The organism is Betaproteobacteria bacterium (assembly GCA_016720925.1).
GTDB lineage: Bacteria > Pseudomonadota > Gammaproteobacteria > Burkholderiales > Usitatibacteraceae > UKL13-2.
On sequence record JADKJR010000001.1, the window covers coordinates 115,344 to 576,716 of the forward strand.

417 protein-coding genes, 4 tRNA genes, 1 other RNA gene, 25 pseudogenes and 1 riboswitch (1 of these 448 cut by a window edge) are annotated in these 461,373 nt (G+C 57.8%); of the genes and pseudogenes, 279 read left to right on the forward strand and 168 right to left on the reverse strand.

The window, feature by feature from the left end:
- The 15 genes and pseudogenes from IPP88_00600 to IPP88_00670 form a co-directional block, all read left to right on the forward strand.
- A pseudogene (locus IPP88_00600) lies at window positions 1–1,001 on the forward strand (acyl-CoA dehydrogenase); it begins 1,458 nt to the left of the window's first position.
- Window positions 998–2,290 carry an acetyl-CoA C-acetyltransferase gene (locus IPP88_00605; protein MBL0121274.1) on the forward strand — a complete coding sequence of 431 codons (1,293 nt, stop codon included), beginning with the start codon at window positions 998–1,000 and terminating at the stop codon, window positions 2,288–2,290. The pseudogene IPP88_00600 and the gene IPP88_00605 overlap by 4 nt, the downstream one beginning before the upstream one ends.
- Before the next feature lie 36 nt (window positions 2,291–2,326).
- Window positions 2,327–3,142: an HAD family hydrolase gene (locus IPP88_00610; GenBank protein MBL0121275.1), complete on the forward strand. Its 816-nt coding sequence runs from the start codon at window positions 2,327–2,329 to the stop codon at window positions 3,140–3,142.
- Window positions 3,114–5,129, forward strand: a complete 2,016-nt coding sequence (locus IPP88_00615; protein ID MBL0121276.1) for an enoyl-CoA hydratase/isomerase family protein — start codon at window positions 3,114–3,116, stop codon at window positions 5,127–5,129. The genes IPP88_00610 and IPP88_00615 overlap by 29 nt, the downstream gene beginning before the upstream one ends.
- Before the next feature lie 15 nt (window positions 5,130–5,144).
- Complete coding sequence (locus IPP88_00620; GenBank protein ID MBL0121277.1) at window positions 5,145–5,612, forward strand: DUF4442 domain-containing protein; 468 nt, start codon at window positions 5,145–5,147, stop codon at window positions 5,610–5,612.
- A gap of 226 nt (window positions 5,613–5,838) precedes the next feature.
- Complete coding sequence (locus tag IPP88_00625; protein MBL0121278.1) at window positions 5,839–7,341, forward strand: AMP-binding protein; 1,503 nt, start codon at window positions 5,839–5,841, stop codon at window positions 7,339–7,341.
- The gene (locus tag IPP88_00630; protein MBL0121279.1) at window positions 7,269–7,637 is read left to right on the forward strand and encodes a hypothetical protein; all 369 of its coding nucleotides are present in this window, start codon (window positions 7,269–7,271) and stop codon (window positions 7,635–7,637) included. Before IPP88_00625 ends, IPP88_00630 begins: the two co-directional genes overlap by 73 nt.
- Entirely contained in the window at window positions 7,526–8,053 is a 528-nt protein-coding gene (locus tag IPP88_00635) for an acyl-CoA thioesterase (protein ID MBL0121280.1), read from the forward strand. The genes IPP88_00630 and IPP88_00635 overlap by 112 nt, the downstream gene beginning before the upstream one ends.
- A 174-nt stretch (window positions 8,054–8,227) precedes the next feature.
- Window positions 8,228–10,552: a 3-hydroxyacyl-CoA dehydrogenase/enoyl-CoA hydratase family protein gene (locus tag IPP88_00640; GenBank protein ID MBL0121281.1), complete on the forward strand. Its 2,325-nt coding sequence runs from the start codon at window positions 8,228–8,230 to the stop codon at window positions 10,550–10,552.
- 23 nt (window positions 10,553–10,575) lie between these two features.
- A complete protein-coding gene (locus tag IPP88_00645; GenBank protein ID MBL0121282.1) occupies window positions 10,576–11,775 on the forward strand; it encodes an acetyl-CoA C-acyltransferase in 1,200 nt (399 codons plus the stop codon).
- A 189-nt stretch (window positions 11,776–11,964) separates the two neighbouring features.
- A complete protein-coding gene (locus IPP88_00650; protein MBL0121283.1) occupies window positions 11,965–13,893 on the forward strand; it encodes a DUF1302 domain-containing protein in 1,929 nt (642 codons plus the stop codon).
- A gap of 141 nt (window positions 13,894–14,034) precedes the next feature.
- Entirely contained in the window at window positions 14,035–15,408 is a 1,374-nt protein-coding gene (locus IPP88_00655; GenBank protein ID MBL0121284.1) for a DUF1329 domain-containing protein, read from the forward strand.
- A 175-nt stretch (window positions 15,409–15,583) separates the two neighbouring features.
- A complete protein-coding gene (locus tag IPP88_00660) occupies window positions 15,584–16,681 on the forward strand; it encodes a hypothetical protein (protein MBL0121285.1) in 1,098 nt (365 codons plus the stop codon).
- A gap of 84 nt (window positions 16,682–16,765) precedes the next feature.
- Complete coding sequence (locus tag IPP88_00665) at window positions 16,766–19,102, forward strand: MMPL family transporter (protein ID MBL0121286.1); 2,337 nt, start codon at window positions 16,766–16,768, stop codon at window positions 19,100–19,102.
- A 58-nt stretch (window positions 19,103–19,160) separates the two neighbouring features.
- Complete coding sequence (locus tag IPP88_00670) at window positions 19,161–19,553, forward strand: DUF423 domain-containing protein (GenBank protein MBL0121287.1); 393 nt, start codon at window positions 19,161–19,163, stop codon at window positions 19,551–19,553.
- 83 nt (window positions 19,554–19,636) lie between these two features.
- On the opposite strand, the gene IPP88_00675 is transcribed toward IPP88_00670, so the two are convergent.
- Window positions 19,637–20,449 carry an MOSC domain-containing protein gene (locus IPP88_00675; protein MBL0121288.1) on the reverse strand — a complete coding sequence of 271 codons (813 nt, stop codon included), beginning with the start codon at window positions 20,447–20,449 and terminating at the stop codon, window positions 19,637–19,639.
- Window positions 20,450–20,572: 123 nt separating this feature from the next.
- Between IPP88_00675 and IPP88_00680 the strand changes: the two genes are divergently transcribed.
- From IPP88_00680 to IPP88_00690, 3 genes are all read left to right on the forward strand, one after another.
- A complete protein-coding gene (locus tag IPP88_00680) occupies window positions 20,573–21,715 on the forward strand; it encodes an SPFH domain-containing protein (protein MBL0121289.1) in 1,143 nt (380 codons plus the stop codon).
- A 114-nt stretch (window positions 21,716–21,829) separates the two neighbouring features.
- The gene (locus IPP88_00685; GenBank protein MBL0121290.1) at window positions 21,830–22,324 is read left to right on the forward strand and encodes a GNAT family N-acetyltransferase; all 495 of its coding nucleotides are present in this window, start codon (window positions 21,830–21,832) and stop codon (window positions 22,322–22,324) included.
- A 20-nt stretch (window positions 22,325–22,344) separates the two neighbouring features.
- On the forward strand, window positions 22,345–23,550 hold the full coding sequence (locus IPP88_00690; GenBank protein ID MBL0121291.1) for a hypothetical protein: 1,206 nt from the start codon (window positions 22,345–22,347) through the stop codon (window positions 23,548–23,550).
- Window positions 23,551–23,706: 156 nt separating this feature from the next.
- Here the strand turns inward: IPP88_00690 and IPP88_00695 are convergent, their stop codons facing one another.
- The 7 genes from IPP88_00695 to IPP88_00725 all read right to left on the reverse strand — a co-directional run bounded on the left by IPP88_00695 (window position 23,707) and on the right by IPP88_00725 (window position 29,565).
- The gene (locus tag IPP88_00695) at window positions 23,707–24,339 is read right to left on the reverse strand and encodes a LysE family transporter (protein ID MBL0121292.1); all 633 of its coding nucleotides are present in this window, start codon (window positions 24,337–24,339) and stop codon (window positions 23,707–23,709) included.
- A gap of 118 nt (window positions 24,340–24,457) precedes the next feature.
- Window positions 24,458–25,456, reverse strand: a complete 999-nt coding sequence (locus IPP88_00700; GenBank protein MBL0121293.1) for an NADP-dependent oxidoreductase — start codon at window positions 25,454–25,456, stop codon at window positions 24,458–24,460.
- Between the two features lie 26 nt (window positions 25,457–25,482).
- Window positions 25,483–25,911, reverse strand: coding sequence for a DUF3052 family protein (locus IPP88_00705; GenBank protein MBL0121294.1), 429 nt, complete (start codon window positions 25,909–25,911; stop codon window positions 25,483–25,485).
- Between the two features lie 11 nt (window positions 25,912–25,922).
- A complete protein-coding gene (locus IPP88_00710; GenBank protein MBL0121295.1) occupies window positions 25,923–27,152 on the reverse strand; it encodes a DNA polymerase in 1,230 nt (409 codons plus the stop codon).
- A 5-nt stretch (window positions 27,153–27,157) separates the two neighbouring features.
- Window positions 27,158–28,549, reverse strand: a complete 1,392-nt coding sequence (locus IPP88_00715; protein ID MBL0121296.1) for an alkaline phosphatase family protein — start codon at window positions 28,547–28,549, stop codon at window positions 27,158–27,160.
- 10 nt (window positions 28,550–28,559) lie between these two features.
- Entirely contained in the window at window positions 28,560–29,078 is a 519-nt protein-coding gene (locus IPP88_00720) for a GAF domain-containing protein (GenBank protein MBL0121297.1), read from the reverse strand.
- A gap of 157 nt (window positions 29,079–29,235) precedes the next feature.
- Window positions 29,236–29,565 (reverse strand): hypothetical protein, encoded by a 330-nt coding sequence (locus tag IPP88_00725; protein MBL0121298.1) that lies wholly within the window; start codon window positions 29,563–29,565, stop codon window positions 29,236–29,238.
- Between the two features lie 269 nt (window positions 29,566–29,834).
- Between IPP88_00725 and IPP88_00730 the strand changes: the two genes are divergently transcribed.
- Both IPP88_00730 and IPP88_00735 read left to right on the forward strand, forming a co-directional pair.
- A complete protein-coding gene (locus IPP88_00730) occupies window positions 29,835–31,868 on the forward strand; it encodes a S9 family peptidase (protein MBL0121299.1) in 2,034 nt (677 codons plus the stop codon).
- A 126-nt stretch (window positions 31,869–31,994) separates the two neighbouring features.
- Window positions 31,995–32,888: an EamA family transporter gene (locus tag IPP88_00735; GenBank protein ID MBL0121300.1), complete on the forward strand. Its 894-nt coding sequence runs from the start codon at window positions 31,995–31,997 to the stop codon at window positions 32,886–32,888.
- Window positions 32,889–32,900: 12 nt separating this feature from the next.
- Here IPP88_00735 and IPP88_00740 read toward each other — a convergent pair whose 3' ends face one another.
- On the reverse strand, window positions 32,901–33,389 hold the full coding sequence (locus IPP88_00740; GenBank protein MBL0121301.1) for a nuclear transport factor 2 family protein: 489 nt from the start codon (window positions 33,387–33,389) through the stop codon (window positions 32,901–32,903).
- Complete coding sequence (locus tag IPP88_00745; GenBank protein ID MBL0121302.1) at window positions 33,386–33,895, reverse strand: YbaK/EbsC family protein; 510 nt, start codon at window positions 33,893–33,895, stop codon at window positions 33,386–33,388. The genes IPP88_00740 and IPP88_00745 overlap by 4 nt, the downstream gene beginning before the upstream one ends.
- 112 nt (window positions 33,896–34,007) lie before the next feature.
- Here IPP88_00745 and IPP88_00750 point away from each other — a divergent pair, with 112 nt between their 5' ends.
- The 3 genes from IPP88_00750 to IPP88_00760 all read left to right on the forward strand — a co-directional run bounded on the left by IPP88_00750 (window position 34,008) and on the right by IPP88_00760 (window position 37,899).
- Entirely contained in the window at window positions 34,008–35,678 is a 1,671-nt protein-coding gene (locus IPP88_00750) for a formate--tetrahydrofolate ligase (GenBank protein ID MBL0121303.1), read from the forward strand.
- Window positions 35,679–36,226: 548 nt separating this feature from the next.
- Window positions 36,227–37,504 (forward strand): protein kinase, encoded by a 1,278-nt coding sequence (locus IPP88_00755; GenBank protein MBL0121304.1) that lies wholly within the window; start codon window positions 36,227–36,229, stop codon window positions 37,502–37,504.
- Window positions 37,501–37,899: an MAPEG family protein gene (locus IPP88_00760; GenBank protein ID MBL0121305.1), complete on the forward strand. Its 399-nt coding sequence runs from the start codon at window positions 37,501–37,503 to the stop codon at window positions 37,897–37,899. Before IPP88_00755 ends, IPP88_00760 begins: the two co-directional genes overlap by 4 nt.
- A 161-nt stretch (window positions 37,900–38,060) precedes the next feature.
- On the opposite strand, the gene IPP88_00765 is transcribed toward IPP88_00760, so the two are convergent.
- The 4 genes from IPP88_00765 to IPP88_00780 all read right to left on the reverse strand — a co-directional run bounded on the left by IPP88_00765 (window position 38,061) and on the right by IPP88_00780 (window position 40,653).
- Window positions 38,061–38,429: a GNAT family N-acetyltransferase gene (locus IPP88_00765; GenBank protein MBL0121306.1), complete on the reverse strand. Its 369-nt coding sequence runs from the start codon at window positions 38,427–38,429 to the stop codon at window positions 38,061–38,063.
- Window positions 38,399–38,908: a DinB family protein gene (locus IPP88_00770; protein ID MBL0121307.1), complete on the reverse strand. Its 510-nt coding sequence runs from the start codon at window positions 38,906–38,908 to the stop codon at window positions 38,399–38,401. Before IPP88_00770 ends, IPP88_00765 begins: the two co-directional genes overlap by 31 nt.
- A gap of 106 nt (window positions 38,909–39,014) precedes the next feature.
- The gene (locus IPP88_00775) at window positions 39,015–39,443 is read right to left on the reverse strand and encodes a VOC family protein (protein ID MBL0121308.1); all 429 of its coding nucleotides are present in this window, start codon (window positions 39,441–39,443) and stop codon (window positions 39,015–39,017) included.
- A 718-nt stretch (window positions 39,444–40,161) separates the two neighbouring features.
- Window positions 40,162–40,653, reverse strand: a complete 492-nt coding sequence (locus IPP88_00780; GenBank protein MBL0121309.1) for a DUF456 family protein — start codon at window positions 40,651–40,653, stop codon at window positions 40,162–40,164.
- 130 nt (window positions 40,654–40,783) lie between these two features.
- Between IPP88_00780 and IPP88_00785 the strand changes: the two genes are divergently transcribed.
- From IPP88_00785 to IPP88_00800, 4 genes are all read left to right on the forward strand, one after another.
- Entirely contained in the window at window positions 40,784–42,277 is a 1,494-nt protein-coding gene (locus IPP88_00785) for an FAD-binding protein (GenBank protein ID MBL0121310.1), read from the forward strand.
- Window positions 42,278–42,371: 94 nt separating this feature from the next.
- A complete protein-coding gene (gene glcE, locus IPP88_00790; protein ID MBL0121311.1) occupies window positions 42,372–43,433 on the forward strand; it encodes a glycolate oxidase subunit GlcE in 1,062 nt (353 codons plus the stop codon).
- A complete protein-coding gene (gene glcF / locus IPP88_00795) occupies window positions 43,433–44,680 on the forward strand; it encodes a glycolate oxidase subunit GlcF (GenBank protein MBL0121312.1) in 1,248 nt (415 codons plus the stop codon). Before glcE ends, glcF begins: the two co-directional genes overlap by 1 nt.
- 79 nt (window positions 44,681–44,759) lie before the next feature.
- Window positions 44,760–45,647, forward strand: coding sequence for a formamidopyrimidine-DNA glycosylase (locus IPP88_00800; protein ID MBL0121313.1), 888 nt, complete (start codon window positions 44,760–44,762; stop codon window positions 45,645–45,647).
- Between the two features lie 10 nt (window positions 45,648–45,657).
- On the opposite strand, the gene IPP88_00805 is transcribed toward IPP88_00800, so the two are convergent.
- Entirely contained in the window at window positions 45,658–47,307 is a 1,650-nt protein-coding gene (locus IPP88_00805) for a glycosyltransferase family 39 protein (protein MBL0121314.1), read from the reverse strand.
- Window positions 47,308–47,438: 131 nt separating this feature from the next.
- A complete protein-coding gene (locus IPP88_00810; GenBank protein MBL0121315.1) occupies window positions 47,439–47,750 on the reverse strand; it encodes a type B 50S ribosomal protein L31 in 312 nt (103 codons plus the stop codon).
- A 244-nt stretch (window positions 47,751–47,994) separates the two neighbouring features.
- Here IPP88_00810 and IPP88_00815 point away from each other — a divergent pair, with 244 nt between their 5' ends.
- Window positions 47,995–48,807: a helix-turn-helix transcriptional regulator gene (locus IPP88_00815; protein ID MBL0121316.1), complete on the forward strand. Its 813-nt coding sequence runs from the start codon at window positions 47,995–47,997 to the stop codon at window positions 48,805–48,807.
- Between the two features lie 62 nt (window positions 48,808–48,869).
- Here IPP88_00815 and rho read toward each other — a convergent pair whose 3' ends face one another.
- Both rho and trxA read right to left on the reverse strand, forming a co-directional pair.
- Window positions 48,870–50,129, reverse strand: a complete 1,260-nt coding sequence (gene rho, locus IPP88_00820; protein ID MBL0121317.1) for a transcription termination factor Rho — start codon at window positions 50,127–50,129, stop codon at window positions 48,870–48,872.
- 274 nt (window positions 50,130–50,403) lie between these two features.
- Window positions 50,404–50,731 (reverse strand): annotated as a pseudogene (gene trxA, locus IPP88_00825) (thioredoxin TrxA).
- 194 nt (window positions 50,732–50,925) lie between these two features.
- On the opposite strand from trxA, the gene IPP88_00830 reads away from it, so the two are divergent.
- From IPP88_00830 to IPP88_00845, 4 genes are all read left to right on the forward strand, one after another.
- Entirely contained in the window at window positions 50,926–51,249 is a 324-nt protein-coding gene (locus tag IPP88_00830; protein MBL0121318.1) for a ferredoxin family protein, read from the forward strand.
- A gap of 90 nt (window positions 51,250–51,339) precedes the next feature.
- Entirely contained in the window at window positions 51,340–54,258 is a 2,919-nt protein-coding gene (locus IPP88_00835; protein MBL0121319.1) for a PD-(D/E)XK nuclease family protein, read from the forward strand.
- Window positions 54,251–57,877 carry a UvrD-helicase domain-containing protein gene (locus IPP88_00840; protein ID MBL0121320.1) on the forward strand — a complete coding sequence of 1,209 codons (3,627 nt, stop codon included), beginning with the start codon at window positions 54,251–54,253 and terminating at the stop codon, window positions 57,875–57,877. Before IPP88_00835 ends, IPP88_00840 begins: the two co-directional genes overlap by 8 nt.
- A 223-nt stretch (window positions 57,878–58,100) precedes the next feature.
- Complete coding sequence (locus IPP88_00845) at window positions 58,101–59,207, forward strand: hypothetical protein (GenBank protein MBL0121321.1); 1,107 nt, start codon at window positions 58,101–58,103, stop codon at window positions 59,205–59,207.
- Here IPP88_00845 and IPP88_00850 read toward each other — a convergent pair.
- The 3 genes from IPP88_00850 to coaBC all read right to left on the reverse strand — a co-directional run bounded on the left by IPP88_00850 (window position 59,150) and on the right by coaBC (window position 61,367).
- Window positions 59,150–59,575, reverse strand: coding sequence for a DUF192 domain-containing protein (locus tag IPP88_00850; protein MBL0121322.1), 426 nt, complete (start codon window positions 59,573–59,575; stop codon window positions 59,150–59,152). The genes IPP88_00845 and IPP88_00850 overlap by 58 nt on opposite strands.
- A gap of 117 nt (window positions 59,576–59,692) precedes the next feature.
- Complete coding sequence (gene dut, locus IPP88_00855; protein ID MBL0121323.1) at window positions 59,693–60,142, reverse strand: dUTP diphosphatase; 450 nt, start codon at window positions 60,140–60,142, stop codon at window positions 59,693–59,695.
- A complete protein-coding gene (gene coaBC / locus IPP88_00860; GenBank protein MBL0121324.1) occupies window positions 60,135–61,367 on the reverse strand; it encodes a bifunctional phosphopantothenoylcysteine decarboxylase/phosphopantothenate--cysteine ligase CoaBC in 1,233 nt (410 codons plus the stop codon). The genes dut and coaBC overlap by 8 nt, the downstream gene beginning before the upstream one ends.
- A gap of 31 nt (window positions 61,368–61,398) precedes the next feature.
- Between coaBC and radC the strand changes: the two genes are divergently transcribed.
- The 3 genes from radC (at window position 61,399) to rpmG (ending at window position 62,640) form a co-directional block, all read left to right on the forward strand.
- Window positions 61,399–62,076 carry a DNA repair protein RadC gene (radC, locus tag IPP88_00865; GenBank protein ID MBL0121325.1) on the forward strand — a complete coding sequence of 226 codons (678 nt, stop codon included), beginning with the start codon at window positions 61,399–61,401 and terminating at the stop codon, window positions 62,074–62,076.
- A 161-nt stretch (window positions 62,077–62,237) separates the two neighbouring features.
- Complete coding sequence (gene rpmB / locus IPP88_00870) at window positions 62,238–62,474, forward strand: 50S ribosomal protein L28 (protein MBL0121326.1); 237 nt, start codon at window positions 62,238–62,240, stop codon at window positions 62,472–62,474.
- A 10-nt stretch (window positions 62,475–62,484) separates the two neighbouring features.
- Window positions 62,485–62,640 carry a 50S ribosomal protein L33 gene (rpmG, locus tag IPP88_00875; protein ID MBL0121327.1) on the forward strand — a complete coding sequence of 52 codons (156 nt, stop codon included), beginning with the start codon at window positions 62,485–62,487 and terminating at the stop codon, window positions 62,638–62,640.
- A 73-nt stretch (window positions 62,641–62,713) separates the two neighbouring features.
- On the opposite strand, the gene IPP88_00880 is transcribed toward rpmG, so the two are convergent.
- The 7 genes from IPP88_00880 to purM form a co-directional block, all read right to left on the reverse strand.
- The gene (locus IPP88_00880; protein MBL0121328.1) at window positions 62,714–63,919 is read right to left on the reverse strand and encodes a fatty acid desaturase; all 1,206 of its coding nucleotides are present in this window, start codon (window positions 63,917–63,919) and stop codon (window positions 62,714–62,716) included.
- Between the two features lie 107 nt (window positions 63,920–64,026).
- Window positions 64,027–65,319: a mechanosensitive ion channel gene (locus IPP88_00885; GenBank protein MBL0121329.1), complete on the reverse strand. Its 1,293-nt coding sequence runs from the start codon at window positions 65,317–65,319 to the stop codon at window positions 64,027–64,029.
- A gap of 3 nt (window positions 65,320–65,322) precedes the next feature.
- Window positions 65,323–66,582, reverse strand: coding sequence for an RsmB/NOP family class I SAM-dependent RNA methyltransferase (locus tag IPP88_00890; GenBank protein ID MBL0121330.1), 1,260 nt, complete (start codon window positions 66,580–66,582; stop codon window positions 65,323–65,325).
- Between the two features lie 65 nt (window positions 66,583–66,647).
- Window positions 66,648–67,811 carry a DUF3108 domain-containing protein gene (locus IPP88_00895; protein ID MBL0121331.1) on the reverse strand — a complete coding sequence of 388 codons (1,164 nt, stop codon included), beginning with the start codon at window positions 67,809–67,811 and terminating at the stop codon, window positions 66,648–66,650.
- Window positions 67,812–67,830: 19 nt separating this feature from the next.
- A complete protein-coding gene (locus IPP88_00900) occupies window positions 67,831–68,559 on the reverse strand; it encodes a DUF3108 domain-containing protein (GenBank protein MBL0121332.1) in 729 nt (242 codons plus the stop codon).
- 5 nt (window positions 68,560–68,564) lie between these two features.
- The gene (locus tag IPP88_00905) at window positions 68,565–69,212 is read right to left on the reverse strand and encodes a phosphoribosylglycinamide formyltransferase (protein ID MBL0121333.1); all 648 of its coding nucleotides are present in this window, start codon (window positions 69,210–69,212) and stop codon (window positions 68,565–68,567) included.
- A gap of 103 nt (window positions 69,213–69,315) precedes the next feature.
- Window positions 69,316–70,371, reverse strand: a complete 1,056-nt coding sequence (purM, locus tag IPP88_00910) for a phosphoribosylformylglycinamidine cyclo-ligase (protein ID MBL0121334.1) — start codon at window positions 70,369–70,371, stop codon at window positions 69,316–69,318.
- Window positions 70,372–70,671: 300 nt separating this feature from the next.
- Between purM and IPP88_00915 the strand changes: the two genes are divergently transcribed.
- On the forward strand, window positions 70,672–71,709 hold the full coding sequence (locus IPP88_00915; protein ID MBL0121335.1) for an AI-2E family transporter: 1,038 nt from the start codon (window positions 70,672–70,674) through the stop codon (window positions 71,707–71,709).
- 28 nt (window positions 71,710–71,737) lie between these two features.
- On the opposite strand, the gene IPP88_00920 is transcribed toward IPP88_00915, so the two are convergent.
- From IPP88_00920 to kynU, 4 genes are all read right to left on the reverse strand, one after another.
- Window positions 71,738–72,430, reverse strand: coding sequence for a HAMP domain-containing protein (locus IPP88_00920; protein ID MBL0121336.1), 693 nt, complete (start codon window positions 72,428–72,430; stop codon window positions 71,738–71,740).
- 64 nt (window positions 72,431–72,494) lie between these two features.
- Window positions 72,495–73,040 carry a hypothetical protein gene (locus IPP88_00925; protein ID MBL0121337.1) on the reverse strand — a complete coding sequence of 182 codons (546 nt, stop codon included), beginning with the start codon at window positions 73,038–73,040 and terminating at the stop codon, window positions 72,495–72,497.
- A gap of 193 nt (window positions 73,041–73,233) precedes the next feature.
- Complete coding sequence (nadA, locus tag IPP88_00930; GenBank protein ID MBL0121338.1) at window positions 73,234–74,370, reverse strand: quinolinate synthase NadA; 1,137 nt, start codon at window positions 74,368–74,370, stop codon at window positions 73,234–73,236.
- Between the two features lie 20 nt (window positions 74,371–74,390).
- Complete coding sequence (kynU, locus tag IPP88_00935) at window positions 74,391–75,650, reverse strand: kynureninase (protein MBL0121339.1); 1,260 nt, start codon at window positions 75,648–75,650, stop codon at window positions 74,391–74,393.
- 250 nt (window positions 75,651–75,900) lie between these two features.
- Here kynU and IPP88_00940 point away from each other — a divergent pair, with 250 nt between their 5' ends.
- From IPP88_00940 to IPP88_00955, 4 genes are all read left to right on the forward strand, one after another.
- Window positions 75,901–76,437: a class I SAM-dependent methyltransferase gene (locus IPP88_00940; GenBank protein ID MBL0121340.1), complete on the forward strand. Its 537-nt coding sequence runs from the start codon at window positions 75,901–75,903 to the stop codon at window positions 76,435–76,437.
- Window positions 76,438–76,513: 76 nt separating this feature from the next.
- Window positions 76,514–77,437, forward strand: a complete 924-nt coding sequence (locus IPP88_00945; GenBank protein MBL0121341.1) for a 4-hydroxy-tetrahydrodipicolinate synthase — start codon at window positions 76,514–76,516, stop codon at window positions 77,435–77,437.
- A gap of 3 nt (window positions 77,438–77,440) precedes the next feature.
- A complete protein-coding gene (bamC, locus tag IPP88_00950; GenBank protein ID MBL0121342.1) occupies window positions 77,441–78,628 on the forward strand; it encodes an outer membrane protein assembly factor BamC in 1,188 nt (395 codons plus the stop codon).
- Between the two features lie 111 nt (window positions 78,629–78,739).
- Complete coding sequence (locus tag IPP88_00955) at window positions 78,740–79,504, forward strand: MBL fold metallo-hydrolase (protein MBL0121343.1); 765 nt, start codon at window positions 78,740–78,742, stop codon at window positions 79,502–79,504.
- Between the two features lie 103 nt (window positions 79,505–79,607).
- Here IPP88_00955 and IPP88_00960 read toward each other — a convergent pair whose 3' ends face one another.
- The 3 genes from IPP88_00960 to IPP88_00970 form a co-directional block, all read right to left on the reverse strand.
- Window positions 79,608–79,991: a hypothetical protein gene (locus tag IPP88_00960; protein ID MBL0121344.1), complete on the reverse strand. Its 384-nt coding sequence runs from the start codon at window positions 79,989–79,991 to the stop codon at window positions 79,608–79,610.
- Window positions 79,992–80,185: 194 nt separating this feature from the next.
- Entirely contained in the window at window positions 80,186–80,710 is a 525-nt protein-coding gene (locus IPP88_00965) for a hypothetical protein (GenBank protein MBL0121345.1), read from the reverse strand.
- Window positions 80,711–80,773: 63 nt separating this feature from the next.
- The gene (locus IPP88_00970) at window positions 80,774–81,946 is read right to left on the reverse strand and encodes a cupin domain-containing protein (GenBank protein MBL0121346.1); all 1,173 of its coding nucleotides are present in this window, start codon (window positions 81,944–81,946) and stop codon (window positions 80,774–80,776) included.
- Window positions 81,947–82,031: 85 nt separating this feature from the next.
- Here IPP88_00970 and IPP88_00975 point away from each other — a divergent pair, with 85 nt between their 5' ends.
- Both IPP88_00975 and IPP88_00980 read left to right on the forward strand, forming a co-directional pair.
- The gene (locus IPP88_00975) at window positions 82,032–82,505 is read left to right on the forward strand and encodes a peroxiredoxin (GenBank protein ID MBL0121347.1); all 474 of its coding nucleotides are present in this window, start codon (window positions 82,032–82,034) and stop codon (window positions 82,503–82,505) included.
- A 125-nt stretch (window positions 82,506–82,630) separates the two neighbouring features.
- Window positions 82,631–83,116 (forward strand): peptidylprolyl isomerase, encoded by a 486-nt coding sequence (locus tag IPP88_00980; GenBank protein MBL0121348.1) that lies wholly within the window; start codon window positions 82,631–82,633, stop codon window positions 83,114–83,116.
- 19 nt (window positions 83,117–83,135) lie between these two features.
- Here the strand turns inward: IPP88_00980 and mutS are convergent, their stop codons facing one another.
- Both mutS and IPP88_00990 read right to left on the reverse strand, forming a co-directional pair.
- Window positions 83,136–85,652, reverse strand: a complete 2,517-nt coding sequence (gene mutS, locus IPP88_00985; protein MBL0121349.1) for a DNA mismatch repair protein MutS — start codon at window positions 85,650–85,652, stop codon at window positions 83,136–83,138.
- A gap of 119 nt (window positions 85,653–85,771) precedes the next feature.
- Complete coding sequence (locus IPP88_00990) at window positions 85,772–86,560, reverse strand: inositol monophosphatase (protein MBL0121350.1); 789 nt, start codon at window positions 86,558–86,560, stop codon at window positions 85,772–85,774.
- Window positions 86,561–86,724: 164 nt separating this feature from the next.
- Here IPP88_00990 and IPP88_00995 point away from each other — a divergent pair, with 164 nt between their 5' ends.
- From IPP88_00995 to IPP88_01005, 3 genes and pseudogenes are all read left to right on the forward strand, one after another.
- Complete coding sequence (locus IPP88_00995; GenBank protein ID MBL0121351.1) at window positions 86,725–87,480, forward strand: RNA methyltransferase; 756 nt, start codon at window positions 86,725–86,727, stop codon at window positions 87,478–87,480.
- 133 nt (window positions 87,481–87,613) lie between these two features.
- A complete protein-coding gene (cysE, locus tag IPP88_01000) occupies window positions 87,614–88,354 on the forward strand; it encodes a serine O-acetyltransferase (protein MBL0121352.1) in 741 nt (246 codons plus the stop codon).
- A gap of 242 nt (window positions 88,355–88,596) precedes the next feature.
- A pseudogene (locus IPP88_01005) lies at window positions 88,597–89,752 on the forward strand (IS4 family transposase).
- 11 nt (window positions 89,753–89,763) lie between these two features.
- Here IPP88_01005 and IPP88_01010 read toward each other — a convergent pair.
- Window positions 89,764–90,844, reverse strand: a pseudogene (locus IPP88_01010) (IS630 family transposase).
- Between the two features lie 168 nt (window positions 90,845–91,012).
- On the opposite strand from IPP88_01010, the pseudogene tnpA reads away from it, so the two are divergent.
- From tnpA to rpsQ, 29 genes and pseudogenes are all read left to right on the forward strand, one after another.
- A pseudogene (gene tnpA / locus IPP88_01015) lies at window positions 91,013–91,422 on the forward strand (IS200/IS605 family transposase).
- 238 nt (window positions 91,423–91,660) lie between these two features.
- A tRNA-Tyr gene (locus IPP88_01020) sits at window positions 91,661–91,746 on the forward strand.
- 33 nt (window positions 91,747–91,779) lie between these two features.
- A tRNA-Gly gene (locus IPP88_01025) sits at window positions 91,780–91,853 on the forward strand.
- A gap of 131 nt (window positions 91,854–91,984) precedes the next feature.
- Window positions 91,985–92,059 (forward strand) — tRNA-Thr (locus tag IPP88_01030).
- A 71-nt stretch (window positions 92,060–92,130) separates the two neighbouring features.
- Complete coding sequence (tuf, locus tag IPP88_01035) at window positions 92,131–93,321, forward strand: elongation factor Tu (GenBank protein ID MBL0121353.1); 1,191 nt, start codon at window positions 92,131–92,133, stop codon at window positions 93,319–93,321.
- 7 nt (window positions 93,322–93,328) lie between these two features.
- A tRNA-Trp gene (locus tag IPP88_01040) sits at window positions 93,329–93,404 on the forward strand.
- A gap of 71 nt (window positions 93,405–93,475) precedes the next feature.
- Complete coding sequence (gene secE / locus IPP88_01045; protein MBL0121354.1) at window positions 93,476–93,823, forward strand: preprotein translocase subunit SecE; 348 nt, start codon at window positions 93,476–93,478, stop codon at window positions 93,821–93,823.
- Window positions 93,824–93,825: 2 nt separating this feature from the next.
- Window positions 93,826–94,353 carry a transcription termination/antitermination protein NusG gene (gene nusG, locus IPP88_01050; GenBank protein MBL0121355.1) on the forward strand — a complete coding sequence of 176 codons (528 nt, stop codon included), beginning with the start codon at window positions 93,826–93,828 and terminating at the stop codon, window positions 94,351–94,353.
- A gap of 125 nt (window positions 94,354–94,478) precedes the next feature.
- On the forward strand, window positions 94,479–94,913 hold the full coding sequence (rplK, locus tag IPP88_01055; GenBank protein MBL0121356.1) for a 50S ribosomal protein L11: 435 nt from the start codon (window positions 94,479–94,481) through the stop codon (window positions 94,911–94,913).
- Complete coding sequence (gene rplA, locus IPP88_01060; protein MBL0121357.1) at window positions 94,913–95,623, forward strand: 50S ribosomal protein L1; 711 nt, start codon at window positions 94,913–94,915, stop codon at window positions 95,621–95,623. Before rplK ends, rplA begins: the two co-directional genes overlap by 1 nt.
- A 303-nt stretch (window positions 95,624–95,926) precedes the next feature.
- On the forward strand, window positions 95,927–96,427 hold the full coding sequence (rplJ, locus tag IPP88_01065) for a 50S ribosomal protein L10 (protein ID MBL0121358.1): 501 nt from the start codon (window positions 95,927–95,929) through the stop codon (window positions 96,425–96,427).
- Between the two features lie 56 nt (window positions 96,428–96,483).
- Window positions 96,484–96,855 carry a 50S ribosomal protein L7/L12 gene (rplL, locus tag IPP88_01070; GenBank protein ID MBL0121359.1) on the forward strand — a complete coding sequence of 124 codons (372 nt, stop codon included), beginning with the start codon at window positions 96,484–96,486 and terminating at the stop codon, window positions 96,853–96,855.
- A 389-nt stretch (window positions 96,856–97,244) separates the two neighbouring features.
- Window positions 97,245–101,372, forward strand: coding sequence for a DNA-directed RNA polymerase subunit beta (rpoB, locus tag IPP88_01075; GenBank protein MBL0121360.1), 4,128 nt, complete (start codon window positions 97,245–97,247; stop codon window positions 101,370–101,372).
- 73 nt (window positions 101,373–101,445) lie between these two features.
- Complete coding sequence (rpoC, locus tag IPP88_01080) at window positions 101,446–105,648, forward strand: DNA-directed RNA polymerase subunit beta' (protein ID MBL0121361.1); 4,203 nt, start codon at window positions 101,446–101,448, stop codon at window positions 105,646–105,648.
- Between the two features lie 226 nt (window positions 105,649–105,874).
- The gene (gene rpsL, locus IPP88_01085) at window positions 105,875–106,261 is read left to right on the forward strand and encodes a 30S ribosomal protein S12 (protein ID MBL0121362.1); all 387 of its coding nucleotides are present in this window, start codon (window positions 105,875–105,877) and stop codon (window positions 106,259–106,261) included.
- 49 nt (window positions 106,262–106,310) lie between these two features.
- Window positions 106,311–106,781, forward strand: a complete 471-nt coding sequence (gene rpsG, locus IPP88_01090) for a 30S ribosomal protein S7 (protein MBL0121363.1) — start codon at window positions 106,311–106,313, stop codon at window positions 106,779–106,781.
- Between the two features lie 61 nt (window positions 106,782–106,842).
- The gene (fusA, locus tag IPP88_01095) at window positions 106,843–108,945 is read left to right on the forward strand and encodes an elongation factor G (GenBank protein ID MBL0121364.1); all 2,103 of its coding nucleotides are present in this window, start codon (window positions 106,843–106,845) and stop codon (window positions 108,943–108,945) included.
- Between the two features lie 43 nt (window positions 108,946–108,988).
- Window positions 108,989–110,179, forward strand: a complete 1,191-nt coding sequence (gene tuf / locus IPP88_01100) for an elongation factor Tu (protein ID MBL0121365.1) — start codon at window positions 108,989–108,991, stop codon at window positions 110,177–110,179.
- An 83-nt stretch (window positions 110,180–110,262) separates the two neighbouring features.
- A complete protein-coding gene (gene rpsJ / locus IPP88_01105; protein ID MBL0121366.1) occupies window positions 110,263–110,586 on the forward strand; it encodes a 30S ribosomal protein S10 in 324 nt (107 codons plus the stop codon).
- A 188-nt stretch (window positions 110,587–110,774) separates the two neighbouring features.
- Window positions 110,775–111,437: a 50S ribosomal protein L3 gene (rplC, locus tag IPP88_01110; GenBank protein ID MBL0121367.1), complete on the forward strand. Its 663-nt coding sequence runs from the start codon at window positions 110,775–110,777 to the stop codon at window positions 111,435–111,437.
- Window positions 111,437–112,057, forward strand: a complete 621-nt coding sequence (gene rplD, locus IPP88_01115) for a 50S ribosomal protein L4 (GenBank protein ID MBL0121368.1) — start codon at window positions 111,437–111,439, stop codon at window positions 112,055–112,057. The genes rplC and rplD overlap by 1 nt, the downstream gene beginning before the upstream one ends.
- Window positions 112,054–112,386, forward strand: a complete 333-nt coding sequence (rplW, locus tag IPP88_01120) for a 50S ribosomal protein L23 (protein MBL0121369.1) — start codon at window positions 112,054–112,056, stop codon at window positions 112,384–112,386. The genes rplD and rplW overlap by 4 nt, the downstream gene beginning before the upstream one ends.
- Window positions 112,386–113,210, forward strand: a complete 825-nt coding sequence (rplB, locus tag IPP88_01125) for a 50S ribosomal protein L2 (GenBank protein ID MBL0121370.1) — start codon at window positions 112,386–112,388, stop codon at window positions 113,208–113,210. Before rplW ends, rplB begins: the two co-directional genes overlap by 1 nt.
- 12 nt (window positions 113,211–113,222) lie before the next feature.
- Window positions 113,223–113,510, forward strand: a complete 288-nt coding sequence (gene rpsS / locus IPP88_01130; protein ID MBL0121371.1) for a 30S ribosomal protein S19 — start codon at window positions 113,223–113,225, stop codon at window positions 113,508–113,510.
- Window positions 113,511–113,521: 11 nt separating this feature from the next.
- Entirely contained in the window at window positions 113,522–113,860 is a 339-nt protein-coding gene (gene rplV / locus IPP88_01135) for a 50S ribosomal protein L22 (GenBank protein MBL0121372.1), read from the forward strand.
- A gap of 9 nt (window positions 113,861–113,869) precedes the next feature.
- Window positions 113,870–114,587: pseudogene (gene rpsC, locus IPP88_01140) on the forward strand (30S ribosomal protein S3).
- Window positions 114,571–114,984, forward strand: a complete 414-nt coding sequence (gene rplP / locus IPP88_01145) for a 50S ribosomal protein L16 (protein ID MBL0121373.1) — start codon at window positions 114,571–114,573, stop codon at window positions 114,982–114,984. The pseudogene rpsC and the gene rplP overlap by 17 nt, the downstream one beginning before the upstream one ends.
- Window positions 114,985–114,998: 14 nt before the next feature.
- Window positions 114,999–115,193, forward strand: a complete 195-nt coding sequence (gene rpmC / locus IPP88_01150; GenBank protein MBL0121374.1) for a 50S ribosomal protein L29 — start codon at window positions 114,999–115,001, stop codon at window positions 115,191–115,193.
- Window positions 115,193–115,483: a 30S ribosomal protein S17 gene (gene rpsQ / locus IPP88_01155; protein MBL0121375.1), complete on the forward strand. Its 291-nt coding sequence runs from the start codon at window positions 115,193–115,195 to the stop codon at window positions 115,481–115,483. The genes rpmC and rpsQ overlap by 1 nt, the downstream gene beginning before the upstream one ends.
- Window positions 115,484–115,637: 154 nt before the next feature.
- Here the strand turns inward: rpsQ and IPP88_01160 are convergent, their stop codons facing one another.
- Both IPP88_01160 and IPP88_01165 read right to left on the reverse strand, forming a co-directional pair.
- Complete coding sequence (locus IPP88_01160) at window positions 115,638–117,311, reverse strand: NAD(P)/FAD-dependent oxidoreductase (GenBank protein MBL0121376.1); 1,674 nt, start codon at window positions 117,309–117,311, stop codon at window positions 115,638–115,640.
- A 138-nt stretch (window positions 117,312–117,449) separates the two neighbouring features.
- Complete coding sequence (locus tag IPP88_01165) at window positions 117,450–118,334, reverse strand: DMT family transporter (GenBank protein ID MBL0121377.1); 885 nt, start codon at window positions 118,332–118,334, stop codon at window positions 117,450–117,452.
- On the opposite strand from IPP88_01165, the gene IPP88_01170 reads away from it, so the two are divergent.
- Complete coding sequence (locus IPP88_01170; GenBank protein ID MBL0121378.1) at window positions 118,333–118,473, forward strand: hypothetical protein; 141 nt, start codon at window positions 118,333–118,335, stop codon at window positions 118,471–118,473. The two genes, IPP88_01165 and IPP88_01170, sit on opposite strands and share 2 nt — an antisense overlap.
- 11 nt (window positions 118,474–118,484) lie before the next feature.
- Here the strand turns inward: IPP88_01170 and IPP88_01175 are convergent, their stop codons facing one another.
- The gene (locus IPP88_01175) at window positions 118,485–119,504 is read right to left on the reverse strand and encodes an inorganic phosphate transporter (GenBank protein ID MBL0121379.1); all 1,020 of its coding nucleotides are present in this window, start codon (window positions 119,502–119,504) and stop codon (window positions 118,485–118,487) included.
- A 53-nt stretch (window positions 119,505–119,557) separates the two neighbouring features.
- A complete protein-coding gene (locus IPP88_01180) occupies window positions 119,558–120,184 on the reverse strand; it encodes a DUF47 domain-containing protein (GenBank protein ID MBL0121380.1) in 627 nt (208 codons plus the stop codon).
- A gap of 77 nt (window positions 120,185–120,261) precedes the next feature.
- On the opposite strand from IPP88_01180, the gene IPP88_01185 reads away from it, so the two are divergent.
- The 6 genes from IPP88_01185 to IPP88_01210 all read left to right on the forward strand — a co-directional run bounded on the left by IPP88_01185 (window position 120,262) and on the right by IPP88_01210 (window position 125,341).
- Window positions 120,262–120,645: a hypothetical protein gene (locus IPP88_01185; protein MBL0121381.1), complete on the forward strand. Its 384-nt coding sequence runs from the start codon at window positions 120,262–120,264 to the stop codon at window positions 120,643–120,645.
- A gap of 228 nt (window positions 120,646–120,873) precedes the next feature.
- Window positions 120,874–121,845, forward strand: a complete 972-nt coding sequence (locus IPP88_01190) for a tripartite tricarboxylate transporter substrate binding protein BugD (GenBank protein MBL0121382.1) — start codon at window positions 120,874–120,876, stop codon at window positions 121,843–121,845.
- 74 nt (window positions 121,846–121,919) lie between these two features.
- Window positions 121,920–122,795, forward strand: coding sequence for a haloacid dehalogenase-like hydrolase (locus IPP88_01195; GenBank protein ID MBL0121383.1), 876 nt, complete (start codon window positions 121,920–121,922; stop codon window positions 122,793–122,795).
- Window positions 122,796–122,843: 48 nt separating this feature from the next.
- Window positions 122,844–123,836, forward strand: coding sequence for a biotin--[acetyl-CoA-carboxylase] ligase (locus IPP88_01200; protein ID MBL0121384.1), 993 nt, complete (start codon window positions 122,844–122,846; stop codon window positions 123,834–123,836).
- A gap of 15 nt (window positions 123,837–123,851) precedes the next feature.
- Window positions 123,852–124,622 carry a type III pantothenate kinase gene (locus IPP88_01205; GenBank protein MBL0121385.1) on the forward strand — a complete coding sequence of 257 codons (771 nt, stop codon included), beginning with the start codon at window positions 123,852–123,854 and terminating at the stop codon, window positions 124,620–124,622.
- A 2-nt stretch (window positions 124,623–124,624) separates the two neighbouring features.
- Window positions 124,625–125,341 carry a hypothetical protein gene (locus IPP88_01210; protein ID MBL0121386.1) on the forward strand — a complete coding sequence of 239 codons (717 nt, stop codon included), beginning with the start codon at window positions 124,625–124,627 and terminating at the stop codon, window positions 125,339–125,341.
- A gap of 69 nt (window positions 125,342–125,410) precedes the next feature.
- Here IPP88_01210 and IPP88_01215 read toward each other — a convergent pair whose 3' ends face one another.
- The 4 genes from IPP88_01215 to IPP88_01230 form a co-directional block, all read right to left on the reverse strand.
- On the reverse strand, window positions 125,411–126,811 hold the full coding sequence (locus IPP88_01215; GenBank protein ID MBL0121387.1) for an FAD-binding oxidoreductase: 1,401 nt from the start codon (window positions 126,809–126,811) through the stop codon (window positions 125,411–125,413).
- A gap of 47 nt (window positions 126,812–126,858) precedes the next feature.
- Window positions 126,859–127,344 carry a D-glycero-beta-D-manno-heptose 1-phosphate adenylyltransferase gene (gene rfaE2, locus IPP88_01220; GenBank protein MBL0121388.1) on the reverse strand — a complete coding sequence of 162 codons (486 nt, stop codon included), beginning with the start codon at window positions 127,342–127,344 and terminating at the stop codon, window positions 126,859–126,861.
- Between the two features lie 38 nt (window positions 127,345–127,382).
- Window positions 127,383–128,240, reverse strand: coding sequence for a ferritin-like domain-containing protein (locus IPP88_01225; protein ID MBL0121389.1), 858 nt, complete (start codon window positions 128,238–128,240; stop codon window positions 127,383–127,385).
- A gap of 184 nt (window positions 128,241–128,424) precedes the next feature.
- The gene (locus IPP88_01230; GenBank protein ID MBL0121390.1) at window positions 128,425–129,039 is read right to left on the reverse strand and encodes a TetR/AcrR family transcriptional regulator; all 615 of its coding nucleotides are present in this window, start codon (window positions 129,037–129,039) and stop codon (window positions 128,425–128,427) included.
- 238 nt (window positions 129,040–129,277) lie between these two features.
- Here IPP88_01230 and IPP88_01235 point away from each other — a divergent pair, with 238 nt between their 5' ends.
- The 9 genes from IPP88_01235 to IPP88_01275 all read left to right on the forward strand — a co-directional run bounded on the left by IPP88_01235 (window position 129,278) and on the right by IPP88_01275 (window position 137,226).
- Complete coding sequence (locus IPP88_01235; protein MBL0121391.1) at window positions 129,278–129,871, forward strand: heme-binding protein; 594 nt, start codon at window positions 129,278–129,280, stop codon at window positions 129,869–129,871.
- A gap of 36 nt (window positions 129,872–129,907) precedes the next feature.
- Window positions 129,908–131,287 carry an FAD-dependent oxidoreductase gene (locus IPP88_01240; GenBank protein MBL0121392.1) on the forward strand — a complete coding sequence of 460 codons (1,380 nt, stop codon included), beginning with the start codon at window positions 129,908–129,910 and terminating at the stop codon, window positions 131,285–131,287.
- A gap of 2 nt (window positions 131,288–131,289) precedes the next feature.
- Window positions 131,290–132,102 (forward strand): DUF1365 domain-containing protein, encoded by an 813-nt coding sequence (locus tag IPP88_01245; protein MBL0121393.1) that lies wholly within the window; start codon window positions 131,290–131,292, stop codon window positions 132,100–132,102.
- Between the two features lie 31 nt (window positions 132,103–132,133).
- Window positions 132,134–133,348 carry a class I SAM-dependent methyltransferase gene (locus tag IPP88_01250; GenBank protein ID MBL0121394.1) on the forward strand — a complete coding sequence of 405 codons (1,215 nt, stop codon included), beginning with the start codon at window positions 132,134–132,136 and terminating at the stop codon, window positions 133,346–133,348.
- A gap of 4 nt (window positions 133,349–133,352) precedes the next feature.
- A complete protein-coding gene (locus IPP88_01255) occupies window positions 133,353–133,901 on the forward strand; it encodes a chalcone isomerase family protein (GenBank protein ID MBL0121395.1) in 549 nt (182 codons plus the stop codon).
- Window positions 133,902–133,909: 8 nt separating this feature from the next.
- The gene (locus IPP88_01260) at window positions 133,910–135,262 is read left to right on the forward strand and encodes an MFS transporter (GenBank protein MBL0121396.1); all 1,353 of its coding nucleotides are present in this window, start codon (window positions 133,910–133,912) and stop codon (window positions 135,260–135,262) included.
- Window positions 135,262–135,780 (forward strand): DUF3833 domain-containing protein, encoded by a 519-nt coding sequence (locus IPP88_01265; protein ID MBL0121397.1) that lies wholly within the window; start codon window positions 135,262–135,264, stop codon window positions 135,778–135,780. The genes IPP88_01260 and IPP88_01265 overlap by 1 nt, the downstream gene beginning before the upstream one ends.
- A gap of 235 nt (window positions 135,781–136,015) precedes the next feature.
- Window positions 136,016–136,795, forward strand: coding sequence for an SDR family NAD(P)-dependent oxidoreductase (locus IPP88_01270; protein ID MBL0121398.1), 780 nt, complete (start codon window positions 136,016–136,018; stop codon window positions 136,793–136,795).
- Window positions 136,792–137,226, forward strand: coding sequence for a nuclear transport factor 2 family protein (locus IPP88_01275; protein MBL0121399.1), 435 nt, complete (start codon window positions 136,792–136,794; stop codon window positions 137,224–137,226). Before IPP88_01270 ends, IPP88_01275 begins: the two co-directional genes overlap by 4 nt.
- 55 nt (window positions 137,227–137,281) lie before the next feature.
- Here the strand turns inward: IPP88_01275 and IPP88_01280 are convergent, their stop codons facing one another.
- From IPP88_01280 to IPP88_01300, 5 genes are read right to left on the reverse strand one after another with little or no spacing between them, the layout of a single operon-like run.
- Window positions 137,282–138,706 (reverse strand): tetratricopeptide repeat protein, encoded by a 1,425-nt coding sequence (locus IPP88_01280; GenBank protein ID MBL0121400.1) that lies wholly within the window; start codon window positions 138,704–138,706, stop codon window positions 137,282–137,284.
- Window positions 138,707–138,716: 10 nt separating this feature from the next.
- A complete protein-coding gene (locus IPP88_01285; GenBank protein MBL0121401.1) occupies window positions 138,717–139,307 on the reverse strand; it encodes a BON domain-containing protein in 591 nt (196 codons plus the stop codon).
- Complete coding sequence (locus IPP88_01290) at window positions 139,307–139,897, reverse strand: phosphoheptose isomerase (GenBank protein MBL0121402.1); 591 nt, start codon at window positions 139,895–139,897, stop codon at window positions 139,307–139,309. The genes IPP88_01285 and IPP88_01290 overlap by 1 nt, the downstream gene beginning before the upstream one ends.
- A gap of 12 nt (window positions 139,898–139,909) precedes the next feature.
- On the reverse strand, window positions 139,910–140,284 hold the full coding sequence (locus IPP88_01295) for a YraN family protein (protein ID MBL0121403.1): 375 nt from the start codon (window positions 140,282–140,284) through the stop codon (window positions 139,910–139,912).
- Between the two features lie 13 nt (window positions 140,285–140,297).
- Window positions 140,298–141,536 carry a penicillin-binding protein activator gene (locus tag IPP88_01300; GenBank protein ID MBL0121404.1) on the reverse strand — a complete coding sequence of 413 codons (1,239 nt, stop codon included), beginning with the start codon at window positions 141,534–141,536 and terminating at the stop codon, window positions 140,298–140,300.
- Between the two features lie 76 nt (window positions 141,537–141,612).
- Between IPP88_01300 and rsmI the strand changes: the two genes are divergently transcribed.
- The 3 genes from rsmI (at window position 141,613) to IPP88_01315 (ending at window position 144,430) form a co-directional block, all read left to right on the forward strand.
- On the forward strand, window positions 141,613–142,494 hold the full coding sequence (rsmI, locus tag IPP88_01305) for a 16S rRNA (cytidine(1402)-2'-O)-methyltransferase (protein MBL0121405.1): 882 nt from the start codon (window positions 141,613–141,615) through the stop codon (window positions 142,492–142,494).
- 87 nt (window positions 142,495–142,581) lie between these two features.
- Window positions 142,582–143,613: a dihydroorotase gene (gene pyrC, locus IPP88_01310; GenBank protein MBL0121406.1), complete on the forward strand. Its 1,032-nt coding sequence runs from the start codon at window positions 142,582–142,584 to the stop codon at window positions 143,611–143,613.
- 4 nt (window positions 143,614–143,617) lie between these two features.
- The gene (locus IPP88_01315; GenBank protein MBL0121407.1) at window positions 143,618–144,430 is read left to right on the forward strand and encodes a DUF3025 domain-containing protein; all 813 of its coding nucleotides are present in this window, start codon (window positions 143,618–143,620) and stop codon (window positions 144,428–144,430) included.
- Here IPP88_01315 and IPP88_01320 read toward each other — a convergent pair.
- A complete protein-coding gene (locus IPP88_01320) occupies window positions 144,427–144,564 on the reverse strand; it encodes a hypothetical protein (GenBank protein MBL0121408.1) in 138 nt (45 codons plus the stop codon). The genes IPP88_01315 and IPP88_01320 overlap by 4 nt on opposite strands.
- Window positions 144,565–144,579: 15 nt before the next feature.
- Between IPP88_01320 and rnpB the strand changes: the two genes are divergently transcribed.
- An RNA gene (rnpB, locus tag IPP88_01325) (RNase P RNA component class A) lies at window positions 144,580–144,934 on the forward strand.
- A gap of 90 nt (window positions 144,935–145,024) precedes the next feature.
- Here the strand turns inward: rnpB and IPP88_01330 are convergent.
- Window positions 145,025–145,531 carry a DUF2383 domain-containing protein gene (locus tag IPP88_01330; protein ID MBL0121409.1) on the reverse strand — a complete coding sequence of 169 codons (507 nt, stop codon included), beginning with the start codon at window positions 145,529–145,531 and terminating at the stop codon, window positions 145,025–145,027.
- A gap of 377 nt (window positions 145,532–145,908) precedes the next feature.
- A complete protein-coding gene (locus IPP88_01335; GenBank protein ID MBL0121410.1) occupies window positions 145,909–147,348 on the reverse strand; it encodes an IS1182 family transposase in 1,440 nt (479 codons plus the stop codon).
- Window positions 147,349–147,924: 576 nt separating this feature from the next.
- Between IPP88_01335 and IPP88_01340 the strand changes: the two are divergent.
- A pseudogene (locus IPP88_01340) lies at window positions 147,925–149,361 on the forward strand (IS1182 family transposase).
- Between the two features lie 445 nt (window positions 149,362–149,806).
- Here the strand turns inward: IPP88_01340 and IPP88_01345 are convergent.
- Complete coding sequence (locus tag IPP88_01345; GenBank protein MBL0121411.1) at window positions 149,807–151,162, reverse strand: M28 family peptidase; 1,356 nt, start codon at window positions 151,160–151,162, stop codon at window positions 149,807–149,809.
- Window positions 151,163–151,591: 429 nt separating this feature from the next.
- On the opposite strand from IPP88_01345, the gene mraZ reads away from it, so the two are divergent.
- The 19 genes from mraZ (at window position 151,592) to IPP88_01440 (ending at window position 171,613) form a co-directional block, all read left to right on the forward strand.
- The gene (gene mraZ / locus IPP88_01350) at window positions 151,592–152,035 is read left to right on the forward strand and encodes a division/cell wall cluster transcriptional repressor MraZ (GenBank protein MBL0121412.1); all 444 of its coding nucleotides are present in this window, start codon (window positions 151,592–151,594) and stop codon (window positions 152,033–152,035) included.
- Between the two features lie 8 nt (window positions 152,036–152,043).
- Entirely contained in the window at window positions 152,044–153,009 is a 966-nt protein-coding gene (gene rsmH, locus IPP88_01355) for a 16S rRNA (cytosine(1402)-N(4))-methyltransferase RsmH (protein ID MBL0121413.1), read from the forward strand.
- Complete coding sequence (gene ftsL / locus IPP88_01360) at window positions 153,006–153,311, forward strand: cell division protein FtsL (GenBank protein MBL0121414.1); 306 nt, start codon at window positions 153,006–153,008, stop codon at window positions 153,309–153,311. Before rsmH ends, ftsL begins: the two co-directional genes overlap by 4 nt.
- Window positions 153,308–155,041 carry a penicillin-binding protein 2 gene (locus tag IPP88_01365; GenBank protein MBL0121415.1) on the forward strand — a complete coding sequence of 578 codons (1,734 nt, stop codon included), beginning with the start codon at window positions 153,308–153,310 and terminating at the stop codon, window positions 155,039–155,041. Before ftsL ends, IPP88_01365 begins: the two co-directional genes overlap by 4 nt.
- Window positions 155,041–156,693 (forward strand): UDP-N-acetylmuramoyl-L-alanyl-D-glutamate--2,6-diaminopimelate ligase, encoded by a 1,653-nt coding sequence (locus tag IPP88_01370; protein ID MBL0121416.1) that lies wholly within the window; start codon window positions 155,041–155,043, stop codon window positions 156,691–156,693. The genes IPP88_01365 and IPP88_01370 overlap by 1 nt, the downstream gene beginning before the upstream one ends.
- On the forward strand, window positions 156,690–158,060 hold the full coding sequence (gene murF / locus IPP88_01375) for a UDP-N-acetylmuramoyl-tripeptide--D-alanyl-D-alanine ligase (GenBank protein ID MBL0121417.1): 1,371 nt from the start codon (window positions 156,690–156,692) through the stop codon (window positions 158,058–158,060). The genes IPP88_01370 and murF overlap by 4 nt, the downstream gene beginning before the upstream one ends.
- Before the next feature lie 107 nt (window positions 158,061–158,167).
- Window positions 158,168–159,253, forward strand: coding sequence for a phospho-N-acetylmuramoyl-pentapeptide-transferase (locus tag IPP88_01380; protein ID MBL0121418.1), 1,086 nt, complete (start codon window positions 158,168–158,170; stop codon window positions 159,251–159,253).
- 237 nt (window positions 159,254–159,490) lie between these two features.
- The gene (gene murD / locus IPP88_01385) at window positions 159,491–160,891 is read left to right on the forward strand and encodes a UDP-N-acetylmuramoyl-L-alanine--D-glutamate ligase (protein ID MBL0121419.1); all 1,401 of its coding nucleotides are present in this window, start codon (window positions 159,491–159,493) and stop codon (window positions 160,889–160,891) included.
- A complete protein-coding gene (ftsW, locus tag IPP88_01390) occupies window positions 160,881–162,044 on the forward strand; it encodes a putative lipid II flippase FtsW (protein ID MBL0121420.1) in 1,164 nt (387 codons plus the stop codon). Before murD ends, ftsW begins: the two co-directional genes overlap by 11 nt.
- A gap of 7 nt (window positions 162,045–162,051) precedes the next feature.
- The gene (gene murG, locus IPP88_01395) at window positions 162,052–163,170 is read left to right on the forward strand and encodes an undecaprenyldiphospho-muramoylpentapeptide beta-N-acetylglucosaminyltransferase (protein MBL0121421.1); all 1,119 of its coding nucleotides are present in this window, start codon (window positions 162,052–162,054) and stop codon (window positions 163,168–163,170) included.
- Window positions 163,167–164,564, forward strand: coding sequence for a UDP-N-acetylmuramate--L-alanine ligase (locus IPP88_01400; protein ID MBL0121422.1), 1,398 nt, complete (start codon window positions 163,167–163,169; stop codon window positions 164,562–164,564). The genes murG and IPP88_01400 overlap by 4 nt, the downstream gene beginning before the upstream one ends.
- Window positions 164,561–165,493: a UDP-N-acetylmuramate dehydrogenase gene (murB, locus tag IPP88_01405; protein ID MBL0121423.1), complete on the forward strand. Its 933-nt coding sequence runs from the start codon at window positions 164,561–164,563 to the stop codon at window positions 165,491–165,493. The genes IPP88_01400 and murB overlap by 4 nt, the downstream gene beginning before the upstream one ends.
- Before the next feature lie 91 nt (window positions 165,494–165,584).
- Entirely contained in the window at window positions 165,585–166,511 is a 927-nt protein-coding gene (locus IPP88_01410) for a D-alanine--D-alanine ligase (protein ID MBL0121424.1), read from the forward strand.
- A 77-nt stretch (window positions 166,512–166,588) separates the two neighbouring features.
- A complete protein-coding gene (locus IPP88_01415; protein MBL0121425.1) occupies window positions 166,589–167,389 on the forward strand; it encodes a cell division protein FtsQ/DivIB in 801 nt (266 codons plus the stop codon).
- 45 nt (window positions 167,390–167,434) lie between these two features.
- A complete protein-coding gene (gene ftsA / locus IPP88_01420) occupies window positions 167,435–168,673 on the forward strand; it encodes a cell division protein FtsA (protein MBL0121426.1) in 1,239 nt (412 codons plus the stop codon).
- Window positions 168,674–168,789: 116 nt separating this feature from the next.
- On the forward strand, window positions 168,790–169,974 hold the full coding sequence (gene ftsZ, locus IPP88_01425) for a cell division protein FtsZ (GenBank protein ID MBL0121427.1): 1,185 nt from the start codon (window positions 168,790–168,792) through the stop codon (window positions 169,972–169,974).
- Window positions 169,975–170,176: 202 nt separating this feature from the next.
- Window positions 170,177–170,359: a hypothetical protein gene (locus IPP88_01430; GenBank protein ID MBL0121428.1), complete on the forward strand. Its 183-nt coding sequence runs from the start codon at window positions 170,177–170,179 to the stop codon at window positions 170,357–170,359.
- Window positions 170,360–170,491: 132 nt separating this feature from the next.
- Window positions 170,492–171,412, forward strand: a complete 921-nt coding sequence (locus tag IPP88_01435) for a UDP-3-O-acyl-N-acetylglucosamine deacetylase (GenBank protein MBL0121429.1) — start codon at window positions 170,492–170,494, stop codon at window positions 171,410–171,412.
- A gap of 15 nt (window positions 171,413–171,427) precedes the next feature.
- Window positions 171,428–171,613 (forward strand): hypothetical protein, encoded by a 186-nt coding sequence (locus IPP88_01440; GenBank protein MBL0121430.1) that lies wholly within the window; start codon window positions 171,428–171,430, stop codon window positions 171,611–171,613.
- Window positions 171,614–171,626: 13 nt separating this feature from the next.
- Here IPP88_01440 and IPP88_01445 read toward each other — a convergent pair whose 3' ends face one another.
- Window positions 171,627–172,121 (reverse strand): DUF721 domain-containing protein, encoded by a 495-nt coding sequence (locus IPP88_01445; GenBank protein MBL0121431.1) that lies wholly within the window; start codon window positions 172,119–172,121, stop codon window positions 171,627–171,629.
- An 11-nt stretch (window positions 172,122–172,132) separates the two neighbouring features.
- On the opposite strand from IPP88_01445, the gene IPP88_01450 reads away from it, so the two are divergent.
- A complete protein-coding gene (locus IPP88_01450; GenBank protein ID MBL0121432.1) occupies window positions 172,133–173,092 on the forward strand; it encodes a M23 family metallopeptidase in 960 nt (319 codons plus the stop codon).
- A 192-nt stretch (window positions 173,093–173,284) separates the two neighbouring features.
- The gene (secA, locus tag IPP88_01455) at window positions 173,285–176,041 is read left to right on the forward strand and encodes a preprotein translocase subunit SecA (protein MBL0121433.1); all 2,757 of its coding nucleotides are present in this window, start codon (window positions 173,285–173,287) and stop codon (window positions 176,039–176,041) included.
- A 60-nt stretch (window positions 176,042–176,101) separates the two neighbouring features.
- Here the strand turns inward: secA and IPP88_01460 are convergent, their stop codons facing one another.
- On the reverse strand, window positions 176,102–176,458 hold the full coding sequence (locus tag IPP88_01460) for a cupin domain-containing protein (protein ID MBL0121434.1): 357 nt from the start codon (window positions 176,456–176,458) through the stop codon (window positions 176,102–176,104).
- A 72-nt stretch (window positions 176,459–176,530) separates the two neighbouring features.
- Between IPP88_01460 and argJ the strand changes: the two genes are divergently transcribed.
- Genes argJ through IPP88_01475 form a run of 3 tightly spaced genes read left to right on the forward strand, consistent with a single transcriptional unit; the run spans window position 176,531 to window position 179,633 of the window.
- Window positions 176,531–177,766 (forward strand): bifunctional glutamate N-acetyltransferase/amino-acid acetyltransferase ArgJ, encoded by a 1,236-nt coding sequence (gene argJ, locus IPP88_01465; GenBank protein MBL0121435.1) that lies wholly within the window; start codon window positions 176,531–176,533, stop codon window positions 177,764–177,766.
- Window positions 177,766–178,692, forward strand: coding sequence for an ATP-binding protein (locus IPP88_01470; protein MBL0121436.1), 927 nt, complete (start codon window positions 177,766–177,768; stop codon window positions 178,690–178,692). Before argJ ends, IPP88_01470 begins: the two co-directional genes overlap by 1 nt.
- Window positions 178,689–179,633, forward strand: a complete 945-nt coding sequence (locus IPP88_01475) for a Nudix family hydrolase (protein MBL0121437.1) — start codon at window positions 178,689–178,691, stop codon at window positions 179,631–179,633. The genes IPP88_01470 and IPP88_01475 overlap by 4 nt, the downstream gene beginning before the upstream one ends.
- A gap of 157 nt (window positions 179,634–179,790) precedes the next feature.
- Here IPP88_01475 and IPP88_01480 read toward each other — a convergent pair whose 3' ends face one another.
- From IPP88_01480 to bioB, 6 genes are all read right to left on the reverse strand, one after another.
- Complete coding sequence (locus tag IPP88_01480) at window positions 179,791–180,486, reverse strand: HAD hydrolase-like protein (GenBank protein MBL0121438.1); 696 nt, start codon at window positions 180,484–180,486, stop codon at window positions 179,791–179,793.
- Complete coding sequence (gene bioD, locus IPP88_01485; GenBank protein MBL0121439.1) at window positions 180,486–181,205, reverse strand: dethiobiotin synthase; 720 nt, start codon at window positions 181,203–181,205, stop codon at window positions 180,486–180,488. Before bioD ends, IPP88_01480 begins: the two co-directional genes overlap by 1 nt.
- Complete coding sequence (gene bioC / locus IPP88_01490; GenBank protein MBL0121440.1) at window positions 181,202–182,107, reverse strand: malonyl-ACP O-methyltransferase BioC; 906 nt, start codon at window positions 182,105–182,107, stop codon at window positions 181,202–181,204. Before bioC ends, bioD begins: the two co-directional genes overlap by 4 nt.
- Before the next feature lie 10 nt (window positions 182,108–182,117).
- Complete coding sequence (bioH, locus tag IPP88_01495) at window positions 182,118–182,885, reverse strand: pimeloyl-ACP methyl ester esterase BioH (protein MBL0121441.1); 768 nt, start codon at window positions 182,883–182,885, stop codon at window positions 182,118–182,120.
- Window positions 182,882–184,072, reverse strand: coding sequence for an 8-amino-7-oxononanoate synthase (bioF, locus tag IPP88_01500; GenBank protein MBL0121442.1), 1,191 nt, complete (start codon window positions 184,070–184,072; stop codon window positions 182,882–182,884). Before bioF ends, bioH begins: the two co-directional genes overlap by 4 nt.
- Before the next feature lie 190 nt (window positions 184,073–184,262).
- Window positions 184,263–185,294 carry a biotin synthase BioB gene (bioB, locus tag IPP88_01505; protein ID MBL0121443.1) on the reverse strand — a complete coding sequence of 344 codons (1,032 nt, stop codon included), beginning with the start codon at window positions 185,292–185,294 and terminating at the stop codon, window positions 184,263–184,265.
- A 107-nt stretch (window positions 185,295–185,401) separates the two neighbouring features.
- Here bioB and IPP88_01510 point away from each other — a divergent pair, with 107 nt between their 5' ends.
- Together IPP88_01510 and IPP88_01515 are read left to right on the forward strand one after the other, a co-directional pair.
- Window positions 185,402–186,157 carry a ComF family protein gene (locus IPP88_01510; protein ID MBL0121444.1) on the forward strand — a complete coding sequence of 252 codons (756 nt, stop codon included), beginning with the start codon at window positions 185,402–185,404 and terminating at the stop codon, window positions 186,155–186,157.
- A 22-nt stretch (window positions 186,158–186,179) separates the two neighbouring features.
- Window positions 186,180–186,641 carry a tRNA (cytidine(34)-2'-O)-methyltransferase gene (locus IPP88_01515; GenBank protein ID MBL0121445.1) on the forward strand — a complete coding sequence of 154 codons (462 nt, stop codon included), beginning with the start codon at window positions 186,180–186,182 and terminating at the stop codon, window positions 186,639–186,641.
- 101 nt (window positions 186,642–186,742) lie between these two features.
- On the opposite strand, the gene IPP88_01520 is transcribed toward IPP88_01515, so the two are convergent.
- Window positions 186,743–187,186 (reverse strand): Hsp20/alpha crystallin family protein, encoded by a 444-nt coding sequence (locus IPP88_01520; GenBank protein ID MBL0121446.1) that lies wholly within the window; start codon window positions 187,184–187,186, stop codon window positions 186,743–186,745.
- A gap of 171 nt (window positions 187,187–187,357) precedes the next feature.
- On the opposite strand from IPP88_01520, the gene IPP88_01525 reads away from it, so the two are divergent.
- The 5 genes from IPP88_01525 to IPP88_01545 all read left to right on the forward strand — a co-directional run bounded on the left by IPP88_01525 (window position 187,358) and on the right by IPP88_01545 (window position 190,366).
- The gene (locus IPP88_01525; protein ID MBL0121447.1) at window positions 187,358–187,930 is read left to right on the forward strand and encodes a sigma-70 family RNA polymerase sigma factor; all 573 of its coding nucleotides are present in this window, start codon (window positions 187,358–187,360) and stop codon (window positions 187,928–187,930) included.
- A gap of 1 nt (window position 187,931) precedes the next feature.
- Complete coding sequence (locus tag IPP88_01530) at window positions 187,932–188,183, forward strand: zf-HC2 domain-containing protein (protein MBL0121448.1); 252 nt, start codon at window positions 187,932–187,934, stop codon at window positions 188,181–188,183.
- Window positions 188,184–188,337: 154 nt separating this feature from the next.
- The gene (locus IPP88_01535) at window positions 188,338–188,628 is read left to right on the forward strand and encodes a DUF2282 domain-containing protein (protein ID MBL0121449.1); all 291 of its coding nucleotides are present in this window, start codon (window positions 188,338–188,340) and stop codon (window positions 188,626–188,628) included.
- An 84-nt stretch (window positions 188,629–188,712) separates the two neighbouring features.
- Window positions 188,713–189,579: a DUF692 domain-containing protein gene (locus tag IPP88_01540; protein MBL0121450.1), complete on the forward strand. Its 867-nt coding sequence runs from the start codon at window positions 188,713–188,715 to the stop codon at window positions 189,577–189,579.
- Window positions 189,569–190,366, forward strand: coding sequence for a putative DNA-binding domain-containing protein (locus IPP88_01545; protein ID MBL0121451.1), 798 nt, complete (start codon window positions 189,569–189,571; stop codon window positions 190,364–190,366). Before IPP88_01540 ends, IPP88_01545 begins: the two co-directional genes overlap by 11 nt.
- Before the next feature lie 1,367 nt (window positions 190,367–191,733).
- Here IPP88_01545 and IPP88_01550 read toward each other — a convergent pair.
- From IPP88_01550 to IPP88_01645, 20 genes are all read right to left on the reverse strand, one after another.
- Complete coding sequence (locus tag IPP88_01550) at window positions 191,734–192,450, reverse strand: hypothetical protein (GenBank protein MBL0121452.1); 717 nt, start codon at window positions 192,448–192,450, stop codon at window positions 191,734–191,736.
- Window positions 192,451–192,511: 61 nt separating this feature from the next.
- Complete coding sequence (locus IPP88_01555) at window positions 192,512–194,815, reverse strand: S8 family serine peptidase (GenBank protein MBL0121453.1); 2,304 nt, start codon at window positions 194,813–194,815, stop codon at window positions 192,512–192,514.
- 313 nt (window positions 194,816–195,128) lie between these two features.
- Window positions 195,129–197,603 carry an EAL domain-containing protein gene (locus IPP88_01560; protein MBL0121454.1) on the reverse strand — a complete coding sequence of 825 codons (2,475 nt, stop codon included), beginning with the start codon at window positions 197,601–197,603 and terminating at the stop codon, window positions 195,129–195,131.
- Between the two features lie 388 nt (window positions 197,604–197,991).
- Window positions 197,992–198,375 (reverse strand): cupin domain-containing protein, encoded by a 384-nt coding sequence (locus IPP88_01565; protein ID MBL0121455.1) that lies wholly within the window; start codon window positions 198,373–198,375, stop codon window positions 197,992–197,994.
- An 888-nt stretch (window positions 198,376–199,263) separates the two neighbouring features.
- A complete protein-coding gene (locus IPP88_01570) occupies window positions 199,264–200,145 on the reverse strand; it encodes a hypothetical protein (protein MBL0121456.1) in 882 nt (293 codons plus the stop codon).
- Window positions 200,146–200,269: 124 nt separating this feature from the next.
- On the reverse strand, window positions 200,270–201,598 hold the full coding sequence (gene hslU / locus IPP88_01575) for an ATP-dependent protease ATPase subunit HslU (GenBank protein ID MBL0121457.1): 1,329 nt from the start codon (window positions 201,596–201,598) through the stop codon (window positions 200,270–200,272).
- Window positions 201,598–202,140 (reverse strand): ATP-dependent protease subunit HslV, encoded by a 543-nt coding sequence (gene hslV, locus IPP88_01580; GenBank protein ID MBL0121458.1) that lies wholly within the window; start codon window positions 202,138–202,140, stop codon window positions 201,598–201,600. Before hslV ends, hslU begins: the two co-directional genes overlap by 1 nt.
- Before the next feature lie 93 nt (window positions 202,141–202,233).
- Window positions 202,234–203,298 carry an anti-sigma factor antagonist gene (locus IPP88_01585; protein MBL0121459.1) on the reverse strand — a complete coding sequence of 355 codons (1,065 nt, stop codon included), beginning with the start codon at window positions 203,296–203,298 and terminating at the stop codon, window positions 202,234–202,236.
- Window positions 203,299–203,383: 85 nt separating this feature from the next.
- Window positions 203,384–203,893: a DUF3299 domain-containing protein gene (locus IPP88_01590; protein MBL0121460.1), complete on the reverse strand. Its 510-nt coding sequence runs from the start codon at window positions 203,891–203,893 to the stop codon at window positions 203,384–203,386.
- Window positions 203,894–204,010: 117 nt separating this feature from the next.
- Complete coding sequence (locus IPP88_01595; protein ID MBL0121461.1) at window positions 204,011–205,216, reverse strand: ABC transporter permease; 1,206 nt, start codon at window positions 205,214–205,216, stop codon at window positions 204,011–204,013.
- A complete protein-coding gene (locus IPP88_01600; GenBank protein MBL0121462.1) occupies window positions 205,213–205,848 on the reverse strand; it encodes an ATP-binding cassette domain-containing protein in 636 nt (211 codons plus the stop codon). The genes IPP88_01595 and IPP88_01600 overlap by 4 nt, the downstream gene beginning before the upstream one ends.
- A gap of 6 nt (window positions 205,849–205,854) precedes the next feature.
- Window positions 205,855–206,877 carry a GTP-binding protein gene (locus IPP88_01605; protein ID MBL0121463.1) on the reverse strand — a complete coding sequence of 341 codons (1,023 nt, stop codon included), beginning with the start codon at window positions 206,875–206,877 and terminating at the stop codon, window positions 205,855–205,857.
- Between the two features lie 55 nt (window positions 206,878–206,932).
- The gene (locus IPP88_01610; protein ID MBL0121464.1) at window positions 206,933–208,012 is read right to left on the reverse strand and encodes a GTP-binding protein; all 1,080 of its coding nucleotides are present in this window, start codon (window positions 208,010–208,012) and stop codon (window positions 206,933–206,935) included.
- A gap of 204 nt (window positions 208,013–208,216) precedes the next feature.
- Window positions 208,217–210,643 carry a penicillin acylase family protein gene (locus IPP88_01615; GenBank protein MBL0121465.1) on the reverse strand — a complete coding sequence of 809 codons (2,427 nt, stop codon included), beginning with the start codon at window positions 210,641–210,643 and terminating at the stop codon, window positions 208,217–208,219.
- On the reverse strand, window positions 210,640–211,563 hold the full coding sequence (gene xerC, locus IPP88_01620) for a tyrosine recombinase XerC (GenBank protein MBL0121466.1): 924 nt from the start codon (window positions 211,561–211,563) through the stop codon (window positions 210,640–210,642). The genes IPP88_01615 and xerC overlap by 4 nt, the downstream gene beginning before the upstream one ends.
- Before the next feature lie 14 nt (window positions 211,564–211,577).
- Window positions 211,578–212,315: a DUF484 family protein gene (locus IPP88_01625; GenBank protein ID MBL0121467.1), complete on the reverse strand. Its 738-nt coding sequence runs from the start codon at window positions 212,313–212,315 to the stop codon at window positions 211,578–211,580.
- A 17-nt stretch (window positions 212,316–212,332) separates the two neighbouring features.
- Window positions 212,333–213,172 (reverse strand): diaminopimelate epimerase, encoded by an 840-nt coding sequence (gene dapF / locus IPP88_01630; GenBank protein ID MBL0121468.1) that lies wholly within the window; start codon window positions 213,170–213,172, stop codon window positions 212,333–212,335.
- Between the two features lie 21 nt (window positions 213,173–213,193).
- Complete coding sequence (locus IPP88_01635; protein ID MBL0121469.1) at window positions 213,194–213,472, reverse strand: hypothetical protein; 279 nt, start codon at window positions 213,470–213,472, stop codon at window positions 213,194–213,196.
- Between the two features lie 35 nt (window positions 213,473–213,507).
- Complete coding sequence (locus IPP88_01640) at window positions 213,508–214,368, reverse strand: lipid A biosynthesis acyltransferase (GenBank protein ID MBL0121470.1); 861 nt, start codon at window positions 214,366–214,368, stop codon at window positions 213,508–213,510.
- 6 nt (window positions 214,369–214,374) lie between these two features.
- Window positions 214,375–215,265, reverse strand: a complete 891-nt coding sequence (locus IPP88_01645) for a lysophospholipid acyltransferase family protein (protein ID MBL0121471.1) — start codon at window positions 215,263–215,265, stop codon at window positions 214,375–214,377.
- A 155-nt stretch (window positions 215,266–215,420) separates the two neighbouring features.
- On the opposite strand from IPP88_01645, the gene IPP88_01650 reads away from it, so the two are divergent.
- From IPP88_01650 to metF, 3 genes are all read left to right on the forward strand, one after another.
- Entirely contained in the window at window positions 215,421–216,632 is a 1,212-nt protein-coding gene (locus IPP88_01650) for a methionine adenosyltransferase (protein MBL0121472.1), read from the forward strand.
- A gap of 16 nt (window positions 216,633–216,648) precedes the next feature.
- Window positions 216,649–216,733, forward strand: a riboswitch (S-adenosyl-L-homocysteine riboswitch).
- 63 nt (window positions 216,734–216,796) lie between these two features.
- Entirely contained in the window at window positions 216,797–218,221 is a 1,425-nt protein-coding gene (locus IPP88_01655; protein MBL0121473.1) for an adenosylhomocysteinase, read from the forward strand.
- 167 nt (window positions 218,222–218,388) lie between these two features.
- On the forward strand, window positions 218,389–219,222 hold the full coding sequence (metF, locus tag IPP88_01660; GenBank protein ID MBL0121474.1) for a methylenetetrahydrofolate reductase [NAD(P)H]: 834 nt from the start codon (window positions 218,389–218,391) through the stop codon (window positions 219,220–219,222).
- 116 nt (window positions 219,223–219,338) lie between these two features.
- On the opposite strand, the gene IPP88_01665 is transcribed toward metF, so the two are convergent.
- Window positions 219,339–220,607 carry an alanine--glyoxylate aminotransferase family protein gene (locus tag IPP88_01665; protein MBL0121475.1) on the reverse strand — a complete coding sequence of 423 codons (1,269 nt, stop codon included), beginning with the start codon at window positions 220,605–220,607 and terminating at the stop codon, window positions 219,339–219,341.
- 407 nt (window positions 220,608–221,014) lie between these two features.
- On the opposite strand from IPP88_01665, the gene IPP88_01670 reads away from it, so the two are divergent.
- Window positions 221,015–221,401 carry a hypothetical protein gene (locus IPP88_01670; GenBank protein MBL0121476.1) on the forward strand — a complete coding sequence of 129 codons (387 nt, stop codon included), beginning with the start codon at window positions 221,015–221,017 and terminating at the stop codon, window positions 221,399–221,401.
- 16 nt (window positions 221,402–221,417) lie between these two features.
- Here the strand turns inward: IPP88_01670 and ttcA are convergent, their stop codons facing one another.
- The gene (gene ttcA, locus IPP88_01675; protein ID MBL0121477.1) at window positions 221,418–222,356 is read right to left on the reverse strand and encodes a tRNA 2-thiocytidine(32) synthetase TtcA; all 939 of its coding nucleotides are present in this window, start codon (window positions 222,354–222,356) and stop codon (window positions 221,418–221,420) included.
- A 157-nt stretch (window positions 222,357–222,513) separates the two neighbouring features.
- Window positions 222,514–223,278 (reverse strand): pteridine reductase, encoded by a 765-nt coding sequence (locus IPP88_01680; GenBank protein MBL0121478.1) that lies wholly within the window; start codon window positions 223,276–223,278, stop codon window positions 222,514–222,516.
- Window positions 223,279–223,312: 34 nt separating this feature from the next.
- Here IPP88_01680 and IPP88_01685 point away from each other — a divergent pair, with 34 nt between their 5' ends.
- The 3 genes from IPP88_01685 (at window position 223,313) to pntB (ending at window position 227,732) form a co-directional block, all read left to right on the forward strand.
- Window positions 223,313–224,503, forward strand: a complete 1,191-nt coding sequence (locus IPP88_01685) for an SAM-dependent methyltransferase (GenBank protein MBL0121479.1) — start codon at window positions 223,313–223,315, stop codon at window positions 224,501–224,503.
- Window positions 224,504–224,698: 195 nt separating this feature from the next.
- Complete coding sequence (locus tag IPP88_01690) at window positions 224,699–226,300, forward strand: Re/Si-specific NAD(P)(+) transhydrogenase subunit alpha (GenBank protein MBL0121480.1); 1,602 nt, start codon at window positions 224,699–224,701, stop codon at window positions 226,298–226,300.
- 13 nt (window positions 226,301–226,313) lie between these two features.
- Entirely contained in the window at window positions 226,314–227,732 is a 1,419-nt protein-coding gene (gene pntB / locus IPP88_01695) for a Re/Si-specific NAD(P)(+) transhydrogenase subunit beta (GenBank protein ID MBL0121481.1), read from the forward strand.
- 285 nt (window positions 227,733–228,017) lie between these two features.
- On the opposite strand, the pseudogene IPP88_01700 reads toward pntB, so the two are convergent.
- The 12 genes and pseudogenes from IPP88_01700 to IPP88_01755 form a co-directional block, all read right to left on the reverse strand.
- Window positions 228,018–229,433, reverse strand: a pseudogene (locus IPP88_01700) (IS1182 family transposase).
- A gap of 178 nt (window positions 229,434–229,611) precedes the next feature.
- Window positions 229,612–230,239, reverse strand: a pseudogene (locus IPP88_01705) (DUF2185 domain-containing protein).
- Between the two features lie 597 nt (window positions 230,240–230,836).
- Window positions 230,837–231,427 (reverse strand): hypothetical protein, encoded by a 591-nt coding sequence (locus tag IPP88_01710; protein MBL0121482.1) that lies wholly within the window; start codon window positions 231,425–231,427, stop codon window positions 230,837–230,839.
- A 617-nt stretch (window positions 231,428–232,044) separates the two neighbouring features.
- Window positions 232,045–232,881, reverse strand: coding sequence for a hypothetical protein (locus IPP88_01715; GenBank protein ID MBL0121483.1), 837 nt, complete (start codon window positions 232,879–232,881; stop codon window positions 232,045–232,047).
- Between the two features lie 144 nt (window positions 232,882–233,025).
- Window positions 233,026–233,226 carry a hypothetical protein gene (locus tag IPP88_01720; protein ID MBL0121484.1) on the reverse strand — a complete coding sequence of 67 codons (201 nt, stop codon included), beginning with the start codon at window positions 233,224–233,226 and terminating at the stop codon, window positions 233,026–233,028.
- Window positions 233,227–233,806: 580 nt separating this feature from the next.
- Window positions 233,807–234,565, reverse strand: coding sequence for a hypothetical protein (locus IPP88_01725; protein MBL0121485.1), 759 nt, complete (start codon window positions 234,563–234,565; stop codon window positions 233,807–233,809).
- Between the two features lie 296 nt (window positions 234,566–234,861).
- The gene (locus IPP88_01730; protein MBL0121486.1) at window positions 234,862–235,251 is read right to left on the reverse strand and encodes a GFA family protein; all 390 of its coding nucleotides are present in this window, start codon (window positions 235,249–235,251) and stop codon (window positions 234,862–234,864) included.
- A gap of 538 nt (window positions 235,252–235,789) precedes the next feature.
- Window positions 235,790–236,098 (reverse strand): hypothetical protein, encoded by a 309-nt coding sequence (locus IPP88_01735; GenBank protein ID MBL0121487.1) that lies wholly within the window; start codon window positions 236,096–236,098, stop codon window positions 235,790–235,792.
- Window positions 236,099–236,246: 148 nt separating this feature from the next.
- Window positions 236,247–237,062: a hypothetical protein gene (locus IPP88_01740; GenBank protein ID MBL0121488.1), complete on the reverse strand. Its 816-nt coding sequence runs from the start codon at window positions 237,060–237,062 to the stop codon at window positions 236,247–236,249.
- Window positions 237,063–237,233: 171 nt separating this feature from the next.
- Window positions 237,234–239,165, reverse strand: a complete 1,932-nt coding sequence (locus IPP88_01745; protein ID MBL0121489.1) for a hypothetical protein — start codon at window positions 239,163–239,165, stop codon at window positions 237,234–237,236.
- Window positions 239,166–239,279: 114 nt separating this feature from the next.
- Window positions 239,280–239,933, reverse strand: a complete 654-nt coding sequence (locus IPP88_01750) for a response regulator transcription factor (protein MBL0121490.1) — start codon at window positions 239,931–239,933, stop codon at window positions 239,280–239,282.
- A 311-nt stretch (window positions 239,934–240,244) separates the two neighbouring features.
- Entirely contained in the window at window positions 240,245–242,275 is a 2,031-nt protein-coding gene (locus IPP88_01755) for a TRAP transporter fused permease subunit (GenBank protein MBL0121491.1), read from the reverse strand.
- Between the two features lie 203 nt (window positions 242,276–242,478).
- Here IPP88_01755 and IPP88_01760 point away from each other — a divergent pair, with 203 nt between their 5' ends.
- Window positions 242,479–243,438 (forward strand): TAXI family TRAP transporter solute-binding subunit, encoded by a 960-nt coding sequence (locus IPP88_01760; GenBank protein MBL0121492.1) that lies wholly within the window; start codon window positions 242,479–242,481, stop codon window positions 243,436–243,438.
- A 48-nt stretch (window positions 243,439–243,486) separates the two neighbouring features.
- Here the strand turns inward: IPP88_01760 and IPP88_01765 are convergent, their stop codons facing one another.
- The 5 genes from IPP88_01765 to IPP88_01785 form a co-directional block, all read right to left on the reverse strand.
- Window positions 243,487–244,461: a quinone oxidoreductase gene (locus IPP88_01765; GenBank protein ID MBL0121493.1), complete on the reverse strand. Its 975-nt coding sequence runs from the start codon at window positions 244,459–244,461 to the stop codon at window positions 243,487–243,489.
- Window positions 244,458–245,681 carry a multifunctional CCA addition/repair protein gene (locus IPP88_01770; GenBank protein MBL0121494.1) on the reverse strand — a complete coding sequence of 408 codons (1,224 nt, stop codon included), beginning with the start codon at window positions 245,679–245,681 and terminating at the stop codon, window positions 244,458–244,460. Before IPP88_01770 ends, IPP88_01765 begins: the two co-directional genes overlap by 4 nt.
- A gap of 109 nt (window positions 245,682–245,790) precedes the next feature.
- A complete protein-coding gene (locus tag IPP88_01775; protein MBL0121495.1) occupies window positions 245,791–246,498 on the reverse strand; it encodes a glutathione S-transferase family protein in 708 nt (235 codons plus the stop codon).
- 18 nt (window positions 246,499–246,516) lie between these two features.
- Window positions 246,517–247,476, reverse strand: a complete 960-nt coding sequence (locus IPP88_01780) for a complex I NDUFA9 subunit family protein (protein ID MBL0121496.1) — start codon at window positions 247,474–247,476, stop codon at window positions 246,517–246,519.
- A gap of 153 nt (window positions 247,477–247,629) precedes the next feature.
- Window positions 247,630–249,711, reverse strand: coding sequence for a lytic transglycosylase domain-containing protein (locus IPP88_01785; protein MBL0121497.1), 2,082 nt, complete (start codon window positions 249,709–249,711; stop codon window positions 247,630–247,632).
- 172 nt (window positions 249,712–249,883) lie between these two features.
- Between IPP88_01785 and IPP88_01790 the strand changes: the two genes are divergently transcribed.
- From IPP88_01790 to IPP88_01810, 5 genes are all read left to right on the forward strand, one after another.
- A complete protein-coding gene (locus IPP88_01790) occupies window positions 249,884–250,579 on the forward strand; it encodes a TerC family protein (GenBank protein MBL0121498.1) in 696 nt (231 codons plus the stop codon).
- A gap of 159 nt (window positions 250,580–250,738) precedes the next feature.
- Window positions 250,739–251,749 carry a tripartite tricarboxylate transporter substrate binding protein gene (locus IPP88_01795; protein ID MBL0121499.1) on the forward strand — a complete coding sequence of 337 codons (1,011 nt, stop codon included), beginning with the start codon at window positions 250,739–250,741 and terminating at the stop codon, window positions 251,747–251,749.
- 147 nt (window positions 251,750–251,896) lie between these two features.
- Entirely contained in the window at window positions 251,897–252,370 is a 474-nt protein-coding gene (locus IPP88_01800) for a tripartite tricarboxylate transporter TctB family protein (GenBank protein ID MBL0121500.1), read from the forward strand.
- 11 nt (window positions 252,371–252,381) lie between these two features.
- Window positions 252,382–253,875 (forward strand): tripartite tricarboxylate transporter permease, encoded by a 1,494-nt coding sequence (locus IPP88_01805; protein MBL0121501.1) that lies wholly within the window; start codon window positions 252,382–252,384, stop codon window positions 253,873–253,875.
- A gap of 24 nt (window positions 253,876–253,899) precedes the next feature.
- On the forward strand, window positions 253,900–254,745 hold the full coding sequence (locus IPP88_01810; protein ID MBL0121502.1) for a cytidylate kinase family protein: 846 nt from the start codon (window positions 253,900–253,902) through the stop codon (window positions 254,743–254,745).
- On the opposite strand, the gene IPP88_01815 is transcribed toward IPP88_01810, so the two are convergent.
- On the reverse strand, window positions 254,746–255,372 hold the full coding sequence (locus IPP88_01815; protein ID MBL0121503.1) for a Crp/Fnr family transcriptional regulator: 627 nt from the start codon (window positions 255,370–255,372) through the stop codon (window positions 254,746–254,748). It abuts the gene before it with no gap.
- A gap of 202 nt (window positions 255,373–255,574) precedes the next feature.
- Between IPP88_01815 and oxc the strand changes: the two are divergent.
- The 7 genes and pseudogenes from oxc to sucD all read left to right on the forward strand — a co-directional run bounded on the left by oxc (window position 255,575) and on the right by sucD (window position 265,657).
- A pseudogene (oxc, locus tag IPP88_01820) lies at window positions 255,575–257,349 on the forward strand (oxalyl-CoA decarboxylase).
- Between the two features lie 119 nt (window positions 257,350–257,468).
- Window positions 257,469–258,734 (forward strand): formyl-CoA transferase, encoded by a 1,266-nt coding sequence (gene frc / locus IPP88_01825; GenBank protein ID MBL0121504.1) that lies wholly within the window; start codon window positions 257,469–257,471, stop codon window positions 258,732–258,734.
- 304 nt (window positions 258,735–259,038) lie between these two features.
- Window positions 259,039–259,971 carry a methionyl-tRNA formyltransferase gene (locus IPP88_01830; GenBank protein MBL0121505.1) on the forward strand — a complete coding sequence of 311 codons (933 nt, stop codon included), beginning with the start codon at window positions 259,039–259,041 and terminating at the stop codon, window positions 259,969–259,971.
- Window positions 259,972–260,128: 157 nt separating this feature from the next.
- The gene (locus IPP88_01835) at window positions 260,129–262,699 is read left to right on the forward strand and encodes a CHASE2 domain-containing protein (GenBank protein MBL0121506.1); all 2,571 of its coding nucleotides are present in this window, start codon (window positions 260,129–260,131) and stop codon (window positions 262,697–262,699) included.
- A gap of 207 nt (window positions 262,700–262,906) precedes the next feature.
- Complete coding sequence (locus IPP88_01840; GenBank protein ID MBL0121507.1) at window positions 262,907–263,482, forward strand: DUF2889 domain-containing protein; 576 nt, start codon at window positions 262,907–262,909, stop codon at window positions 263,480–263,482.
- A 117-nt stretch (window positions 263,483–263,599) separates the two neighbouring features.
- Window positions 263,600–264,775, forward strand: a complete 1,176-nt coding sequence (gene sucC / locus IPP88_01845; GenBank protein ID MBL0121508.1) for an ADP-forming succinate--CoA ligase subunit beta — start codon at window positions 263,600–263,602, stop codon at window positions 264,773–264,775.
- Between the two features lie 6 nt (window positions 264,776–264,781).
- On the forward strand, window positions 264,782–265,657 hold the full coding sequence (sucD, locus tag IPP88_01850; protein ID MBL0121509.1) for a succinate--CoA ligase subunit alpha: 876 nt from the start codon (window positions 264,782–264,784) through the stop codon (window positions 265,655–265,657).
- A 98-nt stretch (window positions 265,658–265,755) separates the two neighbouring features.
- Here sucD and IPP88_01855 read toward each other — a convergent pair.
- A pseudogene (locus IPP88_01855) lies at window positions 265,756–265,948 on the reverse strand (IS110 family transposase).
- Window positions 265,949–266,081: 133 nt separating this feature from the next.
- Between IPP88_01855 and IPP88_01860 the strand changes: the two are divergent.
- Both IPP88_01860 and uraD read left to right on the forward strand, forming a co-directional pair.
- A complete protein-coding gene (locus IPP88_01860; protein ID MBL0121510.1) occupies window positions 266,082–266,897 on the forward strand; it encodes a hypothetical protein in 816 nt (271 codons plus the stop codon).
- Window positions 266,898–267,282: 385 nt separating this feature from the next.
- Window positions 267,283–269,151, forward strand: coding sequence for a 2-oxo-4-hydroxy-4-carboxy-5-ureidoimidazoline decarboxylase (gene uraD / locus IPP88_01865; protein ID MBL0121511.1), 1,869 nt, complete (start codon window positions 267,283–267,285; stop codon window positions 269,149–269,151).
- Between the two features lie 81 nt (window positions 269,152–269,232).
- Here uraD and IPP88_01870 read toward each other — a convergent pair.
- Window positions 269,233–270,463, reverse strand: a pseudogene (locus tag IPP88_01870) (alanine--glyoxylate aminotransferase family protein).
- Window positions 270,464–270,590: 127 nt separating this feature from the next.
- Here IPP88_01870 and IPP88_01875 point away from each other — a divergent pair.
- The 5 genes from IPP88_01875 (at window position 270,591) to fdhF (ending at window position 279,424) form a co-directional block, all read left to right on the forward strand.
- Window positions 270,591–270,773, forward strand: coding sequence for a DUF4089 domain-containing protein (locus tag IPP88_01875; protein MBL0121512.1), 183 nt, complete (start codon window positions 270,591–270,593; stop codon window positions 270,771–270,773).
- Window positions 270,770–272,146 carry an AtzE family amidohydrolase gene (locus IPP88_01880; protein MBL0121513.1) on the forward strand — a complete coding sequence of 459 codons (1,377 nt, stop codon included), beginning with the start codon at window positions 270,770–270,772 and terminating at the stop codon, window positions 272,144–272,146. Before IPP88_01875 ends, IPP88_01880 begins: the two co-directional genes overlap by 4 nt.
- 162 nt (window positions 272,147–272,308) lie before the next feature.
- Complete coding sequence (locus IPP88_01885; protein MBL0121514.1) at window positions 272,309–274,336, forward strand: NADPH-dependent 2,4-dienoyl-CoA reductase; 2,028 nt, start codon at window positions 272,309–272,311, stop codon at window positions 274,334–274,336.
- Window positions 274,337–274,743: 407 nt separating this feature from the next.
- Window positions 274,744–276,465, forward strand: a complete 1,722-nt coding sequence (locus tag IPP88_01890) for an NAD(P)H-dependent oxidoreductase subunit E (protein MBL0121515.1) — start codon at window positions 274,744–274,746, stop codon at window positions 276,463–276,465.
- A gap of 133 nt (window positions 276,466–276,598) precedes the next feature.
- A complete protein-coding gene (gene fdhF, locus IPP88_01895; GenBank protein MBL0121516.1) occupies window positions 276,599–279,424 on the forward strand; it encodes a formate dehydrogenase subunit alpha in 2,826 nt (941 codons plus the stop codon).
- Window positions 279,425–279,512: 88 nt separating this feature from the next.
- Here the strand turns inward: fdhF and IPP88_01900 are convergent, their stop codons facing one another.
- Window positions 279,513–281,234 (reverse strand): peptidase M14, encoded by a 1,722-nt coding sequence (locus IPP88_01900; protein MBL0121517.1) that lies wholly within the window; start codon window positions 281,232–281,234, stop codon window positions 279,513–279,515.
- Window positions 281,235–281,409: 175 nt separating this feature from the next.
- On the opposite strand from IPP88_01900, the gene IPP88_01905 reads away from it, so the two are divergent.
- The 9 genes from IPP88_01905 to IPP88_01945 all read left to right on the forward strand — a co-directional run bounded on the left by IPP88_01905 (window position 281,410) and on the right by IPP88_01945 (window position 289,850).
- Entirely contained in the window at window positions 281,410–281,904 is a 495-nt protein-coding gene (locus IPP88_01905; protein MBL0121518.1) for a GNAT family N-acetyltransferase, read from the forward strand.
- A 126-nt stretch (window positions 281,905–282,030) separates the two neighbouring features.
- Complete coding sequence (gene acpA, locus IPP88_01910) at window positions 282,031–283,548, forward strand: acid phosphatase (protein MBL0121519.1); 1,518 nt, start codon at window positions 282,031–282,033, stop codon at window positions 283,546–283,548.
- A 73-nt stretch (window positions 283,549–283,621) separates the two neighbouring features.
- A complete protein-coding gene (locus tag IPP88_01915) occupies window positions 283,622–284,092 on the forward strand; it encodes a hypothetical protein (protein MBL0121520.1) in 471 nt (156 codons plus the stop codon).
- Between the two features lie 11 nt (window positions 284,093–284,103).
- The gene (locus IPP88_01920) at window positions 284,104–284,562 is read left to right on the forward strand and encodes a TIGR03067 domain-containing protein (protein MBL0121521.1); all 459 of its coding nucleotides are present in this window, start codon (window positions 284,104–284,106) and stop codon (window positions 284,560–284,562) included.
- A 156-nt stretch (window positions 284,563–284,718) separates the two neighbouring features.
- Window positions 284,719–285,066 carry a nucleotide pyrophosphohydrolase gene (locus IPP88_01925; protein ID MBL0121522.1) on the forward strand — a complete coding sequence of 116 codons (348 nt, stop codon included), beginning with the start codon at window positions 284,719–284,721 and terminating at the stop codon, window positions 285,064–285,066.
- A 950-nt stretch (window positions 285,067–286,016) separates the two neighbouring features.
- Window positions 286,017–286,601 carry a DUF1211 domain-containing protein gene (locus tag IPP88_01930; GenBank protein ID MBL0121523.1) on the forward strand — a complete coding sequence of 195 codons (585 nt, stop codon included), beginning with the start codon at window positions 286,017–286,019 and terminating at the stop codon, window positions 286,599–286,601.
- Between the two features lie 66 nt (window positions 286,602–286,667).
- Window positions 286,668–286,940, forward strand: a complete 273-nt coding sequence (locus IPP88_01935; GenBank protein MBL0121524.1) for a hypothetical protein — start codon at window positions 286,668–286,670, stop codon at window positions 286,938–286,940.
- A gap of 388 nt (window positions 286,941–287,328) precedes the next feature.
- Window positions 287,329–288,744 (forward strand): hypothetical protein, encoded by a 1,416-nt coding sequence (locus tag IPP88_01940; GenBank protein MBL0121525.1) that lies wholly within the window; start codon window positions 287,329–287,331, stop codon window positions 288,742–288,744.
- Between the two features lie 248 nt (window positions 288,745–288,992).
- Window positions 288,993–289,850 (forward strand): NYN domain-containing protein, encoded by an 858-nt coding sequence (locus tag IPP88_01945; protein ID MBL0121526.1) that lies wholly within the window; start codon window positions 288,993–288,995, stop codon window positions 289,848–289,850.
- Between the two features lie 107 nt (window positions 289,851–289,957).
- Here IPP88_01945 and IPP88_01950 read toward each other — a convergent pair whose 3' ends face one another.
- The 3 genes from IPP88_01950 to IPP88_01960 form a co-directional block, all read right to left on the reverse strand.
- Window positions 289,958–290,995, reverse strand: coding sequence for a prolyl oligopeptidase family serine peptidase (locus tag IPP88_01950; protein MBL0121527.1), 1,038 nt, complete (start codon window positions 290,993–290,995; stop codon window positions 289,958–289,960).
- Window positions 290,996–292,855 (reverse strand): EAL domain-containing protein, encoded by a 1,860-nt coding sequence (locus tag IPP88_01955; protein ID MBL0121528.1) that lies wholly within the window; start codon window positions 292,853–292,855, stop codon window positions 290,996–290,998.
- A gap of 253 nt (window positions 292,856–293,108) precedes the next feature.
- Window positions 293,109–293,798: a DUF4743 domain-containing protein gene (locus IPP88_01960; GenBank protein MBL0121529.1), complete on the reverse strand. Its 690-nt coding sequence runs from the start codon at window positions 293,796–293,798 to the stop codon at window positions 293,109–293,111.
- 322 nt (window positions 293,799–294,120) lie between these two features.
- On the opposite strand from IPP88_01960, the gene IPP88_01965 reads away from it, so the two are divergent.
- From IPP88_01965 to IPP88_01980, 4 genes are all read left to right on the forward strand, one after another.
- Window positions 294,121–295,374 carry a D-amino acid dehydrogenase gene (locus IPP88_01965; GenBank protein ID MBL0121530.1) on the forward strand — a complete coding sequence of 418 codons (1,254 nt, stop codon included), beginning with the start codon at window positions 294,121–294,123 and terminating at the stop codon, window positions 295,372–295,374.
- Between the two features lie 5 nt (window positions 295,375–295,379).
- Entirely contained in the window at window positions 295,380–296,597 is a 1,218-nt protein-coding gene (locus tag IPP88_01970) for a threonine ammonia-lyase (protein ID MBL0121531.1), read from the forward strand.
- Between the two features lie 111 nt (window positions 296,598–296,708).
- Window positions 296,709–297,146 carry a DUF3617 family protein gene (locus tag IPP88_01975; protein MBL0121532.1) on the forward strand — a complete coding sequence of 146 codons (438 nt, stop codon included), beginning with the start codon at window positions 296,709–296,711 and terminating at the stop codon, window positions 297,144–297,146.
- Window positions 297,147–297,199: 53 nt separating this feature from the next.
- Complete coding sequence (locus IPP88_01980) at window positions 297,200–297,733, forward strand: hypothetical protein (protein ID MBL0121533.1); 534 nt, start codon at window positions 297,200–297,202, stop codon at window positions 297,731–297,733.
- Window positions 297,734–297,846: 113 nt separating this feature from the next.
- On the opposite strand, the gene IPP88_01985 is transcribed toward IPP88_01980, so the two are convergent.
- The 3 genes from IPP88_01985 to mtnA form a co-directional block, all read right to left on the reverse strand.
- Window positions 297,847–299,694 carry a phosphoenolpyruvate carboxykinase (GTP) gene (locus IPP88_01985; GenBank protein MBL0121534.1) on the reverse strand — a complete coding sequence of 616 codons (1,848 nt, stop codon included), beginning with the start codon at window positions 299,692–299,694 and terminating at the stop codon, window positions 297,847–297,849.
- A gap of 455 nt (window positions 299,695–300,149) precedes the next feature.
- Window positions 300,150–300,815: an L-fuculose-phosphate aldolase gene (locus tag IPP88_01990; protein ID MBL0121535.1), complete on the reverse strand. Its 666-nt coding sequence runs from the start codon at window positions 300,813–300,815 to the stop codon at window positions 300,150–300,152.
- Window positions 300,816–300,817: 2 nt separating this feature from the next.
- Window positions 300,818–301,900 (reverse strand): S-methyl-5-thioribose-1-phosphate isomerase, encoded by a 1,083-nt coding sequence (mtnA, locus tag IPP88_01995; protein ID MBL0121536.1) that lies wholly within the window; start codon window positions 301,898–301,900, stop codon window positions 300,818–300,820.
- 124 nt (window positions 301,901–302,024) lie between these two features.
- Between mtnA and IPP88_02000 the strand changes: the two genes are divergently transcribed.
- The 5 genes and pseudogenes from IPP88_02000 to IPP88_02020 all read left to right on the forward strand — a co-directional run bounded on the left by IPP88_02000 (window position 302,025) and on the right by IPP88_02020 (window position 306,519).
- On the forward strand, window positions 302,025–303,731 hold the full coding sequence (locus IPP88_02000) for a CTP synthase (protein ID MBL0121537.1): 1,707 nt from the start codon (window positions 302,025–302,027) through the stop codon (window positions 303,729–303,731).
- Window positions 303,728–304,578, forward strand: a pseudogene (gene kdsA / locus IPP88_02005) (3-deoxy-8-phosphooctulonate synthase). The gene IPP88_02000 and the pseudogene kdsA overlap by 4 nt, the downstream one beginning before the upstream one ends.
- A 2-nt stretch (window positions 304,579–304,580) precedes the next feature.
- Window positions 304,581–305,864 (forward strand): phosphopyruvate hydratase, encoded by a 1,284-nt coding sequence (gene eno / locus IPP88_02010; protein MBL0121538.1) that lies wholly within the window; start codon window positions 304,581–304,583, stop codon window positions 305,862–305,864.
- The gene (gene ftsB / locus IPP88_02015) at window positions 305,861–306,169 is read left to right on the forward strand and encodes a cell division protein FtsB (protein ID MBL0121539.1); all 309 of its coding nucleotides are present in this window, start codon (window positions 305,861–305,863) and stop codon (window positions 306,167–306,169) included. Before eno ends, ftsB begins: the two co-directional genes overlap by 4 nt.
- Window positions 306,166–306,519 (forward strand): MmcQ/YjbR family DNA-binding protein, encoded by a 354-nt coding sequence (locus IPP88_02020; protein MBL0121540.1) that lies wholly within the window; start codon window positions 306,166–306,168, stop codon window positions 306,517–306,519. The genes ftsB and IPP88_02020 overlap by 4 nt, the downstream gene beginning before the upstream one ends.
- A 255-nt stretch (window positions 306,520–306,774) precedes the next feature.
- On the opposite strand, the gene IPP88_02025 is transcribed toward IPP88_02020, so the two are convergent.
- The 12 genes and pseudogenes from IPP88_02025 to hemN all read right to left on the reverse strand — a co-directional run bounded on the left by IPP88_02025 (window position 306,775) and on the right by hemN (window position 318,474).
- The gene (locus IPP88_02025; GenBank protein ID MBL0121541.1) at window positions 306,775–307,005 is read right to left on the reverse strand and encodes a hypothetical protein; all 231 of its coding nucleotides are present in this window, start codon (window positions 307,003–307,005) and stop codon (window positions 306,775–306,777) included.
- Window positions 307,006–307,031: 26 nt separating this feature from the next.
- A complete protein-coding gene (locus tag IPP88_02030; GenBank protein MBL0121542.1) occupies window positions 307,032–307,547 on the reverse strand; it encodes a FixH family protein in 516 nt (171 codons plus the stop codon).
- A 160-nt stretch (window positions 307,548–307,707) separates the two neighbouring features.
- A pseudogene (gene ccoG / locus IPP88_02035) lies at window positions 307,708–309,009 on the reverse strand (cytochrome c oxidase accessory protein CcoG).
- A gap of 13 nt (window positions 309,010–309,022) precedes the next feature.
- On the reverse strand, window positions 309,023–309,994 hold the full coding sequence (ccoP, locus tag IPP88_02040) for a cytochrome-c oxidase, cbb3-type subunit III (GenBank protein MBL0121543.1): 972 nt from the start codon (window positions 309,992–309,994) through the stop codon (window positions 309,023–309,025).
- Window positions 309,991–310,197 (reverse strand): cbb3-type cytochrome c oxidase subunit 3, encoded by a 207-nt coding sequence (locus IPP88_02045; GenBank protein ID MBL0121544.1) that lies wholly within the window; start codon window positions 310,195–310,197, stop codon window positions 309,991–309,993. Before IPP88_02045 ends, ccoP begins: the two co-directional genes overlap by 4 nt.
- Window positions 310,198–310,199: 2 nt before the next feature.
- Complete coding sequence (gene ccoO / locus IPP88_02050) at window positions 310,200–310,814, reverse strand: cytochrome-c oxidase, cbb3-type subunit II (protein ID MBL0121545.1); 615 nt, start codon at window positions 310,812–310,814, stop codon at window positions 310,200–310,202.
- A 3-nt stretch (window positions 310,815–310,817) separates the two neighbouring features.
- Window positions 310,818–312,259: pseudogene (ccoN, locus tag IPP88_02055) on the reverse strand (cytochrome-c oxidase, cbb3-type subunit I).
- A gap of 355 nt (window positions 312,260–312,614) precedes the next feature.
- Window positions 312,615–313,211, reverse strand: coding sequence for an OmpW family protein (locus tag IPP88_02060; protein ID MBL0121546.1), 597 nt, complete (start codon window positions 313,209–313,211; stop codon window positions 312,615–312,617).
- 193 nt (window positions 313,212–313,404) lie between these two features.
- Window positions 313,405–313,593 (reverse strand): cbb3-type cytochrome oxidase assembly protein CcoS, encoded by a 189-nt coding sequence (gene ccoS, locus IPP88_02065; protein MBL0121547.1) that lies wholly within the window; start codon window positions 313,591–313,593, stop codon window positions 313,405–313,407.
- A 16-nt stretch (window positions 313,594–313,609) separates the two neighbouring features.
- Window positions 313,610–316,156 (reverse strand): heavy metal translocating P-type ATPase, encoded by a 2,547-nt coding sequence (locus IPP88_02070; protein ID MBL0121548.1) that lies wholly within the window; start codon window positions 316,154–316,156, stop codon window positions 313,610–313,612.
- An 8-nt stretch (window positions 316,157–316,164) separates the two neighbouring features.
- Entirely contained in the window at window positions 316,165–316,947 is a 783-nt protein-coding gene (locus IPP88_02075) for a sulfite exporter TauE/SafE family protein (GenBank protein MBL0121549.1), read from the reverse strand.
- 105 nt (window positions 316,948–317,052) lie between these two features.
- Complete coding sequence (gene hemN, locus IPP88_02080) at window positions 317,053–318,474, reverse strand: oxygen-independent coproporphyrinogen III oxidase (GenBank protein MBL0121550.1); 1,422 nt, start codon at window positions 318,472–318,474, stop codon at window positions 317,053–317,055.
- Window positions 318,475–318,603: 129 nt separating this feature from the next.
- On the opposite strand from hemN, the gene fnr reads away from it, so the two are divergent.
- From fnr to IPP88_02095, 3 genes are all read left to right on the forward strand, one after another.
- A complete protein-coding gene (gene fnr, locus IPP88_02085; protein MBL0121551.1) occupies window positions 318,604–319,320 on the forward strand; it encodes a fumarate/nitrate reduction transcriptional regulator Fnr in 717 nt (238 codons plus the stop codon).
- An 89-nt stretch (window positions 319,321–319,409) separates the two neighbouring features.
- Window positions 319,410–320,783, forward strand: a complete 1,374-nt coding sequence (locus tag IPP88_02090) for an MBL fold metallo-hydrolase (protein ID MBL0121552.1) — start codon at window positions 319,410–319,412, stop codon at window positions 320,781–320,783.
- A 17-nt stretch (window positions 320,784–320,800) separates the two neighbouring features.
- Window positions 320,801–322,345, forward strand: a complete 1,545-nt coding sequence (locus IPP88_02095) for a thymidine phosphorylase family protein (GenBank protein MBL0121553.1) — start codon at window positions 320,801–320,803, stop codon at window positions 322,343–322,345.
- Between the two features lie 36 nt (window positions 322,346–322,381).
- Here the strand turns inward: IPP88_02095 and IPP88_02100 are convergent, their stop codons facing one another.
- On the reverse strand, window positions 322,382–322,807 hold the full coding sequence (locus tag IPP88_02100) for a universal stress protein (GenBank protein MBL0121554.1): 426 nt from the start codon (window positions 322,805–322,807) through the stop codon (window positions 322,382–322,384).
- Window positions 322,808–323,023: 216 nt separating this feature from the next.
- Between IPP88_02100 and IPP88_02105 the strand changes: the two genes are divergently transcribed.
- Complete coding sequence (locus IPP88_02105) at window positions 323,024–323,623, forward strand: MarC family protein (GenBank protein MBL0121555.1); 600 nt, start codon at window positions 323,024–323,026, stop codon at window positions 323,621–323,623.
- A gap of 2 nt (window positions 323,624–323,625) precedes the next feature.
- Entirely contained in the window at window positions 323,626–324,246 is a 621-nt protein-coding gene (greB, locus tag IPP88_02110; protein MBL0121556.1) for a transcription elongation factor GreB, read from the forward strand.
- Between the two features lie 193 nt (window positions 324,247–324,439).
- On the opposite strand, the gene phnD (IPP88_02115) is transcribed toward greB, so the two are convergent.
- From phnD (IPP88_02115) to phnD (IPP88_02145), 7 genes and pseudogenes are all read right to left on the reverse strand, one after another.
- On the reverse strand, window positions 324,440–325,450 hold the full coding sequence (phnD, locus tag IPP88_02115; GenBank protein MBL0121557.1) for a phosphate/phosphite/phosphonate ABC transporter substrate-binding protein: 1,011 nt from the start codon (window positions 325,448–325,450) through the stop codon (window positions 324,440–324,442).
- Window positions 325,447–326,364 (reverse strand): decarboxylating 6-phosphogluconate dehydrogenase, encoded by a 918-nt coding sequence (gnd, locus tag IPP88_02120; protein MBL0121558.1) that lies wholly within the window; start codon window positions 326,362–326,364, stop codon window positions 325,447–325,449. Before gnd ends, phnD (IPP88_02115) begins: the two co-directional genes overlap by 4 nt.
- A 1-nt stretch (window position 326,365) precedes the next feature.
- Entirely contained in the window at window positions 326,366–327,184 is an 819-nt protein-coding gene (gene phnE, locus IPP88_02125; protein MBL0121559.1) for a phosphonate ABC transporter, permease protein PhnE, read from the reverse strand.
- A gap of 14 nt (window positions 327,185–327,198) precedes the next feature.
- Window positions 327,199–328,071: a phosphonate ABC transporter, permease protein PhnE gene (gene phnE, locus IPP88_02130; protein MBL0121560.1), complete on the reverse strand. Its 873-nt coding sequence runs from the start codon at window positions 328,069–328,071 to the stop codon at window positions 327,199–327,201.
- A 129-nt stretch (window positions 328,072–328,200) separates the two neighbouring features.
- Window positions 328,201–328,960: pseudogene (gene phnC / locus IPP88_02135) on the reverse strand (phosphonate ABC transporter ATP-binding protein).
- Complete coding sequence (gene phnD, locus IPP88_02140; GenBank protein MBL0121561.1) at window positions 328,960–329,964, reverse strand: phosphate/phosphite/phosphonate ABC transporter substrate-binding protein; 1,005 nt, start codon at window positions 329,962–329,964, stop codon at window positions 328,960–328,962. Before phnD (IPP88_02140) ends, phnC begins: the two are co-directional and overlap by 1 nt.
- A gap of 33 nt (window positions 329,965–329,997) precedes the next feature.
- Window positions 329,998–331,043 (reverse strand): annotated as a pseudogene (gene phnD, locus IPP88_02145) (phosphate/phosphite/phosphonate ABC transporter substrate-binding protein).
- 207 nt (window positions 331,044–331,250) lie between these two features.
- On the opposite strand from phnD (IPP88_02145), the gene IPP88_02150 reads away from it, so the two are divergent.
- The 9 genes from IPP88_02150 (at window position 331,251) to pssA (ending at window position 338,256) form a co-directional block, all read left to right on the forward strand.
- Window positions 331,251–332,438, forward strand: a complete 1,188-nt coding sequence (locus IPP88_02150) for a TraB/GumN family protein (protein MBL0121562.1) — start codon at window positions 331,251–331,253, stop codon at window positions 332,436–332,438.
- A complete protein-coding gene (locus tag IPP88_02155; protein ID MBL0121563.1) occupies window positions 332,435–334,165 on the forward strand; it encodes a thiamine pyrophosphate-binding protein in 1,731 nt (576 codons plus the stop codon). The genes IPP88_02150 and IPP88_02155 overlap by 4 nt, the downstream gene beginning before the upstream one ends.
- Window positions 334,166–334,382: 217 nt before the next feature.
- On the forward strand, window positions 334,383–334,772 hold the full coding sequence (locus IPP88_02160; protein MBL0121564.1) for a hypothetical protein: 390 nt from the start codon (window positions 334,383–334,385) through the stop codon (window positions 334,770–334,772).
- Between the two features lie 77 nt (window positions 334,773–334,849).
- A complete protein-coding gene (locus IPP88_02165) occupies window positions 334,850–335,032 on the forward strand; it encodes a hypothetical protein (protein MBL0121565.1) in 183 nt (60 codons plus the stop codon).
- 130 nt (window positions 335,033–335,162) lie between these two features.
- Window positions 335,163–335,573 (forward strand): hypothetical protein, encoded by a 411-nt coding sequence (locus IPP88_02170; protein ID MBL0121566.1) that lies wholly within the window; start codon window positions 335,163–335,165, stop codon window positions 335,571–335,573.
- Between the two features lie 41 nt (window positions 335,574–335,614).
- Complete coding sequence (locus IPP88_02175; protein ID MBL0121567.1) at window positions 335,615–336,046, forward strand: PaaI family thioesterase; 432 nt, start codon at window positions 335,615–335,617, stop codon at window positions 336,044–336,046.
- A 70-nt stretch (window positions 336,047–336,116) separates the two neighbouring features.
- Complete coding sequence (locus IPP88_02180) at window positions 336,117–336,941, forward strand: formate/nitrite transporter family protein (protein ID MBL0121568.1); 825 nt, start codon at window positions 336,117–336,119, stop codon at window positions 336,939–336,941.
- 239 nt (window positions 336,942–337,180) lie between these two features.
- Window positions 337,181–337,465, forward strand: a complete 285-nt coding sequence (locus IPP88_02185) for a hypothetical protein (GenBank protein ID MBL0121569.1) — start codon at window positions 337,181–337,183, stop codon at window positions 337,463–337,465.
- Window positions 337,466–337,662: 197 nt separating this feature from the next.
- A complete protein-coding gene (gene pssA, locus IPP88_02190; protein ID MBL0121570.1) occupies window positions 337,663–338,256 on the forward strand; it encodes a CDP-diacylglycerol--serine O-phosphatidyltransferase in 594 nt (197 codons plus the stop codon).
- A 357-nt stretch (window positions 338,257–338,613) separates the two neighbouring features.
- On the opposite strand, the gene IPP88_02195 is transcribed toward pssA, so the two are convergent.
- Window positions 338,614–339,918, reverse strand: a complete 1,305-nt coding sequence (locus IPP88_02195; GenBank protein MBL0121571.1) for an extracellular solute-binding protein — start codon at window positions 339,916–339,918, stop codon at window positions 338,614–338,616.
- A gap of 115 nt (window positions 339,919–340,033) precedes the next feature.
- On the opposite strand from IPP88_02195, the gene htpG reads away from it, so the two are divergent.
- The 3 genes from htpG to IPP88_02210 all read left to right on the forward strand — a co-directional run bounded on the left by htpG (window position 340,034) and on the right by IPP88_02210 (window position 343,130).
- Window positions 340,034–341,947: a molecular chaperone HtpG gene (gene htpG, locus IPP88_02200; protein ID MBL0121572.1), complete on the forward strand. Its 1,914-nt coding sequence runs from the start codon at window positions 340,034–340,036 to the stop codon at window positions 341,945–341,947.
- Between the two features lie 232 nt (window positions 341,948–342,179).
- Complete coding sequence (locus IPP88_02205) at window positions 342,180–342,398, forward strand: hypothetical protein (GenBank protein MBL0121573.1); 219 nt, start codon at window positions 342,180–342,182, stop codon at window positions 342,396–342,398.
- A gap of 57 nt (window positions 342,399–342,455) precedes the next feature.
- Window positions 342,456–343,130 carry a YkgJ family cysteine cluster protein gene (locus IPP88_02210; protein MBL0121574.1) on the forward strand — a complete coding sequence of 225 codons (675 nt, stop codon included), beginning with the start codon at window positions 342,456–342,458 and terminating at the stop codon, window positions 343,128–343,130.
- A gap of 21 nt (window positions 343,131–343,151) precedes the next feature.
- On the opposite strand, the gene queG is transcribed toward IPP88_02210, so the two are convergent.
- Entirely contained in the window at window positions 343,152–344,261 is a 1,110-nt protein-coding gene (queG, locus tag IPP88_02215) for a tRNA epoxyqueuosine(34) reductase QueG (protein MBL0121575.1), read from the reverse strand.
- A gap of 35 nt (window positions 344,262–344,296) precedes the next feature.
- Between queG and tsaE the strand changes: the two genes are divergently transcribed.
- Window positions 344,297–344,806, forward strand: coding sequence for a tRNA (adenosine(37)-N6)-threonylcarbamoyltransferase complex ATPase subunit type 1 TsaE (tsaE, locus tag IPP88_02220; protein MBL0121576.1), 510 nt, complete (start codon window positions 344,297–344,299; stop codon window positions 344,804–344,806).
- A 71-nt stretch (window positions 344,807–344,877) separates the two neighbouring features.
- The gene (locus IPP88_02225; protein MBL0121577.1) at window positions 344,878–346,260 is read left to right on the forward strand and encodes an N-acetylmuramoyl-L-alanine amidase; all 1,383 of its coding nucleotides are present in this window, start codon (window positions 344,878–344,880) and stop codon (window positions 346,258–346,260) included.
- 67 nt (window positions 346,261–346,327) lie between these two features.
- On the opposite strand, the gene IPP88_02230 is transcribed toward IPP88_02225, so the two are convergent.
- Both IPP88_02230 and IPP88_02235 read right to left on the reverse strand, forming a co-directional pair.
- Window positions 346,328–347,548, reverse strand: coding sequence for a hypothetical protein (locus IPP88_02230; protein ID MBL0121578.1), 1,221 nt, complete (start codon window positions 347,546–347,548; stop codon window positions 346,328–346,330).
- A 2-nt stretch (window positions 347,549–347,550) separates the two neighbouring features.
- On the reverse strand, window positions 347,551–348,369 hold the full coding sequence (locus IPP88_02235; GenBank protein ID MBL0121579.1) for a hypothetical protein: 819 nt from the start codon (window positions 348,367–348,369) through the stop codon (window positions 347,551–347,553).
- A 251-nt stretch (window positions 348,370–348,620) separates the two neighbouring features.
- Here IPP88_02235 and IPP88_02240 point away from each other — a divergent pair, with 251 nt between their 5' ends.
- From IPP88_02240 to IPP88_02310, 15 genes are all read left to right on the forward strand, one after another.
- On the forward strand, window positions 348,621–349,448 hold the full coding sequence (locus IPP88_02240) for a hypothetical protein (protein MBL0121580.1): 828 nt from the start codon (window positions 348,621–348,623) through the stop codon (window positions 349,446–349,448).
- Window positions 349,449–349,450: 2 nt separating this feature from the next.
- Window positions 349,451–350,299 (forward strand): hypothetical protein, encoded by an 849-nt coding sequence (locus tag IPP88_02245; protein ID MBL0121581.1) that lies wholly within the window; start codon window positions 349,451–349,453, stop codon window positions 350,297–350,299.
- Window positions 350,300–350,979: 680 nt separating this feature from the next.
- On the forward strand, window positions 350,980–353,913 hold the full coding sequence (locus tag IPP88_02250) for a ribonucleoside-diphosphate reductase subunit alpha (protein MBL0121582.1): 2,934 nt from the start codon (window positions 350,980–350,982) through the stop codon (window positions 353,911–353,913).
- A 168-nt stretch (window positions 353,914–354,081) separates the two neighbouring features.
- On the forward strand, window positions 354,082–354,309 hold the full coding sequence (locus IPP88_02255) for a DUF1508 domain-containing protein (protein ID MBL0121583.1): 228 nt from the start codon (window positions 354,082–354,084) through the stop codon (window positions 354,307–354,309).
- A gap of 19 nt (window positions 354,310–354,328) precedes the next feature.
- Complete coding sequence (lysM, locus tag IPP88_02260) at window positions 354,329–354,844, forward strand: peptidoglycan-binding protein LysM (GenBank protein ID MBL0121584.1); 516 nt, start codon at window positions 354,329–354,331, stop codon at window positions 354,842–354,844.
- A 54-nt stretch (window positions 354,845–354,898) separates the two neighbouring features.
- Window positions 354,899–355,111: a DUF1508 domain-containing protein gene (locus tag IPP88_02265; protein MBL0121585.1), complete on the forward strand. Its 213-nt coding sequence runs from the start codon at window positions 354,899–354,901 to the stop codon at window positions 355,109–355,111.
- 94 nt (window positions 355,112–355,205) lie between these two features.
- A complete protein-coding gene (locus IPP88_02270) occupies window positions 355,206–355,403 on the forward strand; it encodes a hypothetical protein (protein MBL0121586.1) in 198 nt (65 codons plus the stop codon).
- A 41-nt stretch (window positions 355,404–355,444) separates the two neighbouring features.
- Window positions 355,445–356,638: a ribonucleotide-diphosphate reductase subunit beta gene (locus tag IPP88_02275; GenBank protein MBL0121587.1), complete on the forward strand. Its 1,194-nt coding sequence runs from the start codon at window positions 355,445–355,447 to the stop codon at window positions 356,636–356,638.
- Window positions 356,639–357,608: 970 nt separating this feature from the next.
- Window positions 357,609–357,932, forward strand: coding sequence for a YegP family protein (locus IPP88_02280; protein ID MBL0121588.1), 324 nt, complete (start codon window positions 357,609–357,611; stop codon window positions 357,930–357,932).
- A 368-nt stretch (window positions 357,933–358,300) separates the two neighbouring features.
- A complete protein-coding gene (locus IPP88_02285; GenBank protein ID MBL0121589.1) occupies window positions 358,301–359,575 on the forward strand; it encodes an SAVED domain-containing protein in 1,275 nt (424 codons plus the stop codon).
- Window positions 359,539–359,865: an SAVED domain-containing protein gene (locus IPP88_02290; GenBank protein ID MBL0121590.1), complete on the forward strand. Its 327-nt coding sequence runs from the start codon at window positions 359,539–359,541 to the stop codon at window positions 359,863–359,865. The genes IPP88_02285 and IPP88_02290 overlap by 37 nt, the downstream gene beginning before the upstream one ends.
- A gap of 84 nt (window positions 359,866–359,949) precedes the next feature.
- Window positions 359,950–361,164: a nucleotidyltransferase gene (locus IPP88_02295; protein MBL0121591.1), complete on the forward strand. Its 1,215-nt coding sequence runs from the start codon at window positions 359,950–359,952 to the stop codon at window positions 361,162–361,164.
- Window positions 361,165–361,169: 5 nt separating this feature from the next.
- A complete protein-coding gene (locus IPP88_02300) occupies window positions 361,170–361,925 on the forward strand; it encodes a hypothetical protein (protein MBL0121592.1) in 756 nt (251 codons plus the stop codon).
- Window positions 361,926–362,068: 143 nt separating this feature from the next.
- Window positions 362,069–362,902, forward strand: coding sequence for a ThiF family adenylyltransferase (locus IPP88_02305; protein ID MBL0121593.1), 834 nt, complete (start codon window positions 362,069–362,071; stop codon window positions 362,900–362,902).
- On the forward strand, window positions 362,892–363,380 hold the full coding sequence (locus IPP88_02310; protein MBL0121594.1) for a Mov34/MPN/PAD-1 family protein: 489 nt from the start codon (window positions 362,892–362,894) through the stop codon (window positions 363,378–363,380). The genes IPP88_02305 and IPP88_02310 overlap by 11 nt, the downstream gene beginning before the upstream one ends.
- Window positions 363,381–363,735: 355 nt before the next feature.
- On the opposite strand, the gene IPP88_02315 is transcribed toward IPP88_02310, so the two are convergent.
- The gene (locus IPP88_02315; protein MBL0121595.1) at window positions 363,736–364,866 is read right to left on the reverse strand and encodes a helix-turn-helix domain-containing protein; all 1,131 of its coding nucleotides are present in this window, start codon (window positions 364,864–364,866) and stop codon (window positions 363,736–363,738) included.
- Between the two features lie 181 nt (window positions 364,867–365,047).
- Here IPP88_02315 and IPP88_02320 point away from each other — a divergent pair, with 181 nt between their 5' ends.
- The 11 genes from IPP88_02320 to IPP88_02370 all read left to right on the forward strand — a co-directional run bounded on the left by IPP88_02320 (window position 365,048) and on the right by IPP88_02370 (window position 372,356).
- Window positions 365,048–365,233 (forward strand): helix-turn-helix domain-containing protein, encoded by a 186-nt coding sequence (locus IPP88_02320; GenBank protein ID MBL0121596.1) that lies wholly within the window; start codon window positions 365,048–365,050, stop codon window positions 365,231–365,233.
- A gap of 340 nt (window positions 365,234–365,573) precedes the next feature.
- Window positions 365,574–365,762 carry a hypothetical protein gene (locus tag IPP88_02325; GenBank protein MBL0121597.1) on the forward strand — a complete coding sequence of 63 codons (189 nt, stop codon included), beginning with the start codon at window positions 365,574–365,576 and terminating at the stop codon, window positions 365,760–365,762.
- 499 nt (window positions 365,763–366,261) lie between these two features.
- Window positions 366,262–366,888 carry a TnsA endonuclease C-terminal domain-containing protein gene (locus IPP88_02330; GenBank protein MBL0121598.1) on the forward strand — a complete coding sequence of 209 codons (627 nt, stop codon included), beginning with the start codon at window positions 366,262–366,264 and terminating at the stop codon, window positions 366,886–366,888.
- On the forward strand, window positions 366,888–368,036 hold the full coding sequence (locus IPP88_02335; GenBank protein MBL0121599.1) for a DDE-type integrase/transposase/recombinase: 1,149 nt from the start codon (window positions 366,888–366,890) through the stop codon (window positions 368,034–368,036). The genes IPP88_02330 and IPP88_02335 overlap by 1 nt, the downstream gene beginning before the upstream one ends.
- A 66-nt stretch (window positions 368,037–368,102) precedes the next feature.
- The gene (locus IPP88_02340) at window positions 368,103–368,495 is read left to right on the forward strand and encodes a hypothetical protein (protein MBL0121600.1); all 393 of its coding nucleotides are present in this window, start codon (window positions 368,103–368,105) and stop codon (window positions 368,493–368,495) included.
- The gene (locus IPP88_02345; protein MBL0121601.1) at window positions 368,461–368,925 is read left to right on the forward strand and encodes a hypothetical protein; all 465 of its coding nucleotides are present in this window, start codon (window positions 368,461–368,463) and stop codon (window positions 368,923–368,925) included. Before IPP88_02340 ends, IPP88_02345 begins: the two co-directional genes overlap by 35 nt.
- A 50-nt stretch (window positions 368,926–368,975) precedes the next feature.
- Window positions 368,976–369,656 (forward strand): TniB family NTP-binding protein, encoded by a 681-nt coding sequence (locus IPP88_02350; GenBank protein MBL0121602.1) that lies wholly within the window; start codon window positions 368,976–368,978, stop codon window positions 369,654–369,656.
- A gap of 47 nt (window positions 369,657–369,703) precedes the next feature.
- Window positions 369,704–370,003, forward strand: coding sequence for a hypothetical protein (locus IPP88_02355; protein ID MBL0121603.1), 300 nt, complete (start codon window positions 369,704–369,706; stop codon window positions 370,001–370,003).
- Between the two features lie 25 nt (window positions 370,004–370,028).
- Entirely contained in the window at window positions 370,029–370,721 is a 693-nt protein-coding gene (locus IPP88_02360) for a TniQ family protein (GenBank protein MBL0121604.1), read from the forward strand.
- Between the two features lie 805 nt (window positions 370,722–371,526).
- Window positions 371,527–371,733 carry a hypothetical protein gene (locus tag IPP88_02365; protein ID MBL0121605.1) on the forward strand — a complete coding sequence of 69 codons (207 nt, stop codon included), beginning with the start codon at window positions 371,527–371,529 and terminating at the stop codon, window positions 371,731–371,733.
- 74 nt (window positions 371,734–371,807) lie between these two features.
- Entirely contained in the window at window positions 371,808–372,356 is a 549-nt protein-coding gene (locus IPP88_02370; GenBank protein ID MBL0121606.1) for a helix-turn-helix domain-containing protein, read from the forward strand.
- 246 nt (window positions 372,357–372,602) lie between these two features.
- Here IPP88_02370 and IPP88_02375 read toward each other — a convergent pair.
- Window positions 372,603–373,995: pseudogene (locus IPP88_02375) on the reverse strand (heavy metal sensor histidine kinase).
- On the reverse strand, window positions 373,992–374,672 hold the full coding sequence (locus IPP88_02380) for a heavy metal response regulator transcription factor (protein ID MBL0121607.1): 681 nt from the start codon (window positions 374,670–374,672) through the stop codon (window positions 373,992–373,994). The pseudogene IPP88_02375 and the gene IPP88_02380 overlap by 4 nt, the downstream one beginning before the upstream one ends.
- A gap of 308 nt (window positions 374,673–374,980) precedes the next feature.
- On the opposite strand from IPP88_02380, the gene IPP88_02385 reads away from it, so the two are divergent.
- The 30 genes and pseudogenes from IPP88_02385 to IPP88_02530 all read left to right on the forward strand — a co-directional run bounded on the left by IPP88_02385 (window position 374,981) and on the right by IPP88_02530 (window position 407,650).
- Entirely contained in the window at window positions 374,981–375,568 is a 588-nt protein-coding gene (locus IPP88_02385) for a hypothetical protein (GenBank protein ID MBL0121608.1), read from the forward strand.
- Complete coding sequence (locus IPP88_02390) at window positions 375,481–376,230, forward strand: TolC family protein (protein ID MBL0121609.1); 750 nt, start codon at window positions 375,481–375,483, stop codon at window positions 376,228–376,230. The genes IPP88_02385 and IPP88_02390 overlap by 88 nt, the downstream gene beginning before the upstream one ends.
- Window positions 376,227–376,745 (forward strand): hypothetical protein, encoded by a 519-nt coding sequence (locus tag IPP88_02395; protein ID MBL0121610.1) that lies wholly within the window; start codon window positions 376,227–376,229, stop codon window positions 376,743–376,745. The genes IPP88_02390 and IPP88_02395 overlap by 4 nt, the downstream gene beginning before the upstream one ends.
- 2 nt (window positions 376,746–376,747) lie before the next feature.
- Window positions 376,748–377,898: pseudogene (locus IPP88_02400) on the forward strand (HlyD family efflux transporter periplasmic adaptor subunit).
- A gap of 81 nt (window positions 377,899–377,979) precedes the next feature.
- Window positions 377,980–381,084 (forward strand): annotated as a pseudogene (locus IPP88_02405) (efflux RND transporter permease subunit).
- A 30-nt stretch (window positions 381,085–381,114) separates the two neighbouring features.
- Window positions 381,115–381,567, forward strand: coding sequence for a hypothetical protein (locus IPP88_02410; GenBank protein MBL0121611.1), 453 nt, complete (start codon window positions 381,115–381,117; stop codon window positions 381,565–381,567).
- Window positions 381,568–381,716: 149 nt separating this feature from the next.
- Window positions 381,717–382,385, forward strand: a complete 669-nt coding sequence (locus IPP88_02415) for a class I SAM-dependent methyltransferase (protein ID MBL0121612.1) — start codon at window positions 381,717–381,719, stop codon at window positions 382,383–382,385.
- Between the two features lie 551 nt (window positions 382,386–382,936).
- Window positions 382,937–383,209 carry a hypothetical protein gene (locus IPP88_02420; GenBank protein MBL0121613.1) on the forward strand — a complete coding sequence of 91 codons (273 nt, stop codon included), beginning with the start codon at window positions 382,937–382,939 and terminating at the stop codon, window positions 383,207–383,209.
- A gap of 448 nt (window positions 383,210–383,657) precedes the next feature.
- Window positions 383,658–385,894 (forward strand): annotated as a pseudogene (locus IPP88_02425) (copper-translocating P-type ATPase).
- 1,125 nt (window positions 385,895–387,019) lie between these two features.
- On the forward strand, window positions 387,020–387,601 hold the full coding sequence (locus IPP88_02430; protein ID MBL0121614.1) for a heavy-metal-associated domain-containing protein: 582 nt from the start codon (window positions 387,020–387,022) through the stop codon (window positions 387,599–387,601).
- Between the two features lie 142 nt (window positions 387,602–387,743).
- Window positions 387,744–388,244: a hypothetical protein gene (locus IPP88_02435; protein MBL0121615.1), complete on the forward strand. Its 501-nt coding sequence runs from the start codon at window positions 387,744–387,746 to the stop codon at window positions 388,242–388,244.
- A gap of 64 nt (window positions 388,245–388,308) precedes the next feature.
- Entirely contained in the window at window positions 388,309–388,698 is a 390-nt protein-coding gene (locus tag IPP88_02440) for a DUF302 domain-containing protein (protein ID MBL0121616.1), read from the forward strand.
- Between the two features lie 135 nt (window positions 388,699–388,833).
- On the forward strand, window positions 388,834–389,163 hold the full coding sequence (locus IPP88_02445; GenBank protein ID MBL0121617.1) for a four-helix bundle copper-binding protein: 330 nt from the start codon (window positions 388,834–388,836) through the stop codon (window positions 389,161–389,163).
- Window positions 389,164–389,262: 99 nt separating this feature from the next.
- A complete protein-coding gene (locus IPP88_02450; protein MBL0121618.1) occupies window positions 389,263–389,589 on the forward strand; it encodes a hypothetical protein in 327 nt (108 codons plus the stop codon).
- Between the two features lie 292 nt (window positions 389,590–389,881).
- A pseudogene (locus IPP88_02455) lies at window positions 389,882–390,318 on the forward strand (pyridoxamine 5'-phosphate oxidase family protein).
- Window positions 390,319–390,492: 174 nt separating this feature from the next.
- A complete protein-coding gene (locus IPP88_02460; protein ID MBL0121619.1) occupies window positions 390,493–391,560 on the forward strand; it encodes an AarF/ABC1/UbiB kinase family protein in 1,068 nt (355 codons plus the stop codon).
- Window positions 391,515–392,102, forward strand: coding sequence for a hypothetical protein (locus tag IPP88_02465; protein ID MBL0121620.1), 588 nt, complete (start codon window positions 391,515–391,517; stop codon window positions 392,100–392,102). The genes IPP88_02460 and IPP88_02465 overlap by 46 nt, the downstream gene beginning before the upstream one ends.
- Before the next feature lie 89 nt (window positions 392,103–392,191).
- Complete coding sequence (locus IPP88_02470; protein MBL0121621.1) at window positions 392,192–392,773, forward strand: iron transporter; 582 nt, start codon at window positions 392,192–392,194, stop codon at window positions 392,771–392,773.
- A 298-nt stretch (window positions 392,774–393,071) separates the two neighbouring features.
- Window positions 393,072–393,440, forward strand: a complete 369-nt coding sequence (locus tag IPP88_02475; protein ID MBL0121622.1) for a hypothetical protein — start codon at window positions 393,072–393,074, stop codon at window positions 393,438–393,440.
- A 66-nt stretch (window positions 393,441–393,506) separates the two neighbouring features.
- A complete protein-coding gene (locus tag IPP88_02480) occupies window positions 393,507–394,379 on the forward strand; it encodes a patatin-like phospholipase family protein (GenBank protein ID MBL0121623.1) in 873 nt (290 codons plus the stop codon).
- A 232-nt stretch (window positions 394,380–394,611) separates the two neighbouring features.
- Window positions 394,612–395,895: a TolC family protein gene (locus tag IPP88_02485; GenBank protein ID MBL0121624.1), complete on the forward strand. Its 1,284-nt coding sequence runs from the start codon at window positions 394,612–394,614 to the stop codon at window positions 395,893–395,895.
- Window position 395,896: 1 nt separating this feature from the next.
- The gene (locus tag IPP88_02490) at window positions 395,897–396,391 is read left to right on the forward strand and encodes a hypothetical protein (GenBank protein MBL0121625.1); all 495 of its coding nucleotides are present in this window, start codon (window positions 395,897–395,899) and stop codon (window positions 396,389–396,391) included.
- Between the two features lie 75 nt (window positions 396,392–396,466).
- The gene (locus IPP88_02495; GenBank protein ID MBL0121626.1) at window positions 396,467–396,907 is read left to right on the forward strand and encodes a CopG family transcriptional regulator; all 441 of its coding nucleotides are present in this window, start codon (window positions 396,467–396,469) and stop codon (window positions 396,905–396,907) included.
- A gap of 206 nt (window positions 396,908–397,113) precedes the next feature.
- Entirely contained in the window at window positions 397,114–398,703 is a 1,590-nt protein-coding gene (locus IPP88_02500) for an efflux RND transporter periplasmic adaptor subunit (protein ID MBL0121627.1), read from the forward strand.
- An 11-nt stretch (window positions 398,704–398,714) separates the two neighbouring features.
- Complete coding sequence (locus IPP88_02505; GenBank protein ID MBL0121628.1) at window positions 398,715–401,849, forward strand: efflux RND transporter permease subunit; 3,135 nt, start codon at window positions 398,715–398,717, stop codon at window positions 401,847–401,849.
- Window positions 401,850–401,943: 94 nt separating this feature from the next.
- Window positions 401,944–402,768 (forward strand): hypothetical protein, encoded by an 825-nt coding sequence (locus IPP88_02510; GenBank protein ID MBL0121629.1) that lies wholly within the window; start codon window positions 401,944–401,946, stop codon window positions 402,766–402,768.
- 37 nt (window positions 402,769–402,805) lie between these two features.
- Entirely contained in the window at window positions 402,806–404,524 is a 1,719-nt protein-coding gene (locus tag IPP88_02515; GenBank protein ID MBL0121630.1) for a carboxypeptidase regulatory-like domain-containing protein, read from the forward strand.
- Window positions 404,525–404,565: 41 nt separating this feature from the next.
- Entirely contained in the window at window positions 404,566–405,255 is a 690-nt protein-coding gene (locus IPP88_02520; GenBank protein MBL0121631.1) for a YHS domain-containing protein, read from the forward strand.
- A gap of 76 nt (window positions 405,256–405,331) precedes the next feature.
- A complete protein-coding gene (locus IPP88_02525) occupies window positions 405,332–406,849 on the forward strand; it encodes a multicopper oxidase domain-containing protein (protein ID MBL0121632.1) in 1,518 nt (505 codons plus the stop codon).
- A gap of 333 nt (window positions 406,850–407,182) precedes the next feature.
- Window positions 407,183–407,650, forward strand: coding sequence for a hypothetical protein (locus IPP88_02530; protein MBL0121633.1), 468 nt, complete (start codon window positions 407,183–407,185; stop codon window positions 407,648–407,650).
- A gap of 335 nt (window positions 407,651–407,985) precedes the next feature.
- Here the strand turns inward: IPP88_02530 and IPP88_02535 are convergent, their stop codons facing one another.
- From IPP88_02535 to IPP88_02545, 3 genes are all read right to left on the reverse strand, one after another.
- The gene (locus IPP88_02535; GenBank protein ID MBL0121634.1) at window positions 407,986–408,297 is read right to left on the reverse strand and encodes a hypothetical protein; all 312 of its coding nucleotides are present in this window, start codon (window positions 408,295–408,297) and stop codon (window positions 407,986–407,988) included.
- A gap of 31 nt (window positions 408,298–408,328) precedes the next feature.
- Window positions 408,329–408,610, reverse strand: a complete 282-nt coding sequence (locus tag IPP88_02540; GenBank protein MBL0121635.1) for an AbrB/MazE/SpoVT family DNA-binding domain-containing protein — start codon at window positions 408,608–408,610, stop codon at window positions 408,329–408,331.
- A gap of 133 nt (window positions 408,611–408,743) precedes the next feature.
- Window positions 408,744–409,178 carry a DUF2384 domain-containing protein gene (locus IPP88_02545; protein MBL0121636.1) on the reverse strand — a complete coding sequence of 145 codons (435 nt, stop codon included), beginning with the start codon at window positions 409,176–409,178 and terminating at the stop codon, window positions 408,744–408,746.
- A 284-nt stretch (window positions 409,179–409,462) separates the two neighbouring features.
- Here IPP88_02545 and IPP88_02550 point away from each other — a divergent pair, with 284 nt between their 5' ends.
- From IPP88_02550 to IPP88_02560, 3 genes are read left to right on the forward strand one after another with little or no spacing between them, the layout of a single operon-like run.
- Window positions 409,463–409,618 (forward strand): hypothetical protein, encoded by a 156-nt coding sequence (locus tag IPP88_02550; protein MBL0121637.1) that lies wholly within the window; start codon window positions 409,463–409,465, stop codon window positions 409,616–409,618.
- A 42-nt stretch (window positions 409,619–409,660) separates the two neighbouring features.
- Window positions 409,661–409,867, forward strand: a complete 207-nt coding sequence (locus IPP88_02555) for a type II toxin-antitoxin system MqsA family antitoxin (protein MBL0121638.1) — start codon at window positions 409,661–409,663, stop codon at window positions 409,865–409,867.
- A gap of 41 nt (window positions 409,868–409,908) precedes the next feature.
- A complete protein-coding gene (locus IPP88_02560; protein ID MBL0121639.1) occupies window positions 409,909–410,154 on the forward strand; it encodes a DUF2442 domain-containing protein in 246 nt (81 codons plus the stop codon).
- Between the two features lie 30 nt (window positions 410,155–410,184).
- Here IPP88_02560 and IPP88_02565 read toward each other — a convergent pair whose 3' ends face one another.
- Window positions 410,185–410,484 (reverse strand): hypothetical protein, encoded by a 300-nt coding sequence (locus IPP88_02565; protein MBL0121640.1) that lies wholly within the window; start codon window positions 410,482–410,484, stop codon window positions 410,185–410,187.
- A 119-nt stretch (window positions 410,485–410,603) separates the two neighbouring features.
- Between IPP88_02565 and IPP88_02570 the strand changes: the two genes are divergently transcribed.
- The 3 genes from IPP88_02570 (at window position 410,604) to IPP88_02580 (ending at window position 412,013) form a co-directional block, all read left to right on the forward strand.
- Entirely contained in the window at window positions 410,604–410,810 is a 207-nt protein-coding gene (locus IPP88_02570; protein MBL0121641.1) for a DUF433 domain-containing protein, read from the forward strand.
- 147 nt (window positions 410,811–410,957) lie between these two features.
- Complete coding sequence (locus tag IPP88_02575) at window positions 410,958–411,188, forward strand: ribbon-helix-helix protein, CopG family (GenBank protein MBL0121642.1); 231 nt, start codon at window positions 410,958–410,960, stop codon at window positions 411,186–411,188.
- 177 nt (window positions 411,189–411,365) lie between these two features.
- Complete coding sequence (locus tag IPP88_02580; GenBank protein MBL0121643.1) at window positions 411,366–412,013, forward strand: ribbon-helix-helix protein, CopG family; 648 nt, start codon at window positions 411,366–411,368, stop codon at window positions 412,011–412,013.
- Between the two features lie 225 nt (window positions 412,014–412,238).
- Here IPP88_02580 and IPP88_02585 read toward each other — a convergent pair whose 3' ends face one another.
- From IPP88_02585 to IPP88_02615, 7 genes and pseudogenes are all read right to left on the reverse strand, one after another.
- On the reverse strand, window positions 412,239–412,454 hold the full coding sequence (locus IPP88_02585) for a hypothetical protein (protein MBL0121644.1): 216 nt from the start codon (window positions 412,452–412,454) through the stop codon (window positions 412,239–412,241).
- 238 nt (window positions 412,455–412,692) lie between these two features.
- Window positions 412,693–412,896 carry a DUF5623 domain-containing protein gene (locus IPP88_02590; protein ID MBL0121645.1) on the reverse strand — a complete coding sequence of 68 codons (204 nt, stop codon included), beginning with the start codon at window positions 412,894–412,896 and terminating at the stop codon, window positions 412,693–412,695.
- Window positions 412,897–414,474: 1,578 nt separating this feature from the next.
- Complete coding sequence (locus IPP88_02595; GenBank protein ID MBL0121646.1) at window positions 414,475–414,738, reverse strand: type II toxin-antitoxin system RelB/DinJ family antitoxin; 264 nt, start codon at window positions 414,736–414,738, stop codon at window positions 414,475–414,477.
- A gap of 117 nt (window positions 414,739–414,855) precedes the next feature.
- A pseudogene (locus IPP88_02600) lies at window positions 414,856–417,107 on the reverse strand (DEAD/DEAH box helicase).
- A complete protein-coding gene (locus IPP88_02605; protein MBL0121647.1) occupies window positions 417,107–418,405 on the reverse strand; it encodes an ATP-binding protein in 1,299 nt (432 codons plus the stop codon). Before IPP88_02605 ends, IPP88_02600 begins: the two are co-directional and overlap by 1 nt.
- Window positions 418,402–420,447, reverse strand: a complete 2,046-nt coding sequence (locus IPP88_02610; protein ID MBL0121648.1) for a TerB N-terminal domain-containing protein — start codon at window positions 420,445–420,447, stop codon at window positions 418,402–418,404. The genes IPP88_02605 and IPP88_02610 overlap by 4 nt, the downstream gene beginning before the upstream one ends.
- Window positions 420,426–420,731 (reverse strand): hypothetical protein, encoded by a 306-nt coding sequence (locus IPP88_02615; protein MBL0121649.1) that lies wholly within the window; start codon window positions 420,729–420,731, stop codon window positions 420,426–420,428. Before IPP88_02615 ends, IPP88_02610 begins: the two co-directional genes overlap by 22 nt.
- Window positions 420,732–421,339: 608 nt before the next feature.
- On the opposite strand from IPP88_02615, the gene IPP88_02620 reads away from it, so the two are divergent.
- The 11 genes from IPP88_02620 (at window position 421,340) to IPP88_02670 (ending at window position 430,886) form a co-directional block, all read left to right on the forward strand.
- Window positions 421,340–421,930: a patatin-like phospholipase family protein gene (locus tag IPP88_02620; protein ID MBL0121650.1), complete on the forward strand. Its 591-nt coding sequence runs from the start codon at window positions 421,340–421,342 to the stop codon at window positions 421,928–421,930.
- Window positions 421,912–422,475, forward strand: a complete 564-nt coding sequence (locus IPP88_02625) for a hypothetical protein (GenBank protein MBL0121651.1) — start codon at window positions 421,912–421,914, stop codon at window positions 422,473–422,475. The genes IPP88_02620 and IPP88_02625 overlap by 19 nt, the downstream gene beginning before the upstream one ends.
- A gap of 246 nt (window positions 422,476–422,721) precedes the next feature.
- Window positions 422,722–424,590 carry a hypothetical protein gene (locus IPP88_02630; protein ID MBL0121652.1) on the forward strand — a complete coding sequence of 623 codons (1,869 nt, stop codon included), beginning with the start codon at window positions 422,722–422,724 and terminating at the stop codon, window positions 424,588–424,590.
- A gap of 181 nt (window positions 424,591–424,771) precedes the next feature.
- Complete coding sequence (locus IPP88_02635) at window positions 424,772–426,028, forward strand: hypothetical protein (protein ID MBL0121653.1); 1,257 nt, start codon at window positions 424,772–424,774, stop codon at window positions 426,026–426,028.
- A 170-nt stretch (window positions 426,029–426,198) separates the two neighbouring features.
- Window positions 426,199–426,540, forward strand: coding sequence for a DUF2399 domain-containing protein (locus IPP88_02640; protein ID MBL0121654.1), 342 nt, complete (start codon window positions 426,199–426,201; stop codon window positions 426,538–426,540).
- A gap of 650 nt (window positions 426,541–427,190) precedes the next feature.
- Window positions 427,191–427,904 carry a DUF262 domain-containing protein gene (locus tag IPP88_02645; protein ID MBL0121655.1) on the forward strand — a complete coding sequence of 238 codons (714 nt, stop codon included), beginning with the start codon at window positions 427,191–427,193 and terminating at the stop codon, window positions 427,902–427,904.
- A gap of 351 nt (window positions 427,905–428,255) precedes the next feature.
- Complete coding sequence (locus IPP88_02650; GenBank protein MBL0121656.1) at window positions 428,256–428,942, forward strand: hypothetical protein; 687 nt, start codon at window positions 428,256–428,258, stop codon at window positions 428,940–428,942.
- On the forward strand, window positions 428,942–429,406 hold the full coding sequence (locus IPP88_02655; GenBank protein MBL0121657.1) for a DNA cytosine methyltransferase: 465 nt from the start codon (window positions 428,942–428,944) through the stop codon (window positions 429,404–429,406). Before IPP88_02650 ends, IPP88_02655 begins: the two co-directional genes overlap by 1 nt.
- A 7-nt stretch (window positions 429,407–429,413) precedes the next feature.
- Window positions 429,414–429,779: a DNA cytosine methyltransferase gene (locus IPP88_02660; GenBank protein ID MBL0121658.1), complete on the forward strand. Its 366-nt coding sequence runs from the start codon at window positions 429,414–429,416 to the stop codon at window positions 429,777–429,779.
- On the forward strand, window positions 429,757–430,131 hold the full coding sequence (locus IPP88_02665) for a DNA cytosine methyltransferase (GenBank protein ID MBL0121659.1): 375 nt from the start codon (window positions 429,757–429,759) through the stop codon (window positions 430,129–430,131). The genes IPP88_02660 and IPP88_02665 overlap by 23 nt, the downstream gene beginning before the upstream one ends.
- Window positions 430,132–430,343: 212 nt before the next feature.
- Entirely contained in the window at window positions 430,344–430,886 is a 543-nt protein-coding gene (locus IPP88_02670) for a hypothetical protein (protein MBL0121660.1), read from the forward strand.
- A 232-nt stretch (window positions 430,887–431,118) separates the two neighbouring features.
- Here the strand turns inward: IPP88_02670 and IPP88_02675 are convergent, their stop codons facing one another.
- Entirely contained in the window at window positions 431,119–431,547 is a 429-nt protein-coding gene (locus tag IPP88_02675; protein MBL0121661.1) for a pyrophosphatase, read from the reverse strand.
- Between the two features lie 962 nt (window positions 431,548–432,509).
- On the opposite strand from IPP88_02675, the pseudogene IPP88_02680 reads away from it, so the two are divergent.
- A pseudogene (locus IPP88_02680) lies at window positions 432,510–432,590 on the forward strand (collagen-like protein).
- A gap of 674 nt (window positions 432,591–433,264) precedes the next feature.
- Here IPP88_02680 and IPP88_02685 read toward each other — a convergent pair.
- The 4 genes from IPP88_02685 to IPP88_02700 all read right to left on the reverse strand — a co-directional run bounded on the left by IPP88_02685 (window position 433,265) and on the right by IPP88_02700 (window position 436,291).
- Window positions 433,265–433,957 carry a hypothetical protein gene (locus IPP88_02685; GenBank protein ID MBL0121662.1) on the reverse strand — a complete coding sequence of 231 codons (693 nt, stop codon included), beginning with the start codon at window positions 433,955–433,957 and terminating at the stop codon, window positions 433,265–433,267.
- The gene (locus IPP88_02690) at window positions 433,954–434,559 is read right to left on the reverse strand and encodes an RNA polymerase sigma factor (GenBank protein ID MBL0121663.1); all 606 of its coding nucleotides are present in this window, start codon (window positions 434,557–434,559) and stop codon (window positions 433,954–433,956) included. The genes IPP88_02685 and IPP88_02690 overlap by 4 nt, the downstream gene beginning before the upstream one ends.
- Before the next feature lie 203 nt (window positions 434,560–434,762).
- Entirely contained in the window at window positions 434,763–435,437 is a 675-nt protein-coding gene (locus IPP88_02695; GenBank protein MBL0121664.1) for a hypothetical protein, read from the reverse strand.
- 164 nt (window positions 435,438–435,601) lie between these two features.
- Window positions 435,602–436,291, reverse strand: a complete 690-nt coding sequence (locus tag IPP88_02700) for a DUF2461 domain-containing protein (GenBank protein MBL0121665.1) — start codon at window positions 436,289–436,291, stop codon at window positions 435,602–435,604.
- Window positions 436,292–436,448: 157 nt separating this feature from the next.
- Between IPP88_02700 and IPP88_02705 the strand changes: the two genes are divergently transcribed.
- The gene (locus IPP88_02705) at window positions 436,449–436,985 is read left to right on the forward strand and encodes a hypothetical protein (protein MBL0121666.1); all 537 of its coding nucleotides are present in this window, start codon (window positions 436,449–436,451) and stop codon (window positions 436,983–436,985) included.
- A 94-nt stretch (window positions 436,986–437,079) separates the two neighbouring features.
- Here IPP88_02705 and IPP88_02710 read toward each other — a convergent pair whose 3' ends face one another.
- The 3 genes from IPP88_02710 to IPP88_02720 all read right to left on the reverse strand — a co-directional run bounded on the left by IPP88_02710 (window position 437,080) and on the right by IPP88_02720 (window position 438,842).
- Window positions 437,080–437,334 carry a hypothetical protein gene (locus IPP88_02710; GenBank protein MBL0121667.1) on the reverse strand — a complete coding sequence of 85 codons (255 nt, stop codon included), beginning with the start codon at window positions 437,332–437,334 and terminating at the stop codon, window positions 437,080–437,082.
- A gap of 21 nt (window positions 437,335–437,355) precedes the next feature.
- Entirely contained in the window at window positions 437,356–438,090 is a 735-nt protein-coding gene (locus IPP88_02715) for a hypothetical protein (GenBank protein MBL0121668.1), read from the reverse strand.
- Window positions 438,091–438,383: 293 nt separating this feature from the next.
- Window positions 438,384–438,842: an OsmC family protein gene (locus IPP88_02720; GenBank protein MBL0121669.1), complete on the reverse strand. Its 459-nt coding sequence runs from the start codon at window positions 438,840–438,842 to the stop codon at window positions 438,384–438,386.
- 419 nt (window positions 438,843–439,261) lie between these two features.
- Here IPP88_02720 and IPP88_02725 point away from each other — a divergent pair, with 419 nt between their 5' ends.
- Both IPP88_02725 and IPP88_02730 read left to right on the forward strand, forming a co-directional pair.
- Window positions 439,262–439,858 carry a cold shock domain-containing protein gene (locus tag IPP88_02725; protein ID MBL0121670.1) on the forward strand — a complete coding sequence of 199 codons (597 nt, stop codon included), beginning with the start codon at window positions 439,262–439,264 and terminating at the stop codon, window positions 439,856–439,858.
- Between the two features lie 246 nt (window positions 439,859–440,104).
- Window positions 440,105–440,785 carry a hypothetical protein gene (locus IPP88_02730; GenBank protein ID MBL0121671.1) on the forward strand — a complete coding sequence of 227 codons (681 nt, stop codon included), beginning with the start codon at window positions 440,105–440,107 and terminating at the stop codon, window positions 440,783–440,785.
- Between the two features lie 47 nt (window positions 440,786–440,832).
- Here the strand turns inward: IPP88_02730 and IPP88_02735 are convergent, their stop codons facing one another.
- The 3 genes from IPP88_02735 to IPP88_02745 are packed head-to-tail and all read right to left on the reverse strand — an operon-like array spanning window position 440,833 to window position 442,251.
- Window positions 440,833–441,084 carry a DUF2798 domain-containing protein gene (locus IPP88_02735; protein MBL0121672.1) on the reverse strand — a complete coding sequence of 84 codons (252 nt, stop codon included), beginning with the start codon at window positions 441,082–441,084 and terminating at the stop codon, window positions 440,833–440,835.
- Window positions 441,085–441,098: 14 nt separating this feature from the next.
- Window positions 441,099–441,767, reverse strand: coding sequence for a flavodoxin family protein (locus IPP88_02740; protein MBL0121673.1), 669 nt, complete (start codon window positions 441,765–441,767; stop codon window positions 441,099–441,101).
- A gap of 10 nt (window positions 441,768–441,777) precedes the next feature.
- On the reverse strand, window positions 441,778–442,251 hold the full coding sequence (locus IPP88_02745; GenBank protein MBL0121674.1) for a DUF2938 family protein: 474 nt from the start codon (window positions 442,249–442,251) through the stop codon (window positions 441,778–441,780).
- A 123-nt stretch (window positions 442,252–442,374) separates the two neighbouring features.
- Here IPP88_02745 and IPP88_02750 point away from each other — a divergent pair, with 123 nt between their 5' ends.
- Window positions 442,375–442,836, forward strand: coding sequence for a helix-turn-helix domain-containing protein (locus tag IPP88_02750; GenBank protein ID MBL0121675.1), 462 nt, complete (start codon window positions 442,375–442,377; stop codon window positions 442,834–442,836).
- A 212-nt stretch (window positions 442,837–443,048) separates the two neighbouring features.
- A complete protein-coding gene (locus IPP88_02755; protein ID MBL0121676.1) occupies window positions 443,049–443,894 on the forward strand; it encodes a glycoside hydrolase family 16 protein in 846 nt (281 codons plus the stop codon).
- A 20-nt stretch (window positions 443,895–443,914) separates the two neighbouring features.
- On the opposite strand, the gene IPP88_02760 is transcribed toward IPP88_02755, so the two are convergent.
- Window positions 443,915–444,331 (reverse strand): DUF1801 domain-containing protein, encoded by a 417-nt coding sequence (locus tag IPP88_02760; protein ID MBL0121677.1) that lies wholly within the window; start codon window positions 444,329–444,331, stop codon window positions 443,915–443,917.
- Window positions 444,332–444,674: 343 nt separating this feature from the next.
- On the opposite strand from IPP88_02760, the gene katG reads away from it, so the two are divergent.
- From katG to IPP88_02790, 6 genes and pseudogenes are all read left to right on the forward strand, one after another.
- Window positions 444,675–446,891, forward strand: coding sequence for a catalase/peroxidase HPI (gene katG / locus IPP88_02765; protein ID MBL0121678.1), 2,217 nt, complete (start codon window positions 444,675–444,677; stop codon window positions 446,889–446,891).
- A gap of 79 nt (window positions 446,892–446,970) precedes the next feature.
- On the forward strand, window positions 446,971–447,504 hold the full coding sequence (locus tag IPP88_02770) for a DUF3592 domain-containing protein (protein MBL0121679.1): 534 nt from the start codon (window positions 446,971–446,973) through the stop codon (window positions 447,502–447,504).
- A gap of 384 nt (window positions 447,505–447,888) precedes the next feature.
- Window positions 447,889–448,107, forward strand: coding sequence for a hypothetical protein (locus IPP88_02775; GenBank protein ID MBL0121680.1), 219 nt, complete (start codon window positions 447,889–447,891; stop codon window positions 448,105–448,107).
- A 61-nt stretch (window positions 448,108–448,168) separates the two neighbouring features.
- Entirely contained in the window at window positions 448,169–448,858 is a 690-nt protein-coding gene (locus tag IPP88_02780; protein MBL0121681.1) for a class I SAM-dependent methyltransferase, read from the forward strand.
- A gap of 438 nt (window positions 448,859–449,296) precedes the next feature.
- Window positions 449,297–450,748 carry an anion permease gene (locus IPP88_02785; protein ID MBL0121682.1) on the forward strand — a complete coding sequence of 484 codons (1,452 nt, stop codon included), beginning with the start codon at window positions 449,297–449,299 and terminating at the stop codon, window positions 450,746–450,748.
- A gap of 242 nt (window positions 450,749–450,990) precedes the next feature.
- Window positions 450,991–451,775: pseudogene (locus IPP88_02790) on the forward strand (sulfite exporter TauE/SafE family protein).
- Between the two features lie 96 nt (window positions 451,776–451,871).
- On the opposite strand, the gene IPP88_02795 reads toward IPP88_02790, so the two are convergent.
- From IPP88_02795 to IPP88_02805, 3 genes are all read right to left on the reverse strand, one after another.
- Entirely contained in the window at window positions 451,872–453,179 is a 1,308-nt protein-coding gene (locus tag IPP88_02795) for a TAXI family TRAP transporter solute-binding subunit (GenBank protein MBL0121683.1), read from the reverse strand.
- 96 nt (window positions 453,180–453,275) lie between these two features.
- Complete coding sequence (locus tag IPP88_02800) at window positions 453,276–453,884, reverse strand: glutathione S-transferase family protein (GenBank protein MBL0121684.1); 609 nt, start codon at window positions 453,882–453,884, stop codon at window positions 453,276–453,278.
- Window positions 453,885–454,191: 307 nt separating this feature from the next.
- Window positions 454,192–455,040: a cycloisomerase gene (locus tag IPP88_02805; GenBank protein ID MBL0121685.1), complete on the reverse strand. Its 849-nt coding sequence runs from the start codon at window positions 455,038–455,040 to the stop codon at window positions 454,192–454,194.
- Window positions 455,041–455,298: 258 nt separating this feature from the next.
- On the opposite strand from IPP88_02805, the gene IPP88_02810 reads away from it, so the two are divergent.
- Together IPP88_02810 and IPP88_02815 are read left to right on the forward strand one after the other, a co-directional pair.
- Window positions 455,299–455,547 (forward strand): DUF3297 family protein, encoded by a 249-nt coding sequence (locus IPP88_02810; protein ID MBL0121686.1) that lies wholly within the window; start codon window positions 455,299–455,301, stop codon window positions 455,545–455,547.
- A gap of 156 nt (window positions 455,548–455,703) precedes the next feature.
- On the forward strand, window positions 455,704–456,252 hold the full coding sequence (locus tag IPP88_02815; GenBank protein ID MBL0121687.1) for a hypothetical protein: 549 nt from the start codon (window positions 455,704–455,706) through the stop codon (window positions 456,250–456,252).
- Between the two features lie 377 nt (window positions 456,253–456,629).
- Here IPP88_02815 and IPP88_02820 read toward each other — a convergent pair whose 3' ends face one another.
- The gene (locus IPP88_02820; GenBank protein MBL0121688.1) at window positions 456,630–457,802 is read right to left on the reverse strand and encodes an MBL fold metallo-hydrolase; all 1,173 of its coding nucleotides are present in this window, start codon (window positions 457,800–457,802) and stop codon (window positions 456,630–456,632) included.
- Between the two features lie 332 nt (window positions 457,803–458,134).
- Here IPP88_02820 and IPP88_02825 point away from each other — a divergent pair, with 332 nt between their 5' ends.
- Window positions 458,135–459,181 (forward strand): thioredoxin fold domain-containing protein, encoded by a 1,047-nt coding sequence (locus IPP88_02825; protein MBL0121689.1) that lies wholly within the window; start codon window positions 458,135–458,137, stop codon window positions 459,179–459,181.
- Window positions 459,182–459,442: 261 nt separating this feature from the next.
- Window positions 459,443–461,101, forward strand: coding sequence for a mechanosensitive ion channel (locus IPP88_02830; protein ID MBL0121690.1), 1,659 nt, complete (start codon window positions 459,443–459,445; stop codon window positions 461,099–461,101).
- The last annotated feature ends 272 nt before the right edge of the window (window positions 461,102–461,373 follow it).

The following is a 461,373-nucleotide window of genomic DNA, read 5'->3' on the forward strand; positions in this document are numbered from 1 at the left end:
ACTACCTCGGTCGCGCCTACCAGCAAACGCCAATCGCCATCACGGTTGAAGGCGCCAACATCCTGACGCGTTCACTCATCATTTTCGGACAGGGAGCGATTCGCTGCCATCCGTGGGTGTTGAAGGAGATGAAAGCAGCGGGCGAGGATTCGCTCGACAAATTCGACGAGGCATTCTGGGGACACATCAAGTTCACTGTGTCCAACGCCGCGCGATCGATGTGGACCGGCATTACCGGCGGGCGCGGCCTGCCGTCTCCAGCATGTGAAGACACCAAGCGTTATTACCAGCAGATGACGCGTTTCTCGACCGCATTTGCCCTGCTGGCTGATGTGAGCATGTTTGTGATTGGCGGATCGCTCAAGCGCAAGGAAAAACTTTCGGCACGCCTGGGTGATGTGCTGTCACTGCTCTATTTATCGTCTTGCGCCCTGAAGTTTTACGATCAACGTGGCCGTCAGCAGGACGAATTGCCGCTGCTGCGCTGGGCGCTCTACGATTGCTCATTCAAGATCCAGGTGGCGATGGACGGCATCATTGCCAACTTCCCGAACCGCGCGATTGCCTTTGTGCTGCGCAGGTTAGTGTTTCCGCGCGGCCTCACGCTGATCCAGCCGAGCGACCAGATGGGACACGAGGTTGCCGACATACTGATTCAGCCATCGGCGGTACGCAGCCGCCTAATCGCCGGAATCTATATGCCCAATGACGAGAACGATATCATCGGCAAGCTGGAAGCCGGCATGCTGGCGGCAATCGCGGCCGAGCCAATCGAGGCCAAAGTGAGGGCCGCCAAGAAAGCCGGACGCCTGACGACCCAGGGCGCGCAAGCGCAGTGGGAAGAAGCCATGAGACTGTCAGTGATCACCGAAACCGAATTGGCGCAGTGGAAGCGTGCACGCGCCTTGCAACACGACATCATCATGGTCGATGATTTCGACAAGAATTTCGGCAAGCACGAGAAAGTTCAAAACTGGCAGGAAGCGCAGGCAGCGGAATGACGGACAACAAGACCCGGCGTGTATTTGTCGTAGATGGCGCACGCACGCCGTTTCTGAAAGCGAGGGGTAAACTTGGCCCCTTTTCGGGCGGCGATCTGGCAGTGGGCTGCGGGCGGCCACTGCTCGCGCGGCAGAAATTCGCACCGACGGAGTTCGATGAAGTCATCATTGGCGCCGCCATGCCGTCGGCGGACGAAGCCAACATCGGACGTGTCGTGGCGTTGCGCTTGGGCTGCGGCGACAAGGTGCCGGCGTGGACCGTGATGCGCAATTGCGCCTCGGGCATGCAGGCGCTCGATTCGGCGTGCATGAATATACTCGCCGGCAAATCGAACCTGGTGCTCGCCGGTGGTACCGACTCAATGAGTCACGCGCCAGTGTTGTTTAGCTCTGCGATGGTGAACTGGCTGGTGGACTGGGGCGGGGCGAAAACGATTGGCCAGCGTGCCGGTGTCATTGCAAAACTTCGCCTGTCCTACCTTGCGCCGGTGATTGCTATTTTGAAGGGGCTTACAGATCCCATCGTCAAATTGTCGATGGGCCAGACTGCCGAAATTGTCGCCAGTCGCTTCGGCATCACCCGCCTGATGATGGATGAATTCGCCGGCGAATCGCATTTGCGCGTGCTGGCTGGCCGGGCAGCGGGACACTTCGGCGAGATCGAGCCGCTGATTGATGCCAGGGGGAACGTGTACAAGGAAGACGACGGCGTGCGCACCGACTCCACTCCGGAAAAACTTGGCACGCTCCGTCCATACTTCGACAAGATCTACGGCAGCGTTACCCCGGGCAATTCCTCGCAGGTGACAGACGGTGCCGCGATGCTGATTCTCGCCTCTGAAGCGGCCGTCCAGAAGTACGACTTGAAGCCGCTCGGCGCAATCGTCGATTCACAGTGGGGCGCGCTTGATCCCGCGGAAATGGGTTTGGGTCCGGTACACGCGATCACGCCGATGCTGTTGCGCAATGGTCTGGGATTGAATGACCTTGACACGCTGGAGATCAATGAAGCCTTTGCCGCGCAGGCGCTGGGGTGCCTCGCTGCGTGGGAGTCGGAAGCCTACTGCAAAGAAAAACTTGGATTGGACGCGGCCATCGGCAAGATGGATCGCGCAAAATTCAATGTCGACGGCGGCGCAATCGCCATCGGCCACCCGATCGGCGCTTCCGGCGCGCGCGTCGTCTTGCATGCGCTGAAAGTGCTCGAACGCACCGGCGGTAAACGTGCGGCGGCGTCGTTATGCATCGGCGGCGGGCAGGGTGGCGCGATGCTGGTCGAGCGGGTCTGACGGCACGAACTCAAACAAGGCGCGCTCCGATCTCACATGCTTCCCACGGCGATTCTATTCGACCTCGACGACACCTTGTTCGACCATCGGCGCGCGTCTGCCCTGGCGCTCGGTACGATGCATGCCACCTTTGCACCCGACCTGCCGTTCGACAAGTTCGCCACCATACACGCGGAAGTGCTCGAAGCGTTCCACGCGCGCTTTCTGGCTGGTGAGTTCACGCTCGATGGCGCTCGCCTGGCGCGCATGCAGACGCTGTTCAGCCGGTTCGATCGTGCGCTGGATACCGCCACCGCCGAGCGCGCGGCGTGCCTGTATCGCGAGCAACACCAGGCCAATCGCCGTCTTGTCGCAGGCGCCAGCGAATTGCTGGACGCGCTGCACGGCCACTGCCGCCTCGGCATCGTCACCAACAACAGCACGGCCGAGCAAATCGAAAAACTCAGGGCGCTCGATATCGCGCACTATTTCGACGTGGTGGTCATTTCCGAAGATGTCGGCGTCACCAAACCCGATCCGCGAATATTTTCCATCGCCCTCGAACGCATCGGCGCGCGCGCGCGGGATGCGGTCTTCATTGGCGACAATTGGACTAACGATATCGCCGGTGCACTCGATGCCGGCATGGCGGCCATTTGGCTTGACCGTGACGATGAAACCCCAGCACTGGAGCGCCACACCGGGCATAAATTGCCGGAAAGCCGCGCCAATGCTGGTGTTTGTCATAATCGCCTTGCAACCATTAGGTCATTGGCGCCAGCGGCACAGGTCCTCGCCACGATTAAAACAACATTTACCTATCGCACTCCCGGAGCAAAACAGAATGAGCAACTGGAACCACTGGCGACTTGACGTCGACGCATCGCAACTCGCGTGGCTGACATTCGACCGCGAGAATTCATCAACCAATACTTTTTCCAGCGAAGCATTGCGGGAACTCGGCAGGATTTGCGGGGAACTCAACGCCAAGCCGCCGAAAGGACTGGTCATTCTGTCCGCGAAGGACAATGGCTTTGCCGCCGGCGCCGACATTGATGAATTCACCATGCTGAAAAGTGCGGAGGAAGCTTACGCATTCACCAAGCTCGGCAACGATGTTTTTGATCGGGTTGCAGCATTGCCATTTCCGACGCTCGCGCTGATCCATGGCTTCTGCATGGGTGGCGGCACCGAACTGGCGCTTGCCTGCAATTACCGCGTTGCCGACGATTGCCCGAAAATGAAAATGGCCTTGCCTGAAGTGATGATCGGTATCGTCCCCGGCTGGGGCGGCGCCAGGCGCATGCCGAAGTTGATTGGCGCGGCCCAGGCACTGGACCTGATGCTTACTGGCCGCGTAATCGATGGCCGCCGCGCGAAGGCGATGGGCCTGGTCGATGTATTGACACCCAAGCGGCACTTCATCAACGCGGCGAAGATGTTGCTCGCCAAGCCGCCGGCGCTGCATCAACCCGCGTTCAAGGATGCGATCACCAACTGGCCGATCGTGCGTGGCTTTGTTGCGCGCGCGTCCTTGAAGCAGGTTGCAAAAAAAGCGCGCAAGGACCACTATCCCGCGCCCTATGCGATCGTCGATTTGTGGCTGAACCATGAGGGTGACCCGCGCAGGGTTCCGCAGGATCATCCGTATTCGATCTCGGGTATTTTCAAGCATCCAACGACGGCGAATCTGGTGCGTATCTTCAAATTGCAGGACCGCATGAAGGGTCTCGGCGCGGGAGATGCGGAAATCAGGCATGTGCATGTGGTCGGTGCCGGCGTGATGGGTGGCGACATTGCCGCGTGGTGCGCGCTCAAGGGTTTTAGCGTGACGCTGCAGGATCTCGATCACGCCCGCATTGCGCCCGCGATCAAACGCGCGGCAGAGATGTACAAGAAGCGCCTGAAGCAGCCGCATCTTATTCAGGCTGCAATGGATCGCCTGATCCCCGATGTGACGGGAGACGGCGCCAATCGTTACGATCTCGTCATCGAAGCGATTGTCGAGAATGCGGAGATCAAGAAGAAACTCTATGCGCAGATCGAACCGAAACTGAAGCCAACCGCGATTCTGGCCAGCAACACGTCGTCGATTCCGTTGCAGGAATTGGCAGTCGGTCTGGTCAAGCCGGAACGTCTGGTCGGCATTCATTTCTTCAACCCCGTCGCGCAAATGATGCTGGCGGAAATCGTCCAAGGCCCGCAGACCGCGCCGGAGGTGATGACGCGCGCGCAGGCATTCGTGAAAAAAATCGACAAGCTGCCGCTACCGGTGAAATCGGCGCCCGGATTCCTGGTCAATCGCATTCTCACGCCCTACATGACCGAGGCACAGGTGATGCTGGAAGAGGGGATTCCGGCGGAAACGATCGACGCAGCCGCGCGCGATTTTGGCATGCCGATGGGGCCGATCGAACTGGCCGACACGGTCGGTCTCGATGTGGGCCTCGCCGTGGGCAAGGAACTCGCCAAACCGGGTGGACCGGAGCCTAAAAAAATCCAGGAACTGGTCGCTGCCAAGAAACTCGGCAAGAAAACCGGTGAGGGATTCTACAAATGGATCAATGGCCGTCCGCAGAAGGCGAACGGTTCCGGCGCAGTTGATTTGGCGCCACTGTGGATGCGCATGACGCTGCCGGCGGTGAATGAGGCGGTTGCGTGCGTCCGCGAGGGCATTGTCGCCGACGCAGACTTGTGCGATGCCGGCGTCATTTTTGGCACCGGTTTTGCCCCGCATCGCGGCGGGCCGATCAACTATTTGCGCGCAGCCGGAACAGAAAAGCTGCTGGCAGAAATGAAAACGCTCGAACAAAAGCATGGCGTTCGCTTCGCGGCAGACGCCGGCTGGCATTCGATCTGACTCGGGTAATTACCGATGAGCCAAGCGCTGTCAATGTGGAACAAGCTGCGGGACAAGCCGCTGGGAAAATGGCTGTTCGCCCAAGTGATTTGCTGGAAAGCGCCGTATTTCGCGACGATCGCGCCACGGTTCGAGGAATTGAAACCAGGTTACTCCAGGGTCAGCATGAAAAAACGCAGGGCCGTGCAAAATCATATCGGCACCGTGCACGCAATTGCGGCATGCAATCTCGCCGAGCTCGCGGCAGGAACAATGATGGAAGCAAGCCTTCCTGCTTCGATGCGCTGGCTGCCGAAAGGCATGAATGTACAGTACCTGAAAAAATCCGAAACCGGCCTGACCGCCGAATGCACCGCAAGTGATGTGGGTGAAGGACCTGCCCGCGATGTGATGGTCAGTGTGAATTTGGCGGATGCCGGCGGCAACATTGTTGCGCACGCTGATATCACCATGTACGTCTGCCCACGCAAACAAGCCGCATGAGGGCGGGATTTTCTCGCCTCTACACAATCTGCCCATAAACGTGCTCCTGACTCTGCCGCGTATAATCGTTGAAGATTTACCTGCCGATGGCGCCGGTGTCATCGGAGAATGGCTGCCTGCGCCGGTATCTGATTTCGGCCGCACCAAAAGAGCCCGGATCACCACGAGGAGACATCGTTTGGCGGACTCCACAATCCTGCATAACCGCCGCGGCACTCGCTACCTGATGTTCGATGATGCGGCGACCCTTGCTGACGTGTTTGCGTTGCGCGGGAGGACGTCTCCGAACGCGCCGGCCTATCGCGAATTCGACAGCGCGACCAAGGAATGGAGTGGCATTGACTGGCGCGAGGCCGCTTCACGTGTCGCACGCATGCGCGAAGGCCTTCGCCGCGAGGGACTGCAGCCCGGCGAGCGCATGGCGGTAATGTTGAAGAACAGCATCAACTGGATCGTCGCCGACCAAGGTGCGTTCGCGCAGGGCTTGGTTACGGTGCCGCTGTTTGTTGACGACCGCCCGGACAATATCGCCTTCATTCTCAACGACGCCGGCGTCAAGCTCATTGTGATCGACGGCGAGGAACACTGGAAGCGCTTGAAAACGGTGCGTGATCAATTGGGCTCGCTAAAGCGCATTCTGACGGTGAAGCCCGTTGGAGATCCTGATGAGCCACGAATGAAATTGCTGGCGGACTGGTTGCCCTCCGTGCCGGGCTCGTTTGACCGCCCGCCCGTCAAGGCGACCGATCTGGCGACGATCGTCTATACCAGCGGCACCACCGGCAAGCCCAAAGGCGTGATGCTTTCGCACCGCAACATCCTGTCGAATGTGCAGTCTGGCCTCGCGGTCTATGACGTCTATCCCGAAGATGTTTTTCTTTCATTCCTGCCGCTGTCGCATATGTTCGAGCGCATGGCGGATTGCTACCTGAATGTGGTGTCTGGCGCATCGGTCGTTTTCTCGCGCTCCATCCCGCAGCTTGCCGAGGATTTTCGCATCGTACAGCCGACGATCATCTTTTCGGTGCCGCGTATTTATGAGCGATTTCTCGCGGCCATCACCGCGCAGCTGAAAAAATCTTCGGCGACCAAGCGAAAACTGTTTGAATTCGCAGTGGCCGTGGGTTGGAGCCGCTTTGAATATCAACATGGGCGCGGCCCATGGAAACTGTCGTTTCTGCTCTGGCCGGCCCTGAAAAAACTGGTGGCGGAACAACTTCTGTCACGCCTCGGCGGTAAGCTGCGATTCGCGGTGGCGGGCGGCGCTGCGCTATCGACCGCAGTGTCGAAAGTTTTCGTTGGGCTGGGCCTGCCGATTTGTCAGGGTTACGGGCTTACGGAGGCTTCACCGCTGCTCGCCGTCAACCTGCTCGACAAAAATGAGCCCAGCTCCGTGGGCCCCGCAGTCCCGGGTGTGGAGACGCGCATTGGCGAGAACAGCGTGCTGTTCGCGCGCGGACCCAACATCATGATGGGCTACTGGAACAATCCCGAGGCGACCCGCGCCGTGCTGTCGGAAGACGGCTGGCTTAATACCGGCGATCAAGTGCGCATCGATGAACATGGCTTTATTCATATCACTGGCCGCATCAAGGAAATCATCGTGCTGGGCAACGGCGAAAAGTGCCACCAGTGGATATGGAGCTCGCGATTCAAATGGATCCTCTGTTTGAACAGGTCATGGTGTATGGCGAAGGCAAGCCTTATTTATCCGCGTTTGTGGTGCTGAATGACGAAGAATGGGTGCGTACCGCATCGGAGGCCAAGCTTAATCCGTCTTTCGAAGGCGACGGGAGGGATAAGGAAAAGGAAAGGGAAAGAGCCGAAAAATTCCTGGTTCAGCGCATTGGCAAGCAGGTTAAGGAATTCCCCGGCTACGCGCAGGTCCGCAAGGTGTCGGTGGCGCGCGAGAAATGGACCATCGACAACGGCCTGATCACGCCGACGCTGAAATTGAAACGCCTCGCCATTGTGCAGAAATACGCGGCGGCCATCGAAGAAATGTACAAAGGGCATGTGTTGTGAACGAAGAATCCAACGAACCATTCTGTGAACTGGTCGCGCTGCCAAATGACCGCCAGCCCGTGATCCGCATCATTCCGATGCCGGCCGATACCAATGCGCATGGCACCATTTTTGGCGGATGGGTCATGGCGCAAGTCGACTTGGCCGGCAGCGTCCCGGCGACGGTGCGTGCGCGCGGCAAGGTCGTGACCGTGTCGGTGAATTCGTTTCAGTTCAAGCAGCCCGTGCTGGTCGGCGATCTGGTGAGTTTTTATGCGGACGTGGTCAAGATTGGGCGCACATCGCTGACCGTGGATGTCGAGGTTTACGCGCAGCGCCAGCGGTTTGGTGCCGAGGTTGTGAAGGTCACCGAAGCGCAATTGACGTATGTGGCAATCGATGACGCGCGTAAGCCGCGACCGGTGCCGCTCGATTGAGGTGATATCCAAGCAAAAAACAGGAAAACCCAAGCATTGGCGAGCGTTTCCGGGCAAAAATGCCGAAAATACCGCGCCAAATATAGAGTTTCAGTATTTAGTTCAACGCAAAACCAGGAGCATAAAGTGAGTACTTTCCATATCAGAAAAGTCGCCGTCCTCGGCGCAGGCGTCATGGGCGCGCAGATCGCCGCGCACCTGACCAATGCCAACGTCAAATCAATCCTGTTCGATCTCGCGGCCAAGGAAGGCCCGAAGAACGGCATCGTGCTGAAAGCCATCGACGGCATGATGAAGCTGCAACCGGATCCCTTCGCGGTCAAATCGCGCGCCTCACAGATCACGCCGGCGAACTATGATGAAAACCTCGAATGGCTGCGTGAATGCGACTTGGTGATCGAGGCGATTTCAGAGCGCATGGACTGGAAAAAATCGCTCTACGAAAAAGTCGCGCCATTCATGCGCGCCGATGCGATCTTTGCGTCCAACACATCGGGCCTGTCGATCACGGAGTTGTCAAAAGTATTTCCCGAGGCGCTGCGCCACCGCTTTTGCGGCGTGCACTTTTTCAATCCGCCGCGCTACATGAAACTGGTGGAATTGATCTCGACGCCGGATACCGAACCCGCGATCCTCGATCAGCTCGAAACCTTCTTGACGACCACGGTCGGCAAGGGCGTCATCCGCGCCAACGACACGCCCAACTTTGTTGCCAACCGCATCGGCGTGTTCTCGATTGCGGCGACCATGCATCACACCATGGCGTTCAAGCTGGGCTTTGATGAAGTGGATGCATTGACAGGGCCCGCGATTGGTCGCGCCAAGAGTGCCACCTATCGCACCGGCGACGTAGTCGGTCTCGACACGTTGGCACATACCTTCAAGACCATGGACGACAACCTGCCGAAAGATCCTTGGCACCAGTACTACGCGGTGCCCGGTTTCCTGAAAGCGCTGATCGACAAAGGCGCGCTGGGGCAGAAGACAAAGGCGGGATTTTTCACCAAACGCGGCAAGGACATCCTGGTGATCGATCTTGCCAAACAGGATTACCGGCCATCCGATGCAAAGGTTGCCGACGAAGTTGCCGCAATCCTTAAAATCCGCAATCCGGCCGAGCAGTTCGCCGCGCTACGGGCGAGCGCCCATCCGCAGGCGCAATTCCTGTGGGCGATTTTCCGCGATGTGTTCCACTACATCGCCGTGCATCTTGGTGATGTTGCGAATTCGGCACGCGATATTGATTTTGCGATTCGCTGGGGATTCGGCTGGAAAATGGGGCCGTTCGAAACCTGGCAGGCCGCCGGTTGGGAGCAGGTCGCGAAATGGATTGCTGAAGATATCGCCGCAGGTAAGTCCATGTCGAGCGCGCCGCTGCCCGCGTGGGTCACGGATGGCCGAAAGGGCGTTCATTCGGCCGAAGGCTCGTTCTCCGCCAAGACCGGCAAGATGGTGCCGCGTTCGACCTTGCCGGTATACCGGCGCCAACTGTTCCCGGAATTGTTGCTCGGTGAAAAAGCTGACAAGGGCACGACCATCTTCGAAACGGATGCTGTGCGCATGTGGACCACGAAAGGTCAGGAAGATGTGGCCATCGTTTCCTTCAAAACCAAGATGCATGCCATCGGCAGCGATGTGCTGGAAGGATTGAACAAAGCCATCGACGAGGCTGAAGCCAACTACAAGGCGCTGGTGATCTGGCAGACCGAGCCGCCGTATGCAGCCGGGGCCAATCTGGTGAAGGCGCTGGAAGGATTGAAAGCGGGCAGGTTCGATGAATTCGAAGCGATGGTGGCGCTGTTCCAGGCGACCTCGCAGCGCATCAAGTACAGCATGATCCCGGTGGTCTCGGCCGTGGACGGCATGGCGCTGGGTGGCGGTTGTGAATTCCAGATGCACTCGGATCGCGTGGTGGCCGCACTGGAAAGCTATATCGGTTTGGTGGAAGTCGGCGTGGGCTTGTTGCCGGCCGGTGGCGGCCTGAAAGAGATGGCGCTGCGCGCGGCCCTTTCGGCCAACGGCGGCGACTTGATGCCTTACATCCAGAAATCCTTCAAGCACGCGGCCATGGGTGAAGTTTCCAAGAGCGCGCTGGAAGCCAAGGAGATGGGCCACATGCGCTGGCGCGATACCATCATTTTCAACAAGGACGAACTGCTGTACGTGGCGCTGGAAACGGCGCGCGCCATGGCGAATTCAAGCTATCGGCCGCCGCTGGCCCCGAGCGCTTTTCCGGTCGCCGGCAACACCGGCATCGCCACATTGAAGATGATGCTGATCAATATGAAGGAGGGCGGCTTCATTTCCGAGCACGATTTCGAAATCAGCTCGCGCATCGCGGCATGCTTGTGCGGCGGCGAAGTCGAGCCGGGATCGATGGTCAACGAGGATTGGATGCTGGCGCTCGAACGCAAACATTTCTGCGAACTGGCGAAGATGGAAAAGACGCAGCAACGCATCGAATTCATGCTGAAAAACGGTAAACCCCTGCGCAATTAGGCGCGGAAGATTGGAGAATTGAAATGAGCAAGCAAATTCAGGAAGCCTATATCGTCGCCGCCGTCCGTACGCCTGTTGGCAAAGCGCCGCGCGGCATGTTCAAGAATATCCGTCCCGACGACATGCTCGCGCACGTATTGCGCGGCGCGATCGCGCAGGTGCCGGGGCTCGACCCGCATGACATCGGCGACGTGGTCGTCGGCTGTGCGATGCCGGAAGGCGAGCAGGGCATGAACGTGGCGCGCATCGGCGTGCTGCTGGCCGGGCTGCCGGATTCGGTACCGGCCGTGACCATCAATCGTTTCTGTTCGTCCGGCGTGCAGGCGGTCAGCATGGCCGCCGACCGTATCCGCACCGGTGATGATGATGTCGTCATCGCGGCGGGCACCGAAAGCATGTCGATGGTGCCGATGATGGGCAACAAGATCGCACTCAATCAGGCGGTATTCACCAGCAATGAGCATATTGCGATCGCCTACGGCATGGGTATTACGGCAGAGAAAGTTGCGCAGCAATGGAAAGTGACGCGCGAAGAGCAGGATGCGTTTGCCGTATCTTCGCATCAGAAGGCCAGTGCGGCGATCGCCGCCGGCCATTTTAAAGCCGAGATTCTTCCCTATGAGATCGACGCCGCGCTGCCGGATCTGGCGACGGGCGCGATCAAGCATCGGAAAAAAACGGCGGACACCGACGAGGGACCGCGGACGGATACGACCATGGACACGCTCGCCAAGTTACGCACCGTGTTTGCCGCGCGCGGCAGCGTCACGGCGGGCAATGCCTCGCAGATGTCCGATGGTGCCGGCGCGGTGATCCTCATGAGCGAAAAAGCGTTGAAGAAATACAACATCCAGCCATTGGCGCGCTTCGTGTCGTTCGCCGTTGCCGGTGTGCCACCAGAAATCATGGGCATCGGCCCGATCAAGGCGATTCCAAAGGTGTTAAAGCAGGCTGGTCTGCATCAGGATGATCTCGCCTGGATTGAACTAAACGAGGCGTTCGCCGCGCAGGCGCTGGCGGTTACCAAGGATCTCGGCCTCAATCCCGCAAAGATCAATCCATTGGGCGGTGCGATCGCGCTGGGCCATCCACTGGGCGCGACCGGGGCAATTCGCGCGGCAACGCTCGTTCACGGCCTGCGGCGCACTAAACAAAAGTGGGGCATGGTCACCATGTGCATCGGCACCGGGATGGGGGCGGCCGGACTGTTCGAAGCGATGTGAAACCGGCGCGCCGTGCAACTGACTTGTTGGTCATTATGAGTCTGTTGCAAGCGCGCCACAACTTCCCTTTCCATTCTTATTTTGCTGTAAAGTATCCCGAAATATGTGGAACATGCCGCTAACTTCCATGCGGTCGGACGATTCCGCGACTTATAACGAATTCCGATTCAACCTTGAGGAGAACACCCTATGAGCAGGTCTCATAACAGCGGCTGCGCAAGCGTTCCGGTACTAAAAACAACTGTCCTGGCCGTAGGATTAGCCTTGGCCGGCACTGCGGGTGCGACGCAACTCAATTTTGACAATGGCATTTCTGGCAGCTTTGATACGACCATTTCCGCAGGTGTTTCAGTGCGGGCTGAAAAGCCGGATCCCACTCTGATCGGTATCGCCAATGGCGGGACATCGCGCTCTGTCAATGAAGACGACGGCGATCGCAATTACAAGCGGGGCGATGCGTTTTCTCAATTGCTGAAGGTCACGCACGATCTGGAATTGAAGCAAGATACATGGGGCGTGTTTCTTCGCGGTTTGTATTTTGTGGATTTCAAAAATCGCGGCAACAACAATCTTGGTCCGGTTGGTCGTGATCGCCTCGCCAGCGATGCGCAGATTCTCGATGCCTTTGTTACCAAGAGTTTTGATGTGGGTGGCAAGAGTGTGCGTATTCGCGCTGGCAAGCAGGTGATGTCCTGGGGTGAATCGACGTTTATCGGCAATAGCATCAACGTCATCAATGCAATCGACGTTTCCAAATTGCGCGTACCCGGCGCGGAACTCAAGGAAGGCCTTATCCCTGCGCTCAGCGTGTCGGGAAACTTCGAGCTATCCAAAGCCGCCAGTGTGGAAGCCTTTGCACTGTTTAACCACGACAAGTTCAAGCTGGATCCACGTGGATCGTATTTCAGCAACAACGACTATGCGTTAGACGATGGAAGCCAGGTTTTTCTCACCTTTGGACGGCGTAAGGATTTGACGGGCCGCGTCGCGACGAACCCGATCCCGCCAACTACGGCGGTTGCCGGTCCGATCGCCACAGCTTTGTATGGACCGTTCGATCCTGCTGCCGCCGTCTGGGCGCCACGCGGACCCGATCGCCCCGCGTCAGATCACGGCCAGTATGGACTGGCGTTCCGCTATCTGGCGACCGAACTGAACAACAGCGAATTCGGTTTGTATTTCGTCAACTACCATAGCCGCACTCCGTTCCTGTCCGGCACCAAGCAAGGATCGGCAGGCGTAACCTCGATCCTGACCGGTGGCCCGCTGAACTCTGTGCATAATGGCACTGCAAATTATTTTGCCGAGTTTCCGGAAGATATCCGTTTGTATGGTGTCTCTTTCAACACGCAAGGCCCGATGGGCGTGGCGTTGCAAGGCGAGTTCTCTTACCGCCCCAATCAGCCGTTGGCGTATTCCGGGATTGAATTGATACTGGCCGCGCTGGGCCTGCCGAACTTGATAACCGGCTCGACGCAGATCCCGGGCGCAACGGTTGGTGCGACGGCCGCGGCATTGGTACCCAATGGAACCTACCAGCGCGGCTATGCACGCGTCAAAATGGGCCAGTTCCAGATGACCGGTACAAAGTCATTTCCATCTGTGATTGGTGCCGATCAGGGCGTGTTGTTGGGTGAAATTGGCTACACCCGTTATTCCGGGTTGCCGACCGGCCAGAAATTTAATGCGGCCGGTATCTTCCTTCCGGCAACGGCATTCGGGGCCGCCATAAGCGGTGCGAACGCGGTGCAGACCGATGGTTTCATCACGGAGAATTCCTGGGGGTACCGTTTGGTCGGTCGCCTGGAGTATTCGAATCTTGTTTTCGGTGCAAACGTGGCGCCGCGCGTTGCCTTCAACCACGACGTGAAGGGCGTATCGCAAACCTTTAACGAAGGCACCAAGTCATATTCACTGGGTACCAGTTTCGATTGGCAAAAGAAGCTGACGCTTGACCTCTCATACACCTCGTATTTCGGCGGTCGCATTTATTGCGGCACGGACAGTCCCGCGACGGCGCAGTCATTGTTGGGTGGGCAGGCACAGAACTATTGTTCCAATGCCAACCCTATCCGGGACCGCGATTTCTACTCGGCCGTGGTGTCCTACTCGTTCTAGACAGGAAATCGCCCGTCGGCCACCATGTCGGCGGGTGAACCCATTTCAGCGTTACACCCTCACCGCGACCCTCACTGAGACGAAGGCCGGTTCAGGGAAAGCAAATTGCCGCAGGGATTGACGATAACTTTTGGAGGAAACATGAATGTAAAGCGATTGACGATGATGGCGTCGGCAATGTTGGGCGCAATCACCATATCGACGGGGGCTTTTGCCCAACTTGCGGCAGGTGATCTGGCCAAGCTCGGCACGACGCTCACCCCGATGGGTGCGGAAAAAGCGGCCAACGCGGCGGGTACCATTCCGGCGTGGGATGGTGGCATTACCAAAGTGCCCGCGGGCCTGAATTTCAAGGCGGGTGGCACCTATCCGGACCCGTATGCCAGCGACAAGCCGCTTTTTACCATCACCTCAGCCACGGCTGACAAGTATAAAGACAACCTGTCGCCTGGTCAGTTGGCGATGTTGAAACAGTACCCAACCTACAAGTTGAATGTTTACACGAGCCGCCGTAGCGCCGCCTTCCCCGAGGGGCACTACAAAGAAACGAGAGAGTGTGCCGCCAAGGCCACGCTCGCCGCGGGAGGTAACGGTGTGGTGGGTTGTACCGGCGGTACCCCTTTCCCGATCCCGAAAAATGGCAATGAAGTCATCTGGAATCACGTTCTTCATTACAAGGGCGACACCTTCACGCAGCACTGGGCACAGGCTGCGGTGACGGCATCCGGCGATTTTGCGCTCGTAAAATTCGAATACGAATACGACATGTCCTACGGCAACCTCTCGAAGCCGATTGCGCAACGTGAAAACAACAAAGTCCTGAATTATTTGCAGGTGACCACAGCGCCGGCACGGTTGGCCGGCCAGATATTGCTGGTGCATGAAACCGTCGACCAGGCGAAAGAGCCGCGTTCGGCGTGGACCTATAACCCAGGCCAGCGTCGCGTTCGCCTTGCGCCAAACGTCGCGTACGACAACCCCGGCACTGCCGCCGATGGCCTGCGCACCAATGACGACTTCGGAATGTACAACGGCGCCACCGATCGTTACGAGTGGAAGCTGTTGGGCAAGAAGGACATGTACATTCCGTACAATTCCAACCGCATGTCCGATCCGAAGCTCAAGTATGCCGATCAGCTTCGCCCCGGCCACATGAACCAGGATCTGGCGCGCTATGAATTGCACCGTGTCTGGGTGGTGGATGCCACACTGAAAGCAGGCACCTCGCACATCTATTCCCGCCGCACCTTTTATATCGACGAGGATAGCTGGAACGTGGTGTTGATCGACAAGTACGACGGGCGCGGACAACTGTGGCGCTTCTCCGAGCAGCACAGCGAGAACTGGTACAACGTCCCGATGTTCTTCGGCACGATCGAGGTACACCATGACCTGCAGTCACGCCGCTACATTGCGATGGGTCTCCGCTCGGAAGAGCGGGTGATTTTTGATCCGATCAAACGCAGCCCGGCGGATTACACGCCGCAGAATTTGCGTAATCTTGGAACGCGCTGATCTTCGCGTGAGGTGATGGCCCGGCCAATCATCCGGTAGTTGAATTCGGGGACAATTTTGAATTGTCCCCGAATTGTTTTAGCCGTCCGATTGCGGCTTGTCTGCTGGTCATTTTGCGGCGGCGAAGATCGTGCAACTATCCCCGTCATGTCCACTGATTGAAAGTACCCTACTCATGACAAATCAGTTTGTTCTCGCGGTCATTCTGGCCGTCGGTTCGGTCGCCGGCATGGGCTACCCGTCCGCCGCATCTGCCCAAATCAATCCCGCGGTTATGCCTTCCACCGGACCGCTCACCAAGCAAACCATGTCGCGTTTGCTGTTGACGGATTCGGCGCGCATCGGTAATCGCGTGGTCGCAGTCGGCGATCGCGGCTACATCGTATTTTCCGATAGCAACGGTGAAAAATGGGAACGCGCCGCGACACCGCCCAATGTGCCGCTGCTGAACGCAGTGTATTTTTCGGATGCCAAGACCGGCTGGGCGGTCGGTCATGATGCGGTCATTTTGAAAAGCGCCGACGAGGGCAAGACGTGGACGCAGGCATTTTCGGCGCCGGCGGATCAAAAGCCGCTGATGGATATTCTGTTTATCGATGCCAACGTTGGATTCGTCGTCGGTGCGTACGGCTCGTTCTACGAAACCGGAGACGCCGGCAAAACCTGGACGCCGCGCAAATTACTGGAGCCGCCCAAAGCACCACCGCCTCCACCGCCAACCATGGCCAAGAAGGGTAAGGCTGCCATTGCCGCCGAGCCTGATGATGGCGATAAAGGTGGCGACAAGGGTGGCGAAGAAGACCGCCATTTCAATGCCATCGTCAAACTGGGCGATAACCGTCTGATCATCGCCGGTGAAGCCGGCATGTTGCTCAAATCCGATGACGCCGGCAAGACCTGGACCAAGATTGTCTCGCCATACAAGGGTTCGTTCTTTGGCGCCATCCAGGCGCAAGACGGATCGGTGGTCATTTACGGATTGCGCGGCAAGATATTTCGCAGTGCCGATGCCGCGCTGAAGGACTGGAAGCTCGTTGAGAACAAGTCGGTGGCGTCGATCATGGGGTCAACACGCTTGCCTGACGGGACGGTGGTGTTGTCCGGCCTCGCGGGAATAGTGCTCACCTCGCGTGACAATGGCGCGACATTTACCCCGTTGCCGACGGGATTGACCAAGGGATATGCAGCCCCTTTGCTCGGCGCGCCGAACGCCCTGTTGCTGGTGGGTGAGGCAGGCGTACGCGAGGTCATGCTTTCTCCGGCCGCGAAATAGCCTTGCCATTTTGACGAGCTCCAATTTCCTCACTTTACTATCATCGCGACATTCGCCAAATACCTGAACACTCACGAGCGCACCATGAACCTACAAAACGTCATTGAAAAAGTTTCTGCCCTCGTATTCAACAACCGAAAGGTGTTGTTGATTGTTTTTTCCGTTGCCACGCTGGGCTTCATGCTGTCCGCCAGCCAGTTGCGCGTGGATGCCGGTTTCAACAAGATGGTGCCGCTCACGCACCCCTACATGAAAGTCTACAAAGACTACGAGGGCGTATTTGGCGGCGCCAACCGCATCGCCATCGCGCTGGTGCAAAAAGAAGGCGATATCTACAACAAAGAATTCATGGAAAAGCTGAAGGCGCTCACGAAAGATGTGCAAGGCCTGACGGGAGTCGATCAGCCGTCCGTGAAATCGCTGTTCACCCCGAATACGCGCTTCATCGAAGTGGTGGAGGAAGGGTTTTCCGGCGGGAACGTGGTGCAGGCGACCTTCCAGGGCACCAAGGAGGATCTTGAAATCGTCCGCGGCAACGTGCAGAAATCCAGCGAAGTCGGTCGCACCGTGGCGACGGATTTTTCCGGGGCGTTGGTGGCGGCCGGCCTGCTTGAGTACATTCCGAAAGGCGATGGCAAGCTCGACAAACTAAACTATTTCGAGTTGTCCAAAAAACTTGAGGAGATCCGCGCCAAGTACGAAGGCCCGAAGCACACCATTCACATCATCGGCTTTGCCAAGGCGGTTGGTGATATCGCCGATGGCGCGCGCGGCGTGATCATGTTCTTCGGCGTCGCGTTCCTGATCACCGCGATCCTGATGCTGTGGTTTGTCAAAGACCTGAAGCTGACACTGGTGGCGCTGGTGGTCGCGATGATGCCCGTGCTGTGGTTGCTCGGGACGCTGCCGCTGATCGGCTTCGGCATTGATCCGCTGTCGATTCTGGTGCCGTTCCTGATTTTTTCCATCGGCGTTTCACATGCGGTGCAAATGACCAAGACCTGGGAACGCGAAGTCATCGCCGGGGCCGACAATCTCACGGCGGCGAAGCATGCGTTTGCGGTGATATTTATTCCCGGTACGCTGGCGCTGCTGACCAACGTGCTCGGCTTTGCGGTCATCATGCTGATCCCCATCGATATCGTCCGGGAGCTCGGTATCACCGCCTCGCTTGGCGTGGCGTGGATGATTGTCACCAACAAGATGCTGCTGCCTATCCTGCTCTCCTACCTGAAAATGTCCAAGAAAGCATTGAACCGGGAGGTAAAGCTCGAGAACAGCGGAGACGCAATCTGGAAGGTCGCTTCGCAATGTGTGCAAAGGAAGCGCGCGGTGGTGATCGTCGCCATTTCCGCAGTGGTGCTGGCGGCAGGCTTGTACAAGGCACACGACTTGAAAGTTGGCGATTACGGGCAGGGTGTGCCCGAACTGCGCGATACTTCGCGCTACAACCAGGACAACGCGATGATCGTGAAAAAATTCGCGATCGGTGTAAACACGCTGGGTGTGGTCGCGCAGACCAAAAACGTGCAGGGCGCATGCACCAACTACGACGTCATGACGACGATCGAACGCTTCGACTGGTACATGCAAAATGTGGAAGGTACGCAGTCAGTCATTTCATTGCCCGGTGCCGCGCGCATCATGAATGCCGGTTACAACGAAGGCAATTTGCGCTGGCGCCAGTTGCCGCGCGATCCACAGGTGATGGCGCAAAGTGTCACCCCGATCAATACCGATACCGGTTTGCTGAATCCCGATTGTTCGGCGATGCAGGTGCTGATCAATACCACCGACCAGCAGGGTGAAACCATCAAGCGTCTGGTGGCCGAGGTGAAAAACTTCGCCAAGGAAGGTAACAGCGACAAACTCGAATTCAAGCTCGCCACCGGAAACGTCGGCGTGATGGCGGCGACCAATGAAGCGGTCGACAAAGCCCGCTACGAGATGCACGCGGCGATTTTCGGCGCGCTCTTCCTGATGTGCATGGTGACATTTCGGAGCCTGCGCGCCACATTGTGCATTCTGATTCCGCTGGCAATTGTCTCGGTGCTGTGCGAGGCGCTGATGCCGATGCTGGGCATCGGCCTCAAGGTTTCCACCTTGCCGGTGATCGCGCTGGGCGTTGGCGTTGGCGTCGACTATGGAGTATATCTATACGACCGTCTCGAGATTCATCTTGAGGAGGGCCACGACCTGGCGCACGCATTCTTCGAAGCGTTACATGAGCGTGGTGCCGCGATGATTTTCACGGCTGTGACGATGACGCTGGGTGTCGGCACCTGGGCCATGTCGGCGCTGAAATTCCAGGCCGACATGGGCATTCTGCTGGCGTTCATGTTTTTCCTGAATATGCTGGGCGCGATATTCCTGTTGCCATCGATGGCGGCATTTCTGCTCAAGCCGCACAAAAAGATCTGAACACCGCCGTCAAACAAAAAGCGCCCGGCAACGGGCGCTTTGTCATTGGAGATTTGATATGAACGCGCAATCGCAACCGATCATCATTGCCGGCGCGGTGCTGGCATTTCTCGGCGTGGCGATTGGCGCTTTCGGCGCGCATGCACTCAAGGCGCGGCTGGCTGCGGACATGTTGGCGGTGTATCAAACCGGCGTGCAATATCATCTCGTGCATGCGTTGGGCATCGTCCTTATCGGCATTCTTGTGCAGATGTTGCCCGCTTCAAAATGGCTGCCGATCGCCGGCTGGGTGATGGTGGCCGGCGTCATTATTTTCAGCGGTAGTCTCTACGCGTTGAGCGTGACCGGTGTGCGTATATTGGGCGCGATCACGCCGTTAGGTGGCATTGCGCTCCTCGCGGCATGGGTGCTGGTCGGAATTGGTGTGGCGAAAGCGGGCCAGCTTGCTTGATAAACTCAAGCACTGGCGCGGTGTCCAGGCATAAAACGGCTAAAATGCCGCGCCAATGCTTGAGTTTTGATCGGAATTGCAGGCTACATCGCGAACGAAACCGCATCGCCAACGCGCACGGTTCCCAATGTCACCGGTACCAGGTTCATGCCGAACATCACACCTGCCGGTGACTGGCGATACGTCGCGAGCGTACGCAGCGGTTCTGGCCCACGCAATTCGCCTGTTGCCTGATCGGTGGTCGTCACCTGGCAACGAATACAGGGCTTTACGGCGCGGAACACGGCATCGCCGACACGTATTTCGCCGAGTCGATCCTCTGCGTACGGACCGCCGCCCGTGATGACCAGGTTGGGCCTGAAGCGGCTCATCGGGATTGGCGTGCCGCCAGTTGCAGCGATGCGCGCATTCAAATCCGCCAGCGATTCCTCGGAAGCCATCAACAGCGGAAAGCCGTCGGCGAAGCTGACGATCTCGCCGCCTTTCGCGTATTCCGGATTGGCTTGCCGTTCACTCGAATCAGGCATGTATACCAACCGTGCATCGAAGCCGAGATACTGGGACAGCCACGCATCGGCTTCCGCCGAGACGGAATGTGCGGCCACCTGGCTTGACCAGACTTGTACCGCGCGCGTTGGACGCTTCTGTGGTTCGGCTGCGACAGAAATGCTCTCCATGTCCGGCGCGGAAAAAATCACCTCATCGTTGTCAAGCTCCATCCAAACGGTCGCCATCTTCGGCACATCGCGCTGGGTGATGAACCCGTTGTCGGCATCGACCACCATGAAGCGCCGGTCGTTTTTCAGCCCGCGTGGTGTCACCCCACTCGCTTTCAGCGAAATGCCGCCAAGCGCCTTGACGGGATAGATGTGAATTGCGGTGAGCGTCGTATTCATGATATTGGTCAATATTCGTGATAACGTATTATTGCGCAGCTGGAGTGTGGCTGCGCATTCTCTTGGTGCAAGCCAAGTTCTCTAACGTAGTTAAGCCTCTTCCACACATGGGAGCACTACAGCATGGTTGACCTCTGGAAAAAACTGACTGGCGAACTCATTGACATCATCGAATGGCTCGATGATTCCAACAACACGCTGGTGTACCGCTTTGAGCGGATGAACAACGAAATCAAGTACGGCGCCAAGCTCACCGTACGCGAAGGCCAGATGGCTGTCTTCATCAACGAGGGCCAGCTGGCCGATGTGTACAAGCCCGGCATGTACACGCTCACCACGCAGAATATGCCGATCCTCTCCACGCTGAAAGGCTGGAAGTACGGCTTCGAGTCGCCGTTCAAGGCGGAAGTGTATTTCGTCTCCACGCGGAAATTCACTGACCTGAAATGGGGCACGCCGGGACCAGCGACGATGCGCGACAGCGAGTTCGGCATCGTCCGTGCGACTGCATTCGGTATTTACACCATCCGTGTCAAAGACCCCGGCATCTTCATCAAGGATATATCCGGCACCGAAGGCCGCTTCACCACAGACGCCATTCAGGAAAATCTGCGCGGCAAGATCGGTTTGCGCATCAAGGAAGTGATGCCTGAACTGGGCTTGAGTATCATCGACATGGAGGCAAAAGTCTCGGTGCTCGGCGGAATGTTGCGCGAGCGCATTGGCGGCGACTTTGAGGCGATGGGTCTAGAGCTCTGCGAAGTGCAAGTGCAGGATATCGGCCTGCCGGAAGAAGTCGAGAAGGCCATCGACAAACGCGGCTCCATTGCCGCCGTCGGCAATCTGCAGGCTTACACGCAATACGAAACGGCGAGCGCGATCCGCGATGCCGCCACCACGCCCAACAGCGCGGCCGGTGCCGGCATGGGTCTTGGCGCGGGCTTCGCAATGGGTGGCGCGATGGCCGGGCAAATGGGTGCGGCCATGAGTGCCGGTGCGGCCGGGATGGGCAATGCCGGAGCGGGTGGTGCGAATGCAGCGCCGCCGCCATTGCCGGTCGCCATCGCCTATCACGTCGCGATCAATGGCCAGCAAGCGGGCCCATTCGACCTCAATACCCTGCAAGGCCACGCGACCAGCGGCACGCTGAAGCGCGATTCGCTGGTGTGGAAAGCGGGCATGGCGCAGTGGACGAAGGCGGGTGACGTGTCGGAACTAGCGTCTTTGTTTGCCAGTGTTCCGCCTCCCGTTCCACCGGCAGGTTAGTTCAAAGGAAACTCCCGCTCCCGCCTGCGGGAGAGGGCTGGGGTGAGGTGTTCACGTGTTGACCGCCCCTCATTTCGGCCCTCTTCCCCTGTCCGCGGCGATGGAGAAAAAATTATGACCATCACCATCCGCGCCGCCGAGCCTGACGACTACGACGCCATCCGCGACACCATGTTGCAGCCGCGCGCGCAGTCGGAAACACTGCAAGTGCCGTACACCTCGCGGGAAGTTTTTCGCAAACGTGCCGCCGAATTCCTGCCAACCGATCAAATTCTTGTCGCGGAAGTTGACGGCAAGATTGTCGGTAACGCCGCCCTGTTCGGCAATCCGCGGCATGTACGCCGCCGCCATGCAGCCTCCTTGGGAATTACCGTTCACGACGATTGGCACCGCCAAGGTGTGGGCAGCGCACTCATGCAAGCGGCAATCGATCTGGCTGACCAGTGGCTGCAGGTCACGCGCATTGAGCTGACCGTTTTCACCGACAATGCTGGCGCAATCGCCCTCTACCGGAAATACGGCTTCGAAATTGAAGGCACACACAAGAACTTCGCATTTCGCAACGGCGAGTATGTGGACGTATACGCCATGGCACGATTGAAAAAATGACCGGCCGCACGGAATCTAAAATGGAAAACCCGAACGCGTCGCAAACCACGCTTGACCAAATGACCGCCACCGTGCGGGCATTCCCCTGCAAGTCCTGCGGCGCAAAACTGTCTTTCTCCCCAGGCAGCAAAACGCTGAAGTGCCCTTATTGCGCCGCGGTCAACGATATCCCCGAATCCGACGACAAGATCCTGGAACTCAGTCTTGAAGAGTGGATGACAAAACTCGAAAACGAGAGCGAAACCCACCAGCAGGAACAAATCAAGTGCAACAACTGCGGCGGCGAGCAGACGCTGGCGGCGAACCTCTATGCGAGCGCCTGTACCTTCTGCGGTTCACCGCTCACCTCGAAAAGTTACGCGCAACGCCAGATCAAACCGAAGTCGCTCGTGCCTTTCAAAGTCACCAAGCTGCAGGCGCAGGACAAGTGGCGCGGCTGGATCAAGGGCCTGTGGCTGGCGCCGTCCGCACTGAAAAAATATGCGCAGAGTGACGGCGGCATCAAGGGGATCTATGTACCTTACTGGACCTTTGACGCGCAAACCTACACGCAATATTCCGGCCAGCGCGGCGACGATCATACGGAAAGTTACCAGAGCACCAACTCCAAGGGTGAGCGCGTCACCGAGACGCGCACGCGTACCGACTGGACCAGTGTCTCGGGTAATGTTTCGTTCTTTCACGATGACGTATTGGTCTCAGGCAGCAAGAGCAGCTACGGAGGTGGCGGCAGCAATGCGGGAGCCGCCGAGATGCAACGCGCGTTAGTGCAACAGGCGGGCGTGGTGGGCAGCATGATCGCGGCCAACTTTACGACTACGTTGCGCACCTGGAATACCAAGGAGCTGGTGCCGTATCAGGACGAGTACATCACCGGTTTTCAGGCGGAGGCGTATCAGGTGGGACTAAAGGCGGCATTCGTCATCGGGAAACAGATGATCGACGGCAAGGTCGAGCAACTGGTGCGCGCGGATATTGGCGGTGATCACCAACGCATCTCGTCGCTCAATACGCAGTACAGCCACCTCACGTTCAAACACATACTTTTGCCGATGTGGGTGTCGGCGTATTTGTATGGCGGTAAGACTTACCGGTTTGTGGTCAATGGACAGACGGGGGAAGTGCAGGGGGAATCGCCAAAGTCGGGGTGGAAGATTTTCTTTCTGGTGTGCGCGATATTGGTTGCGTTGTTTATCTTCCTGGCGATATTCGGCGGAAAGCGATAGCGCCGTCATTCCCGTGGCGACGGGAATCCGGGTTTTTTGCAATTGGCTGGGCGCTTCGCTTGTTCAGGTAGATTGCATGGGGTAGACCGGCATCCGCTCGCTTACAAATGTTCCTGTCAGTTTTTTGCGAGAACTCGAAAGAATGACGCCCAGGGTTCACGCCCTCTTAAACACCGCCAACGCCCCGCCCGCCACCACGAACAAACTGCCGATCCCCCGATTCGTCCAGCGAATGTGATTCGGGTCTTTCAGCATCATGAGGACCCTTGCCGCGAGACCGGTGTAGCACATCATCACGAGCACATCGACCACGACCATCGTCGCGCCCATGACGGCGTATTGCATCGCGGTTGGCCGGGTCGCGTCGACAAATTGCGGCAGCACGGCGATGAGGAAGACCAGGCCTTTGGGGTTGGTCAGGTTCACCAGCAGGCCTTGTTTTACCAGGCCCCAACGCGACGTGTCGTCGAACTTTGTTCCGGCGGCGATCTCCTCAAACGAGACGGGACGCTCGCGGAATTTCTGGACGCCCAGGTAAACGAGGTACAGCGCGCCACCGATTTTGATGATTTCAAATGCCGTCGAGGAGGCCATCAACAGCGCACCCAGTCCCAGCCAGATCATGAGTACATTGACAATGATGGCGAGCTGCAACCCGACGAGATTCCACATGCCGACCGCAAATCCGTATCGCATGCCGGCCGACATTGAAGACAGCGCACCGGGACCGGGGGAAATGCACACGATGACGACCGCGACGAGGTAGGCAAGCCAAGTGGTAGAGGTCATGTGTTGGTTATACGCAGAGTGGGCGGGGCGGCTGAAGATGAAAGTCTAGCACTGGTGCGGCTCCCGGGCATAAAATGCCGTAAACACCGCACCAGTGCTTGTGTTTTACCTGATTGCGCTATGGAACAAGGACGACCTTGCCGACCGCATGTCCCGCTTCCGCATAGGCGAAAGCGTCGCGCGCGGCGTCGAGTGGAAACACTTTGTCGACGACGGGGACGATGATCCCGCTCTCCAGTAGTGCCGCGATCGCCGCGAGCTGCATCCCCGACGGCGACATGAAGTGATAGTCAAATCGTACGCCGCGCTTCGCCGCCAGTGCGCGCGGCTTGCGCGTCATGAACGCGGCGAGCCATTGCTTCCATCTCGCCAATTCCCATTCCCGCATCACGCGCGGCGTCGGGATGCCGCCGATGGTGATGACGGCGCCGTGCGGTTTGGTGATGGCGATGGACCGCATCAAGAGTTCACCCCCTTGCGTGTCGAACACAAAGTCAGGTTCCTTTACCACATCCTCGAATCGCTGCGTTTTGTAATCGACAACGATGTCCGCACCGAGGCGCCTGACGAGTTCGGCATTGCGCGCGCTTGCGGTCGTGGCGACGATCGCGCCCAGATACTTTGCCAACTGGATCGCGAACGTGCCCACACCGCCCGACCCCGCATGAATGAGAATGGTCTGTCCGGATTTCAGGCCCATCATGTCCTGCATCACCTGCCATGATGTCAGGCCGACCAGCGGAATCGAGGCGGCCTCAATATGCGTGAGGTTGCCGGGCTTTCGCGCCGCGTCGCTCTCGCGCACCGTTGCCAATTCAGCGAATGCGCCGATGGCCGATTTGTCGAGGCGTGCAAAAATCTCGTCTCCCGGCTTGAAGCGCGAAACCTTTGCGCCCACCTCGGTAACCACGCCGGACAGGTCCTGGCCGAGGATCAGCGGCATGCGGAAGGCCAGCATGATTTTCAGCATGCCCGCGCGAATTTTGTAATCGACTGGATTGATGCTGGCGGCTTTCACTTCCACCAGCAGGTCGTGCGGGCCGATCGACGGTGCCGGGCGCTCACCCACTTCCAGTTTTTCCGGGCCGCCGTAGCCTGTGATGTAGGCGGCCTTCATGACGCGTTGATCTTCATGCTGTTCCGCTATTTCCTGTTCCATTTGGCGCGCAATTCTTTTCGCACCATCAATTTTAGCCCCGACCAGTCTGCATTCACCGCGCAGACCTTTACATCAACGAGTCCGGTCGGCAGCGCAATGGCGCGAATGCCGTCTTCGGTGAGATCAACAAACAGCGGCGAGGATTTTTTTGGCCACGAAATCCACAGGCTGCCATCGGCGTCGAGCTTTTCGGATACTGCGGACAGCGACTTCATCATGGTCGCCGTGTCTTTGCAAAACAGGATGACAAGTCTGTTGCTTGCGGCGAGCTTGCCGGATAGCGTCGCCGTCGCGGGCAGCGGCGCCAGGAATTCCTCAATGCCTTCCGGCGGATTGAGCAACACAAGGGTTTCGCCTTCCTTGAGCCCAAGCTTTTTGGGAAGCGGGGTACCGCTGTATCCTGCCGTCGCCATGTTCTTCCCCTTCACTTTTCGGTCTCGACATCCGGAATATGATTAAACGCAATTGCCAGTTTGCCGTGATCCAGCGCACGATGCGCGCCGCCGTAGTACGCGGCTTTCTTGCCGAAGCGGGTGTTGAGCATATCGATGGCGGCGTTGAGTTTTTTCTTGTCGCCGGTCTGTTCGAGGTCGTCGAACAGTCGCGCCGATTGTGCCGCTTCCGAGGTGAGATCCGTCAACACCACGCCGACCTGCAACAGCATCAATTGTTTCTTCTTTGGAAAGCCGGTCCAGAGCTGGTCCATCGCGTGCAGCAAATCCAGCGTGTCCTGCGTTTCCATGAACCGCGTTTCTTTTTCCCACGAAGGTCCATTGAGGAACTTCACCTTGATGGCAATGCGCCCGGCGTAGTAACCGGTCTTTCGCAATCGCATCGCGGCTTTTTGCGTGAGGCGATTCAGCACCGAGTAGGCATCGTCGCGATTACGCAGGTCGGGCGCCAGCACGTGCGAATGGCCAATCGATCCCATGCCGTGATCGACATCGTGCACTTCCGCGCCGCGCAGCCTCGCATGAAAACGCTCACCGCCGACGCCGCCCCACACGCTGCGAAGCTGTTCGGGCGTCTGCGCATAAAGATCTGCCATCGTGCAAATGCCATGTTTGAGCAGACGCGCCTCCATGTTGCTGCCAATGCCGCTCAAGGCACGCAGTGGCAAATGCAGGATTTTTCCGGGCACGTCTTGTTCATCGAGGAAGACCAGGCCATCCGGCTTTTGCATATCGGAGGCGAGCTTGGCGAGGAAGGTGTTGGGTGCGACACCGATTGAGACTTTGAGAAATTCCCCCACCTTTTCCGCCATGTTGCGTTTGATATGTTGCGCGAGTTCGGTGATGCGCTCGACGCTCCGGAACCCCGCGGGCAGATCGCAAACCATTTCGTCGATGGACAGGACTTCGCGCACCGGCGCAATTTCGTCGACCACCTTCACGGCCTTGTGGTGGAAATCAATGTAGAGCTCGTGACGGGCGACGACCAGCACTATGTCAGGAATACGCTTCTTGGCCTCTCCGACATTGGTCAGCGTTTTCACGCCGAATTTCTTCGCCTCGTAGCTGGCGGCAATAAGGCACGTGGTATCCGCCAGCATGGGCACCACGCCCACCGGCCTGCCGCGCAGCTCAGGGCGAGCCTGCTGCTCGCAGGACGCGAAGTAGGAATTGAAATCGACGAGGAGGGAATGGAGCGCCACGATTGCTAAACCGGTTCTCCGCCGGAATCGATTTTGGCGCTGGCCAGCATGTGCTGCCAGAGTGGCTTGCCGTTCGAATCGAAGCAGGATGCATCGATGCGCCGTGCCGCGCCTTCTCCCGTGAATTCAAGAGTCCCGAAATTACGTTGTTCCACACCCAGTTCCGCGACATAGCGGGGATTGGCCCGATCTTTCTTGCCCAGTTTCGACAGGCGCGAGGTAAGCGGCGAGCTTGAGTACTCATAGACAACCGGTGCGCCCTGCTGCTTAAGGCGGAATACCTGTGTATTGTGCCGGTCACCGGAAATAAACAGCAGGCCGGGAATTTTCTCCTTGGCCAGCCAGGCCAGAAATGCATCACGTTCCGTTCGATAGTTATGCCAGCCCGAGTGATGGCCGTTCTCGTCCTCGCTCAGTAATTGACTGCCGTTGCAAACCAGTTTGAAAGTCGCCCTTGAGGCCGAAAGTGACTTCTTTAGCCACGCGAGCTGCGCGGGTCCGAACATTGCCTTGTCGTCGCTCGGTGCCGCTTTCTCGTCGTCGCGATAGGTGCGGTCATCGAGCAAAAAGAACTCGGCGTCCTGATGGGTGAAGGATGTCCAGGTACCTGGTAATTCCGGCGAGCCCATGTCGGGATTGGGCCAGTACTGCTTGAATAGCCGCAACGCATCGGCCTTGAATGTAAACGTCTTGAATGAGTCGTTCGGGCCGTAATCGTGATCATCCCAGATAGCATAGTGATGCGTGGCCGCGAACAGCTTCTGGAACATGTTCATGGCGCGCACATCGCGATAGCGTGCATCCATGCGCGCCACACTGGCGTAATCCGCCTCGCCCAGGAATTTACCTTTCGGCCGGAGGTAGAGATTGTCGCCCAGCCACAGCATGAAATGCGGCAATGCATCCACCTGCATCTTGCCGGCGATGCTATCGAAGATATGAAACTCGTCGCCGTAGGGATTGCCGTTGGGCGACATGGCTTCGGTGTATGCGCAGGAGCCGAGGTAGACGCGGAAGGGTGCAGCCTTTGCCCCGGGCAATGGCGCGGTACGAAATGTGCGCATCGTTCCCGTCGGCTTGCCATCAAGCTGCACGGTAAATCGGTAGTGTGTGTCATGCGCCAGGCCGCGGATATGGGCAATGGCGGAACATGCATCCCTTTCAGGAAGCGGAATGTCGATCTTGCGGGCGTCGCCTTCTTTTCCCTGCTCAGGCCAGAATGAAATACCGGCGACACTGGCTGTGGACGCTTGCAGCCAGAGGCGCACACTGTCATGGGTAAAGTGCCCCGCCACTGGCACGGCTGCCAGCACCGTGCCTTGCGCGGCAAATCCGGTCAATTGTTTGGCGATCGGCAGGGTGGCAACAGCTTGAAGTATTCGGCGGCGTGTCACCATCGCTAGCTCCTCACATTGTCGGCAGGTCGGTCATCTCGAGAAAAGTCCGCACCATTTGCTCGATACCAGCCTTGTCGCCGGCATCGAAACGGTTCAGCAGCGGGCTATCAATATCGAGCACACCGAAGACTTTTTCTTTCGCAGCAGCGGGCGCGATAAGCGGAACGACGACTTCCGAGTTCGACGCCGAATCGCATGCAATGTGCCCGGGAAACTCGTGGACGTTTCCGACCAATTGTGTTTGGCGATGGAAGGCGGCGGCGCCGCATACGCCGCGCGGCACCGGCAGCACAGGAATACGCACGCACGCGGGCTTGCCCTGGAACGGTCCGAGTAGCAAGTCGTTTCCGCGCATCAGGTAAAACCCGGCCCAGTTGAGGTCCGGCAACATCAGGAAAAGCAGCGCTGAAAAATTGGCGGCGTTCGCGATGAAATCACGCTCCCCCGCAAGCAGGCCCGCAAGCTGTTTGTCGAGGCCTGCGTAAAAACTGTGTTTGTCGTTGCCGGTGACGGAGGATGGCTGGAGCATGTTGAGATTTTGCTTGCTGTAAATATGAACAGTATAGCAACGCCCTCAATGGTTCACTGGCGAATATTTCCCATCAAGGCGCCAACGAAAATGACCAGAAAAAAGCCCGGCCACCATTCGGTGGGCCGGGCTGTCGAACGAAGGTACGAAATTGTGATCAGTTGGCCGGCTTGGTTTGGGCGTCGTGCTTTTGACGCTTGATCTTGCGGCTTTGCTTGTTCTCGGCGTGCTGCAGTTTCGCGCGCTCTTTCTTGGTGACAACGCCATCCGACTTTGCTTTTTCTTCCTTGGCCGCAACCTTTGCCTGACCGACTTCGAGCCTGGCCGCTTCTTTGTCAGTCAATTGGCCGGATGCCTTGCCTTGTTCAATGCGCGCGGCTTGATTGGCCTGGCGTTGATCGACTTTTGGCGTGGCAGGCGTCTGTGCAAATGCCGGGGTGAGAAACAGGGCGGCGACAGCAGTTGCAAGCATATGACGAGCATTCATGGCAAATCCTTTCAGCATTGTTGGGGGAATGAGTTCTTTGCACTCAGCGCGAATAACGGCACGATAAACCAATCGTTTACCGGGAGGACGCGCGAGTTGTATCTAGTCGTTACAGACTGCTACATGGGCACGGCTGAACGCGATGGTGCAACCGCTATAATTTGCCTCTTTCCCGCGATCGCATCCGGATGTTGACCATGCATCGCCGAGTCCTGCAGTTCGCATCTATCTTCCTGTTTTCTTTCACCGTATTCGCCCAGGCCCCCAATATGCAGAACCCACCCGTCGCCGCCAAAAAACCGATCACCGTCCTGAAATTCGGCGATATGCGCGTCGACAACTATTTCTGGCTGCGCGAAAAGACGAACCCGGAGGTGATCGCCTACCTGAAAGCCGAGAACGATTACACACAGTCGGTCCTGGACTCGATGAAAGGATTTCAGGAAACGCTCTACAAGGACATGCTTTCGCGCATCAAGGAGACGGACGAAAACGTGCCCTATCGCAAGGGCGACTATTGGTACTACTCGCGCACCGAAACCGGCAAGCAGTACAGCATCTATTGCCGCAAGAAAGGCGCACTGGATTCGCCGGAAGAAGTCATCCTCGATTTGAATGAACTCGCCAGGGGTCATTCTTTCCTCGGCTTGAGCGCATTCGCGGTCAGCCCGAACGGCAAGATTTTGGCGTATTCGCTCGACTTCACCGGTTTCCGGCAATACACGTTGCAGTTCAAGAATCTTGAGACCGGCAAGACGCTCAATGACAGATACGAACGCGTGACATCGGTTGCCTGGGCAAACGACAACCAGACGGTCTTCTTTGTCACGGAAGATCCGACAACCAAGCGGTCCGATCGCCTGTTCCGGGCCAAGCTCGGCGGCAAGGGCGAGGAGCTGTTCAATGAAAAGGACGAGCTCTACGACATTCATGTCGAGGCCACGCGCAGCAAAGGCTACATCGTACTGACCTCGGAGAGCTCGGAAACCAACGAACAGTACCTGCTCGATGCGAACAAGCCCGACGGCAACTTCGTCTCTTACATGACGCGCAAGGAAAACGTGAAGTACTACGTTGACCATGCCGGCACGGACTTCTACATTGTCACCAATGACAAGGGCCGCAATTTCCGCCTGGTCGTGGCCCCTGCAGGCCGCGCAGAGGCGATGAGCTGGAAAGAGATCATCCCGCACCGTGCGGACGTAAAGCTCGACGGTGTTGATATGTTCAAGGATTTCTTCGTCGCCAGCGAGAAGACGGGCGGGTTGCCGCAATTGCGTGTATTCGACATGAAAACGCGTACGCCGCACACGATCGCGTTCCCGGAACCCGCGTACGACGCCTCAGTCGGACAAAACGCCGAATGGAGCACGTCGTTGCTGCGATTCAATTATGGGTCGCTGGTGACACCTGACTCCGTGTTTGATTACGATGTCGCCAAACGCGAACGTACGCTAAAGAAGCAGCAACCGGTACTGGGTGGCTATGACACGAAAGATTACCAGTCCGAACGCATCATGGCGACAGCGCCGGATGGGACCAAGGTGCCGGTGTCGCTGGTTTACAAGAAGTCGCTGAAGAAGAATGGACCGCAGCCGACGCTGCTCTACGGTTACGGCTCCTACGGAATCTCGATGCCGCTCGCATTTCGTTCCACGCGTCTGGCGCTGCTGGACCGCGGCATGATTTTCGCGATCGCGCACATTCGCGGGGGTGGCGAAATGGGCAAGCAGTGGCACGACGATGGCAAGATGATGAAGAAGAAAAATACCTTTACCGACTTCATTGCCGCGGCCGAACAGTTGATCGCGCAAAAATATACCGAGCCGAAACAGTTAGCAATCCAGGGTGGCAGTGCCGGTGGCCTGCTGATGGCAGCGGTGACAAATCTGCGTCCGGACCTGTTCAAGGCCGTGGTATCGCAGGTGCCGTTCGTTGACGTGATGAATTCCATGCTGGACGCGTCGCTGCCGCTCACGGTGGGTGAATACCTGGAGTGGGGCAATCCCAATGGAGAGGCGGCCTACAAATACATGCGCTCGTATTCGCCTTACGAAAACCTGGAAAAGAAATCCTATCCAGCCATGCTGGTGGAGACGTCACTCAATGACAGTCAGGTCATGTACTGGGAGCCCGCGAAGTACGTTGCTCGACTCAGGACGCTGAAAACCGACAGCAATCCTCTTCTCTTCAAGACCAATATGGATGCGGGTCACGGCGGTGCGTCGGGCCGGTACGATTACCTGAAGGAAATTGCGATTACGTATTCGTTTGTGCTTTCGCAGATGGGGATCACCCGATAGTGCCGCCTGCAAAGTAAGCGGCAGTCTTCCATTTCCGTCACTCGTTCCTGTGCGGAAATAACGATCAAGACAAATTCCCCGCTTGCGGTGCTTTCGAATTCTGCGTAATCGATACTCCGGATCAACATGCCGTTCTCCACCTTGCAGTTGTTTGCCACCTGCGTCCTCATCTGGGGGACAACGTGGCTCGCCATTACGTTTCAGTTCGGGAGTGTCGCACCGGAAATGTCGGTGGGTTACCGATTCCTGCTGGCGTCGGTGGCACTTTTCGCTTTCTGCCGCTGGCGGCGCATGCCGCTGCGCTTTTCGTTATCGCAGCATGTCGATTTGTTCCTGTTTGGCGCCTCGATGTTTTGCATCAGCTATATTCTGGTGTATTACGCGGAGACCTTCATCGTTTCCGGGATGGTCGCCGTTGGCTATTCCGCGAGCCCAATGATCAACATGCTGTTTTCGCGCATGTTCTTTGGCACACCCATGACGCAGCGGGTCACGACCGGTGCCACGTTCGGCATTGCCGGTATCGTCTGCGTCTTCTGGCCGGAGTTCGGCAAGTTATCGGTTAGCCGCAATGCTGAGCTGGGCGCGCTGCTGACCATATTGTCGGTCGTGGCTTCGGCGATTGGCAGCATGGGGGCCATGCGCACGCAGAAGCGCGGGTTGCCAACATGGACCAGCATGGCCTGGGGCATGCTCTATGGTGGGCTATTGGCGCTGGTCATCGGTGCTCTAATGGGCAAACCATTCACGCTTGACGGGAGTACACCGTATCTTTTATCGCTCGTGTACCTGGCACTTCTTGGCTCGATCATCACATTCGCGTGTTATCTGACGCTCATACAGCGTATCGGCGCGGCACGGGCTTCCTACACAGGCGTCATGGTGCCGGTCGTCGCGCTGATGGTATCGTTTTTGTTCGAGAAATTTGCCTGGGAGTGGCTGACGACCGTTGGCGTCTGCCTGCTGGTGCTGGGGAATGTGGTGATGCTGCGCGGCAAGAATGCGGCCGGGAGTCACTAACGCGCGTGCGCGCTACGGCGTAGGATAGTTTCCTTCGTTCTTGCTCATGAAGTCCCGCAATCCGCGATCCGCTTTCTTGCGCACGGCTGACTTGATGGGGCCGAACCAACCGAGCAACAATCCCATCGGTCCCAGCGCCTGTCGCGACCACGCCCAGAATGAAAATTGGTCGAGATGCCTGACGATCTTGCCGTCGCGGAAGGCAAAAACGGCATCGATTTTGTTATGCACGAAACGCCCGGTCTGGCTAAAGGTGTAGGTGGCTTCCCAGTGTGCCTTGCCGCCTTCATCGTTGGCGTTCACATCGCCCAGCGTGATGACCAGATCCTTGCCGCGCGCGCACAGCATGGCCCACATGGCCGTCGCTTCCTTGCCGCGGAGCGAGGGAAACGCCGGGTCCGAAAAGAAGATATCGGGGTGATAGCATCGTGCCATGCCGGCGGCATCGCGCTGCGCGAAGGCGGCATAGAAATCACGGATCAGCTTTTCGTTTGGGTTCACGGGTTTCTCCTTTGTGCGACGTCAGCCACCTGGGCACCGGCGATGCGCGCCAGTTCGTTTGGCGAAATACTGAACATGGTATTCGGATGGCCGGCCGCCGGCCAAATCATCGCATAGTGCAGCAGGTCTTCATCCATCAACGTAATCGGTGGCATGACGTGGGCGATGGGCGCCACGCCGCCGATGACATAGCCGGTTTGCGCGCGCACGAAATCGGCATCGGCCTTGCCGACCGGCTGGGAAATCAACGCCATGACTTTCTTGTCGTCGACGCGATTGCGGCCGCTGGTGATCACCAATACCGCGCGACCATCGTGCGCACGGAAAATGATCGATTTCGCGATTTCCCCGACATCGCATGCAAGTGCATCCGCGGCAGCCTGGGCGGTGTGCGTGGCTTCCGGCATGACGGTGATGGTATCGGTCAGTCCCGCCAAGCGCAGCGCCTCGCGAACGCGCAAAACGGCAGTGTGGGAATATATGTTTTGTGTGTCGTCGATTGTCATGATTGACTCAGATCAACTAGCGATTCTACTTGACGCTTGTCATGGTGCGGACCGGTGCGCGAGTTCCATACTTTGGCAACCCAGAAAAACCAGTTAATTCACGGAGGAACAAATGCTCAGCGATATCGATATTGCGCAGAAGGCCACAATGAAGAAAATTCAGGACGTTGCCGCGGGTCTGGGCATTCCTGAAGAGGCGCTCGAACCGTATGGCCGCTACAAAGCCAAGGTCTCGCTGAATTACGTGGATTCGCTGAAGGACCGGAAAAGCGGCAAACTGATACTCGTCACCGCGATCTCGCCAACGCCGGCGGGCGAAGGCAAGACCACCACCACTGTTGGTCTGGGCGATGCACTCAATCATATCGGCAAGAAAGCCATCATATGCCTGCGCGAACCGTCTCTGGGCCCGGTATTCGGCATGAAGGGTGGCGCGGCCGGCGGCGGCTACGCGCAAGTGGTGCCGATGGAAGATATCAACCTGCATTTCACCGGCGATTTTTCCGCGATCGCCCTGGCGAATAATCTGCTGGCCGCGTTGATCGACAACCACATCAATCACGGCAACGACCTGGGCTTTGATGTGCGCCGCATCGTCTGGAAACGGGTGGTGGACATGAATGATCGCGCACTGCGCGACATCACTATCGCGCTCGGCGGGCCGGCCAATGGCTATCCGCGCCAGGATGGCTTCGACATCGTCGTGGCCTCCGAGATCATGGCGATCTTCTGCCTGGCGACATCGATCAAGGACTTGAAAGCTCGCATCGCGAAAATCGTAGTCGGCTATACGCGCGATCAAAAGCCAATCCTCGCCAAGGATTTGAACGCACAGGGCGCGATGACGGCGCTGTTGAAGGATGCGCTGCTGCCGAATCTGGTGCAAACGCTGGAGAACAACCCGGCGTTCATTCACGGTGGCCCATTCGCCAATATTGCCCACGGCTGCAATTCGGTTATTGCCACGCAAACCGCGCTGAAACTGGGCGACTACGTCGTGACCGAAGCCGGTTTCGGCGCCGATCTGGGCGCGGAGAAATTCATCGATATCAAATGCCGCAAGTCGGGTTTGCGGCCCTCGGCAGTGGTCATTGTTGCGACCATCCGTGCGCTGAAATATCACGGCGGCATGGACGTCAAGGAAGTCTCGAAAGAGAACGTGGAAGCGCTGGAAAAAGGCATGGTGAATCTGGAGCGCCACATTCATAACATCACGCAACACTACGGCCTGCCTTGCGTGGTATCGATCAATCATCGCACCCACGACACCGAGGCGGAATTGAAAGTTCTCGTGTCACGCTGCGAAAAATTGGGCGCCAAAGTCGTGGTGGCGCGGCATTGGGCAGACGGCGGCAAGGGCGCCACGGAACTCGCAAAAATGGTCGTCGACATGTGCGAGCAGCCGAACAACTTCAAGTTTGTCTACGAAGAAAGCGCGACGCTTTGGGACAAGATGAAGACGATTGCCAGCAAGATCTACGGGGCATCCGATATCACCGCCGACGCCAAAATTCGCGGCCAGATCAAACGGCTGCAGGATGATGGCTACGGACACTACCCAATCTGCGTGGCCAAAACCCAGTATTCATTCTCGACCGATCCGCAATTGCGTGGTGCACCCAGTAATCACGTGTTGACGATCCGCGAAGTACGTCTCGCGGCGGGCGCGGAGTTTATCGTGCTGGTATGTGGAGACGTCATGACCATGCCGGGCCTGCCGAAAGTGCCGAGCGCCAATGCGATTGATGTGAATGATGAAGGCAAGATTGTTGGGTTGTTTTAAGGGGCTGTTGAAAGATTTCACAGCCGCGCGGCGGCTGTGAATTCATCGCGCCATTCTGAATCCCGTCATTCCCGCGTCCCATAGGGACTTCCGTTGGTCGCAGCGGGAATGACGCAGAGATGTCGCCTGCATGCCGCGCAGCGAAATGCGGGACCCGACCTGATTATCGGGAAAATTCCCGGATACACTCCGTCTCTTTCGGGCTACGATACTCGTTTTGGTGATCAGACGCCCGCGATCCCTCCGCCGCATTGAAATGCCCGGCAAGCACCACTACGCTTCCTGCGCCCTGACGAACTGGTTAGCGTATCATCGGCTGTCGATTGATATTTTCAAGTCACGGTTGCCGGTTTACACGCGAGGCGTTTATCGGCATATTTGCATACGCGGCCGTGCAAATGATCGCGTGCTACCGCAAACGCGGCATATCAAGGCCACGCCAATCAGGCGAACATCGGCAAATTCAGGATAAGGAACGTCGTGTGCAATGTGGCAGAGTGGCTCAATGACTATGAAATGGGCGGCGAATGACTAACGGCGTTCCCGGCATCGAGAACATCGGCAAATACCGCGTCATTCGCGAACTCGGCCGCGGCGCGACCGGCGCCGTCTATCTTGCCGAAGACAGCTTCAACAACCGCCGCGTTGCCATCAAGGCAATGTTTCCCGAGGTGCTAAAGGACGCACAGGACGGCGCCATGTACCGGAGCATGTTCTTGAACGAAGCCTCGCTCGCAGGCAAGATCATGCATCCGCACATCGTCGCCATTTACGATGCCGTGGTCGACGAGGACATGAGCTACATCGTCATGGAGTATGTCGAAGGCGGGACGCTCGAAAAATACTGCAAACCGGACAATCTGCTTCCGCCGCAGGTCGTCGCCGAAATCATTTTCAAATGCGTCCGCGCCCTGGCATTCGCCAACACCCAGGGCCTGATCCACCGCGACGTCAAGCCCGGCAACATTCTTTACAAGGCGGGCAGCGATATCAAACTCGCGGATTTTGGCGCCGCGCTGAATCGCGTGTCGGACCGGACCCAGGTCGCGGCGGTTGGCTCGCCGTTGTACATGGCGCCGGAAATCATCACCGGCGCGAAGGCCACCGTGCAATCCGATATCTACGCGCTGGGCATGGTCATGTACATGCTGCTCGCGGGTCGCGCACCTTTCGAGGCGTCCAACCCGGCCAGCCTCGCCTATCAGATCGTCAATCACGATCCGGTGCCTCCGTCGCAATTCCGTCCTGATGTGTCGGCGCCGATGGAAGATATCGTCAAGCAGGCGATGGCCAAGGACATCGCCCGGCGCTACCAGTCGTGGGAAGAATTCGGCAAAGACCTCGCCGGGCTCTGGCGCAGTGAAAAATCACCACAGCCCAACAAACACGAAGTCTCCGATACCGAACAATTCAGCTTGCTGAAAACGCTGTCGTTCTTCCGCGATTTTCCGGAAAACGAGTTGTGGGAAGTACTGCGCATCAGCAAGTGGCGGCCATTTCCCCCTGAATCCATTCTGATCAGCGAAGGCGACGTCGGCGATTCGTTTTTCATTCTCGCGAGCGGAACCGTGCGCGTGAGCCGCGGCAAGCGTCTGCTGAATGTGCTCGGCGCCGGCGATTGCTTCGGCGAGATGTCCTATCTTGCCAAGCGCGACGGACCTCGTTCGGCCACCATCACCACCGCTACTGACAGCATCGTCATGAAGGTACGCGCCGTCGATCTCAGCAGCGCCAGCACCAGTTGCCGGCGGCTGTTTGACCGGAAATTTCTCGAGACGCTGGTGGAGCGGCTCGAGTCGGCCAATCAGCAATTGGCGGTGACGTGACCATGACCGTGCCGGTTACGGCGGTGTATGCATCACTGTTGGCTGTGCTGGTGGTGTTACTGGTCGCGGTGGTGGTGAGCCTGCGCCGCAGCTTGCGCATTGGTCTGGGCGACGGCGGCAATCGTGACCTCGCCCGCGCCATCCGCGTGCACGGCAACGCCATCGAATCGATCCCGCTGTTTCTGGTGCTGCTCGGCGTGTATGAACTCAATGGCGGCCACGCCAACGTGCTGCATTTTTTTGGCGCCGTGTATTTCCTGTCGCGCGTATTGCACGCGTGGGGTTTGTTCTCGTCCAGTGGCGTGTCGTTGGGGCGGTTCAGCGGTACGTTTGGCACGATTGGCTGTTTGATTGGGCTGGCGATTGCCAATCTGATGAAGGTGCTCGGCGGCTAGGTGTTTCACCGCGTAGCTAGGGCAAACTCAAGTACTGGTGCGCCTTAGCAAGCTTTTTCTGCCTGAACGCCGCGCCAGTGCATGAGTTTCGCCACATGAACGTCTATGAAACTAAAAATCTGTCATCCCGGATTTAGTCCGGGACCCAATTTTTTGATGCCTCAGCAAGCCGGCAAAACTTGGATACCGGCCGGCGCCACCGGAACGCTCTTGCGATAGGTTATCACCCGCCGGTTTTTTCCATGCAGACTACGCATCGATTCATCGATCAGCGCGAAGCCGGCTCGCTCAAGCGCCTTGCATGAAGCGGTATTTTCATTTGCAGCAATCCCCAGCATATGTGGCAAGCCAAAGCATTGCATGCCCCATTCCGACATCGCCTTGATGGCCTCCACCGCGAACCCTCTGCCTTGAAACTTCTGCTCGACGGCAAAGCCCACCTCAACGTCGCCGCGTAGCGGGCTCAGCCCGACATGCCCGATGAGTTCCGATGGAAGGCTCAGGTTCGCTCGCGGCGCTGCGGTTCTGATTTGTGGAGGTAGACGGTGAAGATATCTCGCGGTGGCGCCACCGACAACTGCGCCATGATGCGACCAACCGCACCGCGATGGTAGCCGCCATGCGTGACAATGTGGGCGAGCATTTCCTCTCGCGACATGAAACCTTTCGCGCCGTCGGTAAACGTGAACGGAAGACTCTCTGGCAATCGTTCCGGCGGCAGACTGCCCACATACTCGACATACCAGCGATCTGATTCCGCTACCGCGGCGCGCAGATCTTCAAAAGTGGGCGTCTCCGGCGTGTTTGTTCCCGCGTAGGTGTGCGCTTCGCCCGACAGATGCGCCGCGAAGATGCGATCCACAACATAGATGTGGTTGAGGAGACGGATGGCCGTGTGCCGCTCGGCTTGATGCGCCACCGGGTCGACTTTCTCAAGCTCAGTGAAGAGCTCCTCGTTTGCCCAGGCTTTGTACTTGAACAGCGAATGAAGGAGGCTTGATGTGCTCATGGTGTTTGAATTTGCAAACGGTGAGTCCAGCGCTGGAGATAACAGGCGCGGCAGCGACGGGGAAAAATGTGCGGGTTGCGCGTCCGTTGATCGACTTGTTGGACGGTTATTCGGGCATCTCGTAATCGTGCCGCTTCTCGCGATCCTCGGACAGGTATTGAACGAACTCCCAATCATTTCCGTCAGGGTCGTAGAAGTAGACTCGCTGACGAAAAGGGTGCGCGTTCGGCGGTGTTGAGTTTTGGTAGCCCGCCGTGCCGAGGCGCTCACGCATCGCGGCAACATCGTCCACCTCAAACGCCACGTGATTCAAACCGGGGCGGCCCTTGTACGGCTTCCCACGCTTCTCGGCGCCGGGATTCGCTTGGTTCAGCGCAATGTATGTCTCGTCACCGCCGACGTGAACCCATCGTGAGCCGTCCGCCTCGGTCGTATCGCGGCGAATCCGGAACGCCGGGAACGCGGTCAACAGAAAGCGAACGACCCCGTCGACATCGTGAACACAAAGGTTGGCATGTTCCAAACGTACACGCATGGCAATACTCCCGATTGGCTTAACGATTTGCAGGTGCGCTTTTGCGCGGCTCCGCGACTGGGCATTGCGGCTGTGAGCCAAAATCGGCAATGAGTGGGTGTCCCACGAGAAAGAAACTCAAGAAGATTGTCCGAAGCTCCAAGTATCAGGCCAAGCGCTCGCCGACAATCCAAGCTCCAGACCCTTTCAAGCACGCAGGTGTCACTCGGTGCACGCATTGCTGCTCTCGGACCGCATCTGGACGCTGGTTTCTTCACGCAGGAATAGACGCTAACCTGGTGAGTCAACGATAGGCAGCCAGAATGTGGCTGAGGCTTGCTGTCCAATTAATGCGCCAAAGCCGCCGCTCACCAGTTGCTTGGCAGCCCCTCGAACAAACGGAAACCAATCCTTGTTGGGCTCAGATGGCATCTTCATGTGACCATATTGGAGCCCTAACTAGAAATGGACACCTGTCGAGGTGTCCATATACCGTAAAAGAAGTATTGCACTCTTGGACACTCCATGAATTGCTACCTTCGAGATCAACGGAGTACTGCAAATTATCACACCCTAAAGCAATTCAACAAACACACCTGCCGCTGCATCGGAATTCCGCGATCAAATCCCGTCGCCACGCGGCATCCCACCGGGCCGCGCAAAGATACAAACCCAAGCACTGACGCGGCGTTCGGCTCAATAATGGCTGAAACACCGCGCCAGCGCGAGACTTTCATCTTCACAACCAATACGCCACCACAAACACCCCAATCATCGTCAACGCCAACGCCAGCTTCGCCAGCGCACCAAACAGCAACCCCAGCCACGTCGCCACGCCTACCTTTGCTGCCTGCCCCATTTCCTTTCGCGCGATCAATTCACCGATGACCGCGCCGACGAAAGGAAAAATGAAAATGCCGACCAGGCCGAAAAACAACCCGGCGATGCCGCCGATCGCCGCGCCCGCCAGCGCCAGCTTCGATGCACCGACGCGTTGCGCGCCCATGATCGAGGCGAGCAGATCGACGCCGATAGCGATCGCCGTGAGCACCGCGAGAAGCGTGAGCGTCGGCCAGCCGATGCGCTGGAAGTTACCGATCCACGCGGCTACCAGCAGGCCGGCGAACACGAAGGGCACGCCCGGCAGCGCGGGCAGCAGGGTGCCGGCCAGACCGATCAATATCAGCACGGCCGCCAGCGCCCACAGCAGATAAATTTCGGTTCCAGCCAATTGGATTCTCCTGTCGATTATCGGGATGGCGGTACAAGCCGCTTGCAACCGAATCCCTCGTTAGTTCTTGCATCTTGGCCTATCATACGATGCATCGATTGCTTCCCATCAATTCGTCCAATACCTTGCCATGGCCGCCGTGTCGCAAACCATCACCTCCTCCGCGCGCAATGACCTGATCGCACGTCTGGCCGCCATCCTGCCGCGCGAGGCGCTGCTCAGTGAGCCGGAGGATTTGACGCCCTACGAATGCGACGGCCTCTCCGCCTATCGCGCGCTTCCGTTGGTGGCGGTGTTGCCGCGCACGGTGGCCGAGGTGCAGGAAATTCTGCGCGTCGCTTCACAGACGGGGACCAAGGTGGTGGCGCGCGGTTCCGGCACGGGACTCTCCGGCGGCGCCACGCCGCTGGAAGATGGCATGCTGATGGCGATGGCAAAATTCAATCGCATCGTTTCCATCGATGCGCTGGCGCGCACGGCGCACGTGCAACCCGGCGTGCGCAATTCGCAAATCTCCGAAGCGGTCGCCCACCTTGGTTTGTACTACGCGCCGGATCCTTCGTCGCAGATTGCCTGTTCCATCGGCGGCAATGTCGCGGAAAATTCCGGCGGCGTGCATTGCCTGAAGTACGGGCTCACGGTGCACAACATCCTGAAGCTCGAAGTGGTGACCATCGACGGCGAGCTCGCGACGATCGGTTCGGACGCGCTCGACGCGCCGGGATACGACCTGCTGGCGCTGATGACCGGTTCGGAAGGCATGCTCGGCATCACCACCGAAGTGACCGTGAAGCTGGTGCCCAAGCCGCAGCTCGCGCGGGTGGTGATGGCCAGCTTCGACAACGTGGAAAAAGCCGGCGACGCGGTGGCAAACATTATCGGCGCGGGCATTGTGCCGGCGGGGCTGGAGATGATGGACAAGCTCGCCACCGAAGCGGTGGAAGGCTTCGTGCATGCGGGGTACGACCTCGATGCGGTGGCGATTTTGCTGTGCGAATCCGATGGCACGCCCGAGGAAGTGGCCGAGGAGATTGCCAAGATCGAAGCGGTGATGAAGGCCTCCGGCGCCACCGCGTGCCGCACCTCGGCCAGCGAAGCCGAGCGCCTGAAATTCTGGTCGGGACGCAAGGCCGCGTTTCCGGCGGTGGGGCGCATCTCGCCGGACTATTACTGCATCGATGGCTCGATCCCGCGTCGCGCGCTGGCGCCGATGCTGCGGCGCACGGAAGAGTTCAGCCAGAAATATGGCTTGCGTTGCGCGAACGTGTTTCACGCGGGCGATGGCAACCTGCATCCGTTGATTTTGTACGATGCGAACGTGCCAGGCGAACTGGAACGCACGGAAGCTTTTGCGGCGGAGTTGCTGGAACTCTGTATCGAATACGGCGGCACCATCACCGGCGAGCATGGTGTCGGCATCGAAAAAATCAACCAGATGTGCAGCCAGTTCACGAGCCATGAAATTGAAGCCTTTTTTGCCGTGAAGCGGGCGTTTGATGAAAAGCAGCTGCTGAATCCCGGAAAGGCGATTCCGACTTTGTATCGCTGCGCAGAATATGGGCGCATGCGGGTGCAGGGCGGGCTGGTCAACAATCTTCCGCATGCGGATATTCCGCGGTTTTGAACAAGTGGAAATTCTTGCTGTTTCTTGTGTTCGGTTCGATGCGCCTTGTCGGTCTAACCATCCTTACCATCTTTGAACCCGTGGCATCGACCCAATGAATGATTTTGTTCAGCCCCTCATCGAGCGAATCAAATCCGCGCAGTCGGACAGGGCGCCGCTTGCCATTCACGGCGGCAGCAGCAAGACGTTTTATGGTGGCGCGGTCAGGGGCGATGCACTCGACGTTCGGCCCTATAACGGCATCATCGATTACGAGCCTAAGGAGCTGGTGCTGACGGTGCGCGCCGGGACGCCACTCGCGGCAATCGAAGCGACGATGGCGGAGCAGAATCAGATGCTGCCGTTTGAGCCGCCGTATTTTGCTGAGGGCGCGACCATTGGCGGCGCAGTCGCCACCGGGCTTTCCGGGCCACGCCGGCCGTACACCGGCGCGGTGCGTGACTTTGTTCTGGGTACGCGCGTCATCAATGGCAAAGGCGAAGACCTGCGCTTCGGCGGCCGCGTGATCAAGAATGTCGCCGGCTACGATGTCTCGCGGCTGATGACCGGGGCGATGGGTACGCTCGGCGTGCTGCTCGATCTATCGTTCAAGGTTTTGCCGAAACCGACGGAGGAAATGACGCTGCGATTCCAGATGGATGAAGCGACTTCCATCCAGCGGTTCAATGAATGGGCAGGAAGGCCGCTGCCGATATCGGCGACCTCCTGGTGCGACGGCGTTGCCATGCTGCGGCTTTCGGGCGCGGCGGCGGGCGTCCGGGCCGCGCGCGAAAAGCTGGGCGGTGAATTGGTCGCGGAATCGGAAGCCAGTCAATTCTGGCGCAACTTGCGTGATCATCGCGCGGATTTTTTCGGCAGCGCGGAACCCTTGTGGCGGCTCTCGGTACCGTCCACCAGTCCGCCGCTTCAGCTCAACCTGCCGCAATGGATCGAGTGGGGCGGTGCGCTGCGCTGGGTGCGTGGTGTGGCCGATGCGAAGACATTGCGCGCAACCGTGGAAGCGGTGGGTGGACACGCAACCCTGTTCCGCCACGGCGATAAATCGGCGGGCGTGTTTCATCCGTTGCAACCGGTGCTAGCCAAGGTTCACCGCAATCTCAAGGCGGCATTCGACTCGGACAGCATTTTGAATCCCGGCAGAATGGACAACTTCTGATGCAAACCAATCTTGCCGACTGGATCAAAGACACGCCCGAGGGGATTGAGGCCGACAGCATTCTGCGCAAATGCGTGCATTGCGGTTTTTGTTTGGCGACCTGCCCGACCTACAATCTGCTGGGGGACGAGCTCGACAGTCCGCGCGGTCGCATTTATTTGATGAAGCAGATGCTGGAAGGTGAGCCGGTCACCGAAAAAACGCAGCTGCATCTTGATCGCTGCCTCACTTGCCGCTCGTGCGAATCGACTTGCCCATCCGGCGTGCAGTACGGGCGGCTGGTCGATATTGGCCGCGAGCTGGTGGAGAAGAAAGTCGGGCGTAGTTTTGCCGAGGGTCTCAAGCGCAAGGTGTTGAAGAACGCGCTGCCGCAGACGGCGTTGTTTACCGTGGGACTTGGCATAGGCCGCGCGGTGAAGACCTTCTTGCCGGCTTCGCTTGCAAAGAAAATCCCGGCCAGGCGCGATGCCGGCGTTCGTCCCGAGCTTGGACATGCACGCAACATGCTGGTGCTGGAAGGTTGCGTGCAACCGGCGATGGCGCCGAGCATTAACTCGGCGACCGCGCGTGTCCTCGACAGACTCGGCGTCTCGCTGATCGCCGCGCCCAGCGCCGGCTGCTGCGGCGCGATTCCGCATCACCTGAATGATCCGTACGAAAGCCACGCTTACATCAAACGCAATATCGACGCGTGGTGGCCGTATATCGAAGCCGGCGCGGAAGCAATCGTCGTGACCGCATCCGGCTGTGGGACAATGGTGGCGGACTACGGTTACCTGTTGCGCAACGACGCGGCGTATTCGGAAAAGGCGCAGAAAGTCTCGGAACTGTTTCGCGACGTGAGCCAGGTGATCGCGGCGGAAAGCGCGGTGTTGTCGAAACTGCTTGTGGCCGCAAATCCCGTCAAGACAAAAATTGCCTTTCACTCGCCATGCAGCTTGCAGCACGGGTTGAAAATTCGCGGCGTGGTGGAAGGCCTGTTGCGCGACGCGGGTTGCGAGCTGACGCCCGTCCCGGACGGGCATCTTTGTTGCGGTTCGGCGGGAACCTATTCGCTGTTGCAGCGCGAACTCTCGCAGCAATTGCTCGTGAACAAAGTGAAAGCACTTGAGTCCGGCGCGCCGCAACTTGTTGCAACGGCCAACATCGGCTGCCTCGCGCACATTGAGGGCGGGCTGAATGCCGGCAGCGGAACGCCGATTCGGCATTGGATTGAGGTGATCGATGAACGGTTGGCGGCCACATAGCGGAAATTTGCCAAGCACAAGCACTGGCGCGGTGTTCAAGACAATTTGTGCCTGTGAGCCTCGCCGGATATAGAGTTTAATGCCTGAGTTGCCGGACATCGCCGTCTATTGCGAAAGCATCGAGCGCGAGCTTGCCTGCGCCACATTGCGGAAAATTCTGCTACCAAGTGTTTTTGTACTTCGCACCGTGGAGCCCGCGGTCGGCGCGTTTGAAGGCCGGCGTCTCATCCATGCGGCGTACTTGGGAAAGCGCGTCGTGCTCGAATTTGAAGGCGACTTGTTCGCGGTGATTCATCTGATGATCGCCGGTCGCTTCAAATGGTTTCCGCCGGGAAGTAAAGTGCCAATGAGCAAGATCGTGCTGGCACGGTTCGAGTTTGATCGCGGCACGCTGGCGTTGACGGAGGCCGGCACCAGGCGACGCGCGTCGCTGCATTTGTTGCGTGGACGCGACGCGCTGGCAGCGCACGATCCGGGTGGCATTGATCCGCTGACTTGCACGCTCGCGGAGTTCACCGCGCGGCTGCAGCACGAGAATCACACGCTGAAACGCGCGCTCACCGATCCGCGGTCATTCAGCGGTATCGGTAATTCCTATTCCGACGAGATTCTGCATCGCGCGAAATTGTCGCCCCTCGCGCTCAGTCAAAAACTGTCGGCGTCGGAAGTTGCGCGATTGCGCGACGCGACGCGCGAAGTCATGGATGAATGGCTGCAACGATTGCGTGCGGAATCAGCGGGCAAGTTTCCCGAAAAAGTCACCGCTTTCCGGAGTGAAATGGCGGTACACGGCAAGTTCAAACAGCCTTGTCCCGTGTGCGGGAGCCCGGTGCAGCGCATCGTCTATGCGGAAAACGAATGCAACTACTGCCCCAAGTGCCAGACCGGCGGCAAGCTGCTTGCGGATCGGGCCTTGTCGCGGCTGCTCAAATCGAGCTGGCCGAAAAGTATTGACGAGCTATCGTGATGCCGCAGGACTAGCGGCGATACAAACGCAGGCGCTCGTCGTTATCCGCCGGTCGCGCACCTTCCCAGACAAGTTGCCAGCGCAGGTCGACGGTCGGCTCATCGTTGCGTGTACCTTGGGCGAGCAGCCAGTTGCACGCTTCAGCGGCCGGCAGATGATTGGATACAAAACGCAGATTGGTGAAGTAGTTAAGTGAAGCGCGTTGCGAGTCGCCGAGATTTTGCGACGCGATACACCCAGTGGGCTGCTCGGGCAAATACCGCGCGATGGCCCGCGCCGTGCCGCGATAACTGAGACGGTGGTCGACGGCGGTCAAGCCAAGCAAGTTTGCAAGTACCCATACCAATGTGACCCCCGCTGCCCAGTTGACGATGGCGCGACGATTATTGCGATGGGCCCGCACCACCGCGTATACCCACAGCAAGGTGAATGCGACGGCTATGAAAAAAGGCAGCAGGTCGAAAGTGAAAGTGAAACCCGGGACTTGCCGGGCAACCGCGCCCGCAGCGGCTACTGGCGCGCCCGTGACCGCGGCTGTCCAGTACAACCATCCCGCAACGGCGACGATGCCGAAAAACAGCAGGCTGAACCAGTCCATGAAGCTGGCGATGCTCCTCGACAGGCGATCCAGCGTATTGGCGGCGGCGAGCGCCAGAGGCAACAGCAATGGAAGTCCCATGCCGTCGCTCGCTTTGCGAGTAAGTGAGATTAATACTAGCAGCGTGAGGAATGCGGCAAGTGGCAACGCAAGCTCGAAGCGTTCGGCAATTTTTGCGCGGTCTTTGGCCCACAGCCAGATCGCGAATGGCAATGCCGGCAGGCCGTACCACGGAAGTATGCGGATGAAATGGAGATTGTCGAGCGCGCGACGGGTGGTGAGATCGTGGAACGGAACGCCAGCAATGGTTTCAGCCCATTGTGTGATGGGTGCCGGGGATTGCCAAAGCAGCATCGCCGGGAACAACAGCATGAAGGGTAGTGATAACAGCAGGGCGACACCGATGCCGGCGCGGAATGTTCGATTGTTCCAATCGCGCAAAATTACCATGGCGACCAACGCAATGAGCATCGGCGCCAAGGCGGGGACAATGCCGATCGAGAGTGCGATGATGCCGGCACCAATTCCTGTGGTGACGCCGCCTTTGGAGGCTTCGGAACGTATGCGTGTCATGCCGTACATCGCTACGGCCAGTCCGGCGAGACCTGCAAGCTCGGGATACATCTGGTGTCCCCGCCACACCAGGCCCAGCGAGCCAATCATCATCAACACACTGATGCGTCCGGCGCGCTCGTCGAACAGGCGCTTGGCGGTCTTGTGGGTGTAGAACAGCGTGACGGCCATGAACGCACCGCTGGCCAAGCGCGCGCCATCATGAAGCGGCAGTACGGGCGAGAACAGCCACGCCAGCGCCGCCGCGGTCCAATGGTAGAGCGGCGGATAATCGTAGTTGGGCAAACCCGCTATCGTCGGTACGAGCCACTGTCCGTCCCGCAGCATTGCATGGATAACGCCGAAGGTGATTGCCTCATCGGGTTTCCATGGGTCATGACCGACGAGCCCCGTCAGGATCCAGGCCGCGCAAATGATGAGAAACAGCGCAGTCTTGACCGGAGTACTGTTTCCGTCGAACACGATCGGCTGGCGGATGGTTGAGATCATGAAGCGCTATTTTACGCTGGCGGGGTGGCTGGATGCCTTCATGCGCGACGCGACTGGCGTCGTCACCCCGATAACTGCGCCAACAAAAAAGGCAGCCAAGGCTGCCTTTTTCATGTCGTTCAATGAAGAACTTATTTTGCTTCTGCCTTCGATTCGGCAGGCGACTCAGCCTTCGGCGCGGCGGCCGCACCAGAAGTGCGTGCATGACGCTGACGGAATTTCTCGACGCGACCGGCGGTATCCATGATCTTGTGCTTGCCCGTGTAGAACGGGTGTGATTCCGACGAGATCTCGATGCGGATGAGCGGATATTCCTTGCCATCGGTCCATTTCATCTTTTCCTTGCCCTTGGTTTCGACGGTCGAGCGGGTCAGGAATTTGAAATCAGCGGAGGAATCAAAGAAGATGACTTCGTGATATTCGGGGTGAATGCTGGGTTTCATGCTTTGTTGCCTTTCTTTCCGTAAAGGGTGCGCCGATGGTGAAAAACGCGGGCACCTCTATGCGAACAAGTGTTTTGAGGAGTCGATAATTATGACGCATGTTGGGGGAAAAGGCAAAATCCTGATGTTGGCGGATACAAATCGTGCAGCGCGAGGCAATGGGCAACGGATGATTCTTTATTGTGCACAAAACGTAATAATGTTCTATATTGGTATCACTAAATAATACCAACAGGCCTTTGCTGTGGATTTACCCGTTGATAAATCGCCTCGTTCACAAGGTCAGACATCGCTTCTGGTCGAAGCGCTGAAGCGGCTGTTGCGCGCGCGCGGAATGACCTATAAAGATCTTGGGCACACGCTTGATCTATCTGAGGCTAGTGTCAAACGCATGTTCGCGAAAGAGGCGCTGACGCTGAAGCGGCTCGAGGAAGTTTGCGGTTGTCTGGATGTTGACCTGTTTGAGGTAACCAAACTGGCTCGCAACCATACCGCGCAAGCCCAGGAAATGACCGTCGAACAAGAAGCCGCGCTGGCTGCGGATGCGCGTCTGCTTGGTATTTTCTACCTGGTATTGAACGATTGGCACCTGCCCGATATTCTCGAACGGTATGAGATCGAAAAGGCAGAGGTGATTGCATTGCTGGCCAAGCTTGACCATCTGGGACTGATCATGCTGCAGCCCAATGATCGCGTCAGGTTGCTCATTCCCCGAACCATGCGGCTGCGTAACGACGGACCCATCCGCCAAGTGCATGGCAACCGCGTCATTGGCGATTTTCTTGCCGGGGATTTTGTTGGCGAAGGCGGCATGTTCCGCCTGGAAATGCGTGAACTTTCCGGCCCATCTTATGCGCTCATTCAACGCAAGCTCGAACGCATCGGTCAGGAATTCAACGAGCTGGCCGAACTTGATTCCTATCTCCCTTCGGACCAACGCCAGACCATTGGCATGGCCGTCGGCACCAAGCCATGGAAAATGTCGCTCGTGACGGGCATCCGGCAGCGCGAGGTACGCGATGCGCCGACCGCGGACCCGGCGAAAAAACAGGTCTAGTCGCTGTTCCTTGGCGTATGTTTCGATACTCCGACTGCGCGTCAGGCAACGATTCGGTTGGATCAGTTCTTCTTCATGGAATCGAAGAATTCCGCATTGTTCTTCGTGGCCTTGAGCTTGTCGACCAGGAATTCGGTGGCTTCGAGCTCATCCATGCTGTACATCATCTTGCGCAGCACCCAGACTTTCTGCAGCAGTTCCGGTTTGATCAGCAGTTCTTCCTTGCGCGTACCGGAACGATTCACGTTGATCGCGGGATAGACGCGCTTCTCGGCGGCACGCCGGTCAAGGTGCACTTCCATGTTGCCGGTTCCCTTGAATTCTTCGTAGATCACATCATCCATGCGCGAACCGGTGTCGATCAGCGCAGTCGCGATGATGGTCAGTGAGCCACCTTCCTCGATGTTCCGCGCGGCGCCGAAAAAACGCTTCGGGCGTTGAAGCGCGTTCGCATCGACACCACCGGTCAATACTTTGCCGGATGCCGGCACCACGGTGTTGTAGGCACGGGCAAGGCGTGTGATGGAATCAAGCAGTATGACCACGTCACGCTTGTGTTCAACCAGGCGTTTGGCTTTTTCAATAACCATTTCAGCGACCTGCACATGGCGGGTGGCAGGCTCATCAAAGGTACTTGAAACCACTTCGCCCTTGACGGTTCGCTGCATCTCGGTGACTTCTTCCGGACGCTCGTCGATTAGCAGCACGATCAGCGTGATATCGGGATGATTCGAAGTGATGGCGTGCGCGATGTGCTGCAGCATCACGGTCTTGCCGGACTTCGGCGAGGCGACCAGGAGGCCGCGCTGGCCCTTGCCGATCGGCGCGATGATGTCAATGACGCGGCCGGTGATGTTCTCATCCGACTTGATGTCGCGTTCCAGGGTGAACGGCTTGTTCGGGAACAGTGGCGTCAGATTTTCAAACAGAATCTTGTTCTTGGAAGCCTCCGGCGCCTCGCCGTTGACCTTGTCCACCTTGACCAGTGCAAAGTAGCGTTCGCCTTCCTTGGGCGTGCGAATCTCGCCTTCGATGGTGTCGCCGGTATGCAGATTGAAACGGCGAATTTGCGATGGACTCACGTAAATATCGTCGGGCCCGGCCAGATAGGAAATATCCGGCGAGCGCAGGAAACCGAAGCCGTCCTGCAATACTTCCAGCGTGCCATCGCCAAAGATCGCCTCGCCTTTTTTCGCCTGGTGTTTCAGCAGCGCGAAGATTAGCTCCTGTTTGCGCAGGCGATTGGCGCCTTCGAGTTCGAGCTGGTTGGCCGTTTCGACGAGTTCCGAGACGTGTTTCAATTTGAGTTCAGATAGTTGCATTGGCTATGCCGCAGGAAGGAGGAAAAAGGAAGGGAAGGGGAGAAGAGCAGCGGAATGGAAGACAGGAAAATAGGGCAAAGGTGGCGGGACGAAAATCCGCAAAAAAAGTGTGGCTCCGCAGAATGATTTTCAGGCAACTTCCTGAAAACCGGGCATCAACTCAAGTAGTTGGGATTCGCTGCAGAGGTGTGACTGAAAAGGACATCCACGGATTTGGAATCGACGCAGACTTGACCGGAAGCGAAAGAATAGGGCGCTCGCACGTCCTTGTCAATTAAATGTTGGCGTCAATAAATGCAGCCAACTGGGACTTTGGATAGCGCACCAACCTTGGTTGCGGCGACATTTCCATCCTTGAAAAGCATGAGCGTGGGGATGCCGCGGATACCGTACTTGGGTGGTGTTTCCTGGTTTTCATCGATATTGAGCTTGGCGATTTTCAGTTTCCCGGCATATTCCTTGGCAACATCGTCAAGAATGGGGGCGATCATTTTGCATGGCCCGCACCACTCCGCCCAGTAATCCACCAAGACCGGAGTTGCGCTTTGCAGCACTTCGGAATCGAAGGTTGCATCGGATACATAAACAATGTCATTGCTCACAGATAACCTCTGATTCTTCAAACGTATGGTGAATTATGCCACTGTTTCATGGCACGGGTGGCAAAGGCGGATCGAAGGTCGCAGACCCGGCGGACGCAAATCAGGGAGATGAAAAATGCATTGCGGAACCGAATCACTGGGCGCCCGGGTCTGTTAAAATTTGGGCTGTCCATGTGCTATTTCAAGGCTGTTCCATGACCTACGTTGTGACTGAATCCTGCATCAAGTGCAAATATACCGATTGCGTTGACGTCTGTCCGGTGGATTGTTTCCGGGAAGGCCCGAATTTTCTGGTAATCGATCCGGATGAATGTATCGATTGCACGCTGTGTGTCGCGGAATGCCCTGTCGAAGCAATTTTCGCGGAAGATGATGTGCCGGATAACCAGCATAAGTACATCAAGATCAACGCGGAGTTGGCCAAGGCATGGAAGCCGATTATCGAGCGTAAGGACGCCCCGGCAGACGCAGACGAATGGGCGAAGGTCAAAGAAAAGTCGCATCTGCTCGAAAAGTAGCGCTGCGTGGCGAGACAGGCCACCGGTATTCCCGCCTCTGTCCGCGGATTTCCCGCAGGCTCCGCTCAAGGGATATGAAAGCGGCCTGAAATGAAATTGCCTGCCGGGCGACTGGATTTTCTGCTGCTGCATGACTCGATTGCCGGTGGCGCTCGCGTGACGGTTGTCACGCCGAACCGGCGCTTGGCCACTTTTCTCAAGCGGGAATACGACGACGCCCAGCGCCGCCAGGGCCGGCAGGCTTGGGATACCGCCGATATCCTTCCGTTGGAGACTTTTCTTGAGCGTGCATACCGCACGCTCAACCTCAGAACCATGGCGTCAACTCCGCCGCCGCAGCTTCTCAATGGTATTCAGTGCCAGTTTATCTGGGAGGAATTGGTCCGGAAATCCGACGAGCGCGGTGGGCTGATGAGTGTTCCGCAGGCCGCAAAGCAGGCGTTCGCGGCTTGGCAATTGGCGCATGAATGGCGTTTGTTTCCGGCATTGCGTAGTTTTATGCTGCATGAAGACGCCCGGATTTTCATGAGCTGGTCGCAGCAGTATCAAAAACTTTGCCGTGAGCGCAATATGATTGACGCCGCGATGCTGCCGGATGCCCTGATGACGCTGATCCCGGGTGATGATCGTTCGGGCACGCTGCCCACCCAACTTATCACGGCGGGCTTCGATATCGTCACGCCCCAGCAGCAACACTTTTTCGACGCGTGTATCGCCGCCGGTGTGGCAGTGCAGTCAGTCAATGCAGACGCGGATCAACAACACGTCATGTTGAATCGCATCGAATTTGCCGATGAAAATGAAGAGCTGCGCGGTTGTGCAATTTGGGCACGGCAACGGCTGGAGAAAAATCCGCGCGCGCGAATCGCCATTGTGATGCCGGATCTGCGCATGCGCCGCGGCCAAATCGTGCGCGCCCTCACTGATGCCTTGTTGCCCCGCGAGCGCGCGAACGTACGCACCCACCACGACGAGATGATGCCGTGGGTCAATGTTTCGCTGGGTCAGCCGCTAAGCGACTTTGCGCTGGTTCATGATGCGTTAGCCTTGATTGAATTTTCGCAAGGACACGCGATGTCGTTTCTGGCGTTCAGCGCGCTGCTACGCTCGCCGTATGTTGCCGGTGCGGAAACTGAAGCCACATGGCGGGCTGCGCTGGACGCAGCGTTGCGCGAGATCGCCCCAATGGAAATGAGCCTGTTTTCGCTGCAGAAAAAACTGAAACTGGCGAGCAAACCCGATCCGGAGCGTGCGCATCTGCGCTCCCTTGCTCTTGCAGTATCACACTGCGAAAAGCTTTGCGCGTCCATAGATCGTGTCGCCAGTTTAGGCAGCCAGCCAGCGCGTCCCGATGGCGATTCGCGTCAGAGGCCGATGCCGTCCTCGCCGCAAGACTGGGGCCGGCACTTCGCAAATGTGTTGAGGGCGTGGGGCTTTCCCGGCGACGCGGGTTTGGACTCGATTGAGCATCAGGTGCTTGGAAAATTCCGTGACGCGCTTGCGAGCCTCGGCACGCTGCAAGCGGTAAAGCCGCGCATGAAATTCGAAGAGGCGCTAACGCAGTTGCGCCGAATCGTCGCCGATACCGTGTTCCAGCCGGAAACGTCCGCGGGAACCGGGGGAATCGAGCCGCCCATTCAGGTGTTGGGCATACTGGAATCCGCGGGGCAACAATTTGACGCGCTGTGGGTGACTGGATTGAGTGACGATGCGTGGCCGCTGGCGGCGAGGCCCGCGCCGTTTATTCCGGCAGTCCTGCAGCGGGCAGCGGGCGTGACTGAAGCGTCGGCCTCGGCGTCCTTGGTGCTCGATAGTCGCATCACCGACGGCTGGCGCAATAGCGCCGGTCATGTGGTTTTCAGCCACGCGCTGCGTGCATCCGGCCACGATGCGGGTGAACAGATTCGTGAGCCAAGCGCCTTGATTCGCAGCATTCCCCTTTCCTCCGTCGCCGATATATTGGCGATATCGGCGGATGCGGATTTTGCCGCGGCCCTGCAGACCATCGGTGCCCGCGAGGCAATTCCCGACGCTAATTTTGAAGCGCTTCCCGCACCGACGGCGGTTCGCGGCGGCACCAGTGTGATACGCGATCAAGCGGCGTGCCCGTTTCGCTCGTTTGCACGCCACCGCCTGCTGGCGCGAGGCCTGGAAGTACCGCATGCGGGACTGGATGCGGCAGAACGCGGCACGCTTTTGCATCGCGTGTTGAGCCTGGTATGGGGGCGCATCGAGACGCACGCAGGCCTTTTGTCGCGTGAAGACAATCAACTCGATGAGATTGTGAATGATGCCGTCGCGCGGGCGATTGCCGAAGCGAGTGCCAATGGCGTGGACGGTCTCACCGGCCGCTTTGTGGAAATTGAGCACGCACGGCTCACGCGTGTGATCGGGGAATGGCTGGATTACGAACGCGAACGCGCGCCATTCGAGGTTGTCGAGCGAGAGCGCAAGCGGGCCGCAACAATATCCGGTCTGTCCATGAATTTGCGATTGGATCGATTGGACCGGCTGGCCGATGGCACCCATGCGTTGATCGATTACAAAACCGGAGTCGCCAAATTTTCCAGTTGGCTGGGGAATCGTCCCGACGAGCCGCAATTACCGATGTATTTCATTTCCGCTGAGGAGCCGGTTTCCGCGTTGGCGTTCGCGAGATTGAAGCGTGGTCAGCGCGGAAAGGTATTCGGTTTTGAAGGCGTCTCGATGGTCGAGAATTTGTTGCCCGATGTTGCGCCCATCGAGCAAAAACGTGGGATGGAAAAAAACGGTTACGTTTCCTGGGATGTGCTTGCCCAGGAATGGGAAACTTCACTGGACGCATTGGCGAAAGGATTCGCCAGTGGTGCCGCGCAAGTCGATCCCAAGAACGGCAATCTGACGTGCGCACAATGCGATTTGCAGAGTGTTTGCCGGATTGCCGAGATGTCGGCTTATGCGGCGATGGAGAATGGCGACGTGGCCGATTTCGATGGCGACCATACTGGCGAAGGTAAGCCAGATGAGTAAACGCGTCAGCCCGGTGGCGGATCAGGACGCGCGCGAACGCGCGCTGGATATCCGGCGTTCGTTCATCGTGCGTGCGCCCGCAGGGTCGGGAAAAACGCGACTCCTCATTCAACGCTACCTGTCCTTGCTGGCGCGGGTGGATGAGCCCGAGGAAATCACGGCAATCACCTTCACGCGCAAGGCTGCGGCGGAAATGCGTGCACGCGTGCTTCGGGCATTTGCGTCGGCGACCACGTCGGAATGCAATGACGATAATTTTGACGATGTGACCACGCGTGAACTTGCCCGCGAGGCGCTTGCGCGCGATGCCGTACGGGGCTGGCAGATTGCGAATACTCCGTCGCGCTTGCGCATCCAGACCATCGACTCAATGAATGCGTCGATCACGCGCCAAATGCCGGTGACGGCACGATTCGGGGCGCAACCGGAAAGCGTCGATGACGCGAGTGCGCTCTATCGCGAAGCCGCGCGCAACGTATTGGCGCAAGTGAACGCGGGCGACGCGGTGGCGGACGATGTCGCGATCCTGCTCGCGCACCTCGACAATAATCTGGCGGTGGCAGAAAGCCTGCTTGCGGACATGTTGCGCTCGCGCGATCACTGGTTACGCAACTTGCCGACCATGCATGAACGCGATGCACTTGAAGCCGGACTCGTGCGCGTGCGCGCGGAAACGGTTTCGCGCGTGGCGGCTCTTTATCCATTTGGAGAAAAGGGCGAAACCCTAGCGCTGGCGAGGTACGCAGGGCAAAATCGGCCTGGAAGTGCCGTGGATGCTGGAGTTTGTGATATCGATGCTATCGTGAATTTTCCAGCGGATGACGCAGAAGCCATGCCGGTGTGGCTGCGGATCGCCGACTTGCTGCTGACGAAAGACGGCTCTTGGCGCAAGCGCCGTGGCCTCAACAAAAACACCGGATTTCCCTCCAGTTCGAATAAAGCGGAGAAGGCGCTTCTCGATGCATGGAAGAACAGGATGGGGGACCTGCTGGAACGGTTCGCATCAGGGGGACCACATGGCGAGCGTCTGCTTGCGGCCCTGGGTCAATTGCGTGTGATGCCGCCTGCCGAATATACCGATTCACAGTGGGTCGTGCTTGGCGCTATCGTTCGGCTTCTGCCGTATGCCACTGCGCAGTTGTGGAGCGTATTTGCATCGCAGGGGCAATGCGATTTCACGGAAATCTCCCAGGCGGCGGCGCGTGCGCTCGGTGACGATGGTGCGCCGACCGACTTGGCATTGGCGCTCGATTACCGAATTCGCCATTTGCTGATCGACGAATTTCAGGACACCTCGTTGTCGCAGTTCGAATTGCTGGAAAAACTCACTCGCGGCTGGAGTGAGGGCGATGGACGCACACTGATGGCGGTGGGCGATCCGATGCAATCCATTTATCGATTTCGCGAAGCGGAGGTGGGATTGTTTATGAGTGCTGCCCGCGCCGGTATCGGCAGCGTTTCGCTCCAGCCATTGACCTTGCAGGTGAACTTTCGCTCCGAATCCGGCGTGGTGGACTGGGTGAATGATACGTTCAGCCAGATCATGCCGTCCGTGGACGAAGCCGGCATCGATGATGTGCCGTATGCACCGAGCATCGCGTATGCGGCCAGCGCTGAAGAGTCACCAACTGAATTACCCGCCATGATGTCTGCCGTGGTGTGGCATCCTCAACTTGTGCGCATGAGGACGGCCGGGCTCGACGCCAATGCGGATGAGCCCGAAGACGCCGTCACCATCGCCTCAGCAGGCGAAGTGGAAGCGCAGCGCGTGGTCGACATTATCCGCGCGCGGCGGCAAAGCGAATCCGGCGTGGAAATTGCCATTCTCGTTCGCAATCGTGGACATCTTCAGGATATCGTGCCCGCGCTGAAGGCGGCGGATATCCCGTTCCGCGCCGTGGATATCGACCCACTGAAGGAATGCCCGGTGGTCGTGGATTTGCTGTCTCTCACTCGTGCCTTGCTGCATCTGGCGGACCGGATTGCGTGGCTTGCCGTGCTGCGAGCACCATGGTGCGGCTTGACGCTGAACGACCTCGCCTCGCTGACAAATGGCGCGGAACCTGTCGAAGGGGCGCTTGCGCCAGACGCTCGCACGGTATGGCAAATGCTTTGCGATGGGGAACGAACTTCTACATTGTCCGCGGACGGTCAAATGCGGGTTGCGCGCGTTTGTGCTGTGCTGGCGTCGGCATTGCGCCTGCGGCGCCGATTGCCGCTGCGCGAACTGGTCGAAAGCACCTGGTTCGCGTTGCTTGGTCCCGCATGCTTGCCGCAAGCCCGCGACCTGAATGATGCTGTGCAGTTTCTGGATTTGCTCGAAACCGAGGCGCAAGCACAGGCGGGTGGAAGCGACATCATCGACCTGGCGACGTTGGAGAGCGGCGTGGAAAAACTGTTTGCGAGCAGCTTCGTTTCCGGCGACGGTCTGGAAGTGCCAGCCGTGCAAATCATGACGATCCATAAAGCGAAGGGTCTGGAATTCGATACGGTGATTGTGCCCGGCCTGCATCGACCGCCGCGACAGGATGACCGGAAACTGTTGGTATGGACCGAGCAACTCGTAGAGGAGCATGGTGGGAGCGAACTGTTGCTGGCGCCAATTCGAGAAACCGGGGCAGGCGAAGAAACGGACGCAATCTACCGCTACGTGCGGCAGTGCGATCGATACAAGCAGCAACAGGAGGATGTGCGACTGCTCTACGTCGCGGCCACGCGCGCCGAACACCGGCTGCATTTGCTTGCGACAGTGATGTTAAATGATGTAGGGGATGATGGTGGCGGTGTGGCAAGGTTGGTGCCGCCGCGAGGGACGAGCTTGCTGGCCTCGCTGTGGCCGGCGGTGTCTGGCGTTTTTCTCGATGAGCCAAACGTACGCGGCGATGCCCTGCAGGCGGACGGTTTCGTTCCAGCACAAAACTGTTCGGCGCGTGGTTTGCAAGTCGCCTGTCGCGCCATGCGCGTAAGCGCAATGCAGCCTATGCCCAATTTGCCGATCTCCTTTTCGCGTGGTGCGCGCGACACGGCTGATAAAGTTGCGCCGCAGAACGGCGCGATCGATTTTGACTGGGCCAGCGAGACGGCACGACACGTCGGCACGGTGGTGCATGCGTATCTGCAGTTCATCGCGGAAGACGGATTGGATCGTTGGAACGTCGAACGCGTCGCGGCATCGACGCGGCGGTTTGGGCGCGAACTCGAGCGACTCGGGGTCGCGAACGCAGAGCTGCCCACGGCAGCCGGTCGTGTAGCCGAAGCCCTGATGCACACACTGAGCGATTCGCGGGGACGCTGGATTCTGGAGCCGCACCCAAATGCATGCTCCGAGTGGTGTGTTACTGGGCTCGCCGGCGATTCCAGGATAAATGTCGCGATCGACCGTTCGTTTGTCGATGAGAACGGGGTACGCTGGATCATCGACTTCAAGACCGGTAGCCACGAGGGTGCGGATGTCGACGCGTTCCTCGATAACGAGAAGAGGCGCTATCGTGAACAACTGGAAACGTATGCCAAACTGCTTCGGGCGATGCACACCTCGCTTCTAGCGCCAGCGGTCAAGCTTGGTCTGTATTTTCCACTTCTGGGCGGCTGGCGCGAATGGGATTGGCAGCCGGAATAATTTGCCTGTCGACGGCTCCAAAATCATCGCGTCGGATTGCACCAACATCGTTCGTTGGGCACTTCTCAGCGACATGGCAGCACAGGCATGGTGCGATTTCTTTGCTTGGCGCAGTGATTGTTTGGTGTTTGCGAGGCTTTTGTCGATAAGCAGCAGGGCATGAAACACTTCTGGCACGCGCGATGCTTACGGTACATCGTCGATCATCACCGCGGAACCTGCAATGTCGGATATCACCAAGGTCGTCAGGGCACTTTGTTCATCTCGTTGCCTTGATGCGCATGGCGCAGCGTCTGCGCAGGCAATTGATCCTGTCACGATGCGCGATGCGTTTGCCGCGGTGCTGGATGGCGGCGCGACTGACCTGGAAATCGGCGCGCTGATGGCTGTGTCGATGTCGCTCGAATCGCCACGAACCGCAAACGCTTTCGCGGAAATAATCCTTGGGTTGAATGATGCGATTCGTGATCGCATGACGCCCTTGTTGGTCGATGCAGGGTCAGCACCGGTCGTGGTTTTCCCAAACTACGGTGATGAAAATGCATACCCGGAAATCCCGCTGGTGGCGTTGCTGCTGCGACGCACGGGCGTTCGCGTTCTGGTCCACGGGGCGGTCGAAACGCATTGCGGACTGCTCAATACCGGCATATTTCGCGAATTCGGCGTCCTTCCCTCTGCGACGCGTGGCCAAGCTGCATCGCAGTTCGCTGAAAATGGCCTTGCACTCTTGCCGGCGGCGTTGTTTTCGCCGGGGTTGGCTGCGATGTTGTCGTTGCGAAATCGGCTCGGTATCCGCACGCCAGCGCACGCGTTGGCGAACATGCTCATGCCCGTTCTGGACCCCTCAACCCGTTCGCTGCATGTCGTGAACGTTGCCCCGTGGCTGACAGCGTGCCTTGCGGAAGAAAGCCTGGTGCGCGAGGTGCCCGCGCTGCTTGTTGCGACGGAAGAATCATGTTTGGATGAGGGCGAAAGCCGCGCATATTTTGCATTCCACGACGGCGAATGCGGTTGTAGCTGGCAAACGCTGTTTGGCGCGGATCGCGTGTCGCTGTCAATGGAAAGTCAAGATGTGCCGACTGTTGATTCCAGGCTCGATCAGCATGACCCGCGTATTTGGGCCGCCTGGACACGAAAGCGTCTTGATGGCGCTGCGGGATTGCCGTTGCGGGTCACCAATCTGTTTGCGTGCTGCCTTTACGGCTGCGGATATGCACGCGATATTAATCAAGCCAAGGCGATCGTGGCGCTTGATACAGGCAATCAGGTCGCCTATTTGGGCTTGGGTGCTCTATTCAGCCCTTTAATGGTGTCGCCTGCTTTGACTTGATTTCGCTTGAACCATTCACTGTTCATTTCCAGGGCAAAGCGCGCCGGGCCAGCCGCTTGATGGGTGGTCTCGGTGAACGGCAGCATTTCGTGGATGCTCACAATTTTGCCCGCGTCATCCATGTACGCGACGGCAAGTGGAAGAGGCGTGTTGCGCATCCACATGGCGTGGTAGGCGATATCTGGAAAGACAAATAGCATGCCCGTGTTGGCTGCCATTTTTTCCCGAAACATCAGGCCTTTCTGGCGCGTTTCATCAGTTGCGGCGATTTCTGCGCGAATCGTCTGGTTGCCGGCTTTCAGTGTGATGGTGGGCAGAGGCGCTGCAACTTCCTTTGACCATGCCCAGGGTTTGAGCTGATGAAGGATGCAGAAACCAGCGCGGTCAACAAAAACAAGGGAAGGCGAATTGACATGATTTTTGGGAGTTCGCAGAAAAAGAGATAAACGCGGACGGATTCCATTGGGCGTACGCGGGATGCGCGGCTACTGCTTTCCTGTGCTGCCGAAGCCGCCCGCGCCGCGAGTGGAAGCGTTGAAGTCGGCGACGACATTGAACTCAACCTGCAACACGGGGACGATGATCATCTGCGCAATTCGCTCCAAAGGCTGAATCGTGAATTCGGCATGGCCACGATTCCAGACGGAGACGAAGATTTGCCCTTGGTAATCGGAGTCGATGAGCCCGACAAGATTGCCAAGCACGATGCCGTGCTTGTGGCCCAGGCCGGAGCGCGGCAACACCATTGCCGCATAAGTTGGATCACCAAGGTGAATCGCAATTCCGGACGGCACCAAGGTGGATTCACCGGGCTTTAACGTGACCGCCGCATCGACGCATGCGCGCAAATCGAGCCCGGCTGAGCCCGGCGTTGCGTAATGCGGTAATTGATCCAGCAGACGGCTATCAAGTACGCGTACGTCGAGTTTATGCATTTTCTTTGGTTTTGATGCCGGCTATGAGGGGGGACTTTGAGAATAATTCTGCCGCGTGGGCGACAATTGTTCGCGCAATGTGAGCTTTTGATGCTTGCGCGACATGGTGTTCGCCATCCCCATCCAGGATGGTAACTTCGTTCAGGTCCGAACCAATTGCCAAGGTGGCAGAATTGGCGACAATCATGGGAATTCCCTTTTTTTGACGCTTTATGCGCGCATATTCGACGACGTTCTCGCTTTCGGCGGCGAAGCCAACGCAAAAGGGTGGGCTCGGTTGAGCGGCAACCCACGCAAGGATATCGATTGTCGGCACGAGTTCAATTGTCATGTTGCCGGGAGATTTCTTGATTTTCTGTTGTTTCGGGCTGGCGGGCGCGTAGTCGGCAACGGCAGCAACCGCGAAAAATAAGTCAATAGCGCCTAAATTACATCTAACGGCATCTAACATCTGTGAAGCTGTTTGCACGGAAATTTTCTTTGCTCCATATGGCGGCTCAATTTCCGTCGGCCCACTAATCAGCACAACCTCGGCGCCTGCTTCAATCAAGGCGCGCGCAATCGCATAGCCCATCTTTCCGGAGCTACGATTGGTAATTCCGCGGACCGGGTCAATCAGTTCAAAGGTCGGGCCGGCAGTCACCAGTGCCCGCTTGCCCGCGAGTGCTTTCGGCCGATAAAACGCTTCTATTTCGGCTACAAGTGAATCCGCTTCCAGCATTCGGCCCATCCCCGTCTCGCCGCATGCCTGGTCGCCACTGGTGGGCCCGAGTACCCGAATGCCGTCGGCACGCAATTGCGCGACGTTTCTTTGGGTTGCGGGGTTTTCCCACATTTCGCGATTCATCGCAGGAGCAACAAGTAACGAACATGTCGGCTGACGAGCGATGCAAAGCGTTGAGAGCAGGTCGTTGCATAGTCCATTTGCCAGTTTGGCCAGAAAATCGGCACTGGCCGGCGCAATCAGGATGACGTCAGCGTTTCGGGAAAGCTCAATATGCGCCATGTTGTTGGCAATACGGCCGTCCCAAGTGTCGACGAATACCGCATTTCCAGACAAGGCCTGAAGTGTGACAGGGGTGACGAACCGGGTACCCGCGTCAGTCATCACGACCTGAACATCGATTCCGGATTTTTTCAAAAGACGAGTGAGTTCGGCTGACTTGTAGGCCGCAATGCCGCCGGTGATGCCCAACACGATTCGTTTTACAGTTTCTTCAGCCATTCCAGAATTTTACACAGGATTTTTCGAACCCATGGCAATTACCGAGTGGCCCGAGCACGAACGCCCCCGCGAACGATTGATCAAGCAGGGTGCAGCCGCCCTGTCGGACGCAGAATTGCTCGCGATTTTTCTACGAGTTGGGGTCAAGGGCAAAAGCGCTGTCGATCTCGGCCGCGAGCTGGTCGAACATTTCGGCTCACTTGCTGGGCTATTTTCAGCCAGTGAATCTGCGCTCTGCGGCATCAAGGGCATGGGGGCCGCCAAATACGTGCAATTGCAGGCAGTGTTGGAAATGGCGCGCCGGGCACTCGACGAAGAAATGAAGCAGACAGACGCGTTGAACTCACCCCAGGCGGTGAGGGATTACCTCAGGCTGACGTTAGCGCGTCTGCCGCACGAGGTGTTTGTGGCCGTTTTCCTGACTGCGCAAAATCGGGTTATTGCAGTCGAAGAATTATTTCGCGGCACGTTGACGCAGACCAGCGTCTATCCTCGTGAAATCGTAAAGCGGGCGCTAGCTCATAATGCCGCCTCAGTCATCCTTGCCCACAACCATCCGTCTGGTGAGGCGAGCCCGAGCGCGGCGGACAGATCGCTGACAAAGGCGTTGGCCGACGCCTTGGCGCTCGTTGACGTTCGGGTACTCGATCATTTCATTGTGGCGCCGGGCGCTTCGCTTTCGTTTGCAGAACAAGGGATTCTCGGGTGAATGGGACAAATTCACGAGGAAACAGTTGCGCCAAGTGCTTGGTTTTGTATATAATTTTGGGCTGGCTGCGGTTTGCGCCAGTATGGAAACGTCGCTGGTAATCAACAACTAATGGAACCGGTTTTTTCGGTCCGCTTCTAAATCGTTTAATGAGGTGTTCTATGGCACGCGTTTGCCAAGTAACGGGAAAAGCCCCGATGGTGGGCAACAATGTTTCCCACGCGAATAACAAGACCAAGCGTCGTTTTCTGCCAAATCTGCAGTACCGCCGTTTCTGGGTCGAATCCGAAAATCGTTGGGTGCGTCTGCGCCTGACCAACGCTGGCCTTCGTACCATCGACAAGAATGGCATTGACGCCGTGCTCGCCGATTTGCGCGCCAGTGGCGTGGCCATCTAAGGAATAGATCATGAGAGAAAAAATTAAGCTCGAATCAACCGCCGGTACTGGTCACTTCTACACCACGACCAAAAACAAGAAAACCATGCCCGAAAAAATGGAGATCATGAAGTTCGATCCCAAGGCACGCAAGCACGTTGCATATAAAGAGACGAAGCTGAAGTAATTCAATCGTTGTAGATACGCAATGAAAAAAACCCAGCTTCGGCTGGTTTTTTTTCGGTACCTTGTGCGGGTCCTCAGGCGTAGCTTCGAAGCTGACGAGAGAATTGCTGCAACTGTTGAATGCCGGTCGCTTCCGCGCGCTTGCACCAGTCTTCAAGCCTTGCAACCAGTTCCTCCTTGGATAGCGTGGACCGCTCCCAGAGCTTGGCGAGATCCTGGCGAAAGGTATAAATCGTATCCAGCTTGTTGCTTTGCTTGAGCGTTTCCTGAAGCGTCGCCCGATTTTCCGCACTGAGCTGCCCCTCATCGCTACGCAGCCAATAACGGAAATTGCGCAATGCCTTGCCTTCCCGCATGGACGCGAGTGGCGTGCTGCCATTTTGGCGGAGGTTGGCGATTTCTTCCTTGCATGTGGACTTCAGAGTCTTCGCGTACTTGGTGACAATTTCGTAGCGATGCGCGATAACGGCTTGCAACGTTTCGCCATCGCAAACCATTTTGTTTAAGTTGAAGCGCGGACGCGGCGCAACTTTTTTCACGGTTGCCAAACCGAGGAATTGCAGGATATTTATGTACAGCCAGCCGATATCAAACTCATACCAGCGCATCGAAAAACGCGCGGATGTTGGAAATGCGTGGTGGTTGTTGTGCAGCTCCTCGCCACCAATCCAGAATGCAATCGGCGTGATGTTGGTCGAGGTGTCGTTAACCGCATAATGGCGATAGCCCCAATAGTGACCGATACCATTGATAATCCCGGCGGCGTGGATCGGTATCCACGCCATCTGCACGGCCCAGATGGTCGCACCCATTGGCCCAAACAGCGCCAGATCAATTATCAGCATCAGTCCCACGCCCTGCCAGCTGAATCGGCTGTAGACATTGCGCTCGATCCAGTCATCGGGCGTGCCGTGCCCGTATTTTTCCATTGTTTCCGGCTTTCTGGATTCGATGCGATACAGTTCCGCGCCTTGTGTTAGCACTTTCTTGATGCCGTAAACGATCGGACTATGCGGGTCCTCCGGCGTCTCGCATTTGGCGTGATGTTTGCGGTGGATGGATACCCATTCCTTGGTGACTTGGCCGGTCGCAAGCCAGAGCCAGAAGCGGAAAAAATGGCTGGGGATGGCGTGCAAGTCCAGTCCGCGGTGCGCTTGGGCGCGGTGCAAAAATATGGTCACCGCCGCGATGGTAACGTGCGTCAATGCGAGTGCAACGACGATGTACCCCCACCATGGAAGGTCGATCAAACCAGTTGCAAGAAAATCAGGGATATTCAATTGTGAGCGCTCCGAACGAAAATCAATATTCTTCTTAGGATTCCATTTTACGATAATTTGCCAAAAAATGCCGGCGATTCTGCGTAAATGAATGATTTGAAATGAAATTATTCAGAATTGACTGGCCGTAACGGAACCGCTGCCTGAATGATGCGAACCTCGCGCTGAGGGTATGGCACTGCGATCCCATGTTCGCGAAACATCCGCCAAGCCTCAAATAGAATACCCGAGCGTAATGATGCCTGCCCTTGATCCGCGTCGCGAATCCAGGTTGTCAACTCCAATTCAATGCCGTTGTCTGCCAAACCCACGATCCAGACTGCAGGCTCCGGATCGGCCAGCACACGAGGCTGCGATTTGCCTGCCGCCAGGAGCAATGTCATCGCCTGTTGCAAGTCGCATTCATAGGCAACGGTCACGGGCGTCTTCACGGCAATTTTTGGGTCGGAATATGAGTGATTGAGCACCGTGTTGGAAATGATGCTGTCATTGGGAATGATGGCCTCGGTTCCATCGAGGCCGCGAAGCACCGTATAGCGGGCTTTGATATCCGCGACAACGCCTTGGCGGTCGCCGATGGTGACCAGATCACCGGGGCGGATTGACCGGTCAAGCAGGATGACAAATCCACTAACATAGTTGCTGGCAATTTTTTGCAGACCCAGACCCAATCCGACGCCTAGCGCGCCGCCAAATACCGACAACACCGTAATGTCGATGCCCACCATCGGCAGGGCAATCAGGATTGCGAGTGTGACGGCCAACGCGCGAATAATCTTTCCCGAAAACACCCGCATGCTCATGTCAAGCGAACCTGCCGACATCAGGCGTTTTTCAATAATGCGGGAAATCGCCAGCGCGACAAATACCGTAAACACAGACCAAAAAACGGCATGCAGGATCAAGAGGAGGGTAATTTTCTGCTTGCCCACTGCGAAGCTGATGTCATCGAGCGCGCCACTGATTTCTGGAAGAATACCCGTGAGATACAGTGCAACGATCCCCCAAACACCATAGGCAATGATTCGCTCCGATGCCTTCAGCATCGGGCTCGGCCGGATCACATGACGCAGAAGGTAGACTGCCAGGCGAATGCCGACAAATGAGGCAATGAGCGGGATCGCAATCTTGAGGAGTGGCACCGGCTGCCATTTCGACAGCGCAAAGGTTCCAATCGCGACAAATATCAGCGCGAGGAGCGGGAATACCAGGCGATGCACGCCGCCCGCACCGATCTTGAGGGCGCCCGGCTCAAGGTCCGCCGGCAGCTTGGCACGCACCTGACCGGCAATGAGCCAACTGACCAGGAAACCCGCGGCGATAACTCCCAGCTGCCACCATGCGCGACCAGAATTGAACTGCTGGACGAGCGTGTCAAAATCAGCCGCGAGGTTTTGCATGGACTACTTGCGGCGCTCCATCACGGCCGCAAAAAAACCGTCGGTTCCATGCTGTTGCGGGGACAAGCGGAAATACTCTCCCATGTCCTTGATCGGTAATTTGAGACGCGCGACCACGGCCGAGGCCGGCACGAGCTTGAAATCGGGGTGCGACGTGAGGAATTCCGTGACGATATGCTCATTTTCATCCGGCAAAAAGCTGCAGGTTGCGTACACCAGCCGGCCTCCCGGCTTGACCAAGCGCGATGCGGATTTGAGAATCGCGGCCTGCTTCACGTTGAGTTCTTTCACGCCCTGGTCGGTCTGGCGCCACTTCAAATCTGGATTGCGGCGCAATGTGCCCAATCCCGTGCACGGCGCATCAACCAGTACGCGATCAATCTTGCCCGCCAATCGTTTGATGCGCGCGTCGTTCTCTGTGTCTATTTTCTGCGGCGTGATGTTTGAGAGCCCGGAGCGTTTCAAACGCGGCCCCAGGTTAGTCAGGCGTTTTTCGGACACGTCGAACGCATATACGCGCCCGGTCGAGGCCATGACCGCGCCAAGCAACAACGACTTGCCGCCCGCACCCGCACAGAAATCCACCACCATCTCGCTGCGTTTGGCTTCCATCAACAGCCCCAGCAACTGGCTGCCCTCATCCTGCACTTCAACGAAGCCCTCAAGGAATGCCGCGTGTTGCGAGAGAGAGATCTTGCTCTCAAGACGAATCCCGATCGGAGAATACGGGGTAGCGGCGCAGACGATTCCCCCCTTTTGCAGTTGCCCCATGACAGCATCACGCTTGCCTTTCGCCGTGTTCACCCGCAAATCCAGTGGCGCCGGATTCATCATGCTGCGACCGAGAGCGACAATTTCCTTGTCGCTCATGAAAACCTTGAGTCGCGCGATGACCCAGTCCGGCAGCTCAGAGGCGATGCCGATGGGCGGATTGGCGGCAGGATGTGACTTGGCCTCGCCCAGCCACGTGCTCTCGCTCTTTTTAAGAATGGTCATCAATTCGCGTGCACTGATGCCCTGAAAACGCGTCAGGGCCAGCAACGCCATCTTGCGTGGTACGCCATCGGTCGCAATACTTTCTATGGCGCGCCGATGCCGCAGCACGGCATAAACGGTTTCGGCAATCAGGGCGCGATCGCGCACGCCGAGCTTTGCGTGTTCGCGGAAGAATCGTTTTAGCTGTATGTCAGCCGGAGAGGTCAGCGGAAGTACAACGGTGAGGGCTTCGACAAGCGTATTGAATTGGGCGGGAGTAAATGACATGCAGGAAGAGGTCGGAGCGACCAGAAAGGACCGAAAAGGACGCGAAATTGCGTGCCACAGGCGAATTATGGCGTAGTACGGATACTTGTCGCAATTAATTCAATGGGGAACCGCCCGGCGTAGAACTTTATTTTTACGGGTAAATGGAAATTATCCGGGGCCAGCCAAACCTCGTAGGTATCCTCGGGGTCGCTCGCCTCGCTGCGCAAATGGACGGATTCTATGGGGCCAGAGCGGGTTTCGACCGTCTCAATGCCGACTTGCCTGAAGCGGTGCCGATACACTTTTCGGGCGTTTGTGACCAGTACTTCCAGCCGGTCATCCGCGCGCTGCATTTTGGGCGCGTCAAAAGCCAACTGGAACAGAAAACTCTGCATATCTTGTATCAGCGGTGGCAAAGGCAGCAGGCGAGAGTCTCCACCACGTGTCAATTTCAACTCGTTTGAGGCGCGCAGAAAATCCGCCGTGTCCGCCGCTGCGTCACCACGTCTTATCTGAAATGAACTGGGCTGAAGCCCGGCGGGGGTGATTACACCGCGGCTGACCTGATGTAAAACGCCGACGAAATTTCCGATAATGAACCCGGTGGCCTGCATGCTGCTGTCGATTTCGAAACGATCGCCATCGCGTGTCCATTTGTAATCAGCCACTCCATCAGAAATGCTGGAAGTCATCTTGTACGCAATTGATATGCGCGATGGTAATTCCAGCGGCGACGGTTCGGGATCTTTCTGCGCGAGCGCAACCGGAATTGTTGTAGTGATGGCCTCGACAATTGCCGGCGTCGCCGCAGCAATCGTGTTGCTATCCGCCGCAGTGGCTAACTTTTGATCGGACGCGGAAGCAGCGATCGAACCATTCTCATCGCTGGTTTCGGTTGGGCGATCAATGGCGATTGCGTTCTCCGGTGCGGCAAAGGGGGTGTCGGAGCGTGGTATCGGTGCTGGCTTGGGTGCGACGGCCTTCGTCGCGCGCCTGCCGCGACTTGCGGAGGCCTTAAGCACAGGTGCAGAGATGGGCTGCGAATCCACTATTGGCACGAGTACCGCATCGAAACGTGCCGCCGCCGGCTCACGCCAGGCCTGAATGAAATACGGCGTTGCCAGCCAGGCAAAAAAATGCAGCGCCGTCGAGAGCAGGAACGCGAATGCGAGTACGCGTCGACTGTGCATAAGCGGCCATGCCGCGTTTGACGGCGGCATGGCAATGGAGGGCGCGTTGGTGTGCATGCCTATGATTTGTGCATTGTCATTGCGTCTGCAGACTGACCAGAGTCTGCTCCAGAGACAAGCCGCGCGAGTCTTCAAACATGAGTCTCACCGGTATGTGATGCTGATTCCTGGCAAGCCAGAGTTGCGCTTGGGATTGGCCTTGCCGGGTCTCACGCGCATAGTGCACGGTGGTATATGAGACGTCGCCAATCTTGATAGTCGGCTCACCTTGTTTGCGATAGTGATATTGCTCGGCTTCTTTGCCCTGACTCATCCAAAAAGTCACTTCCGGCGTGAGCGGAGCGAAAAACGCAAACTGGTACATTGCTGAAATACGATCAAGCGTGCCCGGCGGCAAGGCGAACGATTCGGTTTTATTGTTGCGGGTGGAAACAATCTGGCTCTTGCCGTAATCGAAGGTGGCGGACACGTTTTTTGTCGAGTCATTGTGACGCTTAAGCTCGTAGCGAACCGGCTCCAACCCCGCCGCGCCAATCCTGCCTTCGGAGCTCAGCGTGACCTGATCGTTCAAGAACCACTTCAAGGCGCCTGCAGTGTGCGTATCCGAGACGATCTTGTAAGTGTCTCCGTCACGAGTGAAGCGCTCTTCCACGGTGCCAATCAGGATGCCGCTCTTGTGAATCTTGTAGTGGGCGATGATTTGCGTCGGGCTGGCGGCATGGATTTGGGCATGCAAAATCCCCGCCATCAAGGCGCTGGCAGACAGCAGAAATGAAATCAATCCGAATTTGACTGAGCGCGGCATTCAAGTTATTCGCATGGAAAGCCAAGGTGGGCATTACTGACTTGTCCAGAAACGTCCAGGCCCGACAACTGGACGACATCTCCAGGCGTTATTTTCACGCGTCCCTCGGCAAGCCACTTGATCGCCAATGGATACATGTGATGTTCCTGGACCAGTACCCGAGTCGCCAGTGCGTCTTCCGAATCGTCTTGCAAGACGGGCACTGCCGTCTGCACGATGATCGGTCCATGATCCAGCCGTGGTGTGACGAAGTGAACCGTTGCGCCGTGCAGCTTGACGCCCGCGGCGAGCGCCTGACGATGGGTGTGCAAACCCGGGAACGCAGGCAAAAGCGACGGGTGGATATTGACGATCCGATGGGGATAACGCGCGATGAATTGATCGGTCAGGATGCGCATAAAACCGGCCAGCACGATGTAATCGGGGCGATATTGGTCGATGGTCTCGGCGAGTGCGGCGTCGAACGCATCGCGCGACGCAAACGCCTTGTGATCGACTACCGCGGTTGCGATGCCCTGCGTGGACGCAAAGCCGAGCCCTTTCGCGTCAGGCCGGTTGGTGATTACCGCGCGAATTTCTATCGGCAATTGCGCCTTGACGATCGCCTCCATGTTGCTGCCGCGACCGGAGATGAGTATGACGAAGGATTTCATGGGGACATTGGATCAACAGATGTGTAGCGATAAACTGACAAACTCTAGCTCTGGCGCGGTTCGCAGGCCATAATCGCCTGTGGAGGCGCGCCAGTGCGAGAGTTCACGCATTTTTCCGATTGACCACGGTCTGCGCCGCGCCTGGCGGTCGCGCGCGAATTTCGCCGATCGAGAACACCGTTTCCCCCGCGCCCTGCAGGAACCGCGTCGCCGTGTCGGCATGCTCGTTTGCAACGACAACGACCATGCCGATACCGCAGTTGAAGGTTCGCGCCATTTCCTGATCGTCGATCTGGCCGTGTTGCTGTAACCATGCAAATACCGGTGGAGCATCCCACGACTTGCCGTTGATGACGGCCATGACATCGTCGGGCAATACCCGCGGAATATTCTCGGTGAGGCCGCCACCGGTGATGTGCGCCATGCCTTTTACCCACTGCGGGTGTGCGTCAAGTAGCGCCAGCAGCGGTTTGACGTATATGCGCGTCGGCGCCAACAGGTCGAGTGCCAATTGCTGGTTTTGCGCGGCATGCAAATCGACCCCCGATCGCTCGATGACTTTACGGATCAATGAATAACCGTTCGAATGCGCGCCGCTCGACTTGAGCCCGAGCACAACGTCACCCGCGCGAATGGACTTGCCGGTGATGACGTTTGCTTTTTCCATCAGGCCAACGGCAAAACCGGCAAGATCATATTCACCCTCGGGATACATGGATGGCATCTCGGCCGTCTCGCCGCCGATCAGCGCGCAGCCGGCCAGTTCGCAGCCGTAGGCGATGCCCTTGACCACGTCGGTGGCCACCGCTACATTCAGTTTCCCGCAGGCGAAGTAGTCGAGGAAGAAAATGGGCTCTGCTCCCTGCACCAGAATGTCGTTTACGCTCATGGCGACAAGATCCTGGCCAACGGTATCGTGCTTGTTGAGGTGAAACGCAAGCTTGAGCTTGGTGCCGACGCCATCGGTGCCGGAGACCATCACGGGATTCTTGAACTTCTTCGATACTTCAACCAGTGCGCCGAAGCCGCCAATCCCGCCCAGTACCTCCGGGCGCATGGTGCGTTTGGCAAAGGGCTTGATATTTTCAACGAGCTGGTCACCTGCGTCGATATCGACACCGGCGTCTTTGTAGGTCAGGGGCGAGAGCGAGTTATTCATTTTTTGTGACTGGAAAGTTTGATGGCGCCTGAACCTGCGACGCTGGCGGGGTGGGTGGAGTAGGGGTGGGGTTGGGATGGAACGCTAGCGGAATGTGGATTCGCGGGTTAGGATTGTCGCTCGCCAATCGGACACAACTCAATTTTACTGGAATTGCCCCTGACATGCCCCGGAGAACTCCGCGCAATACATCAAATTTCCCCGAACACTTTGATCGCGGCACGACACCCGCGTTCCTCAAGCGACTGCGCGCGCGCCGCCTGCCAGCAAGTGTGGCCACGCCATCGTGGCTGAATTGGAATGTCGCCACGATGCTGCTCGCGATGCTTGGGTTTTGGGATTCTGCTGTGGGTGCTATCACCGATACTTGCACCGTTTCTGGCCGCCGCGATCCTCGCATACATTTTTGACCCCTTGGTCAGCAAACTTGAACGGAGGGGGATGTCGCGGGCAATAGGCACGGGCATTGCAGTCATGTTGCTGCTGCTTGCCGTGCTGCTGCTGCTGCTGATTGTGTTACCGCTTTTCTACAAGGAAATCCTTCAGCTTGTTGAGCAGATTCCGAGCTTTGCGGAGCAGCTGAAAACACGGGCGATTCCGTGGCTCAATGAGCAATTGGGCGTCGCGATCAGTCTTGACCCCACCTCGTTCCGGCAATTCGTGGCCGACAATCTGGCGGACACGTCGGGTATCGCGAAAAAACTGTTTTCCTCGGTTAGCGTAGGCGGGCTCGCTGTTCTTGGTTTCATGATCAACTTGTTGCTTATCCCCGTCGTGTTGTTCTACTTTCTGCGGGACTGGAATATTTTGCTGGGGCATATCGACAAGCTGATTCCGCGTCAAATGCACCCGACCATATCGGTTGTGGCAAAAGAGGTTGATGCCGTCCTGTCAGAATTTCTGCGTGGCCAGGTGAGCGTAATGCTCATCATGGCGGTCTATTACGTGGTTAGTCTGTGGCTGGCCGGGCTGAACTTTGCATTGCCGGTCGGGCTCATCACCGGGTTGCTGGTGTTTGTTCCCTATCTGGGCAGTGGCACTGGCCTTGTTCTCGGTACCGTGGCGGCAGTCATGCAGTTTCCAACCATTAACGGCGTGGCATTGGTTTGGGCCGTGTTTGGCGTGGGACAGTTGATTGAGGGATTCTTCGTCACGCCCTGGCTGGTAGGCGACCGCATCGGCCTGCATCCGGTGGCGGTGATATTTGCCTTGCTGGCGTTCGGGCAAGTATTTGGATTCTTTGGCTTGTTGCTGGCGCTACCGGCGAGTGCTGCGATATTGGTTGGGCTGCGTCACCTCAACGCCACCTATCAGGCGAGCGCGCTGTATTCGAAATAGGCTCGCAAACGCAGGCTCGAAACCCGGCCTAGAAGTTGCTGCCCTTCAATAGTTTGATCGCCTCTTCGGTACTGCGGCGCATGCGATTAAACGCAATGCCGAGCACACCGATCTCGTCCCTGGTTTTGGGTGCAAATTCCGGGATGGAAAAATTGCCGATCGAAACCGCATCGGCCTGACGGGCCATTTCCGCCACCGGACGGACGATCATTCGGTCGAGCATCAAATTCAGGACGACAAATACAGCGAGGAACACCGCACCAATTGAGCTCATCAGGGTGATAAGTGCGGTATTGGCCGTGGCCAGCACGGGCACCAGATCGATGTTTGCCAAGCGAATTCTTGCGCCGCCCGAGCCAGCAGGATGGAAAGTGCGGGCGACCGCGAGGCGCCGGCCACCAGCGGGCGCGGTCAATATTTCCGTCATCTGGCTTGAATTTGCCGCGCTCATTTTTTGCGCAACTTGCCCTTCGATGCCGCTTAACTCATCCGTTGCGGTGAACTCGCGTATTTTCATTTCAACCAGCCGGGAACCCAGGCCGGAGGCGATGCGCGGATCGAGATTTGAAAATCCCGCGGCGTCGAGCACCACCAGTGCCGCACGCCGGGCTTCATCGATTGCCTGATTTTCAAGATAGCGTAGGGCGACCATGCCAATGGTCGCAAAGCCAGCCACAAAGACAGCGAGCAAAATGAGGTTGAACTTGAGTCGCAGACCCATACCGAAAACTCCCTGTACTTGCGAAAAAATCGCGAATAAAAAATTGCCCTGGTGTGTCGCGCTGCTAATTGGGGCCGGATGCGGCACCACCGCTATTGCGAATGTGCAGAAAGAAGGAATCGCGCTCTTCTGGTGTGCGTAGATGACTGGCAAGCCGTTCAAAGAAATCCCTGGAATTTTCGGAAGCACCGGCATATCGAGTGACCAGCACGGTAGCCAACGGTCCAATGATCGACGCAAGCGCAACTTCTCCACGTTTCATGAGTTCGGGCGTAATCGGCGTTGCGGGTCGTCCACCAGTATTCTGTTGGCTGATGACTTTTGCGGCAGGTTTGACGGGCGCCGCCATTGCGGGCGCGCGAAAAGTGCCGAGAATGCGCTTCGCACTTTTCAAAAACAATTCGCGCTTCGCTAGATCCTCGATGTGCTGCGCGACCATGCGAATTGCCTCGTTCGGGTCGTTCGTCGCGCGACTCGCCCGCTTTACCGTCGTAATCGAATACGGTCCCAAATAGGGCAACAAGGCGCGCGTCAACTCTGCCAAAACAGCGGGGTCAATGTCTCCCGGGGGCAGATCGGCTACCCCATTGCCGGATGCGTTATGAATCATGTTGCCCGGTGGACGGTTCTGGTTGCCATGTTATTTTTACTTTGCCCCGGGATCCACTGCCAATCCTGCTCGATCCCGCCTCAAACTCCTGTCGAGAGTGTAACCCAACTCTTGCACTGGCACGTTAGAGGGAATGGCCATCGATGGCCTGAAAGCCATGCTAAATATTGTCACCGCGCGCACGCTGATTTTTTCATGCTGGCCCAATACCCCGAACATTTCCTGGCGCATTTTTCGACGCAGCATTGCCGAGATCCAGTCCTTTGGCAAAATCCAGCATCCGCTGGATTGACCGTCTTGCGCGATCTGCAACGGTGCCGTCGATATTGATTTCATTGTTGCCCAGCGTGAGCACTTCCGCCAGATTTGCGAGCCCGTTCATGGCCATCCATGGACAATGCGCGCAACTTTTGCAGGTGGCCGAATTTCCCGCCGTCGGCGCCTCGATGAAAAGTTTTCCGGGTGCGGCAGCCTGCATCTTGTGGAAAATCCCCTTATCGGTCGCAACGATGAACTCGTGCGCGTCGAGTGTCTGCGCGGCGCGGATAATTTGTGTGGTTGAACCAACCACGTCCGCCAGCTTCACCACGGCTTCAGGGGATTCCGGATGCACAAGTACCATGGCCAGTGGATGCTTCTTCTTGAGTTCCGCCAACTCGAAAGCCTTGAACTCGTCATGCACCATGCAGGAGCCCTGCCACATTAACATGTCGGCGCCTGTTTCGCGCTGGATGTAATTACCCAAATGGCGATCCGGCGCCCAGAGAATTTTCTTCCCTTGCGCGTGCAAGTGTTCGACAATTTTCAATCCGATGGATGAAGTCACCATCCAGTCAGCGCGCGCCTTGACTGCGGCGCTGGTGTTGGCATAGACCACCACCGTGCGATCAGGGTTTGCATCACAGTACGCCGCAAACTCGTCGGCCGGGCAACCCAGATCCAGCGAGCATTCCGCCTCCAGTTCGGGCATGATCACGCGCTTCTCGGGGTTGAGAATCTTTGCCGTTTCGCCCATGAAGCGCACGCCGCACACAACGATGGTTTTGGCCGGGTGGTTATGGCCAAAGCGGGCCATCTCCAGCGAATCAGACACGCATCCACCGGTCTCTTCCGCAAGATCCTGCAAGTCGGGGTGCACGTAATAGTGGGCGACCAGCACGGCATCCTGCTCTTTCAGCGTGCGCTTAATGCGAGCCTTGAGCTCAATGCGCTCCTTCTGTGAAGGCTCGGCAAAGACCTTGGCCCATGCCTGCTCCGTCGTTATCCGTGAGCGCAAGCCATTGATGCGTGGGTGGTCGAATTCAATCTTGATCGGGGCTATCGTCGGCATCACAATCCCTCAGGCGTTTATCAGGTAACTTGTTTTCGTTGCTGAAACCGGGTTGCTTTCCATGCGCCGCACTGCATGACCTCGCGTATTACCTTTACGGCGTCGCAGACATCTGTATATCGCAAATAGAGCGGCGTAAAGCCAAAGCGCAATAGATTGGGTTGACGAAAGTCGCCAATGACCCCGCGGTCAATGAGAGCCTGCATGATCGCGGAGGCATGTTCATGGGCGAATGAAAGTTGGCTGCCACGGATCGCGTGTTCGCGTGGCGACACGCAGGCAAAACCGAATTCTCCACATTGTTCATCCATCAACTGCCAAAACAGGTCCGAGAGTCTAAGGGATTTATCGCGCAGTTCGTCCATGGAGACGTCCGCGAAAGTCGCGAGGCCACAACCGAGAGCGAGCATCGCCAGCACGGAAGGAGTTCCGCACTGGAATCGTTCAATTCCGGGTGCTGGCAAGTAATCCGGCTTGAAGTCGAACGGTGCCGCATGACCGAACCATCCCGACAACGGGGTCGGGAAGTCAGCTTGCAAGGCACTCGCCACATAGAGATATGCCGGCGCGCCCGGCCCGCCGTTGAGATATTTGTAGCCGCAGCCGGCAGCCAGTTCCGCGCCGTTTTTGTTCAACTCCACCGGCACCGCGCCGGCGCTGTGACTAAGATCCCAGACAACGCGCGTACCTGCCTCGCGAGCCAGTTTGTTCAGTCGCGCCATGTTGTGCATGCGGCCTGTACGGTAATCGACTTGCGTGACCAGCGCTACCGCCACCCGATCATTGAAAGCCGACTCGATATTTTCATCAACCAATCGCAGTTCGTATGCATTTCCGAACGTGGCATTGATGCCCTGCGAAATGTACAGATCCGTCGGAAAATTGTCCCGCTCCGACAGAATCACCCTGCGCGAATTGTCTTGCTTCGAAGCAAGGGACAACGCACCTGCAAGTATTTTGAAGATGTTTATAGACGTCGAGTCCGTGGCAATGATCTCGTTTTCCTGCGCGCCGAGCAGGGCGGCAATGGTGCTGCCAATCCGCTTTGGCAACGCAACCCAGTCCGCGTCGTTCCATGAACGAATCAGGCCAACGCCCCACTCGTGCCGCACGGTGTCTTGCAGGCAGTTTGCGGTCGTGGCGGGCAATGCGCCGAGGGAGTTACCGTCTAGATAGACCACGCCTTCCGGTAAAAGAAATCTTTTTCGCGCGAACGCCAGCGGGTCCGCACGATCAAGGGCTTCACATTCCGTGCGAGTGCGGCTCAACGGGCTACTCATGAGGGCCGTATCGGAATCGTGCGCACGGGGTGGGGTCAAGTCCAGGCGCCGCTATGCGGGCAGAGATGGAGAATCTCAATTTTTGCATGGGAAATCTCACAACAGTCGACCGGCCGGCAATTCGCCAAATTGCATATCCTCCGGGCACAGCCTGACACTGAAGGGGAGAATTTGTGAAATGTCCCAGGTGCATGTGCTCATTTTGTGCTCATTTTGTGATTATCGCAGATGCCGTCGGTATCATTCACGCATGCATTCGAGCGAAACGAGTTCCACGGTTCCTCACGATCTTGCGCCTTCCGACTGGGTCATTCGATTCGGCGTGAGCGTACCTTCCGGCGGGCGGGTGCTGGATGTCGCGTGCGGTGCGGGCAGGCATGCAAACTGGTTTGTCGGGCGCGGCCATGTCGTGAATGCAGTGGACAAAGAAAAATCGCCAAAACTTTCCGCGCAAATTGCGTTCAAACAGGCCGACATTGAAATTTGTCGTTGGCCGTATGCGGATGAGTTGTTCGCGGCGGTCGTTGTAACCAACTATCTTCACCGTGCATTGCTGAAGACGTTGGTGAATTCGGTTGCAGCGCATGGCTGGCTGATTTATGAAACATTTGCGGAGGGAAATGAGCAATTCGGCAGGCCTTCGCGATCGGATTTTCTTTTGCGGCCGGGAGAATTGCTGGACGCGGTGCACGGCAAGTTAAGGGTCGTCGCTTACGAACATCGCTACGTGGACAAACCGAAACCGGCCATGGTTCAGCGAATTGCTGCCCAAAACCTGATTGACTGACCAGCCAGTCGATGCATTGGGACGTTTCGGGGTTAAATGCTAAAATGACCGATTACTCTTTTTGTATCATGCACCTATGTTAACCGGAAGCCTGGTGGCGATTGTCACCCCGATGCTGCCAGATGGCGCGCTCGATTTTGCGCGACTGAAAAAACTCATCGATTGGCATGTTGGGGAAGGGACCGACGGCATCGTAATCGTCGGAACGACGGGCGAATCGCCGACAGTCGATTTCGATGAGCATCGCCGCTTGATCGAAGCCGCGGTCGACTTTGCGGGCAAGCGAATTCCAGTGATCGCGGGCACGGGCGGAAACTCAACCACGGAAGCTATTCATCTGACTGAGTTTGCAAAAGATGCTGGCGCGGATTACGCCCTATCGGTGGTGCCGTATTACAACAAACCTACTCAAGAGGGAATGTATCAGCACTTTCGCGCCATCGCCGAAGCAGTTCAGATGCCGACCATTTTGTATAACGTACCGGGTCGCACCATCGCGGATCTGTCCGCTGACACGACAATCCGCCTGTCAGAAATTCCAAACATTGTTGGCATCAAGGATGCGACCGCGAACATGGCGCGTGGCACGGAGTTGCTGCTGCGCGCGCCAAAGGACTTCGCCATTTACAGTGGCGAGGACGTGTCAACGCTGGCGCTGATGTTGCTGGGTGCGCATGGCACAATATCGGTGACGGCAAATGTCGCGCCGCGCTTGATGCATGAAATGTGCGTGGCGGCGCTGAAAGGCGACCGCGTCCGTGCCATTGAAATCAACAATCGATTGCTCGGGTTGCATAACCGGCTATTCCTGGAATCCAATCCGATCCCGGTCAAATGGGCTCTGAATAGAATGGGCCTTATCGACTCTGGTATTCGCCTCCCGCTCACGCCGTTTGATCCAAAATTTCATGGCAAATTGATGGAAGCCATGATCACCGCGGGTATTATCGAGCGGGCCGAACAAGTCGAGCCCATCGAACACGTAAAGGAAGTAGCCTAAATGATGTCTCGAAATCTGCTGATTGCCTCACTGCTTGGCCTGCTACTTGCGGGTTGCGGTGCCTTTTCAAACAAAAGCACCGACTATCGATCTCAAGGCGGCAAAATTCCTTCGCTGGAGGTGCCGCCGGATCTTACGTCGCCGATCGCCGATGACCGTTTCGTGATTCCCGATTCCAAGGCAACGACGTTCTCAACTTATAATCGTGAGCGAAGCAATGCACCGGTCACCGGCAGCGCGGTGTTGCCAAAAGTGGAAAGTGCTCGCATTGAGCGTGCCGGTGAACAACGCTGGCTGGTCGTGAAAGCGACGCCCGAGCAGGTTTGGTCAACCCTCAAGGAGTTCTGGCTGGAGAGTGGCTTCGTGCTCAAACGTGAGACTCCGGATGTCGGTATCATGGAGACAGACTGGGCGGAAAATCGCGCGAAAATTCCGCAGGATCTGGTACGACGGACAATCGGACGCTTTGTTGATGGTCTTTATGAATCGGGCATGCGTGACAAATTCCGCACGCGGATCGAGCTCGGTACGGAACGGGGTACCACCGATATCTACGTGAGTCATCGCGGTGTGGAAGAGGTTTACGCCAACCCGGACAAGCTCGGTACGGCTTGGCAGCCGCGCCCGGCGGACAAGGAACTGGAAGCGGAAATGCTTGCCCGTCTGATGGTGAAATTCGGCGTTGCCTTCAGCGCAGACAAGGCCAGCGTGGTAGCCGGTGCGACGACTGCACCGGCCAATGTCGCGCGCGCATCGTACGACAGGAATCAGGGCGGATCACTGAAGCTCAGTGAACCATTCGACCGCGCCTGGCGTCGTGTCGGTCTGGCGTTGGATCGTGTCGGATTTACCGTGGAAGATCGTGATCGCTCGAAGGGATTGTTCTTCGTGCGCTACATCGATCCAGAGGCCGAGGCGAAGTCCGGCCAGGACAAAGGTCTATTGGACAAGTTGGCGTTCTGGCGCAAGGACGAACCGGTCGCGAAGCCGCAGGCCGTCCAGGAAAAGGGATTCCTGGATAAGTTGGCGTTCTGGCGCAGTGATGATCCAGCGACGAAGCCGCAGTACCGGATATATGTTGCCGAAGCAGCTGGCGTGACAAATGTGGATGTGCAGGGTGCCGACGGCAAAGTGGACAATTCTGCAACCGCAAAGCGAATCCTCGGCTTGCTGCTTGAACAGTTGAGATAATCTGCATCAACGCGCGGGACATGATGAACGGGCCTGTTTCCTTTAGGGACAGGCCCGTTGTATTTTTTTGATGGTGGTTGTTACGATGCTTGTGACGGCGGTGGTGTGACTTTGCGTTTTACCTCATTGGGCAGCGGAAGCGAAGGCAATGCGCTGGTCGTCCAGGTTGGGCGAAGTGCGCTAATGCTGGATTGCGGCTTCGGTCTCGCGGAAACTGAAAAGCGCCTTTCGCGGGCAGGCCTGCTACCGGAAAACCTGAACGCGATCGTCGTGACACATGAGCATTCCGACCATATCGGCGGTGTTTCACGGTTTGCGCGCAAGCACAATATTCCTGTGTGGCTTACGCATGGCACCGCAAAGGTCTTGAACGAAGGCTCAATTTCCGCGTCACTGGTTCGGTTTGTGGATCCGCATGACGTATTTTCTGTCGGCGATATCCAGATCACGCCGTTTCTGGTTCCGCATGACGCCTATGAGCCGGTGCAATACGTTTTTTCTGATGGTGACGCTTGCCTGGGCGTGCTAACCGATACCGGAACGATAACAGATCATATTCAGTCAGCTTTGTCCGGGTGCGATGCACTCGTGCTTGAATGCAATCACGATCTGGACATGCTGATGAGCGGGCCATACCCGGCAAGCTTGAAGAAGCGGGTCGCCGGGCGGTTTGGTCATCTTGATAACCACACGGCCGCGTCATTGCTGAGAAATATCGACTGCGCGAAATTGGCCCACGTTTTTGCCGCGCATTTGTCGAAACAGAACAACCGGATTGAATTGGCGCAGGCTGCACTCGCCAATGCCTTGTCATGCTCGCCGGACTGGATCGGCATTGCGGAACAAGGCCGCGGCTTCGACTGGCGAGAGATCTGAAGCGATATGTCCGCGGTTGGCCCACAAATGAAAGCGCCGGTCACACTTTTGTGTGACCGGCGCTTTCTTGTGTTGCCATGCCAGTGCTAATGCACCGTAAGAATTACTTCTTCGGGGCAGCAGCGGGAGCAGCAGCCTTGGCGGCATCAACTGCTTTGCCAGCAGCATCCTTGGCGACGTCTTTGGCAGCTTCAACGGTCTTGCCAGCAGCATCTTTGGCAGCTTCAACGGTCTTGCCAGCAGCGTCTTTGGCCGCTTCGACAGTCTTGCCGGCAGCATCTTTGGCGGCTTCAACGGTCTTGCCGGCGGCGTCTTTGGACGCGTCAACAGCTGCGCCAGCAGCAGCTTTGGCAGCATCAACGGCAGCAGCAGCCGGAGCTTCAACCTTCGGCGCAACGGGAGCAGCCGGTGCAACTTTTACTTCTTCTTTGCCACAGGCGGCGAGGCCGATGGCTACGATTGCAGCGATGAGGACTGATTTATTCATTTGGGATTCCCTTGGAGAAAAATTTGATCAAAATTTTTATCGGCTGATGTCGCTTTCCAGCCATCTTTTTGGCACTGAACAATAATCGTGCTATTGACGCTGTGATCTGTTTCGACCGACTGATTAGTATAGCATTGCTTTGGTGCACTGCACAACTGTCAATTTGCCACCGCCAAATTGTCTCGGATGCCCTCTCAAAGCCCGAGGGTGGTCCCGCTTGCGGCGGGTTCGCTTTTCTCCCAAATTTCTTCGAATCGCTCCAGGAATGGTCGTGTGCCCACGGCGTCATGCAGGGTAATGACGGAACGAGGTTGGTCAACATGCGGTTTTCGCCAATAGTGGCTATCGTCGGCGATGATCATCGGATCGCGCGCTTCGGTGGCCTGATCCACGGTGCGATGTACCTCAATCTGCCCGGAAAACGGCCTCAACAGATAGAGCAGGCGCGGCAACTCAACCTCGATGGCCTTGACGTCATGCAACACAATGCGCAGACGATGTCCGCGATTGGCAGCGAGCAACGCCCGAATTAGCTCAATCCGGGATGGGCTGCCAAAGCCGCGGTCGCGAAGTGTCCGTGCGGTTGAGTCGAAAACACGAAGTTCGCGGCGTGCCGCGTTGACGACCTTTTCGATGGCGCCAGCCGAATCGGCGTTGTTAACCATGAGCCGATATATTTTTTCGGGCGACTCGCTGGCGTGCCGGGATTCATCGCGCATGTCTGTACTCCGTCTGGCTTGTCAACTTTGGCGTCTTTTCGCGGCCATCAGATTTGCGATGCTTCAGGCAATATGCAGAAAGCCGTCGCGATACGCACAGTAAAGCGTCGCACCCAACGATTTTCTTTTGCCATCACTTACCAAGCCCGCGGAGAGTCGGCGCGAGTCGGCAAGGTGTCGCAGCACTTCCACATCGGTGGTTTCCACCGAAAACTCGTTGCCGTTCATGAAGAACAGCTCTTCCGAATAGAGGAATCGCGTTCTCAGGTCGAGCACGACGCCGCACCGATTTACTGCCTGCCTGAAAGCACCGATACCCAACATCGTATCCGGCGGATCGAAAAAAATGTGCTGTTTCGGGTCCGTAAGCAGACGGCCCAGACAACGCTGTTGGTAGCTTGCATTGCACGTCGCGTCTTGAATCTCCTTCGACATCTTCGCGACACGTTTTCGCATCGCAGCGTCGATCTCGCCGGGCTGTCGTGTGGGGGCAAGATCAGGGTCACAATACTGCCCGCCAAGCACTACTTCGTCGCGCAGGTAATCCAGCAGCGCTGTCGTCAATTCCTGCTGGGACGGCGCACGACAGCCGACAGACCAGGTGAGGCATTCCGTTTCGGCGACGCCATCATGGGCAATTCCAGGTGGCAAATAGAGCAAGTCGCCTGTCTCCAACATAAACTCCTGTTCGGCCTTGAAGTGCGCCAGGATCTTGAGTGGAACGCCTGGTTTCAAACGCAGGTCTTTCTGGGCCGAAATACGCCAGCGGCGTTTGCCCGAACCCTGCAGCAGGAACACATCGTAGGAATCGATATGGGGACCTACACCAGCACCCGGCACGGCATAGCTCACCATCAGATCATCGATCCGCGCATGCGGGATGAAGTCAAAGTGGGCAAGCAGGTCGTGCGCTTCAAAAGAAAAATGCTGCGTATCCTGAACCAGAACGGTCCATTTATCCTGTTTCACTGCGGCGAAATCGCGGCGCGAAAGTGGATTTTGTTGCAGCGTCCAACCTGCGCGGGTGTGTGCGATCAGTCGGCTCTCCGCATCTTCCCGTTGCGCAAGCTCGAGCACCTCGCGCTTTGTCAGCGGCTCGGCAAGATCGGGGAAAGCGTTTCGAACCAGCAGCGGTTTCTTCTGCCAATAATCGCGCAGGAATTGTTTCGCGGAAAGTCCACCCAGATGCGCGAGAGGCCGGTTCGGGCCATCTTTTTCGTGAGCTGTTTTCTTCATTCGATGATGCCTTGCAAAGTAAAAAAGAAAATGAGATAGAATCAATTTACCTTCAACAACCCAATGCTGATGGATAGAGACGATAATGTTACAGGTTGGTTCGAGAGCGCCCGCATTTGAACTTCCTGACGCAAGCATGGAAATGATCCAGCTTTCCAGCTTTCGCGGCAAGAAAAACGTCGTCCTGTATTTCTATCCGCGCGACGGCACGCCTGGCTGCACCCTGGAGGCGATCAATTTCTCCGATCATGACGAGGAGTTCGCGGATTGCGATACCGTCGTGTTTGGAGTCTCCAGTGATGATTGTCTGGTGCATGAAGAATTTCGCGACAAGCACGGATTGTCACTGCAATTGCTGTCTGATGCCGACTGCGAGGTGATGAAAAAATATGATGTCGTGGGCGAGGTAGCTGTCAACGGTTCCACGCGTCCAAGTGTGCACCGCTCGACGTTCGTCATCGACAAGAAAGGTGTGGTCAGGCACATATTGCGCGATCTCAGTCCACGTGAACACGCGTCGGCCGTACTGAAACTTGTGAGGCAAATCCACGGGCATTGAGCATTGCAGCAAGCTGTCCGCTAATTTACGCGCTCTGCCACCGCATCGCGGTACAATCGCAGCGTTTTGAATTCCCGCATCTCACCCAACTTGCGCTGCAAGCCATACTTGCTGCCACGACATCCATGCAAATCACCAAAGACACCGTTGTCACACTTTCCTATGATCTGATTGACAGCGACGGCAACTCCCTCGGAGATGCCGGTACTGACTTGTCGTACCTGCATGGCGGCTACAGCGGTATCTTTCCACTGGTCGAGGAGGGCTTGTCGGGTAAGGCTGCAGGTGAGGAATTCTCGGTGTCTCTACAGCCCGAGGACGCATTTGGCGATTTTGACGAAAACCTGATTCGCGTTGAACCGAAAAGTGTATTTCCGGCCAATGTGGAAGTCGGCATGCAGTTTGAAGGATTGCCGCAAGGTGAAGAGGATGATCGCTGGGTGGTATACACGGTCACCGATATCGCCGATGACACGGTGGTGATCGATGGCAATCACCCGCTGGCGGGAGAGCGACTGTTTTTCAAATGCACCGTCAAGGATGTGCGTGTTGCTACGGCTGATGAAATCACGCATGGCCATGCACATGGCGATCACGGGCACCACCACTGATTTGTGGCGCGCCCGCGAGTCAGTTTTTCGTTTCGTGCAGTTTTTTCAGTTGATACAGCTTGTCGAGCGCTTCTCGCGGTGACAGTTCATCCGGCTTGATGTCGTCGAGTGCGTCGAGCGCCGGGTGAATTTCCGCATCAGCGATCTTTTTTGGTGTGTCGAAAAGTCCCGCTTGCGGTGTCGCCGCCACGTGTGTGACCTCCAGCGTTTCAAGATGCTTGCGCGCCGAGCGCACGACTGACCGGGGAACGCCTGCAAGTTGTGCAACTTGCAAGCCGTAACTCTTGTTGGCCGGACCGGACTCAAGTTTGTGCAGAAACACGATCTTGTCTTTCATCTCGACCGCATCCAGATGCACGTTGGCGAGATTCGCCAATTCGGCGTTCAGATGCGTGAGCTCGAAATAGTGCGTGGCGAACAGCGTGTAGCAACGCGTCACTTGAGCCAGGTGGCGGGCAATCGCGTACGCGAGTGCGAGTCCGTCAAAAGTTGATGTGCCCCGACCGATTTCATCGATCAGCACCAGACTATGGTTGCTGGCGTTGTTGAGGATTGACGCGGCTTCCGTCATTTCCACCATGAACGTGGAGCGCCCGCCGGCCAGGTCGTCGCTGGCGCCGATGCGCGTCATGATCTGATCGATGCGCCCGATCTCGGCGTGCGCGGCGGGTACGAAAGAACCGGTATGAGCCAGCAGCACAATTTGCGCGACCTGACGCATGTAGGTCGATTTGCCGCCCATATTCGGACCGGTAATGAGCAACAATTGGCGTGAGCGCGACAGCTCGCAATCATTCGCGATGAAACTCTCAACCTGGCTCTCCACCACCAGATGTCGTCCGCCCTGAATCGAAATGCGGTCCTCGCTGACAAACACCGGCGCGGAAAGGCTGAAGCGTTTGGCGTTCACCGCATTCGCGCACAGCACGTCGAGCTCGGCTGCGGCGCGCGCCAGCGCGTGCAGCGCGGGAACATCGGGCAACAATTGATCCAGCAAGGCATCGTAGAGAAATTTCTCCCGCGCCAGCGCGCGCTCGCCGGCGGATAGCGCCTTGTCTTCGAAGATTTTCAGTTCCGGCGTAATGTAGCGCTCGGCGTTCTTGAGCGTTTGACGCCGGCGGTAGTCGACGGGAACCTTGTCGAGCTGACCCTGCGTGACCTCGATGTAAAAGCCATGCACGCGGTTGTACTCGACCCGCAAATTGGCAATGCCGGTGCGTTCGCGCTCGCGCTTTTCGAGATCGAGCAGAAAACCGCTGGCGTTGCTTTGCATCGCGCGCAACTCATCGAGTTCGGCGTCGAAACCGTCGCGTATTACCCCGCCGTCACGGACCATCGAAGCGGGGTCATCACGCAGGGATACCGAAAGTCCAGCGTGGATGCGGGCCTCCAGGCAGAAATGGCTGGAAAGCCGCTCCAGTGCGTGACTTTTCAATCCGACTATGTGCCGGTGAAGTTCTGGCGCGCTGCCGAGTGCGTTGCGCAATGCCGCAAGGTCGCGTGGACGCGCCGTCTTCAGTGCGATCCGCGTGACGATACGCTCGATATCCGCCCAGTCGGACAACAGGCCCTGCAAGGCAGGGACGGATTCGTGCACGGTGTGGCTGGCGTGCAGTCGTTGCTGGATAACGTCGCGGTCACGCAGAGGATGGGTCAGCCAGTCGCGCAGCATGCGCGCGCCCATGCTCGTGACGGTGGTGTTCAGCAATGAAAACAGCGTGGGGGATGTTTCTCGACTGATGGTTTCGCAGATCTCCAGATTTCGGCGCGTGGCCGCATCCATGCGAACGAAGTCATCGCTACGTTCGACCGACAGGCCGGTGAGATGCGGTAACGCCGTGCGTTGCGTTTGCTGAACGTATTGCAACAATGCGCCCGCGGCGGCGATGGCAAGGGGCAGGTCGTCGCAGTCAAAGCTCTTGAGATCGGCCGTGTTGAATTGCCGGGCAAGCAGTTTGGTGGCCGATTCGATATCGAATTGCCAGTCGGCGATGCGGTGTATGGCGATACCATTAGCATTCAATTTCGCGTTTTCCGGCAACAGCAACTCTGAAGGTTGCAAGCGTTCAAGCTCGGATTGGTATTGCGAAACGCTTGTCTCCATTATTCGAAATCGGCCGCCCGACAGAGACAATGCCGCCAGGCCGAGCTGCGTGCCTTGTACGTAAACAGCCGCAATCAGCACGTCACGCGCATCGGGTAGTAGCGCGCTGTCGGTCAGCGTCCCGGGTGTGATCACGCGAACCACCGCACGTTCGACTGGCCCTTTGTTGGTGACTTCGCCCACCTGTTCGCAAATCGCGGCAGATTCCCCCAGCTTGACCAGCTTGGCGAGATAAGGCTCGATGGCGTGAAAGGGTACGCCGGCCATCTTGATCGGGGTGCCGGCAGATTGACCGCGCGTGGTGAGCGTGATGTCGAGCAGTCTGGCGGCTTTTACGGCGTCGTCGAAAAACAGCTCATAGAAATCGCCCATGCGATACAGCACCAGTGTGTCCGGATACTCCGACTTGATACGCAGATACTGCTGCATCATCGGCGTGTGCTGGCTGAAGGCCTTGTCGTTCATGTTCGCGTCAATGCCACAGGAAGCACGACAGGCGACGGAGGTGCAACGCCGACTGCCATGATGCATCGCGTCGCATCCACGCTCCCTCAGGCTTTGTAATGCGCCTGCACGATCTGCAGCAGGGCAGGAAATACCTTCGGTGTTGCCGTCACGATGTTGCCGTTTTCCAGAAACATGTCATCACCGGCAAAACTGGTCACGAGGCCGCCGGCTTCCTTGATCATCAAGGCGCCTGCCGCCACGTCCCAGGGGCTTAGACCCCTTTCCCAGAAGCCGTCATAACGGCCACACGCGACATAGGCGAGATCAAGTGCTGCAGAACCCGGGCGGCGAATGCCGGCGCATTTCGGCGTGAGTTCCTTGAACAAGCCCAGATACTGGTCAATGCTCGTGAATTCCTTGAACGGGAAACCGGTGCCGAGCAAGGAATCTTTCAAATTCAGTGTCTTTGAAACCCGAATGCGCCGGTCGTTAAGGAACGCACCGCCGCCGCGCGAGGCGGTAAACAGTTCATTGCGTGTCGGGTCGTAAATGACGCCGTGGCTCAACACGCCCTTTACCGCTAGCGCGATGGATACACAATATTGAGGAAATCCATGCAAAAAATTGGTGGTGCCGTCGAGGGGGTCAATGATCCATTGATATTCCGACGCGGTTTCCGTGAGACCGGATTCCTCGGCCAGGATGCTATGCTGTGGATAGGCTTCGCGCAAAACTTCGATGATCGCCGCTTCGGCGATCCGGTCGACTTCTGACACGAAATCGTTTTGGGATTTCAGCTCGACTGTCAGTTTATCGAGGTCGTTGGACGCACGGGTAATGAGCGAGCCCGCACGGCGCGCCGCTTTCACGGCGATGTTCAGCATCGGATGCATGGATATATTTTCTATGCGCATGGAGCACGACCGCGCGGGGTGACTTTGCTGCTGCCGCACGGAATTATGCAAATTGCAGATTTCCGTGCGGCAGCAACAAATTTACTCCCGCTCGCTCACTTTCCATTCACGCATTAAGAGCAAGAAGAAGTCATAATTTTACTATGACTACCCCCCCGACGTTTCCGTATTTGTTGGCTCGTGTTCGAGTCGTGATGATATCGACCTCACACCCCGGCAATATTGGCAGCGCCGCGCGCGCGATGAAAACCATGGGCTTGTCGGATCTGGTGCTGGTAACTCCCCGGCACGCGGGCGCGACGCGGGATGCCCAGGCCGTGGCACTGGCATCGGGGGCGAATGACGTACTTGAAAATGCCCGCGTAGTCGGCACACTCGACGAAGCACTTGCCGACGTACATTTCGCGCTCGCGTTCACCGCGCGCCGTCGCGAGCTTTCGCATGGCATGCGTGGCCTGCGTGAGGCGGCGGCTTTTGCGATCAATGAATTGTCGGCGGGTTCACAGAGGACCGTGGCGCTGGTGTTTGGTAATGAAACCTTTGGGCTATCGAATGAAGAAGTCGATCGCTGCCAGATGATCGCGATGATCCCCGCCAATCCGGCGTACACGTCGCTGAATGTGTCGCAGGCGATTCAACTTGGCGCCTACGAAATGATGATGGCGGCGAACGCATTCACGGTGAACGATGAACCGGCCCGGCCCGCCTCGGGCATCGGTGAAGTGGAAGGATTCCTGCAACATCTGGAGTCGGCCGCGGTGTCGGCTGAATTTCTCGATCCCGCCGAGCCCAAGCGATTCATGACGCGCATGCGGCGATTGTTCGCGCGCGCTCGCATGGAGCCGGAAGAGGTTGCGATCCTGCGCGGATTGCTGGCGGCGCTGATGAAGCGGCGCTGATTCTCACTTGCATGTGCGTTGAGAAATGCCTGAAGTTGGAACATGGGAAAATATCAAGTTCAATAGACTCGATTGCACGAAGGCGCGATCCGGTCTACGCTGACCGACACCGTTCAATAATGATGTGATGCCCATGTTCTCCCGACTCCGCGAAGATATTCACAGCGTCTACGCACGCGATCCGGCCGCCCGCAACTGGTGGGAAGTGCTCACCTGTTATCCGGGCATGCATGCCATCTGGTGGCATCGATGGGTATCGAGCCCGCTGTGGAACGTTGGCCTGAAATGGCTGGGCCGTCTGATGTCCAACGTCGGGCGATTGTTCACTGGCGTGGAAATTCATCCTGGCGCCACGCTTGGACGCCGGTTTTTTATCGATCACGGCATGGGCATCGTCATCGGCGAGACGGCGCTGATCGGCGACGATTGCACCCTGTATCACGGCGTGACGCTAGGTGGTGTGGCGTGGAACAAGGGTAAGCGTCATCCCACCCTTGGCGATGGCGTCACGGTTGGCGCGGGCGCCAAGATTCTCGGGCCGTTCCTGGTCGGTGCAGGCGCCAAGATTGGTTCCAACTCGGTGGTCGTCAAAGAGGTTCCCGCCGGTGCGACGGTCGTCGGGATTCCCGCGCGAATTGTCGAAGGACTGGAACAGGGGGTCGCCGGGCAGGCCTTTTCTGCCTATGCAGTTACCACCAACGAAAACGACCCGCTCAACGCTATCCTCAAGACTATAGCCGGCCGTTCGGATCATGCGGAAACTGAATTGGCGCAAATGTTGAAGCGAATTGAGGAGTTGGAATCGCAGCTGCACCGTGAGAAGTCCACCATCCCACAAAACAGTCTGGCATTCGATAGCCAAGCAAAAGTCTAGCATTGAAGCGGCGTTTCAGCCATAAATGGGTTGAAAGCCGCGCCCAGCATAGGATTTGCGTGGCCGTTCCACAGGTGTCCCACCGTTTTCACGAAAGACGGTTATAAGTTGATGAATTGTTTGTGGAAACCTACGATTTTGGCTGGTCTTGATTTGAATTTTGAAGTGCAGACTTTGAGCTTTTTGCGGACATCCGCCAAAGGTCCCCATGCATCAAGGCATGCTCGTATTTTGCGCAGGTCATGGCTCATCTACCGGTCACCACCTTTCGGCGCTGTGTCGCGACGCATCGAGGCGACCACAAGGTGCAGGCTTGCTCCTGTCTCGATCAGTTATTCGCGATGGCCTTTGCACAATTGACCGCACGCGAGTCGCTGGGCGACATCGAACTCAACCTGCGTGCGCGGTCGACACGGCTGTATCACATGGGCTTTCGCAGCAAAACGGTTTCCCGCAACATTCTGGCCAATGCGAACGCGACCCGGCCTTGCCAGATCTACGCAGACTTCGCGCTATACTTGATCGGCATCGCCCCCGTTGTATGCCAACGATCCACTCGGCAAGGAATTCAAATCCTTGATGGGCGCCACCGTCTACGCTATGGATTCGACCACGATCGATCTTTGCCTGTCGCTGTTTGTCTGGGCACTGTTTCGCTCCACCAAGGCGGCGATCAAGCTGCACACGCTGATTGTCCTGCGCGGATCGATCCCGAGCTTGATTCACATCAGCCACGGCAAGATGCACGATGTTCGCCTGCTCGATTGGCTCGCGGAGCAAGGCTTGCTTGAAGCCGGTGCCTACTATGTCACGGACAAGGCCTACGTTGATTTCGCCAAACTGTATTGGTTGAACGCAGCCCGCGCCTTCTTTGTCAACCGCGCCAAGGACAACCTGCAATGCCAAACCGTTCGGCGCAAGGCGGTCAACACCCTCACCGGCCTGCGCAGCAATCATCAGGTGCGGCTGACCGGCGCAGTGTCTTGCAAGCGTTACCCGGACATCCTGCGCCTCGTGGTCTACTTCGACGAAGATACCGGCAAGACATTCGAATTCTTGACCAACAACCTGTCGCTGCCCGCGCTGACCATCTGTGCGATGCACAGGCAGCGTTGGCAGGTCGAATTGTTCTTCAAATCGATCAAGCAACACTTGCGCATCAAGTCGTTCTTTGGCGCCAGCGAGAATGCGGTCAAGACGCAGACATGGGTCGCCATTTCCACCTACGTGCTGATCGCGATCGTCAAGAAACGGCTGCACGTGGATCATTCCCTGCAAGAAATCTTGCGCGTGTTGAACCTGAACATGTTCCAAACCACTCCAATACCCGCCTTGCTCAAGCCCTCGTTCGAACCAGGCCAGCCGCCGATCATTCCAATTCAGGGAAACTTGTTCTGAACGTCGGGAGACTAGTGTAGTGCTTCATTCTGTTTGGAACTTAAGCGGCTATTGGCGCGAATAACTTTTGCGAGGATGTCATTTGCTTTGGCGGTCCACACAAACGGCTTAGGATTTTTGTTATGCAATGCGAAGTATTCCTTGATGGCTTTGATCAGTTCGGCGATGTTGCGAAATACGCCGTTGCGAAGGCGCGTGGTGGTGTCGCGAAAGAACCGCTCGACCATATTGAGCCAGGACGCCGAGGTGAGGGTGAAATGAATATGGAACCGGGGATGATTTGCGATCCACAGCGTGACCTTCGAATGGTTGTGCGTCGCGTAGTTGTCGCGCGTCAGAAGAAGCGCGAGGTGTGGCGGCGTCTCACGATCGATTTGGTGCAGGAAGTCGAGCCATTCGATATGGCGGTGGCGCTGGGCGTAACGGGAGTAGACCGCGCCGTCGAGCATGCTCACGGCGGCAAACTAGGTGGTGGTGCCGTGGCGCTTGTAGTCGTGCGTCATGGTGGCGGCGCGTCCGGGCTTCATCGGCAGGCCGGGCTGGGTGCGGTCGAGCGCTTGTAACTGGCTTTGCTGGTCGCAGCACAGCACCAGCGCGTGCTCGGGCGGGGACATGTACAGGCCGACGATGTCTTCGAGTTTCGCGACGAACCTGGGATCACGCGACACCTTGAATTGCTTTGTCCGGTGCGGCTTCAAACCGCGCTGCGTCCAAATGCGCTGGATGGTGGTGTCGCTCACTCCGGCCACCGCCGCCAGCATGCGCGTGCTCCACTGCGACGCGCCTTCCGGCGTGGTCTGCGTGGCCTGGCGCACGATCTCAACTGGATCGGCCATCGGCTTGCACCTGCCGCGCGGCAAGTCTTGATCGATGGCCTTGAGTCCGCCAGCGGCATAGCGCGCGCCAGCGCCCCACTTGCACACGACCCACGTCGAGCATTTCGCCCATGTCGTGGTTGTCGAAACCGCCCGCCGCCAGCAGCACGATGCCTGCGCGCCGCGCCAACCTCACTTCCGCAGTGTTCGAATGCGCCAGCCTCACCAGCTTTTCCCGCTGTATGTCGTCCAGTTCAATCGCACTTGCCTCTCGCATCACCGCCTCCAAAGCGCATCGAATAGTTCTTGGTATAAGCCAATGCCCATTAGTTCCATTAACTTGTTGAGGTAAACCGCCGGCTCTGCCGGGGGACTCCTCAAGGTTTGACCTTTACGACGGTCACTGTGAATCTCACGTCTCGACCAAGAGACAGGAGATTTACCGATGAAAGAACATGAGAGCCTGTGCCATAACAGATGGGACTGTAAGTATCCCGTGGTGTTCATACCCAAGAGGCGGAAGAAACGGATTTTTGGGCCGTTAAGGAAACACTTGCCTGAGATGATCCGGGAGCTGGCGCAGCACAAGGAATCGCGGATTGTTGAGGGCATGTGATGCCGGATCACGTGCACATGTGCATCAGCATTCCGCCGAAGTACGCGGTATCGAATGTGGTGGGGTATTTGAAGGGAAAGAGTGCGATCACGATTGCACGGAAGTTTGGTGGAAGGTCGCGAAATTTCACTGGCGAGGTATCCTGGGCGAGAGGCTATTTTGTTTCGACGGTCGGGCTGGATGAAGAAATGGCAAGAGCCTACACTCGCGACCAAGAGCAGGAAGATGAACGTTTTTGATCAGATGAAGCTGGAACTATGAACAGCCGTCAAGGGCGGCTCACGACGTAATGGCGCCATTGAGGCGCTCACCCAATGGGCCCCCGGCTATGCCGGGGGTCATTTAACTACGAAGCACTACACTAGTGTGGCCGTTCATACTCTTAAGATAGACTGTCTTTACCCCGTATAGTTGATAGGCTCACTCGGATTTACGTTTGACCTTTGGCCAAGAAATATGGATAATGCTGGGTTCCGTGGAGAGGTGGCCGAGTGGTTAATGGCAGCAGACTGTAAATCTGCCCTCTTACGAGTACGCTGGTTCGAATCCAGCCCTCTCCACCAAGGTTTCACGGGCAGGTGAACAGAAGTGAATTTGCGGGTGTAGCTCAATGGTAGAGCAGAAGCCTTCCAAGCTTACGACGACGGTTCGATCCCGTTCACCCGCTCCACTTATTTGATCGTTTGCTGAGGAATGCAAACGAGCGTTTGGGCGCCAGGCAAGGCGTAAGCGTCCGCCGTGTACGCGTTTGTTCACAAGGACGATTGCAACGCCGCATGGTGTCCAAAAGCGAAGTTCGATGCTCTTGTAGCTCAGTGGTAGAGCACTCCCTTGGTAAGGGAGAGGTCACGCGTTCAATCCGCGTCAAGAGCACCAGTTTTTGTACTAGTTCGTAGAATCATCAAGTTATTCTTCAGATCTCATTTTAGTTTTCGCGAGGACAGAAAATGGCAAAAGGCAAGTTTGAGCGATCGAAGCCGCACGTGAACGTGGGGACGATAGGGCACGTTGATCACGGCAAGACGACGCTGACGGCGGCGATGACGATGGTATTGGCGAAGAAATATGGTGGCGAGGCGCGAGCCTACGACCAGATTGACGCGGCGCCGGAAGAAAAGGCCCGCGGCATCACCATCAACACCGCGCACGTCGAATACGAGACCGCCAACCGGCACTATGCGCACGTCGACTGTCCGGGCCACGCGGACTATGTGAAGAACATGATCACCGGCGCCGCGCAGATGGACGGCGCCATCCTGGTGTGCTCGGCGGCCGACGGCCCGATGCCGCAGACCCGCGAACACATCCTGCTCGCCCGCCAGGTTGGCGTACCGTACATCATCGTATTCCTGAACAAATGCGACATGGTTGACGATGCCGAGCTTCTGGAACTGGTGGAGATGGAGGTACGTGAACTGCTGTCCAAATACGAATTCCCCGGCGATGACATCCCGATCATCAAGGGAAGTGCGCTGAAAGCCATGGAAGGTGACACCGGCGAGATGGGTGAAGGCGCCATCATGAAACTTGCCGAAGCGCTCGACACCTACATTCCGATGCCCAAGCGCGCCCTGGACGGCGCCTTCCTGATGCCGGTCGAAGACGTATTCTCCATCTCCGGTCGCGGCACCGTGGTGACGGGCCGTATTGAACGCGGCATCATCAAGGTCGGCGAAGAAATCGAGATCATCGGACTCAAGCCCACCCTGAAGACCATCTGCACCGGCGTTGAAATGTTCCGGAAGCTGCTCGACCAAGGGCAAGCGGGCGACAACGTCGGCATCCTGCTGCGCGGCACCAAGCGTGAAGAAGTCGAGCGCGGCCAGGTATTGGCCAAGCCGGGCTCGATCACCCCGCACACGGACTTTGAAGCCGAGATCTATGTTCTGAGCAAAGACGAAGGTGGCCGTCACACCCCGTTTTTCAACGGCTATCGTCCGCAGTTCTACTTCCGCACCACCGACGTGACCGGCGCGCTGCAACTGCCAGCTGGTACCGAGATGGTGATGCCGGGAGACAACGTCAAGATCAATGTGCAGCTGATCGCGCCGATTGCGATGGAAGACGGGCTGCGCTTCGCGATCCGCGAAGGTGGCCGTACCGTCGGCGCCGGCGTGGTGTCGAAAATTATCAAGTAGGGAAATTAGGCCAGTAGCTCAATTGGCAGAGTGACGGTCTCCAAAACCGTAGGTTGGGGGTTCGAGGCCCTCCTGGCCTGCCAGATAAAGAAAGAAAAGGAAAAACTGCGGCGGGATCGGTTGCATGTGCGACCGGTACCCCAAGGTAAGCCGGATGAAAGATAAAATTCAAATCACCTTAGCCGTATTGCTGGCGATTGCAGGCTTGGCAGCGTTCTATTGGTTGTCGGACAAGCCGATGATTGCGCGCGTTGGGGCGATGTTCGCCGGATTTATTCTGGCTGGCGTCGTGGGTTGGTTTACGGAGCCCGGGCGCGAGTTTGTGCAATATGCCAAGGAATCCATCGAAGAAGCCAAGAAAGTTGTTTGGCCGACTCGCAAGGAAACCATGCAATCAACCGGCATGATCTTCGTGTTTGTATTTGTGATGGCCATGTTTTTATGGGCCGTTGACTGGAGTCTGACTTTTGTCCTGACGAAATTTATCGGACACGGAGCGTAATGATGCGTTGGTACGTTGTGCACGCTTATTCCGGACAGGAAAAAAGTATTCAAGCCGCCCTGATCGAACGCATCAAGCGTTCGGGCATGGCTGATAAATTTGGTGATGTGCTGGTACCGACCGAAGAAGTTGTGGAAATGAAAAGCGGTGCGAAATCGCTTTCAGAACGCCGCTTTTTCCCCGGTTACATCCTGGTGCAAATGGAAATGACCGACGAAACATGGCATTTGGTCAAGAGTACGCCGAAAGTAACGGGATTCATTGGCGGCACGGGCAACCGGCCCACGCCGATTTCGCAGAAGGAAGTGGATTCCATTCTGAATCAGGTGAAGGAAGGCGTCGAAAAGCCGAAACCCAAGGTGCTGTTTGAAGTCGGTGAAAACGTTCGTGTTAAAGACGGTCCGTTTGTCGATTTCAACGGTAACGTTGAGGAAGTGAATTACGACAAATCAAAGATCCGCGTGTCAGTGCTGATCTTTGGTCGCCCGACACCGGTGGAGCTGGATTTCGGGCAAGTCGAGAAACAATAGATTTTTATGGATGATGGGTTGCAACCCACCATCATCGGCAGCAATTGAAGTGGTTGTGCAATATTGGAATCTAAGCGGGGAGAGCGCCGTAAAACCGGTGTTCGATTGAACCCAAGGAGTTAGACATGGCAAAGAAAGTCATCGGCTATATCAAGCTGCAAGTGCCGGCCGGAAAGGCGAATCCATCGCCGCCGATCGGTCCCGCGCTGGGCCAGCGCGGATTGAACATCATGGAATTCTGCAAGGCGTTTAACGCGCAAACGCAGAAACTGGAACCGGGTCTGCCGATTCCCGTGGTGATTACCGCATTTGCGGACAAATCCTTCACCTTCATCATGAAAACGCCACCCGCGTCGATCCTGATCAAGAAGGCTGCCAAGGTTGAAAAAGGCAGCAAGGTTCCGCATACCGACAAGGTGGGCAAATTGACCCGCGCACAGGCGGAAGAGATTGCAAAAATGAAGATGCCAGACTTGACCGCGGCTGATCTGGACGCAGCCGTCCGCACCATCGCCGGGAGTGCACGTTCAATGGGTATTGATGTCGAGGGAGTACGCTAATGGCTGCCATCACCAAACGTCAAAAAGCGTTCGCCGGTCTTGTCGATCACAACAAGAACTACGCGGCGACTGATGCGATCGAACTCGTCAAGAAAACAGCAACCGCCAAGTTCGATGAATCTGTCGACGTCGCGATCAATCTTGGCATTGATGCCAAGAAGTCGGATCAAGCGGTACGCGGTTCCGTCGTGCTGCCGCGCGGCACCGGCAAAAGCGTTCGTGTCGCGGTGTTTGCTCAAGGCGCGAATGCTGAAAAGGCCAAGGCCGCAGGTGCGGAAATCGTCGGCTTCGACGACCTCGCCGAGAAAATCAAGGGTGGCTTCATGGATTTCGACGTGGTTATCGCCACGCCGGACGCCATGAAGGTGGTCGGTGCGCTGGGTCAGGTTCTCGGCCCGCGCGGCCTGATGCCGAACCCGAAAGTAGGCACGGTGACACCCAACGTTGAGCAGGCAGTGAAAAATGCCAAGGCGGGCCAGGTGCAATATCGTGCTGACAAGGCCGGCATCATTCAATGCACCATTGGTCGTGCGTCGTTCCCGACTGAAGCGTTGAACGAAAATCTGTCCGCGTTGATCGCGGCGGTAAACAAGGCCAAGCCGGCATCCTCGAAGGGCATTTACCTGAAGAAGGTTTCGGTTTCGTCAACGATGGGCGTGGGCGTTCGGGTCGAACCTTCGGCGTTCGCTGCCAACGTTCAGCAGCAATAGTTTTTTGATACAAGTCCCTCGTTGGCGTGATTGGTAGACAACGAGGGCAGTTCTTTGGGCCCGGCAATCAGCGTATCGATTGTCCGGGGTTGTCAAAGACCGTAGGAATCCGAGGCCTCAGCAATATCGGGTCAAGGGTTTAATCGGCAGCAATGTTGTCCTACGCAGATGGCGGTCCCCAGTACGAATTCAGTTTGTTGACGAGTGAAAATTCTTCAGCGGGCGCGTTCAGACAAAAGGTCGCTATGTCGGTGTGAGTGTGTCAGTTGGCGCATTCATTCATCAACGTAAAGGAGATCAAACGTGAGTTTGAATCTGGAAGGAAAGAAAGAAGTCGTCGCGGAAGTCATCGCCAATGTGGCGAAGGCCCAGACGATGGTGCTCGCCGAGTATCGGGGTACCACGGTCGCGGAATTGACCAAGTTGCGCAGCGAAGCGCGTGCGAAGGGCGTCTATATGCGTGTTCTCAAAAACACGCTGGCCCGTCGTGCCGTGCAAGGAACACCTTTCGAGGTGGTTGCTGGCAAGATGGTCGGTCCGTTGATTTACAGCTTTTCGGAAGACGCGGTTGCCGCGGCCAAGGTCGTCAATGACTTTGCCAAAGGCAAGGAAAACTTCGTCATCATGGCAGGTGCATATAGCGGCAAGGCTTTGGACAAGGCGGGCGTGCAATCGCTGGCCAACATCCCCAGCAAGGAAGTGCTGCTCGCGCAACTGCTGGGCCTCATGCAGAGCCCGGTGTCGCGGATGGCGCGCGTGCTGGCGGCATTGGCCGAGAAAAGATCCGAAGGCGTTGCGGCTTAGTTTTGCCGTGTACCCCCTGCTCAATCCCATTCAACTTTTCATAGGAATTTTCAATAATGGCATTCGATAAAGACGCATTCCTGGCCTCGCTGGACACGATGTCGGTGATGGACCTGAACGATCTGGTTAAAGCGATCGAAGAGAAATTTGGTGTTTCCGCCGCGGCGATGTCCGCGCCGGCTGCTGCTGGTGCTGCTGCGCCGGTCGCGGAAGAGAAGACCGAATTCAACGTGATGCTGATGGAATTTGGCGCTAACAAGATCAATGTGATCAAGGCTGTTCGCGAGATCACCGGTCTGGGCCTGGCCGAAGCCAAGGCATTGGTCGAAGGTGCACCGAAAGCGGTTAAAGAAGGTGTCAATAAAGCTGACGCTGACGCGATCGCCAAGAAGCTCACCGACGCTGGTGCAAAGGCTGAACTGAAGTAAACAAACTTGGTGCTGTGCAAGCCGCTCCCGCCCGGGTCTACCCAGGCGGGAGTTGGTTTCTAAGGGCCAAAAGAACTAAACCCTAGCATCTACGCGGTCTCCATGGCATAAATGCCTGAAACGCCGCGCCAGTGCTTGAGTTTGACATCCGCGGTAGTGCGTACCGTGAGAGGTCAAAGCAAAGCGATTGAATGTTCAACACGCTTTGCTTTGTCTTCTGAAACGACTGCAGAAGACTAGTTTGGTCGGGCAATTTCCCAATTGCTGTCAGCCACAGAAGGGTAGCGGCCCTTCGCCACACTTGACGTCGTCAGAGGCTTGATGACGCCAGTCGAAGAACATTGACGCCGGTGTCTGCCTGCGAAAATCTTTCAACGTTCGGAGAAAATATGTCCCACCCCGTAGCTTCCCCTGCCTATACCTTTACCGAGAAGAAACGCATCCGCAAGAGTTTTGCGAAGCGCGCTAGCGTTCTCGATGTTCCCTTTCTCCTCGCTACGCAATTGAATTCGTACGCCGAATTCCTGCAAGCCGAGGTCGCGGTTGCCAATCGCAAGAACCAGGGGCTGCAATCTGCCTTCACGTCGGTTTTCCCGATCGTGAGTCATAACCAGTTTGCGCGCCTTGAATTCGTGAGCTATCAGCTCGGCCAGCCACCGTTTGACGTGTTGGAATGTCAGCAGCGCGGCCTCACCTATGCATCACCCTTGCGCGCCAAGGTGCGCTTGGTGATCATGGACCGCGAAGCGTCCAAGCCGACGGTGAAGGAATTGAAGGAGCAGGAAGTTTACATGGGTGAGATTCCGCTCATGACGTCTAACGGCTCATTCGTGATCAACGGTACCGAACGGGTAATTGTGTCCCAGCTGCATCGCTCGCCGGGCGTGTTTTTTGAGCATGATCGCGGTAAGACTCACTCTTCCGGAAAACTGTTGTTCTCCGCGCGCGTCATTCCCTACCGTGGATCATGGCTGGACTTCGAATTCGACCCGAAAGATTACCTGTATTTCCGCGTCGATCGCCGTCGCAAAATGCCGGTCACGATCCTGCTGAAAGCGCTCGGTTATTCCGCTGATCAGATCCTGCGCGAGTTCTTTGTGTTCGACGAATTCCACATCTCCAAGAAGGGTGAAATCGAACTCGAACTGGTCGCCGATCGTCTGAAAGGCGATATCGCCAAGTTCGACATCGTGTCGAAGGACGGCAAAGTGGTTGTGCAAAAGGACAAGCGAATTACCGCCAAGCATATTCGCGACATGGAAGCGGCCAAGATGAAGCGCTTGCCGGTCAATGACGAATATCTGGTGGGCCGGGTGCTCGCGACCAACATCGTGAATACCGAAACCGGTGAATTTGTTGCGACAGCCAACGAAGAACTGACAGAACTGTCGTTACGCAAGCTAATCGACGCCGGTGTGGAAACCATTTATACGATCTATACAAATGATCTCGATCAGGGTGGCTACATTTCCTCGACTCTGCGGGTCGACGAAACGGTGGATGCTCTTAATGCAAAGGTCGCCATCTATCGCATGATGCGTCCGGGCGAACCGCCGACGGAAGACGCCGTCAATGCCTTGTTCAATGGCCTGTTCTTCTCCGAAGAGCGCTACGATCTTTCTGCCGTTGGCCGCATGAAGTTCAACCGCCGCGTGGCGCGGGAAGAATTGACTGGGGCAATGACCTTGTCAACGGAAGATATCGTTGCGGTAATCAAAATCCTGGTTGAGCTGCGAAATGGCCGGGGCGAGATTGATGATATCGATCACCTCGGCAATCGTCGCGTGCGTTCGGTCGGCGAATTGGCGGAAAACCAGTTCCGCTCGGGACTGGTGCGCGTCGAGCGCGCGGTGCGTGAGCGCTTGTCGCAGGCAGAAGCCGAAAATCTGATGCCGCATGATTTGATCAACGCCAAACCGGTTTCGGCGGCAATCAAGGAATTCTTCGGGTCTTCGCAACTGTCCCAGTTTATGGACCAGACGAACCCATTGTCAGAAATCACCCATAAGCGTCGCGTTTCCGCATTGGGACCGGGCGGCTTGACACGCGAACGCGCCGGCTTTGAAGTCCGCGACGTGCATCCGACGCACTACGGTCGGGTCTGCCCGATCGAGACGCCGGAAGGTCCGAATATTGGACTGATTAACTCCCTCGCGCTCTATGCACGGGTGAATGAATACGGCTTCATCGAAACGCCTTATCGCAAGGTGCACGGTGGGAAAGTGGCCGGCGAGATCGAATACTTGTCAGCCATCGAAGAAGGCAAGTACGTTATTGCCCAGGCGAATGCGGAAACCGATAAATCGGGTCGCTTTGTTGACGAGCTTGTGTCATGCCGCAACAAGAACGAGTTCATGTTGTCGACACCGGACAAGATCGAGTATATCGACGTTGCGCCTGCACAGATCGTGTCGGTCGCCGCGTCGCTGATCCCGTTCCTGGAGCACGATGACGCGAACCGTGCCTTGATGGGATCAAACATGCAACGTCAAGCCGTTCCCTGCTTGCGTGCAGAAAAATCCCTGGTCGGTACTGGCATTGAACGTACCGTCGCAATGGACTCCGGCACGGCCGTACTGGCGCGCCGTGGTGGACGCGTTGATTTTGTTGATGCCGGACGCGTGGTGGTTCGTGTCAATGACAACGAAACGCAGCCGGGCGAAGCGGGCGTTGATATTTACAATCTGGTGAAGTATGTGCGTTCCAACCAGAACACCAATATCAACCAGCGTCCGCTGGTGAAGGTGGGCGACCACATTGCTCGCAATGACGTAATCGCTGATGGCGCGTCCACCGACATGGGTGAACTGGCGCTGGGACAAAACCTGCTGGTCGCGTTCATGCCGTGGAATGGTTACAACTTCGAAGATTCGATCCTGATTTCCGAGCGCATCGTTGCCGAAGACCGCTACACCTCTATCCATATTGAGGAATTGTCGGTCGTTGCGCGCGACACCAAACTGGGGCCGGAAGAAATTACGCGCGACATTTCGAATTTGTCCGAACGCATGCTTGGTCGGCTGGACGAGTCCGGTATTGTTTACATCGGTGCTGAAGTTGAGGCCGGCGACGTGCTCGTTGGCAAGGTCACGCCAAAGGGCGAAACGCAATTGACGCCGGAAGAAAAGCTCCTCCGCGCGATCTTCGGCGAAAAGGCGTCTGACGTAAAAGATACTTCGCTGCGCGTGCAATCGGGTATTTCGGGCACGGTAATCGATGTCCAGGTATTTACCCGCGAAGGCATCGTGCGCGACAAGCGAGCCCAGCAGATCATCGATGACCAGCTCAAGGATTACAAGAAAGACTTGGCCGATCAACTTCGTATTGTGGAAGACGATCTTTTCCAGCGCATCGAAAAAACACTGGTCGGCAAGATTGCCAAGGGCGGTCCAAAAAAGATTGCCAAAGGCACGAAGTTGACCAAGGCCTATCTGGAAGATCTGCCGCGGCACGATTGGTTTGATGTGCGTCTGACCGATGATGACGATGCGCGTCAGCTTGAATCGCAAAAGGAAGCGCTGGATCTTACGCGCAAGGAGTTCGACAAGGCATTTGATGAGAAGAAGCGCAAGCTTACCCAGGGTGATGAATTGCCGCCCGGTGTGCAAAAGATGGTCAAGGTGTACGTTGCGGTGAAACGTCGCTTGCAGCCTGGCGACAAGATGGCGGGACGCCACGGTAACAAGGGTGTGATCTCGAAGATTGTTCCGGTGGAAGACATGCCGTTCATGGCGGATGGTACGCCGATGGATATTGTGCTCAATCCGCTGGGCGTACCGTCACGGATGAATGTGGGCCAGATTCTCGAAACGCATTTGGGATGGGCGGCGAAGGGTCTCGGCCTGAAGATCGGCGCGATGCTGAAGGCGCATGAGAATGCCGCCAAGGTACGCAAATTCCTCGACAAGGTCTACAACACTAGCGGCAAGAAGGAAGACCTGGGTTCACTCACCGATGATGAGGTGATGGAATTGGCCGGCAATCTCTCCAATGGCGTGCCGTTCGCGACACCGGTGTTTGACGGTGCAGCCGAAGAAGAGATACGCGGGATGCTTGATCTTGCGTACGATGAAGAGACGACCAAGCGGCTAAAGCTCAACGCGACCAAGACGCAGGTGACCTTGCACGATGGTCGCAGTGGTGAGCCCTTCGAGCGCGAAGTGACGGTCGGCTATATGCACATCCTGAAACTGCATCACCTCGTTGACGACAAGATGCATGCGCGTTCGACTGGCCCGTACAGCCTGGTCACTCAGCAGCCGCTGGGCGGCAAGGCACAGTTCGGTGGTCAGCGCTTCGGCGAAATGGAAGTTTGGGCGCTTGAGGCCTACGGTGCGTCTTACACACTGCAGGAAATGCTGACCGTCAAGTCTGACGATACCGCGGGCCGCACCAAGGTGTACGAAAGCATCGTCAAGGGCGAGCACAAGATTGAAGCCGGCATGCCGGAATCGTTCAACGTGCTGGTCAAGGAAATCCGTTCGCTGGCCATCGATATTGATTTGGAGCGCTACTGATCGTGTCTAGGCAGGGCCATCTGGTGGCCTTGCCTGGAACCTCAATCCGCCCAATCAAACATCTGGAGAAAACATGAAAGCTCTACTCGACTTATTCAAGCAAGTCACGCAGGAAGAAGAATTCGATGCAATCAAAATCGGGCTTGCCAGCCCGGAAAAGATCCGCTCTTGGTCATATGGTGAAGTGAAGAAGCCGGAGACCATCAACTATCGCACTTTCAAACCGGAACGCGATGGCTTGTTCTGTGCCAAGATTTTTGGACCAATTAAAGATTACGAATGCTTGTGTGGCAAATACAAGCGCCTGAAACACCGTGGCGTAATTTGCGAAAAATGCGGCGTTGAAGTGACCTTGTCCAAAGTGCGTCGCGAGCGCATGGGCCATATTGAATTGGCGTCGCCGACCGCGCACATCTGGTTCCTGAAATCGTTGCCTTCGCGCTTGGGTATGGTGCTCGATATGACGCTGCGTGACATCGAACGCGTGTTGTATTTTGAAGCATTCGTCGTGACTGACCCCGGCATGACACCGTTGAACAAGTGCCAGTTATTGACCGAAGATGATTATCTGGCCAAGGTCGAAGAGTACGGCGACGATTTTCACGCGGCAATGGGCGCCGAAGGCATTCGTGAATTGCTGCGCAAGCTCGATCTTGCTCATGAGATGGACCAGTTGCGCAAGGATTTCGGCAATACCGGATCCGAAGCGAAGATCAAGAAAATCGCCAAGCGCCTGAAAGTATTGGAGGCGTTCTCCAAATCCGGCATCAAGCCCGACTGGATGATTATGGAAGTATTGCCGGTGTTGCCGCCGGATTTGCGTCCGCTGGTGCCGCTCGATGGTGGCAGGTTTGCAACCTCTGACCTGAATGATCTCTATCGGCGCGTGATCAACCGTAACAATCGCCTGAAGCGTCTATTGGAACTGAAGGCACCGGAAATCATCGTGCGCAACGAAAAGCGCATGCTGCAGGAGGCCGTGGATTCATTGCTGGATAACGGTCGTCGTGGCAAGGCCATGACGGGGGCCAACAAGCGCGCGCTGAAATCGCTCGCTGACATGATCAAGGGCAAGTCGGGTCGTTTCCGCCAGAACTTGCTGGGTAAGCGCGTCGACTACTCGGGCCGTTCCGTGATCGTGGTGGGACCAACGCTGAAATTGCATCAGTGCGGCCTGCCAAAAAAGATGGCGCTGGAATTATTCAAACCATTCATTTTTCACAAACTGGAAGTGCTTGGCGCAGCCACAACTATCAAAGCGGCAAAGCGCATGGTGGAAGCCGAGGAACCGCTGGTTTGGGACATTCTGGAAGACGTAATCCGCGAACATCCGGTCATGCTGAATCGCGCGCCGACGCTGCATCGTCTGGGCATCCAGGCGTTTGAGCCTGTGTTGATTGAAGGTAAGGCTATCCAGTTGCATCCCCTCGTTTGCGCGGCGTTCAACGCCGACTTCGACGGTGATCAAATGGCTGTGCACGTCCCGATTTCGCTGGAAGCGCAAATGGAGTGCCGCACCTTGATGTTGGCCTCAAACAACGTGCTTTTCCCGGCGTCAGGCGAGCCATCCATCGTACCTTCGCAGGATATCGTTCTTGGGCTTTACTACATGACCCGTGAAAGGGTCGCCGCCAAGGGCGAAGGTTCATTGTTCATGAACGTTGCCGAAGCGCAACGCGCTTACGATTGCGGTGAAGTTGCATTGAACGCAAAGATCCAGGTACGCATCCAGGAAACCGACAAGGACGAAAAGGGCGAAATCATTTCGCGCGTAAAGCGTTATGAGACCACGGTCGGCCGCGCTATTCTGTCTGAAATCATGCCGCCCGGATTGCCATTTCCTTTCATCAATAAGGCGCTGAAGAAGAAGGAAATTTCCAAGATTATCAATGCTGCGTTCCGCCGTTGTGGCATTCGTGAGACGGTGATCTTTACTGACCAGTTGATGTACACCGGATTTACGTATGCCACAAAAGCAGGACTATCGATTTCCATCGATGACATGCTAGTGCCCAAGCAGAAGAAGGACATTATCGCAGCCTCCGAGAACGAAGTGAAAGAGATCGAGGCGCAATACACGTCGGGACTTGTCACGCAAGGTGAGCGCTATAACAAGGTCGTGGATATCTGGGGCCGCGCAGGCGACCAGGTTGCCAAGGCGATGATGGAACAGCTTGGATCTGAGCCAGTCACCACACGTGACGGCAAAGTGACTACGCAGGAGTCCTTTAACGCCATCTACATGATGGCGGACTCGGGAGCGCGTGGCTCGGCGGCGCAAATCCGGCAGTTGGCTGGCATGCGCGGTTTGATGGCTAAGCCGGATGGTTCGATTATCGAGACGCCGATCACGGCGAACTTCCGCGAAGGCCTGAACGTGTTGCAGTACTTCATTTCGACCCACGGTGCGCGTAAGGGCCTGGCTGATACCGCATTGAAGACCGCGAACTCCGGATATCTCACGCGTCGCCTGGTCGATGTGACACAGGACCTGGTGGTTACCGAGAACGATTGCGGTACCAGCAATGGTCTGGCCGTCAAAGCGTTGGTCGAGGGCGGCGAAGTCGTCGAAGCGTTGCGCGAACGAATTCTGGGTCGCGTTGCGGTTGGCGATGTGGTCAATACGGACAGCGGCAAGACCATCATCAAAGCCGGCGACATGCTTGATGAGGATGCAGTGGACGCGATTGACGCCGCCGGTATTGACGAAGTAAAAGTACGCACGCCACTTACCTGCGATACGCGCTTTGGCCTTTGCGCCAAGTGTTACGGCCGCGATCTTGGCCGTGGCTCAATGGTAAACGTGGGCGAGGCAGTCGGCGTGATTGCCGCGCAGTCGATTGGCGAACCCGGCACGCAGTTGACGATGCGCACGTTCCACATCGGTGGCGCCGCGTCGCGTACTGCGGTAGCGTCGAGCGTTGAGGCCAAATCCTCGGGCCTGGCGCGCTTCACGACAGGCTTACGTTTTGTCTCCAACGCGCGGGATGAAATGATCGTCATTTCGCGCAACGGCGAAATCATTATCACGGAGGATAGTGGCCGTGAGCGTGAACGCCACAAAGTGCCATATGGCGCAACGCTGTCTATGAAAGAAGGTACGAAGGTCAAGGCCGGTCAGACGTTGGCTACCTGGGATCCGCACACGCGTCCAATCATCACGGAGTACGCCGGCGAAGTACGCTTCGAGAACGTTGAAGAGGGGGTTACGGTTGCCAAGCAGATTGATGAGACCACCGGGCTATCAAGCTTGGTCGTTATCGATCCGAAGCGTCGTGGTACTGCGGCATCCAAGGGTCTGCGCCCTGCGGTGAAGCTGATCGATGCGAAGGGCAAGGAAATCAAATTGGCGGGTTCCGATTCGCCAGTGAATATCACCTTCCAGATCAGTGCCATTATTACTGTAAAAAACGGCCAGCAAGTTGGTGTTGGTGAGGTCATGGCGCGTATTCCCCAGGAATCGTCCAAGACGCGCGACATTACCGGTGGTCTGCCACGCGTGGCTGAGCTGTTTGAAGCGCGTTCGCCGAAGGACGCGGGTTTGCTCGCCGAGGTTACTGGTACGGTGTCATTCGGCAAGGATACAAAGGGTAAACAGCGCTTGGTCATCACCGACTTTGATGGCATAGCCCACGAATACCTGATTCCAAAAGACAAGCACGTGACCCCGCACGATGGGCAGGTAGTAAACAAAGGTGAGACGATCGTCGACGGACCGCCAGATCCCCATGATATTTTGCGTCTGCAGGGCATGGAGGCGCTTGCACGTTACATAACCGACGAGGTTCAGGATGTGTACCGTTTGCAAGGCGTGAAAATTAACGACAAACACATTGAGGTAATTGTTCGTCAGATGCTGCGCCGCGTGTCGATTGTGGACAACGGTGATACCCGCTTCATCCCGGGCGAACAGGTAGAGCGCGCCGATGTCCTTGGCGAGAATGATCGTGTGCTGAAAGAGGGCAAGAAGCCCGCGAACTACCACTACATGCTCCTGGGGATAACCAAGGCGTCATTGTCGACGGATTCCTTCATATCGGCAGCATCCTTCCAGGAAACTACGCGCGTTCTGACTGAGGCGGCGATTATGGGCAAGCGGGACGATTTGCGCGGGTTGAAAGAAAATGTGATCGTCGGTCGTTTGATTCCTGCCGGGACTGGGTTGGCCTATCACCGTGCGCGCAAGAAAACTTCTCCGCGGCAACAACAATCCGGTGGAATGAGCTTCGGATTTGAGGAGGCGGAGTCCGTTATAGAGACCGAGCAGGTCGCCTAACTGCTTGTACTTGTTATGAAAGAATCCCCTTCATTTGTTGACAGTGGAGGGGTTCTTTTTCTATAATTGAAGGCTTTCCCCGATTTGCTCGCCGAATTTGCGACATGTCCGGGCAAAAATTCAACTGTACGTAGTCGAAAACACCTGTAAATGAACCCGAAATCGCCCGATCAGGCGGCTTCGAGCAGGAAACAATCTAGCCATTGAGAACTGAGCGGAAATAACGATGCCAACTATTAATCAACTTTTGCGCAAGCCGCGCTTGAAAGTTAAAACCAAGAGCAAAGTGCCGGCAATGCAAAATTGCCCGCAAAAACGCGGCGTATGTACGCGCGTTTACACTACGACGCCGAAAAAGCCGAATTCCGCTTTGCGGAAGGTGTGCAAGGTCCGTCTCACCAATGGCTTTGAAGTCATTTCGTATATCGGTGGCGAAGGTCACAATCTTCAAGAGCACTCGGTTGTGTTGATTCGCGGCGGTCGCGTCAAGGATCTGCCAGGCGTTCGCTACCACACCGTTCGCGGTTCTTTGGACACGGCTGGCGTGAAAGACCGTAAGCAATCGCGCTCCAAGTACGGCGCCAAGATGCCAAAAGCCGGCGCTGCAAAATAAACTGCACGTAAGTGCGCGCAAACTAATTTAGATTTGATAGGAAACAACTATGCCTCGTCGTCGCGAAGTTCCCAAACGCGAGATCCTGCCGGATCCGAAATTCAAGAGCACGGAAATTGCCAAATTCGTAAACGTGTTGATGAAAGCGGGCAAGAAGTCTGTTGCTGAGCAGATCATTTATCGTGCACTTGATCAGATTACGAAAAAATCAGGCAAGGATGCTGTAGAAATTTTCAATACTGCGATCAACGCCGTAAAGCCGATGGTGGAAGTCAAATCCCGCCGTGTCGGCGGCGCAAATTATCAGGTACCGGTCGAAGTACGTCCTGTTCGCCGCACTGCATTGTCCATGCGCTGGATTCGTGAAGCGGCACGCAAGCGCGGTGAGAAATCCATGGGCGCGCGCCTCGCGGGCGAATTGATGGATGCTGCGGAAGGTCGTGGTTCTGCCATCAAGAAGCGCGAAGAAGTTCATCGTATGGCTGAGGCGAACAAGGCATTCGCTCACTATCGCTTCTAGTTTTCCGAATTTTGCTCCGCAGGCCCACGAGGTGTGCGGGACCTGACTGAAGGGTATTATCGTGGCTCGCAAGACCCCCATCGAACGTTATCGCAATATTGGCATTTCTGCGCACATTGACGCAGGTAAAACCACAACCACTGAACGTATCCTGTTCTATACCGGTGTAAATCACAAAATCGGCGAAGTTCACGATGGCGCTGCCACCATGGATTGGATGGAGCAGGAGCAGGAGCGTGGCATTACGATTACATCTGCCGCGACGACTTGTTTCTGGAAGGGCATGGCGGGCAATTACCCTGAGCATCGCATCAACATCATTGACACCCCGGGGCACGTCGACTTCACTATTGAAGTTGAGCGCTCGATGCGTGTTCTTGACGGTGCATGCATGGTGTACTGCGCAGTGGGTGGCGTTCAACCGCAATCTGAAACCGTGTGGCGTCAGGCTAACAAGTACAAGGTTCCACGCCTTGCTTTCGTGAACAAGATGGACCGCACCGGGGCCAACTTTTTCAAAGTGCACGACCAAATGCGTGCGCGACTGAAAGCGAACCCGATTCCATTGCAAGTGCCGATCGGCGCGGAAGAGAATTTCAAAGGTCTCGTCGACCTGATCAAGATGAAAGCGATCGTGTGGAGTGAGGAAGACAAGGGCGTGACGTTTACCTACGGCCCTATTCCTGCGGACATGGAAGCAGTTTGTGCTGAGTGGCACAACAAGATGGTTGAGACTGCCGCTGAAGCCAATGAAGAATTGATGAACAAGTATTTAGAGGGTGGTGAGCTGTCGGAAGATGAAATCCGGGCGGGCATCCGCGAGCGCACGATAAAGTGTGAAATCGTGCCGATGCTGTGCGGTTCGGCCTTCAAGAACAAGGGCGTGCAGGCCATGCTGGATGCGGTTATTGATTTCATGCCTGCGCCAACGGATATTCCGCCGGTGAAGTGCATGGACGAAAACGACCAACCCACCACGCGCAGAGCGGACGATTCTGAAAAATTTTCGGCGTTGGCATTCAAATTGATGACAGATCCGTTTGTCGGTCAGTTGACTTTCGTACGTGTCTATTCCGGTATTTTGGCGAAAGGCGACACGGTATTCAATCCAATCCGCAGCAAAAAGGATCGTATCGGTCGTATCGTGCAAATGCACGCGAACAACCGCGTTGAGATAGATGAAATTCGTGCCGGCGATATTGCAGCATGCATTGGCATGAAGGATGTGACAACCGGTGAAACGCTGTGTGATCCGGATGCCATCGTCACGCTGGAGCGTATGGTATTTCCGGAGCCGGTAATTTCCCAAGCCGTTGAGCCGAAGACCAAGGTCGATCAGGAAAAAATGGGTATGGCGTTGAGCCGTCTCGCGCAAGAAGATCCGTCTTTCCGTGTGCGTACTGACGAAGAGTCCGGTCAGACCATTATTTCCGGTATGGGCGAATTGCATTTGGAGATTATCGTCGATCGGATGCGGCGCGAATTTGGGGTGGAAGCTACCGTCGGCAAACCGCAGGTGGCGTACCGCGAAACCATTCGCGGTACCGTGGAAAATGCAGAAGGCAAATTCGTCAAGCAGTCCGGCGGACGCGGGCAGTATGGCCACGTGGTGCTCAAGGTTGAGCCGCAGGAACCTGGGAAAGGCTTTGAGTTTGTCGATGCGATCAAGGGTGGTGTCGTTCCACGGGAATTTATTCCGGCTGTTGAAAAAGGTCTGCGCGAAACGCTCCCCGCCGGCGTTCTCGCAGGTTATCCGGTGGTAGATGTAAAGGTCACGCTGCACTATGGCTCCTACCATGACGTTGACTCGAACGAAAATGCGTTCAAGATGGCTGCGTCGATGGGCTTCAAGGATGGCATGCGGAAGGCGCAACCGGTGTTGCTTGAGCCGATGATGGCCGTCGAAGTCGAGACACCGGAAGATTACGCGGGCACCGTGATGGGTGATTTGTCGTCACGCCGCGGAATGGTGCAGGGCATGGATGACATTTCCGGTGGTGGTGGCAAAGTCATCAAGGCGGAAGTGCCGTTGTCGGAAATGTTTGGTTATTCGACGTCGTTGCGTTCGGCCACGCAAGGCCGTGCGACGTATACGATGGAATTCAAACACTACACTGAAGCGCCAAAGCACGTCGCCGAGGCGATTATCAACGCGAAAAAATAGTTTCTGGTATTTACGTTAATTACGAATTTGACGAGGTAAGAAAATGGCAAAAGGCAAGTTTGAGCGATCGAAGCCGCACGTGAACGTGGGGACGATAGGGCACGTTGATCACGGCAAGACGACGCTAACGGCGGCGATGACGATGGTATTGGCGAAGAAATATGGTGGCGAGGCGCGAGCCTACGACCAGATTGACGCGGCGCCTGAGGAGAAAGCCCGCGGCATCACCATCAACACTGCGCACGTCGAATACGAGACCGCCAACCGGCACTATGCGCACGTCGACTGTCCCGGCCACGCGGACTATGTGAAGAACATGATCACCGGTGCCGCGCAGATGGACGGCGCCATCCTGGTGTGCTCGGCGGCCGACGGCCCGATGCCGCAGACCCGCGAACACATCCTGCTCGCCCGCCAGGTTGGCGTACCGTACATCATCGTATTCCTGAACAAATGCGACATGGTTGATGACGCCGAGCTTCTGGAACTGGTGGAGATGGAAGTACGCGAACTGCTGTCCAAATACGAATTTCCCGGCGACGACATCCCGATCATCAAGGGAAGTGCGCTGAAAGCGATGGAAGGCGACACCGGCGAGATGGGCGAAGGCGCCATCATGAAACTAGCCGAAGCCCTCGACACCTACATTCCGATGCCCAAGCGCGCCTTGGACGGCGCCTTTCTGATGCCGGTCGAAGACGTATTCTCCATCTCCGGTCGCGGCACCGTGGTGACGGGCCGTATTGAACGCGGCATCATCAAGGTCGGCGAAGAAATCGAGATCATCGGACTCAAACCCACCCTGAAGACCATCTGTACTGGCGTGGAAATGTTCCGCAAACTGCTCGACCAGGGGCAGGCGGGCGACAACGTCGGCATCCTGCTGCGTGGCACCAAGCGTGAAGAAGTCGAGCGCGGCCAGGTATTGGCCAAGCCGGGCTCCATCACCCCGCACACGGACTTTGAAGCCGAGATCTATGTTCTGAGCAAAGACGAAGGAGGTCGTCACACCCCGTTTTTCAACGGCTATCGTCCACAATTCTACTTCCGCACCACCGACGTGACCGGCGCGCTGCAACTGCCAGCTGGTACCGAGATGGTGATGCCGGGAGACAACGTCAAGATCAATGTGCAGCTGATCGCGCCGATTGCGATGGAAGACGGGCTGCGCTTCGCGATCCGCGAAGGTGGCCGTACCGTCGGCGCCGGCGTGGTATCCAAGATCTTGAAATAAAAAATTCAAACGCCCAGCAAAAAATTCGCACAGTTAATATAATCGCCACCTGAATAGTTGGGTGGCGGCTAAAAGGAAAAGAGATGGCAACAGCACAACCCGCCAAGCAAAAAATCAGGATTCGTCTAAAGGCATTTGACTATCGCCTCATCGACCAATCCGCTGCGGAAATTGTCGAAACTGCGAAGCGTACCGGTGCCGTTGTCAAGGGGCCAGTACCCCTGCCAACAAAAATCGAGCGATTTGACGTGCTCCGTTCGCCGCACGTGAACAAGACCTCGCGCGACCAGTTCGAAATACGTACGCATTTGCGTCTGATGGACATCATTGATCCCACGGATAAAACCGTTGACGCCTTGATGAAGCTTGATCTTCCCGCGGGCGTAGACGTCGAAATTAAGTTGTAAGTAGTTGATTGTTATTGGAGGAGCGGCTATAATCGCGCCTCTTTGCCTGTGCAGGAATACACGCAGGCAAAACTGTAGTGACAGGTAGTACCGAAAAGGTACATTTGATTTGTTGGCCAATTGTAGCCGACACCCGATAAGCATTTGAATTAACATTGTTTTTCGGGCTAACTAGAAAGGATGTAAAGATGAGTCTTGGTCTCGTCGGCCGGAAGGTTGGCATGACTCGCATTTTTACGGATGATGGCACTGCCATTCCCGTAACTGTGCTGGACGTGTCAAACAACCGCATCACCCAAATCAAGACCCCCGACATCGATGGCTATTCGGCCGTGCAAGTAGCATTTGGCACGCGTCGCGCGTCGCGTGTGGCCAAGGCGCAAGCCGGCCACTATGCGAAAGCCGGTGTTGAAGCGGGTTCGGTCTTGAATGAATTCACCACCACTCCCGAAAAGCTGGCTGAGCTGAAGGTCGGCGCAACCCTGTCCGTGGAAATGTTCGCAGTTGGCCAAAAGGTCGATGTGTCGGGCACTACACTTGGAAAAGGTTTCTCCGGCGTAATCAAGCGGCATCACTTTTCGTCGAACCGCGCGTCGCATGGCAACTCCAAGTCGCACAATGTGCCGGGTTCGATCGGCATGGCGCAGGATCCAGGCCGCGTGTTTCCCGGCAAGCGCATGTCCGGTCAGCTTGGTAATGTGAATCGCACCGCGCAGCTGCTCGAAGTGGCGCGCATAGATGCTCCTCGCCAGTTGATTCTGGTCAAAGGGGCAGTCCCTGGCGCCAAGAATGGCACCGTGGTCGTTCGCCCAGCCGCCAAGACGCGTCTTGTCAAAGGGGAGACCAAATAATGGAACTCAAACTCATTGACGACAATGGTGCGGCCGCAGGTACCATGCCCGCGTCGGCCGAGTTGTTCGGTCGTGATTACTCTGAAGCGTTGGTACATCAGGTGGTGACCGCTTATCAGGCCAATGCACGTTCGGGCAACCGCGCGCAGAAGGGCCGTAGCGATGTTCAGAAATCCACCAAGAAACCATGGCGTCAAAAAGGTACGGGTCGTGCCCGTGCCGGTATGGCGTCCTCGCCCTTGTGGCGTGGCGGCGGCAAGATTTTTCCAAATTCGCCTGACGAGAACTTCACGCAAAAAGTAAACAAGAAGATGTATCGCGCCGGTATTGCCGCGATCCTTTCGCAATTGGTTCGTGAAGACCGCCTTTCAGTGGTGGACTCATTTGCCCTGGAAGCTCCGAAGACAAAACTGCTGGCCGCCAAACTGAAAAGCATGGGACTTGACCAGGTTTTGATCATCACCGATAGCCTCGAAGACAATCTGTATCTGTCGTCGCGCAACTTACCGGATGTAATGGTGCTGGAAGCCAAGCACGCGGACCCGGTCAATCTGGTGCGTTTTGCCAAAGTTGTGATGACCAAGGCTGCCGTCAAGCAACTCGAAGAGGTGCTCGCATGAGTATCCGGAATCAAGAACGTCTGTTGACCGTAGTGCTGCGTCCGGTTATTTCGGAAAAGGCCACCATGGTTGCTGACAAACGAAAACAAGTTGTGTTTGAAGTGCTGCGCGACGCGACCAAGGCTGAAGTAAAAGCGGCCGTTGAACTGCTGTTCAAGGACCAAAAGGTCGAAGTCGAAAGCGTCAACATTGTCAACCAAAAGGGCAAGGCGAAGCGTCATGGACGTTTCGAGGGTCGTCGCAATCACGTCAAGAAGGCTTATGTGTGCCTGAAACGTGACGCGGACGGCAACGCCGCCGACATCAACTTTGCCGAAGGGGCCGCATAATGGCACTCGTCAAAACAAAACCGACCTCACCAGGCCGCCGTAGCATGCTGAAAGTGGTCAATTCGGAACTGCACAAAGGCGCACCATTCGCCGCGTTGCTCGAGCCGCAATTCAAGCATGCAGGCCGTAACCACCATGGCCACATCACGACCCGTCATCAGGGCGGTGGTCACAAGCAGCATTATCGGATCATCGATTTCAAGCGCAATGACAAAGACGGTATCGTTGCAAAAGTTGAGCGTCTTGAGTACGACCCGAACCGCAGCGCAAACATTGCCCTGCTGTGCTACACGGATGGCGAGCGCCGTTACATCATTGCTCCCAAGGGTATTTCCGCTGGCGCACAGTTAGTATCAGGTGCAGAAGCGCCAATCAAGATAGGTAACACCCTACCTTTGCGCAATATTCCGGTTGGTTCCACGATTCACTGCATAGAAATGATGCCGGGTAAGGGCGCGCAGTTGGCGCGGTCGGCCGGGACTTCTGTCCAGTTACTTGCTCGCGAAGGTGTATACGCGCAGTTGCGACTTCGCTCCGGCGAGATCCGCAAAGTGCACGTTGATTGCCGGGCTACTATCGGTGAAGTTGGCAATGGCGAACATGGTCTGCGCGTGATTGGCAAGGCTGGCGCTAATCGCTGGCGTGGCTGGCGACCGACGGTACGGGGGATTTGTATGAACCCCGTCGATCACCCGATGGGCGGTCGGTCCAATGGTGGCGGTCACCCGGTTTCGCCGTGGGGCCAAAAAGCCAAGGGTTTGAAGACCCGTACAAATAAGCGCACGCAGAGCATGATTGTGCGCAGCCGTCATAAAGCGAAGTAATCGAGGCCAGACATGACACGTTCCGTAAAAAAAGGCCCGTTCTGCGACGGCCATCTGTTGAAAAAAGTGGAAGCAGCCGCTGCCACCAAGGACAAGCGTCCGATCAAAACCTGGTCGCGTCGTTCCACCATTTTGCCGGATTTCGTCGGCCTGACCATTGCAATACATAACGGCAAGCAGCACGTGCCTGTTTATGTAAGTGAAAACATGGTCGGTCACAAATTGGGCGAATTTGCGCTTACCCGCACCTTCAAAGGCCATCCGGCCGACAAGAAGGCCGCGGCGCCAGCCAGGAAATAGGGAGCCAGGACATGCAAGTATCAGCCAATCTGTGGGGCGTTCGTCTTTCTGCGCAAAAAGGTCGTTTGGTAGCTGACCTGATTCGCGGCAAGAAAGTCGATCATGCCCTGAACATCCTGGCCTTCTCGCCGCAAAAAGGCGCGACGATTATCAAGAAGGTTCTCGAGTCCGCTATTGCCAATGCCGAGCACAACAACGGCGCCGATATCGATGAGCTTCAGGTCGCGAAGATCATCGTCGAAAAAGGACCAGTGTTGAAGCGCTTTACGGCGCGCGCAAAGGGCCGCGGCAACCGCATCATCAAACCGACTTGCCACGTCTTTGTGACGGTTGGCGACGGCAAGCAATAAGGGGTAACGATGGGACAAAAAATATCGCCGATTGGGTTTCGGCTGGCCGTCCACAAAAACTTCGCGTCGAAGTGGTATGCCAATAGCAAGAATTTCCCGATCATGCTGCTTGAGGACATCAAGGTTCGCACCTATCTCAAAAAGAAGCTTGCCAATGCCTCGGTCGGCAAAATCATCATCGAACGTCCAGCCAAGAATGCGAAGATTACGATCTATTCGTCGCGTCCGGGTGTGGTTATCGGCAAGAAAGGTGAAGACATTGAAAACCTGCGCACCGAGTTGACCAAACTCATGGGCGTGCCGGTGCATGTCAATATCGAAGAAATTCGTAAACCGGAAACAGATGCGCAGCTTATCTCCGACGGCATTACCGCGCAGCTGGAAAAACGCGTGATGTTCCGCCGCGCCATGAAACGCGCCATGCAGAACGCCATGCGCCTGGGTGCACAAGGTATCAAGATCACGTCGTCGGGCCGTTTGAACGGCGCTGAAATCGCCCGTACCGAGTGGTATCGCGAAGGACGTGTTCCGTTACATACCCTGCGCGCCGATATCGATGTGGGCTTCTCCGGAGGCGCATACAACATACGGCGTGATTGGTGTGCAAGTTCTCGTATACAAGGGCGAGTATCTGACCAAGGGACAAGAGCCCGTCGCCGCACCGGAACCCCAAGCAGAAGCGCGCAAACCGCGCAGAGCAGGAGTGAAAAATGCTGCAACCAGCTAGACGTAAATACCGTAAGGAACAAAAGGGCCGGAACAAAGGTATCGCTACCGCCGGCGCCAAAGTCTCTTTCGGCGAATATGGATTGAAAGCCGTCGGACGCGGTCGTTTGACCGCGCGCCAGATCGAAGCCGCACGTCGCGCCATGACGCGTCACATCAAGCGCGGTGGACGGGTGTGGATCCGCATTTTCCCGGACAAGCCGATTTCCAAGAAACCTGCAGAAGTTCGCATGGGTAACGGTAAAGGTTCGCCGGAATATTTCGTGGCAGAGATCCAGCCGGGCAAAGTATTGTACGAGATGGACGGCGTGGATGAAGCACTGGCGCGTGAAGCATTTACGCTGGCCGCTGCAAAGCTGCCGATCAAGACCACATTCGTTCAACGCATGATCGGTTAAACGGGAGAACCCAGATGAACACAAAAGAAATGCGGGCAAAAACCCCGGACGACCTGAACAAGGAACTCCTTGAGCTGCGCAAGTCACAATTTTCATTGCGTATGCAAGTAGCTACCCAACAATTGACAAAGACCACCGAACTCGGTCGCGTCAAGCGTGAAATCGCGCAGATCAAGACTATCCTGACTGAGAAAGCGAGGGCTGTCTAATGACTGCCGCAGTTTCCAATACCGCAACGACCGCCGCAAAATCCAAGCGCACCCTGACCGGTGTGGTCACCAGCGACAAGATGGACAAGACCATCACCGTGCTGGTTGAACGTCGCGTTATGCACCCGGTGCTTGGCAAGGTGGTGCGCCGCTCAAAAAAATATCATGCACATTCGCCGAACAACGAATTTAAGCAAGGCGACACCGTATTGATCGAAGAGTGCCGCCCTTTGTCTAAAACAAAGGCATGGCAAGTGACCAAGCTGCTGGAAAAGGCGCGCGTCGAGTAATCATCGAGCTGTCATTTCAAAAAAAACCGCGTAATACGCGGTTTTTTTTGACCAATACTCAGGGCTCTGCACGCCGGGTCCTATCCAAATCCATCGTGCACACTGGGACTGGATTGCTTGTACGCCAAGGTGGCGGAATCGTTGTTCCGATGCGTTACGCGCTTCCGCCGCTGTCATTGCAGCCGGAATCATCACCCGCTTTCCAGGCGATCCCTAATATTGACCGGCCAATAGCCTCGGCAATCTTGATGCCATCGACACCTGCCGAGAGAATGCCGCCCGCGTAACTGGCGCCTTCGCCGCCCGGGTATAAACCCTTCACGTTTATACTTTGGAAATCTTCGCCGCGTGTGATTTTTAGCGGTGACGACGTGCGCGTCTCCACGCCGGTTAGCACCGCATCGTTCATCGCAAAGCCGCTGATTTGTTTGTCGAAGGCAGGAATCGCCTCGCGAATGGCGGCGATAGCGTAGTCAGGCAGGCAAGCCGACAGGTCCGTCAAATGTACCCCTGGCGTGTAAGACGGCTTCACCTCGCCGAGCGTGGTCGATGCGCGGCCCGCGAGAAAATCGCCGACCAACTGCGCGGGCGCATCGTAGTTGCCACCACCCAGTTCAAAGGCGCGCGATTCCCATTGGCGCTGGAACGCAATTCCGGCCAACGGTCCGCCGGGATAGTCGCGCGGATCGATGCCGACGACGATGCCGGCGTTGGCGTTGCGTTCATTGCGCGAGTACTGGCTCATGCCGTTGGTGACCACGCGACCCGCTTCCGATGTCGCGGCAACGACCGTGCCGCCGGGACACATGCAAAAACTGTAAACGCTGCGACCGTTCGCGGCGTGATGCACCAACTTGTAGTCGGCCGCACCGAGCAGCGGGTTGCCCGCGTTGGGACCAAGGCGGGCGCGATCGATGAGCGATTGCGGATGCTCGATGCGAAAGCCTATGGAAAATGGCTTGGCTTCAAGGTAGATGTTGCGCTTATGCAGCATCTCAAAGGTATCGCGCGCGCTATGACCAACGGCGAGCACCAGATGTTCCGCGCGTATTTCAAGCGTTTGATTGCCCACAACATCCAGCACCTTGAGCCCGCGCAATTGCCCGTTCTCGATCAACAAGTCAGTGAGTCGATGCTGAAACTTGACTTCGCCGCCCAGCGCGATGATCTCCGCGCGTATCGTTTCCACCACGCCGACCAATCGAAATGTACCGACGTGCGGTTTGCTCACATACATGATTTCCGCCGGCGCGCCGGCTTTGACAAACTCGCTCATCACCTTGCGGCCTAGATGGCGCGGATCCTTGATCTGACTGTAGAGCTTGCCATCGGAAAACGTGCCGGCGCCGCCTTCGCCGAATTGCACATTCGATTCCGGATCAAGCGTATGTTTGCGCCACAATCCCCATGTATCCTGCGTGCGCTCACGCACAGCCTTGCCGCGCTCCAGTACGATTGGCTTCAAGCCCATTTGCGCAAGAATCAGCGCCGCAAAAATTCCGCACGGGCCGAAACCGACCACGACGGGGCGTTGCGCTGGTTCGAATCCTGGCGCGGCATGACCGACGTATTTATAGCTTGTGACGGGTGAAGGCTTTACCGATACGTCGCCACGCAGCTTTTTCATTAGCGATGGTTCATCGCGCACCGTGACATCCACGCTGTAAACGAACAGCATCGCACTTTTTCTGCGCGCGTCATAACTGCGTTTGAAGACGCTGAAATCGATCAGCGCCGATTTCGGGATACGAAGCTTATTGAGGATCGCCTGTTCAAGCGCCGCGTCAGGATGTTCGAGTGGCAATCGCAGTTCGGTGATTCGTAACATGGTGCGCAGAGTTGAATAACTGGCACAAGCATAACATCGCGGTCCTGCAACGCCGTCGCATAGAGAAAAACAGGCAAGAACGCCATTTGACGCTGCCTTCCGGGCGAAAACATCTGGAAAGCCGCGCCAAATGGCAATCTACGTTTTCATGGGATCGCGCCTAAATGGCAACACACCCAGCACCAGCGCCACGCCAAGCAGCACGATGACACCGCCAATGATCGCGCCGCTATTGAGCGTCTCGCCGAAAAAAATTGCGCCCCAGGCGGCACCGAACACCGGGATCAGGAACGTCGCCGAGATCGCGCGTGTCGGACCGACATCGCGAATCAGGCGGTAGTACAAAAGGTAGGCGATGGAACTGCAGAGTATCGCCAGTCCGAACAGCGATAGCACAACATTGGTGGCCGGCATGACCGGCGGAACGAACAGCAATCCCGCGGGCGCCGTCAGTATTGCCGGCAGAATCAGCCCACCCACCGACATACCCATGTTCGGCGCGCCCGCCATGTATTTCTTCGTGTAGACAATGATGAAACCATACAGGCAGGTTGCGATTACCGCCGCGCCGGCTGCCGTGAGTGTCGCGGTACTCAGCGGAATCGGTCCGAAGTTGATGATGATCCCGATACCGGCCAGCCCGAGCACCATGCCGAACAAACGCAGTGCAGTGAGCCGTTCATTGAGCATCCACGCGGCAAACAGGGCGGCGAAGAACGGCGACATTGCGTTCAGGATCGCTCCGTAGCTCGCCGGCAGCGTCTTCATTGCAAACGCGATCAACGCGAATGGAAACGCGGAATTCATCATGCCAATGAAAAGATAGTGTTTCCACCATTTGGCAAATTGCAGATCCTGCCGCGTCGCGAGCGCATACGCGAGCAGCACCACGCCGGCAATCGAGATGCGTAACCACATCGTGCCGATGCCGCCGAATACCGGCGCGACCACCCGCATGAAACTGTAGGAGGCGCCCCAGACGGCGGCAAGGCTGAAAAGTCGGACGAGATCGGCGGTACCCATGGATTTACCCTGCAAGCGGGAGCGTTTTATGGAAGGCGAGTATCACACGGCGGCGTTTTGCCTGACGACGATTTTCCGGCAGCAAAGCGCGGCGCTGAATGCGCCAGCGGTGACGGTTGGGTGGCGAGACTGCTTTTGAGACTCGCGTGACTACGCTACCGGCGCCAGAAACTGCTTGGCAAGCCACCATGACACCGCTGCGATGAACGCGGAGCAGGGTATGGTGAGTATCCATGCCCAGACGATTCCGCCCGCCACGCCCCAGCGTACGGCATTGAATTTTCGCGCGGCGCCGACGCCGACGATCGCGCCGGTGATGGTGTGGGTAGTGGAGACCGGCACACCCATCGCCGTGGCGATGAAAAGCGTCATGGCGCCGCCTGTCTCCGCGCAGAATCCGCCAACGGGTTTCAGCTTGGTAATCTTCTGGCCCATGGTCTTGACGATCCGCCAACCACCAAATAATGTACCCATCGCAATCGCGGAATAGCAGCTGACGATCACCCAGTTTGGTACCGGTTCCTTTGCGCCGGAAACGCCTGCCGCAATCAACAGCATCCAGATGATCCCAATAGTCTTCTGTGCGTCATTACCGCCGTGGCCCAGGCTATAGAAAGAGGCAGACACCAGTTGCAGACGCCGGAACCACCGGTCGACGCGTCGCGGTGCCGTTCGACGCAAAAGCCACGCCACCAATATCATCAGCAGGCTGCCGAACAGAAAGCCCAGGAGAGGGGAAATGAGAATGAACAGCACCGTTTTCATGAGGCCGCTGGCAATGAGCGACGCGGTACCCGCTTTGGCTACTGCAGCACCGACCAAGCCGCCAATGAGTGCGTGGGAGGACGAAGAGGGGATGCCGTAATACCAGGTGATCACATTCCAGCAAATCGCGCCAACCAGCGCCCCCATGATGACCAGATGGTCGACGACGACCGGATCGATGGTGCCTTTGCCGACCGTCGCGGCAACTTTCAACTGGAAAATGGCGATAGCGAGGAAATTGAAAAATGCCGCCCACGCCACCGCGTACTGTGGTTTCAGGACGCCGGTGGAAACGATGGTGGCAATCGAATTTGCCGCGTCGTGGAAGCCGTTCATGAAATCGAATATCAGCGCCAGCGCGACCAGAAAAATGATCATTTCCATGCTGATCGTAAGCGAGGCCATATTCGGTTATCCCAATCCAAGGCTTGCGCTGTCCGCGCCTTTATGCGCGTCCACTACGCGTTTTCCAGCACAATGCCTTCAATGATATTCGCCGTGTCCTCGCAGCGATCCGTGATCGTTTCCAACAGTTCATAAATTGCCTTGAGCTTGATGAGTTGGCGGGTATCCGGCTCATCGCGGAACAGCTTGGACATCGCTGAACGCATGACGCGGTCGGCCTCCGATTCAAGCTGGTCGATTTCGCTGCAAATCTTGAGGATGGCCTGAGCGTTGTCGAGGTTCGACAGCATGCCGACGGCCAGCTTGACCTTTTCCGCGCAACCCACGCAGATGTTCGCCAACTTGCGTGCGGCATCCGATACCTCGCGAACGTCATACAGCACGACGCATTCCGCCACGTCCTCCATCAGGTCGAGTATGTCATCCATGCGGCTGATGAGTTTGTGGATGTCCTCGCGGTCCAAAGGCGTGATGAAGGTCTTGTGCAGCATCTGGATCGTCTCGTGAGTGATCTTGTCGGCCTTTTTTTCGATCGCGCTGACGTTCTGCGCATGCGCTTCGCGATTGCCCATGTCGGACAGGAACGCATTCATCTCATGGGCGCCTTCGACCACCAGCGAGGCGTGATCGTTGAACAAGTCGAAAAAGCGCCCTTCTTTGGGCATCAAACGTCCGAACATGACTCACCTCTTTCCGATCCGCCATCGTGAAAATGACAGACACATGACGATTTTGTGACTGCCCGGATTGTAGCCGAATGGCGGCTGGTATCACGGTCGTTTTTGGGAAAAAGCGGGATTGGCTAAAATGCGCGGAGCGGAAAGCGGGTGGTCCGCACTCACAAAATACTCCGGAGAAGTTTATGAAAATGAGAGCAGTCATCGTTGCCCTTGTGGCAAGCCTCGCGCTCACCGCATGCGGTCCGAACGAAACGCCGAAGGCAATGCCAACTGCGGCGCAAACATCCACGGCGGCCCCAATTGCAAAGGGCGAAAGCAAGAAAGAGGAAAAGATGCATGTCCCGGACACGCATGGCATGCCAGGCATGTCGGAACTCTTCAAGGGTGGCGACAAGGCTGGAGAAAAAAAGGTTGAGAAGTCTGACGCGAAACCGGCGGAAAAGACGGACGAAAAGAAATAGTCCGTGAGCGGAAACGCGCCGCGCCATGGGTGGTAGATCGCCATTTGGCGGGCTTTTCCGGGGTTTTTCGGCCTGCGAGCCGCGCCAGTGCTTGAGTTTATTCTAGTTAGTGTGCCACGTAGTCCGGTAAAGCACATTAAACGTTGATCTGCCTCAACCGCGCCCCCTCGGCGATAGGTAGAATGGCAACAAAAATACAATCTATTTACTTGCCCAACTGGAGGAGTCATGAATATCCGTAATGTAGTCATACCATTAGTTGCCTTGCTCTTTAGCGGCTTGGCCAACGCTCAGGCTTACCCGACGAAGCCGGTTACCATGATTGTGCCGTTCTCGGCAGGTGGTCCAACCGATACCGTCGCACGCCAGGTTGCGTCGGTGATGTCCAAAACACTCGGGCAGACGGTGATCGTCGAGAACGTCGGTGGCGCCGGTGGCACCATCGGTGTGGGCAAGGTCGTCGCCGCGGCGAATGACGGTTATACGCTCCTGTTGATGCATATCGGCGTGTCCACCGCGCCTGCGCTGTATCGCACACTGAAGCACGACGTGACCAAGGATCTGGAACCGATCGGACTGGTGACCGAAGTGCCCATGACCTTGATCGCAAAAAAAGATTTTCCGGCCAAGGATTTCAAGGAATTCGTCAGCTACGTGAAGGCAAACAAAGACAAGGTGTCCTACGCCAACGCGGGCCTGGGCTCAGCATCGCACCTGTGCGGTATGTTATTCATGAGCGCCATCGAAACCGATGTGCTGACAGTTCCGTACAAAGGCACCGCACCCGCCATGACCGATCTGCTGGGCGGCCAGGTGGACTTCATGTGCGACCAGACCACCAATACCACCTCGCAAATCAAGGGCGGCAAGGTCAAGGCTTACGCGGTGACGTCTCTCGCCCGTGTTGCATCGTTGCCGGACCTGCCGACCATGAACGAGGCCGGACTAAAGGGTTTCAGTGTCGGGGTGTGGCACGGGGTGTGGGCACCGAAAGGCACGGCCAAGCCGATTGTCGACAAGCTGGTCGCGGCGCTGCAGGCGGCGCTCAAGGATGAGAGCGTGAAAGCCAAATTTGCAGATCTGGGGACGGTGCCGGAGCCGCTCAATCGCCAGGTACCGGAAGCCCTTCGCGCACAAGTCATATCCGAGGTCGCCAAATGGGGTCCGATCATCAAGAAGGCAGGCATTTACGCGGACTGAGCCCTTCGCGAAAAACTAAGTGGAAAAAACGCCCGGCCCGCCCGGGCGTTTTTCTTTCCCGCTAAACTACCGGCATGACAAAAAAGACCTTTACCCAGAACACCATCGCCATGGTGTATGACTTCGACGGCACATTATCTCCGCAGCCGATGCAGGAATACACCGTGCTGCCGAAAATCGGCATCGAACCGGATGCCTTCTGGGCGCGGGTGCATAGAGAGGCGACCGAGACCGGCTCGGACCCGATGCTGGTGTACATGCGGCTGATGATGGAGATGCTGTACAAGAACGACGATGTGCGCATCACGCGCGAGGATTTCGCCGCGATGGCGACACGCATCCAGTATTTTCCCGGCGTGGAGGAGTGGTTTCCGCGCATCAACGCATATGTAAAAAAGCGCGGTGGAGCGGCGGTCAATATTCACCACTACATCATTTCCGCCGGACAGAAGGAAATTCTCGAAGGCGTGTCGATCCGAAAATACTTCAAGCAGATCTACGCGTCGGAATATCATTTCAATCAGTACGGCATCGCCAATTTTCCCAAGCTGCTGATCACCGATACCTCCAAGACCCAGTTTCTGTTCCGCATTAACAAAGGCAAGGAGGCGCTCTCCGAGTCGATCAACGAACACATGCCCGAGGGTGACCGGCCAATTCCTTTCGCCAATATTATCTATATTGGCGACGGCATGACCGATGTGCCGTCCATGGCGTTGACGACCAAGAGTGGTGGGCATTCGCTGGCGGTGTTCAACCCCAAGCTTGCGAAGAGCAAGGCGACTTGCGTGAACCTGCTCGATGCGGGGCGCGTCGATTTCATCGCGCCGGCGGATTATCGCGACGGCAGCAAGCTTGCGAGACGCGTGCAATTGCTGCTCGATTCGGTGATCGCGGGAATTGCGTATGCGGCGGAAGTGGCGGCGTGCCGCGCCGAGAACGCGGATTGATTATGGTACCGGCGGCAAATAGAATTGCGGTGAAAGGCTCGCGCTGACATGCGGCCCCTCGCGTTTCAATTGCTGCGAGAGCTCTCGCATGAGCGTTTCGTTTCAGGCGCACGCCTTGCCGAGAAATTCGGTGTTTCGCGCAGCGCCGTCTCCGATGCATTGCGCGACGCCAGCGAAGCCGGCGTCGACATTTTCAGCCTGACGCGCCGCGGCTACCGGCTCGCGGAGCCGATCGAATTGCTGGGATTCGAGCGCATTCGCATTGCACTCGGCTTGCTGGCGAACCGTCTCGATGTGGCCGTCGTCGAGAATATTGCCTCGACCAATTCCGAATTGATGCAGCGCGCGACCACGGGCGCCGCATCAGGGACATGCCTCGTGGCGGAAATCCAAACCGCCGGACGCGGGCGGCGTGGCCGGGTATGGCAATCCGCATTCGGCGCGTCGCTCACTTTTTCGCTGCTATGGCGATTCGAACGAGGTGCCGCGCAGCTGGGAGGACTTTCGCTGGTGGTGGGACTGGCGGTCTTGCGGGCGCTGCATAAACTGGGCATCACCGCAAACGATATTGCCCTCAAATGGCCGAACGATATTGTCGCCGGCTCCCGGAAACTGGCGGGTATCCTCATCGAGACCCAGGGCGATGTGCTCGGTCCGACGGCGGTAGTGATCGGTATCGGCATCAATGTAAACTTGCCAGAGCAATTGAAAGCGGCGATTGATCAACCCGTAACGGATTTGCGAAGCCTGGTCAGGATGAGCATTTCCCGCAATCAGTTGCTGGCGGAAGTGTTACGGGAACTGGTTGGCATCCTCGACAAGTTTCAGGCGAAAGGTTTTCCGCCCTTCAAGAATGAATGGACCGCCGTCCACAGTTTGCACGGGAAGCCGGTGCGTGTGCTGTCTGGCGATGGCAGCGTGAAAGATGCCGTGGTGCGCGATGTCGCGGATGACGGCTCGCTGATCGTGAACTGTCATGGCCGGGATATTGCCCTTGCTTCAGGTGAGATAAGTTTGCGCAGTGCGGTGAGTCACAAGTGAAAGATGAATAACGTGGTGAGAAAGAGAATTCTCGCAGTTGATGCCGGAAACAGCCGCGTGAAGTGGGGCATTCACGATGGCAACGAGTGGTCCTTGCGTGGCGCGTTTGCAACGGCGACCGTATCGGTTGCGGCCGCAACGGTAGACGCATTCAGCCATTTGCCCGCGGATGTGCAAGTGGACCGGATCCTGATTTCAAATGTCGCTGGCACCGAAGTCGCCAATCGCCTCAAGGATGCGCTCTACGGATTCGGCAAACCGATCACGCTCATTGAATCGCAGGCTGAGCAGTGCGGCGTCACCAGCCGCTACCAGCCGCCTGCTACATTGGGTACCGATCGCTGGGCCGCGATGATTGCGGCACATGCCACGACGCGCGTAGCGCCGGCCCCGCTATTGGTGGTCATGGCCGGCACCGCACTCACCGTCGACGCAATAACAGCCGACGGCATATTTCTCGGCGGCGTTATCGTACCGGGCCTGGCGTTGATGCGGGCGTCGCTGAATCGCGGCACGGCGCAACTGCCGGGTGAGCCAGGGGAATACCAGGCCTTTCCCCGAAATACGCTCAACGCCATTTCAGCCGGCGCCATCGAAGCCTGTAGCGGCGCAGTGCAGCGCATGTATTCGCATCTTTCCGCGCAGACCGGCGAAATGCCGCACTGCATCGCAGGCGGCGGTACCATTCACATGCTGAGCCCGCACCTTCCGTTTCCGGTGTCGATCAACGACAATCTGGTTCTTGACGGCTTGCTCGAAATCGCGTCGTCGACTTCATTTTCCTGAATATGGCCCGCTTCATTTTCTTTCTGCTCCTGCTTGCCAATGTCGCCTTTGGTGCGTACCTCTACTTGTCCGAGACGGGTTCGGGAAATATGCTGCCGCCGGAATTCAACCGCAATGGATTGAAGATCGTTTCCGTCGCGGATCCAGGCAAAGCGCAGGCCGATGCGCTGGTCGCACGCAAGGTGGCCGAGAGCCTCAAGGGGTCGGCATGCGTGGAGTTTGGCGTAAAGCCGGCGGATAGCGCACGGGGCGGTATCGTATTTGCCACCATGAATCTCGGCGACCGCCTGAGTTCGCGCAATATCGAGGACTACACGCGATTTGCGGTATGGCTGCCTGCGCAAAAGGACAAGCGCGCCGCCGAGACGCTGGTCGCCAATCTGAAAAAGGCCGGGGTAAAAGATGTATCCGTGATGGGCGATAACTCGATTTCACTCGGCGTGTTTTCCAGTGATGAGGCCTCGAAGAAAGCCGCGGCCGACATCCAGACCAAGGCTGCGTCGCTGGCGAAAGACCTGCAGGTTACGCCGCGCGGCGCACAGCTGAGAGAAACTTTTTTTACGGTACGGGAGCCCGACATGAACATGATCGCGCGATTGACCATCATGCAGCGTGAATTCGAGGGCAGTTCGCTCAAAGCGGTGACTTGTCCGGCTGCTGTACTGGCAACCGGTGTAAATGTCGCGGATACAAAGGCCGGTGAAAAAACAAAACCCTAGTACTGGTGCGGCGCTTCAGACATTTTAGGCTTGCAATGCCCGTCAATGCTGGTGTTTTGTAAATTTTCGCTATAGAACCTTTCCTGGATTCATGATGCCCTGCGGATCCAGCGCTTTCTTGATGGCACGCATGATGTCAAGTTCCACCGCCGACTTATGCTTTGTGATTTCGTCGCGTTTCAATTGTCCCAGGCCATGTTCCGCGCTGATGGAACCGTGCATTTCGTCGAGTAGTGAGTAGACAATTTCATTGGCGCCACTGGATTGCGCAGGGGTTGGCGTTGCACCCGGAAAGCTCAGGTTGTAGTGCAAGTTGCCGTCGCCGATATGGCCGAAACATATTACTTGCGCGTCGGGAAAGGCGGCATTGAGCGCGGCATCGCCACGGGTGATGAATTCCGCAATGCGGGAAATCGGTACCGAAATATCGTGCTTCACGCTCCTGCCCCGCTGCTTTTCAGCGTCGGGAATGTGTTCGCGAATATTCCACAGCGCTTGCGCCTGCGATTCGCTCGAGGCGATCACGGCGTCAATTGCCGAGCCCTCAGTGAAGGCAGGTTCGAGGGCGGCGGCAAGTCCGTCTTCCAGCGCTGTGTCCTTTTGCGTATCGGTCAGCTCAACCAGCACTTGCCAGGCGTGCGGTACCTCGAAGGGCTCAGCCGTCGCGGGAAAATATTTGATGACGTGATCGAGGCAGACGCGGGACATCATCTCGAATCCAGTCAGCCGGTCGCCCAGGGCCGCCTGAATGGTGGCAAGCAATGAAACAGCTGCGGCCGGATTTTGCACGGCCACCAGTGCGGTGCAAGTGCGTTGCGGCGCCGGGTAGAGCTTCAGCACGGCGGCGGTGATGATGCCAAGCGTGCCTTCCGCGCCCATCAACAGGTGCTTCAGGTCGTAGCCGGTATTGTCTTTGCGCAACCCGCGCAGCCCGCTCCACAGCCGGCCATCGGGCATGACCACCTCGATGCCCAGCACCAGGTCGCGGGTGTTGCCGTAGCGCAGCACCGCCGTGCCGCCGGCATTGGTGGAGAGATTGCCGCCGATGGTGCAACTGCCTTCGGCTGCCAGCGAAAGCGGGAAGAAACGGTTACTTTCCTGCGCGGCGTCCTGCACGGCCTGCAGGATGCATCCGGCCTCTACGGTCATGGCGTTGTTGGCGACGTCAATTGCGCGGATTTGGTTCATGCGCCTCAGCGAGAGCACGATCGCGGTGCCCGAGGTATCGGGAACGCTGCCGCCAACCATCCCGGTATTGCCACCTTGCGGGACGATGGGCACTTGAAGTTCTCCACATAGCCTTACAACGGCGGCGACTTCTTCGGTGCCGCTTGGACGGACGACTGCGGCGGCTTTGCCGACGTAGTTGCCGCGCCAATCGGTCAGATACGGCGCGATATCGTCCGTGCCAGTGATGACATAAGCGGCACCGACGATATCCTGCAATCGCTGAATCAATTCGCTGCGCATCGCTTGAAATCTTTCGTGTGGCGGGTAAAGTGTGGCGGGTAGTGCCGCTATTTTTCAGCCGCGCGTATTTTCGCCAGCATCGCGGTGGTGGATCGTTCAAACTGAAACGCAATGGCGTGCACCGTACCGCCCCATGTTTTTACTTCGGTGCCGCCGACAATCTTGTCGATGGCCCAGTCACCCCCCTTGACCAGCACGTCCGGGCGCGATTGGAGAATGCGTTGCAACGGTGTGTCTTCCTCGAACCAGGTGACCAGGCTTACGCATTCCAGTGCCGCAATCACGGCCATCCGATCTTCGAGCGTATTGATCGGGCGGTCATTACCTTTTCCCAGGCGCTTGACCGAGGCATCCGCATTCAATGCAACAAGCAGTGAGGCACCCAGTGCGCGCGCTTCGGCCAGATAGGTTACGTGGCCACGATGCAGGACATCAAAAACGCCGTTGGTGAAGACCAGCTTGCGTGGCTGCATCGCGGCAAGACGCGCGAGATCCCCGGGCGCGCAGAACTTGTTTTCGAATGAAGGACGCATGGCGATATTGTAACCGCCATACGGGAGACGCGATTCGATCAGGCAGCCTGCGGCGCTGCCGCGGGCGAAAGTGTCTCGATCAATTCCTTGCGAAAACGATTCAGGTCGGTCGACGTTTCAAATGTGCGCTCAAACAGCGTGGACATTTGCTTGAGAATGCCGTTGATGACGCGGTTTTCCCACACCTTGTCGAACTGGATTTGCGTATCCAGCCAGCGCTCGAGCCATTCGGGATCGGGCAGCCGCGATTGCACCGTGTCATTCGGGAAAAGCGACTTGTTGACGTGCAGGTTCGTCGGGTGCAGGGGCTTCCTGCTCTTGCCGGAACTTGCCATCAGAACACCGATCTTGGCAAAGGCCAATTTGGCTTCCCCGCCCATTCGCTCGACCGCACGCTTCATATAGCGGAAATAGGCGCCGGCATGGCGGGCCTCGTCTTTGGAAATAGTGTCGTAGATTTTTTTGATCACCGGCTCGGTATGCCATTCGGCCGCGCGGCGGTACCACTGGGTAAGGCGGATCTCGCCACAGAAATGCAGCATCAGTGTTTCCAGTGCGGGCGCAGGATCGAACGGAAAGCGTACCGCGTGCAGTTCCTGTTCCGTCGGTACCATGTCGGGCCGGAAGCGCTTCAGGTAATCCATCAGAACCAGCGAGTGCTTTTGTTCCTCGTAAAACCATATCGACATGAAAGCAGAAAAATCACTGTCGTCCTGGTTGTCGCGCAAAAACATTTCGGTGGCGGGCAGCGCGGACCATTCGGTGATCGCATTCATCTTGATCGTCTTCGCCTGTTCATCGCTCAATCTGGCGCCATCAAAGCTATCCCATGGAATATCGCTCGCCATATTCCAGCGGGCTTTTTCAAGATCGCGAAACAGATCGGGATACAGCATGGGAATTGGCTTGCTTGAAGATTTTGTTTTCATTGAAGTACCCGTTAAGGAATAAACCACGGCAGGCCACTGACGATTCAATTGTTACTTCATGGCGTCCATTGTGCATCGGCGGATGCCACCCAGAAACGACATTGTATTGCAACACGGAAAAAAGACAGTTTGGTGATTCTTTGGGCGGAACTCACGCCCCGCGACCGGCCAGTCCATGAAATGTCGCTTCAACCATCGTCTCGACAATCTGTTCGTCCGAGAGCTTGCCATCGCGGCGAAGATACTCGACTGTCGGGTCGCACGAACGGGCGTATAGCGTGTAGACGATGACATCGTCGGGAACCGCGCGATTGATGTCGCCATCTTTCTTGGCTTCTTCAACCAGCGCATAGAACCGCTTGTTTACCTTGAGCGCGAGCGCCATGTATTCCAGGTTGAACAAAAGCGCGCGCTGCAGTGCGCCTCGCGTGGAAGGCAGGTGCGGGACACCGCCCCGCATGCGGTGTTGCAGCGACCAGCGCAGGATTTCTTCAAGACGCTTTGCTGCACGCCACTCCGTCGGCATTCCCTCCAGGACCTCAACAGTCTGGGCCAGCAGGCGGGTCATTACTGCCGCCGCCAGTTTTTCCTTGGACGAGAAATGCTTGTACAGGCTGCCCTTGGCAACTCCAACCGCATCTGCGACGTCATCCATGGTCATCAGGTCAAAACCCTTTTCCGATAATAGCCGGTTTACGGCGTCGAGGATGGCTTCTTCTCTGGCGTCAAACTGTTGTTTTTTAAATGGAATTTTTATCGTAAGCATTGTTGATTGACTTTATGTGAACTTATTGGTTCAATTGGTGACTTATCAGTCATGAAGTGACTTGGCAGGCCAATAATTCAATTGTGCCACCAATATGCAATGAATCCAAGTGTCAACGTTGGTGGGCTTTCGATGGCAATGAAAAGAATTGGAGCACGTAATGTGGAAGAGATTGACGATGCGGCTGGGTGTTCAAGTCGCACTGCTGTTATCCACCGGCTCAATGGCGCTACCCGCAATGGCAGTTGACGAGCCTGCATTTACGCTGATCGGGAAGAGCGGCCGAATTGAAGTGCGCGAGTATGCTGCCTACCTGGTGGCGGAAACACGGGTAAAAGCGGACTTTGCCGAGGCCGGCAATCTCGCCTTTCGTCCATTGTTCAACTACATTTCCGGCAACAATCGGCGGCAGGAAAAAATCGAAATGACCGCGCCGGTGAGCCAATCTGCCGGACGCGCCAGTGGTGAAAAGATCGACATGACCGCACCTGTGTCGCAGACACCTGTGTCGGAGGATGCCGGCCACTATGTCATCGCCTTCGTGATGCCGGGGCGCTATACGCGCGAAGCCATTCCGCTGCCAGATGATGATCGCGTCACCATCCGGGAAATCCCATCGCGGAAGATGGCGGTACTCAGCTATTCCGGCACGTGGAGTGCAGCACGCTACGGCGAACATGAACGGGTGCTCAGCGACGAGATCACCAAGGCGGGATGGCGTGCACGAGGCATGGTCGAATTTGCCCGCTATGACCCTCCTTTCATGCCCTGGTTTCTGCGGCGTAACGAAGTGATGGTTGAAGTCGAGCCACGCAATGTCGCGCGCAATTAGCTCCCTCCGCACCGACGCGCAGGGGCGAAAGGCAAAATGAAAATTGCCGTGATCGGTTCAGGTATTGCCGGCCTTTCCTGTGCGTGGCTGCTATCGCGCCATGCGGAAAGCGCGCATCAGGTCACGCTGTTCGAGCAGAACGACTATCTCGGCGGACATACGAACACGGTGGATGCCACGGTTGATGGCATTACTTTTCCCGTCGATACCGGATTCCTGGTTTTCAACGACTGGACCTATCCAAATTTAATTGCCATGTTGAAACACCTGAACGTCGCGGTCGCACCGTCAGACATGTCATTTGGCGTCAAATTGCTGGATACGAATGGAAGGGGAAAGCTGGAATGGTGCGGCTCGGACAAGCTCTCCACCGTGTTCGCACAACCCTCAAACCTGCTGAAACCCGCGTTCTGGGGAATGTTGCAAGAGATACTGCGCTTCAATCGCGCCTCCACCGCGCTGGCAGACACCAAGCAGGTGCTGCGCGGGACGCTGGGTGAGTATCTGCTGGCAAACAACTACGGCCATGCGTTTCGCGACTGGTATCTGAAACCGATGGCAGCGTGCATCTGGTCCACGCCGACGCAGAAAATAGACGATTTCCCCCTTGCCACATTTATCGCTTTCTGCCGCAACCACGGCCTGCTGTCGGTAAATGATCGTCCGCAGTGGCGCACCATCACTGGCGGCGCGCGCAACTACGTCCGAAAACTCGCCGTCGATATCCCGGATATCCGACTCAATTCGGGGTTGACGTGCGTCGCGCGCGATGAAGCGGGCATCACCGTCACCGCCCTTTCTGGCAACGAGCGGTTTGATCAGGTGGTATTCGCATGTCACACCGATCAGGCGTTGGTTCTCCTCGCCAACGCCAATACCAGCATCGACGCCGACAACCGGACGCGTGAGATCCTGTCGGGCATTCCTTATCAGGCCAATACGGCGGTGCTGCACACGGACCAGCGATTGCTGCCAGAACGCCCGCGAGCCTGGGCGGCCTGGAACTATACCGCCTGGGATTCGCAAGCGAAGCCGATTGCCAGAAACGCCGATGCAGACGCACCGGTTTCATTGTCTTACCTCCTCAACCGCCTTCAGCCGCTTCCCTTCACATCTCCCGTGATCGTGACCATGAATCCGTTGGTTGCGCCTGATCCGGCCAAGGTAATCAAGACCATGCGCTACGATCATCCGGTCTTTCTGGCGGAAAGCGCTGCGGCCAAGCGCGCACTGCGGCACCTCCAGGGCCGACAGCGCACGTGGTTTGCCGGTGCCTGGACGCGTTACGGGTTCCACGAAGATGGACTGATGTCGGGTATTGCGGTCGCAAAGGCGCTAGGTGCGACCGTGCCATGGACGACCGAGGTGCCTGCCGCAAATGACCTTTCGCGGTCGTACCCGGGCATCGACTCATGAGTATGTGGCCTGAAAATGCGCAGCCGGAATTGTGTCTGGGCAGCGTGTTCCACAAACGATTCCGTCCAGCGGAACACCAGTTTTCCTATGGCGTTTTTTTTCTACGCGTGCCGCTGTCGAGGCTCGATCAACTGGGCAATCGCTGGCTGTCGACGGATCGCTTCAATCTGCTGTCCTTCATGAAGCGTGACCATGGCCCTCGCGACGGCAGCAGCCTTGAGGTCTGGATGCGCGAACTTCTCAACCGAGAAGGTATCGACCGTGCCGACGGAGAGATCGTTTTGCAGACTTTCCCGCGACTGCTCGGCTATGTTTTCAATCCCATCAGCCTCTGGTATTGCTTCGATACACACGGACAGCTGCGCGCGGCACTTGCCGAGGTCAGCAACACCTTCGGCGAACGTCACAACTATCTGGTTGCCCACCCGGACCAGCGTCCCATCGCGGCAGGCGATTGGCTTACGTCACGCAAGGTGTTTCACGTCTCGCCGTTTTGCGAGGTGAAAGGCCACTATCGCTTCCGTTTTGAACAGATCGCCGGTCGCGCCTTCGCGCAGATTGACTATTACGACGCCATTGACACCGGCAGCGTCGACGATACGCGCGGAAACGACGCTGAAAGAATGATCGTCACCACCCTCCATGGCACGCCCGCGCCGCTGACGTCGCGCTCGGTACTACTTGCCTGTTTCAGCCACCCGTTGATGACGTTTGGCGTGGTGGCGCGTATTCACTGGCAGGCGCTGAAACTCTGGATGAAGCGCGTGCCATCTTTCACCAAGCCCGCGCCGCCTTCCATTCACACCACTCGTTAATTCACCCTAACCGCCATTCACTATTCACACCATGACTGCCACTGACCTCACCTCGCTGCCTATTGATGCCAAGTTGCCCGCCGTCGCAAGAGTCTTCTATGGACTGATGAAACGTCTCGAGACAGGCGCTCTTTCCTTTACGTCACCTGAAGGTTATACGACGCAGTTTCGGGGAAGGTGTCCAGGCCCGATCGCCGATATCAGGTTCGCTGATTGGGGCGTCGCGGGCGAGGTATTCAAGTCTGCCGAAATCGGTCTCGCGGAATGCTATCGTGACGGGCGCGTTTTCACGTCCGATCTCACCGCCTTCCTGACGCTTTGTACCGAAAACCAGAAAGCGCTCGAGAGTGTGTTCTATGGCAGGCCGCTGGTGGCATTGCTGTTCCGCATCAAACACCTGCTGCGGAGCAACACGAAGAATAACGCCAGAAAGAATATTCAATCCCACTACGACCTGTCGAATGACTTTTACCGGTTGTGGTTGGATGAGACCATGAGCTATTCGGCGCCGGTCTTCGAGGGCAATTTCTCGACGCCGATGGAAGTGGCGCAAATCGCCAAGTACGAACGCATGCTCACGGTGCTCGACCCAAAGCCCGGCGAGACGATTCTGGAACTAGGCTGCGGGTGGGGCGGTTTTGCGGAACATGCCGCGCGGACTCGCGGTGTGCATGTCACCGGTGTGACGCTATCGCGCGCGCAACTGGAATTTGCGGTCATACGCATCGCGGATGCCAAGCTCGATCATCTGGTGGACTTGCAGTTGATCGACTACCGCGATATTCGTGGCGAGTTTGATTACATCGTCTCGATTGAAATGTTCGAGGCGGTCGGCGAGCGTTACTGGCCGACCTATTTCAAAGTAGTTCGCGAGCGCCTGAAGTCAGGTGGTCGCGCGATGATTCAAACCATCACCATCGCCGAGGACGCATTCGCCCGCTACCGCGAGACCAGTGATTTCATTCGGGAATACATTTTTCCCGGCGGCATGCTGGTGCCGATTCCGCGTTTCATCGCCGGTGCGGAGGCGGCAGGATTATCGACTGGCGAGCCATATTGTTTCGGCATCGATTATGCGGAGACCCTGAAATGGTGGCTGCACCGAGTCAATGACCGCGCCAATCAGATCAAGCCGCTCGGTTTCGACGAAAAATTCCTGCAGCTCTGGCGGTTCTATCTCTGCTATTGCGAAGCCGCCTTCCGCTGCGGTCGGACCGACGTCATGCAGATCGAATTGAAAAAGTGACCCCATGATGGCGGCCCTGCGAAAAATGGCGCTGAGGACTTTGCTTGCGGCGTCGCTGGCAGGTGCCATGCCTGGCATCGCACAGATGCTGCCGGCGGTGGTAACGCGAGATGTGCCGGGGTTGACGCCGTTCGGCGAGGGCACGATGCGGTTTCTTGGCTTCAAGGTTTACGACGTGCGTCTGTGGACAGCCATGAAGTCGTTCACCCACATGGACCCGTTCGCGCTCGAACTGATCTACGACTTGTCGCTCAGCGGACGCGATATCGCCGAACGCAGCATCAAGGAAATGCGCGATCAGGGACATAACGACGAAGCAAAGTTGAAGCGCTGGGGCGAGGAGATGGTGAAGATATTTCCGGATATCAGGCAGGGCGACACACTGGTTGGTGTATCCGTGCCAGGGAAAGAAGCGCGATTCTACACACGCGAAAAGTTTATCGCCTCCGTCGCGGACCCGGAGTTTGCCCGCGCTTTCTTCGATATCTGGCTGTCGGAAAAGACCAGCGCGCCCGGCGTCCGCACCCGCCTGCTCGGCATGCCGGCAAAGTAGCTATCCCGATGCCGCAGACAGACTCGTTGGCCGCGCCGCCCGCCCACATTTCCTCCTGGCGGCTATTCGCCTATGGCCTCACGGCGCTGCCTCTGGCGATGGCAGCATTGCCCATCTATGTTCACGTGCCGAAGTTCTACGCTGACGTCATGGGCCTGAATCTGATCGCTATCGGCGGGCTATTGTTGGCTGCGCGCCTGTTCGATGCCGTGCAGGACCCGCTGCTCGGCTACTGGAGCGACCGAGCCCGCGATCGCCGGGGCGGCCGATGGCGCTGGGTGGTATTGGGAACGCCGTTTCTGGCGCTGGGCATGCTGGGCCTGTTTCGTCCGCCGCATTGGGACGCCGCCGCGCTGAGCGCATGGTTGATCGCAATGCTGATGCTGGTCTACACCGCATTCAGCATGTTGCAGATCAGTTATCAAGCTTATGGCGCGGAGATTTCCGATCATCCCGTCGCGCGCACGCGTGTCACCTCGATTCGCGAAGGGCTCGGGCTGGTTGGCGTCTTTCTGGCAGCGGCACTGCCGGAAGTGCTGTCGAAATCCATGGGCCCGCGTGACGGATACACGATCTTCGCCTATATTTTTGCGCCCTTGCTGTTGGCGATGGTCGTGGTGTCGATCAAGTTTTCCCCGCCGCCGGTTGCGCGTTCTCGTGTGTCGACCCACAGCGCCCTTCGCGCAATGACCACGCCGTTGAAAAACGCGCGATTCAACCACCTGCTGCTCATCTTTGTGTTTAACGGCATCGCGGCGTCGATACCGGCCACGCTCGTGCTGTTCTTTATTGAAGACGTTGTCCAGCGTGCGGATCTATCGGCTTATTTTCTGATCGTCTATTTCGCCGCCGGTGCGCTCGGCATGCCGCTGTGGGTGTGGCTATCCGCGCGCACCGGCAAGGGACGCGCATGGCTCATCGGCATGGTGCTGTCCATCGCCGCGTTCATCTGGGCATTCCTGCTCGGGCCGGGCGATGCAATGCCATTCATGCTGATCTGTGCCTTGTCCGGTCTGGGACTGGGTGCGGACCTCGCATTGCCACCATCGATCCTGGCGGACGTGATCGACGATGATGAGCGCAGGCACCTTGGTCGCCTGGAGGGCGCGTATTTCGGGCTGTGGAATCTGGTGACGAAAATGAATCTGGCGCTCGCGGCGGGCATCGCACTGCCGGTGTTGGCGCTGCTCGGCTACCAGTCGCGGCTGACCACCGACCCGCAAGCGCTGATTTACCTGGCGGCCGTGTATGCGCTGTTGCCGTGTGCATTGAAGGCCATCGCGGCGCTGTTTCTGGTGCGGTCGCCGTTTTTCTCGCCGGCAGCGGTTGGCGATCCAATCCCTACGGAAGCGACATCATGATGAAAAAAATGTTTGCCATGTGTCTCGTCGTGCTGCTGGCGGGCTGCGAAACCATCGCGCCAATCGACTACATCAAGGAAACGCCAAAACTCGATCTCTCGACCTATTTCAATGGCAAGGTCGACGGTTGGGGCATGGTGCAGGACCGCTCCGGAAAAGTGTTAAGGCGCATGGTGGTAGAGATGGATTGCACATGGAATGGCAACGAAGGCGTGCTCGATGAATCGTTTCGCTGGTCGGATGGCAAGACGGAAAAACGTGTGTGGAAAATTCGCAAGGACGGAGATCGCTATGTCGGCACCGCTGCCGATGTGGTCGGTGAAGCGCAAGGCGTGGCGGCCGGCAATGCGCTGCAGTGGCGCTACAAGTTGCGGCTGCCGGACGATGTCGGCGGCTACGAAATGAACATGGACGACTGGATGTGGATGATCGACGACAAGACGCTGACCAATCGCACCGCCATGAGCAAGCTCGGCGTGCAGTTTGCCGAGATCACAATTTTCTTTCGCAAGCGGTAGTTGCGGCGGCAGGCGCGTGAACCATAGAAGACGCAAAGGCAAAAACGGTCGTGGAAGCGAGAGGGACGCTCTTTACCCTCCTTGTTTTCTGTGGCGCGGAAGTTTTTGTTGATGACATCAGGATTCAAACACCAGCGCGGGCGGGGCTTCCGGGCCGAAAATGGCTGGAAAGCCGCGCCAGTCATGGTGTTTTGATCATTTATTTGCAAGGCAGAAACAGGTTCAAAGAATCAATATGTCCCTCAACAACAAAATTGCTGACTGGTCGAATAGGCGCGTGTGGATTGTTGGCGCATCCACCGGCATCGGCGCTGCGCTGGCCGTTCAGTTGCATGGCCTGGGCGCCAGGGTCGCGGTGTCGGCGCGCAGCGAAGACAAACTGAATGAGATGGTCAAGCGCCTTGGGCCATCGCAGTCCCTCGCCTTGCCGCTGGACATTACGCAGGTAGAGACCATCAAGAGGGCCGAGGAAAAATTGGTCGGAGCGTGGGGCGGCTATGATCTGGTTATTTTCATGGCGGGCGACTACGCGGCCATGCGTGCGTGGGAAATTGATCTGGCGCTTGCCAGGCGGATGGTGTCGATCAACTGGGAGGGTTTTCTCAATGGCCTGTCAGTGGTAATACCCCGGTTCATGAACCAGGGATCTGGCGGGATCGCGCTGGTATCCAGCGTCGCCGGCTATCGCGGTTTGCCGAATAGCCTGGTGTACGGGCCGACCAAGGCAGCGCTGATTAACCTGGCCGAGACGCTGTACATCGACCTCAAAGAGAAGGGCCTCGATGTATACCTCATTTGTCCAGGATTCGTGAAGACGCCGATGACCGACAAGAACGATTTCAAGATGCCATACCTGATCACGCCGGAAGCGGCCGCGGCGGAAATCATCAAGGGATTCCGCAAAGGCGAATTCGAGATTCACTTTCCAAAAGCGTTCACGCGCTTGCTGAAGGCCTTGCGTCAGTTGCCGTACTCGTTGTATTTTCCGGTCATCAAGCGATCAACAAAATCATGACCATGCGTAGCGACCCCCTGCACAGGCTTGTTCACTACTGGCAGACATTGACGCCGGAGACGGTTGCGTCAATTGCCGACGTCTATACCGAAGATGCTTGTTTTCGCGATCCGTTCAACGACGTGACCGGCATCGAGGCAATCAAGCATATCTTTGCCGACATGTTTGTGCGCCTGGAAGGGCCGCGCTTCACCATCATTGAGACGATTGAACAGGATCACGGCGCGATGCTGATCTGGGACTTTGATTTCCGCATCAGGACGCTCAAGCCCGAACAGCACCGTCGAATACACGGTGCCTCCCACATTCGCTTTGCAGTGGATGGGCGCGTCCACTATCACCGCGACTACTGGGATGCGGCCGGCGAATTGTACGAGCAGTTACCGGTCGTGGGCGGGCTAATGCGGTTTCTGAAAAAACGCATGGGATAACACCGGTCTTTCGCATGGCGAAAAATGGCATCGGTCGGTGGCAAAGGTTGTATTGCTACGCCTTTTGCAGAATAAATACATGACCTTTGAGAGGTATTCCGTTTTCGGTTCGTATTCGGGTGTCAACGCGTTTTGTCACGGCAAAAGCATGATCATCCGCCAGTCGCTCTATGTACCGAGTGCCGTGGGCATAGCGTCCAGTGGGCAGCAAGAAATAGTCCTGCTCAAGGCCGGCCGGGGTCTCGGTCGAGAAGGCAAAACGCCCGCCGCCAGTCAGTCGTGCCGCGACAAGTGCAAATATTTCTTCCAGGCGACCGAGATAAATAAGCACATCAGTTGCGGTTATCAGGTCAAACTCGTCAAGCGTACCGGAGAGGTAGGTTTCAAGGTTGTTTTCAGTCAGCTCGTCGTAGAGGTTTCGGTCACGCGCCTTCGCAAGCATCGCGCCAGACAGATCCACCCCCACCAATTTTGCGGCGAACGGACGTACCTCCTGGCCAAACAGCCCGGTGCCGCAGCCCAGGTCGAGGGCATTGGGTAGCCGCGAGTGTTGTGCCGCAAAGCCTGTCAACCAGGCGTTCAATTCCGTCATCAGCAGTGCCGGTATTCGATAACCCAGCCGTTGTGCAAGGTGCTCGTCGAACGTGGCTGCCATGCCTGCGTAGAGCCGTTCCACCATTGCGTGCGGCGCAGCGACGGGCTGGTCGCCACGATAGTGCGCAAGCTTGAATTGGGCAGTCGAATGCGCAGCGTCAAGTACCAGCACCTGCTTCACACAGGCAATGGCGCGCGCGTCATCACCGGACAAGTGGCGGCATTCGGCCAGGTCGAGCCACGCATCAAGGTGTGCGGAATCGTGCTCGACGACCGATTCAAAACATTGCGCCGCGAGCGAGAGCTGTTGGCCGCGCAGATGATGAAGGCCAAGCCCGTAATGCGCATTGGCCATGCACGGATTGATGGACAACGCGCGGCGGTAGCACGCCTCCGCCGAATCTAGCGCGGCTAGTTCGACAAGCACGTTGGCCAGATTGACGAGCGCCTCGGGAAACTGCGGATGATGCGCAATTGCCGCTTCAAACGCACGCCGCGCCCCTTGCCAGTCATGCTTCTGTTGCAGCAACACGCCAAGGTTGTAATGGGCGAGCGGGTAGCGAGGCTCCATGCGCAGTGCTTGACGGTAAAGCGATTCCGCGCGCTCGAAAGCGTTCATTTGGAAGTGCGCGAGCCCGGTCTGCAGCAGCCAAAGCGGATTGCGGCGATTTGCTGCGAGGGCAAACTCGAAATGCCCGATGGCCGCAGGCAAGTCACCGCTGCGCTGTTCGATAATGCCCAGCCAGAATCTCAGTGGCGCCTGTCGCGCCGGTTCCGTCACCGAGGCAAGAAATCGATTGCAGTCGGCCCGCGCACCACCAAGATCGCCGCGACGGATCTTCTCGCCGACGGCATGAATGGTCTCTTGGTCGGGTGCCGTCGCCACACGCGAGCCGCTATTTCTTCGGTGCGGACTCGATATATTCGAATACCTTCACCACGCGCGCCACCCCGCTCGTGGTGCGCGCAAGCTCCGCCGCGGCATCTCCTTCGTCACGCGTGACAATGCCCATCAGGAACACGGTGCTGGCTTCCGTGACCACCTTCACGTGATTGGCGGAGAATTTGCCGTTGCTGATGAAGCGCGCTTTTGTGTTGGTGGTCGTCAGGCTGTCGCTGCTGCGCGCGGCCAGCGAGGCATTACCGGCGACCGCCAGTTCATTGGTGACGTTCTTGACGCTGGGAATGCCCCGCACCGCTTGCTCAATATCCTTCTTCATCTGCTCGCTCGGCACTTCGCCGGTCAGCAGCACCGATAAATTGAAGCTGGTGACGTTGACATGCGCGTCGTTGAAGCGATCGATCAGGCGCGCACGCGCTTTCCACTCGATATTTTCGTCCTCGATATAGATACCTGCCGATCGGCGGTCATCGACCAGCATCACGGTGGCACCGATGCCGGTGGCGGCGAGCGTGAAACACCCCTGCAAAACCAGCGTAGAGGCAGCGACGACAAACAGGGCAGCAATTTTCATCGGTGAGCGCATTATTTTTCTCCAAACATGAGGTTATCAATGGCATCGCAGAGGCAATGCAGGGTTAATAGATGAACTTCCTGAATGCGCGTGGTCACTTGCGAATCGACGTTGAGCAGGACATCTCCCGACTGCATCAGGCTCGCGATCTTTCCGCCGCTGCGGCCGGTCATGCCGACCACATGCATGCCTTTCGCATGCGCCGCTGCGATGGCGGCGACGACGTTTTTTGAATTGCCACTGGTGGAAATGCCGAACAGGATGTCGCCCGGCATGCCGAGTGCGCGCACCTGCTTCGAAAAGATTTCATCGAACGAATAATCGTTGGCAACCGCGGTGAGAATCGAGCTGTCGGTGGTCAACGCGACGGCGGCAAGCGGTTCGCGCTCACGCTCAAAGCGGCCCACCAGTTCCGCAGCGAAGTGCTGCGAATCGCCCGCTGAACCGCCATTACCGCACGAGAGAATTTTTCCGCCTTGCCGGAGGCAATCCACCATTGCGTGTGAAGCCGCCGCGATGTGCGGGGTCAGTGCCGCCACGACGCGCTGTTTGGTTTCGATACTGTCCTGAAAGTGGCGTGATATGCGAGCTTCAATATTTATCATGGGCAGATTTTACGCTTCAAACGCATTGGGCAGCCATTCGACATCGTTCACATGCAACCCGTTCAATAGCACCGCATCGAATCGGCAAAGGGGAAGCTGTTTCATGCCGGCAAGGTAATGCTGTGCCGCGGCGATCAGGCGTGCCTGTTTGGTGGGCGTGATGCTGGCGGCGGGGCCGCCGAAATCATTGCCTTTGTGGCGTCGACGCAAGCGCACCTCGACAAACACCAGTGTGGCGTCCTGCTGCATGACCAGATCAATCTCGCCGAATCGGCAACGATAATTGCGCGCGACCAGCGTCAGCCCGCGCTTGATCAGAAAACTTTCAGCGATACGCTCGGCGCTGTCGCCTGTCTGTTTGGTCGTGAACAGCCGCGACAGCATGATGCGTTGGGCGCTATTCGACGGGCTTGAACAACGCCGGCCGGCCATCGCGCATTTCCCCGGAAGCCAGCATTCGCACAAACTGATGACCCTCCAGGGTGATGCGTCCGGTGACACCGTCGAGTGCGGGAGCGCCCTTCGGTTTGTCGGTGCGGGCGACCAGTTGCGCGAGCCGCCAGGCGTCGATGCCGAGCGCATACAGCCGCTCGTAGTCGATCGGCATTGACTCAACAGGCTTCGAATATGCCATTACTGCCGGATGGTCGGGTTGCACGAACCAGGGCATCTCCATGAAGCGCACGCTCTCCAGATCGAGGTTTTCCACCGCTTCGGCGCGCGGATCGATGGTCATTGAGGTCGAGAAGACGGGCATGCCGGGTGGCAGGTAGGGGCGGGCGACACGCGCCACTTTCATTTCCGCGGCAAGGAAGACGACATCGGCGGTGGCCCTTTCCATGGTGGCGGCGATGCGTGGTCCTTCACTCAGGTCGCCGCTGACTACGAGGCGGGCCGCGATTTCGCCACCCAATCGAATCCATTCTTTCTCAAAACTGTCCTGCACCCGTTTGGCCAAAGGTGTACCGGCGGTCACGACCGCCACGCGACGCAAGCCTTCATTGGCGGCCGTGCGAGCGGCGAGGCGCGCCTCCCAATCCAGATTAAGGGAGATATAGAAAAACCGATCCGGGAGATCGCGGTCATTTGGGCCCGCGTCGACGGGTGCATTCAGCGCCAGGCTGGGCAGGTAACCGGATTCTTTCACCATGATATTCGCGCCATCGCGCGTCACGCCGCCGACAATCGCCATCGCGCCGTCCGCGGTGGCTTTGCGATATTGGGTGGCCAGTGACGCCGTATCGTCGTCCGCCGTATAGACACGAAATGGTGCGGCGTTTTTGCCATCCGCATTGGCGCCCGCCAGAAAACCTTGCTTCACGGCATCGGCGACCTTGCCAAAGGTTTTGGACCCGAGGGGCAGGATCAGCGCGATATGTGGCAGTGGCGGCAATACTTTTTGTGGTGGAACCATTTCGGGCTTTGCCGCGTTGCCATCTTTGAATTCTTCCATGGCGGAAGGCGCGGCTTCAGGATTGATTGATGCCACCACGGGTGCCTGATTGGCGGGCGCCGCGGGCGTCGTTTGTGCGGCGGCCGCACCCGAGCCGGTCTTGGGCGTGCTTGCAGGTTTGACCCCATGCGTCGACAATGTCTGCGCGCAGGCTGTCAGCAGCAGAAACAGCGCCGCCGTCATTCCCTTTATAAAAAGTTGTTCAATGCGCGTCGCGCGGCAGGAAGTGTAAATCGTGATCTCCCGGCAGGAAGCAAAAATGGAATGTGCATTATATGTGGTTGCCACACCCATCGGGAATCTGGGCGATATCACATTGCGTGCGCTGGAAACGCTGAAAGCGGTCGGTGTGATCGCCGCCGAAGACACGCGCATGACCCGGAATCTGCTCAGTCATTTCGGCATCAATACGCGCATGATCGCCGTGCACGAACACAACGAACGCAATGCCGCGCAAGGCATCATTAATCTTTTGCAGCAAGGCCAGGCGGTGGCGCTGGTGACCGATGCGGGAACTCCTGCCGTCTCGGACCCCGGTGCAATAGTCGTCGCGGCCGTGCACGCGGCAGGGCTGAAGGTGGTGCCCATCCCGGGTGCATCCGCGCTGATTGCCGCGATCTCGGCGAGCGGGGAAGGCGAGCATGGCTTCGCGTTTCACGGTTTTTTGCCGGCAACGGCAGGAGAAAGAAAGAAGGCATTGATCCGGCTGAAGTCATCGACGGAAACGCTGGTGTTCTACGAATCGCCGCATCGCATCGTCGAATGTATTACTTCGTTGCATGAGGTCTTCGCGGACACGCGCGAACTCATCATCTGCCGCGAACTGACGAAGAAATTCGAAACCATCCATCGTGCCAAATTGGCCGATGCGGTCGCTTGGCTCGAGGCGGATGACAACAATCGGCGCGGCGAATTCGTGCTGATATTGTCAAAACCAAGCACTGGTGCGGCTTCCGGGGCGGAAATGGCCCAGGAGCAAGCGCTGGAGCGGACTTTGACTATTTTGTGTGCTGAATTGCCGGTTAAGCAGGCAGTGGCGCTGGCGGTGAAGCTGACGGGGGAGAAGAAGAACAAGGTGTATGAGATGGCGCTGGCGATTCGCGAACAAGGCCCTTCTCCGTCGGGAGAAGGGTTGGAATGAAAGGGCGGCGCGCAAAAATACGCAAGTGCTACGCACCCGCGCAGCGCAGACCCGCGCGATCGGGCAGCGGCTCCCTATAATTACAGTATGAACGAGCTCACCCTTACCCGCCCTGACGACTGGCACCTACATCTTCGCGATGGCGACGCGATGAAAGCTGTGTTGCCTCACACCGCGCTGCAGTTCGCCCGCGCCATTATCATGCCGAACCTGAAGCCGCCGGTACGCACTGTCGATGAGGCGCGCGCCTATCGCGATCGCATCCTGGATGTGCTGCCCATCCGATATTTGTTTGAGCCGTTGATGACGCTCTATCTCACGGACAACACGCCGCCAGAGGAAATCGTGCGCGGGGCGCAAAGCGGCTTTGTAAAGGCGATCAAATACTATCCCGCCGGCGCCACCACCAATTCCGATTCCGGCGTGACCGATATCCGCAAATGCGATGCCGTATTCGCGGCGATGCAGGAGGCGCAATTGCCGCTGCTGCTGCACGGCGAGGTCACCGGCGATGAGATCGACGTATTCGACCGTGAGCAGATTTTCATTGAGCGGCACCTCATGCCGTTGACGCGGCGGTTCCCGAAATTGCGCATCGTGCTGGAACACATCACCACCGCGAATGCCGTGAAATTCGTGCTGACGGCGAGTGAGAATGTGGCCGCCACCATTACGCCGCAGCACCTCCTGTACAGCCGCAATGCCATATTCAAAGGCGGCATCCGGCCGCACTACTACTGCTTGCCGATTCTCAAACGTGAAGAACATCGTCTCGCGTTGCTGAAGGTCGCGACCAGCGGCAATCCAAAGTTTTTTCTTGGCACCGACAGTGCGCCACACGCCCGCAACACCAAGGAAACCTGCTGCGGCGCGGCGGGATGCTACTCGGCATTCCATGCCATGGAGCTCTACGCCGAGGCGTTCGATCGCGTGAATGCGCTCGACAAACTTGAAGCCTTCGCCAGTTTTCACGGCGCCGATTTCTATCGCCTGCCGCGCAATACGGGCACCATCACGCTGAGGAAGGAATCCTGGACCGTGCCCGACAAGGTTTCGTTCCTCGAATCGGGGCTCGTGCCGCTCGCCGCCGGTGAGCCGCTCGCGTGGCGCATGGCGTAGAGGCATGAAGGTCGCGACAGTCGTGCCGATGGCGTGGCACGCCGCGACAAGTGCGCTGGCGGCCCCGTTCTTCGATGGCGTGCGCCCGGTGTTGCGTGAACTGGAAAGTATGGATAACACTGCGTGGCCAACGCATGAACAGCTGAATACACTGGCAGCGAAAAGGAAAATCACCAACGCCTGGGCCAAGCCGGTGCGCTTTGTGCCGCCACCCGACGACTCGATATCCGCGATGCGTTACGAGACAGAGATCGCCGCCACCGGCGAAGTGCCCACGCGCGAAAACTGGCACGATCTCTTCAATGCGATGCAGTGGATTGCTTTCCCGCACCACAAATCCGCTATCAACGCGCAGCATGCACGCCTCCTTGCGGCGGGCGGCGCGGTCGAAGCCTCGGCACGCTCAGTGCGTCGTGACGTACTCACCATGTTCGATGAAAGTGGCGTCATCGTCGCCAGCGCGGATGCGTCGCTGCTTCAATTGATCCGCAATTTCCAATGGCGCGAACTATTCGTCCTCCGGCGCGATGAGGTCATCGCCAACATGCGTTTCATGTTGGTCGGCCACGGCCTGATGGAAAAATCACTGTCGCCTTTTATTGGCATCACCGCAAAGGCGATGCTGCTGGAGAGTGTTGCGACCACAACCGAGCTTGATCGCGCGGCGGCGGATTGGCTGATGGATGATAACCACCTCACCGAATCGCACCACCTCGCGCCATTGCCACTACTGGGTATTCCGGGCTGGGATGCGCGCAATGAATCAGCAGCGTTCTACGACGACACAACCTACTTTCGCGCCGGTCGCCGCCGTTAAAACACGCGCAGGGTGGGCGCGCTACGCTTTGCCCACCTTGCAAATGCAGCGCTACCCAGGATCTCGTTGTCGATGAGACGCTTGTCTCCGCCCAGGATGACAGTATCGTCATTCGGGGTCGTCGATACCCGCATGCGATAATGCCCTCGGAAGCGCGCCAGACGGTCGCTGCATGCTAGTCATGTAGAGGAAAGTCCGGACTCCACAGGGCAGGGTAGTGGGTAACACCCATCCACCGTGAGGTGAGGATCAGAGCAACAGAGACGAGTCGCCGTTTGCTGCGACCAACGAGCGGCGCAAGCCGCGAGTTTGTCTCAACAGCAAACGGCGGGTGAAACGGGCAATCTCTACCTGGAGCAATACCAAATAGGCAGGCGTTGACGTGTGTCCCGCGGAGCCTGCGGGTAGGTAGCTTGAGGCGCGCGGTAACGTGCGTCCCAGAGGAATGGCCGTCATAGCACGCAAGTGCCGTAACAGAATCCGGCTTATCGGTGCGCTTCCACTTTTCCGCCGATTGGAATTGAGGTTTCACTACAAAATAGTGAAAGGCGGTTTTCGGCCAACGTCGGCCCCATCAGGCGCATTTGCCATGGCTCAGGTCCTTGACACGCGAAGGTCTTGGGCAATAACCGGCATACGATTGTGAGCGCGGTGCCCGTCCAGTTCGTGATGCAGATGCCGGAATCCCATCTGGCGTCGTTTAATGGCGGCCATGTGATATTGCAGCACCATGCGCAGGTTGCCCGAGATGGGCATACGCAACGCCTGTTGATACGCATTGAACGAGGCATCTTCGCGGCGTTTGCAGGCATCGATAATTTCGAAGTCGTTGCGTTCGCGCCAACAGGTCGCCAGCCACGCCCATGCCCGCGCGACGGGCGCGAAACAGTATTGCCGGAAAGGTCTCCGTCCTGTGCGATAGAGAATCGAAATGTCTTCGAGTTCGTCGGCACGTTCACTGCAAACGACCGCGCAGGACACGGAGTAGGCGGTCAACGTCAGATCGTTGGCATACTCGGCTGCCGTTCGATAAGCTGCGTCATCATCGCGCGCCTTCTCGGCCAAGTGATCTAGGATTTGAGCGATTGTCGCGAGCTTCATGGATTGGCCTTCATTCACTTGCCGCGCGGCGCTCGGCTCTGGTATCCAATTTGACGGTAATGTCATTGGCGGAGGAGAGGACGCCGCCCTTCTTTGTTGTAGGAAAAGGAGAAGATTGACCCGGCAATTCTGACGTGAGCGCCTGCCTCCGACCGATTCGACCGGCAGCTTTGGGTCGCAACTTGACTTACAATCGACAGACCGTTTTCGGCCGAGGCTGTGTGGAAACTCATTTTATTCGCTGATAGCCGCAAAGGCGCGAACTGGATGTTTGTGATGGTCCAGAGATCATCAGAATGCGCGACGGTGGCACGAGAGTAATATTTGTTTCTCGCGAAGTTTGATCGCTCTGCGGCCGGCGAAGGCGCAAACAGGCGCTACACGGCCCGTAGCCTCAACACCCGCAGCAGTTCCTTGATCCCCAGGATCTGCATCACCCGCTTCAGGTTGTATGCCAGCACGTGCAGGCTCATTTCGGTGCGCACGTTGGCCAGCGTTTTCATCAGGAAGTGGGTGGCGCCCATCCAGTGCTTGAGGGTGCCGAATGGATGCTCGACCGTCTGCCGGCGAATGCGCATCATGTCGGGCCGCTGATCGAGCCTGGCCTGCATGTCGTCCAGCACCTGTTCATGCTCCCAGCGGGCAATCCGCCGGTAGTCGCTGGTGGTGCACTTGGCCTTCATCGGACATTGCGGACAGGCCGAGGACCAGTACTTGTGCAGCGTCTGTCCGTTCTCCACGGTCTTGAACCGCCAGATCGCCCGCTGTCCAGCCGGGCAGCGGTACGCATTTTCCTCGGCCAGGTAGATAAAGTCCTGCTTGTCGAAGCGCCCCTCGGCCAGGCTGTTGGAGGTCAGCGTCTTCGCCACCATCGGCGCCACACCGGCATCGACACAGGCCTTGATCTGCTCGCCCTTGAAGTAGCCCCGGTCGGCGACAGCCGTCAGCTTCTCGATCCCGGTGGCTGCCTGGGCCTCGGTGGCCATCGGTGCGAGTTGGTCGCGATCGATGCCTTCATTGAGGACGTCGTGGGCGGCGATCAGGTGGTGCTTGGCATCCACCGCCGTCTGCACGTTGTAGCCGACGATGCTCCCGCCCCGGCTCTTCATCGAGCGTGCATCCGGGTCCGTCAGCGACAACTGGCCATCGGGGCTCGCCTGCAGCGCCACGTCGATCATCCTGAGTTTGTCCATCTGCTCCTTCAACGCGGCAATCTTTTCCTGCAGGCGTTCTTTCTTCAGCTTGGCCACTGCCGGCTCGGCCCGGTCGGCGGTGTCCATCGCCTTCAGGTAGCGCTCAATGCTCTCTTCAATCTGCGTCATCCGCCGCTGCATCTTGGCGCTGGTGAAGTTCTTGTCCCGGTTGTTGACCGCCTTGAACTTGCTGCCGTCGATGGCCACCAGCGCCTCGGTGAACAAATTCAGTTGCCGGCACAGCACGACGAACTGCCGGCAGACCTTGCGGATCGCCGGCCCGTTGTCGCGACGAAAGTCGGCAATGGTCTTGAAGTCCGGCGCCAGACGCCCGGTCAGCCACATCAGTTCCACGTTGCGCTGGGCTTCGCGCTCCAGGCGGCGGCTCGATTGAATGCGATTGAGGTAGCCGTAGATATAGATCTTGAGCAGCAGTGCCGGGTGATATGCCGGCCGGCCGGTGACGGCAGGATCGGCCCCGGTAAAACCCAGACCCCGCAGATCGAGTTGATCGACAAACACGTCCACCACCCGCACCAGGCTTTCCTCAACCACATAGTCATCGAGGCACTCCGGTAACAATGTGGCCTGCGTGCGCTCTTGTCCCTGAATGAATCGTTTCATCGGGCAGCCTCACCGAAAATCGCGATTCTCCTGAAACGCTTTTCGCGCTATTCTCGTGGACAGCCAGGAAACGTTTTCACACAGCCTCGGCCGAAAGCGGGTGTCGGGTAATTGGCCTATCGCCTGAACCACTGCCTGACAGCGACAACAGCATTTTCCAGCGCCAGTTCAAGATTCGCAATCGGAACGTCCCAGTCCTGTCTCATTTCTCATCTTCCTTCGCTTCTACCGCTGCGGCATGAATCTGAACACTATTTGGCTTTTGGGGCGTCAATCCAAATTTGGCAGCATTCGCCTTCGTCGCTGGACAAGAAAATCGATCGCCCGGGATCGTTGAACGGCGAAAAACCGTGCTTTTCCACCCAGGCACTAATGGTCGAATCAATAAGCGCATAACTCATGTCGGGAACTCAAATTGATCGCAGGCAGGCCCTTTTAGAAGCCAAGGCTGACCGACCGGTCCTGCCGAGGCTGTGTGAAAACGACTCCGGAATATCGGAACAATTCAGGCGTGCCAAGGTCATAGCTACTCATTGATTTAGCGTAGCGAGGTCGCCCTGATGAAGCGCTTCATTCCTGCGGGAAAGTCGAACGCAAACCACGTTGCTTCCTGAGTGTCTTGATGACTATATCAGCGACGACAACCCGGTTCGCGTCGTTGATGTATTCGTCGAAGAACTGAACTTGGTCAAGCTCGGTTTTGAAAGCGCCACGGCAAGTGCCACGGGCCGTCCTGCCTACCACCCCGCCACGCTGCTCAAGATTTACATCTACGGCTACCTCAATCGCCTGCAATCGAGCCGACGCCTGGAACGCGAGACGGAACGCAATCTTGAACTGATCTGGCTCACGGGCCGATTGAGACCTGACTTCAAGACCATCGCCGATTTTCGCAAGGACAACGGACCCGCTATACGCCGCATCTGTAGTCAGTTCATTGTGTTGTGCCGGAACCTGAAGCTGTTCTCGGAAGCGATCGTGGCAATCGATGGCAGCAAGTTTAAAGCCGTCAACAACCGCGACAAGAACTTCACCGAACACAAGTTGAAGGCGCGCATGGCGCAAATTGAAGAAAGCGTCGGACGCTACCTAAGCGAACTCGATCGTGCCGATCGTAACCCCGCGGCGGTAAGTGAAGGCCGCGTTTCTCGCCTGAAAGAGAAGGTCAGCCGACTCAAGGAGCAGATGCGGCGCTTGCAAGACATTGGTGAGCAACTTCAAGCCGCGCCTGACCATCAGGTGTCGCTACCGACCCCGACGCACGCTCCATGGCTACCAGTGGACGCGGCACCGGCATGGTGGGCTACAACGTGCAAACCGTCGTTGATGCCCGGCATCATCTGATCGTCGCCCATCAGGTCACCAATGTGGGTCACGACCGGCAACAACTCTCGACAATGGCGCAGCAAGCCGTGCAGGCAACGGGCAATCAAGCGCTCACGGTGCTGGCTGACCGAGGCTATTTCAATGGCGAGCAGATCCGAGAATGCGAGCAACAGGGTATCAACACGCTTGTGCCCAAGCCGCTCACGTCCAACAACAAGGCCGCCGGGCGCTTTGACAAGCGTGATTTCACTTACCTCGCCGAGCGCAATGAATACCGGATGCCCTGCGGGGCAAAGCGCGATTTGGCGTCAGACGACAGTCGAAAAGGGCATGACCCTTCATCGATACTGGTCCTCGGCATGCCCAAAGTGTCCGATGAAAGCGCAATGCACGACCGGCACGAATCGACGCGTGACGCGCTGGGAGCACGAGGACATTCTTGAGCGCATGCAAGACCGGCTTGAGCAGAACCCGGACGCCTCCCGCCAGCGGCGCTCGACGGTTGAGCATCCTTATGGAACGCTCAAGGCATGGATGGGTGCCACGCATTTCCTGACCAAGACACTGCCGCGCGTCAGTACCGAAATGAGCTTGCATGTGTTGGCGTATAACCTGAAGCGAATGATGAAAATTCAAGGCATCAAGGCGCTAATAGCGATGCTGAAAGGACAACAAGCGGTGGCTTGAACGCCAATTTGCTCAAGAAAAGAACGACCTACTCAAAAACGTTCCCGCGTAGACCGGGACGCGTCATTCTCAGCGACACAATATTTATGTTTTCACACAGCCTCGGTCGTTACCTGCCTGTCAGCCTCTTTAAAAGCCGTCGTTCGCCAACTTACGGGCCAGAAAACTTGACGATCCGACGCGTGTCGAAAGTGGCAGCTCGAATGTGGCGGAGTCGACAAAGCGAATTAGCGATTTTTGAAATCGTGCGAAGCCAACGTCTGGCACGCTTAACAATCACGACCGCACCCGTTGGCAATCAGGCAGATCGACGATTGCACTCTCGTTCCTTGTAACCTTTTTTGCTCCCAAAGGGCGCGGTGATATTGTCCGGTGCGCCATCGGAAAGCGCGATGCAACAAGGAAGCAGCAGGCCGAGGATCAGGCGGCTGGCAATGGCAGACGATCAGCGCCGAAACGGTTTCGGAAACGTCGCCACGCTCGCATTGCCATTCTTGTCGATGGCCTGCAAGCCAAACACGACGTTGTCCTTCGATACGCCAATGACGGTGGCACGCGTCACGTTGCCGAAATCCTCGCTCTTCTGCCAAAACGGCGCGGTGGTTTCTCGCCACAGCACACGGTAGCCGACGACGTCCGGTTCCGGGTTGGCTTTCCAACGGAAGGTGGTGTTGTTTTCCAGGAACAAGTTTTCCATCAACACGTCTTGCGGCACGGAAGGGCCGAGTGCCAGGGACGCGAGTGCTGCGGCATTGACGCGCGCCACATCGGCGGCGTATGCAAAATCGACAAACTCGGGCAGGTCGCCGAATTGCACGCCGTTTTCCAGGCGTACGTTCTGATGCTGGTGACGGAAATCCTCGTTCGGTTCGGTCATGCGCACGGCCGCGTAACCGGCGTCGAGAAACGGAAAATGATCGCCGCCACGTAGATAGCGGTCGCGACGGTAAATCAGTTCGACTTTCATGCCCGGCACGTAGCGCTCGCCGGCCTGCTTGATAAACCGGCCGAGCTGGCGCGGAGCGGAATCGTTCTCGCCGCCGGTGCGGATCAGCGTGAGCATCTCATCGGGCATTTCTTTCAGCGGTGGAATGCCTTCCGCAAACAGGCGCACGCGATGCTTGTCGATTTTGCCATCCGAGCCTTTGCTGTTGCCGACGATGTCGTTGGTGATCATGCCGGCGATGTTCAGGCCTTTCGCTTTGGCGGCCTTGGCGAAAAAGGTGGCGCCGAGGAGCCCCTGCTCTTCACCCGCCACTGTCATAAATATCAGCGTTGCGTGGAATTTGTATTTCGACATGACGCAGGCCATTTCAATCACCGCTGCGGTGCCGGATGCATCATCATTGGCACCGGGCGCGAAACCGTCAGGATCGGTTGGCGCGCCGCGCATCGAATCGTAATGACCGCTGGCGACATACATGCGGTCGCGGCTTTCGGGTTGCTCACCCGGCAAGGTCGCCACCACATTGACGATCGGCGTGGGCTGCGGAATGCGCGCGCTGACCGGCGCGAGATGTTCATCGAATTCCACTTTCATGCGGTCGCCATTCGCGGCACTACAGCGTTCCAGCTCACCCTTGATCCAGCGTCGCGCGGCGCCGATTCCCTTGGCGTCGCTGGTGGTGTCGGAGAGCGAATTGCGGGTTTCAAAGCTCACCAGTTTGCGAATGGTGGCTTCGATGCGTTTCGCGGAAATTTCCTTGACGATTTTCTCGATATCGGCATTCTTCTTGGGCGGCGCGGCCAGCGTGGCTACACTGAAGCCAAGCAAGAGCAAGCAAAGGAACACGGGACGCATGAGCAAACCTTCCGGTAGTGAAAACACAGCCGATATTACGCCGCGAAATTGTTGCGCCGGGGCAAAATAGTATCGATGATGGTTACTTCTTGCTGCCGCACTCGTCCCGAAAATTGATTTCCCGCAATTTCTGCATGTAAGTGTATAAAAATACAGCAGTTTTTTAAAATGAACCGCGAAAGTCTTACGAAGTCACTTTAGGTTTGAAATCTATCTTATTAATTATCAACAAAGTTTTCCACAGAATATTTTATTGAAGAATACGCGCTAAGTCCCTGACTCGTAACGAAAAAATCTTGATTACCCGCTTGACCGCGGGTTTTTTTATGCCTATAGTGCCCACAAGTGGTGAAAAGTGGGATTTTCGGGAGTTTCTCGAAAATCTTGAGGCTTTTCATTTAAAAAAAACCGTAAAGGGGTGAGCAGATCGTGTTTCAGGGTGCGTCAGAACTTAACTTGGACGTAAAGGGCCGCATGGCGATCCCGGTGAAGCATCGTGATCCATTGTCCGCGCCCAGCGACGGCAAGCTCGTGATGACGGCGCATCCTGAGGGCTGTTTGCTCCTGTATCCGCTTAAGCACTGGCAGCCGATCAGCGAAAAGCTGATGGCCTTTCCCAGCCTCGATCGTACCGCCAGCATCTGGAAGCGCTTGCTGATCGGTTTTGCCGAAGAGCATGTACTCGATACCAATGGACGCGTGCTGATTTCTCCCGAGCTGCGGAAATATGCGGGGATCGAAAAGCTGGTGATGTTTATCGGCCAGGGAACACATTTCGAAATCTGGAATGCGAGCGCCTGGGAAGCGCAATTGAAATCGCTGACATCCGGCGCGGCAGGCCTGCCGCCCGGCACAGAAAACTTTTCCCTCTAGCGGGCGGCATGAATGAACTCACAAATGCGCCCGCTGAACCGTCGCCTGCTCACATCACGGTGTTGCTGCGCGAGGCGGTTGAGGCGTTGGCCATCAAGCCAGACGGCACATACGTCGATGGCACATTTGGCCGCGGCGGACACTCACGCGCCATTCTGGAACGGCTGGGAGCAAATGGGCGACTGATCGCCATCGACCGCGATCCGTGCGCGGTTGAAGCGGGCGAGGCGCTGGCGAAGACAGATAAACGTTTTTCGATGCACCACGTGGCAATGAGTGAATTGGGCGACGTGCTGGAGGAAGTTTTCGGCGGCAGAAAACAGGTACTGGATGGAATGCTGGCGGACTTGGGGGTTTCGTCGCCGCAGCTGGATGAACAGGATCGCGGATTCAGTTTTCGCTTCGATGGACCGCTCGACATGCGCATGGATACCACGCGTGGCGAAACCGTCGAGGCGTGGTTGAACCGCGCCGAAGAACAAGAAATCGGGGAGGTTATCTGGCGCTATGGTGAAGAACGGTTTGCTAGGCAGATTGCAAGAGCGGTTATTGCGGCAAGGGTCATCGGACGTATTCGGACGACGCGCGAGCTTGCCGAGCTCGTGGGTAAAACCGTCCGGACGCGCGAGCCGGGCCAGCACCCCGCAACCCGCACGTTTCAGGCTCTTCGGATTTTCATCAATCAAGAGCTTGAAGAAGTAGAGCAGGTTTTACCGCAAGCGATGGATGGCTTGCGGACTGGAGGCAGGTTGGTCGTTATCGCGTTTCATTCGCTGGAAGATCGAATCGTCAAGCGTTTCATGCAGAACGCGGCGAAGGCGGATCACCTGCCCTCAAAATTGCCGATTCGCGCCAATGAAGTCAACGACGCGACCCTGAAAATCATCGGGAAGCCAGTCCGGGCCACCGATGCGGAAGTTGCGGCCAACCCGCGCGCGCGCTCGGCGATCATGCGGACGGCACAGAAACTATGACGCGCCTGAACACAATGCTGCTGCTCGTGCTGATTGGCTGCGCATTGTCAGTCGTGACCTCGCAACACCAGGCCCGCAAACTTTTCATTGAGCTGCAAACGCAGCAAGATGCAGAACGCAAGCTCGACAACGAGTGGCGCGAGCTGCAGATCGAATCGCAGACACAGGGAAATGGCAAACGCATTGAGCAAAAAGCGTCGCACGACCTGGGAATGAGTCAGCCCGACCCGAAGAAAACCGTGATCGTCGTGCTCGATGGCCCGCCGCCTAAAGTCGACAGCAAATCCGGAGGCGCCAAGTGAAACATACTTCCCGGCGCCTTGAACCAAATCTGCGGCTGAAACTGGAAGGCTGGCGCTCGCGCGCGGTGCTGTTGCTTTGTCTCGGGGCATTCGGTTCGCTGCTGGTGCGCGCGTTTTACCTGCAGGGACTCAATAACGACTTCCTGCAGGCAAAGGGCGAGGCGCGCTTCATGCGTGTCGTTGAGATGCCGGCATCGCGCGGCGCCGTGATGGATCGCAACGGTAAACCGCTGGCCATTTCCTCGCCAGTCGAGTCGATTTGGGCCAGCCCGTCCGAAATGGAAATCAACAATGCGCAACTCGCGGGCCTTGCCAAGGCGCTCAACATGGATAGTAGGACGCTGTCGACGCGCCTGGCGGAAAAGGACAAGAATTTCGTCTGGCTGAAGCGCCAGTTGTCGCCGGATCAGGCTGCGCGCGTGATCGCGCTGAAAATCCCTGGTGTTTTCCAGCAGCGCGAGTTTCGCCGTTTCTATCCGGCCGGCGACGTGACCGCTCATGTAATTGGTTTCACCGGGCAAGAAGACCAGGGCCAGGAAGGCATCGAGCTCGCGCAGCAAGCGCTGTTGTCAGGCTCGCCCGGCCAACGGCGGGTGATCAAGGATCGCAAAGGGCGCATCGTCGAGGACATTGAGAACCTGAAGGTGCCGCGCGAAGGCAAGCCGCTAAAGCTTTCGATCGATGAGCGCTTTCAGTATCTCGCTCATCGCGAACTGAAGGCGGCGGTTGACGCCAACAAAGCCAAGGGCGGCGCGCTCGTCATGCTCGATGCCAAAACCGGTGAAGTATTGGCACTGGTCAACCAGCCGGATTACAACCCGAACAACCGCGCGAACTGGAATCCGAAGCAGGCACGCAACCGCAGCGTCACGGACACCTTTGAACCTGGCTCGACCTTCAAACCATTTGCGGTGTCAGCCGCATTGGAGGCCGGTATCGTCAAGCCCGAGACCGTCATCACGACCGGGCCGGGGCTGACGATCGGCGCAAAGACGATCACCGATTTACCGCATCGCTCCGAACAGCTGTCGGTTGCCGAGATCATCCAGAAATCGAGCAACATCGGCACCGCCAAGATCGCGCTGCAATTGCCATCGGAGAAATTGTGGAATCTGTATAACGAGCTCGGTTTCGGCAGCGTGCCGAAGACCGGCTTTCCTGGGGAGGCCAGCGGTCGCCTGCGTGCCGTCAAGTCATGGAAACCAATCGAACAGGCAACGATGGGCTACGGCTATGGGGTATCGGTCAGTGCGCTCCAATTGGCCCGCGCGTACACCATATTCACCAATAACGGCGTGCTGTTGCCGGCGACTTTTCTCAAGCGCGATGGCGACGTGATCGGCAAGCAGATCCTGACCGCGAAGACGGCAAAGACGATGTCGCAAATGCTGGAAACCGTGACGCAGGCTGGTGGCACGGCAACCAAGGGCGCGGTACCGGGCTATCGCATTGGCGGGAAAACCGGCACGGCGCACAAGCTGGTGAACGGCGAATACGCGGACCATCTCTATGTTTCTTCCTTTGTTGGCTTTGGGCCAGCGTCGAACCCGCGCTACATCATTGCCGTGACCATTGATGAGCCGTCAGCAGGCAAACACTTTGGCGGCGATGTGTCGGCGCCGGTATTTTCCAACGTCATGTCGCAGGCGCTGCGCATGAGCGGCGTGCTGCCGGATGCGCCGCGACTGCGTGAAGCCAGTGCCATGCCGATGTTGAAGGAACGGGGATGATGTCCGCCGAATTGCGACCTGGCCAGGCGCCGAGTCCCGAACTGACCACTGCATCCGTACGAAATGATGCGTGCGCGCCTGATGCGGTGAATGCGCTTGAGGCCGATTTCACCGAGCGCCAATTGGCAAACGCGCTGGCAGCGTTGCCGATACCGGTGAATGAAGTCACCTCCAGCAGCCGCGAAGCACGGCGGGGCATCGCATTCCTGGCCTATCCGGGCGCTGTGCGTGACGGACGTGATTTCATTGGCGATGCCGTGCTGCGCGGCGCCGCGGCGGTGTTGTATGAAGCCAAGGGCTTTGTCTGGAACACTGATTGGAAAGTGCCGCACCTCGGTGTACCCGATCTCAAGGCGCACGCGAGCCAGATCGCGGGCGTTGTTTATGGGCATCCGGCGGACGCGCTATGGATGACCGGCGTCACCGGCACGAATGGCAAGACGTCTGTCTCGCAATGGATTTCGAAGGCCATGGAACTGGCCGGACGAAAATCCGCCGTGATCGGTACGATTGGCAACGGCCTCGTGGGGAACTTGCAGCCATCGGACAACACCACGCCGGATGCGGCCGCGCTACAGCGTATGCTGCGTGACTATTTGCACGCGGGTGCCACGGCGTGTGCGATGGAGGTCTCCAGCCACGGGCTCGACCAGGGCCGCGTCGCCGATATCAAGTATGACGTGGCGGTGTTCACCAATCTTACCCGTGATCATCTCGATTATCACGGCACGATGGAACAGTATGGTGAAGCGAAGGCCCGTTTGTTTGACCAGCGTGGTGTGAAGCACGCCGTGATCAATGTGGATGATGCATTTGGTGCGATGCTTGCCGCGCGATTGGCCAATCGACCGGATGTCGAGGTGATTCGCTACAGCATGCGGCAGAGTGGAGCCGCCGCCAATCTGGCGGCCCGGAATGTCGCCGTTTCGCCCAGCGGACTCAGTTTTGATGTCGCGGGAAAATTTGGAACGGCTACTGTCGAGTCGGATATTCTCGGCGCGTTCAATGTAGGTAACCTGCTCGCGGTGATCGGCACCCTGATCGCGAGCGGCATGACCCTGGCGCAAGCTGCGGAACTCGCCGGCAGACTGCCGCCGGTCCGCGGGCGCATGCAGACTGTGCGCGTGGGGAACAAGATCGGCGGCAACACCGGTGAAAAGCCCCTGGTGGTGGTCGATTACGCGCACACGCCCGATGCGCTGGAAAAGGCGCTGTCCACCATCGCCGCCATCGTCCCTGAAAACGGACGGCTGATTTCGGTTTTTGGCTGTGGTGGCGACCGCGATCGCGGCAAACGTCCGCTGATGGGCGCGATATCCGCGCGCTACGCCGACGTCACTATCATCACGTCCGATAATCCACGCACCGAGGACCCACAACGCATCATCGCCGACATTGAAGCCGGTATCGACGCTGGCCTCAAAGTGGGTAACGAACGCGGAAATGCAAAGGGTGCAGCGCACTACCGTGCGGTTGTCGACCGGCAACAGGGAATTTACGAGGCGCTGAACGAGGCGCGGCCCGGGGACATCGTTTTCATTGCCGGCAAGGGCCACGAGGATTACCAGATCATTGGTGAGACAAGGCATCACTTCAGCGATGTGGAAGTTGCACAGGAAGCGTTGTCGGCATGGCGTGGAGGCCGTTCATGAGCAGCGGCTTTTCGATGCGATTGGCGGATGTCGCGCGCGCGCTGGGTGCGTCTGATGTGGAAAGCGACATCGAATTGACCGGCGTATCGACAGATACGCGCACGCTCATGGCTGGCGACTTGTTCGTTGCACTCAAGGGCGAAAACTTTGACGGCCATGAATATCTGGCCAAGGCCGCGGCGCAGGGAGCGGTGGCTGCCCTGGTTGAGCGTACGGTCTCCGGTGTCGCGTTGCCGCAGGTTGTCGTTGGCGATGCGCGCCTGGCGTTTGGCCGCATCGGCTCGCTGTGGCGTAAGCGATTCAACGTTCCGACGCTGGCGATAACCGGTAGCAACGGCAAGACCACAGTGAAGGAAATGTTGCGCGGCATTTTGGTCGCGCACACCGGAAATGACGGTGAAGTACTGGCCACTGAAGGCAATCTAAACAACGACATCGGCGTGCCGCAGATGCTGTTGCGTTTGCGTCCACGGCATCGTTATGCGGTGTTCGAGCTGGGCATGAATCATCTGGGCGAAATCGATTACCTCGCGCGCCTGGTGGAGCCGGACGTCGCGATGGTGATCATGGCGGGTACGGCACACATCGGCGAACTTGGCAGCCGCGAGGCAATTGCCCAGGCGAAGGGGGAAATTTACGGCGCCCTGAAGCCGGAAGGCATTGCCGTGGTCAACATGCATGATCGGTTTGGCAATCTTTGGCGAAATCAAGTGCAGGAGCATCGCGTCGTTGGTTTCGGTGTTTCGCCGCAAGATGATGTGGTCGGCACTTTCAGTCCTGACGCTCTCGGCATATCCAGCAACGGTCAGAAAATCACCGTGCGCCTTCGGGTGCCCGGCGAACACAATCAGACCAATGCACTTGCCGCGGCGGCAGGTGCCTGCGCGCTGGGCATTCCCCTGGAAACCATTCGCCGGGGGCTCGAAAGATTTGCCGGGGTACCGGGACGACTGCGAACGTTTACCGGCCACAATTCTGCCACCATCATCGACGACACTTACAACGCCAATCCTGACTCGGTCAAAGCGGCGATCCGCGTGCTTGCGGCCAGGAAACCTCCACGCTATCTGGTACTCGGGGACATGGGTGAACTGGGCGAAAACAGTGCAGCGATGCATCGCGAAGTGGGTGCATTTGCCCATGAGGCCGGCATTGAAAAAATATTTGCCTTGGGCGCCATGTCGCGAGAGACCGTTGCAGCTTTCGGTGCCGAAGCGTCACTTTTCAGCACCGTGGATGCCCTTGTTTCATCTCTGAGGCCGCTACTCGGATCGCAAACGACCGTGCTCGTGAAAGGCTCGCGCTTCATGCAAATGGAACGCGTGGTCGAAAAACTTGTGCCGAATTACGGCGGAGGCCATCACTAAATGCGCTTCGTTTTGACATTTGAAAATGAGGTGCGCGCCGAGGGTCCGCGGATGCGGGGGTCGGCACTCACAGATTGTACGAGCCGCAATCTCGGAGGGCGCCACTAATGCTTCTGGAACTATTCCAATGGCTGGCCAAGGACATTCGCGCATTCAGTGTTTTCCAGTACATCACGTTGCGGGCGGTGCTGGCTGCCATGACGGCGCTGGCGATCTCGTTTATGGTCGGGCCGCGGATGATCAGGAGGCTCACCGCGATGAAGATCGGACAATCGGTGAGGGATGACGGCCCGCAAACGCACCTGATCAAGGCCGGCACGCCAACCATGGGCGGCGCGTTGATTCTGACCTCCGTCGCGATCACAACCTTGCTGTGGGGTGATCTTGAAAACCGCTATATGTGGGCCTGCCTAGTCACCACCATCGGCTTTGGCGTGATCGGCTGGATTGATGATTATCGCAAGGTTGTCCATCGCAATCCAAAGGGATTGTCGGCACGCACCAAGATGTTCTGGCAAACCGTGATTGCGGCATTGGCACTTTCTTACCTTGCGTATCGGGCCAACCTGCCGCAACAGACCGATTTGATCGTGCCGTTCTTCAAGACCGTGGCGATTCCGCTCGGTACCATCGGCTTTATCGTGCTCGGCTGGTTCGTGGTGGTCGGCTTTTCCAACGCGGTCAATCTCACCGACGGACTCGATGGTCTCGCCATCATGCCGACGGTGATGGTGGCGGGCGCCCTGGCCATCTTCGCCTACGTCGCGGGTAACCGGGTGTTCTCGACCTATCTCGGCGTGCCCCACATTCCCGGCGCGGGCGAGCTTGCCATTTTCTGTGGCGCGATTGCCGGCGCGGGGCTGGCGTTCCTGTGGTTCAACGCCTATCCGGCGGAAGTGTTCATGGGTGACGTCGGCGCCTTGGCGTTGGGCGGCGCGCTGGGATTGATCGCCGTGATCTGTCGCCAGGAAATCGTGCTGATCATCATGGGGGGCGTGTTTGTCGTCGAGACACTCTCGGTAATCATTCAGGTGATCAGCTTCAAGCTGACCGGCAAGCGTGTGTTTCGCATGGCGCCGTTGCATCACCACTATGAATTGAAGGGGTGGAAAGAGAACCAGGTCGTGGTGCGCTTCTGGATCATCACGATGCTGTTGGTGTTGTTTGGGCTTTCGACGTTGAAGTTGAGATGAACCCCATGGCGCATTCTCAATTTACTGCCGTTCGTGCTGAGCCTGTCGAAGCAATGGAAGCCACGTGGGGTCAACGCGATGCATCCAACCCTTCGACATGCTCAAGGCAATCGGGGCTATTCGTAGGCATCGAAGTGCAAAACACAAGTGCTGGCGAGGCGTTTCGGCCATTTGTGGCCTGGAAGCCGCTCCAGTGCTTGACTTTGTCACTAAAGCGCTAGGCGATGGAGCACGGAGGTGAGCTGGCATGACAAAAGCATTCTTGTTCTTGGCGCGGGTGACACCGGCGTCTCCGTCGTCCGATGGGCCGAACGAGTGGGTGCTCGTGTGCGAATCGCCGACACGCGTGCAAATCCTCCCGGCCTCGACAAATTGCGACGCAAGCATCCTGGAGCAGAGTTCGTTGCCGGCGCCTACTGTGACGCCCTCTTTCGCGACGCCGAACTCATTGTTGCAAGCCCGGGCGTGGCCGTTGCTGGGCCCGCGTGTGACCCGGCCGTCGCGCGGGCGGTCGCTCAAAGGAAGAAGTTCGTTGGGGATGTCGAGCTTTTTGCGTGGGAACAAATCGAGTTAGCAGAGAAAGGCAAGCGACCCAAAATGATCGGCATCACCGGCTCAAATGGCAAATCCACCGTCACCGCGATGGCGGGGGCGATGTGTCGCGCCGCCGGCCTGAAGACCGTGGTCGCGGGAAATATCGGGCTGCCGGTGATCGACGCAATGCTCGACGCGCAAGACAATGGGCAGCCTGACGCATACGTCGTCGAACTGTCGAGCTTTCAACTGGAGACAACGTGTTCATTGCAGGTGGACGCCGCGACGATGCTGAATCTCTCGCAGGATCACCTGGATCGGTACCGGTCGATGGACGACTACGCGGCGGCCAAGCAACGCATTTTTGCGGATGCACGGCATCAGGTGCTGAACCGTGACGACGCCGCCAGTCTTGCCATGCGCGACGGTCGCATGACCTTGAGCACCTTCGGAATCGACGCCGCGCCAGGCGAACGCGACTTCGGCATCGCCGGAGGCTGGCTTGTTGAAGGAAAAAACCGCCTGCTATCGCTGAACGACATGCCGGTCGCCGGATTGCACAATGTGGCCAATGCACTTGCGGCATTCGCGCTTTGTCGTGCTATCGGCTGCGAGGCTGAAATGCTCGCGACCGGGCTGCGCGAATTCAAGGGCCTTCCGCATCGCGTCGAGAATGTCGGGGTCATCAATGGCGTCACGTTCTACGACGACTCGAAGGGCACCAATGTCGGCTCGACCGTCGCTGCTCTGAACGGCATGACAGTGCCGGTGATACTGATTGCCGGTGGTATTGGCAAGGAGCAGGATTTTGCGCCGCTCGCCGAACCGGTGCGTAAACGCGCGAGATCAGTGGTGCTGATCGGCAAGGACGCACGCTTGATCGAATCCGCCATTACGTCGGCGCGCGCCGCCATCACGCACGCCGGCAGCATGGCCGACGCGGTGGAGAAGGCATTTTCAAACGCCGTGCCCGGCGATGCCGTGTTGCTCTCGCCAGCATGCTCCAGCTTCGACATGTTCAGGAACTACAACCATCGTGGTGAAGTGTTTGCGAAATGCGTGGCGGAATTGAAAAACCGCGTGGAGACAGGACATGCTGTATAGCCCCGCCTCGCCTCGTGCCGAACTGGACTTGTCGCTATTCTGGAGCGTGGTCCTGTTGCTCTCGATTGGGCTGGTGATGGTCTATTCCGCATCGATTGCCATGGCCGAAGCCGAAAAAATGAGCGGCTATCGCATGTCCTATTTCCTGATACGGCACGCAATTTATCTGGCACTGGGCGTGGTCGCCGCGTTTATCGCCTTTCAGGTTCCTGTTTCCATGTGGCAGAAGTTCGCACCCCTGTTGTTCGTTGTTGGCGTCATGCTGCTGGTGATTGTGTTGATTCCCGGACTCGGCCGCAAAGTCAACGGCAGCCAGCGGTGGATCTCGCTGGGATTCATGACCATGCAGCCGTCGGAACTGATGAAGTTCTTCGCGGTGCTGTACGCCGCCGACTACACGGTGCGCAAGGCGGCGTTCATGCACGATTTCAAAAAAGGATTTCTGCCGATGCTGTCGGTGATGGCCTTTGTTGGTTGCCTGTTGCTGGTGGAACCGGACTTTGGCGCGCTGGTGGTGATCACCCTGACCGCCATGGCGATTCTCTTTCTCGGCGGGTTGAACTGGCGCGTATTTGCCGGTCTGATCGTGTTGCTGGCCGCGGCGTTCGTGGCAATGATCATCCTGTCGCCCTATCGCCTGCAGCGCATCGTCGGTTTCATGGACCCATGGGCGGATGCCTATGGAAAAGGCTATCAGCTCTCGCATTCGCTGATCGCGTTTGGTCGTGGTGAATGGCTGGGCGTGGGTCTCGGTGGCAGTGTTGAAAAACTATTCTACCTGCCGGAAGCGCATACCGACTTCCTGCTCGCCGTGGTCGCGGAAGAACTGGGTTTTGTCGGCGTCGCGACCGTACTCGGCTTGTTCGTGCTGCTGATCTATCGCGCGTTCATGGTCGGACGCGAATCGATGATGCGCGAAAAATATTTCGCGGCGCTGGTCGCGCAGGGCATCGGCGTATGGCTGTCCGTGCAGGCGTTCATCAACATGGGCGTGAACATGGGTTTGCTGCCAACCAAGGGATTGACGTTGCCATTCCTCTCGTACGGTGGCACGGGCATCGTCGTCAACTGTGTCGCGGTTGCGATCCTGCTGCGTATCGATGCGGAAAACAGAACACCGCCTGCCTCCAGCAAGGGAGTGCGGAAGGGATGAATACGCGATGAAGCGCACGGCGTTGATCATGGCGGCTGGCACCGGTGGCCACATCTATCCGGGACTTGCAATTGCAGAAGTGCTGATGCAGCGCGGCTGGGCAATCGCCTGGCTCGCCACGCCTGCAGGAATGGAACACAAGCTGGTCGGCAAGAGTGCCGCCGGCGACAAGATTGCGATCGAGGCGATCCGGATGTCCGGCGTACGCAGCAAGGGATTGCTTGCATGGATGTTGCTGCCGCTGGTGCTGTTGCGCGCATTCTGGCAGGCGCTCGGGGTGATCCGTCGCGTGAAGCCGGATGTGGTGATTTCCATGGGCGGTTACATCGCCTTCCCCGGCGGGATGATGGGCGTGCTGTGCGGCAAGCCGCTGGTGGTACATGAGCCTGGCGCGCATGCCGGCCTGGCAAATCGCGTGCTCGCGCTGATCGCGGATCGCGTACTGGTCGGTTTCCCGAAAGCCTTCGAGCAGACGCCGAAGAATGCGCTCGCCAAACTTCTGCCAAAACCGAAGAACATTGAGTGGCTCGGGACGCCGGTGCGTGCGGAGATCGCCGCGCTGCCTGATCCCGCCGCAAGATTCGCCGGCCGGTTTGGCCCGGTGCGATTGCTGATCGTCGGCGGGAGCCTTGGCGCGAAGACATTGAATGACCTCGTGGTTGCCGCGCTGGCGACGCTGCCGGCGGATCAGCGTCCGGAAGTGATCCATCAATCGGGTGAGAAAAACTATAACGAACTCGTCGCCGCTTACAAGGCCGCGAACGTCGGCGCAACGGTGCTGCCCTTTATCGATGACATGGCGGCAAGGTACGCCTGGTGCGACTTGATATTGTGCCGGGCCGGCGCGATCACCGTCGCCGAGCTTGCCGCGGCCGGCGTGGCCAGCGTACTGGTGCCTCTGCCGTATTTCGTCGCCGAGGAACAGGAAGCCAATGCGCGGTTTCTCGCTGACGCTGGCGCGGGCGTGTTGGTGAAGCAACTGGAATCGACCCCGCAATCGCTGGCGGCGCAACTGAAAAATCTGACGCGCGACAAGTTACTGGTAATGGCGAAGGTCGCGCGCTCACTTGGAAAACCCGACGCCACGATTCGGTGCGCGATGGCGTGTGCGGAATTGGCAACATGAAGCACAAAGTCAAACATCTCCATTTCATCGGCATTGGTGGCTCCGGGATGTCCGGTATCGCCGAGGTGCTGATCAATCTCGGCTACTTCGTGAGTGGCTCGGACCTTGCTGCATCGGCAGTGGTACAGCGCCTGAAATCGCTGGGCGCAAAGGTGCAGATTGGCCACGCCGCCAGCAATATCGCCGGCGCGGATGTGATCGTCACGTCGAGCGCGGTAAAGGCCGACAACCCTGAAGTGGTCGCTGCCAGGGCTGCGCGCGTCCCGGTGGTGCCACGCGCCATGATGCTGGCGGAGTTGATGCGCTTCAAACAAGGCATCGCCATCGCCGGCACCCACGGCAAGACGACAACAACGTCGTTGATTTCGCATGTACTCGGTGAAGCTGGTCTCGACCCGACTTGTGTGATCGGCGGACGCCTGAATTCGATCGGCACCAACGCGCGCCTGGGCAAGGGCGAATTCCTGGTCGCCGAGGCCGACGAGTCCGATGCGTCGTTCCTGTACCTGCAGCCGATCATGGCCGTCGTGACGAACATCGACCAGGATCATATGGACACCTACGGGCACGACTTTGAGAAACTGAAGTCGGCGTTCGTCGAATTTCTGGAGCATTTGCCGTTCTATGGATTGGCGGTGCTGTGTGCCGACGATCCGAATGTGCGCGAGATCCTGCCGCGTCTCACCAAGCCGGTACTGACCTACGGCATGACCGATGACGTAGAGTTGCAGGCGGTAAATGTCGCCACCTCGAATGCAAGCATGACGTTCACGGCCGTGAGCCGCCAGGACAAGAAGGTGCTCGATGTCGAGCTGAACCTTGCCGGTACACATAACGTGTTGAATGCACTTTCGGCCATTGCGATTGCCCGGGAAGTGGGGATCGACGATGCGCACATTGCCAAAGCACTTGCATCGTTTACGGGTGTCGGGCGCCGTTTCCAGCGCTACGGCGAGATTGCCATTCCTTCGGGAGGTGCATTCACGCTCATCGATGATTATGGCCACCATCCGGTTGAAATGGATGCGGTCCTGAAGGCCGCACGCGGTGCATTTCCCGGCCGCCGTATCGTGCTGGCGTTCCAGCCGCACCGGTATACGCGCACACGTGACTTGTTTGAAGATTTCGTCAAGGTGATGTCGACCGCTGACGAAGTCATTCTCGCCGACGTTTATCCGGCCGGCGAAGCGCCGATTGTCGCGGCCGACGGTCGTGCTCTGGCGCGTGCGCTACGGGTGTTGGGGAAAATAGAACCGCTGTTTGTGGAGACCGCGAATGACATTCCGGACGCCGTCATGGGCCGGGTACGCAGTGGCGACGTGGTGATCACCATGGGGGCGGGTTCGGTGGGTGGCGTCGCGCCACGCCTGGCAGGAATCGGGGGCGGTGAATGAACATGGCTGAGACCCAAAAATTCGCGCCCATAGCCACCACCAAACTGCGAGGCGCGCTTCGAACCGATGAGCCGATGGCGAAGCACGTCTCCTGGCGAGCGGGAGGCGCCGCGGCACGATTCTTCAAGCCCGCTGATCTGATGGATCTGCAGGCCTTCCTGCCGACGCTAGCGAAGGACGAGCCGATCCTGTTTGTCGGGCTCGGCAGCAATCTGCTTGTTCGCGATGGCGGTTTTCACGGGACCGTCGTGCTGACCACGCCGATGCTGCATGGGCTGGAACTTGATCCCACCGATTCCGCTGTCGTATGCGCGGGCGCAGGCGTCGCTTCGCCGCACGTCGCAAAATTCGCCGCGAAGAACAATTTCGCCGGTGCAGAATGGCTTGCGGGTGTACCTGGCACCATCGGCGGTGCGCTCGCCATGAATGCCGGTTGCTATGGGTCCGAGACCTGGGAACAAGTGGTGGATTGCACGACGATTGATCGCGCTGGAACGTTGCACACGCACACGGCGGCGGATTTCGAGATCGGCTATCGACATGTGGCCGCGAAATTTGCCGGTGATGAATGGTTTGTCGCCGCGCGATTCCGGTTCCTTCCCGGTGACGCGCAGACCGCGCAAACCCGCATCAAGGAATTGCTCGCCAGGCGCATGGCCACCCAACCGCTCGACAAGCCCAATGCCGGCTCGACGTTTCGCAATCCGCCCGGCGATCACGCGGCGCGGTTGATCGAATCGTGCGGGCTCAAGGGTTACGCCATTGGCGGCGCGCAGGTATCGATGAAGCACGCCAACTTCATTATCAACACCGGCACCGCGACCGCGGCGGACATTGAAAACATGATCGCGCACATGCAGGCAACGGTGAAGAAACAGACCGGCGTGGAACTGGTGCGGGAAGTAAGAATTGTGGGGGAGGCCGCATGAATCGCAGGCGAGAATATTCTGTAGATCAAGCACTAGAGCGGCCCCCGGGGAACTATTGGCTGGAAACCCGCGCCAATGCTGGAGTTTTGCTTTGAATACTGACACCAAAAAATTAGGCAAAGTAGCAGTTCTGATGGGCGGCCCGAGTGCCGAACGCGAGATATCGCTGCTGTCCGGAAACGGTGTGCTGGCGGCTCTGCGTGAAAAGGGCGTCGATGCATACCCTTTCGATCCGGTAGTCAATTCACTGTTTGACTTGCCGCGCGAAAGATTCGAGCGCGCGTTCGTCGCACTTCACGGCCGTTTTGGCGAAGACGGCACCATGCAGGGCGTCCTGGAAACGTTGAAAATTCCTTATACCGGTTCCGGCGTGATGGGCTCCGCACTGTCGGTCGACAAGTGGCGCACCAAACTCGTCTGGCAAGGTGCGGGCATTCCCACGCCAAAATACAAAATGCTTGCGCCCGACAGTGATTGGGTGAACGTGCTCGACGAACTCAAGCTGCCGCTGATCGTCAAGCCAGCGCGCGAAGGGTCCAGCATCGGCGTCACCAAGGTAATGAGCGCGAATGAACTGCCGGCCGCGTTCCAGCTCGCGTATAAACTCGACCCGCTGGTCATTGCCGAAGAATTCATTGCCGGACAGGAGCTGACCGCGTCGGTGGTAGGCAACGATGTGTTGCCATTGATTCGCATTGAAGCGCCCGAAGGCAAATACGATTATCAGAACAAGTACTTCACCGACGTCGTGAAGTACCACTGTCCATCCGGGATACGCGCCGACCTCGAAGACGAGATCCGCGCGGTTACGCTGAAGGCATTTCGCGTGCTGGGCTGTGATGGTTGGGGCCGCGCCGACCTGATGCTGGCGCCCGACGGTCGTTACAGCTTTCTGGAAATGAATACCTCTCCCGGCATGACCAGCCATTCGCTGGTGCCGGTGGCCGCACGCGCGGCGGGCATGAGTTATCCCGATTTGTGCGTGCGCATCCTGCAAGCAGCATCACTCAAGGGTTGACCGACGACATGGCGACCAGACCACGTTCCGCAAAACCATCGCAAGGTTCCGAAACCGTGCAAGGGACGGAGACCTTCATGCGCAAACGCATCGTAGTGATTGGCGCGGCCTTTACCGCGATGCTGGTTGCCGGCGGTGTGGCGTGGTTTGCGATTGCCGCCATGTCCAAAGAGGCCGCGCAGATGAACCTGCTGCCGATTCGCGCGGTGACGTTTACCGGTGCCACCGGCGAATTCAAGCGTGTAAATGCCGATGAACTGAAACGCATCGCCGGCGCTATCCAGAACATGGGAGGCAGCATGTTGCGCACCGACCTGAATCAGGTCAAGGCCGCCGTCAAGCAGGTCGAGTGGGTGCGCGATGCGGAAGTGCGCCGCCGCTTTCCGTCCACACTCGATGTGCTGATCGAGGAACATGCGCCGTTTGCACGCTGGCAGTTGGCCGGGGACGCCGAGCAAAGCCTGCTCGTGAATACGTTCGGTGAAGTCTTTGAAGCCGAGCTTGACGACGCCTTGCTGGTTTTGAGCGGGCCGGCGGGTTCATCGCGCGAGGTAATGGCGAACTACCTCGCTTTCAAATCGCAGCTGGCGGCGATTCAACAGGAACCGTCGGAAGTTCGGCTCTCGCCCAGGCGCGCGTGGCAGGTGAAGCTGAGTAATGCCAGCACACTGGCACTCGGGCGCAGTGATGCAGGCGCGCGCCTCGCACGTTATGTGCGCGCCTTTCCAAACATTGCCGGCCTGCAGTTGGCCAACGCGCGTGTTGACCTGCGCTATCAGGCGGGCTTGGCCCTGCGCGCGGAAATGCGCGTGGCACCCGCCAAATTGCCGGCCGGCACAGGCAAGAAGACAACGAAGAAAGCGACCACCAAATCATGATCAAGCGGGACAACGGCGGGCCAAAGAGCATGGAAGAGGCAGTGCATGAATAAGCCGCGCGAAATCAAGAATCTGCTGGTTGCCCTGGATATTGGGACTTCCAAGATCATCGCGATCGTGGCGGAAGTCACGCCCGACGGCGCGCTGGAAATTCTCGGACTGGGACAGCATCCATCGAAGGGCTTGAAAAAAGGGGTTGTCGTTAACATCGAAGCGACGGTCACGGGTATACAGCGTGCGCTGGAAGAAGCCGAGCTGATGGCCGACGTGAAAATCCGCGATGTGGTGACCGGTATCGCTGGGTCGCACATCAAGAGTTTCAATTCGCACGGCATGGTGGCGATCAAGGACAAGGAAGTTTCGCAATTCGATGTGGACCGCGTGGTCGAAACGGCACGCGCGGTGAATATCCCGATGGACCAGCAAATACTCCATATCCTCACGCAGGAATTCATCATCGACGGCCAGGAAGATGTGAGGGAACCGGTCGGCATGAGTGGCGTTCGCCTGGAAGTAAAGGTACATATCGTCACCGGTGCCGTATCCGCTGCGCAGAACATCATGAAATGTGTGCGCCGATGTGGACTCGAAGTGCGCGATCTTGTTTTACAGCCATTGGCGTCGGCAATCGCCGTCCTGTCGCAGGATGAAAAGGATTTGGGCGTGTGTCTGGTCGACATTGGCGGTGGTACCACCGACATCGCTGTTTTTACCGGCGGTGCCATTCGCCACACCGCCGTCATTCCGATCGCCGGCGACCAGATCACCAACGACATCGCCATGGCGCTGCGCACGCCGACCAAGGATGCCGAGGACATCAAGATTGCGCATGGCTGTGCGCTACGTCAATTGGCCAGCGTCAATGACGTTATCGAAGTGCCGGGTGTGGGCGACCGCGAACCGCGTCAGATGTCACGGCAGACCTTGGCCGAAGTGATCGAGCCGCGCGTCGAGGAGCTGTATTCGCTCATTCAGCGCGAACTGCGGGCCAGCGGCTTTGAAGAGTTGCTGTCGAGCGGAATTGTTTTGACGGGCGGCAGTGCCGCCATGCAGGGCATGGTTGAACTGGGCGAGGAAGTGTTTCACATGCCGGTTCGGCTGGGGGTGCCGACCTACTCAGGCGGGCTCGCAGAGGTGGTGAGGAATCCGCGTTACTCGACCGGTGTCGGCCTGCTGGTCTCCGCGCTGGAACAGAAAAAGCGCGACGAACATGTGCGCATGCACACGGCGAATTTCAAAAGTGTTTTCGAAAAGATGGCGTCCTGGTTTAAGGGAAATTTCTAGCGAAATCGCAAAGAGGAAATTTCCAGCGGAATTGCAGGCGGAAATCTCTCGCGAAGTCGGCGACGCAATTGGTTTGGGTTGTTTTTCAAGTTGTTTCACAGCAGAGGAGAGTAAAGATGATCGAGTTAATTGATACAGAGCAACCGGAAGCGGTGATCAAGGTGATCGGGATTGGCGGCTGCGGCGGAAATGCAGTCGACCATATGATCGGCAACGGCGTGGCTGGGGTGGAATTCATCTGTGCCAATACCGATGCACAGGCCTTGAAGCGCAATCAGTCCAAGATCACGATGCAGTTGGGTGGCAACGTGACCAAGGGGCTGGGTGCGGGTGCCAATCCAGATGTCGGGCGGCAAGCCGCGATTGAGGACCGCGAACGCATTGCCGAAATGATTCAGGGTGCGGACATGTTGTTCATCACCGCCGGCATGGGTGGGGGTACGGGCACCGGCGCAGCTCCGATCGTGGCGGAAATCGCGCGCGAAATGGGCGTGCTGACGGTCGCGGTGGTGACCAAGCCGTTCGCGTTTGAAGGTAAACGCAAGAAAATTGCGGAAGCCGGAATCGAAGCGCTGAAGCAGCACGTCGATTCGCTGATCATCATCCCCAACGATCGATTGATGGAAGTGCTGGGCGATGACGTGACGTACGAAGACGCGTTCAGGGCATCGAATGACGTGTTGAACGGTGCGGTTGCCGGTATCGCCGAGGTGATTAATTGCCCCGGTCTGGTGAACGTTGACTTTGCCGACGTGCGCACGGTGATGAGCGAAAATGGTGTGGCGATGATGGGTTCGGCGATGGCCTCCGGGCCGGACCGCGCGCAGGTCGCGGCCGAACGCGCGGCGGCATCGCCGTTGCTGGAAGACGTAAACCTGACCGGTGCACGGGGCGTGCTGGTCAATATTACGGCCAGCAAGTCGCTCAAACTGAAAGAAGTGCACGAAGTCATGAACACCATTCGCAGTTTCACCGCGGAAGATGCCACCGTGATTTTCGGCAGCGTGCTCGATGAGGGCATTGGTGAGCAGCTTCGTGTAACGATTGTCGCCACCGGTCTTGGCGGCACGGTATCCAAGCGCCAGCCACAAATGGTGTATTCGGCGCCGGTAATGGCGCGGACCGGAACCGATGATGCCGTAGGCGCGCCGATGGCGTCGCCCGCCGGTGCCATCAACTATCACGACCTCGATGCGCCAGCTGTCACGCGCCGTCGTCGCGATGCGACGGTGACAGCAATGCAGCAATCGGGTGTCGAGATGTACGACATCCCGGCGTTCTTGAGGAAGCAGGCCGACTAGCCGCGCGTTCCGCGTGATTTCCATCCAGTGCGAACCTCTGCCGCACTGGATGGGTTCGCGTCCCGATCAATTGCCTTGGATGGCGATAGCTGTTTGAAGGCTCGCTACAGAGTCGCGTGAACTCCCGCCTCACCGTCTGCCGGGTGGTGGCGAACACGCAGTGTATGATGGCCCACGATTGACACCACACAAGGAGCCCATCATGGTCATCTGCCCGATTGCAATTACGGTTGGCTGCAAAAAATGCCCGGTATTCAAGGTTTGTCCGCTGACGACCGTCATAGGCGACCAGAAAACTCCCGCCGCGGCGGACGCCAAACCGGCAGCCAAACCAGCAACCAAACCCGCAAAAAAGACAACGCCCGCGAGCAAGAAAAAGCGCTGACAAGAAATTGCGACTCGAGTTGGCACCAAAGGGTTCATGGTTTTCGCTACACGGATGGATTGTCCTGGTCGGACGATTGAAAATGCTAAAATTGACAGAATTCTTCAAGTAATTCAGATAATTGCATTACCAATGATCAAGCAACGCACCCTCAAAAACAAAGTACGTGCCACCGGCGTTGGCGTGCATCTCGGTCATCGCGTTGAAATGTGGATTCGCCCGGCCCCACCTGATACCGGAATTGTGTTTTGCCGAACTGATTTGCCAGGTGCGCCGATGGTGCGCGCCCATGCCTTGAATGTGAACGATACCCGGCTTTCCACGCGTATCGAGGACACGAAGTCGGGTGCCAGAGTCGCAACGGTCGAACACCTTATGTCGGCATTTGCCGGCTTGGGTATCGACAACGCCTATGTGGATTTGTCGGCGGAAGAAGTGCCGATCATGGATGGCAGCGCGGGACCATTCATTTTTCTATTGCAGTCGGCCGGCATAGAAGAGCAGGGTAGGGCGAAACGGTATATCCGCGTTTTGAAGACGCTGGAATTGAAAGACAAAGACCGTTTTGTCTCACTGACACCATTCAATGGATTCAAACTTAGGTTCACGATCGAGTTTGATCACCCGGTATTCGACAAGTCCGCATCCGAGGTCGAGATTGACTTTGCAAACGTGTCGTTTGCCAAGGATGTGGCCCGTGCGCGCACATTTGGATTTACCCATGAGGTGGAGGCGATGCACTCCATGGGGCTGGGACGCGGCGGCTCGCTGGAGAATGCAATCGTGATCGACGATTTCCGGGTGTTGAACAGCGATGGGCTGCGGTTCGATGACGAGTTCGTCAAACACAAGGCGCTCGATGCGGTCGGTGATCTTTACATGCTTGGTCACCCGCTCATCGGTGCATTCCACGGCATCAAATCTGGCCACGCGATGAACAATCAGCTGGTTCGCGCCCTTTTGGCTGACGAAACCGCCTGGGAATACGTGACCTACGACAGGCGTGAACAATTGCCTGCGGCGTTCGGCAATATGGCCTTGTCGGTCGCTTAGCGTGGAAACGAGATCATGCTGATTGGTCTGCGTCTGCTGCTGATGATTGCGGTGATTGCGTGTTCCGCCACGTTTCTGGGTTATCTGTTTACCCGCAATCCCCGCTTGCTCAAGCTGACGCGAAATATCATCAAGGTAACGCTGCTGTTTGCGGTGGTAATTGCTGTGGTTTATCTCGCCGAACGCCTGCTTCTTGCTTGACGAAAAGTTCGGGTCAAATCCTTCTTTTGCCGGACGTAAGCGCTCGCTCACGTTGGTCTTTTATCGCCTTCAACGTAGTCTTCAACGGTGAATCTTCCAAAGATTCAGCCAGTTCGGACAGCATGGCGGAAGGCATGGGTTCGCGTGGCGGGCCCGTCGGAGGTGTCGGGTCAGGCCGGAAATAGTCGGGTTGCACCAGAACGGTAATTGCTGTAACCTGTTGTTCTTGCTTTTTATTTTGACGAAATTTCTCTATTAGACGCGGCAACATCTGCTTCAATTTTGCAGCTACCGCCCCGTTAGCCGCCGCGATTATCAGCGTCGATCCCTCCACCGTCGCAACACGGCATGAAGTATTCAGGCCGGGCGGCAGAGCGTCGGCAAAAGAATGTTGAAGGCGGGAAATACGTTGCAGCCGATCATGGATTGGCGCAATTGTTTCATTTTCCCGCATCAAGGAGTTGATTGGCCTGAAGCCGATTTTTGGTGTGGGGCCAGTTTTCGCCATAGGAGTATCGGATGAACATTATTCTTGTATCGGACAGTCTGGCCAAGAGCCGCATTGTCACGATATCGCAGTCACAGATTATCATGGCCGCGATGGGGTTTATCAGCGCCGGCTTCATGTTTGCCCTCGGCACATATTGGGTGACCATGAAATACGCGGTAGATATCCAGAACCCGTTCATCCAGAGTCTGATCTCCACGCTTACGCAGCAAAAGACCCTGCAGGCCGAAAAGGACATGCGCGAGCAGTTGAATTCGCTCGCCGTGAAACTGGGCGAAATACAGGCACGCTTGATGCGTCTCGACGCGTTCGGTGAACGACTTGGCAAGGCTGCGGGCATCAAGCCGAGTGAGTTCCGCTTCTCTGAAACGCCCGGTCAGGGCGGCCCTGCCCCGTCTGCGTCGGCCAGCGAGATTTCCTACACGGACTTTCAATCGCATATCGCCGAAATTTCCAAGATTCTGGATGACCGCGGCGACAAACTCGGCATGCTGGATTCGGTGCTGATGGATGGTCGCCTGGCGGCAAAGGCCATCCCCACCATATTGCCGGTTGATGGCAGCTACTACTCATCAAATTTCGGGTACCGTATTGATCCGTTCAACGGTCGCCAGGCATTCCATAGTGGCGTCGATTTCAACGCGCCACCTGGATCGGCAATCATGGCCGCAGCCGGTGGTGTCGTTGCCAATGCGGAGCGCCACACCGAATACGGCAACCACGTCGATATCGATCACGATAATGGGCTCACCACGCGCTATGCACATTTGTCTCGCATGACCGTAAAAGTCGGTGACGTGGTGCTAAAAGGCCAAAAAGTTGGTGAACTTGGCCAGACTGGCCGTGCAACGGGCCCACACCTGCATTTCGAAGTACGCGAAAACAGCGTCCCGCTAAATCCCAACCGTTTCCTGTCCTTTGCCAAGGCACAAGAACCAGCGGTTGCGACCAAGACCGCCCACGCCCCCTGAAGTTCCGCGCGCAAAGCTTAGGCACGCTTTTCGCGCTGCCTCAGTTGCGCCTGCCCATTTCGCAAATTGGTTTTTCCAATTGCAGCGAATTGCGGGTATTGTCCCAGAGCAATTTTGATTGCCGCCCGCGAGTTCGATTTTGCGGGCTCGTGCAAATCCCTAAACATACACACGCCCCAAAGAAAGCTCCACATGCTTGACTCGATCCTGAAGTCCATTTTTGGCAGCCGCAACGAACGCTTGTTGAAGCAATACCGCAAGACCGTCGAGAAGATCAATGCACTCGAACCTGCAACAGAAAAATTGACGGATGCCGAACTGCGCGGCAAGACCGACGAATTCAAGGACCGTCACCAGAAGGGCGAAACGCTGGATCAACTTCTGCCCGAGGCCTTTGCCGTGGTTCGCGCGGCAAGCAAACGCTCGCTTGGCATGCGCCATTTCGACGTCCAGCTGGTCGGTGGCATGGTGCTGCACGACGGCCGGATCGCGGAGATGCGCACCGGCGAGGGCAAAACCCTGATGGCGACGCTGCCGGCGTATCTGAATGCGATTTCCGGCAAAGGTGTCCATATCGTTACGGTCAACGACTACCTCGCGCAACGCGATTCCGAATGGATGGGGCGCGTACATTCCTTCCTTGGGTTGACGGTCGGCTGCAATCTTTCACAAATGGCGCACGATGAAAAGCAGAAAGCGTTCGCTGCTGATATCACCTATGGCACCAACAACGAATTCGGGTTCGATTATCTGCGTGACAACATGGTCACGAGCAAGGCCGAGCGCGTCATGCGCGGGCTCAATTTCGCGATCGTCGATGAGGTGGATTCAATTCTGATCGACGAAGCGCGCACGCCGCTTATCATTTCCGGGCAGGCGGAAGATTCGACCGCGCTATATCAAAAAATCAACCTGCTGGTCCCGCACCTGAAGCCGCAGGACGACGAAAAGGAACCTGGCGACTACTGGGTCGACCTTAAGAGCCATCAGGTGACGCTGTCCGAGACTGGCCACGAGCGTGCCGAGGAGCTGATGACGGAAAATGGCCTGCTGCCGGTCGGCGCTTCGCTTTACGACCCGGCAAACATCATGCTGATGCACCACTTGTACGCGGCCGTGCGTGCGCATGCGCTTTACCACCGCGATCAGCATTACGTGGTACAAAACGGCGAAGTCGTCATCGTCGACGAATTCACCGGCCGCATGATGGCCGGCCGCCGCTGGTCTGATGGCCTGCATCAGGCGGTCGAGGCCAAGGAAGGCGTCAAGATCCAGAACGAATCGCAGACGCTGGCGTCGATCACGTTCCAGAATTTTTTCCGGCTCTACAAGAGGCTTTCCGGCATGACCGGTACTGCGGATACGGAAGCCTTCGAGTTCCAGCACATTTACAGCCTGGAGACCGTGATCATTCCGCCCAACAAGCAGATGATCCGCATAGACAACAACGATCTTGTCTATATCACGGAAAAGGAGAAACACGCGGCGCTGGTGAAGGATGTGAAGGACTGTTTTGAGCGTGGTCAGCCGGTATTGCTTGGCACGGCTTCGATTGAAAATTCTGAACTTCTTTCCGAGCTGCTGAAGAAAGAAAAATTGCCGCATGAAGTGCTGAATGCCAAGCAGCATGCACGCGAAGCTGAAATCGTTGCGCAGGCCGGCGCGCTCCACGCCATTACTATCGCGACGAACATGGCGGGTCGCGGCACGGATATTGTGCTTGGCGGTAATCCGGACCGCGAAATCCGCGCGGTGGAAAAGGATGAATCGCTGTCAGCGGAAGAAAAGCGCGCAAAGGTCGCTGAAATAAAGGCCAACTGGCAGCCACTGCATGACAAAGTGATCTCGGTAGGCGGCCTGCATATTGTTGGCTCCGAGCGTCACGAGTCGAGGCGTATCGACAATCAGTTGCGCGGCCGCTGCGGCCGCCAGGGCGATCCAGGCTCGTCGCGCTTCTACCTTTCGTTCGAAGATCCACTCCTGAAGATATTTGCCGGCGAAAAGCTCAAGGCCATCATGGCGCGGCTGAAGATCCCGGAAGGCGAGGCGATCGAAGCAAGAATGGTCTCGCGTTCCATTGAGAATGCCCAGCGTAAAGTCGAGGCGCGAAACTTCGACATTCGAAAGCAGTTACTCGAATACGATGACGTCGCCAACGACCAGCGCAAGGTCATTTATCAGCAGCGTAACGAATTGCTCGATGCTGACGACATCTCCGACACCATCGTCGGCATGCGTGGCGGCGTGTTGCAGGGCACGGTTGAGCAGTTCGTGCCGCCGGAAAGCGTGGAAGAGCAGTGGGACGTGCCGGGCCTCATGCGGACGCTGGCCGCCGATTTCAATTTAACCGTGCCGATCGACGAGTGGCTGAAGTCCGACGCCGAACTCGACAGCCACATGATTGCGGAACGTGTGATCAAGCAGGCCAACGAGGACTATGTGACCAAATTCAAGCAGATCGAGCCTGGTTTGTTACATCAATACGAGCGCTCTGTGATGCTGCAATCGATCGATTCACATTGGCGTGAACATCTGGCTTCGCTGGATTACCTGCGGCAGGGTATTCACTTGCGCGGCTATGCGCAAAAGCAGCCGAAACAGGAATACAAACGCGAGGCATTTGAGCTATTCAGCGGCATGCTCGATGGTATCAAGCGCGAAGTCACGCAGGTCCTCATCAACGTGCAAGTACGCTCCGAGGATGAAGTCGCCGCGGCAGAGCGGGCGGCCGAGGAGGCCGTGGCCAGAGCCGCACAGAACGTGCAGTACCACCATGCTGATTACAATGAAGCACTGGGTGGCGACGATGCCGATGGCGCGGGGGCTGCGACAGGTGCGGAAGTCGCGCCTCAGCCATTCGTGCGCGAAGGCGTGAAGATCGGTCGTAACGACCCCTGTTGGTGTGGCTCCGGCAAGAAGTTCAAGCAGTGTCATGGCAAGCTGACCTGACAGCAGGCTCCCCCGGCGCCGTTCTCTAACGGCCATGGGGCATCTGGACTTCAGCGGCGGCTACAGCAGTTGGGTATCGTCGTCCGCGTAAGGCGGATGACATACACAGACTATTTGTAGCGGCGCGTTCCCGGTATTGGTCACATTGTGCCGTGTGCCCGGTGAAATCATGATGGTGTCGCCGGCACGAATGCCGAATTCAGCCGATCCCAGCCGCATGCTTCCTGTTCCTTGCGTGACGTGATAAATCTCTTCCGACGTCCGGTGGAAATGCATCAGCGTCGTGCCACCCGTATCGATGATTGCTTCGGCGAAACTCATGGTCGAGGGCGCGTGTTGCCCGGGGTGCATCAATTCGCGGATCACGGACCGGTCTTTGGTAATGAAAGGTGGAGCATCTGCGTAGGCGGTCTTCATGGTTCCTCGACGGTTCGTTAGCGATCCGTGCCATAATTTTGCCGGACTCTTTCTCCGGATTGCGAATTTACCATGGCCGTCAATTACGTCGCTCCCACCGCCGAATCCCTGTTGCCTGTCATAGGCGTGACGCTCGGTTACGCCAAGGCTGAAGTAAAGAAACCCGACCGCAAGGACATGCTGGTGATTGCGCTTGAAGCCGGGTCACGCGCGGCAGGCGTATTTACCCAGAACCGTTTTTGCGCGGCTCCCGTTCTGGTGTGTCGCGAGCACCTCAAGCACAAGCGCGGCACAGAGATTCGTGCTCTGGTGATCAATACCGGTTGCGCGAACGCGGGTACCGGTGAGCGCGGATTGGCGGACGCCAAGTCAACTTGTGAAGCCGTCGCAAACGCACTCGGATGCAAGCCATCGCAGGTGCTGCCATTTTCGACGGGCGTGATTCTGGAACACTTGCCGATGGAGCGCATTTTTGCGGGTATTCCGAAATGTGTATCAAACCTCACGCCGAGCGGCTGGTTCGACGCAGCGCAAGCCATCATGACCACCGACACTGTCACGAAAGGCGTGTCGCGGCAGATCGATATTGATGGCAATACGGTCACGATCACCGGCATCTCCAAAGGCGCGGGCATGATCGAGCCGAATATGGCGACCATGCTGGCGTTTATCGCTACCGATGCGGTGGTGGGTGACGACGTGTTGCATGACATGGTGAAAGTGGCGGCAGATATTTCATTCAATGCCATCACAGTCGATGGCGACACCTCGACAAACGATTCGCTGATCCTGATGGCAACGGGCAAGGCCGGCAACCCGCCCATCAATGGTGAAGGTACAGCCGAATACGCGAAGCTGCAGGTGGCCGTGAATGAAGTGGCGATCGCGCTGGCGCAGGCCATCATCCGTGACGGTGAAGGTGCGACAAAATTCATGACCGTCAAGGTAGAGGGCGGAAAGACGCGCGACGAGTGCCGGAAAATTGGCAAGGCCATCGCCAACTCCCCGCTGGTCAAAACGGCATTTTTCGCGAGCGACCCGAATCTTGGCCGCATCCTGGCGGCTATCGGATATGCTGGTATCAGCGATCTCGATACGAGCAAGATCCGACTCTATCTCGGGCCGGTACTGGTAGCCGAACATGGCGGCCGTGCGGAAAGCTACAAGGAAGAGCTCGGCAAAGCCGTGATGAAAGAGAGTGAGATCCTGGTGCGCGTCGAATTGGCGAGAGGGATCGAAAGTGCAACGGTTTGGACCTGCGATTTTTCCTACGACTACGTAAAGATCAACGCGGACTACCGTTCCTGATGTTTCCAAAAATCGACAAGGTCCTTGGCCGCGTAGAGTCATTGCTGGCTCGTATTGAGAACCACCTTCCGGAATCCGACGCGGCGCTCGACTGGAAAAAATTCATTGCCTTTCGCTGGCGGCGCACATCATCCTTGTTTGGCAATCGCGGACATCTGGTCGGTGTAACGCACCCACACGTCATCACCTTTGATGACCTGAAGGATATTGATGACCAGAAATCCCGCCTGGAAGCCAATACGCGCCAGTTCGTGCACGGTAAAAGTGCCAACAATATTCTGTTGACGGGGGCGCGCGGCACCGGCAAGTCTTCCCTGGTGAAAGCCGCGCTGCAGCGTTTCGCCAAGGATGGTTTGCGATTGATCGAGGTCGATCGCGGCGACCTGCTCGACCTGCCGGAAATCGCCGACTTGATTGCGAACCGTCCCGAGCGCTTCATTATTTTCAGCGACGATCTTTCATTTGAAGCCAACGATCCCGGATACAAAGCGCTGAAATCGGTACTCGACGGCGGCATCGCGGCGACCAACGACAATCTTCTCATCTATGCCACCAGCAATCGCCGCCATCTAATGCCGGAAAAGATGAGCGAGAACCTTGAAACCAAACATACCGAAGATGGCGAGATTCATCCGGGTGAAACAACCGAAGAAAAAATTTCCCTCTCCGAGCGCTTTGGACTGTGGCTGTCGTTTTATCCGTTCGGGCAGGAGGAGTACCTGCAGATCGTCGATCACTGGGTCACCGCCCTTGCTGGCGCCAGGCATCCCGATCCCGACGCGATGCACAAGGCTGCGCTGCTATGGGCACTTGAGCGCGGATCGCGAAGCGGTCGCGTTGCTTACCAGTTCGCGCGCGACTGGGCGGGCCGTCATCGCCCGGTGGCGAAGAAAGCTCCTGTAAAAAAAACACCGCGCCGGAAATGACGCAAGAAATTACCGAAGTGGCCGTCGCGATTTTCCAGAAACCCGACGGCACTTTCCTGTTGTCGTCGCGCCCGGAAGGCAAGCCCTATCCCGGTTACTGGGAATTTCCCGGGGGCAAGATCGAGTCTGGCGAAACAGTGCTGCAGGCCATGATCCGCGAACTGGTGGAGGAGCTGAACGTCACCATCACCAAAGCGACCCCTTGGTTTACGTTCATGATGCACTACACGCATGCTACTGTCAGGTTGCATTGCTGGCGGGTAAGCGCGTGGCGAGGCGAGATGCGTGGCATGGAAGGGCAGCATTTCGAATGGCAGCATTTGGACGCGTTGACCGTTTCGCCGACCTTGCCGGGATGCGTGCCGATCTTCAGGGCGCTGGCGTTGCCATGCCTCTATGCGATTACCAATGCCGCCGAGGCCGGCATGGAAACTTACCTCACTCAGCTCGAACGCGCCCTGGAAAGTGGACTGAAGCTGGTACAGGTTCGCGAGAAGAGTCTGTCGGGCGACGTTCTGTTTAAATTCGCACAGGGAGTAGTGAAGAGGGCGCATGCACACGGCGCAAGAGTGCTGGTGAACGGTGACGTGGATCTCGCGGTGCGTATTGGCGCGGATGGTGTTCATTTAACCGCCGCCCAGCTTGCCGCGTGCAGCACGCGACCGGATCTTGCATTGGTCGCCGCGTCCACGCACGCTCGCGAAGAGATCGAACTCGCCGCCCGGCTAAATCTGGACTTCGTGGTGCTCGGTGCGGTGAAACCGACCGCGACGCATCCCGGGCATGCGCCGCTGGGCTGGCATCGGTTTGGGGAATTGGTGAACGCGACGCCGTTACCGGTCTTTGCGCTGGGAGGATTGACCCCCGATGACCTGCAAGTGGCGATTGAGCATGGTGCGCAGGGTGTGGCAATGCAGAGGGGATTAAGGGGATTGCGCTAGGGGAGTGCAGCGTGGGCACGCTGCACTTTGCCGACGCCGCTACGCCGGGCCAAACCCGCAGTTGAAAACGCGGATCGCCATTTGGCGAGCCTTTCCGCGTTGTTTCTGCTTGGAAATCGCGCCAGTGCTGGAGTTTGACTACATTGCCGGCGCCTCGTTACGCTTCGCGCCAATCGCCGGACCGCACATATCGCTTTCCGAGCACGTTGACGATGTCCATTGGAAAATCGCACAGCATGTCTGCATGGCGAAGTTCTGATGCGCTCCCATAGCCCCACGAAACGCCCATCGCCGCGCAGCCGTTGGCGTGCGCGGCGTCGATATCGTGCGAGCGATCGCCGATCATGACGGTGCGCCGGTCCGCGGTATCGATCGCTTCGCGATCCAGAAGATGGGCGAGCAAATCACCCTTGTGCTGCCGCGTGCCATCCAGCTCGCTGCCAAAGACGCCATCGAAATTCGCAAGCAGGTTGAAGTGATCGAGAATCCGCTGCGCATAGATGTGTGGTTTCGCCGTGGCGAGCAGCATCCGGCAGTCGCGCGTTTTCAGCATTTCCAGCACCTCGGGGATGCCGGGATAGACGGCGTTTTCGAGCAACCCCACCGTGGTAAAGCGTTCACGATAATATTTCATCGCTAACTCGATTGCGCGCGGGTCATCGGTTTCCAGCAACCTGGCGAATGATGCGCGTAGCGGCGGACCAATGGCAAACAGCAGTTCATTGGTGTCCAAGGGCTCGCGCGCCATGCGCTCCAATGCATAGTTGATGCAGCGGGTAATTCCCTCTTTGGGATCGGTCAATGTGCCATCAAGGTCGAAGAGAATGATGAGGGAGAGTGACACGGCTGTCATCAATCCTTGGGGTGAACAGGAACGAAAATTTCCGTCGACAAATGCGAGGCCGCGAGGCGCGCCGCTCGCAATATTTGATTCGCGTCCCGGGAATCGATGTTTGCATGCGCAATGTTGCCGATGAGCGGTGCGTCGATCATGCGTTTCAGCGTCGTGAGGTTTTCATCGAATGCAGTCATCGGCGTCCCGGGCGAATTGGCGATCCATCCCGCCAGCGGTAGTCCGCGTGAACGAATCGCCTCCACCGTCAATAGCGCATGATTGATGCAGCCGAGCCGCATGCCGACGACCAGAAGCGCCGGCAACTGCAAGGCCGCCGGAATCAGCGCCATCGATTCATTGTCTGACAGCGGCACCAGGAAGCCGCCGGCACCTTCGACCAGTACCACGTCGGCACGCTCGGCGAGATGGCTATAGGCGGTCTGAATCACCGCCATGTCGATTTCGACGCCCTCTTGTTTGGCAGCAATGTGCGGTGCGATTGCGGCCCTGAAACAATAGGGATTGACGGCGTGCAGCGGGAAACGGTGCCCGGTCGCATCCATGAGCAATGCAACGTCCTCATTCATCGGCACGCCGTTTACGTCGATGTTTCCCGCCGCAATCGGCTTCATCGTTGCAACAGCCAGTCCGCGTCGCTGCAACGCGTGAATCAGCGCGCAGGTAGCAAATGTCTTGCCAACGCCGGTATCGGTGCCGGTGATAAAGAAGCCGCTCATGGTTTCTTCAGCATGCGCTTGAATTCCGCCAGTTCGATCTGCTGCTCACCGCCGATGGTCTTGCGTGCGCTGAATTCCGGTTTCCAGGCGTGCCCATAGACGACTTCATAGGTCGCCGGCAGCCGGCCGTCCTTGCGAAATGTTTCATACGCATCCACCATGCGTTGCCAGCGATGTTTTCCCATTAGCCCGGTTGAGCGGCCGGGCAGTACGTTGTGCGCGCCGATGCCTTTCAACTCGCGCAGCAACGGCTTCAGGTCCGCATAGGTAAGAGTGACGATCTCCTGATCCATCACGGGATCGGCAAAGCCCGCGTGCAAGAGGATATCGCCGATGTCGTGCATGTCGGGAAAGGCGTTGACGTGCGGCGCACTATCGATGGTCTTGAAAGCGGCGCGCAATTCCTTCAGCGTATCCGGCCCGAAGGTGGTGAACATGAAAAGCCCTTTCGGTTTCAGCACGCGGGAAGTTTCCCTGGCGACGCGCTCGGGATCGCACCACTGCAACGCCAGATTCGATAGCGCAAAATCAATACTCTCACTGGCTAGCGGCAATGCTTCGGCATCGGCGCAAACGTAGCGCTGGCCGGGGGATTTTCCCAGCAGGCGTTTGAGCAGCGACGGACTGCCCGTTTTTTGTCGCGCGAAATTCAGCATGTCCGGTGCAAGGTCGAGCGCGATCAGTTCGGCGTCCGCGTAGTGTTCACGCAGTCGTTGCGTGGCGTAGCCGGTACCGCTGCCGATATCCAGAATCCGATGCGGCGTGAGCTTGATGTATTGCAGGCGCTCGAACAGCCGCGCGCCAATCTCGCGCTGCAGAAAAGCGTGCGCGTCGTAGGTGGCGGCCGATGCACCAAAGGATTGACGCACGGCGCGTTTCTCAGGTAGCGGAGGTGAACTCAAGTTTGTGGACTCATGGCGCCAGGAACGCGAAAAGGTGATCGAGAAAGATATCGCGATGCGAAAGAAACGGCGCGTGCGCGGCGTGCTGGATCAGGCAGTAAGTGCTGTTGGGCAGGTGGTCGGCCAGCCATTGCGCGGCGCCCGCGCTGGTGAGGGCGTCGTGATCACCCTGAATCACCAGCGTCGGTGCGGTGACGGCCGGAACTTCCTCACGAATGTCGCTTACGCGCAGAATGTCGAGGCTGGCGGCGAGGCTGGTGATCGACGGCGCGCCGTGTGCATCGACCGCTTCATTCAGTTTGCGAATGACGTCGCGCATCTCGGGCTGGTTGAGCGCTTGCAGCGCGAGGAAGTTGCGGATGGTCGCAAGGTAATTGGTTGACAGGCGCTTGGCAAAATCGGCCAGCACTTCGGATTTCTTTCCGTGCGGCCAATCGTCTCCCGCCACGAAACGCGGGGTGGCAGAGACGCTGATGAGTTTCTCGACGCGCAGCATGGGATAGCGATGCGTGAGCGCCAGGGCGGTGTGCCCGCCCAGCGACCAGCCCAGCAGGTGCGAGCGCGCCGGCATGGCATGTGCGACCGCATCGACGAGTGCGTCCAGCGTGGTCACGGGCGCACCGTGCGAGCGGCCATGGCCGGGAAGATCGATGATGTGCAGGGTGAAGCGCCCGGCGAGTTGTTCACGAATGCCGCGCCATACGGCGCCGTTCAGGCCCCAGCCGTGCAACATGGTGAGGTTGGGGCCGCGTCCGACGACGTCGACAAATACGGTCATTGGCTGCGCCCCATCAATTCCACTTCAAGATCGGTGAGCGCCGTGATGAGATCGAACAAGTCATCCGCCGTATGCGCCGCACTCAGCGAAACCCGCAGACGCGCGGTCCCTTGCGGAACGGTCGGTGGCCGGATGGCGGGAACGAACATGTGGCGCTCGCGCAATGCCTCGGCAAACGCGAGCGCGGTGGTGTTGTCACCAATCAGGATCGGCTGAATGGCGGTTTGCGAAAACGGCAACTTTGCATACTGCAACTTCAATGAGTCACCAAAGAAATCGATCAGCGTACGAAGATGTTTGAGGCGCTCGCGATCTTCCTGCATCACCGCGAGGCTCGCTTGCATCGCGGCGGCAATCGCCGGCGGTGTGGCGGTGGTGAAAATGTAGCTGCGCGCCGATTGCAGGATCCACTCGATGATGTCTTCGTGGCCGGCGACGAAGGCGCCATAGCCGCCGGCCGCCTTGCCGAGTGTGGCCATGTAGACGATGCGCTCGCTCGCGTTTTCCTTCATGAGATTGAAATGTTCCAGCGTGCCCTTGCCGCGATAACCGAGCACGCCGAAGCCATGCGCGTCATCCATCACCAGCAACGCGTTGTAGGTCTCGGCCAGCTTCAGTAATTCCGGTACCGGCGCGATGTCGCCGTCCATGCTGAATACAGCATCGGTGACGATCAGCCTGCGGCCACCGTTCGTCGCGCTCGCGAGCATCGCTTCAAGTTTTGCGAGATCGCCATGCGGGTAGCGCTTGAAGGTCGCGCGCGACAGCAGCGCACCATCGTTCAGGCAAGCGTGATTCAGCTTGTCGGCAAAGATGGTATCGCCGCGTCCCGCCAATGCGGTAAGGATGCCGATGTTGGCCGCGTAGCCAGAGCCGAACAGGAGCGCTTTGGGCAGGCTCATGTAATCCGCGAGCTTCTCCTCGAGTTCGTGGTGCGCGCGCATATGGCCGGACACCATGTGCGAAGCCCCCGCGCCGAGTCCGTAGCGCTTGAGTGCGCGCATCGCGGCCTCGACCACTTTTGGATGATTGGCGAGACCGAGATAATCGTTGCTCGCGTAATTGACGACGCGCTTGCCGTCCACCACCATCGACGCATCCTGCGGGCCATCGACGATGCGGCGCACGCGCAATTGGTCGGCTTGCGCGAGTTCGGAGAGCTGGGCGTTGAAGTCAGAGAGAGACATGCTGGATTGGGACCTGCTACCGTTCGCCCCGATGTGTCGACGGGCAAGATGGGATGCGAGAATTGTGGCCTACGGATGCGGCGCTTCGAACCCTCAGCGCGAATGGATTTTAAATGAGAAATTAAACTCCAGCGCTGGCGCGCGTTCCCGGCCAAAAATACCTGAAAAGCCCCGCCAATGGGAGAGTTTGCTAAATCGGCGTAATCCCCAGCTTCTCAAACAACGCCCGATCGCGATCGACATCCGGATTGCCGGTGGTGAGCAATTTTTCGCCGTAGAAAATGGAATTGGCACCCGCCAGAAAGCAAAGCGCCTGCGTCGCTTCATTCATCTCCTGCCGGCCGGCGGACAAGCGCACGAAACTCTTCGGCATGGTGATGCGCGCCGCGGCGATGGTGCGCACGAACTCGGTCCAGTCGATCGCGTCCTCGCCTTGCATTTTGTCGTGCAGCGGCGTGCCTTCCACTTGCACCAGATAATTAATCGGCACCGATTCAGGCTGCGGATCCATGTTGGCCAACTGCGCGATCAATCCGGCGCGTTCGCGGCGCGATTCACCCATGCCGACAATGCCGCCGCAACAGACATTCACGCCCGCATTGCGCACGCGCTCAAGCGTATCAATCCGGTCCTGGTATTCACGGGTCGTGACGATTTCACCGTAGAACTCCGGCGAGGTATCGAGGTTGTGATTGTAGTAATCGAGCCCGGCCGCCTTGAGCTGTTCGGCCTGGCCGTCTTTCAGCATGCCGAGTGTGCAGCAGGCTTCCAGTCCCAGCGCCTTCACGCCGCGCACCATATCCAGCACCGGCTCGAGCTCGCGCTGTTTCGGGCCACGCCACGCGGCACCCATGCAGAAACGCGAGGCGCCGTTTTCTTTGGCGAGCTTCGCGGCCGCAACAACTTCGGCGACGTCCAGCAGGGCTTCGTCTTCTACACCGGTGTGATGGCGCGCCGCCTGTGGGCAATAGCCGCAATCTTCGGAGCAGCCGCCGGTCTTGATTGATAACAACGTAGACAGCTGCACGCGATTCGCATCATGATTTGCGCGATGCACGATTTGCGCGCGGTGCATCAAGTCTGCAAAAGGCTGGTCCAGCAACGCATGCACGCTGGCAAGCGGCCATGCTTCGTCAACGGGCTTGTTTTGCCACGACGTGGGAACGGCAATCGGCTGTGTGGCGGGCAGGATGGCGTGGGGTGTGACGACAGGTTGATCCATTTGGCGGGTGCTTGTCAGAGTTTGGCGGAGGGAGGAAACATGTCATGATTGCCAAAACCGCCGTATATGTCAATTTTGCATGTGGCTGGTAAACGACAATAGACTATATGGCAGGCACATCGATTTTCGGCAACGCGCGCGCGAAACAGCTGTTTTCACAGGATTGCCAGCTCTGTGGCGTGCGTACCAACACCAGTCTTTGCCGCGACTGCGAGCGCGATTTGCCGTATCAAATGGCCGGCAGCTGCCCCCGCTGTGCGGCGCAATCCTCGACCGGCCAGCTCTGCGGCGCGTGTCTGGCGGAGGCTCCCTTGTTCGACGAAACGGTGGCCGCGTTCGGCTACGCGTTCCCGCTGGACCGGCTGTTGCAGTCATACAAGTTCAACGAAAACCTTTCCCTGACAGCGGTGTTTTCAGCCGCATTGCGGGCCAGCGTTCGTCGGCATTTGTTGCAGCCGGGTGCGGCGCTTCCGGATCGCGTCATTGCGTTGCCTCTGGCTAGAAGACGCCTGGCTGAACGCGGCTTCAATCAGTCAGCCCTGCTTGCCGAAAGCGTAGCCAAAGACCTCGGCATAGCCTATGCGCCGCAGGGCCTGCTGAAAGTCCGCGATACGCCGCCGCAGGCGGGGCTCGATCGCGCGGCGCGATTGAAAAATATGCGCGGCGCGTTCGACTGCGGCGAATCGCTGACGGGATTGCGCATCGCCATCGTTGACGATGTGATGACGACGGGTGCGACCTTGTCGGAGGCGGCAAAGGTACTGAAGAAAGCCGGCGCATCATATGTGTCGGCGTGGGTGGTGGCGCGTGCCGACAGTGCCGGCGCGCATATTTCCACCGCCGACGCAACGGTCCCTTTCTGATTTTCATGGAAACAGGTTGCTGATGTTCAACGTTGTTTTGTATCGCCCGGAAATTCCGCCCAATACCGGCAATGTCATCCGCCTGTGCGCCAATACGGGCGCGCACCTTCATCTGGTGCATCCGCTGGGTTTCTCCTGGGACGATGCGCGCGTCAAGCGTGCGGGGCTCGACTATCACGAGTTCGCCAACGTGCAGCATCACGCCACGTGGGAGGCGTGTTGCGCGACGCTGGCGGGCTCAAGGATGTTTGCGGTGGAAACGCGGCAGGCGGAGCGCTATGACCGCGTTGCGTATCAGGCAGGCGATGCATTCGTGTTCGGTCAAGAGACCAGCGGCCTGCCGGCTGAAGTGCTCGACAGTATTCCCGCAAAGCAACGCGTGTGGCTGCCGATGCGACCGGAAAACCGCAGCCTGAATCTGTCGAATTCAGTTGCGGTGATGGTGTTTGAAGCGTGGCGGCAGGTGGATTTCGCGGGCAGCTAATACTCATCGTTCCCGCGTCTCTATGCGACGCGGAAATGACGGGCGGCGTGCCTTGTTGCGGATGGCTCGCAAAAACCGTGCGCGCCATCCGCAGCAAGAAATTACTCGATTGTCACGCGCTTCGCACTGACCGGCGCTTTCTTCGGCAGCACCACGGAAAGAATACCGTCGGCATACTTCGCCTGCACACCAGCTTCGTCAATATCCTGACTAACCGTGAAAACCCGCGTGGTCTTGCCGTAAAAACGCTCGCTATGCAGCACGCGTTCGCCTTCCTTGGCAGTAGTTTCGCGCTTGACTTCGGCGCTGATGGTCACTTCGTTCTGATCGACCGATACCTGGATGTCTTCCTTCTTCACGCCGGGCAGCGTGGCGGCGACGCGATAGGCATTGGCGTCTTCGGAGACATCGATGCGAATCGGCTGCGCGGCACCGCGGGCATCAGCCTGAATGGGTCGGAAAAAACCGGCAAACAAATCATCCATGTCGGTGGGAGTTGTATAGCTGGGTTGAAGACGATTGTTGAGGCGTACGAGTGTGTTCATGAATAGCTCCTTGAAGGTATATTGCCGTGTTCAATAGGTTGGATTGCCCAACGCTTTTTCAAGAGGTTTCAATGGGGTTTCTGGCGCGTTGAAAATTCTTATAGACTCGCATGTCGCGAACAAGAAAAAGTACCTATGGTCGGCAAGAAAAATATCAACCCCCCGGAACACATGGTGAGTTTATATGCGGATATCGAGAGCCACCGTGGCTATTTGCTGCGATTTGCGGTCGCCAAATTGCGTGATGGCGCACAGGCCGAAGAGGTGGTTCAGGAAGCGCTGCTCGCCGCGCTGGAAGGCGCCGGCGGGTTTTCCGGCCAGTCCAGCCTGCGCACCTGGTTGACCTCGATTCTGAAATTCAAGATTATCGATTTTCAACGTCGCGTCATCAGCGAGCGCGCGAAATTTTCAAGCGCGGCGGAGGACGACGACTCTGCCAACCCGGAATGGACGGACCGCATGTTTGACGATACCGGGCATTGGAACTCGCAAGTCAACGAATGGGCGAATCCCGACGGCGCACTCGAACAAAAGCAGTTTTTCGATGCGTTTGAGCACTGCCTGGACAAGCTGCCCAAAGCAGCCGGTCGCGTGTTTTTCAAGCGGGAAGTCATGGGCATGGATACTGAAGATATATGTAAGGAAGAAGGCATCAGCGCGTCCAACTGCTGGGTAATGCTGCATCGTGCACGGCTTGCGCTCCGCGAGTGCCTCGATCGCAACTGGTTTCAGGGAGGGCGCTAACATGAACAATGCCGTGAAAAATAGCATGAACAATGGCGAGAGCCGGGCAGCAGAACTCGCATGCAAGGAAGCGGCTCGATTGATGAGCCGCCAACAGGATGCCGCATTGTCACCTGAGGAGCAGGAGGCCCTGAAGAATCACCTTTTCGATTGCCTCGGTTGCCGGCAAGTAGCAGCGCAACTGGATTTCCTGCGTCGGTTTGCCAGGCAATATGCTGACGCGGGACCGCCGGTGGCCGATGGGTCAACCTGAATCCGCCGGCGAATCTTCACTGCAGACCAACATGACGGTCAAAAAAAGCATATGATTGGCCCCTGAATTTAAGGGCTGACGTAACATTGCTCACGTAGTTGTCAAACTTGGCTGTTCCCACTCCACCCCCAACAAACACACGCAGGAGATACCGATGAATACCAAACTGATTCTGTCGTCCGCCATAGCCGGCCTCGTTGCATTGTCCACCGCCAGCGGCATCGCGGTTGCCCAGGAAAAGAAGGCGGAGAAAGAAAAATGCTTCGGCGTTGCCAAGAAAGGCATGAACGACTGTGGCACGGCCAAACACTCGTGCGCCGGCCAGGCCGCCGCCGACAACATTCCGGAAGAATGGAAATATGTCGCCAAGGGCACATGCGAATCCATGAAGGGCTCGCTCAAGAAACCGGACGCCAAGACCGACGCGCCAAAGCAGGCGTACTAAGCCGTTGAATCAAAGTCTAGTTCATCAGCAATTCCCTTGAGATTGATGCCCTCGCCGTAAAGAGCGAGGGCATTTTTTTTGATGATGCACACCCCCACATTGCCACCGAATGATTTTTCGATCGCGCAGCGCGCCGGTGTTGGTTTGCGCGCGCCGCACTACCAGGCCATGCTCGCTCGGGCGCCCGCGGTGTCGTTCCTCGAAGTACACAGCGAGAATTTCTTTGGTGACGGCGGCCAGCCACTGAAGTACCTGGAGCGATTTCGCGAGGACTATCCAATCAGCACGCACGGTGTCGGCCTCTCGCTGGGATCGGTCGATCCGCTCGACCCCAACCACCTGCGAAAACTGAAGCGGCTGGTGGATACGATCGACCCGGTGCTGGTTTCGGAACACATATGCTGGGTGGGTGTAAACGGCCGCTTCATGAACGACTTGTTGCCGCTGCCGTACACCGAAGAATCGCTTGAGCACGTGATTCATCGAGTCGGCGAAATTCAGGATTTTCTCAAACGTCCGATTCTCGTCGAGAACGTCTCCAGTTACCTCGAATTCGTCGATTCGACCATTCCGGAATGGGAATTCGTGCGCGAAGTGTCCCGTCGTGCCGGCTGCCGGATTTTGCTCGACGTGAATAATATTTACGTCAATGCCGTCAATCATGATTTCGATGCGTTGACCTATCTCGATGCGATCGCGTCGGGCAGCGTCGGCGAGATTCACCTGGCCGGCTTCCAGGACACCGGTGAATTGCTGATCGACACGCATGGCGCCGCCGTGTGCGACGATGTCTGGGCGCTCTACCAATACGCCATCACGCGCTTCGGCAAAGTGCCGACGCTGATCGAATGGGATACCGATATTCCTTCGCTCGATGTGTTGCTGGACGAAGCGGAGAAAGCCAATCGCATTCTCGCCGCGCATGAGCCGGAGGTGTCGCATGCTGCGTGACGTACAGCGCGCAATGGCGGAATTGCTGATGGCTGGAGGCACACCGGATGAGAAGAAAGCCGGTGACCTGATCCGCGGCGGAAAACTTTCTGCCGCGCGCCGCATGGAAGTCTATCGGCACAATGTGCTTTCAAATTTACGTGGCGCGCTGAAGGATATTTTTCCCGTCGTCAATCGCATTGTCGGTGACGCTTTTTTTCTGCATGCGGCGGATCAGTTCATCCGTGTGACGCCGTCGCATTCCGGCGACCTGAATCAGTTCGGTCGCGAATGGCCATCGTTTCTGGCGAATTACCCGCACGCGACAGAATTGCCATATCTTGCAGACGTGGCAAAACTGGAATGGGCATGGCACGAATGCTTTCATGCGGCCGACGCCGCACCGATGGATCTGGGCCGTCTCGCCTCGGTCGCGCCTGACGCGCATGGCTTGCTGGTTTTTCATCTGCACCCGGCTGTGCGATTGCTCGTATCCGCGTATCCGGTCCTGCGCATCTGGCAGGTCAACCAGCCGGATTTTGCCGGTGACATGCAGATTGACTGGGCGCAAGGCGGCGATGCGCTGATGGTGCGCCGGGACAGTGGTGTTGGCGGCGGTCTGGAGGTGGTGATTCAAAGCCTCGCCGCGGGTGAATACCGCTTCATGTGCGAACTGCATGCGCGGCGTACGCTGGAGCGGGCGGCTGCGGCGGCGCTCGAAACAGACAGCGAATTTGATCTGCAGGCGTTTCTGCTCGAATGCGCGCAACGCGGCGTGATTGTCGATTTCTCTCGCGACGCTACGTGATTCGGCTGCGCAGGAATTACGCAGCAGCTTGGAATACTGACGGCAATAACCAGCGTCCGCTGTCATTCTCGCCCAGCGCAATCCTTGTGGTTGTGCGCGGGAATGACGAACCATGGTGTGAAACTATCGCCACTATTTCTGACTACTGCGTAACGCAGGGAGAACCGTTAAAAACACCTGGTCCTTCCGGCCCGGTGTGGACCGCGAAAACAGCTGGCGCGATCTGACGGCGGAGTTTGAGAGGGGCTCGATGCCTTGTTTGAAGATGAGTGCCATCGAGTTTCTATAGGATCGTTAACGTTAGCGGCAACTGGCGCGGAACGGCATGCCTGGCTTGGGCAAGAATGAAATGATGCCCAAGGCAGGCGTGCCTTGGAGCGTCCGGTTGACCAAGGGGTTGGCGTCAATTTCATAAGCGAGCGAATGGTCTGACAAGTAATCATGCGCGACCATGGCTAGAAATACCTCGCCGCATTGAGCACTGCACCAACTGCGGTGAAAAGTAGGCCGAACTGTTCAAGTTGACGATACAGAGCCGGAGGCCCGACGGTAACTTGGTCAAGATGAGCTTGCAACGCGCGACTTCTCTCAATGGCACCCGTTCCAAATGGCGGGACGAGTGGGAACGGCCGAAGAATGCGGACGGTGCACATGAAAAATAAGCCTATAGCTACGGCGACCGCTCCACCGTTCCGATCAGGCAGACCAACGTAGAGCGTCAATGGAACCAACGCAATGCCAACCGACGCGGACATGATCCTACGAATGGGATGCACGCGGAGCTTGTTGCGTAGCTCAGGCGTCACTCTTGACGCCTATATTTAGAGAGCATGGCATCCGCATGACATTCCGCGCTGCTGCATAACGTGTTGTGGACAAGGGGACCAAAATTCACCATGAACAAGCTTATCACCGCGCCTGCTGCGTAACACTATCAAAAGCAGAATCACGAAATGCAGCAGCGAGGTTTAATGGCCGGTGTACGAAAAGGACACCACCGAGTTCGTGAAACACTAGCGCTGGTGCGGTTTTCCGGGCGAAAAGCCCGTAAACGCCGCGCCAGTGCTTGAGTTTGTGCATTTCGTTTGCCAAGAATCCCCGTTCGCCGCCGGCCTCAAACGTACCGGGGCGGGCTCAGGCCGAACGGCCATGAGTTGACGAGTGGAGATAGGCTGTTTTGCGTTGACGGAATCCCGCCACGTCACGCGAGTATCAGTGAAAGCGTGCCACGTCCCGCGACAACTTTACCCGTGTCTTCGGCGTCATCACTCCCGTCGCGAACGTCGTGCACTCGCGTGAGCGTCATCCCGGATTTTTCAATTGCCGCGGGGCTCATGATCCGCGGCAATCCTCCGGGCCGATATCGCTTATGCCCGGAGTTGTGACTCGGCGTGCTTCAGTGTTGAGCGCGCGGTCCAGTGCAGAATGACAATCACCGGCAACGCGGCAAACAGTGCCCACGCATCGACCTTGGGGTCGGCGAGTTGAATGAGACTGGCGATGGCGATGCTGCAGATATGCGTGATGGCCATCCAGTTGCGGTCCTTTAGCAACCCAGGAACGTCGAGACGGTCGTTGCGCTTGAGTGCCAGTAACATCGACGGCAACACATTGCACAGCGCGAAATAGACGATCGCGAACAGGGTCAATAGCAGCGGTAGCGTTGCGCCATTCAACATGGCGTGCTGTTCCAGCGCATTACGCGCGGCAAGGAAAGCGTAGCCGCTGATCGAGGTCGCGATGGCGGCCATGGCGGGTGAGCCGAACCAGCTCGTCCAGCGTTTGGACCCGCGGACCGCGCCGAGCGCGCCCTCGGTCGCGGCCGCGATGGCTGCCGCTTCCACACCGTACAGCATCAGGGCCAGAAAGATGAAAATCTCGCCACTGGCGAACGACAGCGTCGTCCCGGGAATTTTTACGGGGAAGAACGCCACGACACACACAAAGGCCGTGATCAGGGCGATCTGGAAAATAGTCGCCACGGGTAGTGCGACGATGGAAAGCAGCGCGTTGGCCAGGAGTCCGTAGCCGATGACGGCAAGGATCCACCAGTAGGCGCGTGCGTTGGCGTTGTAGTCGTGCATGTCAGTTTCTCGCGAATTCGACTGGTTCGGGGAGGGTGATCATCGTCCGGTGGGAGATGAATCAGCGCTCGCCGAGCACTGCGCCTTCCGTCAAAATCACGCCCTCGGTCAGGATCACGCCTTCCGTCAGGATCACGCCTTCGGTGAGAATCACGCCTTCGGTGAGGATCACACCCTCTGTCAGGATCACGCCTTCGCTGAGAATGACACCCTCGGTCAGGATCACGCCGCTGCCGTAGGTGAAACCGCTTCCCGACAGCAGCCAGGTGCTGAGTGACGAGGTCGGTGTAAACGCGCCCGATTTCCTGAGGGAAGAACTCGAGCCGAGCAAGAGGTTTGCACTTACCACGCCACCGGTCACGAGTGACTGGTTCGACGCGGCTGCCATGGTTATCGACTTGACATAGTTGGTGCCGGGCCAGTAGGTCACCGTGTGACGCCCTGCAAGATGGCGGGCCCACACCAGACGGTGATCCCAGATCGGCTGGAATTTGGTAAACAGTGCACTTCCGCTCAAGACCTGATTGCCACCTGCATAGACGATGCGGCTCCAGTTGAACGTCTGGCCGTTGATGGTTGACGTGGCGGCGGGCATGACCTTGCCGGCGGCAAGGAGGCTCGCGCCGGACGCAATGCTGCCGGCTTCAACCGCGGTATTGATATCCGTGCGCAGCGACTTGGCTAATGTGACCGCACCATCGACGTTGAGCAAGCCCGCACCCTGTTGCAGCAGGTTGGCGCCCGGCAACGGCTGGGCCGAGTATTGCAGGATCGCCTTGATCAAAGGTGGCGTAAGTCCCGGATTGGCTTGCAGCATCAGCGCGACCGTGCCCGAGACGGCCGGGGCAGCGATCGACGTACCGCTCAGCAGCATTTTGGTTTCGGTCAGGGTTGCCGTGATACCCAGCGGCGTCACCAGCAGGCTCTTGAACGTATTGGCGAGGAAATTCCAGGTGAGTGCGGTGCTTTTCGTGGCCGCGGCGCCGACGATCTTGTTGCCCGGCGCCACCAAGTCAGGCTTCAACAGGTTGTCGACCTGGCGCACGCCGGCGGCGTCGATGTAGGAACCGCGGGTCGGGCCGCGCGAACTGAAGCCGTTGATGGCGTCGTCGCCGCGCGTCGTCGTGCCGAGATTGTTAACCGAGCCGACCGTGATCACCGACGGGTCGTTGCCTGGCGAACTGATCACGCCGTACATTTCTTGCCCGACGAGGTTCTTGCCGAAGTTGCCGGCAGCCACCACGACGGTGATGCCGGCAGCGGTGGCGCTGCGGACGGCCACGCAAAGGGGATCGGTCAGGGCGGATTCGGCCGAGCCTGCGGCGAGGCTGATATTCAACACGCGGATGTTGTATTCCTTCGCGTGGTAGATCACCCACTGGATGCCTTCGATGGCATCGCTGATCGTGCCGAAGCCGGTGTCGCCCAGTACCCGTACGTCGTAAATATTGGCTTTGGGCGCAACGCCGTTGATATCGGGCGCGGTGCTGTCCGAAGGCGCGGAATAGCGCCCAGCGGCGACGGATGCGACGTGGGTGCCATGACCGTAGCCGTCCTGGGTGTAAACCATATCGGCGGCGATGGAAGCCTCGTAGTTGTTAAGCGCCAGGCTGCCGGGTTGCAGCGACGTGGCACCGCTGCCGTTGATCCAATTGGCGAGATTGCCGTTCAACATGTTGACGTTGCGCTTGACGCGGTCCAGGCCATTGTCAAAGGCATCGTGCTTGCTCATGACGCCGGAATCGAGAATGGCGATGCCGACACCGCTGCCGTCGAGGCCGGTATAGGCGGTCTTGGAGCTATAGGTGCGGACGTTGCTGGTGAGGGCGCCGGTAATGGATTCGAGCGCGCTGAAGGTGCGCTGGGTCTCGCGATTGGGCGACACGCTGAGCACATCGTCGCGTTGCGAAAGCATCCGTACCTGGCTGGATTTGACCTGCGCGGTAATGGCCGGCAAGGACGGAAAGAACGCGTGCACGGAGCCGCCAAGTTGCAGCACCTTCGCGCGCAGGTCGGACATGTCCGGGTCGGAACGATCCCCAACGATGATGACCTGGACCTGTTTCGCACCATTGACGTCGCGCGCCCACCTGGAATTGCCCGATCGGCTGCTGCTGATTTCGGCATCCAGATCCTTCGCGATCTTGGCGCCTACTTTGCGGCCCCAGCCCTCCGCATGAACCGTATTGAATCCCGCGCCGGTAAACAGTATCGCCGTGGCCGTCAGCATTGCCGCAAGCGCCTTGCCTGATGCGGTGATGTGGAGCCCGCGCGCTTCTTGCGTGGAGACACGCGCACCCGAAGCAACGGGCACCAGCCCATGGGCACGGACGGAACGGAAGAACAGGTTACTTAGTGAGGTCATGTGGCACCGTGATGTTTTTTCAGACAATGCGTCTGGTGTTTTTGTGGAGTGGCTTATCAGGCTCAAGATTAGCGACCATGCCTGCAAAAAAAAGTGAAGAAATCCACAGTTGCGGCGCGGGATTGTAAAACCTTGTGTCGGGTTTTCATCGTGATTCGCGAAGCCGCGTCAAGCGGGCACTCGCCGCAATGGTGGCGAACGGCGTTGGAATCTATTGCAGTAAGCAGTAAGCAGTGAGCAGTGAAAAGGTGCAGGTCATTTCGACGTACAATTTCCGCTGCCGCCAGGCGCCGCCGACAGGGCCGGTGGGCTGCTAGCGTGCGCTGCGGATCAGGCGGCTGCTGGACATCAGCAGGTCGATCTCGTTGGCGGTGACGGGTGGCGAGCTCAAGTTTCCCTGGCCAATATCGACGCCGAGCTCCTGCATGACGCGCCACTGCGCTTCGGTTTCGATGCCCTGCGCATGTACGCGCTTGTCCAGGGCGCGACCGAGTGAGGTAATGGCGCGAATGATTTCCCGGGCCTCCCGGGCCTCGCCCGCCTGCTGGACAAACGTGCGGTCAATCTTTATGCCGTCAATCGGCAGACTGGTGAGGTGGCTCAGGGACGAAAAGCCGGTGCCGAAGTCATCGATGTTGATGGACACGCCGGCGGCACGCAGCGTGGCGAGCGTATTGGCGCCGGATTGATGCCCCTCGATGAGCGCACGTTCGCTTAGCTCAATGGTCACCAGATTCGCCGGCACGTCGTTGGCGGCAAGTTGCGCGAACAGAAAGGTGGCAAAACTCTCCTGGCGGATTTCGCGGCCCGAGACGTTGATCGACACGCGCAGCGACTGTCCCTGCGGACTCTCGCGCCAGATCTTCATCTGCTGACACACTTGTTCGATCACCCATTTGCCGAGCGGAACGATGAGCCCCGTCTCCTCGGCAATTGGCAGGAAGGTCCCGGGATAGAGCAACCCGCGCTTCGGGTGTGCCCAGCGTACCAGCGCTTCATAGCCGCACAGGGTGCGGTTGCCGAGTTCGTGCTGCGACTGGTAGTGGATACGAAGTTCGCCGACGTTGATCGCGCGGCGCAATTCATTTTCAAGCTGCAGCTCGGCCGCCGCGCGGTCGTGAAGACTCGAATCGAATACCGCATAACGCGCCTTGCCCGATGTCTTGGCCTTGTACATGGCCAGGTCCGCGTCGCGTATCACGTCGTCGGGCGATTCATACTTGCCGCTGCCGAATGCGATGCCGATGCTGGCACTCGAGGTGATGTTGGTGCCTTCGATGCAAAACGGCGCGCGGAACGTGTCCTGAATCCGCCTGGCGAGATCGATGACACGCTCATCGCTCGTGACTTCCTCGACCAGCACCGCGAATTCGTCGCCGCCGAGTCGCGCCACGGTGTCGGTGCTGCGCACCACGCCCTTGATGCGGGTGGCGAAGCCGGTCAGCAATTCGTCGCCCGCGCCATGGCCCAGGCTATCGTTGACGGATTTGAACCGGTCGAAATCGAGGAACATCAGCGCGAACCGCGCATTCTCGTCGCGCTTGACGCGGGCAAGCGCTTTTGTCAGCTGGTCGCGAAAGTACACACGATTCGGCAAGCCGGTCAGCGTGTCGTGAAACGCGATCCGCAGCAGCTTGGCTTCCGCTTCCTTGCGCTCGCGAATGTCCTGCATTTGCACAATCAGGTCCGGATCGTTGGTGCCGTCGCCAAAATAGGCGACGCTGAACGCCACACCGATCGCCTCACCATGCTTGTCGATACAAAACAGTTCGCGCTCTATCGCCGAGGTGGCCGCCTTGCTGATTCGGGCGATGTCGCCGAGCAGCAACTCGAAATCCTGCGGCGGCATGATGGTGCCGAGCCCGCTGCCGAGCAGTTCGGACTCGTAGTATCCCAGCATTTTGCAGACCGCCGGATTGACCTGCAGGATCGCGCCCTTGGCTGAAACCAGCGCCATGCCGATCGCGGCGTTGGTGAACGCGCCGTGGAACCGCGCCTGGCTGCGCTGGATCTCGGCCGCGTGCGCCTGGGCGCGTTGCGATTCCTGCTTGGCGACGTCCAGCAGCGCCGCTTGCGCCTCGCGCTCGGCATTCGCGCGCGCAAACAGGAAGTGCGCGGACGAGAGCGACAGCACGATCGTCGGCGACGCGGCGAATGCCACCCAGACACCGAACTTGGCGCCGGCATAGTAGAGAAGGCCGGCAATGGCGGCGCTGCAAACGTGCGCTACCGCCATCCAGTTGTGATCCTTGAACAGCGCTTCCACGTCCAGCCGTTCGCCGCGCTTGAGCGCCAGCAACATGGACGGCAGCAGATTGGTCAAGGCGCAGTAAACGACCGCGAATACGGTCAACAGCAACAGGTACGCGGCGCCATTGAGCATGTCGTGCTGATCGAGCATGTTGCGAACGGCGATGAAACCAAAGCCGCTGATCGATACCGCGATGGCCGCCATGGCCGGCGTGCCGAACCAGCTTGTCCAGCGTTTGGACAATCGCACCGCGCCAATCGCGCCTTCGATGGCGGCGGCGATGGCCGCGGCTTCCACGCCAAACAACAGCAGCGCCAGGAAGATGAAGATCTCGCCGGCCGCAACCGATAGCTTGGTTCCGGGAATCTTTACCGGGAAGAAAGCAACCGTGGCGACGAAAGCAATGGCCAGCGCGATTTGCAAAATTGTCTGGTTGGGCATTGCGCTGACGAAGATGAGCGCGTCGGCCAGCAATACATAACCGATACCGGCAATGGTCCACCAGTAGGCGCGTGCGTAAATGTTGTAATCGTGCATATCAGCCTCGCGATCTCATCTTCGTCCGAACGGAGTCGCGGCCGCCGCGTCGGGCCGGCTGCATCTTTCTGCTTGAACGTGCGGATCGATTGATGAAATTCATGGCTGGAGGATAACGGACGGCATGTTGGCGCGTAAGTGACGAAATCCACAATTCAAGGCGGTTTTGGTGCGCAGATTGTAAGACCTTGTGTCGGACTTTGCGCGTTTTCGGATATGGCGCGAGCACGTTTGCGGGATACGCGGCGCCAGCACCCGGGGGGTTTTGGGCGGACGCATCACATGGGATTCGACGCAGGAAGTCGCCGAAGATATTTGTCCGCTGCCACCAAATTCGGCGACAGCATGAGGCGGCAAATGATTGCCAGCTTGGCGAGAAGCCGCTGACCTACGGTTCTGACCCGTCCGACCACATTTTCTCGTACGCACTGCGAAAGTTCAGCGGCGGCGATGTGATGGATATGTATTCGAATTCCAACGTGCCGGTGTTTTCGATGCCGTGATACTCGTTGTCTTCGAAGCGGACCACGTCACCCGCCGCGAATACCGCTGTTGCGTCGTCGTCCAGCAGCAACCGGCCCGTTCCGTGTAGCGCCACCCAGACTTGCTCGGAAGTGGCGTGCCGATGCGGCGGATTCTTCGCACCCGGTGGCAGCGTGACGCGGGTGACGGTGATGCGTTTTGAGTTTGAGTTTTCCGGAAAGATCAGTTGTCGTGATCGGACTGCGGAGTTGGAGAAAGTATCGATGTCTTGTTTTCGGATGAGTTCCATCGAGTTTTTCTCCGATCGTTAACGATTAAGGTAAAGGGCGGCGCGCTTTTGCGGCGTCCCAGCGACCGAAGGGAACGAACTTGACCGCATAGTTATGCCTTCACTTGGGCGTACTCACTTAGGGCGAGCACAGCCAGCACCAAAGTAAGATCACTTCACAAACTATGATCGTCCAAAATTGGAAAGCCAAACCAACACTTGCTTGAAGTGGTTTGTTCGAAGAACACGAAAGCAAATGACGGCCACAGTTGGGGCGACTAGCAGGCAAATAAACGTCAAACGAGGAGCCAGGAATGCGAATGCGAAATTTCGGTACGGCAAATACGCGACACCATCAAACGCGCAACAATAACACGCCACCCATTAGCAGAAGTACGTAAAGCCAAAGGTATGACTTCGCCCGCCGAGTTTCGCTCATAACATCCCTAGACATAACTATATTTAGGGGGCATGGCGTCCGCCTATCATTCCGCGATGCGGCATAACGCGCTGTGGACAAGAGGACAAAAGTTCATCATGAACAATAGCTTATCACCGCGCTTGCTGCATAACACGACCATTAACAGAATCACGAAAAGCAGCAGCGAGGTTTGATGGTAAGCGTTCGGGCAAGATAACGCGGAGTTAGCGAAACCCTAGCATTGGCGGGCTTTCAAGGCAAAAAGGCCTGAAACGCCGCGCCAGTGCGTGAGTTTGTGCAATAAATGTTTAAGAAGACTCCGTTCGCGCTGAGGTATCGAAGCGCGGGTTGTGTGGTTTTCTTGATATGGTGGCCCGTTCAACCCTTCGATACCTCAGGGCGAACGGAATTTTGCAGATGGCCATTTGAGTTTCTATTACGGACACGCCCGGTCGCGTTGGCAAAAGCCTGCGCGAGACCAACAGCCGCTACGACTTCGGCGCTGGCTCCGGCGTCATCACTTCCGCCGCCAGCGTCCAGCGCGGTGGCAACCCGCCGCTCGCGTCGCGCACCCACACGCGCACGTACTGCCCCTTGCGCGCGGCACCTTCTTTCGGTTGCCATGTGAAATTGCCGACGGCGTAGGCGAGGTCATTGGCGCGCGAGACGCCTTGCAGGTTCACCGTCCACGACCATTGTCCTTCCTGCGATTTCAGATATTCGCCGATGGCCGCCGTGCCGTCGATGGGGAACTGGCCCTCGCGCAGCAGGCGGGTGCGCGGCGTGATGACATCCGCGTAGGTGGCAGTGCCGCGCGCGATGAATTGCTGCTCGGCATCGCCAACTGGCGCGGCGGCGCCGGATTGCTGCGCGGTCAAATCGAGCGCGATCAATGGTGTGGTGGGCAAGGCGTCGGGCGTGGCGGTGGCGCCGTGCGAGATGCCGTGATCGATGAGCACTTTCCATTCGCCGCCCGGTTGCTTTTGCCACACGGAAAAGAACTGGCCGTGCGCGGCGGGTGCGCTGGGGTCGGTCTTGCTGCGCCGTAGCCATGGACCGGTGGAGAAGCCCAGATCGCCCGAGGCCGCGCGCACGGTGCGCTGCGATTTCCAGTCGAGCACGATGGCGGGGTCGGGCCGCGCACGCAGCCAGGTTTTGGCGTCCACCGGTTCGGGGCGCAGCAGCCAGGATGGCTCGGCGAAGAATTCGAGAAAGGCCGCGCGCATGCCGTTCTTCACGGAGTATGCGGCGAACTTGCCTTCTTCGGCGGCGAGGTCCCTGGCGGTGAATTCCGCGGCAGAAGTGAAAGCGGGCGCGATCATCGCGAGCGGCAGTGCGATCAAACAGGCGGCGCGAATGAAAGGGCGCATGGGATCCTCAAGGTTCTATCGGAACGTGTGAGGCAATTTAACGCAATTTACGCGTGAGCTGTGCGACCGACTTCAACAGTATGTGACGAAGCCGCACAATTGCGCCCATCACAAGAATGCGTACCTACAGCACATACCTCGCCAGATCCTCGCTCTTCGCCAGTTCGCCCAGCTTCTCGTTCACATATTCCGCCGACACCACGAACTTGCTGCCGCGCGAAGCGGGATCGTACGAAACTTCTTCCAGCAACTTTTCCATCACCGTGTACAAGCGCCGCGCACCGATGTTTTCGGTTTTCTCATTCACGGCAAAGGCAATTTCGGCCAGGCGCCGCACCGTTTCCGGCGGAAATTCCACCGTCACGTCTTCGGTTTGCAGCAGCGCCTGATACTGCTTGGTGAGGCAGGCGTCGGTGTTAGTGAGGATGGCCTCGAAATCCTCGATCGACAGCGATGAAAGTTCAACGCGAATCGGCAGGCGGCCCTGCAATTCGGGAATCAGGTCCGAGGGTTTGGACAAGTGAAAGGCGCCGGAGGCGATGAACAGGATGTGATCGGTCTTGATCATGCCGTACTTGGTGGAGATAGTCGTGCCCTCGATCAGCGGCAGCAGGTCGCGCTGCACGCCTTGGCGCGACACATCCGCGCCCTGCATCTCGGATCGGCTCGCAATCTTGTCGATTTCATCGATGAATACAATGCCGTTCTGCTCGACATTCTTGATTGCGCCGATCTTGGTCTCTTCATCGTTGACCAGCTTCATCGCTTCTTCGTCGATCAGGAGCTTCATCGCTTCCTTGACGTTGAGCTTGCGGGTCTTCTTGCGGGTTTGTCCCATATTGTGGAACATGCCCTGGATCTGCTGGGTGAGTTCTTCCATGCCCGGCGGGCCGAAGATTTCCATCGAGGCCGGCGTGGCGGAGATTTCTATTTCGATCTCGCGATCATCGAGCTTGCCTTCGCGCAGCATCTTGCGGAATTTCTGGCGGGTGCTGCTATCGTCGGTATTGTCGGCGTCGGCCTTGTTGTAAAAATCGAAATTGCGTGCTTGCGGAAGCAGCACATCGAGCACCCGTTCCTCCGCATTGTCCCCGGCAAGGCTGCGCACTTTGTGCGCCTCGTGCTCGCGCGCCTGCTTGATGGCAATTTCAGCGAGGTCGCGAATGATGGAATCTACATCGCGACCGACATAGCCAACTTCGGTGAACTTGGTGGCTTCCACTTTGAGAAAGGGCGCATCGGCCAGCCGCGCCAGCCGCCGCGCGATCTCGGTCTTGCCCACACCGGTCGGCCCGATCATCAGGATATTCTTGGGCGTGATTTCGTTACGCAGCGGCTCGGGTACCTGCGAGCGGCGCCAGCGATTGCGCAGCGCAATGGCGACGGCGCGCTTGGCGGCGGCCTGGCCGACGATGTGTTTGTCGAGTTCGCTGACAATTTCTTTGGGTGTCATCACTCGAGAATCTCGATCGTATGGTTCTGGTTGGTATAGATGCAAATCTCGCCGGCAATGGTCAGGGCCTTCTTGATAATCTCGGCCGGCGGCATGTCGGTGTTTTGCAGTAGCGCCTGCGCGGCAGCCTGCGCATAAGCGCCGCCCGAGCCGATCGCCAGCAATCCCAGTTCAGGTTCAAGCACGTCGCCCGTGCCGGTGATGATCAATGAACTGGTGCGGTCGGCCACCGTGAGCATGGCTTCGAGGCGGCGCAGGATGCGATCGGTGCGCCAATCCTTGGCGAGTTCGATGGCGGAACGCATCAGGTGACCCTGATGCTTGTCGAGCTTGGCTTCGAAGCGCTCGAACAGGGTGAAGGCATCCGCGGTGGCGCCGGCGAATCCGGCCAGCACCTGGTCTTTGTGCAGGCGCCGGACCTTGCGCGCGGTCGCCTTGACGACGATGTTGCCGAGCGTGACCTGGCCATCGCCGCCCATGGCGACTTTGTCACCGCGACGGACGGAAATAATGGTGGTGCCGTGAAATTGTTCAGGTTCCATGATTGCGCGTGGAGGTTGTTTCAGCAGAGGTGGGGGAGAGTTTCCCGAAAGCAAGAGACGGCGAACTTGCCCATGTGAGGCGTGCGCCTCGCCTCAAGCCGCCTTCTTGCGCATCAGGATGGCATGCTTGGTCATGCCAAAAACTTCCAGCAACGCCGCGGTCAGCTCGTTCAGATTGGAGAGGATGACGCGCTTTTGGGCGAGATGAATGGCGCGTATGGTTTCAAAAAACTGTCCGGCCACGGCAAAGTCGATGCGCATGAGATTGCTCATGTCGACCAATACTTCCTGATGGGATGAAGCGTAAACGGATAGCTGTTGCAGCATTTCCTTGTTGCTGGCGCTGATCACGCCTTTTAACGGGAATCCGCTATAAACCGCCGTGCTGGTTGTGGTGCTCTCCAGCAGATGATTGGCTCCATCCTGCCCGGAAGGCCGAACGACCACGTCCCACGGCGGAGGAGACACTTCAAACGCCACCGCGTATTCGAGCCCAAGCTCTTCATACTCGTTCAGCTTGCCATCGAGAATGTAGAGTTCGAACAATAGCGACCAATAACCCAAGCTGTTGGCCAGCGACTCGCCCGCGGCTTCGTTGATACTATTTTTGAGCATTGCGGCGAACTCATCGATGCCATTAAACCAGATCGGAATTTTCGAGCGACGCAAACGCTGAAAAACAATGGAGAACAGTTCCGCCTCTTCCGGCAGCATGGCGGTGACTTTGTCCAGACCGATGCGACCGGTCCCCATCTTGGTGGCAAAGGCTTCAAACTTGTCGATTTCGCCGAGTAGCGCGCCGTCGAATGCGGGCTTCAGCGAAAAGAAATCCTTGCGTTCGCGCTTTTCTTTGCGGCGCGGGTCCGACGTATCCGCGGAATCCGCCCATACCGGTGGCGAACGCTCAAATTTGACGCTGAAGAGCATCGACAGGTTGTCGAACTCCGGACGATTGTGCGTCAACTGGTACAGGTCGAACAGCATCAGCCAGGTGCGGATGCTGTCCTTGCCATCCTTGGTTTTCAGGTGATCCTTGAGGGTTGCCTCGGCGCCTTCGTAGCAATCGGCGGAATACAGAATCGCCGCTTCGTAGAGCGCGGGAAAGCTGTTCGAGTCCGGGGAAAGTTGTTCGCTGGAAAAGCCGCCTGAACTTATCATGGCCGATTTCGTCGTGGCAGCAAGGCCGGTTGCCTTGGGGTACAAACCGGTTTTTCCAGGATGTGAAGTAGCCATTGTGTGCGGTTCAGTTCTTGGCCAATTCAGCGCCGGTCAATCGATAATACAACGAAGAATCATTCACCAGCTCAAGGCGCCCTGAAACCACAATTGCATCCCATGGAGAAAACTCCAGCGGCATTTTGGCAACAACCTCAATCATTGAATCGGGCCCTTGCGAAACACAGTATGGGCAATGGGTGGGCAGCGGGGAAAGAAGGAAATGCGACTGCTTGACGGCGGTCGTCAGCGGCAGGACGAAGCCGTAGACTTTGACCTGCTGCTTGTCGAGTTCCCTGATTTGCGCGCTGAATTCCGGGCGCAGGGTAGTCTTGCCCGCTTTCTTTTCCTCCACCACCTTCACCTGACGCAACAGCTGCCAGGCAATAGTGCCCGGTGGCAGCGGGTCCTTGCCGATGTAGCTATAGAGTTGTTCGTCGGCGATCTTGGGGGCTTCGGGGGCGGCGGCTGTGGCATTGCCCGCAAGGGCGACGGAGAGAAACACGAAGAAAAAAATTGAAGTGGTGGCCGCGACCATTTGCGTCGCAATGGACACAGACTGTTGCCCGCAAAACCGAAAGATTTCTGCCCACCGCAAATTCACGTTACGTCGCCTTTAAATCCGTTTCTGGAAATCATCCGGCGTTGAATCGATTCACGCGCGGCCCAAAAGTTCTGGCATGGCATCCCGATAAGCGCGCCACGCGGGAAATAATCCTGCCGCCAATGCCAGCCCGAGCGCCGCGCCGATCACCCGGAATTCCGCGTTGGCCCACACCAACCCGGTGAGTTGCACACGGTGGACATTTGCAACCGTCTGACCGATCCACTCCGCGCCAACATGACCCAGCAAGAGGCCAAGTATAACTCCCGCGACGCCCAGCGCGAACCCCTGGGCGAGAATGGTGAGAAACACCGTGCCGCGACTCGCGCCGAGCACCCGCAACAAGGCCAGATCCGCGCGGCGTTCATCGAGGGCGTTCATGAGGCCGATGAAAATGCCCAAGCCCGCGCACAGCATCATGATGCCGGCGAACAGCTTCAATGCGGTCACCCCGAAACCGAGCAAGGCGAACAGGCGGGAAATTTCCATCGCCGGCGCGGCGGCCTGCAACCCGCTGATGGCGTTCACGCGTCGCGGGAACGAGGCGGCGGCCATCGGCGTGGCGTACTGAATCAGTAGCGCGGTGATTTCTTTTTCCGCGTCGGCATGTTCGGTTTTGCCTGCATCGCCATGCGCGTGCACGGCCCAGATGCTTTCCACCGGGGTGAGGATGAGGCGATCGATCACCGCGCCGGTGGGCTTGAGGATACCGACGACCTCAAATGGTTGATTGGGGTGGGCGCCGCCGCCATCGGTTAGGCCATGGGTCCCGGCAAACGATTGCCCCAGCTTCAGCCCGGTGCGCGCTGCCGCTTCCGCGCCAAGCAGCACTTCCATCGGCTTGGCCCACATTCGACCGGTCTCAACGGCGGCGGCGTGGAGTTCAAGGTAGTCGGGACGCGTGCCGACGATGCGAAAGGCCCGGTAACTGTCGCCCAGCGCCAGCGGGATCGCCCGCTTGACGGCGGATTCGGCACTGATGAGGGTTGCCTCGGCGAGCGGGATATTTCCGGTCGGGACATCAACCTGAAAAACCGAGGACAGAACCAGTTGCAGCGGGCTGCCTTTTGCACCGACCACCAAATCGATGCCGGCCGCATCGCGATCCATGCGTTCCTCGGCCTGCGTCAGAGTCAGCAGCAGGGCGACGATGGTCGCGATGCCGAGAGCCAACAGGAGAATATTAAGCAGCGTCGCGAGCAGGCGTTCGCGCAGATAAGCGAGAGCGAGCGGCAGTGCGATCGCCAGCGCATTCATGAACGCAATTCCAGCACTTGCGTGAAACGGGATTTGATGCGTTGATCGTGCGTGGCCACCAGCAATGTCGCGCCGTGTTCAACCGCCTGATTGAACAGCAGATTGATGGCCGCCGCGCAATTGGCATCGTCAAGCGCTGCCGTCGGCTCGTCGGCGAGGATCAGTGCGGGACGATTCATCACCGCGCGCGAAATGGCGACACGCTGCGCTTCGCCCTGCGAAAGCTGGCGTGGCCAGGCGTGCCGTTTATCACCAATCCCCAATGTGTCGAGAATGGCATGAATGCGTTTGTCATCAACGGGAATCCCTGCCAGTTTTTGCGCAAGCTGCAAATTTGCCTCGACGGTGAGCGCTGAGATCAGATGCAGCCGTTGCATGACGAAGCCGATGTGCCCGCCGCGAAAATGGTCCCGGTCACTGGCCGTAAGTCCGTTCAGGCTGGCGCCATTGACGCGGATCTCGCCCGCCATCGGCAGCGCGATACCCGACACAATATTCAGCAGCGTGGTCTTGCCCGAACCGGAAGGCCCCAGCACAAGCGTGTGTTGTCCGGCCGCAACCAGAAAGTGGTCGAGCACCAGCACCGCCCTGCCATCGTAGCCGGCCCGGAGGCCGGTGATTTCCACCATCATCGAGGACTATTTCAGTTCAATCACCGTCCTGGCGTCATCCGCCACACAATAGGCAAGGCCCTCGATGAAGATTCGCTTGGGCAGATTGCGCCCGATGAAAACCATTTTTGAGGCCCGCGTTTCTCCCGCTGCCCACGGCTTGCCGGGACTGCCGCCCATGGTCATGTGAACACCCTGGAAGATCATTCGGCTGTTCTCCCCTTCGATGTTGAGCACTCCCTTGTATCGCAGCATGTCATTGCCGTAGGTCTGGATCAGCAGGGACAGGAATGCTTCTATTTTTTCCATGTCCAGCGCGCGTTCGGACGTGAATACGAACGACTGGATGTCGTCATCGTGGTGGTGATCATCTTCCTTCAGGAAGTCTGGATCGATTTCCAGCACCGAATTCAGGTTAAAGCCGCGAACGTCGAGGATTTCCTTGATGTCGGTTTCGCCGAAATGCACCGGCTTGTAAGTGGCGCGCGGATTCATGCGCTTCATGCGGCTGATCAGCGCGTCGGTTTCTTCCTTGGCGACCAGATCGGTTTTCGATATCAGCACGCGGTCGGCAAAGCCAATTTGTTGGCGTGCCTGTTCATTGCCGTCGAGCTGCTGTTGCGCGTGCTTGGCATCCACTACCGTGATGACGGCATCAAGTACGTAGTAGCGATGAACGTCGTCATCCATGAAAAATGTCTGCGCGACCGGGCCGGGATCGGCCATGCCGGTGGTCTCGATAATAACGCGATCGAATTTAAGTTTGCCTTTCCTGCGCTTGTCAGCCAGTTCACCGAGGATGCGCACCAGATCACCGCGCACGGTGCAGCAAATGCAGCCGTTGTTCATTTCAATGATTTGTTCTTCCTTGTCCTGCACCAGGATATCGTTGTCGATGCCGGCCTCGCCGAATTCGTTTTCGATCACGGCGATTTTCTCGCCATGGCGCTCAGTCAGGATGCGATTGAGCAGCGTGGTTTTGCCCGCGCCCAGAAAGCCGGTGAGGATGGTGGTGGGGATGGGGGATTTTTTCGATGTTTGTGTTGACATGTATAACTCTTCGCGGGAATTCAATTAATCAAAATGGGGGCGGTCGCAGGCGGCTTCAAGCCACCTTTTGCGAGCCACCGTTGGAAAGAGCGCTTTCGTTGTGGATGAAGGAACACAGGGTCTCTTTGACGATTCGCTCGTCCAGATCCCGCGTGATAAACACCAGACGCGTCGTGTGATCCGCGTCCGGCCAAGCCGCCAGTTGCGCGACAGGATAGATTGTGTGCTGCACCGCATGAATGGCACGCGGTCGCGCTTCACCCGCCACATTGACGATGCCCTTGATGCGCAGCAGCTGATCGCCACGCAACGTCGTGAGTGTTTCCAGCGCGTCCACCAATTGCTGCCAAATAATCGGTTGATCGAACACCATCGCGAACGCATGGAAGCGTTCATCGTGCCGCACCGCAGGCGCCGCGCGCTTGAATGGCGCGGCCGATGTCGTGGCAACCAGCGGCCGATAAGCCTCCGCCCGCAGCCACGCTTGCACATCGGGCGTCTTCTGCCCCGGCTGATACAGGCCGGTGTTGAACAGGACGGACGGATCGATTTCGCCGGACACCGCTTCAAAAATCCGCGCGCCCGGATTCAGTGTGAGCAATCGCGCACGCAACACGTCGACTGTCGCACGCGGTACGCAATCGGTCTTGGTCAGCACAATGCGATCCGCCACCGCCGCCTGCTTGACGCTCTCGATGTGCTGGTCAAGCTGTGCATCGCCGTGCTCGGCGTCCACCGTCGTGACCACGCCGGCCAGCGAATAGCGTGCGGCCACCAGCGGCATTTCAATCAGCGTGTGCATGATAGGCGCCGGATCAGCGAGCCCGGTGGTTTCAATGATCACGCGCTTGAAGTCGGGAACGTCGCCATTGGCGCGCTTGAAATACAAATCGCGCAATGCCTGCACCATGTCGCCGGCGACCGAGCAGCAGATACATCCGTTCGACAGCACGGTCAGATTCTCGCTCGCTTCGCGTACCAGCAAATGGTCGATGGACACGGCGCCGAATTCGTTGATCAGCACGGCGGTTTCCTCGATTCCTGGCTGCCGCAAGAGGCGATTCAGCAGCGTGGTCTTGCCGCTGCCGAGGAAGCCGGTGAGCAGGGTGACGGGGGTAATTGAGGATGCAGTCATGGAATGCGGAAGGTTACCCGATCGACGGCCGATGCGCGGCGATGAGAAGGGCCACGCGCGATCGGATCAGATGCTCACCGATGGCGCGGATTCGCGGCGCGGCGGCTGGAATGCAACAAACAACGCAAACACAAGCACTGGCGCGGCTTACAGGCTTGTTTTGCTCTGAAAGCCGCGTCAGTGCTTGAGTTTCACCTTTTAACGCTACGGCGTGAGCTGCAGCGTATGCCGCGTTTCGCCCGCCAGCAGTGGTGTCGGCTTGCCTTGCAGCCAGTCGTCGTGTCCGGCACCGTAAAACGGTGACAGCGGATGTCCACTTTGCCCGCCGGGCATGGTGAAAATGGCTTGTTCCTCGCGGCCCGGCGACACCACCATGCGCTGCGACGCGCCGAATGTGGGCGCGGCCACCAGCGGCATATTGTTGTCGCCTGCCAGCGGCGTGGCCGGCATATCCAGTACCGCCGACAGGAACGGCATCGCGCGGGAGAACGGGTGCTTGATGCGCGCGATGTTACGTTTGCCCCAGGTCGCGTCCGCAATCTTGCCGTGCTGCTTCACCAACTCATCGTGTACCGCCGCCAACTGTGCTGCCAGAAAATCGTCCCAGTCGCGGTGCGGTTTGGGCAGCAGGTGCGGCGGACGCGTCGACAGCGCCTGCCATACTGGATATTCAAATTTGCCGTCAAAGCCGAATGTGCCTTCCTGTTTGCCGGCCGGCGCCGATGATGGCGACAACCCCGCCGCGGTCGCGAGCCACTCCTTCCACAACTGATCCATGACCTGCTGGCGAAATGCGCGTGCGATGCGATGCCCCGTCTGGTCGATATCGGCGCGGCCATTCCAGCGCTTGAGTTCGCCGGCGATGGCGGTGGTCTTTTCGTTGGCGCGCGCGGTGGCGGTCCCGATCGCGAGGTCGGCCCAGCGTTTCAGGAACCGCGATTCGGTGTCGAGATGAATCGCGTGCAGGCCTTTTTCATCGAACGCCGGCTGTGCACGCAAGCGGTCGCGGATTTGCATGGCGCGCGCGCCGAGATCAAAACCACCGTCGCCGATTGCATCCCCGCCCTGACCGGTTTCGGGTCCAAGTTGACGGTTGTTGGCAGTCCACAGACGTGCGTCGGCGGGATTCTTTACCAATGGATAGCGATTGGTCGCGAGCCATCCGGTTGGCAGCGCGGCAAGCGGCGTCAACTGGCCGCGCGTCGATTGCCGGGGAACGGATTCGCTCATCGGGATGCGCCCCATGATGGTCCAGGCCACGTTTCCCTGCTTGTCGGCAATCAGTACATTCTGGTGCGGGATACCGCTCGCGTGCGCAATGGCGATCGCGTCATCAACATTTTGCGCAAACATCATGTCGCCCGCACGCATGTTCACGCCACCGTCGCGATACAGCACCCACGAGAGCGCGTAATCATTGTCAGTGTCTGTTTTCAGAATCGGGCCGAACGGAGATTCGCGAACCTCAATGTCTTCGTTCTCGCCGCCCTTGACCGTAATGGTTTCGCGATAGGTGGTGATGGCAGGTTTGTCACTGGTCGCCGCTTTTGGCAGCGCCACCCAGTCAAACCATTGGCCGTAACCGTTGGTAAATCCCCAGGCGATGTGGCCATTGCTGCCCACCACGACGGCAGGCAGGCCGGGCAAGGTGACGCCGGCAACACGCTGCACAGCCGCTCCCTCGCCGATGCTGATCTGTGTGCGAAACCAGATGTTCGGCACACCCAGGCCGAGATGCATGTCGTCAGCCAGCATCGCGCCGCCGTGACTCGTCAACGCGCCACCAATTGCCCAGTTATTGCTGCCGACCGCTTCGTCGTTGCGTTCGTCGAGAGCAACCGATTCGGACTCGCTCGTATTGATTTGCCGCGCAGCGACTTTCGCGTTTCGCGTGTCAAACTCGGTCGACACCGGCATTGCGGGCGGTGTAATTTCGCTGCCGTCGAGCGCGGCGTCCCAACCGCCGCCGGAAGGTTTCAGCCAGCCGAACAGGCGATCGCCGATCTTCTTCCGCAACCCGATTTCGTTGAAGCGCTCTTCGAATCCCCGCGCCTGCAGCATGAAATACATTTCACCCACCACCAGCATTGAATCGACTTCATGCCAGGGTTCGGGTGTGGTGCGCAGGACGAAGTATTGCCATGGCCTTGCGCTCAACGCGTTGAGGCCGGCATTGACGCCTTCTGTATACGCGCTGACCCATGCACGATCCGCAGGCGGCAGCGATTGCCACTGCGCCGTCATGCGCGCGCGCAGGCGGTGGCGGCGTTTGTCCTTGTCCATGGGCAAGGTGGCCGCGCCGAGCAGGGCGGAAAGCTCGCCGGCGGCGGACCGCCGCGCAAGGTCCATTTCAAAAAAACGCTCCTGGCTGTGCACGTACCCCAGCGCGCGGATGGCGTCCGGCTGGCTGCGTGCTTGAATCGACACGGTGCCGCGATCATCGCGCGCAATCGATAGGGTGGACTGGAGCTGCGCAACTTTGTGGTCGCCATCCAGTACCGGCAGACTGGCTCGCAGCATCGCATACGCGGCGATTACGACCAATACAAGCAGCGCGCCAATGCCGAGAAATATGTTGCGACCGATACGCAGAAAACGTTGGCTTCGCGGTGACGGGTTCCGGGGGATCATGTTTTCTTTCGTTTCGCCCGCGGATGCGCGGCGTCATAGACCTTTGCGAGATGCTGAAAATCCAAATGCGTATACACCTGCGTCGAGGCGATGCTCGCATGGCCGAGCATTTCCTGCACGGCCCGCAAATCCCCGGAAGATTGCAGCACATGCGAGGCGAAGGAATGCCGCAACATATGCGGATGCGGGTCGATGGTCAATCCTTGCAGCGTTGCCCAGCGCTTGATGCGGCTTTGCACCACGCGCGGACTGATGCGCGCGCCGCGTGTTCCCAGAAACAGCGCGCCTTCCGATGCGCCTTTGACCGTGCGGCGCGTTTTGAGCCAGCGCCAGATGGCCTCCATGGCGTGCTTTCCCACCGGCACGATGCGGGTCTTGTTGCCCTTGCCTGTGACGCGCACTTCCGCGGTGGAGAAATCGATGCCTTCAATGTCGAGCCCGGTCACTTCGGATACGCGCAGGCCGGAGGAGTACAGCAGCTCATAAATGGCGCGGTCGCGAATGCCCTCGGGCGTATCGTCGGCAAAACTCACCAGCCGCACGGCTTCATCCGGCGACAAGGTCTGCGGCAGGCGTTTGGCCGCCTTGGGGGCTTTCACGCCATCCACGGGGTTGATCGTGAACTGTTGGTTTTGCACCAGAAAGCCAAAATAGCCGCGCCAGCCGGACAGCACCCGTGCCAATGATTTTGCGCTGAGACCTTTGCCGTGCAATGTAGCCGCAAATCGGCGAATGTCGGCCTGCGACAAACTTTCCAGCGTTCGTTCAGCGCCAGCGCTGGAATCCTTAGGCCCTTTGAGACCATCGACGAGCGCGGTCAAAAGCACAAGATCCCGCCGGTAACTTTTTACCGTCATGGCGGCAAGCCGCCGCTCGTGCGTCAGGAAACTCAGGTAGCGCTCAATGGAAGCAGCAACCATTGGCCGTGTGCCGTTCACGCTGTTAAAGGCGGCTCCGGCGCGAGGGCCGTGGCGGCGGGTACAAACGTCAAGTGCCGGGCGAGGCAATGCGCCAGTACATCGCCGATGCGGGTCAGGAATACGGTACCCATGTCCGCGTAGAACCGTTCCGCATTCTCGGACGCCATCAGCAGCAGGCCGAAGGTCTGCCCCATTCTCAGCGGTTCAAACGCCCGCCCCACTTTCAATGGAACCAGCGCATACGATTTCAAATGAGGCGCATGTTCGCCAAACCAGTGATTGGTTTCATACACCGGATGACTTCCGCAATACGGTTCCTTCATGGCGTCCACAAACCGGCTCAGTTCCGCGCTCGCAGGCTGGAATTCCGGGGACGGCGTCCCGGGCGGTACCACGTCCCAAAGGCGCACGGCGACATGCGGCACCTGAAAATTGTCCAGCAGATCGAGATAGACCGTGTCGATCAACTGATCGAGCGTTGTGCAATCGATGAGCCGCAGCGCCAACGCGTGGATCTTGTCGGAGAGCGTGTCATTCTCCTCGCCAAAATTGACGAGTTCCGCGAGTTTGGATTCAAGCAACTTCACCTTCTCGCGCGTGGCGATCAACTGGCGCTCGGGAATCGACACCGTGCGCCCGCCATGCGGGTGAGCGACGTTGATGTTCAGCAACACATCCACATGTTGCTCAAAAAAATCCGGGTGGGCTCTCAGGAATTCCGCGACTTGTTCGGTGCTTAGTACATTCGACACGTTGGACAACCTTTTCTCTAGACTGCAATTTCGCCCTTGAATACTGTCGCGGTGGCCCCCGACATCAATACCGGCGCGCTTTTATCGTCGCCACCTTGCCATGTTACCGTGAGTTCGCCGCCACGCGTGAAGACGACCACGCTTGAGTCGAGCAATCCCCACCGGATACCCGTAACCACGGCGGCACATGCGCCAGTGCCACAAGCCAGCGTTTCACCAGCACCGCGTTCCCAGACGCGCAATCGCACATGTCCGCGATCGACAATCTGCAGGAAGCCTGCGTTCACACGATTCGGGAATTTCTCGTGATTCTCGATCAGTGGGCCGGTCTCGCGCACCGGCGCGGTATCGACATTTGCGACGACTTGTACCGCATGCGGATTGCCCATTGAAACTGCGCCGATGGAGATGTGCGTGCCTCGGACGTCAAGTGCATATTTGAGGGACTCCACCTCAGCCTTGAAGGGAATCTCGGCCGGGATAAAACGCGGCGGCCCCATGTTCACGGTGACCCTACCATCCGCCTCTATTCGCGGCACGATCAGACCGGACAGTGTTTCCACCCGGATTTCCTGCTTGGTGGTCAGGCCCTCGTCGCGGACGAATTGTGCAAAACACCGCGCGCCATTGCCGCATTGCTCGACCTCGCCGCCGTCGGCATTGAAGATGCGATAACGAAAATCGGCATTCGCGTTGGTGGCGAGTTCAACCAATAGCAGTTGATCGCAGCCGATGCCGAAGTGGCGGTCGGCAATGCGCTGGATCTGCGCGGGACTGAGGGAAATGGTTTGCGAGACGCCATTGAGCATGACGAAGTCATTGCCCTGGCCATGCATTTTGGTGAAGCGTAATGACAGTTGCGCCAATGGAGCGGATTTCTATTCGGGGGTGTAGATGAACGGGCTGTCCTGAAGATCGGGATTCTTTTCAATCTCGGAACAATCTTCAACGTTCATCTCGGGCGGGTTGTCGGCGGAGTTTCGCACCGAGGCGCGAAACTCCGGGTCGGAGATGGCCTGCTTTACGGCGTATTCACAAGCCGAATCGGCTGTTTCGGATTGCACGTAGACGGTTTTGATGAAGCCGTACCAGCCTTCCTTGCCTTCCCGGTTCAGCAAGAAATGTTCGCCGCGCAGCAGGACTTGGAATTGAGCCATGTTTATGATCCCCTCACTCCGCTAGAGCCGCTCATTTAATCATAAAAATTGCGCTCCCCGGGGGGGCGGGTCTTAAAGCGCTTGTGCACCCAGAAATACTGGTCGGGCATTTCGCGGATTCGATCTTCAAGGAATGCGTTCACCCGCCGCGCGTCGGCCTCGACATCGCCCGAAGGAAAATTCTCCCAGGCCGGATAGAACTGTGCCTCGTAACCGGCGCCGGTCTGGCAAGTTATCAACGGAATGACTTTTGCGCCGGTAATTCCGCAAAGCCGTGACATGGCCGTGACAGTTGCGGTCTTGATACCGAAAAAATCCACGAATACCGCGTCCTTGGCGCCGAAATCCATATCGGGCAAATAGTAGAACGGCCTCTTTTCCTTGAGCGCCTTCAGCACAGGTCGCAAGCCTTGTTGCCGCGTAATCAGCGTGGCATCGTTGTAGCGTTGGCGGGAACGGCGAAGCGCTTTGTCGAACACCTTGTTCTTCTGCTCGGAATACATCGAAAATGCGCCGGGATACTCGCGGGAAAAGCGCGCGCCGCCAATGTCGAGTCCGACGAAATGCGGCGCCAACACGATGATCGGCACTTTGCCGGCCCATTCATCCATGAGGTGCCTGTCGATCAGTTTGACGTTTGCCAGTGCGACATCGAGCGGCGCGTACCACAGACGGCCGAGTTCAAGCGTCGATCGCGCCAGATTGCGGAACACGCCGCGACCGATGCGTTCACGTTCATCGTCGGACTTCTCCGGGAAGCATGCTTTCAGGTTGATCAGCGTGACGCGCTTGCGTCCCCAGTGAAACAACAGTCCGCCCAGACCATTGCCCAGCGCCGACACCCAGCGGGGCGGAAGCCAGCGAAGGCACCAGAGGATAAACAGGACAGCACGCATCATTGACTATTGTGGTGATTGACTTGGCGCATCGGGTGCGCCAGCGGGGGATTTATATCGATTGTATCCCCACAGGTACTGGGAAGGTGCCATCGCAATCAGTCTTTCCACCATGGCATTGGTCTGGCGCGCGGCAATGTGTTTATCGCTCGAATACGCCTCGGACATGGGCTCGATATGTACGTGGTAGCCCGCCCCTCGGGGTAGGCGTTCGGCGAAGAAAAATAGCACGGCGGCGTCGTTGGACCGCGCGAGCCGCGGTAGCAGGGTCATCGTAAAGGCGGGCCGGCCAAAGAAATCTGCCCATACGCCATCGCCGCCCTGCCCGGGCGCAGGCACCTGATCCGGCAGGATCATGATGTTGCCGCCGGTTTTCAAGGTCTTCAGCAGGGCCCTCACGCCACTTGCGTCGGCGGCGGCAGTGGTGGCGCCACCGCGCATGCGGCCCTGTTGCATGAGCGGTTCCAGCCACGCCTGTTTCGGCGGCCGATACAGGGCGGTGATCGGGATGCGCGTTGCAAGGTAGCGCCCGGCAATATCGAAGCAGCCAAGATGCGGCGTGACAAAGATGATTGCCCGCTGTTGCGCTTTCGCCGCGTCAACATGCTCCCATCCGGTACAGGTGCGTACCAGCGCAAAAAGGCGGTCAACCGGTGCGGTCCAGGCGATCGCCAATTCCGAGATGCCCTTGCCTTGTTCCGCAATGGAGGCTTTGACCAATTGATCGCATGAATCGAGTCCCGCATGTTTTCCGTACAGGGCGATATTTTCCCGTGTCAGTCGCCGATGCCGCGCCGACGCACACCATGCCAGCCAGCCCGCGCATGTGCCAAACGCATGGTTCAGCCGCAGCGACAGTTTGCCGAGTAGCCGAAAGAGGGCGCTCACCGTGCGAATCCGGGCTGCATTGCGGGTATCGGCGGGCGTGGCGTTAGGTGCAACGTTAGGGGCAAAAAAGGCTTTCTGTTAAAATTCGTGGCTGTACTGCGTTTTCAATGCAATTGACAGAGCCAACTAATCAATGATGTTGGGCTCATTTTATGGGGAAGCCAATGACCGATTTTCTGTTCACGTCCGAATCCGTTTCCGAAGGCCATCCCGACAAAGTTGCGGACCAGATTTCTGATTCGATTCTCGACGCGATTCTAGCCCAAGACCCAAACTCACGGGTGGCGGCAGAGACACTTTGCAACACCGGACTGGTGGTGCTGGCGGGTGAAATTACCACCAACGCCAACATTGACTATATCGGTGTGGCCCGCGACACGATCAAACGTATCGGCTATGACAATACCGAGTACGGCATCGACTACAAGGGATGCGCAGTCATGGTTTGCTATGACAAGCAAAGCCCGGACATTGCACAGGGTGTCGACGCGGCCCAGGACAATAATCTGGATCAGGGTGCCGGCGACCAGGGCCTGATGTTTGGCTACGCGTGCGATGAAACCAGCGTGCTGATGCCCGCGCCGATCTATTACGCGCATCGCCTGGTACAGCGGCAATCCGAGTTGCGCCGTGATGGCCGCCTGCCGTGGCTGCGTCCCGATGCCAAATCACAAGTCACCATGCGTTATGTGGACGGCAAGCCGCATTCGATCGACACGGTCGTGCTTTCCACCCAGCATAGCCCGGAGATGTCCGACGGCAAGCTGATGAAGCAGGCAGCCATAGATGCCGTGATTGAAGACATCATCAAGCCGGTGTTGCCCAAGGAATGGCTGCAAAACACGCGTTTCCTGGTGAATCCAACCGGCCGTTTCGTGATCGGTGGTCCGCAGGGCGATTGCGGGCTGACTGGGCGCAAGATCATCGTCGATACTTACGGCGGCGCCTGCCCGCACGGTGGCGGTGCATTTTCCGGCAAGGATCCGTCCAAAGTCGATCGTTCCGCCGCCTATGCGGCCCGCTATGTGGCGAAAAACGTCGTTGCCGCGGGCCTCGCACGCCAGTGTCAGGTACAAGTGGCATACGCGATCGGCGTGGCCAAGCCAATGAATATTACGGTGTATACAGAAGGTACCGGCGTGATTCCGGACGAAAGGATTGCCGAAATCGTGGCAAGGCATTTCGACTTGCGGCCGAGAGGCATTGTGCAAATGCTGGACCTGCTGCGGCCGATTTACGCCAAAACTGCGGCCTACGGCCATTTTGGCCGCGAGGAGCCGGAATTTACGTGGGAAGCGACAGACAGGATTGCCGAGTTGCGGGATGCGGCCGGTCTCAAGGGTGAAGCCAAAAAGGTCCTCGCCAGCGTCGCATAAACTCCGTATAATTCCGCGTTCCGAGGGGCGCTGCGAGCAATTCCAGAAATTGACCAGGCTCGGAAACGTATTCAGCACTTGAGCAACGGCGCCCACACTGCAAACCAGTGTGGGCGCCGTTTTCTTTTGGTGCTCGCGAAACAATGTGAATGTAAGGAGCTTTTATGAACGCGGTATTGAAACCACAAAATTTGATTCAAGGTGACTATCACGTTGCCGATTTGAAACTGGCCGATTGGGGCAACAAGGAAATCAAGATTGCAGAAACCGAGATGCCTGGCCTGATGGCAATCCGGGAAGAATTCGCCGTTACGCGGCCACTAAAGGGCGCGCGCATCACGGGTTCGCTTCACATGACCATCCAGACCGCGGTCCTGATCCAGACGCTTGAAGCGCTGGGCGCCGAGGTGCGCTGGGCCTCGTGCAACATTTTCTCCACGCAGGATCACGCCGCCGCCGCGATTGCCGCCAACGGTACGCCCGTATTCGCCGTCAAGGGTGAGACGCTGGAAGATTATTGGGATTACACCCACCGCATCTTTGAATGGAAAGATGGCGGTTACTCGAACATGATCCTCGATGACGGCGGTGACGCCACGTTGCTGCTGCACCTGGGCACGCGCGCCGAAAGCGACCCGACGGTGTTGCACAACCCCGGCGCGGAAGAAGAGCGCATCCTGTTTGCGGCCATCAAAGCGCAACTCGCGAAAGACCCGCACTGGTATTCGGTGCGCCTGAAAGAAATCAAGGGCGTGACCGAAGAAACCACCACCGGCGTGCATCGCCTTTATCAGATGGCCAAGGATGGCAAGCTCGCGTTCCCGGCTATCAATGTCAACGACAGCGTCACCAAATCCAAGTTCGATAATCTGTATGGCTGCCGCGAGTCACTCGTTGATGCCATCAAGCGCGCCACCGACGTGATGATCGCCGGCAAAGTGGCCGTGGTGGCCGGTTATGGCGACGTGGGCAAAGGTTCCGCGCAGGCGTTGCGTGCATTGTCTGCACAGGTTTGGGTCACCGAAATCGATCCGATCTGCGCATTGCAGGCCGCGATGGAAGGTTATCGCGTCGTGACCATGGATTACGCCGTGGACAAGGCCGACATTTTTGTCACCGCGACCGGCAACTATCACATCATCACCCATGACCACATGGCGAAGATGAAGGATCAGGCCATCGTCTGCAACATCGGTCACTTCGACAACGAAATCGATGTCGCCTCGATCGAAAAATACGAATGGGACGAAATCAAGCCGCAGGTCGACCACGTCATCTTCCCCGATGGCAAGCGCATCATCCTGCTCGCCAAGGGGCGCCTGGTGAATCTGGGTTGCGGCACGGGGCATCCGTCCTATGTGATGTCATCTTCGTTCGCCAACCAGACCATCGCGCAGATCGAGCTTTACTGCAACACGGAAAAATATCCGGTCGGTGTTTATACGTTGCCGAAGCATCTTGATGAAAAAGTCGCACGCCTGCAGTTGCAGAAACTGAATGCGCAGCTGAGCGAGTTGACCGATCAGCAGGCGGCGTACATCCATGTGTCAAAGCAGGGGCCGTATAAGGCGGATACGTACCGTTACTGACATCGAGCATCGCCTTTGCCCGCCGGGGTTACGTTGGGGCGTTGCGGCGTTGCTTGCGTGCATGAGCACGCGGCGCGCCTTGCGCCTTGCCTCGCGGGCAAATGCTGGCTCGATGTTTGCTCGACTTCGGGCTGAGGACTAATGGGCAGCGGTATACGGGAAGGCAAATGACTGACACACGCAAGTTTTCATTCGAATTCTTCCCCCCAAAAACGCCAGAGGGCGCGGCGAAATTGCGTGAGACGGTCAAGCAACTCGCGCAATTCCATCCCGCGTTCTTTTCGGTCACGTTCGGCGCGGGGGGCTCCACGCAGGAAGGCACGCTGTCGACCGTGCTGGAGATTCGCGCGGCCGGGCATCATGCGGCGCCGCACATTTCCTGCATTGGCTCTACGCGCGAGAGCATCCGCGAAGTGGTTCACCACTACAAGGATGCGGGGATCCGGCATACCGTTGCGCTGCGCGGCGATTTGCCCTCCGGCATGGCGGTGGCGGGCGAGTTTCGCCACGCGAGCGATCTCGTTACCTTCATTCGCGAAGAGACCGGCGACCACTTTCATATTGAAGTCGCGGCCTATCCGGAATATCACCCGCAAGCACGGCGTGCACAGGAAGACCTGGAGAATTTCAAGCGAAAAGTCGAAGCGGGTGCGAACTCGGCAATGACACAGTATTTCTACAATGCCGACGCATACTTTCATTTTGTCGAGCAGGTGCAGGCGATGGGCGTGGCGGTTCCGATCGTGCCGGGCATCATGCCGATTGCCAGCTTCTCGCAGCTGGCGCGTTTCTCGGACGCATGCGGTGCGGAAATCCCGCGCTGGATCCGTCGCAAGATGGAAGGCTTTGGCGACGACACGGCGTCGATTCGCGCTTTCGGTCTGGACGTGGTGACCGATCTCGCCGCGAAATTGCTGGAGGGCGGCGCACCCGGATTGCATTTCTACACGCTGAATTCCGCAGGGCTAAGTTCCACCATTTGGCAGCGTCTCGGAATTTAGCCGCGCCATAAACTCCAGCACTGGCGAGCTGCTCCGGGCGAAATGACTCTGAACGCCGCGCCAGTGCTGGAGTTTTGTCATTGCCCGGCTTTCTTGTCGAGCCGGCAGCCAGAACCCTACGCTGCCAGCTTTTTCTTTTTCAGCGCATCCAGCTTATGTTGCTCGGCGTAAGCGTGGTGCGCGGCGGCCTCTGCCTCGCCCACTTTCACGGGCTGTCCCATGTCGGCCAGCACCGAGCCCAGCGCGGAGAGACACAACATCACGTTTTCAGGTTTGCATGAATACCCCATCAACCCGAACCGCCAAATCTTGCCGGCGAGCGGACCGAGGCCGGCGCCGATTTCCAGATTGAATTCGGTGAGCAGGATCTTGCGGACTTCGGCTTCATTGACCCCCTGAGGCACGAAAACCGCATTCATCTGCGGCAGGCGATTGCCTTCCTTGACGAGGAATTTGAAGCCCATCGCTTCCAGACCAGCCTTCAACGCGAGATGGTGGCGCTGGTGGCGTGCCCATGCGTTCTCCAGGCCTTCTTCTTTCAGCACCAGCAGTGACTCATGCAGCGCAAACAGGCTGTTGGTCGGCGCGGTGTGGTGATAGGTGCGGTTGGTGTTCCCCCAGTAATTCATCACCAGGTTCAGGTCCATGAACCAACTCTGGACGCGTTTTCCATTCTGGCCGCGGGCTTTGACGCGCTCGATGAAACGCTCCGAAAACGACACCGGTGACAGGCCGGGTGTGCAGGAGATACATTTTTGAGAGGCCGAATACACGGCATCGACGCCCCAGTCATCCACCAGTACTGGCGTACCACCCAGCGACGTGACCGCGTCAACGATGCTGAGAGCATCGTGTTTGCGTGCAATCGCCGCGAGCGTCTTCGCGTCTGATTGACAACCGGTAGACGTCTCCGCGTGGACGAAAGCCAGAATCTTTGCGTCGGGGTTCTTTTTGAACGCATCTTCAATCTTGTTCGGATCGATCGGTTCACCCCATTCGGCCTCGACCACCACCGCGGTGCCGCCGGCACGCTCGACGTTTTCGATCATGCGGCCACCGAACACGCCATTGCGGCCGACGATGACTTTGTCACCGGGCGCAACCGCGTTGACGAAGCAGGTCTCCATGCCGACCGAACCCGGGCCGGAAACCGGAAAGGTGAGCGCGTTATCCGTCTGGTACGCGTAGCGCAGCAGCGTTTTCAGTTCTTCCATCATCTCGACAAAGATGGGATCGAGATAGCCTATGGCGGGCAGCGACATCGCGGCCAGCACGCGGGGGTTGATGTCCGACGGGCCCGGGCCCATCAGCGTGCGCTGCGGAGGGTGAAATGAGGTGATTTTCTTGCTGGGTGAAACCTGCTTGAGCGGGGGATGCGAGTTCATGAATCGAGCCTTTCAGAGAGTGGCACTCTTTGGCGCCATGTCAGAAGATATCAGTTCGCCCCTGGCGCCGGAATGACCGGTGGCAAGGAGCGCGACGGGGAAACAATTGGGCATGAGCCGCCTTGTGGGCGGGGCGTGACGCGTGGGTCACACCATTGAGGGGGTCAACCTCGTCCGGGAGTGTGCCGGAATATTGGCAGGCGCGTGGGCCGGTGAGAAGGCCGGATGGTATCCGGTGTCACAGGCCGATGGAAATTTATTTGTTGCATCGCAACATGGTAGCGGCAATTGACCCTCCGTGCAACGATTTCTGCAATTCGTCCGCGGCGGATTGTCGGCGATTGCCGGCGCCGCCAGACTGTGGTCATTGCCAATCAACTTTCGTTCGACACCCACAGGGAGCTTACATGAACAAGATATCTCGCCCGCTGCTGTTTACCTTGTTGGCCGTATTGTTTCTCGCCATCGTAGTTACGGTCATAACGTCGGGTCCACTCACGTCAGGCAGCGGTCCCACGCTGATGATGTTTGACGAAGACCTTTCTGACTCCGCACTTGGCTGGGCGATTGCCATCCCGATTCTGGTTTTCGTGGGCATCATTGTCACCGCTGTGTTGGCGGGTGCCGCGCTGATTACAGTGATGGCACTGGCGTTTGCCGCAGTCCTGGTAGTCCTGGCCGTTCTGTTGGCGTTCACACCGCTTGCCCTTTTCGTGGCGATTCCCGTGCTCGCGGTGTATGGCCTGGTCAAGCTTTTTCAACGCGACCGGCGCGAGGTGACGCCTGCCGCGTAACGTGAGCGAACTGACGCTAACGGAACGTGATGATTTGCGCGGACGCAGGTTCGATATATCTCTCGGCGAACTCTTCGGCGTCAAACGCCTTGTCGCCGTCTTCATGGGCGGCGCCGTCCGTCTTCACATTGGCGAAATCGAACAGATTCCGATCGAGCATGTGTGAGGGCGCAATGTTCTGCATGGAGCGGAAGATGCTGTCGATGCGACCGGGGAATTTCCTTTCCCACTCGCGCAACATCTGCTTCACCTGCTGGCGCTGAAGATTGTCCTGTGAGCCACACAGGTCGCAGGGAATGATCGGGAATTGCCGGTACGCGGCGTAGGCCTCAAGGTCCGCTTCCTCGACATACGCGAGCGGGCGGATGACGATATGCCGACCGTCATCTGACGCCAGTTTCGGCGACATCGCCTTCATCTTGCCGCCGAAGAACATGTTGAGGAACAGCGTCTCGAGGATGTCATCGCGGTGATGGCCGAGCGCGATTTTGGTTGCGCCGATCTCACCCGCCACGCGATAGATAACGCCGCGCCGCAACCGTGAGCATAGTGAACACATGGTTTTCCCCTCGGGGATCACGCGTTTCACGGTGGCGTAGGTATCCTGTTCGGCGATCTGGAACGGAACGCCCACGCCTTTGAGGTAATCCGGAAGAATGTGCGCGGGATAGCCCGGATGTTTCTGGTCGAGGTTGAAGGCGAACACGTCAAACGCCACGGGCGATTTTTCGCGCAATTTCAGCAGGATATCCAGCAGGCCGTAGCTATCCTTGCCGCCACTCAGGCAAACCATCACTTTGTCGCCGGCCTCGATCATGCTGTAATCGGCAATCGCCTGGCCGGTCAGCCGACGCAGGCGCTTGGTGAGCTTGTTGGCCTCGAATTGCTGTTTTTGCGAGAGGGCGGGCGTGGCGATATTCATGCGCCGCATTTTACCGCGCGAGGAGGCGCGCATGGGGTCGATTTGCCAAACGCAAGCATTGGCGCGGCTTCCGTGTGAAAAATGGCCCGGAAGCCACGCCAGTGCTTGAGTTTTGTCAGCGAGGCCGCTGATTCAAAGTTTCACTGCGACGTTGGCGAGTATTGGTGCAATTCGGTGTATTCCCCACCCGTTACACAACCAGCCCGCGCCCACCATCAACCGCAAGAATTTGCCCGGTTACGTACGGCGCATCGAGCATCAGGTATTTCACCGCGCCGGCGATGTCCTCCGGCGCGCCGACGCGCTTCAGCGGGGTCAGGGAAATAATTCGCGTCTGCTCCGCTTCGGGAAAATCGTTTCCGCCGTGGTTGCCAACTTCGGGCCAAAGGATCGCCCCCGGCGAAACGCCGTTAACCCGCACCTCCGGCCCAAGCTCCAGCGCCAGCGAGCGCGTGAGTCCCGCCAGGCCCGCCTTGGCGACCGTATACACCACGAAATCCTTCAGTGGCCGTTCGGCGTGGATATCGACGATATTGACGATACTGCCGTGTGTTTTGCGCAAGTAAGGCGCGGCTGCCTGCGAGAGAAATAGCGGCGCTTTGAGATTTGAATCGATCAACTCGTGCCAGCTGTCTTCATCGATGGCGCCGACCGGTGTGGCAAAAAAAGACGACGCGTTGTTTACCAGGCCATCGAGGCGGCCAAACTCGGAAGCCGCGTGATCGATCAGGCCCTTGAGTGCGTTGTATGCCAGCAAATCGCCCTGCAACAAGGCGGCCGAATGCGGGCGCTGGACATTGAGTTCCTTGACAAGTTTGTCCGCGTCGGCGCGCGAACGGTTGCAATGCACGATCACGTTCACGCCGGCCGCATGCAAGGTGCGCGCGATAACCGCGCCGACACGTTTCGCGGCACCGGTGACAAGAATGGCGGGGGAGCTGGAAGGAGTGGTCATGGGATAATTGCCTTCAATAATTTTAACCTACCCCATGCGAACTCCCCTGCCACGATCCCTTGCCGATACATTGCCCGTTCCCGAGGGCGCGGCGCTCGCACATTCGCAAGCTTGCGCGGAAATGCTCCGTGCGGAAATCAACAAGGCCGGCGGCTGGTTGTCGTTTGCGCGCTTCATGGAACTGGCGCTGTACACGCCTGGCCTGGGTTATTACGCGGCGGGTGCGCGCAAGTTCGGCGCCGCGGGCGATTTCGTCACGGCGCCGGAAATATCCTCGCTGTTCGGCCAAACCTTGGCTTCATCGATTGCAGATGTGCTGCGCCAGACCGGCGGAGATGTGCTGGAACTGGGGCCAGGTTCAGGCAAGCTCGCGAAAGATGTTTTGATGGCACTGGATGACATCGGCGTGTTGCCAGAGCGTTATCGCCTGTTGGAAGTCAGCGCAGACTTGCGTGAACGTCAGCAACAGGCCTTGTCGGCACTGCCTGCTTCCCTCGCCGCGCGCGTCGAATGGCTCGATGCCTTGCCGCAGGATTTCACTGGCGTGATGATCGCCAATGAAGTGCTGGACGTGATTCCGGCGCACCTGGTGACGTGGCGCGCGGGCGGCCAATTCGAGCGCGGCGTGGCGTTGAACGGTGACGATTTCATCTGGCAGGATGTGCCGGCTGCTCCAGAAATTTCTGCCGCCATGACGCAAATTCAAGGTGCCTGGTTAAACAACTCGGCCCCCGACGACTACGTGACAGAAGTCGCCCCCGCCGTCACCGGGCTGGTCCGCAGCCTTGCGCAATCGTTGAAACTTGGCGCGATGCTATTCATCGATTACGGTTTTCGTGGGGCCGAGTTCTATCATCCCAGCCGTATTACCGGCACCCTGATGTGCCATTACCGGCACTTTGCGCACCCCGATCCCTTTCTTTATCCGGGGCTGCAGGACATCACCGCGCATGTCGATTTCAGCTCGGTGGCCGAAGCGGGAACGGCGGCGGGACTGCAACTGGCCGGCTACACCACGCAGGCCCATTTCCTGCTCGCCAGCGGGTTGCCGGATCTGTTGGCGAAAGCCGATCCCCGTGATCCCGCCCAATACCTGCCGCTCACCAACCAGTTCCAGCGGCTGGTTTCACCAGCTGAAATGGGTGAATTTTTCAAGGTGATCGGCTTCACCAGCGGAGAGGTGACGATTCCGGCGCTGGCAAAGGCTCGACCCTTGCCGGTTTGATCTAGCGCAAAAGTCCTTGCCACGGATATCTGTATCTTCGCGTTAGACTGTGTCGCCGCATTGGGCTCTGTTGGGTTGTTTTGTGCCACGAGCCGGGTAACGCATGTCGTAGCCACCGCCAACGCTAGCTTTCCGTGACTGTCACGGGGACGTTGGATACCTGATTCAGCAATCGAACTTGGGGAGTAAGAAAAGATGCCGCAAATGATCGGAGTACCAAAAGAAGTTTTTTCAGGCGAACGGCGCGTTGCGACCGTTCCCGAAGTGGTTGAAAAACTGATCAAGCTCGGTTTTACGGTGCAGGTGGAAGCAGGCGCTGGCGAGAACGCCAACGTCAGCGATGAGGATTACCGCAAGGCGGGCGCCGGCGTCGTCGATAGCGCGGCAAAGCTGTGGGCGGAATCGGACATTGTGTTCAAGGTGCGCGCGCCGTCGATGGACGAAGTGGCGCAGATGAAGGAAGGACTGGTTTTGATCTCGTTCATCTGGCCGGCGCAGAACCCGGACCTGATGGCGGCTATGGCGGCGAGAAAGGTCACCGTGCTGGCGATCGATTCGTTGCCGCGCACACTCTCCCGCGCCCAGAAGATGGATGCGTTGACCTCGATGGCCGGCGTCAGTGGATATCGCGCCGTGGTCGAGGCTGCCAACGCCTTCGGCCGCTTTTTCAGCGGGCAGATCACCGCTGCGGGTAAGGTCCAGCCGGCGAAGGTGTTTATCGCCGGTGCCGGTGTTGCCGGCCTTGCGGCCATCGGCACCGCCGCCAGCATGGGCGCCATCGTGCGCGCCAACGACACACGCGCCGAAGTGGCGGATCAGGTCAAGTCGCTGGGCGGCGAATTCGTCAAGGTCGAATACGAAGAAGAGGGTTCCGGCGGTGGTGGATACGCCAAGGTCATGTCCGAGGGCTTCCAGCAGGCGCAGCGTGAGATGTACGCCAAGCAGGCGCGCGAGGTCGACATCATCATCACCACCGCGCTGATCCCTGGCAAGCCGGCGCCGAAGCTGATCACCGCCGCGATGGTGCAATCGATGAAGGCCGGCAGCGTCATCGTCGACATGGCGGCCGAGCAGGGCGGCAACTGCGAACTGACCGAGCCGGGCAAAGTGGTGGTCAAGCACGGCGTCACCATCGTCGGCTATACCGACCTGGCCAGCCGCATGGCGAAGCAATCATCGACGCTGTACGGGACCAACCTGTTCCGGCTTTCCGAGGAGTTGTGCAAGACCAAGGATGGCGTCATCAACGTCAACATGGAAGACGAGGCCATCCGCGGACTGACCGTGGTCAAGCAAGGTGAAATCACCTGGCCGCCGCCACCACCCAAGCAGTCAGCGGTCACCGCCGCCAAGCCGTCTACCGCGGTCGCGGCACCGGCTGCCAAGAAGGGCCATGGCCACGGCGCCAGTGCCCCGATGCCTGCGCAAACCCTGACCATCATGTTCGCCGTCGCGGCCGTGGTGTTCTGGTTCATCGGCGCGTACGCGCCACCGGCTTTCCTCGGCCACTTCACGGTGTTCGTGCTCGCCTGCTTCGTCGGCTACATGGTGGTGTGGAATGTCACTCCGGCATTGCACACGCCGCTGATGAGCGTGACCAACGCGATTTCCAGCATCATCATCATCGGTGCGCTGGTGCAGATTGCGCCGCCGGCCGTGGCTGCCGTGGTTGGCCAAAGCGCGCGACCGGATGACGTCATACGCTGGCTCGCGGTGGCAGGCATCGGCCTGACCGCCATCAACATGTTCGGCGGCTTCGCCGTCACCCAGCGCATGCTGGCCATGTTCCGTAAATAAGGGAGACGACAACATGTCCGCAAGCCTCGTAACCGTTTCCTACATCGCCGCCATCATGCTTTTCATCCTGAGCCTGGGCGGCCTCTCCAATCCCGAGTCATCACGCCGGGGAAATCTCTACGGCATGATCGGCATGACCATCGCCGTGCTCGCGACCATCTTTGGCCCCCGCGTCACCACGGGTGGTCTCGGCTGGATCATCGGCTCGCTGCTGGTCGGTGGCAGCATCGGCATGTATCTGGCACGCACGGTGCAGATGACGCAGATGCCCGAACTGGTCGCGTTCATGCACAGCATGGTCGGCCTCGCCGCCATGGTGGTCGGTTTTGCCAGCTATGTTGACCCGACCTCCACGGCCGGATTGACGTCCGCCGAGCAAGGCATCCACCACATCGAGGTCTACGTCGGCATCCTCATCGGCGCGGTCACGCTGTCCGGTTCGGTGATCGCCTTTGGCAAGCTCTCCGGCAAGATCAGCGGCACACCGCTGACATTGCCCGCGCGCCACTGGCTGAACCTCATCGGCCTGCTGGTGGTGATCTGGTACGGACGCGAATTCCTGAACGCGCACACGATCGAAGCCGGCATGACACCGTTGATCGTCATGACCGTGATCGCGCTGCTGTTCGGCATTCACATGGTGATGGCCATCGGTGGCGCTGACATGCCGGTGGTGGTCTCGATGCTGAACAGCTACTCCGGTTGGGCGGCCGCCGCGACCGGCTTCATGCTGTCGAACGATCTGCTGATCGTGACCGGTGCGCTGGTCGGTTCGAGTGGTGCGATCCTTTCCTTCATCATGTGCCAGGCGATGAACCGGCATTTCATCAGCGTGATCGCGGGGGGGTTCGGCAGTGGCGGCGGTACGGCGCCTGCTGCCGGTGCCGCGCAACCCGCCGGTGAAGTCGTGCCGGTAAGTGCGCTGGAGACAGCCGAATTGCTGAAGGAAGCCAAGAGCGTCATCATCGTGCCGGGCTACGGCATGGCGGTCGCGCAGGCGCAGCACACGGTGTATGAAATCACCAAGTTCCTTCGCGACAAAGGCAAGATTGTGCGCTTCGGCATTCACCCCGTCGCCGGTCGCATGCCGGGCCACATGAACGTGTTGCTGGCCGAAGCGAAAGTGCCGTACGACATCGTCATGGAAATGGACGAGATCAACGATGACTTCCCGACCACCGATGTCACGATGATTATCGGCGCCAACGACATCGTGAACCCCAGCGCGCAGGACGATCCCAACAGCCCCATCGCCGGCATGCCGGTGCTGGAAGTCTGGAAGGGCAAGACCTCGATCGTGATGAAACGCAGCATGGCCTCCGGCTACGCGGGCGTCGACAACCCGCTCTTCTACAAAGAGAACAATCGCATGCTGTTTGGCGATGCGAAGAAGATGCTGGATGAAGTGTTGACGGCGTTGAAGACGGATTAGTTGATCTCGTAGAACGCCATTCGGTGCGGCTTTCAGGGTGTTATCGCCCGGGAAGGCGCGCCAGTGCTGGAGGTTGGTAGATAAAAATCAAGCGCCCCGAGGTTGGGGCGCTTTTGTTTTCTGGACGGCAAATGGCTGGTAACGACCGAGGCTGTGTGAAAACATAAATATTGTGTCGCTGAGAATGACGCGTCCCGCGCCGTCACGGGACGTTTTTGAGTAGGTCGTTCTTTTTTTAGCACAATTGGCGTTCAAGCCACCGCTTGTTGGTCCTTTCAGCATCGCTATTAGCGCCTTGATGCCTTGAATTTTCATCATTCGCTTCAGGTTATACGCCAACACATGCAAGCTCATTTCGGTACTGACGCGCGGCAGTGTCTTGGTCAGGAAATGCGTGGCACCCATCCATGCCTTGAGCGTTCCATAAGGATGCTCAACCGTCGAGCGCCGCTGGCGGGAGGCGTCCGGGTTCTGCTCGGCCGGTCTTGCATGCGCTCAAGAATGTCCTCGTGCTCCCAGCGCGTCACGCGTCGATTCGTGCCGGTCGTGCATTGCGCTTTCATCGGACACTTTGGGCATGCCGAGGACCAGTATCGATGAAGGGTCATGCCCTTTTCGACTGTCGTCTGACGCCAAATCGCGCTTTGCCCCGCAGGGCATCGGTATTCATTGCGCTCGGCGAGGTAAGTGAAATCACGCTTGTCAAAGCGCCCGGCGGCCTTGTTGTTGGACGTGAGCGGCTTGGGCACAAGCGTGTTGATACCCTGTTGCTCGCATTCTCGGATCTGCTCGCCATTGAAATAGCCTCGGTCAGCCAGCACCGTGAGCGCTTGATTGCCCGTTGCCTGCACGGCTTGCTGCGCCATTGTCGAGAGTTGTTGCCGGTCGTGACCCACATTGGTGACCTGATGGGCGACGATCAGATGATGCCGGGCATCAACGACGGTTTGCACGTTGTAGCCCACCATGCCGGTGCCGCGTCCACTGGTAGCCATGGAGCGTGCATCGGGGTCGGTTAGCGACACCTGATGGTCGGGCGCGGCTTGAAGTTGCTCACCAATGTCTTGCAAGCGCCGCATCTGCTCCTTGAGTCGGCTGACCTTCTTTCAGGCGAGAAACGCGGCCTTCACTTACCGCCGCGGGGTTACGATCGGCACGATCGAGTTCGCTTAGGTAGCGTCCGACGCTTTCTTCAATTTGCGCCATGCGCGCCTTCAACTTGTGTTCGGTGAAGTTCTTGTCGCGGTTGTTGACGGCTTTAAACTTGCTGCCATCGATTGCCACGATCGCTTCCGAGAACAGCTTCAGGTTCCGGCACAACACAATGAACTGACTACAGATGCGGCGTATAGCGGGTCCGTTGTCCTTGCGAAAATCGGCGATGGTCTTGAAGTCAGGTCTCAATCGGCCCGTGAGCCAGATCAGTTCAAGATTGCGTTCCGTCTCGCGTTCCGTGCGTCGGCTCGATTGCAGGCGATTGAGGTAGCCGTAGATGTAAATCTTGAGCAGCGTGGCGGGGTGGTAGGCGGGACGGCCCGTGGCACTTGCCGTGGCGCTTTCAAAACCGAGCTTGACCAAGTTCAGTTCTTCGACGAATACATCAACGACGCGAACCGGGTTGTCGTCGCTGATATAGTCATCAAGACACTCAGGAAGCAACGTGGTTTGCGTTCGACTTTCCGCAGGAATGAAGCGCTTCATCAGGGCGACCTCGCTACGCTAAATCAATGAGTAGCTATGACCTTACACGCCTGAATTGTTCCGATATTCCGGAGTCGTTTTCACACAGCCTCGACCCCAAGCAGTCTTTGGAATTTTGAAAGCGGTCACTCAACGATCAGCACGAAAGGCTCGACCCGACTGCCGAGAGAGAGTTGTCTCAATGTAAGGGTTGTGCCTCGTTGTCGCATGGGACAAATCTCCCGCTTGCGGGATCGCGGATGAAGAAGCTGAACCAATAGGGGACTCCAGTAGGTCAACAAAAGAATCGTCTTGATTCAGCACTGCACCGAGCGATACGTAGGCGCAGTTCTTTGAGTCTTCCATATATTCGTCTGACTCGTCGTTTGCGGTGATCCGCCACCCGCCGTCTTCCTCGTCGTCGGATCTTCGCGGTACAGGTAGCCTGCGAGCTTACCTTCGTGCAGAACATGATTCGTGACGAAGCACCGCTTGATGTACTTTTCGACCAGGTTGTCATCGTCATCGTGCTCAGTGGCAATGATGTGACAGGACTTGAATTCAACCGGCTCGTCGAGTTTCAGGTCAGTGATGTGCTTCGGCTCGTTGTTGAGGCGTCCTCTGAACTTGCCTTGATCGCCGATCTCGTCGAGAACCCACATGCGTTCAGCACCCGGGGCGTCAGGATCGTCACTTTCGAAGCGGAATATAAGTTTGACTGCGTCGCCCACTTTGACCTTTTGAAGGACTTCCAGCGCCGGTTTGTAGAAGGTGTATTTGTAATCGGCAGCGAGTTCGTCAGCGTCCGCAAGGTGCCACGATTGCATACGATCTCCTCCGTGAGGCCTAACTCAATTTATACGTCAGGATTGGTTCACAACGAGGGTCACAGCCTCAAGGGCCGGTTGTGGCCGAATGTAGCCGTTCTATTCTTCTACCGAACAAGAAAATACACGCTGATAACCAAGACAATCATTTCCAACGCGAAAATTATCTTGTGTTGAGAAAGCCGTCCCTGATTCTTTTCGTGGACATCATTCTGCGAGTTGGAGTTACTTTCAGGTGCGATCATTTAGTGTGCTTTCAAGAAAATTCACTCACTAATTTGGACGGCCGTTTCTGGTCGAAAGATGCCTGCCAGATTTTGTTGGCTATTTCCCAAGGAAGTGAATCAAAACGACTATCAATATACCGACGCAAATATCGAAGACAAAAATGAGCGGCCAGTAGGTGACTTTGTAGTCTTTTGACTTCTCAGCGATTGAAGTTTTGCCGTTATCCATAGAGTGTCATTCGAGATTGGCGCCTTCCGTGAGAGATTGGTTGTGGCCGACAGCTGTCCATCGACCTTAAGCCAAGTTTTGCGCCTGCCGGCCGACACAGTCTGCTGGTTGGATGGTATGAGCACACATGCACATTGTCTATCATTTTGCTGGCCGAAGGCCAAGAGCATGGGCTGAACTGGCGAGACGAATCAGCCTCTCATTCAACTGCGCAACTTCTACATTGTGAGTCTCTTCAATGATTGCCAGCAGAGACGAAAAGTGAACTAAGTCTTCGTCGTTGGCGAAGTCGACTCCGTTTTCGGAGAACGTTGCGGTCTGGCGACGAGATTCAATTAGCTTGCATATCCCAAATGCCGCAGCTATCCACTTCTCCCGATTGATGTAGAACCCAGACTGCGCGTTGAGTTGCCAGTTCACCGTTTCGATGAACTTTGCGCGGTACTCTTCTCGTAAGTGCACTGGCATGTCTGCCAACGCTGTCGCGAGCTCGGAAGATGTGGCTATTACCAATTTGTTGAATGCTTCCTTGTGCGCGCGCGTCAACACAACAAGCTGTTCGAGCACTGCCAAGGATTGATTCGTACCGTGCAGCGTGGCGAGGCGGCCCTGCGACAATACTTGATCTAGTTGAAGTTTCGCCTGCTCATTGTTGAATGCTTGCGCCGCGTGCATGCCCACAGTGGCGCACCGTTTCGCAATCTCAATAAACCTAATCTCGGTTTGATGCATGGGTGCAGGTTATTGAGGAAGTAGAAAACACTTGATCACAGGCGCGTCGAGATGAAGTTCAGTTGGACGTGCAAAGCAACGGTCCACTGCTCGCCGAAAGTCACCAGCATTGAAAAAGGCATATGTATGCAGGATGTTTGGCACAGGAAGCCAATCCTTTTACCAGTCTATGTTCGCAGACCTACATGCACAAATTGATTCACCTTTTTCAACCGGCTTTCCGCATTTATGGCAGTGGCCGGCCGGGCGTGTGACGTGCAACGAAAGCACCTTTGCGTCACGCGGACCCAATCTCAACTTAGACTCGGCAAAGCACATCCCTTCCAAGGCGATCACGGCGCGCGGCGATCGCAAATTCTGCTGCGAGTGCTGCGGAAATATCAGCAGGCCAAACGACAGTAGTTCGGCACTTGCAACACTCAATAAACGACCGACCTGCAGACTCCATTAGCGGCATCGGGATACGCTGAGCCTTTCAGCAAGCAATTGAAAAGTTGATCATTGATTCAACCTGCGGCCTTTAAATCATGATTTCGGGTCGAACGGCTGGTGTTGGCAGGTTTCTGCTTGGCGATAGTAAGCCATCGCATCCCCGCTTTCGATTAGCGCACTACGTTTCATTCGAGCTCGTTCTGCTCGCGTTTGCCGGTGGCCATATCGAACCTGGCGAGAATTGAGAACTCCACCGTCCGCTTGCCTTCGTCAAAGTGGCAGTCAATGAAGTCTTTCGGATTCAACTTCTCGTTAGTGGCCAACTCGACGTATCCAAATCTGTCGTCGCGCACGATCTTGCCTTGTTGAACTTGCGACAGATCTAGAAACTGCACCTTCCAGGAAGAGTCATCCCCCCACCGGCAACCCCATACAAATCCAAAGTCCCCTCTCGGTTCCTCGCAGTCATCACTCCAATACTTTGAACCCGGAAGGGTGGAGCCATCGTTTATGTCCCACCAATCCGGAACGTAAAAACCGACTGGACAGAAACCCTCCGAACGTGGCGTTTCGCTTGCGATTATCTTGCCCGTGTCCAAGTCCATAACCGACGTCGCTGTGTAGTCCGGCGATACCAACGCGAGCATCCTAGAACCTTGGCGAAATGGCTCAAACGTGCGGTACATGCTCCAGTAATTGCGATGATATTCTGCTATGACTCGCCTGCCCGTATCCAAGATGGAAACGTGGAGCGTGTCCCAATTGGGCGGAGACTTTATTACGCCACACTTTGTCACGAACCGTTCGCGTGGTGCGGGCCGTGACGGAATTTCAAACATTCCTGTCGTGTCGATCTCCTCAATCCACCAGCGGGCGTGATACTCATCCGCCCATGCCTTCTTGTCGCCTGTAGTTTTTTCTCTGAGCAGAGACTCCGCCTCTACTTTGCTGTCTTTGGCTCCCCAGTAGTGAGTATTGCCATCAATCAACGAGGTCGAGCGCAATTCATAGATCTTGGTCATCTCTATCGCCTAATTGAAGCGTAGTCACGAAGTTCGTATGACCGGTAACCGGTGAATTGAGCGGAGTACACGAACTTCCGCTCCTGGCCGATTTGAGACAGTCAAATTGCGAACCAAATTAGTTCCAACTATCAGAAACAAGCGCTATTCACTTGAAGCGGATATCGGATTTTTCGGTCTTGTCGTAAAGAACCAAAGGACGCCGACTGCCAGTAACGCCAGCGATGGTCCAAAGCGCCATGGACCAGTCTGATTCAGCGCACCAATGCCTGAAAAGATCGACGCCAAAGCCCAGAGAAATGAGACAACCAGATGACGGTTTCTTCGCAGCCAGTTTGTTTTCATGATTTGACGAAGGAAGGTGAAAGGACAACATTCATGAACGCATCATGCAGAGATTAAGTTGAAAGCTCAAGTCGAAGGACTGGTGCTGGCGAACGGCGCAGTCAATCACTAAGGCTACCTTGTGTGACGGGCAAGAATCGCAGAACCTTGACCTTCAATAGCCGAATGAGTGCTGGGTCCATGTATTCGTATTCGTCGGGTATATCGAGACAGATTACTCGCTTGTTGACCATGTACCGTCGGTATTTGGAATTCAGCTTATTTTTGTGAGCTTTCTCCATCACAAAGATGACCTCCGCCCACTCAACCAGCTCTAGCGTCAACGGATTTTCTGCATCGTGATTGGTACCTGCAGAAGCGCAGTCGAGATCAGGATGGCTGGCGAATACTTGTTCAGCCGTTGGACTCCGCAAGCGGTTTTGGCTGCAGACAAATAGCACGCGCTTCATCTGAATGCGGGAACCCTAAATGGTTTCAGAAAGACAATCGACAAATTTTCAATCGCGCCGCGACTCAGTTGGAAACCCAAGGCGAACGGCTGGTGTTGGCCGAATGCGGAAGTTCTGCATCGCGCGTCACGCTACTCGAATATACCCTTATACGAATCGTAGACTGACCCGATGATCACTGGAATCAGGACGAGGAAGCCGAGGCCGAGGGGAATTGCGGCGATGATGCAAAGGACCACCAGGACGATGCCGTAGACCAGGAAAGGTGCAATGTTCTTGAGGCAGGCAGCGAAACTCGCCTTCATCGCCTCCAGTGGCGCTACGTTGTGGAAGATCACCAGCGCCGGTGCAAACCAGAGCGCCATATAAAGTGGCACCATCAGTAACAACATGACCAGCACGGCAAGCAGGATGCCGCCAAGGGCCATGCCCACGCCTGCTCCGCGCCCCATGAGGCCGCCGGTCAACGCGGCGCCGCCGCCAATGACAAAGGTAATCAACATGATCACGGCGACACCGATGAGGTTGAACACGCCCACCATGACCAGATTACCGGTGTTCTGTTTGAAGCCCGCAAACAGGTGATCGATATTCAATTCACCGCCATCGCTCAGCGATTTGCAGCCGAGCAGAAGGCCGCCCGTAAACACCGGCATCAGGAACTGTGCGGCCAACTGACCGACGATTGGAACGATGCCCAGTGCAATGGTGATGACCAGCATGATCACGGTCACCGCGATCCAGATGCCAGGGTTTTTCAGGAACAACTGCCAACCTTGCTTGAGCCACTCGACGCCATCCCCTGCGCCGACCGCGCGTCCATCCGGATCGAAGCGACTACCACCCGAGTCACCGCCTGCCGTGGCAATAACAGAATTCTGTTCGTACATGGCTGCCTCCACTGAGGTTGTTGAAATGTTCCTGTGGGCGAAACGCTTCCGCACAGAAACAGGAAATAAAGTCACCACATCCGTATATCACTTGGCGCTTCATTGGGTATGCCAAGCCGGCGGGCCGGTTTTCTCCGAAAGCCGTTCTTCCATTCTACGTCCGCCGTCAATGTACAGCTGGGACTAAAGGGGTTTTGCAACGCCTTCAACGTTTGGGCCATGTCGGGCCCTAATCACCCGCCATTGGGCCCCGGCTTGCGCGAGGGGTTCGGCCGCACGACGCCGCACATTGCAGGCTAGAACCAATAGTCCGCCACACATCGCCCATCCCGGGGCAGGTCATCGAAGGTGTTGAGCCCGTCGAAATGGTCAATGGGAACCTGGGCAATCGCATCCGGGTCAGATAGGCGCAGATTGACCGCTATCCGGCGACGCCCTTCCGGGTTCAGTGTCTGCGACCGCCAGTAGGCCACGCAACCGCAAGTGGGGCAAAAGTGAAACTCTATTGCCTTGCCTCGAATGTAGGCCTTGGTCGGACCCGAGATATTGATGCCTTCGCCTTCATAGTCATAAGCCCAAAGCACGCCATAGCGACGACAAACCGTGCAGTTGCACGCCGTCGCGGACTCGGGGATTCCTTCGAATTGCCATTTGATTTCGCCGCAGTGGCAGGAGCCGTAGATCACTTCAACCTCCGTTTGATATTCTCGTGAGAAGCTGGGGCTGTGCGGAAGGATAGCATTCAGGCAGTGCGTGGATTTGTGAGGTTTCTTGCCGCCTGACGTGGCGATAGAAAAATGGCAGTCAAAGCCGCACCGCGCCGAGAATCGGTTGGAAGTTCAAGGTGAAGTACTGGTGTCGGTCGAAACATGCCAGTCGATTGTGAGTCCCCTTTCCCGGCCCCCCGGGGGGGGCCACCCCCGCCGGGGGGGCGGGGGGGGGGGGGGGGGGGGCCCGCGCCCCCCGCGCCGGGGGGGCCAAAGGAATCCCGGGGACCGTGCGCGGGCCCCTGGTGACTTTGACGCGCCGTGAAGCTCGTGGGTCTATACTCGCCGTTGTTGACCGAACAGGCGGCCGCCTTCCACCCATTCGGCAGCGGCTTCCGGAATTCAGCTTTGGGTGCCTAGGTGCGCGGCTTGTCACGAGTTTTCATCACCTTGCCTCACCGCCGCCGAGACCGACACATGGGCCCCTTTGAACCAAACCACGGGGCAGCGGGGCATGTCAACTCAAGTCCGGCTGAAAGCGCCATTGCGGCAATACTTCTTCAATGGCGCGAACAAATTTTTCCTTTCCCTCGGCGGGCGAGAAGGTCGGCGACGTTAGAACGCCCGCTTCATTGATGTTGCCGGTGATGCGGATTTCCACAGGGAATATGTCCGTGGGCTCCCTGTCGGGAAATTTCGGTCTGATGGTGAGAATGGGGCTCGCAAACTTGTCGCTGTCTTGTAAGGGGCGTGGCAGCAATTGGGCAAACGTCGCATGTGAAAAAGCCAATACAAACCAGAGCACCATAGTGCAACGAATTGTCATGGGGGCCTCTAGCGACGGGTGAGCGAAAGAATAGTCATTGGCGCGCTGTGCCGCGATTAACTTGCAAGTTCAATTTGCAGGACCGGAATTCGCCGTAAGCAGACATTGCTCAGACAACGATCCCGCGCTCCCACAAAATATCCGTTCCCTATTTCACAGCACCTATTCCGGCGACCAATCCCTTAACAGCCACCGCGACATCGCGTGTGACAAGTTGATTGATCAGGCGGACCTTGTCGGCCGACGTCAGCGCGCGCCACGGCTCGCCGATGTCTTGCTCCGCTCGGCCGGAACCTGCCATGTAATAGGCCGCCACTTTTTTCTTGCCAAGGACGCGGCAAGAAGGAAAGTCGACCAGCGTGACTTCCATGAATGCAAATGGGGCAATGAATCCTATGCCTCCCTGGCTTGTTGCACCCGTTTTCGGATCGACGGTATGTGTACGCCAACTGCCATCCAGATAGAAGCCGAGACCTTCAAGCTTGCCTGCGCCATCATAGGTGCCGCCCGCAAACATGAAGGATGCGTCGTCGCGACGTTTGCCGATCAGCATGAGTTTTGTGGCGCCCTGTTCACGCAACGCGTCCTTGATCGCGTTCGGGATTGCCATTGTCTCGCCTTTGACTTCGAAGAGCGTGGCCTGCTTGTCGAATAGCACTTGGCTGCGCGTGCGGAGCGCGGCGATTTCGACCTTCGGTATGGCCTCGCGAATCGCATTTCCTGCCGCCGTCACTGCGGCTTCATCAAATATCGGGTCGGTGATTGGCAGTGGCTGGTGGATGTTGCTATCGAGGCGTGTGCCAGTTTGCAACTGGCGGATCACGATATCAAGGCGGTCGCCGATCAACGAAAGAATCGCATAAACCGGCGTTTCCGCGTGGGCGGGGGACTGGGCAAATGCATTTTCAGCGACGCCACCCCAAAGTCCTGAAACAAGTACCACCAACTTTATCCAATGTCGCATGTATTTTCTCTCAAGACAATGCCGTCTGGTCGGTATTCTGTCCCAATTCTGCATTGGCGTAACCTACCTGTTCAGGTAGGAATTGATCAATTGCACAAGCTCTTGACCCTCCTACTCGCTGAACGCAGGCTTTCAACATCGACTCATCACGCCTGCCGCCATGCTTTTCACTCACCCCATCTTCGCCAGCGGCAAATACAAATTCACGCAAGTGCCGCCACCTTGCAATGGCACCACTTCCACCCGCCCATTAAGTTTTTCGGCGCGACGTTTCATGTTCTCCAGGCCGCGTCCCGCGGGTTGCCCCGACTGAAAACCCACGCCGTCATCGGCCAGCCGCACCCACACGCGAGCGTTGGCGACATCGATGCCGGTGGAAAGCGTGATGCGTTTGGCGCGCGCGTGCTTCAATGTGTTGGTGAATGCTTCCTGCACGATGCGCAGGATGCTGCGGGTGTTTTCCGGATCGAGATACGCGAGTGGCGGCAGATCGGTCACAGCCCATTCCAGCTCGATGCCGGCGAGATTCAGCCGCGGTTCAAGCCGGTAGCGCAGATTGCCCAGCACCACCAGCAAGTCACTTTCCACCGGCTCCAGCGAATCGATGGTGATCTTCAGCTCATCGATGCAATCGGCGAGGATTTCCTGCATGTCGTGTTGCGAGAGCGTGCCCATGCGCGACAGCGCGAGCGTGGACATCAGGTGCGAGCCAATGCCGTCGTGCATATCGCGCATCAGGCGCTGCCGTTCTTCAGCGGTGGCGCGCTGCTGATCAAGCGCGCGCAGCTTTTCATAACTCTGCGTCAGTTCCTGTTCGCGCTCGGCGACCACATGCACCAGGTCCGCGTTGAGTTTTTCGTAGCCGCTGAGGGTTTCGACAAAGCGTTTCACCAGCAATGCAGCGACCGCCAGCATCAACAACGGCAGCCCAAGCGGCAGCAGGTACAGGTGATCGAACCCGAGCAATTCCTGGTAGTTCAGGAAGTCGTGGACGCCGAATGCAACGTTGATCGTCAGCGCGCACAGCATGAGAATGTTCTCAATCGTCGCGTCCCTCAGCAGCGCCCGCGACAATATCACCAGAATCGCCAGCGACAGCACGGCATACGTTGCATAGACCAGCAGCGTGACCAACCCATACCCGCCGAATTGCGCGGCTCCGAACAGCGCGACCGTGGACACGGCTGCGATGACGATCAGCAATTTCTCGAATCGCGGCATCGGCTGCCCGGCGAATCGCAATGCGAATTGCACCTGCAGGACTGTCAGCCAGCAGAGCGACGGCACGGCTAGCAGCGCCAACCATAAGGGTTCGTCGCGGATGTAGTAATGCACTACGCGCACGATGGCCACCATCAGCATCAGCGCAAAGAAGCCGAACATGGATTCGTTGCGCCGCTTCCACCAGATCGACAGCGCGAACATCGCCACCAGCGCGAGCAGGCCGGTGATGAACTGCGGCGCCAGGGTCTGGACGAAATATCGCGATTCGTATCGCTCCCGGAGAAGGGCGGCATCGCCGACATAAACTTTCGAAAGCCCGGCGCGCAACATGCCATCGGGATGAAGACGGATCAGCAATTCGTTGTTGCCCGGACGCAGCAATCCCGCGGGCAGCGCGTAATACTGCGCAACGTTCCACGAAAATTCCGGGTCGTCCCCTAGCCGTCCACTGACCGCGAACGAAGAGCCGTTCAGATACATTTCAACGTTGTTTGTGATGCGCGGGATGTACACGGCGCGCGGAGGCGTTTCCGGTGTTTGCGGCGCGTGCGTTGAGTGCATTGCGTACATTGGGTCGGTGTTGAATTGCAGGCGATACCAACCGTGATTGGTACGCGGACGCTGTGCCTTGCGCCAGCTATCCGGTAACTCGACATCCCGCCAATTGGCCGATGATGGCGGTGGCGGGGAGGTGCCGGGCGCCTCGCTGGGGATGTGCGTGAACTGGGCGTGACTGAATTCGATGACTGGTGCGTCGGCAGGATTGGCGGATTGCGCGAAGGCAGGCGAGGTGCCGGATGTCGCGGCATACGCGGCGACCAATGCAAAGATCAGGCGTGCGGTGATCAGTCGGGCGATTCGCACTATTGAAATCTTCATAAATCAATACACCGTTCGGGCTGAGGTATCGAAGCCCTATCGCCCTTCGATACCTCAGGGAGAACGGGAAAACCGTGTGTCACTAATAATGGAAAGCACAATAATTCAACCGCGTCAAAGCGTGCGGATGAGTCCCATGCGATTGGCCTCGAATACCGCTTCGCCGCGTGAATGCACCGCAAGCTTGCGGTAGATTTTCTTGACATGACTGGTGACGGTATGAGGCGAGATGCCCATGAGTTTACCCATTTCCGGGTAGTTGAATCCCTTTGAGGCCAGCACCAGGATTTCCTTCTCGCGTTGGGAAAGCGAGACGTCGCTGGCGTTGTCATCGGTAATTTCCGCCGCGCTGGTTCCATTGTCCGTTTGAAAACGTTTCAGCAACCGCCGGGCAATGATCGGGCTGATGGGCGAACCACCATTGATCAATTCACGAATCCCCGCCAGAAAACTTTCCGGTGAAGCATCCTTCAGCAGATAGCCCGAGGCGCCGGCCTCGATCGACGCCAGTACATGTTCTTCATCACCGAAAACGGTCACCACCATGCATTCGCATTTCGGCAGGGTCTGCGTGGCGTGGCGAATCACCTCGATGCCGCTGACGTCCGGCAAACCGAGATCAACCAGCAGCACATCGGGTTTGCGCAGGTCGAGCATGGCGAGCCCCTCGCCTCCGGTGCCGACGCTGGCGATGACCTCGAAGGATGGATCGTGCGAAAGCATTTCGGCGTAGCGGGCGCGAAACGCCGCATCATCTTCGACAATCAATACACGCGCCACGCCGCACCAGCTTCAAGTTTCTTCATGACGCTTTCCAGAGAGGAACATCCGGCACGATCCCGTAAGTCAATCGTACGTCGGCCCAGACCGATATTACCTGCCAGTTGCGCGTGCGCGTATATCCCTCAATTGTGGGATGTAGTATTACGTACCTCTTCCCTGCGCTGTTCGGCGGGCGACAAACTCAAGCATTGGCGCGCCTTTCGGGGCAAAAAGCCGCCAGCAACCTCGTAAATGCTGGTGTTTTTCGCGCGAGCCAAAAAAAGGAGCTGTAGAAGGTCCCCCAATATTGCGCACGCTCAGGTTTGCCTGATGGGTGTCGTTTCGTCCCGCCGAAGTTTCTGCAAAACAAATACCCCAGCCGCCAAGCCGAAACCCAGCGCGTCCCAGAGCGGGCTGGGCACCAGCATCATTACGCCAGCGACGATCAGTATCGATCGCTCCAGCAGCGTGGTGCGTTTCAGCAGCCACCCTTGCGCGGCCGCAGCCAGCACGCCCATGGTCACGAAGGCGAGCGCGACGACCGCCGCCACATCGCCCCAGCTTGCCCCCTTGGGCAGTTGCAATAGCACACCGGCGCCCAGTGGATCGAGCACAAAAATGAACGGGACAACGAATGCGGGCAGGGTGTACTTCCACGATTGCAGCGTCGTTTTGTATGGGTCGCCGCCGGTGATGGCGGCCGCGGCGAACGGTGACAACGCGGTCGGCGGCGACACTTCGGAGAGTACCGCGTAATAGAAAATGAACATGTGCGCCGCGAAGTCCGGCACGCCGAGTTGGGTCAAGGCCGGTGCGGCGATCACGGCACAGATGATGTAGCTGGCCGTCACCGGGACCGCAAGTCCCACCACCCAGACGATCAATGCGGTATAGATTGCGGTCAGAATCAGGCTGCCGCCCGCGTAGGCGATGACGATGCTGGAAAATTTCAGCCCCAGGCCGGTGAGCGTCACGACGCCGACGATGAGGCCGGCTGCCGCACAGGTCGCGGCCACATTGAGCACGCCGGTCGTGCCGCTTTCCATCGCCTTGATGAGATTAGAGTTCCAAAGTCCTGGCACCAGCGGCGCCTTGCCGCGTAGCACATCGTACGAAACCAGCGCGCACTCGCGCCGGAAAAAACTGACCACAAACGCAACCACGGTCGACCAGAACACCGCGAGTGTCGGCGAGAATCCCAGCAGCATGAAGACGATGATGGAGATCAGCGACGCAAAATGAAACCAGTATTTTTTGCTAAGCTCCCACGCGGTTGCGGCAATTTCGAAAGGTACGTTGCCCATTCCGTATTTGCGTGCATCCAGTTCCACCATGAAGAACAGCGAAAAATAGTAGAGAAGCGTCGGCACCGTTGCCATGATGATGACGTCAAGGTAGGAAATTTTCAGGAATTCGGCGATCAGGAAGGCCGCCGCGCCCAGCACTGGCGGCGACAGAATCGCCCCCAACCCCCCCGCCGCCAACAGGCCGCCCGCGGCATTTTTTTCGTAGCCAGCCTTGGCAAGCATCGGATACGCGACCGAACCGATCGTGACCGTGGTGGCTACACCCGAACCCGAAGGACCGCCCAGGAGGAAAGACGCCAGCACCACCGTGCGCCCCGCGCCCGTCGGTTTGCCGCCCATCACCGCGAAGGAAAAATCCAGGAAGAATTTTCCGGCGCCGGAAAATTGCAGAAATGCGCCATAGATAGTGAACAGGATAATCAGCGTCGCCGAGACATCCACGGCGACACCGAAGATACCCTCAAGCGTCATGTACATGTGGCCGATGAGACGCGCAACGTCATAGCCACGATGTGTCCACGGTGCAGGTAGCCAGGGACCGACCATGGCGTAGACAATGAACATGACACACACCATCGGCATGATCCATCCTGAGGTACGGCGCGCGGCTTCCAGCACCAATACGATCAGGGCCACGCCGAGAATCATGTCCCATGGCGTGGGTGTCACGGCGCGATCGGTGAAATCGTCGCCACCGACGAGCATGTAAATGATGATGCCCACACTCACCAGTGCGAGGACAATGTCCCACCACATGATGTGATGACGGAATCGCTTCGCGGCCGGGAACATCAGGAACGACAGAAACAACACCAGTCCGACGTGGATCGGGCGCAACTGCTGCGTGGGCACAATGCCGTACGCCGCGTATAGATGAAAAACCGTTGTCAGCACCGCGATCGCGGTCAGGAATATTGCCATCGCGCCTTTAAGCTTGTGCGAGGCGCCTTCTTCCTCTTCGATGAACTCCTCGGCCTTTTGCAGCGCTTCGGCGCTGATTTCGCTGTTGGCGGCGGCCTGTTCTTGAAACGGATCGCTCATCGACTCCCCCGAAACTTCTTGTATGTTGTCGTCAGCGTGACTTGGACTGGTGTCAATGCGCTGCGCATAAAATTCTACTCCCGCTGCGGCCCTCAGCACGCGTTTTGTTGCCCAGCCTGCACACAGTTACTGATGTATCCGCTTTACGTGCAGGATAGCGTATGCTCAAATATTCCGGCTTGACATAAAACAGGAGGCATTACATGAAGCGATTTGGATGGATTGCAGCAGGTTTGCTTGGCATCGCCATGGCGGGTTCGGCGTTTGCACAGACGAGAATCTCGATTGCCACCGGCGGTACTGGCGGTGTCTATTACCCGCTTGGTGGCGGGATTGCCAATGTGTTGTCGAAGTATGTGCCCAACATGCAGGCGACGGCGGAAGTGACCGGCGCCTCGGTGGACAACATGAAACTGGTTGGCGCCGGCAAAGCCGAGGTCGGCTTTACGATGGCCGATACTGCGTGGGACGCCTACTCGGGCCTCGACAAGTTCAAGGACAACAAGCAGGCGGTGCGCGCGATGGTCGTGTTCTATCCCAACCTGACGCATGTCGTCACGGTTGAAGGCAAGGGCATCGAGAAGATGGCTGACCTCAAAGGCAAGCGCATCTCCACCGGTTCACCCGGCAGCGGCACCGAAGTGATGGCATTTCGTATCCTCGAAGCCTACGGCATCGACAAGGACAAGGACGTGAAGCGCGAGCGGCTGTCTGTCGCGGAATCGGTGAACGCCCTCAAGGACGGAAAGATCGATGCACTTATCTGGGTCGGCGGTATTCCGACGCCGTCGATAACCGATCTTGCCGCGACACCGAACACCAAGATCAAACTCATCGATCATGCCGACGCGGTTGACAAGATGCGCGCCAAGTACGGCCCGCTTTATGTGGCGAACAAGATTGCCGCGAAATCGTATCCGGGACAGGAAAAGGACAGCGCCAATCTGACGGTCTGGAATATCCTGGTGGTGAACGAAAAGGCCGACGAAAAAGTGGTTTATGACATTGTCAAAACCATGTTCGAGAAGAAAGCTGAAATCGTCGCCGTACACAAGGATGCCAGCTACCTGTCGCTTGATAACCAGCTCACCGGCGGCTCACCCATTCCGTTTCATCCGGGCGCGCTGAAGTATTTCAAGGAAAAAGGCCTGAAGGTCAACTGACAAGTACCGCAATTACATTGAGGCCCGCGTGACGCGGGCCTCGTCGTTTCAAGGCAGCAATACTGTCGAGCCTGTCGTTTTGCGTGCTGCCAGATCGCGATGCGCCTGCGCCGCATCCTTCAGCGCATAGGTCTGGTTGATTTCGACTTTCACGATGCCGCGACCGACCACATCGAACAGTTCGTTCGCCGTGTTAACCAGATCCTCGCGGGTCGCGACATGCGTATCCAGCGTCGGTCGCGTGACATAGAGCGAACCCTTGGCGGCGAGAATACCGAGGTCGAAGGGCTCAACCTTGCCTGATGCATTACCGAACGACGCCATCACGCCGCGCGGACGCAGGCAATCCAGCGATTTCAGGAATGTGTCCTTGCCAACGCCGTCGTACACCGCCGCGCATTTTTTGCCGCCGGTGATTTCCGCCACCCGCACGGCGAAATCCTCCATGGAATAGTTGATCACGTGATCACAACCATGCGCTTTCGCGAGCTTGCCTTTTTCTTCGCTGCCTACCGTGCCGATGACCGTCACGCCGAGATGTTTCGCCCACTGGCAGAGAATCAGGCCCACACCACCCGCTGCCGCCGCGACCAGGATGGTGTCGCCTGCCTTGACGGCATAGGTGCGACGCAGAAGGTACTGCGCGGTCATGCCCTTGAGCATGATGGATGCGGCCTGCTGATCAGTGACGTTGGCGGGGATGATTACCACGCGGTCCGCGGGAATCAGTCTCGACTCACAGTAGGAACCAATCGGCGCGGCACCGTACGCCACTCGATCGCCCACCTTGATTCCGGTCACGCCCGAACCCACGGCTTCGACCACGCCGGCGGCCTCGCGACCCAGCACCGTCGGCAGCGGTATCTTGTACAGGCCGGTACGATGATAGATGTCGATGAAATTCAGTCCCACCGCGGTGTGCCGGATGCGGACTTCCTTTTCGCCCGGCGCGCCGATGTCCATGGCTTCCCATTTCATTACTTCCGGACCGCCGTGCTCGTGAATACGGATGGCGTGTGTCATGTCGTGTTCCTTTCAATGAATCGTTGGAGTTGTTCAAGTTTGGCGCGGTGGATCGCATCGGCAATATTGTTTGCGTTTGATTGTGCAATGCTACCGAAATTGAGTGCTTGCAGCGCCGATAGCGCAGCCAGCAGGAAATCCCGTGGCGGATAAGGAACATCGGAGAAGCCCAGGCGGCCGTGGTGATCGCAGGCGCAGGCCGCGATGAAATCGCGAAAGCGATCTGGACGGCGTAACGCGTCGCACCCTTCCAACATCGCCAGCAGTTGTTCCGCATTCAATCGGGAAACCGCATGCGCGTCGCCATGCCACTGTGCGACCATGCGCGCAAGATCGCCGCAATCGCCCGGGACACGCAATCGATCGCAGATGCCTTTTACCAGTTTCACGCTGGATTCCTCGTGACCGGGATGCCTCGGCCAGGATTCCTTCGGTGTTAAGCCCTTGCCGAGATCGTGACTGAGCGCCGCAAAACGGATCGGTAGTGAGTAATTCTTGGATGCGGCGTAGTCCAGCACCATCATGACGTGAACGCCGGTATCGATCTCGGGATGTGCTTTGGCGGATTGCGGCACACCGAAGAGACGATCAACTTCCGGAAGCAGGCGTTGCAGCGCGCCACAAACACGCAGCACCTCGAACATTGTCGAAGGCGTGTTATGCATCATCCCCCGCGACAGTTCCTGCCAGACGCGTTCCGGCACCAGATGATCGACTTCACCCGCGTCGACCATCGTTCGCATCAGCGCAAGCGTTTCCGTGGCTACCTTGAACCCGCGATCGGCGAAGCGCGCGGCGAAACGGGCCGCGCGCAGGACGCGCACCGGGTCTTCGGCAAATGATTCGCCCACATGCCGAAGCACGCCCGCCTTCAGGTCGACCGCGCCGCCATACGGGTCAATGAGGTTTCCGTCTGAATCCCGCGCAATGGCGTTGATCGTCAAGTCGCGGCGCTGCAGGTCTTCCTCAAGGGTCACGTCGGGCGAAGTGTGGAATACGAAGCCCTTGTATCCCGGCGCGGTCTTGCGTTCGGTGCGCGCGAGGGCGTATTCCTCATGGGTTTGCGGGTGCAGGAATACGGGAAAGTCGGCGCCCACCGGCCTGTATCCGGCCGCGACCATTTGTTCAGGCGTCGCACCAACGACGACAAAGTCGCGATCCTGTACCGGCAATCCCAGCAACTCGTCGCGAACGCTGCCGCCGACGGCGTAAATTCTCATGTCATGACCCAATACTATTCGGCAACTCACCGTTCGCCCTGAGATCCAAGGTCTTCTGCGCGAGGATCCTTCGACACCTCAGGGCGAACGGTATTGTGTCATGACCCCGCTATTTTGCGGGTGCGGCGCAATATGGTTCATCTTCCGCGACGAATTCGGTTTCCCGCATCGCATCGGCAATCCATGCGGCGACACCCGGTGCACGAGTCACCGCATCGCAATAGGCGCGGGTGTCATCCGCCAGTGGCGGATGGTAGGTGATGAAACGCATCACCACCGGCGCGAACATGGCATCGGCCGCGGAAAATTCACCAAACAGGAATGCGCCCTTTCCGGCACCATCCCCGAATTCGCGCCGTGCATCGCGCCAGATGGTTTCAATGCGGGCAATGTCCTTGGCCACCTCCGGCGTGTAGCCCCTGCCGGGAAGCTGATTGCGGATGTTCATTGGCATCGCGCCACGCAAGGCGCGAAAGCCGGAATGCATTTCGGCTGCGATGGACCTTGCCCGGGCGCGCGCTTTCGCGTCGCGCGGCCAGACAGGAATTTGTGGAACGCGTTCCGCAACGTACTCGGCAATGGCAAGCGTGTCCCAGCTGCAAATCGACTCCACGCTTCCGGGTTGGCCGTCCCATAGCACCGGCACCAGTCGCGAAGGAGACAACCGTTCGATTTGTGCGTCCCATTCGGCGCTGTGGAATTTCAACAGCACCTCGGCAAATGGAATGCCGAGTTGCTTCAATAGTACCCACGGACGCATCGACCAAGAAGAGTAATTCTTGTTGCCGACAACCAGCGTGAACGAAGTGTCCGGCATGCTTGTCTCCATTCCTGACTATCGGTTGCGTCCCGCGCGAAAGCGTAACCGGTCGTAGCGTGCCCGCCCGGCGCTGTCCTTGGCGCCGTGTTGAAGATAGCCGGGAACGACGCTCTCCATCGCGTGCGCCTCGCCAAAAATGGCCGGGAAAGGTTCGCTCGATGTATTGGGGATACTCATTGACCGCATGTTATCGCGCGTGATCAATTTACCGGGCAAGCGTTCGAACACCGCCGCCTGCAGGGAAGAAAGTCCGCTACCCAATCCGAGAATAGGCCGATGGTGTCCCGTCACCCGCATCACGAATTCCAGTAACTCACGCAAGGTGTATTCATGGGGACCCACCAGTGGATAGGTGTGGCCGAAGGTCTCCCGCATCGGCAGACTTTGCACCACGGCGCGTGCCACGTCCTCTACCCAGACAGGCTGAAACCGCGCGTCGGGCGAACCCAATGGAACGATCGGGGAAAACATGGCGAGTGAGGCAAACATGTTCAGGAAACGATCCTTCGCGCCAAATACCACCGACGGCTGAAAGATCGTTACATCAAGCTCAGGGTGCCGCGTCGCCACGCTGCGTACGGCTTCTTCTCCGTGGCCCCGCGATTGCAGGTACAAGCTCGGGCCGGTGATGCTGGCATTGAGCGCGCTTATGTGTATCAGGCGGCTAACACCGCGTGCCACGCAAGCCTCGGCAATTTGGCGGGGAAGGGTGACGTGCTCGCGCTCAAAATCGCCATGCAGTATGCCAACCAGGTTGATCACCGCGTCCTTGCCGGAAACCAGCGCGGCCAGGCGATTAGCATCATGAATGTCGGCTTCGACGACTTCCATCGTCGGCAGCAGCCGCAAATGTTTCGCACGTTCGCTGAGACGGGTGGGGACCGTGACGAAAATTCCCCTGCGAACCAGTTGTTCCGCGACGGATGCACCCAGGAATCCGCTGCCACCCACCAATAATACTTTGTTGATCTTCATGTTGACTTTTCCCCGCCGTGGGCGGAACTGTTGCGCTGCGCGCCAATCGAGCAGAGCTAAGCGTCAAACACCAGCACTGGCGCGGCTGTCAGTGGTTTTTGTCGCCGAAAGCCGCGCCAGTACTGGTGTCTTACTTTGAGTTACGAAGCAACATCACTGTGGCAAGTTCACCGCGACCGGCACCATGGCGCTGATCAGGCTGCTGATCCCTTGTTGATTGTCAAGCCGCCCCGGCACGCTGCCCATCATGCGTTTGAGGCTGATGTTGGTCGCGCCGGCCTGGTTGGCATAGAACCACGCGTTTGCCATGACTTTTTTCACGTAGTCCCGCGTTTCTGTAAATGGAATCGACTCCGCGTAGATGGCGCCTTCCATTACCTGATCGGCCCGCCAGCGGCGCGCCCGGCCTGGCCCCGCGTTATAGGCAGCGGTTGCCAGCACCGGATGGCCCAGATCATCGAGCACGTGCCTCAGGTAGAAAGACCCCAGCGCCAGATTGACCGGGACGTCGGCGACGTGCAGCGGAGAAAAGGTGGACATGCCGACGCGTTTCGCCGCCCATCTGGCCGTTGCGGGCATCAGTTGCATAAGGCCCGCGGCGCCGACTCGCGATTTGGCGTCGGCCATGAAACGGCTCTCCTGACGAATCAGGCCGTATACCCACGATTCGTCGAGTCCCTGTGCCTTGGCCTGGGTTTGCAGGTCGTTGCGATAAGGCATCGGAAAACGCTGCGAAAAATCGTGCAGCATCAACGTGCGATCAGCCGTGTTGATGGCGCGGTCCGGCACATTGGCGCCGCGCGCAACTTCCGCCGCGGCCAGCAATTCCTGATCGTTCATATTGCGTATCGCGAATTGCCATTCCTTCAGGCCCTCCGGCTTCATGTCGAGCCGGTAGAGCAGCAATGCGCGCGCGATAGCGGGCCGCTGCAGGATCGCGGCCAGATCGGTATTTGAAGGCTTCCAGCCTTTCCAGGTGGGCGCCGGCACTTGACCGGATTCCTCGGCGGCCAGCAAACCGTAAAAGTTATTTTCTCGCGCCAAGGCTTCACGCAGTTTTCCGGCGCCCACATCGTTGCCTTCCGCGACTTCGGCCCTTGCCAGCCAATAGCGCCACGAGGGTTCGCGTTTTTCCACCGGCGACATGGCGTCGATGGCTGCGCGTACAGCGGTCCAATCACCGGCACGCAGGGCGGCGCGGGTTTTCCACGCGGCCTGAACATCACTCAGCGGAAAACTGCCAGCCTTGTTGAACCAGATGAGCGCGGATGTATCGTGTTGCATGGCGCCATGCAGGCCGATCTGTGACCACGCATATTCGCGATCCGCGACCGGCAATTCCGCACCCCGGCGCTCCAGCGCTGCAGCGGCCTTACCCGCATCCGCACGCGCCATCCGGTTGAGCGCAAACACATATAGCTCAATGGACGCCCGCGCTTTGATATTGAGTTTTTGTGATTCCAGGAAGCCGGCCGGGTTGAGCCCGATCGAGGCGGTGCTGCGTTCGAAGGCGGCAGGCAGTTTGTCGATTAAAAACGCGCTTTTTCGGGCGTCGGCGAGGTGGTTATCCTCCAGCAGTTTGCGCACCCGGGACCAGGCGTTTTCGGAATTGATCAGCTGTGCGCCGCGAAGTTGTTCAAAGACGTCATAACAGGCGTCGGAAGCGGTGCGTGCGGCGGTCCAGAAGGACTTCGCCTCGATAAGTGTGCTGCGATCACCTTGAGCGATACGATATCGCCAGTGGTGGCAAATCAGGTCGGAATCGTCAATATTGAGGCGTTGCATTTCGGGCAGGAACAGATCCCATCGCTCCAGTTTGCCCAATGCGCGCAGCCATTCCCTGCGCAGGCTCTCGGCCAGCACGTTCTCCGGTTGTGAAGCCAGAAAGGCGCTGAAATCGGTCGCATTGGTGGCGCCGAACGAGGAACTTTGCGCGAGGCTGGCCAGCAGCCACCAGTATTCCACGTAACTCGCCAGCGGATAGTCGGTAAAATTGGCGCGAAACCGTTCGCGTGCCGCCGCCAGAAATTTTAGATTGTGGCGATCAAACGCGTCGCGCGCGGAAACAAACTCGCGATCCGCGGCGGCGTTGATTGGGACAGGTGTGACAGGTGCGACGGCAATGGCGGCGGAGAGGTCAGTGGCGGCAGGCGGAACGGGAATTTGCGTTGACGCAAGACAATACTTGCCCAGCATCAATGAAAGCGCGACAAGCGCAGCGTAAAAAAGGCACAAGCTTCCGCGAGCCCAGGCAGCTCGGTGGGACGTTGGGCCAATCAACAAGTAATGGTGATGTCGTGTGCGCATGGGACAACTAATGTTTTTCACCCTGTTTCGGATGACTTATTCTATAGTCTCGTCAGAGTCCATGCTCGCACATATTCTCCAACCCGAACGGTGAACCTTTATGACCCCCTTTGATCCTCTTTTCTGGACAGCGTTGCTCAAAATCATTGGCATCAATATCGTGCTTTCCGGCGACAATGCGGTGGTGATTGCCTTGGCCTCGCGCAGTCTCCCGCCAAGACAGCAAAAACAGGCGATTTTCTGGGGTAGCGGTGCCGCGATCGTGATGCGTATCGTGCTAACACTGTTCGCGGTGGCGCTGCTGGCGTTGCCGTGGCTCAAATTGGTGGGCTCCGCCCTGTTGTTATGGATCGGCATAAAGTTGCTGATCGATGAAGGCGACGACGGAGAAGGTATTGAAGGCCACGATTCGATGCTGGCGGCGATCAAGACAATTCTTATTGCTGATCTGGTGATGAGTCTGGATAATGTTATTGCCGTCGCGGCAGCCGCCAAGAACGACACGATGCTGTTGGCAATCGGCCTTGCCATCAGTATTCCGCTGATTATTTACGCGAGCACCTTGTTGATCAAGGTCATGGAACGTTTCCCGATCGTCATCACCATTGGCGCCGCGCTGATTGGATGGGTAGCCGGGGAAATGGCCTGGGATGAGGCGGTAATCAAGCCTTTCACTTCGCAGTACCCTCGCTGGTTTGAATATGTCGCCGCAGCAATAGGTGCCGTGGTCGTCGTCGGGGCAGGAAAATTCTTGGCGAAGCGGCAGGAAACAGCGGCTGAAGCGCATCAACCCTGAAGAACGGCCTGCTCCATGGCGGACCATGGCCGAGAATCAGAAAAAGACAAGAAGACGCAAGATGAGGCAAGAGTAGCAAAGGGAAAGTGGCAGGAAAAAGTGAGCATTTCACACAACTCGGAGAGTGACATGAAAGCAATTCGCAGACCTGAATCATTTATGAAAAAATCTCGCACGTCGATGCTGGCTGCGCCGCTTGCGCTGGTATTCGGCATGCTTGCGTTGCCATCGCCGGTCCTCGCATGGGAACCCACCAAGTCGGTTGAGTTTGTGGTGCCGGCAGGCACCGGTGGTGGTGCTGACCAGATGGCACGTTTTGTCCAGGGCGTCGTCACCAAATACAACCTGATGAAACAGCCGCTGGTGGTGGTCAATAAAGGCGGTGGTGCGGGAGCAGAAGGATTCCTGGATGTGAAGGGTGCAAAAGGCGAGCCCCACAAGATCATCATTACGCTGTCGAACTTGTTCACGACGCCGCTCGCCACCGGTGTTCCGTTCAATTGGAAAGACCTCACGCCCGTGCAGATGATGGCGCTGGATCAGTTCATTTTCTGGGTAAACGCCGAAACGCCATACAAAACCGCCAAGGAATATGTCGAGGCGGCCAAGGCGGCAGGTCCCGGCAAGATGAAAATGGGCGGGACTGGTTCCAAGCAGGAAGATCAGATTATTACCGTGGCGGTTGAAAAACAGTCCGGCGCCAAGTTCACCTATATTCCTTACAAGGGCGGCGGCGAGGTGGCGGTCCAACTGGTCGGCAAGCATATTGATTCAACTGTAAATAATCCCATTGAGGCAGTTGAGCAGTGGCGCGCTGGCAAGTTGCGTGCGCTGTGCGTGTTCGACGACATTCCGATGCCTTACAAGAATAAAGTGACCGCGACCCAAGCATGGGGCGACGTACCGACATGCAAGAGCCAGGGTCTGGACGTGGATTACCAGATGCTGCGCGGAATTTTCATGGCGCCGGGCGTGAGCAAGGATCAGGTTGACTACTTTGTCGGTGTCCTGAAAAAAGTTCGCGAGACAACGGAGTGGAAAGAGTTCATGGAGAAGGGCGCTTTTAACCAGACAGCGTTGGGTGGCGACGAGTATCTCAAGTGGGTCGCCAAAGAAGAGCAGCGCCATCAGTCGCTCATGTCCGAGGCTGGATTCCTTGCCAAGAAATAGCGCTGAAAATAGCCCCGGACGCGAATTCGGGGCTATTTTTTTGTCCAGTTTGACCGTTAGTGCCGCAAGAGACGGCATACCTGCACCATACCAATAGGAGAGCATGTGGAAACCCCCGAAGAAAAGTCCGCCGTATCGGTCAAGGCAATGGACGCGGTAACCGCCATCGTGATATTCCTGGTCGGCTCATTGGTCATTTGGGATAGTTCGCGCCTTGGCGCCAAATGGGGGGCAGATGGGCCGGAAGCGGGCTATTTTCCGTTTTATATCGGCCTGCTCCTTTGTCTCGCGAGCATGGTAAATTTCATTGCGGCCATTCGCGAAAAACAGAACGAGTCGTTTGTAAGCGGGACGTCGCTGAAGATGATATTTTCCGTCATGATTCCCACGCTTTTTTACGTGGGATTGATAGGCGGCGTTGGGCCGGTGCCGGGGCTCGGAATCTACGTGGCGTCGGCAGCTTTTATCGCGCTGTTCATGAAATGGCTCGGCAAGTACGCGTGGCCGATAACGGTTGCGGTATCGCTGTGTGTGCCAGTTGTTTTCTTTCTGTTGTTTGAAATCTGGTTCAAGGTGCCGCTACCCAAGGGCCCGCTTGAAGCCGCACTTGGCCTTGCCTGAGGGCGACGACGATGGAAGAAATTAACAGTCTTATGCAGGGCTTTAGCGTCGCCCTCACGCCATTCAATCTCGGCCTGATGCTCGTCGGTGTAATCCTCGGTGTGTTGATTGGTGTTTTACCGGGGCTGGGCGGCGCCAATGGTGTTGCCATCCTGTTGCCACTGACGTTTTCGATGAATCCGACTTCGGCCATCATTATGCTGTCGTGTATCTATTGGGGGGCGCTGTTTGGTGGCGCCATTACTTCGATCCTGTTCAATATACCAGGAGAGCCCTGGTCGGTCGCCACCACCTTTGATGGGTACCCGATGGCCCAACAGGGGCGTGCCGGCGAGGCCCTGACGGCCGCATTCACCTCATCCTTCATTGGCGCCCTGGTTGCGGTGCTGATGATTACCTTCACCGCACCGCTGGTCGCAAGATTTGCGTTGAAGTTTGGACCACCCGAGTACTTTTCCGTCTACTTGCTGACCTTCTGCAGCTTTGTGGGCATGTCCAAGGGCTCGCCTTTCAAGACCATTGCCGCGATGATGCTGGGATTCGCACTCGCGGCCGTCGGCCTCGATACGGTGACCGGACAACTTCGCTTGACGTTCGGCTTTACCGAGATGCTGAAGGGCTTTGATTTCCTGATCGCTGTGATCGGACTGTTCGGTATCGGCGAAATCCTGCTGACGATCGAAGAAGGGCTCGCCTTCAAGGGAGCGGAAGCAAAGATCAAGATGCGTGTGGTCATCGACACCTGGAAGCAACTGCCCAAGTACTGGAAAACATCGCTGCGCTCATCGATCATTGGCTGCTGGATGGGCATCACTCCTGGCGGCGCGACACCCGCGTCTTTCATGGGCTACGGTGTCGCCAAAAGCATGTCGCCGCGTGGCGCCAATTTTGGCAAAGGAGAAATGGAGGGGGTCGTCGCGCCTGAAACAGCGGCCCACGCAGCCGGTACCGCCGCACTGTTGCCAATGTTGACGCTGGGTATTCCCGGTTCACCCACCGCCGCGGTACTGTTGGGAGGACTGCTGATTTGGGGATTGCAGCCCGGCCCATTGCTGTTTCAGGAGCAGAAGGATTTCGTCTGGGGTCTGATCGCCTCCATGTATCTCGGTAACATCGCCGGCCTGATCGTGGTACTGACGACCGTGCCGTTTTTCGCGGCTATTTTGCGTATACCGTTTTCCATCGTTGCGCCGGTGATTCTGGTCATTTGTGCCATTGGCGCATATACGGTCCATGGCTCGATGTTTGACGTGTGGCTGATGGTGATATTCGGCGTGATCGGGTACATCTTCAAGAAGCTCGACTATCCGCTTGCGCCACTTGTGCTGGCGCTGGTGCTGGGGGATCGTGCCGAAGATGCATTCCGTCAGTCGATGCTGATGTCGCAGGGAACGATGTCGATTTTCTTTGCCAATGGACTGGTCGCAAGCATCACTGTTCTTGCCTTGGTCATGCTGTTCTGGGCACCGCTGCGCGCGGGCATCGCCAAAATGCGTGGTCGATAGTTTGAAAATCTCAAGGAGAGTCACATGCCGGTAATTACGATGACACAGGAGATGGCTACGCTTGGCAAGGACGTTGCGCTCGGAGTATGCGAGGAACTCGGCCTGGAGCAGGTGCGGCATGAGATCGGCGATATTGTGGCTGGCCGGATGCACGTGAAAAAAAGCCTCATTCGCCGTCTGCGGGAAGGCAAGGCCAATACTATCGAGCGTTGGGCGGCCGATGAAAAGACCATTTCAATATTTACCGCCGAAGAAATATTCGACCTTGCCGTCAAAGGCAATGTGCTGATACGGGGGTGGGGCGCGACACTATGGCTGCGCCCGGTTGCGCATATCCCGGCCATCAAGGTGTGCTCACCGATGGAACTGCGGGTGAAACGTCTGATGGCGCGGCTGGAAACCGATGATGAAAACCTCGCCCGCAAGGAAATCAGGGTGGACGATGCCGCACGCGCGGCACGAATGTCCGAGCATTTCGATGTTGAGTGGGGCGATCCGTCGCTGCTTGATCTGACAATGAACACCGAGCGTATCCCGGTTTCCAGTTGCGTCGACATGGTGGTGGCGCTGACGAGAAGCGCGGCTTTTACGGAGACTCCCGAGTCGCGCCAGCACCTGCTGGACCTGGCGCTTGCCACGCATGTTCGCGCCGCACTTCGTGCCCATGCCGACACGTCACACGTTGACGTGACCGTCGTGGCGGAAAAAGGGACCGTAATACTTTCCGGTATCGTGTCCAACCCGAAGGAGCGTGATCAGAGCACCGATGTCGCGGGTGCTGTCGCCGGAGTCACAAGGGTTGACAACCAACTGGGCACAATGACCGGCAGACCCGGCGCGCGCATATTTCCTTCCGGTAGTGTGCGCTGATTACCGCGCCAGAATCGCCTGCAGCTTGCCTTTTTGTTTCAGTCGCGACATTGTCTCCGCCGAGAGATTCAGATGCGAGGCCAACTCCTTCATCGGCACCCGTTCGTACAGATCGGGATGTTTGCGCAGGAATCTTTGCACCCGGCCGGCGGCGTCAAGCAAATGTAGTGTAATCGTGTGCGCCATCACCTCGGACATCAGATGCATGACTTCGTATTCAAAATCGTCTTTGGCGGAAGGGTGCTTGTCAAGAAATTCCACCCATTGTTCCATCGGCAGTTGCGCGACGCGGCACTTTACGACCGCACGGATGGTGTAGGGCGCCGGCGTGCGTAATCGCCATGCGGCATAACTGGTATCCATGTCGTCTTCCTTGGAAAAACGCAGGATCATTTCCTTGCCCTCCTGATTGGAGACGACTCGCTTCAGGATGCCTTCGAGAATAAAGTACTGCGCCATGTCGTGATCGCCTTGGCCCAGCAGCAGATCACCTTTCTTGTGGTCGGTGATGGTGAGGTGTTTTTCAAGTTCCGTAAACGCACGGGGTTTTAGTGTACGCAGCACGATGTTCTTGGCGAGTTGAGTGCGAATCTGGTCTCGTTGCGGGTGAGAAATGAGCAATGTCATGGTCGTCGGTCGGTATCGAAAAGTTGATATGGAACACACTATTGACAGGAATCAAGGCGTAACCATTTTGGCATTTTTTATGATGCGGGTACACAAGCGAAGATCAGCGATTTTCTGGTCTTGATCAAAATCAATAATGTCGTAATGTCCGAACCCTTCGGTCATGGACATTCACCAAGCGCTAACCGTCGAGGAGTTACATATGGGTACGAACGAAGCCCCCGCCATCTCAGGTGCAACCGCCGAAAATCCGGTTGGGTCGATCAGCGCTAGCCAGGAAATGACTGACGGTTTTCACCTGGTCATCGACGCCCTGAAACTCAATGGAATCACCACCATCTACGGTTTGCCTGGCATTCCAATTACGGACCTGACCCGCAAGTCACAGGCTGAAGGCCTGCGCGTAATTTCCTTCCGCCACGAGCAGAACGCTGGTAATGCCGCAGCTATCGCCGGTTTTATTACGCGGAAGCCCGGCATTTGCCTCACGGTGTCGGCGCCCGGCTTTCTCAACGGGCTGACTGCCTTGGCCAATGCCACCACCAACTGCTTCCCGATGATCCTGATCAGTGGCTCCAGCGAGCGCGAGATCGTCGACTTGCAGCAGGGGACTACGAAGAGATGGATCAGCTCGCGATTGCCAAGCCCTTGTGCAAGGCCGCCTTCCGCGTACTGCACGCTGAGGACATCGGGGTGGGCGTCGCGCGCGCGATTCGTTCTGCCTTGTCAGGCCGTCCGGGCGGTGTGTATCTGGACCTGCCGGCCAAGCTGTTCGCTCAGACCATGGATGCCGATGCCGGCAAGAAGTCGCTGATCAAGGTCGTCGACCCGGCACCGCGCCAGATACCGGCGCAGGACGCCGTCCAGCGCGCCCTTGAGTTGCTCAAAAGTGCCAAGCGCCCACTGATCCTGCTGGGCAAAGGGGCCGCGTACGCCCAGGCTGACGCAGATATCCGCGCGCTGGTCGAAAACACCGGCATTCCTTACCTGCCCATGTCCATGGCGAAGGGCCTGTTGTCGGACACGCATCCACAGTCGGCGGCGGCCGCGCGTTCCTACGTGCTGCCGGAAGCCGACGTCGTGGTGTTGATCGGCGCGCGCCTGAACTGGCTGCTCTCGCAAGGCAAGGGCAAGACCTGGGGCGGCAAGGATCACAAGGCCTGGGGCGGCCAGAAGTTCATCCAGATCGACATCTCGCCGACTGAGGCGGACAGCAATGTGCGCATCGATGCGCCGCTCGTCGGTGACATCGGTTCCTGCGTGTCGGCCTTGCTGACCGCGATCGGTAACAGCTGGGCCAAGCCCCCGGCCGAGTGGCTCACCGCCATCGCCGAGCGCAGGAACAGGAACCTCGCCAAGATGGCCGAGACCCTGGCGAAGGATCCGGCGCCAATGAATTACCACAGCGCGCTGAATGTGGTGCGCGACATCGTCAAGGCAAACCCGGACGCCATGCTGGTCAATGAAGGTGCGAACGCGCTGGACTTCACGCGCAGCATCGTGGACATGTACCAGCCGCGGAAGCGCCTGGACGTGGGCACGTGGGGAATCATGGGCATCGGCATGGGCTTCGCCGTGGCGGCCGCCGTGGAAACGGGCCTGCCCGTGATCGCCATCGAAGGCGACAGCGCCTTCGGCTTCTCCGGCATGGAAGTCGAAACCATCTGCCGCTACAATCTGCCGGTCTGTGTGGTCTTTAACAACAATGGCGTCTATCGCGGTACCGATATCAACCCGACCGGCGGCGCGGACGTGGCACCGACCGTATTCGTCAAGGGCGCGCGCTATGACAAATTGATGGAAGCTTTCGGCGGCATGGGCGTACATGCCACGACGCCGGCCGAGTTGCGCAAGGCAATGGAAGCGGCCATCCGTTCAAGGAAACCCACGCTCATCAATGCCGTCATCGATGAAACCGCCGGCACCGAAAGCGGCCGCATCACGAGCCTGAATCCGCAAAGCGCAAAAAAGAAGTAGTAAATAAATTTAATACGTGCGAAGGATGGCGGCTGACGGGTGCTGGATAATATTGAAGAAATTGTCAACTGTTTCCCGTCTCGCATCATCGTGAAGATCACAAGGAAAAAAGGAAAAGCATGGAAGCACTAAAAGGAATCCGCATTCTCGACATGACGCATGTGCAAGCCGGTCCGACCTGTTCGCAGTTGCTCGCGTGGATGGGGGCAGACGTCATCAAGTTTGAGCCGCCGCAGGGTGACGCGACGCGAGGCCAACTACGCGATGTGCCGGGTGCCGACAGCCTGTATTTCACGATGCTTAACTGCAACAAGCGCTCGATCACCGTCAATATGAAATCGGCAGAGGGCAAGGCGGTATTTGTCGATTTGCTAAAGCATTGCGACATCATCATGGAAAATTTCGGGCCGGGCGTGCTGGATCGTTTCGGTTTCACCTGGGAAAAAATTCACGAGCTCAATCCAAAGATTGTGATGGGTTCGATCAAGGGCTTTGGATCGTCGGGGCCGTACGCCGAATTCAAAGCCTACGAGAACGTCGCGCAGGCCATGGGAGGCTCCATGAGTACCACCGGGACACCAGATGGGCCTCCGTTTGTCACCGGCGCGCAAATCGGCGACTCCGGCACTGGGTTGCATCTGGCGATCGGGCTACTGGCGGCGTTGCACCAGGCCAATCGCACAGGGGAAGGCCAGTATGTGGAAGTGGCAATGATGGATGGCGTGATGAACCTGTGCCGCGTGAAATTCCGCGATCACCAGCGGCTCACGCGGCAGGCGCTGTCCGAGTATTCCGTGCCAACCTACCAGAACATGGGGGATGTACCGCGTGCCGGCAACGATTCCGGCGGGGGCCAGCTCGGCAACGCCATTCACTGCAAACCCCAGGGTCCGAACGACTGGATCTACGTCGTCGTGCAGGAGGCGGTGTGGGTGGCGCTCGCCAGCCGTGTCGGTCCCGAGCTGGGCATGCCGGATCTCGCCACCGACCCGCAGTTTTCCACCATCGGTGAACGCCGCAGGAATCAGCAGCTGATGTGGACGCTGCTCAACAAATTTGCGTCGCACTACACCAAGCGCGAAGTGATGGCGATCCTCAATCCCATCGACGTACCTTGTGGACCCATCATGTCCACCGAGGACCTCGCTACCGATGAACATGTGCGTGGGCGCGAGATGTATGTCGAACTCGATCATCCGCAACGCGGCAAATGGTGGAACGTCGGCATGCCGATCAAGTTGTCTGCATCACCGGCAAAAATCGAGCGTTCGCCATTGCTGGGTGAGCATACGGATGATGTGCTGAAGAGTGTGCTGGGGTACGACGACGCGAAGATAGCAGCAATGAAAACGGCAGGGGCTTTCTCGTTGCCGCCGAAGAAATAGCACCGGGCAACTCCCTTTTTTGGCCGTCGTTCCCGCCCAGCGTGGCCCCTGTGGCCATTCGCGCGAATGATGAAGCTTGAGAATTGTGAAGAGACTCAAACAGTCCTGCGCTTGGCAAAGCTTTCAGCAAACTCCAGCGCTGGCGAGCATCGCAGGCCATAAATGCTCCAGAAACCGCACCAGTGCTGGAGGTTGAGCGGGGAATTCGTCCGGCATGCCGGATGCACGCGAAACGGTTGCCCGATGCAGCGGGCAACGCGAACTGCAAGTTTACGTTTCAAATTGAATTTTTTCGGAGAATGAAATGAAAATCGCCATCATCGGCCAACAAGACTTTGGCAAAGCCGTCCTCGAAGCATTTCTCGCGCGCGGCGATGAAGTTGCCGGCGTGTTCTGCGCGCCGGAAAAGGAAGGCGCCAAGCCGGATCCCTTGCGCGTGGCCGCGCAGGAGAAAGGCCTAAAAACATTTCAATTGCCATCGCTGAAAGGCGCGGATGCGGTCCAGGCGATGCGCGACCTCAATGTCGATATCGGCATCATGGCGTTCGTGCTGCAATTCGCCCCACAGGATTTTGTGACGGTCCCGAAACACGGCACTATCCAGTATCACCCGTCGCTGTTGCCGAAATTTCGTGGGCCATCGTCGATCAACTGGCCGCTTATCAAGGGCGAGGCCAAAACCGGCCTGACGATCTTCCGCCCGAATGATGGTCTGGACGAGGGCGAAGTGGTTCTGCAAAAAGAAACGCCAATCAGTGAGAACGACACGCTGGGCACAGTTTACTTTGACCGGCTGTTCCCGATGGGGGTTGCGGCCATGCTCGAAGCGGCGGATCTGGTCGTGGCCGGCAAACATAAGCAAGTCGTTCAGGATGAATCACAAGCAAGTTATGAAGGCTGGTGCAGGGCGGCAGAAGCGAAGGTCAATTTCAACAACCACGTCGACTACATCCATAACCTGATTCGCGGCTGCGATCCCGCGCCAGGCGCCTGGACGACGCTGGGAGGAAAGAAAGTGCAGTTGTTCGGCAGCAAGAAACACCTGGTGCGGACCTTTGGCGCGGTAAAGGGCAAGCCGGGCGAGATTACGTCAATCTCCGATGTAAGCCTGTTTATCACCGCGCAGGGCGGTCAGCTCGAGATCAGCAAACTCAAGCACGAGGATGGCAAGAAGTTGTCTGCCTCGGAATTTGCCGCCAACCATGGTGTTGCGGTGGGTACATTGTTCGGCACCTGAATCCACGATCACGGAACGCAAGGCAATCCGATCAAGCCATTGCCCAATGCGCAACGGCTTTTTTTGTACCTGAATGAGGGTATCAGGCATTTTTTGCTTTCTTGCTACAATCGCACGCATCGCATAGTTCTCGCCGCGATCGCGGCAAGGGGAGAGAATGAAAAAGTCGGGGTTTTGGACCAAGGACTGGTTTTTCGGAGTGTTGATTGTCATCGTCGTTCTTGGCATTCACCTGGCGACCGGTTTCTTCAAGGTGCTGGATACCAAAGCCTACGACTGGGGTGTTGGTGCGACGTCGAAGATTGCATCGGACAAAATCGCAGTGATCACCATCGATGAACAATCGATCGGGAACCTTGGCCGCTGGCCCTGGTCGCGAGAGATTCACGCGGCGATGATCGACAAGCTGGCCGATGCGAAGGCAAAAGTAGTCGGCCACACGGTTTTCTTCTTTGAGCCACAGAAAGATCCGGGCCTGCTTTACATCAACAAGCTGCTCGAGGTCTATAACAAGAACGTGGCGCCGCCCGCGCCGGAAATTTCGCCCGCGGCGGGGGCGACATTGTCTGCCGCCCCGGTCGCGGGTGTCCCAGCCAATGCGGCGCTCGCTGAATTGGCGCCGATACTGGCCGATGCCGAGCAAGCCCTGAATACCGACCGCCGTCTGGCGGACAGCATCAAGAAAGCGGGCAACGTTGTTCTTCCGATGAATCTGGGCGCCAGTGTATTCCCGCCAAATGGCAAGTCCGGCATCAAGTTGCCGGACTTCGTCAAATCAAACATTATTCCAGGTGCCGTGTCGGCAATATTTGCCGGCGATGAACCGGGTTTCCCGATCGAGCAACTCGGCAACGTTGCGGCGGCGGTCGGCGATTTGAGTCTGATCACGGACGATGATGGCGGTGTGCGTCGCGATATTACGACGGTGGATTTTTCTGGCGCCAGCTATCCATCCCTGGCGCTGACAATCGCGGCAAGAAGTTTGAATCTGGGCGCCAGGGATATCAAGGTGACGCCGGGCGAAAGTGTCACGGTTGGCAACTTGCGCATCGTCACGGACGATCTCGGATTGATGTTTCCGTATTTCTACAAGGATGCGGGCAACAAACCGGCGATGCCGGAAGACTCATTTTTCGACGTATACAGCGGAAAAATTCCCGCGTCGAAATACAAGGACAAGATCGTCCTGATTGGCGCAACCGCCGCCGGTGTCGGCACGCGCACCGTGACACCGATCGGTCTGCTGAGTCCGGTGCAGACCATCGCGCATTCCGTCTCGTCGATCCTTCAGCAGCACTTCTTCCGCACGCCGATCTGGGGCGCTTGGGTGATGCTGGCGGCATTTGTGCTGGTCGCGGCATACCTGATTGCGCTGTTGCCGCGATTGCGTGCCGGCCCGGCAGCGATGTTTACGCTAGCGATTCTGCTTGCTTTGTTTGGGTCCCATTTCGCCCTGATGATGGGTCCCGGTATCTGGGTGAAGTTGATGTTACCGGCAGCGTTGCTGGTGATCGGCCATCTCTTGCTGACCACCAAGCGTTTCCTGATGACCGAGCGCGGCAAGGAACAATCCGAAGCTGCCGGTGCCGAATCGAATCGCATGCTCGGCCTCGCGTTCCAGCAACAGGGGCAGCTCGATATGGCCTTCGACAAGTTTCGCAAATGCCCGGTGGACGAGCAGCTGATGGAAAACGTCTACTCTCTGGCGCTGGATTTCGAACGCCGCCGCCAGTTCAACAAAGCCGAATCCGCGTTTTCATTCATCCACCAGAACGAACCGAAGTTCCGCGACGTGGCGGAGCGCATGAATCGTGCCAAGACCATGTCAGAGACCATCATTCTGGGCGGCTCCGCCGGGGCGCGATCGAATGCCGCCACCATGGTGCTGTCGGGCACGGGTGAGAAACCGATGTTGGGCCGCTATCAGGTGCAAAAGGAACTCGGCAAAGGTGCGATGGGCGTGGTCTACCTCGGGAAGGACCCGAAGATCGGTCGCGAAGTGGCGATCAAGACCATGGCGCTCGCGACTGAATTTGAAGGTGACGAGTTGCAGGAAGCCAAGGACCGCTTCTTCCGCGAGGCAGAATCGGCCGGCAGGCTCGATCACCCGAACATCGTGCGCATTTTTGATGCCGGTGAGGAACACGATCTGGCGTTTATCGCCATGGAATTCCTTAAAGGCAAGGACCTGGTATCCCACACCAAGCATCCCAACCTGCTGCCGTTCAATGAAATGTGCGACATCATGATCAAGGTGGCGGAAGCGCTGAATCACGCTCATTCGCAGGGCGTATATCACCGCGACATCAAGCCCGCCAACATCATGTATGACGCCGAGTCCAAGGTGGCGAAAGTTGCGGACTTCGGTATTGCGCGCGTCACCGATTCGTCAAAGACCAAGACCGGCATGATTTTGGGCACGCCGTCATACATGTCGCCGGAACAACTGGCAGGCAAGAAAATCGATGGCCGCTCGGATCTTTTTTCGCTGGGCGTCACGTTTTATCAACTGGCCTGCGGCCGCCTGCCCTTTGAAGGCGAGTCAATGACCCAACTGATGTTCGCCATTGCCAACGAACAGCAGCCCGACATCCGCGAATACAACCCATCCTTGCCACCGTGGGTAAAAGATTTCGTCGACCAGGCGCTGGCAAAGAATTATGCGGATCGTTTCCAGACCGGGGCGGAATTCGCTGCGGCGATCAGGAGTTACCGGCAAACAGGTTGAACCGTGAGGGATTGACCCGGTTGTCGTAGCATCGTTGCAGCGCAGCGTAATGGAGGAACAACCTCAGCAATACCCTGAACCAATTTCGAACCAGGATTGCACCCGGCAGGAATGCCTGCCGGGCTTCAACCAGGTTTCAGACTGAAGTTCGCCGTTGGGCGCGCCATTAGTTTCTATAATGTTGCTTTGCAACAACGAAACCGCACCATGCCGCTATCCCCGCCCGCTGTACCCCGTCAATCCCTGCATCGCCGCAACATCACGCTTCGTGGCTACAAGCGCGAAGATGGCCTGTTCGATATCGAAGGCCATCTCCACGACAGCAAGGATGTCGATTTCAGGTTGGCCAATGGCTTGCTTTCCGCGGGTGAGCCCGTCCACTCGATGTGGCTGCGCATCACCATCGACGCGACCCTGACCATCGTCGACGCGGAAGCAGCCAGCGACGCGACGCCATATCCAGGTGATTGCGATCAGATTGCGCCGGATTACCGGAAACTGATCGGCCTCGCCATCCGCCCGGGCTTCACCGACCGCGTGCGGAAGCGTTTGGGCGGCGTCCATGGCTGCACCCACATTACCGAGCTGGTCGGGTCGCTGGCCACGACGGCCTTTCAAACCATGGCCGGCCAGGGGCTGCAGAATCCCGACCAGAAGCCGTTTCAGCTTGATCGATGTCATGCATTGCGGACCGATGGCCCGACAATCGCACGCTTTTACCCAAAGTGGTATCGCGGTGAGCTAACGGATGTGGCACACGCCGCGGAACCCGAAAACCACTGAAACCACCTGCCCCGGGACCGCGCTGCTGGTAAAATATAGTGTTTTCAAATTTGCCACGTCGCCTCACGCGCTCACTTTCGTCCGCACTCCTCCCTTCCACCAGATTGGAAATTCCGCATGAACGTACATGAATACCAAGGCAAGGAAATCTTGCGCAAATACGGGGTCGCGACGCCGCGCGGCATTGCCTGTTTTTCCGTTGACGAAGCCGTCAAGGCCGCTGAAACGCTGGGTGGCAAAGTCTGGGTGGTGAAGGCCCAGATCCATGCCGGCGGGCGCGGCAAGGGCGGTGGCGTCAAGGTTGCCAAATCGATCGCCGAAGTGCGTGATTATGCTTCGAAGATCCTCGGCATGACGCTCATCACCCACCAGACCGGCCCGGAAGGCCGCCTCGTGAAGCGCCTGCTGGTTGAAGAGGGCGCCGACATCAAGAAAGAGTTGTATGTAGGCATGGTGGTCGATCGCGCCTCGCAGCGCGTGGTACTGATGGCCTCCAGCGAAGGCGGCATGGATATCGAACACGTCGCCGAGCACACGCCTGAGAGAATTTTCAAGGTCGCCATCGACCCGGTCACAGGGCTATCAACCGCTGCGGCGGAGGATGTCGCCCGCAAGATTGGTGTCCCCGAGCAGGCTGTCGCCCAGGGCGCTGCATTCATGCAGTCGCTGTATAAAGCGTTCGATGAATGCGATTGCTCACTGGCCGAAATCAATCCGCTGATTTACACCGGCGATAACAAGGTCCTGGCGCTGGACGCCAAGCTCAACTTCGATTCCAACGCGCTCTATCGCCATCCGGAAATCGTCGCCATGCGCGATCTGGATGAAGAAGATCCGGCCGAAATCGAAGCCTCCAAGTTTGACCTCACCTACATTTCGCTCGACGGCAATATCGGCTGCCTGGTCAACGGCGCCGGTCTCGCGATGGCAACGATGGACGTGATCAAGCTCTACGGCGGCTCCCCCGCCAACTTCCTCGATGTCGGCGGCGGCGCCACAACGGAAAAAGTGACCGAAGCGTTCAAGATCATGCTGAAGAACCCGAACCTGAAAGCGATCCTGGTCAATATCTTCGGCGGCATCATGAAGTGCGACGTGATCGCCAACGGCGTCGTCGCCGCGGCGCGCGAAGTGCACCTGCAAGTGCCGCTGGTGGTGCGCATGAAGGGGACCAACGAGGACATCGGCAAGCAGATCCTGAAAGACTCCGGCCTTCCGATCATCTCCGCGAACAACATGGCTGAGGCGGCCGAACGCGTCGTCGCTGCTGCCGCAAACCAAAAAGCAGGGTAAATAATCATGTCAATCCTCATCAACAAAAATACGCGGGTGATCACCCAGGGCATCACCGGCAAGACGGGCATGTTCCACACCAAGATGGGCAAGGAATATGCGAATGGCGCCAACTGCTACGTGGCGGGCGTGACGCCGAAAAAGGGCGGCCAGAATTATGAAGGCATTCCGATTTTCGAAACCGTGAAAGAAGCCATGGCGCAGACCGGTGCAAATGCGTCGGTAATTTACGTGCCGCCGCCTTTTGCCGCTGCCGCAATCGATGAAGCCGTGGACGCGGGCATCGAACTGGTGATTTGCATCACCGAAGGCATTCCGGTGCGTGACATGATCCGCACCCGAAAGAGAATGGAAGGCAAGAGCACCATCCTCGTCGGACCGAACTGTCCCGGCGTGATTACGCCCGATGAAATCAAGATCGGCATCATGCCCGGCCACATCCACAAGAAGGGCCGCATCGGCGTGGTCTCGCGTTCCGGCACGCTGACCTATGAAGCGGTCGGCCAGTTGATGGACCTGGGCCTCGGCCAGTCCACCTGTGTAGGCATCGGCGGTGATCCGGTGAACGGATTGAAGCACATCGATATCCTGAAGTTATTCAACGACGATCCTGAAACCGATGCCGTCATCATGGTGGGCGAAATCGGTGGCGACGCCGAGGAAACCTGTGCGCGCTGGGTCAAGGATCACATGAAGAAACCGGTGGTCGGCTTCATCGCCGGCGTTACCGCCCCACCCGGCAAGCGCATGGGTCACGCAGGCGCCATCATCTCCGGCGGCAAGGGTACCGCGCAGGAGAAGCTCGCAGTGATGGAAGAGTGCGGCATCAAGGTCACGAAAAATCCGGCCAAGATGGGCGAGCTGTTGAAATCGGTCCTGTAACCCGCGCGACATCACGATGGAAAGAGCCGCACATGCGGCTCTTTTTTTGGTGGCATCAGTTTCGGTGTGTGGCCGACCCCGGCAAACGCGCGGGCCTAGTGATGCTGAGGCCTGCAAGGCCACCGGAGCAGGCTTCCATGCCGATTACACATGGTGTTATGGTGGCGATGAGTTCAAGCAACTGGTCGCGACGAATGCTCGGCCCCACCAATGCCACCTTGCCAAACTCGTCCACGTATGCACCGCGAAGACATTCTTGGCAAGATCAATTCCCAGAGTGATAATCTTCATGACTTCCCCTTTCGAGTTTATTGATGAGTGACTGCATCACCATCTTGGCACTTCGATGCCGTGCGACTTCACTGCCGCTTGCTCGGGACGGGGAAGTCCCTTTCATTCGTTAGGCCGCACAGGAGATCCCGTCATGTCGAAACAGTTCTGGCCTGCGTTGGCCGTCATTGCGCTTTTGCCATTGGCCTGCGTCTCAGCCGATTTCGCTGCGGTCAAGCCCACTCCCCGCGTTGAGTACTGGGAAACGCGCCTGCGACAGATCAACGACTACGTCGCCAATCGGGCATCGTTGCCTCAGGTGAAACTTCTGTTCGTCGGCGACTCAATAACTGACTTCTGGCTACTCGACGATAACCCCTGGGTCAAAGGGCAGAAGTTTGGCCGTCGAGTTTGGAACGAATCCTTCAATTCCGCCGGTTCAGCGAACTTTGGTCTGAATGTTGGCATCTCAGGAGACCGTACGGAACACGTCTTGTACCGCCTGCTGCCGAGTTCCAAAGGTGGCATTGGACAGATCGACGCGCCTGAGCTTGATCCTGAGTTCATCGTGTTGATGGTTGGAATCAACAATACCTGGGCCCCCGAAGAACCCGTTCAGGACAGCGTATTTGAAGGCGCCAGCGCTGTCGTCCGGGCGCTGGAAGAGCGAAAGCCAAGGGCAAGAATCATCCTGCAATCATTGCTACCACTGGCTGAAGCCGCCAAGAACCGCGATATTGTTCGTCCAGTTAACGTTCGCCTCCAATCACTCGCAGCGAGTCGGCCGGCTAAATGCATCCTCTATCTTGACCTCTATTCATCCTTTGTCGAACGAACGGGTGATCAGATCGGCAGGTACTTCAACGATGGGATTCACCCGAACGAGGCCGGTTATCGCGTCTGGCGAGATCAACTTGTTGCATTTCTTGAGGTTGCCCGCAAGTCAAGCGGTGCGACGCAATGTCATTAGCATGCCGGTCCCGGCTATGTTTTCTATGTCGCGCGGAGGCGCTGCCAATTCGTCGCTCAAGATTTCTCCCTTCGGTCGCGGGACCGCGCAAAAGCGCGGCGCCCTGTTGCCTTTGTCGATGAACCAGAATACTGTTTTTTGAAAACCATCATCCCGAGCCGGAAGGCTACTTGGGATTACCTGTTTAAGTTGCATTGCGATGCCAAGTCGTTGACCGCCTGATCTACGTTCCTGAAGGTACTGGCAGCATCGTGAAAGCAGGGAGCGTCCCTGCGCCGCGTCGATAAACACAAGCACTGGTGCGGTTCATAGGCAAAAAAGGCCCGGAAGTGCGCGCCAGTGCTTGAGTTTGTGCCTGCGATAGCGTCAACATGGCAGCGCTGCCATGCAAGCGCAGAGACTGGTGGTATCGTTGCCTTCGTCATCGCTTTGTCAGCGCCGTCGAACTTACCCTGAAAGCGTATTCGTGCCGCCCACCCCGCCCACCCCGCCGACCTTAACGCTGGAAATACTCAATGCCGCCGCGCCGGCGGCCTTCGTGGACATGCTCGCCGGCACCTATGAGCATTCGCCGTGGATCGCCGAACGTGCCGCCACGCGACGGCCTTTCCGCAGTCTGGCCGCGCTCAAGCGGGCGCTGGTCGATGCGGTGCGGACTGCCGGGCGCGACGCCCAGCTGGCGCTGATCCGCGCGCACCCGGAGCTTGCGGGCAAGGCGATGGTCGCGAATGCGCTTACGGCCGAATCGAACATCGAGCAATCGAGGGCTGGCCTGACCGCATGCACGCCCGAAGAATTCGCCCGTATCCGGCAGCTCAACGCCGACTACCACGCGCGCTTTGGCTTTCCGTTCATCCTCGCCGTGCGCGGACCGCGCGGGTCGGGCCTGCGCAAAGCAGAAATCATTTCCACGTTTGCGCGCCGGCTGAAAAGCCACCCGGATGACGAAATCGCCGAGTGCCTGCGCAATATCCATCGCATCGCCGAAATCCGCCTCGATGACAAGTTCGCGCAGGCACCCGACCTCGGCAATCAGATCCTCGACTGGGCCGACGCGCTGGCCGTGCATAGCGATCCGGGGTTTGCCGAACGCGGCGAACTCACGGTCACGTACCTGACCGATGCGCATCGCGCGGTGGCCGGCCAACTGGCGCAGTGGATGCGCGACTGCGGATTCGACGAGGTCACGCACGACGCTGTCGGGAATGTGGTCGGCGTCTACTATGGCGCAGATCAGACAGCAAAGCGCCTGCTGACCGGCAGCCATTACGACACCGTGCGCAATGGCGGCAAGTATGACGGCCGCCTCGGTATCCTCGTGCCGATGGCGTGCGTGCGCGAGCTGCATCGCAGCGGACGGCGCCTGCCGTTCGGACTGGAAGTCGTCGCTTTTGCCGAGGAGGAAGGACAGCGCTACAAGGCTGTGTTCCTGGGCTCGGGTGCGCTGACCGGCCATTTCGATATGCGCTGGCTCGAGCAGAAGGACGCCGATGGCATCGCAATGCGCGAGGCCATGTTGAAAGCCGGCTTGCGGATCGAGGACATCGCGGCACTCAAGCGGGACGCATCGAAGTACCTGGGCTTCGTTGAAGTGCACATCGAACAGGGCCCGGTGCTGAATGAACTGGACCTGCCGCTCGGCATCGTGACCTCCATCAACGGCAGCGTGCGATACGTGGGAGAAATCATCGGGCTGGCCAGCCACGCCGGCACCACGCCGATGGACCGTCGCCGTGATGCGGCCACCGCGTGCGCGGAATTGATTCTATATGCCGAGTCACGAGCACGCGACGAACCGCATCTGGTCGCGACTGTCGGCTTGCTCGAAGTACCGAACGGCTCCATCAATATCGTGCCCGGACGATGCAAATTCAGCCTTGACATTCGCGCCACGACCAACGACGTGCGCGATGCCTGCGAGGCCGATGTTCGCGCCGAACTGGCGCGAATTTGCGCGCAACGCGGGTTGCACTTCACGCTTGAGGAAACGCTGCGCATCGCGGCGGCGCCGAGTGCGCCGGACTGGCAACGGCGTTGGGAGCAGGCGGTTGACGCGCTGGGGCTGCCCATCCATCGTATGCCAAGCGGCGCCGGTCACGACGCCATGAAGATGCACGAAATCATGTCGCAGGCGATGCTGTTCCTGCGCGGACTCAACGCCGGCATCAGCCACAATCCGCTGGAGGCGATCACCAACCATGACGCCGATTTATGCGTGCGGGCATTTCAGAACTTGCTTGAGCAGCTCGCTTGAACTCCGCCAAGCGCTATTAAACGACTGTAATTCTGGTGTGGTGGCGATCCGGTAGGCTCACCCGCGAACGTGTGGCGACCTTCAGGCGACCCCGGATTCGCGAAACGCACTCCATGCCGCATCGACCGCCGCACCGCGCGTGCCGCGATGACCCTCCGCGGCCAACACCGCTTCAAATGCCGATAGCGTCGTCATCACGCAATCCGGCCGCGCGTTGTAACCCATGGTGCCGATGCGCCAAATCTTGCCATGCAGTTTTCCGAACGATGAACCGATCTCGATGTTAAATACTTTCAACATCGCCGCGCGTACCTTGTCACCGTTGATGCCTTTCGGAATGATCACGCCGGTGATGTTAGGCATCTTGGTGGCCTTGTTGCCGAACACTTTCAGTCCCATCGCTTCCACGCCCGCGACCATTGCATTGCCACAAGCCCTGTGACGATTCGCGACCGCATCATGCCCTTCAGCGACAAATAGCCTTGCGCATTCACGGCTGGCATAGAGCATCGAGGTCGCTTCGGTGTGGTGATTCAGCGCCTGGTCCGACCAGTAATCCATGATCATCGCGAGGTCGAAATAATTGGATTGAATGCGCCGCCCCGCGCCCGGCACATAGTCCTTCGGCCGCAATCCTTCCTCAATATGACGCCGGCGATTGATCGCCGCCGCCATCGCATCCGAGAATGGTGATCGGTGCCGCACCGGACGGGCCCATCAGACATTTCTGCAATCCTGCCGTTACGCAATCGATCTGCCAGGCATCCACCGGCAGGCGCGCACCGGCGATTGACGCGGTGGCATCAACCTGCAGGAACACGCCGTGCTCGCGGCAGATTTTGCCGATATGTTCCAGCGGCTGCAACATCGTGGTCGAGGTATCGCCCTGACACAACGCCAACAATTTCGGCCGGTGCAATTTGATTGCGGCTTCAATCTGCTCCGGCGAAAACACGGTTCCCCATTCAGCCTCGATCACCTTTACATCCGCGCCGACGCGATGCGCAATCTCGGTCTTCAATTGCCCGAAGCGCCCGAAGCTCGCTACCAGCACGCGCTCGCCGGGTTCGATCAGCGAGACCATCACGCACTCGATCGCCGAGCGCGCGGTGCCGTCGATGACCAGCGTCCATTCGTTCTTCGTTTCGAACACCTGGCGATACAACGCCATGGCTTCTTTCATCGCGTTGCGGAAATGCGGATCGAACTGGCCGAGCACGTGCGTGCCAAGCGCGCGTAACACGCGTGGGTCGCAATTGATCGGGCCGGGGCCCATCAGCAGGCGCGGCGGGGGAGCGATTTCTTCGAGCATGGAAATATGGGCAGGGGAGTTGAATGGATCGGGAAAGATTACCAGCATTGTGGCGGGATGACATGGGCACGGCGAAAGAATCTCGATATAGTGGAGGCGATGCAAACGTGCGGAGCTGCCCAGGAAAATGAACACCGCTGATATAGACAAGCTCGTCGCCGCCTCACTGCCGGCACTCGGCCTGCCCAACGATGAGGCTACGCGCAGGGGCGTCGCCAGCCACCTCACGCGCCTGTCCGCCATGGCCGAACTGGTGATGAGCATGCCGCTGGCGGATGACCTTGAAACCCCCTCCACTTTCAAGCCATGAGCGATGTCGTACTGAGTGCGACGGAAACCGCCCAGGCGATTCGCGAAGGATGGCTGAGCGCAGCGGCGGCGGTCGACACGTCACTCGCGCGTATCGCCGAATCGGAGCCCGGTATCAAGGCCTTCACCGGCGTCTGGGCCGATGAAGCGCGTGCAGCCGCCGCGAAAGTCGATGCCCTGCGCACAAGCGGAGCCACCTTGCCACCGTTGGCCGGCGTTCCCTTTGCGGTCAAGGATTTGTTCGATGTCGCCGGGCATGTCACGCTGGCCGGCAGCAAAATAAACCGCGATAACGCACCGGCGACCGACGATGCTTTTCTGGTCGCGCAACTGAAACGTGCCGGCGCCATCTGCATCGGCGCCACCAACATGGGCGAATACGCCTACGATTTCGTCACCGAGAATGCGCACTACGGCGCCACGCACAATCCACATCGCCACGGCTACACGGCGGGCGGCTCCTCAGGGGGATCGGCAGCGGCTGTCGCATCAGGTGAAGTGCCGCTGGCTTTGGGTTCGGACACCAACGGTTCCATCCGCGTGCCGGCCTCGCACTGCGGAATCTATGGTTTGCGCCCCACGCATGGACGATTGTCGCGGCGCGGGGCATTCCCTTTCGTGGCCAGCATCGATAACGTTGGACCGTTCGCGCGCAATCTCGACGATCTGGCGCTGGTGTTCGATGCGTTGCAGGGGCACGACGCGCACGACGGCAATCAGGGTGAATCGGTGCCGGTGCCGGCGGTGGCGTCGATGCGTCTCGAGCGCGGATTGCGCGTGGCGCGACTCGACGGGTTCTTCGTGGAAAATGCCACGGCCGAGGTCACGGGTGCGGTGCAGGATTTCTGCGATGCAGTGAATGTCACGCGTACGGTGACATGGCAGCAGGTCGATATCGCGCGCGCGGCGGCATTCATGATTTCCGCGGCCGAAGGCGGCGCGCTGCACCGGCAACGCCTGCGGACGCGCGCAGCGGATTTTGAATTGGATCGCGCCCATCGCCTGATGGCGGGCGCCATGCAGCCTGCCGCGTGGGTGGCGCAAGCACATCGTTTCCGCAGTTGGTTTCGCGAGCATGTGCGCGAAAGCCTTCGCTATGTCGACATCCTGATTGCGCCCGCCACGCCGTGGCCCGCGCTGCCACACGGTACGGCCATGGCGGAACTCAATAGGCGTGAAGTGCCCGCGGCGGCCAGCGGTGGCCTGCTCACGCAGCCAATCAGCTTCATCGGGTTGCCGGTCATTTGTGCGCCGCTGCCGCGTGCCGCCGGGCAATTGCCGATCGGCGTGCAATTGATTGCCGCGCCGTGGCGGGAAGATCTGCTATTTACGTTTGCAGCGATGGCGACGCGCGAGGGCGCGTTGGCCGGCTGAAAAAAAGGCCGTGACGGCGCGACGTAGCGACGTAGCGACGTATTGGCTGTGGCATAGTTTCAATGAGGCGCGCGCTCATGCGCTGAATTGTTCATTTCCCCGTCAATGGGGAGCTAGTCCGAACCTTGTTGCTGGAATCTGCCGCCGCAATTGGAGAGTACCTTGTCATCCCCTTACCCGCACCTTCTCGCCCCGCTCGACCTCGGCTTCACCACCCTCAAAAACCGTGTGCTGATGGGCTCCATGCACACAGGGCTGGAGGACAAGGCCAAGGACTTTCCGAAGCTCGCCGCGTACTTTGCCGAACGTGCGCGCGGCGGCGTGGGGCTGATCGTCACCGGCGGATTTGCGCCTAATGTGGAAGGCTGGCTGTCGCCATTCGGCTCACGCCTGGCCTCATCCAGCTCCGCCAGAAAACACCGCGTTGTCACCGACGCCGTCCACGCGGATGGTGGCAAGATCGCCCTGCAGATTCTGCACGCGGGCCGGTACGGTTACAGCCCGTTCTCGGTGGCGCCATCGAAAATCCGTTCGCCTATCACGCCGTTCACGCCACGCGAACTGTCATCGGGCGGCATTGAACGCCAGATCCGATGCTTCGTGCGCGCCGGCGTGCTGGCACGGGAAGGCGGCTACGACGGCGTCGAGGTGATGGGCTCCGAAGGCTATTTCATCAACGAATTCCTGGTGACGCACACCAATCACCGCGACGACAAATGGGGCGGCAGCTACGAAAATCGCATGCGCCTGCCAGTCGAAATCGTCACACGCATGCGCGAAGCCGTGGGCAAGGATTTCATCATCATCTATCGCCTGTCGATGCTCGATCTCATTCCCGATGGCCAGAGTTGGGAGGAGGTGGTGATGCTGGCCAAGGCCATCGAGCGGGCCGGCGCGACCATCATCAACACTGGCATCGGCTGGCACGAGGCGCGCGTGCCGACTATCGCCACCTCGGTGCCGCGTGCGGCGTTTGCGTGGGTGACGAAGAAGATGAAGAGCGAAGTCGGCATTCCGCTCGTCACCACCAACCGCATCAACGCGCCCGGCGTGGCCGAGAAAATCATTGCCGACGGCTGGGCGGACATGGTGTCAATGGCGCGGCCGCTGTTGGCCGATGCCGATTTTGTCAACAAGGCCGCGACGGGCCGCACCGATGAAATCAATACTTGCATTGGCTGCAATCAGGCTTGCCTCGATCACGTTTTCAAGCAGCAGCGCGCGTCGTGCCTGGTCAATCCACGGGCGTGTCACGAAACCGAGCTGGTTTTTCGTCCGACGACAAGAAAGAAAAATATCGCCGTTGTCGGCGCCGGCCCCGCGGGCCTGGCATGCGCAACCGCGCTCGCCGAATGCGGCCATCACGTCGAGTTGTTTGATGTCGCGTCCGAGATAGGCGGCCAGTTCAATATGGCCAAAGTCATTCCCGGCAAGGAAGAGTTTCACGAAACCCTGCGCTATTTCAGTCGGCGCATCGACGTCACCGGCGTAAAACTGAATCTCAATCGCCGCGTGTCCGCCAATGACCTGAAAACTTATGACGATGTGGTGCTTGCCACGGGCGTCACGCCACGCAACCCGAAAATTCCCGGCCAGGACATGCCGCACGTGCTGAGTTACATCGATGTCTTGTTGCACAAGAAGCCGGTCGGCAAACGTGTCGCGGTGGTGGGCGCAGGCGGCATTGGTTTCGATGTGTCCGAATATCTGGTTCAGGATGGGCACTCGCCGACACTCGATAACAACGAGTGGATGAAAGAGTGGGGCGTGGTCGATCCCTCGCAACGGCGCGGCGGCGTTGCCAAACCCGAAGTCACGCCGCCTGCCCGCGAGGTGGTATTGCTGCAACGCAAGAACTCGCAACCCGGCAAGGGGCTGGGCAAGACAACGGGCTGGATTCACCGTGCTGCACTGAAAAAGAAAAAAGTCGAGATGATTGCCGGCGCCAATTACGAATCCATCGACGAGCGGGGACTGAATATTACCTTTGGTGAAAAGCATGAGAACCCGACGCTGATCGAATGCGACAACATTGTGCTTTGCGCCGGGCAGGAACCGCTGCGCGAACTACAGGCGCCACTGGAAGCGGCAGGAGTGAAGGTGCATTTGGTCGGTGGTGCGTTCGAGGCGGGGGAACTGGATGCGAAGCGCGCGATCGATCAGGCGAGCAGGCTGGCGGCGGCGCTGTAGAGGGTTGCCTCAAGAAAGAATTGACCATGGAGACCAACGAGGCCACGGAGAAGCCCATGATGCTTTTGACTTTCCTCCGCGTTCTCCGTGGTCTCTTTGGTTCAACGCCTTTCGGACGATGTAAATGCCAATCTCAAGCACTGGTGCGGTAACCAGGCATAAAATGGCTTGAAAGCCTCGCCAGATATAGAGTTTGTACTTTGTTTTTCGTATAAATCGCTTCTTCTTGATTCCCGTCATATGGTGGCACGCGGGGCAGGGCTATTCTCTTCGGCATACAATAATTTCAACTCTCGCCGGGTGTGTGACCGCGCGGCGATAGATGCGGCGAATGCGTAGCTAAACGACATCGCGCGAAATCGGCAGGGAGCTTTTGTTGCAGGGCCCCTGCGTTTTGGAGATTCCCGATGAACGACCGCGCCACAGTAGCCATCCCGTTAGCCGACGTGCGCAGCAAGATGAAAGCGCGAAATACTCTCAAGGGCCGTCAGGTCGATCCGCAGGCGCGCGCCGAAGTTGCCGCGCTGTTGGACGGTCGTCCTGTCCGCCGCGATCTGCTGATCGAGTTCCTGCATCGCATTCAGGACAAGTACGGTTCTTTATCCGCCGCGCACCTTGCCGCACTCGCGGAAGCCATGAAGATCGCGCAGGCCGAGGTTTATGAAGTGGCGACCTTCTATCACCATTTCGATGTGGTGAAGGAGGGCGAGGCCGTGCCGCCGGCGATCACCGTGCGTGTGTGTGAAACGCTTTCGTGCGCGATGGCCGGGTCGGAGGATTTGTTGAAAAAATTGCCGGCAATCCTCGGCAAGGATGTGCGAGTCGTGGCCGTGCCCTGCATCGGGCGCTGCTCGGAGGCGCCGGCGGTTTGTGTCGGCCAGAATGCGTTTGGGCATGCGACGGCGGAGAATGTAGCTGAAGTAATCCGCGCCGGCATGGTGTCGCCTTCCCGGTCAAAGGAGCGGGAACCCGCCTGCGTGGACTATGCACAGTACCTGGCTGCCGGTGGTTACAAAACGTACCTCGATATATTGAACGGCAAACGCGACCCGGAATCTGCCCTCACCGAAATGGAACACTCCGGTCTGCGCGGACTCGGCGGCGCGGGTTTCCCGGCCGGGCGCAAGTGGCGTATCGTCCGCGGCGAAATGGCGCCGCGCCTGATGGCGGTGAACATCGACGAAGGCGAGCCGGGTACGTTCAAGGATCGCCACTACCTGGAACGCGATCCACATCGTTTCATTGAAGGCATGCTGATCGCGGCGAAGGTGGTGGGCATCGACGCGTGCTACGTCTACCTGCGCGACGAGTATCACGCGTGCCGCGTACTCCTCGAAGCCGAACTCAAAGCGCTGCACGCCAATCCGCCGGGTGGCGCTCCATTGCCCAAGATTGAACTGCGGCGCGGTGCCGGTGCCTATATCTGCGGGGAAGAATCCGCGATGATCGAATCCATCGAAGGTAATCGCGGCATGCCGCGGCTGCGTCCGCCGTACGTCGCACAGGTTGGCCTGTTCGGCCGGCCGACGCTGGAACACAACATGGAAACGCTCCACTGGGTGCGCGACATCCTCGAGAAAGGTGCGGAGTGGTTTGCGAATCACGGTCGTCATGGCCGCAAAGGTCTGCGTTCGTTCTCGGTTTCCGGCCGCGTGAAAAATCCGGGCGTGCATCTTGTGTCGGCGGGCATTACCGTGAAAGAGCTGATCGCGGAGAACTGCGGCGGCATGCTCGACGGTCACGAGTTCTACGCCTACCTTCCCGGCGGCGCGTCGGGCGGAATACTCCCCGCCAGTATGGGTGACATTCCGCTCGATTTCGATACTCTGCAGCCGCACGGCTGCTTCATCGGCTCGGCGGCGGTGGTGATCCTGTCGGACAAAGACAAGGCGCGCGATGCCGCGCTGAACCTGATGAAATTTTTCGCAGAAGAGAGTTGTGGTCAATGCACACCGTGCCGTGTCGGCACCGAGAAGGCGGTGCACCTGCTGGAAGAGTCGGCATGGCGAACGGGATTGCTGGAGGAGCTGTCACAGGTGATGGTGGATGCATCGATTTGTGGTCTGGGGCAGGCGGCGCCGAATCCGATCCGCTGCGTGATCAAGCATTTTCCGCAGGAGATTTCGTGATGAGCGCGAAGATCGAAACAAGAAGCTGCCGCGCCTGCGAAGGCAGAGGCCAAGTTTTCGTTGCCGCACTGGGATGCGAACTTGGGCCTCGGACTAAATCCAGGGCGACAGAGATATTTTGGAGCGTGTCGCAATGAACGCCATGACCGACCCCATCATCGAACGCAAACTTGTCGAATTCACTCTAGACGGGCAAACAATATCCGCGTTTGAGGATCAGACGCTGATTGAGATCGCCAAAGAACACGGCAAGGAAATCCCGCACCTCTGCTACAAGCCCAGTTATCGGCCCGATGGCAACTGCCGCGCGTGCGTGGTGGAAATCAAGGGCGAGCGCACGCTTGCGCCATCGTGTTGTCGCCATCCCAGCAATAACATGGAAGTCACCACCGATTCGCCGCGTGCCGTGCTTTCGCAAAAGATGGTTCTGGAACTGTTGACCGCCGATGCGCCGCCGAGAGACGACAAGCCTGCCGACAATGAACTGACTAAATGGAAAATGCGTCTCGGTGTTGGGGAGTCCCGTTTCCCAGCGCGCCAGCAGCCCAACCCGGACTTCTCTCATCCTGCGATGACAGTGAACTTGGACGCCTGCATCCAGTGCACGCGTTGCGTGCGCGCCTGCCGCGAAGAGCAGAACAACGATGTGATCGGCTATGCCTTCCGTGGCGGGCATTCGAAAATCGTTTTCGATTTCGATGACCCGATGGGCGCAAGCACCTGCGTGGCGTGCGGGGAATGCGTGCAGGCGTGCCCGACCGGTGCGCTCGCGCCCGCCAAGGACGCCTACAAAATTGTCGCCGACAAGCTGGTCGATAGCGTGTGCCCGTATTGCGGTGTCGGCTGCCAACTCACCTATCACGTCAAGGACAACGCCATCGTCCGCGTCGATGGCCGCGATGGTCCATCGAATCACAATCGCCTCTGCGTAAAGGGCAGATACGGCTTCGATTACGCACATCACAAGCAGCGTCTGACCACGCCGCTGATCCGAAAAGCCGGGGTACCGAAGACCGCGGATTTCCGCATGGACCCGGACAACTGGCGTGAAGTTTTTCGCGAAGCGACATGGGAAGAGGCGCTCGATCTGGCCGGCGGCACGCTCGCGAAAATCCGCGATCGGCATGGTCCCGGGTTTGGCAACAGCGCGCTGGCCGGCTTCGGTTCGGCCAAGGGTAGCAACGAGGAAGCGTACCTGTTCCAGAAATTGGTGCGCACCGGTTTCCAGACCAACAACGTCGATCACTGCACGCGCCTCTGTCATGCGTCGTCGGTCGCTGCGCTGCTCGAAGGTGTCGGCTCCGGCGCGGTCTCGAACCAGGTATCGGATGTCGCGAAAGCCGACGTGATTTTCCTGATTGGCGCGAATCCCACGTCGAACCATCCGGTTGCGGCTACCTGGATCAAGAATGCCACCAAGCGTGGCGCGAAGCTTATCGTGCTCGATCCGCGCCGCAACGATCTCTACCGCTACGCCTGGCGTTACCTCCAGTTCAAGCCGGACATGGACGTGGCGATGCTCAACGCGATGATTTACACCATCATCGATGAAGGCCTGGTCAATGAAGACTTCATCAAGAATCGCACGCACAATTACGAAGCGCTGAAGGAAAACGCCAAGGGCTTCTCGCCGGAGAAAATGGCCCCTTTGTGCGGCATCCCTGCCGAGACATTGCGTGAAGTCGCGCGTACCTATGCGACCTCGAAGGGCTCGATGATCTTGTGGGGCATGGGCATTTCGCAGCATGTGCATGGCACCGACAATGCACGCTGCCTGATTGCGCTTACGTTGATGACGGGACAAGTCGGCAAGCCGGGCTCGGGCCTGCATCCGCTGCGCGGGCAGAACAATGTACAGGGTGCGTCCGATGCCGGCCTTATCCCGATGATGTTCCCCGATTACAAGCGCGTCGACAATCCGGAGAATCACGCGCGCTTTGAAAGGCTCTGGAACACGAAACTGGACAACAAGCCCGGCCTCACCGTGGTGGAGATCATGGATGCGGCCTGTGAAGGCAGGATCAAGGGTATGTATGTGATGGGGGAGAATCCCGCCATGTCGGACCCGGATTCGAACCACGCGCGCAAAGGACTGGCGAATCTGGAGATGCTGGTGGTGCAGGATATTTTCCTCACCGAAACTGCCTACCTCGCTGACGTAGTGCTTCCGGCATCGGCATGGCCGGAGAAGACTGGCACCGTGACCAACACCGATCGCATGGTGCAACTCGGCCGGCGCGCGCTCGACATGCCCGGCAACGCGCGGCAGGACCTGTGGATCATTCAGCAGATGGCGCAACGGCTCGGACTTGATTGGAACTATCCGGGCGCGGAAAGTGGCGTCGCGGCGGTATACGAAGAGTTGCACATCGCACAAGGCTCGATATCCGGTATCAGTTGGGATCGGTTGAATCGCGAATCGTGTGTGACCTACCCTTGTTCCGGCGATGACGACCCCGGCCATCCTGTGGTGTTCATCGACAAATTTGCCACCGCAGACGGCCGCGCCAGGTTCGTACCCGCCGATATCATTCCCGCCAACGAGCGGCCGGATTCGGCGTATCCGTTCGTGCTGATTACCGGACGCCAGCTCGAACACTGGCACACCGGCTCGATGACGCGCCGCGCGTCGGTGCTTGATGCGATCGAACCGGCGGCGGCGGTCAGCATGAACCCGATGGACATGCGGCAACTTCATGTGCATGCCGGCGAAAACGTCACGGTCGAATCGCGCCGCGGCAAAGTGGCGATCATGGTGCGCGCCGACGAAGGCGTGCCGGTTGGCTCGATCTTCATTCCATTCGCGTACTACGAAGCGGCGGCAAACATGCTTACCAATCCTGCGCTGGACCCGTTCGGCAAGATTGCGGAGGTCAAGTATTGTGCGGTGCGTATCACCAAGGGAGGCGAGCCCGTGCCGCTGTCGAGTTACGGCGGTGCGCAGGCGTTTGGGGTGTAGGTGAAACAAGAAGCTGTCGCCCCGGATCCAGTCCGGGGCGACAGTGTTTTTTGCGGGTCTGCGCAGTAGGCCTTTGCTGCGTGATTTGTCAGCCGATCTCCACCACCAACGTCTGATATCCCACCCGGCAACTCCCCACCTTCACGCGCAAGGTCCCGCGCCCTTCCGCAACCAGCGTCACCCGCGCTTCATTGACGTTACCCCGCGTCCACGGCGCAAATATATTGATGCCGCCGTAGGGCCCGCGACCCCAGCCGTCCAGATGGCCAACCTGCGTTACCAGCTCGCCCGGTGCCGCAAGGCGTACGCCTTCGCATTCCGTGGTGAGCCGTAGCGGCTCCACATGCGGCAAGTGCTTCGCCGACGAAATGCCGTGCGTGCCGAGGTAGCCGTGATTGGTGACGCGAATTTCAAGTCGCGTCATGCCGGAGGCGAGTCTTTCCTGCCCCGCCACCGACACGCTTACGCGCGGCGTCAGCGCGGCCACGCGCAAGAAAGCGGCACTATGCTGATCAAGTACCGCGCCCAGTTTTTCGTACGTCGGGTTGGATACCCCGACCCGCAGATCCAGCCCGCCCAGTTCCACCTCGCCCAGCTGTGGATGTGATGCCGCGCGCCACGGCCTGAAGATGCGCCCTCTGTTTTCGCGCTGGTCCCATTGCGCCAGCGCAAGGATATCGGTGCGCTCCATGTGCGAATAGTTTTCAATGAATTTCTTTTGCGGCTTCATGCCGATTTGCGTGAAGATGTCCCACAACTCGACGCCGTAGGCGAGACAGCCACGCTGGTGGTAGGCATAATCGGTGAGGACGCCGCGCACCGGCGTGCCCGGCTCGTACTGGAATTCGTGATAGCCGCTCACCATCGGATAGCCGGTGAATTCTTTTGCCCACACCTCCACTTGCCGGTACACGGCGAGGTCACCCTGGTCCATCTCGTGATCGGGTTTGTCACCCAGCGGTCGCAGGAAAACGCCGCCGAAGGTGTGAAAGTTGACCCACGTGAAAATGTTCGGATGCGTGCTCACGAACTCAAGCAGCGCGTGCGTTTCGGGTTCGCTGCCCGGAAAATGTCCCGCGCCGCGCTGCGATTCCTCGGCGCCCCACTGGTAGGGAAAATTACGGTTGAAGTCAGTCTGTGAATCGCACAGGTAATCGGGCGTTGGAACGGAGCGACCGTCAAAGTTGACAATGTGGCCTTCCGGATACATGCGGTAGAACGGACCCGCATCCTCCGGCTTGCGCGGCACCATTACGCCGCGCGAAATGCCATCGCCGGTGAGTTCCACCAGTTCACCATTGGCGCACACCTGCCGCATGTAACCCATCTGCCCATCGCCGTCGACGTCGGCGTTCTGCCAGTAGCTGCGCCCTTTGTTGGCGCGATTGTCCGCCGGATGTGATCGCACATAGCGCCCGGTCTTGAGTACGGCCTCGGCGCCATCGGGTGATATGCGGGGTACGACATAGAACAGCGTGGCCTTGATGGTATCGGTCATGTGCGCCGGCAACGGATTGGCAATGGTCCCTCCCGCGTGGAGCGCAATCACGTCTTCCGCGATCGCGAGCGCGGCGCTGGACCCGCAGAATTCAGAGGCATGCATATTGCCGTCGACCCACACGGCAGGGCGCATTTCTTCCGGGCGCGGGCCGATGATGAGCAGCGGGATGTCGCGGCCTTCGCGGCTTTTGCCGAGGGAAGTGAGCTGCACGAACTGAGGATGCGCGTTGGCCCATATGGACAGTTGCTGCGTGAGTTCGGCGTAGTCGAGATATTTGGTGCGGAACATGGACGGGATTCTTGTTTTCAAGATGAGATGCGGCAGTATGTTGGATGGCGGTGCCGGTGGTCAAACCTGAAGTCAAATCCGGGCGACAACATATAGAATCTCATTTATGACCACACTTACACCCTGGCCGCCCAGCCTGAGCGGCAATTTCCTGCGCCGCACCATGCCCGAGCTGGCGAAAAAATTGGACGCAAACATGAGCCCCGTCAGCAAAACTTCCGTCGTCACCTTGCGCGAAGTGACCAGCGACACCGTGCGCAAGATCTCGCTGCTCGATGTTGCCTCCGGGCAGGAAGGGCTGGTGGCGCCGAATGCGTTTTCGATCGCGCAAGCGCACTTTCACCCTGAGGCATGGTTCCGCGCGATCTACGCCGACGAGGTGCCGGTCGGATTTGCGATGCTGGAAGACTGGTCGCAAGTACTCGGCCGCGAACCGGAACGTTACGAAGGAGCGCCCTATGTGGCGTTATGGCGATTCATGATCGACCATCGATTCCAGAAACTCGGTTTTGGCGCGCAAGCGATTGCGTGCTTGATCGCTTACGCGCGTACGCGGCCGGGTGCGAAGAATATGTTGCTCTCGTTCGTCCCGAAGGAAAACAACCCCGAGGAATTCTATAAGCGCTTCGGTTTCGCGCGTACCGGTGAGGAAGATGAGGGCGAGTTGGTGATGCGGTTGCGGCTGGACTGAATACGCCCAAAGGCGAGCGCTCAACCTGTGCGAGCTGCGGAGACCATCACCGCCAGCGAACAAGTCATAATATTGTCACTTCAAGATCGCACCTCCGTGCTATCGCCATTCATTCGAGTTTCTTTCATGAACAAGCGAGTCACGGCCAAGCTGGCCGCCAGTAGTGCTGTTGTATTTCTGCTGGGCAGTTGCAGTTCTTTGCTGCCTGCGTTAACCGTCAAGTCCCGTTTGAACCAGATTGAAACTATCGTCGTGATCTACGCGGAGAACCGCAGCTTTGATCACTTGTTTGGCCACTTTCCCGGCGCGGAAGGCATCGCTGATGCCACGGCCGAACAAAAGATCCAGCTCGACCGCAACGGGACGCCGCTGGCCGCGTTGCCGCCGGTGTACAAAGACCGCAAGGTGCAGGACGACTTCCCGCGCAATCTGCCGAATGGCCCGTTCGCGGCCGACCAGCCGCCGGTGCAACGCGCGCTGACGGCAACCGACCCCGACCCGACACACAGCTTTTATCAGCACATCGCGCAGATCAATGGCGGCAAGAATAATCAGTTCGTCGCGCACAGCAACGCCGGGGCGCTGCCGATGGCCACCTTCGACGGCTCAAAACTGAAGATGTGGCAATGGGCGAAAGATTTCACGATTGCCGATCATTTTTTCCAGGCGGCCTACGGCGGCTCATTCATCAATCACCAGCAATTGATTTGCGCGTGCGTGCCACAGCAGATTGAGGCGCCGGACAGCATCCGCGCGGTACTCGATGACAAGGGGCACCTTCAGCAAAAGCCCGATTCGCCAGCCACGGTGATGGCTGGCCCGCCGGCTTACCTCCGCGATGGACGCGTGGCGCCGGTGGACCGTGGCAGCTACGCGTTGAATACCAACCAACCCGCCTACCAGCCGAGCGAATATCCGCCCGCCGCGGGTGGTGATCTGAATTACACCGACCCGGCCAAATACCCGCTGAAGCCACAGACCATGAAAACCATCGGTGACACGCTCTCGGCCAGAGGCGTTTCATGGGCGTGGTATGCGCAGGCATGGAACGCCGCGCTATTCGATGGCATTCGCGATCCCGCCGCCAAGCGCACCGTGATCAGCTATTCCGCCAACGGCGCGATCAACTTCCAGGCGCATCATCAGCCCTTCAATTATTACGCCCGCTTCGCGCCGGGCATGCCGGACCGTGCGCGGCATTTGCGTGATCGCGATGATTTTATTGAAGCGATCGACAAGGGCGCGCTGCCGCAGGTGTCGTTCTATAAACCCGCCGGTCGCACCAGCCAGCATTCCGGCTCCAGCACCATTGCCGCGGGCGACGAAGAAATGCACGAAATCGTCGCGCGCCTGCGCGCCGGCCCGCAGTGGGACAAGATGGCCATCATCGTTACCTATGACGAATACGGCGGCTATTGGGACCACGTGCCGCCCCCGAGTGGACCCGGCTGGAGCAATGACTTCGGCCCCGGTTCGCGCATCCCGGCGGTGATCATCTCCCCCTTTGCCCGTCGCGGCCATGTGGACAAAACGGTTTACGACACGACCTCGATCCAGAAATTCCTGAACGTTCGTTTCGGGCTGGAGCCCTTGCCGGGGCTGCGCGAGAAGATTGGCGACCTGACGGGGGCATTTCAGTTTTAAGGGCGCAGCAATGCCGCCGACAGTTCCATGAACCGATGTAACATACCCTCACAACAACACCCCGAGGCACCGCATGAACCTCACCATTGAACAACTGGCTGAAATCCTCGCCGGTATCGCCAAAGCGCAGCAAGCCATCATCGACGGCATCGAAAGCGAAAGTGGCGGCTGGAAGAACACCCACCTCATCCCCAAGCTCACCACGGCCTCCAATATGCGCCTCGCCACGCCGCGCCTGATGGACGTGCCTTCGCGCGTATTGCTGCGATCACAGTCCCGTGTCGTGATGGATGTCGCGACGATCACACGCATGTTGCATGAAGCCGTAAGCGGCGAGCCGGTACCAGCCGTAACCCCGGCAAGGCCGGCAGTCTCCATCCCGGCCGACTATGTTGCTTCCACTCCTGCTGCCGCAGCCCCGGCAACTGCTCCAAGTGCCGCTGCGCCGGTCGCGCCCGCCGCAAGCGCTGCCCCGGCCGCGCCTGCCGCAGTGAAGCCCGCGCCGGGCGCCGAAGTTGACCTCGGTAACTTCTTCGACAATTGATATCGCCCCCAGTGAAAAAATTACTCATCACCCTGGCGTCAATCTTCGTCCTCAGTGGTTGCGCAGCCCACCGCGAATTCCGCGAACGTGAACAAGTGACCGACGCCAATCTCAATGGGATCTGGCTCGTGAAGAAAGCCGAACTCGGCGGCAAGGACTTTGCCATGCCCGCGACTTTCGAACTGCAAATCGCCGGCAACAAGTACCGCGCCGGTTCATTTGCCAGCTCCGCGCCGCCGGGCGATCGCGGCAAACTCATCCTCTTCGGCGATGAACTCGCCGGCCAGGCCGCGCGCATCGACGTGGTGGGCGAGGACGGCCCCAACAAAGGCAAACGTTACCCGGCCATCTACCGATTCAATGGTCGCGAACTTGAGATCTGCTATGACCTCTCCGAGAAAGACCGGCCCAGCGAATTCGTCAGCCGCGAGGGGACGATGTTGTTGCGAGTGACGTACGGCAAGAAGTAAGGGGGGCTTAGCGAATGGTGACAATACTCGCGTAACGGCTGGGTGCGCAAAGCGCAGCGTGCCCATGATCGATTCTTCGCGTGGGCACGCTGCGCTTTGCCCACCCACGCAGTACGTGGCGGCCGTCGCACCATGTCACGTCGCAATATTCCGCCCATGAATGACCTCGAATCCCTCCGTAACGAGCTCCGCACCTTCGCCGCCGATCGCGATTGGGACCAATTCCATTCCCCCAAAAACCTCGCCTCCGCCCTCGCCGTGGAAGCCGCCGAACTCCTCGAGAAATTTCAGTGGTTGACCGAATCGCAGAGCCAGCAATTGCCGCCGGTCGCACTCGAAGGCGTCAAGGAAGAAGTGGCCGACGTGTTGCTTTACCTGATCCGGCTAAGCGACAAGCTGGGCATCGATCTCATCGCTGCCGCGAAGGCGAAGATCGCCGTGAATGCGACCAAGTACCCGGTGGAGAAGGCGCACGGGAATAGCAAGAAATATACGGAGTTGTAGCGCGGCCGTTTGCCGTACTACGGTGGCAGCGCAACGTAGGTTGCAGATAAAACTCAAGCACTGGCGAGGCGCTCAGACATAAAAGCCGCTAGTCGGCGCGCCAGTGCTTGTGTTTGTGTGAATTCTATATGGGGCGCGGGCTCATGCGCTATATGCATACCACATATGTGCCGCCCGCCCAAGTGGCTTATTTTGTCGCTTGCCATTCCTGAATTGAAAATATTGACAATACCCATAGTGGGCCTGGTAATGCCCACTATGGGTATTTCAAGGAAATCCATCTCGGCAAAAGACGGTCGCTCTGCAGGCAAAATTGGCACCGAGAAAGATGGTGCGTGCGCCGTTGTCCGCTCGTGAAGCGGGCGCATATTACGGAGCCGGTGCGCAGAAAGCGCCGCCTCCGCCAGCGGCTCTGCCGACGCACTCTTGACCACTACGCAGCGGCGCGCAATGGATTTTGTTTTCGGGCCACCGGACCGGATTTTAGCCAATGAACTCATCGGACTCACGGGCTCGGGCTCCGACGCAATGCAACGCGAGCTGGCAGGTTTGGAATCGTCTGGTGTGGTCACGGCACGCTGAATCGCCAACCAGAAGCACTACCATGCCAACAAAGCGTCGCCCATCTATCTTGACCTGTGCGGCATCGTACATATTGAAGCAACCGAAGACATCGCTGATTGGCACCGAGAGTGAACTCGGCGTTTGAGAATCATCATGCGAAAGCTCAACGCGCAATCCTGCACGCACGTTTGTCGATCAAGTAATTGAATGTGCTGAACCTGATCACAATTCGGTAGCTGGATTGATAGTCGTTCCTCCGGTCTGATATCGGCGTTACCCGTAACCGCCAGTCATATCCACCCCGAGTGTCGGGCCAGTGCTAGACTTTGCTCCGCCGCGCAGTGCGGGCGGCGGCAGGTCAGGGGATTGAAAAGAAAAGGACCACGATGGGCAAATCGCGTTTGGAAGCGTTCAGCGATGGTGTGATCGCCATCATCATTACCATCATGGTGCTGGAGATGAAGGTGCCGCACAGCAGCGAGTTATCCGCCCTGGTGCCGCTGGGTCCGGTGTTCCTGAGCTATGTGTTGAGCTTCGTGAACGTTGGCATCTATTGGAACAACCATCACCACATGCTGCATGCCGCGCAACACGTTGACGGAAAAATTCTCTGGGCCAATATGCATCTGCTGTTCTGGCTGTCGCTGATGCCGTTTGTCACCGGCTGGATGGGCGAGAACCATTTCGCGACCTTGCCGACCGCGCTATATGGCGTGGTGCTGCTGATGGCGGGCGCGGCGTACATGTTGCTGCAACGCACGATCATTGCGCGCCACGGCATGGAATCCGTGCTCGCCCGCGCCGTGGGCCGCGATATCAAGGGCCGGCTGTCGCTCTTCCTTTATGTGATTGCCATCGAGGCCGCGTTTCTGCATACGTGGTTTGCGCTTGCCGTTTATTTCGGCGTGGCGGCGATGTGGTTTATTCCGGATCGACGGATAGAAAAGGTGATGGCGAAGCAGATCGAATAGGCGGCGATAGCATCGCAAACGTCTGTCGCACATTGGGACTGCGCGGAAAGTCAAAAGGGAGAGTCGGTGGGGACGCTTGTTGAGATCTCGTATTCGGTGGGTTGGTTGATTTTCCTGTATCTGGGCGGCGCGGGTGCGTATGAACTTTTGGGCGGCCGGAAATTTCGCGCGTCGTTATTGTTGGCGGGTGCCTTCATCTGGATCGTGCTGACTTTTGTATTTTTCCGGTATGTCGGCGCGAGCAACTATCGCGTGGCGTTTGTGATGTTGTATTTTCTCGTGTGCGGGTTGCTGGTGCGCAAGGTGCATCGCGATATTGGGACGCCGGATATCCGATAGTTGGTGTGCTGGGCCCCGGCGTTCGATGGAGCGACGTTGAACGTGAGCGCGCCTCCGTGTCCGTCCGGCAAGCTTGCTGAATGCGGTACTGCGTTCTGCCCCATCCCCTGATCGCGGTATCCCCGCGCGAATGTGCGATCCATCATATTTCGGCCCGCCGCTTGGCGGTAAATTGCCGCAATTGGCGTTTATACATATGCCTACCCGTTTTCAACAAAGCATTCGTTGCGATCGGCCGGGCACAGCTGCCGCAGCATCTAAAAAAATAGAATCAACTCGCGCATTTTCGTTGTTCAGGAATTTGGAGTGGAGTGCATGTGTCGCGCACTCCGTGCAGGAAAGGAGATCGTCAACATGTGGACCGCAACGATTTTTATGGAGCTGCACAATGAAACGCAAGACATGTATGTTTGCCCCAGCCGCAACAAGCGCAATGAGCGCGCTGGTTGCCCTGTGCCTGTCAGCCAGCGCGTGGGCCGCCACGCCGGGCGACCTCGATCCGGGTTTTAACGGCAGCGGTTACAACACGCAAGCGCAGGGCGATCTCGCCACCGGCAGCGCCGTCATCTCGGATTACAAGAATCGTGCCGTCACCGCCTACTACGCCACCAGTAACCCAGCGGGGTCGTATAACGACTATTCGGTGGTGCGCTATCTCGATACCGGTGTACTGGACACGAGCTTTGGCGTGGGCGGCGTTGTCAATCTGCCATTGCCTTCGAAGGATCTGGTTTGCACGCCGGAATTGGTGGAGGATAGCAGCACCAATTTGCTGGTCGCGAGCTGTAATTTCGATACCATTTTTGTCTGGCGGCTGAAAAACACGGGCGCACTCGATACCAGCTACGGAAGTAGCGGCCTGGCCACCATCCCGGTCGGCACGGGTGTGTATCCGGTCATCGGCCTCACGCAATACAAGAACCGCGCGATGATCGCGACGTCCTCGGCTGCGCCCGGCACCTCGCGTCCACGCTTCACGCTGGTGCGATTGAATAGCGCCGGTGCGCTGGATACTTCGCTGGCCGGCAGTGGTATCGCGCGATACAACATTTTGCCGGGCACCACGACGGAAACGGGCCGCGCGACCGATGTGAAAATGGATTCCGCCGGCCGCCTTGTGCTGGGCGGACGCGTGCGTACCTCGACCGCACCGGATTACCAGTTCGCCCTGGCGCGGGTAAGCTGGGCGGGTGTGCTGGACGCGAGTTTCGGTGCTGCTGGCGTGACCAACTTCCCGTTGTTGTCCGGCCCCAATTTTGGCCGCCGTGTGGCGTTCGATCCGAAGAACCGTATCCTGCTGAGCGGCTCGGTGTGCGAACCGGCTGATCCGGTAACTGGCGAGCAGAAATGTTACGTCGGTCTTGCCCGTCTGCTGACCAATGGCGCGCTTGATACCAGCCTGACTGGCGGGACCGGCACCATGGTTTACGGCGGCGGCGGTGGTCCGGCCAATCCGAAAGCAGGCTTCTGCACCGACTACACCTATAACTATGGCCTGACCACATTCAAGGATTACATTTATCTGGTGGGCATGTGCGACCTGCAACCGTTTTCCACCACACCGGTATATCCGGGCAGAAGCGTGGCCTATACGCTGCGGCTCGATGCCAACGGCCAGTACGACAGCAGCTTCGGCTACACGATGAGTGGCTACACCTACTACGATTTCGGCGCGCCGGAAGCGGTATACCTCGGTGTCGCTATCGACAAGAACGCGCAGATTCTCGCCGCCGGACGCCGCAGCAAGACGGTATCCGATACCGAAATCTACGGTGACGTGGTCACGGCGCGCATGGTGCAATAGTCCTGTGAGTGGGATCCGGTGAGTTTGACCCTCTCCCAGAAATGGGAGAGGGAAGCCGGGTTGGTGCCAGGCAGGTCTGCTGCGCCAAACCACGGAAGCACGTCCGGGGGCCGAGCGCCCCTTTCTGTGGCTTTTCACCAAAAGTCGGTGGCGCGGCGCGCTGGATGCTAGAGTCCTGTAATTGCACAAGGCGCGAGCCGCCTTAGGAAAGATTCATGGCCACCTCTTCCAGTAGCGACGTACAAAACATGGCGCTGTTCTGCGATTTCGAGAACGTCGCGCTCGGCGTGCGCGATGCGAAATACGCGGAGTTCGATATTCGCAAGGTACTTGAACGCCTGCTGGTGAAGGGCGATATCGTGGTGAAGAAAGCGTACTGCGATTGGGAGCGTTACAAGGATTTCAAGAAGAGCATGCACGAGGCCGCCTTCGAACTGATCGAGATTCCGCATGTGCGCATGTCAGGCAAGAATTCCGCGGATATTCGCATGGTCGTCGATGCACTGGACCTTTGCTACACCAAGTCGCACGTTGACGCTTTCGTGATCATCAGCGGGGATTCGGATTTTTCGCCGCTGGTGAGCAAGCTGCGGGAGAACAACAAGACCGTCATCGGCGTCGGCGTGAGAAGCTCGACGTCGGACCTGCTGGTGAACAACTGCGATGAATTCATTTTTTACGATGACTTGGTGAAGGCAGACGAGGCCCGCAAGAAAGCGTTGGCAAAAAAGCAGGCCGACGCGGCGTCGAAGAAATCCACCGAGACCAGCGCGAAGAAACAAAAGGATCAAGCGACCCGTAAGGTGGCCGACCAAAAATCGCCGGCAGCAGATGATGCAACGGCTACCGAGTCATCCGACGATGCGCGGCGCATGGAAGCCATCGAGTTGGTGGTTGATACCGCCGAAGCATTGCTGAACGAAAAGGATGTCGACGAAGTACACGCTTCAAATGTGAAGAACGCGCTGAAGCGCCGCCGCCCGGATTTCCAGGAATCGGCTTACGGCTACAAGGCGTTCGGCAAGATTCTTGAAGACGCGGAAAAGCGCGGTTTGCTGGAAATCCGTCGTCATGGGCAGGCAGTGGCGGTGTCATTGCCGCGATAGCGGGAGAGGCGCTTTGTTGTTCCAAGGCCCCTGCCTGAAAAGTGCATGCGCTCCGGCGACGGGGCTGGGCGAAGTTGAGTGCAGCAGTGCGTCGACGGTCGAACATCTCAGCGGCTATTGGCATCCCTGCGCGCCGGGAGTTGCGACAACCATGTAAGCCCGGCCTCGGTGATGCGTTGGTGCCCGCCATCGAAAATGGTCAGGCGCACGTTGTGCGATTGGCGACGCAGCAGCACGCTCGAGGCGCCATACAGCGGATCGCTGCCGGCAAATCGCAGCGCGGCGGGCACGCTCGCCTGTCGAACCATCGACTCAATCTCAGGTGAGATGAACCGGTCCGCTGGATCGGCGAGCAAATTGAAAGCATTGAGACTATGGCTGATGGTCACGCTGCCACCGCCGTCATGGCCATCGTGGATGCCCGCGTTAATATCGACAGGCACATCACGGGCAGTGGCGAGGTATGTCGAGGCTGATCGCCTCGCGCATTCCGCCGCCGCCATCGAACCGGACAGCGGTGCGCCGCCGCAGACGCGTGCGATGTGGCCGGCGAACCGGAGCCCGCGCGCCAAGGATTCATCGTGAAATGCAATCATGTCAATGGGCGCGGCCCACGCCGAGACGCCTGCCCACAGGTGCGGCGCACGGCCCGCCATCAGCAGTGCCGCGTAGCCACCGCCCGATTCACCGATGAGGTAGATCCGCGCGGGGTCTATGTTGGCGTGCCGCTTGGCATATTCGACCGCGCCCAGAATATCCGCGATCACCAGTTCAGAACCCATCGCAGAGGGCTTGTCGTTAGCCCCGCGAAAGTGCGGATGGACAAATGCCCAGCCGTTGGCGATGCACCAATCCACGTAGGAAATTGAATCCGCCTGGTCAAAGCCCGATCCCCACGTATGAAGTGCCACCAGAAGTGGCATCGCGGCGTTGTTTGTATATTGTTGCGGCACATAAAACATAGCGGGCTGCTGCGTGTTATCGCCGCTACTGGTGTATTCAATGCGTTCTACGGCGCTCGGCCAAGGTGGCTCGCGACTCATCCACGTTGACCACAGCTTGGACCCGCCAAATATGGCTGCCGTGGCCGCCAACACAATACCGGCGATCACCAGGCGTGTCGTGGGCTTTGCCACGCCGGCCACCTACTTTTCCTTGCGGTTTTTCAGAAACGTGATGAGCTCGTTTTCCGGCAAGGCCCGCGCGCAAAAGTAGCCTTGAAATTCATCGCAGCCTTCCGCCTCAAGCAGCGTGAGCTGCTCCTGGCGTTCCACTCCTTCGGCGATCACGTTCATGTTCAGGCTGTGTGCCATGGCGATCACAGCGCGGGTGATGGCGACGTCATCCTGGTTATGCGGCAAATTTCGCACGAAGCTCTGGTCGACCTTCAGCGTATGCACCGGGAACTGTTTCAGGTACGACAGCGATGAATAGCCGGTGCCGAAATCGTCGATGGCGAGGCGGATGCCAATTTCGCGCAGTTCATCCATCAGCTTGGTGGCGCGCTCCGGATTTTGCATCACCATGCTTTCGGTGATTTCGAGTTCAAACAGCTCCGGCTTGCGTCCGGCCGCTTTCAGGGCCGCCGCGCATTCGCTGACAAATTCCGGATGCATCAGTTGCGAGCCGGACAGATTGATCGACATGATCATCGGTGGAACCCCCTGCTCTTCCCACGCTTTCGCGCGCGCGCAAACTTCGGTCAGTGTCCACTTGCCGATGGCGATGATGAGACCGGTCTCTTCAGCCAGCGGGATGAAGCGGTCGGGATAAATCAGGCCCAGTTCCGGATGTTCCCAGCGGATCAACGCTTCCACTCCGGTCACGCGGCCTGATGCAATATCGATCTTCGGCTGATAGTGAATGCGGAACCGGTTTTCTTCCAGCGCGCGCCGCAGCGCGGCTTCCATCTGGTATTTCTCGGCAGCCTGATCGCTCATGCTCGCCGAAAACACGCAGTATTGTTTGCGGCCCGCTGCTTTCGCCTCGTACATGGCGATATCGGCATTGGCCAGCAGCGTGGACGCATCCGCGCCGTCGGCGGGATACACACAGACGCCGATGCTTGAAGACAGGTTTACCTCGGTGCCTTCCAGCATCGCGCGCGGCTCAAGGACCGTTTGCAGTTTCAGTGCAATCGGGTGTACGTCTGATGCGTCCTTGAGATTTTCCACCAGCAGCACAAACTCGTCGCCGCCGAACCGTGCCAGCGTATCGCCCTCGCGCACCAGGCCGGTGAATCGCCGAACCGTCTCGCGCAGCACGCTATCGCCGAACGGATGGCCGAGCGTGTCGTTGACCTGCTTGAAGTTGTCGAGGTCGATGAAGAACAGGGCCAGCGAGCTTTTCGTGCGGGACGCGCGCGCAATGGCTGCCTGCAAATTGGTGTTGAACATCGCGCGGTTGGGCAGGCCGGTCAGCGAGTCGTGATTGGCGAGGACCTGGATGGTCGACAGCGCCTTCATCAGTTCCGCATTGTTTTCAGCCATCTTTGCACGCAAGGCGCTGATGCGTCCACCGATCATGGCGAACGCCGGTAGCACCAGCGCCAGGGTCATCCACTGGTACCACTCCACGTACACGTTTACGGTATCGGGCTTGAAGGTCATCAGCAAATTGATCACCAATGCATAGCCGGCGAGGACAACCAGTGTTGTGACCACAAATTCGCGCGTCCTGAAACGAAAGACGCCAAACAGCAGCACCACGAAACACCAGATCAGCACCAGGCCGCGGTCGTGGCTGAAGCTGTAGGCGACGAACATGACATAGGCAATGCCGGTAAATGTCTGTGCGTGGGTGAGGCTTTTATCCTGAAAGCGCAGATTGGCGCCGGATTTGAAGAGCGCGAAAAACACCAGGTTGATCGTGACCGCCATGCCAATAGCGACCAGCGTTGGCCCCTGCGCGATCAGTTTGGCCAGATACGCCAAGTAAAGCAGCGGCAAGGCGATGCCATAAGTGCCGGCGGCAATCAGGAATTGTTGCACCCTGACGGCCTGCATCTCACTCTGTGTTCGGGCTTGAAAACTGGGAGTTATCACTACGGTCTGTTACCAGGTTGATTTTTATTGGATCAATATAGCTTGTGGCACGGCGTCTTGCGTTTGCTTCCCCGGGCGGACCGGACGAAAGGCACGGGCGATCCGACAGGCGAAAATATTCGCAAACAAAAACACAAACACAAGCACTGGAGCGGATTCCGGCGCAGAAACGCTTGATGAGCCTCGCCAATGCTGGAGTTTCACTTCCCCGTCCTTACGGTCGCAGCGCGTGAATAAGGTCGAGGTAATCGTCGCGATCCGAGCCCAGGTAACCGCGCCGGATCAGGCAATCGATCGCCACCAGCGCCGCATCGACGGTGAAATCGTCGGGCTTTTTCTCCAGGCGCTCCATCAGTTCCGCAATCGGCATGCAGGTAAACCCGGCAACCTCGCCATCCTGATTGGCAGGGGCAAAGGACTCCGGCAGGATGATGTCGTGCACGAAGATGATTTCGTTGTGGAGTCCTTCCTCCACCGCGCGTTTGCAGCGTACCGCACCGGCACCCTTGGCGCCGCGCGCCATGTCTCCCGCGATACCGGCTTCTTCAAAGCTCTCTTTCACCAGCGTCTCGAAGGGCGTCATGCCGCGCGCGATACGGCCGGCGGCAATATTGTCCAGCAAGCCAGGATCGATCGACTTGCTGTCGGCGCGCCTTCCAATCCACATATATGGCTCGCCCTGGCGAATCGTTAATCCATTGAGGTGCGAGGCATACACGGTCAGGCCAAAGTGCCGCGTGGCCGCGCGTTCAATATGAAACAGCGGTGGCGAATAAAACGATTCGCACACCGTGACCAGTTCGCCGCGCCAGCCGCGGATCACCGTTTCCGCCGCGAGCGATTCCACCACTTCGGCAATTGCCGCTGCGGTGCTCGGGGGTTTCGAAATGTCCGCGCATGCCAACACCGCGCGGCCGCACCGTGAAATACTCCGGCCACTCCTCCAGGCGTTCGGCGAAAGAGCGTTTCATCCATCCGGCAAGAACCCCCTCGACCGTGAAAGGCAACAGGGAATCCGCGGGGTCGAAGATGCAGGCGTTCTCAACGAATTCGGCGAGAGTTTTGGGCATGAATTTCCGTGCGCGGTTGCGTTATCATGGTGGCCGCAATGCCACTGGTTTTCCGGCAATGGTATCGCATCCCGCCATTCTCGTCGCGGTCGGCCTGAGTTGTCAGAGCAACACCATCCCGTCCGCGTTCCGCGCGCCAAATTTTCGGAGCAGCAAATGAAGGTGATTGTCATGGGCGCCGGCATCATCGGTACCGCCAGCGCCTGGTACCTGGCCAAGCAGGGTTTCGACGTGACCGTCATCGACCGTCAACCGGCAGCCGGCCTTGAAACCAGCTTTGCGAACGGCTCGCAGATTTCGGTATCGCAATCAGAACCGTGGGCCGCGCCGGGGGCGCCATTCATGGTGATGAAATGGCTGATGAAAGACGATGCGCCGCTGCTGTTTCGTCCTAGATTCGAGTGGCATCAACTTTCATGGGGCATGCGCTTCATGATCGAATGCCTGCCGTGGCGCTTTCGTCACAATATCCGCGAAATGGTCAATCTCGGCCTGTACAGCCGCCAGGCGTTGCAGGAGCTCAGGCAGGAAACCGGCATTCAGTACGATCAGCAAACCAGAGGCATCCTGCAGTTCTACACCAGTGAAAGGGATTTCGCCGCCGCGCGTGAGGCCTCAAAACTGCTGCGTCAATATGGTATCGAGCGCGAAGCAAAGACGGTCGATGAGGCGATCGCGATCGAACCCGCGCTCAATCACTATCGCGATCAACTCGCAGGTGCGACGTTTGCCGCGACCGACGAATCGGGCGATGCGCATGCGTTCACACAAAACCTGGCGGCACTTTGCCAATCAAAAGGGGTGAAATTCAAGTACGGTGCGACGGTCGAGGCGATCGAAACGATGGCGGGAAAAGTCAGCGGCGTGCGATTGCGCGACGTGACGGGCCACACTGAAACCGAGACCGCGGACGCGTATGTGTGTGCGATGGGGAGCTACAGCTATCTCGCTCTCAAACCGATCGGCATTACCATCCCCGTTTATCCGGCGAAAGGTTATTCGGCAACATTTTCGACCGAAGGCTTCGAGGGTGCGCCGACCATGAGCCTCACCGACGAAGCGATGAGAATGGTGATCTCGCGGCTGGGCAATCGTTTGCGCATTGCGGGTACCGCCGAACTCGATGGCTACAGCACGAATCTCTCGACGACTCGCACCGGGATGCTGGAGAAACGCGCGCGCGAACTGTTTCCGAACGCCGCCGACTACGATCATCCGGAATTCTGGACAGGATTGCGTCCGTCGACGCCGTCGAATTGCCCGCTGATCGGGCGCACGCGGATGGCGAATTTGTTTCTGAATACCGGGCACGGGACATTGGGGTGGACGGAGGGTTGCGGGTCCGGGCGCGCACTCGCGGATCTGGTCGCGGGAAAGAAGCCGGAAGTCGACTATCAATTTCTGAAATGAGTGATATGCATCCTGTGTCCCTTGCCGACATCCAGGCCGCCCGGAAAGTGCTCAGCGGTCACATCGCCAACACCCCATGCCTGCATTCGCGCACGCTCTCGGAAATCACCGGCGCCGAGGTGTATCTCAAGTTTGAAAATCATCAATTTACGGCGAGCTTCAAGGAACGTGGCGCGCTCAACAAACTGGCGTCGCTCACGGCCGAAGAAAAGCAGCGCGGCGTGATTGCCGCCTCCGCCGGCAATCACGCGCAAGGCGTCGCGCATCACGCCGCGCGCCTCGGTATTCCCAGCATCATCGTCATGCCGAAGTTCACGCCCAATGTGAAAGTGGAAATGACCGAGCGGCACGGCGCGCACGTGGTGCTGCATGGCGAAAATTTCGACGAAGCCAAGGCGCATGCGCTGATTCTCGCGGACCAGCAAAAGCTCACTTTCGTTCATCCGTACGATGACGAGAAAGTCATCGCCGGACAGGGCACCATCGCGCTGGAAATGCTTGAAGCACATCCAGAACTGGATACGCTGTGCATCGCCATTGGCGGCGGCGGATTGATCAGCGGCATGGCGATCGCGGCGAAGGCAATGAAGTCGGAAATCGATATTATCGGCGTGGAGACCGCGCGTTTTCCGTCGATGCTCGCCGCCATCAAGGGTACCGAGGCACGTTTCGGGCTGTCCACGATCGCCGAGGGCATCGCGGTGAAAGAGTCAGGCACGCTCACGCGCGCCATCGTTGAAAAACTGGTTTCCGATATTCTGCTGGTGGATGAAGGCGATATTGAAGAAGCGATTGTCATGCTGCTGGAAATCGAGAAGACGGTCGTGGAGGGCGCGGGCGCCGTTTCGCTCGCGGCGCTGATGAAACATCGCGAGTACTTCGCCGGCAAGAAAGTCGGCCTGGTATTGTGCGGCGGCAACATTGATCCGCTGATGCTCGCGGAAATCATCAAACGCGGTATGGTGCGCGCAGGTCGCCTGTCGCGCTTGAAGGTCGAATTGCGCGATTTACCGGGAACGCTTGCACGCATCACCAGTGTGATCGCCGAGGCGAACGCCAACATTGAAGAAGTCCATCATCAGCGCTCCTTCACCAACCTGCCCGTGCAGACGGCGGTCGTGGAGTTTGTCCTGAAGACGCGCAATACCGCGCATGTCGATGCCATCGTCGGCAAACTCGGTGAAGCCGGTTTCCGGGCATACGTTTCAAGCATGTCGGACTGAGTTTTCCAGTGCCGGACGGATGGCTGGAATGCGCGCAGAATTTGCCGGGCCATTTATCCCATGCGAAACGATTTAGCGGTAGGATGCGATCATCATTCTCAGGAGAACTTCATGAACCAGGTTGGAAAGTTGCTGGCCTTTTCTGCCGCGTTGTTTTCGATCGGCGCGCAAGCGCAGATGAAGGAAATGCCCGGCGGACTATGGGAAATACGCCAAAAAATGGATATGCCGGGGATGCCGCCGGAAATGGCGGCGAAAATGGGCGATCGCGTCATGACCCAGTGCATCAAGCCGGGTGAAAGGAAGTGGAACGAACAGCGCCCACCCAATGAAAAAGGCGAACGCCAGTGCGAGCAGAGCGACATGAAAATGTCGGGTAATACAACCTCGTGGAAAATGAAATGCGTCGATGGTACGACCGGCGAAGGCAGCATTACGCACAACGGCAAGGACGCCTTCAAGATGAACATGGCAATGAATTCGCCGCGCGGCAACATGAAAATGTCCAGCGAAGGCAAGCGCATTGCGGATACCTGTGAAAAGAAATGAGGACAGCTTACGGCAGGCATGACCGGCAGTCCAGGACGAACCGGCTCGCATTCATGTTGCTTCTGGCACTGTCATCAGCCGGCTTCGATTCGTTCGCGCAGTTTGCGCAAAGCACGGGGCCGCTTCCGCCGGCGCCAAGACCGGCGGCTACAGGTGAACTTTGGTCCGTTACCACGGTGCAGGAAATCTATGGTCCGAGGGATCGTGAGCCGTCAAAGCGTGACCGCAAGCAGAGCCTGGTTTGCCATGCGCGTGGCACGGTTAGCGTCAATAGCGCGGCGAATGCGGAATTGCCCGATGAATTGAAAAGCAACTGCTGGCTAAGCGACAAGCGCACCGAGGCGCTGCGTGAGCAGACCAAGTATGCATGCAAAGACGGCATGTCGGCAGAGGTCGCGACGCGGCAGGAGGCTGACGGCAGCCTTGGAAGTCAGGTGGTCGTCAACTCGCCGGAAAAAGGCGGCATTTCTGTCACGCGCACCATGCGCAGAGTCGCGGGTGCGTGCGATCCAACCATAAAGCCGCCAGTCTCTCCGGCTCTGCCCGTGCCGCCTGCGAAACCGTCCATTGACGCGCCAGTCAAGTAGTCGCGGTACGGGATGGAAAGTCTAGCGCTGGCGCGCCTTCGAAAGTCTGGCACTGGCGCGCCTTCTGGCATGAAAATGGCTGAAAAGCCGCGCCGGTGCTTGTGATTGGCTAGCTAAACGCCAAGAGCCGCCTGCAGCGTCGCGCGCCTGTCCGCAATCGCCTTCGGCAGCCCGTGCTCAAGCTTGCTGAGCAGTTCATCGTGCAGTTTCAGCTCCTGCTGCCACTGCGCTCCATTCACTGCCGTGATGGCCGCGTAGGTTTCCTGCGGGAAATCGAGGCCGGTCCAGTCAAGGTGGCTGTATTCGGGAATATTTCCCAGCGCGGTCGGCGTCGCCTGCGCCTTGCCTTCGACACGTTCGATGATCCATTTCAGCACGCGCATGTTGTCCCCGAAGCCGGGCCAGACAAATTTGCCCTGGTCATTCTTGCGGAACCAGTTGACGCAATAAAGTTTCGGTGCCGCGTTCGCGCTGGTCGCGCCGTTTTTTGCACCGGTGTTGATCCAGTGACCAAAATAGTCGGCCATGTTGTAGCCGCAAAAAGCAATCATCGCGAAGGGATCGCGACGCACCACACCCACTTGGCCGGCAATCGCGGCGGTTGTTTCCGAGCCGAGCGTGGCGCCCATGTAAACGCCGTCATTCCAGTTGTTCGCTTCGGTCACCAGCGGCACGGTCGATGAGCGGCGGCCGCCGAAAATAACCGCCGACAACGGCACGCCTTCCGGATTGTCCCATTCCGGATCGAGCGAGGGGCAACTGGTGGCGGCCACCGTGAAACGCGAATTCGGATGCGCCGCGACGCGACCGCAATCGGGCGTCCACGCATTGCCTTGCCAGTCGATCAATTGCGCGGGCGCTTGTTTGGTCATGCCTTCCCACCACACGTCGCCGTCGGGTGTGCGCGCAACGTTCGTGAAAATGACATCCGCCTTCAGCGTTTCCATGCAATTGGGGTTGGTCTCGTACGAGGTACCCGGCGCGACGCCGAAGAATCCGGCTTCAGGGTTGATGGCATACATCCGGCCATCGGCACCAGGCTTGATCCACGCAATGTCGTCGCCGATGGTTGTCACTTCCCAGCCCTGCTTCCTGAAAGACTCGGGCGGTACCAGCATCGCGAAATTGGTTTTGCCGCACGCTGACGGGAATGCCGCGGTGATGTAGTGCTTTTTGCCTTCGGGCGTTTTGACACCGAGGATCAGCATGTGCTCGGCCAGCCAGCCTTGTTGCTTGCCCATCACTGATGCAATTCGCAAGGCAAAACATTTCTTGCCCAGCAGCGCGTTGCCACCGTAGCCGGAGCCGTAGGACCAGATCTCGTGCGTCTCGGGGAAATGCACGATGTACTTGTGTTCGTTATTGCACGGCCAGACCACGTCGCGTTGCCCCGCCGCGAGCGGCGCGCCAACCGAGTGCAGCGCCGGCACGAAGACGCCGTTGTCGCCGAGTGCCTGAAGAACTTTCTTCCCCATGCGTGTCATGAGCTTCATGTTCACGGCCACGTATGGTGAATCGGAGAGTTCCACGCCGATATGCGATATGTGCGAACCCAGTGGTCCCATGCTGAATGGCACCACGTACATGGTTCGGCCTTGCATGCTTCCGTCGAATAGTTTGTTCAGCGTCGCCCGCATCTCGACCGGGGCGACCCAGTTATTGGTGGGACCCGCGTCCTGTTTTTTTTCCGAACAGATGAAGGTGCGGTCTTCAACCCGTGCCACGTCGGACGGGTCGGAAAGTGCCAAGTAGGAATGGGGACGAAGCTTTTCGTTCAGTTTGGTAAACGTTCCAGCGGCAACCAGTTCCGCGCAAAGCCGATCGTATTCCTCATCGGAGCCATCGCACCAGTAGATGCGCGCTGGCTGTGTGAGTTGGGCGACTTCTTCGACCCACGCCAGCAGTTTGGCGTGTCGTGTTGGGGCATCGTTCAAGTGAACGGGTTTGGCTTGGGCATGCATACCAGGATCTCCAGGAAAAAAACGGGCCAGTCGGAATGCAATCTATGTCGCATTTCCGTAAATTTCATAGGGAAATTATCCCATGCCATGCGAAGGCAGGCCATCGCCACACGCGTGTCAAACAGCGCCCAGGGCCCGCGGATAGGCGTTCGGAAATCCGGAAATTGATGGAGTTTTACTACATCCCGCGAACGTCTCCAAGACGGGACGATTCTGTTTATCGAGGGCACACAATGACAGACGCCTTTAAACGGAGTTTTCTGTAGGCGCCGTCAGGCGCCGAATCTGGCTGGGGTGAAGATTTTCGGAGTCGCGCGCCTGTAGTTTCGCAAACAAATTGCGCAAGGCGCCAAGGGAAAAATATTTTCCGGAACAATGATTTTTTTGCAAAATTGCAACAATTGGCGATGCGTGGGCGGCCATGCCAGCAAAACGGCGTGCGGATTTTCCGTGCGCTAGGCTGTCTGCTGGCCGTAAGTCGCGAACTTCCCCAGCACCATCTCCATTTCCGCATCGGATAGCAGGACGGGCTCGCCAATCTGCAGAGCCTGCCAATACATGCGCGCCAATGTTTCGACTTCCACCGCCAGTGCCAGCGTCTTTTCCAGATCAGGACCACAGGCGATCATGCCGTGATGCGATAACAGGCAAGCCTTTCGATCGCAAAGCGCGGCGACCGCAAAATCCGATAATTCCTGCGTACCGAACGTGGCGTACGGCGCGCAGCGAATGTTCTTGCCGCCCGCCGCGGCGACCATGTAGTGGAACGACGGAATCTCGCGGTCCATGCACGCGAGCGTGGTCGCAAACGGCGCATGGGTGTGGACGATTGCATTCACGTCGGCGCGCGCGGCATAAATGTCCCGATGGAAACGCCATTCGGATGAAGGCAGGACATCGCCCTCGTGCGTGCCATCCATTCGCATCGCGACAATTTGTTCGCGCCGGGTTTTTTCATACGGTATGCCGGTCGGCGTGACCAGAAAACCTGCATCCACGCGGGCGCTGACATTCCCCGACTTACCCTCGTTGATGCCGAGCGCGTTCATCTTCAGCGTGGTGTGAACAATCTCCGCGCGCAGGGATTCGTCAGTCGTGTGTTGAAGTTTCAGGAATGCCATGGTCAGGAGGGGGCGAGTGACGACGCAAGTTGATCAGGCGCGAACACCCCGCGCTCGGTAATGATGCCCGTGACGAGGCGGCTCGGTGTCACGTCAAAGCCAGGATTGGAAACAGGCGTGCCCGGGTGAAGAATGAGCACCGGTGAGGCGTTCAGGGCATTTTCGGCCTGCAAGCCAGAAATGGCGCGGACTTCTGTTTCGCTGCGTTCTTCGATTTCGATTTCGTCGAGCGCATTCTCCAGCGTGGGATCGATGGTGGATACCGGCAACGCGGCATAGAACGGAATGTGGTTGTCATGAGCAGCCAACGCTTTGAGGTATGTGCCGATCTTGTTGGCGACATCGCCGGCTCGCGACACCCGATCCGCGCCCACCAGCACCATATCGACTTTGCCATGCTGCATCAGGTGACCACCGGCATTGTCGACGATGTATGTGTGCGGCACGGCTTGCTCACGCAGCTCCCAGGCGGTGAGCAATCCCTGGTTGCGGGGGCGCGTTTCATCCACCCACACGTGTACCGGGATGCCGGCGGCGTGGGATTTGTAGATCACCGCCAGCGCCGTTCCCCAGTCGACCGTCGCGACCCAGCCGGCGTTGCAATGCGTGAGGATGTTTACCGGGCGCTGCAATTTCTCATGCAAGGCACGAACCAGGGTGAGGCCGTGCTCGCCGATGGCCGCGTTGGTTGCCACATCTTCGTCAGCCAGCCTTTTCGCGAGGGACCATGACGCGTCGGCGCGCTGATGGTGAGGCAGTGTGGCGAGTTCGCGCCTGACGGTCTCAAGCGCCCAGGCGAGATTCACGGCCGTCGGCCGGGTCGCAAGCAGGATTGAAATCGATGTGTCCAGCGCGACGTTGCTACTGTCGTGCTGCATCGCGAGCGCGACGCCGAATGCGGCGGTGACGCCTATCAACGGTGCGCCACGCACTTGCATCGCGCGAATCGCCTGTGCGATGTCGTCGCGGGTGGACAGCGTCAATGTCTCAAAGGCGAACGGCAGCCGCGTCTGGTCGATGATATGGACCCGTCGCGGTTTTTCTTCCGTCCAGATGCTGCGAAAGGCCTGTCCATTCACTTTCATGTTACGAAGTTTATGCGATTTTCCGGCAAGATTATTGGAACCAGCCGGAGTTCGGGGCGGCCCTCATGTAAAATACCAATTTCCAACCCGGGGTTTTCCTACCCAGTAGCTGGGGGTCAACATCATGACCAAGTACATTTTCGTAACCGGTGGCGTTGTTTCCTCCCTCGGAAAAGGCATCGCCGCCGCCTCCCTCGCTGCCATTCTCGAATCGCGCGGCATCAAAGTCTCGATGATGAAGCTGGATCCGTACATCAATGTGGATCCGGGCACCATGTCGCCGTTCCAGCATGGTGAGGTCTTCGTTACCGAGGACGGTGCGGAGACCGATCTCGATCTCGGACATTACGAGCGCTTCATCTCGATGAAGATGAAGAAATCGAACAACTTCACCACCGGCCAGATTTACGAGCGCGTCATCAACAAAGAACGGCGCGGCGATTATCTTGGCGGCACGGTGCAGGTGATTCCGCATATCACCGATGAGATCAAGGCATCGATTCGCGCCGGTACGCAGGACGCCGAAGTCGGCATCATTGAGATCGGCGGCACGGTCGGCGACATCGAGTCATTGCCATTCCTGGAGGCAATTCGCCAGATGGGCATCGAACAGGGCCGCGACAATGCCTGCTATATCCACCTGACATTGGTGCCGTATCTGCCGACCGTGGGCGAGATCAAGACCAAGCCCACCCAGCACAGCGTTAAAGAATTGCGCGAGATCGGTATCCAACCCGATGTGGTGATGTGCCGAAGTGATCGGCCGATTCCCGACGACGACCGCCGCAAGATTGCGCTATTCACCAACGTTGATATGGGCTCGGTAATTTCATGCTATGACGCGACATCGATTTACAAGATTCCGAAGATGCTGCACAAGCAGGGCCTGGACGAAATCGTTTGCCGCAAGCTGCATCTCACGCCGCGACCGGCGGATCTGACGCTGTGGGACGGCATCGTGGACGCGCTCGAACATCCCGAGAATGAGATTGAGCTCGCGATGGTCGGCAAATATGTCGATCTGACGGATTCGTACAAGTCTTTGTCGGAGGCGCTGATACACGCCGGCATTCACACCCGTACCAAAGTGAAAATCCACTATCTCGATTCCGAACAGATCGAAAAGGATGGTGTTGCGGCCTTGGCGAACATGGACGCGATCCTGGTACCAGGTGGATTCGGCAAGCGCGGCACCGAAGGCAAGATTGCCGCGGTGAAATTCGCGCGCGAGAACAAGATTCCTTATCTCGGCATCTGCCTCGGCATGCAGATCGCCACCATCGAATTCGCGCGCAATGTGGTTGGCCTCGCGAATGCCAATTCGACCGAATTCGATCCCGACACACCACATCCGGTGGTCGCACTGATTACCGAATGGCAGAACCGTGACGGCAAAGTCGAGAAGCGCGATTCGAATTCCAACCTGGGCGGCACCATGCGCCTCGGTGCGCAGCCCTGCACGGTGCTACCCGGTACGCTGGCCCACAAGATTTATGGTGCCGACACGGTCAGTGAGCGCCATCGCCATCGCTACGAGGTCAACAATCACTACGTGCCGCGGCTTGAGGCGGCGGGCTTCATGATTTCCGCGCGGACCAATTCGGAATCGCTGCCGGAAATGGCGGAACTTGATACAGCCAAGCACGCACATCCGTGGTTCTACGGCTGCCAGTTCCACCCGGAATTTACGTCCACACCGCGCGATGGACATCCGCTGTTCACGTCGTTCGTCAAGGCGGGGCTGGAACAACACAAGAAAGTGCATGGCGAGGCGGGACTTCGAGTGGTGCAGGGCGGGGCCGCGCAGGGCACGAAGGCGACGGCGGCATGAAGCTCTGCGGTTTTGAGGTCGGCATCGACAAGCCTTTTTTTCTCATTGCGGGCCCGTGCGTCGTTGAATCGATGCAAATGCAAATCGATGTCGCCGGCCAACTGAAAGAAATGACGTCCTCGCTCGGCATTCCGTTCATTTTCAAATCGAGCTACGACAAAGCTAATCGCAGTTCTGGCAAATCATTCCGGGGGCCTGGAATGCAAGAAGGCCTGCGCATTCTGGCGGAAGTAAGAAAACAGCTGAATGTGCCGGTGCTTACGGACGTACACACAATCGACGAAGTGGCCACCGTTGCGAGCGTGGTCGATGTTTTACAAACTCCCGCCTTCCTTTGCCGCCAGACTGATTTCATTCACGCCGTCGCCCGTTGTGGAAAGCCGGTGAACATCAAGAAGGGCCAGTTCCTTGCGCCGGGTGACATGAAGAACGTCGTCGACAAGGCCCGTGAAGCAAGCGGGGCTGACAACATCATGGTGTGTGAACGTGGTGCCTCATTCGGCTACAACAATCTGGTTTCCGACATGCGCGGCTGGCGATCATGCGCGAGACAAATTGCCCCGTGGTTTTCGATGCGACGCATTCCGTGGCGCTACCAGGCGGGCAGGGCACAAGTTCCGGCGGCCAGCGTGAGTTTGTGCCGGTCCTCGCGCGGGCTGCGGTGGCCGTAGGCGTTTCCGGCTTGTTTATGGAAACGCATCCCGATCCGAGCAAAGCGCTCTCGGACGGTCCAAATTCGTGGCCCTTGGCGCTGATGAGAGATCTATTGAGCACGCTAAAAGCAATCGATGACCTGGTGAAGCAAAATGCATTCGCCGAAACCGCACTGATGACACAAGGAAAATAGTAATGACTGCCATTGTTGATATTGTCGCCCGCGAAATTCTGGATTCCCGCGGCAATCCCACCGTCGAAGCCGATGTGCTGCTCGAGTCCGGCGTGATCGGTCGTGCTGCCGTACCTTCAGGCGCGTCGACGGGTTCGCGCGAAGCTATCGAGCTTCGCGACAAGGACGCCAAGCGCTACATGGGCAAGGGGGTATTGAAGGCATGCGAGCACATCAACACCGAAATCTGTGAAGCCGTGATCGGCCTTGACGCCAGCGAGCAATCGTTCATCGACAAGACCATGATCGAGCTCGATGGCACGGAAAGTAAATCGCGCCTTGGCGCGAACTCGATCCTGGCGGTGTCGCTGGCTTGCGCGAAGGCGGCGGCGGACGAATCCGGCCTGTCGCTGTATCGCTACCTCGGCGGCGCCGCGCCGATGCAGATGCCGGTGCCGATGATGAATGTCATCAATGGCGGCCAGCATGCCGACAATGTGCTCGACATACAGGAATTCATGATTATTCCGGCGGGGCTGCCGACGTTTCGCGAAGCGTTGCGGGCCGGCGTGGAAGTCTTTCACGCGCTGAAAAAAATCCTGCACGCCGAAAAGCACAATACCAACGTCGGTGACGAAGGCGGATTCGCGCCCAACCTCGCCAACAACGAAGCGGCATTGCAATACATCATGAAGGCGATTGCCGAAGCGGGCTACACGGCGGGTCAGGACATCCTGATCGGACTGGATTGCGCCGCAAGCGAATTCCGCGTCGACGGAAAGTATCGCTTCGAAGCGGAAAAACTTGCCTTCACTTCCGCGCAATTCACCGATGTGCTCGCGACCTGGTGCGACAAGTATCCGATCGTATCGGTCGAAGACGGCATGGCTGAGGATGACTGGGACGGTTGGGCGACGCTTTCCGAAAAACTTGGCAAGAAAGTCCAACTGGTCGGCGACGATCTGTTCGTGACCAATACCAAGATCTTGCGGGAGGGCATCAGCAAGGGCATTGCCAATTCCATCCTGATCAAGGTGAACCAGATTGGTACGCTGTCCGAGACCTTTGCGGCGATCGAGATGGCCAAGCGCGCGAATTACACCACCGTGATTTCACACCGGTCCGGCGAAACCGAAGACACGACGATTGCTGATATTGCTGTGGCGACAAATGCCTTGCAGATCAAGACCGGTTCGGCGTCGCGCTCGGACCGCATGGCGAAATACAATCAGCTACTGCGCATCGAGGAAGAGTTGGGTGACGCCGCAAGCTATGCCGGCAAATCGGCGTATTACAACCTGAAGTGAAATACCTGCCCCACACGCTCATCGCGCTTATCGTTGCCATCCAGTACCCGCTCTGGTTGGGCAAAGGAAGCTGGCTGAAGGTGTGGGAGTTTTCACGGCAAGTCGATCAGCAGAAAGCCAAGAACATTCAGCTGGCCACCCGCAACGCGGGCCTGGACGCCGAGGTTCGCGACCTGAAGCAAGGCATTGATGCGGTCGAGGAACGCGCGCGGGTCGAGCTCGGCATGATCAAATCTGACGAAGTTTTCTATCAGGTGGTCGAAAAGCCCTCCGTCGTGACACCCGCATCAGGCACGACGAAATGAACGTTGCCGCCGTCAAGAAATTCTGCGCGGCCTTGCCTGGCGCAACCGGTGACATCAAGTGGGGCATCGATCAGGTGTATTCGATCGGCGGCAAGATGTTCTGCGTTGCGCATGTTGATCAAAAGGGATTGCCCACTGTCGGCTTCAAGGTCGACGACGATTTATTCTTGTCCTATACGGATCGCGCCGGCTTTATTCCCGCACCGTATCTGGCGCGCGCGAAATGGGTACAGGTGATCGACCTGAAAAAAGTCCCGGACGCGGAGCTGAAATTGCTGATCAAGCGATCACATGAGTTGGTCGGCATGAAGCTGACGAAGAAATGCCGGTCGGAACTGGGTATCGGCTAAGGCGCATGTCGCGACTCTGTCGCCCGGATGCAGCGTAGCGAAATCCGGGACGCTCACTGGACTAACGAGCAAGCAGCCAATGACGCGCCGGATTTCGCTACGCTGCATCCACGCTATGTGGTTCAAGCGTTTGGCCCAGACGACTTGCCAGAATTCGAAAAACGCCAGTATTGGCGAGCGTCTCCAGCTATTATCAGTCTGGAAGGCGCACCAGTGCTTGAGTTTCGAGAGCGCCACTTAGAGTGGAGGGTTCGGTCAAGAACCTTCGCGCGAGGTCGCCTGCAGAAAACAGCTCAACGCGCTGGCTGCGCTGCAAATTGCCCATAGAACAAAGAACCCCAGCGTGTAGACCGCGGTCTTGCTGACATGAACCGGATTTCCCAGGATCACCAGTTCGCTGGGATCCACCAGCGTGAACAGAATACCCACGCCCATTCCGGCCGCGATGAATGAGGGCCACAGCACCCACATGATGTATTTAGCCATGCGTGTTCCTCGGTGAACAACGGTGATTAGCGTGTGCCGCCCAATTCGATCGTGCCGCTACCGGTGGACCAGTCGCCGGTGAGGCGCCAGGTACGGCCTTCGTCTTCGAGTGTCATGCCCCAGCGCGGCGCATCGATGGCGGGCATCGCGGCAGAGTAGGTGTTGTCGCTGGCGCGCGCCAGCAAAATCTCGCGATCAAAACCGCTGCGTGTCGGATGATGAAGTGTCAGGCGTAAAAGCGGCGCCGTGGGCGCGTCCGCCACAAAGTTGAGCGCCACGTGGCCTTCCTGGGTCATCGACAGCCGGGCGCGATACCCGAGCTGCTGCGCACGTGCGTCGCGCGTGATTGTCATGTTGATGGCCTTGCCCTGCTTGTAATAGTCATCGGCAACCAGACCGTCGGAACTCTGGATTGCGAAACCGAGAGTGACAAACCCGGCGACCACGACGATGGCCGGGCCGGCCATGAGCAGCCAAGGCCAAGGTTCGCGATACCAGGGGGTCGGTGCGGCTTGTTGGCGGATTGGCGAAGTAGCATTCATGCGGACACCTCAGGATTTGAAGAAGATGGACTTCTCGTGCAATGAGAATTCGTCCGGATTGGATTTGCCCAGTGAATCCATTGGAACAATGTGGAACTCGATGCGGGTGGAGCCCTTTTGCGCTTTTTTCGGCGGGCGCACGCAGGTTCAGCGTGAACATCTGGGTGGACGCGGGTCCGATCTCAAGTGGCAGTGTGATGCCGCCGACCTTGAGGTCATCGATGCCGGTCGCGGTAATCATCAGCCGGCGCGGTTGTTCCTGCGTGTTCATGATCTGCAGCCGATACACGTTTTCGATCAGTCCGTCCGCCACTTCGCGCGAAAGTGTCGAGCGATCGCGAATGACGTCGACCTTGACCGGCACACGCAGGTACAGGCTGACGCTGGCAGCAATGATGATCGCCCACAGCACCGTGGTGTAAATCAATACCCGCGGCCTGAACACCCGCCGGACCATTTCTTTCCAGCCCAGGTGCTGGCTGACGCCATTGAGCGACGCATAGCGGATCAAGCCGCGCGCATAGCCCATCTTGTCCATTACCTGGTTGCAGCCGTCGATGCAGGCGGTACAACCGATGCATTCGTACTGCTGTCCTTTGCGTATATCGATGCCTGTCGGACAGACCTGCACACAGATATCGCAACTCACGCACGCGCCGAGGCCGAGCGCCTTGGCATCGGCTTTTTTCGAGCGCGATCCACGCGGCTCGCCGCGTTCTTCATCATAGGCGACCACCAGCGTGTCCCGGTCGAACATCACGCCCTGGAAGCGTGCATACGGACACATGTATTTGCATACCTGCTCACGCATCCAGCCGGCGTTGCCATAGGTCGCAAAACCGTAGAAAAACAGCCAGAACGTTTCCCATGGACCCAGCGTCCAAGTGATTACTTCGCGGCCCAGATCGTGGATCGCCGTGAAATAGCCGACGAAAGTAAAGCCAGTCCACAGTGACAGTGCAATCCACACGGCGTGCTTGGCTGACTTCAATGCGACCTTGCGTGTTGAACGCGCGCTGCTATCGAGGCGCATCCGGGCGACACGGTCACCTTCTATCTTGCGCTCTATCCAGAGAAAGATCTCCGTATACACCGTCTGCGGGCAGGCATAGCCGCACCACAGGCGCCCGGCTACGGTGGTGAACAGGAACAGCGAATACGCCGAAACCAGTAACAGGATGGTGAGATAAATAAAATCCTGCGGCCAGAAAACGATGCCGAAGATATAGAACTTGCGCGCCACCAGATCGAATAGCACCGCCTGGCGCCCATTCCATGAAAGCCATGGCGAGGCGTAGAAAATAATCTGCGTAATAAACACCAGCGCCCAGCGCCATTTCGCGAACCATCCGCTAACCGCGCGCGGGTAGATCTTTTTTCGCACCTCATAAAGAACCTGCTCCTGATCGCCGATGGCGTCAGGAGCAGGGTTAATGGGGATGACTTTATTCGAATGGGACATCAATGCCTGTTGGTTACTTCGGCGGTGCCGTGGCAGCGGGTGCGTCCGCGGGCGCAGTCGTCTCGACCGGTGCTGGTGCAGGCATGCCGCCACCGAGGCTGTACACATAAGCTGCGAGAAGGTGGATCTTGGCCTCGCCCAAACGCTCTTTCTGTGCCGGCATCATGTTATTGCGGCCATTGCGAATGCCTTCGGCGATGGTTTCTTCCGAACTGCCATAGAGCCAAATGGCGTCGGTCAGGTTCGGCGCGCCAGTCGCATTCATGCCCTTTGCTTCGGGGCCATGACACGCCGCGCAAATCGCGAACTTGGGTTTGCCCGCTTCCGCCAGTTTTGCATCGTGCTTCAGACCGGAAAGGGAACGCACATAATTGACCAACTCCTTGATCCCTTCCTCGCCACCGACAGCCGCGCCGAGCGCCGGCATGATGCCATTGCGGCCACCAATGATGGTGGTTTCGATGGTCGCCGCGTCGCCGCCATACAGCCAGTCCTTGTCGCGAAGATTCGGGAAGCCTTTGGCGCCGCCGGCATCCGAACCATGGCATTGCGCGCAATAGGTCAGGAACAGGCGTTGTCCCATGGCGTTTGCTTGCGGATCCTTGGAAAGGGTGGCGACGTCTACCTTCGCGTATTTGTCGAAAAGCGGTCCATAGTCGGCGTTTGCCTGTTTCATTTCCGCTTCGTACGCATTCGCCGAGGTCCAATTGAACTTGCCACCGAACGTTCCCAGACCGGGATAGACGACCAGATAAACCAGTGCGAAGACGATGGTGATGTAGAACAGCCACATCCACCAGCGCGGCAGCGGATTGTTGTATTCCGTGAGGTCGTCGTCCCATACGTGGCCGTGCAACTCGACCTTCTGACCCTTGGGCGGACGCGCCGTGTGTTGCATCCACAGCAGCAGGCCGCAACCGAGGATGCCAACCAGCGAAATGATCGAAATGTACCAATGCCAATAACCGGAAATGAAATCGCTCATGAGCGGACTCCGTTGCTGTTTTCTTTGGAATTGAGAGGGCGCGCGACGGGAATTTCGCCGGGCAGTTCAGTATCGGCAAACGGCAGGTTCGCGGCCTCCTCGAAGCGCGCGCGCTGGCGGCTGCTGTAGGCCCAGAAGACGATGCCGGCAAACACCACGAACGAGATCGTGGTGATGATGGTGCGAAGGTCGTTGATGTCCATGGCTATTTCACATTCTTCAGCGCGGTGCCGAGCACCTGAAGATATGCGACCAGCGCATCTTCTTCGGTCTTGCCCTTGACGTCGTCGCCCGCCTTGTCGATTTCCGCCTGGGTGTACGGCACGCCAACACGGGAAAGTGCCGTCATGCGCGGTGCGCGTTCGCTTGGATCGAGCAAGGTCTTGGCGAGCCACGGGTAGGCGGGCATGTTCGATTCCGGCACGAGATCGCGCGGCTGGCGAAGATGCAAGCGATGCCAGTCGTCGTTGTAACGCCCGCCAACTCGATGCAGGTCCGGTCCGGTGCGCTTGCTGCCCCACTGGAACGGATGGTCGTAGACAAACTCACCGGCCACCGAGTAGTGGCCATAGCGCTCGGTTTCGGCACGGAACGGACGGATCATCTGCGAGTGGCAGTTATAGCAGCCTTCACGCTGGTAAATGTCGCGTCCCGCCAATTGCAACGCGGTGTAGGGTTTCAATCCTGCTACCGGTTCGGTGAGGGATTTCTGGAAGAACAGCGGTACGATTTCGACCAGGCCGCCGACACTGACGGTGAGCACAATCAGCAACACCATCCAGCCAATGTTTTTCTCGAGGGTTTCGTGTGAAAACTTCATGGCTCAGTCTCCGTGTGAGTCTTGAGTGACGGCCGGAATCGGCGCGTCATAGGCCTTGCCGAGGGCCACGGTCTTCCAGGTGTTGTAGGCCATCAGCAACATGCCGGTGAAGAACATCGAGCCGCCCACCAGACGGATGGTCCAGTACGGATAGCTCGCCTTCACGCTTTCGACAAAGCTGTAGGTGAGCGTGCCATCCGAATTCACGGCGCGCCACATCAGGCCCTGCATCACACCCGCAATCCACAGCGAGGAAATGTAGAGCACGATACCCAGCGTCGCGACCCAGAAGTGCAGCGTGATCAGGCGGATGCTGTACATCTCGAGGCGGCCGAACAGGCGCGGGATCATGTAATACAGGGCGCCGATCGAAATGAACGCGACCCAGCCCAGCGCGCCGGAGTGCACGTGGCCAATGGTCCAGTCGGTGTAATGCGACAGCGCGTTCACCGTCTTGATCGACATCATCGGGCCTTCAAAGGTCGACATGCCGTAGAACGACAGCGTAACCAGACGATCATGAACTTGAGAATCGGATCGTCACGCAGTTTGTGCCATGCGCCCGACAGGGTCATGATGCCGTTGATCATGCCGCCCCAGCTCGGTGCCAGCAGCACCAGCGAGAACACCATGCCAAGAGACTGCGCCCAATCGGGCAACGCCGTGTAGTGCAGATGATGCGGGCCGGCCCACATGTACGTGAAGATCAGCGCCCAGAAGTGGACCACGGAAAGCCGATAGGAGTACACCGGACGTCCGGCCTGTTTCGGCACGAAGTAGTACATCATGCCAAGGAAGCCGGCGGTGAGGAAGAAGCCCACCGCGTTGTGGCCATACCACCATTGCACCATCGCGTCCTGCACACCGGCATACGCGGAATACGATTTCCAGAAGCTTGCCGGAATTTCCGCGCTGTTGACGAGATGCAGTAGGGCGACCGTCAGAATGAAACCGCCAAAGAACCAGTTGGCGACGTAGATGTGCGGCACCTTCCGTTTCACGATAGTGCCGAAAAACACCACCGCGTACGAGACCCATACAATGGTGATCAGGATATCGATCGGCCATTCAAGTTCCGCGTATTCCTTGCTGGTGTTGATGCCGAGCGGCAATGTGACTGCCGCCAGCACGATGATCAGCGTCCAGCCCCAGAACGTGAGTGACGCGAGACCGTCGGAGAACAGTCGTACCTGGCACGTTCGCTGCACCACGTAGTACGAAGTAGCAAACAGCGCCGAGCCCCCAAAGGCGAAAATCACGGCGTTGGTATGCAGCGGCCGCAATCGACCGTAGGATAGAAACGGAATGCCAAAGGTGAGGTCCGGCCAGATCAGCTGTGCGGCGATGATGACGCCCACCAGCATGCCGACGATACCCCAGACGACAGTCATGATGGCGAACTGCCTGACCACTTTATAGTTGTAGGTCGTTGCTTGTGCCTGCATTTTCAGGTTCCTTTGCGGAGTTTTTTTCACGGCGTGCTTATAGTTGCATTACAACAGAAAATCTATTTGATTTGGATCAAACGAAGAGGGTTTGGTGGGCTTTGAGGGAGTATCCCGACTAACCCGAACGGTGGATCATCAGCCATCAGAATGCGCGCAAGGATGGATGACTTACAGGTTCGTGATCACGGCGCGTGAATGGAAGTATTCATGGAAGCATTCACGAAAAGCCCAGGAATGAATCCTCCCGCCAAAGGACACCGCAGATCGCCATCTGGCGCGCTTCCCAGGCCATAAATGCCCTGAAAGCCGCGCCAGTCCTTGTGTTTTTACAGTTGTCGCAGCGAAGCCAGAACTAGAAACGCCAGCCCATGCCGACGCTGATCAGATTCGGATCGACTTTCAGCGTGGTGAGTTTGGCGCCGGATACTTTTACGTCGGCTTCAATGTTGACGCGTTTGAAGTCAAGGTTGATGTAGGTGTTTTTCGCGATCTCGATATCCGCGCCCACTTGCAGTGCGAAGCCCGCGCTGCTCTTGTCGGTGGTCACGCCAGCCGGCAGGTTCGCGCTCATGAAGCGCGTGTAGTTCAGGCCGGCACCAACATACGGATTGAATTTCTCGCCGGGCAGGAACTGGTATTGCAGTGTCAGCGTCGGTGGCAAGTGCTTGATCGTGCCGATCTTGGCCCCCTGCAGCTTCACATCGTGCTTTTGCGGATAGGTGAGAATCAATTCCGCCGAGATATTGCGCGTGATGTTGTAGGAAAAATCGACTTCAGGGAAAGTCTTGTTGTTTACTTCAACCTTGGCGCCGCTCACTTCCGGTGAGTTGCCGTTGTCGACCTGCATGTTCAAGGCCCGAACGCGGACCAGCCAAGGGCCTTCCTGCGCCATCGCGGGTAGTGCAAATGCAGCGCCTGCGAGTGCGAGTACCAACAGTTTTGCTTTCATTTTCTGCGTTCCTTTTTTTGCGGTTAAAAAACAATATGGAATATTCTTAACCATTATGGTGTGGCGCAGCAATACGGTAATTTGATGTGAATCAAATGATGTGCAAATTAAGGGCGTATTCGCGGAACGGTCGGGTTTTCTTGAGCGATACGAGATATTGCATCGCAGCAATTTCGGCTCGGGCCGAGTCAAACTAGCCGCTGTTTTGATCGGTACGCGGGGGCTCGATTGGCGCCGGCGGCTGATCGTCATCCATCAAGATCCGATGGCCCGGCCCCTCAAGATCATCGAACTGGCCGTTTTCCGCGGACCACCAGAACACGACGCCGATGGCAAGTGCGAGCACGACGCTGAGCGGAATGAGCAGAATCAGGATTTCCATGGCCGCCTATTTTCGCTCAATCGCGCCGCATCAACCGCAACGAATTACCGACCACGGCCAGTGAACTCAACGCCATGCCGATGGCCGCTTCCGCCGGCGAAATGCGGCCGGTCACGGCAAGCGGTATCGCGATCAGGTTGTAGGCAACAGCCCAGCCGAAATTCTGATGGATGATACGAGTCATCTTTCGCGCGACCGCGTGCGCCGTCAATAGCGGCTGCAGGTTGGGTGACAACAGCACGGCATCAGCCGTGAGGCGGGTGAGGTCCGCGCCGCTGCCGATGGCAATCGACACGTGTGCCGAGCCCAGCAAGGGCGCGTCGTTGACGCCGTCGCCGACCGCCATGAGTTGCGCGCCACGCGCTTTCAATGTGGCGGCGTAGTCAAGTTTTTGCGTCGGTGTCTGCCGTGCCTGGACTTGCGATGGCTTCACGCCCAGCGCGGCCGCGACTTGTTCCACGCGATCTTGCCTGTCACCTGACAGGAGATGGACCGCCAGGCCGCGAGTGCCCAAGCATTCAATTGTTTTCCGGGCATCCGATTTCAGCGGATCGGAAAGCACAAACGCGGCAAGCCACTCGCCGCCTCGGCCCAGGAATAGCGAGGCAGGCGAGGCAGCCGAAGTGGCCGACGTGGCACGAGGATCGACCACAGGCGCCGCGTGCCCAACCAGCTGCTGAACGTACATCTCATGGCCGAGCCGGTATGTCATGCCATCGATGTTGCCTTCCACGCCGGTACCGCCAACGGCGTGCAGATTCGTCGCGCAGACCGCGCCTGCATTGCTGGCAGTATCTTCCGCCGGCCTGGCAAGGCTAAATGCAAGCGCGAGTGCCCGGGCAATCGGATGCGAGGAACCGCCCTCGAGTGCTACCGCAACGGCGATCGCCTGTGTGCGGTCAAGCACGCCAAACAACTGCGTGAAATCGATGGTGATATGCCCCGTCGTGACCGTGCCGGTTTTATCAAAAATCACGTCGGTTGCGCGCGCGATCTTTTCCAGTGTATCGGCGCGCGTGATCAATAGTCCCTCACGCGCGAGGCGCGTCGTGGCGATCGCCTGCGCCGCGGGGACGGCGAGCGCGAGCGCGCACGGGCAGGTGACCGCGAGCACTGCAACGGCAACGGGAAAACTCATCGATGCATCAATGAACAACCAGACCAGCGCCGCCGCCGCCGACAAGCCAAGCGTGAGTGGCGAAATCCAGCGTGCCGCGCGGTCGGCGAATTCGGTCAGCTTCGGCCGCGAGGCCAGCGCCTGCTCGGTCAGGTGGCGAAGATTTGACGCCACGGTCAGCTCGCCCGTACGCGTGACGCGCATGAGCACCGGTGCGCCGAGATTGAGTGAGCCACCCATTAACGTCTCACCCGGACCGCGTGCGAGGGGCTGCGATTCACCGGACAAGAGCGATTCGTCGAAATCACTGGTGCCTTCGACGATAAAACCGTCTGCCGCCACCAGTTCGCCATTCGCCACGCGAATGACTTGTCCCGGTTTCAGCTCGGCCGCCGCAATTGCACCGCCCCCGCGCTCGTCCGGAAACGCAGGCAGGACCCACGCAACGGCGGGTGCCGCGTTGGTCAGGCGCTCAATCAGTGACAGCGAGGATTCGCGAGCCCACGATTCCAGGTAACGCGCTGCGAGCAGCAAGAAGATGAACATCGAAATCGAATCAAAATACATCGCGCCCGAACCCTGAAATAGCGCAACGCAGCTGGTGCCAAAGGTGGCCGTGATGGCCAGTGCGACCGGCAGATCCATGCTCACGTGTCTGATGCGCAGGTCGCGCCACGCACCGGCGAAAAATGCGCGCGCGGAAAACAGGATGGCCGGCAAGGTCAGTACCAATGCCGCCCAGCCCATCAGGTGCCGCGCTTCAGGGCTGACGTCATCCGGGCCGGTGAAGTACACGGGCAGCGTGAACATCATCACCTGCATCATAGACAACAGTGCCACGCCCAATCCGATCAGTGCGCGCCGGCGCGACTTGCGGCGCGCCGCAAAATCGGTCGCGGCAGCGGGCTGGCCGCCCAACCCGACGCGCTTCAATGCATTCAATAGCGCCGTCAGCGTGGTCTCATTCTGATTCCATGCCACCGAAGCCCGATGCGTGATCTGATTCACCGATGCCTGCGTGACGCCGGGCAAACGCGCCAACGCGGACTCCGCCAGCCAGACGCACGCACTGCAGGTAATGCCCTCGATGTAGAGGTCGGCCGTGCGGGTTTCGGCGTCCGGCGAGGCCACGTACTGGGACTGAATGGCGTTTAGGTCAAATAGCGCATCCACCGTCCCGCTTGAGGGCAATTCAGCCGGCGATACGCCGGGGTTCGCTGTGCGTTCGCGGTAATACGCGTCGAGGCCGGCATCGAGAATGGTCTGTGCTACCGCCTCGCAACCTGCGCAGCAGAGCGATCGCTGCTGTCCATCGAAACGAATACTGAAGCGCGTGCCGGTGGTAACGGGAAGTCCGCAATGGAAACATTCCAGATCGGCTTCGCTCGGCGATTCCGCGCGCCGCGCCAGTGAAGCTTCGGAGAGCTTGGTGGCTACAGTGTTCATGGTGTCATTTATGGTGCGGCGGGCGGGATCAATGTCATGCAAAACGCACCGAACGCCTGCAACTGCGCGAGGGTTCCCAGGCGGGCGATGCCAAACACGCCCATTGCCACGACGGCGATCCCCGCCGCCATGCGAACACGCGGTTTTCGTGTCCAGCCGCGCAGCCGTCCGGCCGACCAGCCAGTCGCCACCATGACAGGAAGCGTGCCAAGCCCGAAAGCGGCCATTGTCATCGCTCCGCGCGCGGTGCTACCTGCGCTCATCGCCGTGAGCAGCATGGCGTAAACCAGACCGCAGGGTATCCATCCCCACAGCATGCCGAATAAAGTGGCGTGGGTGAGCGATCGCAGTGGCAGGAGTTTTTTGGCATAGGGCGAGACATGGCGCCAGAGGTGACCCCGGCTTTCTCCAACGGTGCAAGCAATTGTGGAACCCCCATCAGATAGAGGCCGGTGAAAACAATCATCAGGTTTGCAAACAGGAATAACATCGTCCGCACAGGCAGCGTTTCGCTGATCACCCAGCCTTGGCCAACGCCGGCGAGTGCGCCACCCAACGTCCCGGCCAGCGCGCCCGCGATGGCATAGCTGGTGATTCTCCCAACATTGAAGGCGAGAACATTTGCGCCTGCACTGGACGGAAAGGAGGACGGTCGAAAGCCATGTGATACACCTGCGGACGCGGAAATGGGCAATTTGGCGAAGGCAACGTGCATCGAACCGACGTTCTTGGCGCCGCCATTTTCCGCCAGCGGGGATGCCAGCGCCACGGTCGCGGAAATACCCCCGCACATGCCGAGACAGTGCAGGCTTCCCATCAATCCCGTGGTCAAGGCGGTCAGCAGCAATGTCCAGAAAATGGTGCCCGATTCCACGCTGTCGATCTTTATGAGGAGGTCAAATAATCTTGGAGAAGCGCTCGCGCTGCTCGATTCGCGAAAGGTGCCGGTCGAATACCATGGCGACGCTGCGGACCAGCAACCTGCCGCGCGGCGTTACATTGAGCCATTCTGGCTCAAGCGTAATCAGCCCTTCGCGCTGCAATTCCTCAAGTTTATCCCACTCGCTCGAAAAGTACTCCCGGAATTTGATGAGGTAGGCGATTTCTATGGACTCTATTGATAGCTCAAAGTGGCAGATCAGCGCCTGGATGATTGCACGCCGCAGCAGGTCATCTGCAGTCAGTTCGATGCCGCGCAACACCGGCAGTTCATCGCGGTCGAGGCGGTCGTAATACTCTGCGAGCGTTTTTACGTTCTGGCTGTAGGTGGTGCCGACTTTGCTGATGGCGGAAATACCAAACGCCAACACGTCGGTGTCCGGATGTGTCGAATATCCCAGCAAATTGCGCCGCAAGCCGGCGTGGCGGGCGGCGATGACCAGTTCATCATCAGGCAACGCAAAATGATCCATGCCGATATACACATATCCGGCGCCGGTCAACTTGTTGGTGGCCATCACCAGCAGTTCCAATCTTGCCTCCGCGCCCGGCAAGTCATTGGTGTCGATCTGCCGCTGCGATTTGTGCATACCGGGCAGGTGATCATAGCCGTAGAGCGTGACGCGACCCGGCATCATGGCCAGAACCTGATCAAGCGTGTCGTCAAAACCGCCAAGCGACTGTTTCGGCAGGCCGTATATCAGGTCCAGGTTTATCGACATGAAACCGTACCGTCGCGCGGCCGTAATTGCCCGAGCCGTTTCGTCCACGGTCTGGACACGGTTGACGGCCTGTTGCACGTCCGGATCGAAATCCTGGATACCGAGGCTCATGCGATTGAAGCCCAGTTGTCCCAGGGCGGCAATTTTTTCGTCATCGACTGTCCGCGGGTCGATTTCGACCGCGTATTCACCTGGCAGCAGTTCAAAGTGCTGCCCGAGGCGGTGCATCAGCATTTCCAACCCGGCCGTAGAAAGAAATGTTGGTGTGCCCCCGCCAATCGATATCTGATCCGCGCGACGGCTCCCCTCCAGCGCGTCCGCCACCATGCTGAATTCGCGTTCGAGATACTTCAGGTAGCTTGCGCTGCCGGCATCATCGCCCACCACCATGTTACAGGCGCAGAAATGGCAGGCTGTGCGACAAAACGGGATGTGGACGTATAATGAGAAAGGCTCAGCATTCGTGCGGGGTCCCCATGTGGGCATCCGTTGGCGCAAACTGGCTTGGCGGGCCTGGGTGTCGTAGGCTTCGATAAAGCAGTCTGGCGTCGGGTACGAGGTGTAGCGCGGTCCCGGTTTATCGTACTTTCGCACCATTTCGGGATCGATCAGAACGCCCGTCGCAGGGGGGGCGGGGCATAAGTGGGAAACAGGCATCTATGCATGTTGGCGACATGTAGAGTATGTGTTTTGACGTGGATCAAGACGACAGCATCCGTTCGTTGACGCTATTCACAGGAAATAACGATGGCAAGGTCCGAATTAGCACGGCAGCAAAGCACTCACATGGTTCTGGCCGAGCTAAAGGTCGCCTGCGCCAACTGCAATTTGCGCGAGATCTGCCTCCCCGCCGGCTTGTCCGACCAGGATCTGGAGCAGCTCGATGCCATGGTCAATCTTCGTCGCAAAATAAAGCGCGGCGAGACGCTGTATCGCTCGGGTGAAACGTTTGATTCGATTTATGCGATTCGCAGCGGCTTTTTCAAGTCGCGCGTGACGTATGAAGATGGCCGCGATCAGGTGATCGGATTTTCCATGGGGGGTGAAATCCTCGGGATGGATGGCATTGGCCAGGGACGCCACAACTGCGATGCCGTGGCGCTGGAGGACAGCGAAGTTTGCAGTATTCCGTACGGACGGCTGGAAGAGCTGTCCCGCGAAATCAGCGGCCTGCAGCGGCATTTTCACAAGATGATGAGCCGTGAAATCGTGCGTGAAAGTGGCGTGATGATGCTGCTCGGCGTCATGCGAGCGGAAGAGCGTATCGCGGCTTTCCTGCTGAACATGTCGCAACGCCTCGGGGCGCGTGGCTACTCGGCGATGGAATTTCATTTGCGCATGACGCGCGAAGAAATCGGCAGCTACCTCGGGCTCAAACTCGAAACCGTCAGCCGCGCGTTTTCGCGTTTTCATGCGGACGGGCTTATCACGGTCGACCAAAAGTTCGTTCGTATTGTCGATCTTCAAGGTTTGAAGAATATCTACGCACACCACGTGAGCTAGATGGCGTTTCCCCGACGCGGGTTTGCGTTTGATCAAGATCCCTTCCGCCCCGGCGTGACAATCTGACGACATCGTCAAGGGGCTCTGGAATGAAACTGAAATTTGCTGGCGCGGCGGGAACGGTAACCGGTTCGCGCTATATCGTGGATCACGACAAACGCCGCCTCCTTATCGATTGCGGGCTGTTTCAGGGATATAAGGTCCTGCGGCTGCGGAACTGGTCCCCCTTTCCTGTACGACCACAATCGATTCATGCCGCGATACTGACGCACGCGCACCTCGATCATAGCGGGTATCTGCCGGCGCTGGTTCGGGATGGCATGCGCACCCCAGTCTTTGCCAGTGCGGCAACCCGGGACCTTTGCGGCATCCTCTTGCCTGACAGCGGGCACCTGCAGGAAGAAGAGGCGAAATATCTCAATCGCCATGGGATTTCAAAGCATCATCCTGCACTGCCCCTGTACACCAAGGAGGACGCGCACGCGTGTCTTGCCAGTCTGAAGACAATGCCGATGGAAAAGGCGTGGGAAGTTCTACCGGGCATGCAGGCGATGCTGCGGCCTGCCGGCCATTTGCTAGGGGCATCAATCGTCGAGATCGCGACGTCGCGCGGCAATATCGTCTTTAGCGGCGATCTGGGTCGTCCGCATGATTTGATCATGTCCCCGCCGGTGCAAATCAAGCGCGCGGATTATCTTGTGGTCGAATCCACCTACGGCGACCGGCGCCACGATGGCGCTGATCCTGAAAAGCAGCTAGGCGAGATTATCCGGAAAACCGCCGCGCGCGGTGGAATCATTGTGGTGCCTTCATTCGCCGTGGGCCGCGCGCAGGAATTGCTTTACGCCATTCACCGGCTCAAGACCCGCAAGGAAATTCCCGACCTGCCGGTATTCCTCAATAGCCCGATGGCGACCAATGCCACCACGCTATACAAGCGGCACGCTTCGTTGCATCACCTTTCACCGGATGAAAGTCGCGGCATGTGTACCGCCGCGACCATTGTCAATTCCGTTGAAGAATCGCAAGCGCTGAATTCGCTGAAAATGCCGGCTGTCATTATCGCGGCGAGTGGCATGGCGACCGGCGGGCGTGTCCTGCATCACCTGATTGCATATGCCTCGGATCCGCGGAACGCAATTGTGCTGACCGGCTATCAGGCTGGCGGTACGCGCGGTGCGGCAATTGTTGCCGGTGCGGCGGAAGTAAAAATATTCGGACAAAGGGTGCCGATCCGGGCGGAAGTCCACCAGATCACGGGGTACTCGGCGCATGCTGACGCCGACGAGATCATGGCGTGGCTAAAAGGCTTTGAACGCCCGCCGCGCCGGGTTTTCGTCACCCACGGCGACCCGGAGGCGGCGGATACGCTGCGCAAGCGAATCCGTGAGGAGTTGAACTGGGATGCGCATGTGCCCGACCACCTTGAAACCGTGACGCTCGATTTTGGCGGGCGAACTTGAGCGTTCCCGCGGCGCCGTTGGAAACACCACTGGCCGCACAAGCGCCCCGCACGCTGTCGAACCAGTTGCGTCTCAAGTGGCTGGGCATTGATACGTACAAGCAGCCCGTGATCTACATCCACCGCGAATGCCTTATCTGCCGATCCGAGGGCTTTGCGGCACAGGCGCGCCTGCGTGTGCAATTGAATGGTCGCGAAATCATCGCCACGCTCAACGTCATCGATTCCGATTTGCTAAGCATCGAAGAAATCGGCCTGTCGACATGGGCGTGGAAGGCGCTGGGCGCGACCGAGGGCGATTCGCCGGCCATCAGTCATGCGCCCGACCTTGAATCGCTGCGCGGGGTGCGCGCCAAATTGTTCGGCGAGGTTCTGAGCCAGCAGGATCTGGGCGCCATTATCAAGGACATCGCGGCGGGCCACTATGCCGACATACACATTGCCGCTTTTGTGGCCGCATGCGCCGCGGGACACATGTCGCTCGCGGAAGTCATTGCGCTGACGCGGGCGATGGTGGATGTGGGGTCGCGCCTGCAATGGCCGCACGCATCCGACAAACCGATTGCCGACAAGCACTGCATTGGCGGATTGCCCGGCAATCGGACCTCGCTGATCATTGTCCCAATCATTGCGGCGGCGGGCCTGACGATGCCGAAGACGTCCTCGCGTGCCATCACCTCCCCCGCAGGCACCGCCGATACCATGGAAGTGCTGGCGCCGGTCGCGCATGACATGGCGTCGATGCGCCGCATCGTCGAGCGCGAAGGCGCGTGCATCGTCTGGGGCGGTGCGGTGACGCTGAGCCCGGCCGATGATGCGCTGATATCGGTTGAGCGGCCGCTCAATCTCGATGGCCCGGCGCAGATGGTGGCATCGGTGATTTCCAAGAAGATTGCCGCGGGCTCGACACATACCATCATCGACATTCCTGTGGGGCCGACCGCCAAAGTGCGTAGTCACGGCGCGGCGCGGAAACTCGGCAACCTGCTCGAGCAGGTTGGCGCAGAACTTGGGCTCGCGGTGCAGACGATTTATACCGATGGCCTGCAGCCGGTCGGACGTGGCATCGGCCCGGCGCTGGAAGCGCGCGACGTACTGGCTGTGTTGCGACGAACCAGGGATGCGCCGCTGGACTTGCGGGAACGTGCTTTGCAACTGGCAGGCGCGCTGCTGGAATTCTGCAAAGCCGCGCGCGAAGGTGAGGGATACGCGACGGCCGAAAAGTTACTTGATTCGGGTCAGGCGCTTGTCAAGTTCCTGGCAATCTGCGAAGCGCAGGGCGGATTCCGCGAACCGACCCGAGCCGGGTTTACCCATGTCGTCCTCGCCGGGCATACCGGGCGCATCGTCGAAGTCGGCAATCGCCAGCTGGCGCGTATCGCCAAACTTGCCGGTGCGCCAAAGGCGCCTGCTGCCGGCATTGACCTGCATGTGGCGTGCTGGAGCCGTGTGGAAAAGGGCTCACCGCTTTTCACCCTGCATGCTGAATCGCCGGGCGAACTTCAATACGCGCTGGACGTGTTAGCCACGAATCCGGAAATCTTCAGGATGGAGCACGAATAGCCGGCCATCACGGGCACACGCAACGTGCTTTCCGGTTTACTTCGTCACCAGTACCGGAATCGGCGATTCTCCAATAACCCGCATGGCGACCGACCCCATGAACAGGTTGCCGAGCGCGCTCCGACCGTGTGTGCCCATCACAATCATGCCGCAGTCATGTTTCTTCGCGGCGTCGATGATCTCGCTCGCCGGCTGGCCGACCACGGGCATTTCGATTGACTTGCAGCGGGTGCCCGCCAGCAATGCACGCGCCGGGGCGAGCAACTCCTCGGCTTCATCCTTGTAATACTGCTCGACGACTTCGTGACCCAGCACCGCCTTCGCGCGTGGCGAAGGGATCGGCAAATGAACGTTCAGCAGTATCACTTCCGGCGCGCCGCCAAACATGTCGGAATGTTCGATGACGTAACGCAATGCGCGCAATGCGCTGTCTGATCCATCAATAGCAACGAGTACTTTCATGGTCGCATTCCTTCCATCCATCAGGATTGGCATTAAGGTTGACAACATCATGGACGATGGCAAATACCACCATCCATGATGAACTATAGCGCCGGAAGCGTCCGGCGCGTTGATGCTTGTCAATGCCGAGGTTATTTGGCCCTGGCGTTCGACCTTCGCGCCCGATTGCGGGAAACGGTTTTCATTGCGGGCGGCGCCTCGCGGTAAGATTGCGGGATGAACGCCGATCTCATCTCAGCCTTTGTCCTGCTGTTTCTGGTGCTCGACCCGCTCGGCAACCTGCCGGTGGTCGCATCGCTACTGAAGCAGGTCGATTCGTCGCGCCGCGCGCGCGTGGTGATACGCGAGTGCTTTATCGCCTACCTCATCCTGCTCGCCTTCATGTTTGGCGGGCGACAATTTCTCGACGTGATGGGCCTGTCCGAAATCTCGCTGTCCATCGCCGGCGGGGTGATTCTGTTCATGATCGCGATCCGCATGGTGTTCAAGCCCGAGGAGAGCGTGTTTGGTGAATCGCTGGAGCACGAACCATTTATCGTGCCGCTGGCCATTCCGCTGATCGCCGGCCCGTCGGCGCTGGCGACCGTCATGCTGATGGTGTCGCGCGATCCCGCGAAACTGGGCACGTGGATCGGGGCGATGACGGCGGCAATGCTGGTGTCGGCGATACTGCTGGTGATGGGCGAGAGAATCGAGCGATGGCTCGGCAAGCGCGCCATGGAAGCCATTGAGCGCCTGATGGGGCTGATTCTGACGGCGATTGCGGTGGAGATGCTGCTGGGCGGCATCAAGCAATTCCTGCAGCAATTGAAGTAGCCATGAGCAAAGCCTTCACCAAAGAAAACGAGCAGGACGACGACGATGACGGCGAGGAAAGCGCCTCGCCGTTACCGGCCGGAAGCAAGAACTACATCACGCCCGGCGGCCATCAGCGGCTCAAAGATGAATTCCAGTATTTGCTGAAGAAAGATCGTCCCGCCGTGACGGCTGCCGTGTCATGGGCCGCGAAGAATGGCGATCGTAGCGAGAATGCTGACTACCAGTACGGAAAGAGACGTCTGCGCGAAATTGACCGGCGGCTGCGCTTCCTGACCAAGCGCCTTGATATCGCGGAAGTGGTGGATCCGGAAATTCCGCGCGACGAAGAAATCGCCGATCAGGTGTTCTTCGGTGCAACCGTGACCTACGCCAACGGGAATGGTGACGAAAATACCATCACCATCGTCGGCATCGACGAGGTCGATCTCAGCCGCAATCACATCAGCTGGATATCACCGATCGCGCGTGCGCTCATGAAGGCGCGCCCGGGCGACGCAGTCATGTTGCGCGCGCCAGGCGGCGCGGAAGAACTGGACGTGATCGACGTGCGCTACGTGCGCATTGAGGTGGAGGCGTTTGTACCGACGGAAGTGGCGTTTCCGGTCGACAAAAAGACGTAGATCGCCATTTGGCGGGGGTTTACGGGCAAAAATGGTCTGTAGGCCGCGCCAGTGCTTGAGGTTTAGCGCAGGTTTCGATTCGCCTGCGAATCGTTCGCGAGTCGGCTGGCCCATGCAGGGGGCAGCGCGACCTGCAAGGTTAAAACCGGTGATTCCCGCCGGCGCGGAATGACGGCAACTGCTTCGTGTCGGTCTATTTCTTCTTCGCCTCGGCCTCTTTGGCATTCTCCCGCTCAAACGCCGCGCGATTGAACGCCGTGCCGGTATCTTCCGCGACCTTGCGTACCACCGCCCAATCGCGCTGGTAATTCACCGGGTGGAAGCGATCGTCGCCGTTGAATTCCTTCGTCATCTCCGGCGTGAATTTGTAACTCATGAAACATTCCCTGATCTTCGCTGCCAGCGCCGGATCGAGATCGTGGGCATAGGCAAAGCTGGAGGTGATGAACGGTGCGCTGCGGTAGAGCGTACGGAAGTTTTCGGCTTTCACCACGCCGCGCTTGGCCATACGTTCGAGCACGTCGTCGGCGATGGCGGCGGCGTCATAGTCTCCCGTGTTCACGCCCATGATCGATTGATCGTGCTTGCCGGAGAACAGCGGCTTGTAGTCCTTGTCGGGCGTGAGACCTTCGGGGGGCAAGAGCGAGCGCGGCGCGAGATTGCCGGAGTTCGACGACGGCGCGGAGTGCGCGATTTTCTTGCCCTTGAGGTCGGTGAGTTTCTGGTAAGGGCTGTCGGCTTTCACGATAACCGCCAGGTGATACGAACGCGGGCCGCTGGCATCTCCCTTGACGGCGAAGGGCACGGCGCCAGCGAGATTCACCGCGTAGCCGGTGGAGCCGGTCGAAAACCCGCCAAGATGCAAGCGCCCCGCGCGCATGGCTTCAATTTGCGCCGCGTTCGATTGCACCTGGTAGTACACGACCTTTTTACCGGTGCAGGTGCCGAGGTGCTCCTGGAAGTTCACGAAGATCTTCTGGTACACCGCCGGATCTTCGATCGGGGTGTAAGTGAAGATCAACGTCGAGGGGTTTTTCCATTTCGCTTTGTCGGCGGGTGCGTCAGCCACCATATCGCGATCGGCATCGCAATAAAGGTCATCGAGCTGTCCACGATTTCCGCAGGTCTGCGCGGACGCGCCGAATGCCACGCTTCCGGCCAAAGCGGCGGCGCCCCAAAGAATGCTTCTGATGTTGGTTTTCATTCTTCACCTTCCCGATTGGTCACGCTGTGTCCGCCAAAGCCTTTGCGCATCATCGCCAGCAGCTTGGCTTCATATTCGTCGTGCCCCTGGCTGGCGAAGCGCGACATCAGCGCCAGCGACATCACCGGCGCCGGGACGCCGAGTTCAATGGCTTCCATGGCCGTCCAGCGGCCTTCGCCGGAATCGGGCACGAGCGGGACGATACCGACGAGTTCCTGATCATCTTTCAAAAACTTGGCGGTGAGATCGAGCAGCCAGGATCGCACCACGCTGCCTTGCCGCCAATTTTCGGCGATGGCGCCCACATCGAAGTCGAATTCCCGTTTGGCCGCCAGCAATGCAAAGCCTTCCGCATAGGCCTGCATCATCCCGTACTCGATGCCGTTGTGGACCATTTTGACGTAGTGCCCCGCGCCGCAGGGGCCGGTGTGCAGCCATTGATTCGGCTCCGGGGCCAGCGCCGTGAGCGTTCGCGCCAGTCGCTGGATGGCGGTGGATTCGCCGCCGACCATCATGCAGTAACCGTTCTCCAGCCCGTGAACACCACCGGAAACGCCCACATCGACGAACTGAATCTCAGCCAGCCTGAATGCCTCGGCGGCAACGACGGTTTCCTTGTAAAAGCTGTTGCCGCCGTTGACCACCAGATCGCCGGGCGCCATCTTCAGGCGCAATTCGTCCAGCGTCTGATTGGTGGCTTTTCCGGCGGGCAACATTACCCACACCTTGCGCGGCAAGGGCAGGGCGTTCAACAACGCATCCAGCGAATAGGCGCCATCAAAGCCGGGTTCATTGATGAGCGCATCGACGGATTTACCGCTCGCGTCATAGCCGACCACGTGGATGTTGGCGCGGCATAGCCGCGTCGCCATATTGGCGCCCATCTTGCCCAACCCTATCATTCCAATTTGCATGCTAAAGCACTCTTTTTCTGATGAACGTTACGAGGATTTCGGCTGTGATCACCACGGCGAAAATGGTTAACAGTACCACCGCCACCTGATCCCAGCGAAACAGGTTCATGGCAGTATCCATCGCCATGCCAATGCCGCCGGCGCCAACCAGTCCGAGCACGGCGGATTCGCGCACGTTGATGTCCCAGCGAAACAGCGCGATCGACCAGAACGCCGGCTTCACCTGCGGCCAGTAGCCTTTGAGGAACACGCTGCCGCGCGATGCGCCGACCGCAGTCAATGCTTCGATCGGTCCGGGCGCGGCTTCTTCCAGCGCCTCGCCGAACAGTTTGCCGACAAAGCCGATGGAGCGAAACGCAATCGCCAGGGTTCCCGCCAGCGCACCGGGCCCGAAAACGGCAATAAACAGCAGCGCCCAGACCAGCGAGTTGACCGAGCGCGACGACACCAGTACCAGCTTGGCGAAATAGTTGATCGCCGTGACCGGCACCAGATTGTTTGCCGCCATCATTCCGACCGGAAACGCTAGCAGGATGGCGAGCAGGGTGCCGAGGGTGGCGATGTTCAAGGTCTCGATCAGCGCTTCGTGCACGGATTTGGCGTAGAACCCCTTGTCGATCGGCCACATGCGCGCGAAGAAGTCCTGAATCTGCGCGGGAGCGTCGTAGAGGAATTCCGGTATGAATTCGATATGCCGCAGCGACATCACCAGCGCGGCCACGGCGATGAAATAGAACGCGAAGCGGATGATGCGCTGCTCGGGCGAAAAGCGATGCCATTCGCGGTTGATTGGTTGCAATGCCGGGGCAGAAGAATTCATTTGCGCATTCAATTTCATTCTTCCGCGCCACGCTGGACAATTACGGGGCTCGATGCGCTCTTTCCAACCCAGGCGGACACAGTTCTATTGTCAAGGAAAACCGCGCGCAGGATATTGGAGAGAATCTCGCCAATAAAAATCAGCGTGATGATGCTGATCAGGATCGCCAGGACAAAATCGTAATCGAAGCGCTGGAACGCGGCGAACAGCGTGCCGCCCACGCCGCCGGCGCCGACGATACCGACCATCGTGGAGTTGCGAAGATTGGAATCGAGCTGATAGGTGCAAAAGCCCAGAAAGCGTCCGAACACCTGCGGCAGCACGCCATAGGTAAGCACATTGACAAACGATGCACCCGACGCGCGCACCGCCTCGACCTGCTTCAAGGAGATTTCCTCGATCGCCTCAGCGAACAATTTCGAGATAAAACCGATCGAGCCGACGACCAATGCACCAATACCCGCGATGGCACCGAATCCCACCGCCTTTACGAAGATGATCGCAACGATCACCGGATGAAACGAGCGGCAAAGCGCGATCAGCATGCGCGCCGGCCATGAAATCCACGTCGGGGAAAGATTGCGCGCGGACATGAGGCCGATCGGCAGCGAAATCACGATTCCGATGGCGGTGGCGATGACGGCAATCTCCAGGCTTTCGGTGAGGCCCTTGACGATCATCTCCCATTTGTCGCCACCGAAATTGGGTGGGAACATGCGCGACAGAAAGCGGTCGAGGTTGCCAAGGCCGGAGACAAAGCGTGTCCACGTGAAATCGAGCTGTGCCGCGGCCCAGACGACGTAGCCGAGCAGCGCCAGCCAGCCGATGCGTGTGGGCCAATGGGTGGGAAAGGGGTTGCGGGGAGCTGCAAGACTATTTGCGTTCATCGCCGACGTAAATCTCCGAGTGTCATCCTGAGCGAAGCGAAGGATCCAGGTGCGCACCCTTGCGTCGCGCCTGTTGATTCGTCGAGATTCTTCACTGCACTTCGCGCCTTTCGGAATGACAGAAAGAGGTCATTCAATCCAGTTCTCCCCGCCGTAAATCTCTTTCAGGTGCGCGTCGTTCAACTGCGACGGATCGCCGTCAAACACCACCTTGCCACCCGTCATGCCGATCATGCGCCCGCAAAATCGCTTGGCGAGATTGACATTGTGGATGTTCACCACCACCGGGATATTGCGTTTGCCGGCCAAGATCGGCCATCAGTTCCATGATCTCGACGGAGGTCTTCGGGTCGAGCGAGGAGGTCGGTTCGTCGGCCAGTAAAATTTCCGGCTGCTGCATCACCGCGCGCGCGATGCCGACGCGCTGGCGCTGGCCGCCGGAAAGACTGTCGGCGCGCTGGTTGGCGAAACTCGCCAGCCCGACCGTATCGAGCAAGTTGTACGCCTCATCGATATCGGCCTGTGGAAACTTGCGTAGCCAGGCATTGAACGCCGACATGTAGCCTAGGCGTCCGGTGAGCAGATTTTCCATCACCGTCAGGCGCTCGACGAGGTTGTATTCCTGAAAAACCATGCCGATACGCCTGCGCGCGGCACGCAGTTCCGCGCCCTTGAGTTGCGCGAGATCCTGCCCTTGAAACATGATCGTGCCCGCGGTCGGCTCGACCAGGCGATTGATACAGCGGATCAGCGTGGATTTCCCGGTGCCTGATGGGCCGATGATGGCGGTGATGCCTTCGCCGGCGATATCGAGATCAATGCCTCTGAGCACTGGCACGCCGCGTTTGTATTCCTTGACCAGGCCGCGAATCTGGAGAGAGCGATCAATCATGGTTTGCCCGTGAGCTTGTTGTCAGTTTTGCGTTCAGCGCCGGCACGATCGACCGCCTCGCCACTCTTGAGGACGACCTCGCGCACGCCTTCGAAATCGCGCTTGTAATCGAGAGGCACGTATCGATCCGAGCCTTGAAAGGCCTCGACCAGTTCGGGTGAAAAGCGGTAGGAAAGCGTGCAATCGCGAATGGTTTTGGCCAAGGCAGGTTCGAGATCATGCGCCAACACCATGCTGCCAGAAGGGAACGGCTTGCTTTTGTAAATGATGCGATATTCATTCGGTTTGACGAGGCCGCGTGTGAGCATGCGATCGAGCACGTCGTCCGCCACGGCGGCGGCATCGTAATCGCCGCGCAGGACGCCGGTAATCGAGTTGTCATGTTTGCCGGAGTAGATCACCTTGTAATCCTTGTCCGGCGTCAGGCCCTCGGCGGTGAACAGCGCGCGCGGCGCCATGTTGCCGGAGAGGGAAGAAGGGGCAGTATGCGCGACGCGCTTGCCGGCGAGGTCGGCCAGCTTTCGATAGGAACTGTCGTTTTTTACCAGCACCACAACATGATAGCGCAGCAGGCTGTCGACGTTTCCGGTGCGGCTGCCGATGCCAGCATAGGGCACCGCGCCCGCGACATTGACGGCGAAAGGCGTGTCACCGGTTGCCAGCATGCTGAACTGGATGCGCCCGGAGCGAAAGGCCTCCACGACCGCCGCGCTCGACTGGACCTGAAACAGTCGAGCTTTGCGGCCGCTGCATTGCGCCATGTGATCAACATACGGCGCCCAGAGTTTTTCGTAGGTGGCGGTGTCTTCCTGTGGCGAATAGCTCAGCAGCAGCGACGCCGGATTGCGCAGCTTCGAAGGATCCTTGGGTGCATCAGCCGTCAGGTCGAGGTCTTCGTCGCAGTAGTGCGGATCAAGATTGCCGCGGTGTTTGCAGACATCCTGCGACCACGCGGGGACGCAGGCGAGAGCCAGCAATGCGGCAATCAGGACGTTGTTCAAGCAGCGGCTTTAACGTGAGGCGATCGCACGCCGTCAGGGTTTCTTCGGCGCTTCCGCCTTCTTCTTCGCCGCTTCCGCTTCCTTTGCCGTTTGCTTGTCGTAGTTGGCGCGGTTGAACGCTTCGCCCGATCCTTCTGCGACTTTGCGCACGACTTCCCAGTCTTTCTGGAACGTTGCGGGGAAGAACCGGTCCGCGCCATCGAACGCTTTTTGCATCTCCGGCGTAAACCGATAGTCGGTAAAGCACTTCACCAGTTTTTCCGCAAACGCCGGTTCGAGATCATGCGCGTACGCAAAACTAGAGGTCGGAAATTTCTGGCTCTTGTAGATGATGCGGAAATCATCTTCCTTGATCTGGCCGCGCGTCGCCATGCGATGGTAAACATCGGACGCCACGGCCGCGGCATCGTAGTCGCCCGAGTTCACGCCCATCACGCTCTGGTCATGCTTGCCGGAAAACAGAATCTTGTAATCCTTTTCGGGCGTGAGTCCTTCGCCCGGGAACAATGCCATCGGCGCCATATGCCCGGAATTGGACGAGGGCGCGGTGTGCGCGACTTTCTTTCCCTTCAGATCGGAAAGCTTCATGAATGGCGAAGTCTTTTTGACCACCACGATCAGGTGGTAGCCCTGATACTCCTTGGCGTCACCCTTGACCGCAAACGGGACGGCGCCGGCGAGGTTGACCGCGAACGCCGTCGGCCCGGTGGAAAATCCACCCACGTGCAAACGCCCCGAGCGCATCGCCTCGATTTCGGCCGCATTCGATTGGACCTGGTAGAACACCACTTTCTTGGACAGACATTTGCCGAGGGCCTCGGTGAAGGGCGAGAAAACTTTTTCGTACACGGCGGGTCTTCGACCGGCGTATAGGTGAAGACGACGGTATTCGGAATCTTCAGTTTCTTCGGGTCCTTTGGCGTATCGGCGACCAGGTCTTTGTTGTCATCGCAATACATGGCGTCGAGGTCGCCACGGTTCTTGCATTCCTGCGCGAGCGCGGTGCCGGCGGCCAGCGTGACAAATAATGCGGCGAGCAGCGGATTGACGGTATTGGTAAAGCGACGCAATGACTTCATGATGCTCCTCACATTTCGGTTCGTATCGGGCTCTCGTATCGGGCTTTCATATCGAGCTCATTTCGCCGGGCAATTTTAGCAGTCCGTTGCCGTTGCTGCGAAGTCGCCGCGCGGGCGTGGGGTATTCCTGCGAAAATTGCGCTATTGCGCGGGGAAAGTGAGCTCTGCGAGAACCGTTGACCCAGTCTCTTGATCTGATTGAACACCATGAACCTGAATCGCATTTCCGTCGCGCTGACGATTGCACTTTCGTTTAGTCTTGGTTCTTCGCTGGCAGCAACCGGCGCGAACCCACCGCCACCGTCGCCGTTGCTGCCCCCGGTCGCGGCAAGCGGCAGCCAGACATACGATCCCACGCAACCCGCGCCGAAGCCCGACACACGGAAACGCGATGCGCCGATGTCCGATACACCGCGGCCCGATTCACCACGGCCCGATGCACCGAAAAACGACGAGCTGAAGCCGGACCCGCCAAAGGCCATTCTGCCGAACGCCCCGATGCCTGCGGCCGGAGATCAGGCAATCACACTGCCCGCGGCATCCGCCTCGCCCCTGATGCGCATCGGGCCCGCTCCAGTACCGTCGGCCACGAAGTCATTCCTGTGGGAAGTGAAGTCGCCGTCCAACGTGATTTGGCTGTTTGGCACCATGCACGTCGGCAAACGCGCGTTTTATCCATTGCCGGAAGCGGTGGAAACTGCGTTTGACTCTTCTGCAAAGCTGGTGGTCGAGGCGGACGTCAGCAGTCAGGCGGCGGACGACCTGGATGCGCTGATCAGTTACCTGCCTCCTGACGCGCTCGACAAAAACATCCCCAAGCCGATTTACGACCGGCTCAGAACGCAACTGGTGCGTCTGCGCATCCCCGAAGAAGCGGCGAAGCCGATGAAGCCATTCGCGATCGGTGGGCTCTTGTCCGCGGCGGAATTTTCCCGGCTTGGCTATGACATGAACCTGGGCGTCGATGCCTACCTTCTTGCTCGCGCCAAGGAGGCCCGCAAGCCGGTGGAGGAGCTGGAGTCGGTTCGCGCGCAACTGGAAATGCTTGCCAACATGCCGGGCGAATTGCAGGAGGCGTTTCTCGACAATGCCATCGCCACGCTCGAGCTGGGACGTTCTGGCGATCAGGTGATCGGCATGGTGAATGCCTGGCAGAGCGGCGATGCCAGGCTGATGGCGGAGGTGACCGCGGACGTCAATCGCGGCATGCGCCTTTCCGCTCAACTCGACGAGATCATGTTGCATGGGCGGCATGACGCCATGTTGAAAAAAATCGAAAAATACCTGGCCGGAAAAGATCCGTATTTTGTCGCCGTGGGCTCGCTGCATTTGGTGGGGCCGCGCGGTCTGATCCAGATGCTCAAGTCCAAAGGCTATGAGGTCACGCAAAAATGAAGAACTCAAATTCCGGCGCGCACGCTTCCCCCGTAGACGCTTTCCCCACGCACGTATCCCGCACCGGCGGTCAGATTCTGGTCGATCAACTGAAAATTCACGGCGCCGATCTCGCGTTCTGCGTGCCTGGCGAAAGCTACCTGCCGGTGCTCGATGCGCTGTACGCGAGCCGCGACGCGATCGAACTTATTACCTGCCGCCACGAAAGTGGCGCCGCGAACATGGCCGAAGCGTACGGCAAACTCACCGGGAAGCCCGGCATCTGCTTTGTGACGCGCGGGCCGGGCGCGACCAACGCGTCCATCGGCGTGCACACGGCGTTCCAGGATTCAACACCGATGATTCTCTTCATCGGTCAGGTCGGCAGCGATTTTGTCGAGCGCGAAGCCTTTCAGGAAATCGACTATCGCCGCATGTTTGGTGAGATGGCGAAATGGGTCGCGCAGATCGATCGCGCCGATCGCATCCCGGAATTCATCGCACACGCCTATCAGGTTGCGACCAGTGGGCGCATGGGGCCGGTGGTGCTGGCGTTGCCGGAGGACATGCTCTCCTCGCAGGCGGAGGTGGCCGATGCGCGCGCCTGGCAACGCGTGACGACATCGCCGGGCGAACACGCGTTGATGCGGTTATCCGGCCTGCTGCAGAGTGCCGAGCGCCCGTTCGTCATCGTCGGCGGCTCCGGCTGGGGCACGGAATCCTGCGCGGATCTAAAGCATTTCATCGATACGCAACAGCTGCCCATCGGCTGCGCGTTCCGGTTCCAGGATTTGTTTGATAACGCGCACCAGAATTACGCCGGCGATATCGGCATCGGCATTAACCCCAAACTGGCGGCTCGCATCAAAGCCGCCGACCTCGTGATCGCCATCGGCCCGCGGCTCGGCGAGATGACTACCAGTGGCTATGGCCTCATCAACGCACCGCTGCCGCTGCAAAAACTGGTGCACATTCACGCCGGCGCGGAAGAACTCGGCCGCGTCTATCAGGCCGACCTCATGATCAATGCCACGATGCCCGCGATGGCGCGTGCACTCGCCGCCATGCCACGCGTAACGCGCGCGGGCGTGGAAGCGGGTGTGGACGCATGGACGCGCGACGCCAACGCCGACTATCAGGCATGGCAGGCGCGAAAGGAAATCCCCGGCAAGGTGCAGATGTGGGAGGTCATGCAGCACCTTGAGGGCGTGCTGCCCGCCGACGCGATTCTCTGCAACGGCGCCGGCAACTACGCCACCTGGGTACATCGCTTCCATCGCTATCGCGGCTTCCGCACGCAGCTGGCGCCGACGTCGGGCGCGATGGGCTACGGTGTGCCCGCCGCGATCGGCGCCAAGGCTCTGTATCGTGACCGCACCGTCATCGCCTTCGCCGGCGACGGCTGCTTCCTCATGACCGGGCAGGAACTCGCCACCGCCGTGCAGTACCAGCTCAATGTGATTTTCATCGTCGTCAACAACGGCATGTATGGCACCATCCGCATGCATCAGGAACGCGAGTATCCCGGCAACGTGCACGCCACCGCGCTGACCAACCCGGATTTCGCCGCGTATGCGCGCGCGTTCGGTGCGCACGGTGAAGTGGTGGAGAACACCGCGGAATTCGCTCCAGCGTTTGCGCGCGCGATGAAGGCGGGCAAGCCGGCGTTGATCGAGATTAGGATTGATCCTGAAGCGATTTCGCCGAATACGACGTTGGCGGCGATACGGGCGGCGGCGAATGGGTAAGAATGCTAAACGCTAGCACTGGTGCGGCGTTTGGAGGAATAATGGCTGGAGAGGCGCAACAGTGCTAGGGTTTGTTTGGTTTGAGACTTTTCACCAGCATTTTCTTGCTCAGAGCCTTGCTGCTGTGTTTCGCGAATCTGTTGAAGGTGATGTTATGCCGCAGCGTTGCTGACAACGTATTGTTCATAGTGATTATCTTCGCTTCTATTCGCCGCATGTGACAGCACTCGATGCCATGGCACCTATTGAATTGATATTCATCGTCATTCTGTTTTTTGGTTTTGCGATCGCAGTCATCGCCTCTCGTCGTGTCATTCAGGGGCGAGACAGCGTTGGCCGCTCTCTTGCACAATTGGCATTCGTCTGGCTGCTTCCTTTTATTGGTCCGCTCGTCACAATGCATCTCCTTCGCACAGGGTCTGAGCGGGGATCAGGCGGGTACGCTCCCGACCATTCGCCGCTTGAAGATGGTGCACATATCAATCAGCGAGACGCATCATTCGCTACTGCTCGCAATGAGGTGTGGGGCATGGTGAAAGCGTTGAGGGAGGCCACGAGTGAGACACGCGCGCCTGATCAATCGGTTTCGCTCGTATGGTTTGCGTGACGCCGCGATACCACGGTGCGCCATATCTAGGCGCTAAGGCGGCACGCAACGGCACGTTCTTAAACCGAAGGGATCCCATGAAGACACACGTCATCACCGCCGGCGCGGTATTGGGCCTGCTCGTCGGCGTTCACATATGGCGCTTCATTGAGGAAGGATCGGGCTTGTTGAAGAATCCCTGGTATGTGGGCAGCGCCGTTTTTGCGGCGGCGTTCTGCCTCTGGGCGTGGCGCTTGGTCAGGCTCATGCCGCGCGCATGAATGCGCCTGTGCCGAATGCCGGTGCCGCTAGATCACCAGTGGTGGACTAATTCATGTTTTCCTGATTTAGCGCAAGCGAATGATCAACTTGACGTAAGTCCCCACAGGCCTGGGGCGTATCATTATTGACATGGCTACCTCACCGAAACGCCAATCTCCCGCGCCGCGTAAAACGCCGGAAAAAGCGGGCTCAAAATTGCCCCGACCGGTCTCAAAACCGTTCATTCGCTTCTATCATTCCGAGGAACTTCGCAAGAAAACACTTTCGACCGTCACGGCCCTGGAGCAGGCGACGGATCCGACGACACACCGCGCCGCCCTTGCCGATATTGCCGTGGAGTTGACGAACACGGGCATGGATTATTTCTTCATGGAGCCGCTCAAGGCCGCGAAGGCGGGGTTCATCGTCCAGCAATCGGCGAACATTGGCCTGGCCGGCGCCAAGCAAGTGATGGGGACCGTCATCCGCAACATCATCGGTCGCATGGATGCGCCGCAGCTGCTGTCCGTGTGCGGCTCGATCCGTCAACTGATGCGGTAAGCCTTTGAAACACTTCCGTGTCAGCCAAGTCTGGGGACAACATGACCGACACCAAACAGAGTGAAATTGCGCGAATATTCGAGCGCGCGCCGTTTATCGCGGACCTTGGGATTCGCCTGGATTCAATTGTGCCGGGAGAATGCCGCACGTCGCTTGTGTTGGCCGAGCGTCACCTTCAGCAAGACGGATTCGTGCATGCCGGCGTTCAGGCAACCATGGCCGATCACACGGCCGGCGCGGCGGCCGCAACACTCGTCGCGAGCGGCCAGTACGTGCTTTCGGCCGAATTCAGGATCAGCCTGCTGCGCGCCGCGAAGGGTAGTCACCTCACCTGTGTCGCCAAGGTGTTGAAAGCGGGAAGTTCGCTGACGGTTGTCGAGTCCGAAGTTTTCTGTGGCACACCGGACGCGACGCGCCTGGTATCGAAGGCGACGGTGACGCTGGCCGTGGTGGGGCCGCGAAATGAAAAGTGAGCACGCCGACAAACTTCTCGCACCTGCGAGCAGGTGCGGCCTGGAATTTCAATCTTGAATGCGAGTAACCATGTCTGAGATTTTCGATCTTGATGCCTATTCCCCCAAGCAAATCGCCGCGCGGGTAGAGACCATCGGCGTCGCCAAGGCGCGCCTGCCGCTGCTGTCGATGCTGATGCTGAGCATGCTGGCCGGGGCGTTTATCGGTTTGGGTGGGTTGTACTTTGTGCTGGTCAAGTCCGACCCTTCGCTCGGTTTTGCGGCGCGGCAGGTACTCGGCGGCGTGGTATTTTCGTTGGGCCTGATTCTGGTGGTTGTCGCCGGCGCGGAGTTGTTCACCGGAAATAATCTGCTGGCGATGGCATGGGCAGAGCGGCGGATTTCCACGCGGGAGGTGCTGCGCAACTGGGTCATCGTCTGCGTCGGCAATTTCATCGGCGCGGCGGGATTGGCGCTGCTGGTTTATCTGTCCCGGCATCCGGAAATGAACAACGGCGCGATTGCGAAGGAATATGTCGCCATCGCCGCCGCCAAGGTCAGCATGCCGTTCTGGACGGCGCTTTTCAAAGCGATCCTCTGCAACGTGCTGGTCTGCATGGCGGTGTGGATGTCGCTCGCGGGACGCAGCGTAATCGACAAGGTGGCCGCCATCATCTTCCCCATCTCGGCGTTCGTCGCGGCCGGCTTCGAGCATAGCGTCGCGAACATGTTCTTCATCCCGCTGGCAATGCTGCTGCAGACCTTTGACGGCGTGGGAGCGGGCGCGATTGCAATTACGTGGACCGGTTTCTTCGGCAATCTGGTGCCGGTAATACTGGGCAATATCCTTGGCGGCAGTGTGCTGGTGGGACTGGTGTATCACATCATTTACCTTCGGGTGCCGGAAAAGAAGTGACGTAACCGCGGTTGCGGAAAACCAGCGACGACTTTGTCGGGCCGCGGTGAAGTCAATAGGACAACCGCTGAAAAATCCTTGCGCGTAAGTACGGGAGCGTACAGACCCCGCGTCTCGCGCCGGCTATTCTGGCTGTAAATGCAGAGGTGAAATTGTTACACGCCAATGCGCCGCATGCCAATGCAATAGCCACGCCGCCATCGGCCCACATTTTTTTTCAACCGCAAGGACCCATTACCATGTCCAAAAGAGACGCGTACATCGCCAAGATGAAACTTCAACTCGACGAGCTGAATGACAACATGACCAAGGTGGAAGCAAAAGCCAAGGAAGCAAAGGCAGAAGCGCTGGATAAATACAAGGAAGAAATGAGCAAGCTGCGCAAGCAATCGAAACTCGCCGTCGCCAAAATGGAGGAGCTTAAAGCAACCTCCGAAGATACCTGGGAAACAATGGTCGCCGAAATGGAAAAAGTGCGTGATGCCTTTACGCATTCGTTTCATTACTTCAAGTCGCAGCTGTAATCGGGGCGAACTTGCCTGTGCCTTCACTTGTACAGGCAGGGACGTCAGGCCGGTTGAGAACGGCCTGACGTCGTGGTACTCGCCTTATGCTGTATCAAACCCGCATTCGATAAAGAGTGCTACGCTGATATTTGGCTAACATTTCTCGCGGAATGCCACTTTCCGTGACGGTACATAAATTGACTAAACCCTTCTCCATGATTCGCGAGTTTCATCTCGCCGACTGGTTCACCCTCGGCAACGCCATCTGCGGAACGGGTGCGCTGTTTTCCATGATGACGTACCTGCAGACGACCGAGATCAAGCATGTCTACTATGCATGCGGACTGGTGTTTGTCGCGGGCATCTTCGATGTCCTGGACGGTCGCATTGCCCGCTGGCGCCAGAAGACCTCGGCGATCGGCCGGGAGCTCGATTCCCTCGCGGATATTATCTCGTTCGGAGTTGCCCCGGCGATCATCGCGTATGGCTGCGGCATGCAGGGTTTTTATGACCGCATTGTCCTGGCTTACTTTGTGGCGTGCGGAGTTTCGCGGCTCGCTCGTTACAACGTCACGGCCGAAGCGTTGTCGGAAGGGGGCGACAAGGTGAAGTATTTCGAGGGCACGCCGATACCGTCATCCGTCCTGCTCGTTTTCCTGCTGATGCTGGCGGCATGGCTGGGTGCGTTGCGGGAAAATCTCTGGTTCGGCGCCGTCAGCCTTGCCGGATTCCAGCTTCACCCGCTCGTGCTGTTGTTCGCCGTCTCGGGGTCGTTGATGATCAGCCGGTTTCACATCCCGAAATGGTGAGGCGGGGAGCGCAGGAGTAGCGGGAGCAGTGAGCTTGATTTTCCCCTTGGGCACCTGCGCGGGAATGACGAAAATTACCGCCTTTGAGTGAGGCAATCAACACTAAACACAAGCACTGGTGCGGCTTTCCAGGCGAAAAGTTCTGAAACGCCGCGCCAGTGCTTGTGTTTTCGTTCTACCCCGTCCCGGCAGGCAAAAAATGGGCCGCATCATATGCGGCCCAAATATCTTTCTCACTCACTCACTCACTACAAAGGCGATCACTTCAATCTTATTGAGTCGCTGAATTCCATAAAGTTCCGAAAAATCTTCGGTTGATTGCATGTCCTTTGCATTCAGATGCTTAGCGTTGGCCCCCTACTTGGCGCCCGCGGCCAGTTCGGTGGCCTTTGCGTAGTTGGCCTTCACTTTCTGCGCCCATTCCTCTTCGACTTTGGTTTTCTGCGACGTAGCGGCGGCATCCTTTTTGTCGGCTTTGAACAAGGCCAGCAGGACTTTGTCTTTCGCCTGGGCCTCCGTGACCGGCGGCGTGAACACCAGTTTCCGGGCCTCCTCGAGTTGTGCGTTGGGCTTGCCGCCAAGGCGCTTGTCCGCGTCGTGAATGGCCTTGGTGGCCGCTGCAAGCTCCTTGTGGCGGAAAGTCACGATCTGGTCGAACATCGATGACACCACGTAGTATCGCGTCTCCGACAAATCCGAGTCGAAATTCACCTTCGCCTTAATGGTGCCGGTGAACGGGTTCGGGTAACCGGCCGGCGCCTTGGCGTACATCGACGGCAGCACCGGCAGGCGACTGATCTTCTTGTCGAGCAATAATGCCTGACCTTCTTCGGAAAGCGTGAACTGCACAAAGCGCTTGCCGGCTTCGGCATTTTTTGCGCCCGCGACCAGCGCGATGTTGGCGGGAACAATTGCGGTCACGCTGGGGTAGACAAATTCAACCGGAAAGCCGGAATTTTTCGGCGCCAGCCCGAAGAAATCCACCACCAGACCGACACCGTACTGGCCGTTGGAGACGCCATCCGGCACGCCGAAGCTGCGTTCCGTGATCGCCGCGCAATTGCCCGCAATGCGCAGCATCTGGTTCCAGCCCTTGTCCCACCCTTCGCCTTGCAGGATGGTTTCCAGCGTCAGGTGAGTGGTGCCGGAACGCGACGGCGACGAGATCGCGACATGACCGAAATACACCGGCGCCATCAGGTCAGCCCATTCTTTCGGGTCGGGCAATTTGTTGGCCTTGGTGTAGCGCGTATTCCACATGATGCCGTAGCCCGCCAGCGCCTGACCTTTGTACAATCCGTCCGGATCGTTGATCGGATAGCTGCCGACCTTGGCGGGAATATTCGGGTTGCCGCTATCGACTTTTTGCAGAAGCTTCTGCGTGGACAGTACTTCAAACGCGTCCGGGGCAGATGCCCAGAACACTTCGGGGCGGTTGCCGACCGGCTGCTCGCGTACGTACGCCATGCCCGCCGCCGTGTTCTTGTTGAGGATTTCGACCTTGTCGCTCGGGTACTTGGCCTCATAGGCTTTTTTGTAGGCCTCGGTCAGCTCCTTCGGGAATGAGGTGATGACGGTGACGGTGTCGGCCAGCACTTGGCCAGCGAAGCAAGTCATCAACATCATCGCTGCGGCGCGGACGCCAAATACCTTGAATTTCATTGCGTTCTCCTCGTTGATTTCGAATTCGATTGAATTCTAGCACTTGAAAAAATAGCCTATGACCCGCATTTGCGAAGCAAAGTTGGTAAACCTTTGAAATAAAACGGAGTTAACAATGTCGACCGTAGCCGAACAACCCCAAACCCTCGCCTTCCAGACCGAAGTCAAGCAGCTCCTGCAGTTGATGATCCACTCGCTCTATTCGAACCGCGAAATCTTCCTGCGCGAATTGATTTCGAATGCGTCGGATGCCATCGACAAGCTTCGTTTCGAATCACTCGCCAATTCCGCATTGAATGAAAACGACACCGATTTCAAGATCCGCCTGTCGATCGACAAGGAAAAAGGCACCATCACGATTGCCGACAACGGCGTCGGCATGACTTTTGACGATGTCATCACCAACATCGGTACCATTGCCAAATCCGGCACCAAGGAGTTCTTTGCCAAGCTCACCGGCGACCAGCAAAAGGACGCGAACCTGATCGGCCAGTTCGGTGTGGGTTTCTATTCGGCGTTCATTGTCTCGGACCGCGTTGAGCTGCGCACTCGTGCGGCCGGACACCCGGCGACCGAGGGCGTGTTGTGGTCCAGCACCGGCGACGGCGAGTTCACGCTGTCCAAGTCCGAGCGCGTGGCACGCGGGACCGAAGTCACGCTGCACTTGAAGGAAGACGCAAAGGAATTCCTCGACGACTACCGGCTGAAATCCATCATCCGCAAATACTCCGATCACATCCAGATGCCGATCGTGATGAAGAAGACCGAATGGGACAAGGACAAGCAGGCGCAGGTTGAAAAGGATGAAGACGAAACCGTCAACAAGGCCAGTGCGCTGTGGGCCAGAGCCAAAAGCGAGATTACCGAAACCGAGTACGAAGAATTCTACAAACACGTTTCACACGACTGGGAAAAGCCGCTGGCCTGGTCGCATGCCCGGGTTGAAGGCCGCCACGAATATACCGAGCTCCTGTATCTGCCTGGCAAGCCGCCGTTCGATATGTTCGAACGCGATACCAAGCACGGCGTGAAACTGTATGTACGGCGCGTGTTCATCATGGACGACGCCGAGCATCTGTTGCCGCGTTACCTCCGGTTCGTCAAGGGTGTGATCGATTCCAATAATCTGCCGCTGAACGTCTCGCGCGAAATTCTCCAAGAATCGAAAGACGTTGAAGCGATCAAGTCTGGCTGCGTGAAGAAAGTGCTGGGCCTGCTGGAAGACCTGGCCAACAGCGACGACGCCGGCCAGAAAGAAAAGTACACCACTTTCTGGGGCGCATTCGGGCGGGTGTTCAAGGAAGGCCTCGGCGAGGACTTCGCCAATCGCGAACGGCTGTTGAAGCTGATTCGCGTTGCCTCCACCCACAACAGCGACGACGCGCAATCGGTTTCACTGGCGGACTACGTGTCACGCATGAAGCATGGCCAGGACAAGATTTACTACGTCACCGCTGACAGTTTTGCCGCCGCCAAGAATAGCCCGCATCTGGAGGTGTTCAAGAAGAAGGGCATCGAAGTCCTGATCATGGCCGAGCCGGTGGATGAGTGGTGGCTCGGGCAGGTGGAAGAATTCGACGGCAAGAAACTGCAGTCGGTTGCCAAGGGCGATCTCGACCTGGGTGTGTTTGAAGACGAAGCAGAAAAGAAGGAACAGGAAAAAGTCGCCGACGAATTGAAGCCGCTGGTTGAGCGCATCAAGACGGCATTGGGCGACAAGGTGAAAGAAGTTCGCGTCACCCATCGCCTGGTCGATTCGCCTGCGTGCCTGGTGGTGGACGAGAATGAGTTGTCGGGCAATCTGGAACGCATGCTGAAAGCAGCGGGACAGAAAGTGCCGGGATCCAAACCGATATTGGAAATCAATCCCGCGCATGCCGTGATTGAAAAACTGAAGGCGTCCGGTGATGATGATTTCGCCGATTGGGCCAGCCTGCTGTTCGATCAATCGGTCCTCGCCGAGGGCGGGCAACTGGAAAATCCGGCGGACTTCGTGAAGCGCATGAATACGCTGATGCTGAAGCACTAAGCGGCTGAGGTAGCAGCAAATGAAGAAGGGCAAAACGTAAGTATTGCCCTTTTCTTCGCGCGCAATTTGTTGCGTTCTGTAGCGATTCGTAACATCGCCATTTTTGTCGCTGGGGCCGCTTGCAAACTGCTTTTTGCAGGCGTAACGTGTATTCGCCGCGCGGCAATTCGTTTGTGCAATTGCATACAACTGTTCATTACCTCGCCTCCGCGGATTGATTGAGGAGCGTGCCATGAAGAAAATCCTTGCTCTGTTGGCGGCCACCTTTGCGGTGGCATTGTTGGGTGGGTGCGCAAGCATGCCGAGCTTTGGCATTGCCGCGGACCGGATGGAAGTCGTCGATTACCAGAAGATGGATTTGATCGACAATTACGCGAAGCGCACCGGCATGATTGTGATCTGGATGCGCGAGCCGACCAGACTGGTCGATCGTCCCGCCGCCGGAAGTTGACGCGGCGTCCGCGCGTCTCCGGCGTTCGTGCCGGCGGGTGCGTGGCAAAATGGAGGAATGAATTCCCCCGTCCCTCCTGACATACAGACTGCGTTCAATCGAGAACGCGAGGAAATTCGTGCCAGGAAAATGGTCGACGCTGCGGCGGCGCGCACGCAAACCGTGCGTATGTATGGTCGTCTGGCCGAATTTCAGGAAAGCGTCATTGCGCGTGGCAAGGTAGAAGTGGCCTGTGAACGCGGCTGCAGTTATTGCTGCCACTTGCGCGTGGAAATCCGACCGCACGAAGCGTTCGTGCTAGCGCAACACATTGAGGCGAAATTCACACCCGAACAGCGCGCGCAGGCCTTGGCGCGCATCGAGGCGAACCTGCAGCGCATTGCACCGCTCACGCCGGAACAGCATATTCGCGCGGGAATTCCCTGCGCGCTGCTCGAGGACGGTGTCTGCTCGGTTTACGAAGGCCGCCCCGCGACTTGCCGCAAATACTATTCGGTGTCGGTGGAAACCTGTCGTAACGCGTTCAACGATACCGCCGCGCCACTGACCGGGGACATCGAAGATGAGCAGGTTCGGCTGGCCGGCAATGCGGTGGCACTGGGGTATGCGAAAGGCCTGGAAGACTCCGGACTCGATGCGACGCTGTACGAATTGCATTTCGCACTGCATCGCGCGTTGACCGGTCCGAAGGCGGAGAAACGCTATCGGGATGGCAAGCGGCCGTTTGTTTGAGCCGGTCGCGCGCTTTTCTTGTTACCGCGCCTGATGGGCCGTACGTGACTGCGCCAGCGCCCAGGTAACATGCTCGCGCACCAGGGTGGAGGGATGGTCAGCGCGAGATCGAAGGGCATCGTTGAGGCGGGCGTGTGTCTCGCCGTTGAGGTCCGGTTTCGACAACGCATTCCCCAGAGCGACCGCAATATTTCGTAGCCAGCGCTCGTGGCCGATGCGGCGAATCGCGGAACCGGCCATGCGTTCGTTGAACTCTGACTCGGTCCATGCGAACAGTTCGACCAGCGTGACATCGTCGAGTTGGTGGCGAATAGAGAAATCGTTTTCAGCTGACAGCTGCGCATATTTATTCCACGGGCAGACCAGCTGGCAGTCATCGCAGCCGTAAATGCGATTGCCCAGCAGCGGGCGCAATTTCTCTGGGATTGGGCCCTTGTGCTCGATGGTCAGATAGGAAATGCAGCGGCGCGCGTCCAGTTCATAGGGAGCGACAATGGCTTGCGTCGGGCAGATGTCGATGCATTTTCGGCAAGTGCCGCAATGTTCGGTGAGAGGCGCATCCACCGGCAACGGCAGATTGGTGTAAAGCTCGCCGAGAAAAAACATCGAGCCCGCATCGCGCGTCAGCAGCAGCGTATGTTTGCCACGCCAGCCCAGGCCGGCCTTGCGCGCCAGCGCGACTTCCATTACCGGCGCGGAATCGGTGAAAACGCGATATCTGAAATCGACCGCACTTTCTGCCAGCGTGGATTCGATCCGGTCCGCGAGTGTCTGCAACCTGGCCCTCAGCACCTTGTGATAATCGCGTCCGAGCGTGTAGCGGGAAATGAACGCCGCTTCGCCGTCTTCCAGAACTTGCGAGCTGTCTTTGGCCTCCGGTGCCAGATAATTCAACCGCACTGAGACGACTCGCAATGTACCCGGCACCAGTTCATCGGGTCGCGTTCGCGCCGTGCCGTGGCGCGCCATATAATCCATGTCGCCGTGGTAGCCGCGTTGCAGCCACTGCTGCAGATAGTTTTCCTCGACGGTAAGTTCGGTATCGGCGATGCCGATTTCCTGAAAGCCCAGTTCACGACCCCACGATTTGATATCGCAAGCGAGCGCGGAAAAGTCGGTTTCAACATTCATTCGCAAAGTTTAGCAGGCACATTCCTTTCAGCCCGATGAGTCCGATATCACATTTATCGCAATTGGAAATTGACCTTTCCGACGAAGCCGCGACGCTCGCGCTGGGTGCGGCGATTGCGCGTTTGCTGCAACCGGGAGTGTGTATTCACCTTTCCGGCGATCTCGGCGCCGGCAAGACCACGCTATCGCGAGGCATCCTGCGGGGGCTCGGGTTCGAAGGGCGGGTAAAAAGCCCTACATACACGCTGGTTGAACTTTATGTAGTTTCTAAGTTAAACTTGTATCACTTTGATTTTTATCGTTTCAGTGAGCCAGAAGAATGGAACGACGCCGGGTTTCGCGATCTCTTCAACGGGACGAACGTTTGTCTTGTGGAATGGCCGGAGAAGGCCGGAGAACTGCTGCCCCTTCCGGACCTGAAGATTCTGCTGGCGCCATCGCCGTCGACGGGACGAAGTGCGACGATCCAGGCGTACACACCGCGCGGCCAGTCCCTCGTTCAATTGCTCCTGCAAACGCTGCCATCGGCGGTATCGAGCAAGTAAGCATTTCGCACGCAAGTATCGAGCGCCAATCGGCACCGGACCTGTTTCGTCGCGGCCTGCTCACGCTACCGTTGCTGCTATCCCCGCTTCTGTCGCGCGAAGCCCTTGCGGCCGCACTTACCAAAGTCTCGTCCGCACGCGTCTGGCCGGCCAATGAATACACCCGCGTCACGTTTGAGTCACCCGTGGCACTCAAGTACCAGCATTTCTTCGTCAAGGACCCTGAGCGGCTGGTGATCGACATCGAGAACGTCGAAATTGGCCCCGCGCTCAAGGAGCTTGCGGCCAAGATCGGCGGCGGTGACCCATATGTGCAGGCGATTCGTGTCGCCGTTAATCGGGCGAATGTGATCCGCGTGGTGCTGGACTTGAAGACCGAAGTGAAACCACAAGTATTTGCCGTGCCGCCCGCCGGCGAATTCGGCCATCGATTGATGCTCGATATCTATCCCGCGCGGCCGCAGGACACAATGCTGGCGCTCCTTAATGAGGATGTGATGGGTTTCGGCAAGGGGACATATTCCCAACCGACGAATCCATCCGCAAACGATGCCGCACCCGATTCAGTTGCCTCTAGACCGCAGCAAGACGGTCGCGTTACGTCGCCGGAAAATAAAAACAGATCGGCGGACTCGATACCCGCGACGGAAGTGAGAACCACCGTCGCGGGCGAATCGAGATCGGGCACGAGTGCCCCGGACAAGGCTGCCGGGGGCAACCAGTCCGCTGCCGTCGTCACCCAACGCAAGACCGCCCGCGCCATTGTTGTCGTGCTGGACCCTGGCCATGGCGGCGAAGATCCTGGCGCCATCGGCCGTCGCGGTACGCGCGAAAAAGACGTGGTGTTGACCATTTCGCGCAAACTGAAAGATAAATTCGAGGACAGTACCAATTTTCGTATTGCACTGACGCGCGATGCGGACTACTTTGTACCCTTGCAGAATCGCGTGCAACGCGCGCGGAAGTTGCGTGCCGACCTGTTCGTGAGCGTGCATGCCGACGCGTTCGTGATGCCCGAGGCGAACGGCTCATCCGTGTTTGCGCTGTCCGAGCGCGGGGCAACATCGACCGCGGCCAAATGGCTCGCCAACCGCGAAAACGAAGCCGACCTGATCGGCGGCGTGAACCTCAGCACAAGGGAAGGGTTTCTCGCCCGCACGCTGCTCGATCTCTCGCAAACCGCGCAAATCAACGACAGCCTGAAACTTGGCAGGCTGGTATTGGCCGAACTGGGCGAAGTCAATCGCCTGCACAAGTCTGTCGTCGAGCAGGCTGGCTTTGCCGTGCTTAAAGCGCCCGACATCCCATCGATCCTGATCGAGACCGCCTTCATCTCCAATCCGGATGAAGAAAAGAAACTGCGCGACGCGGCTTACCAGAACAAGATGGCCGACGCCATCGCGGATGGCATCAAGCGTTATTTTGCGAAAAATCCCGCGCTCGCACGGGTGTAGCGCACCCGCGCGGATTTCCTGATTGGGTACTGCGTCTCCGCCGGCACCGTCGACGAAATGCAATCTGCTAGGGCAGAAACGTCACCTCCGTTGCGATCAGGTGCCCCGGACCGGCGACCGCCTTCACGCGCACCTGCCGGCCGTTCGCGAGTACTCCCGGCGTGGCGGTAAACGTCGCGGCCGAGGCGTCAATTGCCTCACCGCGTACCTTGAAACTCGCCGCGGAGACCAGGTCGCTCACGGCGCCCTGTACGGTGTAAACAACCTGATCACCCGCGCCGATCAGGCGAAACTCGCTGGCGACCAATACACCCGCAAGCTTGCGACCACGAACCTGCACGCGCGCGCCGGGAACCAGCATGCCGGCACCTGCGACCGTGGCATCGACATCCGTGTCGTTGACGCGGAATCGGCCCGCCGCGCTCACGCTTTGCACCAGTCCATCGAGCGCCAGCACGGTATCGTCGTTGCGCACGGGATTCAGTCCGCCGATTATCTGTGTGGCATTGAGCGTGTTGCTTGCGGCGTCAAAAGTGCCAATGACACGCACCCGCGCGTTCTCGCCGATCGATGGAATTGGTGGAGCGGGCGACGCGGCGATACCGGCGACGATCAGTACGGCGCCGTTGGTCGTCACGACAATCCCCGGCAGGTTAAATTGACTGCTGGTCAGCCCGGTTGCCCTGCCCAGTATTTCGACCGGAGCACCAGCGGCTACCTGCAGGGCAATGATCCGCGTGGCGCTGATAGCGTTTGAGGTTGGCTGGGGCAGGCCATACACCTCAACGCGCGTGCCAATGCCAATACGCTCCAGCGAAGAGAATCCCTCCAGTATCGTGTTCTGATCCACCTGCACGGATACCGACAATACTGTCAGCCGCCGCGCCGCCAGATCGATACCGGTGACCGGCGCGATTACCGCGCTTTGCGCGTTCAACGTGCGAGCGGTGCCCGTGGACGCGTTTGTCGCGATGGTGCCGCTGGCTTCCGTGATCATTCCCAGCCGGGTCTCGGCAATCGGCCGCGGCAATTGTGCATTGATCTGAAGCAGGGCGGACGAATCGTCCATCGAGGTACCGCCGATGCCGGTCGGTCCGAGCGAGGTGATCGGACCGCTTGCGGCAAACAGTTCTTCCGGCGGTGGCGCCACGCCGGTGCCATTGGAGCCGGTCTTGGTTTCGCCGCCGCCGCACTGTGTCAGCAACATTGTCAATATCACGGCCAGCAGGCACCGGCTGGATAGACCTGAAAGGAAAAGGTCGAGCGGAAAAGTCAATCGCATACGCATCATCATTCGCCCTTTTTATCTGCGTAGAAAAACATGCCGACCCGGATGCGCATGTCGCCTTCGCGTCCGGCATCGGCATCAGCTTTTTCGGCGGTGATTGCCTGTTCGATGGTTTCGTCGTGCACACGCTGCCACTGCAATTGCGCTTGTTTTGCGAGTGCCGCAACCGAGTCAGCCGATAGCTCATCGGAGAATACCGAGCGCTCCAGGAATTGTGGTTGCGGCGCAAGCACATTGGTCACGGCGGCATTGGCGTGATCTTCGAGGTTTTCACCCAGCGGCAGAAGCCGATCGTCGAAACTGCGCTGGGTGAGAAATGCTTTTGCGTTCAAATGTACAAAGCCTTCCGCGTCCTCGGTCGCGTAACCCAGGCGTTCCAGTTCTTCCAGCACTGCTGCCGGCCGATGGTCGAGTGTGATGGAACGCACCAGATCGTCGAATGAGGCCTGCCTTCCCGTAGTGCGGCGCGGCAGCGGCTTGGGATTGCCATCACGATCGCGCCAGCGGCGCACGCTGCGCCAGACGGCGTGCGTGGCCGAGGCAAACGACGCCATGTCTTCGGGTCTTTTGTCCCCGGCTGCCTCGGTCAGGCGGCGAATTTCCTTGCGATTCAGTCCTGTCAGGAGCGAGAGCCGGGTGCCGGTAGCGTCGTCATCGGCAAAATGCTGCCGGGCGGTATTCACATAGACGCGCTTCAACAGTTCGTTCGTCACCTGAAAGGAAACGCCGCGTGTAATCAGCAGCCGCACGATCGGCCCGAGCACGCGCGCAATCGTGTCGAGCAGATTGCGGGTGCGCTGATTTTCAGGGGATTCGGGCATCAGGACGGCTTTGGTGGCGGTGCGGGAATTATTCCCGTGCCGCGGCGCGAATGCAAATTGAACAGCAAAAGAACGATGCGGGACACGAACTGGTCGCGCCGCGGCGACGGCGTTTTGATTGTGTGGCCAGCGCGACAGGAAGTGCAATGGAATCGCCAATTTCAGGACACTTGCTTTATTTTATAAATGCGGGAATAATTCCCGCATCAACAGAATATTGCATTCCCGGCGGGAATGCAAAGGAGACGATCATGGCGGGACGATTTTCAGGATTGGTGAAGCCGGTAGCGTGGTTGCCGGCATTGGTGGCGCTGGGCGTGCTGGCGTGGGCGCCTGCCGCGCGGCCGCAGGCGCCGCCACTGATATTTCCCGAGCGCGTGTCGAAGGTGACTGTGACGCCTGCCGTGGCCGATACCGGCGTCGCACGCGAGATCAGGATTACCGGCACCTGGGCCGGGTGCTGGCCGGTCGGCGCAAGGGTGGCCGGTGCCGGCCTGGTGCGCCAGTCGACGCTGGTCGTGCAACTGGTGTTGCCCATGACCCTGATGCCTTGCCCGCTCACGTTTCAACCCTATACCGTCACCACGACTTACACGCCCGGCGAACGCGGCATCTCGCGGCTGCTGGTGCTCAATGTCGACGGAGATTTCCTCGGCGAGGCGCTGCTGGATACGCGTGCGGCCAGTGACGATCGTTCCGCGTTCAACATCACCGGCATGTGGTACGACCCGCAATCAAACGGCTCCGGGCTCACCTTCGTGCATAGCCGCGTCAACGACAATGCGGTGTTCGGCACCTGGTACGTCTATGACAGCTCGGGCAAGCCGCGCTGGTACACGATCCAGGATGCGGTGTGGAAATCGCAGGGCAGGGTGATGGAAGGCTGGCTGTATCAGACCTCCGCCGTGGCGAACTGTTCGCTGCTCTTCATCTACGGCTGTCCCGCGAGCATCGACTTGCTGGTGGTGGTGGGACGTGCGCGCGTCACCATCACCGGCAACGGGACAGCGACGGTCGAGGCCCTGACCACTGGTGGCACGGTGATTTTCTCGTCCAATGTCATTCGAGCGGAGATATGACCATGAAGATCTTCCGCCTGGATGCGCTTTTACCATTGCCGCGGTCACGCTGCGTGCGCGGCGCGCACGTGGTCCATGCCTGTGCGCGCTTCCTGCTCATGATATTCGTCGCAGGAATGTCCGGCCTCGCGGCCGCGCAGGCCAATATTTCCGTGAACTTCGACATCGTTCCCGTGGCCGCGGGTGCCGGCGTGCCAAGGCAAATTGCCGTGAGCCTGTTTTGGCCCTCCGGGTGCCTGCCGCGTGGCGCGTCGGTGATCGGTACCGAAATCGCCCGCAAGCGGACCTTTACCATCCGGCTCGACGGCAACCTGCAGGATGTCCAGCGTTGCGGTGATTTGATCGTCACCTACCGCACAACCGTCAGCTTCACGCCGGACAATGAAGGCGACTTGCGCGCCCTTGTGGTAATGGATGACGGCGTGTACGTGGGCGAAACCACGCTTCACACGCGTGCCGCGAACAGCAATCGCGCCCAATACGATCTCACCGGCATGTGGTACGACCCCACCACGTTCGGCTCCGGCATGACGTTCGTTCACGGTTTCACGGGAAGCGATACCGTGTTCGGCACCTGGTATGTCTACGACGGACAGGGTGCGCCGCGCTGGTACACCATCCAGGGCGTGCAGTGGATCGCAGGCGGGCTGCAGGCAGTTGGGCAGCTCTATTGGACCAATGCAAGTTCGGTGGTGTGCTTGCCGCCTTTCACCGGTTGTCCGGTCGCGTTTTCATCGGTGACGTCGATCGCGCAAGTGAGCATCGTGATGCAGGGCCCGAACAGCGCGCGCATCATCGCGCTGAACCCGCAAGGCGTGCTGGTCACCAATCTCATCCGATCCATCTTCTAGTCACGCGCCTGCCGGTGCGTGCGTACCGGGACCGCCGCGGGCCAGCCCCCCGAGCTTCACACCCCTGAAGCCGGGCATGGCTGGCCCGGCCGGGCGGCTACAGGTAAGCCCAGGCAAGAGCGGGCACGAGCGCCGCGATGCCCCGCAATCCAACGTAATCCAACGCATTCCGTCGCATTCCCGCTATCCGCGAGGCGGCTTGATTGCCGGAAATGCACGTCCATCCCATAGGCAAAACCCTAGTATTGGCGGGCATTTCAGGCATTTTTTGGCCCGGAACGCCCGTATTTATTAGGCCTGCAAACTTTTAATGTTTCACATGAGGTTTCACACCATTTCCAGGTGCGTTTTAGCGCTTTAACCCCTTGTTTTTACGTGCAAATCAGAACTAAATAAAATAGTGTTGCATTTTCTTTAAAGCGCACGATATAGTGCTGCCTGACCCACAGGAACACTAGATGTTGTGTGGGTTGTGGATACTTCTGTTCCTAATTCCTGTATGAGATCGGGACGCACGGTGGAAAACCTGTTGGCAAGTTTTTTCAACGCACCGTGTTCGGCAGCCGATGTGTTTCGGACGCACATTGGATTATTGCCGCCAGGAAGCCCCGCATCAGCTTTGGCTACCTGCATAAGTAGTTGAAATCATTAAAAAAGACGCCCCCTAGGAGACCCTACCCATGCGACTTGCATCCGATATCAATCCGGCGAATCCCGCAATTGGCCTGACCGCAGCATCTGTGAGTAACTCGAATACCGATTCCGCCGAATCGCGCTACTCGGACTACAAGATTATTCGTCGCAATGGCTCCGTCGGGCCGTTTGAACCCAACAAGATTGCCGTTGCCATGACGAAGGCGTTTATCGCCGTCAATGGCGGGCAGGAAGCGGCCAGCGCGCGCATGCGCGACATGGTGCAGCAATTGACCGCGGCTGTCGTGAACGCGCTGATTCGCCACAAACCTTCAGGCGGCACATTTCATATCGAGGAAGTGCAGGACCAAGTCGAACTCTCGCTGATGCGCAGTGGTGCCCATGAAGTGGCGCGCCATTACGTGCTGTATCGCGAAAAGCGCACCGCAGAACGCGCGGCCGAGCGCGCGGCGAAGGTGTCCGACGCGGTGGCCGGTGAAGTGGCCGGCATCAACGTCACCATCAATGGCGGCCATCGTCCGCTGGATGTGCTGGCGCTATCCACGCTGATCGAAGCGGCGTGCGACGGGCTCGGCGAATACGTGAACCCGAAGCAGATCCTCGAAGCCACGCTGCGTGACCTGTACGACGGCGTGCCGCAGGAGGAAGTATTCAAGGCCGCCACCATGGCCGCACGCGCGCTGATCGAAAAAGATCCGGCGTACACCAAAGTCTCCTCGCGCCTGCTGATGCATTCGATCCGCAAGGAAATCCTCGGCGAAGAAGTGATGCCGTCCGACATGGCCCTGCGCTACGCGGAATATTTCCCCGGCTACATCAAGCGCGGCATCGCCGCCGAATTGCTCGATGAACGCATGGCGCAGTACGACCTGAAAAAACTCGGCAATGCGCTGAATGCCGAGCGCGACAACCAGTTCACGTACCTCGGTCTGCAAACGCTGTATGACCGCTATTTCATTCACATTGAAGAGCAACGCATCGAATTGCCGCAGGCGTTCTACATGCGTGTCGCGATGGGCCTCGCATTGAACGAAGTGGAACGCGAAGCGCGCGCCATCGAGTTCTACAACGTGCTGTCCACGTTCGATTTCATGTCCTCGACGCCAACCTTGTTCAATTCCGGCACGCGTCGTTCACAGCTCTCGTCTTGCTACCTCACCACGGTGGCCGACGATCTTGATGGCATTTACGAAGCGCTGAAAGAAAACGCATTGCTCTCCAAGTTTGCCGGCGGCCTCGGCAACGACTGGACACCGGTGCGCGCGCTCGGCTCGCACATCAAAGGTACCAATGGCAAGTCGCAGGGGGTCGTGCCGTTCCTGAAGGTAGTGAACGATACGGCGGTGGCGGTCAATCAGGGCGGCAAACGAAAAGGCGCCGTTTGCGCTTACCTGGAAACATGGCATCTCGATATCGAAGAATTCCTCGAGCTGCGCAAAAATACCGGTGATGACCGCCGCCGTACGCACGATATGAATACCGCGAACTGGATTCCGGATCTGTTCATGCGCCGCGTGATGGAAGGCGGCGACTGGACCCTGTTCTCGCCGTCCAACTGTCCGGACCTGCACGACAAATTCGGCAAGGCATTCGAGATCGCCTATACCGGCTACGAAGCCAAGGCCGCACGCGGCGAAATGAAGCTGTTCAAGACGGTGCCGGCGCTGACCCTGTGGCGCAAGATGCTGTCGATGCTGTTCGAAACCGGCCACCCATGGATCACGTTCAAGGACCCGTGCAACGTCCGTTCGCCGCAGAATCACATCGGCGTCGTGCACAGCTCCAACCTCTGCACCGAGATCACGCTTAATACCAACGAAAGCGAAATTGCGGTCTGCAACCTGGGCTCGGTGAACCTCGTCAATCATATGAAAGACGATGGCAAGGGCGCGCGCACACTCGATCACGTGAAATTGAAGAGCACCATCGCCACCGCGATGCGGATGCTCGATAACGTCATCGACATCAATTACTACGCCGTCAAGAAAGCGCGCGATTCCAATCTCAAGCATCGTCCGGTCGGCCTCGGCATCATGGGCTTCCAGGATTGCCTGCACGAAATCCGCGTCCCGTATGCTTCCAGCGCGGCGGTGGCATTTGCCGACACCAGCATGGAAGCCGTGTGTTACTACGCCTATTGGGCCTCGACCGAACTGGCCGAGGAACGCGGCCGCTATTCCACATTCAAAGGCTCGCTGTGGGATCGCGGCATCCTCCCGCAGGATTCGCTGAACCTGTTGCGCGAAGAGCGCGGCGGCTATGTCGAAGTCGATATGTCCTCGACGATGGATTGGGACATTCTGCGCAATCGCATCAAGCAATACGGCATGCGCAATTCCAATTGCATCGCCATTGCGCCGACAGCCACCATCTCCAACATCATCGGTGTCTCGGCATGTATCGAGCCGACGTATCAAAACCTGTTCGTGAAATCCAACCTCTCCGGCGAATTCACGGTGGTGAACGATTACCTGGTGCGTGACCTGAAATCCCGCGGCCTGTGGGACGAAGTGATGGTCGCCGACATCAAGTATTTCGACGGCAGCCTCGGAAAAATCGATCGCATCCCGCAGGACTTGCGCGAGCTTTACGCGACCGCGTTCGAAGTCGATACGAGCTGGGTCATCGAAGCCGCGTCACGTCGCCAGAAATGGATCGACCAGGCGCAATCGCTCAATATCTACATGGCGGGCGCATCGGGCAAGAAGCTCGATGACACCTACAAGCTTGCCTGGCTGCGTGGCCTCAAAACGACCTACTACCTGCGCACGCTTTCCGCGTCCTCGGCCGAGAAATCGACCGGTCGTGGTGGAGAACTGAATTCAGTGCCGATCTCGGGTGGGATGACTGGCATGGGCGCAAGCGCGGTTTATGCAGGCGAAGGCGGCATGGGCGAAGGCGCGGCGGAAGGTGCGAAGTTCTGCTCGATCGACAATCCTGAGTGTGAAGCCTGTCAATAGAGAAACTGTCGCCCCGGATTTAGTCCGGGGCCCAATTTTGCTAGCGCGCTACACCGACCGAACTTGGGTCCCGGACTAAATCCGGGACGACAGGCAAATACAGCAGCTAATGCAGCACGACATGCAGCACCACTTTTTTTCACCCACCCAAAAGAAGAGGAAAAGCCAATGCAATTTCACATCTTCCAGGATGCAAAACTTGAATGGCGCTGGCAGCTCTCGAATGACGAGGGCAAGATGGTGGCCGATTCCGGCGACGGGTATCGCGACAAGGATGCCTGCCTGGATTCCATTTCAGCGGTGAAAGCATCCGACGAAGCCATCGTGCTGGAGAACGTCACCAGCCTGATGGATACCGAGCTGTTGTCGATGCCGGGCCTTTTTCGCAAACACTAACAAATCACGAGGAGTCATCATGGGTCTGATGAGTTTTATGAAGGAAGCCGGACAGAAACTGTTCGGCCACAAGGAAGCCGAAGCCGCGCAAAAGCAGGCAGACGCCGCGCCCGACAATGAAGCCGCCAAGGCAAAACTGGAAGAGCTGAACAAGAACGCCGCCACGGCGATCATCGATTACATCCACTCGCAGGAGCTTGATGCCAATGCGCTCGATGTGATGTTCGATGCCGCCGAATCCACCGTGAACGTTTACGGCGTGGCGCCAGACCAGGAAACGAAAGAAAAAATCCTGCTCTGCTGCGGAAACGTCGCCGGGGTCGCGCATGTGAACGACAAGATGGAAGTCGAAGACCCGGAACCCGAAGCGCAGTTCCACGAAGTCGTGAGCGGCGACAACCTGTCGAAGATCGCCAAGAAATTCTATGGCGATGCCAACAAGTACCCGGTGATTTTTGAAGCCAACAAACCGATGCTGACGCATCCGGACAAGATTTATCCCGGCCAGGTTTTGCGGATTCCGCCACTCGAGTAATCCACGCGGCGGCAGCAGAGAGTTCGAATCTTTCCCACGAACGGTGAGGTCATCATGGTCTTCCACATCTATCAGGACGTAGTCGGTCAATGGCGCTGGTATCTCTCTGCCCCGAACGGCGTGAAGATCGCCACCGCCCCGCTGGGTTACGAGCGGCGCAGCGATTGCCTTGCCGCCATCAAGCGGGTGCGTGAAGCAAGTGCCTCACCGATGCTGTACGACAACTTCGGGCCGATCGCGAGTGTGTCGGGAGCGATGGTGGCGTAGTACTCACTGACCAGAATCCCCAGCGTGCAGCAAGTAACCGCACCAGGCCAGACAAGCATCAAAGAAACAATCAACTGAAACCGGAAACGCCGAAATGTCCAAAGTACCAAAATCCTCGATCCCCAAGAAATTCGAAATGCTCACCGCCATGAAGGAACGCACGAGCACCAAATTCGAAATGGGCAAATCCACCCGACACGCGGAACCCAAAAAATTTGAAATGCTGGGCAACAAAGCCGCCCGGCCGCAATCCGGCTTCTTGAACACAATGGAGAGAAAACCATGTCTTTAACCTGGGACGACACACCTGCCCCCACGCCGCCGGCGCCACAAATGCCGCCGATGCAGCCGCGCCTGCAGCCACAGTTGCAGCAGCAATCCGGCACCCCCAATTTCATCTCCCAGGCCTACGCCGGCGTGCTGGCCCAACCGGGCGTCCGCCCGATGCTCGAAGACCTGCCGAATGCGCCGCCGTCGGATGACCTCGATACCAAAGTCGATCCGCGCTTCCAGCGCGTGCGCGCGGAAGAAAAGCGCGTCATCAACGGCAAATCCGATGTGAACCAGCTCGTGCCGTTCAAATACAAATGGGCCTGGGACAAATATATTTCCGGCTGCGCCAACCACTGGATGCCGCAGGAAGTAAACATGAACCGCGACATCGCCACCTGGAAAGACCCGAACGGTCTCACCGAAGATGAGCGCCTCATCGTCAAGCGCAACCTCGGTTTCTTCGTCACCGCCGATTCGCTGGCCGCCAACAACATCGTGCTCGGCACCTATCGCCACATCACCGCGCCCGAGTGCCGCCAATACCTGCTGCGCCAGGCCTTTGAAGAAGCCATCCACACCCACGCCTACCAGTACATCGTCGAAAGTCTGGGCATGGACGAAGCCGAGATTTTCAACGCCTACAACGAAGTGAAGTGCATCCGCGACAAGGACCGCGTCCTCATTCCCTTCATCGATACCCTGTGCGACCCGACCTTCAAGACCGGCACGTTTGAGGCCGACCAGAAGCTGCTGAAATCCCTGATCGTCTTCGCCTGCATCATGGAAGGACTGTTCTTCTACGTCGGCTTCGTGCAGATCCTCTCGCTCGGCCGCCAGAACAAGATGACCGGCGCCGCCGAGCAATACCAATACATCCTGCGCGACGAATCGATGCACTGCAATTTCGGCATCGACCTCATCAACACCATCAAGCTCGAAAACCCGCAGCTCTGGACCAATGAATTCAAGAAGGAAATCGAAGGCTACTTCCGGAAGGGCGTGGAACTGGAATACGCCTACGCGGAAGACACCATGCCGCGCGGCGTGCTGGGGCTGAATGCCTCGATGTTCAAGGAGTACCTGCGTTTCATCGCCAATCGCCGCGCGCAGCAGATCGGGCTGGAAGTGCTGTACCCCGGTGCCACCAATCCGTTCCCGTGGATGTCCGAGCTCATGGATCTCAAGAAGGAGAAGAATTTCTTTGAGACGAGAGTTACCGAATATCAGACGGGGGGGGCTTTGAATTGGGAGTGACCCTAAGCGGGCGAAAGGAAATGATGTAGTTTTCCGCGATCAGTGCAAATTCCTCCGCGATCATTTCAAATTGCATAGCCATAAAATGCGGAAAACCATTATTTCGGTCGCGTTGGTACTTTGATACCAACGCGCCGAAAAAAATGGCTTAAATCGATTCATATTGGAATTTAGAAAAAGACATTTACACCTAATTTATCTATGCGTAACCCGTGATAGAAGCCGCCTACGGGCGGCTTCTTCATTTTGCGACGCAAGCTTGACCGTCCCAACGCGAGTTTGTGTTACACGAGCTTCGTTTTGTGGGGACAAGAAGCTGCACCGACGCGCGTGAATACTCGTACAACCACTGCTGCTAGACGAGGTGTGCGAAGTCGTGTGGATAGTAACGACACGCTATTAAAATCCGCAGAAACATTGAAAAAAACTATGCCGCGAAGCAACCTTGGCGAATATAAAGGCCGTAGAATGACTGTATGAATATGCAGTGCAGTAAAGGCAAAAAAATTCTAAAGAAGAGTTTCTGCGCCGACAATTCTTGGTAAAAGATAGTCACTCACTGATTAACTAGCTAAGAAAACTTGGGAAATACCAAGCTGTGGGTAAGTGAGGTTGTCCTACAGGTTGTCAGGTGTCATATTGTAGACATAACTTATTGTTTTTTAACATATATATCTGAATCAAAAAACACTTCTCATCGCTCGCGAATCGGGGTATATTGGCACTCGTCAGTCGACAGTGCCAACGAGTAATCAGTGGGATATTTGAGACCGACAATAAAAAAGATCTGCGGATAGTTGACGCTACCCGCAGATCCGGTGGTCGGTCGAATGAGGACCTTCCTTGCGTGGTTTTGGCTCCAACGCAACCTGTGATGCTAACCGTTTCTGGTTAATGGCGTCAACGGCTGACACGCAATCATTCGGCCGGCTGCCTTCCTTCAACTTAGTTGCAAGAAAGGCGGTAAGACATGGCTGGAAAATATCAACTGCGCAAGAACGCGCAGTACTTCTGGAATCTGAAAGCTGGTAACAGCGAGAAGATCCTCACGAGCGAAACGTACGTCAACAAGCAGGGTGCGTTGAACGGTATCGATTCGTGCAAGCGCAATTCCGGAACCGAAAGCAATTACGTCAAGCACGGCTCTGGAACGCAGTGGTGGTTCGTCCCTAAGGCGGGTAACCACGAAACGATCGGCAAAAGTGAAATGTATGTTTCGGCGCAAGGCCGGGACAATGGCGTTCGCTCGTGCATTGAAAATGGTCCGAATGGGACGCTCGAAGACTTGACTTAGTCGCGTGCGCAGGTAGGTGTCGTGGAATTCTCTGCGGGCCACCTATCTGATGCTGCATTTATTCCGCTCTCAAGCTCGCCAGTAGCTTGAGTGCGGGTTCTTTTATCAGCTGGACAAAGGATTCAGTCATGGCAAAAACAAGACTCCTGGTGACAACCACCGGGTCGGCGCAGTTAGGCAACGTTCCCAAGTCTTTAATCCGCAAAACGAAACCTGGACGAAGCGTGGACCAGACGGAAAATTCATGGATCAGAAGGCAGATAAGGATCCGTTCAAAGGCGTGACGAAAGAGAAAAATGATCGCCCGCGCGGCGGGCTGCCTTCACCTCCCACCGAATGATTGCGCCCGATCTCTACGAGTTCAAGTGATGACCGTCGTTTCCGATGCCGATTTTGCAAGCGCGATAGCGAGCTACAGCGCCGCAGGCAGCAAACAATTTCTAATGGCGGCAAACGGCTATCAATGTCGACTGTATAACCGCGCCGGTACCTCCGCGACGTGGGACGATCTGGGGCTGGCGGATATTGACAAACAATCCGTGGCCGCCCTCAAACCTATTGCACGTTCAAACAACTTGTTCTGGGCAGATGTATCTGGTCCCATACTCGGATTCGATCCGACAGTCGCTGCCATAATCGTAGCGACGTATTCGCACATCTCTGACTGGTGTAAGGAGCGCGACCAGGTTACCAAGGGTCGGGCAGGGGAGGTCGATGACAAAACGCAATTTGAGGTCGCGTCCTTGGCTGCCTGGCGCTGCCAATTCGACGGGTGTGGTTTAGACCTGCGCACGCATTTTGCCGGCGGCAAGCGCGGCAATTACAGCTACTTCGCCCACATCGTGGCGTCATCGCCGAAAGGCCCTCGCGGCGACATAAACTTGTCTCGAATCCGGGCAAACGACCCAAGCAACATCATGCTGCTCTGTGACAAGTGCCATCGTCTGATTGATCGGGTGGACCCACAGCGATACGATGCCCGGACACTGTCAGACATGCGCGAAAAAAATATTCGCGAAGTAAATCGCCTGCTCAACTCATTGCAATTTCCCGCGGCCCACATGATCGTCGTGGGCGGGAATATCGAGGGTCAAGTTGCAGGGTTCAACGCCGAGGCCGCTGAAAACGCGATGTGGAGCAGAAAGCTCCGCAGGGCCAAACCAGAACCGCTGGTGTTCATGCGAAATGGTAGCCACCTTGCGAATAGCGGCCATCAGCATTACTGGGAAACCCTTTTTGAGTCTCTGCGTAAAGAATTGCCCGCGCTCGAAAATTATCTCAGCGGCACGTCGTTGACCAACTCCCTGCCTCCGGTTGTCGCGGTCTTTCCGACCCATGTCACCTCAATTCAGATTCTGGCGGGGCGTGTGCTGGGGAATTCCACAACAACGCATCTATTTCAACCGAATCGAAATGCCAGCCCGACGGCTTTGGGAGAGCGTTGGCAATGGCCGCATAGCGCACCTGAGCCCGCGAGTAACAAATATTCCGTAAAGGAACTTGTAGGCCACAACGGTGGCAAAGAGGCTGCACTGCTCGTGTACCTTACGGCCGCATTGGATCGGGCCGAACTTCCTGGGCGGATCAACAGCCGAATCTTCCCGCATTGGAACTACGAGCCGTCGAATGTGCGCACGATGTAATCGGAACCCAGGCAGATCTGGATCTTCTTGCGCTACGCGTTGACGACGCACTTCGCATTTTGCAGGACCAGTGGAAGGTTGAAACGGTGCATATGATTATCATCGCGCCGTCGAGTGCGTGTGTATTGCTGGGACAGAAACTACAGGCGCGACATCACGCGAAGTTTGTCATTTACGAAAGGAAGCGCGACCCTCAGTCGCAAAGTCGCGGTTCCTTTGTTCCAACCATCGCGATAAGCGGCAGCAAGGTCGAGCTGGTGGGTACAAACAAGGAGGTTTCGCTCGGCTAGGCTGGTGAACAACAGGCCGAACCTACGATCCAGCTCTATACGCGACGCATCGGAAGCCATTTCGGGTTTCCAGAAAGATTGAACATGAATCAAAATTTGCCATTTTCAAAAACTGTAATCGCAGCCTTGATCGCGCGGCGACAAGAGGACCAATGGGAAACGTTTATCGTATCCATGTTGCGCAGACTCGAGATATCGGCTGACGAACTTGCACGAGCCAAGACGAAATACGAAGAGCTCGCTCGTCAAGTTGCAAACAAGCTCAGCATTGCCGACACCGATGTGCATATCGTGGTGCAAGGTTCAATGAGGACTCAGACAACGATTTCGCCACGCGGAAACGCCAAGTTTGATCTCGACATTGTTGTCAAACTGACGGGGAGCCGATTCACCAATGCCGAATCCGAGGCGTTTTTTGCTGAATTTGGAAGGGCATTGGATGGGTTAAATGAAACCACGGGCGATCCCGAACCACGCCGCAGGTGCTGGCGCCTGCAATACCCGGGCGAACCATTCTATTTTGATGTTACTCCAGCGATCCCCGGCAGTCTGGAAATCACCGGAACTGATTTGCGGGTTCGTGACCCCAACACAAAATGGAGTCCATCAAATCCGGAGGAATATGCAGTCTGGTTCTGTGAAATTGCGAGCCGCAAGTTCAATTTTCAGCAACGTGAAGTTGTAAACCTGACCGAGGCGAAGGCCCAAGTTGATCCTATCCCGACGACGCGCATAGGCATAGATGATGTCTTGCGGCGCACGGTCCAGCTGATGAAGCTGCACCGGGAAAACTCGTACTATTACCTCGCGGACGCTCGAAAAGAGGCAATGCCTATCTCGGTTATCTTGGTCACGCTGGCAGCCAAGGCGTACCAAGAGGTTTGGGCAACCCGGCGAAACGACTTCTCCACTCCACTTGAAGTGGTGTTGGAAATTGTTGAGCAAATGCCCATCCACATTCGTCGACTTAACGGCAACTACCTGGTAGAAAATCCCAAGCTTTCCAGAGAGAATTTTGCTGACCGCTGGAATTCCGACAATGGCGTTCGTGCAAAAGAGTTTGAGAAATGGCATGGCCAGCTGAAAGACGACTTGCTGGCTTTGTTTACTGAGGACTATAACTACCGGACAGAAAATCGAATCCGTAGTGTGTTTGGACAAGCGGGAGTCGATGCGTGGAAGCAAAGCCTACCGAAAACTCCCAATGTGTTAGACGGACTGCTGGCCACGGCGCCATCAAGTGTCCGCGCGAATCCAACGAAACCGACACCTGTTGGTTCAAAAAATACATTGGCCTGACTTGAGTGTCGGCAGTCGACTTTGAAAATGCAGTTGCGGCAATAGAGACTTGGCTTGATGGTGCTGGTGCCGCGTATGCGACGCGCGCGCCGGCACTTTCGGCGGGCAAGCGGCTTAACGTTTGGACGCTGCAGAATGTACATCCGGTCCTCATGGGTAGCGCGGTCGAGCTTATGCTGCCGAGAGATTTTCCGGTCAGCGCGCCTCGAATCAATGTCGATAAATCTCTTTGCCTGGTTCTGCCCCATGTAGAAGAGACCGGCCAAATTTGTTTGGGGGTCGAGTTTTCGCCAACGGATTTTGAGAACCCGATCGGTGCAGTGGAGCGCGCCCTGCAAAAATTGCGGTACTTTTTAACCCAGTGTGAGGACAGCACCTGGATTAAGGGAGAGTTCCAGAAGGAACGAGTTGCCTACTGGACAAGATTTTGCGACAAGCAGCGCAAAAGGAGCACGTCGCGTCCGGCTGTAGTGGATGCATACGTCTATTTGCACCCATTTTCAGGTCACACGGACGGACGCATTGCCGTTTACAAGAAGGGCAAACTTGCCGTCGTATGCATGGCGGATGGCGATCCCCTAAAATCGCTGCCCAGCATGGGTTGTCCAAAGGTACCTGGTCCGGGGACATGCGCTGTTCGTCCACCTTCCGGAATCGGAGCCATGGACACCCCTCGAGTGGCCGACGACTTTTCAGGCGCTGGAAGTATTGGTCGGCAGAATCACCGATCACCAGTTGTCCGTAATGTCATGGTGGACTGAAAAAGTGGAATGACAAATCCAAGCGGCATGAACAATCCCGTCCCGCCTTCGTGGTTCTCACTCAGAACAGTCTGCTCTTTGGGTACCAGCTGTTCCCCGCACCAATCTCGCTTCTCTCAAATCCCGGCGTCGAACCTGTCGAGTTGAGTCGCATTGATCCTGACTGGGCCTTGGCCCGTGATCATCAATTGGACGTGTTGCACATCAGGCGCACGAAACATGTATTGATATTGGGCTGCGGCTCATTGGGAAGCCCGATTGCAGAATTGTTGGCCCGCGCTGGAATCGGCAAACTCACCCTCGTGGATTTCGAGACCTTCGAGGCCGAGAATAGTGCCCGACATGTGCTTGGGATGTTAGCGATTGGGCAGAAAAAATCGATCGCGCTGCAAGAGAGATTGAGATCCGAGATTCCCGGCGTGGAAATCAAAGCGCTCGTTGCTGTCGCCAGTTCGTGGATTGCTGATTCGTGCAAGCGGGGCGACTTCGACCTCGTAATTGATTGCACCGGTGAAGGTGGCATTCGCGTACTTCTTTCAAAATTGCGAAAACAGACTCTCGGCGACTGTGGAATTGTGCATGCGTGGCTTGAGCCATTTGGTGCAGCGGCTCATGCTGTGTACTTGAGAGGAAATGACATATGGCCGGACTCCGATCCCGCAGACAGCCTGGTGAATGTTGCGACTTGGCCGACGGACACGAGGGTGAACTTACCTGCCTGCGGTGCCGGTTTTCATGTTTACGCCGCCGCAGATGCATGGCAGGCCGCAGGATTTGTCGGTGAAAGGCTTCTGAATATTATTGATGGCAAGGTGACGCAGTCGCTGGTCTGGTCATGGATTCGAACCCGTTCATTCTTTCTTGCTTTGCCAGTAAATGCCTCCCTAAAGTCGATCGTTCCGGAAAACGGCTCTCGCGATGAGGCGGTCATGATCACTCGCAATTTGAACGCGTTGCTAAGCAGCCATGATCCATAGCGAGGCATTGATTTATCGGTTACTCGGTGCGAATTGGACGCTTACATTCTCGGCCGAATCGCTGTTGACCTTGCACAAGCACCGGCAAAAATGGTCATGGTCGAAGGAGAAGGTTGGGCAGCTATACAGCGAAGACCTAACGGGATCCGAGGTTTGCATTAGCTTTGTTTCGGTCCTTCACAGCATTAAGGCGTCCCATAGCGGTGTGCGATTTGACTCTGCGGCCGCCGAAAAGGAACGTGCCAAGTTGTTCGGAAAAGGACTGCATTGCATCGGGTTTTGGCATTCACATCCGGAAGCGCTGCCGAGTCCCTCGAATGAAGATGAACAACTGGCAAAGGATCACGCGATGGCGGCAACAGGGCTTCTCACTGGCTTGGTGTTTGTCATTGTCGGGAACCGCGCCTTTCCAGAAGGTATATATGTGGGTGTGCATGACAGAGCGAAGTTTTCCGTGGCTGAGAGAGTACCGCGTTAGACGTGCTGAGACAGAATGACGCTTGCGAAAAAGGCGCGAATGAATGGCGGGTTGCGTTAGGTCCCGGGCTTTGCCTTCAGAAAAGCGACGATTTCACGGGCCTTGACCGTCCTTGTTGGAAATAGATCCTTTCAAGAAGGCTTGTACGTGGCGTGCACGACCACGTGAAGTCTTCTGTGGCAAAGTTAGCCAAAGGCGAGCGCGGTAATCACTCCATTCGAAGCGGAACGGATGCAAGAAAATCGAGAACCTAAAACATCCTATGCATCCACGATGGTAACGTCGCTAAGGTCCCAAATATCGCTCTCTACACTAAGAAATGGAGGGCAAACGTTTTGCGAAATGTTCCTTCACGTCATTTGTGCCTGAAGGCTTCTCGAAAATTTGAATATCTTTTCAACCAAGAGGAAACGGTTGACTTTGCGACCCCTAACGCACGCGCAATTTCAACTTTCGAATACCCTTCTCGTGCAATGAGGACCGCTTGGTCGACTAACGCAATCGTTTTCACGCCTTTGCCACGACGAGTTGGCGCAACTTCCTCTTCAAGTTGCAGCCAAATTTCGGCTTCGCGAATGAGAGAAGCATTTGGCGCTTCAAGGGTGTCTTGATCAATTTTTTTGCGAAATATTGCAATCAGTTCCGGATACGGTTTGCATAGCGCAGTCCTACCACCTAACTTGAGGAGCACGCGACGTGCACCTCTGAGCGCTTCGTAAAGCTCTTTGTCACGTTCGTTGTCGGTAAATACGGGCGCGGCTTCAGGAAACATCAGCCACAAAAATGTATTTTCGTAGTGATTAACTCTTTGCAGGCCGTCAGGCCCCTTCGTGAATACGATTCCGCGTAATTCGGCAATCCCCCTCGCCATGCGCCCTCTCCGGTATGCCGCAAATCTTTTAGCCCGGCTTCGACCGTCAGGACCGGCTTGCGAATGAACACGACAAAATCTGTTGCCCGGCCATGCGTGACGAAAGCAGATTTCACAGATTTGAGCGACGCGCCATTTGGTAATTGCCCAGCCGATCAGCGCCAGACCCCAGGCGACTTTCTCCATCTCCTTGTAGGAATCAGATTGTGCCGACAGTGCAAGTGACCGGCCCAAAATCGCGACAGATGCAACTTCGCCTTCTACCATTTGCGGCATGCCCCTTATGCTTGCCAGACCGGAAGTCTTGAATCTTTCAAGCAATTCGGAAGCTGAACGACAATTGGTTACCGTGGAAAGCACCGCTAGATTTGTCTGGCGAATTTTTCGATGGATTACCCTCGAAATGAAATCGATGAGCGCCATACCTGAGGTAAGTTCTAGTTCGTGCCCACTCACATCGCATACGCTCAGCAGTGGCGCGAGAAAATTGTGAAAACGGACGCGATCAAGTCGATCCGACTTGCCGGGGGAATCCACTATGCTCAATTCTTCCGCCGAAAAGCACAAGGCCCAAGAACCGCGCCCGAGAAAGTCTGTGCGCGCTCTTTTCTTCAAGTTGCGGCCAATAGTTCGCATTTGCTGATTTCAAATGGCGGCGTGGCTTGCTCTCGAAACCTGCGCTTCCCAGGGATTTCCCCTTGGAGGCAGTTCGCATTTGTTGTTTTGGCACGCGCTTCCATCTTGCGTGACATTGCATCATCATGCGTTCCAATGCAACAAAACAATAGGAATTTTTGTGAAGAAACTGATCGGCGCAAAGGAAGTGGCGACAAAGCTCTCAATTAGCCTGCGCAAGCTCGAACAGATGGTCGCCAACGGCGAGCTTCCCGGCTACTTCAAGTTGGGACGAATCAGGAAATGGGACCTTGCCGCAATCGATGAGTGGATTGAACGCAGAGTTGCGCACTCGCCGGACAGCTAGCGACTGGATATACCTGAGATATACGAGGCCCAAGTGCGCTTGATAGCTGCAATTGCAGCGATAGCCAAGGGTTATTGAAATCAAAGATGAAAGGGTAGATCAGTTGGCCAGACCGGTCTTATAAGCGTTATGAGCGCAGAACGAAAAAACTAAGTTGCTAGGCCAAAAGCACGAAAGCCCCCGCTCTTGCAGGAGCATTTGGGGGCATTCGTGCGGGAGGCAGTAAACACAAAACGCACCCGCGAGCGCGTATTGTCTGCCTCCCGTAGCCCGGTGTCAAGCCCGATTCTTGCCCGGGGGGTCTAGCTTGTCTCAAAAAAACCAACGAAAGGTTTTAAAGATGAGCATTCATTTGAATTCAGATTTTCTCTTTTATTCGAGTGCATCACAAACGACCATCCTAAACGATTCACTCGCGGAACTCGATTTTGAACAGGTCGATTTCTTGGTGACTGCGCAGCCTCGAGTTTCTGATGTTGCCGCAGCGCGCTTCTCCTTAATCGAACCGCCCGTGTCAGCTTATGTGTAAGCGCGATGGCAAGTTCAACTCAATATCCAGGTTCACAACGTTGTCAGGAAGGCATCAGGGTGACCCTCGCTGCCTCTTGCTGCCCTTCGCATTTCCACGTAGGAAGATGGTTCCTTCCGACTATCCGCCATTCGAATTAGTTCTCGGCGAATCTGGATATGACCCACTCGGCTCCGCGATGAAAAAACGTCATTGCCTCGCGAAGCAAATCAATGCGAACGCCCCGCCGCTTCGGCTGGTCGGCCGCGCGCGACCAACGCCAATTCGACCGTAGCTCGCGCAAGCTGCACTGGAACCTCATGAACTAATCCGAAAGTGCCTGTCTAATCCTGCCAGGCACTTCGGCCAGTGTGGGACGTATGCCTGTTCCCATTTGCAGTTTTTAGCCTTTTGTATCGCTTGTCCTACTACAGGGCACAAAGCGGGAGTAGGACGGCCATTTGTCAATCATCTAATGACTCTCTTCGCCCATCTCGCAATTACTTAAAAGGAATACTCATTGAAACCAGTTCGAAAGATTCACAACCGAAGTCCCCACAAGGTCATCGGTCGATTCCCGTCAAACAAGTCACGTTTCTGCATCTGGTGGGAAAGCCAGTTGGAGCAAGATTGCCTGTTTCACCTTGAATTCGATCGCGAGGTGGCGGCTATCTCGGGTCAGCCATTCCACGTTTCCTACGTGCTGAATGGCAAGCGGCGTCGCTATACCCCGGATTTTCTCGTCGAGGGATCGAATCTGCGCGATGTCATCGAAGTGAAACCGCTGGCGAAAACCTTGACGCCGGAGTTTCGACTCTGGAAAGCCGCCGTCACTGAAGTGCTCGCGAGACACAAATACCGATTCTTCATTAAGACCGAACTTGATCTCCGTCGGGAACCGGAGCTCTCAAACCTGAAATGGTTGTATCGCTTCCTTAGAACCGAGGCCACGGACTACCAGTGTCAGCAACTACTCGCGCAAATTCAACGCGGCGCGAGAACCGTGGGCGCGGTCCAAGCGCACGCCCGCGTCCACAACAGTGACGTCGAGTTGGTATGGCATTTGATTGCAACACGCGCTGTAGAAGTCGACCTTAACCAGAGGCTCACCGAGCAATCGCTCATTTCTTCGAGGAGTAACGCGTAATGTCATTTAATCTGAATTTGACCAATCCAGTTGTAGGACAACAAGTGCAGTTGCATGCCCAGCAGTATTCAATTGGGCTTCCGTTGCCCGATGGGCGTTTCTCCCTAACCAACGTCAAGAACGGCACGACACTGCTCATGGCGCGCCAGGAACTGGCGCAGAAGTATCTGGACGGGTTTGCCGAGCACGTCGCCGATCCCGTGGCGGCAACGTTTCTGACGCAACGCAAACTGAATTTGCTCGACCTCACGATTGCCTCCGAGGAGGACAAGAAAACGGTCCGGCGCAAGCAGGCCTATGTTGACGCATTGGATAATTTGGGCGTCAAGACCTACCAGCCTTCTCGCTTCACCCAAGTCATCGAAGCGGTCGCAGCGGAAATTGGCGATGTGCGAAAGCCGACGCATTGGACCCTGCAGCGGTGGCGCCGCGATTGGGAAAGGTCGCAGGGTGATCCTCGCGTGTTTCTTCCCCAGCGCGCGCGGCGTGGCAATCGGCAGCTACGTTGGCCACAGGAACTTGTCCAACTTGCCGGTCAGGTCGCAAAGGAAGGGCTGCTCACCAAGCAAAAACACACCGTCACAAAATTCTGCCGCGACTTGGAAACGGCGATTGCAGACGCGAACAAATTTCGGGAACCAGCGCATCACATCAAGATGCCGAGCGAGGGTTCGGTGCGTCGCTATTGTTTGCGGATTGATCCCTTCAAATTCCTGTCATCGCGGTCCACGTGGCGTGCAGCGGATCGAACCCAGAAACAGTATGGCCGTGGCGTAAAGACCAGCCGAATTCTGGAACGGGTAGAAATCGATCACACGTTACTGGATTTGTTTGTGGTGGACAGTAGGTCCGGAATCATTCTCGGTCGCCCCTGGCTCACGATCGTCATTGACGCGCATTCGCGCGCCATCCTGTCGTTCTACCTGTCGTTCGGGCCACCGTCATGGGTCGCGGTGATGGAAGCGATGAAGCGCGCGATCTTGCCGAAAGGGGACCTCCGCAAGGTGTATCCCGAAATTCAACATACTTGGGATTGCCATGGCCTCATGGAACTGGCGATTTCGGACAACGGCAAGGAGTTCGTGTCGGCCAACCTTGATGATGGCGCCGATGCGCTTCGCATCCGGATTCAACTGTGCCCCACATGAGCCCTGGTACAAGGGGCAAGGTCGAGCGCTTCATGCGCACGATCAACCAGGGGTCTCATCCACGCCTTGCCTGGCACCACGTTTGGCAAGCAATACAGATTGCCAGATTACGACCCTACCAAGCATGCCACGGTGGATTTCCATGAACTGGTGAAGATCATGCATATGTGGGTGGTCGATATCTACATGCAGGACTACCACTCCGGCATCATGACTACGCCAGCAGCGAAATGGGCGGAAGGAGTCATCGAAAATCCGCCCCGTCTGCCGCCGTCCAGACGCGAGCTCGATATCGCGCTTGGCGTCATCGTCGAACGCACTATTCATCACTATGGGATCGAGATCAACGGGCAACTATTCAACTGTCAGGACCTCTCGTTGATTCGCGCCCGCATGGAAAATCCGGAAGGGCAAGCGCCAAGCCATGGCGCGGTTGAAGATCAAAATGCTTCCCGATGACATCAGGGGTATTTACGTGCGCGATCCCCTGACTGACGAATACCTGTGGGTGCCAAACACGGAGCCCGAATATGCCGAGGGAAAAGGTTGGCACCAGCACAAGATCATCCAAGCCTATGCCAAGACCTTGGGAACCGGAAAGGTTGACCAGGAGGGACTGCGTATCGCCGAGGCCAAGATCGCGCGTCAGATCAAGAAAGTCGTGAAGCGCGGCGGGGGAAAGCGGGGCAATAAGCACGTGGCTCGTTACGAGAATGTGGCCCAGTCGGACTACCAGCAAGCGGAAGCCGCACAGGCAGAACGTAATCCTTCAAGCGAACTTGCCGAGTTCTCGGATGAGCCTGGCAACACCAATTTCGGTGAGCGGCCCCTGTTTGTCCCGACGGAGCTGCCTCCGGCCCAAGATGGATGGGAGGTGAACTCAGACTAGACCATCGACCGCACTCTCCGTTCTATTTTCCTCCAACTGAAAGGTTAACCATGCGTACACCAGACCAGACCGCCGATACGACTGCTTCTGCCAAAGCGGGTTCCCTCGACAAGCTATACGGGGCCTTCGTCCGCCATCCGCGCCTTACCCATTTGATGGAGGCAATCGATGAGTGTCTTGAAGTCACCCGCGAAGATCAGGAGCCGCGCTGCATGACCATTGTCGGTGAATCGGGCGTCGGTAAAAGCACACTTATCGCCCAGGTATTGAAGGGCTATGCGGCGGAGGAAACACCCACGGGTCGGATCGTACCGATTTTGGCGATCGATGTGCCAAAGCCGTGCAGTGTGAAGGGAGTGACCACCACTCTCTTGAGCGCGCTGGGGGATCCTCAGCCGGATCGGGGTAATACTGTGAGCCAGATCGAGCGCCTTTACAAGCCCGTCATACATTGCAAAGTCGACATGATTATTCTCGATGAATTTCAGCATCTCCTGGATGAGAAAACCGAGCGCGTGCTGGGCGATGTGTCGGACTTCGTCAAGACGCTGATCAACCGGACAAAGATATCCTTTGTGCTGGTCGGAATGCCTAGCCTGGTCAAGGTTGTGGAAGGGGATAGCCAAATCCAGTTACGCAGCCGCTTCATGAATCGCATGACGCTGGAACCTTTCACCGGCAGCGTGACAATGGCGACGAATACCGGAAGTTTCTTCAACAGATTGAATTGACGCTGCCGTTTTCGGGCCAATCGAATTTGTCGGATTACCATCGCGCCATGCGTCTCTACGTCGCATCGGGCGGCTACCTCCGCTACACCATGCGTGTAATCAAGTCCGCGGCCCGCAAGGCCATGAAGCTGAAGCTGAACGAGATCGATGATGCCGTCCTCGTCGCCGCCTTTGACGCGGAAATCGGCGCGAGCGGTTTTGTGAAATTCAACCCGTTTACCGTGAATATCACGGCCATTGAGAACGAGATCATCGGCGGAAAGAAAAATCGGCACAAAGGGGCATCATCCAATCGGATCAAGTCCAAGAAGAAGGACGAAGCTGGCGCAGTTGCGGAATTGTCTTAGGGAGGCTCAGATGCAGCGATCGGCAATGGCACTGCTGGTAAGACCCGATCCCTTTGACGATGAGAGCCCGCTAGGCTACTTATTGCGCCTCATTGATCTGAATGGGTTGGTGTCTGGCAATCACTTGCTTGACCTGATTGCTGTGGAGGGACGGCGCTGGCGGTCCCTCTGGGCGGTTGCCACGCGCCCACAGGGCATGATGGATCTGGCAATTGCCCTCGGCAAGCCGGTGGAACCCTATCGGCAATTGGCCTATACACGGTCGAATTCAGAATTGTTTTCAACCTGTTTGTTTAAGGGTTCGCAAATTCCGCGTTGGGCTCTTCGAGTCAAAAGGTCGCACGTGTGTGTCGTCTGCCTGCGGGCATCCGCGCACGCGCGTGCTGTGTGGGATTTGTCGCTGGTCGAAGGTTGCCCTCAGCACAACATCCGGCTGATAGATGCCTGCCCACATTGTCACTCCGCACTCCGCATGGCCCGGCAAGAGGTTGCTACCTGCGGCTCGTGTGGCTTTGACTTGCGACTGGCTGAAGGTGAACCGTTGACGACGGTCGAAAGCGACCGGCTTCGTTTGATCCTCCACGCGTTGGCAGGACCACATGACCGCCCCAATATGGTGGGCGAACAGGTGATCTCCAAAGGTGGCTGGCTGGCGCTGCTGGCGTTTTTATGGCGCTCCGGGGGCGAATGGGCTCGCATCGGAAAAAGTGACACTTGAAATCCCCGATATCACGCGAATTCGCGGCGAGGGTATCAGCGAGGCCCTTGTCGGCTTACGTGATTGAGTCAATTCGACACGCTCGTGAGGGCGCATATCGGAAAGGTCGCGTTGCAACTGCCGGCGCTAGGAATCGAGGCGTGGATCATGCGCCTACAAGAACGATTGGTCGCGCGTCAGTACCACGCCAAGGAATTTGACGTACTGCGAGCGGCGCCGAGACGGCTCGCCAGCACAACCCTCAATGACAATGGGGCGGTAGACGTCGGTGGCGGCAAGTCGTTGATGAGCGACACGACCTTTAGCCGCGCTCAGGTTGCCAAGATTCTAGGTGTACCCACGGTCTACTTTCGTCGGACGATGCCCTGTCGGGCCTTAAGGAGGTTGATTGCTTGGCGGCGGATGGCAAGAATGTAAGTGCGTACGCGTTAAACGACTTGTTGAGTCGCATTCAGCGCCAGATCGTGTCGAGACCTGCAGGCAGAACTATTTCTGTTCGGGACATTATTGTTGGCGGTAAGCTGCCACTCGCCGGCAGGACACTCTGGGAGCTTTTGTTGAATTGCGCGAAGGGAGAATATTGGGTGTCGCGTGGGTTCCTGGGCAGCCCTTCGCAACAATGACATTGAATCGCGAGGATTGTGCTGACTTTTTAAGGGAACGAAAAGTTGATGACGGATTTCTGTCAGTGCCCGAGGTGGCGCTCCACCTGCGGACCTATTCGGACGTGATTTATCGATTGCTCCGTACCGGAAAATTGATAATGCATGAAAGAGTATTGCAACGGACCAGCAAACAATGGTGCATGACTAAGACGGATCTCGAAGAATTCGATCGCACCTACGTGTTGGCGGGTTCAATGGCGCGGCAGTTTTCTGTCAATCACACAAACGTTGCCGACAAGATCCGCGATGCCGGCGTTGAGCCAGTGTCAGGGCCAGTATCGATGATGGTCTGGTTTATCTGTTCCGGCGACAGGATTTACGATCTATCGATCTTGCTGCAGCGGTGAAAACGCATTGCTATCGAACCAGGGCCGGGCGACCGAAGTCTGGTGCTCCGGCGCGCCATGCTGAATTCGCTCAAATGGAACTGCATGAATCCTCGGTGGTCATGGCGCGTCTGAATATTTCGTCGCAGCGCTTGGGCCGCTTGGTGAAGGATGGCAGACTTCAGTGCATTGAACATTCAAATCAACTGGGAAACCGGCGCGTGTTCGAGCGTGGGGTCGTTGACACATTCTGCGCGCAGTATCGCGAAAATGCTGGCTGGATGCGCATAGAGGATGCGGCGAAATACTTCGACGTATCGCCCCAAGGATTTCGGCGAAATTGGACAGATTCGGGAAGGCTTAAGACCGAAACAGATGGGTTGGGGACATACCTTCGAGTAGAGGACGTTGACGTGGCGATCAAGCAGAATAGAACTCAACTTACCGCGCGGCAGGCAAGTCAACTAATCGGGATCGAAAAATCCACACTCGCCAATTGTCATCAGCTAGGGAGAATACGACCAATTTCCGGACCAGGCATCGATCAGTTTGGGACTTACCTCTACGACCGAACGTCCGTACTCGCGTTGCGACAATACAATATTTGTCAAGAATCAGCAGAGAATGAAAAAGACAAGGCATGAAAACTTCCTGCGGAATTCTCGAAAATGATTGCGTTGTCTGGTGATCACTGAAATTTTGCCTGCCATGCCACGGGCGTCTGTTCCTACTTCATGGCGACTGGCTTTTTCATGGCGCAACATATCTGTGTGAACGAGCATCGGCAAAGCCGCCTGTGCGTGGGATGGCTTGGGCGCTTTAAGTGGTGCCAGCATGCCCCCCGTCCCGTTGGCGCTGACAGGTCCGTGGCTTGCTGTTGGCAGAGTTGGTCATACCATCCGCAGCTCAAAGCAAACGCTATTAATGTCGGATCGGACATAAATCTCGCCGCCGTGGGCACGGATGATGGAGCGAGAAATAGCCAAACCCAATCCAGCCCCTTCGCCGCTGCGGTGCCGCGACGGGTCGGCACGGTAAAAGCGATCAAATATCCGCGATAGATGTTCCTGAGGATCGGCTCGCCAGTATTTTCGATCGCCAGCGTAGTGCCTTCTCCGGTCATCTCGATACCGACACGAATGCTGCCGTCCACAGGGGTGTGGCGGATCGCGTTGGATAACAGGTTGGCTAGCGCCCGGCGCAGCATCAGCTTGTCACCGGATACCTGTCCGGTACCGGTTACCGAGAGGTGCAACGCCTTTTCCTCAGCCAGCGCATCGAAAAATCGAACAGTTCGCGCACCTCCTTCGACAGGTCAACAGGTTCACGATTGGGCACAATCAATCCGTTGTCGGCTTCTGCAAGGAACAGCATGTCGCCAATCATGCGCGCGAGGCGTTCGAATTCCTCAGTATTGGACGCCAGCACCTCACGGTATTCGTCGGGACTACGCGCCCGGGTCAGCGCCACCTGGGTTTCCGTCATCAGATTGCTGATTGGCGTGCGGAGTTCGTGAGCCAGATCGGAGGAAAAATCCTTCAGCCTTTGAAAGGAATCCTCGAGGCGGGCGAGCATGTCATTCAAGGCTTCCGCGAGTTCTTCCAGCTCGACGGGAACCGAATCGACCGCCAGGCGGTAGTCGAGCCGGCTTGCCGTGACGCCAGCCGCTCCCTCGCGAATGGCCTGCAAGGGCGCCAGCCCGCGCCTTACCGCAGCCCAACCGAGGAGCCCGGCCAAGACGGCAGCAACGGCCACGAACAACCAAAGTGTCCGCTGGAACGAGGCCATGAAGTGTTCATGGTGCGTGATGTCGATCGCCACCGCGACAAGCACCGGCGGCCAGCCGGCGATACCTGTCGGCAACAAGGCGGCAATGCCGCGCCGTGGTTGCGCGCTAGGCAGCCCATCCTGTTTCCAGACTTGCGGCTGCGGCGGACTCTTGATGGTGTCGCGCGCCAGCAAGGTGGGCGGAAAGCTGGTGCCGGTGGTAACGAACAGTGTCTGTTCGCCGGGGCCACGCACCAGCATGGCGAGGCCATGGTGACCGACCAATGAATCGTCAAGTTGCGCCACGAGTGCACTGAGATCAGCGGGCGTCTGCACTTTCTCCAGCAGGTTTCCGGCCAGATGCAGCTTGCCGGTCATCTGTTCCATGTCCTGTTCGACAAAGTGTTGCTCAACCGCATTGCCAATAAAAAGCCCCAGCATCAGCAACACCGCCGTCGAGATGGCCGCAAACAGTAGCGTCAGCCGGGACGTAATCGACTTGCGGCCGCGCCTCATTCAGGGTCATCCTCCAGCACGTAACCCATGCCGCGCACGGTGCGGATGAGCTTGAGTTCGAAACCGTCGTCCATTTTGGCGCGTAGCCTGCGTACCGCCACTTCAATGACATTGGTATCGCTGTCGAAGTTCATGTCCCAAATCTGCGAGGCAATCAGCGAGCGCGGCAGCACTTCGCCACGGCGTCGAAGCAGCAGCTCCAGTAGCGCGAATTCCTTGGCCGTGAGGTCGATGCGCTGGCCACCGCGCGTTACCCGGCGGCGCAGCAGATCGAGTTCCAGATCCGCCACGCGTATCTGCTCTGCCTCCCTGAGGCGACTGGTGCGGCGCAGTAGCGTGCGCACCCGGGCAAGCAGTTCGGCGAAGGCGAAGGGTTTCACCAGATAATCGTCGGCGCCAAGTTCGAGGCCCTTCACTCGGTCGTCAACCTGATTGCGCGCGGTAAGAAACAAGACCGGCAATTCGCGCCTGGTGCGGCGTATTCCAGCGAGAACCTGCCAGCCATCCAATTTCGGCAGCATCACATCGAGGATCGCCAGGTCGTAATCCCCAGTCTCGCCCAGATGCAGCCCGTCCACGCCGTCGCGCGCCAGATCGACGACAAAACCAGCCTCGACCAGACCCTTCTTGAGGTAGTCACCGGTTTTCGGTTCGTCTTCGACAACCAGAATCTTCATCGCGCCTTTCTTTCATTTTTCTTTCATGACGATGCGGCGATTGTGCGCTTCCAGAATCAATGCACGTCAATGATTACAGAAATGTAATCCCGGCGTCAGCTTGCGTAAGGGAAACTGTTTGCAGAATGCTCACTACGCGTCGTTGAAGGAAAGTCTGCCATGAAACCAATACGTATTACCCTAGTACCCGTCCTCGTCATAGCGACGCCGTTTGCCCAAGGCGCTCACCGTGCGGAGTTCTTCAAGAGCGTCACTTGTGGTGGTTGCGGCGCCGGAGGCGGCGTATTTGCCAGCCACTTGATATGAGCATGATATTTACCCTTCGGAAGCCGCAGTTCGCCAGTTGCGTTGCCGGACTGGCGCTAAGCTTTTCAGGGCTGGCAGCCGATACTCCGCCTGCGTCGTCCGGCTTGGCGTATGCATTGGAGCAAGCGTGGCGTCTGTACCCGCAGGCAGCGGGCCTGGATGCCCGTGAGATCGAGGCTATCGCAGCCCGCGAGGCCGCCGCCAGCCTGACGCCAGAGTCGGGTTCGGTCAGCATCGGCAATCTCAACGACCGCATCAATCGGAATCTGGGACGGCAGGAATGGGAGATCGAGCTGGCGACGCCGCTCTGGCTGCCGGGACAGAAGGTCGCGCGTGAGGCCGAGGCGGCAAGCCGCATCGACGAGGTTGTCGCAAAGCGTGCTGCACTGCGCTGGGAACTGGCGGGCGAGGTGCGCGATGCGTGGTGGGCGCTGGCTACGGCGCGTAATGTCAGGGTCTGGCAGCCTGCCGCCTCGAAACCGCGCACGCGCTGGAAGCCGACGTGCGGCATCGCTACCAAGTGGGTGAGTTGTCACGCATCGACGCCAACCTTGCGCAGTCCGAAGTACATGTTGCCGAAGCGGAGTTGATCGAATCCGAGGCGTCCCTGCTTCAGGCGGAGCAGGCCATGCAAACGTTGACCGGCGCGGCTGCGCCGATGGATATGGACACAGAAACGCCAGCGACGCGGTCTAGTCCGGGTGGAAATTCGTCTGCGTTCGAGTCCCACCCGCAACTCTTGGCTGCCGCCGCTGCCTCGCGCGGCGCCCGCGCCAAGGCGAAGATTGCCAGCGAATCGCGCCGTGCCGCGCCGGAATTGGCGTTGCGGGTCGTGCGCGAACGCGGTGACTTTGCGGAACCCTATGCCAACAGTGTCGGCATCAGGCTGAAGATTCCATTTTCTTCGGCACCACGGGTACGCCGCGAATCCTCGGCGGCTGAGGCCGAAGTCGCCCAGGCGGACGCCGAAATGCGGCGCATCATGATCCGCGTCCAACTCGATGCGGAGCGGGCGCAACGCGCATCGCATGCAACGGAGCGGCAGTTCGCCATGGCGCAGGAGCGCCGTACTCTCTCCGCGGAAAATCTGCGCCTGATCGAAAAGGCCTTTTCACTCGGCGAATCCGATCTGGCGACACTGCTGCGCATCCGCGCCGCCGCCTTCGACGCCGAAGCCTTGCTTGGCCGCCAGCGCGTCGCTCGCGCGGTGGCGGTATCGCGCCTGAATCAATCCTTGGGAGTATTGCCGTGAGACATGTCGTTGCAATCGCGTTGTTTGTTTTGGCATTACCCGCCATGGGTCACGAAGGGGAGGATCATGGCGCGCCGCCGCCGGCAGTCAGTCTGCACGTGGCGCCGCGTGCAAGCGCCGCGACCGAGGAATTCGAGATAGTGGTTGTGCTCGAAGACAAGAAGCTGGTGGTGTATGTCGACCGTTTCGCCAGCAACGAACCGGTCACGAACGCCAAGGTGGAGGTCGAGGGTGCGGGACTGAAGGGCATCGCCCGTGATGCAGCACCCGGCACGTATGTCATGGATATCGCCGCAGCGATTCCACCGGCCAGGCATCCATTGACGATTGGCATTGAGGTGGGCGACACCACGGATCTACTTACGGCAGTACTGGATATTCCGCCGCCAACGGCGGGCGTCGAGCCTGTCGACCGTTGGAGGCAACGGGTCGTCTGGATTGTCGCTGCCCTGCTCTTGCTTGCCGGTGGTGGGTGGTTTGTTGCAGGGCGTCGCAAAAACGCCAGGAGAATCTGACCATGCACAAGATCAACGCATGTTCAATCGTGGTCGTAACAATGTTGGCGGTCGCCGTGGGCAACGCCTTCGCCCACGGCGACGAAGACCACAGCCAGGACAAGAATAAAACCACTGCCGTCGCGCCAGCGAGTGCAACGGGCTCAATGAGTAACTTCGCCTCTCCGCAGCGGCTGAACGACGGCAGCCTGTTTGTTCCCAAGATCTTGCAGCGTCAGATCGGGGTTCGCACTCAGCCAATCCGTATTGCCGAACTCACCGCAACGATCGAACTCAACGGCAAAGTAATCCCGGATCCCGAGACGAGCGGTCGGGTTCAGGCGACGTTTGCCGGCATCGTTGTGCCCGGTCCTAAAGGCATGCCGGTACAAGGACGAAAGGTCGCCAAAGGCGAGGTACTCGCCTATCTGCGCCGGTCAGCGGAGCCATCGAACGTGGCAATCAGAAATCGCAACTGGCCGAACTGGAGGCCCAGTTAGCTATTGCCGACGGGCGCGTGAAGCGTTTCGAACAGCTTGAAGGTGCCGTGCCGCAAAAAGAAATCGATGCGGCGCGCATCGAGCGCGGGGCGTTGCAGCGGCGCCGTGCCTTTGTCAGCGCCAGCATTGATACCGCCGAACCATTGCTGGCGCCAGCAGGGGGCGTGATTAGCGCATCGCACCATCTGGTCGCCGGTCAGGTAGTGGACGCCAAGGAAATTCTGTTCGAGATCGTCGACCCAACCCGCCTTGCAGTCGAGGCGCTGGCCTACGATGCAAGCATAGTCTCGACACTGAGTTCTGCCAGCGCGCTGGCAGAGCAAACCGCGCTGGAACTCAAGTTTGTTGGCGGCGGCCGGCAGCTGCGTGAGCAGGCACTACCGTTGCTGTTCCGTATCACGACGAACAATGCTCCGGTGGCGGTAGGTCAGCCAGTCAAGGTGATCGTACGTACAACGCAGGGGATCAAGGGTGCTGCCGTGCGGCGATCGGCGCTGACAAAAGTTGGTGCCGGCGAGACGGCGGTTTGGGTGCATACCCAAGCCGAACGCTTTGTCGCCCGCCGCGTCCGCTATCAGTCGCTAGACGCGACGAACGTCGTCATCGCCGACGGTCTGCATGAGGGCGACCGTGTGGTCGTCGAGGGCGTTGGCCTGTTGTCGCAGGTGAGATAAATGGCCCCCCACGCTCGCAAACCCAGCTCGTTGCCCTCCGGGGGCGCACACCCTCTCGGGGCGGCCCAGCGGAGGAGTGACATGTTCGATTTCATCATCCACACCAGCCTCAAGCAGCGGCTGATCGTCCTTGGCGTCTCGCTGCTGCTGATCATCTACGGCGCGATCACGCTGCGGCAGATGCCGGTCGATGTTTTCCCCGATCTCAACAAGCCCACTGTGACGCTAATGACCGAAGCCGGTGGCATGGCGCCCGAGGAAGTCGAGCAACTGGTGACGTTCCCGATCGAATCGGGAATGAATGGCATGCCTGGCGTGACACGCGTGCGTTCGGTATCAGGCATCGGACTGTCGATTATTTATGTCGAATTCGAGTGGGGATCGGACATTTACCGCAACCGGCAGCAGATTGCCGAACGCCTGAACCTGGTGCGCGAGCAGTTGCCCCCAGGTATCGTGCCGCAGCTTGGGCCGATCTCCTCGATCATGGGTGAGATTTTACTGATCGCCATCCCGGCCGATCCTGCCAAGGTCAGTCCGATGGCAGTCCGTGAATACGCCGACTGGGTGGTGCGACCGCGCCTCCTGACCATCCCCGGCGTCGCCCAAGTGACTCCCATCGGCGGCGAGGTTCGCCAATACCTCGTGGAGCTGCGCCCGGCCCAACTTCAGGTATTGGGCATCGAACGCGAGAAACTTGAGGCTGCGCTACGCGATTTCGGGGCTAATACCAGCGGCGGTTTTCTCGAAGCGCAAGGCCGCGAATACCTGATCCGCCAGATAGGCCGCAGCGCGCGCATCGAAGATTTGCAGAACTTGGTGGTGACCATAAAGAACGGGCAACCCATCCTGCTCAAGCAGCTCGCCGATGTGAAGGTGGCGCCAGCGATCAAACGTGGCGATGGCAGCTACAAGGGCAAGCCGGCCGTGATACTTTCAGTTCAAAAGCAGCCATCGGCCGACAGCGTGGCACTTACCCGTGCGGTAGAAAAAGCAATCGTCGAACTTGGCAAGAGTCTGCCCAAGGGGATTGAAACGCCGTCCTTTCTCTTCAAGCAGGCCGACTTCATCGAGCATTCGGTGAACAATGTCGAGGAGGCCCTGCGCGACGGCGCGATCCTGGTCGCGGTAATCCTGTTCCTGTTCCTGCTAAACATCCGCACTACCCTCATTTCACTGATGGCAATTCCGGTATCGCTGCTGGCCACGGCATTGGTGTTTCATTACTTCGGTCTGTCGATCAACACCATGACGCTGGGTGGACTGGCGATCGCCATTGGTGAGTTGGTGGACGATGCCGTGGTCGGCGTTGAAAACGTATTGCGGCGCCTGAAGCTGAACCGTGCGACATCCGCGCCGCGACCGGTGGCCGAGGTCATTGCCGCGGCCACCATGGAAGTGCGCTCAGCCATCGTGTACGCCACCTTGATCATCGTGCTGGTGTTCGTGCCGCTGTTCGCACTGCCCGGCATCGAGGGGCGGCTGTTTACGCCACTGGGCGTGGCGTATATTGTCTCCATCCTCGCCAGCATGGTTGTTTCGGTGACGCTGACACCGGTGATGGCCTATTACCTCTTGCCACGGATGAAGCAGCTGCATGCCGGCGACAGCCCGGTGGTAACTTGGCTCAAGCGCCGGGATGCTGAACTGCTGCATTGGTCCTTCGGTCATGCGCGCGCGCTACTGGTTGGCGCTCTCGCGCTGGTCGTGATCGTGGCGGCGAGCGTACCTTTCTTCCCGCGCTCCTTCCTGCCGCCCTTCAACGAGGGCACGCTGACGGTCAATGTGCTGCTCAACCCCGGCACTTCATTGGCCGAATCCAACCATATTGGCACGCTGGCCGAGCAACTGGTCGCACAGGTACCTGAGGTAACCCAAGTCGGTCGCCGCACCGGCCGCGCTGAACTCGACGAACATGCCGAGGGCGTGCACTACACCGAGATGGACGTGGACCTCAAAGCTTCCGCGCGCAACCGCGAAGAAATCATCGCCGATATCCGGCAACGCCGGCTACCCTTCCGGCGTCTTCCAACGTCAGCCAACCGATCTCTCACCGCCTTGATCACCTGCTTTCCGGCGTACGCGCCCAGATTGCACTGCAGGTCTATGGCGACGACCTCGATACGTTGCGCGGGCTGGCAGCCGATCTGCGCGATCGGTTGACGAAGATTCCCGGCATCACCGATTTGCAAATCGAGAAACAGGTGTTGATCCCGCAGGTAAAGATCCGTCTGGATTACGAGCGGGCGGCGCTCTACGGCGTGGCGCCGGGCACCGTCCTTCGCGGACTACAGCAGATGATCGAAGGTGAGCGCATCACCCAGCTCATCGAAGGAAACCGCCGCTTTGACCTGCTGGTACGCCTGCCGGAGCGCGCGCGCGGGCCGCAGGCGCTGGCTGAACTGCTGATCGAAACGCCGTCCGGCCACGTCCCCCTGTCTAAAATCGCCAGCGTGGAAGAGAGTGACGGTCCCAATCAGGTCAGCCGCGAGAATTCACGCCGCCGTATCGTGCTCTCGGCCAATACGGACGGTCGCGATATGTCCAAGGTGATCGCCGACATCCGCGCCGAGCTCGGCACAAGGGCCCTGCCGGAGGGGCTACTTCACTGCGCTGGAGGGGCAGTTCCAGGCGCAGGAGCAGGCGGCCAGGCTCATTACTCTGCTGGCTGCCGTATCGCTGACCATGATCTTCATGGTGCTCTACAGCCGCTACCGTTCGGCGGCGCTGACTCTCATCATCATGGGCAATATTCCGCTGGCGTTGATCGGCAGCGTGATCGCACTGTGGATATCCGGGCAGCCCCTGTCGGTTGCCGCCCTGGTGGGCTTCATTACCCTGACCGGCATCGCCACCCGCAACGGCATCCTCAAGATCAGCCACTACATCAACCTTTGCGCCTTCGAGGGCGAGCAGTTCGGGAAGTCTATGATCGTGCGCGGCTCGTTGGAACGTCTTACGCCGGTGCTGATGACCGCGCTGGTGGCGGCCTTCGCCCTGATGCCCTTACTGGTCTCGGCCGACGCGCCGGGCAAGGAGGTACTGCACCCGGTGGCCGTCGTGATCTTCGGCGGACTAATCAGTTCGACGTTGCTTGATACCCTGCTCACCCCGCTGATGTTCTGGCTGTGGGGCAAGCCGGCGTTGGAGCGTCTGCTTGCCGCTCATGAGAAAGACAGTTTTTAACCTTGTTCCAATAACCGAGGAAAGCGCACCATGAATCACATTCAAACCATCATTCTTTCAGCTTGCACCAGCGCGCTTATGCTGGCCGGCCGAGTCAGTACACGCCCATGGCGACGAACACAGAAAGCGCCCAATGGCGGTCAGTTGCGCGAGGCCAGGATATATCGTTTCGAACTGGTGATGGCGAAGGACGGCAACGAGGCAAGGGAAAGCCCGCTCGTCGTCTATGTGACCGACCGTGCCGGTGCTAAAGTATCGACCGCCGGCGCGAGCGCCGCAGCGACGATCCTCGCCGGCAAAACCAAGGTCTCCGCGACCCTGGTCCCCGACGGCGATAACCGCATGAAGGGTACAGCCAAGTACGCTTCATTGCCGGACCTGAAAGTTGTGCTGTCGATAACTTTGTCCGGCAAGGCGGCCGAGCAGGCACGCTTCACGCCGCTTGCCGCCTCGAAGGACGCGGGTACAGAGCACAAGCACTGAGTTAAAGGTGATTGTGTAACCTTTTCGTTGAGTCCTTTGCGAGAGCGGAATCATGAAAGTTAAAAAGAAACATAACGGATTGGAAGTCACCAAGAAGGCGCAACGAAAGCGATGCGCAAAGCAGATTTGCACAGTACAGCGAAGCGGCGATGCAACAACCATCTGACTCGAAATACGTACCCGCGTTGGGTTTCAACTGGCTTACCCCGTATTACGATGCCGTGGTCGGCACCACCACGAGGGAGCGCCGTTTCAAGCGGGCTCTCATCAAGCAGGCGCGCATCGAGCCGGGTCAGCGGGTGCTGGATCTGGCGTCTGGAACCGGCACCTTGGCGATCTGGATCAAGCAACACCAACCATTGGCCGATGTCACAGGCGTTGATGGTGACCCAGCCATTCTTTCGCTTGCGTGTCGAAAGGCACGCAGGGCGGTCGTCTCGGTGCAGTTCGACCACGCTCTGTCCTACCACCTCCCATATCCGACGGCGCACTTTGATCGAGCGGTTTCAAGCCTCTTCTTTCACCACCTGTCGTGGGAGGACAAAGTGCGCACCGCCCACGAGCTGTTTCGGGTTCTCAAGCCGGGTGCGGAGCTGCATGTGGCCGACTGGGGACGCGCCACCAACCCTTTGATGCGTGGGTTGTTTCTATTCATTCAACTTCTTGACGGTCTCGACAACACTCAGGACAACGCGTCGGGCAAACTCGTCACACTCTTCAACCAAGCCGGGTTTGCCGACGTATCACAGCGGCAAACTTTCAGCACTGTCTACGGAACAATGGCGCTCTATAGTGCAGTTAAGCCGGCCGGGGGGTGATGTACGAATTTGCCTCCCACGGGACGCGCCCGCCGAACCTGAAACCGATACAGAGGGCGTAACCGAGCAACACGCGATCTGTAGCATCGAATTTCGCCGTGCGCGCGTAAGTCGTAGGCTTGTGCAGCCAGGCGAGCCAGTGGGGCTTCCCATTTCCGCCACCAACACGCGAAGTTGTCGGCATTCACCGCGCGATAGCTGTCATCGAGTTGCGACGGGAGCGCGAGAATGGCGGCGCCATTTGCGTGAAGTACTTCGCCTTGCTGATCGTACATTCGCTTCCGGGCAAGGAGCGCTTCCAGTACGAAAGCCAGTGCTTCAACAATGAGCATTTGCATCTCTTATGCCAGAGTTCTTGTGGATAAGGATGGAGGGCCAACAGGTTTGCCGGGATACCGCAAGCTAACAGAACTGTAATGGCGCGGTCAGCTTCCAGTCGGCACCCGAGGTCCAAACTTCATTCCATCGCGGTAACTTATGCCGCGTGATTGCCAGGCGCCAAGCTTGGCAAATGAAACGAGTCAACCTATCAACCAGTGAAGGACAATGCAATGAAACTCCTCAATACACTTGCAAGCGCGATGGTCGCGGTATCGCTGTTGACCGCACCTGCGGTATTCGCGGCGGAAACGCCCAAGAAGGCCAACATTCACGAGTTCATGAAGGAGTGCGACATGGACCACGACGGAATGATGTCAAAGGCCGAGATGTTGAAACACATGGAGAAGATGTTCGACAAGGTGGACGTCAAGAAGGCAGGCAAGCTCGACAAGCCGCAGACTGAGACTTTCTTAAAGCAGTTCAACACGATTAGCGGCGGCTGATCGCCGACAGACTATAGCAATTGGTAATGCAGCGGGGGCCGGTCGATTTTGCGACGGATCGGCCTCCCGGCTCGGCACGATGCACTGCCAACCGGCCAACATCCAAGATCTGTCTTGGCGCTCAGATGCGCACTGATCAATGAGATCACGACTGACGCGTGAATTATTTCCGATGCGTGAAAGGCTGTATGAGTGCTTGATTGGGTCCTGCGTTTGACGCAGAAATTCCCTAGGACATTCCTGACTCGGATTGTTTCTGTTACACCACAATTTCTCCTGACGCCCGTCCTCGCAGCGCCACATTCAGCAGAACACCTGATCCGCCGGGGGCGAAATTGTACCGGCGCGCGCGACGATGGTAACCGCAATGGCGCCTATTGAGGACATGGTTGCTCTCGTGATGTCGTCATAAGCGCCACGCCGAAATGTCAATCAAAAGGAAATACTCATGAGCGCGCCAGACGAACCGCACGAACATTCCAAGCATCGCGAGCAAGCGCCGAAGCGCGACCATATTGCCGTTACGTTGCCTGCCGCGTCCCACTCGCATGAGGAGACAAATACCGGGCCGCCATCAGCGGTAGCAACCGGCACGATCTTCACCTGCCCGATGCACCCGGAAATCCGCCGGAACGAACCGGGTTCCTGTCCAATCTGCGGCATGACGCTCGAACCGGTCATGCCCGCGCTCGACGATGATGAAAATCCAGAGCTGGCCGACTTTCAGCGCCGCTTCTGGTGGACGCTGCCGCTGACCGTCGTCGCGGTACTGCTCGCAATGATCGGCCATCGCCTGGATTGGTTCGATGGCACCAATCAAAGTTGGATGGAACTGGCGCTGGCGACGCCGGTGGTGCTGTGGGCCGGCTGGCCGTTCTTCGTTCGCGGCGTGCGATCGGTGCTCACGCGCAGCCCGAACATGTGGACCCTGATCGGCCTTGGCACCGGCGCCGCCTACCTCTACAGCGTCGTCGCCACCGTCGCCCCCGGCGTATTCCCCGCGACCTTTGTGGCCATGGACCGCGTCCAGGTTTATTTCGAGGCCGCAGCGGTGATCATCTCGCTCACCTTGCTCGGGCAAATACTGGAACTGAAGGCGCGCTCGCAGACTTCAGCGGCGATCAAATCGCTGCTCGGCCTCGCGCCCAAGACCGCGCGCCGTATCAAGCCCGACGGGAGCGAGGACGACATCCCGCTCGCAAATGTGCATCTGGGCGACCTGTTGCGGGTTCGACCGGGCGAGAAAGTGCCGGTCGATGGCGTGGTGACCGAAGGCAGCAGCGCGGTCGACGAGTCGATGCTCACCGGCGAACCCATGCCGGTGATGAAGAAGGCCGGTGACAAGGTCATCGGCGCGACCATGAACACCACGGGCGGGCTGGTGATGCGCGCGGAAAAGGTCGGCGCCGAAACCATGCTTTCACAAATCGTGCAAATGGTCGCGCAAGCGCAGCGATCGAAGGCGCCGCTGCAACGTCTGGCGGATACCGTGGCAGGCTATTTTGTACTGGTCGTGGTCACCATCGCTATCGCTACCTTCTTTGTCTGGGGATTCTTCGGGCCGGAACCGAGCTGGGTGTTCGGACTGATCAACGCGGTCGCCGTGCTGATCATCGCCTGCCCCTGCGCGCTGGGACTGGCCACCCCATGTCGATCATGGTCGCCACCGGCAAGGCGGCCACCAGCGGCATCCTGTTTCGCGATGCGGCCGCCATCGAGAACTTCCGGCGCATCGACACGCTGATCGTCGACAAGACCGGCACCCTGACGGAGGGCAAGCCGGCGTTCGAACGCGCGATCGCCGCACCCGGCTTCGACGAGGCCGAAGTGCTGCGCCTCGCCGCGAGCCTGGATCAGGGCAGCGAGCATCCGCTGGCGAAAGCGATAGTCGACGCCGCGGTGGCACGCGGGTTGGCATTGGACAAGGCGGAGGAGTTCGAGTCCGGTACCGGCATCGGTGTGCGTGGCCGCGTGGGCGCGAAACAACTTGCACTGGGTAACGCGGCGTTGATGGCGGATTTGAAGATCGAACTCGCCCCGCTACTGGGCGAAGCAGACTCACTGCGGAAGGAGGGCGCCAGCGTCATGTTCCTCGGTGTCGATAATGCATTGGCCGGCATGCTCGCCGTGTCGGACCCGATCAAGGCCAGCACGCGGGAGGCATTGCAGCAACTGAAAGCCGCCGGCATTCGCGTGGTCATGGCGACGGGCGACGGCACCATCACCGCCAAGGCGGTTGCCGCCAAGCTCGGCATCGACGAAGTGCACGGCGAGGTCAAGCCGAAGGACAAGCTCGACCTGGTGGCAAAACTGCAGGGCGAGGGTGCCATGGTCGCAATGGCCGGCGACGGCATCAACGATGCACCGGCATTGGCGAAGGCTGATATCGGCATCGCCATGGGCACCGGCACCGATGTGGCGATGAACAGCGCAGCGGTCACGCTGATCAAGGGCGACTTGCGCGGCATCGCGCGTGCCCGCCTGCTCTCCAATGCGACCATCCGCAACATGCGCCAGAACCTCGTATTTGCCTTCGTCTACAACGCGCTTGGCGTGCCGCTGGCGGCAGGGGTGCTGTATCCGCTCACCGGATGGGTGCTGTCGCCGATGATCGCCGCGCTGGCGATGAGCCTGAGTTCGGCGTCAGTGGTGTTTAACGCGCTACGGCTGAATCGCAGCGCGTGAAGTAATCCGATGTCTAGCGCTGGCGCGACCACAAGCCAGAACGCCGCGGAAATGGGCGCGAAACATTCAACTCCATGTCCTGCCAAAAGTAGTGGGTCAAATCTTCGGCTAAACCCACTCGATCCATGCGCCAGATTTAGCACCACCGTCTGCCGCGCTAAATTTCAGTGCCACGCTTTCATGTCGAAATGAATCTGGAAAAAGTCAGGCTATGTGCGACAACGAACAGAACCGGCAGTTCTTCCCGCGTAAAAGTCAGTGTGAACATGGCAGCTATAGATTCCCGAAAAAGGTGCAATTTGGCAAAGACGCTTTCATTGACGCGAAGTATCACCGGGGTGCCTGAGGCCAGACTGCCGCTGCGTCGGTGTCGGTCTGCGCGCGTGACGTTGGTGATGGCTTGGGTCGCATTCTGGCTTAACAGCGTATTTTTCCCGTGTTGCGAGGCGTTTGCAGCGGCCTTCGATGATCACTCCAATGACGTTTCGCAATCGGCCGCGGTCGCGGAACCAGCGCACGATTCCGACGCGACTCATTCCGAACGCCCGCACCATAGCCCAGACTCGCCTTGCGATTACAAGCTTGATGCGGGGCCAGCGACTAGTGGCGAGTATGCAGGACTGCCAAAAGGTCACGCCCCGTTGGAATGGATCATGATCCATGTCCCGAACGTCGTTGGTCAGACAGCAGTAATCCGCGCCGCAATCCTCGCGCCTCGTGACTACCACCCCCCACCTCCTCACGCCACTTCTCGCCTCTACCTGCACACTCAGCGCCTGCTGATTTAGTCCAGCGTCACATTGGCACTTTCCAACCGGGACGTCTGCGCCGGTTGGCACCAGAGCGATCAGACGATCTGCGCTGTTGCCTTCGGGCAAGCCCGCAGCGCCCACTGCCGCCGGTCGATAAGTGCCGAACCCGTGATATCCATGCGTTGACCTATCCATCGCAAAGCAACGACCGTCGCCATTGGTCGGCACGTGCAATTGCGTTGACTAAAGGTGACATTGGGTTGCGCACGGCAAATGGAAGCATCACAGAAAAATTATCAACGGCGGAGCTGCTCCTGCTTGAACGCGAATCACCGTGTAGTTCTTGTTAAACCCATTGGAAAGAGGCTTCAAGATGCAAACTGAACTTTTGAAAGTGACAGGTATGACTTGTGGCAGCTGCACCGGCAGTGTCACGCATGCGCTGAAAGCGATTGCCGGGGTCGGTGACGTAAAAGTGTCGCTGTCGGCCGGCGAAGCCACGGTGCAATACGACGAGCGGCTGACCTCGCCCGAGCAGCTGAAATCGGCCGTGAAAGGCGCGGGCTATGGCGTTGATGGAATCGACGCTGCGCAGAAAACCGAAGGCAAGGCTGCTGTTGCGGCTAACACGCATCAACAGCAACGAACGAATTGCATGACATCGCCAATCGTGGCCATGCACTGCCATGCCACGGTGGAACAGAACTTAAACCCTACCCTCTCAAAGGAAATTCAAATCATGAACTCTTCAACCAAAACAGCCCTCGTCTTTGCATTTGTCGTCGTCGCCCTGCTATTGCTGCTCTTCGGTGGCGGCATGGCGACGGGAACCATGATGAGTGGCGGCATGATGGGCAGCGGAAGCATGGGTGGGATTAGCTGGATGTGGATTCCCATTTTGCTGGTCGTCGTACTAGGCGTTGTGCTTGTCTCGGTTCTTTTCGGCAAGGAGTAAAGCCGTCACCCCAACTGTAGGTAACCACGTCAACGCAGGGCGACCGGGACGTGCCGCTTGGAACTCACAACAACCTTTTTTGCGGCCAGTCGTTGCACATACCGGAAACATGAATTCAATCAACCCAAAAGGAAAGACCAAAATGAAAACCTCAATACTCGTTGCCACCATCCTTGCCTGCGCTGTGCCGGCGTCAGTCGTCTCAGCACAGGAAAAAACCTCGCTCGCCAAGCCGGCAATGAACATGAAAATGGGAATGGGCATGGGCATGGACAAGCAAATGCCCGAGATGCAGGAGAACATGAAAAAAATGCAGGAGCAGATGGAGAAAATCCGCGCGACCACCGACCCGAAGGAACGCCAGCAGCTGATGCAAGCACACATGCAGGCCATGCAGGAAAACATGAAAGCGATGCGTGGCATGGGTGGCATGGGTGGCATGGGGGGCCCGATGATGAAGGGCGGCGACGAGCAGGGCGGCATGATGATGGGCGGCAAGAAAGGCGCCATGAAGGACGGCATGAAAGATGGCGAAATGATGAAGCATCACGACATGATGGAAAGGCGCATGGACATGATGCAGATGATGATGGAGCAGATGATGCAACGCGACCAGATGATGCAGCCCATGCCCGCCAAATGACGGCAACCTTTAATGAAATCGCATTAGCCAACCTACAGTTCCGCCACTTAAAAGGAGTCGATTCATGTATGGATTCAGCACTCAGCTAAAGGTACCGTTCGATACCGCCGTCGCAAAAGTCACCGAGGCCCTGCAAAAGGAAGGATTCGGCGTGCTCACCGATATCGATGTCCAGGCAACGCTGAAAGCCAAGCTCAATATCGAACGCCGGCCTTATCGCATACTCGGCGCATGCAACCCGCCGCTCGCGCACCGCGCGATCGAGGCCGACCCCGACATCGGGTTGTTACTGCCGTGCAACGTGGTCGTGCGCGAAGAGGCCGATGGAACCATCACGGTTGCATTCATGGACACCGCTGTCGTATTGCAGTTGGTCGACAAACCGGAAATACATGCTCTTGGCAAGGAAGTAAAGGCACTTCTGCAGCGGGTCAGCGCGCGCCTCAAGGTTTGATGCCGTGGCAAGACATCCCAATCAACGCGGGCTAGACAATTTCACGAACATGGATCGAACCGATCTCCATATTTTGACAATACGGGCGTGTCGAGCGCGCCAGTATCGCCCGGCCGTCACTAAAGGAAACACATCATGAGTCATCATCTGGACCAGAACGCCAAAGACTGCGTTGCCGCCTGTAACGACTGCGCGACCGAGTGCGGCAATTGTTTTGCGCATATGGTCGGCAAGGAAAGCAAAAACGCCTGTCCGGCCTGCTGCATCGAGTGCGCGGCAATCTGCCGACTGTGCACCGATGCGATCGCCCGCAATAGCCCTTTTGCCAAGCAGGTCTGCAAGCTGTGCGCGGACATCTGCGAGTGGTGTGCCAAACAATGTGGCGCGCATGACATGGATCACTGCAAGCGTTGCGCCGAGGCATGCCGCCGTTGTGTCGAGGCTTGCCACAAGATGGCCGGCTAATCAGTGCAAGTTCAAGGGGCCATGCTCGACAAACGCACGAATATATATCGAACTTGGCCCCTTTTAACCGTTCCACAATTTACCTGAGAGGAGTTCACTATGAGCATCGCAATCGTTCAACGCTGTGCAGCGTCGATCGCTATTCTTGCCGTTCTTTCTGTGGTGGGTTGCACGGACAGAGGCGCAACGCCATCCACCAATGCGAAGTTGTCGCCTGCCACGGCCGCAGACATTGACCCACGCTCGAAAGTAGTCGGTGTCGAGCCTGCGGGGTCCACGACAGAAGCTCCGGCAACGACCTCGCCCGTCAAGTCCTCGATCAGCAAAGCCGAGCAGTCGAGTGCCATGCCGTTGCCGGGACAGGCCAAGGACCATTCCACGCTTGCGCCGAAGGCATCGCAAAAGTCCGGAAACACGGGTCGCTAACGTGTACCGACGCGCGGTCGGCATCAAATTCATCCGGCCGGATGAGCAGCCTGAACTGGTTGCCGTGTCGGCAGGTCGGCTGGTCGGGACTGCCGCGGAGCGCGATCAGGAATGCTGGCTCGAATGAACCAGTGTACTAAGGAGCACATCATGAAACACTCGTTTGTAGGAAAAGTTGGCGCGCCACGGGCGATAACAAGATCGTCGAGATACGCAACGATTGTCTGCGGGAACGAACGCCCCCGGAGCCGGCGCGACGAATGGCCAGGCACACCCTGTGGGGGCCTGTGACATGACGGAGCGGAACCATATTTCCCGCGTCTGGGATATTGTCGAAAGACACGCGTCGGTATGCTGACGACGCAATTTAGCGGCGGCTTGCGCGCGCGACCGCTGGAAGCGCGGGCTGACCGCGAGGCCGGCATCATCTGGTTCGTGACCGATGTGCGCGGCGCCAAGGACGATGAGATCGAGGCGTCTCAAGACATCGGGCTCGTCTTCATCGATGCGGGCGATGGCGCCTATCTCTCTATCACCGGCCGCGCTTTCGTGACACGCGCCACTGCCAGGACGAAAGAAATCTGGAGAAAGACCGACGACGTCTGGTTTGAGGGCGGGCTCGCCGATCCGAATGTGCGAGTGCTTCGCATAGAGCCGATGACGGCCGAACTATGGGACGGGCCGTCAAGCGCGGCGGTGGTGGCTTTCGAATTCGCCAAGAAGCGATAGGAATTGACAATGATCATCGCGACATACGCTTGTACACATCGTAAGCACCAAGAAGAACTCGAATGCTTGCGGATTCCGTGCCGCCTGTGTTTCGTGGAAAGACTGCCCCATCCTTGTCCAAAAGTCTGGCCTCCGGCATTCGCCGAATCTGGCGGTGGATTTTGAGAGGCGCGCATGGCCGTATTGATCGACCCGGATAGGAGCAAACTGCGCGCGGTGCCGCGCCTGCTACAAATCCTGCGCATGCTCACCCGACACAAGTTTCTGGGCGCCTTGTTTGGCAGGGGCCACTGGCCGCCACCGAAGGAGGTGCGAGAAACCCTCGAAGAACTGGGAGTGGTCTTCCTTAAATTCGGGCAGGTGCTCGCGATGCGGCGCGACCTGCTGCCGGCTGCCTATACCAAAGAGCTGGAACAGTTGCATGACCAGTTGCCGGCGATGAGCATTGCCGTCGTGCGCGCGCGAGTCAAAACGGAGCTGGGTGCGCCGGTAACGGAATTGTTCGCGTCATTCGCCGAAACACCATTGGGTTCCGCCACCATTGCCCAGGTGCATGAAGCAACCATGCTGGACGGGCGGCGCGTGGCGGTGAAGGTGCAGCGCCCCGGCCTCAAGATAAAGATCGCCACCGATATGGCGGCGCTCAATTACTTGGTGGCATTGGGCGAAAAGCTGTTTCCGCGCCTGCGCGCGCTCGATCTCCCGTCTGTCGTGCGCGAATTTTCCGTTAGTCTGAACCGGGAAACCGATTTCACCCGCGAAGCGCGCTCCATCGTGCTGTTTCGCACCGCGATGGCGGATTTCCCGGATCTGTGGATTCCGGATGTCGTACCGGAGTGTACTGGCGGTGCGGTGCTCACATTGGAGTTCTCGGCCGGGAAACGGATCGATCATTACGCCAAGCGGCACGCGGACGCGATGCCGAAGGCGATGAACACGCTGGTCACGATGATGCTGCAAACTATTTTCGAAGAAGGCTTGTTTCACGCCGACCCGCATCCCGGCAATGTCTTTATTCTGCCCGACAAGCGTGTTTCCCTGCTCGATTTCGGCAATACCGGCGAACTTGACGGGCCGATGCGTGAATCGCTGACACTTCTGCTCGAAGCGGTCGTCAAAGGCGATGCGCGGTCCGCCACCGAGGCTTATCTGGAAATGGCGCCGGGAAGCGAAAAGTCGATCGCGCGGCACTGCTGGTGGACATCAAGGCGGCGCTGTATGAAATCCGCCGGACCAATCTGACGGAGGTTTCCATCGGCGATGCATTCGAGTCCCTGCTGCGCGCCGGCAGCCGCAACGGCGTCCACAATCCCGGCGAGTTCGTTATGTTGACGCGTGCGTTCGTCATCCTTGAATCCATGATCGGCAAACTCGCCCCGGAACATAACTACATGGAGTCGTTTCGCCATGAAATCTCCCGCCTGACCGCGCAGCACTTCTCGCCCGCGCGGATAAAAGACAATACCACCCGGCTGGCGCGCGACGTGGAGCGCCTGATCATGGATGCGCCCGGCGATACACGTCGGGTCCTGCGGCGATTTGCCGAAGGCGATCTGGGCAGACTGCCGAGTCTGGAGGCGCTGGGAGCTCGATTCAGTCGAAATCTTGAGCGGCTCGCGCATGCTGTCGCGTTTGCGGCGCTGGTGATCGGCGGCTCGATGCTGCTGCTGACGCCGATGGGCGGTTGGCATCACACTGTCGGCGAGGCAATGATACTCAGTGGCATTGCCGGCATGGTTATCGCCGCTATTGGCGCATTGCGTCGCGACCATGGCCATCGATGATGTTCGCCTTTAAGCGCTGCAAGACCAGGCGAACGGCAGGCGCCCGTAACGGAAACACGGATTCATTCAACCCCAAAGGACACACCATCATGAAAACCTCAATACTCATTGCCGCAGGCGTTGCCTGCGCACTGGCGGCGCCCGTCATCTTTGGCGCCGACCTCAAAGTCAAGGCGCTTTCCCCGGCAGAAGATGCGACCCAGAAAACGGTGCTGATCGGCCGCACCGTCGTCGACAAGATGATCATCAGTCTTGAGATCGAAGGCGCGGAAAGCATGTGGATGCAGATGGGCAATCCGCCCAAATGGATGGAGCAGCCGGCGGCCAAGGGCGAACTCTTTCACGTCGAAGTCAAGCCTGTCGATCCCGGTTCCGGGACGCGCATCCCCTACGCCGAAGTCAAGTTCAGCGCCGTGAACCGAGACAACAAGAAAACCGTGTCGGGCACGCTGCATCCGAGCTGGGGCGACAGCGGCCTGCATTACGCCTATAACAGCGCGCTCGCAGGCGACGGCAATTATGACGTGACGGTTACGGTGGGAGTGCCAACCTTCGGACGCACCGCGAAGAACAAGGACCTGTGGACAAAACCGGTTACCAGCAGATTCCACTTCAAGCTCGCGGGCGTAAAAGTCGTGGAAGTAACGGAGCCTGCGTCCGAGTCGAAGTGAGTGTGCCGACCACGGTTGCCGCTGCGCTGGATCGATTGTGGACCATGCATGGGGAGCCGGATACTAACGCGAGATGTCAGCCAATTTTTGTATTTACGCGAAACGAAACAGGTAAGTTTCTGACGACAGTGGCGGAGAACATATCTGCCAGTTCCTGCAAGTTAACAGAACTGTAATGACGCGGTCAGCTTTCAGTCGGCACCCGAGGCTCAAACTTCATTCCATCGTGGCACCTTATGCGCGTGGTTGCCAAGTCCAAGCTTGGCGAATGAAACGACTCAACCAACAGGAGTTTGCCATGTTCAAGAAAACCATTCCCATCGCTGTTGCTGTAGGCCTGTCCCTGTCCGCCGGTGCAGCCGTTGCCGACCAGACGTTCCATACGGCGAACGATGAGGCCGGCGCAATCATGCACTACGTGCCGGGCACCAAATCGCGAACGCAAGTAGAGGCGGAGCGGACTAAGGCCGCAAAGAATGACGTGACCGCGGACGGCTGGCGCTACGTGGGTGGCGAAACCGGCTGGGAGCTGGTTCAGCATGCCGTCGATTTCCACAACGGAAAGTGGGCGCATGCCGACAAGTTCGATCACAACACGCCTAAGCCCAGCCTTGCTTCGCTCGAACGAGCGAGAAAGCAGTATCAAGACTTGTATTCCGGCGGCTAAGGATGCTGCGACAAGTCTGCTGAACGTGCGCCATTGCCATGACTCCATTTCGGAAAGTTGATTTTCATGGAGCGTAGATTACTTCTTGCCGCGATAGGTTGCATCCCGTTAGTCGCACAATCGGTTTCCAGTACCGACGTGGTTTCCCAAAAATCCGCTGAACAGGATTCAACCGGCCACCGTCGCCAGGTGGGTATTGCGCTAGGCGGTGGCTCAATCCATGGGATGGCGCATGTGGGCGTGTTGAAAGCCCTTGCCGAGAAGAGTCTTCCGATTCAGTACATCGCCGGCACCAGCGCAGGAGCCATTGTTGGCGTGCTCGCGGCGGCACAATTGTCGCACCGCGAAATCGAGATGATCGTTCGGCGCATCGAGTGGCCTGGCGTAATGAGCCTTTCGTGGTCCGGCAAAGGACTAATGCAACACGCCAAACTGCGATCATTGATCGATAGCGCGCTGGGCAATCGAAGAATTGAACAATTGCCGATCCCATTCGGTGCGATCGCGACGGACGTAACGACCGGTGAGCGTGTAATCATTCGCGCAGGAGCAGCGGGCGCGGCGATTGGCGCATCGTCCAGTGTCCCGGTGCTCTTTGAACCCGTCAAAATTGAGGGACGCGATCTGGTCGACGGCGGTTTGACAGAGCCGGTACCAGTCATCGCGGTGCGCGAGATGGGGGCGGACTTTGTCATCGGCGTGGATGTCGCCTTTCGACCAAGTGAAGAACGGTTTCAGGGGCTGACCGGCGTTGCGTTTCAGACCATGCATATCATGGCAAATGCCTTGATCAACGAGCAGATACCCCGGGCCGATGTTGCAATTCGCATGAATCTGCATCCATTGATTGGCATGGAAAACTCGCATGAACAACTAATTGCCGCTGGCTATGCCGCAACGATGCGCGTGTGGCCAGCGCTGGAACTGGCGTTGTCATGAAGTTCATTTTGGCGCGTCTGAACCCGACGGCCCTGTTTGACTTGCCTCGTTCGCGGCATTTCGATCTGAAGTCCGCAGAAAGTAAGAATTGCCATAGCTCGTGGTCCCACCGTGTGCGAACAGTTTCAATTTCACTTGGCAGTCACATTGAGCAAGGCAAGGATTCACGTGCGGCCTCATTTCACAACAGTCTTGCCAGACTTGTAGCTACATCCCTCACATCGGAGTTCGCATGAATTGGTTATTGTTGACGACGCACGCCCTGTTTGCATTGAGTATGGTACTCGGGGCGGCGACGGGAATAGCCGGAGATTTCTCGGACAAATACCCGAGGATCTTGCGAGAGGCGCTGACCGAGGCGACGACGAATAACCCTGACGTGCTGTCCGCACGAAAGGAATTCGAAGCTGCGCAACAACGGGTCGCGCCAGCCGGCGCGCTTGATGACCCCATGCTGGAAGCGGGGTTCACCGATCTGCCTACTTCGCTGCGATTCAACCGAGAGGACATGACGCAAAAAATGATTGGCATATCGCAACGGATTCCGTATCCGGGAAAACGTGCTTTGCGTGAAAGTCTTGCCAACCGCGACGCTGACACGCGCCGCTATGCATACCATGAGGTCGTCAATCGCGTTTCGAAAGAGGTGAAGCTCGCGTATTTTGACTTAGCCTTGGCGCAAGAGTCGGCGCGACTGACCGAGAAAAACAAGCGCGTGCTTGAGCAATTCCTTGCTATCGCGGAGTCGCGTTATACCGTCGGGCTGGCAACCCAGGCGGACGTGCTGAAGGCACAGACGCAGGTCGCGAAAATGGCGGACGAACTGCTTAAGCTGGCGCGCGAGCAACGAAATATGGACGCTGAACTGAATCGCGCGCTTGGCCGTGGCGACGAAAAGCAAGCGCCGCAGCCTGAGTTGCCGGTATTGAGAACTGTCTCGATAAAACTTGAAGACCTGCGTGCCCAAGCGCGAAACTCGCGCCCACAGCTCCAATCCCTGCAAAGCGCGACAACACGCAACGACACGGCAGTCGAGCTTGCGCGCAAGGATTATTTTCCGGACTTCGATATCAAGTTGTCCTATGGTCAGCGCGACAGAATGCCCACTGGCGAGCGGCGCGACGACATGGTCAGCCTCACGGTCGCGATCAATCTGCCCGTATGGGGCAAGCAAAAAATAGAACCCCGCGTGATGGAAGCGATTGCCATGCGGGACCAGGCAGCCAGCATGGTCCGCGGATTTCAGAATGAGATAAATACCCGCCTTCGGCAGGAAATCGCCAACCAGGAGCAAAGCTTCAAGTCGGCGCGACTCTATGACAACGTCCTCTTACCACAGGCGCGCCTGACCGTGGAGTCTTCGCTCGCCGCCTATCAAGTCAACCGGGTGGATTTTTTCACGCTGCTTGATAACCAGATGACTGTTTTCAACTATGAGATTGCCTACGTCAGCGCCGTGGTCAGTCAAGCTAAAGCGCTGGCGGAAATTGAATTCGTGACCGGAGGGGAATTGTAGCTTGCGCACCAAATGGCTGATTTGCAGCAGGGATCAGGCCATTTCATTTTCTAACCACGTATTGGAGCAAATCATGAACATGCCACAAAGCAATAAACGACGCTTTCTCTCTCCACCGCTCGCTGCCGGCATATTTTTCGCGGCGCTGGTTTTAGGAGGTTGCGCAACAGAAAGACCCATCGCACTTCAGGGCCTTGAACAACGCATCGAAAATGCACGCACTGAAGCTGACCATCGCGACATCGCAGCCGTGTATGAACAACAAGCGAGCACGGATAAGGCGTCCGCGGAAAAGCATCGCAAGTTCGCGGAAGCTTATGCGAAGTCATGGACCCAGGGCGTGCCCTGGACCCGTGGAGCGGGCAACGTGCCAAAGGGCAATCCGGCGATGGTGAAGCACTGCGAGAATCTGGCGAATCTTTATGAACAGGCGGCAAAAACCAATCTCGAACTTGCTGCGGAGCACCGCCGGGCTGCCGTCGGGAATACGAAGTAACAAAGGCGGAATGCCTTGCAACGATCCCCCGGCAAAGCCCGGGGAACTTTCAGAAAAGTCACTGGAGATTGCATCATGCTCATTCGAAAATCAGTTGTCTTGGCCGCGCTCATTGTGGCGAGCCTTACAGGCAATGCCGCGGAACTGAAGACCGTCCAGGTCTTCAAAAGCCCGACGTGTGGTTGCTGTGGACAGTATGTCGAGTACCTGAAAAAAAATGGGCTCGAGGTGTCGGTCGTCAATACGCTCGACACGAGGTTCGTGCACGCCAAATACGGCGTATCAAACAAGCTACAAAGCTGCCATACCGCGCTCATAAATGGCTATGTCGTGGAAGGACATGTGCCTATTGGTGCGATCAGGAAACTGGTTAGCGAAGATAGAAAAATCAAGGGTATTTCACTGCCGGGCATGCCCGCGGGTTCCCCTGGAATGGGGCCGGTGAAGCCTGGCACGCTGACCGTGTATGAGATTCCGGACGGCGATGAAAAGCCAAAAGTGTTTTCGGTCGAATGAGATGCGCAGCCGAAACCGTGACCCTCTCCGCCATTCCGGGGAATAACCATGGGATAACCACGCGTCGTCCGGACCCTTGTCTTCGCGCCGGAATGATCTTCGTCGGTCGGTGTGCTACCAATGACCGGTTCGGGAAATCAGGGCGTGGGCTTTTTTTGAATTGATCGAGTAGTGGGAGAAAAATCTTGAAACGCATAGCAGCGACAATGATTGTGGCGGCGCTCGTCGCAGCAGCACTTGGGGGCGGTTACTGGTGGGGTACGAAGAGAGCGGCAGCGACCACCGCAATGGCAGATGGAATGGGCGCGAAAGGCGAGCGCAAAATCCTCTACTACCGCAACCCAATGGGTTTGCCGGATACCTCGCCTACCCAGAAGAAGGATCCAATGGGCATGGATTACATCGCGGTCTACGAGGGCGAACCAAACGATGAACCTGCATCCGTCAACCAAGTCATCATCAGTACCGAAAAAGTACAGAAACTCGGCGTCAAAACGGAAGTGGCGCGCATGCGTTCGCTCACCAGGGCCGTTCGTGCCGCTGGTCGGATCGACCCGGACGAGCGCCGTACCTATGCCATTTCCCCCAAGTTTGAGGGATATGTTGAACGTCTGCTCGTCAATGCGACTGGCCAGCCGGTCAGCAAAGGCCAGCCACTGTTTGAGGTCTACAGTCCGGAACTGGTCTCGGCCCAGCGCGAATACGCCATCGCCGCCAAGGGTGTGGAATCGCTCACGGAGGCGGGTGGAGAAGCGCAGGCCAGCATGCGCCGATTGGCAGAATCGAGTCTGATTCGCCTCAAGAATTGGGATATCTCGGAAGAACAGATAAACGTACTCGCCAAGTCCGGGCAAACCAGGCGCACGTTGACGTTTCGTTCGCCGGTTGCAGGCATCGTGACCGAGAAGAAAGCCGTGCAAGGCATGCGTTTCATGCCAGGTGAGGCGTTATACCAGATCACGGATCTCTCCCGTGTTTGGGTCATTGCAGACCTTTTCGAGCAAGACATCGCACTGGTGACGTCGGGTGCCAAGGCCAAGATCAAAATTAATGCCTATCCCGATAAGCTATTCGAAGGCAACGTTACCTATGTCTATCCGACCCTAAAGCTCGAGACCCGCACGGTACCGGTTCGGATTGAATTATCCAATCCAGGCGCATTGCTCAAGCCCGGGATGTTCGCCCAGGTCGAATTGGGTGTCGCGGCCAGTGGCGCCGTAGTCACCGTGCCGGTCACGGCGGTGATTGATAGTGGTACCCGTCAGATCGTCCTCGTCCAGGCCAGGGAAGGCCGCTATGAGCCGCGAGAGGTCAAACTCGGCGCACGCAGCGATGACTATGTCGAGGTCCTGAACGGCGTGAAGGATGGCGAAGCCGTGGTGATCGCGGCCAATTTTCTGATCGATGCCGAAAGTAATTTGAAGGCGGCGATAGGCGGCTTCGGCCACGCCGCGCACAGTGACGGCAAGACAGCGTCGGACGCAGGCAACGTGAAACCGGAACCAATGGGCGCAGGCCACCGGGCAGAAGGTACCGTGGAAGCATTGGATGCGAAAGCCGGCACGGTGAGCATCCGCCACGGGCCGGTGGAAAGTCTCAAATGGCCAGCCATGACCATGGAGTTCAAGTTGGCCAACGCGGCGCTGCAAGAAGGCCTGAAGGCGGGCGCTAAAGTTGGCTTTGAGTTTGTCGAACGTCAGCCCGGCGAATGGGTCATCACAGCGGTCAAACCGGTGGCGTCCGCCAAGGAGTCCGGCGCCCCGGTCGCGGCAGTTACGCCTCACGCTGCTCATTGACGGGAGACACCATGCTGGCCAAAATCATCGACTGGTCGGGCAGGAACCGTTTCATGGTTCTGCTCGCCACCCTGTTCGTCACCCTCGGCGGTATTTTTGCCGTGCTGCGAACACCTATTGACGCATTGCCCGACCTCTCCGACGTGCAGGTCATCGTCTACACCGAGTACCCCGGTCAGGCGCCGCAAGTGGTGGAAGATCAAGTCACCTATCCACTGACCACGTCCATGCTCTCCGTGCCGAAATCCAAGGTGGTTCGGGGATTCTCGTTCTTCGGCGCGTCTTTCGTCTACATCATCTTCGAGGACGGTACCGACATCTACTGGGCACGCTCGCGTGTGCTGGAATACCTGAATTTTGCATCGAGCCGCATGCCCAAGGGGGTTACGCCCTCGCTCGGGCCGGACGCCACCGGCGTTGGCTGGGTCTACCAGTACGCGCTGCTGGCAAAGGACAAGACGCTGGCGGAACTGCGTACCATCCAGGACTGGTACGTACGCTACCAGCTGACCAAGGCGCACGGTGTCGCCGAGGTGGCCTCCATCGGCGGCTTTGTCCAAACCTATCAGGTTACCGTCGACCCGGTGAAGTTGCGGGCCTACAACATCCCCTTGATGAAGGTCGCTCAGGTCATCCGCGATTCCAATCGCGATGTCGGCGGCCGGGTTGTGGAGATGGCCGAGACAGAGTACATGGTGCGCGGCGAAGGCTATCTACGCGGCAAGGGCGACATCGAAATGCTGGTTGTCAAGAGTGACAAAGGCACCCCTGTGCTGATTCGCGACATCGCCAGGGTGGAACTCGCGCCGGACGAGAGGCGCGGCCTGACCGAACTCAATGGTGAAGGTGAAGTCGTGTCGGGTATTGCCATGGCACGCTATGGTCAGAATGCCCTAGAAGTCATCCATAACCTGAAAGCCAAGATCGCCGAAATTGGTCCGGGTCTTCCCGATGGAGTGACCGTGCAGACGGTCTACGACCGCTCCGAACTCATTCACCGTGCCATCGACACCCTTAAGCGAACACTGCTGGAAGAATCGGTCATCGTCGCATTGGTCTGCTTTGTGTTCCTGCTGCATGTGCGTAGCGCCTTGGTCGCTATCCTGATGTTGCCCGTGGGCATACTCATCTCCTTCATCGCCATGCGCCTGCTCGGCATGAACTCCAATCTCATGAGCCTTGGTGGCATTGCCATCGCTATCGGCGCCATGATCGACGCGGCCATCGTCATGATCGAAAACGCCCACAAGCATCTGGAACGCTTGCCCGAGGGGCATTCTGACAGCGATCGTGTTACCGCCATGCTTGTGGCGTGCAAAGAAGTCGGGCCAGCGTTGTTTTTTTCGCTGCTCATTATCACCGTCTCATTCCTGCCGGTCTTTAGCCTCGAAGGTCAAGAAGGAAGGCTGTTTTCGCCACTCGCATACACGAAGACCTTTTCCATGGCCGGTGCAGCCATCCTCTCGGTAACCTTGGTGCCGGTGCTGATGATGATGTTCATCCGCGGCAAGATCATGCCGGAAGCCAGGAATCCGGTTAATCGCTTTCTGATCTGGGTCTATCGACCGATCATTGCCGGAGTGATGCGCTGGAAGAAAATGACCATCATCGCCGCCTTGGTGGTTTTGGGCGTGTCGATCTACCCTGCCTCCAAGCTCGGTTCCGAGTTCATGCCGACGCTCAACGAGGGATCACTGCTCTACATGCCAGCCTCGCTGCCGGGTATGTCGATCACCAAGGCTGCGGAACTGATGCAGACCCAGAACAAAATCATCAAGAGCTTTCCGGAAGTGACATCCGTCTACGGCAAGGCCGGTCGTGCCAACACGGCAACGGATCCGGCACCAACCGAGATGTTTGAAACGGTGATCAACCTCAAGCCGGAATCCGAGTGGCGACCTGGCATGACCACCGACAAGCTGATTGCGGAGCTCGATAAGGCGCTGCAATTCCCCGGTGTCGCGAATGCGTGGACCATGCCGATAAAGGCCCGCATCGATATGCTGTCAACGGGTATTCGCACGCCGATCGGTATCAAGGTCTTCGGCAAGGACCTCGATGAAATGGAGAAGCTGGCCAAGGAAATCGAGGCCGTGGTGAAGGCTGTTCCCGGCACCACCAGCGCCTTTGCCGAACGCATCACTGGCGGCTTCTATCTCAACATCAAACCGGACCGTGAACAACTTGCCCGCTATGGGCTGGCCGTCGGCGACCTGCAAGACGTGATTGGCACAGCACTGGGTGGTGAAATGGTGACCACCACGGTCGAAGGTCGCGAGCGATTCGGCGTTACCATCCGCTATCCGCGCGAGCTGCGCGCCGATCCGCAGCAGATTGCCCGCGAGGTGCTGATACCGACGATGGATGGCGCCATGATCCCCTTGGGACAATTGGCCAAAGTTGTTGTCGCCAAGGGGGCGCCAGGCATCCGGACCGAGAATGCGTTGCTGTCCGCCTACATCTACGTGGACATCCGCGACCGCGACATCGGCGGCTACGTCGCCGACGCGAAGAAGGCGGTGGCGGACAAGATCAAATTCCCGTCTGGCTATTACGTCACCTGGAGTGGTCAGTTCGAGTACATGGAACGGGCCATCGAGACGATGAAGATCGTCATTCCGGTGACGCTGTTATCAATCTTTCTGCTGCTCTATCTCAACTTTCGGCGCATAACAGAAACGCTGATTGTGATGCTTTCGGTACCCTTTGCGCTGATCGGCGGGGTGTGGTTGATGTGGGTTTTGAACTACAACCTCTCGGTGGCAGTTGCGGTCGGCTTTATTGCACTCGCTGGGGTGGCGGCCGAGACCGGGGTAATTATGCTGATTTACCTCGATCACGCTTGGGAGGCAGTCAAGGAAAAATGCCGCGTCGCCGGGCGCACGCCGAGTGTCACTGACCTCTACGAAGCCGTCATGGAGGGCGCCGTCGAGCGCGTGCGACCGAAGATGATGACCGTGGTGGCAATCATGGCAGGCCTCCTGCCAATCATGTGGGGAACGGGAACTGGTTCGGAAGTAATGAGCCGCATCGCGGCGCCCATGGTGGGCGGCATGATTTCCTCGACCGTGCTCACGCTCGCTGTGATTCCCGCAATTTACGCGCTGGTCAAGCAATGGCGCCTTAAGCGGGGTATCGAATGCTAACCGTCGCTATTGGTGAAATATTTGGGCCATGGCTTGCAAATCCCCAAAAAATGGGATATATTCCCATTTCAAAAAGTCGAATTGCTTATAGATCATGTCCGAATCGCGTGCCGATCTTTCTCTTGCTGCTGCCTTGCGTGTATTGGCGCCGATGGTCGAGTTGATGTTGCGTGAGGGGGTGACCTATCCCCGCTTCGCCAACGCACTCAAGACGACATTTCTCGAATCCGCCACGAGCCTTCTCGAAGAAAGTTCGGCGCGGGTCAATGATTCGCGCATCAGTGCCTTGACGGGCATTCACCGCAAAGATGTACGCGAGTGGCGCTCGGTCGGCCAGCCTCGCCCCCAGGCTAAAACCCTCGGCGCGGCCATGGAAGTCTTTACCCGTTGGGCGAATGATCCGGAATATTGCGACAAGAAAGGGCAGCCACGGGTGCTGGATCGCGCCGGTGGTCCCGGCTCGTTTGAGGCACTGGCGGTCTCTATATCGAATGACGTCCACCCGCACACGTTGTTGCAGGAGTTGATACGCCTTGGCGTTGCGCGGCGCGCCGAGGCCACCGCGAATGGAGAAAACGACAAAGTCAGCCTGTGTCTTGAGGCTTTTGTGCCCAAGGAAGGGACCGCTGAATTGTTGCGGTTGTTCTCCGATAACGTCGGCGATCATCTCGCCGCAGCCGTGCACAACTTGACGGACAGCGGTACCCCGATGCTCGAGCAGAGCGTGTTTGCCGATAACCTGCGCCCGGAATCAGTGGTCGCCATGAACAAATTGGCCCGTCAAATCTGGTCAAGCGCTTTCCATGAAATTGTCCGCAACGCCACGGTCCTGAGTGATCAAGACCGGGGCCAGTCCGACGCTGATCAACGCATCCGAATCGGCATGTATTTCTATCACGGCCCCAATCTCAAACCCTAGTTCAGTTCGCTGTCTTTGCATTTCTCAGGAGTCTCAAATGTCCACTTACTCGTTTGTGCGTATCCGAATCATCATCGCGATGGTCGTGACGATGTTGCTTGCAACCGCGTGCGGCGGGGGAGGCGGGGATAGCGCCGTCGCCGGCGTCGGCTCCGGCGGCACAGGCTATATCAGCGGGACGGTCACCAAAGGGCCGGTGGGCAATGGCACGATGGCTGGCTTTGCCATCAGCAACGGTCAAATGGGCGCACAAATCGGCACGGCAACGACCGGCGCCAATGGCAACTTCACCATGTCCATCGGTGCACACGCCGGCGCCGTCATGTTACAGGTGAGCGGCGGAAGCTACGTGGACGAAGCCACGGGCGCAACGATGGCCATGGCATCAGGTGACGTGATGACCGCCATCATGCCGCCGGTTGCTGCTGGCGCAAACAGCACTGGTATCCAGGTGACGCCGGTCACCGCCATGGCGCAAACGCTGGCGCACCGCATGGCGGGCGGCATGACGGACGCCAATATTGCAACGGCGAATACCGCCATGGGTAACTATTTCTCGGTGAACGACATCCTGCACGTTCCACCGATCAATACCCTGGTGGCGGGTTCGGGCGCCGGCGCAAGCCAGGATGCACAGAACTACGGTATGACGCTGGCGGCGATGTCGAAATATGCGCAGACCCTTGGCCTGAATTCCACCTCGGCCATGGTCACCGCGCTAATGAACGATGCCTCGGACGGAATGATGGATGGCAAGGCCGGCAGCGCACCCGTGCAAATGGGTGGCATGGGCGGCATGGCGGGTGGAATGATGCCGTCAAACGCGGGAACGACGGGGATGGGTGCCGCCATGAATGCCTTCATGAACTCCGCGCAAAACCGATCCGGCATCATGACGGCGGCGCTTGTGAACAAGCTGAATGGGTCGGGCGGCCAGATCCTCAGTGGTATGCCACCCGTCAGCAATGCGACGGTGAGTGGAACCGTGTTCAACGGACCAGTAAGCAATGCAACCGTCGTGGCCCTCGCGATCAACAATGGCGCGATGGGCGCGCAGATCGCCAGCGTCACCACCGATAGCCAGGGCAACTTCAGCCTTTCGCTGGGCACCTACACCGGCCCCGTGATGTTGCAGATGAGCGGCGCAAGCTACATCGATGCGGCAACCCAGACAACCATGATGATGGCGGCAAACGAATTCATGAGCGCTCTGCTGCCGACCGTAGCCAGCGGGGCGAATGTGACCGGTATCTGGATCACTCCGCTCACGGCCATGGCACAGAGCCGGGCGCTGGGCATGAGCGGCGGTATGACGGACGCCAACATCGTCGCGGCGAATATGGCCATGGGCAACTACTTCCTGGTCAACGATATCCTCCACACGCGACCCATGAATCCCACAGTATCAGGTTCTGGCGCCGGTGCGAGCCAGGATCAGCGCAACTATGGCATGGCGCTGGCCGCCATGTCGCAATACGCCAAGTCATTCAATATGTCGGTCTCCTCGTCTCTCTGCACGGCGATGATGAACGACGCGTTCGATGGCGTCATGGACGGCAAAAAAGGGACCACGCAGATTTCCATGTCGATGGGCGGGATGATGGGGACAAGCATGATGCAAGCAAATGCAGGCACCAGTGGCCTGGCGACAGCGATGACCGGATTCATGAATTCCGCCGCAAACATGTCAGGCCTGACGATCGCGGACATGGCGGCACTGATGCAAAGGCTGAACGGCTCCAATGGGCACATTTGATGCTCGGGCATTTGGGGCACGGAAACCATGGAGATAACATCATGCGACCCAACGACGCGACGCAGTTTGAGCTGATTGACCCCGTTTGCGGCGCGTCGATCAACACCGCGTCGCCGCATTACTGTGTGCGCGGCGGGGCGCTGTTCTACTTCTGCAGCGAGGCGTGCCGTGCGCGTTTCATGGCCGGTCCGTTGCGCGTCGTCGTCATCGACTTGCCGGCACATGACGAATCCACACCCGTTCCGGCGCTGCCAGTTGTCGAGGTTCGTGAAGAACCGGGTCGCCAGACGATGGCGGAAGGTGCCTTGAAGCCCGGCGGCAAACATCAACATCGGGCGCATGTCGGATTGCGCGGGCAGATTGGCTTGTGGTTCCTCGCAAGGCGTGAGCGCCGTCATGCCGCGCGAGCGAGCGACGAACTGCTGGCGCTGTATCGCACGGTCTCCGCCGATCATCCCAAAATGCCTGAGAGGGAACGCTTCAAGCTGGTGGTCATGATACGCACAGGCTGCGATTCGATGGCGGCCGACGCGATCCTGGAATGCGCGGAGGAGAGTTTCGCGGAATGGCCGGCGCGGCGCGAGCTGACCTTGTGCGATGTGGTGCATTACCTATCGGTGACAGAGTTTCTCTCGGCCCACGAAGGCGAAGGCGGGATCCATTCCAATATCGCCCTCGTGGTCACGTCACGCGTCCCGCGCAATCTTTGCGTTTTGCGCAGGAAGAACTGAGTGTTTTACCCAATCGTCTGGCGCTTCGCCGATCACGGAATCAACGCGTGCGCGTCTTAAATAAATCGAGGAATGAATGAATCTGCCCATTGATGAAGAACGCCGCGAAATACTGACCGGATTGGCCGCGCTCGGCCTGTTGGGACTAACGGGTTGCGGCAGCGGCGGTGGCGGCGACAACAACGCGGGGGCCATTACCGGTAGCAGCGCGCAATCAACTGGCACCTCAGGCGCGAACAGCCTGAGGCTGCCGATCACATTATCCGGAAACAATATCAGCGCCGCCGCGGGAAGCTACGATCTCGGCAGCGGCGCACGCACCGGCGCGCTGCTGTACAACGGCCAATGGCCATCGCCTTTGATCCGGCTCGCGGCGGGCGGCACGCTCGACCTCACCTTGCAAAACCAGTTGACGGAATCCACCAACATTCACTGGCACGGGTTGGCTGCGGCAGCGGGCATGGACGGCCATCCCACCGAACGGGTCGCGCCCGGTAACAGCAAGCGCTACACCTTCACGGTCAATGAGCGTCCCGGCACCTATTGGTATCATCCGCATCCCGACGGGGCGACGGCGCGGCAGGCGTATTCCGGACTCGCGGGAATGCTGATTGTCGACGACGGCAACGACGCCGCGCGCGGACTGCCGACCGGCGTGCGTGACATTCCGCTGGTGCTCGCCGACAAGCGCGTGAGCAATGGCGCGTTGATTTATCAGCCAACCGCCATGGATTTCATGACCGGCTGGCTCGGCAATACGATGACGGTCAACGGAATGTCCGGGTCGATTTCAGCCAGTGTCGAGCCCGCGATCATCCGCTTGCGGCTACTGAATGCGTCGAATGCGCGCGTCCTGAATCCGGCGCTGGTAGACGGCCGCAATTTTTGGTTGATTGGTACCGACGGCGGCTTAATGCCAGCACCTGTCGTGGTGACCAGCCTGCTGCTTGCGCCGGGCGAACGCGCGGAGATATTGCTGGACCTGCGCGGCGATGCCGGAAAATCGATCCGGTTCGTCAGTGCGGCGTTCGCGCTATCGGGCGGCATGATGGGCGGAGGGATGATGGGCACGGCGCCACCGCAAGGCAGCGCCTTCGACTTGATTACTTTTGTTGTCTCGACCGCCGTCGCCGCCAATGCGGGCACGATCCCGGCCGTCTTTTCCGCCATCATCCGGCTCGATCCGGCGGCGGCAACCACGAGCCGCGTATTCGAGCTGACGGAAATGGGCGGCATGAGCAACGGCCTGCATCGCATTAACGGTCTCGTCTACGATAGCGCGCGCATCGATTTCGTCGCCCGGCACGGCGATCTTGAGCGCTGGCAATTCGTCAACCGCGGCGGCGAGCCGCATCCGATGCACGTGCACGGCACTCAATTTCAGGTGGTGTCACGCGATGGCAGTGCGGCGAATCGCCTGCCGACCGACTTTGGCTGGAAGGACACGGTGCTGGTGCGTTCCATGGAAACGGTTGAGATCGTGCTGCGTTTCGCCGTTGCCGGCAATTACGTACTTCATTGCCATAACCTCGAACACGAGGACGACGGCATGATGCTGAATTTCAATGTCGTGCAATTTGTTTCGTTTGCATAGTATTGTGTTTAAGCAATGCCGGAGTAGGCCAATAATTCTCACGAAAATGGTGCTAAGCCGTATCGCTACCCCGCGTTGAATTTCCGGATCAGCATGCTTTTCGTTGCCTTGTCTTTCAGGTTTGTTCTATCACCCACCGCGATGCGTCCACGCTCTACGGTCACCACTATTGTTGGCTTATTGGTTAACGAGTCGGCAACGTGGACAAAACTGTAATGACGCGGCCAGCTTTCTGACGGCAGCCGAAGGTCACACTTCATTCCATCGCGGGCACTTTGCAGCGCGGTTACCAAGCGAAAACCTGGTAAATGAAACGATCAATAGGAGTTTGCCATGTTCAATAAAATCATCCCCATTTCTGTTGCCCTGTTCCTGTCGGCTGGCATAGCCGTTGCCGACCAGACATTTCATGCGTCGAACGATGAACCCAGCTCGGTCATGCACATCGTTCCAAGTACTGAAACGCGGACGCAAATAGATGCTGGGCGAAATGAAGCTACCAAGGAGCCGGCAACTTTTCATGGCTGGCGCTACGTCAACAGTGATACCGGTTGGGAGCTTGTTCAGCACGCCTACGAATTCCGCAATGGAAAATGGGTCCATGCTGACAAGCTTGGTCACAACCCGCCAAAGCCAAGCCCGGCTTCGCTCGATCAAGAGCGCGCGCGGAAAGAAACTACAAAGAACGCCTTAACCGTGAATGGTTGGCATGGTTGGCGCTACGTCGACAGCGAAACGGGCTGGGAGGCTGTTCCGCATGCCTACACTTTCCGCAACGGAACATTGGTGCATACGGACTAGTTTGATTCTAGGCGGTTGAAACCAAACCTTACCTCCACAAAAATCGCGAAAGCGATCATACGAACTGTTCTCGCGGGGGCGAGGAGGCTGCGATCAATTTGATCCCGGCATATTCGCCGCCAATGCGACGCCTCTTATGACTGCGCTTCTACAAAGACTTGATGTATGCGGAAAACAATTCTTCCCGAACGGAGTAACAATGCCTCCATTGACACAAAAAAACGCATTCCTATCTTCTTTCAGCGCATCATTACTTTGGTCACGTCCCTTTTCGCCCGCTTCCCAGCTACCATTTAGACAAGACGCCTAGATTTGGCGGCACTCTCGTGCTGAAGTCAGATCGGCAAGCCGTGCTCAATATTTATGATGAGCCTCACGACCTGATCGTCGTTCCCCGCGAGCATTGCTTCAATCGGCGTCCATCCACCGAGTAGCAGGTCTAGGTGCGACATCCCGTGATAGGCCGCATTTTCCGTGTCGAGCGCCTGACACGCGCACGCACTGATCTTAACCAAACGCGAATCCGACTCCAGGCGCTTGGAGAGCTTGGCGATGCACGACGCCTTCACGACCAAGGCGACCTTTTCCCGCGGCAACCCTGCGTTTAGAAAATCCGCCGCCGCGCTTGCGCTCAGTAACCTATGCAAGCTTGCCAAGCGGTGCTCGGCTCTGGCTCGGTCACTCGTCAATTCCCTCCAGCGGATCACGGATTTGATCGTCCTGAAAACGCTCGGCCTTGCTTAGGAAGTCAGCAGGCACGTCAGCCGCTTTACGCGCGGCAAAAAAGCCTGCCCAATATGTCGACCGGCTTGAGATCACAACGTCGCCCGTCACCGGATCGCGACGGATGTAAACCAGCTTACCCTTGAAGCGGTATTTTTCTGGCAGTCGCACAGCCCGGCTGCGGCCGATGGTGAAAAGTTTAGCGGTATCGAAACATGGTGGCCTCCCGGATTTCAAAATGTTGTTCGCTGCTATTTCCGAGTGTGTCTGGGTTCTTCCCGCCAGATTTTCTTGCGTGACGCGTATTCTTTTCGTCCCTCCACTGGCGGCACGCACATAGCGCGCGTCTTGCCTCGGATCGGCGAAGGACTCAAGAAATGTCCGCAATGTCATTTGCGATAACGCTATCAAGGTATCGTCGCACCGCCCGAAGGTCGGCAACTTGGCCGCCGCGCATATAGTCCAACGCCGACTTTCCCTTGAAGAGCGGTGCCGTATTCGGCTTGTGCATCCAGCCATCTGCCAGGTCCGCCTTTGGCAACAGTATTTGCAACGCTTTGTAGATGCCGAAGATGTATGACAGCCGCACCAGCGTGTCCGGCTTAAGCGAACGGTTCTTCAACTTTCGCCATCGATAGTAAGTGGATCGGCTGCGAATCCCCAGTAACACCATCTGCGTCGGAACATCCAACGTCCAACGTGCCGCGATACGAAAGAACACCGCCAGCCCTTTCCGTCCCACGTCGGGCGATTTCAAGTCCAAAGGCTGTTCGCCTGAAAGTTTTTGGTTGGCCAATTTATGCATGGTGACCGGGTTGGCGCCAACGTGGCGCAAAAAAGACCAGCGAGTTGTTGCCTGGAACGGCGGATCAAACGACGGCAAATGGCCGAGCGTTCCGGCGCAAAAAATCCCCAAATCCCAGCCATGGGATTACACTACCACACTTGCTAAGTAACTGTTTCATTGCGTTTTTCCGGGATTCAACGCTTTTTAACGCGTTTTCGTGCCGTATCCCGGAAATCCCCCCATGAGCCTGCGTTGGCGACCATCGGGAAAATGGACCGCTGCAATTTAACCGGAGGGGCAACATGGCAATCCTGCTGGATGGGGTCAATGTTGACGTACAGCGGGTGCTATGTAGGAACGATTTCTACAAGCGGATGACGAGCCAGGCGAACCATCGGTTTGGCAGGACGTTTACCGGCCGAAAAAGCGAGCGGGCGACTAAATCTGAAGCGGACTGAGGTGAACGACGAACGCATCGAATTTTTTAAGGAGCGATAGCCATGAAGTGTCCCAACTGTGGCGAGTCAACGCTGGTGCATGACACACGTGATGTGTCCTACCGTTACAGGGGCCTGTCAACAATACTTCCCAAGGTGACGGGCGATTTCTGTGGTGCCTGCGACGAATCCATTCTGGACGCGGCGGCGTCACGGCGGACGATGCGTCTGATGCTGAGGTTCGGTCAGCAGGTCAACGCGGCGGCGTAGCCCTCGCTTGCCGATTGCGACGCGCTAATAAGGAAGTTCGCATGGAACCATTACTCGATGTAGTCAAGGTTGAAGCCCGGGCAGGTTACACGCTGTATCTTGAGTTTGAGAACGGCGAAAAGCGGCTGTTTGACATGTCACCGTATATGGATGAGAAACCCTTCTCTCAATTGAAGGATCATTCCCGATTTGCGATGGCGTCAATCACGAATGGAACCGTCGGTTGGCCCGGGGATATCGATATTGCGCCCGAAACGCTCTACGACCGATCGAGACCTGTGCTGTGAATAAGGATGAAATAACTTTCGCCAGCAAGATCAGAAAGGCCCGGTGTAATCGTGGCTGCCGCCCAAAATCGATTTGACCTTCACGCGCTCCAAGAGGCCTGGCGCGTCTTTGAGGCGACGACCGGTCTTCGTTCCATTCATACCGAAGCCGAGTACGACATCACGGTAGCCCTCATGAATACGTTGCTGGACGCGGTCGGCGATAGCGACGACCACGCGTTGGCCGGACTGCTCGATCTGGGTGGGGGATCTGGTCTCGATATACGAACAGAAACACCACGCTATTGCGCCGGACCTGTTGTCGTCGGGAAACAGCGTGACATGATTCATTCGTTCAGTCGCACCCAGCGATTCCACGAGTCGAAATTGTACCGTGGAGGTGACGACGGTCTTGACCAGTTATTCTCAATCGACGGCGATGACAATACGTCTTACCTGCGGAGGGAAACATGGAACCACTGAATCGAATCACGCAGCAACCAGAAGTTATGGGTGGCAAGGCGCGCATCCGCGGAATGCGTGTCACAGTTGGAATGATCCTGGGGCAAATTGGCGCCGGGCGTAGCGTCGACGAGCTTCTCGTTGATTACCCGTACCTTGAACGCGAAGACGTCGTGCAGGCGCTTCGCTATGCCGCAAGGACCGTCAACGAATGATTGAATCAGGGGGCAGTTGACGAAACTTTGCTCGCCACAATCACGCACGACGAAGGTGCGAACAGAATAGATGAGGCGGTCGCCATGGAAATCCAGTTTGCTGTTGTGACGGTCGAAGTCCAACCAACAGGCAATTGCTAACCAACAATGACGACGACCTCAATCCAACTTGACCCTGCAACCGAACGACGACTAGACCGCCTCGCCGCCCAGACCGGCCGTACCAAGGCGTATCTGCTTCGCGCGCTCATCGCGAGCGGTCTGGATGATTTAGAAGACTTTTACCGGGCAGCGGCAATATTGGAACGTGCACGGAATGGCGAAGAGACAATTCATTCTGCCGATCAGGTGAGAGCGGAATTGGGCTTGGACAAATGAGCAAAGAGAGAAGACCGGAAACAACCCTGCAGGCACCTCAATCCGATAGTGACCAGCCTCGGTGGCGATCGCAATCAACCCGTGGATTCGCCGCCGCCCTCCGGGAAACGCCATCATTGTTACCTGCCGCGGCTAATTGTCAGATATTTGAAACTCACGAATCAAAAGGAGCGCCCCATGAAAAGCAAAGTCACTACCGCGCAGGTGCCACAGCCGCTTTTGGAAAAGGTTGACGAGATCGCCGCGCGCCGGAAGCGATCGCGGGGCTGGGTATTGACCCAGGCGCTGACCGCGTGGATCGATCGGGAAGAAGAGCGAAGGCGCCCAGCGCTGGAAGCGATGGCGGACATGGACGCCGGAAGAGCCAACAACGCTGCCATCGTCCGCGCCAAAATGCCTCGCCTGGTTGATGGCAAAAAATCGAAGAAAGAAATTGAAACCCCAGTGGATGAAATGCGCGCCAGTTATCGACGCGAGGATTTCGCGGCACTTGAGCGCGGTAAGTTTCATGCGCAGGCCCTGAAAGCCCAATTTGGTGCCAGTCATGTGACGCCAGCCGGTGTGAACATCTTTGCGGACTTGGGATTCCCTCCGTTGGAAGCGGCCATGTTGCTCGAGAAAAGTGATCGGCTCATCGCCGAGAAGCTCGCTGTGAAGGGTAAGAAGACGCCGCTGACTCGGAGCTTCCGGGTAACAGTTAGAGAGCGAATTGCACGCGACCCCGAATTTGCCCGCGCACTTCGCACCGAGGCGGCCATGCTTAAAGACGATTCCACCGAAGAGAAGCGCCCGCGGCAAACCAGGAAAGTGGCGCTCAAGAAGTGAAGTGCACGGCCATTCGCGATGCCACGGGTGCTGCATTGCGGCGCGAATACTACTCCAGCGACCGTCAGTTCCCGCCACCTCTTAAAACTGCCAACCTAACCAATTGCAACGTGATTTGAAAATGTTTTTGGAAAGGATGAGAAAGACGGCGAGCCTTATATTTCACGACCGCCCATTCCTATGGGCTGTCCGGCAAATTGGCCGTGCCAGTGCCCCTCGCCAATATCAGGTTTTCTTTTTGATCAACTGATGAAGACTCTCCAACCCTTCGCGCTCAAGAACGGTACCAAGTTTCGCATCTGCCCGATATCCTGGCGCAATGCCATCGCCATCCTCTTTTCGAATAGTGGCGACTAGCGTGTCGCTACGCTTCTTCCGGATTTCTCCGCTTTGGTCGCGCTGCCTTCCATCAAGGCCTTTTGGAAAATGCTTTGTCGCCATGGGTACCTCCACTGTTGGAATGAGTGCATAAAGTTTACTGCTCATCTACTGCGTTGTTGCCGCAAAAGGAATGGGATTCGGGCGACGAGTGCAATTAACGACTGAATTCCCACCATCGCCCGCAATACCTACTAGACTCAAGTTGCCCAAGTGCGCATGGACTCGGTCGCAAGATCAAGTTTCTTCAATAGCCTGCTAACGGGAGAACACGCAGGATAGTGCTCTATGAGAAGACTTCTCACTTTTGAATGCTCGCGAGATGCCGGCTCTTTTCTTCATCGGGCAGGCGACGCGTGATTGTTGCACCGCTTTCGTGATAATAGAGTTCGAAGAACTGATCCGACGGAAGCTCCTCGCCCTTGTATTCGCGCTGCACCCATTCGTCGAGTTCCGAGCGAACCGAGAGTTGAGACGAGTGTATACCACCTTGCGAGTGCTCGATATCACAAGAACGGACGTGATGAGTTTCCCAATCGCTGAATGCGCACTGACCGGCATTCTGGCTTTCGGGCGACGCTGAGGACCAACGAACGTTTGGTTGTAGCGGACCGTATTTCCGTGCGCCGCAGGTCTCCGCGGGACCGGCGCTTTGCTTTTGTCGGCTTCAATTTGCGCGATTTTTCCCGGACTGAAAAATGCGGGAACGGTGGGTGCGGACACACCTGCCCACGGTTCCTCAACAATGGGCGGCAACTGATTGAGCGCCGCGACAACCGGTCCCAGCGGAATACCCTTGCTTGGGTCTGCGATGAGAAAAAAACTGGCAGGCGCCGGGATAGTGCATACCGCCCCAATCTGACTTGATCACTGCGAATTCGTGTCCGCTCGACCCATGCCCTTCGCTTTTCCGCCAATTCAGCCGAAAATTCGTAGGGCTCGTCCGTAATCAGGTAGCGCTTGGACGCTCCGTCGTACCACACGCTTTGATGGTCCAGGCCCGGAATTGAATTTAATGAACTGCGTCCTGGAAGTGCGCGGAAAGCGCTCAGGACGGACTGAGTTGTGTGGCATCAACAAATTGGAGGGTGCGCGCTACTTGGCAGGCGGCATCGCGCGCATCAGACTGTGATCGCACCAAATATTTTCGGGCAAGATGGTCCGGACCCTCGAAACGAAGCCCAGTCAGGGACCGTTGGTTTGCAAGTTGGGCAGGCTTCAACAACTCATCCAGTGGTTTTGTGAGCAGGACTGTAAGCGTTTCGCGTCCATCCCCGCCAGCGGTGCGATCCCTCCAGTAGACGGAAATGAACACGCTGTAGCGGCTCTTTCCTGGTTTCGCATTTTCGAAGCCCCGTGTCGCGTGCCGAAAATTCTCATAACCGGCTTGCTTCGCTGCCACGTCCAGCGCCCTGACGTGCTGAATACTCTGTTCGCGTTTAATGGATTTTGCGAGGCGTTTAATACCGTCCAACGTCGTTGGACGAATTGATGCACTTGACATGACAGCTCTCCGGGTTCATTGCGAAACGTCACCCGTCTACCGCCTCTAGGAACCAGAAAGTTGCATGGTGTAGAAGAGGGTTTAACAAGCATGCTGTCAACAGCTTTGCAACGACGGGTGTCAGGCTCAGCCCGGAGCCGAGAAAATTATGGCACTAACCTAAACGGCCTGCAAGTGACTTGATGCGGAAAAGTATAGACGCCCGCATTTGGTGTCTTGAACCTGCTGATGGAAAGCACGAGGAACACACCCCTCTCGAAGCCATTGCCTGTCTGCCATGCCTAATTCTTCTAGGCACAGTTGCCTACCGGAAGTGCAACAATAGGCTCGCCGAGCTCGATCGCGCGCTCATAGACGTATTTGACTTCCAAGCCTCTATGGCCGGCGTGCCAAGAAAGGGAGAATGCCGCTCCCTATTCGTAGCAGATGCAACGTATTCGCTACCATTGAATCAAGCGGTACCACGTACACTTTCAACATCGACCAATTGCCAATCAAGGTTTGCAATGGGGTTATGGAATCGGCGTTTAACGGTCGGGAGCCAAGCGACACGAACCAGGACGCCGCGCCATGCGGTACTCACTTTTCCAAATTCAATTCTTCCATCAGACCTTCCACAGTGTTGGCCGACGGCAAGTTTCCGCGACGCGCTTCATTCATCGCATTGACAGTCACGGTATTCGGAATCAGCAGTTCGAAAGGCAACCTCTTTTCGCGGGCGATACGCGTCAGCAAGATGCGGAATGCGTCAGATGCGGTGAGCCCCATGGCAGCCAGCACGATGGTGGCTTCGGCCTTGATTTGCCCGTCGATCCGGGCTCGAACGACAACGCTTGCAGGCATAGTCTAATTCTCAAATTGTGAGCGATGGATTTTGGCCAGACAAGAAATAACAGGCAATAACCTTCTCGTACGTCAGCGTAGCAGCAATCGATCGCTGTCCACTCTATGCCACCGCACTCAGGACCTTGTTGGTGTTATCGCCACAAACTGCCTCAACCATTTGTGCGCCCCTTCAATATCCAAATGAAGGCTCGCATAGGACAGTTGCAGCAAATCTTCCGGGAGCGCCCAATCCCACTTTTCACGCTGAAGGTTCTTTGCATTGTGCAGGAGCTCGCCCGGAGTCGGAACAGGCCCATCGGCAAGGTCCGAAAGGTAATCCAGCATCGCATTGATGCGATCCGTGCCCACACCCGTTACCTCAATCGCCGGGCCGGAAGGATATGCCGTGTATCCGCCACGTTTGAGCATCATGATGACCGCCTCGTTCACTCTGTCACCCAGCCAAGTAAAAAGCAACACACCGCTCCCCTCTTTCAACAGGGATACGCGTGCAAGTCCCTTCCGCACGTAGGCTGCCCGCCCCTCGGCAATGAACCGGGCCGCGTTTGCATCCAGGAACGCGGGCATGGTTGACGCGCCATATAGCACCTTCATCCGCTGCCGCACGGCATCGTGAACAATCCCTCCCGATCCGCCAAACGGCGGCGCCTGACCGCCACGATGCCGAACCACGTAGATTGCCTTGCCTTCCTCATCCACCGACTCAATGCGCCAGTTCTTGCCGGCAAAGAGAATCAAGTCCTTGGGCTGAATGGCGATCGTGATCGGCAGGGATCCCAGCACGGTTGTGCCTGCAATGACGCGAAATTCCTCTTCTGTGGCGAATGCCGAATAGAAGGAATAGTGATTGACGAGTTTTTCACCGACTCGGCCATGAAGGAGTGCGCCAGAACTTTCCTGCTGGATCAACTCGCGCCGGCCAAACTCGCGCAGCAGGCATGTAAAATGTTCGGTGGATATATTCGTGAATGGCCCGTTCGTGCAAAGTGTGGCGTAGGAATCCTTTGCCGTGATCCCGCCGTGCTGCGCGATCAACGACAGCAGCTGCTGGGTCAATGTCGAGAGGTGCGCGCCAGACGCCACCGGCGGCTCAAACCAGTTGTCGAGCAACAGCGATACCATCGCCGCCATCTGGAAAGTACCCTCGCGAAGCTCGGCTAGGGCGCCCGATCGGGCATCCAGCTCGCGCTCGACGCAGTAGCCGCGCAGGATCGCCGGTTCTCCCTTTCGCCGTCCCGATCGACCCAGCCGCAGGCGTAAGCTCGCAACCGACGGAGGTGATCCGATCTGCGCGATGCTTTTGACCGCGCCAATATCGATGCCAAGTTCCAGCGTATTCGTACAGATGGCACTCGCCGACCGCTCTTTGGCCTTCAGCGCCGCTTCGGTATCCGTTCTGATTTCCTTGGAAAGGCTGCCATGGTGTGGCCAGAACTCGTTGGGCACATGGGCGTCTTCACACATCCTCCGCAACAAATACGTGTACTTCTCGACCTTGCCGCGACTGTTCGGGAATACCAGGTTGTTGGAGCCGCGTAATACACCAAACAACTGCGTTGCGATGGCCAGCTCGGTGGAAGTTCCGTCTTTGCTTTCCGACGTTTGCATTTCAGCCGATTCATCCTGGCTCGCGGCGATGGCGGTCGGTTGAATGACAACCGGCTCTTCATAGCCTTTGATTTGCAGCTTGAGTTCCCGCTCATCCGAGGTCGAATTGATGATGACCACAGCCGATCCGCCGCGCGGCCGCAGAAATTCCGCCGCCAGGACATATCACCGAGCGTGGCCGACAACCCGATGCGGCTAACGGTGCGGCCAATGGCGGTTTCAATCCGGTGCATGATCGACTGAAGCTGTTTGCCGCGTTCCGACCCAATGAACGCATGCAGTTCGTCAACCACGAAGTATCGAAGCCCGGCGAATTGCTGGGCGACCCGGAACCCGCGATTGCACAGGGTCGCTTCCAGCGACTCCGGTGTAATCAGCAAGATGCCGGTGGGATTCTTGGCAAACTTGGCTTTGACGGACGCGTTGATGTCGCCGTGCCAGGGCCACACGGGAATCTCCAGTAGTTCGCAAAGACGCTCCAGCCGGCCAAACTGGTCGTTGATGAGGGCTTTCAGCGGACTGATGTAGACGACCAGGCTGGCGTCATCATGCTTGCGAAGGAGATGGCTCAGGATCGGAAAGAATGCCGCCTCGGTTTTTCCGGCGGCGGTGGCCGCGGCGATGATGACATCACTTTTTGCATCAAGGATCGCCGGTATTGCTCGCTCCTGCGCGTCACGCAGCTCTTCCCAGCCCTCCATCCAGATCCACCGCTGGATGCGTTCGTCGAGGAGTTGGAACGACGTGGACTCAGCCATTACATTTTGAAGGACGCAAGGTCGTCGTCGCCGTCGACATTGGCATCATTTGCCGCACCGTTGTCTTTCACGACTTCAAGGTGACCGAGCAGGGTTTGCCAGTCGGAACCCGGGTTCTGCTCAAGGATCGCCAGCAGATTGACCCATGCGGTAATGGTGGTTCGTGGCGTGCGAAAGTAAGCTTCGCCGATTCGCTTCGCACAGTGCGCCATGAACGGGGCGATGGCGTCGTCCTGCACCAGATACTTCGCCGGATCGCCCAGCGCGTAGACGTTGCGTATCTTTTGCAGCAGTACATAGAAGTCTTCCGGGGCGAGACTGGAGAGCCGGATGACCGGGCCGCTGTGATCGATGAGGCCGTTCCGGGCAAAGGTGTTCTCGGCAAGCCGGCTCTGCAGCGCCGTGTAGCTGTATAAGCCGCGCTTGGTATCGAGCAGGAACTCGGGCGTTCCACCCATGATGACGCCGAGGCCCACCGCACTGCCCTGGAGTGAATCGTTCAAGATACGCAGGATCTGCTCGTAGTTGGACGCGCGCGCCTGGGTATTGGCCAGCTTGTAGATATTGACCAGTTCATCCAGGCAGACCAGCAGACCGCCATAGCCGGCCAGCCGCACAAACCGGGCGAAGAGTTTTAGCTGATCATAAAAGTTGGCGTCGTCGATGATCGTCCGCACGCCGAGTGCGCTCTTGGCGTCCGTCTTCGTCGTAAATTCGCCGCGCAGCCAGCGAATGGCATCCGCCTTGAGCCGTTCATCGGCGTTTTCGTACCCGCGGCAATAGGCGGATATGACGTCGGCGAAATCATAGCCATTGACCATCTCGGTCAGTTGGTCCAGCTTGCCGCGAATGACGGACTCCGTGGTCTGACCCGCCGCCGTCGCTTCGCTCTTCGCGTTGGTCACGAACTTCTCGACCACCCCGGCGATCGCCCCGCCATCCGGTTTGGTGCGGGTGGACAGATTTCGCATCAACTCCGCGTAGAGCGATCGTGCCTGACCGCCACTGGCATGCAATCGCCGGTCCGGATTGAGGTCGGCGCTGGCGGTGACGAGCTTCTTCTCCATCGCGATGGCGCGCACCAGGTTGAGAAAGAAGGTCTTGCCGGCGCCGTATTCGCCGATCACAAAGCGAATGCCGGACCCGCCGTCGGCCACGCGGGCAATGTCCGTCACCAGCGTTTCCACTTCGCGTGCCCGGCCGACCTGAATCAGGTGCTGTCCGGCACGCGGCACGACCCCCGCCCGCAGGGATTGGATCACGGCGTCACGGTCACGGGCGCGTATGGGTGTACTCATGGGTCTAGTTTGTCCAGAATCTCGGTGTTCGTTTCGATCGGATCGTCGCCCTGCGTGAGCGGCAGATCGTACTTGTCAAAGGCCGCTTCATTTACACGCTCAAGGGCGCCATCGAGCATGAGCTCCATGTCGGCGGCGACGTCTTCGAGTTCGCTGCGCGACCAATGGGGCCGTGAAATGATCATGTGCACGAACGCGGAATGAACCGAATCGAGTCCCATGACGGTTGTGGATTCGGTTATCTCGGCGTCAGTCTCTTCGGTTGAGGTGACTTTTGCAGCGGCATCCGCGATGACATGTGCGTCGTCGACGAAGATGTTGGAGAGCAGGGCCGATACGCGGTCGCTGTCGCGTTGCAGGGCGGCAATGCGCGCGGGGTCGAGGACATATGCGTCGCCCGGTGCGCGTGGCTGCTCTGATGCGGATGGTCCCGTCTCGGGGACGCCGGTCGCGGCCACATGGATATCGCTATAGAGCTGCTTCGACGGGAGTCCCAGGGCCGTGTAGATTTTTTCCAGCGTCTTCATCTCGGCCTGGCTTGCGACGCCGTCCAATTGGGCAATCGACGCGACAAATGTCGCAATGAGCGATCGGGCGGCGGTATCCAGCGGCTCCAGTTTCTTCTTCATGGTGGTCATCGGTACCGGTGCGACCATCAACAGCCGCAGATGCGCCTTGAGGCGCCGTTGCTGTGCCGGTGTCAGGTGCTGCCAGGCGTCGATTTGCTTGCTCAGATGCACGATCTCGGCCGAGGACAGGTCGCCATCGGCGAATGCCACGGCGGTCGCCAGCTGCAGCATCACGGCGGCGGCATTGAAGCCGCTGCCACTGCGGGACTGCGAATCGCCCGGTTGCATGGCAAACAGCACGATCTTGTCGCTGGCTTTGGGCAGCTTGGCGCCGTTGAGCACGTCGGGCTCGATGCCGATGTTCATCGATTCCAGGGCCCTGGAAAAGCCGAGCATTTTGTCGCGGGTCAAGTCGCCGCCGGCATTGAGCATGGTCGTCAGCTCGGCGAGCGGCATGACCACCAAACCCGCCCCCATCCTTTTCGATACCTTGTCGAGTACCTCGCGGGCGGACGGCGGCCATATCGAGGCGGGCAGCTGCAAAATCGCTTCCAGCGCCGTGGTCTTGTCGGGGTTCTTCCGGATGTAGCGACTATAAGAGTCGAGTTCCGTGCTGCACGCATCGACCACCGCCTGCAGCGTGCGGGTCACGGTCACCAACGACGTGACATCGGGAACATTGCCGAACTTGCGGGAAATTTCCCCGGCGCCGCGAAAGCCCGAGGAGGCAGGCTGGTAGACCAGTTTAAGCTTGGTGCGGTTGATGGGCAGTTTGATGCCTTCACCACACAATTCGCGATACTTGGCCGGAAACATGACTCGATATTGCTCGGCGCAACGTACCACCGGCGTGCGCTTACTGATGGTGGGATCATGATCCGCCCAGGCCAGGGCGATATGTGCCGGGACCGGCACCTTGTCGACGGCCGTTTGGCCGAGAGCCAGGCGCAGGTAAAAGGGAAGTTCATAGGAATGCGGCAGCGGGGGCACCGGGCCGAGATATAGGGGCGCGCCACTGGCGGGTACCGCGATCAATTCCAGGAATCGCGACAGGTAGTTCCTGACCGAGACGGATTTTTCTCCGTATAGGGAGAGCAATCGTTGTACTTCGGCGGCGATGAGTGGTATTTCAACCGATGCCGTGGGGTCTTTGGGCGCATCGATCACCACGCGCCGCTCCAGTCCGTAGAAGAACAAGAAGACATAGCCGACGTCGGCATGGGGGTCGCGCCTTCCCCCCGCGAGCCACTGGAGATAGGCGCGGCGCGCGGCGGGAGAGACTTCCGAATAACTGGGCCAATAGCCCATCTGCCGAAGGCTGGGGTCTTCGCGCGAGGTCGACACGCGCTTGGTGATGTCGATCAGGGCGGGATCGGTGTAGCCGCTGAGCGTGGGCAGGTTCTTACCGACATACAACATCCCGCCCGGCAATGAGAGGCCGGCTACTTCGATTAGCTCTCTGGCGGAATCCACCTTGCATCAACCGCCAGGCTTCGCGGGCGTTCGGGTATTCGGTATCCGGTCTCTCTGGCAAGATTCTCACCGGCGCCGGTTGGGCGCATTGGAACGGGACTCTCCGCGATGGGATTGGCGGGCTCGTTCGCAGTGAATGCATGGTAGACCTTGTAAGCGACATAGGCCGCCACGCAGAGGCCGAGCACAATCCAGACTTCTTTGGGCATTGCCGCGATGAGCACCACAACGGCGACTACGACGCCGCCAATGATCCCCAATGGATCGCTCTTCTTCTTGCCCATACGTCCATTGCGCCGTTAATTGCGGGAATGGGAGTCCAACGCCAAGGCGACTGCTCCCAACAAGTATCGGCTTCGTCATTGCCCGTGACACAGCTTTTAAACTGCGTTGCACGGGCGCCATTCCGATTGGCGTACAAAGAGCCGCTTTTGTGATCTATGGGGGAAGGATTGCACATTCATGCTCTGGGTGCAATCTTCCCATACTGCCTTAGCCTGACCAACAGCCTTCCACCAAGGGCATCAAGGTGGCCGCCTCGATGTGACAAGGGCGACCCAGTCTACTGAGCCCGGCCCAAGGCTGCATTTGAATATCGCCAAATGCCACTTGGCTTGCCATTAACTTCTCGAATTCGTCGCATTTCGAATGTGGGCCCGGTGCCGCCAGAATCATCCGCTATTTGGTGACTTATGCCCGTAATTCTGCGATCACATGCGTCAATAAATGACGCGGAGCGGAAGTGTCATGTTACGTCGCACGGCGAATTCGCCTTTCCATAATTTTGAATCTACAACGGGTCATTTCCTACCCGCATAGGTAGGTTTTTGACATTAACAATTGTGCTAAATTGATTTAACTAATTGCCATTCAGGTTAGGCCACGAACGACAATGACAGATGCGACCAGTCTTGAGGTGGGTACCTCCCCTTCGTTTGAACCTGGCATCGCGATATGCCTGTCGGGCGGCGGATTTCGTGCGACGCTCTTCAATCTAGGCTCGCTTTGGCGACTGAACGAATACGGACTTTTGCCGAAGCTCAAGATGATCACCAGTGTTTCAGGTGGTTCGATTGTGTCCGGTCTGTTGGGTCTGCGCTGGAAGAATCTCAGCTTTGACGCGGGCGGTTGCGCGACAAATTTTCAGTTGCATATCGCCGATCCCATTCAGGCGTTTTGCGCCCGGAAAATTGCAGTTCCCGCAGCCATCGGGGGCATCCTGAATCCGTTCAAAAGCATTGGCGATGAAATGTCCGAGGCCTATGAGTCGCTGTATGGCAAAGCGACACTACAGGACTTGCCTGACGGTCAGGCACCCCAATTCGTTCTTTACGCAACCAGCCTGCAAACGGGAAGAAGCGTTCGAATGGGAAGATCCTATCTCGCGGATTATCTGGTTGGCAAGTTGCCGCATCCGAACCTTTCTCTGGCGCGAGCGGTGGCCGCTTCGAGCGCATTTCCCCCGTGTTGTCTCCGCAGGTGATCAAGACCGACCCCAAGCTTTGGGTCACGACAGAGGGAGCAGCACTTACCGGTGACGAATGGCGGCGCGAACTGGTGCTGACCGACGGCGGTGTCTACGACAACATGGGCCTTGAGGCTATTTGGGACCGGTTCGATACGATCCTGATTTCAGATGCAGGCGCGCCATTCAAGTTTGACCCTGATCCACCAGGCGACTGGGTTCGTCAACCCGTTCGAGCGATGGACATCATGACTGATCAGTCCCGTGCCCTTAGAAAGCGTTGGCTGATCCGTGACTTCAAAGCCGGGAGAAGGGGGGCCTATTGGAGCATTAGTACCGAAATAGCGAAATACGCCTTGCCCGGCATGGTTCCGATTGCGGCCGACAGCGCGCTGACACAGGGCCTCGCCTCTATTCGGACACACCTAGACCCGTTCAGCCCAGACGAGCAGGGGCACTTGATCAACTGGGGTTACGCCTTGTGTGATGCCGCAATTCGATGCCATGTATCCGCAATTGGCACGACGGCGGGAACGTTGCCCTTTCCTGCGTTCGGCCTATAGCGATCGCAAGTTCGATCATTAGATTGGATTGATCTACTGTCGCCATTTTCAACGAACGACTGTCATTTCGCACCAGAGACTGACAGAAAGCTTCATATACGGAGGTACCTGTCGTGATTCCTAGCGCGGGTGGCTTACGTGGTAGAGAATCATGGCGCACGGAATGGCCGACAGGCCGAAAAAATACGCATAAGCATAGCGGGTTCTCGGAATCGAAAAGTAGACGAAGCGGAGACAGAAATCATCATGTATTACAACCCTAGCATTCCAGCACCGACGCGCAGACCGCTCAAAATATTTGCCGTCGACCCGATGCTGGGCAAGACATTCGGCAATCGCGCCAAGGTGGACATCGTCAACGAACCACTTCAGCCGGGTCCGATCGGGCATCGCATCGCAGTCATTGACTACGACGGAACGCGCAAGACATTCTACGAGCCCGTCAATCTCGATGACGCGGCCATCTTGATGCAAGGCGGGCTTGATCCGTCGGAGTCGGATCCGCGCTTTCATCAACAAATGGTTTATGCGGTAGCAATGAAGACGATCGAGAATTTTGCCCGCGCGCTTGGCCGATTGGTCAAACTCGGCACTAGCAAAAACCCGGTGCTCCGAATATTTCCCCACGCCTTCTACGGCGCAAATGCTTATTACTCGCGCAACTTAAACGCCGTACTGTTTGGGTACTTCCGGGCGGATGAATCTGATCCTGGAGAAAATCTGCCCGGGCAAGTCGTATACACATGTCTATCTCACGACGTTATTGCACATGAAGTAACGCACAAAGTCGTAGACAGACTGCGCCCCCTTTTCCTTGAGCCATCAAACCATGACGTACTCGCTTTTCACGAGGGCTTCTCGGACATCGTGGCGTTGTTTCAACATTTTTCGTTTCCGGAAGTCTTGCGAGAGCAGATAGCCAAGACCCGCAGTGATATCCGCTCGCCCACCACTCTCGTGGAGCTGGCCCGTCAATTTGGCTACGCTACCGGCTCAGGGAAATCCCTTCGCTCCGCTTTAGACCAACCTGCCGCTCGACTTTACGAGACGGTTGTGGAACCGCATGACCGGGGCTCGATACTTGTGGCTGCCGTATTCGATGGCTTCTATAAAACCTATCAGCGGCGAATCTACGACTTGATCCGCATTGCAACAGGTGGAAGCGGTGTCCTACCGTCCGGCGATTTGCATCCAGATCTCGTAAACCGGATTGCCATTGAGGCTTCAAAAACTGCGCAACGCGTTCTCGACATGTGCATCCGCGCGTTCGATTATCTGCCGCCGGTCGATATCACGTTCGGCGACTTCTTGCGCGGTTTGGTCACGGCAGACTATGAGCTGAATCCAGAGGATGACCTCGGCTTGCGCGGCGCGATGATTGAGGCTTTTCGACTGCGTGGGATTTATGCATCGGGCGTCGTGTCACTCGCCGAGGAATCGCTTCTGTGGGATACCCCCCGCGGTCGAATACCGGACTTGCCCCAGGACATCATGGATTTGTTACCTGAGTTATTCTTCTCGGCCGTACTCGACTTTGACCTGGACAGCAGGAGAGCGGGGGCTGAGTCGGAGTCGAGCTCGCTCTCTGGACGATATGGCGATCGCTACCAAAAGACGTCGAGCAGCATGCTCGATTCCGACGATGATGGCCAGATCGAAGTAAACGTAGGCGAGGAAATGGCAAAGCGTCTGAACCGATATGCCACGGAGAACGCTGCCGCCCTAGGACTCGAAAATTCACGAAAAATTGAAGTCCATGGTTTTCATCCCGTGTTCAGAGTGGCACCAAACGGGCGACTGGTCATTGAGCTTATCGCGCAGTTCGCTCAGGCCGACCGTAGTCTCAAGAACGAACTTGGCGGTTTGCCGTTTCGAGGGGGCGCGACGCTTGTTATCAACACAGACGGTGCTGTCAGATACGTTGTGCGCAAGCCAATGGCGTCAGATGTTGTGCCTGATGAATTTCGCAAACAAGGCCAACAGCGGCTCGCACAACAACGCGCCTTCGTCAGCAGTCATGATGCACGTGACCCGGGAATATCTTATATGACGACTGAAGAGCATAGCCAACGGATGTTGCGCCTAGCCAATCTAGCCCGTCTGCATGAGGAGTAACAATATGGCAAGCAAACAAAGCCTTGCGCGTCATGGCGGACGTCAACAGTCAGTCGCTCCCGCTAAAGCGGTAAAGATTGTAAAGAAACCCGCTAAGGCCCCTGCGGCGCCCGCGGCAAAAAGGAAACCGGCGGCACCAGGTCCAAAGACGCGCAAGGCAATTACCGTGCGTATGTACAACGTGGGCTTTGGCGACGCTTTCCTCGTTACCGTCCCGACGAGCGAAGGTGAGCGCAAAATTCTCTTCGACTGCGGCTCAATCGCGAAGGGCCCGAAAAGTATTGGCGATGTCTCGAAACAAATTATCGCCGATTGCACTGTCGATGGAAGCGGTCCGGCAATCGATGTGATTGTCGCGACTCACCGGCATAAGGACCACGTCTCAGGATTCGCCACCGCGGGTTGGGCTGAAGTTGCTGTTCAGGAGGTTTGGATGCCGTGGACGGAAGATGAGTCCGACAAAACAGCCAAAGAAATCCGTGATGCACAGAGCAAATTGACCGCATCGCTGGCACTTTCTTTCACTGGCAATAACCTTGCTCAGCTAGCGCTAGCCGCAGACGGACCGACCAACAACTTGGCCCTGGGGCCGACCTTGCTGCTCAATGCAATGAGCAATGCTAAGGCGATGGATCTCCTTCACCATGGATTCGTCGGCAATCCTCGGCGACGCTTTCTTCCAAAATTGGCAAAGCAAGATAGTGCCAATCTCTCGCTGGCAGGCGGGAAAAAAGCGCCGATTGTCGAACGATCTTTCGTCACCGACGTATTGCCCGGGGTCACGGTTCACGTGCTTGGTCCATCGCGCGACGAGAAGGTGATCAAGGAAATGGATCCGCCCAAGGGGAAGAGCTACATGCAACTGCAGGCGGAAAGAGCGATGTCCATCGAAGAGTTATGCCGACCGTTTGCGGAGGAATTCGAATTTCACGAAAACGAAATGACGTCTGCCTATATGGACCATATCAATTTGTCGGACCGGCGCGACATCGGTCGTGGCACCGACTATTCCGCCTTGGAAGTGGCGGTGGCCCTCGATTCGGCCGTCAACGGTACAAGCCTCATGCTCATGCTGGAAATTGGCGGCACCTATTTGTTGTTCCCAGGAGATGCGCAGTGGGGAACCTGGAATGCCGCAATGAACGACCCAGAATGGAGCGAGATGCTGAGCAAGACTAGTTTCTACAAAGTGGGCCATCACTGTAGCCACAACGCAACACCCAAGGCGTTCGTTGAGGATAGCATCGGTGACGCGATAACCGCGATGGCGTCAACAATGGAACGGTCAATTTGGCCGAGTATTCCCCGGGAACCATTGCTACGCGCATTCGCGCATAAGAACTGCAGGCTCGCGCGAAGCGACAAAGAAGATAAGGCTGATCCGAATACGTTTACCGTGGTCAAGAAGAACTATATAGAGACTCACATTCCGTTTTAGGGATACGCGAATCGCGAGAGTGAGGTATTGCCGTGGGCGGGTACTCACGATCCTCGTACGCTGATTCCTTTTATCTTGTGGTGAACGGCGAGTAAATCCACTGCGATCTAACTATTGACTGAAAGACATTCCATAGCGAAGCAAGGCGTCGATACAGTGAAAATATCCTGTTGATCTATACAGCTGGGGTGCCTACGCCAGCTTGGCGTGCAATGTACGTGCGGTTGCTAAGGGAGTTGAAATTGGGTGTGCCGGTCTATCACTGGGGAGATATCGATGAAGGCGGGTTCTGGATCGCAGCGTCGTTAGCCCATGACGCAAGCGGCGCTGGTCATAAAATCAAACCTTGGTTGATGTGGCCAGCAGACCTGCCACTCGCTCGCCGCACTATCGCCAAGCCCGGTACCATTGCCCGAATCAAGCATTTCGCTATGGCGGCGGGCTGGCAGGACTTGGGTGAAGCGATTGCCGCTGCCGGATTTACGGTCGAGCAAGAAGGTCTTGCAGAGTGACGAATGGTTACGTCCTTGCTCCAAGTCTAGCGAGGGTCCCGTACGCGGAATTATGGCGGCGTGTCCAGACTCAATTGCGCGGCATATTCAGTGCGGACGAGTTGTTTGGAATACCGAAGAGCAGGTTACCGAATAGCTCGAACGAAAAAGTTTAGCTTACGCACCAAAGTGTGGTGGAGGGGTCACGCTACCCCAATTGGTAGTGGTATTATTGTTTTTTCTGGAATGGTACTTGTGTCGTTCCTGGCCTCTTTGTGCCACGTTTCACGGAACGCGCAAGGCCGTGCGCTTTTCTTAAACCCGATACGATGTGGCGACGGGGAACAAGTAATTCACTATTCTTATTCGGTCGGCTATTGCAGGTATGAATGAGCCAACAAATGAAATGTCGGTTTCATATCCTGGCGGTTCAGGAAGTTGCTTGATTCAACAGCACTCGTGAATAAGGCGTCTGAGAGAGTGAATTCGCGTACGAGTTGTGAGATGCGTAAGTCATTGACGAGGTAAATGAAAATGTTGAAATATAGGAAATTTGCATTTGAAGCGACATATCCAGGACTTTCTGGCAGCGCAACCCGAAGGCGCGCTCGACGTATTTCTGTCTGCGCGTGCGTAGGTCGTTGTTTCAGCTCGGAGTGATTGTGCGGCGGATGCAGAAACCTACAAATGACTACGTGGTGATAGCTACGGACCAAGAGCTTGAAAGACTTGAAGCGGAAATAAAGGCGAAGCAGGTTGAGGTCAAGTACGACACTCGCGACTTTGTCGTGGACTACATTGTTGACAAGTATCGCGAAGACTTTTTCTACGTTCCCGCATACCAGAGAGAATTCATCTGGAAGCTCGATTTGCAGTCCGCGTTCATTGAGTCGCTCGTTCTGGGATTGCCCATCCCAATGTTGTTTCTTGCGGACATGGATGATGGAAGGTTAGAAATTGTTGATGGCGCTCAACGTGTACGCACATTAGAGTCCTTCACGAATGATGCCTTCTCGCTCTCTGGGTTGAAGGCAATTCCCTCGCTCAATGGCTTTCGTTTTTCTCAGATGCCAAAGGCCCAACAAAGGAAATTGCTAACAAAGGCGCTTAGATGCATTGTGTTGGAGGACTCAACGACTGAGCAGGTTCGACAAGATATTTTTCATCGTATTAACCGTCATGGCTCAAAGGTAAAAGCCGTTGAGGCTAGAAGGGGTAGCCTTCAGGGACCTTTCATTGCGTTTATCCAACAAATGGCGTCGCGCCCTCTTTTTAGGAAGCTCTGCCCAATTAGCGCTGCGCTTCTAGCAAGAAGGAGGACGAGGAACTTGTTACTCGGTTCTTCGCTATTCCGATTTGTACAAATCCTTCAAGCACGATGTTGATAACTTTGTTGGAGAGTTCGTAGAAGAACGCAGAGAGACCTTCGATCAGGATAGATATCGCAGCGAATTTGACGCCACACTAAAATTTGTAAGTAAGTACTTCCCGAACGGTTTCGCGAAAGCTGAAAAACGCAACTACAACGCCGAGAGTCCGTTTCGAGGCAATCGCTGTTGGAACAAATCTTGCGCTAAGAATTGATCCGCGTTTGGTGCCAGCTATTGATCCAAATGAATTGCTAAATACCAAAGCCTTTTATTACCTCACCAGAACTCACGCAAGTAATTCGGGGCCGCGTCTCGCGAGCCGGGTTGAGTATGTGCGAGACATGTTGCTAACAGGAGACTCCCCGCATGCCCGGACTGCGGACTGAATTCGCCTCCCGGCAAAAAGAACTTGAGCAGTTCATTAGCTTTCTAAGCGAACTAGACAAACAAGCACCACTTGTCGGGTCGCGCGAAGCTAAGAAGGTCACCGGTCGCTTGTCGGTACTGAAGGCGTCAACATTTTTGATGGCCTACAACCTCGTCGAATATTCCGTTCGACAGTCCTTTGCACTTCTATACCAAAAAGTTGAAGAGAAGAGCGCAACCTTTCGGACGCTTGATGAGCCGTTTCGCGAGCTATGGTTGACGCAGCAATTGAAAGATCGCGATGTTGCTTGGCTCTCAAGACTCGTACCGCAAACACACAAGAAAGCTATTGGATTTGTCGCCAATGACACGCCGCTGCTTCTGAATCCGAGATATCTGCCGATCGAGGGGAATCTTGATGCGGACGAAATAAGGATCCTATTTAGCAAACACGGACTGCGTTTAACAGTAAGCAAGAGCGCAAGTGGTGGCGCTACGCTCAAGACGGTCAAAACGAAACGCAATGCATTGGCGCATGGCCTTGAAACGTTCACTGAATGCGGTCGCCAGTTCGGCGTGAGCGATCTAGAGCAAATATGTTCAGAGACGTGCTTGTTCGTCTCGGGGGTAGTTGCAAGCGCGGAGCGGGCCGAGCGAAGCTCAGCAGGCACCAGAAAGGTGCCATAGTGTTCGAGAGATCTCATTCTGCGGAATTTGAGCCTGCAAAAAATCAAAACATTGCGGAGCAGAGGTCAAGCCTTGTTTCATGGTTGACCTCCACATCTGCGCCGGACTGGTGCGATTTTCCAAAGAGCATAAGAGTCGTAGACCTATTCTCAGGATGCGGAGGCTTAACGCTTGGTGTTTCTGAGGCTGCGCGTGCGGCCCAAGTTGGCACTGAAGTTGTTTTGGCTTGCGACACCAACGATAGCGCCCTCTCAGTTTATCGACAGAATTTTGGGAAAATCGGTGACCGTATCGTGCACGCTGATCTCATGAGCGCATTTGCTGACCCAAAGGAGTTTCATTTCAGCTCCGGCGTTGTTCCCTATAGCGAGTTTGGCCACATTGACTTACTTGTTGCTGGCCCGCCGCCGTGTCAAGGGCACTCGGATCTGAACAACTCGACTCGCAGATCCGACCCGCAATGAACTCTATTTGGCGCCATTTCTGGCTGCTGAGCGACTTCGACCATCGTTTGTGCTGGTGGAGAATGTTCCGGGTGTGCGGCATGCAGAATCTACTGTTGTTACTCGAGCGAAAAAGAAACTTGCGTCCCTAGGCTATAAGAGCGTTGATTTTTCAGTGTCCGCCGCTTCGGCAGGCTTGCCGCAAACGCGCACAAGGCACGCGCTCTTAGCTTGGTCAAGTTCATTTTTCTCCGGAACATTCTCGGTCGAACCATCGACTGTTGGCCCTGCACTATTTCCATTCATTCGTGATTTGGAGGACGAATGTCTTGAGGCTACTAGTGCATCCAATCGCGCTGCAGGGCTTTCTAATGAGAATTCGGCTGCGCATTGACTACTTGTTCAAAAACGCGCTCTATGAATTGCCGAATAGTCACCGGCCGCCATGCCACCAAAATGACAACCACTCATACAAGTCAATGTATGGACGGCTTCGTGAAGATCAGCCTGCGCAGACAATAACCTCAGGATTTGGCTCAATGGGGCAAGGGAGGTTTGTTCATCCGACGCGAAGGCGAACCATTACTGCGCACGAGGCTGCGCGAATTCAAGGGTTCCCAGATTTCTTTAGCTTCGAAGGAATTGAAAGAGTTACGGCACTGCGAGAGATGATTGGAAATGCGGTGCCTCCGCCGCTGGCAATGGCAATTGTTTTTGGCTTGCTGCCATTGCTAGCAAAGCGTTAGGTGGCCGCACAATTTTAGGTGGCACCTTTTGACCGCAAGACTCCGTTCGAATGCGATGAACTAAAGAGCAAGGTTCGTCATGTTATTGAAAACGAATCGTCGGAGTCGAACTTAATTTCATCATGGTCGTATCGAAGGTCAATTAGTCTATTCAAACTGACATTGCCCGGCGCGCTACGCAACTTAAGTCTTAGACTCTACGAACACCTCCGATGTCTTCCGATCATTTCGAAAACCTGATCCGCACCCTGCTTGAGGCCGATGGCTACTGGGTCGTCCAATCCTTCAAGGTCAACGTCTCCAAGCAAGAAAAGCGACAAATAGGCAAGCACACGATTCCAAGGCCGGAAATAGACTTACTAGCACTGGACTTTTCTAAGAACGAAATAATCGCGTTCGAAGCGAAGTCATTTCTGGATTCATCAGGCACGCGAGCCAGCGCGCTCTTGGCCACACAGGAAATCCCGGAGGGCAAGTACAAGTTGTTCACCTGTGAAAACTACAGGAACATAGTATTGGGGAGGCTGAAGCAGGACCTTCAAGCTAGGGCGATGGCAAACTCCAGAACAACCGTTCGCTTGGGGCTTGTGATTGGCAACGTTTACGCGAGGGACGTAATTCCAATTCGGCAACATGCGAAAAGGCAGGGGTGGGTGTACTGGTCTCCGCGCCTCTTGAAACGAAAGCTGCGAGCACAGGCCGCGCGGCATGAGAACGACTCCGTCATCATCGCAACAAAGGTCTTACTGCGATGACCAAAAGGATGTCTAAGCCGGCGCTCAACACAGTTGCACTGTGTGCCGGTCTTGAATAAATCGGTAAATTGGGGGCAGGCGGATTCAACTATTAAGTGCGACGGTTGATCAAGCGAAGAATACTTCATGTGCAGAACTAAAGGGGTCAGCGTGAATTGTTTTCAAAACGCTGACCCCTTTGCTCCAGATATGAGTCGCAATAACAACACGAACGCCTTTTCCACCCTGACGTTCAACTGGTACCCACGCGCCCAAGCATTTCGCGAATCTTCGGCTCCGGCTTCCAGTAACCAGGCCCTTTCAGGAATTTGCCATTCTCATCGTAGATCGGTTTTCCATCGGCGCCGAGCTTGCTTTCGTTGCTATCCATAATCACATTCAATACGTCCTCGAGCGGGAGACCATATTTGAGGGCTTCCGACCGGCAGTAGACGATGATGTCGCCGAGTACATCGGCAATGGCAACCGCCAGGTCGGTTGCGCTTGCGCCATTCGCCGCGGCCGCAACGATCTCATCGATCTCGTCGACTTCATCGCGCAACGTGTTCTTGAATTTGCCCAGCCGGTCTGCGACGTCTGCCGGGATGGTGGGAACGGCGTGGCGTGGCAGGCTATACATTTCATTCATGAGAGCGATGCGTTCTGCAAAGGGTTTGTTCACTGAGTTCTCCAATGCTGGTTTGATAATTGCGATGCAATCACGCAAGTTTGCAGCAGAATTTGCCGCGCGCCAGTCCCCACTTGCGAATAATGGCGGGCCAGGAACGCATTTGCTCTCAAGAGTTTGGATCCTGAAAGTCATGCGAGTCAGGCTCTTTAACTCCGGGTGATGGCGGCATTTACCTGCCGATCTCGTTTATTGGTATGAGGCGCCGTCTCGAAGGTGCGATGGTTGCGTTTCCATCAAACCCAAGCGCTGGTGCGGTTTTCCGGTCATTGTTGGCCGGAAACGCGCGCTAATTATGGCGCAACCATTTGGGGAACCTCTATTTACCTCCGTTCGTGCTGAGGTATCGAAGCACATTCAACATAAATGTCTGATACGTTTGATGCCGCAAGGCCCCTCGATACCTCAGGGCGAACGGAAATGAGGTTTCGAGAATCTCCCTTTGTTGCTTGACTGAAACTGGAGCCACCATGATCCTCCGCTGCCTTAAGTCATTTCTGCCGATCCTGGCGTTTGCCGTCGTATTCTTTGCCGCAGGCAATGGAGAAGCGCAAATCCCGCAAACCATCAACTACCAGGGCTATCTCACCGACAGCGCAGGAACACCGGTGAATAAGGCTGTGAATGTCACTTTCCGCCTCTACGCGGCGGCCTCGGGTGGCGAGCGAGTGTGGGAAGAGACGCAGTCGGGCGTTGGTGTGACGAACGGCCTCTTCAATGCGGTACTGGGCAGCAACAACGGTCTGAAAATTCCGTTCGATGTCCCATATTTCCTCAGCGTGCAAATCAACAGTGACGCCCAGATGGAGAAACGCCAGCCGCTGAGCGCCGTGCCGTATGCGCTGCGAGCGGATACGGCGAATGCGGTCGCGGCAGGCGCGACGATCGCTGCCTCGCAACTCACCGGGTCGATCACGACGGCGACAATTCCGGTGGCAAATGTGATCGGTGCGGTTGCAGGCCCTGCCGGGCCGACCGGGCCGGGGCCAGCAGGAGTGCAGGGGCCCGCAGGAGCGCAGGGGCCAGTGGGACCGCTGCCGACGGTGCGGGTCGCCTCGATGCCGAATTGCTGCTTCTCGATCGACAACTTGGCCGTCGGAGAAGCCAACGCCCAACCGGTGCTGCTGAAGAACACCGGCGGCGCCGGCACGTTCCTCGTCCGCGTCGACGCACAGCTCAACAACTTCGGAACACTGTACTTCAACTACCACTGCAAGTTGCAGAGCCTCGCGTACCCGGCAATTCTCGGCACACCGTTTAGCGACATCGCCGGCACGCGCCGGGATGTCCATTGGCGTACCGGCAAGGACAGTAGTGGGAACAGCACAGGCGCGAACGGCGTGTCGATCTCGATGCAGGCGACGGTGTCAGCCGGGATCTTAAGCACAGATGTCAGGCTGGTCTGCTGGGGCACGTGGGATGGCAACAGCCCGCCCATTGTCGACTACGGCTCCGGCGTGGAATCCGCGATCCTGACCCTGCAACCGATCGGCGGGATCTCCTAGTCATTCGTGCGAGCAGGTCGATGGCGAAAAGTGAATATTGCGGAAATCAAAGGGGTCAACGCTATTTGTTTTGCAAGGAGAGGATAAATGGGGCCACCATTTTTCAGCAAAAAAGGCCGAAACCCCAGCATTTACAGGCGATCCAGGCCATTTATCCTCGGGAAGCCGCACCAGTGCTAGTGTTTGGTGGTGGGTCTGTCAGCGCATCACCGCCCCTCTGACTCGCGCCCAAACTGCGCCAGCTTTTCCAAAAACTCCCTCGCCACCACCACATCTCTCCCCGCAATCCCATCCGTGAATTTCTGGAACCGTGGCGATTTACCCAGCCGCCCGGCCAGTTGCTTTGATGCCCACAACGCGAAGGGAATGAAGGCGACGCCGAAGGCAATACTCCACGCGATGAATGTCGGCATGAATGCGGAAACGGTGTAGAGGTTCACACCCAGCAGGCCTTTGAACAGCACCAGCACAAAGGGAATCCACCACAGCAGCTGTCCGGTGAGGAACGCCCACTTGAATGTGTTGAGCCGCGCGATCTTGATTTGCTCGATCTGGCTTTGCAGTTCCAGCACCGGGCGGCCGTAGTCGAGGCCGCGCAGCTGGCTGCGTTGATGGATGTTCAATGCCAGCATCACCACGGTCCAGGCCTGCAGCAACACGGCCGGCAGCAGGAAGGCGGGCTGATCGATGTGGCGGGCGATGAACCACCCGAAGAACGCGAGGAACGGGATGCTGAACAGGATCTGGACCACGTTGCCGGCGGTGGCGCGGCCGAGGTGTGCGCTGTGTTTTTCCACAAGGGTTTCGCGAAGCAGCAGTGTGTTCATGCGCAGCTGGGTTTCCAACTGGCGATCGCGCGCCATCCATTCCGTTTTCAGGTCATCGAGTGTGAGGTTCATGCGGGCTTTCCTTCTTTCTGTGCGTTCAGTTCGTGGAATGCGGCTTGCAGTTTGGTTTTCAGTCGATTGATGCGGGTGCTGACGTTGCTTGCGCTGATGCCGACGACCTCGGCGATTTCCTCGCTGCTGAAGCCTTCGAGGAAAAGCAGGATCAACGCGCGGTTCAATTCGTCAAGTCCATTGATCATCTGCCGCAGCGCACGCATGTTGTCGCTGTCGTGATCGAAGAGCGCATCGGCGGCGGCGATGTCGAGTCCGTATTCCTCAAGCGGCACGGTATCGCGCACGCGCCGGCGCTCGCTGCGGTAATGCGTGATGGCCACGTTGACGGCGATGCGATACATCCACGTCGAAAACTGCACCCGCCCATCGAACCGTTCATATCCACGCCACACCTGGATCAACATCTCCTGTACCAGGTCCTGCCGGTCGTCGCGGTCGCGGCAGTACATGTACGCGACCTTGAAAAGAATCCGCTGGTGTTGGGTCAGGCGGGCGATGAATTCGCCGGTCAGTTCCGCGGCGGTGGAAGGCATGGCCTTGGCGTGGTCGCCGGGGTGGTTGTTCGGGGACATGACGTCGGGGTTGAGTTTGGCTTGCATGATGCGTTATTCGCGCGGTGACGGGAATAAATCACGGTGGGCGGAAAATATCTTTCAAATGGCCGGATAGCGGGATATCCACTATTGCCCAGAAGCACAATTAAGCGGGCCAGGCGCGCACTTATTTCCGGCACGAATCATCCAGAGGAATTTATCGAGCCCGGCCCGATAGAGTTCGATAGAGTTCCTTGCGCACACTTGAACTACTTTGGCCTGGAGCAGACCCGCGTGGCGCCACCTGGCTTCATGCACTCGTTGTACTCGGCGATGGCGTTTTCCCTGTTGATTCGACTCATTTCCGCTCGGCACGCTGCGCTGGCGTTGCATTCCGCAATGGTTTTTCGGCGCTCTTCGGCGTGGATTGCCAGGCTTTCTTTGACCGACATCGTTCCACCGTTGGCGACATCCGTGAAGGGAATGCTGCCTACACTGGAAACCTGCTGAAGTTTGCGCATTTCGTAAGCGCATCCCCGCGGCGCCGGCATGCGCCTGACAGCCAGGGCTACTTCGCTGCTGCGGCCCACAATGATCAGTGCATCTCCGTTGCTGCAGAGAATCGTGGCCGCATCGACGCCCTGCGCGGAGATCTGCCCTTTGCCCCCGGGCCTGAAGAACGCCTGCGACACATTGATCTGGCGATAGACCCTTTCGGTCGACTTGCAGCCGGGGGCATCGCGCGGCGTCGGCCCACGGACGGCATTGCCCTTGAAAACCAGGTAGCGCTTGGTGCCGCAATCAGTCTGAGTCGCCTTGACCACCCTGGCGTTGGCCCAGATGGGGGCATCGGCAAACGCAGGCGATGATATGTGCAGCGAGGCGAGCCCGGCAACCGTGCCCATGCCGATCAGACTGCGCCGAAATGAAGCCATTTCAAGCATGTTCAATCTCTCCATGCGTCGAGGATGGAAGATTCAGACTATCCCAAACGCATGCATCAGTCTACTGCGGCAAGGCCTCAGTAGAGTCATAGGGGAGAGCACTATTTGTTTTGAAAACCATTCGCGCTGACCTCGTTGCTTGCTTACGCGCTTGCTTCACCAATTTATGCGCTCTTGATTCCCCGCAACCAGGTCACCACGGGCATCGCGGCCTCAAACATATCCGCAATCTTCCGCGGCAAGCCTTTCGCCGCGCGCGTTGAAAGATCCAGCGTCGCCTCGCATAAGTAGTGACGGTTCATCAGGTACGTGGCCAGCGGATGATCCTTCTCATATCCGGTCGGCACGCGGCTCATGCGGTCCTCGCTGGAGAGATCACCAAACGTTTTCTTGAATGATGGATCCGTGAGTGCTCGCGTGAGTGACGCGGGACGCGCGACGATGTTATCGCGGATGATCTTCAGTACCGCCGGCGGCGGGCAATAAATGCCGGACGAGATGAGCAAGCGCGCGTTGTGATCAATCTGAAAATAATTCACCGGCCGCAACTTGTCTGCCATGTTCCGCTCGCCAATCACCGCGCCAAAATGCGCATGGTACGGCGACTTGTCCTTGGCAAAACGCACGTCGCGATAAATGCGGAACACTGCCTTCTTTGGCTCGAATGGTGGAAGGGCCGCGTCAAATTTTCGCACCCTCTCGCCTACCTCCGCTACCAGGTCGGTGAACTCTTCGTTGAGGATGTCGAACTGTGGTTTGTTATGCAGGAACCAGGGGCGGTTGTTGTTGTCGTGAAGGCCGGTGAGGAAATTGGAAGAGGGAAGGGAGGTGCATGATGGGGTCAGGCGGTTTATCGTGAGATCGCGGGTACGGCGTCAGGTTTCGCAATATATGAACCAGCTCAGGGGCGGGTCCAGCAGCCTAGCAATGCTACATTGCAAGGCTTGAACCCGTGGAATTTCGCGTCGCGTCGAGTTCTTTGAACGGACTATCAAAATAGGGAGACCCGCAATGAAACGCATGATGGCATTCGTGTTGGCAATATCGGCCCTGCTGCTGCCAGTGGCAGGATGGGGCGACGTGGCTTCCGAGGTGGCGTCTTCACGCACGCAAAGCGCCGCGACGAGTGACGCGTTGGCCGGCGCGTGGAAAGCAAAGGTGCAGTTCAAGAGCGGCATGCTGGCGGATTGGAAGGATCTCCAATTCATGTACGCCTTCAACCACGGCGGCACGATGACCGAATCCTCAAACTACGACGGCTCGCCGCCGGGACCGCCCGCCTACGGTGTGTGGAAGAAGACAGGCGCGCGGCAATTCCAAGCGCGCTACGAAGTGTTCCTGACGAAGTCGGCCAAGCCGCTTGAGGAAATCGCCAAGGGTGGCGGCTGGCTGCCCGACGGCCACGGCGTTCTCTCGGAAAAGATCACGCTGTCGGCAGATGGCAAGTCCTTCAAGTCGATCATCCGCTGGGACATGTTTGACCAGGCGGGCAAATCAGTTGAAAGCGGCATTGAGGGCACGGGAGAAGGCAAGCGCATGGGGTTTTGACAGGTGTGAACACTGTGAACCGCGCTCGCGCTCTTTGTCGAACTGCCAGGCTTGCCGAGCGTTTATTTAGTGTCCGCGCCGCAGACTCCCTTTTTCATTGTTTCTGTGCGACGACCCGTCCTTCTGCATTCACGAATACGCGATAGCGGTTGCCGTCCTTGCAGGTCGCCACGTGGTCGTTGTCCGTCAATCGCGTCGCACTGATCACCTGACCACACGGCAAACCCAGCAGCGCGATGACAGCGGTCAAGTCCTTGAGGAGCGCGGCATCTTCCGCGGCACGCGCGTTCCCGGCGAGAAATGCCGATATCGCGACGATGGTTATCCAGCCCTTAATGTTTTTCATCACGTTGTTTCTCCTGGCAAATGATTAGATGGTGGCGAACTTGGCGGGATCGGCGAGGATGCCCCAGAGGGCTTCACGCGATGCCACAATCGCGCCTGCAAGCGGCGGATCGCCATCCTGGAGGAGCGCAAGCACTTTTTGCAGCAGCATCTCATACGGTCGCCGAAGTTCGGCCAACGTGATTTTGAGATGTCCCTGGTAATAAGCGCGGAATTGATTCAACAAGTCGTCGACTTGATTCTTGAGCGCGATTTTGGTGAACACACCAATGGCTTTGGTTTCCTTGAGTCTCGTCTCAAGGGATTTGAGATCGAGCGGCGTTGATGCGGCTGATTTCAGCGGCCCTGAAGGCGGGGCCTCCTTTTTTGCAAGCGGTCCGGCAGGCGCGGGAGAGACCGGGGCCTTTGCCGGTGCGGTGGCCGACGGTGCAGCCGCGTTGGCAGCAGACTGACTTGTCGAGCCGGGCGCGGCGGATAAAGTGGCCGGTGGTGCGGGTGCAACAGTGTCCACCGCTGTCGTGGCCTTGGGCGGTGTCTTGTCCGCCGGGACAGTCGGCATCGCCGTTGCGACCGCAGCACCTTTTGTCACGTCGTTCTGAACCGGATCGCTCACCGGCGCTTTTTCGAGCGCGGCACAGCCTGCGAACAGGACGGCGCAGAGCAAGCTAACGACGTGCAAGCCAACGATGTGCAAGCCAGCGACGCGTCCCGCCGTTATCAACCGCGCTTCAACGCGGTGCATTTCCAATCTGTTGCGCATAATGGCTCCTTGGCAGTAACGGGGGATCAGACACGATTTACGGCAATGACGTTCTCGTGATGCCCTCTATTCGCGATGCATTTGAGACGAATTTTGCCTCAGTTGGAAGAGGAGCGACGAAACAACATTTGCGATCTTCGCTGGGCCTCGCTACTTTTTTCTGCTGTCGCCCGGATGATTGTTCGCGGTACCTTCACGGCGGCATTCTGGCTATTACGCAACCTATCGCGGCGAACTTGATCGCATGTGCGGGATCGAAGGCGCCGCGCTCGATATGCGTGCGTATCCGGGCATCAGGCAGGTTGCGGTTCGGTGACGACGCGAAGCGTGGCCTCCAGCGTGATTTCCGGCACGCTTGCCAGCGCCTTGGACAGCGGGCAATCACGCTTGGCGGTATGGGCAAGGTCCTGAAATTTCGCATCGTCCAGGCCGGGGACGGTCGCCTGAAGCGTCAATGCAATACGGTCGATCACGAAGCCGTCATCCTGCTTGGCCAGACGCACGCTCGCCTGCGTATCGACGGATGCGGTGGCGAATCCGGCCTTGTCGCACGCAAACGAAAACGCCATGGTGAAGCACGCCGCATGCGCGGCCCCCAGGATTTCCTCGGGGTTCGTGGCGCGCCGATCATCCTCGAAGCGGCTCGCGAATCCGTAGGGGAAGTTTTTGAGGGCGCCCGTTTCGGTGCTGATCTGGCCTTTGCCAGCTTTGCCCTGGCCTTCCCAATGTACGCTGGCTTTCTTTTCAATCATGGTGAGTCCTTTCGATGATGGGTGAGCCGCGATGGCGTCGCGCGCGGCATAACGGTGGCCTGCCAAATGTGGTGGTCATTCGTGAATGCATGTTTGCAGGCAGGGCGCGCGATGTCTGTCTGGTGGCGCACAGAAAATGCGGGCGGGATTGGACTGCTCCCGGTAATGTGAGGACTTCCAGGTGATTTGAACGGTCGGTCTTTACAAGACGAATAAGAGGGGTTCAGACAGCATCTAAGCTATATTGTAAGAACACCATAGCGAAAACATGACAAACACCAGCATCCACGCGCCTTTTCAGCAATAAAGCCGCCAGAGACCCCGCCAATGCCAGACTTTTGCAGGTTCCGAATAAAGACTCGACGCACCAACGTTCCTCGCGATCTTTTGGGCGCAATCGTGGCGAAGGGCGCCTGCCAATGAGATTCCAGGGCCGAATCACCGAGTGGAAAGATGACCGTGGCTTCGGCTTCATCGCGCCCAATGGTGGCGGCGACAAGGTCTTCCTGCATTTCAGGTCTCTTCAAAAAGGTGAGCCGCGACCCGCCGGCGGTGAACTCGTCACCTATGAAGTGGTGCCGGTTGCAGGCAAAGGGCCGCGCGCTGAAAAAGTTGGCTACGTTGAGCGTTCGCGCAAGACATACGTGAACGGCGCGTACGATGCGCCGCGCCGCGGGAGCAGCAATCGGGTCACAACCATAGTGGTAGTGCTGCTCATCGCCATCGCCGCGTATGGCTGGCAGAAATATTCAGACCGGCCCAATGCCATTCGATCCGCGCCGCAAGCCGACGACAGAGCCGGGGCATTGCCATCGCCACCCCAATTGCGCACCGACCAAACTGTGCCCAGCAAATCCAGTGCGTTCACGTGTGAGGGCAAAATTTATTGTTCAGAAATGACCTCGTGCAAAGAAGCCAAGTTCTATCTGAAGAATTGTCCCGGTGTGAAAATTGACGGCAATGGTGATGGCACGCCGTGTGAAAAGCAGTGGTGCAAACACCTGTGGTCAGAGTAGCCACCGCATAACCTGCGGCCAAGTCTGGCACCGTGGCATTCGGGCGGCGAGGTCCCTGCAATGCACCAATAAGGGTGTCCGCCGCATCGGTGGCCGGAAAGCCGCGCCAGCCAGTGCTTGTGTTTCAGAAACTTTCGCTGGCGTTTCAGGGAATCAGCGAGAATAGCTCCAGTCAAACACGACATCCACGGGGAGCGAATGAATTCACCTGCCTTGCCAATGCGATGGGCCTCCCCGGCATATGTGGTGCTGCTGGCGCTGGCGTTCGCGGCCTTCTGGCCCGGCTACATTGGCAAGTCGATGCACACCATCAATGGCTGGACGCATTTTCATGCGGCGATGGGAACGCTGTGGTTGCTCGCGCTTATCGTGCAGCCCTGGGCGATTCATTCAGGACGCCGGCAATTGCATCGAATGATCGGGCGCAGTACCTACGTCCTGATGCCGCTGGTGGTGATCAGCTTCATCGGGCTCGCCCATGCGTCCATGCAGGGGCATTCACCCCGGGAGATGGGCGGCGTCGCCTATTTTTTCTACATACGCGTGGTGCTGGTCAGCTTGTTTGTCATTGCCTATGTGGGCGCCATCGTCAATCGGCGCGAACCGGCCATCCATGCGCGGTACATGGTTTGCACGGGGCTGGCGCTCGTGGATCCGGTGGTCCACCGGCTCGCCCACCGGATCGAGTTATGGGCGTTTGGCAGCGAGGCATTCGACTACCAGTTGCTCAGCTTCGGCCTGGTCGCGGCGCTGCTCGTCGCGCTGATCTGGATGGAGCGGCGCGCGCGTGTGGGCCGCCACGTGTTTCCGCTCATGCTCGCTGCCTTCTTCATCGGCTGGCTTCCCCTGGGGCTGGAGCTATACAAGCAGCCCGCGGTGTGGAATGCCTGGAAAGCATTCGCGGTGGCTTTTGCCGCATTTCCATAGGCGGCCGCGCCAAAAAAAGTGCGGATACATGCGACCGCGAGATCGATCTATACCTTGCCATTTTCCGGCGTTGCCTCACGCCCGATGATCGATCGCGCTATCCGTCGTGCGAGCGGCGCCGCCAGCAGCACGGTGGGAAAGGCCATCAGCCACGAAGTGATCCACGACTGCAGCCAGAGTGTCAGGAAACCAGCGGACGGTCCCGCCGCGTGCAACGTGGCTATACCGGAGACGAGTCCGGACATCAGTCCCGAGAGAATGAGTCCAAAAATAATGGGTTCGTGTTTTCGCGTAATCATGAGCGATGTCTGAATCAGTTGGTGGCAAGCGAGAGGGCGGCGGTATTTGCGGTCAGTGGCGATGGTGTTGGCGACGCCGCTGCGCGAAAATTTTGCCGCAGCAGCATATTTGCAAAGTTCGCACCAAACAGGCGCGCGGTCTTGATGTCGCCCGGCGCGAATTCGTTTGCGGGTGCATTGTGCCCCGCTTGTGCCATCAGCCCGGTCCACGAGCCGAGGCGATTGACGGCGTCCTCGTAGGGAATGCCGCTATGCTGCTCGGGCATCACCGGGTTGCCGGACCAGAGCATGCCGTGCTGCATCGAAAAAACCACCATCGACATCAGTGTCGATTGCTTGTCGCCGGCCGGCAGCGATGAAACGGTGAAGCCTGCGGCCAGACGGCCATTGAGCGACTGATGGCGCCACAGTTTGCCGGTGGCATCCATGAAGGTCTTGAACACGCCGGATACGCCGCCAAGGTAGGTCGGCGATCCCCAGATGAAACCGTCGAAATCGAGCAGCCGCTCCGGTGACCCGGTCAGGTCTTCGGCCTTGATGAGTGTGGCATCGATGTCCGGCACGCTGCGCAGCCCTTCGACCACATGCTGGGCGATGAACGCGGTGTGGCCATGCGCGCTGTGATAAATGACGGCGACCTTTTTCGTCGCATTGGGTTTTGGGAGAGGTTGAGTCGTTTTCATGATGGATGCCTCACACAATTGGTTGAATAAAAATGGCTGCGGCAAATATCCCGCCGCCGAATACCGCGTGATTGACCACGCTCTTCGCGACGTTGCGTAGCGGTGTGCGCGTGCGCGACGAGGCGATGCCCGCGCCCATCGCGGGCTGCAGGATGAACAGGGGTGCTGCGACGGTGGCGATGCCGAACAGCAGGGCGGGAACGAGCGTCGGCTGGCGCGTCCATTCATCGCCGATTACGCCGACAAACAGAAACGCGAACACGATGCCGATGGCGTAGTGCGCCACCCAGCCGATGCCGCTTTCGCCGCGCACGGGAGTGGCACCGGCGATCGGCCCGCGCATCGGTCGGACCTGCATGAGGTGCCCGATCCACCGGCCGAGCAGCGCCATGTCGAGCGTTGGCACCTTGAGTCGTTTCAACAGCAGTATCCAAAGGTCCAGCAGGATGGTGGCCAGCGTTCCCACGAGAATCACACGAGTCATGAATTGCAATGTCAGTTCCACGATGCCTCCTTCAAGTTGCAGCGGGGGTTGTCGCATTGACGATCAACGCGATGAAAGGCACGATACAAGTTCAAGTCGACTTGAGGTCAAGGGGTTTTTGATATGGACATCGCGGAAGTGGCGAAATTGACTGGCATGCCGGCCTCGACGTTGCGGTACTACGAGGAAAAGGGACTGATTGCCTCCACCGGGCGCGACGGGCTGCGCCGCCGTTTCGGCCCGCGTGTGCTGGACCGGCTCGCGGTGATTGCGCTCGGTCGTGCGGCGGGATTTTCATTGGACGAAATCCGTGCCATGTTCACGCGCGAGGGCGGGCTCGCCATCGATCGCGCGGCGCTCGTCGCCAAGGCCGACGAACTCGATCGCACCATCAAGCGCCTGCAGGCCGTCAGCAGCGGCCTGCGACATGCCGCCGTTTGCAAGGCGCCCAGCCACCTCGAGTGCGCGTCATTCCAGCGCTTTATGACTGCTGCGGCGCACGGTGCGTTGACACGAGACGAAAGGAAGCGCGGTGCCGGCAAGCGGGTGGTCGCGGAGCGTGCGGGCAAGCGCCAGTTTGGATAAATTGGACCGACTCCATCTAGCTTGTTCCGGCAAGAAAGTCATAGCGAAAATCTGACAAACGCCAGCATCCACACAGTTTTCGAGGAGTAAGTGCGCCAGCGACCGCGCCAATGCTAGACTTTCGCAATTTCAAAAAAATGAACTCACACACCAACTTTCCTCAGGATTGTTCAGCCGCGCTCGCGCCCAAAGGCGTTCATTCACTTCGAGCGATGCGCGCTTTCCACTTGAATCCTTTCAATTTCGCAAGCCATTTTTTCGCTTGCGCGGCCGCGCTCTTTGCGACCACTGCCATTGCGAACGGAAATGCGCTCGCCGTTCCCGCTGACTACAAACTGGTCTGGTCAGACGAATTCGACGTTGACGGACCGCCCGATCCGGCCAAGTGGAACTTCGACACGGCGAACAACAAGCGGGGCTGGGACAATCACGAGCTGCAGTATTACCCGGGGCCCGATGCGGGGAACGCGCGCGTCAAGGGCGGCCGGCTGTTCATTACGGCGAAAAAGGAAAGCCCGTCGAGCGCCGCGGATTGGGGCGGCCAGCGCTATACCTCGGCACGGTTGACGACAAAGGGCAAGGCGGCATGGACGTACGGATTCTTTGAAGTGCGCGCGAAGATGCCCTGCGGCAAGGGAACGTGGCCGGCGATCTGGATGCTCGGCACGACCGGCGACTGGCCCGCTCAGGGAGAACTCGATATCCTGGAACATGTCGGCAGCGAACCGACGCGCGTTTTCAGCACGGTACATATGTCAGCCGGGCACGGCGGCAACGGCGTCGGTGGCGCATCGCGCAATGTCGATGCGTGCGGCAAATTTCACTCTTATCAGATGCACTGGAATGCCGACGGCGTGCGCTTCGGCCTCGATGGTTTCGCGCACCTGAAATATCCCAACCTGAAACTTGGCTCACGCGCATGGCCATTCGACGCGCCGCAATTCATGTTGCTCAACCTCGCCATCGGCGGCGATCTTGGCGGGGAGGTCGATGACCGGATATTTCCCCGCGCGATGGAAGTCGACTACGTGCGCGTGTATCAGTCCGACGGGAAGTAGTGCGCGGCCACAAATCCAATTCACGTTGGTTTCTTCGCGGCCTTCACATTACCACCACAGTTGAGCCCGACCGCTTCGCGAATGAGCGCCTTGAAGGCGAATGCGTCCACGGCTTCTCCTTCGTGGATGTCGATCGCGCGGCGTGCGTTTCCGTCGAGGCTCGCGTTGAAGAGATGGGCCGGATCCTTCAGTGATGCGCCCTTGGCGAAGGTGAGCTTCACTTTGTCCTTGTAGGATTCGCCCGTGCAGATGATGCCGGCGTGCTCCCACACTGGCGTGCCCATCCATTTCCACGTTTCGACGACGTCCGGGTCTGCCGCCTTGATGAGCTTCCTCATTCTGCTGAGCGTCTCGCCGCGCCAATCCCCGAGATCGGCGATTCTTTTCGTGATGAGTTCCGATGCAGACGGGGCTTCGCTCGTGTCCGATTTTTTCATGTTGTCATCCTGGAAGTGCCATGTTTCAAAACTCTAGCACTGGCGCGCCTTCAGGGCCAATATTGGCCGGAAAGCGGCGCAGGGTGGCGTTCTAAGCTTTGTATTGCGGTGGTTTCAATTCGGATTGAACCCCGTCGCTTGGACTCACTCTATTCTGTATCCGGCAGGTCGATGCGGAGAGACAAGCAACGTTATCTGGTAGCGCCGCCACCCGACAATAGCTTTTGCCTATCCCTGGCATGTGATCAATCAATTTTCAATGTATGCGCGGCCCGCGTAACCTGCATGCATTCACCCGAGAAATGCTCGGCCCGCAAATTGCAGACAACCAAAGGAACCCACCATGACAACTGAAGCAAAGTGCCCATTCGCGGCCGGCGCGCGCGCCGCCACACAGACGCACGCACTGGCTGGCGCCACATCGAATGCAGACTGGTGGCCCAATCAGCTGAACGTAAAGTTGCTGAACCAGAATTCTCCTTTGGCCAACCCCATGGATAAAGCGTTCAATTACGCCGAGGAATTCAAGAGCCTCGATCTGCACGCCGTGATCAAGGACCTTCATGCCTTGATGACCGATTCGCAGGACTGGTGGCCGGCGGACTACGGCCACTACGGGCCGTTCTTCATCCGCATGGCGTGGCACAGCGCCGGCACCTATCGCATCGCGGATGGTCGCGGCGGCGCGGGTTCCGGCACGCAACGATTTGCACCTCTCAACAGTTGGCCGGATAACGTGAACCTCGACAAGGCGCGCCGGCTGCTGTGGCCGATCAAGCAGAAGTACGGCCGCAAAATTTCCTGGGCCGACCTGATCGTTCTCACCGGTAACGTCGCGCTCGACTCGATGGGATTCAAGACGTTCGGTTTCGCCGGAGGGCGCGTGGACGTCTGGGAGCCGGAAGAAATTTACTGGGGGCCGGAAGCCGAGTGGCTGGGCGACAAGCGCTACACCGGCAATCGTGAACTCGAGAATCCACTCGGCGCCGTGCAGATGGGCCTGATCTACGTGAACCCGGAAGGACCGAACGGCAATCCGGACCCGGTTGCGTCGGGACACGATATCCGCGAGACCTTTGCGCGCATGGCGATGAATGACGAAGAAACTGTTGCGCTCGTTGCCGGCGGACACACCTTCGGCAAGTGCCACGGCGCGGCAGAACCGGGTAAGTACGTTGGCCCCGAACCCGAGGGTGCAGGCATCGAAGAGCAGGGCTTCGGCTGGAAGAACAGTTTCGGCAGCGGCAAAGGTGTCGATGCGATCAGCAGCGGCATCGAGGGCGCATGGACGACCAACCCGATCAAATGGGACAACGACTACTTTGACATCCTCTTCAAGTACGAGTGGCAGCTGACAAAGGGTCCGGGCGGCGCACACCAGTGGACGCCAAAAGATGCATCCGCCGCGGGCACCGTGCCCGATGCGCACGATCCCTCGAAGCGTCACGCGCCGATGATGACGACCGCGGACCTCGCGCTGCGTATGGATCCGGTGTACGAAAAAATTTCCCGCCACTTCCAGAAGAATCCGCAGGAATTCGCCGATGCATTCGCGAGAGCCTGGTACAAGCTCACGCACCGCGATATGGGACCAATCTCGCGCTATCTTGGCCCACTGGTCGCGCAGGAAGAATTGATCTGGCAAGACCCGACTCCCGCCGTCGATCACAAGCTGGTCGAGGAGCAGGACATCGCTGCGCTGAAGACCAGGCTCCTCGCAGCCGGATTGTCCGTTTCGCAGTTGGTCAATACCGCGTGGGCATCGGCGGCAACTTTCCGTGGCTCCGACAAGCGCGGTGGCGCGAACGGCGCGCGCATTCGCCTGGCGCCGCAGAAAGACTGGGAAGCCAATAATCCGGCCGAGCTTGCGAACGTCCTGCGGAAGTTGGAAGCGATTCAAAAAGACTTCAACGCTGCGCAATCCGGCGGGAAGAAAATCTCGCTCGCTGACTTGATCGTTCTGGGCGGATGCGCTGCTGTGGAGGAAGCGGCGAAAAAGGCGGGCCATGCCGTGAAAGTTCCGTTCGCGCCGGGACGTATGGACGCGTCACAGGGGCAGACCGATATCGAATCGTTCGCCGTGCTGGAACCCGCCGCCGATGGTTTTCGTAACTATGTCAGGAAGGGGCTCGAAGGGTCCGTCGCGGCGTTGCTCGTGGATCGTGCCAACCTGCTGACGCTCACCGCGCCTGAGATGACCGTTCTGGTCGGCGGCATGCGCGCGCTGAATGCTAACGTCGCGCAGTCGAAACACGGCGTTTTTACCAAACGGCCCGAGATGCTGACCAACGACTTCTTCGTGAATCTCCTCGACATGAAAACGACGTGGCAGAAATCCGCCACAACGGATGACGCTGAAGGTGTGTGGGAAGGGCGCGATCGGGCGACGAATGAACTCAGGTGGACGGGTACTGTCGTGGATCTCGTCTTTGGATCGAACTCGCAACTCCGAGCGCTAGCGGAAGTCTATGCGTGCAGCGACGCGCAGGAAAAATTCGTGCATGACTTTGTGGCGGCATGGAGCAAGGTAATGAACCTTGATCGCTTTGACCTTGCGTGAGCGTTGGGGATAGGTCGAAAAGGATTTGGACCTATCCCGCGCGGCCTCGCTAGCGTGTATCACTTAAACTGGCCGAACCATGGTCAAGAACGCCAGCATCACGCCGCTAAATGGTCGCGACAAACTTGTCGTGAGCGGCATGTGTCTGTTGTTTGGCCTCGCGTTTGCCGCAGTGGTTATTTTCAGTGTTGTCGGCCTTGTCACGGAACTGGGCGGCTGGTACAGCGGCCGCACATGGCAGCCGGCAATGGCCGAAATCGGCGAGACCAATCTGCGCAGGACCGGAAGAAAAGGCGGCGCCCTGTTCGCTTCCGCGAGCTACCGATACAGTGTGAATGGCGTGGACTTCAATGGCCGCCGCCTCGGCTGGAGCGATGGGATCTGGATCGCCTTCAGCGATTGGCATGAAGATGTCTACCATGAACTGGAGGAGACCAAAAACGAGGGCAAGCGGGCCGTCATTTGGTACGACCCGGCGAACCCGGGCATGGCGGTGATCGATCGCGAACTTCGCTGGGGGCTTCTGTTTTTTCTGGTGCCACTCGGATTATTGTTCGCGGCACCGTCGCTGGCGGCATTCTGGATTTTGCGAAACCTGTGGCGCCGACAATGACTGCTTTCGCAGGACAGAAGGTGCCGAGCTCGATCAATCCGTGAATCACGCGGGCCGCGGCTTGGTGACGGGACAATTGGAGCAGGCACCAATTAACAGCGAAATAGACCGAAACCCTAGCATTTACCGGTTGTCCAGGCCGTTTTTGCTTTGAAAGCCGCGCCAGTGCTTGTACTTGCCGGCTTGATTTCTTCAACCACGTCGGCACATTCCAGCGAGAAGGCATCAGGGCTATTTGTTTTGAAACCACTTCGCTGACATCCTGTATTTTCCGTTTGAGGAAAGTTGCATACCATTGACCGGTCACCGGAACACTGGGTACATTGATCATTGGTGTTTGGTGAAAAATGGTAGTTAAAATTCCCATACATTACCCGGAGTGACATGAACCCCCTGATCATCATCGTCGTGTTTGTTGTTGCGGGATTCTCATGGAGCCTGATCGTCGGCCTCCGCGCAGGCGAGTTCAAGTTCGGAAACGGTTCGTACGGGCAGGGCATCGCACGTGTGCGGCGCGACGCCAGCCCCGGGGCGTTCTGGCTCGTCGCCGCGTTTCAGGCCGCGGTGATTTTGTATGTGGCATCGTTTGTCTTCGAGATGTAGAGCTGGCGGCTTGATATATTTGTCAAAGTGAACTGTCTGGAACAATGATCGGTGGAGAAAAATGCACGACACAGCGCTGGCATTGGGCAAGGAATTCTTCGACAACTACGTGTCGAATGAAACAGGAAAGACAATCGTTGAAATCGGGTCGCGGGATGTAAATGGATCGCTGCGCGAGGTTGCGCCCGCGGGAAACAACTACATTGGCCTTGATTTCGAAAAGGGCAAGGGTGTCGATGTGCTCCTTACCGACCCTTATGCGCTTCCCTTTGCCGACGCGAGTGTTGATGTCTGCGTCAGCTCATCCTGTTTTGAACATTCGGAATTCTTCTGGCTGCTGTTTGGTGATATTTTGCGAATACTCAAGCCAACAGGCCTGCTCTTTCTGAGCGCACCGTCAAATGGGTTGATTCACCGATTCCCGGTCGATTGCTGGCGCTTCTATCCGGATAGCGGAGTGGCCCTGCAGAACTGGGGCCGCCGGATTGGCTACGATTGCGCGTTGCTCGAATCGTTTACGGGACTGCAAGGCCCGGACGCCTGGAATGATTTCATCGCGGTTTTTGTCAAAGACCAGCGGCATGCTGAAAAATACCCAAGGCGAATTCAGCATTCCTACCAGCAATACATCAATGGAATCACCATCGAGAAGCCGGGATTCACGCACCCGACAAACATCTCGGAGGATCAGGGCGCTCATCACCGGCTGAAGACAATATTGGATTTGATAGGAAAAGTGATGCGCAAGTAAGTCGGCATGGCGTGCAGGAACCGATATTTCCAACTACAAAATCACGTGTGCCGCGAATACGAAGGAGTAAACAAGGCTCCATCGCGGCGACGAAAAAGGGATCTGCGAAAACCAGCGCATCGCGTGAGGGCGCGTATAGAAGTTTCCCATGAATAAAACGCAGGTAATGGCAGGCGCATCCTGCAATTGCGCGCTGTAAGTCGCGCCATCGCTTGCGTTTTGCTATTTCACCGCGTCAGGAATCTTCGCGGCACTACCCGCCACTGCAGAGGGCGCCATCATCGCAACTTCCTCACATCGCCCAGCGAAAATCGTGCGGCACGTTCACCGAAATTATCTCTCCATCCTTTGACTTTGCTCAGAACATGCGCGCCGTGCGCGATTCACAATGGCGTTAAAGGCTGCGGTTTTCGCCGCCAGTAATGAAGGGAGATTGTCATGAAGCTCGCGTGGAAAGCGATCATTCCGATCGCGGTCGCGGTACTGTTGGCGTTGATTCCTGCACCCGATGGATTGCCCCAGCACGCCTGGTATTTCTTTGCCATCTTTGCCGGCGTCATCGTCGGCCTCATGTTCGAGCCGCTGCCGGGAGGCGCCATCGGCTTGATCGGTGTCACCGTCGTCGCGGTGCTCGCCCGATTTGTACTTTATAGTCCGGCCGATCTCGCCAAGGCCGGCTTCAAGCCCGCCGATGCGGCGTTGACATGGGCGCTGTCCGGATTTTCCAATGGCACGGTGTGGCTGATTTTTGGCGCATTCATGTTCGCGCTCGGCTATGAAAAAACCGGGCTTGGCAAGCGCATCGCGCTGATCCTCGTCAATAAAATGGGCCGCAGAACACTCACGCTCGGCTACGCGATCGCCATCGCCGATACCGTGCTCGCGCCATTCACGCCGTCGAACACCGCGCGTAGTGGCGGCACGATTTATCCGGTCATCCGCAACCTGCCGCTGCTCTATGGCTCCAAGCCCAATGACGCGTCGGAGCGCAAGATCGGCTCCTACGCCATGTGGGTGGCGATCGCGGCGACGTGCGTGACGAGCTCGATGTTCCTGACAGGCCTCGCGCCAAACCTGCTCGCAATCGAGCTGGTCAAGAAGACCGCAAACGTCGAATTCACCTGGATGCAATGGTTCATCGCGTTCGCGCCGGTCGGCATCACGCTGCTGATTGCGATTCCACTTCTCACCTATTGGCTGTATCCACCGGAAATCAAGGAAGGCCAGGAAGTACCGATTTGGGCGGGCCAGGAACTCGCCAAACTGGGCAGCATCAGCGCCAAGGAAGTCGCGCTGGCGGTGCTGGTATTGATCGCACTGGCGCTGTGGATTTTTGGCGGCGCGTACATCAACGCGACGACGGTGGCGCTGGTCGTCATCTCGCTCATGTTGCTGACAAAAGTCCTGACGTGGGATGACGTCATCAAGAATTCGCCCGCATGGAACACGCTGGCATGGTTCGCCACGCTGGTGGCGCTCGCCGACGGGCTCAATCGGGTCGGCTTCGTGAAGTGGTTTGCCCAGTCGGTGGCGAGTCACATGGGCGGATTTTCCCCGATGACGGCGATGATCGTATTGGTCGCATTGTTCTTTTTCACGCATTACATGTTTGCCAGCATCACCGCGCATGTGACCGCGGTGCTGCCGGTCATGCTGGCGGTGGGCTCCACCATCCCCGGCATTGACATGCCGCAGTACGCGCTGCTGCTCTGCCTCACACTTGGGTTGATGGGCATCCTCACGCCTTATGCAACCGGCCCAAGCCCGGTGTATTACGGCAGCGGCTACCTGCCATCGAAAGATTACTGGCGGTTGGGTGCGATCTTCGGGGTCATCTTCCTTGGTGCGCTGTTAATCATCGGCGTACCGTGGATGGCGATGATCAAGTAGCGAGTGATCATAATGATCGAATAAGAGGGGGCATGGAAAATGGGCATGATTAAAGCTAGAACCCAGCCGTTTTGAGGCGATGGTAGCTGCAGGAACTATTCGTCGCCTTTCCCCCCTTGCTTTGTTGTTTCACCATTCCAGGAGAAGTCTTATACCAATGAGGCATTTAACCAGCTAATTCATTCGTTTGGATATGAAGTCTCCGCATCTACACTTCGCTCTGGCTTCAACGGGGTGCGCGCATGGATTTCACCTATTCGCTGGCGGGGCTTTTTGTCGGGACGATCATGGGGCTGACGGGCGTCGGTGGTGGGTCGTTGATGACGCCCTTGTTGGTGCTGCTCTTCGGTATTTCTCCGGCCACGGCAATCGGCACCGATCTTCTGTATGCGTCGATCACCAAGGCTGGCGGTGCCGCGGTTCATGGCCTGAAAGGGTCGATCGATTGACCGGTGGTTGGCTGGCTGGCGCTGGGCAGTGTTCCCGCGAGCGTCGGCACGCTCTTACTCCTGTCGCAGCGACAACATGCAAGCGGCATAAGCGATGCGATCCTGAAACTCGCACTCGGTGTGATGTTGCTCGCCACGGCCGTGTCGCTGGTCTATCGAAAACCCCTGCAGAGCTGGTTCGCGAATCGCGCGCTGGCAAGAAAGGAACCGGCGGGCGCGCGTAAACCGATCGCCACGACCCTGATCGGTGCATCCATCGGAATCGCCGTCTCGCTCTCTTCTGTTGGTGCTGGCGCGGTTGGTGCCACCGCCCTGCTGCTGCTCTATCCGCTCATGCCGATGTCGAAGTGATCGGCACCGATATCGCACACGCCGTGCCCCTGACGCTCGTAGCCGGCTTGGGGCACGCGAGTTTGGGTAACGTTGACCTGACTCTGTTGACGTCGCTGTTGCTTGGTTCGCTCCCAGGCGTGGCGGCCGGCAGCATGCTCACGACGCGCCTCCCCGAGATCGTGATTCGCAATATCCTCATCACCTTGCTGGTTGCGGTTGGCGGGCAATTGGTTTGGCTACGGTAGGCGAACTGCTGGAGTTATCGATGCCACGATGAGCTGATGTGATCAGCGTAATTCATTTTTGCGGTCATCCATCGGAATCAACGGCGCAGGCTGGATTTATTTGCCGCGCAAATTTTCCACGCGTTTCTGCACCAGCGCCAGATGGCTGCGCAGCTCGTACCATGCTTTCAACGTGGTCGATGGGCCCTTGAGCCGATCAGTGCGCGCGTGCAGTGCACGCAACCGTTCATCAAGCGTGTCGATCATCGCGGGCGTAATTGCTTCGCCGCCGATGGCAACACGAATGAGTTCATCTTCGAGTTTGTGTGCCGCCTGGTAAATCTGCGTGATACGAAAATTCATCCGGTAACCCAGCAACTTCGGCAGCGCGTCTGACACCGAAACGGCAATCGCGCCGAGCGGAATCAGCAACACCCACAGGCGTTGCACCAGGTTGGCAAGCCAGAAAGGCAGATGTCTGTACAGGAACGGCGCGCCATCCTTGTATAGCAGCGCGACATTTTCGGGCACCACGAACTCCTGGTATCGGGTTACATTGGGAAACTCGTGCATCGCGTGCAACACGCTGCCGCCTTCGTGAACCTCCTTGGCGGCCTTCACGAACAGATATGCGATCGCAGGATGCAGCGATTCCATCGCCACCAGGGTTGCGGTCGCCGCGACTGCCTGGACATCTTGCGGCGGAATATCATTTTTGAGGTCGATCACGCCCCGGGGAATGGTAATTTTGGAAAGGGAAGGAATGACCCGGCTGTAGGCATCCGCCGTCGCCATGTTCATCAGGCGAATTTTTGGGTTGGCGAACAGTTTCTGCACCAGTGGCGAGCTTGGCGCGGCCACCAGGAACATGGCGTCGACTTCATCGCGTAGCAGGAGTTCTGTCGCGTCCGCGGGCGATGCATCGTTGAAACGCGCGTTGGCTGCGCTGATCTGGTTGGCCGACAGCAGCGCCTCGCTCACGGGGCGCGTGCCACCGCCGATCGCGCCGACGGCAATGCGCTTGCCGGCGAGTTCCGTGATCCTTGTCAGCGGGTTTTTATTGGCGGCTTCGCGGTAGAAAACCCACACCGGTTCGTAGAAGAGACTGCCAAGGGAGACCAACTCTTCGCGCTCTGCCTCTTTCGCGAGGCCGCTTTGCACCAGTGCGGCCTCGATGTCGTTGTTTTTGTCGAGCAGCAACGCCAGATTTTCGACTGAGCCCTTGGTGGGCTTGAGCTCAAGCGTGACACCATCGCGCTTGAAAATTTCAGCGTATTTCTTGCCGATGCCTTCATAGGCGCCACCCGTCGCACCCGTGGCCAGAACCACACGCGTCGGCGCGCCCGGCTTGAGCAGCTTCCACGCGACCACGACAGTGACGAGCACAATCAACAGCGTTGGAACGAGCCAGGCATAACGACGCATTCGTCTCCCCCTCAAGGCAGGATTAGGATCTTTGCATTATCGCATCGGAGGTAATTTTCCTGGACCGCTCCCTTAAATCGCCTCTCGCCAAAGCCGCTATTTCTTCGGTGCGGTCTTGCCGAAACTTGGGCGGGCTTTGATCGAGTCGAACCAGCGCTGGATCGCGGGATAGGGCCCAAAGTCGTATTGGCAGGCCTCGAGGTAGGCGATATTGGTCGCGGCGGCAAGGTCGGCAAGCGTGATCTGGTCGCCGCACAGGTACGATCGCGCGTCGAGCGCACTATTCATGACGGGCAGAATCTTGAGTAGCCATTTTTTGCCATCCTCAATAGACTGGACGTTGCGTTTGTCGCCGGCAAAGTGCGTGTTGAACATGATCTTGCCGGCTTCCGGCCCGAGGCGGGTCTGATTCCAGTCGAGCCACTGCTCGACCTTTGCGCGCGCCTTGAGATCGGTTGGATACCACGCGTGCGCTTTGTGCTTGTCCGCCAGATAGCGCATGATCGCCTGCGATTCCCAGAGCAGGAAACCATCGTCGTCGATAGCGGGCACCTTCGAGTTCGGATTCAGGTTCTGGTACTCCGGCGTGTACTGCTTTCCTTCCGCCAGCGCCACCGTTTCGTAGGTATAGGGGATGCCCATTTCTTCGCACAACATCTGTACACGTCGGGCAGCGTTCGACCAGTAATTGCCGTAGAGTTTCATTGTGTTCTCCTGTTCAAGGTTCGACAGCTTAAATCAGTCCGCGACAAGGGGTGTCACGATTGTGCAAAATTTTTGCGATCTCATTTTCGTCGAAAGCGTTCGGGGATTGACCATGTGTTTTTCGTCAGCGCATTTTCCCAGCGTCGCAACACGCAGAACGCCATTTGACGGGCTTTCCTGGCGTAAAAGGTCTCGAACACCCCGCCAGTGCTAGAGAGTTGAACGAAAAGCAGGCAAGGAGCGGGCGTCATTCAAGGTTGCGTGATCTCTGTTGGAAGGATTTACGCAAACTGTTCCTGTGATCTTCTCAAGGCGAGTCCTGCAACTGAAACACTGTGACTTTATGGCCTCCGCCCGCCGCCTTTTCCTTGACCGTTGCGCGGATGATGCCGTAAAGCACTCCCGCGTTGCCCGCACTGCGATCCCACGCGATGCCCTGCCCGCGGATGTTCATGGGCAACACATCAACCAACTCCAGCACGGAGCCGCCTTTCGGTAACTTCATCTTGTATATCTCGGCGGGGTCGTGGCCGGAAAGATAGAGAAATCCATCCGCGCCCCAATTGCCGCCGGAGTTGCTCATGTCCTCGAATTTGTCGAGCAGCACTTTGGGCAAGACCCACGATTCGACCATCCTGAAGTCTTTGCTGAACTTGATAACCTGCGTCGCCACTTTGTATCCATAGGGCGTCTTGTTCGGGCCGAATGGCCGATCATAGTTGGCGAAACCCATCCACCAGTGACCCTCATACCAATCCACCCAGGTGAGCGATCCCCAGTTGACGCCGAAGCTGTGGCTGGCGACATGCGTGAGCGTCGCGGCATCGAATATCTCGAGTGAACTGGTCATGGGCCATTCGGGATAGTTCGAGTGGGCGCAATAAATTTTGCCGTCCATCAGCATCGCGCTATCCAGATGCAGAATCTGTCCGGCTTTGTCGCCCTGCCATTTTTGAATCTGCTTACCCGTCTTCTTGTCGTATTTGGCGATGGTCTGGTTGTCGATGGCGTAGAAATATTTGTCGTCCACCCCGACGCCCTGATTCGCTTCGGCCACGGCAAACTCGGCGATCTGCTTCAGGACGGGTTTTGCCGACAAGGGCATCGCAGGTGAGAGAAGCAGTGCGGACAAAACGACGGTGATGAACTTGTGCATATTGGCTCCGGAGGGCAAGCAATTGAGGAGCGATCGCGAATTCAATCACCCCGATGCCAGTATCGCCGCGCCCGCAACCCGAGGCAAGCGCCGCATCACAAAAGCAATGGCACTTCAATCATCGCGAATTTGTGGTGCCAGGTTCGCTATACTTTCGGCGCAATCAGGACGAAGACGACGGCCCCTTTCCAACAGAACAGGGCTGCTCAGCCGGGCGCCTGAACTACTTAACCACTTAACTTCTTGAATAATACTGCCATGAACGACGCAATCCAAATTCCCCCGCTGCCCGACCGTCTCTCCGTTGACCCGCGCAGCCCCTATCATGTCGCGGCGCACTTCGAGCATGGCGTGGGCATTCGATTGAACGGCAAGGAACGTTTCGATATCGAGGAGTACTGCATCAGTGAAGGCTGGGTCAAGGTGCCGGCGGGCAAGGCGGTCGATCGAAAAGGTCACCCGCTGCTGATCAAGTTAACGGGCAAGGTTGAAGCGTTTTATCGGTAGGAAAAGATTGGAAGGCAAGGTGCGCATCTTGATGCCCGGCGTATCGCCATGCGAACCTGCGCGCATAGCCCGCGCGCATCGACCGCCATCCCGGTAGAAGTTCTCTCTGCATGAGGAAGTACGGCAAATAGGTCAGGTCCAATAGAGGCGACAGGTATGAAAGCGTTTGTATTTTGGTTGACCCTTTCCTCGATGCTTATCGCGACGTTCGTCGTGCCGTTCAGCGCGCAGGCCACGGAGCCATCGCCGCCGCAAAACAAAGCAAAAGACAGGATCGGGACATACGATTCGCGCGCCATCGCGGTTGCCTTCGCGGGATCGGCCGCCCAGCGAAAGATGATGGAACCACTGAAGGTGGCGCACAAAAAGGCGAAACACGCTGGCGATCATGTCGAGGTGAGGAGACTTGAAGCCGAGGGCAAGGCGCTTCAGGATAAAGCGCATCGGCAGGCGTTCAGCACGGCACCCGTCGACGATCTGCTTGAATTCATCGCCGATGCGCTACCGGAGATTCGTCGCGCCGCCGGCGTGACCACGCTGATATCGATGTGGGATGAGAAAATGCTGGCCCGATACCCCGGAGCAGAAAAAACGGACGTGACGGACGCGCTGGTGGATGCGTTTCAGCCTCTGGAGCGGCAGCGAAAGACAATTGCGGAAATTCGAAAGCAAAAGCCGTTGGCGCCGGACAAGATGAAGCACTGACAGGAAATTTGGGCGCGTTCAACGCGATGCGCCCGCCGGTTCCCGCTGGCGCGCAGGTGAACGTCCGCGGTTGACTGGCATTGGCCCGATTATGAACCGCGGTATCGCTGACACGCTCCCCGGTTTTCATTGGCCATGTGCCGTCGCTTTGCATCAGGCCCGCGTAGTTGGTGCCATGGAGTAAAAACGCGGATCGCCATTCCACGCCACTTTCCAGCCGAAAAGACGCCGAACACCGCGCCAGTATTAGAGTTGGACGCCATCATTGCCGAGTCAAACGTGGCCCAAAAATCCAGCCTGCGTCCCTCGTCGTCATGCGCCACGGCGACAGACTTTCAGGACGGCTGCCCACCCTGAGCCGCGTCGACAAGCACCACTCAAGCCGCAAACGTGAAGCGTGTCCCTGTCGAAGAACGAATGAATTTCTCGGGCATTTCCTGCTGCACGAGGGAGATGAATGTCTCACCGGAACAATGCATCGGAATCAGCACGTCGGGATTGATGGCCTTGAGTTCGGCCAGTGTCTGGCGCTGGTATTCGATGGGGTGCGGCGCGAGGTGGAATCCGCCGAGCACGGCATGGACTTTATTGATGCCGGAGACCTTCATGGCCGTGCGCACCGAGTTGACGATGCCGCGGTGCCCGCACGAGGTCATCACCACCAGCCCACGGCCTTTCACGTGATACGCCGTGGCCTGTTCGTGCTCGAAGTCGTCAGGTGCCAGCGTGACGCTGCGCTTGGCCTCGGGCAGCCCGGCGGGCGCGCACCCGAAGCCATTCGCCATACCGACGCTCATGCGCGTCGGCGACAGTACTTTCTCGAACGACGCGCGCGGAATCCAGCCGGTGGTGAAGCCGTGATCGGCCAGGATCGACGCCTTTTCGGCAAACGTGACCATCAGGCCCGCGTCCTTGATCGCCTGGCGATCGAGCGCACCGAAACTTCCCGGGTCGCCCGTGACGTTGAGTTCGCGCGAGCAAAAACACTCTTCACCGCCGAGATAGAACGGCAGGCCGCTCTTGAGTTTGCCTTTGTTTGCCTGAAGGAATCCGACCATGCCGCCGAAGTGATCGAAATGCCCGTGGCTAAGCGCGATCGCATCCAGGCGCGAGGCATCGATGCCGAGCAGCAGCATGTTGTTGAGCAGCGTCTCCGAGGTGTAGGCGAAATCGATCAGCACCTGGCGCGCTTCGTCGCCGCGCGTCGATTCGAGATGCAAGGCGAGGCCCCACTCGTTTTGCAGCGTGCGCTTCGGCGGGGTGCGTGGCGCGACGGCAAAGCCGAGGCGCTGCACCTGTACCGGTCCGTACATGCGACTGGGCTCGAACGCATGGTGATAGGAGTCGGTGACCACGCGCACCGACAACTTGTCCACCACCGGCACATCGGCCGGCGAATCCAGGCCGCGCGCCTCCGCGACACGCGCGCCAAACAATCCGCCCGCCGCCAGCGCCGCAATGGAACCAACGCCGGCTTTAAACAGCGCTCGCCGGGTGGGTTGGCCAAGATATTCACCCTCGTCACGGTCATCATTGAAAGTTGAGTTCATCGCATTCCTCCTGGTTGTTTGCACGAGTTGGGCGGTCGCCTACGTCGCATCGATTTGGCCATGTCCGCTCGTCGTTCTGTTTGCGGTGGGGCGGTGTGTACATGGCCTTCAAGGTCATCAATGCCTTGCGATCAATGCGCGACGCGATTGCGAAAAGATAGGCCGCTTGGTCGGGATCGTCAAGCGTGATGAGTTAGGCCGCGGCGGGCGTGATTTCGCGAGGCGATGTCCGCCAGGAGTGGCACCAATCTCGTGCGCAGTCATTGCGAAAACGGCGGCGGCCGCTGGTCGCAGCGCACCACGCTGAGTCCGATTCGCGCTAACATCTTCAAATGATCCGTTTCGTTGTCATCCCCCGGTTATTTCGCCGTCTGATGTTGGGTGGCGTGCTTTGCGCTCATGCGGTCGCGGCGATGGCTGACGCCTACGTGCCCAGTCCGCATGCGGTCGATATTCCGCGCTGGTTCAGCGAATCCTTCCTCGACCTGCGCGAGGACATTCAGGATGCGGAGCGGCAACAAAGGCGCCTGCTGGTCTACTTTGGCCAGGATGGCTGCCCGTATTGCAAGGCACTGATGCAAGTTACTTTCAGGCAGCCCGATATTGTCGCCAGGACCCGGCAACATTTCGTCCCGGTGGCGCTCAACCTCTGGGGCGATCGCGAAGTGACGTGGATCGATGGCCGCCGCATGAGCGAAAAGGAGCTTGGCAAATTCCTCAAGGTGCAATTCACGCCGACGCTGCTATTCTTCGACGAACAGGCCAAGGTGGTGCTGCGGTTGAATGGTTATTCGCCACCGGAAAAATTTCGCGTGGGGCTCGACTATGTCAGCCGCCACCTTGAAAAAAAGCAATCCTTCACGGATTATCTCGCGGCCACTGCATCCATAACAGTCAGCGTGAAACTGGCGAATGAGCCATTCTTCGTGCCGGGGCCGGTGAACATGCCGCAGTTGCTGAAGTCATCGACCAAGCCGGTCATGGTGGTATTCGAGCAGGCGTCATGCCGCGAATGTGATGAGCTGCATCGCGAGGCATTCCCGCGTGCTGAGGTACGGCAGTTGCTCGAACGGTTCACGGTGGTGCAGGCAGACATATCCGGCGCGCGCAAGGTCGTCACGGCTGACGGCATGCACATGATTGAGCGCGATTGGGCTCGTGCACTGAACATGGTGTACGCGCCGAGCCTGGTGTTCTTTGACGCGGGTGGCAAGGAGGTGTTTCGCGCCGATGGCTATCTGCGTCCGTTCCATATCGCGTCGGCACTCGATTATGTCGCCAGTGGCGCGTACCGCGACGAGCCGAGCTTTCAGCGCTTCATCCAGAAGCGCGCCGACACATCACGCGCGGCGGGGAAGCGGGTCGAGATATGGGATTAGCGGTGGTGCGCCGCAATTGAGTGTACGGACGAGGGATAACAAAGACCTCTGTGGAGGCCTCACGGAACTCCAAGGTGTCGCGTGTTGAATGCGCAAAACGGCACCCACTTTGCAAATTGAACATGGGTGCGACTTCGCCTATCCTTGTCGCCTCATCCGCGGGAAAATCGTTTGCCTGCCCGTCGCCGCCAGCGGGCAATGGGCCTATCGATTGGACTGCAAACTTGACTGCATCGTTTTGAAAGCAACTACATGGAATTGATGAATCGTCAAAAATCGCGTGTTCATTCAGGCGGGTTGTTCAGGTCCCGTGCCGGGCTGGCGGCATGCGTGTTTGTGCGGGCGATTACATTGATGATGCTCGGCGCATCATGCGCGTCGACAGCGGCAACAGACGTTCAAGCCGACGTACCGTTGTCCATCGGCAATCGCACGATTCACATCTTTCGCGCGCCGCTCGGCGCATTTTCGCCGGCCGATCGCGCCGAAGGCGCCCGGCAGCGAATATTGAAAGCCTTCGAGGAGGCCGGAGAGGGCTGGACTTCGGTGAAATCGCTGGAGCAGGGCGTGATGGTCGAACTCGATGGAAAGCCCATGTTCACGGTGGTGCCGGGCGATGTGCCAAAGCTTACCGAAGAGACCGCGGAGAATTTGGCCAATGCCGCATCGCACGTATTGCAGACGGCATGGCGCGAGGCGCGCGAGCGTCGCGACCCGCGCGCCACATTGGGCGCGGTGATGAAAGTCGTCCTGGCGATATTGTTGCTGGTGGCTGCGCTGTTCGCGATTTGGAAAGTCTCCCGCAGGATCCGCGATGCCGTGACGACCCGGCTGGCGCAACGCGTTGAGGCAATTTCCGGTGGGGACCTGGGATCGAAGCTGTCCCCCATCTTTCTCGGCGTTGCCTCGCGTTCCTGCGTGCTGCTTGCCTGGCTACTTAGCCTGCTGGCGCTTTTTGTTTTCCTCGCCTATTGCCTGGATCAGTTTGCCCATACGCGGGCGATGGGGGAAGGGCTCTTCCACGCCTTTTCGAGCCTGCTGCTGCAGAGCCTGAATTCGGCGGCGGCAGCACTTCCAGGCATGTTTATCGCGGCCATTATTTTTCTCGTCGCGTGGATTTGCACGCAGGTATCCGCGGAGTTGTTCAACCATGTGGCGGCAGGCCAACTCAGGCTGGGCATGCTCGATGCACATACCGCGCCCGCGACCCGGCGCATCGCCAATGCCTCGATTTGGTTGTTTGCGCTCGCCATGGCTTACCCGTATTTGCCTGGCGCACAAACGGAAGCGTTCAAGGGTTTGTCCGTCATTCTCGGCATCATGGTGTCGATCGGCGCATCCGGTCTCGTGGGGCAAATCGCCAGCGGCGTGATTCTGGTGTACACCCGCGCGCTGTCGCTGGGCGAGTATGTGCGCATACAGGAATGCGAAGGTACGGTGACGGAGCTAGGTTTGTTTGTGACCCGCTTGCGCACGGGTCTCGGCGAAGAAATTGCGCTGCCCAATGCGCTGGTACTGGGCAATGTGACACGGAATTTCTCCCGCGTGACCAAGGGAGCCGGTTTTGTACTGGATACGACCATCACGATTGGCTACGACACGCCGTGGCGGCAAGTGCACGCCATGTTGCTCGAAGCGGCAAAACCCATCGCGGAAATTGGGCGCGATCCTGAACCCTATGTCGTGCAAACCGCGCTGTCGGATTCGTATGTTGCTTACCGGCTTGTCGTTTATGTCGGCGCAGAAAAACCATCCATACGGGCGAAAGTCGCGAGCGATCTCCACGCGTCCATTCAGGACGTATTCAATAGGTATGGCGTGCAGATCATGTCCCCCAACTACTACGACGACCCGGAAAAACCGAAGATCGTGCCGGAGTCGAACTGGTATGCGGCGCCGGCGAAAAGAACAGCCCCTTAGCCGGGGACAAACGAGTATTCGGAGACAGATCGCGGTCGTTTCCAGCGCCAAATTGGTAAGTCGCGACACTAGTTACGCTGGTTTGCAATTGCGTGCAGTTTTTTTACATGCGGCATCGGTGTCACGGGATGATCAGTGCCATATAGGCTAAACGCCAGTATCGGCGCGGCGTACCGGACGTTTCGGCCGGAAGGCCGCTCGACTATCCGTCGACCCGTTGTGCAGACGTTGGCGTCTGCACAACGCGCTATGTCATCCTGCAGCCCCCTCCC

Coding starts and splice junctions, on each gene's coding strand:
- IPP88_00640 (MBL0121281.1), top strand. CDS start 8,228: ATGGGCGCGCAGATCGCCGCGCACCTGACCAATGCCAACGTCAAATCA.
- IPP88_02815 (MBL0121687.1), top strand. CDS start 455,704: ATGAAAGCGTTTGTATTTTGGTTGACCCTTTCCTCGATGCTTATCGCG.
- IPP88_01805 (MBL0121501.1), top strand. CDS start 252,382: ATGGAAGAAATTAACAGTCTTATGCAGGGCTTTAGCGTCGCCCTCACG.
- IPP88_02180 (MBL0121568.1), top strand. CDS start 336,117: ATGTCTGAGATTTTCGATCTTGATGCCTATTCCCCCAAGCAAATCGCC.
- IPP88_00645 (MBL0121282.1), top strand. CDS start 10,576: ATGAGCAAGCAAATTCAGGAAGCCTATATCGTCGCCGCCGTCCGTACG.
- IPP88_01985 (MBL0121534.1), bottom strand. CDS start 299,694: ATGCATGCCCAAGCCAAACCCGTTCACTTGAACGATGCCCCAACACGA.
- IPP88_01160 (MBL0121376.1), bottom strand. CDS start 117,311: ATGTTACGAATCACCGAACTGCGATTGCCACTCGAACATCCTGACGCG.
- IPP88_02385 (MBL0121608.1), top strand. CDS start 374,981: ATGATATTTACCCTTCGGAAGCCGCAGTTCGCCAGTTGCGTTGCCGGA.
- IPP88_00670 (MBL0121287.1), top strand. CDS start 19,161: ATGAACGCGCAATCGCAACCGATCATCATTGCCGGCGCGGTGCTGGCA.
- rpmB (MBL0121326.1), top strand. CDS start 62,238: ATGGCACGCGTTTGCCAAGTAACGGGAAAAGCCCCGATGGTGGGCAAC.
- IPP88_01480 (MBL0121438.1), bottom strand. CDS start 180,486: ATGACAGCCGTGTCACTCTCCCTCATCATTCTCTTCGACCTTGATGGC.
- secA (MBL0121433.1), top strand. CDS start 173,285: ATGCTTGACTCGATCCTGAAGTCCATTTTTGGCAGCCGCAACGAACGC.
- IPP88_01460 (MBL0121434.1), bottom strand. CDS start 176,458: ATGAAGACCGCCTACGCAGATGCTCCACCTTTCATTACCAAAGACCGG.
- hemN (MBL0121550.1), bottom strand. CDS start 318,474: ATGCCTGTTTCCCACTTATGCCCCGCCCCCCCTGCGACGGGCGTTCTG.
- IPP88_02755 (MBL0121676.1), top strand. CDS start 443,049: ATGCGCGCTTTCCACTTGAATCCTTTCAATTTCGCAAGCCATTTTTTC.
- IPP88_01560 (MBL0121454.1), bottom strand. CDS start 197,603: ATGCACGATTACAACATTTACGCACGCGCCTACTGGTGGACCATTGCC.
- IPP88_01165 (MBL0121377.1), bottom strand. CDS start 118,334: ATGGGTACCGCCGATCTCGTCCGACTTTTCAGCCTTGCCGCCGTCTGG.
- IPP88_00900 (MBL0121332.1), bottom strand. CDS start 68,559: ATGCCGCGCTCAGTCAAATTCGGATTGATTTCATTTCTGCTGTCTGCC.
- IPP88_00675 (MBL0121288.1), bottom strand. CDS start 20,449: ATGAATACGACGCTCACCGCAATTCACATCTATCCCGTCAAGGCGCTT.
- IPP88_02620 (MBL0121650.1), top strand. CDS start 421,340: ATGACAGATGCGACCAGTCTTGAGGTGGGTACCTCCCCTTCGTTTGAA.
- IPP88_00895 (MBL0121331.1), bottom strand. CDS start 67,811: ATGCACACCAACGCGCCCTCCATTGCCATGCCGCCGTCAAACGCGGCA.
- IPP88_02820 (MBL0121688.1), bottom strand. CDS start 457,802: ATGAACTCAACTTTCAATGATGACCGTGACGAGGGTGAATATCTTGGC.
- rplA (MBL0121357.1), top strand. CDS start 94,913: ATGGCTGCCATCACCAAACGTCAAAAAGCGTTCGCCGGTCTTGTCGAT.
- acpA (MBL0121519.1), top strand. CDS start 282,031: ATGAACAAGCGAGTCACGGCCAAGCTGGCCGCCAGTAGTGCTGTTGTA.
- IPP88_02785 (MBL0121682.1), top strand. CDS start 449,297: ATGAAGCTCGCGTGGAAAGCGATCATTCCGATCGCGGTCGCGGTACTG.
- tsaE (MBL0121576.1), top strand. CDS start 344,297: ATGAGTCCGATATCACATTTATCGCAATTGGAAATTGACCTTTCCGAC.
- IPP88_01760 (MBL0121492.1), top strand. CDS start 242,479: ATGAAGCGATTTGGATGGATTGCAGCAGGTTTGCTTGGCATCGCCATG.
- IPP88_02780 (MBL0121681.1), top strand. CDS start 448,169: ATGCACGACACAGCGCTGGCATTGGGCAAGGAATTCTTCGACAACTAC.
- rpsQ (MBL0121375.1), top strand. CDS start 115,193: ATGACTGCCGCAGTTTCCAATACCGCAACGACCGCCGCAAAATCCAAG.
- IPP88_01790 (MBL0121498.1), top strand. CDS start 249,884: ATGACCCCCTTTGATCCTCTTTTCTGGACAGCGTTGCTCAAAATCATT.
- IPP88_01945 (MBL0121526.1), top strand. CDS start 288,993: ATGGCGCTGTTCTGCGATTTCGAGAACGTCGCGCTCGGCGTGCGCGAT.
- murB (MBL0121423.1), top strand. CDS start 164,561: ATGAACATGGCTGAGACCCAAAAATTCGCGCCCATAGCCACCACCAAA.
- IPP88_02470 (MBL0121621.1), top strand. CDS start 392,192: ATGAAAACCTCAATACTCATTGCCGCAGGCGTTGCCTGCGCACTGGCG.
- IPP88_02530 (MBL0121633.1), top strand. CDS start 407,183: ATGTTCAATAAAATCATCCCCATTTCTGTTGCCCTGTTCCTGTCGGCT.
- IPP88_02670 (MBL0121660.1), top strand. CDS start 430,344: ATGTCTTCCGATCATTTCGAAAACCTGATCCGCACCCTGCTTGAGGCC.
- rpsG (MBL0121363.1), top strand. CDS start 106,311: ATGCCTCGTCGTCGCGAAGTTCCCAAACGCGAGATCCTGCCGGATCCG.
- rho (MBL0121317.1), bottom strand. CDS start 50,129: ATGCAACTATCTGAACTCAAATTGAAACACGTCTCGGAACTCGTCGAA.
- rplV (MBL0121372.1), top strand. CDS start 113,522: ATGCAAGTATCAGCCAATCTGTGGGGCGTTCGTCTTTCTGCGCAAAAA.
- IPP88_01600 (MBL0121462.1), bottom strand. CDS start 205,848: ATGATGGTGGAAATCACCGGCCTCCGGGCCGGCTACGATGGCAGGGCG.
- IPP88_00615 (MBL0121276.1), top strand. CDS start 3,114: ATGAGCAACTGGAACCACTGGCGACTTGACGTCGACGCATCGCAACTC.
- IPP88_02435 (MBL0121615.1), top strand. CDS start 387,744: ATGAAAACCTCAATACTCGTTGCCACCATCCTTGCCTGCGCTGTGCCG.
- IPP88_02000 (MBL0121537.1), top strand. CDS start 302,025: ATGACCAAGTACATTTTCGTAACCGGTGGCGTTGTTTCCTCCCTCGGA.
- IPP88_01565 (MBL0121455.1), bottom strand. CDS start 198,375: ATGGAACTCATCCGAAAACAAGACATCGATACTTTCTCCAACTCCGCA.
- IPP88_01840 (MBL0121507.1), top strand. CDS start 262,907: ATGCCGCTATCCCCGCCCGCTGTACCCCGTCAATCCCTGCATCGCCGC.
- IPP88_01975 (MBL0121532.1), top strand. CDS start 296,709: ATGAACCAGGTTGGAAAGTTGCTGGCCTTTTCTGCCGCGTTGTTTTCG.
- coaBC (MBL0121324.1), bottom strand. CDS start 61,367: ATGGCTGAAGAAACTGTAAAACGAATCGTGTTGGGCATCACCGGCGGC.
- IPP88_02205 (MBL0121573.1), top strand. CDS start 342,180: ATGAAGAAAATCCTTGCTCTGTTGGCGGCCACCTTTGCGGTGGCATTG.
- IPP88_01955 (MBL0121528.1), bottom strand. CDS start 292,855: ATGCAGGCCGTCAGGGTGCAACAATTCCTGATTGCCGCCGGCACTTAT.
- IPP88_02555 (MBL0121638.1), top strand. CDS start 409,661: ATGAAGTGTCCCAACTGTGGCGAGTCAACGCTGGTGCATGACACACGT.
- IPP88_01445 (MBL0121431.1), bottom strand. CDS start 172,121: ATGGCGAAAACTGGCCCCACACCAAAAATCGGCTTCAGGCCAATCAAC.
- IPP88_00770 (MBL0121307.1), bottom strand. CDS start 38,908: ATGAGCACATCAAGCCTCCTTCATTCGCTGTTCAAGTACAAAGCCTGG.
- IPP88_02150 (MBL0121562.1), top strand. CDS start 331,251: ATGAACCTGAATCGCATTTCCGTCGCGCTGACGATTGCACTTTCGTTT.
- tuf (MBL0121365.1), top strand. CDS start 108,989: ATGGCAAAAGGCAAGTTTGAGCGATCGAAGCCGCACGTGAACGTGGGG.
- ccoP (MBL0121543.1), bottom strand. CDS start 309,994: ATGAGCGATTTCATTTCCGGTTATTGGCATTGGTACATTTCGATCATT.
- nusG (MBL0121355.1), top strand. CDS start 93,826: ATGCGTTGGTACGTTGTGCACGCTTATTCCGGACAGGAAAAAAGTATT.
- IPP88_02500 (MBL0121627.1), top strand. CDS start 397,114: ATGATTGTGGCGGCGCTCGTCGCAGCAGCACTTGGGGGCGGTTACTGG.
- IPP88_01925 (MBL0121522.1), top strand. CDS start 284,719: ATGAATGACCTCGAATCCCTCCGTAACGAGCTCCGCACCTTCGCCGCC.
- IPP88_01330 (MBL0121409.1), bottom strand. CDS start 145,531: ATGAAGCTCGCGACAATCGCTCAAATCCTAGATCACTTGGCCGAGAAG.
- IPP88_01590 (MBL0121460.1), bottom strand. CDS start 203,893: ATGGTCGCGGCCACCACTTCAATTTTTTTCTTCGTGTTTCTCTCCGTC.
- katG (MBL0121678.1), top strand. CDS start 444,675: ATGACAACTGAAGCAAAGTGCCCATTCGCGGCCGGCGCGCGCGCCGCC.
- IPP88_01285 (MBL0121401.1), bottom strand. CDS start 139,307: ATGCGCTCACCGATGAAAATTGCTGCCCTGTTTGTCGTCGCTGCCTCT.
- IPP88_02240 (MBL0121580.1), top strand. CDS start 348,621: ATGGCGGGACGATTTTCAGGATTGGTGAAGCCGGTAGCGTGGTTGCCG.
- ftsL (MBL0121414.1), top strand. CDS start 153,006: ATGACGCGCCTGAACACAATGCTGCTGCTCGTGCTGATTGGCTGCGCA.
- IPP88_01775 (MBL0121495.1), bottom strand. CDS start 246,498: ATGCCGGACACTTCGTTCACGCTGGTTGTCGGCAACAAGAATTACTCT.
- phnD (MBL0121557.1), bottom strand. CDS start 325,450: ATGAAAACCAACATCAGAAGCATTCTTTGGGGCGCCGCCGCTTTGGCC.
- IPP88_01665 (MBL0121475.1), bottom strand. CDS start 220,607: ATGAACTCGCATCCCCCGCTCAAGCAGGTTTCACCCAGCAAGAAAATC.
- lysM (MBL0121584.1), top strand. CDS start 354,329: ATGGGTCTGATGAGTTTTATGAAGGAAGCCGGACAGAAACTGTTCGGC.
- IPP88_00975 (MBL0121347.1), top strand. CDS start 82,032: ATGTTACAGGTTGGTTCGAGAGCGCCCGCATTTGAACTTCCTGACGCA.
- IPP88_01810 (MBL0121502.1), top strand. CDS start 253,900: ATGCCGGTAATTACGATGACACAGGAGATGGCTACGCTTGGCAAGGAC.
- IPP88_01180 (MBL0121380.1), bottom strand. CDS start 120,184: ATGTTCGGACGTTTGATGCCCAAAGAAGGGCGCTTTTTCGACTTGTTC.
- IPP88_01965 (MBL0121530.1), top strand. CDS start 294,121: ATGAAGGTGATTGTCATGGGCGCCGGCATCATCGGTACCGCCAGCGCC.
- IPP88_01930 (MBL0121523.1), top strand. CDS start 286,017: ATGGGCAAATCGCGTTTGGAAGCGTTCAGCGATGGTGTGATCGCCATC.
- IPP88_02350 (MBL0121602.1), top strand. CDS start 368,976: ATGCGTACACCAGACCAGACCGCCGATACGACTGCTTCTGCCAAAGCG.
- IPP88_01320 (MBL0121408.1), bottom strand. CDS start 144,564: ATGCGGGTATCGACGACCCCGAATGACGATACTGTCATCCTGGGCGGA.
- IPP88_02695 (MBL0121664.1), bottom strand. CDS start 435,437: ATGCTTGAAATGGCTTCATTTCGGCGCAGTCTGATCGGCATGGGCACG.
- IPP88_01570 (MBL0121456.1), bottom strand. CDS start 200,145: ATGCGCCCTTTCATTCGCGCCGCCTGTTTGATCGCACTGCCGCTCGCG.
- ftsA (MBL0121426.1), top strand. CDS start 167,435: ATGAATAAGCCGCGCGAAATCAAGAATCTGCTGGTTGCCCTGGATATT.
- IPP88_01345 (MBL0121411.1), bottom strand. CDS start 151,162: ATGCGTCCCGTGTTCCTTTGCTTGCTCTTGCTTGGCTTCAGTGTAGCC.
- rplB (MBL0121370.1), top strand. CDS start 112,386: ATGGCACTCGTCAAAACAAAACCGACCTCACCAGGCCGCCGTAGCATG.
- IPP88_01520 (MBL0121446.1), bottom strand. CDS start 187,186: ATGAACACACTCGTACGCCTCAACAATCGTCTTCAACCCAGCTATACA.
- IPP88_00830 (MBL0121318.1), top strand. CDS start 50,926: ATGACCTACGTTGTGACTGAATCCTGCATCAAGTGCAAATATACCGAT.
- IPP88_01880 (MBL0121513.1), top strand. CDS start 270,770: ATGAGCGATGTCGTACTGAGTGCGACGGAAACCGCCCAGGCGATTCGC.
- sucC (MBL0121508.1), top strand. CDS start 263,600: ATGAACGTACATGAATACCAAGGCAAGGAAATCTTGCGCAAATACGGG.
- IPP88_00625 (MBL0121278.1), top strand. CDS start 5,839: ATGTTCGATGATGCGGCGACCCTTGCTGACGTGTTTGCGTTGCGCGGG.
- IPP88_02805 (MBL0121685.1), bottom strand. CDS start 455,040: ATGCACAAGTTCATCACCGTCGTTTTGTCCGCACTGCTTCTCTCACCT.
- IPP88_01470 (MBL0121436.1), top strand. CDS start 177,766: ATGTTTCCAAAAATCGACAAGGTCCTTGGCCGCGTAGAGTCATTGCTG.
- htpG (MBL0121572.1), top strand. CDS start 340,034: ATGTCGACCGTAGCCGAACAACCCCAAACCCTCGCCTTCCAGACCGAA.
- IPP88_00920 (MBL0121336.1), bottom strand. CDS start 72,430: ATGGGTCTGCGACTCAAGTTCAACCTCATTTTGCTCGCTGTCTTTGTG.
- IPP88_01640 (MBL0121470.1), bottom strand. CDS start 214,368: ATGCGTGCTGTCCTGTTTATCCTCTGGTGCCTTCGCTGGCTTCCGCCC.
- IPP88_02100 (MBL0121554.1), bottom strand. CDS start 322,807: ATGAAAGTACTCGTTGCTATTGATGGATCAGACAGCGCATTGCGCGCA.
- IPP88_00940 (MBL0121340.1), top strand. CDS start 75,901: ATGCATTCGAGCGAAACGAGTTCCACGGTTCCTCACGATCTTGCGCCT.
- IPP88_02760 (MBL0121677.1), bottom strand. CDS start 444,331: ATGAAAAAATCGGACACGAGCGAAGCCCCGTCTGCATCGGAACTCATC.
- IPP88_00785 (MBL0121310.1), top strand. CDS start 40,784: ATGGCCGCCGTGTCGCAAACCATCACCTCCTCCGCGCGCAATGACCTG.
- IPP88_02250 (MBL0121582.1), top strand. CDS start 350,980: ATGCGACTTGCATCCGATATCAATCCGGCGAATCCCGCAATTGGCCTG.
- IPP88_01795 (MBL0121499.1), top strand. CDS start 250,739: ATGAAAAAATCTCGCACGTCGATGCTGGCTGCGCCGCTTGCGCTGGTA.
- IPP88_01585 (MBL0121459.1), bottom strand. CDS start 203,298: ATGATAAGTTCAGGCGGCTTTTCCAGCGAACAACTTTCCCCGGACTCG.
- IPP88_02030 (MBL0121542.1), bottom strand. CDS start 307,547: ATGAATGCTACTTCGCCAATCCGCCAACAAGCCGCACCGACCCCCTGG.
- IPP88_00805 (MBL0121314.1), bottom strand. CDS start 47,307: ATGATCTCAACCATCCGCCAGCCGATCGTGTTCGACGGAAACAGTACT.
- IPP88_00730 (MBL0121299.1), top strand. CDS start 29,835: ATGCAGAACCCACCCGTCGCCGCCAAAAAACCGATCACCGTCCTGAAA.
- IPP88_02185 (MBL0121569.1), top strand. CDS start 337,181: ATGTCCAAAAGAGACGCGTACATCGCCAAGATGAAACTTCAACTCGAC.
- ftsW (MBL0121420.1), top strand. CDS start 160,881: ATGCTGTATAGCCCCGCCTCGCCTCGTGCCGAACTGGACTTGTCGCTA.
- IPP88_01735 (MBL0121487.1), bottom strand. CDS start 236,098: ATGACAATTCGTTGCACTATGGTGCTCTGGTTTGTATTGGCTTTTTCA.
- rplK (MBL0121356.1), top strand. CDS start 94,479: ATGGCAAAGAAAGTCATCGGCTATATCAAGCTGCAAGTGCCGGCCGGA.
- IPP88_01275 (MBL0121399.1), top strand. CDS start 136,792: ATGACCATGCGTAGCGACCCCCTGCACAGGCTTGTTCACTACTGGCAG.
- IPP88_02740 (MBL0121673.1), bottom strand. CDS start 441,767: ATGAAAACGACTCAACCTCTCCCAAAACCCAATGCGACGAAAAAGGTC.
- IPP88_00835 (MBL0121319.1), top strand. CDS start 51,340: ATGAAATTGCCTGCCGGGCGACTGGATTTTCTGCTGCTGCATGACTCG.
- IPP88_02715 (MBL0121668.1), bottom strand. CDS start 438,090: ATGCGCAACAGATTGGAAATGCACCGCGTTGAAGCGCGGTTGATAACG.
- IPP88_02685 (MBL0121662.1), bottom strand. CDS start 433,957: ATGAACCTCACACTCGATGACCTGAAAACGGAATGGATGGCGCGCGAT.
- IPP88_02800 (MBL0121684.1), bottom strand. CDS start 453,884: ATGAAACTCTACGGCAATTACTGGTCGAACGCTGCCCGACGTGTACAG.
- IPP88_02020 (MBL0121540.1), top strand. CDS start 306,166: ATGAACGTTGCCGCCGTCAAGAAATTCTGCGCGGCCTTGCCTGGCGCA.
- IPP88_02645 (MBL0121655.1), top strand. CDS start 427,191: ATGCAGAAACCTACAAATGACTACGTGGTGATAGCTACGGACCAAGAG.
- IPP88_00990 (MBL0121350.1), bottom strand. CDS start 86,560: ATGCATCCGATGCTGAACATCGCCGTGAAAGCGGCGCGCCGTGCGGGC.
- IPP88_01370 (MBL0121416.1), top strand. CDS start 155,041: ATGTCCGCCGAATTGCGACCTGGCCAGGCGCCGAGTCCCGAACTGACC.
- IPP88_02070 (MBL0121548.1), bottom strand. CDS start 316,156: ATGAACACTGTAGCCACCAAGCTCTCCGAAGCTTCACTGGCGCGGCGC.
- IPP88_01745 (MBL0121489.1), bottom strand. CDS start 239,165: ATGAAGATTTCAATAGTGCGAATCGCCCGACTGATCACCGCACGCCTG.
- nadA (MBL0121338.1), bottom strand. CDS start 74,370: ATGCCGACGATAGCCCCGATCAAGATTGAATTCGACCACCCACGCATC.
- IPP88_01780 (MBL0121496.1), bottom strand. CDS start 247,476: ATGAAGATCAACAAAGTATTATTGGTGGGTGGCAGCGGATTCCTGGGT.
- ttcA (MBL0121477.1), bottom strand. CDS start 222,356: ATGCGCGCCTCCTCGCGCGGTAAAATGCGGCGCATGAATATCGCCACG.
- IPP88_01710 (MBL0121482.1), bottom strand. CDS start 231,427: ATGCATCAAACCGAGATTAGGTTTATTGAGATTGCGAAACGGTGCGCC.
- IPP88_02475 (MBL0121622.1), top strand. CDS start 393,072: ATGTTCAAGAAAACCATTCCCATCGCTGTTGCTGTAGGCCTGTCCCTG.
- IPP88_02810 (MBL0121686.1), top strand. CDS start 455,299: ATGAACGACGCAATCCAAATTCCCCCGCTGCCCGACCGTCTCTCCGTT.
- IPP88_01195 (MBL0121383.1), top strand. CDS start 121,920: ATGACAAAAAAGACCTTTACCCAGAACACCATCGCCATGGTGTATGAC.
- fnr (MBL0121551.1), top strand. CDS start 318,604: ATGGTTCTGGCCGAGCTAAAGGTCGCCTGCGCCAACTGCAATTTGCGC.
- IPP88_01545 (MBL0121451.1), top strand. CDS start 189,569: ATGCTGCGTGACGTACAGCGCGCAATGGCGGAATTGCTGATGGCTGGA.
- IPP88_00695 (MBL0121292.1), bottom strand. CDS start 24,339: ATGACCTCTACCACTTGGCTTGCCTACCTCGTCGCGGTCGTCATCGTG.
- IPP88_02440 (MBL0121616.1), top strand. CDS start 388,309: ATGTATGGATTCAGCACTCAGCTAAAGGTACCGTTCGATACCGCCGTC.
- IPP88_01610 (MBL0121464.1), bottom strand. CDS start 208,012: ATGACTGCATCCTCAATTACCCCCGTCACCCTGCTCACCGGCTTCCTC.
- IPP88_01400 (MBL0121422.1), top strand. CDS start 163,167: ATGAAGCACAAAGTCAAACATCTCCATTTCATCGGCATTGGTGGCTCC.
- IPP88_02310 (MBL0121594.1), top strand. CDS start 362,892: ATGATCCATAGCGAGGCATTGATTTATCGGTTACTCGGTGCGAATTGG.
- IPP88_00610 (MBL0121275.1), top strand. CDS start 2,327: ATGCTTCCCACGGCGATTCTATTCGACCTCGACGACACCTTGTTCGAC.
- IPP88_01450 (MBL0121432.1), top strand. CDS start 172,133: ATGAACATTATTCTTGTATCGGACAGTCTGGCCAAGAGCCGCATTGTC.
- IPP88_02510 (MBL0121629.1), top strand. CDS start 401,944: ATGTCCGAATCGCGTGCCGATCTTTCTCTTGCTGCTGCCTTGCGTGTA.
- IPP88_00690 (MBL0121291.1), top strand. CDS start 22,345: ATGGAAAACCCGAACGCGTCGCAAACCACGCTTGACCAAATGACCGCC.
- IPP88_00620 (MBL0121277.1), top strand. CDS start 5,145: ATGAGCCAAGCGCTGTCAATGTGGAACAAGCTGCGGGACAAGCCGCTG.
- IPP88_00810 (MBL0121315.1), bottom strand. CDS start 47,750: ATGAAACCCAGCATTCACCCCGAATATCACGAAGTCATCTTCTTTGAT.
- IPP88_02245 (MBL0121581.1), top strand. CDS start 349,451: ATGAAGATCTTCCGCCTGGATGCGCTTTTACCATTGCCGCGGTCACGC.
- IPP88_00655 (MBL0121284.1), top strand. CDS start 14,035: ATGAATGTAAAGCGATTGACGATGATGGCGTCGGCAATGTTGGGCGCA.
- uraD (MBL0121511.1), top strand. CDS start 267,283: ATGCAAGCGCAGAGACTGGTGGTATCGTTGCCTTCGTCATCGCTTTGT.
- IPP88_01335 (MBL0121410.1), bottom strand. CDS start 147,348: ATGAAACGATTCATTCAGGGACAAGAGCGCACGCAGGCCACATTGTTA.
- IPP88_02430 (MBL0121614.1), top strand. CDS start 387,020: ATGCAAACTGAACTTTTGAAAGTGACAGGTATGACTTGTGGCAGCTGC.
- tuf (MBL0121353.1), top strand. CDS start 92,131: ATGGCAAAAGGCAAGTTTGAGCGATCGAAGCCGCACGTGAACGTGGGG.
- IPP88_02550 (MBL0121637.1), top strand. CDS start 409,463: ATGGCAATCCTGCTGGATGGGGTCAATGTTGACGTACAGCGGGTGCTA.
- IPP88_01380 (MBL0121418.1), top strand. CDS start 158,168: ATGCTTCTGGAACTATTCCAATGGCTGGCCAAGGACATTCGCGCATTC.
- IPP88_01170 (MBL0121378.1), top strand. CDS start 118,333: ATGGATTTACCCTGCAAGCGGGAGCGTTTTATGGAAGGCGAGTATCAC.
- IPP88_02665 (MBL0121659.1), top strand. CDS start 429,757: ATGAGAATTCGGCTGCGCATTGACTACTTGTTCAAAAACGCGCTCTAT.
- xerC (MBL0121466.1), bottom strand. CDS start 211,563: ATGGTTGCTGCTTCCATTGAGCGCTACCTGAGTTTCCTGACGCACGAG.
- IPP88_02720 (MBL0121669.1), bottom strand. CDS start 438,842: ATGATTGAAAAGAAAGCCAGCGTACATTGGGAAGGCCAGGGCAAAGCT.
- IPP88_02170 (MBL0121566.1), top strand. CDS start 335,163: ATGGCTACCTCACCGAAACGCCAATCTCCCGCGCCGCGTAAAACGCCG.
- IPP88_01595 (MBL0121461.1), bottom strand. CDS start 205,216: ATGAATGCGCTGGCGATCGCACTGCCGCTCGCTCTCGCTTATCTGCGC.
- IPP88_01980 (MBL0121533.1), top strand. CDS start 297,200: ATGTTGCTTCTGGCACTGTCATCAGCCGGCTTCGATTCGTTCGCGCAG.
- IPP88_01245 (MBL0121393.1), top strand. CDS start 131,290: ATGTGGCCTGAAAATGCGCAGCCGGAATTGTGTCTGGGCAGCGTGTTC.
- IPP88_02295 (MBL0121591.1), top strand. CDS start 359,950: ATGAATCAAAATTTGCCATTTTCAAAAACTGTAATCGCAGCCTTGATC.
- IPP88_01835 (MBL0121506.1), top strand. CDS start 260,129: ATGAAAAAGTCGGGGTTTTGGACCAAGGACTGGTTTTTCGGAGTGTTG.
- IPP88_02105 (MBL0121555.1), top strand. CDS start 323,024: ATGAACGCCGATCTCATCTCAGCCTTTGTCCTGCTGTTTCTGGTGCTC.
- IPP88_02560 (MBL0121639.1), top strand. CDS start 409,909: ATGGAACCATTACTCGATGTAGTCAAGGTTGAAGCCCGGGCAGGTTAC.
- IPP88_01175 (MBL0121379.1), bottom strand. CDS start 119,504: ATGGCCTCGCTTACGATCAGCATGGAAATGATCATTTTTCTGGTCGCG.
- IPP88_01265 (MBL0121397.1), top strand. CDS start 135,262: ATGAAAAAAATGTTTGCCATGTGTCTCGTCGTGCTGCTGGCGGGCTGC.
- IPP88_01540 (MBL0121450.1), top strand. CDS start 188,713: ATGCACACCCCCACATTGCCACCGAATGATTTTTCGATCGCGCAGCGC.
- cysE (MBL0121352.1), top strand. CDS start 87,614: ATGTTCTCCCGACTCCGCGAAGATATTCACAGCGTCTACGCACGCGAT.
- argJ (MBL0121435.1), top strand. CDS start 176,531: ATGGCCGTCAATTACGTCGCTCCCACCGCCGAATCCCTGTTGCCTGTC.
- eno (MBL0121538.1), top strand. CDS start 304,581: ATGACTGCCATTGTTGATATTGTCGCCCGCGAAATTCTGGATTCCCGC.
- IPP88_02615 (MBL0121649.1), bottom strand. CDS start 420,731: ATGGGCAAGAAGAAGAGCGATCCATTGGGGATCATTGGCGGCGTCGTA.
- frc (MBL0121504.1), top strand. CDS start 257,469: ATGGAAGCACTAAAAGGAATCCGCATTCTCGACATGACGCATGTGCAA.
- IPP88_01190 (MBL0121382.1), top strand. CDS start 120,874: ATGAATATCCGTAATGTAGTCATACCATTAGTTGCCTTGCTCTTTAGC.
- phnE (MBL0121560.1), bottom strand. CDS start 328,071: ATGAACGCAAATAGTCTTGCAGCTCCCCGCAACCCCTTTCCCACCCAT.
- IPP88_02495 (MBL0121626.1), top strand. CDS start 396,467: ATGCTCATTCGAAAATCAGTTGTCTTGGCCGCGCTCATTGTGGCGAGC.
- IPP88_01475 (MBL0121437.1), top strand. CDS start 178,689: ATGACGCAAGAAATTACCGAAGTGGCCGTCGCGATTTTCCAGAAACCC.
- IPP88_02335 (MBL0121599.1), top strand. CDS start 366,888: ATGTCATTTAATCTGAATTTGACCAATCCAGTTGTAGGACAACAAGTG.
- IPP88_02705 (MBL0121666.1), top strand. CDS start 436,449: ATGAAACGCATGATGGCATTCGTGTTGGCAATATCGGCCCTGCTGCTG.
- IPP88_02210 (MBL0121574.1), top strand. CDS start 342,456: ATGAATTCCCCCGTCCCTCCTGACATACAGACTGCGTTCAATCGAGAA.
- IPP88_02090 (MBL0121552.1), top strand. CDS start 319,410: ATGAAACTGAAATTTGCTGGCGCGGCGGGAACGGTAACCGGTTCGCGC.
- IPP88_00680 (MBL0121289.1), top strand. CDS start 20,573: ATGGTTGACCTCTGGAAAAAACTGACTGGCGAACTCATTGACATCATC.
- IPP88_01515 (MBL0121445.1), top strand. CDS start 186,180: ATGTTCAACGTTGTTTTGTATCGCCCGGAAATTCCGCCCAATACCGGC.
- IPP88_02355 (MBL0121603.1), top strand. CDS start 369,704: ATGCGTCTCTACGTCGCATCGGGCGGCTACCTCCGCTACACCATGCGT.
- bioH (MBL0121441.1), bottom strand. CDS start 182,885: ATGACCGTATTTGTCGACGTCGTCGGACGCGGCCCCAACCTCACCATG.
- sucD (MBL0121509.1), top strand. CDS start 264,782: ATGTCAATCCTCATCAACAAAAATACGCGGGTGATCACCCAGGGCATC.
- IPP88_01215 (MBL0121387.1), bottom strand. CDS start 126,811: ATGCGCAGCGAATTGATTCAGCGATTGCAGGATATCGTCGGTGCCGCT.
- IPP88_02505 (MBL0121628.1), top strand. CDS start 398,715: ATGCTGGCCAAAATCATCGACTGGTCGGGCAGGAACCGTTTCATGGTT.
- IPP88_02060 (MBL0121546.1), bottom strand. CDS start 313,211: ATGAAAGCAAAACTGTTGGTACTCGCACTCGCAGGCGCTGCATTTGCA.
- IPP88_01770 (MBL0121494.1), bottom strand. CDS start 245,681: ATGAGAATTTACGCCGTCGGCGGCAGCGTTCGCGACGAGTTGCTGGGA.
- bioF (MBL0121442.1), bottom strand. CDS start 184,072: ATGTCTCTCTCTGACTTCAACGCCCAGCTCTCCGAACTCGCGCAAGCC.
- rplL (MBL0121359.1), top strand. CDS start 96,484: ATGGCATTCGATAAAGACGCATTCCTGGCCTCGCTGGACACGATGTCG.
- IPP88_01720 (MBL0121484.1), bottom strand. CDS start 233,226: ATGAAAACAAACTGGCTGCGAAGAAACCGTCATCTGGTTGTCTCATTT.
- IPP88_01440 (MBL0121430.1), top strand. CDS start 171,428: ATGCTGATTGGTCTGCGTCTGCTGCTGATGATTGCGGTGATTGCGTGT.
- IPP88_00665 (MBL0121286.1), top strand. CDS start 16,766: ATGAACCTACAAAACGTCATTGAAAAAGTTTCTGCCCTCGTATTCAAC.
- rpsJ (MBL0121366.1), top strand. CDS start 110,263: ATGGCAACAGCACAACCCGCCAAGCAAAAAATCAGGATTCGTCTAAAG.
- IPP88_02745 (MBL0121674.1), bottom strand. CDS start 442,251: ATGACTCGTGTGATTCTCGTGGGAACGCTGGCCACCATCCTGCTGGAC.
- IPP88_01990 (MBL0121535.1), bottom strand. CDS start 300,815: ATGGCATTCCTGAAACTTCAACACACGACTGACGAATCCCTGCGCGCG.
- dut (MBL0121323.1), bottom strand. CDS start 60,142: ATGCATAAACTCGACGTACGCGTACTTGATAGCCGTCTGCTGGATCAA.
- IPP88_01550 (MBL0121452.1), bottom strand. CDS start 192,450: ATGCACGACTACAACGCCAACGCACGCGCCTACTGGTGGATCCTTGCC.
- ftsZ (MBL0121427.1), top strand. CDS start 168,790: ATGATCGAGTTAATTGATACAGAGCAACCGGAAGCGGTGATCAAGGTG.
- IPP88_02690 (MBL0121663.1), bottom strand. CDS start 434,559: ATGCAAGCCAAACTCAACCCCGACGTCATGTCCCCGAACAACCACCCC.
- IPP88_02280 (MBL0121588.1), top strand. CDS start 357,609: ATGGCTGGAAAATATCAACTGCGCAAGAACGCGCAGTACTTCTGGAAT.
- IPP88_02235 (MBL0121579.1), bottom strand. CDS start 348,369: ATGCCCGAATCCCCTGAAAATCAGCGCACCCGCAATCTGCTCGACACG.
- ccoO (MBL0121545.1), bottom strand. CDS start 310,814: ATGAAGTTTTCACACGAAACCCTCGAGAAAAACATTGGCTGGATGGTG.
- IPP88_02545 (MBL0121636.1), bottom strand. CDS start 409,178: ATGCATAAATTGGCCAACCAAAAACTTTCAGGCGAACAGCCTTTGGAC.
- rpoB (MBL0121360.1), top strand. CDS start 97,245: ATGTCCCACCCCGTAGCTTCCCCTGCCTATACCTTTACCGAGAAGAAA.
- IPP88_01815 (MBL0121503.1), bottom strand. CDS start 255,372: ATGACATTGCTCATTTCTCACCCGCAACGAGACCAGATTCGCACTCAA.
- IPP88_02230 (MBL0121578.1), bottom strand. CDS start 347,548: ATGCGTATGCGATTGACTTTTCCGCTCGACCTTTTCCTTTCAGGTCTA.
- IPP88_02255 (MBL0121583.1), top strand. CDS start 354,082: ATGCAATTTCACATCTTCCAGGATGCAAAACTTGAATGGCGCTGGCAG.
- rpmC (MBL0121374.1), top strand. CDS start 114,999: ATGAACACAAAAGAAATGCGGGCAAAAACCCCGGACGACCTGAACAAG.
- rpsS (MBL0121371.1), top strand. CDS start 113,223: ATGACACGTTCCGTAAAAAAAGGCCCGTTCTGCGACGGCCATCTGTTG.
- IPP88_00915 (MBL0121335.1), top strand. CDS start 70,672: ATGTCGCCACGATGCTGCTCGCGATGCTTGGGTTTTGGGATTCTGCTG.
- IPP88_02360 (MBL0121604.1), top strand. CDS start 370,029: ATGGCACTGCTGGTAAGACCCGATCCCTTTGACGATGAGAGCCCGCTA.
- IPP88_00605 (MBL0121274.1), top strand. CDS start 998: ATGACGGACAACAAGACCCGGCGTGTATTTGTCGTAGATGGCGCACGC.
- IPP88_02365 (MBL0121605.1), top strand. CDS start 371,527: ATGACTAAGACGGATCTCGAAGAATTCGATCGCACCTACGTGTTGGCG.
- IPP88_00960 (MBL0121344.1), bottom strand. CDS start 79,991: ATGAATAAATCAGTCCTCATCGCTGCAATCGTAGCCATCGGCCTCGCC.
- IPP88_01740 (MBL0121488.1), bottom strand. CDS start 237,062: ATGCGACATTGGATAAAGTTGGTGGTACTTGTTTCAGGACTTTGGGGT.
- IPP88_00750 (MBL0121303.1), top strand. CDS start 34,008: ATGCTCAGCGATATCGATATTGCGCAGAAGGCCACAATGAAGAAAATT.
- IPP88_01970 (MBL0121531.1), top strand. CDS start 295,380: ATGCATCCTGTGTCCCTTGCCGACATCCAGGCCGCCCGGAAAGTGCTC.
- bioD (MBL0121439.1), bottom strand. CDS start 181,205: ATGAGCGGCTTCTTTATCACCGGCACCGATACCGGCGTTGGCAAGACA.
- IPP88_02485 (MBL0121624.1), top strand. CDS start 394,612: ATGAATTGGTTATTGTTGACGACGCACGCCCTGTTTGCATTGAGTATG.
- IPP88_01530 (MBL0121448.1), top strand. CDS start 187,932: ATGAACAATGCCGTGAAAAATAGCATGAACAATGGCGAGAGCCGGGCA.
- rpmG (MBL0121327.1), top strand. CDS start 62,485: ATGAGAGAAAAAATTAAGCTCGAATCAACCGCCGGTACTGGTCACTTC.
- IPP88_02830 (MBL0121690.1), top strand. CDS start 459,443: ATGAATCGTCAAAAATCGCGTGTTCATTCAGGCGGGTTGTTCAGGTCC.
- IPP88_02285 (MBL0121589.1), top strand. CDS start 358,301: ATGACCGTCGTTTCCGATGCCGATTTTGCAAGCGCGATAGCGAGCTAC.
- IPP88_02565 (MBL0121640.1), bottom strand. CDS start 410,484: ATGAATCATGTCACGCTGTTTCCCGACGACAACAGGTCCGGCGCAATA.
- IPP88_01300 (MBL0121404.1), bottom strand. CDS start 141,536: ATGACGGCGGCGCTGTTTCTGCTGCTGACAGCCTGCGCGCAGACATTG.
- pntB (MBL0121481.1), top strand. CDS start 226,314: ATGTCCGCAAGCCTCGTAACCGTTTCCTACATCGCCGCCATCATGCTT.
- IPP88_01295 (MBL0121403.1), bottom strand. CDS start 140,284: ATGCTGTCGCGGCTGTTCACGACCAAACAGACAGGCGACAGCGCCGAG.
- IPP88_00905 (MBL0121333.1), bottom strand. CDS start 69,212: ATGAAATCCTTCGTCATACTCATCTCCGGTCGCGGCAGCAACATGGAG.
- IPP88_02735 (MBL0121672.1), bottom strand. CDS start 441,084: ATGATTACGCGAAAACACGAACCCATTATTTTTGGACTCATTCTCTCG.
- IPP88_02750 (MBL0121675.1), top strand. CDS start 442,375: ATGGACATCGCGGAAGTGGCGAAATTGACTGGCATGCCGGCCTCGACG.
- IPP88_02515 (MBL0121630.1), top strand. CDS start 402,806: ATGTCCACTTACTCGTTTGTGCGTATCCGAATCATCATCGCGATGGTC.
- rplD (MBL0121368.1), top strand. CDS start 111,437: ATGGAACTCAAACTCATTGACGACAATGGTGCGGCCGCAGGTACCATG.
- IPP88_01725 (MBL0121485.1), bottom strand. CDS start 234,565: ATGTACGAACAGAATTCTGTTATTGCCACGGCAGGCGGTGACTCGGGT.
- IPP88_01605 (MBL0121463.1), bottom strand. CDS start 206,877: ATGTCAACACAAACATCGAAAAAATCCCCCATCCCCACCACCATCCTC.
- IPP88_02575 (MBL0121642.1), top strand. CDS start 410,958: ATGACGACGACCTCAATCCAACTTGACCCTGCAACCGAACGACGACTA.
- IPP88_01655 (MBL0121473.1), top strand. CDS start 216,797: ATGAACGCGGTATTGAAACCACAAAATTTGATTCAAGGTGACTATCAC.
- IPP88_01510 (MBL0121444.1), top strand. CDS start 185,402: ATGGCAGGCACATCGATTTTCGGCAACGCGCGCGCGAAACAGCTGTTT.
- IPP88_00685 (MBL0121290.1), top strand. CDS start 21,830: ATGACCATCACCATCCGCGCCGCCGAGCCTGACGACTACGACGCCATC.
- IPP88_02380 (MBL0121607.1), bottom strand. CDS start 374,672: ATGAAGATTCTGGTTGTCGAAGACGAACCGAAAACCGGTGACTACCTC.
- kynU (MBL0121339.1), bottom strand. CDS start 75,650: ATGAGTAGCCCGTTGAGCCGCACTCGCACGGAATGTGAAGCCCTTGAT.
- IPP88_02650 (MBL0121656.1), top strand. CDS start 428,256: ATGCCCGGACTGCGGACTGAATTCGCCTCCCGGCAAAAAGAACTTGAG.
- rpsL (MBL0121362.1), top strand. CDS start 105,875: ATGCCAACTATTAATCAACTTTTGCGCAAGCCGCGCTTGAAAGTTAAA.
- IPP88_01650 (MBL0121472.1), top strand. CDS start 215,421: ATGACCGATTTTCTGTTCACGTCCGAATCCGTTTCCGAAGGCCATCCC.
- IPP88_02450 (MBL0121618.1), top strand. CDS start 389,263: ATGAGCATCGCAATCGTTCAACGCTGTGCAGCGTCGATCGCTATTCTT.
- secE (MBL0121354.1), top strand. CDS start 93,476: ATGAAAGATAAAATTCAAATCACCTTAGCCGTATTGCTGGCGATTGCA.
- IPP88_02595 (MBL0121646.1), bottom strand. CDS start 414,738: ATGCCTGCAAGCGTTGTCGTTCGAGCCCGGATCGACGGGCAAATCAAG.
- murF (MBL0121417.1), top strand. CDS start 156,690: ATGAGCAGCGGCTTTTCGATGCGATTGGCGGATGTCGCGCGCGCGCTG.
- IPP88_02345 (MBL0121601.1), top strand. CDS start 368,461: ATGGCGCGGTTGAAGATCAAAATGCTTCCCGATGACATCAGGGGTATT.
- IPP88_02415 (MBL0121612.1), top strand. CDS start 381,717: ATGCAACAACCATCTGACTCGAAATACGTACCCGCGTTGGGTTTCAAC.
- IPP88_02025 (MBL0121541.1), bottom strand. CDS start 307,005: ATGGCTAAATACATCATGTGGGTGCTGTGGCCCTCATTCATCGCGGCC.
- mtnA (MBL0121536.1), bottom strand. CDS start 301,900: ATGAAAGTGAATGGACAGGCCTTTCGCAGCATCTGGACGGAAGAAAAA.
- IPP88_01915 (MBL0121520.1), top strand. CDS start 283,622: ATGAACCTCACCATTGAACAACTGGCTGAAATCCTCGCCGGTATCGCC.
- rplC (MBL0121367.1), top strand. CDS start 110,775: ATGAGTCTTGGTCTCGTCGGCCGGAAGGTTGGCATGACTCGCATTTTT.
- IPP88_00725 (MBL0121298.1), bottom strand. CDS start 29,565: ATGAATGCTCGTCATATGCTTGCAACTGCTGTCGCCGCCCTGTTTCTC.
- IPP88_01225 (MBL0121389.1), bottom strand. CDS start 128,240: ATGCTGTATCCCGATCTGTTTCGCGATCTTGAAAAAGCCCGCTGGAAT.
- IPP88_01755 (MBL0121491.1), bottom strand. CDS start 242,275: ATGAGCGATCCGTTTCAAGAACAGGCCGCCGCCAACAGCGAAATCAGC.
- IPP88_01940 (MBL0121525.1), top strand. CDS start 287,329: ATGAAACGCAAGACATGTATGTTTGCCCCAGCCGCAACAAGCGCAATG.
- IPP88_00885 (MBL0121329.1), bottom strand. CDS start 65,319: ATGCAAAACCTCGCGGCTGATTTTGACACGCTCGTCCAGCAGTTCAAT.
- hslU (MBL0121457.1), bottom strand. CDS start 201,598: ATGACACCCAAAGAAATTGTCAGCGAACTCGACAAACACATCGTCGGC.
- IPP88_01875 (MBL0121512.1), top strand. CDS start 270,591: ATGAACACCGCTGATATAGACAAGCTCGTCGCCGCCTCACTGCCGGCA.
- IPP88_00735 (MBL0121300.1), top strand. CDS start 31,995: ATGCCGTTCTCCACCTTGCAGTTGTTTGCCACCTGCGTCCTCATCTGG.
- IPP88_01185 (MBL0121381.1), top strand. CDS start 120,262: ATGGCGGCTGGTATCACGGTCGTTTTTGGGAAAAAGCGGGATTGGCTA.
- IPP88_02480 (MBL0121623.1), top strand. CDS start 393,507: ATGGAGCGTAGATTACTTCTTGCCGCGATAGGTTGCATCCCGTTAGTC.
- IPP88_00980 (MBL0121348.1), top strand. CDS start 82,631: ATGCAAATCACCAAAGACACCGTTGTCACACTTTCCTATGATCTGATT.
- pyrC (MBL0121406.1), top strand. CDS start 142,582: ATGAACGAGCTCACCCTTACCCGCCCTGACGACTGGCACCTACATCTT.
- IPP88_00720 (MBL0121297.1), bottom strand. CDS start 29,078: ATGCTCCAGCCATCCTCCGTCACCGGCAACGACAAACACAGTTTTTAC.
- IPP88_02825 (MBL0121689.1), top strand. CDS start 458,135: ATGATCCGTTTCGTTGTCATCCCCCGGTTATTTCGCCGTCTGATGTTG.
- IPP88_02580 (MBL0121643.1), top strand. CDS start 411,366: ATGAAAAGCAAAGTCACTACCGCGCAGGTGCCACAGCCGCTTTTGGAA.
- IPP88_01890 (MBL0121515.1), top strand. CDS start 274,744: ATGAACGACCGCGCCACAGTAGCCATCCCGTTAGCCGACGTGCGCAGC.
- bamC (MBL0121342.1), top strand. CDS start 77,441: ATGTCTCGAAATCTGCTGATTGCCTCACTGCTTGGCCTGCTACTTGCG.
- IPP88_00945 (MBL0121341.1), top strand. CDS start 76,514: ATGTTAACCGGAAGCCTGGTGGCGATTGTCACCCCGATGCTGCCAGAT.
- pssA (MBL0121570.1), top strand. CDS start 337,663: ATGATTCGCGAGTTTCATCTCGCCGACTGGTTCACCCTCGGCAACGCC.
- purM (MBL0121334.1), bottom strand. CDS start 70,371: ATGAATAACTCGCTCTCGCCCCTGACCTACAAAGACGCCGGTGTCGAT.
- IPP88_01230 (MBL0121390.1), bottom strand. CDS start 129,039: ATGCTTACGATAAAAATTCCATTTAAAAAACAACAGTTTGACGCCAGA.
- IPP88_01555 (MBL0121453.1), bottom strand. CDS start 194,815: ATGACCTCACTAAGTAACCTGTTCTTCCGTTCCGTCCGTGCCCATGGG.
- phnE (MBL0121559.1), bottom strand. CDS start 327,184: ATGAATTCTTCTGCCCCGGCATTGCAACCAATCAACCGCGAATGGCAT.
- rsmH (MBL0121413.1), top strand. CDS start 152,044: ATGAATGAACTCACAAATGCGCCCGCTGAACCGTCGCCTGCTCACATC.
- IPP88_00650 (MBL0121283.1), top strand. CDS start 11,965: ATGAGCAGGTCTCATAACAGCGGCTGCGCAAGCGTTCCGGTACTAAAA.
- IPP88_02525 (MBL0121632.1), top strand. CDS start 405,332: ATGAATCTGCCCATTGATGAAGAACGCCGCGAAATACTGACCGGATTG.
- IPP88_01240 (MBL0121392.1), top strand. CDS start 129,908: ATGAAAATTGCCGTGATCGGTTCAGGTATTGCCGGCCTTTCCTGTGCG.
- IPP88_00840 (MBL0121320.1), top strand. CDS start 54,251: ATGAGTAAACGCGTCAGCCCGGTGGCGGATCAGGACGCGCGCGAACGC.
- IPP88_01315 (MBL0121407.1), top strand. CDS start 143,618: ATGAAGGTCGCGACAGTCGTGCCGATGGCGTGGCACGCCGCGACAAGT.
- fdhF (MBL0121516.1), top strand. CDS start 276,599: ATGAACGCCATGACCGACCCCATCATCGAACGCAAACTTGTCGAATTC.
- IPP88_00635 (MBL0121280.1), top strand. CDS start 7,526: ATGGACCATCGACAACGGCCTGATCACGCCGACGCTGAAATTGAAACG.
- IPP88_00660 (MBL0121285.1), top strand. CDS start 15,584: ATGACAAATCAGTTTGTTCTCGCGGTCATTCTGGCCGTCGGTTCGGTC.
- IPP88_00965 (MBL0121345.1), bottom strand. CDS start 80,710: ATGCGCGATGAATCCCGGCACGCCAGCGAGTCGCCCGAAAAAATATAT.
- IPP88_02585 (MBL0121644.1), bottom strand. CDS start 412,454: ATGGCGACAAAGCATTTTCCAAAAGGCCTTGATGGAAGGCAGCGCGAC.
- IPP88_00715 (MBL0121296.1), bottom strand. CDS start 28,549: ATGGTGACACGCCGCCGAATACTTCAAGCTGTTGCCACCCTGCCGATC.
- IPP88_01235 (MBL0121391.1), top strand. CDS start 129,278: ATGGCAGTTGACGAGCCTGCATTTACGCTGATCGGGAAGAGCGGCCGA.
- IPP88_00630 (MBL0121279.1), top strand. CDS start 7,269: ATGGATCCTCTGTTTGAACAGGTCATGGTGTATGGCGAAGGCAAGCCT.
- IPP88_01250 (MBL0121394.1), top strand. CDS start 132,134: ATGACTGCCACTGACCTCACCTCGCTGCCTATTGATGCCAAGTTGCCC.
- IPP88_01685 (MBL0121479.1), top strand. CDS start 223,313: ATGCGAACTCCCCTGCCACGATCCCTTGCCGATACATTGCCCGTTCCC.
- mutS (MBL0121349.1), bottom strand. CDS start 85,652: ATGATGCAGCAGTATCTGCGTATCAAGTCGGAGTATCCGGACACACTG.
- gnd (MBL0121558.1), bottom strand. CDS start 326,364: ATGCAAATTGGAATGATAGGGTTGGGCAAGATGGGCGCCAATATGGCG.
- IPP88_02605 (MBL0121647.1), bottom strand. CDS start 418,405: ATGAGTACACCCATACGCGCCCGTGACCGTGACGCCGTGATCCAATCC.
- IPP88_00970 (MBL0121346.1), bottom strand. CDS start 81,946: ATGAAGAAAACAGCTCACGAAAAAGATGGCCCGAACCGGCCTCTCGCG.
- IPP88_01415 (MBL0121425.1), top strand. CDS start 166,589: ATGCGCAAACGCATCGTAGTGATTGGCGCGGCCTTTACCGCGATGCTG.
- IPP88_00890 (MBL0121330.1), bottom strand. CDS start 66,582: ATGTCATTTACTCCCGCCCAATTCAATACGCTTGTCGAAGCCCTCACC.
- IPP88_01210 (MBL0121386.1), top strand. CDS start 124,625: ATGGCCCGCTTCATTTTCTTTCTGCTCCTGCTTGCCAATGTCGCCTTT.
- rsmI (MBL0121405.1), top strand. CDS start 141,613: ATGGAATGTGCATTATATGTGGTTGCCACACCCATCGGGAATCTGGGC.
- IPP88_00745 (MBL0121302.1), bottom strand. CDS start 33,895: ATGACAATCGACGACACACAAAACATATATTCCCACACTGCCGTTTTG.
- IPP88_01680 (MBL0121478.1), bottom strand. CDS start 223,278: ATGACCACTCCTTCCAGCTCCCCCGCCATTCTTGTCACCGGTGCCGCG.
- IPP88_02270 (MBL0121586.1), top strand. CDS start 355,206: ATGTCCAAAGTACCAAAATCCTCGATCCCCAAGAAATTCGAAATGCTC.
- metF (MBL0121474.1), top strand. CDS start 218,389: ATGACTGACACACGCAAGTTTTCATTCGAATTCTTCCCCCCAAAAACG.
- bioB (MBL0121443.1), bottom strand. CDS start 185,294: ATGGATCAACCTGTCGTCACACCCCACGCCATCCTGCCCGCCACACAG.
- IPP88_01255 (MBL0121395.1), top strand. CDS start 133,353: ATGATGGCGGCCCTGCGAAAAATGGCGCTGAGGACTTTGCTTGCGGCG.
- ccoS (MBL0121547.1), bottom strand. CDS start 313,593: ATGGAAATCCTGATTCTGCTCATTCCGCTCAGCGTCGTGCTCGCACTT.
- IPP88_01905 (MBL0121518.1), top strand. CDS start 281,410: ATGAGCCCCGTCAGCAAAACTTCCGTCGTCACCTTGCGCGAAGTGACC.
- IPP88_02410 (MBL0121611.1), top strand. CDS start 381,115: ATGAATCACATTCAAACCATCATTCTTTCAGCTTGCACCAGCGCGCTT.
- IPP88_01260 (MBL0121396.1), top strand. CDS start 133,910: ATGCCGCAGACAGACTCGTTGGCCGCGCCGCCCGCCCACATTTCCTCC.
- IPP88_02195 (MBL0121571.1), bottom strand. CDS start 339,918: ATGAAATTCAAGGTATTTGGCGTCCGCGCCGCAGCGATGATGTTGATG.
- IPP88_02460 (MBL0121619.1), top strand. CDS start 390,493: ATGGCCGTATTGATCGACCCGGATAGGAGCAAACTGCGCGCGGTGCCG.
- rfaE2 (MBL0121388.1), bottom strand. CDS start 127,344: ATGCGTCCTTCATTCGAAAACAAGTTCTGCGCGCCCGGGGATCTCGCG.
- IPP88_02165 (MBL0121565.1), top strand. CDS start 334,850: ATGAAGACACACGTCATCACCGCCGGCGCGGTATTGGGCCTGCTCGTC.
- glcE (MBL0121311.1), top strand. CDS start 42,372: ATGAATGATTTTGTTCAGCCCCTCATCGAGCGAATCAAATCCGCGCAG.
- IPP88_02775 (MBL0121680.1), top strand. CDS start 447,889: ATGAACCCCCTGATCATCATCGTCGTGTTTGTTGTTGCGGGATTCTCA.
- IPP88_02265 (MBL0121585.1), top strand. CDS start 354,899: ATGGTCTTCCACATCTATCAGGACGTAGTCGGTCAATGGCGCTGGTAT.
- IPP88_02175 (MBL0121567.1), top strand. CDS start 335,615: ATGACCGACACCAAACAGAGTGAAATTGCGCGAATATTCGAGCGCGCG.
- IPP88_01200 (MBL0121384.1), top strand. CDS start 122,844: ATGCGGCCCCTCGCGTTTCAATTGCTGCGAGAGCTCTCGCATGAGCGT.
- IPP88_00705 (MBL0121294.1), bottom strand. CDS start 25,911: ATGGCGACGGCAGGATACAGCGGTACCCCGCTTCCCAAAAAGCTTGGG.
- IPP88_02630 (MBL0121652.1), top strand. CDS start 422,722: ATGTATTACAACCCTAGCATTCCAGCACCGACGCGCAGACCGCTCAAA.
- rplP (MBL0121373.1), top strand. CDS start 114,571: ATGCTGCAACCAGCTAGACGTAAATACCGTAAGGAACAAAAGGGCCGG.
- IPP88_00700 (MBL0121293.1), bottom strand. CDS start 25,456: ATGAAGGCCGCCTACATCACAGGCTACGGCGGCCCGGAAAAACTGGAA.
- queG (MBL0121575.1), bottom strand. CDS start 344,261: ATGAATGTTGAAACCGACTTTTCCGCGCTCGCTTGCGATATCAAATCG.
- rpoC (MBL0121361.1), top strand. CDS start 101,446: ATGAAAGCTCTACTCGACTTATTCAAGCAAGTCACGCAGGAAGAAGAA.
- IPP88_01715 (MBL0121483.1), bottom strand. CDS start 232,881: ATGACCAAGATCTATGAATTGCGCTCGACCTCGTTGATTGATGGCAAT.
- IPP88_01670 (MBL0121476.1), top strand. CDS start 221,015: ATGAACAAGATATCTCGCCCGCTGCTGTTTACCTTGTTGGCCGTATTG.
- IPP88_00800 (MBL0121313.1), top strand. CDS start 44,760: ATGCCTGAGTTGCCGGACATCGCCGTCTATTGCGAAAGCATCGAGCGC.
- IPP88_02725 (MBL0121670.1), top strand. CDS start 439,262: ATGAGATTCCAGGGCCGAATCACCGAGTGGAAAGATGACCGTGGCTTC.
- hslV (MBL0121458.1), bottom strand. CDS start 202,140: ATGGAACCTGAACAATTTCACGGCACCACCATTATTTCCGTCCGTCGC.
- murG (MBL0121421.1), top strand. CDS start 162,052: ATGAAGCGCACGGCGTTGATCATGGCGGCTGGCACCGGTGGCCACATC.
- IPP88_01690 (MBL0121480.1), top strand. CDS start 224,699: ATGCCGCAAATGATCGGAGTACCAAAAGAAGTTTTTTCAGGCGAACGG.
- IPP88_01535 (MBL0121449.1), top strand. CDS start 188,338: ATGAATACCAAACTGATTCTGTCGTCCGCCATAGCCGGCCTCGTTGCA.
- IPP88_02275 (MBL0121587.1), top strand. CDS start 355,445: ATGCCGCCGATGCAGCCGCGCCTGCAGCCACAGTTGCAGCAGCAATCC.
- IPP88_01765 (MBL0121493.1), bottom strand. CDS start 244,461: ATGACACACGCCATCCGTATTCACGAGCACGGCGGTCCGGAAGTAATG.
- IPP88_01270 (MBL0121398.1), top strand. CDS start 136,016: ATGTCCCTCAACAACAAAATTGCTGACTGGTCGAATAGGCGCGTGTGG.
- rplW (MBL0121369.1), top strand. CDS start 112,054: ATGAGTATCCGGAATCAAGAACGTCTGTTGACCGTAGTGCTGCGTCCG.
- IPP88_02795 (MBL0121683.1), bottom strand. CDS start 453,179: ATGCGTCGTTATGCCTGGCTCGTTCCAACGCTGTTGATTGTGCTCGTC.
- IPP88_02155 (MBL0121563.1), top strand. CDS start 332,435: ATGAAGAACTCAAATTCCGGCGCGCACGCTTCCCCCGTAGACGCTTTC.
- IPP88_02045 (MBL0121544.1), bottom strand. CDS start 310,197: ATGGACATCAACGACCTTCGCACCATCATCACCACGATCTCGTTCGTG.
- IPP88_00925 (MBL0121337.1), bottom strand. CDS start 73,040: ATGATTCATAACGCATCCGGCAATGGGGTAGCCGATCTGCCCCCGGGA.
- IPP88_01430 (MBL0121428.1), top strand. CDS start 170,177: ATGGTCATCTGCCCGATTGCAATTACGGTTGGCTGCAAAAAATGCCCG.
- IPP88_02445 (MBL0121617.1), top strand. CDS start 388,834: ATGAGTCATCATCTGGACCAGAACGCCAAAGACTGCGTTGCCGCCTGT.
- IPP88_02520 (MBL0121631.1), top strand. CDS start 404,566: ATGCGACCCAACGACGCGACGCAGTTTGAGCTGATTGACCCCGTTTGC.
- IPP88_00995 (MBL0121351.1), top strand. CDS start 86,725: ATGACTACCCCCCCGACGTTTCCGTATTTGTTGGCTCGTGTTCGAGTC.
- radC (MBL0121325.1), top strand. CDS start 61,399: ATGGCAATTACCGAGTGGCCCGAGCACGAACGCCCCCGCGAACGATTG.
- IPP88_00845 (MBL0121321.1), top strand. CDS start 58,101: ATGTCGGATATCACCAAGGTCGTCAGGGCACTTTGTTCATCTCGTTGC.
- IPP88_01830 (MBL0121505.1), top strand. CDS start 259,039: ATGAAAATCGCCATCATCGGCCAACAAGACTTTGGCAAAGCCGTCCTC.
- IPP88_01860 (MBL0121510.1), top strand. CDS start 266,082: ATGTCGAAACAGTTCTGGCCTGCGTTGGCCGTCATTGCGCTTTTGCCA.
- IPP88_02325 (MBL0121597.1), top strand. CDS start 365,574: ATGAGCATTCATTTGAATTCAGATTTTCTCTTTTATTCGAGTGCATCA.
- IPP88_01525 (MBL0121447.1), top strand. CDS start 187,358: ATGGTGAGTTTATATGCGGATATCGAGAGCCACCGTGGCTATTTGCTG.
- IPP88_02770 (MBL0121679.1), top strand. CDS start 446,971: ATGGTCAAGAACGCCAGCATCACGCCGCTAAATGGTCGCGACAAACTT.
- IPP88_02370 (MBL0121606.1), top strand. CDS start 371,808: ATGGAACTGCATGAATCCTCGGTGGTCATGGCGCGTCTGAATATTTCG.
- IPP88_01635 (MBL0121469.1), bottom strand. CDS start 213,472: ATGGCTCAATTCCAAGTCCTGCTGCGCGGCGAACATTTCTTGCTGAAC.
- IPP88_01435 (MBL0121429.1), top strand. CDS start 170,492: ATGATCAAGCAACGCACCCTCAAAAACAAAGTACGTGCCACCGGCGTT.
- greB (MBL0121556.1), top strand. CDS start 323,626: ATGAGCAAAGCCTTCACCAAAGAAAACGAGCAGGACGACGACGATGAC.
- glcF (MBL0121312.1), top strand. CDS start 43,433: ATGCAAACCAATCTTGCCGACTGGATCAAAGACACGCCCGAGGGGATT.
- IPP88_01615 (MBL0121465.1), bottom strand. CDS start 210,643: ATGATCCCCCGGAACCCGTCACCGCGAAGCCAACGTTTTCTGCGTATC.
- IPP88_02420 (MBL0121613.1), top strand. CDS start 382,937: ATGAAACTCCTCAATACACTTGCAAGCGCGATGGTCGCGGTATCGCTG.
- IPP88_02570 (MBL0121641.1), top strand. CDS start 410,604: ATGGAACCACTGAATCGAATCACGCAGCAACCAGAAGTTATGGGTGGC.
- IPP88_01800 (MBL0121500.1), top strand. CDS start 251,897: ATGGACGCGGTAACCGCCATCGTGATATTCCTGGTCGGCTCATTGGTC.
- IPP88_00775 (MBL0121308.1), bottom strand. CDS start 39,443: ATGCGTGTACGTTTGGAACATGCCAACCTTTGTGTTCACGATGTCGAC.